General features: G+C 73.0%; 430 protein-coding genes, 2 pseudogenes and 2 riboswitches (1 of these 434 running past the window's edge). Of the genes and pseudogenes, 183 read left to right on the top strand and 249 right to left on the bottom strand.

Annotation, left to right across the window (positions count from 1 at the left end):
- Positions 1–128: 128 nt before the first annotated feature.
- The 3 genes from DQ241_RS21365 to DQ241_RS06990 form a co-directional block, all read right to left on the bottom strand.
- The gene (locus DQ241_RS21365; protein ID WP_304554485.1) at positions 129–1,130 is read right to left on the bottom strand and encodes a transglycosylase family protein; all 1,002 of its coding nucleotides are present in this window, start codon (positions 1,128–1,130) and stop codon (positions 129–131) included.
- Positions 1,131–1,198: 68 nt separating this feature from the next.
- Positions 1,199–2,446, bottom strand: coding sequence for a 3-deoxy-7-phosphoheptulonate synthase (locus DQ241_RS06995; protein WP_113829412.1), 1,248 nt, complete (start codon positions 2,444–2,446; stop codon positions 1,199–1,201).
- A gap of 49 nt (positions 2,447–2,495) precedes the next feature.
- On the bottom strand, positions 2,496–2,897 hold the full coding sequence (locus tag DQ241_RS06990; protein ID WP_113829411.1) for a hypothetical protein: 402 nt from the start codon (positions 2,895–2,897) through the stop codon (positions 2,496–2,498).
- Between the two features lie 63 nt (positions 2,898–2,960).
- Between DQ241_RS06990 and DQ241_RS06985 the strand changes: the two genes are divergently transcribed.
- Positions 2,961–3,596, top strand: a complete 636-nt coding sequence (locus tag DQ241_RS06985) for a trimeric intracellular cation channel family protein (protein WP_113829410.1) — start codon at positions 2,961–2,963, stop codon at positions 3,594–3,596.
- A 46-nt stretch (positions 3,597–3,642) separates the two neighbouring features.
- Here DQ241_RS06985 and DQ241_RS06980 read toward each other — a convergent pair whose 3' ends face one another.
- Positions 3,643–3,825 carry a PspC domain-containing protein gene (locus tag DQ241_RS06980; RefSeq protein ID WP_113829409.1) on the bottom strand — a complete coding sequence of 61 codons (183 nt, stop codon included), beginning with the start codon at positions 3,823–3,825 and terminating at the stop codon, positions 3,643–3,645.
- A 102-nt stretch (positions 3,826–3,927) separates the two neighbouring features.
- On the opposite strand from DQ241_RS06980, the gene DQ241_RS06975 reads away from it, so the two are divergent.
- Positions 3,928–4,773, top strand: coding sequence for an SMP-30/gluconolactonase/LRE family protein (locus DQ241_RS06975; protein WP_113829408.1), 846 nt, complete (start codon positions 3,928–3,930; stop codon positions 4,771–4,773).
- Positions 4,774–4,775: 2 nt separating this feature from the next.
- On the opposite strand, the gene DQ241_RS06970 is transcribed toward DQ241_RS06975, so the two are convergent.
- Positions 4,776–6,185, bottom strand: a complete 1,410-nt coding sequence (locus DQ241_RS06970) for a PLP-dependent aminotransferase family protein (protein WP_199584149.1) — start codon at positions 6,183–6,185, stop codon at positions 4,776–4,778.
- A 98-nt stretch (positions 6,186–6,283) separates the two neighbouring features.
- Here DQ241_RS06970 and pdxS point away from each other — a divergent pair, with 98 nt between their 5' ends.
- Together pdxS and pdxT are read left to right on the top strand one after the other, a co-directional pair.
- The gene (gene pdxS, locus DQ241_RS06965) at positions 6,284–7,183 is read left to right on the top strand and encodes a pyridoxal 5'-phosphate synthase lyase subunit PdxS (RefSeq protein WP_113829407.1); all 900 of its coding nucleotides are present in this window, start codon (positions 6,284–6,286) and stop codon (positions 7,181–7,183) included.
- The gene (gene pdxT / locus DQ241_RS06960; protein ID WP_304554480.1) at positions 7,180–7,770 is read left to right on the top strand and encodes a pyridoxal 5'-phosphate synthase glutaminase subunit PdxT; all 591 of its coding nucleotides are present in this window, start codon (positions 7,180–7,182) and stop codon (positions 7,768–7,770) included. The genes pdxS and pdxT overlap by 4 nt, the downstream gene beginning before the upstream one ends.
- Here the strand turns inward: pdxT and larB are convergent.
- Both larB and DQ241_RS06950 read right to left on the bottom strand, forming a co-directional pair.
- The gene (gene larB, locus DQ241_RS06955; protein ID WP_113829405.1) at positions 7,767–8,498 is read right to left on the bottom strand and encodes a nickel pincer cofactor biosynthesis protein LarB; all 732 of its coding nucleotides are present in this window, start codon (positions 8,496–8,498) and stop codon (positions 7,767–7,769) included. The genes pdxT and larB overlap by 4 nt on opposite strands.
- The gene (locus DQ241_RS06950; protein WP_113829404.1) at positions 8,495–9,304 is read right to left on the bottom strand and encodes an ATPase; all 810 of its coding nucleotides are present in this window, start codon (positions 9,302–9,304) and stop codon (positions 8,495–8,497) included. Before DQ241_RS06950 ends, larB begins: the two co-directional genes overlap by 4 nt.
- 396 nt (positions 9,305–9,700) lie before the next feature.
- On the opposite strand from DQ241_RS06950, the gene DQ241_RS21360 reads away from it, so the two are divergent.
- On the top strand, positions 9,701–9,922 hold the full coding sequence (locus DQ241_RS21360) for a helix-turn-helix domain-containing protein (RefSeq protein ID WP_113829484.1): 222 nt from the start codon (positions 9,701–9,703) through the stop codon (positions 9,920–9,922).
- Between the two features lie 114 nt (positions 9,923–10,036).
- Positions 10,037–10,549, top strand: a complete 513-nt coding sequence (gene msrA / locus DQ241_RS06940) for a peptide-methionine (S)-S-oxide reductase MsrA (RefSeq protein WP_113829403.1) — start codon at positions 10,037–10,039, stop codon at positions 10,547–10,549.
- A gap of 218 nt (positions 10,550–10,767) precedes the next feature.
- On the opposite strand, the gene DQ241_RS06935 is transcribed toward msrA, so the two are convergent.
- Both DQ241_RS06935 and DQ241_RS06930 read right to left on the bottom strand, forming a co-directional pair.
- Positions 10,768–11,718, bottom strand: a complete 951-nt coding sequence (locus DQ241_RS06935) for an NADP-dependent oxidoreductase (RefSeq protein ID WP_113829402.1) — start codon at positions 11,716–11,718, stop codon at positions 10,768–10,770.
- 66 nt (positions 11,719–11,784) lie between these two features.
- On the bottom strand, positions 11,785–12,711 hold the full coding sequence (locus tag DQ241_RS06930) for a helix-turn-helix domain-containing protein (RefSeq protein ID WP_233492272.1): 927 nt from the start codon (positions 12,709–12,711) through the stop codon (positions 11,785–11,787).
- Between the two features lie 93 nt (positions 12,712–12,804).
- On the opposite strand from DQ241_RS06930, the gene DQ241_RS06925 reads away from it, so the two are divergent.
- Positions 12,805–12,960: a Zn-dependent oxidoreductase gene (locus DQ241_RS06925; protein ID WP_113829483.1), complete on the top strand. Its 156-nt coding sequence runs from the start codon at positions 12,805–12,807 to the stop codon at positions 12,958–12,960.
- A 476-nt stretch (positions 12,961–13,436) separates the two neighbouring features.
- Here DQ241_RS06925 and DQ241_RS06920 read toward each other — a convergent pair whose 3' ends face one another.
- The 6 genes from DQ241_RS06920 to DQ241_RS06895 are packed head-to-tail and all read right to left on the bottom strand — an operon-like array spanning position 13,437 to position 19,274.
- Positions 13,437–14,420 (bottom strand): cyclase family protein, encoded by a 984-nt coding sequence (locus tag DQ241_RS06920; RefSeq protein WP_113829400.1) that lies wholly within the window; start codon positions 14,418–14,420, stop codon positions 13,437–13,439.
- Positions 14,421–14,466: 46 nt separating this feature from the next.
- On the bottom strand, positions 14,467–15,744 hold the full coding sequence (locus DQ241_RS06915) for an ABC transporter substrate-binding protein (RefSeq protein ID WP_113829399.1): 1,278 nt from the start codon (positions 15,742–15,744) through the stop codon (positions 14,467–14,469).
- Positions 15,741–16,844: a branched-chain amino acid ABC transporter permease gene (locus DQ241_RS06910; protein WP_113829398.1), complete on the bottom strand. Its 1,104-nt coding sequence runs from the start codon at positions 16,842–16,844 to the stop codon at positions 15,741–15,743. The genes DQ241_RS06915 and DQ241_RS06910 overlap by 4 nt, the downstream gene beginning before the upstream one ends.
- Positions 16,841–17,722, bottom strand: a complete 882-nt coding sequence (locus tag DQ241_RS06905) for a branched-chain amino acid ABC transporter permease (RefSeq protein WP_113829397.1) — start codon at positions 17,720–17,722, stop codon at positions 16,841–16,843. Before DQ241_RS06905 ends, DQ241_RS06910 begins: the two co-directional genes overlap by 4 nt.
- On the bottom strand, positions 17,719–18,456 hold the full coding sequence (locus DQ241_RS06900) for an ABC transporter ATP-binding protein (protein WP_199584147.1): 738 nt from the start codon (positions 18,454–18,456) through the stop codon (positions 17,719–17,721). Before DQ241_RS06900 ends, DQ241_RS06905 begins: the two co-directional genes overlap by 4 nt.
- Positions 18,453–19,274, bottom strand: a complete 822-nt coding sequence (locus DQ241_RS06895) for an ABC transporter ATP-binding protein (protein WP_158545889.1) — start codon at positions 19,272–19,274, stop codon at positions 18,453–18,455. The genes DQ241_RS06900 and DQ241_RS06895 overlap by 4 nt, the downstream gene beginning before the upstream one ends.
- Positions 19,275–19,510: 236 nt before the next feature.
- Between DQ241_RS06895 and DQ241_RS06890 the strand changes: the two genes are divergently transcribed.
- From DQ241_RS06890 to DQ241_RS06875, 4 genes are all read left to right on the top strand, one after another.
- Positions 19,511–20,452, top strand: coding sequence for an MBL fold metallo-hydrolase (locus DQ241_RS06890; protein ID WP_113829395.1), 942 nt, complete (start codon positions 19,511–19,513; stop codon positions 20,450–20,452).
- Between the two features lie 16 nt (positions 20,453–20,468).
- A complete protein-coding gene (locus tag DQ241_RS06885) occupies positions 20,469–21,404 on the top strand; it encodes a fumarylacetoacetate hydrolase family protein (RefSeq protein WP_199584145.1) in 936 nt (311 codons plus the stop codon).
- Between the two features lie 134 nt (positions 21,405–21,538).
- Positions 21,539–23,446, top strand: a complete 1,908-nt coding sequence (locus DQ241_RS06880; RefSeq protein ID WP_113829394.1) for a helix-turn-helix domain-containing protein — start codon at positions 21,539–21,541, stop codon at positions 23,444–23,446.
- A gap of 183 nt (positions 23,447–23,629) precedes the next feature.
- On the top strand, positions 23,630–24,601 hold the full coding sequence (locus DQ241_RS06875) for an NADPH:quinone oxidoreductase family protein (RefSeq protein WP_113829393.1): 972 nt from the start codon (positions 23,630–23,632) through the stop codon (positions 24,599–24,601).
- 69 nt (positions 24,602–24,670) lie between these two features.
- On the opposite strand, the gene DQ241_RS06870 is transcribed toward DQ241_RS06875, so the two are convergent.
- The 4 genes from DQ241_RS06870 to DQ241_RS06860 form a co-directional block, all read right to left on the bottom strand.
- Complete coding sequence (locus DQ241_RS06870; RefSeq protein ID WP_255410967.1) at positions 24,671–25,522, bottom strand: DUF6596 domain-containing protein; 852 nt, start codon at positions 25,520–25,522, stop codon at positions 24,671–24,673.
- A gap of 75 nt (positions 25,523–25,597) precedes the next feature.
- On the bottom strand, positions 25,598–25,831 hold the full coding sequence (locus tag DQ241_RS21440) for a sigma factor (protein ID WP_233492270.1): 234 nt from the start codon (positions 25,829–25,831) through the stop codon (positions 25,598–25,600).
- Entirely contained in the window at positions 25,828–26,235 is a 408-nt protein-coding gene (locus DQ241_RS06865; RefSeq protein ID WP_113829392.1) for a YciI family protein, read from the bottom strand. Before DQ241_RS06865 ends, DQ241_RS21440 begins: the two co-directional genes overlap by 4 nt.
- 102 nt (positions 26,236–26,337) lie before the next feature.
- Positions 26,338–26,709: a helix-turn-helix transcriptional regulator gene (locus DQ241_RS06860; protein ID WP_113829391.1), complete on the bottom strand. Its 372-nt coding sequence runs from the start codon at positions 26,707–26,709 to the stop codon at positions 26,338–26,340.
- Between the two features lie 88 nt (positions 26,710–26,797).
- On the opposite strand from DQ241_RS06860, the gene DQ241_RS06855 reads away from it, so the two are divergent.
- A complete protein-coding gene (locus DQ241_RS06855; RefSeq protein ID WP_113829390.1) occupies positions 26,798–28,501 on the top strand; it encodes a SpoIIE family protein phosphatase in 1,704 nt (567 codons plus the stop codon).
- An 18-nt stretch (positions 28,502–28,519) separates the two neighbouring features.
- Here DQ241_RS06855 and DQ241_RS06850 read toward each other — a convergent pair whose 3' ends face one another.
- The 6 genes and pseudogenes from DQ241_RS06850 to DQ241_RS06825 all read right to left on the bottom strand — a co-directional run bounded on the left by DQ241_RS06850 (position 28,520) and on the right by DQ241_RS06825 (position 35,787).
- Positions 28,520–29,476: a VWA domain-containing protein gene (locus DQ241_RS06850; RefSeq protein WP_113829389.1), complete on the bottom strand. Its 957-nt coding sequence runs from the start codon at positions 29,474–29,476 to the stop codon at positions 28,520–28,522.
- Positions 29,473–30,510 (bottom strand): DUF58 domain-containing protein, encoded by a 1,038-nt coding sequence (locus tag DQ241_RS06845; RefSeq protein WP_233492269.1) that lies wholly within the window; start codon positions 30,508–30,510, stop codon positions 29,473–29,475. Before DQ241_RS06845 ends, DQ241_RS06850 begins: the two co-directional genes overlap by 4 nt.
- A gap of 233 nt (positions 30,511–30,743) precedes the next feature.
- Positions 30,744–31,832: pseudogene (locus DQ241_RS06840) on the bottom strand (AAA family ATPase); the annotation flags it as partial.
- Positions 31,833–31,989: 157 nt separating this feature from the next.
- A complete protein-coding gene (locus DQ241_RS06835; protein ID WP_233492267.1) occupies positions 31,990–33,273 on the bottom strand; it encodes a C40 family peptidase in 1,284 nt (427 codons plus the stop codon).
- Between the two features lie 138 nt (positions 33,274–33,411).
- Positions 33,412–34,947 (bottom strand): long-chain-fatty-acid--CoA ligase, encoded by a 1,536-nt coding sequence (locus DQ241_RS06830; RefSeq protein ID WP_113829478.1) that lies wholly within the window; start codon positions 34,945–34,947, stop codon positions 33,412–33,414.
- 81 nt (positions 34,948–35,028) lie between these two features.
- A complete protein-coding gene (locus DQ241_RS06825) occupies positions 35,029–35,787 on the bottom strand; it encodes a Sir2 family NAD-dependent protein deacetylase (protein ID WP_113829387.1) in 759 nt (252 codons plus the stop codon).
- 146 nt (positions 35,788–35,933) lie between these two features.
- On the opposite strand from DQ241_RS06825, the gene DQ241_RS06820 reads away from it, so the two are divergent.
- From DQ241_RS06820 to DQ241_RS06810, 3 genes are all read left to right on the top strand, one after another.
- On the top strand, positions 35,934–38,786 hold the full coding sequence (locus tag DQ241_RS06820) for an aconitate hydratase (protein WP_113829386.1): 2,853 nt from the start codon (positions 35,934–35,936) through the stop codon (positions 38,784–38,786).
- Entirely contained in the window at positions 38,786–39,541 is a 756-nt protein-coding gene (locus DQ241_RS06815; protein ID WP_113829385.1) for an SDR family oxidoreductase, read from the top strand. The genes DQ241_RS06820 and DQ241_RS06815 overlap by 1 nt, the downstream gene beginning before the upstream one ends.
- A gap of 61 nt (positions 39,542–39,602) precedes the next feature.
- Entirely contained in the window at positions 39,603–40,301 is a 699-nt protein-coding gene (locus DQ241_RS06810; protein WP_113829384.1) for a sirohydrochlorin chelatase, read from the top strand.
- On the opposite strand, the gene fahA is transcribed toward DQ241_RS06810, so the two are convergent.
- The 3 genes from fahA to hppD form a co-directional block, all read right to left on the bottom strand.
- Complete coding sequence (gene fahA / locus DQ241_RS06805; RefSeq protein ID WP_113829383.1) at positions 40,302–41,489, bottom strand: fumarylacetoacetase; 1,188 nt, start codon at positions 41,487–41,489, stop codon at positions 40,302–40,304.
- Positions 41,486–42,688 (bottom strand): homogentisate 1,2-dioxygenase, encoded by a 1,203-nt coding sequence (locus DQ241_RS06800; protein WP_113829382.1) that lies wholly within the window; start codon positions 42,686–42,688, stop codon positions 41,486–41,488. The genes fahA and DQ241_RS06800 overlap by 4 nt, the downstream gene beginning before the upstream one ends.
- Positions 42,689–42,779: 91 nt before the next feature.
- Positions 42,780–43,985 (bottom strand): 4-hydroxyphenylpyruvate dioxygenase, encoded by a 1,206-nt coding sequence (hppD, locus tag DQ241_RS06795; RefSeq protein ID WP_113829381.1) that lies wholly within the window; start codon positions 43,983–43,985, stop codon positions 42,780–42,782.
- A gap of 166 nt (positions 43,986–44,151) precedes the next feature.
- On the opposite strand from hppD, the gene DQ241_RS06790 reads away from it, so the two are divergent.
- Both DQ241_RS06790 and DQ241_RS06785 read left to right on the top strand, forming a co-directional pair.
- Positions 44,152–44,658: an Lrp/AsnC family transcriptional regulator gene (locus tag DQ241_RS06790; RefSeq protein WP_113829380.1), complete on the top strand. Its 507-nt coding sequence runs from the start codon at positions 44,152–44,154 to the stop codon at positions 44,656–44,658.
- Positions 44,659–44,712: 54 nt separating this feature from the next.
- Positions 44,713–45,519, top strand: a complete 807-nt coding sequence (locus tag DQ241_RS06785; RefSeq protein WP_113829379.1) for a DUF881 domain-containing protein — start codon at positions 44,713–44,715, stop codon at positions 45,517–45,519.
- On the opposite strand, the gene DQ241_RS06780 is transcribed toward DQ241_RS06785, so the two are convergent.
- The 6 genes from DQ241_RS06780 to DQ241_RS06755 form a co-directional block, all read right to left on the bottom strand.
- Entirely contained in the window at positions 45,516–46,358 is an 843-nt protein-coding gene (locus DQ241_RS06780) for a sulfurtransferase (RefSeq protein WP_233492266.1), read from the bottom strand. The two genes, DQ241_RS06785 and DQ241_RS06780, sit on opposite strands and share 4 nt — an antisense overlap.
- Positions 46,355–46,819, bottom strand: coding sequence for an SgcJ/EcaC family oxidoreductase (locus DQ241_RS06775; protein ID WP_113829377.1), 465 nt, complete (start codon positions 46,817–46,819; stop codon positions 46,355–46,357). Before DQ241_RS06775 ends, DQ241_RS06780 begins: the two co-directional genes overlap by 4 nt.
- Positions 46,820–46,836: 17 nt before the next feature.
- Positions 46,837–48,729, bottom strand: a complete 1,893-nt coding sequence (locus DQ241_RS06770; protein WP_113829477.1) for an ABC transporter ATP-binding protein — start codon at positions 48,727–48,729, stop codon at positions 46,837–46,839.
- 105 nt (positions 48,730–48,834) lie between these two features.
- On the bottom strand, positions 48,835–49,614 hold the full coding sequence (locus tag DQ241_RS06765; RefSeq protein ID WP_113829376.1) for an enoyl-CoA hydratase/isomerase family protein: 780 nt from the start codon (positions 49,612–49,614) through the stop codon (positions 48,835–48,837).
- Entirely contained in the window at positions 49,611–49,838 is a 228-nt protein-coding gene (locus DQ241_RS06760) for a helix-turn-helix domain-containing protein (protein ID WP_091983578.1), read from the bottom strand. The genes DQ241_RS06765 and DQ241_RS06760 overlap by 4 nt, the downstream gene beginning before the upstream one ends.
- A 270-nt stretch (positions 49,839–50,108) precedes the next feature.
- Positions 50,109–51,710 carry an ABC-F family ATP-binding cassette domain-containing protein gene (locus DQ241_RS06755; protein WP_113829375.1) on the bottom strand — a complete coding sequence of 534 codons (1,602 nt, stop codon included), beginning with the start codon at positions 51,708–51,710 and terminating at the stop codon, positions 50,109–50,111.
- A 106-nt stretch (positions 51,711–51,816) separates the two neighbouring features.
- Between DQ241_RS06755 and DQ241_RS06750 the strand changes: the two genes are divergently transcribed.
- Positions 51,817–53,643: an SCO7613 C-terminal domain-containing membrane protein gene (locus tag DQ241_RS06750; RefSeq protein WP_147252344.1), complete on the top strand. Its 1,827-nt coding sequence runs from the start codon at positions 51,817–51,819 to the stop codon at positions 53,641–53,643.
- Complete coding sequence (locus DQ241_RS06745) at positions 53,643–54,200, top strand: GNAT family N-acetyltransferase (protein ID WP_113829373.1); 558 nt, start codon at positions 53,643–53,645, stop codon at positions 54,198–54,200. Before DQ241_RS06750 ends, DQ241_RS06745 begins: the two co-directional genes overlap by 1 nt.
- Before the next feature lie 4 nt (positions 54,201–54,204).
- Here DQ241_RS06745 and DQ241_RS06740 read toward each other — a convergent pair whose 3' ends face one another.
- The 9 genes from DQ241_RS06740 to DQ241_RS06700 are packed head-to-tail and all read right to left on the bottom strand — an operon-like array spanning position 54,205 to position 61,625.
- A complete protein-coding gene (locus DQ241_RS06740) occupies positions 54,205–54,777 on the bottom strand; it encodes a GNAT family N-acetyltransferase (protein WP_199584143.1) in 573 nt (190 codons plus the stop codon).
- A gap of 53 nt (positions 54,778–54,830) precedes the next feature.
- Positions 54,831–55,226, bottom strand: a complete 396-nt coding sequence (locus DQ241_RS06735) for a metal-sulfur cluster assembly factor (protein WP_113829372.1) — start codon at positions 55,224–55,226, stop codon at positions 54,831–54,833.
- A complete protein-coding gene (sufU, locus tag DQ241_RS06730; RefSeq protein ID WP_113829371.1) occupies positions 55,223–55,684 on the bottom strand; it encodes a Fe-S cluster assembly sulfur transfer protein SufU in 462 nt (153 codons plus the stop codon). Before sufU ends, DQ241_RS06735 begins: the two co-directional genes overlap by 4 nt.
- Positions 55,685–55,694: 10 nt before the next feature.
- The gene (locus DQ241_RS06725) at positions 55,695–57,005 is read right to left on the bottom strand and encodes a cysteine desulfurase (protein ID WP_113829370.1); all 1,311 of its coding nucleotides are present in this window, start codon (positions 57,003–57,005) and stop codon (positions 55,695–55,697) included.
- Entirely contained in the window at positions 57,002–57,775 is a 774-nt protein-coding gene (sufC, locus tag DQ241_RS06720; RefSeq protein WP_113829369.1) for a Fe-S cluster assembly ATPase SufC, read from the bottom strand. Before sufC ends, DQ241_RS06725 begins: the two co-directional genes overlap by 4 nt.
- 16 nt (positions 57,776–57,791) lie before the next feature.
- The gene (locus tag DQ241_RS06715) at positions 57,792–58,145 is read right to left on the bottom strand and encodes a non-heme iron oxygenase ferredoxin subunit (protein ID WP_113829368.1); all 354 of its coding nucleotides are present in this window, start codon (positions 58,143–58,145) and stop codon (positions 57,792–57,794) included.
- A 2-nt stretch (positions 58,146–58,147) separates the two neighbouring features.
- Entirely contained in the window at positions 58,148–59,455 is a 1,308-nt protein-coding gene (gene sufD / locus DQ241_RS06710) for a Fe-S cluster assembly protein SufD (protein ID WP_113829367.1), read from the bottom strand.
- Complete coding sequence (gene sufB / locus DQ241_RS06705) at positions 59,455–60,891, bottom strand: Fe-S cluster assembly protein SufB (protein ID WP_113829366.1); 1,437 nt, start codon at positions 60,889–60,891, stop codon at positions 59,455–59,457. Before sufB ends, sufD begins: the two co-directional genes overlap by 1 nt.
- Positions 60,888–61,625, bottom strand: coding sequence for a helix-turn-helix domain-containing protein (locus tag DQ241_RS06700; RefSeq protein ID WP_233492265.1), 738 nt, complete (start codon positions 61,623–61,625; stop codon positions 60,888–60,890). The genes sufB and DQ241_RS06700 overlap by 4 nt, the downstream gene beginning before the upstream one ends.
- A 139-nt stretch (positions 61,626–61,764) precedes the next feature.
- Between DQ241_RS06700 and DQ241_RS06695 the strand changes: the two genes are divergently transcribed.
- Positions 61,765–62,790 carry a heme A synthase gene (locus tag DQ241_RS06695; protein WP_233492264.1) on the top strand — a complete coding sequence of 342 codons (1,026 nt, stop codon included), beginning with the start codon at positions 61,765–61,767 and terminating at the stop codon, positions 62,788–62,790.
- 70 nt (positions 62,791–62,860) lie between these two features.
- On the opposite strand, the gene DQ241_RS06690 is transcribed toward DQ241_RS06695, so the two are convergent.
- Together DQ241_RS06690 and DQ241_RS06685 are read right to left on the bottom strand one after the other, a co-directional pair.
- Positions 62,861–63,172, bottom strand: coding sequence for a hypothetical protein (locus tag DQ241_RS06690; protein ID WP_113829363.1), 312 nt, complete (start codon positions 63,170–63,172; stop codon positions 62,861–62,863).
- 1 nt (position 63,173) lies between these two features.
- Positions 63,174–64,112: a heme o synthase gene (locus DQ241_RS06685; protein WP_113829362.1), complete on the bottom strand. Its 939-nt coding sequence runs from the start codon at positions 64,110–64,112 to the stop codon at positions 63,174–63,176.
- A gap of 320 nt (positions 64,113–64,432) precedes the next feature.
- Here DQ241_RS06685 and tkt point away from each other — a divergent pair, with 320 nt between their 5' ends.
- The 8 genes from tkt (at position 64,433) to DQ241_RS20540 (ending at position 74,121) form a co-directional block, all read left to right on the top strand.
- Positions 64,433–66,652, top strand: coding sequence for a transketolase (tkt, locus tag DQ241_RS06680; RefSeq protein WP_113829361.1), 2,220 nt, complete (start codon positions 64,433–64,435; stop codon positions 66,650–66,652).
- A gap of 90 nt (positions 66,653–66,742) precedes the next feature.
- Positions 66,743–67,843, top strand: a complete 1,101-nt coding sequence (gene tal, locus DQ241_RS06675; protein WP_113829360.1) for a transaldolase — start codon at positions 66,743–66,745, stop codon at positions 67,841–67,843.
- On the top strand, positions 67,840–69,441 hold the full coding sequence (locus DQ241_RS06670; protein ID WP_113829359.1) for a glucose-6-phosphate isomerase: 1,602 nt from the start codon (positions 67,840–67,842) through the stop codon (positions 69,439–69,441). The genes tal and DQ241_RS06670 overlap by 4 nt, the downstream gene beginning before the upstream one ends.
- A 97-nt stretch (positions 69,442–69,538) precedes the next feature.
- Complete coding sequence (gene zwf, locus DQ241_RS06665; RefSeq protein WP_113829358.1) at positions 69,539–71,056, top strand: glucose-6-phosphate dehydrogenase; 1,518 nt, start codon at positions 69,539–69,541, stop codon at positions 71,054–71,056.
- A 40-nt stretch (positions 71,057–71,096) separates the two neighbouring features.
- Positions 71,097–72,236, top strand: a complete 1,140-nt coding sequence (locus tag DQ241_RS06660; RefSeq protein WP_113829357.1) for a glucose-6-phosphate dehydrogenase assembly protein OpcA — start codon at positions 71,097–71,099, stop codon at positions 72,234–72,236.
- A complete protein-coding gene (pgl, locus tag DQ241_RS06655) occupies positions 72,233–73,048 on the top strand; it encodes a 6-phosphogluconolactonase (RefSeq protein WP_113829356.1) in 816 nt (271 codons plus the stop codon). The genes DQ241_RS06660 and pgl overlap by 4 nt, the downstream gene beginning before the upstream one ends.
- A 31-nt stretch (positions 73,049–73,079) precedes the next feature.
- Complete coding sequence (locus DQ241_RS06650; RefSeq protein ID WP_113829355.1) at positions 73,080–73,844, top strand: PIG-L deacetylase family protein; 765 nt, start codon at positions 73,080–73,082, stop codon at positions 73,842–73,844.
- Positions 73,845–73,950: 106 nt separating this feature from the next.
- Positions 73,951–74,121, top strand: a complete 171-nt coding sequence (locus DQ241_RS20540) for a hypothetical protein (protein WP_158545888.1) — start codon at positions 73,951–73,953, stop codon at positions 74,119–74,121.
- A 237-nt stretch (positions 74,122–74,358) separates the two neighbouring features.
- On the opposite strand, the gene DQ241_RS06645 is transcribed toward DQ241_RS20540, so the two are convergent.
- The 17 genes from DQ241_RS06645 to DQ241_RS06565 form a co-directional block, all read right to left on the bottom strand.
- Positions 74,359–74,700 carry an RNA polymerase-binding protein RbpA gene (locus DQ241_RS06645; protein WP_113829354.1) on the bottom strand — a complete coding sequence of 114 codons (342 nt, stop codon included), beginning with the start codon at positions 74,698–74,700 and terminating at the stop codon, positions 74,359–74,361.
- A 128-nt stretch (positions 74,701–74,828) separates the two neighbouring features.
- Positions 74,829–75,062, bottom strand: a complete 234-nt coding sequence (gene secG / locus DQ241_RS06640; protein WP_233492262.1) for a preprotein translocase subunit SecG — start codon at positions 75,060–75,062, stop codon at positions 74,829–74,831.
- 68 nt (positions 75,063–75,130) lie between these two features.
- Positions 75,131–76,915, bottom strand: a complete 1,785-nt coding sequence (locus tag DQ241_RS06635) for an ABC transporter substrate-binding protein (RefSeq protein ID WP_113829353.1) — start codon at positions 76,913–76,915, stop codon at positions 75,131–75,133.
- Positions 76,916–76,965: 50 nt separating this feature from the next.
- Positions 76,966–77,757 carry a triose-phosphate isomerase gene (gene tpiA / locus DQ241_RS06630; RefSeq protein ID WP_113829352.1) on the bottom strand — a complete coding sequence of 264 codons (792 nt, stop codon included), beginning with the start codon at positions 77,755–77,757 and terminating at the stop codon, positions 76,966–76,968.
- Between the two features lie 11 nt (positions 77,758–77,768).
- Positions 77,769–78,962 (bottom strand): phosphoglycerate kinase, encoded by a 1,194-nt coding sequence (gene pgk / locus DQ241_RS06625; RefSeq protein WP_113829351.1) that lies wholly within the window; start codon positions 78,960–78,962, stop codon positions 77,769–77,771.
- Positions 78,962–79,966 (bottom strand): type I glyceraldehyde-3-phosphate dehydrogenase, encoded by a 1,005-nt coding sequence (gap, locus tag DQ241_RS06620; protein WP_113829350.1) that lies wholly within the window; start codon positions 79,964–79,966, stop codon positions 78,962–78,964. The genes pgk and gap overlap by 1 nt, the downstream gene beginning before the upstream one ends.
- 150 nt (positions 79,967–80,116) lie before the next feature.
- On the bottom strand, positions 80,117–81,097 hold the full coding sequence (whiA, locus tag DQ241_RS06615) for a DNA-binding protein WhiA (RefSeq protein WP_113829474.1): 981 nt from the start codon (positions 81,095–81,097) through the stop codon (positions 80,117–80,119).
- Positions 81,098–81,232: 135 nt separating this feature from the next.
- On the bottom strand, positions 81,233–82,189 hold the full coding sequence (yvcK, locus tag DQ241_RS06610; RefSeq protein WP_113829349.1) for a uridine diphosphate-N-acetylglucosamine-binding protein YvcK: 957 nt from the start codon (positions 82,187–82,189) through the stop codon (positions 81,233–81,235).
- Positions 82,189–83,103 (bottom strand): RNase adapter RapZ, encoded by a 915-nt coding sequence (gene rapZ, locus DQ241_RS06605; protein ID WP_113829348.1) that lies wholly within the window; start codon positions 83,101–83,103, stop codon positions 82,189–82,191. Before rapZ ends, yvcK begins: the two co-directional genes overlap by 1 nt.
- The gene (gene uvrC, locus DQ241_RS06600; protein WP_113829347.1) at positions 83,100–85,103 is read right to left on the bottom strand and encodes an excinuclease ABC subunit UvrC; all 2,004 of its coding nucleotides are present in this window, start codon (positions 85,101–85,103) and stop codon (positions 83,100–83,102) included. The genes rapZ and uvrC overlap by 4 nt, the downstream gene beginning before the upstream one ends.
- Positions 85,104–85,256: 153 nt before the next feature.
- Positions 85,257–85,565, bottom strand: a complete 309-nt coding sequence (locus DQ241_RS06595) for a hypothetical protein (RefSeq protein ID WP_113829346.1) — start codon at positions 85,563–85,565, stop codon at positions 85,257–85,259.
- Between the two features lie 117 nt (positions 85,566–85,682).
- The gene (locus tag DQ241_RS06590; RefSeq protein ID WP_199584141.1) at positions 85,683–86,093 is read right to left on the bottom strand and encodes a universal stress protein; all 411 of its coding nucleotides are present in this window, start codon (positions 86,091–86,093) and stop codon (positions 85,683–85,685) included.
- Positions 86,090–87,691: a tripartite tricarboxylate transporter permease gene (locus tag DQ241_RS06585; RefSeq protein ID WP_233492261.1), complete on the bottom strand. Its 1,602-nt coding sequence runs from the start codon at positions 87,689–87,691 to the stop codon at positions 86,090–86,092. The genes DQ241_RS06590 and DQ241_RS06585 overlap by 4 nt, the downstream gene beginning before the upstream one ends.
- Entirely contained in the window at positions 87,670–88,227 is a 558-nt protein-coding gene (locus tag DQ241_RS06580; protein WP_113829344.1) for a tripartite tricarboxylate transporter TctB family protein, read from the bottom strand. The genes DQ241_RS06585 and DQ241_RS06580 overlap by 22 nt, the downstream gene beginning before the upstream one ends.
- Entirely contained in the window at positions 88,224–89,207 is a 984-nt protein-coding gene (locus DQ241_RS06575; RefSeq protein ID WP_113829343.1) for a tripartite tricarboxylate transporter substrate binding protein, read from the bottom strand. The genes DQ241_RS06580 and DQ241_RS06575 overlap by 4 nt, the downstream gene beginning before the upstream one ends.
- Before the next feature lie 126 nt (positions 89,208–89,333).
- A complete protein-coding gene (uvrA, locus tag DQ241_RS06570) occupies positions 89,334–92,225 on the bottom strand; it encodes an excinuclease ABC subunit UvrA (protein ID WP_113829342.1) in 2,892 nt (963 codons plus the stop codon).
- A gap of 162 nt (positions 92,226–92,387) precedes the next feature.
- Positions 92,388–93,800: an amidase gene (locus DQ241_RS06565; RefSeq protein ID WP_113829341.1), complete on the bottom strand. Its 1,413-nt coding sequence runs from the start codon at positions 93,798–93,800 to the stop codon at positions 92,388–92,390.
- A 48-nt stretch (positions 93,801–93,848) separates the two neighbouring features.
- Here DQ241_RS06565 and DQ241_RS06560 point away from each other — a divergent pair, with 48 nt between their 5' ends.
- Positions 93,849–94,511: an MBL fold metallo-hydrolase gene (locus DQ241_RS06560; RefSeq protein WP_113829340.1), complete on the top strand. Its 663-nt coding sequence runs from the start codon at positions 93,849–93,851 to the stop codon at positions 94,509–94,511.
- Between the two features lie 7 nt (positions 94,512–94,518).
- Here DQ241_RS06560 and DQ241_RS06555 read toward each other — a convergent pair whose 3' ends face one another.
- The 6 genes from DQ241_RS06555 to uvrB form a co-directional block, all read right to left on the bottom strand.
- Positions 94,519–95,070, bottom strand: a complete 552-nt coding sequence (locus tag DQ241_RS06555) for a dihydrofolate reductase family protein (RefSeq protein WP_113829472.1) — start codon at positions 95,068–95,070, stop codon at positions 94,519–94,521.
- Positions 95,071–95,101: 31 nt separating this feature from the next.
- Positions 95,102–95,395 (bottom strand): hypothetical protein, encoded by a 294-nt coding sequence (locus DQ241_RS06550; protein ID WP_113829339.1) that lies wholly within the window; start codon positions 95,393–95,395, stop codon positions 95,102–95,104.
- 71 nt (positions 95,396–95,466) lie between these two features.
- Positions 95,467–97,515 (bottom strand): S9 family peptidase, encoded by a 2,049-nt coding sequence (locus tag DQ241_RS06545; protein WP_113829338.1) that lies wholly within the window; start codon positions 97,513–97,515, stop codon positions 95,467–95,469.
- 39 nt (positions 97,516–97,554) lie between these two features.
- The gene (locus DQ241_RS06540; RefSeq protein ID WP_113829337.1) at positions 97,555–98,649 is read right to left on the bottom strand and encodes a TerC family protein; all 1,095 of its coding nucleotides are present in this window, start codon (positions 98,647–98,649) and stop codon (positions 97,555–97,557) included.
- A 101-nt stretch (positions 98,650–98,750) separates the two neighbouring features.
- Entirely contained in the window at positions 98,751–99,860 is a 1,110-nt protein-coding gene (locus DQ241_RS06535; RefSeq protein ID WP_233492281.1) for a TerC family protein, read from the bottom strand.
- Between the two features lie 343 nt (positions 99,861–100,203).
- Positions 100,204–102,321 (bottom strand): excinuclease ABC subunit UvrB, encoded by a 2,118-nt coding sequence (gene uvrB, locus DQ241_RS06530; RefSeq protein WP_113829335.1) that lies wholly within the window; start codon positions 102,319–102,321, stop codon positions 100,204–100,206.
- A gap of 478 nt (positions 102,322–102,799) precedes the next feature.
- On the opposite strand from uvrB, the gene glgX reads away from it, so the two are divergent.
- The 5 genes from glgX to DQ241_RS06505 all read left to right on the top strand — a co-directional run bounded on the left by glgX (position 102,800) and on the right by DQ241_RS06505 (position 110,802).
- Complete coding sequence (gene glgX, locus DQ241_RS06525) at positions 102,800–104,911, top strand: glycogen debranching protein GlgX (RefSeq protein WP_113829334.1); 2,112 nt, start codon at positions 102,800–102,802, stop codon at positions 104,909–104,911.
- A complete protein-coding gene (gene treY, locus DQ241_RS06520; RefSeq protein WP_113829333.1) occupies positions 104,908–107,214 on the top strand; it encodes a malto-oligosyltrehalose synthase in 2,307 nt (768 codons plus the stop codon). The genes glgX and treY overlap by 4 nt, the downstream gene beginning before the upstream one ends.
- Positions 107,215–107,254: 40 nt before the next feature.
- Positions 107,255–108,226 (top strand): NAD(P)-dependent alcohol dehydrogenase, encoded by a 972-nt coding sequence (locus tag DQ241_RS06515; RefSeq protein WP_199584136.1) that lies wholly within the window; start codon positions 107,255–107,257, stop codon positions 108,224–108,226.
- A 63-nt stretch (positions 108,227–108,289) separates the two neighbouring features.
- The gene (treZ, locus tag DQ241_RS06510) at positions 108,290–110,044 is read left to right on the top strand and encodes a malto-oligosyltrehalose trehalohydrolase (RefSeq protein ID WP_113829331.1); all 1,755 of its coding nucleotides are present in this window, start codon (positions 108,290–108,292) and stop codon (positions 110,042–110,044) included.
- Positions 110,044–110,802: a dihydrofolate reductase family protein gene (locus DQ241_RS06505; protein ID WP_113829330.1), complete on the top strand. Its 759-nt coding sequence runs from the start codon at positions 110,044–110,046 to the stop codon at positions 110,800–110,802. The genes treZ and DQ241_RS06505 overlap by 1 nt, the downstream gene beginning before the upstream one ends.
- On the opposite strand, the gene DQ241_RS06500 is transcribed toward DQ241_RS06505, so the two are convergent.
- Positions 110,766–111,107: a GYD domain-containing protein gene (locus tag DQ241_RS06500; protein ID WP_113829329.1), complete on the bottom strand. Its 342-nt coding sequence runs from the start codon at positions 111,105–111,107 to the stop codon at positions 110,766–110,768. The two genes, DQ241_RS06505 and DQ241_RS06500, sit on opposite strands and share 37 nt — an antisense overlap.
- Positions 111,108–111,180: 73 nt before the next feature.
- On the bottom strand, positions 111,181–111,741 hold the full coding sequence (locus DQ241_RS06495; RefSeq protein ID WP_113829328.1) for a 1,4-alpha-glucan branching protein: 561 nt from the start codon (positions 111,739–111,741) through the stop codon (positions 111,181–111,183).
- Between the two features lie 41 nt (positions 111,742–111,782).
- Here DQ241_RS06495 and DQ241_RS06490 point away from each other — a divergent pair, with 41 nt between their 5' ends.
- From DQ241_RS06490 to DQ241_RS06440, 11 genes are all read left to right on the top strand, one after another.
- A complete protein-coding gene (locus DQ241_RS06490; RefSeq protein ID WP_113829327.1) occupies positions 111,783–112,856 on the top strand; it encodes an ATP-dependent DNA ligase in 1,074 nt (357 codons plus the stop codon).
- A 61-nt stretch (positions 112,857–112,917) separates the two neighbouring features.
- On the top strand, positions 112,918–114,498 hold the full coding sequence (locus DQ241_RS06485) for an alpha/beta hydrolase (RefSeq protein ID WP_113829471.1): 1,581 nt from the start codon (positions 112,918–112,920) through the stop codon (positions 114,496–114,498).
- A gap of 41 nt (positions 114,499–114,539) precedes the next feature.
- Positions 114,540–115,613 carry a DNA polymerase domain-containing protein gene (locus tag DQ241_RS06480; protein WP_113829326.1) on the top strand — a complete coding sequence of 358 codons (1,074 nt, stop codon included), beginning with the start codon at positions 114,540–114,542 and terminating at the stop codon, positions 115,611–115,613.
- A gap of 49 nt (positions 115,614–115,662) precedes the next feature.
- On the top strand, positions 115,663–116,586 hold the full coding sequence (locus DQ241_RS06475) for a tyrosine-type recombinase/integrase (RefSeq protein ID WP_113829325.1): 924 nt from the start codon (positions 115,663–115,665) through the stop codon (positions 116,584–116,586).
- 897 nt (positions 116,587–117,483) lie between these two features.
- Entirely contained in the window at positions 117,484–117,750 is a 267-nt protein-coding gene (locus tag DQ241_RS06465; RefSeq protein ID WP_233492260.1) for a metal-sensing transcriptional repressor, read from the top strand.
- A gap of 21 nt (positions 117,751–117,771) precedes the next feature.
- Complete coding sequence (locus DQ241_RS06460) at positions 117,772–118,077, top strand: rhodanese-like domain-containing protein (RefSeq protein ID WP_113829322.1); 306 nt, start codon at positions 117,772–117,774, stop codon at positions 118,075–118,077.
- A 58-nt stretch (positions 118,078–118,135) separates the two neighbouring features.
- Positions 118,136–119,521, top strand: coding sequence for a rhodanese-like domain-containing protein (locus tag DQ241_RS06455; protein ID WP_113829321.1), 1,386 nt, complete (start codon positions 118,136–118,138; stop codon positions 119,519–119,521).
- Positions 119,522–119,558: 37 nt separating this feature from the next.
- Positions 119,559–119,726, top strand: a complete 168-nt coding sequence (locus tag DQ241_RS20835) for a hypothetical protein (RefSeq protein ID WP_199584135.1) — start codon at positions 119,559–119,561, stop codon at positions 119,724–119,726.
- Between the two features lie 31 nt (positions 119,727–119,757).
- On the top strand, positions 119,758–120,534 hold the full coding sequence (locus tag DQ241_RS06450) for a sulfite exporter TauE/SafE family protein (RefSeq protein ID WP_113829320.1): 777 nt from the start codon (positions 119,758–119,760) through the stop codon (positions 120,532–120,534).
- Positions 120,535–120,888: 354 nt separating this feature from the next.
- A complete protein-coding gene (locus DQ241_RS06445) occupies positions 120,889–121,227 on the top strand; it encodes a hypothetical protein (RefSeq protein WP_113829319.1) in 339 nt (112 codons plus the stop codon).
- The gene (locus DQ241_RS06440) at positions 121,224–122,285 is read left to right on the top strand and encodes a helix-turn-helix domain containing protein (protein WP_113829318.1); all 1,062 of its coding nucleotides are present in this window, start codon (positions 121,224–121,226) and stop codon (positions 122,283–122,285) included. The genes DQ241_RS06445 and DQ241_RS06440 overlap by 4 nt, the downstream gene beginning before the upstream one ends.
- Positions 122,286–122,370: 85 nt before the next feature.
- Here DQ241_RS06440 and crcB read toward each other — a convergent pair whose 3' ends face one another.
- The 3 genes from crcB to DQ241_RS06425 are packed head-to-tail and all read right to left on the bottom strand — an operon-like array spanning position 122,371 to position 123,675.
- On the bottom strand, positions 122,371–122,736 hold the full coding sequence (gene crcB / locus DQ241_RS06435; RefSeq protein ID WP_113829317.1) for a fluoride efflux transporter CrcB: 366 nt from the start codon (positions 122,734–122,736) through the stop codon (positions 122,371–122,373).
- On the bottom strand, positions 122,733–123,248 hold the full coding sequence (locus DQ241_RS06430) for a CrcB family protein (RefSeq protein ID WP_113829316.1): 516 nt from the start codon (positions 123,246–123,248) through the stop codon (positions 122,733–122,735). The genes crcB and DQ241_RS06430 overlap by 4 nt, the downstream gene beginning before the upstream one ends.
- Positions 123,249–123,288: 40 nt before the next feature.
- Positions 123,289–123,675, bottom strand: coding sequence for a metalloregulator ArsR/SmtB family transcription factor (locus DQ241_RS06425; protein WP_233492259.1), 387 nt, complete (start codon positions 123,673–123,675; stop codon positions 123,289–123,291).
- 155 nt (positions 123,676–123,830) lie between these two features.
- On the opposite strand from DQ241_RS06425, the gene DQ241_RS06420 reads away from it, so the two are divergent.
- From DQ241_RS06420 to DQ241_RS06405, 4 genes are all read left to right on the top strand, one after another.
- Entirely contained in the window at positions 123,831–125,702 is a 1,872-nt protein-coding gene (locus DQ241_RS06420; protein WP_304554478.1) for a heavy metal translocating P-type ATPase, read from the top strand.
- On the top strand, positions 125,699–126,754 hold the full coding sequence (locus DQ241_RS06415; RefSeq protein WP_113829314.1) for a DMT family transporter: 1,056 nt from the start codon (positions 125,699–125,701) through the stop codon (positions 126,752–126,754). Before DQ241_RS06420 ends, DQ241_RS06415 begins: the two co-directional genes overlap by 4 nt.
- Before the next feature lie 188 nt (positions 126,755–126,942).
- A complete protein-coding gene (locus tag DQ241_RS06410) occupies positions 126,943–127,341 on the top strand; it encodes a DUF1622 domain-containing protein (RefSeq protein WP_113829313.1) in 399 nt (132 codons plus the stop codon).
- Complete coding sequence (locus DQ241_RS06405) at positions 127,338–127,622, top strand: hypothetical protein (protein ID WP_199584134.1); 285 nt, start codon at positions 127,338–127,340, stop codon at positions 127,620–127,622. Before DQ241_RS06410 ends, DQ241_RS06405 begins: the two co-directional genes overlap by 4 nt.
- A 251-nt stretch (positions 127,623–127,873) precedes the next feature.
- Here DQ241_RS06405 and DQ241_RS06400 read toward each other — a convergent pair whose 3' ends face one another.
- Positions 127,874–128,047, bottom strand: a complete 174-nt coding sequence (locus tag DQ241_RS06400; RefSeq protein ID WP_113829312.1) for a CsbD family protein — start codon at positions 128,045–128,047, stop codon at positions 127,874–127,876.
- A gap of 52 nt (positions 128,048–128,099) precedes the next feature.
- On the bottom strand, positions 128,100–128,354 hold the full coding sequence (locus tag DQ241_RS20375) for a hypothetical protein (protein WP_147252343.1): 255 nt from the start codon (positions 128,352–128,354) through the stop codon (positions 128,100–128,102).
- A gap of 2 nt (positions 128,355–128,356) precedes the next feature.
- On the opposite strand from DQ241_RS20375, the gene DQ241_RS06395 reads away from it, so the two are divergent.
- Positions 128,357–128,896, top strand: a complete 540-nt coding sequence (locus DQ241_RS06395) for a copper chaperone PCu(A)C (RefSeq protein ID WP_113829311.1) — start codon at positions 128,357–128,359, stop codon at positions 128,894–128,896.
- Positions 128,897–129,145: 249 nt separating this feature from the next.
- On the opposite strand, the gene DQ241_RS06390 is transcribed toward DQ241_RS06395, so the two are convergent.
- On the bottom strand, positions 129,146–129,523 hold the full coding sequence (locus tag DQ241_RS06390; RefSeq protein WP_113829310.1) for a helix-turn-helix transcriptional regulator: 378 nt from the start codon (positions 129,521–129,523) through the stop codon (positions 129,146–129,148).
- A gap of 118 nt (positions 129,524–129,641) precedes the next feature.
- On the opposite strand from DQ241_RS06390, the gene DQ241_RS06385 reads away from it, so the two are divergent.
- Positions 129,642–130,049, top strand: a complete 408-nt coding sequence (locus DQ241_RS06385) for a four-helix bundle copper-binding protein (protein WP_113829309.1) — start codon at positions 129,642–129,644, stop codon at positions 130,047–130,049.
- 162 nt (positions 130,050–130,211) lie between these two features.
- Here DQ241_RS06385 and DQ241_RS06380 read toward each other — a convergent pair whose 3' ends face one another.
- On the bottom strand, positions 130,212–130,730 hold the full coding sequence (locus DQ241_RS06380; protein ID WP_233492257.1) for an ATP-binding protein: 519 nt from the start codon (positions 130,728–130,730) through the stop codon (positions 130,212–130,214).
- Between the two features lie 384 nt (positions 130,731–131,114).
- Here DQ241_RS06380 and DQ241_RS06375 point away from each other — a divergent pair, with 384 nt between their 5' ends.
- Positions 131,115–131,708, top strand: coding sequence for a DUF305 domain-containing protein (locus DQ241_RS06375; RefSeq protein WP_113829307.1), 594 nt, complete (start codon positions 131,115–131,117; stop codon positions 131,706–131,708).
- A gap of 6 nt (positions 131,709–131,714) precedes the next feature.
- Here DQ241_RS06375 and DQ241_RS06370 read toward each other — a convergent pair whose 3' ends face one another.
- A complete protein-coding gene (locus tag DQ241_RS06370; RefSeq protein ID WP_199584133.1) occupies positions 131,715–133,730 on the bottom strand; it encodes a heavy metal translocating P-type ATPase in 2,016 nt (671 codons plus the stop codon).
- 6 nt (positions 133,731–133,736) lie between these two features.
- On the opposite strand from DQ241_RS06370, the gene DQ241_RS20830 reads away from it, so the two are divergent.
- On the top strand, positions 133,737–134,087 hold the full coding sequence (locus DQ241_RS20830; protein ID WP_199584129.1) for a hypothetical protein: 351 nt from the start codon (positions 133,737–133,739) through the stop codon (positions 134,085–134,087).
- 92 nt (positions 134,088–134,179) lie between these two features.
- Here DQ241_RS20830 and DQ241_RS06365 read toward each other — a convergent pair whose 3' ends face one another.
- From DQ241_RS06365 to DQ241_RS06345, 6 genes are all read right to left on the bottom strand, one after another.
- A complete protein-coding gene (locus DQ241_RS06365) occupies positions 134,180–134,446 on the bottom strand; it encodes a heavy-metal-associated domain-containing protein (protein WP_113829305.1) in 267 nt (88 codons plus the stop codon).
- A 67-nt stretch (positions 134,447–134,513) separates the two neighbouring features.
- The gene (locus tag DQ241_RS06360; protein WP_113829304.1) at positions 134,514–134,819 is read right to left on the bottom strand and encodes a metal-sensitive transcriptional regulator; all 306 of its coding nucleotides are present in this window, start codon (positions 134,817–134,819) and stop codon (positions 134,514–134,516) included.
- 176 nt (positions 134,820–134,995) lie between these two features.
- Positions 134,996–135,832 carry a F510_1955 family glycosylhydrolase gene (locus DQ241_RS06355; RefSeq protein WP_233492256.1) on the bottom strand — a complete coding sequence of 279 codons (837 nt, stop codon included), beginning with the start codon at positions 135,830–135,832 and terminating at the stop codon, positions 134,996–134,998.
- A 217-nt stretch (positions 135,833–136,049) separates the two neighbouring features.
- A complete protein-coding gene (locus DQ241_RS06350; protein ID WP_113829303.1) occupies positions 136,050–136,682 on the bottom strand; it encodes a DUF305 domain-containing protein in 633 nt (210 codons plus the stop codon).
- A gap of 85 nt (positions 136,683–136,767) precedes the next feature.
- Positions 136,768–137,145 (bottom strand): hypothetical protein, encoded by a 378-nt coding sequence (locus DQ241_RS20370; RefSeq protein WP_147252342.1) that lies wholly within the window; start codon positions 137,143–137,145, stop codon positions 136,768–136,770.
- Between the two features lie 229 nt (positions 137,146–137,374).
- A complete protein-coding gene (locus DQ241_RS06345; protein ID WP_147252341.1) occupies positions 137,375–137,689 on the bottom strand; it encodes a hypothetical protein in 315 nt (104 codons plus the stop codon).
- 221 nt (positions 137,690–137,910) lie between these two features.
- Here DQ241_RS06345 and mobF point away from each other — a divergent pair, with 221 nt between their 5' ends.
- The 4 genes from mobF (at position 137,911) to DQ241_RS06325 (ending at position 146,150) form a co-directional block, all read left to right on the top strand.
- The gene (gene mobF / locus DQ241_RS06340; RefSeq protein WP_233492280.1) at positions 137,911–143,514 is read left to right on the top strand and encodes a MobF family relaxase; all 5,604 of its coding nucleotides are present in this window, start codon (positions 137,911–137,913) and stop codon (positions 143,512–143,514) included.
- A gap of 289 nt (positions 143,515–143,803) precedes the next feature.
- Entirely contained in the window at positions 143,804–144,808 is a 1,005-nt protein-coding gene (locus DQ241_RS06335; RefSeq protein ID WP_113829300.1) for a hypothetical protein, read from the top strand.
- A 426-nt stretch (positions 144,809–145,234) separates the two neighbouring features.
- Positions 145,235–145,741: an ImmA/IrrE family metallo-endopeptidase gene (locus DQ241_RS06330; protein WP_199584128.1), complete on the top strand. Its 507-nt coding sequence runs from the start codon at positions 145,235–145,237 to the stop codon at positions 145,739–145,741.
- A gap of 4 nt (positions 145,742–145,745) precedes the next feature.
- Positions 145,746–146,150: a hypothetical protein gene (locus DQ241_RS06325; RefSeq protein ID WP_147252340.1), complete on the top strand. Its 405-nt coding sequence runs from the start codon at positions 145,746–145,748 to the stop codon at positions 146,148–146,150.
- A 190-nt stretch (positions 146,151–146,340) separates the two neighbouring features.
- Here DQ241_RS06325 and DQ241_RS06320 read toward each other — a convergent pair whose 3' ends face one another.
- The 13 genes from DQ241_RS06320 to DQ241_RS06260 all read right to left on the bottom strand — a co-directional run bounded on the left by DQ241_RS06320 (position 146,341) and on the right by DQ241_RS06260 (position 159,310).
- Positions 146,341–146,823: a hypothetical protein gene (locus DQ241_RS06320; protein ID WP_113829466.1), complete on the bottom strand. Its 483-nt coding sequence runs from the start codon at positions 146,821–146,823 to the stop codon at positions 146,341–146,343.
- Positions 146,823–148,331 carry a type IV secretory system conjugative DNA transfer family protein gene (locus DQ241_RS06315; RefSeq protein ID WP_113829298.1) on the bottom strand — a complete coding sequence of 503 codons (1,509 nt, stop codon included), beginning with the start codon at positions 148,329–148,331 and terminating at the stop codon, positions 146,823–146,825. The genes DQ241_RS06320 and DQ241_RS06315 overlap by 1 nt, the downstream gene beginning before the upstream one ends.
- 12 nt (positions 148,332–148,343) lie before the next feature.
- The gene (locus DQ241_RS06310; RefSeq protein ID WP_113829297.1) at positions 148,344–149,642 is read right to left on the bottom strand and encodes a hypothetical protein; all 1,299 of its coding nucleotides are present in this window, start codon (positions 149,640–149,642) and stop codon (positions 148,344–148,346) included.
- Positions 149,642–149,950, bottom strand: a complete 309-nt coding sequence (locus DQ241_RS06305; protein ID WP_113829296.1) for a hypothetical protein — start codon at positions 149,948–149,950, stop codon at positions 149,642–149,644. Before DQ241_RS06305 ends, DQ241_RS06310 begins: the two co-directional genes overlap by 1 nt.
- Positions 149,947–150,567 (bottom strand): conjugal transfer protein, encoded by a 621-nt coding sequence (locus tag DQ241_RS06300; RefSeq protein ID WP_233492255.1) that lies wholly within the window; start codon positions 150,565–150,567, stop codon positions 149,947–149,949. Before DQ241_RS06300 ends, DQ241_RS06305 begins: the two co-directional genes overlap by 4 nt.
- A 54-nt stretch (positions 150,568–150,621) precedes the next feature.
- Entirely contained in the window at positions 150,622–151,794 is a 1,173-nt protein-coding gene (locus DQ241_RS06295) for a M23 family metallopeptidase (protein ID WP_113829295.1), read from the bottom strand.
- Positions 151,791–153,296, bottom strand: a complete 1,506-nt coding sequence (locus tag DQ241_RS06290) for an ATP-binding protein (protein WP_113829294.1) — start codon at positions 153,294–153,296, stop codon at positions 151,791–151,793. The genes DQ241_RS06295 and DQ241_RS06290 overlap by 4 nt, the downstream gene beginning before the upstream one ends.
- Entirely contained in the window at positions 153,293–154,807 is a 1,515-nt protein-coding gene (locus DQ241_RS06285) for an SCO6880 family protein (RefSeq protein ID WP_113829293.1), read from the bottom strand. Before DQ241_RS06285 ends, DQ241_RS06290 begins: the two co-directional genes overlap by 4 nt.
- Positions 154,804–156,264 carry a hypothetical protein gene (locus DQ241_RS06280; RefSeq protein ID WP_233492254.1) on the bottom strand — a complete coding sequence of 487 codons (1,461 nt, stop codon included), beginning with the start codon at positions 156,262–156,264 and terminating at the stop codon, positions 154,804–154,806. The genes DQ241_RS06285 and DQ241_RS06280 overlap by 4 nt, the downstream gene beginning before the upstream one ends.
- Before the next feature lie 139 nt (positions 156,265–156,403).
- Complete coding sequence (locus DQ241_RS06275; protein WP_113829464.1) at positions 156,404–157,210, bottom strand: hypothetical protein; 807 nt, start codon at positions 157,208–157,210, stop codon at positions 156,404–156,406.
- Positions 157,210–157,482, bottom strand: coding sequence for a hypothetical protein (locus tag DQ241_RS06270; protein ID WP_233492253.1), 273 nt, complete (start codon positions 157,480–157,482; stop codon positions 157,210–157,212). Before DQ241_RS06270 ends, DQ241_RS06275 begins: the two co-directional genes overlap by 1 nt.
- Before the next feature lie 98 nt (positions 157,483–157,580).
- A complete protein-coding gene (locus DQ241_RS06265) occupies positions 157,581–158,555 on the bottom strand; it encodes a hypothetical protein (protein WP_113829290.1) in 975 nt (324 codons plus the stop codon).
- Positions 158,552–159,310: a hypothetical protein gene (locus DQ241_RS06260; protein WP_113829289.1), complete on the bottom strand. Its 759-nt coding sequence runs from the start codon at positions 159,308–159,310 to the stop codon at positions 158,552–158,554. The genes DQ241_RS06265 and DQ241_RS06260 overlap by 4 nt, the downstream gene beginning before the upstream one ends.
- A 639-nt stretch (positions 159,311–159,949) precedes the next feature.
- Between DQ241_RS06260 and DQ241_RS06255 the strand changes: the two genes are divergently transcribed.
- Positions 159,950–160,396, top strand: coding sequence for a hypothetical protein (locus DQ241_RS06255; RefSeq protein ID WP_113829288.1), 447 nt, complete (start codon positions 159,950–159,952; stop codon positions 160,394–160,396).
- Complete coding sequence (locus DQ241_RS06250; RefSeq protein ID WP_113829287.1) at positions 160,393–161,697, top strand: hypothetical protein; 1,305 nt, start codon at positions 160,393–160,395, stop codon at positions 161,695–161,697. The genes DQ241_RS06255 and DQ241_RS06250 overlap by 4 nt, the downstream gene beginning before the upstream one ends.
- Positions 161,698–161,791: 94 nt before the next feature.
- Here the strand turns inward: DQ241_RS06250 and DQ241_RS06245 are convergent, their stop codons facing one another.
- Entirely contained in the window at positions 161,792–162,469 is a 678-nt protein-coding gene (locus DQ241_RS06245; RefSeq protein WP_255410966.1) for a YcnI family protein, read from the bottom strand.
- A gap of 233 nt (positions 162,470–162,702) precedes the next feature.
- Complete coding sequence (locus DQ241_RS20535; RefSeq protein WP_199584126.1) at positions 162,703–163,479, bottom strand: STAS domain-containing protein; 777 nt, start codon at positions 163,477–163,479, stop codon at positions 162,703–162,705.
- Between the two features lie 254 nt (positions 163,480–163,733).
- Between DQ241_RS20535 and DQ241_RS06235 the strand changes: the two genes are divergently transcribed.
- Positions 163,734–164,633, top strand: coding sequence for a cytochrome c oxidase assembly protein (locus DQ241_RS06235; protein ID WP_113829285.1), 900 nt, complete (start codon positions 163,734–163,736; stop codon positions 164,631–164,633).
- Positions 164,634–164,712: 79 nt separating this feature from the next.
- Here DQ241_RS06235 and DQ241_RS06230 read toward each other — a convergent pair whose 3' ends face one another.
- The 4 genes from DQ241_RS06230 to lnt form a co-directional block, all read right to left on the bottom strand.
- Entirely contained in the window at positions 164,713–165,954 is a 1,242-nt protein-coding gene (locus DQ241_RS06230; RefSeq protein ID WP_233492251.1) for a M23 family metallopeptidase, read from the bottom strand.
- 341 nt (positions 165,955–166,295) lie between these two features.
- Positions 166,296–167,300, bottom strand: a complete 1,005-nt coding sequence (locus tag DQ241_RS06225) for a M23 family metallopeptidase (RefSeq protein WP_233492250.1) — start codon at positions 167,298–167,300, stop codon at positions 166,296–166,298.
- 270 nt (positions 167,301–167,570) lie between these two features.
- Positions 167,571–167,717, bottom strand: a riboswitch (cyclic di-AMP (ydaO/yuaA leader).
- Between the two features lie 161 nt (positions 167,718–167,878).
- On the bottom strand, positions 167,879–168,856 hold the full coding sequence (gene ccsB / locus DQ241_RS06220) for a c-type cytochrome biogenesis protein CcsB (protein ID WP_113829284.1): 978 nt from the start codon (positions 168,854–168,856) through the stop codon (positions 167,879–167,881).
- The gene (lnt, locus tag DQ241_RS06215) at positions 168,853–170,448 is read right to left on the bottom strand and encodes an apolipoprotein N-acyltransferase (RefSeq protein ID WP_233492249.1); all 1,596 of its coding nucleotides are present in this window, start codon (positions 170,446–170,448) and stop codon (positions 168,853–168,855) included. Before lnt ends, ccsB begins: the two co-directional genes overlap by 4 nt.
- A 275-nt stretch (positions 170,449–170,723) precedes the next feature.
- On the opposite strand from lnt, the gene DQ241_RS06210 reads away from it, so the two are divergent.
- The 9 genes from DQ241_RS06210 (at position 170,724) to DQ241_RS06170 (ending at position 179,075) form a co-directional block, all read left to right on the top strand.
- Positions 170,724–171,374, top strand: coding sequence for a thioredoxin domain-containing protein (locus DQ241_RS06210; RefSeq protein WP_113829282.1), 651 nt, complete (start codon positions 170,724–170,726; stop codon positions 171,372–171,374).
- A 7-nt stretch (positions 171,375–171,381) separates the two neighbouring features.
- Complete coding sequence (locus tag DQ241_RS06205; protein ID WP_233492248.1) at positions 171,382–172,029, top strand: vitamin K epoxide reductase family protein; 648 nt, start codon at positions 171,382–171,384, stop codon at positions 172,027–172,029.
- Positions 172,022–172,633 (top strand): TlpA disulfide reductase family protein, encoded by a 612-nt coding sequence (locus tag DQ241_RS06200; RefSeq protein WP_233492247.1) that lies wholly within the window; start codon positions 172,022–172,024, stop codon positions 172,631–172,633. The genes DQ241_RS06205 and DQ241_RS06200 overlap by 8 nt, the downstream gene beginning before the upstream one ends.
- Complete coding sequence (locus tag DQ241_RS06195) at positions 172,630–173,472, top strand: cytochrome c biogenesis CcdA family protein (RefSeq protein WP_113829279.1); 843 nt, start codon at positions 172,630–172,632, stop codon at positions 173,470–173,472. Before DQ241_RS06200 ends, DQ241_RS06195 begins: the two co-directional genes overlap by 4 nt.
- A 108-nt stretch (positions 173,473–173,580) precedes the next feature.
- On the top strand, positions 173,581–174,303 hold the full coding sequence (locus tag DQ241_RS06190; RefSeq protein ID WP_233492246.1) for a M23 family metallopeptidase: 723 nt from the start codon (positions 173,581–173,583) through the stop codon (positions 174,301–174,303).
- Between the two features lie 79 nt (positions 174,304–174,382).
- Positions 174,383–174,709, top strand: a complete 327-nt coding sequence (locus DQ241_RS06185; protein ID WP_113829460.1) for a helix-turn-helix transcriptional regulator — start codon at positions 174,383–174,385, stop codon at positions 174,707–174,709.
- Between the two features lie 543 nt (positions 174,710–175,252).
- Entirely contained in the window at positions 175,253–177,112 is a 1,860-nt protein-coding gene (locus DQ241_RS06180; RefSeq protein ID WP_304554477.1) for a cation-translocating P-type ATPase, read from the top strand.
- 61 nt (positions 177,113–177,173) lie between these two features.
- Positions 177,174–178,142, top strand: coding sequence for a cation diffusion facilitator family transporter (locus tag DQ241_RS06175; RefSeq protein ID WP_113829278.1), 969 nt, complete (start codon positions 177,174–177,176; stop codon positions 178,140–178,142).
- A 195-nt stretch (positions 178,143–178,337) separates the two neighbouring features.
- Positions 178,338–179,075: a ZIP family metal transporter gene (locus DQ241_RS06170; protein ID WP_233492244.1), complete on the top strand. Its 738-nt coding sequence runs from the start codon at positions 178,338–178,340 to the stop codon at positions 179,073–179,075.
- 316 nt (positions 179,076–179,391) lie between these two features.
- Here the strand turns inward: DQ241_RS06170 and DQ241_RS06165 are convergent, their stop codons facing one another.
- From DQ241_RS06165 to DQ241_RS06110, 12 genes are all read right to left on the bottom strand, one after another.
- Positions 179,392–179,691: a thioredoxin family protein gene (locus DQ241_RS06165; protein WP_113829277.1), complete on the bottom strand. Its 300-nt coding sequence runs from the start codon at positions 179,689–179,691 to the stop codon at positions 179,392–179,394.
- A 296-nt stretch (positions 179,692–179,987) separates the two neighbouring features.
- On the bottom strand, positions 179,988–180,590 hold the full coding sequence (locus DQ241_RS06160; RefSeq protein WP_113829276.1) for a cadmium resistance transporter: 603 nt from the start codon (positions 180,588–180,590) through the stop codon (positions 179,988–179,990).
- 96 nt (positions 180,591–180,686) lie between these two features.
- Entirely contained in the window at positions 180,687–181,265 is a 579-nt protein-coding gene (locus DQ241_RS06155) for a class I SAM-dependent methyltransferase (protein WP_199584123.1), read from the bottom strand.
- A gap of 153 nt (positions 181,266–181,418) precedes the next feature.
- The gene (locus DQ241_RS06150) at positions 181,419–181,850 is read right to left on the bottom strand and encodes a signal peptidase II (protein WP_233492243.1); all 432 of its coding nucleotides are present in this window, start codon (positions 181,848–181,850) and stop codon (positions 181,419–181,421) included.
- A gap of 133 nt (positions 181,851–181,983) precedes the next feature.
- Complete coding sequence (locus tag DQ241_RS06145; protein WP_113829273.1) at positions 181,984–182,646, bottom strand: cation transporter; 663 nt, start codon at positions 182,644–182,646, stop codon at positions 181,984–181,986.
- Positions 182,643–183,269, bottom strand: a complete 627-nt coding sequence (locus tag DQ241_RS06140) for an isoprenylcysteine carboxylmethyltransferase family protein (protein ID WP_113829272.1) — start codon at positions 183,267–183,269, stop codon at positions 182,643–182,645. The genes DQ241_RS06145 and DQ241_RS06140 overlap by 4 nt, the downstream gene beginning before the upstream one ends.
- On the bottom strand, positions 183,266–183,646 hold the full coding sequence (locus DQ241_RS06135; RefSeq protein ID WP_233492242.1) for a helix-turn-helix transcriptional regulator: 381 nt from the start codon (positions 183,644–183,646) through the stop codon (positions 183,266–183,268). The genes DQ241_RS06140 and DQ241_RS06135 overlap by 4 nt, the downstream gene beginning before the upstream one ends.
- Positions 183,647–183,756: 110 nt before the next feature.
- A complete protein-coding gene (locus tag DQ241_RS06130) occupies positions 183,757–184,770 on the bottom strand; it encodes a copper resistance D family protein (protein WP_158545885.1) in 1,014 nt (337 codons plus the stop codon).
- Between the two features lie 73 nt (positions 184,771–184,843).
- A complete protein-coding gene (locus DQ241_RS06125) occupies positions 184,844–185,434 on the bottom strand; it encodes a copper resistance CopC family protein (RefSeq protein WP_113829269.1) in 591 nt (196 codons plus the stop codon).
- 89 nt (positions 185,435–185,523) lie between these two features.
- Positions 185,524–185,976, bottom strand: a complete 453-nt coding sequence (locus DQ241_RS06120; RefSeq protein WP_113829268.1) for a cupredoxin domain-containing protein — start codon at positions 185,974–185,976, stop codon at positions 185,524–185,526.
- 24 nt (positions 185,977–186,000) lie between these two features.
- A complete protein-coding gene (locus tag DQ241_RS06115; RefSeq protein ID WP_113829267.1) occupies positions 186,001–186,945 on the bottom strand; it encodes a M56 family metallopeptidase in 945 nt (314 codons plus the stop codon).
- A complete protein-coding gene (locus DQ241_RS06110) occupies positions 186,942–187,328 on the bottom strand; it encodes a BlaI/MecI/CopY family transcriptional regulator (RefSeq protein WP_040336907.1) in 387 nt (128 codons plus the stop codon). Before DQ241_RS06110 ends, DQ241_RS06115 begins: the two co-directional genes overlap by 4 nt.
- 192 nt (positions 187,329–187,520) lie before the next feature.
- Between DQ241_RS06110 and ctaD the strand changes: the two genes are divergently transcribed.
- Positions 187,521–189,272, top strand: coding sequence for a cytochrome c oxidase subunit I (gene ctaD / locus DQ241_RS06105; RefSeq protein WP_113829266.1), 1,752 nt, complete (start codon positions 187,521–187,523; stop codon positions 189,270–189,272).
- A gap of 138 nt (positions 189,273–189,410) precedes the next feature.
- Here ctaD and efeB read toward each other — a convergent pair whose 3' ends face one another.
- The gene (gene efeB / locus DQ241_RS06100; protein WP_233492241.1) at positions 189,411–190,703 is read right to left on the bottom strand and encodes an iron uptake transporter deferrochelatase/peroxidase subunit; all 1,293 of its coding nucleotides are present in this window, start codon (positions 190,701–190,703) and stop codon (positions 189,411–189,413) included.
- A 387-nt stretch (positions 190,704–191,090) separates the two neighbouring features.
- Here efeB and DQ241_RS06095 point away from each other — a divergent pair, with 387 nt between their 5' ends.
- The gene (locus DQ241_RS06095) at positions 191,091–191,666 is read left to right on the top strand and encodes a C40 family peptidase (protein ID WP_233492240.1); all 576 of its coding nucleotides are present in this window, start codon (positions 191,091–191,093) and stop codon (positions 191,664–191,666) included.
- Positions 191,667–191,939: 273 nt separating this feature from the next.
- A complete protein-coding gene (locus DQ241_RS06090; RefSeq protein ID WP_233492239.1) occupies positions 191,940–193,616 on the top strand; it encodes a cytochrome c biogenesis protein ResB in 1,677 nt (558 codons plus the stop codon).
- 127 nt (positions 193,617–193,743) lie between these two features.
- Here DQ241_RS06090 and DQ241_RS20825 read toward each other — a convergent pair whose 3' ends face one another.
- The 14 genes from DQ241_RS20825 to DQ241_RS06025 all read right to left on the bottom strand — a co-directional run bounded on the left by DQ241_RS20825 (position 193,744) and on the right by DQ241_RS06025 (position 206,436).
- A complete protein-coding gene (locus tag DQ241_RS20825; protein WP_199584122.1) occupies positions 193,744–193,902 on the bottom strand; it encodes a hypothetical protein in 159 nt (52 codons plus the stop codon).
- Positions 193,903–193,912: 10 nt separating this feature from the next.
- On the bottom strand, positions 193,913–194,665 hold the full coding sequence (locus DQ241_RS06085) for a class E sortase (protein ID WP_113829265.1): 753 nt from the start codon (positions 194,663–194,665) through the stop codon (positions 193,913–193,915).
- Between the two features lie 396 nt (positions 194,666–195,061).
- Positions 195,062–198,430, bottom strand: coding sequence for a LysM peptidoglycan-binding domain-containing protein (locus tag DQ241_RS06080; protein WP_113829264.1), 3,369 nt, complete (start codon positions 198,428–198,430; stop codon positions 195,062–195,064).
- Positions 198,427–198,801 carry a hypothetical protein gene (locus DQ241_RS06075; RefSeq protein ID WP_092195831.1) on the bottom strand — a complete coding sequence of 125 codons (375 nt, stop codon included), beginning with the start codon at positions 198,799–198,801 and terminating at the stop codon, positions 198,427–198,429. Before DQ241_RS06075 ends, DQ241_RS06080 begins: the two co-directional genes overlap by 4 nt.
- 47 nt (positions 198,802–198,848) lie before the next feature.
- Positions 198,849–199,316, bottom strand: a complete 468-nt coding sequence (locus DQ241_RS06070) for a pilus assembly protein TadE (RefSeq protein WP_113829263.1) — start codon at positions 199,314–199,316, stop codon at positions 198,849–198,851.
- Entirely contained in the window at positions 199,313–199,783 is a 471-nt protein-coding gene (locus DQ241_RS06065) for a TadE family protein (RefSeq protein WP_113829262.1), read from the bottom strand. Before DQ241_RS06065 ends, DQ241_RS06070 begins: the two co-directional genes overlap by 4 nt.
- 15 nt (positions 199,784–199,798) lie before the next feature.
- Positions 199,799–200,035 carry a hypothetical protein gene (locus DQ241_RS06060; RefSeq protein ID WP_113829261.1) on the bottom strand — a complete coding sequence of 79 codons (237 nt, stop codon included), beginning with the start codon at positions 200,033–200,035 and terminating at the stop codon, positions 199,799–199,801.
- Positions 200,036–200,062: 27 nt separating this feature from the next.
- A complete protein-coding gene (locus tag DQ241_RS06055) occupies positions 200,063–200,962 on the bottom strand; it encodes a type II secretion system F family protein (RefSeq protein ID WP_113829260.1) in 900 nt (299 codons plus the stop codon).
- Positions 200,959–201,825 carry a type II secretion system F family protein gene (locus DQ241_RS06050; protein ID WP_113829259.1) on the bottom strand — a complete coding sequence of 289 codons (867 nt, stop codon included), beginning with the start codon at positions 201,823–201,825 and terminating at the stop codon, positions 200,959–200,961. The genes DQ241_RS06055 and DQ241_RS06050 overlap by 4 nt, the downstream gene beginning before the upstream one ends.
- Positions 201,822–203,351: a CpaF family protein gene (locus tag DQ241_RS06045; RefSeq protein ID WP_113829258.1), complete on the bottom strand. Its 1,530-nt coding sequence runs from the start codon at positions 203,349–203,351 to the stop codon at positions 201,822–201,824. The genes DQ241_RS06050 and DQ241_RS06045 overlap by 4 nt, the downstream gene beginning before the upstream one ends.
- A complete protein-coding gene (locus tag DQ241_RS06040) occupies positions 203,348–204,130 on the bottom strand; it encodes a hypothetical protein (RefSeq protein WP_113829257.1) in 783 nt (260 codons plus the stop codon). The genes DQ241_RS06045 and DQ241_RS06040 overlap by 4 nt, the downstream gene beginning before the upstream one ends.
- Positions 204,131–204,134: 4 nt before the next feature.
- Positions 204,135–204,869 (bottom strand): SAF domain-containing protein, encoded by a 735-nt coding sequence (locus DQ241_RS06035; protein WP_113829256.1) that lies wholly within the window; start codon positions 204,867–204,869, stop codon positions 204,135–204,137.
- The gene (locus DQ241_RS06030; RefSeq protein WP_113829255.1) at positions 204,866–205,831 is read right to left on the bottom strand and encodes a hypothetical protein; all 966 of its coding nucleotides are present in this window, start codon (positions 205,829–205,831) and stop codon (positions 204,866–204,868) included. Before DQ241_RS06030 ends, DQ241_RS06035 begins: the two co-directional genes overlap by 4 nt.
- Complete coding sequence (locus tag DQ241_RS06025; RefSeq protein ID WP_233492237.1) at positions 205,819–206,436, bottom strand: hypothetical protein; 618 nt, start codon at positions 206,434–206,436, stop codon at positions 205,819–205,821. The genes DQ241_RS06030 and DQ241_RS06025 overlap by 13 nt, the downstream gene beginning before the upstream one ends.
- A gap of 220 nt (positions 206,437–206,656) precedes the next feature.
- Between DQ241_RS06025 and DQ241_RS06020 the strand changes: the two genes are divergently transcribed.
- Entirely contained in the window at positions 206,657–207,328 is a 672-nt protein-coding gene (locus tag DQ241_RS06020) for a peptidase (protein ID WP_097195622.1), read from the top strand.
- A 104-nt stretch (positions 207,329–207,432) separates the two neighbouring features.
- On the opposite strand, the gene DQ241_RS06015 is transcribed toward DQ241_RS06020, so the two are convergent.
- The gene (locus DQ241_RS06015; protein ID WP_113829254.1) at positions 207,433–209,124 is read right to left on the bottom strand and encodes a hypothetical protein; all 1,692 of its coding nucleotides are present in this window, start codon (positions 209,122–209,124) and stop codon (positions 207,433–207,435) included.
- Positions 209,125–209,457: 333 nt separating this feature from the next.
- Positions 209,458–209,676, bottom strand: coding sequence for a hypothetical protein (locus DQ241_RS06005; RefSeq protein ID WP_113829252.1), 219 nt, complete (start codon positions 209,674–209,676; stop codon positions 209,458–209,460).
- A gap of 226 nt (positions 209,677–209,902) precedes the next feature.
- Here DQ241_RS06005 and DQ241_RS06000 point away from each other — a divergent pair, with 226 nt between their 5' ends.
- Together DQ241_RS06000 and DQ241_RS05995 are read left to right on the top strand one after the other, a co-directional pair.
- Positions 209,903–210,340, top strand: a complete 438-nt coding sequence (locus DQ241_RS06000) for a hypothetical protein (RefSeq protein ID WP_113829251.1) — start codon at positions 209,903–209,905, stop codon at positions 210,338–210,340.
- A 115-nt stretch (positions 210,341–210,455) separates the two neighbouring features.
- Positions 210,456–210,659, top strand: a complete 204-nt coding sequence (locus tag DQ241_RS05995) for a cold-shock protein (protein WP_040339721.1) — start codon at positions 210,456–210,458, stop codon at positions 210,657–210,659.
- A 66-nt stretch (positions 210,660–210,725) separates the two neighbouring features.
- Here DQ241_RS05995 and DQ241_RS05990 read toward each other — a convergent pair whose 3' ends face one another.
- Entirely contained in the window at positions 210,726–211,202 is a 477-nt protein-coding gene (locus DQ241_RS05990) for a hypothetical protein (protein ID WP_113829250.1), read from the bottom strand.
- Between the two features lie 74 nt (positions 211,203–211,276).
- Complete coding sequence (locus DQ241_RS05985; protein ID WP_113829249.1) at positions 211,277–211,924, bottom strand: hypothetical protein; 648 nt, start codon at positions 211,922–211,924, stop codon at positions 211,277–211,279.
- A gap of 172 nt (positions 211,925–212,096) precedes the next feature.
- Between DQ241_RS05985 and DQ241_RS05980 the strand changes: the two genes are divergently transcribed.
- From DQ241_RS05980 to msrB, 3 genes are read left to right on the top strand one after another with little or no spacing between them, the layout of a single operon-like run.
- Entirely contained in the window at positions 212,097–214,211 is a 2,115-nt protein-coding gene (locus DQ241_RS05980; protein WP_158545884.1) for a sensor histidine kinase, read from the top strand.
- Complete coding sequence (locus DQ241_RS05975) at positions 214,204–214,860, top strand: response regulator transcription factor (RefSeq protein WP_113829247.1); 657 nt, start codon at positions 214,204–214,206, stop codon at positions 214,858–214,860. The genes DQ241_RS05980 and DQ241_RS05975 overlap by 8 nt, the downstream gene beginning before the upstream one ends.
- Before the next feature lie 41 nt (positions 214,861–214,901).
- Positions 214,902–215,318 carry a peptide-methionine (R)-S-oxide reductase MsrB gene (gene msrB, locus DQ241_RS05970; protein ID WP_113829246.1) on the top strand — a complete coding sequence of 139 codons (417 nt, stop codon included), beginning with the start codon at positions 214,902–214,904 and terminating at the stop codon, positions 215,316–215,318.
- Between the two features lie 112 nt (positions 215,319–215,430).
- Here the strand turns inward: msrB and hemQ are convergent, their stop codons facing one another.
- Positions 215,431–216,159 carry a hydrogen peroxide-dependent heme synthase gene (gene hemQ / locus DQ241_RS05965; protein WP_113829245.1) on the bottom strand — a complete coding sequence of 243 codons (729 nt, stop codon included), beginning with the start codon at positions 216,157–216,159 and terminating at the stop codon, positions 215,431–215,433.
- A 383-nt stretch (positions 216,160–216,542) separates the two neighbouring features.
- Between hemQ and DQ241_RS05955 the strand changes: the two genes are divergently transcribed.
- Complete coding sequence (locus tag DQ241_RS05955) at positions 216,543–216,932, top strand: hypothetical protein (RefSeq protein ID WP_113829243.1); 390 nt, start codon at positions 216,543–216,545, stop codon at positions 216,930–216,932.
- Here the strand turns inward: DQ241_RS05955 and hemG are convergent.
- Together hemG and hemE are read right to left on the bottom strand one after the other, a co-directional pair.
- The gene (gene hemG, locus DQ241_RS05950) at positions 216,929–218,296 is read right to left on the bottom strand and encodes a protoporphyrinogen oxidase (RefSeq protein WP_113829242.1); all 1,368 of its coding nucleotides are present in this window, start codon (positions 218,294–218,296) and stop codon (positions 216,929–216,931) included. The two genes, DQ241_RS05955 and hemG, sit on opposite strands and share 4 nt — an antisense overlap.
- Positions 218,293–219,342: a uroporphyrinogen decarboxylase gene (hemE, locus tag DQ241_RS05945; protein ID WP_199584121.1), complete on the bottom strand. Its 1,050-nt coding sequence runs from the start codon at positions 219,340–219,342 to the stop codon at positions 218,293–218,295. The genes hemG and hemE overlap by 4 nt, the downstream gene beginning before the upstream one ends.
- 116 nt (positions 219,343–219,458) lie before the next feature.
- Here hemE and DQ241_RS05940 point away from each other — a divergent pair, with 116 nt between their 5' ends.
- Positions 219,459–220,079, top strand: coding sequence for a DUF3000 domain-containing protein (locus tag DQ241_RS05940; RefSeq protein WP_199584120.1), 621 nt, complete (start codon positions 219,459–219,461; stop codon positions 220,077–220,079).
- Positions 220,080–220,331: 252 nt separating this feature from the next.
- Positions 220,332–221,486 (top strand): ribonuclease D, encoded by a 1,155-nt coding sequence (locus DQ241_RS05935; protein WP_233492236.1) that lies wholly within the window; start codon positions 220,332–220,334, stop codon positions 221,484–221,486.
- 132 nt (positions 221,487–221,618) lie between these two features.
- On the opposite strand, the gene DQ241_RS05930 is transcribed toward DQ241_RS05935, so the two are convergent.
- The 3 genes from DQ241_RS05930 to DQ241_RS05920 form a co-directional block, all read right to left on the bottom strand.
- Complete coding sequence (locus tag DQ241_RS05930; protein ID WP_113829238.1) at positions 221,619–222,902, bottom strand: sugar ABC transporter permease; 1,284 nt, start codon at positions 222,900–222,902, stop codon at positions 221,619–221,621.
- Positions 222,902–223,702: an ATP-binding cassette domain-containing protein gene (locus tag DQ241_RS05925; protein ID WP_113829237.1), complete on the bottom strand. Its 801-nt coding sequence runs from the start codon at positions 223,700–223,702 to the stop codon at positions 222,902–222,904. Before DQ241_RS05925 ends, DQ241_RS05930 begins: the two co-directional genes overlap by 1 nt.
- 73 nt (positions 223,703–223,775) lie before the next feature.
- Positions 223,776–224,846: a sugar ABC transporter substrate-binding protein gene (locus tag DQ241_RS05920; RefSeq protein WP_233492235.1), complete on the bottom strand. Its 1,071-nt coding sequence runs from the start codon at positions 224,844–224,846 to the stop codon at positions 223,776–223,778.
- A 267-nt stretch (positions 224,847–225,113) separates the two neighbouring features.
- Between DQ241_RS05920 and DQ241_RS05915 the strand changes: the two genes are divergently transcribed.
- Positions 225,114–226,337, top strand: coding sequence for a thiolase family protein (locus DQ241_RS05915; RefSeq protein WP_113829235.1), 1,224 nt, complete (start codon positions 225,114–225,116; stop codon positions 226,335–226,337).
- Positions 226,334–228,421: a 3-hydroxyacyl-CoA dehydrogenase NAD-binding domain-containing protein gene (locus DQ241_RS05910; RefSeq protein ID WP_113829234.1), complete on the top strand. Its 2,088-nt coding sequence runs from the start codon at positions 226,334–226,336 to the stop codon at positions 228,419–228,421. The genes DQ241_RS05915 and DQ241_RS05910 overlap by 4 nt, the downstream gene beginning before the upstream one ends.
- Before the next feature lie 196 nt (positions 228,422–228,617).
- Here the strand turns inward: DQ241_RS05910 and DQ241_RS05905 are convergent, their stop codons facing one another.
- The 5 genes from DQ241_RS05905 to DQ241_RS21270 all read right to left on the bottom strand — a co-directional run bounded on the left by DQ241_RS05905 (position 228,618) and on the right by DQ241_RS21270 (position 231,778).
- Positions 228,618–228,896, bottom strand: coding sequence for a thiamine-binding protein (locus DQ241_RS05905; RefSeq protein ID WP_113829233.1), 279 nt, complete (start codon positions 228,894–228,896; stop codon positions 228,618–228,620).
- Positions 228,893–230,806: a 1-deoxy-D-xylulose-5-phosphate synthase gene (dxs, locus tag DQ241_RS05900; protein WP_113829232.1), complete on the bottom strand. Its 1,914-nt coding sequence runs from the start codon at positions 230,804–230,806 to the stop codon at positions 228,893–228,895. The genes DQ241_RS05905 and dxs overlap by 4 nt, the downstream gene beginning before the upstream one ends.
- A 128-nt stretch (positions 230,807–230,934) precedes the next feature.
- A complete protein-coding gene (locus tag DQ241_RS05895; protein ID WP_113829231.1) occupies positions 230,935–231,303 on the bottom strand; it encodes a hypothetical protein in 369 nt (122 codons plus the stop codon).
- 54 nt (positions 231,304–231,357) lie between these two features.
- Positions 231,358–231,585: a DUF4177 domain-containing protein gene (locus tag DQ241_RS05890; RefSeq protein WP_113829230.1), complete on the bottom strand. Its 228-nt coding sequence runs from the start codon at positions 231,583–231,585 to the stop codon at positions 231,358–231,360.
- Between the two features lie 58 nt (positions 231,586–231,643).
- Positions 231,644–231,778, bottom strand: coding sequence for a hypothetical protein (locus DQ241_RS21270; protein WP_255410962.1), 135 nt, complete (start codon positions 231,776–231,778; stop codon positions 231,644–231,646).
- Positions 231,779–231,929: 151 nt separating this feature from the next.
- On the opposite strand from DQ241_RS21270, the gene DQ241_RS05885 reads away from it, so the two are divergent.
- Entirely contained in the window at positions 231,930–232,808 is an 879-nt protein-coding gene (locus DQ241_RS05885) for an aminoglycoside phosphotransferase family protein (RefSeq protein ID WP_113829453.1), read from the top strand.
- Here the strand turns inward: DQ241_RS05885 and DQ241_RS05880 are convergent.
- Both DQ241_RS05880 and DQ241_RS05875 read right to left on the bottom strand, forming a co-directional pair.
- The gene (locus DQ241_RS05880) at positions 232,792–234,084 is read right to left on the bottom strand and encodes a class I SAM-dependent RNA methyltransferase (protein ID WP_113829452.1); all 1,293 of its coding nucleotides are present in this window, start codon (positions 234,082–234,084) and stop codon (positions 232,792–232,794) included. The genes DQ241_RS05885 and DQ241_RS05880 overlap by 17 nt on opposite strands.
- Positions 234,077–236,050 carry an APC family permease gene (locus DQ241_RS05875; protein ID WP_233492233.1) on the bottom strand — a complete coding sequence of 658 codons (1,974 nt, stop codon included), beginning with the start codon at positions 236,048–236,050 and terminating at the stop codon, positions 234,077–234,079. The genes DQ241_RS05880 and DQ241_RS05875 overlap by 8 nt, the downstream gene beginning before the upstream one ends.
- Positions 236,051–236,276: 226 nt before the next feature.
- Here DQ241_RS05875 and DQ241_RS05870 point away from each other — a divergent pair, with 226 nt between their 5' ends.
- Positions 236,277–236,945 (top strand): TrkA family potassium uptake protein, encoded by a 669-nt coding sequence (locus DQ241_RS05870; protein ID WP_113829228.1) that lies wholly within the window; start codon positions 236,277–236,279, stop codon positions 236,943–236,945.
- Complete coding sequence (locus tag DQ241_RS05865; RefSeq protein WP_113829227.1) at positions 236,945–237,616, top strand: TrkA family potassium uptake protein; 672 nt, start codon at positions 236,945–236,947, stop codon at positions 237,614–237,616. The genes DQ241_RS05870 and DQ241_RS05865 overlap by 1 nt, the downstream gene beginning before the upstream one ends.
- A 3-nt stretch (positions 237,617–237,619) precedes the next feature.
- Here the strand turns inward: DQ241_RS05865 and DQ241_RS05860 are convergent, their stop codons facing one another.
- The 6 genes from DQ241_RS05860 to DQ241_RS05835 form a co-directional block, all read right to left on the bottom strand.
- On the bottom strand, positions 237,620–238,468 hold the full coding sequence (locus DQ241_RS05860) for a DUF3159 domain-containing protein (protein ID WP_233492232.1): 849 nt from the start codon (positions 238,466–238,468) through the stop codon (positions 237,620–237,622).
- Between the two features lie 108 nt (positions 238,469–238,576).
- Positions 238,577–238,954: an OB-fold nucleic acid binding domain-containing protein gene (locus DQ241_RS05855; protein ID WP_113829226.1), complete on the bottom strand. Its 378-nt coding sequence runs from the start codon at positions 238,952–238,954 to the stop codon at positions 238,577–238,579.
- Complete coding sequence (locus DQ241_RS05850; RefSeq protein WP_113829225.1) at positions 238,951–239,712, bottom strand: DUF3710 domain-containing protein; 762 nt, start codon at positions 239,710–239,712, stop codon at positions 238,951–238,953. Before DQ241_RS05850 ends, DQ241_RS05855 begins: the two co-directional genes overlap by 4 nt.
- 3 nt (positions 239,713–239,715) lie before the next feature.
- A complete protein-coding gene (gene dut, locus DQ241_RS05845) occupies positions 239,716–240,210 on the bottom strand; it encodes a dUTP diphosphatase (protein ID WP_199584119.1) in 495 nt (164 codons plus the stop codon).
- A 29-nt stretch (positions 240,211–240,239) separates the two neighbouring features.
- Positions 240,240–241,052 (bottom strand): hypothetical protein, encoded by an 813-nt coding sequence (locus DQ241_RS05840; protein WP_233492231.1) that lies wholly within the window; start codon positions 241,050–241,052, stop codon positions 240,240–240,242.
- A gap of 78 nt (positions 241,053–241,130) precedes the next feature.
- Positions 241,131–241,430 carry a DUF4193 domain-containing protein gene (locus DQ241_RS05835; RefSeq protein ID WP_113829223.1) on the bottom strand — a complete coding sequence of 100 codons (300 nt, stop codon included), beginning with the start codon at positions 241,428–241,430 and terminating at the stop codon, positions 241,131–241,133.
- 309 nt (positions 241,431–241,739) lie between these two features.
- On the opposite strand from DQ241_RS05835, the gene DQ241_RS05830 reads away from it, so the two are divergent.
- Both DQ241_RS05830 and DQ241_RS05825 read left to right on the top strand, forming a co-directional pair.
- On the top strand, positions 241,740–242,786 hold the full coding sequence (locus DQ241_RS05830) for a phosphotransferase family protein (protein WP_113829222.1): 1,047 nt from the start codon (positions 241,740–241,742) through the stop codon (positions 242,784–242,786).
- Positions 242,787–242,880: 94 nt separating this feature from the next.
- Positions 242,881–243,426 carry a LytR C-terminal domain-containing protein gene (locus DQ241_RS05825; protein WP_113829221.1) on the top strand — a complete coding sequence of 182 codons (546 nt, stop codon included), beginning with the start codon at positions 242,881–242,883 and terminating at the stop codon, positions 243,424–243,426.
- A gap of 15 nt (positions 243,427–243,441) precedes the next feature.
- On the opposite strand, the gene DQ241_RS05820 is transcribed toward DQ241_RS05825, so the two are convergent.
- Positions 243,442–244,269, bottom strand: coding sequence for an inositol monophosphatase family protein (locus DQ241_RS05820; protein ID WP_233492230.1), 828 nt, complete (start codon positions 244,267–244,269; stop codon positions 243,442–243,444).
- Between the two features lie 57 nt (positions 244,270–244,326).
- Here DQ241_RS05820 and ppgK point away from each other — a divergent pair, with 57 nt between their 5' ends.
- From ppgK to DQ241_RS05795, 5 genes are all read left to right on the top strand, one after another.
- Positions 244,327–245,082: a polyphosphate--glucose phosphotransferase gene (ppgK, locus tag DQ241_RS05815; RefSeq protein WP_199584118.1), complete on the top strand. Its 756-nt coding sequence runs from the start codon at positions 244,327–244,329 to the stop codon at positions 245,080–245,082.
- A 313-nt stretch (positions 245,083–245,395) separates the two neighbouring features.
- The gene (locus tag DQ241_RS05810) at positions 245,396–246,769 is read left to right on the top strand and encodes an RNA polymerase sigma factor (RefSeq protein WP_113829219.1); all 1,374 of its coding nucleotides are present in this window, start codon (positions 245,396–245,398) and stop codon (positions 246,767–246,769) included.
- Between the two features lie 403 nt (positions 246,770–247,172).
- A complete protein-coding gene (locus DQ241_RS05805) occupies positions 247,173–247,397 on the top strand; it encodes a hypothetical protein (RefSeq protein WP_113829448.1) in 225 nt (74 codons plus the stop codon).
- A gap of 142 nt (positions 247,398–247,539) precedes the next feature.
- Positions 247,540–249,639 (top strand): VanW family protein, encoded by a 2,100-nt coding sequence (locus DQ241_RS05800; protein WP_113829218.1) that lies wholly within the window; start codon positions 247,540–247,542, stop codon positions 249,637–249,639.
- A gap of 85 nt (positions 249,640–249,724) precedes the next feature.
- A complete protein-coding gene (locus DQ241_RS05795; RefSeq protein ID WP_113829217.1) occupies positions 249,725–250,831 on the top strand; it encodes a YihY/virulence factor BrkB family protein in 1,107 nt (368 codons plus the stop codon).
- A 5-nt stretch (positions 250,832–250,836) separates the two neighbouring features.
- On the opposite strand, the gene DQ241_RS05790 is transcribed toward DQ241_RS05795, so the two are convergent.
- Complete coding sequence (locus DQ241_RS05790; protein ID WP_199584116.1) at positions 250,837–251,067, bottom strand: DUF3039 domain-containing protein; 231 nt, start codon at positions 251,065–251,067, stop codon at positions 250,837–250,839.
- Between the two features lie 51 nt (positions 251,068–251,118).
- On the opposite strand from DQ241_RS05790, the gene DQ241_RS05785 reads away from it, so the two are divergent.
- The 6 genes from DQ241_RS05785 (at position 251,119) to DQ241_RS05760 (ending at position 257,028) form a co-directional block, all read left to right on the top strand.
- The gene (locus DQ241_RS05785) at positions 251,119–252,039 is read left to right on the top strand and encodes a pseudouridine-5'-phosphate glycosidase (RefSeq protein WP_199584114.1); all 921 of its coding nucleotides are present in this window, start codon (positions 251,119–251,121) and stop codon (positions 252,037–252,039) included.
- A gap of 5 nt (positions 252,040–252,044) precedes the next feature.
- Positions 252,045–252,920, top strand: coding sequence for a carbohydrate kinase family protein (locus DQ241_RS05780; protein WP_233492229.1), 876 nt, complete (start codon positions 252,045–252,047; stop codon positions 252,918–252,920).
- Between the two features lie 134 nt (positions 252,921–253,054).
- A complete protein-coding gene (locus tag DQ241_RS05775) occupies positions 253,055–254,083 on the top strand; it encodes an iron-siderophore ABC transporter substrate-binding protein (RefSeq protein ID WP_113829213.1) in 1,029 nt (342 codons plus the stop codon).
- A gap of 10 nt (positions 254,084–254,093) precedes the next feature.
- The gene (locus DQ241_RS05770; protein WP_113829212.1) at positions 254,094–255,155 is read left to right on the top strand and encodes an iron ABC transporter permease; all 1,062 of its coding nucleotides are present in this window, start codon (positions 254,094–254,096) and stop codon (positions 255,153–255,155) included.
- Positions 255,152–256,204, top strand: a complete 1,053-nt coding sequence (locus DQ241_RS05765) for an iron chelate uptake ABC transporter family permease subunit (protein ID WP_113829211.1) — start codon at positions 255,152–255,154, stop codon at positions 256,202–256,204. The genes DQ241_RS05770 and DQ241_RS05765 overlap by 4 nt, the downstream gene beginning before the upstream one ends.
- Complete coding sequence (locus DQ241_RS05760; RefSeq protein ID WP_113829210.1) at positions 256,201–257,028, top strand: ABC transporter ATP-binding protein; 828 nt, start codon at positions 256,201–256,203, stop codon at positions 257,026–257,028. The genes DQ241_RS05765 and DQ241_RS05760 overlap by 4 nt, the downstream gene beginning before the upstream one ends.
- Positions 257,029–257,030: 2 nt before the next feature.
- On the opposite strand, the gene DQ241_RS05755 is transcribed toward DQ241_RS05760, so the two are convergent.
- Positions 257,031–257,363, bottom strand: a complete 333-nt coding sequence (locus DQ241_RS05755; protein ID WP_113829209.1) for a DUF3099 domain-containing protein — start codon at positions 257,361–257,363, stop codon at positions 257,031–257,033.
- A gap of 348 nt (positions 257,364–257,711) precedes the next feature.
- Here DQ241_RS05755 and DQ241_RS05750 point away from each other — a divergent pair, with 348 nt between their 5' ends.
- The 5 genes from DQ241_RS05750 to DQ241_RS05730 all read left to right on the top strand — a co-directional run bounded on the left by DQ241_RS05750 (position 257,712) and on the right by DQ241_RS05730 (position 261,287).
- A complete protein-coding gene (locus DQ241_RS05750; RefSeq protein ID WP_199584112.1) occupies positions 257,712–258,026 on the top strand; it encodes a rhodanese-like domain-containing protein in 315 nt (104 codons plus the stop codon).
- Positions 258,027–258,063: 37 nt separating this feature from the next.
- Complete coding sequence (locus DQ241_RS05745; protein WP_113829207.1) at positions 258,064–259,452, top strand: rhodanese-like domain-containing protein; 1,389 nt, start codon at positions 258,064–258,066, stop codon at positions 259,450–259,452.
- Positions 259,449–260,030, top strand: coding sequence for a rhodanese-like domain-containing protein (locus DQ241_RS05740; protein WP_113829206.1), 582 nt, complete (start codon positions 259,449–259,451; stop codon positions 260,028–260,030). The genes DQ241_RS05745 and DQ241_RS05740 overlap by 4 nt, the downstream gene beginning before the upstream one ends.
- Before the next feature lie 4 nt (positions 260,031–260,034).
- Positions 260,035–260,913: a sulfite exporter TauE/SafE family protein gene (locus DQ241_RS05735; protein ID WP_113829205.1), complete on the top strand. Its 879-nt coding sequence runs from the start codon at positions 260,035–260,037 to the stop codon at positions 260,911–260,913.
- A gap of 107 nt (positions 260,914–261,020) precedes the next feature.
- On the top strand, positions 261,021–261,287 hold the full coding sequence (locus tag DQ241_RS05730) for a metal-sensitive transcriptional regulator (RefSeq protein WP_113829204.1): 267 nt from the start codon (positions 261,021–261,023) through the stop codon (positions 261,285–261,287).
- Between the two features lie 215 nt (positions 261,288–261,502).
- Here the strand turns inward: DQ241_RS05730 and DQ241_RS05725 are convergent, their stop codons facing one another.
- The 7 genes from DQ241_RS05725 to DQ241_RS05695 form a co-directional block, all read right to left on the bottom strand.
- The gene (locus tag DQ241_RS05725) at positions 261,503–261,844 is read right to left on the bottom strand and encodes a DUF302 domain-containing protein (RefSeq protein WP_199584110.1); all 342 of its coding nucleotides are present in this window, start codon (positions 261,842–261,844) and stop codon (positions 261,503–261,505) included.
- 425 nt (positions 261,845–262,269) lie between these two features.
- A complete protein-coding gene (locus DQ241_RS05720) occupies positions 262,270–263,109 on the bottom strand; it encodes a cytochrome c oxidase assembly protein (protein WP_147252338.1) in 840 nt (279 codons plus the stop codon).
- A gap of 5 nt (positions 263,110–263,114) precedes the next feature.
- On the bottom strand, positions 263,115–263,597 hold the full coding sequence (locus DQ241_RS05715; RefSeq protein WP_113829201.1) for a DUF2243 domain-containing protein: 483 nt from the start codon (positions 263,595–263,597) through the stop codon (positions 263,115–263,117).
- 16 nt (positions 263,598–263,613) lie between these two features.
- Positions 263,614–264,030: a hypothetical protein gene (locus DQ241_RS05710; protein ID WP_113829447.1), complete on the bottom strand. Its 417-nt coding sequence runs from the start codon at positions 264,028–264,030 to the stop codon at positions 263,614–263,616.
- Positions 264,031–264,180: 150 nt separating this feature from the next.
- A complete protein-coding gene (locus tag DQ241_RS05705; protein WP_113829200.1) occupies positions 264,181–264,759 on the bottom strand; it encodes a bifunctional 2-polyprenyl-6-hydroxyphenol methylase/3-demethylubiquinol 3-O-methyltransferase UbiG in 579 nt (192 codons plus the stop codon).
- Positions 264,760–264,789: 30 nt separating this feature from the next.
- On the bottom strand, positions 264,790–265,293 hold the full coding sequence (locus DQ241_RS05700; RefSeq protein WP_113829199.1) for a hypothetical protein: 504 nt from the start codon (positions 265,291–265,293) through the stop codon (positions 264,790–264,792).
- Complete coding sequence (locus DQ241_RS05695; RefSeq protein WP_113829198.1) at positions 265,290–265,583, bottom strand: hypothetical protein; 294 nt, start codon at positions 265,581–265,583, stop codon at positions 265,290–265,292. Before DQ241_RS05695 ends, DQ241_RS05700 begins: the two co-directional genes overlap by 4 nt.
- A 64-nt stretch (positions 265,584–265,647) precedes the next feature.
- On the opposite strand from DQ241_RS05695, the gene DQ241_RS05690 reads away from it, so the two are divergent.
- From DQ241_RS05690 to DQ241_RS05670, 5 genes are all read left to right on the top strand, one after another.
- The gene (locus DQ241_RS05690) at positions 265,648–266,463 is read left to right on the top strand and encodes a GntR family transcriptional regulator (protein ID WP_113829197.1); all 816 of its coding nucleotides are present in this window, start codon (positions 265,648–265,650) and stop codon (positions 266,461–266,463) included.
- Between the two features lie 22 nt (positions 266,464–266,485).
- A complete protein-coding gene (locus DQ241_RS05685; protein WP_113829196.1) occupies positions 266,486–266,839 on the top strand; it encodes a rhodanese-like domain-containing protein in 354 nt (117 codons plus the stop codon).
- Entirely contained in the window at positions 266,836–267,627 is a 792-nt protein-coding gene (locus tag DQ241_RS05680) for a sulfite exporter TauE/SafE family protein (protein ID WP_233492228.1), read from the top strand. The genes DQ241_RS05685 and DQ241_RS05680 overlap by 4 nt, the downstream gene beginning before the upstream one ends.
- Before the next feature lie 71 nt (positions 267,628–267,698).
- Positions 267,699–268,067, top strand: coding sequence for a thioredoxin (gene trxA / locus DQ241_RS05675; RefSeq protein ID WP_113829195.1), 369 nt, complete (start codon positions 267,699–267,701; stop codon positions 268,065–268,067).
- Between the two features lie 6 nt (positions 268,068–268,073).
- Positions 268,074–269,384, top strand: a complete 1,311-nt coding sequence (locus DQ241_RS05670) for an MFS transporter (protein ID WP_113829194.1) — start codon at positions 268,074–268,076, stop codon at positions 269,382–269,384.
- Between the two features lie 22 nt (positions 269,385–269,406).
- Here DQ241_RS05670 and DQ241_RS05665 read toward each other — a convergent pair whose 3' ends face one another.
- On the bottom strand, positions 269,407–269,991 hold the full coding sequence (locus tag DQ241_RS05665; RefSeq protein WP_113829193.1) for an HhH-GPD-type base excision DNA repair protein: 585 nt from the start codon (positions 269,989–269,991) through the stop codon (positions 269,407–269,409).
- Between the two features lie 121 nt (positions 269,992–270,112).
- On the opposite strand from DQ241_RS05665, the gene DQ241_RS05660 reads away from it, so the two are divergent.
- From DQ241_RS05660 to DQ241_RS05645, 3 genes are all read left to right on the top strand, one after another.
- On the top strand, positions 270,113–271,276 hold the full coding sequence (locus DQ241_RS05660) for an amidohydrolase family protein (protein WP_113829445.1): 1,164 nt from the start codon (positions 270,113–270,115) through the stop codon (positions 271,274–271,276).
- 878 nt (positions 271,277–272,154) lie between these two features.
- Entirely contained in the window at positions 272,155–274,218 is a 2,064-nt protein-coding gene (locus DQ241_RS05650) for a SpoIIE family protein phosphatase (protein WP_113829191.1), read from the top strand.
- Between the two features lie 59 nt (positions 274,219–274,277).
- On the top strand, positions 274,278–274,976 hold the full coding sequence (locus DQ241_RS05645) for a hemolysin III family protein (protein ID WP_113829190.1): 699 nt from the start codon (positions 274,278–274,280) through the stop codon (positions 274,974–274,976).
- Positions 274,977–274,986: 10 nt separating this feature from the next.
- On the opposite strand, the gene DQ241_RS05640 is transcribed toward DQ241_RS05645, so the two are convergent.
- On the bottom strand, positions 274,987–275,916 hold the full coding sequence (locus DQ241_RS05640; RefSeq protein ID WP_113829189.1) for a DMT family transporter: 930 nt from the start codon (positions 275,914–275,916) through the stop codon (positions 274,987–274,989).
- A 72-nt stretch (positions 275,917–275,988) separates the two neighbouring features.
- On the opposite strand from DQ241_RS05640, the gene DQ241_RS05635 reads away from it, so the two are divergent.
- On the top strand, positions 275,989–276,933 hold the full coding sequence (locus tag DQ241_RS05635; RefSeq protein ID WP_113829188.1) for a LysR family transcriptional regulator: 945 nt from the start codon (positions 275,989–275,991) through the stop codon (positions 276,931–276,933).
- Here DQ241_RS05635 and DQ241_RS05630 read toward each other — a convergent pair.
- The gene (locus tag DQ241_RS05630; protein WP_113829187.1) at positions 276,891–277,808 is read right to left on the bottom strand and encodes a dioxygenase; all 918 of its coding nucleotides are present in this window, start codon (positions 277,806–277,808) and stop codon (positions 276,891–276,893) included. The genes DQ241_RS05635 and DQ241_RS05630 overlap by 43 nt on opposite strands.
- Positions 277,809–277,932: 124 nt before the next feature.
- On the bottom strand, positions 277,933–280,677 hold the full coding sequence (locus tag DQ241_RS05625) for an endo-1,4-beta-xylanase (protein WP_113829186.1): 2,745 nt from the start codon (positions 280,675–280,677) through the stop codon (positions 277,933–277,935).
- A 161-nt stretch (positions 280,678–280,838) separates the two neighbouring features.
- Between DQ241_RS05625 and dtd the strand changes: the two genes are divergently transcribed.
- Both dtd and sigB read left to right on the top strand, forming a co-directional pair.
- A complete protein-coding gene (gene dtd, locus DQ241_RS05620) occupies positions 280,839–281,270 on the top strand; it encodes a D-aminoacyl-tRNA deacylase (RefSeq protein WP_113829185.1) in 432 nt (143 codons plus the stop codon).
- A gap of 244 nt (positions 281,271–281,514) precedes the next feature.
- Positions 281,515–282,507, top strand: coding sequence for an RNA polymerase sigma factor SigB (sigB, locus tag DQ241_RS05615; protein ID WP_199584108.1), 993 nt, complete (start codon positions 281,515–281,517; stop codon positions 282,505–282,507).
- 133 nt (positions 282,508–282,640) lie between these two features.
- Here the strand turns inward: sigB and DQ241_RS05610 are convergent, their stop codons facing one another.
- On the bottom strand, positions 282,641–285,340 hold the full coding sequence (locus DQ241_RS05610) for a bifunctional GNAT family N-acetyltransferase/acetate--CoA ligase family protein (RefSeq protein ID WP_113829184.1): 2,700 nt from the start codon (positions 285,338–285,340) through the stop codon (positions 282,641–282,643).
- On the bottom strand, positions 285,333–286,514 hold the full coding sequence (locus tag DQ241_RS05605; RefSeq protein ID WP_113829183.1) for an acetoin utilization protein AcuC: 1,182 nt from the start codon (positions 286,512–286,514) through the stop codon (positions 285,333–285,335). The genes DQ241_RS05610 and DQ241_RS05605 overlap by 8 nt, the downstream gene beginning before the upstream one ends.
- A 175-nt stretch (positions 286,515–286,689) precedes the next feature.
- Here DQ241_RS05605 and DQ241_RS05600 point away from each other — a divergent pair, with 175 nt between their 5' ends.
- Together DQ241_RS05600 and DQ241_RS05595 are read left to right on the top strand one after the other, a co-directional pair.
- On the top strand, positions 286,690–287,418 hold the full coding sequence (locus DQ241_RS05600; protein WP_113829182.1) for a metal-dependent transcriptional regulator: 729 nt from the start codon (positions 286,690–286,692) through the stop codon (positions 287,416–287,418).
- A gap of 110 nt (positions 287,419–287,528) precedes the next feature.
- Positions 287,529–289,637 (top strand): S9 family peptidase, encoded by a 2,109-nt coding sequence (locus tag DQ241_RS05595; RefSeq protein WP_113829443.1) that lies wholly within the window; start codon positions 287,529–287,531, stop codon positions 289,635–289,637.
- A 22-nt stretch (positions 289,638–289,659) separates the two neighbouring features.
- Here DQ241_RS05595 and DQ241_RS05590 read toward each other — a convergent pair whose 3' ends face one another.
- From DQ241_RS05590 to DQ241_RS05580, 3 genes are all read right to left on the bottom strand, one after another.
- Complete coding sequence (locus DQ241_RS05590; RefSeq protein ID WP_113829181.1) at positions 289,660–290,724, bottom strand: DUF4192 domain-containing protein; 1,065 nt, start codon at positions 290,722–290,724, stop codon at positions 289,660–289,662.
- Positions 290,725–290,803: 79 nt separating this feature from the next.
- The gene (locus tag DQ241_RS05585; protein ID WP_113829180.1) at positions 290,804–291,589 is read right to left on the bottom strand and encodes a hypothetical protein; all 786 of its coding nucleotides are present in this window, start codon (positions 291,587–291,589) and stop codon (positions 290,804–290,806) included.
- A 37-nt stretch (positions 291,590–291,626) separates the two neighbouring features.
- Positions 291,627–291,920: a Dabb family protein gene (locus DQ241_RS05580; protein WP_113829442.1), complete on the bottom strand. Its 294-nt coding sequence runs from the start codon at positions 291,918–291,920 to the stop codon at positions 291,627–291,629.
- A 108-nt stretch (positions 291,921–292,028) separates the two neighbouring features.
- Here DQ241_RS05580 and DQ241_RS05575 point away from each other — a divergent pair, with 108 nt between their 5' ends.
- The 5 genes from DQ241_RS05575 to DQ241_RS05555 are packed head-to-tail and all read left to right on the top strand — an operon-like array spanning position 292,029 to position 296,919.
- Complete coding sequence (locus DQ241_RS05575; RefSeq protein WP_113829179.1) at positions 292,029–293,273, top strand: glycosyltransferase family 4 protein; 1,245 nt, start codon at positions 292,029–292,031, stop codon at positions 293,271–293,273.
- Complete coding sequence (locus DQ241_RS05570; protein ID WP_113829178.1) at positions 293,267–294,034, top strand: class I SAM-dependent methyltransferase; 768 nt, start codon at positions 293,267–293,269, stop codon at positions 294,032–294,034. Before DQ241_RS05575 ends, DQ241_RS05570 begins: the two co-directional genes overlap by 7 nt.
- A gap of 22 nt (positions 294,035–294,056) precedes the next feature.
- Positions 294,057–295,109, top strand: coding sequence for a prenyltransferase (locus DQ241_RS05565; RefSeq protein WP_233492227.1), 1,053 nt, complete (start codon positions 294,057–294,059; stop codon positions 295,107–295,109).
- Positions 295,106–295,963, top strand: coding sequence for a glycosyltransferase family 2 protein (locus DQ241_RS05560; protein ID WP_233492226.1), 858 nt, complete (start codon positions 295,106–295,108; stop codon positions 295,961–295,963). Before DQ241_RS05565 ends, DQ241_RS05560 begins: the two co-directional genes overlap by 4 nt.
- Complete coding sequence (locus tag DQ241_RS05555; RefSeq protein ID WP_233492225.1) at positions 295,960–296,919, top strand: glycosyltransferase family 2 protein; 960 nt, start codon at positions 295,960–295,962, stop codon at positions 296,917–296,919. The genes DQ241_RS05560 and DQ241_RS05555 overlap by 4 nt, the downstream gene beginning before the upstream one ends.
- Before the next feature lie 9 nt (positions 296,920–296,928).
- Here DQ241_RS05555 and DQ241_RS05550 read toward each other — a convergent pair whose 3' ends face one another.
- Genes DQ241_RS05550 through DQ241_RS05535 form a run of 4 tightly spaced genes read right to left on the bottom strand, consistent with a single transcriptional unit; the run spans position 296,929 to position 299,562 of the window.
- Positions 296,929–297,258 carry a TraR/DksA C4-type zinc finger protein gene (locus DQ241_RS05550; protein ID WP_113829176.1) on the bottom strand — a complete coding sequence of 110 codons (330 nt, stop codon included), beginning with the start codon at positions 297,256–297,258 and terminating at the stop codon, positions 296,929–296,931.
- Positions 297,248–297,883 carry a class I SAM-dependent methyltransferase gene (locus tag DQ241_RS05545; RefSeq protein WP_113829175.1) on the bottom strand — a complete coding sequence of 212 codons (636 nt, stop codon included), beginning with the start codon at positions 297,881–297,883 and terminating at the stop codon, positions 297,248–297,250. Before DQ241_RS05545 ends, DQ241_RS05550 begins: the two co-directional genes overlap by 11 nt.
- Positions 297,880–299,148, bottom strand: coding sequence for a YibE/F family protein (locus DQ241_RS05540; RefSeq protein ID WP_113829174.1), 1,269 nt, complete (start codon positions 299,146–299,148; stop codon positions 297,880–297,882). The genes DQ241_RS05545 and DQ241_RS05540 overlap by 4 nt, the downstream gene beginning before the upstream one ends.
- Positions 299,149–299,157: 9 nt before the next feature.
- A complete protein-coding gene (locus DQ241_RS05535; protein WP_113829173.1) occupies positions 299,158–299,562 on the bottom strand; it encodes an STAS domain-containing protein in 405 nt (134 codons plus the stop codon).
- A gap of 179 nt (positions 299,563–299,741) precedes the next feature.
- Here DQ241_RS05535 and DQ241_RS05530 point away from each other — a divergent pair, with 179 nt between their 5' ends.
- The 7 genes from DQ241_RS05530 to DQ241_RS05500 all read left to right on the top strand — a co-directional run bounded on the left by DQ241_RS05530 (position 299,742) and on the right by DQ241_RS05500 (position 304,917).
- Positions 299,742–300,236 carry an Hsp20/alpha crystallin family protein gene (locus DQ241_RS05530; RefSeq protein WP_113829172.1) on the top strand — a complete coding sequence of 165 codons (495 nt, stop codon included), beginning with the start codon at positions 299,742–299,744 and terminating at the stop codon, positions 300,234–300,236.
- 73 nt (positions 300,237–300,309) lie between these two features.
- Entirely contained in the window at positions 300,310–300,666 is a 357-nt protein-coding gene (locus DQ241_RS05525; RefSeq protein ID WP_113829171.1) for a helix-turn-helix domain-containing protein, read from the top strand.
- A gap of 70 nt (positions 300,667–300,736) precedes the next feature.
- Positions 300,737–301,006: a metal-sensitive transcriptional regulator gene (locus DQ241_RS05520; protein ID WP_199584171.1), complete on the top strand. Its 270-nt coding sequence runs from the start codon at positions 300,737–300,739 to the stop codon at positions 301,004–301,006.
- Positions 301,007–301,031: 25 nt separating this feature from the next.
- Positions 301,032–301,238 carry a heavy-metal-associated domain-containing protein gene (locus tag DQ241_RS05515; protein WP_113829169.1) on the top strand — a complete coding sequence of 69 codons (207 nt, stop codon included), beginning with the start codon at positions 301,032–301,034 and terminating at the stop codon, positions 301,236–301,238.
- Positions 301,239–301,268: 30 nt separating this feature from the next.
- Positions 301,269–302,198, top strand: coding sequence for a hypothetical protein (locus DQ241_RS05510; RefSeq protein WP_113829168.1), 930 nt, complete (start codon positions 301,269–301,271; stop codon positions 302,196–302,198).
- A gap of 29 nt (positions 302,199–302,227) precedes the next feature.
- Positions 302,228–304,474 (top strand): cation-translocating P-type ATPase, encoded by a 2,247-nt coding sequence (locus tag DQ241_RS05505; protein WP_113829439.1) that lies wholly within the window; start codon positions 302,228–302,230, stop codon positions 304,472–304,474.
- Between the two features lie 116 nt (positions 304,475–304,590).
- A complete protein-coding gene (locus DQ241_RS05500; RefSeq protein WP_147252337.1) occupies positions 304,591–304,917 on the top strand; it encodes a hypothetical protein in 327 nt (108 codons plus the stop codon).
- Here the strand turns inward: DQ241_RS05500 and DQ241_RS05495 are convergent.
- Together DQ241_RS05495 and DQ241_RS05490 are read right to left on the bottom strand one after the other, a co-directional pair.
- Positions 304,903–305,832, bottom strand: coding sequence for a M56 family metallopeptidase (locus DQ241_RS05495; RefSeq protein WP_113829166.1), 930 nt, complete (start codon positions 305,830–305,832; stop codon positions 304,903–304,905). The genes DQ241_RS05500 and DQ241_RS05495 overlap by 15 nt on opposite strands.
- Positions 305,833–305,854: 22 nt before the next feature.
- Positions 305,855–306,199, bottom strand: a complete 345-nt coding sequence (locus DQ241_RS05490) for a BlaI/MecI/CopY family transcriptional regulator (RefSeq protein ID WP_113829165.1) — start codon at positions 306,197–306,199, stop codon at positions 305,855–305,857.
- A gap of 112 nt (positions 306,200–306,311) precedes the next feature.
- Between DQ241_RS05490 and DQ241_RS05485 the strand changes: the two genes are divergently transcribed.
- The 3 genes from DQ241_RS05485 to cydC are packed head-to-tail and all read left to right on the top strand — an operon-like array spanning position 306,312 to position 312,260.
- Positions 306,312–307,871 carry a cytochrome ubiquinol oxidase subunit I gene (locus DQ241_RS05485; RefSeq protein ID WP_113829164.1) on the top strand — a complete coding sequence of 520 codons (1,560 nt, stop codon included), beginning with the start codon at positions 306,312–306,314 and terminating at the stop codon, positions 307,869–307,871.
- Positions 307,872–307,902: 31 nt separating this feature from the next.
- On the top strand, positions 307,903–308,922 hold the full coding sequence (gene cydB / locus DQ241_RS05480) for a cytochrome d ubiquinol oxidase subunit II (protein WP_113829163.1): 1,020 nt from the start codon (positions 307,903–307,905) through the stop codon (positions 308,920–308,922).
- A complete protein-coding gene (gene cydC, locus DQ241_RS05475) occupies positions 308,919–312,260 on the top strand; it encodes a thiol reductant ABC exporter subunit CydC (protein WP_113829162.1) in 3,342 nt (1,113 codons plus the stop codon). The genes cydB and cydC overlap by 4 nt, the downstream gene beginning before the upstream one ends.
- Position 312,261: 1 nt before the next feature.
- Here the strand turns inward: cydC and DQ241_RS05470 are convergent, their stop codons facing one another.
- Entirely contained in the window at positions 312,262–312,891 is a 630-nt protein-coding gene (locus DQ241_RS05470; RefSeq protein WP_113829161.1) for a hypothetical protein, read from the bottom strand.
- Positions 312,892–312,910: 19 nt separating this feature from the next.
- On the opposite strand from DQ241_RS05470, the gene DQ241_RS05465 reads away from it, so the two are divergent.
- The gene (locus DQ241_RS05465; RefSeq protein WP_113829160.1) at positions 312,911–313,138 is read left to right on the top strand and encodes a hypothetical protein; all 228 of its coding nucleotides are present in this window, start codon (positions 312,911–312,913) and stop codon (positions 313,136–313,138) included.
- Positions 313,139–313,148: 10 nt separating this feature from the next.
- Here DQ241_RS05465 and DQ241_RS05460 read toward each other — a convergent pair whose 3' ends face one another.
- Positions 313,149–315,443, bottom strand: coding sequence for a hypothetical protein (locus DQ241_RS05460; RefSeq protein WP_147252336.1), 2,295 nt, complete (start codon positions 315,441–315,443; stop codon positions 313,149–313,151).
- Positions 315,444–315,578: 135 nt separating this feature from the next.
- Between DQ241_RS05460 and DQ241_RS05455 the strand changes: the two genes are divergently transcribed.
- Positions 315,579–316,889, top strand: coding sequence for a PP2C family protein-serine/threonine phosphatase (locus DQ241_RS05455; RefSeq protein WP_113829158.1), 1,311 nt, complete (start codon positions 315,579–315,581; stop codon positions 316,887–316,889).
- Here DQ241_RS05455 and eutC read toward each other — a convergent pair.
- The 3 genes from eutC to eat are packed head-to-tail and all read right to left on the bottom strand — an operon-like array spanning position 316,886 to position 320,480.
- The gene (eutC, locus tag DQ241_RS05450) at positions 316,886–317,614 is read right to left on the bottom strand and encodes an ethanolamine ammonia-lyase subunit EutC (protein ID WP_113829157.1); all 729 of its coding nucleotides are present in this window, start codon (positions 317,612–317,614) and stop codon (positions 316,886–316,888) included. The two genes, DQ241_RS05455 and eutC, sit on opposite strands and share 4 nt — an antisense overlap.
- A complete protein-coding gene (locus tag DQ241_RS05445) occupies positions 317,611–319,026 on the bottom strand; it encodes an ethanolamine ammonia-lyase subunit EutB (RefSeq protein WP_113829156.1) in 1,416 nt (471 codons plus the stop codon). Before DQ241_RS05445 ends, eutC begins: the two co-directional genes overlap by 4 nt.
- Complete coding sequence (gene eat, locus DQ241_RS05440; protein ID WP_113829155.1) at positions 319,023–320,480, bottom strand: ethanolamine permease; 1,458 nt, start codon at positions 320,478–320,480, stop codon at positions 319,023–319,025. Before eat ends, DQ241_RS05445 begins: the two co-directional genes overlap by 4 nt.
- Positions 320,481–320,617: 137 nt before the next feature.
- Between eat and DQ241_RS05435 the strand changes: the two genes are divergently transcribed.
- A complete protein-coding gene (locus DQ241_RS05435; RefSeq protein ID WP_113829154.1) occupies positions 320,618–321,166 on the top strand; it encodes a hypothetical protein in 549 nt (182 codons plus the stop codon).
- Between the two features lie 33 nt (positions 321,167–321,199).
- Here DQ241_RS05435 and DQ241_RS05430 read toward each other — a convergent pair whose 3' ends face one another.
- Positions 321,200–322,096 (bottom strand): SDR family oxidoreductase, encoded by an 897-nt coding sequence (locus DQ241_RS05430; protein WP_113829153.1) that lies wholly within the window; start codon positions 322,094–322,096, stop codon positions 321,200–321,202.
- A gap of 84 nt (positions 322,097–322,180) precedes the next feature.
- The gene (locus DQ241_RS05425; protein WP_113829152.1) at positions 322,181–322,582 is read right to left on the bottom strand and encodes a hypothetical protein; all 402 of its coding nucleotides are present in this window, start codon (positions 322,580–322,582) and stop codon (positions 322,181–322,183) included.
- 116 nt (positions 322,583–322,698) lie between these two features.
- Between DQ241_RS05425 and DQ241_RS05420 the strand changes: the two genes are divergently transcribed.
- The 3 genes from DQ241_RS05420 to DQ241_RS05410 all read left to right on the top strand — a co-directional run bounded on the left by DQ241_RS05420 (position 322,699) and on the right by DQ241_RS05410 (position 324,171).
- A complete protein-coding gene (locus DQ241_RS05420; protein WP_233492224.1) occupies positions 322,699–323,355 on the top strand; it encodes a hypothetical protein in 657 nt (218 codons plus the stop codon).
- A gap of 16 nt (positions 323,356–323,371) precedes the next feature.
- On the top strand, positions 323,372–323,641 hold the full coding sequence (locus DQ241_RS05415; protein WP_113829151.1) for a DUF2277 domain-containing protein: 270 nt from the start codon (positions 323,372–323,374) through the stop codon (positions 323,639–323,641).
- 62 nt (positions 323,642–323,703) lie between these two features.
- On the top strand, positions 323,704–324,171 hold the full coding sequence (locus DQ241_RS05410) for a PGPGW domain-containing protein (protein ID WP_113829150.1): 468 nt from the start codon (positions 323,704–323,706) through the stop codon (positions 324,169–324,171).
- A 13-nt stretch (positions 324,172–324,184) separates the two neighbouring features.
- Here the strand turns inward: DQ241_RS05410 and DQ241_RS05405 are convergent, their stop codons facing one another.
- Complete coding sequence (locus DQ241_RS05405) at positions 324,185–324,406, bottom strand: hypothetical protein (protein WP_113829149.1); 222 nt, start codon at positions 324,404–324,406, stop codon at positions 324,185–324,187.
- Positions 324,407–324,532: 126 nt separating this feature from the next.
- Between DQ241_RS05405 and DQ241_RS05400 the strand changes: the two genes are divergently transcribed.
- The 3 genes from DQ241_RS05400 (at position 324,533) to DQ241_RS05390 (ending at position 326,955) form a co-directional block, all read left to right on the top strand.
- Entirely contained in the window at positions 324,533–325,015 is a 483-nt protein-coding gene (locus tag DQ241_RS05400; RefSeq protein WP_233492223.1) for a DUF6328 family protein, read from the top strand.
- An 84-nt stretch (positions 325,016–325,099) separates the two neighbouring features.
- Positions 325,100–326,110 (top strand): ATP-binding cassette domain-containing protein, encoded by a 1,011-nt coding sequence (locus tag DQ241_RS05395; RefSeq protein WP_233492222.1) that lies wholly within the window; start codon positions 325,100–325,102, stop codon positions 326,108–326,110.
- The gene (locus tag DQ241_RS05390; RefSeq protein WP_113829147.1) at positions 326,107–326,955 is read left to right on the top strand and encodes an ABC transporter permease; all 849 of its coding nucleotides are present in this window, start codon (positions 326,107–326,109) and stop codon (positions 326,953–326,955) included. Before DQ241_RS05395 ends, DQ241_RS05390 begins: the two co-directional genes overlap by 4 nt.
- A gap of 6 nt (positions 326,956–326,961) precedes the next feature.
- Here the strand turns inward: DQ241_RS05390 and arr are convergent, their stop codons facing one another.
- Entirely contained in the window at positions 326,962–327,423 is a 462-nt protein-coding gene (gene arr / locus DQ241_RS05385; protein ID WP_113829146.1) for an NAD(+)--rifampin ADP-ribosyltransferase, read from the bottom strand.
- Positions 327,424–327,467: 44 nt separating this feature from the next.
- On the opposite strand from arr, the gene DQ241_RS05380 reads away from it, so the two are divergent.
- The 3 genes from DQ241_RS05380 to DQ241_RS05370 all read left to right on the top strand — a co-directional run bounded on the left by DQ241_RS05380 (position 327,468) and on the right by DQ241_RS05370 (position 328,785).
- Positions 327,468–327,917: a GNAT family N-acetyltransferase gene (locus DQ241_RS05380; protein ID WP_113829145.1), complete on the top strand. Its 450-nt coding sequence runs from the start codon at positions 327,468–327,470 to the stop codon at positions 327,915–327,917.
- Positions 327,914–328,219, top strand: coding sequence for a hypothetical protein (locus DQ241_RS05375; protein ID WP_113829144.1), 306 nt, complete (start codon positions 327,914–327,916; stop codon positions 328,217–328,219). Before DQ241_RS05380 ends, DQ241_RS05375 begins: the two co-directional genes overlap by 4 nt.
- 137 nt (positions 328,220–328,356) lie before the next feature.
- Positions 328,357–328,785 (top strand): MarR family winged helix-turn-helix transcriptional regulator, encoded by a 429-nt coding sequence (locus DQ241_RS05370; protein WP_113829143.1) that lies wholly within the window; start codon positions 328,357–328,359, stop codon positions 328,783–328,785.
- Here DQ241_RS05370 and DQ241_RS05365 read toward each other — a convergent pair whose 3' ends face one another.
- From DQ241_RS05365 to DQ241_RS05355, 3 genes are all read right to left on the bottom strand, one after another.
- The gene (locus DQ241_RS05365; RefSeq protein WP_113829142.1) at positions 328,786–330,084 is read right to left on the bottom strand and encodes an RNA polymerase sigma factor; all 1,299 of its coding nucleotides are present in this window, start codon (positions 330,082–330,084) and stop codon (positions 328,786–328,788) included.
- On the bottom strand, positions 330,084–330,509 hold the full coding sequence (locus DQ241_RS05360) for a YciI family protein (protein WP_113829141.1): 426 nt from the start codon (positions 330,507–330,509) through the stop codon (positions 330,084–330,086). The genes DQ241_RS05365 and DQ241_RS05360 overlap by 1 nt, the downstream gene beginning before the upstream one ends.
- 142 nt (positions 330,510–330,651) lie before the next feature.
- Positions 330,652–331,539, bottom strand: a complete 888-nt coding sequence (locus tag DQ241_RS05355; RefSeq protein ID WP_199584103.1) for a potassium channel family protein — start codon at positions 331,537–331,539, stop codon at positions 330,652–330,654.
- A gap of 106 nt (positions 331,540–331,645) precedes the next feature.
- On the opposite strand from DQ241_RS05355, the gene DQ241_RS05350 reads away from it, so the two are divergent.
- Positions 331,646–332,029 carry a PaaI family thioesterase gene (locus DQ241_RS05350; protein WP_113829139.1) on the top strand — a complete coding sequence of 128 codons (384 nt, stop codon included), beginning with the start codon at positions 331,646–331,648 and terminating at the stop codon, positions 332,027–332,029.
- 13 nt (positions 332,030–332,042) lie between these two features.
- On the opposite strand, the gene DQ241_RS20530 is transcribed toward DQ241_RS05350, so the two are convergent.
- A complete protein-coding gene (locus tag DQ241_RS20530; RefSeq protein WP_158545883.1) occupies positions 332,043–332,210 on the bottom strand; it encodes a hypothetical protein in 168 nt (55 codons plus the stop codon).
- 418 nt (positions 332,211–332,628) lie between these two features.
- On the opposite strand from DQ241_RS20530, the gene DQ241_RS05345 reads away from it, so the two are divergent.
- Positions 332,629–332,910: a DUF427 domain-containing protein gene (locus DQ241_RS05345; RefSeq protein ID WP_113829138.1), complete on the top strand. Its 282-nt coding sequence runs from the start codon at positions 332,629–332,631 to the stop codon at positions 332,908–332,910.
- A gap of 13 nt (positions 332,911–332,923) precedes the next feature.
- Here DQ241_RS05345 and DQ241_RS05340 read toward each other — a convergent pair whose 3' ends face one another.
- From DQ241_RS05340 to DQ241_RS05305, 8 genes are all read right to left on the bottom strand, one after another.
- Entirely contained in the window at positions 332,924–333,337 is a 414-nt protein-coding gene (locus tag DQ241_RS05340) for a hypothetical protein (protein WP_113829137.1), read from the bottom strand.
- Between the two features lie 143 nt (positions 333,338–333,480).
- Positions 333,481–334,452, bottom strand: coding sequence for a ferritin-like domain-containing protein (locus DQ241_RS05335; RefSeq protein ID WP_113829136.1), 972 nt, complete (start codon positions 334,450–334,452; stop codon positions 333,481–333,483).
- A gap of 215 nt (positions 334,453–334,667) precedes the next feature.
- Positions 334,668–334,883: a hypothetical protein gene (locus DQ241_RS05330; RefSeq protein WP_113829135.1), complete on the bottom strand. Its 216-nt coding sequence runs from the start codon at positions 334,881–334,883 to the stop codon at positions 334,668–334,670.
- Positions 334,884–335,019: 136 nt separating this feature from the next.
- The gene (locus DQ241_RS05325; RefSeq protein ID WP_113829134.1) at positions 335,020–335,484 is read right to left on the bottom strand and encodes an NUDIX domain-containing protein; all 465 of its coding nucleotides are present in this window, start codon (positions 335,482–335,484) and stop codon (positions 335,020–335,022) included.
- A 12-nt stretch (positions 335,485–335,496) separates the two neighbouring features.
- Positions 335,497–336,120 (bottom strand): isochorismatase family protein, encoded by a 624-nt coding sequence (locus DQ241_RS05320; protein ID WP_113829436.1) that lies wholly within the window; start codon positions 336,118–336,120, stop codon positions 335,497–335,499.
- On the bottom strand, positions 336,117–337,991 hold the full coding sequence (locus tag DQ241_RS05315; RefSeq protein WP_113829133.1) for a hydantoinase B/oxoprolinase family protein: 1,875 nt from the start codon (positions 337,989–337,991) through the stop codon (positions 336,117–336,119). Before DQ241_RS05315 ends, DQ241_RS05320 begins: the two co-directional genes overlap by 4 nt.
- Before the next feature lie 3 nt (positions 337,992–337,994).
- On the bottom strand, positions 337,995–340,058 hold the full coding sequence (locus tag DQ241_RS05310; RefSeq protein WP_113829132.1) for a hydantoinase/oxoprolinase family protein: 2,064 nt from the start codon (positions 340,056–340,058) through the stop codon (positions 337,995–337,997).
- The gene (locus tag DQ241_RS05305) at positions 340,055–340,759 is read right to left on the bottom strand and encodes a GntR family transcriptional regulator (protein WP_113829131.1); all 705 of its coding nucleotides are present in this window, start codon (positions 340,757–340,759) and stop codon (positions 340,055–340,057) included. The genes DQ241_RS05310 and DQ241_RS05305 overlap by 4 nt, the downstream gene beginning before the upstream one ends.
- A 106-nt stretch (positions 340,760–340,865) precedes the next feature.
- Between DQ241_RS05305 and DQ241_RS05300 the strand changes: the two genes are divergently transcribed.
- Complete coding sequence (locus tag DQ241_RS05300; RefSeq protein ID WP_113829130.1) at positions 340,866–341,750, top strand: oxaloacetate decarboxylase; 885 nt, start codon at positions 340,866–340,868, stop codon at positions 341,748–341,750.
- A 9-nt stretch (positions 341,751–341,759) separates the two neighbouring features.
- On the opposite strand, the gene DQ241_RS05295 is transcribed toward DQ241_RS05300, so the two are convergent.
- The 5 genes from DQ241_RS05295 to DQ241_RS05275 form a co-directional block, all read right to left on the bottom strand.
- Positions 341,760–342,374: a DUF4234 domain-containing protein gene (locus DQ241_RS05295; RefSeq protein ID WP_233492221.1), complete on the bottom strand. Its 615-nt coding sequence runs from the start codon at positions 342,372–342,374 to the stop codon at positions 341,760–341,762.
- A 75-nt stretch (positions 342,375–342,449) separates the two neighbouring features.
- Complete coding sequence (locus DQ241_RS05290) at positions 342,450–343,244, bottom strand: enoyl-CoA hydratase/isomerase family protein (RefSeq protein WP_113829129.1); 795 nt, start codon at positions 343,242–343,244, stop codon at positions 342,450–342,452.
- 103 nt (positions 343,245–343,347) lie between these two features.
- The gene (locus DQ241_RS05285; protein ID WP_113829128.1) at positions 343,348–344,586 is read right to left on the bottom strand and encodes an HNH endonuclease signature motif containing protein; all 1,239 of its coding nucleotides are present in this window, start codon (positions 344,584–344,586) and stop codon (positions 343,348–343,350) included.
- A gap of 95 nt (positions 344,587–344,681) precedes the next feature.
- Positions 344,682–345,134: a DUF1707 domain-containing protein gene (locus DQ241_RS05280; protein ID WP_113829127.1), complete on the bottom strand. Its 453-nt coding sequence runs from the start codon at positions 345,132–345,134 to the stop codon at positions 344,682–344,684.
- A gap of 61 nt (positions 345,135–345,195) precedes the next feature.
- Positions 345,196–346,527 carry an exonuclease domain-containing protein gene (locus tag DQ241_RS05275; RefSeq protein ID WP_158545882.1) on the bottom strand — a complete coding sequence of 444 codons (1,332 nt, stop codon included), beginning with the start codon at positions 346,525–346,527 and terminating at the stop codon, positions 345,196–345,198.
- Positions 346,528–346,724: 197 nt separating this feature from the next.
- Between DQ241_RS05275 and DQ241_RS05270 the strand changes: the two genes are divergently transcribed.
- From DQ241_RS05270 to DQ241_RS05260, 3 genes are all read left to right on the top strand, one after another.
- The gene (locus DQ241_RS05270; protein ID WP_113829125.1) at positions 346,725–352,625 is read left to right on the top strand and encodes a DUF4011 domain-containing protein; all 5,901 of its coding nucleotides are present in this window, start codon (positions 346,725–346,727) and stop codon (positions 352,623–352,625) included.
- Positions 352,626–352,698: 73 nt separating this feature from the next.
- Positions 352,699–353,073: a trypco2 family protein gene (locus DQ241_RS05265; RefSeq protein WP_113829124.1), complete on the top strand. Its 375-nt coding sequence runs from the start codon at positions 352,699–352,701 to the stop codon at positions 353,071–353,073.
- Positions 353,070–354,590, top strand: coding sequence for a hypothetical protein (locus DQ241_RS05260; protein WP_113829123.1), 1,521 nt, complete (start codon positions 353,070–353,072; stop codon positions 354,588–354,590). The genes DQ241_RS05265 and DQ241_RS05260 overlap by 4 nt, the downstream gene beginning before the upstream one ends.
- A gap of 114 nt (positions 354,591–354,704) precedes the next feature.
- Here the strand turns inward: DQ241_RS05260 and DQ241_RS05255 are convergent, their stop codons facing one another.
- Both DQ241_RS05255 and DQ241_RS05250 read right to left on the bottom strand, forming a co-directional pair.
- A complete protein-coding gene (locus DQ241_RS05255) occupies positions 354,705–356,903 on the bottom strand; it encodes a SpoIIE family protein phosphatase (protein ID WP_158545881.1) in 2,199 nt (732 codons plus the stop codon).
- A 10-nt stretch (positions 356,904–356,913) separates the two neighbouring features.
- Positions 356,914–357,279 carry an STAS domain-containing protein gene (locus DQ241_RS05250; protein WP_113829121.1) on the bottom strand — a complete coding sequence of 122 codons (366 nt, stop codon included), beginning with the start codon at positions 357,277–357,279 and terminating at the stop codon, positions 356,914–356,916.
- A 72-nt stretch (positions 357,280–357,351) separates the two neighbouring features.
- Between DQ241_RS05250 and DQ241_RS05245 the strand changes: the two genes are divergently transcribed.
- Positions 357,352–357,792, top strand: coding sequence for an ATP-binding protein (locus DQ241_RS05245; RefSeq protein ID WP_113829120.1), 441 nt, complete (start codon positions 357,352–357,354; stop codon positions 357,790–357,792).
- Positions 357,793–357,795: 3 nt separating this feature from the next.
- Here DQ241_RS05245 and DQ241_RS05240 read toward each other — a convergent pair whose 3' ends face one another.
- Together DQ241_RS05240 and DQ241_RS05235 are read right to left on the bottom strand one after the other, a co-directional pair.
- The gene (locus tag DQ241_RS05240; protein ID WP_113829119.1) at positions 357,796–358,443 is read right to left on the bottom strand and encodes a response regulator transcription factor; all 648 of its coding nucleotides are present in this window, start codon (positions 358,441–358,443) and stop codon (positions 357,796–357,798) included.
- Entirely contained in the window at positions 358,440–359,723 is a 1,284-nt protein-coding gene (locus DQ241_RS05235) for a histidine kinase (RefSeq protein ID WP_158545880.1), read from the bottom strand. The genes DQ241_RS05240 and DQ241_RS05235 overlap by 4 nt, the downstream gene beginning before the upstream one ends.
- A 162-nt stretch (positions 359,724–359,885) precedes the next feature.
- On the opposite strand from DQ241_RS05235, the gene DQ241_RS05230 reads away from it, so the two are divergent.
- Entirely contained in the window at positions 359,886–360,818 is a 933-nt protein-coding gene (locus tag DQ241_RS05230) for an ABC transporter ATP-binding protein (protein ID WP_113829117.1), read from the top strand.
- Positions 360,815–361,618, top strand: coding sequence for a hypothetical protein (locus DQ241_RS20525; protein WP_158545879.1), 804 nt, complete (start codon positions 360,815–360,817; stop codon positions 361,616–361,618). Before DQ241_RS05230 ends, DQ241_RS20525 begins: the two co-directional genes overlap by 4 nt.
- A gap of 63 nt (positions 361,619–361,681) precedes the next feature.
- Here the strand turns inward: DQ241_RS20525 and DQ241_RS05220 are convergent, their stop codons facing one another.
- The 4 genes from DQ241_RS05220 to DQ241_RS20820 all read right to left on the bottom strand — a co-directional run bounded on the left by DQ241_RS05220 (position 361,682) and on the right by DQ241_RS20820 (position 364,558).
- Positions 361,682–362,632 carry a D-2-hydroxyacid dehydrogenase family protein gene (locus tag DQ241_RS05220; protein ID WP_113829116.1) on the bottom strand — a complete coding sequence of 317 codons (951 nt, stop codon included), beginning with the start codon at positions 362,630–362,632 and terminating at the stop codon, positions 361,682–361,684.
- A 32-nt stretch (positions 362,633–362,664) separates the two neighbouring features.
- The gene (locus tag DQ241_RS05215; protein ID WP_113829115.1) at positions 362,665–363,711 is read right to left on the bottom strand and encodes a DUF3048 domain-containing protein; all 1,047 of its coding nucleotides are present in this window, start codon (positions 363,709–363,711) and stop codon (positions 362,665–362,667) included.
- Positions 363,712–363,751: 40 nt separating this feature from the next.
- The gene (locus DQ241_RS05210; RefSeq protein WP_113829114.1) at positions 363,752–364,285 is read right to left on the bottom strand and encodes a flavodoxin; all 534 of its coding nucleotides are present in this window, start codon (positions 364,283–364,285) and stop codon (positions 363,752–363,754) included.
- 126 nt (positions 364,286–364,411) lie between these two features.
- Positions 364,412–364,558, bottom strand: coding sequence for a hypothetical protein (locus tag DQ241_RS20820; protein ID WP_199584101.1), 147 nt, complete (start codon positions 364,556–364,558; stop codon positions 364,412–364,414).
- A 350-nt stretch (positions 364,559–364,908) separates the two neighbouring features.
- Positions 364,909–365,062: riboswitch (cyclic di-AMP (ydaO/yuaA leader) on the top strand.
- An 11-nt stretch (positions 365,063–365,073) separates the two neighbouring features.
- Here DQ241_RS20820 and DQ241_RS05205 point away from each other — a divergent pair.
- On the top strand, positions 365,074–365,592 hold the full coding sequence (locus DQ241_RS05205) for a C40 family peptidase (RefSeq protein ID WP_113829113.1): 519 nt from the start codon (positions 365,074–365,076) through the stop codon (positions 365,590–365,592).
- Here the strand turns inward: DQ241_RS05205 and DQ241_RS05200 are convergent.
- On the bottom strand, positions 365,565–366,659 hold the full coding sequence (locus tag DQ241_RS05200) for a diguanylate cyclase (RefSeq protein WP_113829112.1): 1,095 nt from the start codon (positions 366,657–366,659) through the stop codon (positions 365,565–365,567). The two genes, DQ241_RS05205 and DQ241_RS05200, sit on opposite strands and share 28 nt — an antisense overlap.
- On the opposite strand from DQ241_RS05200, the gene DQ241_RS05195 reads away from it, so the two are divergent.
- On the top strand, positions 366,646–367,713 hold the full coding sequence (locus DQ241_RS05195) for an ADP-ribosylglycohydrolase family protein (protein WP_113829111.1): 1,068 nt from the start codon (positions 366,646–366,648) through the stop codon (positions 367,711–367,713). The genes DQ241_RS05200 and DQ241_RS05195 overlap by 14 nt on opposite strands.
- Here DQ241_RS05195 and DQ241_RS05190 read toward each other — a convergent pair.
- The 4 genes from DQ241_RS05190 to DQ241_RS05180 form a co-directional block, all read right to left on the bottom strand.
- The gene (locus DQ241_RS05190) at positions 367,673–369,376 is read right to left on the bottom strand and encodes an FAD-dependent oxidoreductase (RefSeq protein WP_113829110.1); all 1,704 of its coding nucleotides are present in this window, start codon (positions 369,374–369,376) and stop codon (positions 367,673–367,675) included. The genes DQ241_RS05195 and DQ241_RS05190 overlap by 41 nt on opposite strands.
- A 123-nt stretch (positions 369,377–369,499) precedes the next feature.
- Positions 369,500–370,618 carry a ScyD/ScyE family protein gene (locus DQ241_RS05185; protein ID WP_113829109.1) on the bottom strand — a complete coding sequence of 373 codons (1,119 nt, stop codon included), beginning with the start codon at positions 370,616–370,618 and terminating at the stop codon, positions 369,500–369,502.
- 160 nt (positions 370,619–370,778) lie between these two features.
- Positions 370,779–370,952 carry a hypothetical protein gene (locus DQ241_RS20520; RefSeq protein WP_158545878.1) on the bottom strand — a complete coding sequence of 58 codons (174 nt, stop codon included), beginning with the start codon at positions 370,950–370,952 and terminating at the stop codon, positions 370,779–370,781.
- Positions 370,953–371,094: 142 nt separating this feature from the next.
- Positions 371,095–371,301, bottom strand: coding sequence for a hypothetical protein (locus DQ241_RS05180; RefSeq protein WP_158545877.1), 207 nt, complete (start codon positions 371,299–371,301; stop codon positions 371,095–371,097).
- Between DQ241_RS05180 and DQ241_RS20515 the strand changes: the two genes are divergently transcribed.
- Complete coding sequence (locus DQ241_RS20515) at positions 371,300–371,575, top strand: hypothetical protein (RefSeq protein ID WP_158545876.1); 276 nt, start codon at positions 371,300–371,302, stop codon at positions 371,573–371,575. The genes DQ241_RS05180 and DQ241_RS20515 overlap by 2 nt on opposite strands.
- Before the next feature lie 87 nt (positions 371,576–371,662).
- Here the strand turns inward: DQ241_RS20515 and DQ241_RS05170 are convergent, their stop codons facing one another.
- Positions 371,663–372,370, bottom strand: coding sequence for a hypothetical protein (locus tag DQ241_RS05170; protein WP_113829107.1), 708 nt, complete (start codon positions 372,368–372,370; stop codon positions 371,663–371,665).
- A gap of 211 nt (positions 372,371–372,581) precedes the next feature.
- Here DQ241_RS05170 and DQ241_RS05165 point away from each other — a divergent pair, with 211 nt between their 5' ends.
- Positions 372,582–373,751 (top strand): hypothetical protein, encoded by a 1,170-nt coding sequence (locus DQ241_RS05165; RefSeq protein WP_113829106.1) that lies wholly within the window; start codon positions 372,582–372,584, stop codon positions 373,749–373,751.
- 112 nt (positions 373,752–373,863) lie between these two features.
- On the top strand, positions 373,864–374,796 hold the full coding sequence (locus DQ241_RS05160) for a DUF4268 domain-containing protein (protein ID WP_147252332.1): 933 nt from the start codon (positions 373,864–373,866) through the stop codon (positions 374,794–374,796).
- A gap of 105 nt (positions 374,797–374,901) precedes the next feature.
- Here the strand turns inward: DQ241_RS05160 and DQ241_RS05155 are convergent, their stop codons facing one another.
- The 3 genes from DQ241_RS05155 to DQ241_RS05145 form a co-directional block, all read right to left on the bottom strand.
- Positions 374,902–375,333 carry a hypothetical protein gene (locus DQ241_RS05155; protein ID WP_113829104.1) on the bottom strand — a complete coding sequence of 144 codons (432 nt, stop codon included), beginning with the start codon at positions 375,331–375,333 and terminating at the stop codon, positions 374,902–374,904.
- Entirely contained in the window at positions 375,330–376,304 is a 975-nt protein-coding gene (locus DQ241_RS05150) for a hypothetical protein (protein ID WP_113829103.1), read from the bottom strand. The genes DQ241_RS05155 and DQ241_RS05150 overlap by 4 nt, the downstream gene beginning before the upstream one ends.
- A 139-nt stretch (positions 376,305–376,443) precedes the next feature.
- Positions 376,444–378,135, bottom strand: coding sequence for a CocE/NonD family hydrolase (locus DQ241_RS05145; RefSeq protein ID WP_113829102.1), 1,692 nt, complete (start codon positions 378,133–378,135; stop codon positions 376,444–376,446).
- 114 nt (positions 378,136–378,249) lie between these two features.
- On the opposite strand from DQ241_RS05145, the gene DQ241_RS05140 reads away from it, so the two are divergent.
- The 3 genes from DQ241_RS05140 (at position 378,250) to DQ241_RS05130 (ending at position 380,681) form a co-directional block, all read left to right on the top strand.
- Positions 378,250–379,290 carry an NAD(P)-dependent alcohol dehydrogenase gene (locus DQ241_RS05140; RefSeq protein WP_113829101.1) on the top strand — a complete coding sequence of 347 codons (1,041 nt, stop codon included), beginning with the start codon at positions 378,250–378,252 and terminating at the stop codon, positions 379,288–379,290.
- A gap of 126 nt (positions 379,291–379,416) precedes the next feature.
- Positions 379,417–379,998, top strand: coding sequence for a hypothetical protein (locus tag DQ241_RS05135; RefSeq protein ID WP_113829100.1), 582 nt, complete (start codon positions 379,417–379,419; stop codon positions 379,996–379,998).
- 23 nt (positions 379,999–380,021) lie between these two features.
- On the top strand, positions 380,022–380,681 hold the full coding sequence (locus DQ241_RS05130; RefSeq protein WP_113829099.1) for a DUF6308 family protein: 660 nt from the start codon (positions 380,022–380,024) through the stop codon (positions 380,679–380,681).
- A gap of 311 nt (positions 380,682–380,992) precedes the next feature.
- Here the strand turns inward: DQ241_RS05130 and DQ241_RS05125 are convergent, their stop codons facing one another.
- The 8 genes from DQ241_RS05125 to DQ241_RS05085 form a co-directional block, all read right to left on the bottom strand.
- A complete protein-coding gene (locus DQ241_RS05125) occupies positions 380,993–382,366 on the bottom strand; it encodes a DUF6884 domain-containing protein (protein WP_147252331.1) in 1,374 nt (457 codons plus the stop codon).
- The gene (locus tag DQ241_RS05120; protein ID WP_113829097.1) at positions 382,363–383,295 is read right to left on the bottom strand and encodes a hypothetical protein; all 933 of its coding nucleotides are present in this window, start codon (positions 383,293–383,295) and stop codon (positions 382,363–382,365) included. The genes DQ241_RS05125 and DQ241_RS05120 overlap by 4 nt, the downstream gene beginning before the upstream one ends.
- Before the next feature lie 26 nt (positions 383,296–383,321).
- Entirely contained in the window at positions 383,322–384,959 is a 1,638-nt protein-coding gene (locus tag DQ241_RS05115; RefSeq protein WP_113829096.1) for an NERD domain-containing protein, read from the bottom strand.
- Positions 384,960–385,068: 109 nt separating this feature from the next.
- On the bottom strand, positions 385,069–385,734 hold the full coding sequence (locus DQ241_RS05110; protein WP_113829095.1) for a hypothetical protein: 666 nt from the start codon (positions 385,732–385,734) through the stop codon (positions 385,069–385,071).
- 185 nt (positions 385,735–385,919) lie between these two features.
- Positions 385,920–392,030 carry a DUF4011 domain-containing protein gene (locus DQ241_RS05105; RefSeq protein WP_147252330.1) on the bottom strand — a complete coding sequence of 2,037 codons (6,111 nt, stop codon included), beginning with the start codon at positions 392,028–392,030 and terminating at the stop codon, positions 385,920–385,922.
- On the bottom strand, positions 392,014–394,248 hold the full coding sequence (locus tag DQ241_RS20365) for an AAA family ATPase (protein ID WP_147252329.1): 2,235 nt from the start codon (positions 394,246–394,248) through the stop codon (positions 392,014–392,016). The genes DQ241_RS05105 and DQ241_RS20365 overlap by 17 nt, the downstream gene beginning before the upstream one ends.
- Positions 394,249–394,268: 20 nt before the next feature.
- A complete protein-coding gene (locus tag DQ241_RS05090; protein ID WP_199584099.1) occupies positions 394,269–394,952 on the bottom strand; it encodes a hypothetical protein in 684 nt (227 codons plus the stop codon).
- Positions 394,953–395,286: 334 nt separating this feature from the next.
- Complete coding sequence (locus tag DQ241_RS05085) at positions 395,287–395,784, bottom strand: EcsC family protein (RefSeq protein WP_158545875.1); 498 nt, start codon at positions 395,782–395,784, stop codon at positions 395,287–395,289.
- Positions 395,785–396,013: 229 nt separating this feature from the next.
- Between DQ241_RS05085 and drmD the strand changes: the two genes are divergently transcribed.
- The 6 genes from drmD to DQ241_RS05055 are packed head-to-tail and all read left to right on the top strand — an operon-like array spanning position 396,014 to position 410,375.
- Positions 396,014–399,409 carry a DISARM system SNF2-like helicase DrmD gene (drmD, locus tag DQ241_RS05080; protein WP_113829091.1) on the top strand — a complete coding sequence of 1,132 codons (3,396 nt, stop codon included), beginning with the start codon at positions 396,014–396,016 and terminating at the stop codon, positions 399,407–399,409.
- The gene (locus DQ241_RS05075) at positions 399,406–403,347 is read left to right on the top strand and encodes an SAM-dependent DNA methyltransferase (RefSeq protein ID WP_113829090.1); all 3,942 of its coding nucleotides are present in this window, start codon (positions 399,406–399,408) and stop codon (positions 403,345–403,347) included. Before drmD ends, DQ241_RS05075 begins: the two co-directional genes overlap by 4 nt.
- Positions 403,347–407,012, top strand: coding sequence for a DISARM system helicase DrmA (gene drmA / locus DQ241_RS05070; RefSeq protein WP_113829432.1), 3,666 nt, complete (start codon positions 403,347–403,349; stop codon positions 407,010–407,012). Before DQ241_RS05075 ends, drmA begins: the two co-directional genes overlap by 1 nt.
- Positions 407,009–409,111, top strand: coding sequence for a DUF1998 domain-containing protein (drmB, locus tag DQ241_RS05065; RefSeq protein WP_199584096.1), 2,103 nt, complete (start codon positions 407,009–407,011; stop codon positions 409,109–409,111). Before drmA ends, drmB begins: the two co-directional genes overlap by 4 nt.
- Entirely contained in the window at positions 409,108–409,821 is a 714-nt protein-coding gene (drmC, locus tag DQ241_RS05060; RefSeq protein WP_113829089.1) for a DISARM system phospholipase D-like protein DrmC, read from the top strand. The genes drmB and drmC overlap by 4 nt, the downstream gene beginning before the upstream one ends.
- Positions 409,822–409,877: 56 nt before the next feature.
- Positions 409,878–410,375 carry a very short patch repair endonuclease gene (locus DQ241_RS05055; RefSeq protein WP_255410965.1) on the top strand — a complete coding sequence of 166 codons (498 nt, stop codon included), beginning with the start codon at positions 409,878–409,880 and terminating at the stop codon, positions 410,373–410,375.
- Here the strand turns inward: DQ241_RS05055 and DQ241_RS05050 are convergent.
- Positions 410,318–411,481, bottom strand: a complete 1,164-nt coding sequence (locus DQ241_RS05050; protein WP_199584095.1) for a DNA cytosine methyltransferase — start codon at positions 411,479–411,481, stop codon at positions 410,318–410,320. The genes DQ241_RS05055 and DQ241_RS05050 overlap by 58 nt on opposite strands.
- Positions 411,482–411,618: 137 nt before the next feature.
- Between DQ241_RS05050 and DQ241_RS05045 the strand changes: the two genes are divergently transcribed.
- The 3 genes from DQ241_RS05045 (at position 411,619) to DQ241_RS05035 (ending at position 414,983) form a co-directional block, all read left to right on the top strand.
- On the top strand, positions 411,619–412,530 hold the full coding sequence (locus tag DQ241_RS05045; protein WP_113829087.1) for an HNH endonuclease: 912 nt from the start codon (positions 411,619–411,621) through the stop codon (positions 412,528–412,530).
- A 23-nt stretch (positions 412,531–412,553) separates the two neighbouring features.
- The gene (locus DQ241_RS05040) at positions 412,554–414,458 is read left to right on the top strand and encodes a DUF262 domain-containing protein (protein ID WP_113829086.1); all 1,905 of its coding nucleotides are present in this window, start codon (positions 412,554–412,556) and stop codon (positions 414,456–414,458) included.
- An 81-nt stretch (positions 414,459–414,539) separates the two neighbouring features.
- Complete coding sequence (locus tag DQ241_RS05035; protein WP_113829085.1) at positions 414,540–414,983, top strand: hypothetical protein; 444 nt, start codon at positions 414,540–414,542, stop codon at positions 414,981–414,983.
- A gap of 25 nt (positions 414,984–415,008) precedes the next feature.
- Here DQ241_RS05035 and DQ241_RS21265 read toward each other — a convergent pair whose 3' ends face one another.
- Together DQ241_RS21265 and DQ241_RS21260 are read right to left on the bottom strand one after the other, a co-directional pair.
- Positions 415,009–415,404, bottom strand: coding sequence for an enoyl-CoA hydratase/isomerase family protein (locus DQ241_RS21265; protein WP_255410957.1), 396 nt, complete (start codon positions 415,402–415,404; stop codon positions 415,009–415,011).
- Between the two features lie 88 nt (positions 415,405–415,492).
- A pseudogene (locus tag DQ241_RS21260) lies at positions 415,493–415,816 on the bottom strand (enoyl-CoA hydratase/isomerase family protein); the annotation flags it as partial.
- A 150-nt stretch (positions 415,817–415,966) separates the two neighbouring features.
- Here DQ241_RS21260 and DQ241_RS05025 point away from each other — a divergent pair.
- The gene (locus DQ241_RS05025; protein WP_113829084.1) at positions 415,967–416,587 is read left to right on the top strand and encodes an antibiotic biosynthesis monooxygenase; all 621 of its coding nucleotides are present in this window, start codon (positions 415,967–415,969) and stop codon (positions 416,585–416,587) included.
- A gap of 62 nt (positions 416,588–416,649) precedes the next feature.
- Here DQ241_RS05025 and DQ241_RS05020 read toward each other — a convergent pair whose 3' ends face one another.
- From DQ241_RS05020 to DQ241_RS20815, 3 genes are all read right to left on the bottom strand, one after another.
- The gene (locus tag DQ241_RS05020) at positions 416,650–416,853 is read right to left on the bottom strand and encodes a hypothetical protein (RefSeq protein ID WP_147252328.1); all 204 of its coding nucleotides are present in this window, start codon (positions 416,851–416,853) and stop codon (positions 416,650–416,652) included.
- Between the two features lie 227 nt (positions 416,854–417,080).
- Positions 417,081–417,827: an enoyl-CoA hydratase/isomerase family protein gene (locus DQ241_RS05015; protein ID WP_113829082.1), complete on the bottom strand. Its 747-nt coding sequence runs from the start codon at positions 417,825–417,827 to the stop codon at positions 417,081–417,083.
- 205 nt (positions 417,828–418,032) lie between these two features.
- The gene (locus tag DQ241_RS20815; protein ID WP_233492218.1) at positions 418,033–418,614 is read right to left on the bottom strand and encodes an excalibur calcium-binding domain-containing protein; all 582 of its coding nucleotides are present in this window, start codon (positions 418,612–418,614) and stop codon (positions 418,033–418,035) included.
- Positions 418,615–418,829: 215 nt separating this feature from the next.
- Here DQ241_RS20815 and DQ241_RS05005 point away from each other — a divergent pair, with 215 nt between their 5' ends.
- Positions 418,830–419,204: a hypothetical protein gene (locus DQ241_RS05005; protein WP_113829081.1), complete on the top strand. Its 375-nt coding sequence runs from the start codon at positions 418,830–418,832 to the stop codon at positions 419,202–419,204.
- A 7-nt stretch (positions 419,205–419,211) separates the two neighbouring features.
- On the opposite strand, the gene DQ241_RS05000 is transcribed toward DQ241_RS05005, so the two are convergent.
- A complete protein-coding gene (locus DQ241_RS05000) occupies positions 419,212–420,606 on the bottom strand; it encodes a DUF4407 domain-containing protein (RefSeq protein WP_233492217.1) in 1,395 nt (464 codons plus the stop codon).
- A gap of 294 nt (positions 420,607–420,900) precedes the next feature.
- Between DQ241_RS05000 and DQ241_RS04995 the strand changes: the two genes are divergently transcribed.
- Positions 420,901–422,586: a hypothetical protein gene (locus DQ241_RS04995; protein WP_113829079.1), complete on the top strand. Its 1,686-nt coding sequence runs from the start codon at positions 420,901–420,903 to the stop codon at positions 422,584–422,586.
- A gap of 136 nt (positions 422,587–422,722) precedes the next feature.
- On the top strand, positions 422,723–423,970 hold the full coding sequence (locus DQ241_RS04990; protein WP_113829078.1) for an MFS transporter: 1,248 nt from the start codon (positions 422,723–422,725) through the stop codon (positions 423,968–423,970).
- A 1-nt stretch (position 423,971) separates the two neighbouring features.
- Here the strand turns inward: DQ241_RS04990 and DQ241_RS04985 are convergent, their stop codons facing one another.
- The 3 genes from DQ241_RS04985 to DQ241_RS04975 form a co-directional block, all read right to left on the bottom strand.
- The gene (locus DQ241_RS04985) at positions 423,972–424,502 is read right to left on the bottom strand and encodes an NUDIX hydrolase family protein (protein WP_113829077.1); all 531 of its coding nucleotides are present in this window, start codon (positions 424,500–424,502) and stop codon (positions 423,972–423,974) included.
- A 58-nt stretch (positions 424,503–424,560) separates the two neighbouring features.
- Complete coding sequence (locus DQ241_RS04980) at positions 424,561–424,983, bottom strand: hypothetical protein (protein WP_113829076.1); 423 nt, start codon at positions 424,981–424,983, stop codon at positions 424,561–424,563.
- A gap of 114 nt (positions 424,984–425,097) precedes the next feature.
- Positions 425,098–425,679 carry a TIGR03086 family metal-binding protein gene (locus tag DQ241_RS04975; RefSeq protein WP_113829075.1) on the bottom strand — a complete coding sequence of 194 codons (582 nt, stop codon included), beginning with the start codon at positions 425,677–425,679 and terminating at the stop codon, positions 425,098–425,100.
- A gap of 54 nt (positions 425,680–425,733) precedes the next feature.
- On the opposite strand from DQ241_RS04975, the gene DQ241_RS04970 reads away from it, so the two are divergent.
- Entirely contained in the window at positions 425,734–426,153 is a 420-nt protein-coding gene (locus tag DQ241_RS04970; RefSeq protein ID WP_113829074.1) for a DUF1810 domain-containing protein, read from the top strand.
- Positions 426,154–426,156: 3 nt separating this feature from the next.
- On the opposite strand, the gene DQ241_RS04965 is transcribed toward DQ241_RS04970, so the two are convergent.
- Positions 426,157–427,950: a bifunctional diguanylate cyclase/phosphodiesterase gene (locus tag DQ241_RS04965; protein WP_113829073.1), complete on the bottom strand. Its 1,794-nt coding sequence runs from the start codon at positions 427,948–427,950 to the stop codon at positions 426,157–426,159.
- A gap of 194 nt (positions 427,951–428,144) precedes the next feature.
- Between DQ241_RS04965 and DQ241_RS04960 the strand changes: the two genes are divergently transcribed.
- From DQ241_RS04960 to DQ241_RS04940, 5 genes are all read left to right on the top strand, one after another.
- Complete coding sequence (locus DQ241_RS04960; protein WP_113829430.1) at positions 428,145–429,176, top strand: glutathione S-transferase family protein; 1,032 nt, start codon at positions 428,145–428,147, stop codon at positions 429,174–429,176.
- A 68-nt stretch (positions 429,177–429,244) separates the two neighbouring features.
- The gene (locus DQ241_RS04955) at positions 429,245–430,378 is read left to right on the top strand and encodes a transglycosylase domain-containing protein (RefSeq protein ID WP_233492216.1); all 1,134 of its coding nucleotides are present in this window, start codon (positions 429,245–429,247) and stop codon (positions 430,376–430,378) included.
- Positions 430,379–430,430: 52 nt separating this feature from the next.
- Positions 430,431–430,844 carry a hypothetical protein gene (locus DQ241_RS04950; protein ID WP_113829072.1) on the top strand — a complete coding sequence of 138 codons (414 nt, stop codon included), beginning with the start codon at positions 430,431–430,433 and terminating at the stop codon, positions 430,842–430,844.
- 25 nt (positions 430,845–430,869) lie between these two features.
- Positions 430,870–431,634: an AAA family ATPase gene (locus DQ241_RS04945; protein ID WP_199584094.1), complete on the top strand. Its 765-nt coding sequence runs from the start codon at positions 430,870–430,872 to the stop codon at positions 431,632–431,634.
- A 330-nt stretch (positions 431,635–431,964) separates the two neighbouring features.
- On the top strand, positions 431,965–432,555 hold the full coding sequence (locus DQ241_RS04940; protein WP_370444371.1) for a hypothetical protein: 591 nt from the start codon (positions 431,965–431,967) through the stop codon (positions 432,553–432,555).
- A 33-nt stretch (positions 432,556–432,588) separates the two neighbouring features.
- Here DQ241_RS04940 and DQ241_RS20510 read toward each other — a convergent pair whose 3' ends face one another.
- The 6 genes from DQ241_RS20510 to DQ241_RS04915 form a co-directional block, all read right to left on the bottom strand.
- The gene (locus tag DQ241_RS20510; RefSeq protein ID WP_158545874.1) at positions 432,589–432,759 is read right to left on the bottom strand and encodes a hypothetical protein; all 171 of its coding nucleotides are present in this window, start codon (positions 432,757–432,759) and stop codon (positions 432,589–432,591) included.
- A gap of 58 nt (positions 432,760–432,817) precedes the next feature.
- Complete coding sequence (locus DQ241_RS04935) at positions 432,818–433,858, bottom strand: acyl-CoA dehydrogenase family protein (protein WP_113829070.1); 1,041 nt, start codon at positions 433,856–433,858, stop codon at positions 432,818–432,820.
- Positions 433,855–435,015 carry an acyl-CoA dehydrogenase family protein gene (locus DQ241_RS04930; protein WP_113829069.1) on the bottom strand — a complete coding sequence of 387 codons (1,161 nt, stop codon included), beginning with the start codon at positions 435,013–435,015 and terminating at the stop codon, positions 433,855–433,857. Before DQ241_RS04930 ends, DQ241_RS04935 begins: the two co-directional genes overlap by 4 nt.
- An 88-nt stretch (positions 435,016–435,103) precedes the next feature.
- Entirely contained in the window at positions 435,104–435,409 is a 306-nt protein-coding gene (locus tag DQ241_RS04925) for a hypothetical protein (RefSeq protein ID WP_113829427.1), read from the bottom strand.
- Positions 435,410–435,490: 81 nt separating this feature from the next.
- Positions 435,491–437,734 (bottom strand): SpoIIE family protein phosphatase, encoded by a 2,244-nt coding sequence (locus tag DQ241_RS04920; protein WP_233492215.1) that lies wholly within the window; start codon positions 437,732–437,734, stop codon positions 435,491–435,493.
- The gene (locus DQ241_RS04915; RefSeq protein WP_113829425.1) at positions 437,731–438,531 is read right to left on the bottom strand and encodes an alpha/beta fold hydrolase; all 801 of its coding nucleotides are present in this window, start codon (positions 438,529–438,531) and stop codon (positions 437,731–437,733) included. The genes DQ241_RS04920 and DQ241_RS04915 overlap by 4 nt, the downstream gene beginning before the upstream one ends.
- 206 nt (positions 438,532–438,737) lie before the next feature.
- On the opposite strand from DQ241_RS04915, the gene DQ241_RS04910 reads away from it, so the two are divergent.
- Together DQ241_RS04910 and DQ241_RS04905 are read left to right on the top strand one after the other, a co-directional pair.
- Positions 438,738–439,490: a hemerythrin domain-containing protein gene (locus DQ241_RS04910; protein WP_113829068.1), complete on the top strand. Its 753-nt coding sequence runs from the start codon at positions 438,738–438,740 to the stop codon at positions 439,488–439,490.
- 252 nt (positions 439,491–439,742) lie between these two features.
- Entirely contained in the window at positions 439,743–440,447 is a 705-nt protein-coding gene (locus DQ241_RS04905) for an alpha/beta fold hydrolase (protein WP_113829067.1), read from the top strand.
- Here DQ241_RS04905 and DQ241_RS04900 read toward each other — a convergent pair.
- Complete coding sequence (locus DQ241_RS04900; protein ID WP_113829066.1) at positions 440,434–441,099, bottom strand: NUDIX domain-containing protein; 666 nt, start codon at positions 441,097–441,099, stop codon at positions 440,434–440,436. The two genes, DQ241_RS04905 and DQ241_RS04900, sit on opposite strands and share 14 nt — an antisense overlap.
- 51 nt (positions 441,100–441,150) lie before the next feature.
- Between DQ241_RS04900 and DQ241_RS04895 the strand changes: the two genes are divergently transcribed.
- The gene (locus tag DQ241_RS04895) at positions 441,151–443,469 is read left to right on the top strand and encodes a helicase (RefSeq protein ID WP_113829065.1); all 2,319 of its coding nucleotides are present in this window, start codon (positions 441,151–441,153) and stop codon (positions 443,467–443,469) included.
- Here the strand turns inward: DQ241_RS04895 and DQ241_RS04890 are convergent, their stop codons facing one another.
- Together DQ241_RS04890 and DQ241_RS04885 are read right to left on the bottom strand one after the other, a co-directional pair.
- Entirely contained in the window at positions 443,470–444,687 is a 1,218-nt protein-coding gene (locus DQ241_RS04890; RefSeq protein ID WP_113829064.1) for a cytochrome P450, read from the bottom strand.
- Between the two features lie 41 nt (positions 444,688–444,728).
- A protein-coding gene (locus DQ241_RS04885; RefSeq protein ID WP_113829063.1) for an SIR2 family protein crosses the window boundary here: on the bottom strand, positions 444,729–444,743 show its final stretch. Its footprint extends 1,590 nt past the window's final position; 15 of the gene's 1,605 nt are visible here — the last part of the coding sequence; the start codon falls outside the window, past its right edge — the gene reads right to left on this strand; it ends in the stop codon at positions 444,729–444,731.

Genomic DNA, 444,743 nt, shown 5'->3' with positions numbered 1-444,743 from the left:
GAGGACCTCCGGGTTCGTGCAGTGGTCGCCTTCAGCAGCTCCACTCCACGTCCGGAGGTCCTCCCCGAACAAGACCTACTCAGATCCCGTCGTCACAACTCCTCGACCAACGTCTCCGGTCAGTACACCTAGAGCAGGCGGCCGCAGGTGGGCCAGGCGCGCGGCCCCTGGACGGCGAGGACCCGCTCGGCGACGGCGATCTGCTGCGCCTTCGTCGCCAGGTCCGCGCGCGGGGCGTACTCCGTTCCGCCGAACTCCCGCCACGTGGTGGGGCTGAACTGCAGCCCGCCGAAGTAGCCGTTGCCGGTGTTGATGCTCCAGTTGCCGCTGGACTCGCAGCGGGCCACGGCGTCCCAGTCGTGCGCCGGGGACGGCGCAGTAGGAACCGGGACCGGCGCGGTCGCGGTGGGGGTCGGCGTGGGCGCGGTGCGCGGCGGGGCGGGCCGTTGCGCCACGACGACCAGCCGGGTGCGCGCCTCCTCCAGCCGAGCCTGGCCGGCTGCCTGGGCGGCGCGCAGCTCGGCGACCTGCGCGGCGGCACCCGCCTGCAGCGACTCCGCCGTCGCCCGGGCGGTCACGGCTTCCTGCTCCAGCCGCTCGGCCTCGGCCTCGGCGGTCCGCGCGGCGGACTCGGCGTCCGCGGCCTGCTCGACGGTGGCGACGGCGCTGCTGAGCACGGTGACCCGGTGCGCGCCGGCGGCCTCGATCAGGGCGGCCCGCTCCATCATCTGGGCCGGCCCGTCGGCGGTCAGCAGCCCGACCAGCAGCGGCGATGTCGAGCCGCCCATGTAGCTCTCGCGCGCGAAGCCGGCCACCGAGTCCTGCGCGGTGCCGAGATCGGCGCGAGCCCGGGCGGCCGCCTCGCCGGCAGCGTCGGCCGCGGTGCGGGCCTCGCTCGCAGCGCGCTGCCGCTCCTCGACCTGCGCCACCGCTCGCGCCACGCGGGCCTCGGCGTCGTCCACGCCGGTCTGCGCGGCACCCAGCTGCTCCAGGAGTGCGCCCACCTCGGCGGCTGCGGCGTCGGCCTCGGCCGCAGGCCCTGCGGGTTCGGCCGTCGCGGTGCCGGGGCAGCCGAGGGCCAGCGCCGCGGCCAGGCCGGCCAGCACTGCTCGGGCTGCGTGCTCGCGCACCGCCGTCCTCCTCCGTCGTCGGGTCCGTCCGGACCCTCATCGACGCGGGACGGCTCCTCCTTGAGCGCTCAGCCGCGCCCGACCGCCGTGCGGCGGGCGCGGGACGCCGCGGCCAGCTCGGCCAGGATGCCCTCGGTCGTCTCCAGGTCGACGCACGCGTCGGTGACGCTGAGCCCGTACTCCAGCCGCCCGGGATGCCGCCGGTCGAGGTCCTGCCGCCCGGCGACCAGGTTGCTCTCCACCATCACGCCGCGGATCGCCCGCTCGCCGCCGGCGATCTGGCCGGCCAGGTCGCGCACCACCTCGACCTGCCGGCGGTGGTCCTTCTGGCTGTTGCCGTGCGACGCGTCGACGACGACCACCTCGGGCAGCCCCCGCGCGGCGAGCTTGCGCTTCGTCTCGGCGATGTGCCCGGCGGAGTAGTTGGGCCCGGTCGCGGCGCCGCGCAGGATCACGTGGCCGGTGTCGTTGCCCGTCGTCGACAGCTGGGCGCTGATCCCGTGCGCGTCGACGCCGAGGAACTCGTGCGGCGCGCGGGCGGCGACGACGGCCTGGATCGCGGAGTCGACGCTGCCCTCGGGCGAGTTCTTGAAGCCGACCACGGAGGAGAACCCGGAGACCCGCTCCCGCGCGGTCTGGTCGGTGACGTTGCGCGCGCCGACGCCGTTGTAGGTGACCAGCCCGTTGACGTACTGCGGGGTGAGCGCGTTCAGCGGCTCGGCCGCGACCGGGACGCCGAGCTCGGTGATCCGGCACATGAGCATCCGGGTGGCGACCAGGCCGACGCTGATCCGGCTGGAGCCGTCGAGGAACGGGTCGTAGGCGAAGCCCTTCCAGTCGACCTCGGTCCGGGGCTTCTCCGTGTAGGTGCGCATCAGGATCTCGAGGTCGGCCCCGTGCCGGTCCCGCATGCGGGCGAGGAACGCGGCGTACTCCAGCGCCGCGGCCGGGTCGTGGATCGAGCAGGGCCCGGCGATGACGGCGACCCGGTCGTCGGCGCCGGTCACGATGGCGGTCACCGCCTCGCGACCGGCGCGGGTGGTGGCGACCGACGCCGCCGAGAGCGGGACGACGCCGGCCACCGCCAGCGGGGTGACGACGACGCTGAGCCCGGTGATGCGGGCGTTGACCAGCCCGGAGAGGTCGACCGGCTCCGACGGCGGCGCGACGCCGAGCTGCTCCTGCACCTCGGGCAGCAGCTCGGTGAGCGCGGCGTCGATCTGCGCGTTCACCCGGGTCTGGACGTCGAGGAGGAGGTCGGCGATCCGCGTCGCCTCACCCAGGAACGGATCGGCCGGGCGCTCGTCGGTGCTCACCGGGACAGCATCCCAGGGCGGCGGCGGGCGCCCGTGCCGCCGGTCGGGCTCAGCCGGGGCGACGGCGCAGCCGCCAGCCGCCGCCGTACAGCGCGAGGAGGACGAGCAGCGGCTGGAAGAACAGGCGGACCAGCCGCTTGCGGTCGGTGTCCAGGCCGAAGGCGTCTGTGCCCTCGAGGTACTGCGCGATGTTGCCCGGGAAGATCACCACGAAGAAGGCGGCGAGCAGCGCGCCGACGGTCCGCTTCTTCTGCGGCAGCGCGACGAAGGCCGCGCCCAGCGCGATCTCCGCGACGCCCGACCCGAGCACCGTCAGGTCCTCGTCGACCGGGAACCACCCGGGCACCTGGGCGCGGAACTCCTGCCGCTGGGTGGTCAGGTGCGCCACCCCGGCAACCACCATGGCGCCGCCGAGCAGCAGTCGGGCGGCGGTCCGGGCGGCGGCAGGCATGCCCGCACCGTAGACGGCGACCGGGTCGCAGCCGGCGGTCGACCGTCCGGCAGAGTGCGTGCCATGCCGACCACGGCGCTGCTGGTGCTCGACCTGATCGGCACGTTCGCCTTCGCCCTCAACGGCGCCCTGATCGCGGTCCGCTCGACCCGGCTGGACATCGTCGGCGTCGTCACCCTCGGCATGATCACGGCGCTGGGCGGCGGCACCATCCGCGACGTCTTCCTCGACGCGCTGCCGCCGGCCACGTTCGTCGACTGGCGGTACCTGGCCGTGGCGGCGGCGGGCGGGCTGATCGCGTTCTTCACCGGGCACTACCTGGAGCGGGTCTACGGCGCGATCAACGCGCTCGACGCGGCCGGGCTGGGCCTGTTCGCGGTCACCGGCGCGCTCAAGGCGCTGGACCTCGGCTTCGGGCCGGCTCAGGCGGTGGTCGTCGGCGGGATCACCGGCGTCGGCGGCGGAACGCTCCGCGACGTGCTGATCCGCCAGGTGCCCTCGGTGCTGAGCAGCGGGCTCTACGCGGTGCCGGCGATCGTCGCCGCCACCGTCGTCGTCGTCGCCGACGCGCTCGACGTCCGCGGGGCGGTGACCCTCGTCGGGGCCGCAGTCCTGTGCTTCGCGATCCGCATGCTCGGCGTGCACTTCGACATCAACGCGCCCTTCCCACCGGGCAGCCCGCACGCCGACGAGCGCTGACGACCTCCCCGTCGACATCCCGACACGGCGGGATGTCGACACGTCGTCATGGCGCCTTGGGGATGAGGATCCACAGCGCGATGTAGGCCAGCTCGCCGACGCCGAAGAGGCCGAAGAGCACGAAGCCGACGCGCACCAGCGTCCGCGAGAGCCCCAGCCGGTCGGCGACCGCGGCGCACACCCCGGCGATGACCTTGCCCGAGCGGGGTCTGACCAGCGTCGATGCCATGTCGTCGACCCTAGCCGTGGTGGCCCCGCGCGACACGGGCTCCGTTTGCCGTGGCCGCGAGCGGGGGCATGCTCGGCGGACCGACCGCAGGAGGAGGCACCCGTGCGCGCAGAGCAGGTCACCGACCCGGTGGCGTACCACGCCGAGGGCCCGGTGTGGTCGCCGAGCTGGGGCGGGCTGCGCTGGGTGGACATACTCGCCGGCGACGTGCTGTCCCTGGCCGCCGACGGGACGGTGACCCGCCGGCACGTGAGCGAGGTGGTGGCGGCTCTGCGCCCGCGCCGCGGCGGCGGTGCCGTCCTCGGCATCGAGCGCGGCTTCGCGCTGGAGGACGCCGACGGGACGCTGACCCGCCTGCCGCCGGTCTGGGACGACGAGGGCATCCGGATGAACGAGGGCGGCTGCGACCCGCAGGGGCGCTTCTACTGCGGGACGATGGCCTACGACAAGCGCGCGGGCGCCGCCACCCTGTACCGCCTGGACGCCGACGGCAGCACGACCCCGGTCCTCCAGGGCGTCACCATCTCCAACGGGCTGGAGTGGAGCCCGGACGGGACGCGCGCCTACTACGACGACACCCCGACCGGCCGGATCGACGTCTTCGACCACGACCCCGACCGCGGGCTGCACGACCGGCGGCCGTTCGTGACGATCCCGGACGACGGCCGGCCCGACGGCCTCACCGTCGACGAGCACGGCGGCGTCTGGGTGGCGCTGGCCGACCGCGGCGAGGTCTGGCACTACACCGCCGACGGCGCGCACGACGAGGTGGTCGAGGTGCCGGTCGGGATGGTCACCGCCTGCACGTTCGGCGGCCCCGCGCTGGACCAGCTGTTCATCACCACCTCGCGGGAGGGCCTGCCGCCCGGCGCCGACCCGCTGGCCGGCTCGCTGTTCCGGGCCGACGTCGGCGTCCGCGGGCTGCCGGCCCGCGAGTTCGCCGGCTGACGTCAGGCGGCGGCGTCCAGCACCTCGGTCAGGACGGCGAGGCCCCGCCGGAGCTCGAGGTCGGTCACGGCGCCGTACCCGAGCACCACGCCCGCGGACGGGGGCGGGCCGGCGTAGTAGTCGGCCAGATCGGCGACGGCGACGCCGCGCTCCCCCACCGCACGCACGACATCCCTGGCGGCCGTGCCCACCGGCAGGTGGACCACCACGTGCAGGCCGCCGTCGAGGGCGCCGAGCGCGACGTCCGGCCGGCCGCCCAGGGCGGCCACCACCAGCCCCCGGCGGTGGCCGTACTCGCGCTGGGCCCGCGCGGTGTGGCGGGAGAACCCACCCCCGGCGAGGTAGTGCGCGAGGGCGACCTGCTGGACGCCGGACACCGGGGTCCCCAGCTGGGCCCGGGTCTCCCGGAGCCGCTCGCCCACCGGGCCGCGGGCGGCCATCCAGCCGCAACGCAGCCACGGGGTCAACGTCGTCGACCAGCTGCCGATCAGGACGACGTCCGCGGACGACGGCAGCGAGGCCATGGCGGGCAGCGGACGGCGGCGGTGGCGGAACTCGCTGTCGTAGTCGTCCTCGAGGACCACGACACCCTCGTCCGCGGCCCACCGGAGCACGTCCACCCGCTCCTGCACCGGCATCCGCCCGCCCAGCGGGTACTGGTGCGACGGGGTGAGGAGCACCGCGTCGGGCGGCGGGGCCAGGGCGGCGAGCTGCGCGGCCCGGAAGCCGTCGGCGTCCACGGCCAGCGGCTCGACCACGGCCCCGGTGGCCGCCAGCACCCGCCGGGCGGTCGGGTAGCTGGGGTCCTCGACCACCACGCGGGGACGGCGCCCGTCACCGCCGAGCGCCAGGCCGACGAGGGCGAGGGCGTCACCGGCGCCGGCGGTGACGAGCACCTCGTCGGCGGAGACCTCGACCCCGCGCACCCGGCGCAGGTAGACCGCGACTGCCTCCCGCAGCGCCGGCAGCCCCAGCGGGTCCGGCGATCGGCCCGGCAGCTCGTCGGCGACCGCCCGGCGCCAGGCCGAGCGCCAGTCGGCGTCCTGCAGGCCCCGGATGGCCGGGCGTCCGGGCCGGAGGTCGACGTGCACCGGCGGCGTGGGGTCGGGTGCGGGAGCGGGCCGACCCGCCGGCACCCGCGCCGCGGCGGGGTCGGGGCGCACGGCGACGACCGTGCCGCCGCCGCGCCGTCCCGTGGCGAAGCCCTCGCCGACCAGCTGCTCGTAGGCGCCGACCACCACGCCGCGGGACACGCCGAGGTCGGCGGCCAGCGCGCGGGTCGGGGGCAGCGTGTCTCCGGGCCCCAGCACCCCGCTCAGCACCGCCGCCCGGACCGAGGCGGCGATCTGCACGCTCAGCGGGGCGTCGTCGTCGGGGTCGATGCGCACGTAGAGGTCCCCGGCCAGCGCCACTTGGTCTCCTCTGAACTGCCCCGTTTGGACTCCTGCCCGGACCAAAGTGTGGCGCACCGTGGGCACCGGCACACCCACCCCCTCCGAGGAGCACCCCGATGAGCACGCCCCCCACCGGCACCGCCGGCACCCAGCTGGTCAAGCGCGGCATGGCCGAGCAGCTCAAGGGCGGCGTCATCATGGACGTCGTCACGCCCGAGCAGGCCCGCATCGCCGAGGATGCCGGTGCCGTCGCCGTCATGGCGCTCGAGCGGGTGCCGGCCGACATCCGGGCCCAGGGCGGCATCGCGCGGATGAGCGACCCCGACATGATCGAGGGGATCATCTCGGCGGTCTCGATCCCGGTGATGGCCAAGGCGCGGATCGGCCACTTCGTCGAGGCCCAGGTGCTGCAGGCGCTCGGCGTCGACTACATCGACGAGTCCGAGGTGCTCACCCCGGCCGACGAGGCGCACCACATCGCCAAGGCGGAGTTCACCGTGCCCTTCGTCTGCGGTGCCACCGACCTGGGCGAGGCGCTGCGCCGCATCGCCGAGGGCGCGGCGATGATCCGCTCCAAGGGCGAGGCCGGAACGGGCAACGTCGTCGAGGCCACCCGGCACATGCGGGCCATCCGCGCCGGCATCAAGCGGCTGGGCACCCTCGACGAGACCGAGCTGTTCGTCGCAGCCAAGGAGCTGCGCGCGCCGCACGACCTCGTCGTCGAGGTGGCCCGGCTGGGGAAGCTGCCCGTCGTCCTCTTCACCGCGGGCGGCATCGCCACCCCGGCCGACGCCGCGATGATGATGCAGCTGGGCGCCGAGGGGGTGTTCGTCGGCTCGGGCATCTTCAAGTCCGGCGACCCGGCCCAGCGCGCGGCCGCGATCGTGCAGGCCACCACGTTCGCCGACGACCCCGACGTGATCGCGAAGGTGTCCCGCGGTCTCGGCGAGCCGATGGTCGGGATCGACGTCAGCACGCTGCCGGCGGGCGAGCGCTACGCCACCCGCGGGTGGTGACCCCCGTCGTCGGCGTGCTCGCCCTCCAGGGCGACGTCCGGGAGCACCTCGCGGCGCTGCAGGCGGGGGGCGCACGGGCCGTGCCCGTCCGCCGGGCGGAGGAGCTGGCGGCGGTCGACGGGCTGGTCCTGCCCGGCGGCGAGTCGACCACCATCGCCAAGCTCGCCGACCGGTTCGGGCTCCTGGATCCGCTGCGGGACGCCGTCCGCTCCGGGTTGCCGGTGTACGGCTCCTGCGCCGGGATGGTCCTGCTGGCCGACCGCCTCCTCGACGCGGCGGCCGGCCAGCGGACCGTCGGGGGTCTGGACGTCACCGTGCGGCGCAACGCCTTCGGTCGGCAGGTCGACTCGTTCGAGACCGAGGTGCCCGTCGACGGGCTGGCCGGCGGCCCGGTGCGCGGCGTCTTCATCCGTGCGCCGTGGGTCGAGGAGTGCGGCGCCGACGTGCAGGTCCTCGCCCGGACCGCCGACGGCCGAGCGGTCGCCGTCCGCCAGGGCCGACTGCTCGCCACCAGCTTCCACCCCGAGCTGACCGGCGACCGCCGACTGCACGCCGCGTTCGTGGACGTGGTGCGCCAGGCGGCCTAGCTCCCTGCTCGGGCGGCGGCCAGGTCGCGGGCCACCCGCGAGGCGAAGACGCCGGCGCCGAACCCGTTGTCGATGTTGCACACGACGACGCCGGGCGCGCAGGAGTTGAGCATGCCGAGCAGCGCCGACAGCCCGGAGAAGCTGGCGCCGTAGCCCACGCTCGTGGGCACCGCGACCACCGGCGTGCCGACCAGCCCTCCCACGACGCTCGGCAGCGCGCCCTCCATGCCGGCGATCACGACGACGACGTCGGCGTCCCGCAGCACCGGCCGGACGTCGAGCACCCGGTGCAGACCCGCCACCCCGACGTCGGTCACCCGGACGACGCCGACGCCGTGCGCGCGCAGCGTGGTCGCCGCCTCGGCGGCGACCGGCTCGTCGGACGTACCGGCCGTGACGACGGCGACCGTGCCGACCGGCGGCGGGAGCGGGCCGACGGCGACCGTCCCCCGCTCGACGAGGGCGTCCGGCCAGCGGGCGGTCAGCGCGGCGACGGTGCCCGGGGTGGCGCGGGTGACCAGCGCGGGCCGGTCGGGCGACGCGGTGCGCAGCGCCTCGACGACGGCGACCACCTCGGGCGTGGTCTTGCCCGCGCCGTAGACCACCTCCGGATCGCCGGTGCGCGCGTGCCGGTCGGTGTCGACGCGGGCGAAGCCCAGGTCGCGGTAGCCGGGGTCGCGGTAGCCGGGGTCGCGGGAGCCGGGGTCGCGGGAGCCGGGGTCGGTCACCGGGGCACCGGGGTCAGGGTGAACGCGCGACCCGGCCGGTAGGGCTCGGGATCCAGCGCCGCCGTCCGCAGGCCCGGGTCGACCGCGCGCATCGCGGCCAGGACGGCGGCGACGACGTCCTCGGTGATCGCCGCCCGGTCGGCGTCGCCGACCTCGATCCGCACGGCGTCCTCGCGGACCCGGCAGCGCACGACCGTGACGCCGGTCCGCTCCGTCACCAGCGCCTCCCCCACCTCGACCGCGCGCACCCTGGCCGGCGTCACCGCGGTGCCGGTGTAGAGGCGGCTGGCCAGGCAGGGGGCGGCCGGCAGGTCCGCGCAGTCCAGCCCCAGCTCGCGGGCCAGCGCGCGGACGTCGGCCTTCGTCACCCCGACCTCGACGTAGGGGTGGCGCACGCCGTGCTCGGCCGCGGCCCGCAGACCCGGCCGGTACTCCCCCAGGTCGTCGACGTTGGCCCCGCTCAGCGGCACGTGGGAACCGCCGACCGCGGCGACCACGTCGGCCATGGCGTCGTAGAGGTGCGTCTTGCACGTGTAGCAGCGGTCGACCGGGTTGGCGAGGTAGCGGGCGTCGTCGAACTCGCCGGACCGGACCAGGCGCAGCTCCCACCCCTCGGCGTCGGCGGCTGCCAGGACGCGGGCGGTCGCCGCCGCCGGGACGGCAGGGGTGACGCTGTGCACGACCAGCGTCGCGCCGGGCGCGGCGCGGTGCGCGACAGTGGCCAACGTCAGGCTGTCGACACCGCCGCTGCAGGCGACCGCCCGCAGGGGCAGCCCGGCGAGCAGGTCCAGCAGCTGCGGCCCCATCGGTCCCTCCTCCACCCGGCCCGACGACGGAGGCCGAGCCGCCCCATCGCACCCGGGCAGACCCGTCCTCCGCAACCGTCGCGAGAGCCGCACGGGCAACATGTGACGAACGGGAACGGTCCGTCTCGTCCGGCTCGCACTCCCGCCGCACGGGTTCCACTGCTTACTGTCGGTACCAGCAGGGGCGCATTACGTAGCCACACCGGCCACGGGCTCAGCGTCCTCCCCGCCGCTCCCGAGAGGTACGACATGACCCTCCCCCAGCGTTCCGCCGCCGCCACCCTCCCCCGCCAGGCCGCCTACGGCCAGCGCCCCGCCTACCGGCCGGCCACGCCCGCCCCCCGCGCCGGTGGGCAGTACGCCCCCGCGGCCCGGCCCCAGCAGCCCGGCGTCGCCATGCCCGCCGCGCGCCCGGCGGCCGAGCGGCCGGTCCAGCGCCCGGTCGCCACCTTCCTCACCGTCGCCGAGGTCGCGGCGATCATGCGGGTCTCCAAGATGACCGTGTACCGCCTGGTCCACGCCGGCGACCTGGCCGCCGTGCGCGTCGGCCGCTCCTTCCGGGTGCCCGAGCCGGCCGTCCGCGCCTACCTGTCCGAGGCCCGCACCGACGTCGCCTGACGGCTGCTCGACCGCCGGCCAGGTGGCGGCGTCGCCCCGTCGGGTGGAGCGGGAAGCGCACGGGCCCCCCGCGGTGTTGTCCCGACGCGTCCGACGCAGAGGAGAGGCGAAACGATGACCACTGAGACCGCGATCCTGGCCGGCGGCTGCTTCTGGGGCGCCCAGGAGCTGCTGCGCAAGCGCCCGGGGGTGATCAGCACCCGCGTCGGTTACTCGGGCGGCGACACCCCGAACGCCACGTACCGGAACCACGGTGACCACGCGGAGGCGGTCGAGATCGTCTTCGACCCCGCCGTCATCTCGTTCCGGGAGCTGCTGGAGTTCTTCTTCCAGATCCACGACCCGTCGACGAAGGACCGGCAGGGCAACGACGTGGGCCGCAGCTACCGCTCGGCGATCTTCTACACCAGCGACGAGCAGAAGCGGGTCGCCGAGGACACCATCGCCGACGTCGACGCCTCCGGCATCTGGCCCGGCAAGGTCGTCACCGAGGTGGAGCCGGCCGGCGACTTCTGGGAGGCCGAGGAGGAGCACCAGGACTACCTGCAGAAGATCCCCTTCGGCTACACCTGCCACTACGTGCGGCCCGACTGGGTGCTGCCGCGCCGGGAGTCGCAGACCGCCTGATGGCCTGAGCGGCCGATCGGCCGCTCGACGACGACCCACCAGGGCGCGCCGATGGGACGTCATCGGTACGACGACACCGAGGGGTGGGCTCCCGTGAGGGAGTCCACCCCTCGAGGCGTCTCCGGGGTTGGCTTCCGCGCGCGGCTCCGCGCCTGCACCACCATCCGCGGGACGACGCCGACCGGCACCGCCTGCTCGACCGTGCCGCGCCGGAGAACTCACGCCGGCTGGACGATCACCTTGCCCGCGACGCGACCCACCTCGGCTTCCGCGTGCAGCGCGGGCAGCTCGGCCAGCGGGATCCGGCGGGTGACCTCGACCTGCAGCTCCCCGCTGTCCACCAGGGACACCAGTTGGGTGAGCCGGTTCCGGTTCGGCAGCACGAAGACGGTGGCCGCGCTGACGCCGCGCGACTCGTCGCCCGGGGTGGCCATGAACGCGGTCGTGCTGACGACCTTCCCGCCGTCACGGACAACGGCGACGAGTGCGCCGAACCGGTCGGGGTCGATGGGGGCGAGGTTGACCAGGACGTCGACCTGCTCCTCGACGGCGGTCAGGACGTCCGTGGTGGTGTGGTCGACGACCTGGTCCGCGCCGGCCGCGCGGACGGCGGCGTCGCTGCGCGGGCTGGCGGTCGCCACGACGTGCACGCCCGCTCGTCTCGCCAGCGCGACGGCGTACTTGCCGACCACGCCCCCGGCGCCGTTGATCAGGACCCGCTGCCCGGCGGTCAGGTCGCCGAGGTCGAACAGCGCCTGCCAGGCCGCCAGCGCCACGGACGGCAGCGCTGCCGCGTCGGCCAAGGGGACGCTCGTCGGGGCGGGAACCCAGGCGTCCGCCGGGGCGATCACGTGCTCCGCTGCGCCGCCGTCCCGGTCCATCGGCAGGAACCCGATCACCGCGTCCCCCACCTGCAGACCGCCCGCGTCCGGGGTTCCGGCCACGCCTTCCCCGAGCGCGTCGACGGTGCCGGAGACGTCGTAGCCGGGCACGTGCGGCAGCTTCACCGGGATCGGCAGGAAGCCACCGCGCATGCCGGCGTCGGCGGCGTTGAACGCCGACGCCGCCACCCGGACCCGCACCTCACCGGGGCCGGGGATCGGCTCCTCGACGTCCTCGTAGCGGAGGACCTCGGGACCGCCGACCTCGTGGAACCGCACTGCCTTCATCGCTGGACCTGCTCTTCCATGTGTGTGCCGTTGGAGACGTCCCCAACGTCGCAGGTCCTGCCGCGATCAGCCTGGGCCGCTTTGGCCCACCTTGATGACCGCTCGTCCATCGGATGCGCCGACGAGCTCCACGAGGCGCGCCGCATCGCGCGACCCCGGCGCCGCGGTCAGCATCACGGCCGCGAGGTCGTCCCCGGGGATCGAGATCAGGTTGCCGACGAGAGTGACGGAGTCCCCGTCGGACTGGGTGAAGGTCGCGCTGCTCTCGTAGGCCGCCACCGGTCGCGGTGCCCGCCACAGCGTGTCGAACCGCCGGCTCCGGGTCCGCATCTCGTCGACCATCGCGGCGAGGGAGGCATCGCCGGGGTAGCGCAGCAGCGCGGCTCTCAGCTGGGCCGCCTGGATCGTCTCGTGGTTGGTCGCGTCGGCGTCGGACTGCCGGAAGGCGGCGAACGGGTGGCAGAAGATGCGCCAGGCCACGTTCCAGTCCCACCGCTCCCCGGTGAGGTCCCAGTGCTCCAGTGCCAGGAACGCGCTGTTGGCCGCGACGACGTTCATCGCCGCATCGGTGACGATCATCGGGGTGTCGGAGAACCGCTCCAGCAGCCGCGTCGCGCCCGGGCCGACATCGGTGGGCACCTGCCCGTCCGCGGCGGCGTACCCGGCCAGCGCGCTGAGCCGCTCGTAGTCGGCCCGTCCGACGCGCAAGGCCCGGGCGACGGCCTTCACCACACCGGCCGACGGATGACTGCGCCCCTGCTCCAGTCGGCGGACGTAGTCCGCGGACATGCCCGCGAGCTCACCGAGCTCCTCCCGGCGCAAGCCGGGCACCCGTCGCCTGCCCACCGGCAGCCCGACGGCCGCGGGATCCGTGGCTTCCCGCAACTGGCGCACTGCTGCGCCGAAGTCATGACGATCCACGCCGCCAGTGTGCCCGGCTGACCTGCACGGACGATGTTCCTCGTCCCGTCCGGACGGCACGAGCGGCGGCACGTGAACACTCGGGGCGGGCGGAGCGGATGGGAGGACCGCGGCGGGCTCACCGCTCCGGGTGCAGCGGACGTCGCCCGCCGTATGGTCGAGCTCATGCGTGCCGTGCGGATCACCCGCTTCGGCGGGCCCGAGGTCCTGGACGTCGTCGATCTCCCCGAGCCGGAGGTGGGGCCGGGGCAGACCCTGCACGACGTCTCCACCGCCGGCATCAACTACGCCGACACCCACCACCGGCTGTCGACCGACTGACATCTGCGTGGTCTCGCCAAGGCAGACGGGCCGACCCGACGGATGACCCGGATCAGCACCCGTGCACAGCCGCGAGGTGACGATCAGAACGGGTCCGCTCGGTCAGGCCGGGGCGACGCTGGCGAACCGGGCAGACAGACTGCCGCGTGCCTCGGGCCGGGCTGGGGGGTCGACGGTGCGGACGTCGGTGTCGTAGCGGCGACGGCAGCGTCGATGCCGAACCAGGTCCGCCGCCGAGCGTGAGCCGGGAGCGGCCAGGGAACCACCGGGTACTGGCGGGGCTCGTCGAGGGTGGCACGGTCCGCGCGCAGCTCAGTCCCGTTGGCTTACGCGCCGCAGTACGGGATGGTCGCCGGCCGCCTCGGCATCCTATGGATCCTCGACGTCCTCGCCCCGTGCACCGGCGGATCCCCCCGCCGGGGTGAGGACCGGTCGGTCTCCACCCCGGCGCGCGCCTCGGAAGGACGGGGTTCCGGCTACTTGATCGCGAGGGCGTTCACCGGGGAGCCCGCCCCGCCCGTGATGGGCAGCGGGGCGGCCGAGAGCAGGAACTCGTAGACGCCGTCAGCGGCGCAGTCCTCTCCGATCGCCTGCAGGTCCCAGATCTCGCCGAACGGGATCCCCATGTGCACCAGCGCCACGACGTGCAACGGCTGGAACAGGTCGATCTCGTTCGGCCGCACCTCGCAGCCCCAGGTGTCCGAGGCGACCGCGGCGACGTCGTGCTCGTGCAGCCAGGGCGCCACGTGCAGGGACAGCCCGGGAGCCGGGCCGCCGGCGTAGTCGCCCCACGCTCCGCGACGCGCCTCCAGCAGCCCCGTCCGCACGATCACCGCGTCCCCGCGCCGGATCTCGACGCCCTGCGCCTCCGCGGTGGCGTCGAGGTCGTCCGGGCTGATCGCGTACCCCGGCTCCAGGCAGTCCCGACCCAGGTGCCGGGCCACGTCGAGCAGGACGCCCCGCATGACGAAGTCCTGCCGGTAGTTCTCGATCCCGCAGCGCCCGGCACCGGCCGACGTGACCGTTCCGGCGTCGAAGCCGTTGTAGAGCTTGCCGTGCCAGAAGATGTGCGAGAGCGCGTCCCACTGCGTTCCCGCCTGATTGGGCATCACGAGCACGTCGTCGGCGAACCCGAAGCCCTTCGCCGGCCCGAAGCCCGCGGGCAGCGGATCCTGCGCTCCGGCCAGGTGGTCGGTGCCGGTCGCCGTCATCATGTTCAGCGGGTTGGCCCGGAACCCGCCCGACTGCGGCCCGTGCAGGTCGTAGGGCAGCGACATGGAGATGGTCCTCCCCTGCTGCACCAGCTGCGCCGCCGCGGCCACCTGCTCCGGCCCGACGTGGTTCATGGCGCCGCGCTGGTCCCCGGCACCCCACCGCCCCCAGTTGGAGAACCGGGCGATGTAGTCCTCGATGACCTCTGCGCCGCGGAACTCTCCTGCGGCCGAACTCGTAGGCGTCATCGCCCGGTCCTCCTCCTGCTGCTGGGGTGCTGGCTGCGGTGGAGCGTTACTCGGCGATGCCGGCCTCGTAGACGTCGATCAGGTCACCGACGCCCTGCCACGAGGTGCCGTCGAACTGCAGGATCTGGTACTCGTGCACCAGCCGGCCGCTCTCCCCCGCCGTCAGGTCGGCGCCGTCGACGAGCACGTCGCTGGTCTCGCCCTCGATCGCCATCCAGGCCTCGTTGAACGCGTCGCTGGTGATCTCCTCGTCACCGAGGGACTCCAGCGTCGCGAGGACCGCCTGGCACGCGCCGTAGCCGTTCGCCGTGACAGCGAGGTCGGCGTCGGCACCCTCGCCGTACTGCTCGATGACCTCGCGGTAACGCTGCATGCCCTCGTCGTCGGCCCAGCGGGAGTCGGACGGGTCCTTGAGCCAGGCCGCCCCGTAGACGCCCTCGGCCGCGGCGAGACCGGCGGGCTCGAGGTTGGTCTTGATGGAGGTGCCGCCCGAGTACAGGATCACCTTGACCGGCCAGTCGATCTGGTCGATGTACTTGATCGCGTTGGCCTGGCCGGCGGTGCCGGGATTCATGTAGAGCACGTTCACGCCGGCCGCCTGCAACTGGTTGAGCTGCGAGGTCCAGTCGGCCAGCGTCGGCTCGACCCGGAGCCGGTTCGCCTCGGGGAAGACCGTCGCGGCGTCCCCGCCCAGCGCTGCCTCGATGCCGGCGATGTGGCTGTCGGCCAGCGTGTTGTTCAGGGTGATCAGCCCGATCTTCGGGTCCGGGAACTCCTCCGGGTGGTCCACGACGTAACCGGTGACGGCCTCGGCCTCCCAGCTCAGGTCCGGCCACCACGCGTGCGTGAAGGGAAACTCCTCGACCCGGCTGAACTCGGCGTTGCCGGCCAGGACGATGTGCGGCACCTGGTTCTCGTTCATGTAGGGCTGGATGGCCACGTTGGTGCCACCGAAGGACATGAACGCCGCGACCTGCTCCTGCTCGACGGCCTCCCGAGCGTTGGCGGCGAGCCGTGCCGGGTCGTAGGCGTCGTCCGCGGCGGTGTACTCGATCTGGCGTCCGTTCACACCGCCGTCCTCGTTCGCCGCGGCGAAGCAGGCAGCCACGCCCTGGCTCGCGTTGGAGAAGGTGGCGTACGGGCCGCTGAACGGGAAACTGCCGCCGATCTTGATGGCCTCGTCCGTGACTCCCTGCGCGCCACCCCCGCTCTCGGCATCCCGGCGGTCGGACCCGCCACAGGCGGTGGCCGACATCGCGAGCACGAGAGTGATGGCGGCAACCCCCTTCGTCGACGAGATCGAGCGTGCCTTGGACCGGCTCATGACTGTGCCTCCTGGGGTCGTGCGTGGATGGACCTGCGCCGGACGAGCCGGTTGCGCGCCTGCCGGACCAGTCCGGCCAGGCCGCGGGGGAAGAAGTAGATGACCAGCAGCAGCGCTGCGGCATAGACGACCTGCTGCCACTGACCGGCGGCCGCGGGCTCGACGAACTCACCGAGGCTCTCGGGCACGAAGACGACGAACGCGGCGCCGATGATCGCCCCGACGAAGGAGCGGCTGCCCCCGACGACCGCCCCGGCGATCAGCGAGATGGAGAGCAGGAACGTGAAGCTGTCCGGCGTCGAGGTGCGCGTGGACAGGTGGAACAGCGCGCCCGCCAGGGCCGCGACGGCCGCGCTCACGGCGAAGACCGCGACGGTGATCCGGTTGGTCGGGATCGCGTGCGCCGCCGCCATCACCCGTGACGAGGCCGCAGCATCCAGCGCCCGCCCCATCCGTCCGCGCAGCATGTTGGCGAGCAGCCAGAAGACGACCGCCAGCACCACGAGGTTGACGAGGAACAGCCACTGCGGCGAGGAGAAGGGCAGCCCCTCCGGCGCCTCCACCCGGGGGGTGGTCTTCCCGAACGGCCCGCCGGTGAGCCAGTCCAGTCGGGTGAGCAGCGGCGGCAGGAGCATCGCGATGGCCAGGGTGATGAGCCCGAGGTTCATCCCGCCCAGCCGCAGCGCCGGCAGTCCCAGCAGGGCTCCGACGACCAGCCCGACCACCAGGGAAGCGAGCGCTGCGATCGGCCACGGGACGCCGTGGTCGGCCACCAGGATGGCGGTCGTGTAGGCGCCGATGCCGAAGAGCGCACCGTGGCCGGCGGAGATGGTCCCCGCCCACCCCAGGAGCAGGTTGAGGCCGCCAATCGCGATGGCGAAGGTGATGACGCGGTTGAGCTGGAAGAACTGGAAGTCGCTGATCACGTTCGCCGGGGCGAGGGCGGCCAGCAGCAGCACGACCACGAGGGCCGCGCCCCAGGAGAGGGTCCGCAGGCCGACGCGCGGCGCGGGCGGAAGTGCGTGCGACATGGACACGGTGGGTTCGTTGCCCTTCTCGGCCGGTGGTTCGACGACGGTCCGGGTCGGTGCGCCGGTCATGCGCGCACGCTCGAGGCCCGGCCGAAGAGACCCTGCGGGCGGAGCAGGAGGACCAGGAAGATCACCGCGAAGGGCACGACCAGCTGCAGGTCCGACCCGATGCCGGGCACGTAGCGGCTGGCGAGGTTCGCGGCGACACCCAGCACCAGGCCACCGACGACGGCTCCCACGCGGCTCTCGAAGCCGCCCAGCGTGGCCGCGGCCAGGGCCAGCAGCAGGGAACTGTCCATCATCGCGGGCGAGACACCCAGCGTCGGAGCGAAGATGACGCCGGCGACGGCGCCGACCGTCGCGGCCAGCCCCCACCCGAGGGCGAGCATCCGGCCCACGTCGATGGAGAGCAGGCGGGCCGAGGCCGGGTTCTGCGCGGCGGCCCGCATGCGCAGGCCGAGGGTCGTGAAGCGGAAGAACGCCCCGGCCAGCAGCAGGGTCACGAGGACGACGGCGGCGGCCCCGAGCTGCTGGGCGGTCAGCCGGGCGCCGAGCACCTCGACGCTGCCGCCCCCGAAGGGGCTCTCGAGCTGCTGCGGGTCGTCACCCCAGATGAGCGCCACGACCGCCTGCAGGCCGATGAGCAGGGCGACCGTGACGGTCAGCATGACCAGCGGGCTCGACCCCTCGACCGGCCGGATGAAGACCCGCTCGATCAGAGCGCCCACGATGAAGCTGGCCACCAGCGCGAGGACGAACGCCAACCAGAACGGCATCCCGCGGGTGACCAGCGTCCACGCGACGTAGGCCGACGCGGTCGCCATGACGCCCTGGGCGAAGTTCACCGCACCCGTGCCCTGGAAGACCAGGCAGATCGCCAGGGCCAGGCTGGCGTAGATGAAGCCGCTGCCCAGGCCGGACAGGATCTGCTGCCACAGCTCGGTCATGCCGGCCGCCCGGTCTGCTCAGCGCCGAGGTAGGCGTCCTGCACGGCGGTGTTCTCCCTGAGTTCTGCTGCACTGCCGGCCGCGACGACGCGGCCGGACTCCAGGACGTAGGCGCGGTCGACGACCGCGAGGGCCCGCCGGGCGTTCTGCTCCGCCAGGAGGACGGCGAGCTGCCACTCCGCCTGCAGCACCCGCAGGCTGCGGAGGATCTCGGTGGTCACCATGGGCGCGAGCCCGAGCGACGGTTCGTCGACCAGCAGCAACCGGGGCCGGCCGAGGATGGCGCGGGCGATGGCGAGCATCTGCTGCTGACCGCCCGAGAGCGCGCCGGCCTGCCGACCGGAGAACTCGCGCAGGATCGGGAAGAGGTCGTGGACCGCCGCGAGGTCCTCCTTGACCTGGCCGCGCATCCGCGAGCCCCGGGCGAGGACGCCCAGCGTGAGGTTCTCCTCCACGGTCAGATCGACGAAGGTCCCGCGCCCTTCCGGTACGTGGCCGACGGCGAGCCGGGCGACGCGGTGCGCCGGCCAGCCGGTGATGTCCCGCCCGTCGAGGACGACGGCGCCCTCGACCGCGACCGTTCCGGAGATCGCCCGCAACGTCGTCGTCTTGCCGGCTCCGTTCGCGCCCAGGAGCGCGACCATCTCCCCCTCGGCTACGCCGAGGTCCATCCCGTGCAGCGCCTGGACGCCGTCGTAGGAGGCCCGGACGCCCCTCATCTCGAGCAGCGTCACGACTCGTCCTCGTCACCGAGGTAGGCGGCCAGCACCCGGGGGTCCTGCCGCACGAGCGACGGCTCGCCGGCGACGACGAGCTTGCCGAAGTCGAGGACGGCGATCCGGCGGGCGACCCGCATCACGAGGGCGACGCTGTGCTCGACGAGGAGCAGGGTCGCTCCGGAGCGCTCGGCGAGCTCGGTGAGCAGGTCGGCGAACTCCAGCGCCTCGGTGTGGCTGATGCCGGCGGCCGGCTCGTCGAGCAGGACGAGACGCGGCTGGGCGACCAGCGCCCGTGCCAGCTCCACCCGGCGCCGCAGGCCGTGCGGGAGGTCGGCGGCCTTGGTGCCGGCCAGCGGCAGGATGCCCATGAGGTCCAGCGCCTCCGCGCAGCGCTCACGCAGCTCGGTCTCCTCGCGGCGCGAGCGCCGGCTCAGCACCATGTGCGAGAGCAGCCCGGCCCGGGTGTGCGGGAAGCCGCCGAGCATCACGTTGGCCAGGACCGTGTCGTCCTCGATGAGCGTCGGGGTCTGGAAGGTGCGCGCGATCCCGAGAGCGGCACGGGCGTGCGGCGAGGCCCCCTGCAGGGACTCCCCGGACAGCAGGATCTCGCCCTCGCCGCGGTAGATCCCGCTGATGCAGTTGAACAGCGTCGTCTTGCCGGCGCCGTTCGGGCCGATCACCGCGGTGACGCCACCGGCGGGCACGTCGAAGCTGACGCCGTCCAACGCCCGGAGGCCGCTGAAGGTGATGGACAGGTCGCGGATGGACAGGATCGGCTCGTCCTGGCCGGGCCGACCGCCCCCGCGCGCCGGAGCGCTGGTCGGGGCGGTCATGTGATCCGCCTCGCTCGGTTGGTGTGACGCATGGCACTGGACCATACGGATCTTGGGGCAGAACCCCGTTGGGCTGATGCACAACGTTCCGCGGATCTGTCGTGCACTACGCCCACGACGCGGTGTGACCGCGCACACTACCGTCCGTGCCGAGCTGTCGGATCGAGCGCCCGCGAATCGGTACTCGCCAGTCGCCGCAAGGAGCGCTCCCGCGCCCCGTGAACCGAGGAGAACCCATGCACCCGACGTCCCACCGCCCGTTCTCCCCCGGGCCGGCGACCCTGGAGGAGGTGAGCGAGGGCATCTACGCCTACCTGCAACCGGACGGCAGCTGGTACCTCAACAACACCGGCTTCCTGGTCACGCGGACCGGCGTGATCAGCGTCGACGCCACGTCCACGGAGCGGCGCACCCGCGCCTACCTGGAGGCGATCCACGGGGTCACCGATCGGCCGGTGCGCACGCTGGTGAACACCCACCACCACGGCGACCACACGTACGGGAACTACCTGTTCTCGGGCGCGACGATCGTCGCCCACGACAAGGCCCGCGAGGAGCTCCTGGCCGCCGGCCCGCCGGCCAACCTCGGCCTGTTCGACGACGTCGAGTGGGGCGACGTCGAGCTCGCGCCGCCGTTCCTGACCTACGACAGCGGCGTGACGCTCTGGGCCGACGACGTGCGGTGCGAGGTGCGGCACGTCGGGATGCCCGCGCACACGACCAACGACTCCATCGTCTGGATCCCCGAGCGGTCGGTGCTGTTCTGCGGCGACCTGCTCTTCAACGGCGGGACCCCCTTCCTGCTCATGGGCTCGGTGGCGGGCGCCCTCGAGGTGCTCGAGACCGTCATCCGCCCGCTGGGCGCCGAGACGATCGTCGCCGGCCACGGCCCTGTCTCCGGTCCCGGCCTCGTCGACGACATCGCGGATTACCTGCGGTTCGTCCTCGACGTCGCCGAGCGGGGCCGGGCGGCGGGGCTGACCCCGATCGAGGCGGCCCGCGAGACCGATCTCGGCCCCTTCGCCGAGCTGACCGACGCCGAGCGCATCGTCGGCAACCTGCACCGCGCCTACCTCGAGCTCGACGGCGCGGAGCGCGGCGCTCCCATCGACGTCGTCGCCGCCCTCCAGGACATGGTCGCGTTCAACGGCGGCCGCCCCCTCACCTGCCTCGCCTGATCACAGGAGCACCGACATGCGCTGGTCCACCTACCTCTCCCCCACCGACGGCCGCGAGCACGTGGCCCTGTCCCGCGACGGCCGGCTGCACGGGCTGCGCGACGTCTCGAGCCTGCTCGAGCTCCTCGGCGACGGCTTCGAGGACCGCCTCGCCGCGGCGGCCGAGCGCGCGGTGCAGGACCCCTTCGAGGTCGTCGAGGAGGAGGGGGCCCGCTTCCTGGCCCCCGTTCCCGTGCCGCCGTCCATCCGCGACTTCATGGCCTTCGAGGAGCACGTGAAGACCAGCAGCGGGGCGCTCGGGCAGAGCGTGAACCCGGTCTGGTACCAGATCCCGCTCTTCTACTTCACCAACCCGGCCGCCACGCGCGGCCCGCACGACGACATCCCGGTCTCCCCGGGTTCGGCCCGGTTCGACTACGAGCTGGAGATCGCGGCGCTCATCGGCCGGGGCGGGAGCGACCTGGACCCGGCCCAGGCCGAGAGCCACATCGCCGGGTACATGGTGCTGTGCGACTGGAGCGCCCGGGACCTGCAGGAGCAGGAGATGCGCGGCCTGCTCGGGCCCGCCAAGGGCAAGGACGGCGCGACCAGCTTCAGCCGCTACCTCGTCACCCCGGACGAGCTCGAGCCGCACCGCGCGGGCAACGCCTACGACCTGGCCATGAGCGCCGAGGTGAACGGCAGGCCGTACTCCTCGGGCACCTTCTCGACGATCTACTGGAGCTTCGCCGAGCTGCTGGCGTATGCCTCCCGGGGGACCTCGCTGCGGCCAGGCGACGTCATCGGCAGCGGAACGGTCGGCACCGGCTGCATCCTCGAGCTGTCGCGCGTGCACGGGGAGGACGCCTTCCCCTGGCTGCGGCCCGGCGACCGGGTCCGCCTCGAGGTCGAGCACGTCGGGGTGATCGAGTCCGCCGTGGTGGAGGGCCCGCCGGTGGTGCCCCTGCGCTGAGCGCTCCGGTCGCGCACGCCCCGACGGGGTGGACGCCGCTCCCCCGCGGCCGGGCGGGTCGATAGCCTGACCCGCCCGGCCGCGTGCACGGGGCCGCAGGAGCGCACGGTGCACCCGCACGACGGAGGGTCGGCATGACCGACAGCAGCAACACCGGGGCCGCCGGCGCGGTCGCCCCGCCCGTGGCCGGTCCCGGCCACCGGTGGTCCTCGGCGATGTCGATCAGCGCGGACCTGCTGCGCGCGGTCAACCGGGACGCCAGCATCCGCGACCTGCTCTCCCTGGCCGCTCGGCACGCTTGCCGGCTGCTCGGCACCGAGTACGCAGCGGTCTTCGAGGTCGTCGAGGGCGACCGGCTCGCGGTCGGTGGGTCGCACGGGCTGAGCGCCAAGTACGTCGAGCTGGTCAACGACGCCGAACCCCTCATGCTCTCGGTCCGTAGTTTCCGGACGCCGAGCACGAGCGCCGTGCTCGGCGGGCACGTCATCGCGCTGTCGGACGCCCTCGCCGACCCCGACAGCGCCCAGTGGGCCGACATGGCGAGGATGCAGGGCTACCGGGCACTGCTCGCCGCTCCGATGCACGGGCTGGGCGGCGTCGCCCTCGGGACGATCACCGCCTACAGCCGGTCGGTGCGCGAGTTCACCCCGGACGACGTGCGGCTCATCGAGCTGCTGGCCGAGCACACCGCCGGCGCCCTGGAGGCGGCCCGGCGGCGGGACGCGCAGCAGCGCGAGGCCGAGGACCTCCGCCTCCGGTCGGTCCGGGCCGCCACGGAGCTGGAGCGCTCCGCGCAACTGCTGCAGCTGCACGTCGACCTCTGCGACGCCGTCCTGGCCAACCGCGGCGTGAGCGGCATCGTGGAGGCGATCGCCGAGGCGGTCGGTGGCGTCGCCGCGATGTGGGACACCGGCCTCCGGGTGAGCGCCTGGGCCCGCGCGGGGGACGACAACGGCGAACCAGACGAACTGCTGGCGGCCCTGCGGTCCGTGGTCGAGGAGGCGCAGGCGGCCGGGCCGGACGAGGTGCTGGTGATCCGGCCGGCCGGATCCGGCGGGCTCCCGACGTGGACCGCGCCGATCTCGGTCCACGACGACCTGCGCGGGTGGCTGACCGTCACCGGTCCTGGCGTGGAGCTGCTGTCCGCCGGGGAAGCGGCCGGCCTCACGTTGCCCGTCGCCCTCGAGCTGCAGGCGACGCAGCACCAGGTGGAGATCGAGGCGCGCATCGCCAGCGACCTCCTGACCGAGCTCCTCGCCGACACCGCCGAGGCCCGAGCGTCGATCCTGCACTCACGGGCGGAGGCGCTCGGGCACGACCTGCGCTCCCCGCACTTCGCGGCGCTGCTGACCCCGTCCCCGAGCGCGGTGGGACGGCGACCGGAGCGGATCGCGCAGGCACGGGACCTGTCCCGGCTCACGACCCGGCTGGTGCACATGTCCCCGCGCCCGCTGATCGGGATCATGGACGGCAAGCTGCTGGCTCTCGTCCCGGAGCGCGACGCGTCCGGGCGGCCCGGTCCCGGCGCCGAGGGCGAGGAGCCGGCCGCACTGACGCTGCTGACCGAGGCGGCGGCCGCCGTCTACCCGGACCGGCGGGTGCATGTCCTGGTCAAGCGCGGCGTCGACCGGATCCCGGCCTACCGCAGCAGCTACCTCCTGCTCGCCCGGGCCGCGGAACTGCTGACCGAGCACTCCCCCGACCTGCTCGACATCGAGGACTTCGGCCTCTACGGCGTCATGCTGGACTCGGGCCCGGGCGAGGCGCTGACCGAGTTCTCCCACCGCCTGCTCGGCCCGCTCGTGCACCCGAACGCGTCGACCACGTCCGCGCTGCTGGCGACGCTGGAGAACTGGCTCGCCAGCGGGACATCCGTGCACGAGTGCAGCAAGCGCATGTACCTGCACCGGAACACCGTCGCCTACCGGCTCCGCAAGGTCGAGGAGCTGCTCGGCGTGGACCTGACCAAACCGGACGACGTCCTGAGGATCCAGCTGGCCATGGTCGTCGCGACGGTGTCGGGCTGGCGCACCGCGCCGTAGCGCATCGTCCGAGAGCCCGTTCAGCTGGTCATCCGCTCGGCGAGCCGGAGGTTGCGGATGAGTTCCTCGCGCCTCTGCCCGTCCACGTGATGGCGCCACATCGGCACACCAGTCTCAAGCCTGTTGCGGGCGAGCGGCACAGCCAATGGAGATCCCCGCCGCGTACGCCATAGCCTCAGCGTCATGCGTGCTGTGCAGATCACCCGCTTCGGCGGGCCCGAGGTCCTGGACGTCGTCGATCTCCCCGAACCGGAGGTGGGGCCGGGGCAGACCCTGCACGACGTCTCCACCGCCGGCATCAACTACGCCGACACCCACCAGGTCGAGAACTCCTACCTGGCCCCGCAGCAGCTGCCGCTGATCCCGGGCGCGGAGTTCGTCGGCACCCCGGTGGGCGGCGGCCAGCGCGTCGTCGGGCTGCTCGACGGCGGCGGCTACGCCGAGAAGGTGGCCGCGAACGACCGGCTGTCCTGGGCCGTCCCGGACGGCGTCAGCGACGAGCAGGCGCTGTCCTTGGTGCTGCAGGGCTCGACCGCCTGGCACCTGCTGCGCACCTCCGCGCACCTGGCCGAGGGCGAGTCGGTCGTCGTCATCGCCGGCGCCGGTGGCGTGGGCTCGCTCGCCGTGCAGCTGGCCCGCCGCTGGGGTGCCGGCCGGGTGATCGCCACGGCGTCGAGCGCGGAGAAGCGGGCGCTCACCGAGGAGCTGGGCGCGCACGCCACCGTGGACCCGGCCCTGGCCGACGATGACCCGAAGCAGTTCACCGCCGCGCTGCGCGAGGCCAACGGCGGCAAGCCGGTCGACATCGTGCTGGAGATGACCGGCGGCAACGTGTTCTCCGGCTCGCTGTCGGCGCTGGCCCCGTTCGGCCGGCTGGTCACCTACGGCATGGCCGCGCGCACCGAGACGAAACCGGTCCCGCCGGGCGCGCTCATGCAGCGCAGCCGCGCGGTCATCGGCTTCTGGCTGGCGCACTGCTTCGGCCGTCCCGAGATGCTCGACGCAGCGATGACCGAGCTGCTGCAGCTCACCGCGGCCGGTGACCTGAAGCCGATCAACGGCGGCCGCTACCCGCTGTCCGCCGTCCGCGAGGCGCACCAGGACCTGCTGGCCCGCCGCACCACCGGCAAGCTCGTCCTCGACCCCAGCCGGTAACGGGCTGGAACGGCCCCGCCGCAGGGGCCCGCCACGAGCGCAGCGAGTGGTGGGGGGCGGCGGGGTCCTTCAGCAGCCGCGGAGCGCCGCGTTGAGCCGTGCCGCCTGCCGCGTCAGGTGGTCCCGCTCGGGCAGGTTCGGCGCGGCCAGCGCCGCCTCGGCGTAGAGCCGTGCCGCCGTCGGCAGGTCGCCGTCCCGCTCGTGCAGGTGCGCGGCGACGGCTGCGTACCGGGGTAGCCCCGGGTCGAGCTCGGCCAGCGCGGCCAGCCCGGCCCGGGCACCGTCGGCCTCCCCCACCGCGACCGCCCGGTTGAGCCGGTGCACCGGGCTGCCGGTGAGCGCGACCAGCTCGTCGTACCACTCGACGATCTGCACCCAGTCGGTCTCCGCCGCTGTCCGGGCGTCGGCGTGCAGCGCGGCGATCGCCGCCTGCGCCTGGTACTCGCCCAGCCGGTCCCGTGCCAGCGCGGCCTGCAGGATCTCGACCCCCTCGGCGATCAGCCGGACGTCCCACAGCGACCGGTCCTGCTCGGCGAGCGGCACCAGGCTGCCGTCGGCCCGGGTGCGCGCCGCGCGCCGCGAGTGGTGCAGCAGCATCAGCGCGAGCAGGCCCCGCACCTCCTCGTCCCCGATGCCGGCCGAGAGCTGCCGGGTCAGCCGGATCGCCTCGGCGGCGAGGTCGACGTCGCCGGAGTAGCCCTCGTTGAAGACCAGGTACAGCACCCGCAGCACGGTGCCGACGTCGCCGGACCGGTCGAACCGGACGCCGGAGACGGTCTTCTTGGCCCGGCTGATCCGCTGCGCCATCGTCGCCTCGGGCACGAGGTAGGCCTGCGCGATCTGCCGCGTGGTGAGGCCGCCGACCGCGCGCAACGTCAGCGCGACCGCGGAGGCCGGCGTCAGCGACGGGTGGGCGCACAGGAAGTACAGCCGCAGCGAGTCGTCCAGCTCCGCGGCCGGACCGGGCTCCGGCTCGGCGTCGACGCGCAGCTCCCGCTACCGCCGCGAGCTCTCCGCCCGGGTGGCGTCGAGGAACTTCCGCCACGCCACCGTGGTCAGCCAGCTCCGCGGGTCCCGCGGCGGGTTCTCCGGCCACACCCGCAGGGCCTCGAGCAGCGCGTCCTGGACGGCGTCCTCGGCCGCCGCGAAGTCGGCTCCACGGCGGCCGAGGACCCCGATCACGGTGGGGACGACCGCCCGGAGCTGGCCCTCGTCCACCGGTGCGCTCACTCGGTGATGGTCGGCGGCGCGGTCAGGAAGGGCCGCACCTCGAGCCACTCGTGGATCGGCTTCCCGCCCGCGCCCGGGGCGGCGGACAGCTCGCCGGCCAGCTCGACCGCCCGCTCCTGGCTGTCGACGTCGATGATCATCCAGCCGGCGATCAGGTCCTTGGTCTCGGCGAACGGGCCGTCGGTGACCGGCGGCCGCCCCTCGCCGTCGGACCTGACCCACATGCCGTCGGGCGCGAGCGCCTGCCCGTCGACGAACTCGCCGGTGCCCTCAAGCTTGGCGGCGAAGTCCTGCATGTACTGGATGTGCGCGGTGACCTCGTCCGGCGTCCAGCGGTCCATCGGGACGTCGTTCACCGCCGCCGGTGCGCCGCGGTAGTGCTTGAGGAGCAGGTACTTGGCCATGGTGTTCTCCCTGGTCGGCTGCGGCCCATCGTGGCCGCGTGCACCCCGGGGACGGAGCCGCCGGCCGGTTCTCGACATCGCCCGCCGGGAATCCTCCCCCCGCTAGGCCCCCGAGTCGGCCAGGGCCACGGCGTCGTCGGCGCCGTCCAGCGCTTCGAGCAGCGCCTGGCTCTGCCGGAGGTTCACCGTCAGCATCCGCCGCGCCACCGCCAGCAGTTCCGCGGTCTGCGGGTCCCGCAACGAGCAGATGACGTTGCTGCGCACCCGCCTGCTGTCCACGATGCCCGCGCGGCGCAGCACGGTGACCTGCTGCGACAGGTGGGACAGCTCCAGGCCGGTCTCCTCGGCCAGCTCCCCCACCGTGCGCTCGCCTTCGGCGAGCAGCTCCAGCACCCGGATCCGAGCGGGGTGCGCCATCGCCTTGAAGAGGTCCGCCTTGGCCTCGGCCAGCGGGCGGCCGGGTGTGAACGGCATCCCGCGATGATACGGACGACCCTCCGTCTAGAGTCCTTGATGAAGTCGTCAAGTCGTCGAGCGACGTCCGTCCGAGTGAAGAGGTGCGATGTCCCGCTGGTGGCGTGACGGGGACGTCGACAGCGCCGACGCCCAGACGCTGGAGACGATGCCGATCGGGCTGATCGAGCTCGACACCGACTGGACGATCCGCTTCGTCAACGGGGCGGCCGAGCGCATGGTCGGGTTCGGCCAGGAGGACCTGGTCGGCCGCTCCTACTGGGACGCGTTCCCCGCGAACGTGGACAACGAGTTCGGCCGGGCCTACCGCGAGGCCGTCGCCACCCGGGAGCCGCGGACGGTGGAGGCCTTCTACCCCGAGCCGCTGAACCAGTGGTTCGAGGTGCAGGCGGTGCCCACCCCGCAGGGGCTGTGGCTCTACTTCACCGAGGTGACCGCCCGCCGGCAGGCGGTCGAGCGGCTGAGCCTGCTCGCCCGGGTCAGCGACGAGCTCGCCGGGACCCTGCACACACCGGCCGCCGTGGGACGCCTGCCGCGGCTGCTCGTCCCCGCGCTCGGCACCTGGGCGACGGTGTCGCTGCTCGCCGAGGACGGCAGCCTGCGCGACGCCGGAGGCTGGCACGCCGAGCCCGCGAAGACGCCGCTGGTGCGGCGCTACCTCGCCGCGGCGAGCGAGTCCTCCCCCGCGACGGCTCCCGTCCTGCGGGCCGTGACCACCGGGACCCCGGTCCACGTCTCCGGCGCCGAGCTGACCGGCCCGGCCCTGGGCACCGTGGCCACCGGAGCGGCCCAGGAGCTGCTCGCGCTGCTCGCGCCGGGCGCCATGACGGTGCTGCCGCTGCGCGGGCCGGACCGCGTCCTGGGCGCCCTGACCCTCGTGCACAACCGGCAGCGCACGGTCGACCCGGCCGACATCGCCACCGCCACCGACATCGCCGACCGGGTGGGGCTCGCCCTGGACAACGCCCGGCTGTACGAGCAGCAGCGGCAGCTTGCCCAGGAGCTGCAGCGCAGCATGCTCACCGCGCCGCCCGAGCCCGACCACGCCGAGATCGTCGTCCGCTACCTGCCCGCGGCCGAGGCCGCCCGGGTCGGGGGCGACTGGTACGACGCGTTCGTGCAGCCGGGCGGCGCCACCGTGCTGGTCATCGGCGACGTCGTCGGCCACGACACCGTCGCCGCGGCCTCGATGGGGCAGCTGCGCAGCATGCTGCGCGGCATCGCCGTCACTGGCGACACCGGCCCCGCGCAGCTGCTCGGTCAGCTCGACGCCGCCATCACGCAGCTGCAGCTGCCCACCTACGCCACCGCGGCGCTCGCCCGCTTCGAGCAGACCCCCGCCGAGCTGGACCGCGGCATCACCCGGATGCGGTGGGCCAACGCCGGCCACCCGCCGCCGCTGGTGATCCACCCCGACGGCACCATCGCCGAGCTGGCCAGCTGGCAGGGCGACCTCATGCTGGGGGTCGACCACACCGCCCGCCGCCGGGAGTCCGTGATCAGCCTGGACCGGGGCGCCACCGTCCTGCTCTACACCGACGGGCTCATCGAGCGCCGCGGCTCGTTCCTCGACGAGGGCATGGACCGGCTGCGTGCCGCCGCCGCCGAGCTGGCCGGCCGTCCCCTCGACGAGCTGTGCGACGAGCTCATCGACCGGCTGGTCCAGGGCACGCCCGAGGACGACGTGGCGCTGGTCGCGATCCGCCTCCACCGGCAGAACCGGCCGCGGCCGGCGGAGGCCGGTCCGTCGAGCGCCCCGCCCACCGTGCCGCCCGACCCGGCCGGCGGCTGACGCCCGACCGGGCGCGCCTCAGACCAGGCGGTTGGTCCAGAGCAGCGCCAGGACGGTGCCGATGAGCAGGACACCGACGCCGATCCGCACGAACCAGGGGCTGACGTCCTGGGGCTCGGTCGTGTAGCCGATCTGGCTGCCCAGGTCGGCGTACACCTGCTCGAGCTCCTCGGCGCTGGCCGCCTCGCTGTAGCTGCCGCCGGTCGCGTCGGCGACCTCCTCCAGCGAGGCGCGGTCGACCGGCACCGGCACGGTCTCGCCCTCGAGGTCGAGGGTGCCGTAGTCGGTGCCGAAGGCGATGGTCGAGACGGGGATCTCCGCCTCGCGGGCGGCGTCGATGGCCTGCGTCTCGTCGCGGCCCACGGTGTTGAACCCGTCCGACAGCAGCACGATGCGGGCCGGCGGCGCGTCCTCGCCGGTGGACTCCAGCGAGTTCTGGAAGTTCTCGATCGCGGTGAGCGAGGTGAACACCGCCTCGCCGATCGCCGTCGACTCGGCCAGGTCGAGGTTGTCGATCGCGCCGCGCACCTGCTCGCGGTCGGTCGTCGGCGGCACCAGCGTCGTCGCCGTCCCGGCGAAGGACACCAGGCCGAGGTTGATCCGCTCCGGCAGGACGTCGACGAACTCCTTGGCCGCGCGCTGCATCGCCTGGAAGCGGGTCGGCGAGATGTCCTGCGCCTGCATGGACAGCGAGACGTCCACCGCCATCACGACGGTGGCCCGCTCCCGGGGCACGCGCACCTCGGTGCTCGGCTGGGCCAGCGACACGACGAGCGTGCCGATGCCCAGGGCGACGATCCCGAAGGCCAGGTGCCGCTTCCAGCCGGGCCGCTTCGGGACCAGGGAACCCAGCAGCGAGACGTTGGTGAACCGGGCGGCGTAGGCCTTGCGGCGCAGCTGCAGGACGACGTAGAGCCCGACCAGCGCGGCGACCCCGACGAGCGCGAGCAGCCACCAGGGCGCCTGGAACGTCATCGCGACGCACCTCCACTGCCGGCGCGGCGGCGCTCGGCGACGAATCGGACGACGTCCATCAGCCAGTCCCGGTCGGTGCGCAGCTGCAGGTGCCCGGCGCCGGCGCGGCGCAGGGCGGCGGCGATCCGCGCCCGCTGCGCCGTGGCGCCCTCGGCGAACCGTGCGCGGAACTCCGCGTTGCCGGTCGGCACCTCCAGCGTCTGCCCGGTCTCCGGGTCGACGACGGTGAGCAGCCCGACGTCGGGCAGCTCCAGCTCCCGCGGGTCGACGACCTCGATGGCCAGCAGCTCGTGGCGGGTGCCCAGGCCGCGCAGCGGCCGCTCCCAGTCGTCGTCGCCGAGGAAGTCGGAGACGACCACGACCAGACCACGGCGGCGCGGCGGCCGGCTCAGGGCGTCCAGCGCGGCGGCAAGGTCACCCCGGCGCCCGCCCGCCGCGCGCGGGGTGGCCACGACCGAGCGCAGCAGCCGCTCGGCGGCCAGCCGCCCGGGCATGGCCGGGTAGCGGTCGACCCGCTCCCCCGTGGTGACGACGGCGCCGAGCCGGTTGCCGCCGTGCACGGTGAGGTGGCCGACGGCGGCGAGCCCGGCGATCGCCAGGTCGCGCTTCTGGCAGTTGGCGGTGCCGAAGTCCAGGCTGGCCGACAGGTCGACCACCGCCCAGGTCTCCAGCTCCCGGTCGGCGATCGTCTCGCGGACGTGCGGCACCTGGGTGCGCGCGGTCACCGGCCAGTCCATCCGCCGGACGTCGTCGCCCGGGTGGTAGGTCCGCGAGTCGCCGGCCTCCGACCCCGAGCCGGGGACCAGGCCGAGGTGGTCGCCCTGCAGCAGCCCGTCGAGCCGGCGGCGCACGGTCAGCTCCAGCCGGCGCAGCAGCACGTCGGCCGGGCCGTCGGTGAACCGCGGCGGCGCGCCGTCCGCGGTGCCCTCGCCGGCCGCGCCCGACCCCGGCGTGGCGGCGTGCAGCAGGAGACCGGGGTGGGCGGGTCCCGGCGACGCGGCCTCGTCCGCGGTGCCGCGACGGCGGCGGATCACGCCGGGGAGGTTCCCGGCCCGTGGCCGTTCGAACCGGGCCCGGCGTACGGGTTCGCGGGCTGCCCCGGAGCGGGCTGGCCGTTACCGGGCGCCGGCTGCTGGCCCTGCACCTGCTGGCCGGGGTGCTGCTGCGGAGCGCCCTGCGGCGGGCCGTACTGCGGCACGCTCGGGCCGCCCGGCGCGCCGGGGCCGAAGCCGCCGGCGTTCTGCCGCGGCGCCACCTGCGGGAGGGGCACCGTCTGCACGATCCGCTTGACGATGTGGTCGGCCGGCACGCCGTCGGCCAGCGCGTCGTAGGACAGCACCAGGCGGTGGCGCAGCACGTCGGCGGTGATGTCGAGGACGTCCTGCGGCAGCACGTAGTCGCGGCCGCGGACCAGCGCCAGCGCGCGGGCGGCGGCGATGAGCCCGAGCGAGGCGCGCGGGCTGGCGCCGTAGGACACCCACGTGGCGACGTCCTCCATGCCGTGCTCCCGCGGCGAGCGGGTGGCGACGACGAGGCGGACGACGTAGTCGACCAGCGCGTGGTGCACGAAGACGTGCGACGCGGTGTGCTGCAGCCGGCGCAGCTCGTCGGGGCCGAGCACGGTCGAGGCCACCGGGGGCTCGGAGCCCATCCGGTAGATGATCTCGCGCTCCTCGTCGGGGTTCGGGTAGTCGACGAGCACCTTCATGAGGAAGCGGTCGCGCTGCGCCTCGGGCAGCGGGTAGACGCCCTCGGACTCGATCGGGTTCTGCGTGGCCAGCACGAGGAACGGGTTGGGCAGCTGGTGCGTGACGCCGCCGATGGACACCTGCCGCTCGGCCATGACCTCCAGCAGCGCCGACTGCACCTTGGCCGGCGCGCGGTTGATCTCGTCGGTGAGCACGAAGTTGGCGAACACCGGGCCGAGCTCGGTGTCGAAGGCGTCCTGCCCGGCCTTGTAGATGCGCGTGCCGATGATGTCGGCCGGCACCAGGTCGGGGGTGAACTGCAGGCGGGCGAACGAGCCGCCGACCACGGTCGCGAGGGTCTCGACGGCGAGGGTCTTGGCGACGCCGGGCACGCCCTCGAGCAGCACGTGGCCGCGGGCCAGCAGCGCCACGAGCATCCGCTCGACGAGCCGGTCCTGGCCGACGATCACCCGCTTGATCTCGAACAGCACCCGTTCCAGCCGGGCGGCGTCGGCGGACGGCGGCACCGGGGCGCCGGCTCCCGTCGTCGAGCTCTGGGTCGGCGTGCTGGCAGCGCTGCTCACGGGGCTCCCACTGGTCGTGCCGGTCCGCGCTCCCGGGTGGGAGGGCGCGTCGACGGGACGGCTCGACCGTCCCCCGGGAGCCAGTGTCCTACACGTTGCTGGACGGCAGGTGGGAGCCGCCGAGAACTGGTTCCGCGCCGGTGCACGAACCCTGCCCCCGGACGCCGTCGGCTGCTAGCCTCGGCGATGCGTCGGGCAGCTCCCCCCGTGGCTGCCCGACGCCTCTACACGCCGGGAGCCGTCACGCGCTGGGACGCACGGCCCCCGTGTAGCCGCCCCACCACATCGGCGAGACCTTGACGACGTCGCCGCTCTGCGGCGCTTGGATGACCTGGTTGCCGCCCAGGTAGATGGCCACGTGGGTGATGGCGTCCGGGTTGCGCGGGTCGGTGCCCCAGAAGACCAGGTCACCGCGCTGGAGATCGTTGCTCGACACCTTCGGCAGCGACGCGTACTGCGCGCGGCTGTTCCGCGCGATGGAGATGCCGGCCTGCGCGTAGGCGTACTGGGTCAGCCCGCTGCAGTCGAAGCCGATGACCCCCTCGTCGGGGTCCTGGCCGGGCCCGGGGCCGCGGGTGCCGCCACCGCCCCAGGCGTAGGGCGCGCCGCGGTAGCGCATCGCGGCGGCGATGGCGGCCTCGACGGCGGACGACGAGCCGGCGCCCGCGTTCGACGGGTTCCCGGCGGGCGGGTTGGCGACCGCCGGCGGGGCGGTCGGCGCGGGCGTGGGGACCGGCGTGACGGCGGCGGCGCGCTCGGCAGCCTCCCGCTGACCGACCAGCGCGGTGAGCTGCTGCTGCGCAGCCGCGAGCTCGGTCTGCGCGGCGGCCTGCCGGGTGCTCAGCTCGGCGGCCTGGGCGCGGGCGGAGACCTCGGCGCTCTGCGCGACCGCCAGCTGCGCGGCGGCCTGCTGCTGCAGCTGCTCGGCCTCCGCGGACGCGGTGCGGGCCACAGCCTCGGCTGCGGTGGCCTGCTCCTGCAGCACGGTGACCTGCACGAGGACGTCGCTGCGGTGCGAGCCGGCGGCTTCGAGCAGGGCGGCCCGCTCGATGAGCTGGCCCGGATCGCCGGCGGTCAGGAGCGCGGTCGCGCCGGGGTAGGCGCTGCCCTCCATGAAGGTCCGGCGGGCGAAGGAGACGACGTCGTCGCGAGCGACGCCCAGGTCGGCGGTCGCCTGGGCGGCCGCGGCGGCGGCCTGCTCGGCGTGCCCCCGGGCCGCCTCGGCGGCGGCCTCGGTGGCCTGGAACTCGTCCAGCGCGAGCACGGCGGAAGCGTGCGCCGCGTCGACGTCCTGCTGCGCCGAGGCCAGCTGCTCGTTCAGCGCGCCGATCCGGGCGGCGACGGCGTCGGCCTGCGCGCGGGCCGAGGCGATCTGGCTGTCGCTGGGGCGGCGGGGCGCCGCGTCGGCGACGGCAGGGGTGAGCCCGACCAGGACGAGGGCGGCGAGCGCCGTCCCGGCGACCCGCAGCGCCGACGTGCGGGCCCGGGAGGGCCCCGCGGAGCTGCTCCGGATACCGCTGTCCACGATCGACCTCTTCCAGCGTCGTCATCCGGCATCCCGGACGGGGTGCCTTCCGTGCTGGTGATCGGTGCGCTGAGCAGCGACGTTGAGCGCGTCTCACCCCGAAGGGTGGGACGACACGGCCGGGTGAACGGGGCGGTTCTAGTTCACCTGGCGCTCCGAACCCTCCCAGAACGACTCGCGGAGCTTGAACTTCTGGATCTTGCCGGTCGCGGTGCGGGCCAGCTCCTCGCGGAACTCGATCCGCTTAGGGATCTTGTAGCCGGCGATCTTGCCGCGGCAGTGGGCGACGATCTCCTCCGCGGTGACCTGCTCGCCCTCGGCGACGACCACGACGGCGGTGACCATCTCGCCCCACTTGTCGTCGGGCACCCCGATGACCGCGACCTCGGCGACGGCGGGGTGGCCGAACACGACGTCCTCGACCTCGATCGAGGAGACGTTCTCGCCGCCGGTGATGATCACGTCCTTCTTGCGGTCGGAGATGGTGAGGTAGCCGCCGTCGTCGATCGTGCCGCCGTCGCCGGTGTGGAACCAGCCGCCCTCCAGGGCCTCGGCGGAGGCGTCCGGGTTCTCCCAGTAGCCGGCCAGCACGGTGTTGCCCTGCGCCAGCACCTCGCCGGAGTCGCTGACCCGCAGGCGGGTGCCGACGGCGGGGACGCCGGCGCGCGACAGCCGCTTGGCGCGCTCCTCGGGCTCCAGGTCGTCGTACTCCGCGCGCGGCCGGTTGATGGTGAGCAGCGGTGCGGTCTCGGTGAGGCCGTAGATCTGGTTGAACTCCCAGCCGAGCTCGGCCTCGACGCGGGCGATGGTCCGCGAGGGCGGCGGCGCTCCGGCGACCACGATGCGCACCCGGTCGCGCCCGGGGATCTCGCCGTCCCAGTCGGCGGCGGCCTCCAGGACGGCGTTCCACACCGCGGGCGCCCCGGCCATCATCGTGACCCCGTGCTGCTCGACCCGGCGCAGGATCTCCGCGCCGTCGACCTTGCGCAGCACGACCTGGCGGGCCCCCACGCCGGCCATCGTGTACGGCAGCCCCCAGCCGTTGCAGTGGAACATCGGCAGCGTGTGCAGGTAGACGTCGCGGTCGCTGACCTGCATGTGCATGCCGAAGGTGACGGCGTTGATCCAGATGTTGCGGTGGGTCATCTGCACGCCCTTGGGCCGCGCCGTCGTCCCGCTGGTGTAGTTGATCGTCGCGGTGGCGTCCTCGTCCGGGTCCGCCCAGGGGCGGGGCTCGGCGTCGAAGCTGAGCAGCTGCTCGTACTCCTCCCCCGTGCCGAACCGGTGCTCGGCCTCGATGCCCTTGAGGGTGGGCTCCAGCTCGGGGTCGACGAGCAGCACACGCGCGCCGCTGTGCCCGACGATGTAGGCGACCTCCTCCGGGGAGAGCCGGAAGTTGATCGGCACGGCCACCCGCCCGGACGACGGGACGGCGAGCAGCAGCTCCAGCAGGCGGGCGGAGTTGTGGCTGACGATCGCCACCCGCTCCCCCTCGCCGATGCCCAGCTCGTCGAGCCCGGCCTGCAGGGCCCGGCCGCGGCGGGCCACCTCCCGCCAGGAGACCTCGCCGAGCGAGGGCGCGGGCTGGGTGGGCTCGTCGACGATGCCGACGCGGTCGCCGTAGACGAGCTCGGCGCGGTCGAGGAAGTCGCGGGTGGTGAGAGGAACGCGCATGCCGGGCTCCCGGGTGCTGACGACGGTGTCGCCGGTCACGCTATCCGGCGGAGGGGCCCGGGGCAGCCCCCGTGCGCGGCGTCAGCCGGCGCGCACCAGCCGGGGCAGCGCGTCGCCGATCGGCTCGGAGACCAGCAGCGAGGCGTAGTCGTCGAAGGGCGTCGGCTCGGCGTTGACGATCACGGCCTTGGCGCCGGACAGGACGGCGGTCTCCACCAGCCCCGCCACCGGCCACACCTGCAGCGAGGTGCCGACGGCGAGCAGCACGTCGCAGTCGCGCGCCGCCGCCGCGGCCGCCGCGATCACCTGCTCGTCGAGCACCTGCCCGAAGCTGATCGTCGCCGACTTGAGGATGCCGCCACACCTCCGGCAGGCCGGGTCGGGCTCCCCGGCCGCCACCCGCTCCAGCGCCTCGGTCATCGACGTCCGGTCGCCGCAGCCCAGGCACTCGACCTCGTGCACCGTGCCGTGGACCTCGTGCACCAGGTCCGGCGAGGAGCCGGCCGCCTGGTGCAGCCCGTCGACGTTCTGCGTGACCAGCGCGCGCAGCCGCCCCTGCCGCTCCAGCTCGACCAGCGCCGCGTGCCCGCGGTTCGGCCGTGGCTGCAGGTCGCCCAGGTCGCGGCGCATCAGCCACGCACGGCGGCGGATCTCGGGGTCGGCGACGTAGTAGGACAGCGTCACGAGCTTCTCGGCGTCCGGGTCCCGGGTCCACACCCCCTGCGGGCCGCGGTAGTCGGGGATGCCGCTGTCGGTGGAGATGCCGGCGCCGGTGAGGACGGTGATCCGCCGCGCCTCGGTCAGCCAGCCGGGCAGCGGATCGGGGACGACGCCGGTCACCCGACCACCGTAGGACGTTTCACCGCAGGTGATGCAGGTCACGGGGTGAGGAAAGGGTCGCCTGACTCGGTCTTCCCCGCCGCGGGCTGGGATGATCGGGGGTGGTCAACGAAGCGGTATGAACCACGAGGGGTAGGCGCAGAGCAGTGGCAGCCAGCAAGGACAGCTTCGGAGCGCGGGCGACGCTCGACGTCGACGGCACCGAGTACGACATCTACCGGCTCGACGCGGTGGAGGGCTCCGAGAAGCTGCCCTTCAGCCTGAAGGTCCTCCTCGAGAACCTCCTGCGCACCGAGGACGGCGCGGACATCACCGCCGACCACATCCGGGCGATCGCCAACTGGGACCCGTCGGCCGAGCCCGACCGGGAGATCCAGTTCACCCCGGCCCGCGTGGTCATGCAGGACTTCACCGGCGTCCCCTGCATCGTCGACCTCGCCACCATGCGCGAGGCCATGGCCGAGCTCGGCGGCGACCCGCAGAAGATCAACCCGCTCGCCCCGGCCGAGCTGGTCATCGACCACTCGGTGATCGCCGACATCTTCGGCACCGAGGACTCGTTCCAGCGCAACGTCGAGATCGAGTACGAGCGCAACGGCGAGCGCTACCAGTTCCTCCGCTGGGGCCAGGGCGCCTTCAGCGACTTCAAGGTCGTCCCCCCGGGCACCGGCATCGTGCACCAGGTCAACATCGAGCACCTGGCCCGCGTGGTCTTCCCGCGGCAGGAGGGTGACCGCGTCGTCGCCTACCCGGACACCTGCGTGGGCACCGACTCGCACACCACGATGGTCAACGGCCTGGGCGTGCTGGGCTGGGGCGTCGGCGGCATCGAGGCCGAGGCCGCGATGCTCGGCCAGCCGGTCTCGATGCTCATCCCCCGCGTCGTGGGCTTCAAGCTCTTCGGCCAGCTGCCGGACGGCGCCACCGCGACCGACCTGGTGCTGACCATCACCGAGATGCTGCGCCAGCACGGCGTCGTCGGGAAGTTCGTCGAGTTCTACGGCGAGGGCGTGTCGGCGGTTCCGCTGGCCAACCGCGCCACGATCGGCAACATGAGCCCGGAGTTCGGCTCCACCGCGGCGATGTTCCCGATCGACGAGGAGACCATCACCTACCTGAAGCTCACCGGCCGCTCGGCCGAGCAGGTGGCCCTGGTCGAGGCCTACGCCAAGGAGCAGGGCCTCTGGCACGACCCGTCGCGCGAGCCCGCCTTCTCCGAGTACCTCGAGCTGGACCTGTCGACCGTCGTCCCGTCGATCGCCGGCCCGAAGCGCCCGCAGGACCGGGTCGCCATCACCGACGCGAAGGCCGCCTTCCGCGAGGCCCTGGCCGACTACGTGCAGGCCGACGAGACCGGTGGCGAGGACCGCAAGCCCGGCGTCCCGGCGCAGGAGAAGCCCTACGGGGTCACGTCCGCCATCGACGACGCCGTCGCCAACACCTTCCCCGCCTCCGACCCGATCGCCGAGCAGCACGGCAACGGCGAGGCCGGCAAGCCGCACCACTACGAGGACCAGGTCGCCTCGAACCGCCCCTCCAAGCCGACCAGGGTCGTCATGGAGGACGGCACCGAGACCGAGGTCGACCACGGCCACGTGGTGATCGCGGCGATCACCTCCTGCACGAACACCTCGAACCCGCAGGTGATGATCGGTGCCGCGCTGCTGGCGAAGAACGCCGTCGAGCGCGGGCTGGCCACCAAGCCGTGGGTGAAGACGACGCTGGCCCCCGGGTCCAAGGTCGTCATGGACTACTACGAGAAGGCCGAGCTCACCCCGTACCTGGAGAAGCTGGGCTTCTACCTGGTCGGCTACGGCTGCACCACCTGCATCGGCAACTCCGGCCCGCTGCCGGAGCCGGTGTCGAACGCGGTGAACGAGGCCGACCTCGCCGTCGTCTCGGTGCTGTCGGGCAACCGCAACTTCGAGGGCCGGATCAACCCCGACGTCAAGATGAACTACCTGGCGTCGCCGCCGCTGGTCATCGCCTACGCGCTGGCCGGCTCGATGGACGTCGACCTGAACAACGACCCGCTGGGTCAGGACCAGGACGGCAACGACGTCTTCCTCCGCGACATCTGGCCGTCGCCGCAGGAGGTCCAGCGGGTCATCGACCACGCGGTCTCGGCGGAGCAGTTCGGCCGCAGCTACGAGGACGTCTTCGCGGGCACCGAGCAGTGGCAGAACCTGCCCACCCCGACCGGCGACACCTTCGAGTGGGCCGAGGAGAGCACCTACGTGCGCCGTCCTCCCTACTTCGAGGGCATGCCGGCCGAGCCGGCCCCGGTGCAGGACATCACCGGCGCCCGCACCCTCGCGGTGCTCGGCGACTCGGTGACCACCGACCACATCTCGCCGGCCGGCTCGATCAAGGCCGACAGCCCCGCGGGCAAGTACCTGCGCGAGCACGGCGTGGACCGCCGCGACTTCAACTCCTACGGCTCGCGCCGCGGGAACCACGAGGTCATGATCCGCGGCACCTTCGCCAACATCCGGCTGCGCAACCAGCTGGTGCCGGGCACCGAGGGTGGCGTCACCAAGAACCACCTGACCGGTGAGACGACGACGATCTACGACGCCTCCCAGGCCTACCAGGAGGCCGGCATCCCGCTGGTCGTGCTGGCCGGCAAGGAGTACGGCTCCGGTTCGTCGCGCGACTGGGCCGCCAAGGGCACCGCGCTGCTGGGCGTCAAGGCCGTCATCGCCGAGAGCTACGAGCGCATCCACCGCTCGAACCTCATCGGCATGGGCGTCCTGCCGCTGCAGTTCCCCGAGGGCCAGAACCGCGAGTCGCTCGGCCTGACCGGCGACGAGGAGTTCACGATCACCGGGATCACGGCGCTGAACGAGGGCTCGGTCCCGCGCACGGTCAAGGTGAAGGCCGGCGACGTCGAGTTCGACGCCCGCGTCCGGATCGACACCCCCGGTGAGGCGAACTACTACCGCAACGGCGGGATCATGCAGTACGTCCTGCGCTCGCTGCGGGGTTCCGCCGCCTGATGGATCTGGGTCTGGGCGGTCGCGGCTACCTGCTCACCGGCGCGAGCCGGGGACTGGGATTCGCGACCGCCCGCGCCCTGGTCGACGACGGCGCGCGGGTGCTGCTCAGCTCCCGCTCCGCCGATTCCGTGGACGCCGCCGTCTCCTCCCTGGGGACGGCGGCGTCCGGCGTTCCGGCCGACCTCGCTTCCCCCGACGCCGCGGACGCGCTGGTGGCCGCCGCCCTGGAGCGGCTGCCGCGGCTCGACGGCGCGCTGGTCTCCGTCGGCGGGCCTGCTCCCGGCACCGTCCTGGACACCCCCGAGGACGCGTGGCGGGACGGGGTGGACAGCGTGCTGCTCGGCCCGCTGCGGCTGGTGAAGGCCCTGGTGCCGCACCTGTCCGAGGGCGCCTGCATCGGCTTCGTGCTGTCCACGTCCGTGCGGCAGCCGCTGGACGGGCTGGCGATCTCGAACGGCCTGCGCCCGGGCCTGGCGATGACGGCGAAGGGGCTGGCCGACGAGCTGGCCCCGCGCGGGATCCGCGTGGTCGGGCTGATGCCGGGGACCATCGCCACCGACCGGATCGCGGAGATCGAGGCTGCCTCGGGTGATCCGGCAGCCGCCCGCGCCCGCACCGAGGCGGCCATCCCGCTCGGCCGGGTCGGGGAGCCCGAGGAGTTCGGCCGGGTGGCCGCGTTCCTGCTCTCCCCCGCTGCCTCCTACGTGACCGGCACCGTGGTCGCCGTCGACGGCGGCCGGCTGCGCTCTCCATGACGGCACCCATCGCCCCACGCCACTGTGCGCTGTCCGGGGCTACCCGGGTCCGGCTGCCCCGATGAGCGCACACTCACCGGTGCTGGTCGCCTGCGCGCACGGCACCCGCAACCCCACCGGCCGGCGGCTGATCGCCGAGCTGGCGCTGGCCGCCCGCTCCCTGCGCCCGGGCCTGGTGACGACGGCGGCGTTCGTGGACGTGCAGCCGCCGACCGTGGTCGACGTGGTCGCCGAGCTCTCGGCGTCCGGCCGCCCGGCCGTCGTCGTCCCGCTGCTGCTGTCCGGCGGGTACCACGTGCACGTCGACATCGCGCAGGCCGTCGCGGCCGCGCCGGGCACGGTGGCGGCCCGCCCCCTCGGCCCGGACCCCCGGCTGGCCGCCGTGCTGCGCGACCGGTTGGTGGAGGCCGGCGCCGACCCCGACGACCGGCGCACGGCGGTCGTGCTCGCCGCCGCCGGGTCCAGCGACCCGCGCTCGGTGCGCGACGTCGAGGACACCGCCGCCCTGCTGCACCGCGACTGGGCCGGGCCGGTGACCACGGGCTACGGGTCCGCCGCGAAGCCGGCCGTGCCCGACGCGGTGGCGGCCGCGCGCGCCGCCGGAGCCGCGCGGGTGGTCGTCGCCTCCTACCTGCTGGCGCCGGGGCACTTCCACGACAAGCTGGCCGGCGCGGGCGCCGACGTGGTCACCGCTCCCCTGCTCCCCGACGAGCGGATCGCCGCCGTCCTGCTCGACCGCTACGACGCCGCCGTCGGCTGATCAGCGCGCCGGCTGGACCGTGCCGGTGACCTCCCCCAACGAGATCCGCCCGCCGTTCACGCCGGGGGCCGTGGCGCTGATCGTCACCGTGTCGCCGTCCTCGAGGAACGTGCGGGTCGAGCCGTCGCCGAGCCGGAGCGGCTCCGCCCCGTTCGCGCTCAGCTCCAGCAGCGAGCCCCACTCTGCGCGGGTGGCACCGCTGACCGTGCCGGACGCGAAGAGCTCGCCGGCCAGCGCCGGGGCGCCGTTCACGGTGAGGTGCGCCAGTTGCTGGGCCGCCGTCCAGTACGTGCCGCGGAACGGCGGCCGGCTGATGACCTCCCCGTTGAGCCGCACCTCCAGCGCGAGGTCCAGGCCCCACGGGTCGCCGTCGTCGCGCAGGTAGGGCAGCAGCTCGGTCTCCCGCTCAGGCGGCGCCACCCGGGCGGCCTCCAGCGCGGCCAGCGGCACGACCCACGGCGACATCGAGGTGAGGAACGACTTCCCGAGCATCGGGCCGAGCGGCACGTACTCCCACGCCTGCAGGTCGCGGGCCGACCAGTCGTTGACCAGGCACACGCCGAACACGTGCTCGGGGAAGTCCGCGACGGTCAACCGCTCCCCCGGGGCGCCGACCACGAAGCCCACCTCGGCCTCGAAGTCGAGCTTGCGCGTCGGGCCGAACGGCGGCAGCCCGCCGTCGTCCGGCGCCCCGAGCTGACCGCAGGGCCGGACCACCGGCGTCCCCGAGACGTCCACGGTGCCCGGCCGCCCGTGGTAGCCGATCGGCAGGTGCAGCCAGTTCGGCGGCAGCGGATCGGTGCCCGGCCGGAACAGCCGGCCGACGTTCTCGGCGTGCTGCCGGGAGCTGTAGAAGTCGACGTAGTTCGGGACGCCGATGGGCCGGTGGAGCTGGACGTCGTCCACCGGGATCAGGTGCGGCTCGACCCGGGCGCGGTGCCGTTCCTCGGTGAGCCACTCGGTGACCTGCTCGCGCCGGTCGCGCCAGGCACCCGGCCCCGCGATCAAGAACGAGTCGAGGGCGCCCGTCTGGTGCACCCGCTCGCCGGTCGTCTCGAAGAGGTCGAGCACGAGGTCCCCGATGCGCACGCCGTGCCGGAAGCCGACCCGGCCGCGAGCCAGGAAGACGCCCAGCGGCAGGTTGTCGATCCCGAAGCCGGTGCCCTCCGGCAGCTCGACCCAGGTCACGCGGGCCCGCGGCCCGACCAGGACCAGGCGTACCGGCCGTCGTCCACCGCCCGCCCGCCCTCGCCGAGGGCCAGCGGCCGGAAGGTGTCGACCATGACCGCCAGCTCGTCGAAGCGCTCCGCGCCCAGCGAGGCCTCCACCGCGGCCGGCTGCGGTCCGTGCGAGTGCCCGCCCGGGTGCACGGTGATCGAGCCCTTGCCGATGCCGGAGCCCTTGCGCGCCTCGTAGTCGCCGTCCACGTAGAACATGATCTCGTCGGAGTCGACGTTCGAGTGGTAGTACGGCACCGGCACCGCGAGCGGGTGGTAGTCGACCTTGCGCGGCACGAAGTTGCAGATGACGAAGTTCTGCCCCTCGAACACCTGGTGCACCGGCGGCGGCTGGTGCACCCGCCCGGTGATCGGCTCGAAGTCGGCCACGTTGAACACGTAGGGGTAGAGGCAGCCGTCCCAGCCGACGACGTCGAACGGGTGCTCCGGCACCACGTGCACGGTGCCGGCCAGCCCGCCCGGCCCGTCGCCGCGGTGCTTCACGTAGACCTCGACGTCGGTGCCCTCGGCCAGCAGCGGCTCGGCCGGGGTGCGCAGGTCCCGCTCGCAGTACGGCGCGTGCTCCAGGAACTGGCCGTACCGGGAGAGGTAGCGCTTGGGCGGGGCGATGTGGCTGTTCGCCTCGATCGCGTAGGTGCGCAGCGGCTCGTCGCCGGTCGGCAGCCAGCGGTGCGTCGTCGCCCGCGGGAGGACGACGTAGTCACCCGGCCCGACGTCCAGCGCGCCGAACACGGTCTCCACCGTCGCCGTCCCGCGCTCGACGAAGACGCACTCGTCACCGGTCGCGTTGCGGCACAGCGGGCTGGGCAGGCTCGACACGGCGTAGGAGATGCGGACGTCGGCGTTGCCGAGCACGAGCCACCGGCCGGTCACCGGGTCGACCGCCTTGTGCTCCTCGCCGGGGAACAGGTCGTGCAGCCTCAGGTGCCGGGGCAGCAGCGGGCTGTTCGGCGTCGTCGCCTGGTCGGGCAGCTCCCACGGCCGGGCGTCGACCAGCGACGACGGGACGCCGCGGTGGTAGAGCAACGAGCTGTCGGAGGAGAAACCCTCCTCCCCCATCAGCTCCTCGGAGTACAACCGCCCGTCCGGGCGCCGGAACTGCGTGTGCCGCTTCCGCGGCACCTCCCCCACCTGCCGGTAATGAGCCATCGAGAGACCTCTCGGACGTGACCGGATGGAACGGCCACCCTTCAGGGGCCCGCGCCGAGCGGAGCGAGGCGCGGGGGGAAGGGTGGTCCTTCTAGAAGTTGCCGCGGCGTTCCTGCTCGCGCTCGATCGCCTCGAAGAGTGCCTTGAAGTTGCCCTTGCCGAAGCCCAGCGAGCCGTGCCGCTCGATCAGCTCGAAGAACACCGTGGGCCGGTCGCCGGTGGGCCGGGTGAAGATCTGCAGGAGGTAGCCGTCCTCGTCTCGGTCGACCAGGATGCCGCGCGCCTGCAGCTCCTCGATCGGCACGCGGACGTTGCCGATGCGGGCCCGCAGCTCGGGGTCCTCGTAGTACGACGCCGGCGTGGACAGGAACTCCACGCCCTCGGCGGTCATCGCGTCGACCGTCGCCACGATGTCGTTGGTGGCCAGCGCGACGTGCTGCGCGCCGGGGCCGCCGTAGAACTCGAGGTACTCGTCGATCTGCGACTTCTTCTTGCCCATGGCCGGCTCGTTGAGCGGGAACTTGACCCGGTGGTTGCCGTTGGCGACCACCTTGCTCATCAGCGCCGAGTAGTCGGTGGCGATGTCGTCGCCGATGAACTCGGCCATGTTCGTGAATCCCATGACCCGGTTGTAGAACTCGACCCACTGGTCCATCGCGCCGAGCTCGACGTTGCCGACGACGTGGTCGACCGCCTGGAACAACCGCTTGGGTGCACCCGGCCGCTTCTGGAAGGACGACGTCCGCGCCACGTACCCGGGCAGGTACTGGCCGGAGTAGCGGGACCGGTCGACCAGCGTGTGCCGGGTGTCGCCGTAGGCGGCGATCGACGCCAGGCGCACGGTCCCGTGCTCGTCGCTGACGTCGCGCGGCTCCTCCAGCACGGTGGCACCCTGCGCGCGGGCGTGCGCGATGCAGCGGTCGACGTCGGGGACGGCGAGCGCGATGTCGACGATGCCGTCGCCGTGCTTGCGGTGGTGGTCGGCCAGCGGGCTGGCCGGGTCGTACGCGCCCTGGACGACGAAGCGAGCCGAGCCCGAGGTGAGGACGAACGAGTGGTGGTCGCGGTTGCCGGTCTCCGGGCCGGAGTAGGCGACCAGCTGCATGCCGAACGCGGACTGGAAGAAGTGCGCCGTCTGCACCGCGTTGCCCACGACCCAGACCAGGCCGTCCCACCCGCTGACCGGGAAGGGGTCGGCCGAGGCGTCGTAGTCGACCAGGCCGACCAGCTGCTCCAGCTGCTGCAGGTCCAGGCCCGCCAGCCGCTCCTCGTCGTTCAACGCCTGCTCCAGCGTCATCGGAACCCCTCCGCTCGCGGTTGTGTGCGCCGTCACAGCACACCGTCCGGCCGCGACCGCGCAAGATCGGCCACTCGTCCTGGCGTGCCTGCACAACGGGGCTAGCTCAGAGGGCCATCAACTGGGCACACTGCACAGCCCGCACCCGATCAGCCGGAGAGGACCGATGGCCGACAAGCGCGCCCTGGACGCCCTGGACGTCGCCCTGCTGGACGCCCTGCACGCGCACCCCCGTGCCGGGATGCTGGAGATCGCCCGGCTCGTCGGCGTCGCCCGCGCGACCGCGACCGCCCGGCTGCAGCGCCTCGAGGAGGCCGGCGTCGTCACCGGCTTCGGGCCCGACATCGACGTCGCCGCCGCCGGGTTCGGCGTGCAGGCCTTCGTGACGCTGGAGATCGCCCAGGGCGCGCTCGAGGAGGTGCACGCCGAGCTGGCCGCCATCCCCGGCATCCTCGAGGCGCACGCCACCACCGGCAGCGGCGACGTCATCTGCCGGGTGGCCGCCTCCTCGCACGAGGCGCTGCAGCAGATCCTCGTGGAGCTCAACCGGTCGCCGTCGGTGGTGCGCTCGACCAGCGTGGTCGCGCTCTCGTGCGTGGTGCCCTGGCGCACGCTCCCCCTGCTGCGGTCGGAGGCGGTCCGGGGGTCGGGCCGGGCCCCCGGGTACCGCTGACGCACCGGCGCAGCGCGCCGGTGGGAACCTCCGGGTGACCTACTGTGGAGGCCGATGAGCGAGCGGCCGGAGGACCCTGCGACGCCGGGGACGGGCGTTCCCGAGGACGACGTCGCCCCGCAGCAGGAGCAGCTCGACGAGCTGGCCGGGCACGACGCGCCCGCCGACGACGCACCCACGGCTGCCGAACCGACCCGCCCGCCTCGGCGCTGGAACCGCACCACGTCCGCCGTCGCCACCGGCGCGCTGACGCTGGCGCTCGGCTTCGGGCTCGCCGTCCAGGTGCGCAGCACCGACGAGTCGGTCGAGCGCACCGGCGCCACCGAGGAGGACCTGGTCCGCATCCTCGACGAGCTGAACACCCGCGAGGAGCAGCTGCGCGACCAGCTCGGCGAGCGGCAGCAGTCCGTCGAGGAGCTCTCCGGCGACCAGTCGCAGTCCGGGCGGGCGCTCACCGAGGCGCAGCGCCGGGCCGACGCCATCGGCATCCTGAACGGCAGCCTGCCCGCCCGCGGGCCGGGGGTCCGGGTGGTGATCGACGACCCGGAGGGCGCGGTGACCACCGCCATCGTCCTCGACGCGATCCAGGAGCTGCGCGGCGCCGGCGCGGAGGCCATCGAGGTCGACGGCGTGCGGGTGGTGGTCACCAGCTACGTCGACGGCAGTCCCGGCGCGCTCTCCGTCGACGGGAAGCGGCTCAAGGCGCCGTACGAGATCCTCGCGGTCGGGCCGCCGGCCGATCTGGAGGTGGCGCTCAACGTCTCCGGTGGCGTGGTCGCCGACGTCGCGCGGGTGGGCGGCGAGGCACGCGTGTCGCAGAGCGACGAGGTCGTCGTCGACTCCCTCGTCGACGGCGGCTAGCGAGTCGCTCCGGTGGCCGCCGGGCGGTGGGGGTCGGCCGACCACTGCGACCAGGAGCCCGGCCACAGCGCCGCCTGCACGCCTGCGACGGCGAGCGCGGCGATCTCGTGCGCGGCGGTGACGCCCGAACCGCAGTAGACGCCCACCTGAGCCCCCGGCCGCACCCCGAGCGCGCCGAACCGCTCGGTCAGCTCGGCGGCCGGCCGGAACGTCCCGTCCCCGGCCAGGTTCTCCGTCGTCGGGGCGCTGATCGCGCCCGGCACGTGCCCGGCCCGCGGATCCACCGGCTCCACCTCGCCGCGGTACCGCTCCTCCGCCCGGGCGTCGAGCAGCGCACCGCCCGCGCCGGGCAGCGCCGCGGCCTCGTCGATGCCGAGCACCGGCAGGCCGCCACCGGGAAGCACGACGTCGCCCGGCTCCGGGACGACGTCGCCGGTCTCCAGCCGGCCGCCGGCCCGGGTCCAGGCGGCGAGCCCGCCGTCCAGCAGCCGGACGTCGCCGTGCCCGCCCCAGCGCAGCAGCCACCACGCGCGGGCGGCGGCCAGCCCGCCGCTGTCGTCGTAGACGACCACCGGGACGCCGGCGCGCACGCCCCAGCGGCGGGCCGCGGCCTGCAGCTCGTCGAGCGGCGGCAGGGGGTGGCGACCGGCGTCGGGGGACGGCGGGGCGGCCAGCTCGGTCTCCAGGTCGACGAAGACCGCGTCGGGCAGGTGGCCGGCCAGGTACTCCTCCCGGCCGCGCGGGTCGCCCAGCGCCCAGCGGACGTCGAGCAGCACCGGCCGCTCCCCCGCCGCCAGCAGTTCCGCGGCGGAGACCAGCACGGCCGGCGCTCCGCTCACTGGGCCGCCAGCAGGTCGCGCAGCTCCTCGGTCAGCGCCTCGCGGGCCTCGGGGTGCTGGTGCCAGGCCGCCGGCGTCGCCTGCAGCAGCTGGATCCGCCAGCGGCCGGCACCCTCGTCGACGGCCACCATCGTGTGCACGGTGTGGAACCGCTCCTCGATGGCACCGGCGCCCGGCGGGATCATGCCGGCGTGCGCGATGAGCACCGCGACGCCGTCGCCGATGGAGCGGACCGACCGGACCACCGCGACGTAGGAGGCGGTCTGGTGCCCGGCGAAGATCTGCCGGAAGTCCGCCGCGATGGCGAGGCGGCCGTGGTGGTGCGTGCCGTCGTAGCCGACGATGTCGCCGTCGTCGGCGAAGCAGGCCGCGACCGCTGCCCCGCTGCGCCGGTTCCAGCCGTCGAGGTAGGCGGCGTACAGGGAACGGATCTGGGCGTCGTGCGGGTGCGCGGATGTCACGGGAGTGACGCTAGTGGTCAGGCGACGTCGACCGTTCGACGCTCGCCGTCGGCGAACTGGGTCCGGTAGAGGTGTGCGTAACGTTGCCCGAGCGCCAGCAACTCCTCGTGAGTGCCCGACTCCACGATGCGACCGTCGTCGATGACCAGGATCTGGTCGGCGCTGCGGATCGTCGACAGCCGGTGGGCGATCACCAGCGAGGTGCGGCCGCTGAGCGCGGTGTCCAGCGCGTGCTGGACCGCAGCCTCCGACTCGCTGTCGAGGTGGGCGGTCGCCTCGTCCAGGATGACGATGCCCGGGCCCTTGAGCAGCACGCGGGCGATGGCCAGCCGCTGCTTCTCACCGCCGGAGAGCCGGTAGCCGCGGTCGCCGACCACGGTGTCCAGGCCCTCGGGCAGCGAACCGACCAGCGTGGCGATGCGGGCGCCGGTCAGCGCCGCCCACAGCTGCTCCTCGGTGGCGTCGGGCCGGGCGTAGAGCAGGTTGGCCCGGATCGTGTCGTGGAACAGGTGCGCGTCCTGGCTGACCACGCCGATCGCGTCCCGCAGCGAGGCCAGCGTCGCCTTCCGGACGTCCACGCCCCCCACCCGCACGGTGCCTCCGGTGGCGTCGTACAGCCGCGGCACCAGGTTGGCGATCGTCGACTTGCCGGCGCCGGAGTGGCCGACCAGCGCCACGAGGTGGCCTGGCTCCACGCGGAAGGAGACGTCGTGCAGCACGGCGGTCGGACCGCCGTGCTCGGGCAGCGACACCTCTTCCAGCGACGGCAGCGAGACATCGGCCGCTGCCGGGTAGCTGAAGGAGACCGACTCGAACTCGATCGACCGGTCGTCGGCCGGGACCGGCACGGCGTCGTCGGCCTCGCGGATCATCGGCGGCAGGTCGAGCACCTCGAAGACCCGGTCGAAGCTGACCATCGCGCTCATGACGTCGACCCGGACGTTGGCCAGCGCGGTCAGCGGGCCGTACAGCCGCGACAGCAGCAGGGCCAGCGCGACGACGTCGCCGGGGCTCAGCGTGCCGGTGAACGCGAAGTACCCGCCCAGGCCGTAGACGAGGGCGGTGGCCAGCGCCGCCACCAGGGTGAGCGCGGTGAAGAAGAAGCGGCCGTACATGGCCGACAGGACGCCGATGTCGCGCACCCGCGCGGCCCGGCCGCGGAAGGCGTCGGCCTCGGCCGAGGGACGGCCGAAGAGCTTGACCAGCAGCGCGCCGGCGACGTTGAACCGCTCGGTCATCGTCGCGTTCATCGACGCGTTGAGGGAGTAGGACTCCCGGGTGATCTCCTGCAGCCGCCGGCCGATCCGGCGGGCCGGCAGCACGAACAGCGGCACCAGCACCAGCGAGAGCAGGGTGATCTGCCAGGACAGCGTGAGCATCACGCCGGCGGTGAGCGCCAGGCCGATCACGTTGGAGACGACGCCGGACAGCGTCGAGGTGAAGGCCTGCTGGGCACCGATGACGTCGTTGTTCAGCCGGCTCACCAGCGCGCCGGTCTGCGTGCGGGTGAAGAAGGCGACCGGCATCCGCTGGACGTGCTCGAACACGCGGCTGCGCAGGTCGTAGATGACGCCCTCGCCGATCCGCGCGGAGTACCAGCGGGTGCCGAGCGAGATCGCCGCGTCGACCACCGCCAGCCCGGCGATGACCAGCGCGATCCGGACGATGTCGCCGGCGGTGCCCTCCAGCCCGGCGATCCGGTTGACGATGTCGCCGGCCAGCAGCGGGGTGATCACGCCGATCAGCGACGAGGCGACGACCAGCAGCAGGAACCAGGTGAGCTCGCGCCGGTACGGGCGCGCGATGCCCAGGATCCGGCGGACGGTGCCCTTCGGCAGCTCGCGCGAGGTGACCGACGGGTCCCGCCGGAACGACCGCATCGCCGCCATGGAGGTCATGGGCCCGCTCATGTCCACCAGCCCTCCCTCCGTCTCGTCGGCAGCAGCGCCGGCCCTCCCGGCAACCTCGCCCCTCGCGGGGTTGTTCCGGAGGCCGGCCGGCGCGGACGCAGTCTGTCAGCGCCCTCCGACGAGTTCCTGCAGCCGCCGCACCTGGGCGGCCCGCTCGGCGGCGTCCTGCGCGTCGGGGTCGTTGCGCACGGCCGAGCGCACCAGCGCGGCGGTCGCCCGGCTGGCGCCCACCGGCGGCGCGGTCAGCGCCGCGACCAGGTCGGCCACCGTGCCGTCGAGCTCGGCCGCGGGGACGACGACGTTCGCCAGCCCCATCTGCTGGGCCTCGGCGGCGCGGACGGCACGGCCGGTCAGGCAGATCTCCATCGCCCGCGAGTAGCCGACCAGCTCGACCAGGTTGCTGGTGCCGGTGAGGTCGGGCACCAGGCCCAGGGTCGGCTCGGGCAGCCGCAGCGAGGCGTCGTCCGTGAGCACCCGCAGGTCGCAGGCCAGGGCCAGCTGGCAGCCGGCGCCGATGGCGTGCCCCTGGACGGCGGCCACCGAGACGATGCCCGGCTGCCGCAGCCAGCGGAACCCGCGCTGGTACTCGCGGATCTGCTCCTGCGCCTCCTCGGTGGGCCGGCGCCCGAGGTCGCCCAGCCCTCCGGGCGTGCCCGGCTCGGCGCTGAACATGCTGCGGTCCAGCCCGGCGGAGAACGACCTGCCCTCCCCGCGCACGACGACGACGCGGACCTCGTCGGTCAGCGCGTCGCCGATCGCGGCCAGCGACGACCAGGTGGCCGGCGTCTGGGCGTTGAGCTGGTCGGGGCGGTCGAGGGTGACGGTGAGGACGGCGCCGTCCTGGCGCGTGCGGACCCAGCCGTCGTAGGAGTTCTCGGAGGTCACGCCTTCTTACTATTCCGGTTGGCCCCACCACGGCTGCGCAGGGTGGCCCCGGACTCCGACAGCAGCCGGTGGACGAAGCCGTAGGAACGCTTCGTGGACTCGGCCAGCGAGCGGATGCTCTCCCCGCCGTCGTAGCGCTTGCGCAGCTCGTCGGCCAGCGTCGACCGGTCACCTCCGGTGATCCGCTTGCCCTTGCCCAGGTCCGCAGTGCTCGAGTCGGCCATGACTCCCCTCCGTGTCAGCCGCCGGCCCAGCACACCGCCCGAGCCGACCGCAGCCGACCCGGCGATGGCCGTCCGTCCTGTGTCGGTGCCGCCGTCCCGCTGACCACGGCCACCTGGCAACCCATGATCACCCAGGTCCCCGGGGACGGCGAGGCGAGAACGTCGGGCCGGTCCGACCGCGCCCCTGGCGGGCTCAGCCGCCCCGGCGGACGACGGGCCGCGCCACGACGCGGCCACACGTCCGGCGCAGCGGGTACAGCCGCCGCGACCTCAGGCCAGCTCGACCAGGTCGGCCAGGTCCTCGCTCCAGGCGTCCTCGGTGCCGTCGGGCAGCAGGATGACCTTGTCGGGGTTGAGCGCGCGCACGGCGCCCTCGTCGTGGGTGACCAGCACGATCGCGCCGGCGTACGTGCGCAGCGCGTCCAGCACCTGCTCCCGGCTGGCCGGGTCGAGGTTGTTGGTCGGCTCGTCGAGCAGCAGCACGTTGGCGCCGGAGACGACGAGGGTGGCCATCGCCAGCCGGGTCCGCTCACCGCCGGAGAGGGTGCCGGTGCGCTGGTCGACCGTCTCGCCGGAGAAGAGGAAGGCGCCGAGGATCCGCCGCAGCTCGGTGTCGGTGCTGTCCGGCGCCGCCGAGCGCATGTTCTCCAGCAGCGAGCGGTCCATGTCGAGGGTCTCGTGCTCCTGGGCGTAGTAACCCACCCGCAGCCCGTGCCCTGCCTTCACCTCGCCGGTGTCGGGGGCCTCGGTGCCGGCGAGCATCCGCAGCAGCGTCGTCTTGCCGGCGCCGTTGAGCCCGAGGACGACGACCCGCGCGCCCCGGTCCACGGCCAGGTCGACGTCGGTGAAGATCTCCAGCGACCCGTAGCTCTTCGACAGGCCCTCGGCGGTGAGCGGCGTCCTGCCGCACGCGGCCGGCGTCGGGAAGCGCAGCTTGGCCACCCGGTCGGCGACCCGCACCTCGGCCAGCCCGGCGGCCAGCCGCTCGGCGCGCTTGTCCATGCTCTTCGCCGCCTTGGCCTTGGTGGCCTTGGCCCGCATCTTGTCGGCCTGCGCGGTGAGCGTGTCGATCTTCCGCTCGGTGTTGGCCCGCTCCTGCTTGCGCCGCCGCTCGTCGGTCTCGCGCTGGGCCAGGTAGGGCTTCCAGCCGAGGTTGTAGACGTCGACGGTGGCCCGGTTGGCGTCCAGGTGCCACACCTTGTTGACGACGGCGTCGAGCAGCTCGACGTCGTGGCTGATCACGATCAGCCCGCCCTTGTGCCCGGCGAGGAAGCCCTTGAGCCAGGTGATCGAGTCGCCGTCGAGGTGGTTGGTCGGCTCGTCGAGCAGCAGCGTCTCGGCGTCGGAGAAGAGGATGCGGGCGAGCTCGACGCGGCGGCGCTGGCCACCGGAGAGGGTGCGCAGCGGCTGGGCGAGCACGCGGTCGGGCAGGCCCAGGTTCGTGCAGATGCGGGCGGCGTCGCTCTCGGCGGCGTACCCGCCCAGCGCGGCGAACTGGTCCTCGAGCCGGCCGTAGCGGCGGACGGCCTTGTCGCGCTCGTCGTCGTCGGCCGGCTCGGCCATCGCGACCTGCGCCTTGACCATCTGGGCGCGCAGCACGTCGAGCCCGCGGCCGGAGAGCACGCGGTCGCTGGCGGTGATGTCGAGGTCGCCGCTGCGGGGGTCCTGCGGGAGGTAGCCGATCTCGCCGCTCACCTCAACCTTGCCGGCGTGCGGCAGCCGCTCACCGGCCAGCGTGGTGAGGGTGGTCGTCTTGCCGGCGCCGTTGCGGCCCACCAGGCCGATGCGGTCGCCGGGCTGCACGCGGAGCGTGGCCTCGCTGATGAGGATCCGGGCGCCGGCTCGCAGCTCCAAACCGGTCGTCGTGATCACTGGTCCCAGGGTAGGCGCTCGCGGAGCGATACCACGAACGGTTTCGGGGTGACATCGGCGGCACCTGCGGTGGTTCGGAGCTCCCCGGGACGGGCAGGCTGGCCCGGTGACCTCGGGTGTGCGCGAGACGGAGGCGGGAGAGCCACCGCTCCCGGAGCGCGCCCGCCCGCCGCAGGTCCTGCAGGCGGTCGGCGTGGTGCTGGTGGTCAGCGCCGCCGCGGCGGCCGCGGCGGCCATCGGCGGGGCGCCGATCCGCGTGCTGGTGCTCGTCGCCGCGGTGGTGGCGGCCGGCTTCTCCGTGCGCGCCGCCCGCGGCGGGCTGCGGACGGCGGAGGAGACCCTCGCGGCCTGCGCCGTCGGCCTGGCCGTGGTGGGCAGCGACACCGGCGAGGGGCTGCTCGCGAGCCCGTCGTGGCCGGCGGCCGCCCTGGTCGTCGCCTTCGCCGTCCTGGCGGTGGTCTGCCGCTCGGTGCTGACCTGGCCGCTGGCCGCCTGGTTCGCCGGGCAGCTCGCGGTGCTGCGCGCGCTGGACGTGCTGCCGGCGCAGCTGCGGACCGAGGTCCTCCTCGGGGTGGCGCTCGCCGGTCTCGGGCTCGCCCTCTCCGCGCGCCGCCCGGTGGCCCGGGCCGCCCTGGTCACCACGGTGCCGTGGTGGGTCGCCGGGGTGGCGCTCGGCTCGGCGGAGGCGTGGCAGGGGACGACGGCGGAGCGGTGGATCGCCGCGGCGCTGATGACCGGCGCGGCCGGGGGCCTGCTGCTCACCCGTCGCCGTGACGACCTGCACCCGCTGCTCGGCCCCCGCCTGGGCCTGCCGCTGCTCGCGGGGGTCGTCGCCGGGGCCGGGCTGACCGGGGCGGCGGACGGGACCGGCGTCGCCGCGGTCGCGGTCGCCGGGTTCCTGGGCGTGGTCGTCGCCTCGTGGGCCGACGCCTCGCTGCACGGGGACCGCCGCGACACCTGGCTGCCGGTCGCCCGCTCCCTCGGCTACACGGTCGGGCTGCTGGCGCTGGGCCGGCTGCTGGCCGGGCAGGAGTGGGACGAGCTCAGCGCGCTGCTGCTGCTCATCGCCCTGCCGGCCGCGATCGCCGCCTGGCGGTCGACCGACGACCGGCCGCTGCTGGTCCCGGTGACCGTGGTCTACGTGGCAGCGGGGGTGCTGAGCGCGGTGCCCGCGCAGTGGTGGCCGCCGTCGGTCGCCGCCGCGCTGCTCACCGCCGTCTACGCGGCCGCGCTCGCCGTGGGTGCCGCCTTCCCCGCCGACGTCCGCCGCGGGACGACCCTGACCGCCGCGCTGTGCAGCCTGGCGACCGTCGCGCTGCTGGTCGTTGACGACCAGCGGCCGCTGCTGGCGGTGCTGCTCGCGGCGCAGAGCGCGGCCACGCTGTCGTGGGCGTGGCGCACCTCGCCGGCGACCGCCCCGGCCGACGACGAGGCCGACGAGCAGGCCGCCGTCGCCACGGTCGCGTGGCGGATCGGGGCCGCGCAGCTGGTGCTGGCCGCCTGGATCGGGGTCGCGCACGCGGGCTGGACCGCGGTCGAGGCGTGGACCGTCCCCCTCGCGACCGGGCTGGTCGTCGCCGCCGGACGCCGGTTGGTCGAGGGGCCCTCGTGGCGGGCGTGGGGGCCGGCGCTGCTCGTGCTGTTCGTGCCGACCACCGCGATCGCCGTCGTGGAACCGCACGCCGTCCGCGCCGTCGTCGTCCTGCTGCTGGCCGGGCCGGCGATGGTCCTGGGCGCCTGGCGGAGCCGCCGCGCCCCGCTGCTCGTCGGCGCCTCCGCGGCGCTGGCCGTGGCGCTCGGCCTGGCGGCGCGGGCACTGCCCTGGCCGATCGGCGTCGCGCTGGTCGTCGGTGGGCTGCTGCTGTGGTGGGGCGCGGTGCGCGAGCGGGACCCGGTGGGCGGTTTCGGCCGGCGCCTGGCCGACCTCCGCTGATGCCGGCCCCCGAGCCGCTCGTCCCGGCCGACCTCCCCGCGGTCCTGGCGCTCTACGAGGAGGCGTTCCCGGCGAGCGAGCGCGTCCCCTCGGACGTGTTCGCGGCGGAGCTCGGCCGCAGCCGCACCGGGCTCGTCCTGCGCGCCGGCGACCGGGTCGTCGCCTTCGGCAGCCTGATCGAGCTGGCGCCGGACGCGCGGCTGCTGGAGTACCTGGCCGTCCGGGCGGACGCCCGCGGCGGCGGGCACGGCGGCCGGCTGCTCACCCACCTCCGGGAGCAGGGCGGCACGCTCCTCCTCGAGGTGGAGGACCCGGCCGAGCCGGGTCTCGCCCCGGAGGAGGTGACCACCCGCGAGCGCCGGATCGCCTTCTACCGGAGGCACGGCGGCGCGCCCGCACCGTTCGGCATCCGCTACCGCCCGCCGTCGTTCGACGGGTCACCGACCCCGCAGATGGCCCTCTTCGTCCTGGGCGATGCGGGGCGGTGGACCCTCCCCGACCTCCTGCACCGGCTCGCCACCGGAGCGCAGGTGTCCTACGCCTCCGCCCGACCCTGAGGGGTCAGGGACCGAACAGCACCTCGGCTCCGACCGGGCGGTAGCCCGCGGCGAGGAACGCGCGCAGCGACGCCGTGTTGGCCGGTGCCACCTGCGCCCACAGCGGTTCCCCGCCGGGGACGAGCGCCGGGGCGGCCGCGACCAGGGCGGTGCCCAGCCCCCGGGTGCGGGCGCCCGGGTCGACCTCCACCGAGACCTCCCAGCGGTCGGCCACGCCCCGGCCCACGGCGAGCAGCCCGCCGCCGTCCGGTGTCGTCCACACCCGGACGTCGCGGCGGTGCGCCAGCGCCCGCCGCACGCGGGGGTGCGCCGTGGCCTCGGTCGGGAGCTCGCGCAGCGGGACGCCGCTCCCCTCCCCCGCGGGCGGGGCGACGAGGACGGCGTCCACGACGCCGGGCTCGACGCCGATCCGGTCGCCCAGCGCCGCGAGGAAGCGGGCCCCGAGCGGCGCGGCGAGCGGGTCGTGCGCGACCTGGGCGGCCACCCACGCCGGGTCGACGTCCGCGGCCACGACGTGCCAGGCGGTCCCGCCGACGACGACTGCCCGCGCCCCGGAGGGCGCGGGCAGCGTGGTCACGCGTGCGTCGGCCGGCGGGTGGTCTCCCGCGGCCAGGCGCGCGAAGAGCTCGTTCAGACGCGGAAGCCCAGCGCGCGGAGCTGCTCGCGGCCGTCGTCGGTGATCTTGTCCGGGCCCCACGGCGGCATCCAGACCCAGTTGATCCGGATGTCGTCGACGAGGCCGGGGCCGGGGCCGCCGGTCAGCGCCTGGCGGGCCTGGTCCTCGATGACGTCGGTCAGCGGGCAGGCCGCCGAGGTCAGCGTCATGTCGATGATCGCCACCTGCGACTCGCCCTCGTCGGCGACGTCGAGGCCGTAGACCAGGCCCAGGTCGACGACGTTGACGCCCAGCTCGGGGTCGACGACGTCGCGCATGGCCTCCTCGACGTCCTCGATCAGCGCCGACTTGTAGGCCGGCAGCTCGCCGGGGGTGGTGTCGGTGGTCGGGTTCTCGGTCGTCTCGCTCATGCGTTGCCTCCGGTGGCGGACAGGGCCCGGGCGGACGCGTCCTTCAACGCCATCCAGCTCATCAGGGCGCACTTGATGCGCGCGGGGTACTTCGAGACGCCGGCGAACGCGACGGCGTCCTCCAGCTCGTCCTCGAGCTTCTCGGCGACCGCCGGGTCGCCCTTGGCCTGCATCAGGGTCATGAAGTGCTCGCCGGTCTCCAGCGCCTCGGTGACCGGCTTGCCGACGACGAGGTCGTACATCGCGGAGACCGACGCCTGGCTGATCGAGCAGCCCATGCCCTCGTAGGACACGTCGGCGACGGTGTCGCCGTCGAGCTTGACCCGCAGGGTCACCTCGTCCCCGCAGGTGGGGTTGACGTGGTGGACCTCGGCGTCGAACGGGTCGCGCAGGCCGCGGCCGTGGGGGTTCTTGTAGTGGTCCAGGATGATCTCCTGGTACATCGACTCGAGCTGCATCAGATGCGCCTCACACCGTTCCGAAGAACTTCTGGGCCGCGCGAATTCCGTCGGCCAGCGCGTCGACGTCGTCGTAGCCGGTGTGCACGTAGAACGTCGCCCGGGTGGTGGCCGGGACGCCGTAGCGGCGGACGACCGGCCAGGCGCAGTGGTGCCCCACGCGGACGGCGATGCCGAGGTCGTCGAGGACCTGGCCGACGTCGTGCGGGTGGATGCCCTCGACGGTGAAGGAGACCGCTCCCCCGCGGGCCACGGTGTCGGGCGGGCCGATCACGGTGACGCCGGGGATCTCGGCCAGCTTCTCCAGCGCGTAGCCGGTGATCGCCTCCTCGTGCGCCTGGACCTTGTCCATGCCCAGCGCCTGCAGGTAGTCGACGGCGGCGGCCAGACCGATGACCTGAGCGGTCATCGGGACGCCGGCCTCGAAGCGCTGCGGCGGCGGCATGAAGGTGGAGCCCTCCATGCGCACGACCTCGATCATCGAGCCGCCGGTGAGGAACGGGGGCAGCTTGTCGAGCACCTCGTACCGGCCCCAGAGCACGCCGACGCCGGTGGGCCCGAGCATCTTGTGCCCGGAGAACACCAGGAAGTCAGCGCCCAGCTCGGTGACGTCGACCGGCTGGTGCGGCACCGACTGCGCGCCGTCGACCAGCACCAGCGCGCCCACCTCGTGCGCCCGCTCGACGATGGGCGCGATCGGGTTGATCGTGCCCAGGATGTTCGACTGCTGCGTGACGGCGACCAGCTTGGTGCGCTCGTTGACCACCGTCGCCAGGTCGGAGAGGTCCAGCCGGCCGTCGTCGGTGAGCCCGAGCCAGCGCAGGGTGGCCCCGGTGCGCTCGCACAGCTGCTGCCAGGGCACCAGGTCGGCGTGGTGCTCCATCTCGGTCACCACGATCTCGTCGCCCTGGCCGACGGCGTAGGTCCGGAACTCCGGCTCCTTCGCCGTCGCGGCGTTCGAGAGCGCGTAGGCGACGAGGTTGATCGCCTCGGTGGTGTTGCGGGTGAAGACGATCTCCCGCTCCGGCGCACCGATGAAGGCGCCGATCGTCGCCCGGGCCTCCTCGTAGGCACCGGTCGCCTCCTCGGCGAGCTGGTGCGCTCCCCGGTGCGGCGCGGCGTTGACGTTCTCGTAGAACCAGCGCTCGGCGTCGAGCACCTGGCGCGGCTTCTGCGAGGTGGCTCCGGAGTCGAGGTAGACCAGCCGCTTGCCGTCCCGCACCGTGCGGCCCAGGATCGGGAAGTCCGCCCGGATCGCCTCGACGTCCAGGGGGAGCGGGGTCTGCGCCCCCGTGCCGGGACGCGAGGCGGTCGCGGTCATGCGGACGCGACCTCCTGCGAACCCTTCACGTACGCGGCGTAGCCCTCGTTCTCCAGCTTCTCCGCCAGCTCCGGGCCGCCCTCCTCGACGACCTTGCCGTTGACGAAGACGTGCACGAAGTCGGGCTTGATGTAGCGCAGGATCCGCGTGTAGTGGGTGATCAGCAGGACGCCGATCTCGCCCTCCTCGCGGGAGCGGTTGACGCCCTCGGAGACGATCCGCAGCGCGTCGACGTCGAGGCCGGAGTCGGTCTCGTCGAGGATCGCGATGCCCGGCTTGAGCAGCCGCATCTGCAGGATCTCGTGGCGCTTCTTCTCACCACCGGAGAAGCCCTCGTTGACGTTGCGCTCGGCGAAGGCCGGGTCCATCTCGAGCAGTTCCATCTCGCTCTTGACGTCCTTGACCCAGGTGCGCAGCTTCGGGGCCTCGCCCTTGATGGCGGTGGCGGCGGTCCGCAGGAAGTTGGACACGCTCACCCCCGGCACCTCGACGGGGTACTGCATGGCCAGGAACAGGCCGGCGCGGGCGCGCTCGTCGACGCTCATCGCGAGGACGTCCTCGCCGTCGAGGGTCACCGTGCCACCGGTGATCGTGTACTTCGGGTGGCCGGCGATCGAGTAGGCCAGGGTCGACTTGCCCGAGCCGTTGGGGCCCATGATCGCGTGCGTCTCGCCCGAGCGGACGGTCAGGTCGACGCCGCGGAGGATCTCCTTGGCGTCGTCACCCTCGCCGACGCTGACGTGCAGGTCGCGGATCTCCAGAACGGACACTTCTCTTCTCGCTCCTTCATTCACCGGCCGCGAGGGGCAGGCGGCCGTCGCTCTCGGTGTCGACGAGCACGTCCTCCCCTTCCACGCGGACCGGGTAGACGTCGACCGGCTCGGTCGCCGGCAGGTTGGTGGGCTCGCCCGTGCGCAGGTCGAAGCACGAGCCGTGCAGGAAGCACTCGATGGTCGGGGCGCCGTCGAACAGCTCGACGTCCCCGTCGGTCAGCGGGACGTCGGCGTGCGAGCACCGGTCCTCGAGGGCGTACAGCTCCCCCTCGAACCGGACGACGGCGACGTCGACGTCCGCGAGCTCGACCCGCAGGGAGCCGTTCTCCGGGACGTCGGACAGCGCGCAGACCCGCTCGAAGGCCATGGTCAGGCCACCTCGACCGGCTGGTCGTCGAGCGCCGGCAGCGCGCCGAGGCGGTCGTCGATCGTGGCCATCAGCCGGTCCTGCAGCGCGTCGATGCCGATGTGCTGGACGACGTCGGTGAAGAACCCGCGGACGACGAGGCGACGGGCGGTCTCGGCGTCGATGCCGCGCGAGCAGAGGTAGAACAGCTGCTCGTCGTCGAACCGGCCGGTGGCGCTGGCGTGGCCGGCGCCGACGATCTCGCCGGTCTCGATCTCCAGGTTGGGCACCGAGTCGGCGCGGGCGCCGTCGGTGAGCACCAGGTTCCGGTTGAGCTCGTAGGTCTCGGTGCCGGTGGCCGCGGGGCGGATGCGGACGTCGCCGATCCAGACCGTCCGCGCGCCCTCACCCTGCAGCGCGCCCTTGTAGAGCACGTTGCTGGTGCAGTTCGGGACGGCGTGGTCGACCCAGAGCCGGTGCTCCTGGTGCTGCGTCTCGTCGGAGAAGTAGACGCCGAACAGCTCGGCGCTGCCGCCGGGGCCGGCGTACTGCACGTTGCTGACCAGGCGGACCAGGTCACCGCCGAGGGTCACCACGACCTGCTTGAAGGTCGCGTCCCGGCCGACGACGGCGTCGTACTGCCCGCCGTGCACCGCCCCCGGGGCCCAGTCCTGCACCGACACGAGCGAGACCTGCGCGCCGTCGCCGACGAGCACGGTCACGCCGCCGGCGTAGCGGGCCAGGCCGGTGTGGTCGAGGACGACGGTCGCCTTCGCGAACGCGCCCACCTCGACGACGAGCTGGCCCCAGACGACCTCGTCCGACCCGGTGCCGGCCAGGCCCAGGGTGACCGGGCGGTCGAGCTGGGCCTCCTTGGCCACGCGGACGACCGCGGCACCGCCGCTGCGCTGGCGGGCCAGGGCGGCGAGCCGGTCGACCGGCTCGGGCAGGCCCTTGAGCAGCGGGTCGCCGGCCTCGACGCTGGTCAGCTCGACGCCCTCGGGGAGGTCGGTGGTCCAGGTCAGGTGCGCGTCGGACTCGGCGCCGTCCAGGAGCGGCTTGATCCGCTTCATGGGCGTGAACCGCCAGGTCTCCTCGCGCCCGGTGGGCACGCCGAAGGCGTCCGGGTCGGTCGAGGTGAACCGCTCGGCCGGCGAGCCGGTCGGGGCCGGTCCGCCGTGCGAGTGCGCCCCGGGGGCGACGCCGGTGCCCTCGGCGGGCGTCGCCGGCGGGCCGGCCTGGGTGCCGACGCCGTCGCCGAACAGCTCGCCGGCGAGGACGGCGGATTCGGTCGTGAGACCGGTGGTGGTGGGGTTGTCGCTTGCCGACATCAGCCGACGGCACCTTCCATCTGCAGCTCGATGAGCCGGTTGAGCTCGAGGGCGTACTCCATGGGCAGCTCGCGGGCGATCGGCTCGACGAACCCGCGGACCACCATGGCCATGGCCTCGTCCTCGGACAGGCCGCGGCTCATCAGGTAGAAGAGCTGGTCCTCGCTGACCCGCGAGACGGTCGCCTCGTGGCCCATGGCCACGTCGTCCTCGCGGACGTCGACGTAGGGGTAGGTGTCCGACCGGCTGATCGTGTCGACCAGCAGCGCGTCGCACTTCACCGTGGACTTCGAGCCGTACGCGCCCTCGTCGACCTGGACCAGGCCGCGGTAGGAGGTGCGGCCGCCGCCACGGGCCACCGACTTCGACACGATCGTCGAGGAGGTGTGCGGCGCGGCGTGCACCATCTTGGCGCCGGCGTCCTGGTGCTGGCCCTCGCCCGCGAAGGCGATCGAGAGGACCTCGCCCTTGGCGTGCTCGCCGGTCATCCACACGGCCGGGTACTTCATCGTCACCTTGGAGCCGAGGTTGCCGTCGACCCACTCCATGGTCGCGCCCTCGTGGGCCACGGCCCGCTTGGTGACCAGGTTGTAGACGTTGTTCGACCAGTTCTGGATGGTCGTGTACCGGCAACGCGCGTTCTTCTTGACGATGATCTCGACGACCGCGGAGTGCAGCGAGTCGCTCTTGTAGATCGGCGCGGTGCAGCCCTCGACGTAGTGCACGTAGGCGCCCTCGTCGACGATGATCAGCGTCCGCTCGAACTGGCCCATGTTCTCGGTGTTGATCCGGAAGTAGGCCTGCAGCGGGATCTCGACGTGCACGCCCGGCGGGACGTAGATGAACGAGCCACCCGACCAGACGGCGGTGTTCAGGGCGGCGAACTTGTTGTCGCCGGACGGGATGACCGAGCCGAAGTACTCGCGGAACAGGTCCGGGTGCTCCTTCAGCGCGGTGTCGGTGTCGAGGAAGAGGACGCCCTGCTCCTCCAGGTCCTCGCGGATCTGGTGGTAGACGACCTCGGACTCGTACTGCGCGGCGACACCCGCGACCAGCCGCTGCTTCTCCGCCTCGGGGATGCCCAGCTTGTCGTAGGTGTTCTTGATGTCCTCGGGCAGCTCCTCCCAGGACGTCGCCTGCTTCTCGGTGGAGCGCACGAAGTACTTGATGTTCTGGAAGTCGATCCCGGACAGGTCCGAGCCCCAGTCGGGCATCGGCTTCCGGTCGAACAGCTTGAGGGCCTTGAGCCGGCGCTCGAGCATCCACTCGGGCTCGCTCTTGCGCGCGGAGATGTCGCGGACGACGTCCTCGCTCAGACCGCGGCGCGCCGAGGCACCCGCGACGTCGGCGTCGGCCCAGCCGTACTCGTAGCGGCCGAGCTGCTCGATCTGCTCGTCCTGCGTCAGCGGCTGTGCCGGCTGCTGCGTGCTGGTCATGCGGGCGTCCTCTCCCGGTCGTTCGTGGGGGTGGTGCTGGTGCTGGTGGGCGCGCTCGCGGGCGCTGCTCGCTCACCTCGTACAGGGCGTGCGGGGGCCGATCTGTTCCCCGTCCGCAGGGGTCCTGGGATGTGTGTGGTGCAGATCCCGTCACCGTGGGCGATCGTCGCCAGCCGCTGCACGTGGGTGCCCACGAGGCGGCCGATCACCGCGGTCTCGGCCTCGCACAGCTGGGGGAACTCCGCCGCCACGTGCGCCACCGGGCAGTGGTGCTGGCAGAGCTGCCCCCCGCCGGAGATCGCGGAGGCCGAGGCAGCGTAGCCCTCGGCGGTGAGCGCGGCGGCGAGCACCTGCGCCCGGTCGACGGGGGCGGCCGGATCGGCGGCGACGGCCTGCTCCACGGCGGTGGAGCAGCGCTGCTCGAGCCCGGCCAGCTGCTGCTCGGCGACCTGGCGGACCGCGTCGGGCCCGCCCGCGGCGGCGACGAACCGGAGCGCGGTCAGCGCGAGGTCGTCGTAGGCGTGCGGGAAGGCCGAGCGGCCGGCGTCGGTCAGGTGGAACCGGCGGGCGGGACGACCGCGACCGCGGTGCGCCTCGCGCGCCTGCCGCTCCTCGACCCGGCCGGCGTGCACCAGCGCGTCGAGGTGCCGGCGGACGGCGGCCGGGGAGATGCCCAGCCGGCCGGCCAGCTCGGTCGCGGTCTGCGGCCCGTGCTCCAGCAGGAGCCCGGTCACGCGGTCGCGCGTCCGCCCGTCGTCGGCAGGTGCCGACGTCCGGGGAGCAGCCGCGACGGATTCCACAACACGAGTGTGTCCTATTTCAGGAGCGTCGCAAGCAAGGTCCACCTAAGAAAGCCGCCCGGGGGACGTCGTCGTGACCAGCCTCACCGCCGGCCCGGAGGGCCGGGCCCGCCTCGGGCCCGCGGAGGACGGCCGTCCTTCTAGCATCGATCCCGTGCCGGTACTCCCTCCTGCCTTCTCCCCCGCCGTCATCTCGCGGGTGGCGCTGGCCAACGCCGTCGCCAACGGGCTGATCGTGGTGACCGGCGGCGCCGTCCGGCTCACCGGCTCCGGCCTCGGCTGCCCCACCTGGCCGCGCTGCACCTCCGACAGCTTCGTGGCGACGCCGGAGCTCGCGGGGCACGGCGTCATCGAGTTCGGCAACCGGCTGCTGACCTTCGTCCTGGCGATCGTGGCGATCGCGACCGTCGTCGCCGTCTGGCGCTCACCGCGGCGCGACCTGCGCGCGCTCGCCGTCGTCACCTTCCTCGGCATCCCGGCGCAGGCGCTGCTCGGCGGCGTCACCGTGCTCACCGGCCTGAACCCGTGGACGGTCGCGGCGCACTTCCTGCTCTCCGCCGTGCTCGTCGCCCTGGCCACCACGCTGTGGCTGCGCTCCCGCGAGCCCGGCGTCGGGCAGCCGCTGGTGCGCCGGCCGTTCGTGCTGCTGACCTACGGCATCGCCGCCGCCACCGCCGCCGTCCTGGTGCTGGGCACCGTCGTCACCGGCAGCGGGCCGCACAGCGGCGACGTCGACGAGGCCGACGTCCCCACCGGCGACCGGATGGGCTTCGACCCCGAGCTGGTCAGCCAGCTGCACGCCGACGTCGTCTTCCTGCTCATCGGGCTGACGATCGCGCTGCTGGTGGCCCTCTACGCCACCGACTCCCCCGCCCGCGTGCGCCGGGCGGCGCGCGACCTGCTGGTCGTCGAGCTCGCCCAGGGCGTGGTCGGCTACGTGCAGTACTTCACCGGCCTGCCGATCGCGCTGGTGCTGCTGCACATGGCCGGCGCGGTGCTGACCACCGCGTACGCCGCCCGCCTCGTGTGGTCGGTGCGGGGCCCGGCGTCGGAGATCCCGCTCAGCACGACCGCGGAGCCGGCCACCGCCACCCGCTGAGGTCCACGGTGTGCGCGTGCGGCGCACTCGACCGTGGGAACGCGCCGTCGGCGCACGTCGTCGGCAGCGCTCAGTGCCAGACGAGGACGACGCAGGTGCCGCCGTCCACGGACTCCCAGCGGCCGCCCGTGACGGCGTCGCCCTCCGGGAGGCCCGTCGTCAGCGCCCCACGCGCGTCGGCCCAGGCCGGCCAGGCGTCGTCCTCGTCGTGCCACACCAGCCGCCCGCCGGGCAGGTAGGTGAGCACCGGGCAGCCGCCCTCGACCAGCGCCTCGATCTCGGCGCGGTCGATCCGCGTCGTCCGGCGGGCGTAGGTCCGCCCGTCCGGGCCCAGGAACCGTCCGGGTGACCCCCAGGACTCCTCGGGCAGCTCGCGCCGCACCTCAGACCAGGACGTCGACGACGATCGCGGCCGAGAGCAGCGCCATGTACGAGATCGAGATGTGGAACAGCTGCATCGGCTTGGTCTCGGCGCCCTGCTTCACGCGGCGCAGCAGCTTGTGCGCCTCGACGAGCAGCCACGCGCCCAGGCCGGCCGCGGAGACCGTGTAGATCCACGCGATCCCGTAGTCGTCGGCCACCGGCCACAGCGCCAGCGACACCGCGACGGTCAGCCAGGTCCAGACCACGGTCTGCCGCGCCACGGACAGCTCGCTGGCCACCACCGGGAGCATCGGGACCTCGGCGCGGGCGTAGTCGTCCTTGAACCGGATCGCCAGCGCCCAGAAGTGCGGCATCTGCCAGCAGAAGACGACGCCGAAGAAGACGACCGCCGGCCAGTCCAGCGAGCCGGTGACCGCGGCCCACCCGATGAGCACCGGCGCCGCGCCGGGCACGCCGCCGAGCTCGGTGTTCCGGCGGGTGCGCCGCTTGAACACCATCGTGTAGAGCACCGAGTAGTAGAAGATCGCTCCGGCGGCCAGCGCGGCGGCCAGCGGCGTCGTCGTCAGCGCGAGCAGCACGATGGCCGCGACGGTCAGCACGGAGCCGAAGACCAGCGCGCCGGTCGGGCTCACCTCGCCGGTGACCAGCGGACGGCGCTCGGTGCGCTTCATCAGCCGGTCGATGTCGCGGTCGAACCAGCAGTTGAAGACGTTGGCCGCCCCCGCGGCGAGCGTGCCGCCGACGAGGGTGGAGAGCAGCAGCGTCCAGGACGGCCAGCCGCGGTCGGCCAGCATCATCGCCGGCACGGTCGTGATGAGCAGCAGCTCGATGATGCGCGGCTTCGTGAGCCCCACGTAGGCGAGCACGCGGGCGCGGACCGACGACGAGCTGCGGGCGGAGCGAGCGGGAGCGGTGGTGCGCTCGGAGAGCGCGGTCACCGGGTGCCCTCGAGCGCGGCGACGCGCAGGCTGCAGGGCACCAGGAGGTCCCTTCGAACCGGGGATGGGAACGCCGCCCACTGTAGCCCGGGAGCCCTTCCGCCAGCGTCATGGCATAGACCCCCGATGACTAGGGTTGATCACGTTGACACCGCCTCCACCGCGGGTAGGGGCCGTGTCGACGACGAAGGCGGCGTCCCCGGTCCAGCGCGGGAGCGAGGAACGTCACCCCCGCCGGTCCCGTTGGCGTGCAGCGCTGCCCGCCCGGACCGACCCACCGCCCACCGGGCACGCCAGGCAATCCGAGGGAGACCCACCAGATGGACACGCGAAGCACGCCGGCCGAGGCACCGGCCGAGGCCGCCACCGACTCGCCGACGGGGAACCCGGTCCAGCCGAACCCCACGCTCCCCGACGGCTTCGGCGACCTCGACCGCCGCGCGATCGACACCGCGCGCGTGCTCGCCATGGACGCGGTCCAGAAGGTCGGCAACGGCCACCCCGGCACGGCGATGAGCATGGCCCCCACGGCCTACCTGCTCTTCCAGAAGTGGCTCACCCACGACCCCAGCGACCCGAACTGGGTGGCGCGCGACCGCTTCGTCCTCTCCATGGGGCACTCCAGCCTCACGCTGTACGTGCAGCTCTACCTCTCCGGCTACGGCCTGGAGCTGGAGGACCTGCAGGCGCTGCGCACGTGGGGCTCCAAGACCCCCGGCCACCCCGAGGTCGGGCACACCGCCGGCGTCGAGACCACCACCGGCCCGCTCGGCCAGGGCGTCGGCAACGCCGTCGGCATGGCCATGGCGGCCCGTCGCGAGCGCGGCATGCTCGACCCCGACACCCCCGAGGGCGAGAGCGTCTTCGACCACACCATCTGGGCCTTCGCCTCCGACGGCGACCTGGAGGAGGGCGTGAGCGCCGAGGCGTCCTCGCTCGCCGGCACCCAGCAGCTGGGCAACCTCGTCCTCGTCTACGACGACAACAAGATCTCCATCGAGGACGACACGAACGTCGCCTTCACCGAGGACGTCGGCAAGCGCTACGAGGCCTACGGCTGGCACGTGCAGCACGTCGACGACGGCGAGGACCTCGCGGCCGTCGACGCCGCGTTCGCCGCCGCCAAGGCCGAGACCCGCCGCCCGTCGCTCATCGTCCTGCGCACGATCATCGGCTGGCCCTCGCCGAACAAGCAGAACACCGGCGCCGTCCACGGCTCGGCGCTCGGCGAGGACGAGGTCAAGGCCACCAAGGAGATCCTCGGCTTCGACCCGGCGAAGACCTTCGAGGTCGCACCCGAGGTCATCGAGCACACCCGCGAGGCCGTCGCCCGCGGCCAGCAGGCGCACGCCGCCTGGCAGGAGCGCTTCGACGCCTGGAAGCAGGCCAACGCCGAGGGCGCCGCGCTGCTGGAGCGGATGACCACCCGCACGCTCCCCGAGGGCTGGGCCGACGCGCTGCCGACCTGGGACGCCGACCCCAAGGGCGTGGCCACCCGCAAGGCCTCCGGCGAGGTCCTCGCGGCGATCTACCCGCACCTGCCCGAGCTGTGGGGCGGGTCGGCCGACCTGGCGGAGAGCAACAACACCGCGGTCAAGGGCGAGCCCTCGTTCCTGCCGGCCGACCGCCAGACCAAGATGTGGAGCGGCGGTCCCTACGGCCGCACGCTGCACTTCGGTGTCCGTGAGCACGGCATGGGCGCGATCATGAACGGCATCGCCCTGCACGGCGGCACCCGCGTCTACGGCGGCACCTTCCTCACCTTCTCCGACTACATGCGGGGCTCGGTGCGGCTGGCCGCCCTCATGCAGCTGCCGGTCACCTACGTGTGGACGCACGACTCCATCGGCCTGGGCGAGGACGGCCCGACCCACCAGCCGATCGAGCACTACGCCGCGCTGCGCGCCATCCCGGGCCTGGACTTCGTCCGCCCGGCCGACGCCAACGAGACCGCCGTCGCCTGGCGCACGATCCTCGAGCACAACGACCGCCCGGCCGGCCTCGCGCTGTCCCGGCAGAACCTGCCGGTGTTCGACCGGACCCAGTTCGCCTCCGCCGAGGGCGTCGCCAAGGGCGGGTACGTGCTCGCCGAGGCATCCAACGGCAGCCCCGAGGTGATCCTCATGGGCACCGGCTCCGAGGTGCAGATCGCCGTCGCCGCCCGCGAGCGGCTCGAGGCCGAGGGTGTCCCGACCCGCGTCGTCTCCCTCCCCTGCTGGGAGTGGTTCGCCGAGCAGGACGAGGCCTACCGCCACGAGGTGCTGCCCCCGACGGTCAAGGCGCGCGTGAGCGTCGAGGCCGGCGTCCCGATGGGCTGGCGCGAGTTCGTCGGCGACGCCGGCCGCATCGTCGGGCTCAACCACTACGGCGCCAGCGCGTCGTTCTCCGTGCTGTACGAGGAGTTCGGCCTCACCGACGACGCCGTCGTCGCGGCCGCCAAGGAGAGCATCGAGGCCGCCGCCTCCGGGGCCACTCCCCCGTCCGGCGCCGGCGTCTCGCGGGGCGGGGTCTTCACCTCCACCGCCACCGGCGACCACTGAGGAAGGACCGCCCTTCCCCCCACCACTCGCAGGCTCGCGGCGGGCCCCTGAAGGGCGGCCGTTCCAGCACCTCACCAGAAGGGCAGTGACATGGCACAGAACGAGAACCTGGCACAGCTGTCGGAGGCGGGGGTCGCCGTCTGGCTCGACGACCTCTCCCGCGACCGCATCCGCAGCGGCAACCTGCAGCAGCTGGTCGACGAGCGCTCCGTCGTCGGCGTCACCACCAACCCGACGATCTTCGCGGCCGCGATCAGCGGCTCGGAGTCCTACGACGACCAGCTGCACGCGCTGGCCGTCCGCAAGGTGAGCGTCGAGGAGGCGTTGCGGACGATCACCGCCGCCGACGTCCGCGACGCCTGCGACCTGCTGCGCCCGGTCGCCGACCGGCAGCCCGGCGACGGACGCGTCTCGCTCGAGGTGGCTCCCGGTCTCGCGCACGACACCGACGCCACCGCCGCCGAGGCGGGCCACCTGTGGTGGCTGGTCGACCGCCCGAACCTGTTCATCAAGATCCCCGCGACCGAGGCCGGCCTCCCGGCGATCGCCGAGACGATCGCCAACGGCATCAGCGTCAACGTCACCCTCATCTTCAGCCTCGAGCGGTACCGCGCCGTCATGGACGCCTACCTCTCCGGCCTGGAGAAGCGGGTCGAGCAGGGCGGCTCGCTGGAGGGCATCGCCTCGGTCGCCTCGTTCTTCGTCTCCCGCGTGGACACCGAGATCGACAAGCGGCTGGACAAGGCCGGCGCCGACCCGTCGCTCAAGGGCAAGGCCGGTGTGGCCAACGCCCAGCTCGCCTACCAGGCCTACGAGGAGGTCTTCTCCTCCGACCGGTGGCGGGCGCTCGAGGCGAAGGGTGCGGTCGCCCAGCGGCCGCTGTGGGCCTCGACCGGCGTGAAGAACCCCGAGTACTCCGACACGCTCTACATCTCGGAGCTCATCGCCCCCGGCACCGTCAACACGATGCCGGAGAAGACGATGCAGGCCTACGCCGACCACGGCACCCCCGGCACCCCGGTGCAGAAGGCCTACGACGACGCCGCCGCCGTCATGAAGGCCGTCGCCGACGCCGGTGTCGACCTCGACGACGTCTTCCGCGTGCTCGAGGACGAGGGCGTGCAGAAGTTCGTCGACTCGTGGGACGAGCTGACCGAGTCGGTGCGCACGGAGCTCGAGGACAAGGCATGAGCCTGGAGCTCAGCGTCAACGGGCTCGAGGTCCCCGCGGACCTGCGGGCCCGGTTCACCGAGGACGACGTCGCGGCGCGGCTGGTGCGCAAGGACGCCACGCTGTGGGGCCCCGAGGCCGAGAGCGAGGCGGCGATCCGGCTGGGCTGGCTCGACCTGCCCACCGGCTCGCGCTCGCTGGTCGACCAGCTGGCCGAGCTGCGCGCGACGCTGGCCGAGGAGGGCCTGGACCGGGTCGTCCTGTGCGGCATGGGCGGCTCGTCGCTGGCGCCGGAGGTCATCTGCCGGACCGCCGGCGTGCCGCTGGTCGTCCTCGACACCACCGACCCCGGCCAGGTGGCCGCCGCGATGACCGACCTCGACCGCACCGTGGTCGTGGTCAGCTCCAAGTCCGGCGGGACCGTGGAGACCGACAGCCACCGGCGGGCCTTCCTCAACGCCTTCGCGGAGGCCGGGCTGGACGAGAAGCAGATCGGCGCGCGCTTCGTCGTCGTCACCGACCCCGGCTCGCCCCTGGCCGAGACCGCGGAGGCGATGGGCGCGCGGGCGGTGTTCCTCGCCGACCCCACCGTCGGTGGCCGCTACAGCGCGCTGTCCGCCTTCGGCCTCGTGCCGTCCGCCCTGGCCGGCGCGGACGTCGGCGCGCTGCTGGACGAGGCGGAGGCGCTGGCCGAGGGGCTCGCCGACGCCACCAACCCGGCGGTGGAGCTCGGCCTGGTGCTGGGCGCCGCCTGGCAGGCCGGGCGGGACAAGCTGGCGCTGGCCGACGCCCCGGGCACGGCCATCCAGGGCTTCGGCGACTGGGCCGAGCAGCTGATCGCCGAGTCCACCGGCAAGCAGGGCCGCGGCATCCTGCCGGTCGTCCTGGAGTCGGTGGAGGCGCCGGGCGCCGCAGCCGACGACACGCTGCTCGCGGTCGTCGGCGCCGAGGCGCCCGGGACCGCCCCGTCGGTCGGCGTGACCGGACCGCTGGGCGCGCAGTTCCTCGCCTGGGAGTACGCGACCGCGGTGGCCGGCCGGGTGCTGGACATCAACCCGTTCGACCAGCCGAACGTCACCGAGAGCAAGGACAACACCAACCGGATCCTCGCCGAGGGCCTGCCCGACGAGCGGCCCGCCGCCACCGTCGGGGCCGTCGAGATCCGCGGCAGCGGCGGCGTGCTCGACGGCGTCGACCTCAGCTCGCACGACGGCGTCAGCCTCGCGCTCGACGCCCTGCTGGCGGCGGTCCCGTCCGGCGGGTACCTGGCGGTCATGGCCTACCTCGACCGGTTCGCCGACGCGAGCGCCGCCGACCTCCGCCAGGCGCTGGCCGCGCGGTCCGGGCGCGCCGTCACCTACGGCTGGGGCCCCCGGTTCCTGCACTCCACCGGCCAGTACCACAAGGGCGGCCCGCAGGTCGGGGCGTTCCTGCAGATCACCGGCGCGGTGGCGGAGGACCTGCCGGTCCCCGACAAGCAGTACACGTTCGGCGGGCTGCAGGCGGCCCAGGCCGGCGGTGACCGCAAGGCGCTGGCCGACCGCGACCGCCCGCTGCTCCACCTGCACCTGACCGACCGCGCCGCCGGGCTCGGCCAGCTCCTGGCAGCGCTCGGCTGACCAGCTCCGGGCGCGCCCAGCGGCACGCGCACTCCCCCGCCGTCCGGTCCCCCGCCGGGGCCGGACGGCGGCACCCCTGCGATCTCGAGGACGGAAGATGATCCCCAACCCGCTGCGCGATCCGCGGGACCGGCGGCTGCCCCGGGTGCCCGAGCCCTGCGCGCTCGTGGTCTTCGGCATCACCGGCGACCTGGCGCGCAAGAAGCTGCTGCCGGCCGTCTACGACCTCGCCAACCGCGGGCTGCTGCCGACCAACTTCGCCATGCTCGGGTTCGCCCGGCGCGACTGGGGCGACACCGAGTTCGCCGAGCTGGCCCGCGACGCCGCCCGGCAGCACGCCCGGACCCCCTGGCGCGAGGAGGTCTGGGAGCGGCTGGCCGCCAGCGTGCACTTCGTGCAGGGCTCGTTCGACGACGACAACGCCTTCGACGAGCTGGCCGAGGCGCTGCGCGAGCTGGAGGGCAGCCACGGCATCGGCGGCAACGCCGCGTTCTACCTCTCGATCCCGCCGTCGATGTTCCCGGTGGTGCTCAAGCAGATGCAGCGCACCGGCATGGCGGAGAGCACCCCGGACCGGTGGCGCCGCGTCGTCGTCGAGAAGCCCTTCGGCACCGACCTCGCCTCCAGCCGCGAGCTCAACTCGCTGGTCGACTCGGTGTTCAGCGCCGACGACGTCTTCCGCATCGACCACTACCTGGGCAAGGAGACCGTCCAGAACCTGATGGCGCTGCGGTTCGCCAACACCCTGTTCGAGCCCGTCTGGAACGGCCACCACGTCGACTCGGTGCAGATCACCATGGCCGAGGACGTCGGCATCGGCGGTCGGGCCGGGTTCTACGAGAAGACCGGGGCCGCCCGCGACGTGCTGCAGAACCACCTGCTGCAGCTGCTGGCGCTCACCGCCATGGAGGAGCCGGTCGAGTTCTCCGCCGAGGAGATCCGCACCGAGAAGCTCAAGGTGCTGCGGGCCATCTCGCTCCCCGACGACCTGCGCACCTTCGCCGTCCGGGGCCAGTACGAGCAGGGCTGGCTGGCCGGCCAGCGCGCGCACGGCTACCGCCAGGAGGAGGGGGTCGACGCAGCGTCGACGACCGAGACCTACGCGGCGGTCCGCCTGGGCGTGGAGACCCGCCGCTGGGCCGGGGTGCCGTTCTACCTGCGCACCGGCAAGCGGCTACCCCGCCGGGTCACCGAGATCGCGCTGGTGTTCAAGCGCGCCCCGCACCTGCCCTTCGCCGACACCGACACCGAGGAGCTCGGCAACAACCAGCTCGTGGTCCGGGTGCAGCCCGACGAGGGCGTGACCCTCAAGTTCGGGTCGAAGGTGCCGGGCAGCGTGATGGAGGTCCGGGACGTGTCCATGGACTTCCTCTACGGCGAGCAGTTCACCGAGTCCTCCCCCGAGGCCTACGAGCGCCTGCTGCTCGACGTCCTCCTCGGCGACGCGACGCTGTTCCCGCGCAACGCAGAGGTGGAGGCGTCCTGGGCGGTCATCGACCCGCTCGAGGAGTTCTGGGCCGGCACCGAGCCCTACGCGTACCGCGCCGGCGAGTGGGGGCCGCGGGCCGCCGACGAGATGCTGGCCGCCGAGGGCCGCCGGTGGCGGCGGCCGTGAGCGCCGCCCCCGTCCACCCGCTCGGATTCGAGGAGATCCCGTGACGACGCTGTGGGACACCACCGGCTCGGCCGTGGTGAAGGAACTGGCCGCGCAGCGGCGCACCGGGGGTGCGGTCCTGTCCGGGGTCGCGCTCACCCTGGTGGTGGTCGCCGACGAGAGCCGGGTGACCGAGGCCGAGGAGGCCGCCACGCACGCCGCCGAGATGCACCCCTGCCGGGTGCTCATCGTGGTGCGCCGGCAGATCGAGGCCCCGGTGCCCCGGCTGGACGCCGAGGTGCAGATCGGAGGCCGGCTGGGCCCCGGCGAGGCCGTGGTCCTGCGCATGTACGGGCGGCTGGCGCTGCACGCCGAGTCCGTGGTCCTGCCGCTGCTGGCCGCCGACGCCCCGGTGGTGGCCTGGTGGCACGGCGCACCGCCGGAACGGATGGCCACCGACGCGCTCGCCGTCATCGCCGACCGGCGGATCACCGACAGCTCGATGGCCGACGACCCGGTGGCCGCGCTGCGCGTGCGCGCCGAGGACTACGCCCCCGGCGACACCGACCTCGCCTGGACCCGCAGCACCGACTGGCGGGCGGTCCTCGCGTCGTCGCTGGACTCCGTCTCCGGGCGGCGCGGTGACCCGGTGGTCGTGCGCGGTGCCCGGGTCGAGGGCGACCCCCGCAGCGCCACCGCGCAGCTGCTGGCCGGTTGGCTGGCATCCCGCTGCGGCTGCCCCGTCGACGTGAAGCCGGGCGAGCGGTCCCCCGGCGGCAGCGGCATCACCGGCGTCACGATGCAGCTGGACCAGGACGAGGAGGTGCGGGTCGTGGCCGACCGCCGCGGCGGAGCGGTCATCTCCCAGCCCTACCGGCCGGACGCCACCGTGGCCCTCCCCGAGCGCGTGCTGGGCGACCTGCTCAGCGAGGAGCTGCGCCGCCTCGACCCGGACGAGCCGTTCAGCGACTCGCTGGAGGTCGCCACCGGGCTCACCGGGCTCTCCGACCGGTCGTCCAACCGCGAGCACGTGTGGTTCGACCCGGCCGAGGAGAACGGCGGGAACGGCGCCCGTGCGGCGGCCGCCGCGACCGCGCCCACCGTGCCCGGTGACTCGGAGGACGCCGACGAGGTCGCCGAGAGCGGCGAGCACGACGGCGGCGACGACGAGACGACGGCGAAGGACGCGGTGACGCCGTGACCACCTCCCCGGGCGACCGCATCGCCGCCGAGCTCGACGAGGCCGGCCGGCCCGCGCCCGACGTCGTCGTCCAGCCCGACGCCGACACGCTGGCCCGGGCCGTCGCCGAAGCGCTCGTGGCCCGGCTCGCCGCCGCCCAGGCCGTGCACGGCACCGCGTCCGTCGTCCTCACCGGCGGCGGGGTCGGCATCGCCGTCCTCGAGCACGTCGCCGGGCTGGCCGCCGAGCCGGTGCGCGAGGTCGTCGACTGGTCGGCGGTCGAGGTGTGGTGGGGCGACGAGCGCTACGTGCCCGCCGCCTCCGACGAGCGCAACGAGAAGCAGGCCCGCGACGCCCTGCTGGCCCGGGTCGGGGTGACCGACGCCCGCGTGCACGCCATGCCCGCCTCCGACGCCGGCTTCGGCTCCCCGGAGGAGGCCGCCGAGGACTACGCCGCCGAGCTGGCGGAGCTGGCCGCCGACGGGGAGGAGGTCCCCCGCTTCGACGTTCTGCTGCTCGGCATGGGCCCCGAGGGGCACACCGCGTCGATCTTCCCCGACTCCCCCGCCGCGACCGACGTGCGCCCGGTGTTCGCCGTGCGCGACTGCCCCAAGCCGCCGCCGACGCGGATCAGCCTCGGGTTCTCCGCCATCAACACCGCCGAGGAGGTCTGGGTGATCGCTGCCGGCGAGGGCAAGGCCGAGGCGGTCGCCCGCGCCCTGGGCGGTGCCGACGCCGTCGACATCCCGGCCGCCGGGGTGCACGGCCGGCGGGCGACGAGGTGGTTGCTGGACGCGGCCGCGGCGAGCAAGCTGCCGGCACCGCCGGGCTGACCCGCCGCCCGGCCACGCGTCGGGAGGACGGATGGCAGCCCGGGACGTGCTCCGCGACGTCCGGCCCGGCGACCGGTGGCTGGCCGTGGTGGCGCACCCCGACGACGAGTCCTTCGGCTGCGGCTCCACGCTCGCCCGCGCCGCGCAGCTCGGCGCCGCCGTGACCGTCGTCTGCGCGACTCGCGGCGAGGCCGGCGAACCGGCCGAGGGCTGCCCGGACGGCGACCTCGGCGCGGTCCGAGAGGACGAGCTGCGCCGGGCCGCCGCGCGGCTGGGTGTCGACGTCGAGCTGCTCGACCTCCGGGACTCCGGCTTCGCCGGCGACCTGCCGCCCGGGGCGCTGTGCGGCGTCCCGGTCGCCGACCTGGCGGCCCAGATCGCGGCGACCGCAGCCCGGCTCGCGGCCGACGTCGTGGTGGTGCTCGACGGCAGCGACGGGCACCGCGACCACCTGCACGTCCGGGCCGCCGCGCACGCCGCGCTCCCCGACCTCGACGGGGTCGCCCTCTACGAGCACTGCCTGCCCAACCGGCTGATGCGCCGCTGGTTGGCCGAGATGCGCGAGCTGCGGCCCGGCACCGCCTACCTGGCCCTGGACCCCGCCGCGCTCGGCCGTCGCGACGCCGAGGTCACCGACGTCCTCGACGTCGCCTCGGTGCTGGACCGGCGGGAGGCGGCCATCGCCGAGCACCGGTCGCAGACCTCACCGTTCGACGGGCTCAGCGCCGGGCTCCGCCGGGCGTTCCTCACCGAGGACCACCTGGTGCGGGTGCGCGCGGCGCGCGACAGCGGGTGACGGCGGGCCGGGGCGTCCCACGGGAGCCCGCCCCACCTGCTTCCGCTCTCCCCGTGGCGGCGCCACCCTGTCGGCACCGGCAGCGCCGCCGACCCGAGGGGACCCCATGACCGCCACCGAGCAGCGGACCGTGCCGCCCGTGCCCGCACCGCGCAGCCCCGTGCCGACCAGCTCCCCCGGCTCCGACCCCGAGGCGCGGCAGGCGGTGCCGCGCTCCCGTCCGGACCAGTACTGGGACGTGGCCCAGGCACGCTGGCGGCGCTGCCCGAGATCGTGACGGTCGCTGTATCCACCCAGGTGGGAGGCCACCTCCGCCTGTCATGACGACGCAGGGCATCGACGGCGGCTCGCCGCAGCTACCACCGCAGCGGGACGCCGCATCGCAGCGGGACCGCTCGACGTACTGGGACGTGGCGTCGGCTGGCTGGCCGCCCCACCGGGCGACCGGCGAGGACGTGCCGAGGCCCCGCTCCGGCGGGTGAGGCCGGCGCGGGGCCCTGGGAACTGGTGCGGGTCAGACGCCCCGGCGGGCGCGCAGCCGGGTGAGCGCCTCCTCGAGCAGCGCATCGCCGTCGGCGTCGCTGCGCCGCTCGCGCACGTAGGCGAGGTGGGTCTTGTACGGCTCGGTGCGCGGCGCCGGCGGCGGGTTCTCCTCGTCGGACCCGGCCGGGAGCCCGCAGCGGGGGCAGTCCCAGACCTCGGGGATCTCCGCGTCGGACGCGAAGGCCACGCGGGTCTCGTGCCGGTTCGCGCACCAGAAGGCGGTGCGCCGGCGCGGGGCGGCCTCGCCGCGCTCCGCCTCACCCATCGGACCTGCGCCGACCCGGGTTCCCCGGATCGCGTTGCCACCAGCCACGAGCGCCCCCTGATCTCCGGGTCCGGACGTGCGGCAGATCACCGCCCGCCGAAGTGTAGGGCCTCGGAGCTCAGTTCCCGGTCACGTTTTGCTCCCGTTCAGCCGGAAGCCGACCGGAACGTGCCGGATCAGACCTTGAGGAGGATGCCCAGGCCCACGATGCAGACCGCCCAGATCAGCGCGGTGAACACCGTCAGCCGGTTCAGGTTCTTCTCCACGACCGACGACCCGGCCAGCGAGCTGGACACGGCACCGCCGAACATGGAGGACAGGCCGCCACCCTTGCCGCGGTGCAGCAGGATCAGCACCACGAGCAGCGCGCTGGTGATCACCAGCAGCACGTTGAGAACGACCTCGATCATGACCTCTCCGCAAACGTCTCGGCCGGCGCAGGGCACCGGCTCCCGGGGACGAGCCTAACCGACCCGGTTCATCGAACCCCGGCCGTCGCGAGGTCGTAGCCCGTGTACGGCTGCATCACGACCCCGTTGCGCAACCGCTGGCCCGCGATGAGCTGCACCCGCGACTCGGCCAGCGGCACGTACACGTCGCGCTCGGCCGCCGCGGCGGCGACGGCCTGCCACGCGTCGCGCGCCTCCCCGTCCGCCGCCGCCCGCGCCGCGTCGACCAGCCCGTTCAGCTCGGCGTCGTCCAGCTTCGCGTAGTTCGTGTTCCCGACGTTCCGGATGCTGCGCCCGTCGACCAGCGGCACGAGGAAGGAGCTCGGCGTCGGGAAGTCCGGGGTCCGGCTGGCCAGCACCAGCCCGTAGCCGTTCGCCGCGACGCTGTCGGGGTTGCCGACGTCGCGGGCGTAGAAGCTGGCCGCGTCGAGCGGGAGCACCGTGGCCTCGATGCCGATCTCGGCCAGCTGCGCGGCGATGCTGTCGGCGACGTCGACGCTGGCCGGCGAGTCCGGGACGGCGAGGGTGGTCGCGAAGCCGGACCCGTCCCCGCAGGCGGACAGGTGCTCGCGTGCGGCGTCGAGGTCCGGCGCCGGGTCGCTCTCCTCCGGCCCTCCGCCGAGCGCCCGCGGCCACAGCACCGAGCTGCGCACCGCGTTGGCTGCGCCGCCCAGGTCCTCCTGCACCGCCCGGCGGTCGATGGCGGCGCGGACCGCGGCCCGGCACTCCGGGTCGTCCATCGGCGCCACGTTGGTCGGCATGGCCAGCAGCCGCACGGCTCCGGTGGTGAGGTCGTCGACGCGGCCGAGCAGGTCCTCGGCGTCCTCGGTGAGCCGCGCGGTCGTGGGCGCCTGCACGCCCGAGCCGGAGATGTCGACGTCGGCCGACCCGGCCAGGAGGGCCTGGTCGCGCTCGACACCGGTGAGCCCGGTGCGGACGACGACGGCGTCGGGCAGCGCGGTGCGGACGTCGTCGGTGGCCGGGTCCCACTCGGGGTTGCGGTCCAGGCGGATGCCGGCGGCGGCGTCGACCGAGGTGATCGCGTAGGGCCCCGACGAGACGGGGTCCAGCCCGTAGTCGGCGCCGGTGTCCGCCTCGGCCGGCACCGGGCTGCTCGACGGCAGCGCCAGCACGTGCAGCAGGTCCGGCTGCGGCGCGCGCAGGCGGAAGACGATCGTGCGCTCGTCCGGTGTCTCCACCGCGGTGAGCTCCGGGTCGTCCTCCTCGGTGGAGTACGGCCCCGGGTACCGGTTCGCCGGGTCGTCGAACAGGTCGACCACGTAGGTGGGCCCGCCGACGATGACCTCGGCGGCGAACGAGCGGGCGATCCCGTACTTGACGTCCTGCGCGGTGATCGGCCGGCCGTTCTCGAACCGCACCCCCTCCCGCAGGGTGAACGTCCAGCTCAGCCCGTCCTCCGAGCGGGTGCCCAGGTCGGTGGCCAGGTCGGGGACGAGCTGGTCGGTCTTCCCCGGCTCGGTGGAGTAGGTGACCAGGGTGCGCGTGTAGAGCCGCATCAGGTTCCACACGCCCGGGAGGTAGGAGCGCTGCGGGTCGAGGCTGTCGATCTCCGGGGCGACGACGCGCAGCGTGCCCCCGGTCGCGTCCGACGGCGCCCGCACGCCCTCGATGCCCGCGTCGGGCTCGCCCTCGGCGACGGGGACGTCGGCGCGGCCACCGCCGCCACCGAGGCAGCTGACCGCCAGGACGAGGACCACGACGACGAGGGCGGCCGCGGCGAGCAGGCGCCGCCGCGGCCAGCCCTGCGCCCACGCGGGCAGCCGGCCGATGAGCCGATCGAGGGTGTCGTTCACGACGTGCTGTTCCGCCCCCGGGTGTTGCGGCCGGCGGCGGTCAGCGGGGACTAGCTGACGTCGGCGGCGGTCCGACAGATCTGCGCGAACTCGTCGGCGTCCAGGCTGGCGCCCCCGACGAGTGCACCGTCGATGTCCGCCCCGGCCAGGATCCCGGCCGTGTTCGCGGCCTTCACCGACCCGCCGTAGAGGATACGGACCGCGGCGGCCGTCTCCGGGCCGAACCGCTCGGCGAGCCGCGCCCGGAGTGCGCCGCAGACCTCCTGCGCGTCCTCCGGCGTGGCCACCTCGCCCGTGCCGATCGCCCAGACCGGCTCGTAGGCGATGACGACGCCGGCCATCTGCTCGGCCGACACGCCCTCGAGCGCGGCGTCGAGCTGCCCGGTGCAGTGGCCGACGTGCGAGCCGGCCTGGCGGACCTCCAGCCCCTCCCCCACGCACAGGATCGGCATGAGCCCGTGCCGCAGCGCGGCCTGGACCTTGCGCGCCACCACGGCGTCGTCCTCACCGTGCAGCGCGCGCCGCTCGGAGTGCCCGACGACGACGTACTGGCAGGCCAGCGCCGTGAGCATGGCCCCGCTGATCTCGCCGGTGTAGGCGCCGGAGTCCTGCGCGGAGAGGTCCTGCGCCCCGTAGCCGATCTCGAGCTTGTCGCCGGCCACCAGCGTCTGGACGCTGCGCAGGGCGGTGAACGGCGGCAGGACGACGACCTCGGCCGCCGCCAGCTCGGCCGGCTTGAGGGAGAAGGCCACCTTCTGCACCAGGCCGATGGCCTCCAGGTGCGTCAGGTGCATCTTCCAGTTGCCGGCGATGAGCGGCCGACGCGCGGCAGTGGCTGCCATGGTCTCCTCGTTCAGTCGGCGAGCACCGCGAGGCCGGGCAGCTCCCGGCCCTCGAGGTACTCCAGCGACGCGCCGCCGCCGGTGCTGATGTGGCCGTACGCGTCCTCGTCGAGCCCCAGCTGGCGCACGGCGGCCGCGGAGTCACCACCGCCGACGACCGACAGGCCGTCCACGGCGCCGACCGCCTGCGCGACGCCGCGGGTGCCGGCCTGGAACGGGGCCAGCTCGAAGACGCCCATCGGCCCGTTCCAGAACACGGTGCGGGCGTCGCCCAGGGTCGCGGCGAACAGCTCCACGGTGCGGGGCCCGACGTCGAGGCCCATCTGGTCCGCGGGGATGGCCGCCACGTCGACGACGGTGGAGCCGGCGTCGGCGCTGAACTCCGGCGAGACGACGACGTCGACCGGCAGCACGATGCGGTCACCGGCCTCGGCCAGCAGCCGGCGGCAGGTGTCCACCTGGTCGGCCTCCAGCAGCGACGTGCCGACGCCGTGGCCCTGGGCGGCGAGGAAGGTGAAGCACATCCCCCCGCCCACGAGCAGCCGGTCCACCTTGGGCAGCAGCGCCTCGATGACCGCCAGCTTGTCGCTCACCTTGGAGCCGCCGAGCACGACCACGTAGGGCCGGTCCGGGTCGTGGGTGAGCCGGGTGAGCACCTCGAGCTCGCGGGCCACGAGGCGTCCGGCGTAGCGCGGCAGCCGCTGGGCGACGTCGAAGACCGAGGCGTGCTTGCGGTGCACGGCCCCGAACGCGTCGTCGACGTAGACGTCGGCCAGGCCGGCGAACCGGTCGGCCAGCTCGCCGCGCGCGGCGTCGTCCTTCGAGGTCTCCGCGGCCTCGAAGCGGACGTTCTCCAGCAGCAGGACGTCGCCGTCACCCAGGGCCGCGGCCTGGGCGCGGGCGTCGTCCCCGGCGGTGTCCGCGGCCAGCGGCACGGGCGCACCCAGCAGCTCCCCGAGCCGCGCCGCGACCGGCGCCAGGGAGAACTGCGGGTCCGGCGTGCCCTTGGGGCGGCCGAGGTGCGCGGCGACGACGACGCGGGCGCCGGCTTCGCGCAGCGCCTGCAGCGTGGGCAGGCTGGCGCGGATCCGGCCGTCGTCGGTGATCTCGCGTGTGCTCTTGTCCAGCGGGACGTTCAGGTCGGCGCGCAGGAACACGCGCCGACCCGAGACGCCCTCGGTGATGAGGTCGTCGACGCTGCGCATCAGAGCTTGGAGCCCACCAGGGAGACGAGGTCGACGAGGCGGTTGGAGTAGCCCCACTCGTTGTCGTACCAGCCCAGGACCTTGGCCATCGGGCCGAAGACCTTGGTCAGCTTGGCGTCGTAGATGCACGACGACGGGTCGGTGACGATGTCGGAGGAGACGATCGGCGCGTCGGTGTAGGTGAGGTACTTGCCGAGCGGGCCGGCCGCGGCCTCGCGGTAGGCGGCGTCGATGTCGTCGGCGGTGGCCTCGGTCTTGAGCTGCACCGTCAGGTCGGTCGCCGAACCGGTCGGGACCGGGACGCGGATGGCGTAGCCGTCCAGCTTGCCCTTGAGCTCCGGGAGCACCAGGCCGATGGCCTTGGCCGCACCGGTGGAGGTCGGGACCATGTTCAGGGCGGCGGCGCGGGCGCGGCGCAGGTCCTTGTGCGGGCCGTCCTGCAGGTTCTGGTCGGCGGTGTAGGCGTGGATCGTGGTCATCAGGCCGCGCTCGATGCCGAAGGCGTCGTTGAGGACCTTGGCCAGCGGGGCCAGGCAGTTCGTGGTGCAGGACGCGTTGCTGATGATCGTCTGCGAGCCGTCGTACTGGTCGTCGTTGACGCCCATGACCAGCGTGAGGTCGGGCTCGGTGGCCGGCGCCGAGATGATGACCTTCTTGGCGCCACCGGCGTCGACGTGCTTGCGCGCGTCCGCGGCCTTGGTGAAGAAGCCGGTCGACTCCACGACGACGTCGACGCCCAGGTCGGCCCAGGGCAGGGCGGCGGGGTCGCGCTCGGAGAGCACCTTCATCTTGGTGCCGCCGATGGTGATGCCGTCGCCGTCGGCCTCGACGTCCTGCGCCAGGCGGCCCAGGATGCTGTCGTACTTGAGCAGGTGGGCGAGCGCCTCGTTGCTGGTCAGGTCGTTGACCGCCACGATCTCGATGTCCTGCCCGCTGGCGGCGGCGGCACGCCAGAAGTTGCGGCCGATCCGGCCGAATCCGTTGATGCCTACCCGGACCGTCACTGCAGACCTCCCATGGGAACCGTCACGTGCACCGGACCGCGCGGAGCGCGCGGCCTCGCTGGTGCAGACCCTATCGGTCCTGCTGTGACCGGGCTCGCCCCCTGCCGCGCGGGTTCGCACGCGATCAGCAGGGGGCGGCGGGGTCGGCCCTCAGTTGGCGAGCATGTCGTCGGTGACGACGGACTCCGTGTCGGGGATGCCGAGGTCCTTGGCGCGCTTGTCGGCCATGGCCAGCAGCCGCCGGATCCGGCCGGCGACGGCGTCCTTGGTCATCGGCGGGTCGGCCCGCTGGCCGAGCTCCTCCAGCGACGCCTGGCCGAACTCCAGGCGCAGCCGGCCGGCGACCAGCAGGTGCTCGGGTGCGTCGTTGGCCAGGATCTCCAGGGCGCGCTCCACGCGGGCGCTGGCGGCCACGGCGGCACGGGCCGAGCGGCGCAGGTTCGCGTCGTCGAAGTTGGCCAGCCGGTTGGCCGTGGCGCGGACCTCGCGGCGCATCCGCCGCTCCTCCCAGGCCAGGACTGCGTCATGCGCACCCATGCGGGTGAGCAGCGCGCTGATCGCGTCGCCGTCGCGGACCACGACGCGGTCGGCGCCGCGGACCTCGCGGGCCTTCGCGGCGATGCCGAGGCGGCGGGCCGCACCGACGAGCGCCATGGCGGCCTCCGGACCGGGGCAGGTGACCTCCAGCGAGGAGGAGCGACCGGGCTCGGTGAGCGAGCCGTGGGCCAGGAACGCCCCGCGCCAGGCGGCCTCGGCGTCGTTGATGCTGCCCGACACGACGGCCGGCGGCAGCCCCCGGACCGGGCGGCCGCGCTGGTCGACCAGGCCGGTCTGCCGGGCCAACCCCTCGCCGTGCTTGGCGATCCGCACGAGGTAGCGGACACCGCGGCGGATGTTGCCGCCGGCGAGCACGCTCACGCCGCTGGTGTAGCCGTAGACCTCGCTGATGTCGCGGCGCAGCCGGCGAGCGACCGAGCCGGTGTCCAGCTCCGCCTCGATCACCACCCGGCCACCCACGATGTGCAGGCCGCCCGAGAACCGCAGCAGCGCGGTCACCTCGGCCTTCCGCTCGGAGGTCTTCGTGCACTCCACCCGGGAGAGCTCGTCCTTCACCATGGCGGTCATCGCCACGTCGTCCACCCCCACTGAGTCGCGGGGGCTCCCGCGACCGTCGACCGGGTCTCCGCCATGTGCGGCGTCCCCCTCTTCCCCCTCGTACCGGACCGGCACCGTGGTGCGATAACCCGCCCGGCTCCCCCTACTCCTTCAGCGCACCCCGACCACGGAGGCCAGGGCTGCGGACAACCGAACCGGGTCGTGCCGCGGCGCCCCGTCGAGCTCGGCGACCGGCGCCAGGAGGAGCTCGGCGCCGCACTCGCGCACCGCAGACAGGAGACCACGGCGGTCAACAACCGAATCCGCGTCCGCGATGACGGTGTGCAACGCCACCCCGCGCAGGTGCGCCTGCAGCACCGCCACGTGCTCCTCCGGCGAGAAGCCGTCGGTCTCCCCCGGCTGCGGCTCGAGGTTCAGCACCACCACCACCCGCGCGCTGGTCGCGGCGAGCGCTGCCCGCAGCTGCGGCACCAGCAGGTGCGGGAGGACCGAGGTGTACCAGGACCCCGGGCCCAGCGTCACGACGTCGGCCGCCGCGATCGCGTCGAGCACCGCGGGGTTGACCGGCGGATCCGGAGGTGAGACGACGATCTCGCGCACGTGGCCCGGGGTGGAGGCGATCGCGACCTGCCCGCGGATGGTGCGGAAGCGGGCCGGATCGTCGGGATCGGTGCTCTCGACGTGCGCGACCAGGTCCAGCGGCACGTCGGCCATCGGCAGCACCCGCCCGGCGCAGCCGAGCAGGTCCGAGAGCCGGTCGAGCGCGGCGACGGTGTCGCCGCCGTGCATCTCCACCAGCCCGGTGAGCACCAGGTTGCCCACCGGGTGACCGGCGAGCGCCCCGGTGCCGCCGAAGCGGTGCTGGAGCAGGTCGGCGACCAGCCGGGTGCGGTCGTCCTGCCCGGCCAGGGCGGCCAGCGCCATCCGGAGGTCACCGGGAGGGAGGACCGGCATCTCCCGCCGGATGCGCCCGGAGGAGCCGCCGTCGTCGGCGACGGTGACCACGGCGGTCAGGTGCGGGGTGATCCGCCGCCAGGCCGCGAGCGAGGCGGCCAGGCCGTGGCCGCCCCCGAGCGCGACGACCCGCGGCGCCTGCGAGCCGCCCACTACTCGCGGCCCAGGTCGCGGTGCCGGGCGACGGCGGCGATGCCGTCGGCGGACAGCCGGCGGGCGAACTCCTCGGCGATGGCCACGCTGCGGTGCTTGCCACCGGTGCAGCCGACCGCGAGCGTCAGGTAGCGCTTGCCCTCGCGGCGGTAGCCCGGCACGAGCAGGCGCAGGACGTCGCTGTAGCGGTCGAGGAACTCCTGCGCCCCCTCCTGGCCGAGCACGTAGTCGCGGACGTCGGCGTCGCGCCCGGTGTGCGGCCGCAGCTCCGGCACCCAGTGCGGGTTGGGCAGGAAGCGGGCGTCGACGACGAGGTCGGCGTCCAGGGGCAGCCCGTACTTGAACCCGAAGCTCATGACCGTGGCGGTGAGCGGCGGCGTGGCGCCGTCGCGGGCGAAGGCGTTCTCCAGCGTGGCCCGCAGCTGGTGCACGTTGAGGTCGCTGGTGTCCACCCAGAGGTCGGCCTCGCCGGCGATGCCGGTGAGCAGCGACCGCTCCGCGGAGATGCCGTCGATGAGCGTGCCGTTGCCCTGCAGCGGGTGCTCGCGCCGGTTGGACTCGTACCGGCGCACCAGCACCTCGTCCCGGGCGTGCACGTACACCACCCGGGGCCGGTGCCCGGCGTCGGCCAGGGTGCGGATGGCCTCCTCCAGGTCGCTGGAGAAGGCCCGGCTGCGGACGTCGACGACCGCGGCGAAGCGGCGGAGGTCGCCGCGCGCCCCGAGCTCCACCATCGGCAGCAGCAGCGCCGGCGGCAGGTTGTCGACGACGAACCAGCCGAGGTCCTCGAGGACCCGCCCGGCGCTGTTCTTGCCGGCTCCGGACAGGCCGGTGACGACGACGACCTCGAGCGGCTGGGTCTCGGTGCTCGCCGGGTCGAGAGGAGGGGCGACGTCGGTCTGCGGCCCGGTCACGAGGCCACCCGGCCGACCTCGGCGGTGGACCCCGCGCCGTCGGCGGGCGTGCCGCGCTCGGCGGGCCCCTGCGGCGCGGTGGTGGACTCCACGGGCTCGGCGATCGCCGCCTGCACCGCCTCGGCGGTGCGCCGGCCGATGCCCGGCACCGCCATGAGCTCCTCGACCGTGGCGGCACGCAGCCGCTTGAGCGATCCGAACTGCTTCATCAGGGCCTTCCGCCGCGCCTCCCCGAGACCGGGGACGTCGTCCAACAGGGAGACCAGCATGCTGGTCGACCGCTTCTGCCGGTGGTACGTGATCGCGAACCGGTGCGCCTCGTCGCGCACCCGCTGCAGCAGGTACAGCGCCTCGGAGGTGCGCGGCAGGATCACCGGGTCGCTCTCGCCCGGCAGCCACACCTCCTCCATGCGCTTGGCCAGCCCGCAGACGGCGACGTCGACGATGCCGAGCTCGTCCAGCGACCGGGCGGCGGCCGCCACCTGCGGCGCTCCGCCGTCGACGACCAGCAGGTTCGGCGGGTAGGCGAACCGGCGCGGCCGGCCCTCCTCGGCGGCGACGCCCTGCTCGTCGCGCCGGTCCTGCTCCTCCTTGAGGTGCCGGGCGAACCGCCGCCGGACCACCTCGGCCATCGCCGCGGTGTCGTCGGTTCCGTTGGTGACGCTGAACCGGCGGTAGTCGGACTTCTTCGCCAGGCCGTCCTCGAACACCACCATCGACGCCACCACGTTGGTGCCCTGCACGTGGCTGATGTCGATGCACTCGATGCGCAGCGGGGCGTCGGGCAGCTCGAGCGCCTCCTGGAGCTCCGACAGCGCCAGGGAGCGGGCGGTGAGGTCGCTGGCCCGCTTCACCCGGTGCCGGACGAATGCCTCCTTGGCGTTCTTCTCGACCGTCTCGAGCAGCGCCCGCTTGTCGCCGCGCTGCGGGACCCGCAGCGAGACCCGGCTGCCGCGCAGCTCCGAGAGCAGCTCCTCGTAGACGTCGGCGTCGGCGGGCAGCTCGGGGACCAGCACCTCCTTGGGCACCGACTCCCCCGACTCGACGAAGCCGGTCTGCTCGTCGACGCCGCCGTACACCTGCAGGAGGTACTGCTCCACCAGCTCGCCGGTGGTGACCTCCTCGACCTTGTCCACGATCCAGCCGCGCTGGCCGCGGACCCGCCCGCCGCGGACGTGGAAGACCTGCACCGAGGCCTCGAGCTCGTCCTGCGCGAAGGCGACCACGTCGGCGTCCGTGCCGTCGCCGAGCACGACCGCCTGCTTCTCCATGGCCCGCTTGAGGGCGCCGAGGTCGTCACGCAACCGGGCGGCCTTCTCGTACTCCATCGCCTCGGCGGCGGCGGTCATGTCGCGCTCGAGCCGCTTCATCATCTGGTCGGTGCGCCCGGCCATGAAGTCGCAGAAGTCGTCGACGATCTCGCGGTGCTCCTCGGCGGAGACCTTGCCGACGCACGGGGCGGCGCACTTGCCGATGTAGCCCAGCAGGCAGGGCCGGCCGATCTGCCCGGCCCGCTTGAAGACGCCGTTGGAGCAGGTGCGGGCCGGGAAGACGCGGGTGAGCGTGTCCAGCGTCTCGCGGATCGCCCAGGCGTGGGCGTAGGGGCCGAAGTAGCGGACGCCCTTCTTCTTGGGCCCGCGCATCACCTGCAGCCGGGGGTACTCCTCGTTCAGCGTCACGGCCAGCGACGGGTAGCTCTTGTCGTCGCGGTACCGGACGTTGAACCGGGGGTCGAACTCCTTGATCCAGTTGTACTCGAGCTGCAGCGCCTCGACCTCGGTGCCGACGACGGTCCACTCGACGCTCGACGCGGTCGTCACCATCTGGCGGGTGCGCGGGTGCAGCCCCGCGACGTCGGCGAAGTAGCTGTTCAGCCGCTGCCGGAGGCTCTTGGCCTTGCCCACGTAGATGACCCGGCCGTTGGGGTCGCGGAACTTGTAGACGCCCGGGCTCTCGGGGATGGAGCCGACCGCCGGGCGGTACGTCGACGGGTCGGCCATGGCTCCAGATTAGGTCGCGGGTGCGACACGCCGCCCGCCCCGGGGCTCGTGCGCCCCGCCCGTCACACCGTCCGACCGCGGGAGAGCGGCGCACGACGGAGCGGGCCCCCGTCGGGGGCCCGCTCCGGGCGGTCGGTCAGCGGTGGCCGGCGGTCACCCGACCGGCTGCGAGCGGCGCACGGGCACGCCCCGGGGCACCCGCGCGGCCACGGCGGACGCACCGCGGACGGCGAGCCGCACGCCGCGCCGCACCAGCAGCGCCGCAGCCAGCACGCCGATCGGGACGGCGACGAGGTCGAACGCGTCGGCCACGACGTCCTTGGTCACGACGAGGAGCGCGACACCGAGCAGCCCGACGAGCACGACGGCGGAGAGGAGCCCCGAGCCGGGCTTGCCCTTCCCCTGCCACGGCTGACCGCAGTGGCTCATGTCCGGATCGCAGTCGGGCGTCAGCGTGCTCATCGCGGTCCTCCTCGACGACTCGTCACCCAGCGGAGGCCCGTGAGTGGCGTCGGTCACATCCAGGGTAGGCCGGATGTGGCGAACAGCACAAGCGCAGCGGGCCGCGAGGTCGGGCGGTCAGTCCCCCGGCGCGCTCTTCACCGCCAGGATCGGGCACTCGACGTCCAGCAGGATCCGCTGCGCCGCGCTGCCCATGAGCAGCTTGCCGACCGCGGTGCGCCGGCGCAGCCCGATCACCAGCAGCTCGGCTCCCGTCTCCCGGACCACGTCGGCCAGCTCCTCGGCGACGTCGCGACCGCGCACCGGCTGGCGCAGCTCGGCCGGCACCCCGGAGACGGTCAGCTCGTCCTGCAGCCGGCGCAGCGGCTCGCCCTGCACGAACCGCTCGTCGACCAGGGCATCCCCGCGCGACGAGTTGACGACGACGAGCCGCGCCCCGCGCCGCCGGCACTCCTCGACGGCGTGCTGCAGCGCGGCCTCCCCGCGCGGGCCCGGCACGAACCCGACCACCACCACCCCGGAGCTCACCGGTCCTCCTCCTCCTCCTCGTCGTCCCCGCGGCCCCGCCCGGCGGGCACCCGGTGCTGGAGCGTCCCCTCCTGCTGGAGCTCCTCCGGTGTGGACCGGGGGCCGCGGACCAGCCGCAGCACGATCGGGCCGACCAGCGCGAGCAGCACCAGGCCGAGCACGATGCGGCTCACCCAGCTCTCCACCAGGACGCCGAGGTCGCCGCCGCTGATGGCCAGCGCGCGCCGCAGGTTGGTCTCCGCGATCGGCCCGAGGATCAGCCCGATGACCGCCGGGGCCACCGGCCAGCCGTAGCGGCGCATGAAGAAGCCCAGCAGCCCGATGACCAGCAGCAGCACCAGGTCGAGCGGATCGGCGTTGACCGCGTACGAGCCGAGCGAGGCGAACATCAGGATGCCGGCGTAGAGGTAGGGCCGCGGGATGCGCAGCAGCTTCACCCACAGGCCGACCAGCGGCAGGTTGAGCACCAGCAGCATGAAGTTGCCGATCAGCAGCGACGCGATCAGCGTCCACACCAGCGGCGACTCGGTGGTGAGCAGCGTGGGCCCGGTCTGGATGCCGTAGCCCTGGAAGGCGGCCAGGATGATCGCCGCGGTCGCCGACGTCGGGATGCCCAGGGTCAGCAGCGGGACCAGCACGCCCGCCGCCGCGGCGTTGTTCGCCGCCTCCGGCCCGGCGACGCCCTCGATCGCGCCCTTCCCGAACTGCTCCGGGTGCTTGCTCAGCTTCCGCTCGGTCGCGTACGAGAGGAACGTGGGGATCTCCGCGCCACCGGCGGGCAGGGCCCCGAACGGGAAGCCGAACGCGGTGCCGCGCAGCCAGGGCTTCCACGACCGGCGGAGGTCCTCGCGGGTGAACCACGACCCCGACGCCCCCATCACCTGCACCGGGCCGCGCCGCAGCCGGGAGGCCACGTAGAGCGCCTCGCCGACGGCGAACAGCGCCACCGCCACGACGACGACGTCGATGCCGTCGGAGAGCTGCGGGACGCCGAGGGTGAACCGCTCCTGCCCGGTGAGGACGTCGGTGCCGACCAGCCCCAGGTAGAGGCCGATGCCCAGCGAGGCCAGGCCGCGCAGCGGGGAGGCGCCGAGCACCGTGGCGACGGCGACGAACGCGAGGACGGCGATCGCGAAGTAGTCGGCCGCGGTGATGCCGATGGCCAGGTCGACCACGGTCGGGGCGACGAGGGCGAGGAGCAGCGTGGCGATGGTGCCGGCGACGAACGAGCCGAGCGCCGCGGTGGCCAGCGCCGCGGCCCCCCGCCCGGCTTTCGCCATCTTGTTGCCCTCGAGCGCGGTCATGATCGAGCTGGACTCGCCGGGGGTGTTGAGCAGGATCGACGTCGTCGACCCGCCGTACATGCCGCCGTAGTAGATGCCGGCGAACATGATGAACGCGCTGGTCGGCTCCAGGACGTAGGTGACCGGCAGCAGCAGCGCGACCGTCATCGCCGGCCCGATGCCGGGGAGCACGCCGACCGCGGTCCCCAGCAGCACGCCGAGCAGCGCGAAGAGCAGGTTCTGCGGGGTCAGCGCGTCGCCGAGACCGCCGACCAGGTCGCCGAGGGCGTCCATCAGAACCAGTCCGTCGCCCACTCGAGGAGCGTGCCGCCGGGCAGCGCCACGTTCAGGGCCTTGACGAAGACGATCCAGACCACGACCGCCGCGATGCCCCCGGCGATCAGCGGCCGGACGATGCCGCGCGCGCCCAGGGCCCACGCGACCGTGGCGAACATGAGCGTGACGGCCAGCGGCCAGCCGACGACGTTGATCAGCAGCGCGTGGGCGAGGAACGCGACGGAGATGATCGCGACCGCCTGCCAGGAGGTGCCCGCCGTCGGGTCGACGTCCTCGCTCTCGTCGGCCGGGCCCTGGTCGCCGCGCCACACCCGCACGCCCAGCGCGATGCCGGTGGCCAGGACGACGCCGCCGACGAGGTAGGGGAAGAACCGCGGCCCCACCTGGTTCGACGATCCAGGCACCGCGATGCTGCCGGCGTCCAGGACCAGGTACAGCCCCAGGGCGGCGAGCAGGCCGGCCATCACCAGCTCGCCGGTGTTGCGGCCCGGCTGCTCCCCGGGAGGCGTCGGCTCCGGCGCCGCGTCCGGCGGCAGCCCCTGGGCGGTGCTCACGAGATCAGGCCGATCTCCTGCAGGATCTGCCGCACGCGCGTCTCCTCCTCGGCCAGGAACTCGCCGTACTCGTCGCCGGTCAGCAGCTGGTCGTCCCACCCGTTGTTCTCCAGCGCCTCGGCCCACTCGTCGCTGTCGTGCATGTCGACGACGAGCTGGATCAGGTCCTCGCGGGCGGAGTCGGTCATGCCCGGCCGGGCCATCACCCCGCGCCAGTTGGAGACCTCGACGTCGAAGCCGGACTCCACCAGCGTGGGGACGTCGGGCACCTGGTCGGAGCGCTCGGCGGTGGAGACGGCCAGCCCCACCAGGTCGCCGCCCTGCACCTGAGGGCCGTAGTCGGCGGTGCCCGAGATGCCGGCGGCCACCTGCCCGCCGAGCAGCGCGGACAGCGACTCGCCGCCGCCGGAGTACGGGATGTAGTTGATCAGGCCGGGGTCGATGCCGGCGGCCTGGGCGAGCAGCCCGGCGAGGATCTGGTCGGTGCCGCCGGCCGAGCCGCCGGCGATCGGGGTGCCGGCCGGGTCGGCCCGCCACGCCTCGACGAACCCCTCGAGATCGTCGAACGGCGCGTCGGCGGCGGCGACGATCAGCTCGGTCTCGCCGATCAGCCGGGCGATGGGGGTCACGTCGTCGAGCCGGGTCTCCGACTCGTTGGTGTCGACGGCGCCCACCATGACCAGGCCCATCATCATGAGCAGCGCGTCGTCGTCCTCGCGGCCGAGCTGCCCGAGCCCGATGACCCCGCCGGCGCCCTCGATGTTGAACACCTGCACGTTGCGGGCCAGCCCGGAGCTCTGGATCACCCGCTGCATGACGCGGGCGGTGGTGTCCCACCCGCCGCCGGGGCTGGCCGGCGCCATGATCCGCAGCCGGGAGAGGTCACCGGGCTGCACGACCGTCCCGGCGCAGGCGGCGAGGCCCCCCAGCAGCGGCGCGGCCACGGCACCGGCGAGGAAGGACCTGCGGGACAGCGGCACAGCGGTCGAACCTCCCGGTCTCTCAGGACGTGGCGTCAGTCCACTCCTGTCGCCCCCCGGGCGCCACCCGACCGGGACGGCGACGGCGCCCGCCCCGGGATGCGGGGAGGAGCGCCGTCGTCGTGCTCAGCTGGCCTTCTTGCGGGCCCTCTTCTTCGGGGCTGCGGCGGCCGCGACCGCCTCGGGGTCGAGCATCTTCGCCAGGTACCGGCCGGTGTGGCTCTCGGGCACCGAGGCGACGAACTCCGGCGGGCCCTCGGCCACGACCGTACCGCCGCGGAACCCGCCCTCGGGGCCCATGTCGATGAGCCAGTCGGCGCTCTTGATGACGTCGAGGTTGTGCTCGATGACGATCACCGAGTTGCCCTTGTCGACCAGGCCCTGCAGCACCATGAGCAGCTTGCGGATGTCCTCGAAGTGCAGGCCAGTGGTCGGCTCGTCGAGGACGTAGATGCTGCGGCCGTTGGAGCGCTTCTGCAGCTCGCTGGCCAGCTTCACCCGCTGCGCCTCACCGCCGGAGAGCGTGGTCGCGGGCTGGCCGAGCCGGACGTAGCCCAGGCCGACCTCGGTGAGCGTCCGCAGGTAGCGGGCGATCGACGGGATGGCCTCGAAGAACTCCGCGGCCTCCTCGATCGGCATGTCGAGGACCTCGGCGACCGTCTTGCCCTTGTAGTGCACCTCGAGGGTCTCCCGGTTGAACCGGGCGCCCTTGCACACCTCGCAGGGCACGTAGACGTCGGGCAGGAAGTTCATCTCGATCTTCAGCGTGCCGTCGCCGGAGCACGCCTCGCAGCGGCCGCCCTTGACGTTGAAGGAGAACCGCCCGGGCTGGTAGCCGCGGATCTTCGCCTCGGAGGTCTGCGCGAACAGCTTGCGGACCTGGTCCCAGACGCCGGTGTAGGTGGCCGGGTTGGACCGCGGCGTGCGGCCGATCGGCGACTGGTCGACGTGCACGACCTTGTCGAGGTGCTCCAGGCCGGTCACCGTGCGGTGCCGGCCGGGCACCAGCCGGGCGCGGTTGAGCTCGTTGGCCAGGACGCTGTACAGGATGTCGTTGACCAGGCTGGACTTGCCCGAGCCGGAGACACCGGTGACCGAGACCAGCACGCCGAGCGGGAAGGTCACGTCGACGCCGCGCAGGTTGTTCTCGCGCGCGCCCTTGACGACCAGCTCGCGGCCCGGGGTCGGTTCGCGGCGCTTCTCCGGGATCTCGATCTTCTTCCGCCCGGACAGGTACTGCCCGGTGATCGACCGCTCGCTGGCCAGCAGCTCCGCCACGGTGCCGCTGACGACCACCTCGCCGCCGTGCTCTCCGGCGCCGGGGCCGATGTCGACCACCCAGTCGGCGACCTGGATGGTGTCCTCGTCGTGCTCGACGACGATGAGCGTGTTGCCCATGTCGCGCAGCCGGACGAGCGTCTCGATCAGCCGGGTGTTGTCGCGCTGGTGCAGGCCGATCGACGGCTCGTCCAGCACGTAGAGGACACCCACCAGGCCGGAGCCGATCTGGGTGGCCAGCCGGATGCGCTGCGCCTCCCCGCCCGCGAGGGTGGCCGCGGGACGGTTGAGCGAGAGGTAGTCCAGGCCGACGTCGACCAGGAAGGACAGCCGGGCCTGGATCTCGCGGAGCACGCGGTCGGCGATCGCCTTCTCCCGCTCGCCCAGCTCCAGGGCGCCCAGCCACTGCGACGCCTCGCCGATGGACAGGTCGGTGACCTCGGCGATCGAGCGGTCGTTGAGCTTCACCGCGAGGATCTCCGGCTTGAGCCGGGTGCCGTGGCAGACGGGGCACGGGACGTCCCGCATGTAGCCCTCGTACTTGTCCTTCATGTACTCGCTGTCGGTGTCCTCGTGCCGGCGCTCGAGGAAGGGCAGCACGCCCTCGAACGCGGCGTAGTAGCTGCGCTCGCGGCCGTAGCGGTTCTTGTAGCGCACGTGCACCTGGTCCGGCGAGCCGTGCAGGATCGCCTTCTGCACCTTGGCCGGCAGCCGCTCCCACGGCTCGTCCATCGAGAAGCCGATCTGCTGCGACAGGCCGGTGAGCAGCCGGGTGAAGTACTCGTTGCTCATCGACGTCGACCACGGGGCGATGGCGCCCTGGGCGAGGCTCTTCTCCGGGTCGGGGACGACGAGCTCCGGGTCGACCTCCTTGCGGGTGCCGATGCCGGTGCACTCCGGGCAGGCGCCGAACGGCGAGTTGAACGAGAACGAGCGGGGCTCGAGCGCCTCGAAGGACAGCCCGTCGTCGACGCACGCCAGGTGCTCGGAGAAGGTGCGCTCGCGCTGCGGGTCGTCGTCGGGCAGGTCGACGAAGTCCAGGACGACGAGTCCGCCGGCCAGGCCGAGCGCGGTCTCCACCGAGTCGGTGAGCCGCCGCTTGGCGCTCTCCTTGACGGTGAGCCGGTCGACGATGACCTCGATGGAGTGCTTCTCCTGCTTCTTGAGCTTCGGCGGCTCGGTCAGCGAGTGCACGGTGCCGTCGACGCGGACGCGGGAGAAGCCCTGGGTCTGCAGCGAGCTGAACAGGTCGACGTACTCGCCCTTGCGCGCGCGGACGACCGGGGCGAGCACCTGGAACCGGGTGCCCTCCTCCATGGCGAGCACCTGGTCGACGATCTGCTGCGGGGTCTGCCGGGAGATCGGCTTGCCGCAGTTGGGGCAGTGCGGCTGGCCGGCGCGGGCGTAGAGCAGGCGCAGGTAGTCGTAGACCTCGGTGATGGTGCCGACGGTCGACCGGGGGTTGCGGTTGGTCGACTTCTGGTCGATCGAGACCGCCGGGGACAGCCCCTCGATGAAGTCGACGTCGGGCTTGTCCATCTGGCCCAGGAACTGGCGCGCGTAGGCCGACAGCGACTCGACGTAGCGGCGCTGGCCCTCGGCGAAGATCGTGTCGAACGCCAGGCTCGACTTCCCGGAGCCCGACAGCCCGGTGAACACGATCAGCGCGTCGCGCGGGAGGTCGATGTCGACGTTCTTGAGGTTGTGCTCTCGGGCGCCGCGGACGACGAGCCGGTCCATGTGATCCCTGTCGGTCGCTGTGGGTGGGTGTGGCAGAGGCGGTGTCGCGAGGCTGGCTGCTGCGGACGACGTGCGGTGGCGTGGCATCGCTGCTGGTAACGCCGCCACCCGCCGTGGTCGTCCGCCCCCGCGGTGTGAGCTGCGTCGGCGGGGAGGCCGGGCTCAGGTCGCGGCGGCCATCGGCGCGGTGGGGTCGAAGACCGGCGCGTAGCGGCGCCACGGAAGCAGGCGCTCCAGTTCTCCGGCGATCCAGAGTAGCCGCGCCTCGGCGCCCGGGGGGCCGACGAACTGGGCGGCGAGCGGCACCTCGGGAGCGGTCCGCACGCCGGCCGGCAGGACCAGCGCGGGGAGGCCGGCGTAGTTCCAGGCCGCCGTCCACGGTGCCCACCGGGCGTTGGCCGTCACGTTGGCCAGGAAGCCGCGCTCGTGCCAGGGCCGGGCCGGCAGCGGCGGGCCAGTCGTGACGGGCGTGAGCAGCAGATCGACGTCGTCGAAGAAGCCGGTCATGCGCTCGCGGAAGCGCTCCTGGGCCGCGGGCCGGACCAGCCCGGCCCGGCGGACGAGCCGGCCGATGCGGGCGTGCGTGCGGCTGCGCGGCTGGAGCGCCGCCCGGTCGAGCCCGAGGTGCTCGGCGTCGTCCTCCGCACCCGCCATCCAGCGGGCGAGCGCCCCGGCCGCGGCGCCGGGGGTGATCGGGGGGTCGCGGCGGACGACGGTGTGCCCGGCCGCGGTGAGCGCCGCGACGACCCGCTCGACGGCGGCCAGCGCCTCGCGGTCGGCCCGCACGCCGGGCACCGGCGAGGTGGTGCTGACGGCGACGCGCAGCGGCCGCGTGAGGTCCGCCGGCGCGGCCCGCTCCTGGCCGGCCAGGACCGCGTGCGCCACCGCGAGGTCGGCGACCGTGGTGGCCAGCGCGCCGTTCTCCGCCATCCCCGACCAGCTGTCGAACCCGATCTCGGCCGGGACGACGCCGCGCCCGGGCTTGAGGGTGACCAGGCCGCACGCCGCCGCGGGCAGCCGCAGCGAGCCCATCCCGTCGTTGCCGTGGGCGAGCGGGACCGATCCCGAGGCGACCGCCGCGGCGCTGCCGCCCGAGCTGCCGGCCGGCGAGCGCGCGGTGTCCCAGGGGTTGCGGCTCACCGCGCCCGGCCCGTCGGTGGCCGCGTAGAGGCAGAGCTCCGGCGCGTGCGTGATGCCGACGACCACCGCGCCGGCCTTGCGCAGCCGGGTGACGACCGGGTGGTCCTTGGCCGCCACCTCCTGCCGGCACGCCGGGGAGCCGTCGGTGATCACCTCGCCGGCCACGGCCACGTTGTCCTTGACCGCGATCGGCACCCCGGCCAGCGGCAGGGCGAACCGGGTGAGCGCGGTGTCGACCGCCCGGGCCTCGGCCAGCGCCGCCTCGCGGCGCAGCACGCGGAAGGCGCCGACCCGGGCGTCGACCTCGTCGAGGTGCTCGAGGTGGGCGCGCACGACGTCGACCGCCGTGACCTCCCCCGAACGCACGAGGGCCGCGATCTCCGTGGCCGGGAGACCGACGGTCCGACGTGCGCCGACAGCTCCGCTAGCGTCCATGCCGCCGACCGTAACGGCGGACGCCGACAGTTTCCGAACGGAGGCCTGATGAGCCCGTACACCGGTGACGTCGAGGTCGGGGGTCCCGCCGACGTGCGGGAGCTCCCCGGGCTGACGATCAGCAAGCTGGCCGTGAGCGAGATGGCCAACAACGCCTACCTGCTGCGCTGCACCGCCACCGGCGAGCAGCTGCTGGTCGACGCGGCCGCCGAGCCGGACGCGCTGCTCGCGCTGGTCGGCGACGGCGGCCTGCGCACCGTCGTCACCACGCACGGGCACTGGGACCACCACCGCGCCCTCCCCCGGGTGGTCGAGGAGACCGGCGCGGAGACCGTCGCCCACCCGGCCGACGCCGCCGACCTCCCCGTGCCGGTGCGGCGGCCGGTCGAGCACGGCGACACCGTGGCCGTCGGCGAGCAGGTGCTCGAGGTGGTGCACCTGCGCGGCCACACCCCCGGCAGCATCGCCCTGGTCTGGCGCGGCCCCGGCGACGCGGGCACGCACGTCTTCACCGGCGACAGCCTCTTCCCCGGCGGGGTGGGCAACACCCAGCAGGACCCGGCCCGGTTCGCCAGCCTGATCGACGACGTCGAGCAGCGGCTGTTCGACGTCCTGCCGGACGACACCTGGGTCTACCCCGGCCACGGCAAGGACACGACCCTCGGCGCGGAGCGGCCGCACCTCGGCGAGTGGCGGGCCCGCGGCTGGTGACCGCTGCTCAGCGCACGTCGTAGGTGCTCTGCACCGCGCCGCCGGCGAACGACTCCGTGCGCCGGTGCGCCAGCCGGATGTCGCCGGCCAGCGGCCCGAACGGCGTCAGCCCCGTGCCGATCAGCACCGGCACGCGGGTGAGCGTCAGCTCGGAGACCAGGCCGGCGGCGAGGAAGCTGTGCGCCGTACGGCCGCCGTCGACGTACACCTTCCGGTAACCGGCCGCCGAGAGCGCGGCCACGGCCTCCTCGAACGAGCGGTGCACGGTGATCCGGGTGTCGGCGCCCTCGGGGAGCGTCGTGCTGAGCACGTGCACCGGCTTGCCCTGGTACGGCCACTCCGCCATCGGCGCGATGACGTCGTAGGTCGACCGGCCCATCACCAGGGCGTCGACGCCGGAGACGAATTCGGCGAACCCGAAGTCGCCGCCCCCGCCGTCGTCCGGCGGGCCGCCGGCCTCGTCGCCGCCGGTGAGCCAGGAGAGGTCGCCGTCGAGGCGGGCGATGAACCCGTCGACGCTCATGCCGAGGTAGATGGCGGCGGAGAAGGAGGCATCCATGCCGCCACCCTGGCGCACGGGTACGACAAGTTCAGCCCTCCGCGTCCTCCTCCTCGAACGCCTCGACCAGCTCGTCCGGCGTCCCGGGCTGGTACAGCGGCAGCACCGACACCGCCCAGTCGGGACGGCGCTGGTCCACCCCCACGGCGAGGTCCCAGGCGGCCCGGGCGCTGAGCGGCCCGAAGCACCCCTCGTCGCCGTCCTTCCCCACCGCGATCTCGACGAGCCACGAGTCGGAGAGGTCGGCGGCGAGCTCGGCGAAGTCCGGATCGGCGTCCTCGGCGGGCTCGGGAGCGTCGGCGAGGACGGGGTAGATGAGGGCCATCCCCCGACGCTAGGCCCCCGAGCCCTCCAGCGGGAGGTCGACGGGTTGGTTGCAGCGACTGCAACGACAGCTCAGCGGACCCGCGTCGTCCGCACGCTGAGCGGTTCGGCGCCCTCCGGCTCCTCGTCGGGCGACGTCGCGTCCGGGACCGGCACGACCAGCTCCGCCGTCGCCGGCCCGGGGTTCTGCGGTGTCGGCAGCCAGCGCGCCCACCACCTGAGGACGTGCTCGAACCGGGCGAGCCGGTGCCGGGGCCGGCCCGAGCGGGACAGCTCGTGCCCCTCCCCCGGGAAGAGCAGCAGCTCCGAGGGGACACCGCGCCGCTTGAGCTCGACGTAGAGCCGCGCCCCCTGCTCGAGGGGGCAGCGCCAGTCCTCCTCGGAGTGGATCACCAGCGTGGGCGTGGTGATCGCGGCCGCCGCGGCCATCGGGCTCTGCGCGGCCACGCGCTCGGGATCGGTGCCCACGTACTGGTCGGGGAAGACCCAGCCGATGTCCGAGGACCCGACGAAGCTGACCGGGTCGGTGAAGGCGCGCTCGCTGATCGCCGCGGCGAACCGGTCGGTGCGGCCGATGAGCAGGGTCGTCAGGTAGCCGCCGTACGAGCCGCCCATCACGCCGACGCGGTCGGCGTCCAGCGCCGGGTCCTCGAGCGCGGCGTCGAGGAAGGCCAGCACGTCGTCGGCGTCCACCGTGCCCATGGCCTGGCGCACCGCCCGGCCGTGCGCGGACCCGTAGCCGGAGGAGCCGCGCGGGTTGCACTGCACCACCGCGTAGCCGGCGGAGACGTAGACCTGGGTCTCGTCGAACAGCGCCCAGCCGTACTGGGCGAACGGGCCGCCGTGGATGGTGAGGAGCACCGGGTGCGGACCGGGACCGGGCGGCGTGGTGACCCAGCCGTGCACCGGGTAGCCGTCGGGCGCGGTCGCCGTGCGCTCCCGCATGCGGCGCACCCGGCCCGTCGCCCCCAGCTCGGCGCCGAAGCCGGTCAGCAGCCGGCGCCCGCCCCCGGACAGCGCCACCAGCTCGCCCGCCGACCGGTCGTGCGCCACGGTGGCGACGACGACGCCGCCGGCGGCCGCGAAGCCCCGCACGGTGAACGGCCCGTCGACCAGCACCTGCGGCGGGCCGCCGTCCAGGGGCACCCGCAGCAGCTCCACCGCGCCGCGGCGCTCCACGCCGACCAGCACCGCCCCGTCGGCCAGGACCGTGCCCGGGGTGCCGTCGCCCCGGTGGTGCTCCGCGGGGTCGAGCAGCGGCTGCAGCGCGCCGTCGTCGGCCACCCGGCACGGCACCGCCTGGCGGGCGACGAAGTCGACCCCGTCCGGGCCGAGGTCCGGGACGGCGGTGACCACGAGCGTGCCGTCGGGCGCGTAGGTCGGGTGGCTGCAGTCACCGCGCGAGCCGGTGCGCCGCCGCAGGCCGGACCCGTCGACGCCGATCTCGTGGACGTCGTGCACCAGGTCGCGGTCCGCGCGGGGGTGCCGCGCCGAGACGAACGCCAGCGCCGCGCCGTCGGGGCGCCAGGTGACGTCGGTGCAGTCGGCGTCGCCGGTGGTCACCTGGACCGGCTCGGGCGCGTCGTCGTCGCGCAGGTCGGCGGGCAGGTCGAGGACGAAGACCTGGCTGGGCCGGTCGAGCAGGAACCCGACGCCGTCGCGCCGGTACTGCAGCGTGGTGATCAGCCGCGGCGCCTCCGCCTCGGGGCCGACGCCCTCGGTGGTGCCGTAGCGCCCCGGCTCCGGCACGCGGGCCGTGTAGGCCAGCCGGCGGGAGTCCGGCGACCACACCGGGACGCCGGCGCCCAGCGGGTGGTCGGTGAGCCGGCGGGCCTCCCCGCCCGCGGTGGGCAGCACGTGCACCTGCGGCTTGCCGCCCTCCTCCGCGCCGAGGAACGCCAGCCACCGGCCGTCCGGTGAGAAGGACGGCGAGGCGTCCCGCGTGCCGCTGGAGATGGGGCGGGGCTGCGCCGACCCGTCGGTGGGCACCGCCCACAGCCGGCCGCGGTACTCGTCGGCGTCGAGGTCGGGGCGGCCGACCGCGACGACGGCGATCCGGCCGTCCGGGGAGACGGTCGGCACGCCCGGCGTCCGGAGCAGGTCGAGGTCGTGCGGGCGCATGCCGCCGACGCTAGCCGAGCGGTTCCGGAGGGCCGGCGGTCAGCGCCCGGCGCGCCCCTCGCTCGACTCCTCGGCGATCCGGCTCTCGGCGGCCGCGGCGGCCTCGGGGCCACCGGTCGGCACGGACTCCGCCGTCTCCCGGTCGACCGAGGGCGCACCCGGGGAGGCCAGCTGCCCGCGGGTCTTGAGCAGGCTGGCGACGGTCGCGAGCACGAGGACGCCCAGGATGATCGTGAGCGACAGCCAGATCGGGATCTCCGGCACGCTCTCCAGCGGCTCCCGGTGCCCGGCGAAGGGCAGCTGGTTCTCGTGCACCGCCTCGAGGATGAGCTTCACGCCGATGAAGGCGAGGATCACGGCCAAACCCAGCGACAGGTACACCAGCCGCTGCAGCAGGCCGCCGAGCAGGAAGTACAGCTGGCGCAGCCCCATCAGGGCGAAGACGTTCGCGGTGAAGACGATGAACGGCTCGCGGGTCAGGCCGAAGATCGCCGGGATGCTGTCCAGCGCGAAGATCAGGTCGGTGGTGCCGAGCGCCAGGATGACCACGATCATCGGCGTCCACATCTTCCGGCCGCCCTCGGTCACCCGGATCTTGGCGCCGTGGAAGTCCTTCGTGATCGGCAGGACCTTGCGCATGCGCCGGATGAAGGCGTTCTCCTCGTACTCCTCGTCCTCGCCGCGGTGCCGGACCAGGTTGATCGCCGTGTAGATGAGGAAGGCGCCGAAGACGTAGAAGACCCAGACGAAGCGCTCGATGACCACCGCGCCCAGCAGGATGAAGATCCCGCGCAGGACCAGCGCGATGATGATGCCGATCATCAGCGCTTCCTGCTGGAACTTCCGCGGCACCCCGAAGCGGGCCATGATGATCACGAACACGAACAGGTTGTCGACCGAGAGCGAGTACTCGGTCAGCCAGCCGGCGTAGAACTCCGTGGCGTACGTGCCGTTGGTGAACGCCAGCATCAGCAGGCCGAAGACCAGGGCCAGCCCCACGTAGAAGCTCACCCACAGGCTGGCCTCCTTGATGGAGGGCTCGTGCGGGCGACGGGCGACGATGGCCAGGTCCGCGAGCAGCAGGACCGTGAGCCCCACGAACGTCGCGACCTCGAACCAGACGGGGAGCTCCACGGGCGCTCACTCTACGGGGCGCCCCGCCACCCGGCGTGGTGGCGGACGGGCGGCGGATCCCCGGTGGGGACGGCCACGCCGTCCCCACCGGAGCCGGCGGTCTAGTGCCGGGGAGCGGGCGCGTCCGTTCCGCGCTCCGCGTCGGTGGGGCCGACGGCGTCGGCCACCTCCCCCGCCTGCGGGGCGTCCGGGACGCCCGGGGCCAGCGGCGCGTCCGGGGCGACGACGTGGGTCGCGGCGTGCTCGGCGCGGTCCCGCTTGCTCTTGGCCAGGCTCGCCACCGTGGTCACGACCAGGGTCACCAGGATGACCGACAGCGACAGCCAGGTCGGGATCTCCGGGACCACCGTCACGTGCTCACCGCCGTTGATGAACGGCAGCTCGTTGGTGTGCAGCGCGTGGATGACCAGCTTGGCGCCGATGAAGCCGAGGATGACCGCCAGGCCGTAGGAGAGGTAGACCAGCCGGTCCAGCAGGCCGTCGATGAGGAAGAACAGCTGCCGCAGGCCCAGGAGGGAGAAGGCGTTCGCGGTGAAGACCAGGTAGGTCTCCTGGGTCAGGCCGAAGATCGCCGGGATCGAGTCGACGGCGAAGATGACGTCGGCGGTGCCGATGGCCAGCAGCGCGATCGCCAGCGGGGTGATGAAGCGCTTGCCGTCGATCCGGACGGTCATCCGGTCGCCCTCGTACTGCTCCGTCGTCGGCAGCACCCGCCGGGCGAACCGGAGGACGGCGTTCTCCTCGAAGTTCTCGTCGTCGTGGCCGCCGCTGCGCGCCTGCACCCAGGCGGTCCAGATCAGGATCGCGCCGAACAGGTAGAAGACCCAGCTGAAGTTCTCGATGGCCGCGGCGCCGACGAGGATGAACACGGTCCGCAGCAGCAGCGCGAACGTGATGCCGAACAGCAGCACCTTCTGCTGCAGCTCCCGTGGCACGCCGAAGCTGGCCATGATCAGCACGAAGACGAACAGGTTGTCGACCGAGAGGCTCTTCTCGGTGATGTAACCGGCGAAGTACTCGCCGGCGTATCCGGCACCCCAGCCCCACAGGACCAGGACGCCGAAGACCAGGGCGATGCCGACGTAGACCGCCGACCAGATCGCCGATTCACGCAGCGTCGGGGCGTGCGGCGTGCGCACGTGGCCGACGAAGTCGAAGACGAGCATGCCCACGATCAACCCGACCGTGACAGCCCACACCCAGAAGGGCACGTCCAACGTAGGAACCTCCGGAACTGGCAGACGTCAGCAACCGGAGGTCTCTCCCACCGCCCTGAGGGCGGCCGACCGGCCGGGGATCACGGGATCCCGTACTGACGACGCGGTCGCGGCGGGATACTCCCCTCCACGAACCGGGGACGCGCATGCCGTCATGGCCGCACGTCCCGTGTGGTTCAGGGGGTGCAACGCACCGGCCGCCCGCCGAGTTCCCGGAGTCCCCAGAACGTCGGGGCCGGTCGGCCGGTGAGCGTTCCATGCGGCGATGTGCGACTGCGGCGCCTTCCATGGTCGGAAGACGCCGCGGACGCACACCGTCCAGGACGGGACGCCGCCGCTAGGCGTGCGCGGCGTCGAACTGGCGCAGCTCCTTCTTCAGCTCGTTGAGCTCGTCGCGCAGCCGGGCGGCCACCTCGAACTGGAGCTCGCGCGCGGCGGCGAGCATCTGGTCGTTCATCTGGGTGATGAGGTCGGCCAGCTCCGCCCGCGGCAGGCCCTGCACGTCGATCGAGCCGGCCTTCGCCTTGCCCTTCGACGACAGCCCGGGCACCGGCGCCTTGCCGCGCGACTGCTGCCGACCCGACCCGCCGAGCAGCTCGGTGGCCGACTCGGCGTCGTCCGCGGCCTTGTAGATGCCGTCGAGGATGTCGACGATCTTCTTGCGCAGCGGCTGCGGGTCGATGCCGTGCTCGGTGTTGTAGGCGATCTGCTTCTCGCGCCGGCGGTTCGTCTCGTCGATCGCCTGCTCCATGGACGGGGTGATCTTGTCCGCGTACATGTGCACCTGGCCGGAGACGTTGCGCGCCGCCCGGCCGATGGTCTGGATCAGCGACTTGCTCGACCGGAGGAAGCCCTCCTTGTCCGCGTCGAGGATCGCCACCAGCGACACCTCGGGCAGGTCGAGGCCCTCGCGCAGCAGGTTGATGCCGACCAGCACGTCGTACTCGCCCTGCCGCAGCTCGCGCAGCAGCTCCACCCGGCGCAGCGTGTCGACCTCGGAGTGCAGGTAGCGGACCTTGATGCCCATCTCGAGCAGGTAGTCGGTGAGGTCCTCGGCCATCTTCTTGGTCAGCGTGGTGACCAGGATCCGCTCGTCCTTCTCGGTGCGGACCCGGATCTCGTGCACCAGGTCGTCGATCTGGCCCTTGGTCGGCTTGATCACGACCTCGGGGTCGACCAGCCCGGTGGGGCGGATGACCTGCTCGACGACCTCGCCCTGGGTGCGGCCGAGCTCGTAGTCGCCCGGCGTCGCCGACAGGTAGACGGTCTGGCCGATCCGGTCGGTGAACTCCTCCCACTTCAGCGGGCGGTTGTCCATGGCCGAGGGCAGCCGGAACCCGTGCTCGACCAGCGTCCGCTTGCGGCTCATGTCGCCCTCGTACATGCCGCCGATCTGCGGCACGGTCACGTGCGACTCGTCGATGACGAGCAGGAAGTCGTCGGGGAAGTAGTCGATGAGGCAGGCGCCGGCGCTGCCGGGCGCCCGGCCGTCGATGTGCCGCGAGTAGTTCTCGATGCCGGAGCAGAACCCGACCTGGCGCATCATCTCGATGTCGTAGGTGGTGCGCATGCGCAGCCGCTGCGCCTCGAGCAGCTTGCCCTGCTTCTCCAGCTCCGCCAGCCGCTGCTCGAGCTCGGCCTCGATGTTCGTGATCGCCCGCTCCATGCGCTCGGGGCCGGCGACGTAGTGGGTGGCGGGGAAGACGAACAGCTCCTCCACCTCCCGCACGACCTCACCGGTGAGCGGGTGCAGGTAGTAGAGCCGCTCGACCTCGTCGCCGAACATCTCGATCCGGACGGCGAGCTCCTCGTAGACCGGGAAGATCTCGATCGTGTCGCCCCGCACCCGGAACGTGCCGCGGGTGAAGGAGAGGTCGTTGCGGGTGTACTGCTCGGTGACGAGGGTGCGCAGCAGCTCGTCGCGGTCGCGCTCCTCCCCCACCGAGATCTTCAGCGCCCGGTCGACGTACTCCTCCGGCGTGCCCAGGCCGTAGATGCAGGACACCGTGGCGACCACGACGACGTCGCGCCGGGTGAGCAGCGCGTTGGTGGCCGAGTGCCGCAGCCGCTCGACCTCCTCGTTGATCGAGGAGTCCTTCTCGATGTAGGTGTCGGTCTGCGGGACGTAGGCCTCGGGCTGGTAGTAGTCGTAGTACGAGACGAAGTACTCGACGGCGTTGTTCGGCAGCAGCTCGCGAAACTCGTTGGCCAGCTGTGCGGCCAGGGTCTTGTTGGGCGCCATGACCAGCGTGGGCCGCTGCACCTGCTCGATCAGCCACGCGGTGGTGGCCGACTTGCCGGTGCCGGTGGCGCCGAGGAGGACGACGTCCTTCTCCCCCGCGTTCACCTTCTCGGCGAGGGCCTTGATGGCCGTCGGCTGGTCGCCCGAGGGCTCGAACTCGCTGACGACCTGGAAACGGCCCTGCGTGGGCCGGAGGTCGGTGGTCGTGCGCACGGAGACGAAGGTACGACGCACCTGTGACAGAACGGGTGGCTGCGCGTGCTGGGACTGCGTGGCCGCCGGGGTGCGCGGAGGTACTTGTCCTGCCCCCGGCGCTCCCCCTAGCGTGCTCCGTCGCAGGAGCGGTCACCATCGGGGACCAGCGCCACCCGGGATCCCGGGCGAGGTCGGACCCCGCTGCGCGTGCTCCCCGGCCAGGGCCCGGGCGCCGCGCAGGTGCCCGCCCCGGCGGCCGGGACGCTGCGGCGTCCCGGCCGGACCTGCGCACGACGCCTCCCGCGGCCCGGCCGCGGGAGGCGTCGTCGCACCGCCTGCTGCGCAGCGCTGCATCTCACGCCCGGATCAGGTGTGCGGAGCCCTCCGCCCGGGCACCCGTCGACGGTCGCCCCGACAAGCCGCCGTCCACGAAGATCGTGGGAGGAGGCCCTGCCCCCATGTCCGGGGGCAGCCACAGCAGGAGGAAGCCCGCACGATGACGCAGGTATGGCCCGGCAGCGCCTACCCCCTCGGGGCCACGTACGACGGCACCGGCACGAACTTCGCGATCTTCAGCGAGGTCGCCGAGAAGGTCGAGCTGTGCCTCTTCGACGACGAGGGCAACGAGGAACGCATCCGGCTGCCCGAGATGGACGGTTACGTCTGGCACGCATTCCTGCCCGGCATCCACCCGGGGCAGAAGTACGGGTTCCGCGTGCACGGACCGCACGACCCGTCGCAAGGGCTGCGCTGCAACCCGAACAAGCTGCTGCTCGACCCGTACGCCAAGGCCATCGACGGCCAGATCGACTGGGACCAGTCGGTGTTCGGCTACGACTTCGAGACCAAGGAGCGCAACGACGACGACTCCGCGGCGCACATGCCGAAGTCCGTCGTCGTCAACCCGTTCTTCGACTGGGGCGTCGACCGCCCGCCGAAGACCCCCTACAACAAGACCGTCATCTACGAGGCCCACGTCAAGGGTCTGACGATGACCAACCCGCGGATCCCCGAGGAGCTGCGCGGCACCTACGCCGGCGTCGCCCACCCGGCCACGATCGAGCACCTGACCGAGCTGGGGATCACCGCGATCGAGCTGCTCCCGGTGCACCAGTTCGTGCAGGACGACACCCTGCAGCAGAAGGGCCTGCGCAACTACTGGGGCTACAACACGATCGGCTTCTTCGCGCCGCACAACGAGTACGCGTCGAACACGACGTCGGGCCAGCAGGTGCAGGAGTTCAAGGGCATGGTGCGGGCCCTGCACGAGGCCGGCATCGAGGTCATCCTCGACGTCGTCTACAACCACACGGCCGAGGGCAACCACATGGGCCCGACGCTGTCGTTCCGCGGCATCGACAACCGCACGTACTACAAGCTCGTCGAGGGCGACGAGCAGTTCTACATGGACTACACCGGCACCGGGAACACGCTCAACGTCCGGACGCCGCAGTCGCTGCAGCTGATCATGGACTCGCTGCGGTACTGGGTCACCGAGATGCACGTCGACGGCTTCCGCTTCGACCTCGCCTCGGCTCTGGCCCGCGAGCTGCACGCCGTGGACCGGCTGGCCACCTTCTTCGACCTGGTGCACCAGGACCCGGTCGTCAGCCAGGTCAAGCTCATCGCCGAGCCGTGGGACGTCGGCGAGGGCGGCTACCAGGTCGGCAACTTCCCGGCGCTGTGGACGGAGTGGAACGGCAAGTACCGCGACACCGTCCGCGACTTCTGGCGCGGCGAGGACGCGACCGTCGGCGAGTTCGCCAGCCGGATCACCGGCTCGGCCGACCTGTACCAGCACTCGGGACGGCGCCCGGTGGCCAGCATCAACTTCGTCACCGCGCACGACGGCTTCACGCTCAACGACCTCGTCTCCTACAACGAGAAGCACAACGAGGCCAACGGCGAGGGCAACAACGACGGCGAGAGCCACAACCGGAGCTGGAACTGCGGGGTCGAGGGCGCGACCGACGACCCGGAGATCCTGCAGCTGCGCGCCCAGCAGCGGCGCAACTTCATCGCCACGATGATGCTCAGCCAGGGCGTGCCGATGCTGCTGCACGGCGACGAGCTCGGCCGGTCGCAGGGCGGCAACAACAACGGCTACTGCCAGGACTCCGAGCTGACCTGGATCGACTGGGAGAACGTCGACGAGGGGCTGCTCGAGTTCACCAAGAAGGTGACCAAGCTCCGGACCGACCACCCGACGTTCCGCCGTCGCCGCTTCTTCCACGGCCGGCCGGTCCGCCGCGGGCTGGGCGAGCCGGTGCCCGACATCGACTGGCTGACGCCCGAGGGCGAGCAGATGGGCGACGACGACTGGGACGTCGGCTACGCCAAGTCGCTAGCCGTCTACCTCAACGGGGTCGGCATCCGCGAGATGGACGAGCGCGGCGAGTACGTCCAGGACGACCACTTCTACCTGGCCTACAACGCCTCGCACGAGCCGATCGAGTTCACCCTGCCCAGCTCCGACTACTGCCAGGCGTGGACGCCGGTCCTCGACACCGCGGAGATGCACGAGGTCGAGCCGGTCGAGCTGAAGCCGGGCGAGACGGTCACCGTCCAGGGCCGCTCGATCGTCGTGCTGACGGGCCCCGCCCAGTGACCGAGCCGCGGGCGGTGCCGTCGGCCACCTACCGCCTCCAGGTGCACGCCGGCTTCCCGCTCCAGGACGCCGCCGAGGTGGCCGGCTACCTCGCCGACCTCGGGGTGAGCCACGCCTACTCCTCCCCCCTGCTGCGCTCGGCCGAGGGCAGCACGCACGGCTACGACACCGTCGACCACGGGCACATCGACGAGGCGCGCGGCGGCGAGGAGGGTCTCGACCGGTTCGTCGCCGCGCTGCACGAGCACGGCCTCGGCCTGGTGCTGGACCTGGTGCCCAACCACATGGGCGTCGACGACCCGTCGGCGGCGCGCTGGTGGTGGGACGTCCTGCAGCACGGCCGCGACTCCGAGCACGCCGCCGCCTTCGACGTCGACTGGGACTTCGGCGGCGGGAAGGTCCGCATCCCGGTGCTCGGGTCGGCGGACGACGTCGAGAAGCTCGAACTGGTGGACGGCGAGCTGCGGTACTACGACAACCGCTTCCCCATCGCGCCGGGCACCGGGGACGGGACACCGCAGGAGGTGCACGCCCGCCAGCACTACGAGCTGGTCGACTGGCGGCGCGCCGACTCCGACCTGAACTACCGGCGGTTCTTCGCGATCAACACGCTCGCCGGCCTGCGGGTCGAGGACCCGGCGGTGTTCGACGCGACGCACCGGCTGGTGCTGCAGCTGGTCCGCGACGGCGCCGTCGACGGGCTGCGGATCGACCACCCGGACGGGCTGGCCGACCCCAAGGGCTACCTGGACCGCCTCGCGGAGGCCTCCGGCGGCCGGTGGACCGTCGTCGAGAAGATCCTCGAGCCCGGCGAGGAGCTGCCCGAGGGCTGGGCGACCGCCGGCACCACCGGGTACGACGCGCTCAGCGAGGTGGACCAGGTGCTGGTCCACCCGGCCGGCGAGCCCGCGCTCACCGCGCTGGACACCGAGCTGGCCGGCAAGGCCGTCGACTACGCGCAGCTGGTGCACGACTGCAAGCGCGAGGTCACCGACGGCATGCTCGGCTCGGAGGTCGCCCGGCTGCAGCGGATCGTCGGCGACCTGCCCGGTCTGCCGGCCGACCGGGTGCGCGAGGCGCTGGCCGAGCTGCTCGCGTCCTTCCCCGTCTACCGCAGCTACCTGCCCGACGGCCGGCGGCACCTCGACGAGACGGTGGCCGCGGTCAAGGAGCGGCGGCCCGACCTCGTGCCGGCCGTGGAGGCGCTGCACCCGCTGCTCGGCCAGGCCGGCACCGAGCTGGCCACCCGGTTCGAGCAGACGTCCGGGCCGGTGATGGCCAAGGGCGTCGAGGACAGCGCCTACTACCGGTGGGCCCGGTTCGTGATGCTCAACGAGGTGGGCGGCGACCCGGCGCACTTCGGGACCTCGGTGGCCGGCTTCCACGCCGCCCAGCAGAACCGGCTGGCCGTCAAGCCGCAGGCCATGACCACGCTGTCCACGCACGACACCAAGCGCAGCGAGGACGTGCGCGCCCGGCTGGCGGTGCTGGCCGAGCTGCCGACCGAGTGGGCGAGCCTGGTGCGGTACCTGCTCTCCCGGCACCCGCTGGCCGACCGCCCGCTGGCCCACCTGGTCTGGCAGAACCTGGTCGGTGCCTGGCCGCTCTCCCGGGAGCGGGCGCACGCCTACGTCGAGAAGGCCGCCCGCGAGGCCGGGACGTCGACCACCTGGACCAACCCGGTCCAGGAGTTCGAGGAGCAGCTGCACGCGCTCGTCGACGCCGCGTACGACGACGAGGCGACGGCGGCCCGGATCACCAAGTTCGTGGCGCGGATCGAGGCGTTCGGCTGGTCGAACTCGCTGACCCAGAAGCTGCTGCAGCTGACCATGCCCGGCGTCCCGGACGTCTACCAGGGCACCGAGCTCTGGGACTTCTCGCTGGTCGACCCGGACAACCGCCGTCCGGTCGACTACGCGCGCCGCCGGGAGCTGCTGGCCCGGCTCGACGCCGGCGAGGTGCCCGCGGTCGACGAGACGGGCGCCGCCAAGCTGCTCGTCGTGTCGCGGGTGCTGCGCGCCCGCCGCGACCACCCGGAGTGGTTCGAGGGGTACGCGCCGGTGGAGGTGCGCGGCGAGGCCGCGGACCACGTCGTCGCCTTCGACCGGGGCGGCGCGGTGACCGTCGGGACGCGGCTGCCCGCGACCCTGGCCGGCACCGGCTGGGGCGACACCGCCCTGCAGCTGCCGACCGGCGCGTGGCAGGACCTGCTCACCGGCGGGCGCTTCGTCTCCGACGTCGCCGGCATCCCGGTCGACGCGCTGCTCGCGAAGCTCCCGGTCGCCCTGCTCGTCCGCGCGTAGCGACGACGGCGTGGCCGGCGGCCGCCGATAGCCTGCCCCGGTGCGAGCAGCGGTGCGCAGCCGGTACGGCCCGCCGGACGTGGTCCGGATCGAGGAGGTACCGACTCCCGAACCCGGACCGGGTGAGCTGCTCGTGCGGGTGCACGCGACCACGGTGAACCGCACCGACTGCGCGTACCGCGGCGGGACGCCCGCCGTCACGCGCCTGCTGTTCGGTTGGCCCCACCCGAGGGTCCAGGTGCTGGGCACGGAGTTCGCCGGGACGGTCGAGCGGGCGGGGAACGAGGTCACGGCGTTCTCCGCCGGGGACCGGGTGTTCGGGTACGTCGAGGGGAGCTTCGGCGCGCACGCGGAGTTCCTCACGGTCCCCCAGCACGGGTCCGTGGCCCACGTGCCGGACGACGTCGACCTGACGACCGCCGCGGCAGCCACCGAAGGCGCCCACTACGCGCTCGCGTTCGCCCGGGTTGCGAGGATCCGCGCCGGCCAGGACGTGCTGGTGCTGGGCGCCACCGGCGGGATCGGCTCGGCTGCGGTCCGGTTGCTGACCGCCGGTGGCGTGCGGGTCACCGCCGTCGCCCGAGAGCACGCCGACGTCGTGGCCGGGTTGGGCGCCGACCGCGTGATCACGGCACCGGCCGAGGGCGTCCCGGACGACGGGCAGCGCTACGACGCCGTGCTGGACGCAGTCGGCAGGAGCACCTTCGGACGGGTGCGGCGGTTGCTGGCACCGTCGGGCGTGTACGTGTCCTCCGAGCTCGGCCCTGGTGCCCAGAACATCGGCCTGGCGGCCCTCTGGCCGGTGATGCGAGGCCGGCACGTGCGGTTCCCCTTCCCGCTGCACGACCAGGCGATGATCCGGCGGATCGCCGGTCTGCTGGCCGACGGCCGCTTCCGGCCGGTGATCGACCGGCGCTACTCCCTGGACCGGATCATCGAGGCCTACGAGTACGTGGAGTCCGGCCGGAAGCTCGGCAACGTCGTCATCCAGGTCACCGACGACGAGGGTTGAGCCGCCCGCGCAGGGGCATGATCGGCGCGATCCGCCGTCCCCCTCGCGCCTGGAGGCTCACGCATGCCCGCTCCCGTCCAGTTCGCCGTCTGGGCGCCCCTGCCCGAGCGGGTGCGGCTGCAGGTCGACGGCGCCGTGCACGACATGCGCCGCGACGACGGCGGCTGGTGGCGGGCCGAGGTCGAGGCCGCACCCGAGTCCGACTACGGCTACCTGCTGGACGACAACGGGACGCCGCGGCCGGACCCGCGCAGCCGCCGCCAGCCCGAGGGCGTGCACGGGCTGTCCCGCCGGTACGAGCCCGACTCCTACGAGTGGGGCGACGGCGCCTGGACCGGCCGCCCGCTCGCCGGCGGGGTCGTCTACGAGATGCACGTCGGCACGTTCACCCCCGAGGGCACCTTCGACGCGGCCATCGGCCGGCTCGGCCACCTGGTCCGGCTGGGCGTCGACTTCGTCGAGCTGCTGCCGGTCAACGCCTTCAACGGCACGCACAACTGGGGCTACGACGGCGTCCTCTGGTACGCGGTGCAGGAGCAGTACGGCGGCCCGGCGGCCTACCAGCGGTTCGTCGACGCCTGCCACCAGCAGGGCCTCGGCGTGATCCAGGACGTCGTCTACAACCACCTCGGCCCGTCGGGGAACTACCTGCCCGAGTTCTTCCCGATCTTCGCCGAGGGCGGCGCCAACACCTGGGGCAGCTCGATCAACCTCAGCGGCCCCGACTCCGACGAGGTGCGCCGCTACATCATCGACAACGCGCTCATGTGGCTGCGCGACATGCACGTCGACGGGCTGCGGCTGGACGCCGTGCACGCGCTGGTCGACGAGCGGGCCACCCACGTGCTCGAGGAGATGGCCCAGGAGGTCGACAAGCTGTCGGTCGCGGTCGGCCGGCCGCTGACGCTGATCGCCGAGAGCGACCTGAACGACCCGCGCATGGTCACCCCGCGGGTGGCCGGCGGGCTGGGTCTCACCGCCCAGTGGAGCGACGACTTCCACCACTCGCTGCACTCGGTGCTGACCGGCGAGGGGCAGGGCTACTACGCCGACTTCGCGGAGGCGGGCCTGGGCGGGCTGGCGAAGGTGCTGACCGGTGCCTTCTTCCACGACGGCGCCTGGTCGAGCTTCCGGCGCCGGCACCACGGCCGCCCGGTGGACACCGCCACGCTGCCCGGCTGGAAGTTCCTCGGCTACCTGCAGGACCACGACCAGATCGGCAACCGCGCCGTCGGCGACCGGATCTCGGCCTCCCTCTCCCCCGGCCTGCTCGCCGTCGGGGCCACCCTGGTCCTGACCAGCCCGTTCACCCCGATGCTGTTCATGGGCGAGGAGTGGGGCGCGAGCACGCCGTGGCAGTTCTTCACCAGCCACCCCGAGCCGGAGCTGGGCAAGGCCACCGCCGAGGGCCGCATCGGCGAGTTCGCCGAGCACGGGTGGGACGCCGACGTCGTCCCCGACCCGCAGGACCCGGAGACCTTCACCCGGTCCAAGCTCGACTGGTCGGAGCTGTCGCAGGAGCCGCACGACCGGCTGCTGGCCGTGCACCGGTCCCTGCTCGCGCTGCGGCGGGCGCACCCCGACCTGGTCGACGCCGACCTGACCGCCGTGCAGGTCGACTGGGACGACGCCGACCGCTGGCTGGTCGTCCACCGCGGCAGCCTGCGCGTCGTGGTGAACCTGGCGGACCAGCCGCGGGAGATCGACCTGGACCGGCCGGCCGGCGAGGTGCTGTTCGCGACGGCGGAGCTCCCGACGCTGGACGGCGAGACGGTGACCCTGCCGGCCGAGAGCGCGGCCGTGCTGACCACCGCCTGATGCGCCGGCTGCTGCCGGGGGCCGGCGGGTCCGACGACGCGACGCTGGACGACGACGGGCTGGTCGAGGCCTACCGGCTGCCCGGGGGCCGGGCGCTGCGGGTCAACTTCGTGGCGTCCCTCGACGGGTCGATCGCCGTCGACGGGAAGAGCGCCGGGCTGGGCTCGCCGGGCGACCGGCGGGTGTTCCGGGTGCTGCGCGCGCTTGCCGACGTCGTCCTGGTCGGGCACGGCACGGCCGCCACCGAGGGCTACCGCCCGGTGCGGGCGGGCTCCCCCGTCGGCCGGCTGCGGGCGGCGCTCGACCGGCCGCCGCTGCCGATCGCGGTGGTGTCGCGGCGGGCCTCGCTCGACCCGTCGTCGGATCTGGTCACCGGCGCGGAGGTGCCGACGATCGTGGTCACCTGCGCGGCCGCCGACGCCGACCGGCGGCGGGCGCTGGCCGACGCCGGTGCCGAGGTGCTCGTCTGCGGGGACGACGACGTCGACCTGCCCGCGGCCGTGGACGCGCTGGCCGGCCGGGGGCTGGCGCAGGTGACCTGCGAGGGCGGCGCCCAGCTGCTCCGGGCCGCGCTGACCGCCGGGGTGGTCGACGAGCTGGACCTGACGATCGCCCCGGCGCTGGTCGGCGCACCGCTGCGGTTGCTCGACGCGGCGCTGCCGTCGCCGGCCGCGCTGGAGCTGGTGCAGCTGCTGGAGGAGGACGGCGTCCTCTTCACCCGCTACTCCGTCGGCGGCGGCGCGCCCGGCGCTCGGTAGCCGACCCGCGACGCGCGGCCGAGGGCCTCGAGGGTCTCCTCCACGGTGAGCAGCACCGTCGTCTCGAAGGAGCTCAGCGCACCGCCCCCGGTGATCGCCAGGGCCACCGACGCCATCGCGACGTTGTCCGGCGCCTCCCACAGGGTGAAGCCGTCCTGGGCGCCGAAGGCGTACCAGAACCCGTGCAGCCTGCCGCCGACGGACTCGATGTAGGCGGTCGCCGCACGGCGGCGGTCCTCGGGCTCGGCGATCATCATCGCCCAGGTCTCCGGGGTGTAGCTGAACCTCGTCAGGTACATGGGCATGGCCGCGCGCCTCCGGTCCTCCCCCGCGCGGACGACGCTAGGAGAACCGGCCGGTCCCCGTCGAGGGCCCCGGCTACCGGACGACGGCGACGACGCCGCGGGCGGTGCCGCCGCCGGGGCGCGTCCAGTCCACCTCGACCGACCCGCGCCCGGTGGCCGGCACGCCCGGCTCGGGGACGCGGACCAGCTCCACCACGCCGCCCTCGCCGCCGTCCCACGACCGGCCCACCGACGGGTCGGGGGTGTCGCTCTCGCTCTGGTGCTGGGCCGGCACGGTCCCGGTGACGAACGCGAGCAGCTGCGCCATCGCCACCGGATCGTGCTCCGTGTCGTAGATCCACCGGGTGCCCAGCACGCCGTGCTCGGAGGTGCCGATGAGGCCCGCCGCCGCCTCCTCCAGCGGCGCGCCGCGGTAGGTCATGGGGACGAAGTAGGCGGTGCCGTCCCCCGCCGCGTCGGTGACCACCATCAGCTCGATCCCCACCTCGCCGGCCGGGTCGTCGAGCCGGAAGCCACCGGCCCGGGACAGCCGCGGCGCCGTCGTCCCCTCCCGGTACCAGGGCTGCGACGGCAGCCAGCCGGTGAGCAGCTCGAGCTTGGTGGGCGCCAGCGTCGTGCGGTGGATCGTGGCCATACCGGCACCCTGCCACGGTCCGTGCTGGTTGACTGCCCCGCATGGACCTGCCCGTTTCCCCGCCGGTCAAGCCCATGCTGGCCAAGGCCGCGACGAAGCTGCCCACCGCCGAGGGCCTGTTCTACGAGCCGAAGTGGGACGGCTTCCGCTGCGTCGTCTTCCGCGACGGCGACGAGGTCGAGCTGGGCAGCCGCAACGAGCGCCCGCTCACCCGGTACTTCCCCGAGGTCGTCGAGGCGGTCAAGGCGCAGCTGCCCGAGCGGTGCGTGGTCGACGGCGAGATCGTCGTCCCTGCCGGCGACCGGCTGCACTTCGAGGCGCTGCTGCAGCGCATCCACCCGGCCGAGTCACGGGTGCGGTTGCTGGCCGAGCAGACGCCGGCGTCGTTCGTCGCGTTCGACCTGCTGGCCATCGGCGACGAGTCGCTGCTCGAGACGCCGTTCGCCGACCGCCGGTCCCGCCTGGAGCGGGAGCTGACCGGCATCCGCCCGCCGGTGTACCTCACCGGGATCACCCGCGATCCGGCGACGGCGCAGCGCTGGTTCGACACCTTCGAGGGCGCCGGGCTGGACGGCGTCGTCGCCAAGGACCCGGCCCTCCCCTACGGCCCCGACCAGCGGCTGATGACCAAGGTCAAGCACGTGCGGACGGCGGACTGCGTGGTCGCCGGTTTCCGCTGGCACAAGAGCGGGCCGATCGTCGGGTCGCTGCTGCTGGGCCTCTACGACCAGGGGCAGCTCCAGCACATCGGCGTCGCCGCGTCCTTCCCGATGGCCCGCCGGGCCGAGCTGGTCGAGGAGCTGGCGCCGTACCGCGCGGAGGCGCTGGACGGGCACCCGTGGCAGGACTGGGCCAACGCCCAGGTGCAGGAGAACGGCGAGAACCGCATGCCGGGCGCGGTCAGCCGGTGGAACGCGAAGAAGGACCTCTCCTGGGTGCCGCTGCGTCCCGAACTGGTCGTGGAGATCAAGTACGACCAGCTGGAGGGCCGTCGACTTCGTCACACCGGCCAGTTCCTCCGGTGGCGGCCCGACAAGGACCCCCGCGACTGCACGTACGACCAGCTCGACGTGCCGGTCCGGTACGACCTGAACGAGGTCCTGGAGACGCCGTAGGGACCCGATCGGGCGCACCGCGCGCCTGCACGGGTGGCGTCGGGCTCCTAGTCTCGTGATCATGCGTCTGCACTCCGGCCGGCGGGCCGTGCCCGCGACCCTCGCGGCCCTCCTCAGCGTGCTGGCCCTCGTCCTGAGCGGCTGCACGTCGTTCGGGGACGGCTCCGACGAGGAGGCCGCCGCCACCGCCTCGGCCCCTCCGGCCGAGGCCGAGGCGGAGCCGGTCGAGTGGACCGACTGCGACGCCGACATCTCGCGGCTGATCGAGGGCCGTCCCGGCAGCGAGCGCGACCTGCGCTTCGAGTGCGGCCGGACGACGGTGCCGATCAGCTACGACGACCCCACCGGTGACCGCCTGCCGCTGTTCCTGGTGCGCGCCGTCTCCGCCGCCCAGGCCGACCGGATCGGCTCGCTGCTGGTCAACCCTGGTGGTCCCGGCGCCTCGGGCGCCGACGCCGCCATCGGCATGGCGCTGACCCTGCCCGACTCGGTCCTGTCCCGCTTCGACCTCGTCGGCTTCGACCCCCGCGGGGTCGGCTCCTCGCAGCGGGTCGAGTGCATCCCCGACGAGCTGAAGGACCGCGTCGTCGCCGCGGAGCCCCGGCCCACCAGCGACGAGCAGATCGACGACTCGTTCGCCCTGACCCAGGACATCGCGCAGGAGTGCGCCGACGAGTACGGCTCCCCCGCCGCCCTCGGTGTCTTCAACACCGTCGACACCGCACGGGACATGGACCTGCTGCGCGAGTCGCTCGGCGACGAGCAGCTGACCTACCTCGGCTACTCCTACGGCACCACGCTGGGTTCGACGTACGCCGAGCTGTTCCCCGAGAAGGTCCGCGCGCTCGTCCTGGACGCCGCCGTCGACCCCGACACCGACCCGCGCGAGGCCGCCGAGGCGGGTGCCGCCGCCCTGGAGCGGGGCTTCGACGCCTTCGCGGCGAACTGCACGGCGCTCATCGCCGGCTGCCCGGTGGGTGACAACCCGCGGCAGTTCGTCGAGGACCTGCTGAACCAGGCCGGGCAGACGCCGATCCCCAGCTCGGAGGAGGGCGAGGCCCGGCAGGCCACCCCGGGCGTGGTGCACATGGCGATCACCGCCGCGATGTACGACAGCCGCGCGTGGCCGCAGCTGGCCCAGTCGCTGGCGCGGGCGCGCGACGGCGACTCCGCCGGCCTGTTCACGCTGGCCGATAGCTACTCCGGCCGCCTCGCCGACGGCGGCTACTCGAACCTGATGGACGCCAACCTGGCCATCAGCTGCGCGGACACCGAGCAGACCTTCGAGGCGGCGGAGGTGCGCGAGCTGACCAAGCAGTGGAACGCCACCTACCCGCTGTTCGGGGCCAGTGCGGCGCTGGCCCTCTACAACTGCACGCCGTGGGAGGCCGAGCGCACCCCGTTGCCGGAGCGCGACGCCGAGGGCAGCGCGCCGATCCTGGTCGTCGGCAGCGAGGGCGACCCGGTCACCCCGCTGCCCGGCGCCGTCGACCTGGCCGAGGACCTCACCGCCGGCGTGCTGCTCACCTGGCAGGGGCAGGGCCACACCTCCTACCCGAAGACCCCCTGCGTGACCGACACGGTCAACGCCTACCTCATCGATCTGGTGGCACCGGTGGACGGGCTGACCTGCCCTGCGTGAGACTCGGCGGTCCTGACCCGACCGATCGGAGCGCGACAGCGATGCCGAGCAGCAAGGACGCCGTCGTCCTGCAGATCGACGGCCACGAGGTGCGCGTCTCCAACCCGGAGAAGCCGTACTTCGCCGAGAAGGGCATCCGCAAGATCGACGTCGTCGAGTACTTCGTGGCCGTCGGTGAGGGGATCCTGTTCGCCCTGAAGGACCGGCCGACGACGCTGGAGCGCTGGCCCGGCGGGGTGTTCGAGGGGGCGCGGATCTCCACCCGCGTGGACAACACCGGCGACGCGTTCTACCAGAAGCGGGTGCCCAAGAACGCCCCCGACTGGGTGCCGACGGCGCACATCACCTTCCCCAGCGGGCGGACCGCGGACGAGATCGCGCCCGACTCGGTGGCGGTCGTCGCGTGGTGCGCCAACCTGGGCACGCTGACCTTCCACCCGTGGCCGGTGGACAAGGCCGACGTCGAGCAGCCCAACCAGATCCGCATCGACCTCGACCCGCAGCCCGGCACCGACTTCGCCGACGCGGTGTGGGTGGCCCCGCACGTGCGGGAGCTGCTGCACGAGTTCGGCATGGAGGGCTGGCCGAAGACCTCCGGCGGCCGCGGGGTGCACATCTACGTCCCCATCCAGCCCCGCTGGACCTTCACCGACGTCCGCCGGGCGGTGATCGCCTTCGGCCGTGAGCTCGAACGACGCCTCCCCGACCGCGTGACGATGTCGTGGTGGAAGGAGGAGCGCGGCGAGAAGATCTTCATCGACTACAACCAGATGGCCCGGGACCGCACGATCGCCTCGGCCTACTCCATCCGGCCCAAGCCGCACGCGCCGGTCTCCGCGCCGGTCGACTGGGACGAGCTGCCCGACGTCTCGCCGTTCGACTTCGACGTCCTCACCATGCCGGCCCGGTTCGCGGCCGTCGGCGACAAGCACGCCGGCCTGGCCGACCACGCCTTCGGCATCGAGCCGCTGCTCGAGCTGGCCGAGCGCCAGGCGGCGGACGACGGCCTCGGCGACCTGCCCTATCCGCCGGACTACCCGAAGATGCCGGGCGAGCCGATGCGGGTGCAACCGAGCCGTGCCAAGCGTCCTACCAGCGAAGATACCGGCGACTGACGCGTCAGGGCACGTAGCGCACCGCTCGTTCGCCCGATAACCTCCCGGCATGGCGGTGCGGCTGGAAGACCTTCTTGCGTCCTTTCGTCGACACCTGCGCGCGGCCAGTAAGGCACCGCGGACGATCGAGCTGTACAGCCAGAGCGTCAACTACTTCAGCCGTTGGCTGGCCGCGCACGACCGGCCGGAGACCCTCGACGAGCTGACGCGGCACGCGATCAGCGCCTGGCTGGCCGAGCTCGCCGAGACCTGTCAGCCCAGCACCGTGGCCACCCGGCTGCGGGGCATGCGCCGCTTCTGCCGGTGGCTCGTCGTCGAGGGAGAGGTGGACAAGGCGCCCACCGAGGGCATCGAGATCGCCACCGCCCCGGACAAGCCCGTGCCGATCCTCACCGACGCTGACATCACGGCCCTGCTCAAGACCTGCGCCGTCGGCCGGGGTCGTCCCGGGACGTTCGCTCGCCCAATCTTCTTCGGCCGACGTGACGAGGTGATCCTGCGGTTGCTGCTGGACACCGGCGTCCGGGTGTCCGAACTGTGCGGGCTGACCCTCGAGGACGTCGACCTGGACCGCGAGGTCGCCTATGTCATGGGGAAGGGCTCGCGGCCGCGCGCGGTGCCGTTCGGCGCCAGGACGGGCCAGGCGATCGACCGCTATCTGCGGGTGCGCGCGCTGCATGCGCGGGCGAGCTCACCGAAGCTGCTACTCGGGTTGCGCGGGCCCATGACCGTCGACGGGGTCCGCGAGGTGCTCGAGGTGCGCAGCCGGCAGGCAGGCGTCGAGGGGGTGCATCCACACCGGTTCCGGCACACCTTCGCCCACCGCTGGCTCGTCGGCGGCGGGCAGGAGCGGGACCTGATGATGCTGGCCGGGTGGCGCAGCGACGAGATGCTGTCCCGCTATGCCGCCTCGACCGCCGTCGAGCGCGCGCACAGTGCGCACCGCCGACTGGCGCTGGGCGACCAGCTCTAGTGACGCCGGCCGCGTCCGGCAGCTGTCCGGCGGGCCTGCGCCGACGCCCGGGCCAGACGCAGCATGTGCGCGGTCATGAGGGCATGGCCCCGGCGAGCACGCTCCGCGGCGTCGAGGACGCCGTCGGGGTCGGCCTCCCGCTCGAACCGTGCCCGCAGTCCGCGCCGGGCCGGCTCGGTCGCCGCCGCTCGGTCAGACGTCCGTGCCCACCGCTCGGCGGCCGCGATGCGGGCGATTACGGCACGGTCCCGTGCCCGGCTGTCGCCGGATGCCGGGTTCGGCTCAAGGGCAGGCTCGCTCATGGCTCCTCCGGAGAGCTGCGCCCGCCGCCTCGGCAGGCGACGGGTCACTTCTAGAAGGCGCCGAATTGGGCGGCTTGGTGACAGCCGCGGTAGAACCGCCGATCAGCCAACACTGAAAGTCCGGGGGTGACGCTGCTCGGACAAGCGATGCGTACGGGTGACATCGTCCGTTCGTGAAGGTGCGTCGCGGGGTGAGCGGTGACACCACTGCAGGCTCCCGGGGGGACGCCAACGGTCCCCGTAGCGAGCGAGCACTTCGCTTGTGAGAGTTGGGCGCCGACGTCGGGCTGAGTTGCCACCCTGTTGCTGCTCGGATCAATCATCCATCGATTTGATCTTGGACCGTTGAGCTGTGTTGGACAGCGCTGAACACCAGGTCAGAGTCAAGGTGGAGCGTTGGCTGTGACGGCTCGCGGAGCGGATCGCGAGAGTATTGGGTGCCTGAAGAGTGCCTCCGCGCCCGTCTCAGCAACGTTCACCGCTCACGACCTTTCAGCGGCGGGGCTGCAGGGCCGCACGGGCGACCTGGCTGGCGTGGTCCGGGTCACCGCGGAATCGCATGGCCGATACCCCCGGGGGTATGTACGGTGAAGCCGTGGACATCCCCCAGGGCGAACTCGCCGACGTCGTCAAGCGGCTCAAGCGCATCGAAGGCCAGATCGGCGGCATCGTCCGCATGATCGAGGACGGGCGGGACTGCTCGGCCGTCGTCACCCAACTTGCCGCCGCATCCAAGGCTCTGAGCAAGGCCGGCTTCGCCGTCGTCTCGACCGGGATGCGCTACTGCTCGACCAACGAGGACGGCGAGACCCGCGAGGTCGACCTGCGCGAGCTCGAGCGCCTGCTCCTCTCCCTCGCCTGACCGTCACCCCTTGAAGCTCCCATGAACCCGCAGATCCCCCAGCTCACCCCTGCCCAGGCCGCCGACCGCACCGAGGCCGTCGTCCTCGACGTCCGCGAAGCCGCCGAACTCACCGAAGGACGGATCGCCGGCAGCACCCACATCCCGCTGGGCCAGCTGTCCGCGCGCGCCTTCGAGCTCGACCGCGCCCGTCCGGTCATCACCGTGTGCCGCAGTGGCGGGCGCAGCTCGCAAGCCGCACAGTTTCTCGCCGGACAGGGCTACGACGTGGCCAACCTCGACGGCGGCATGACTCAGTGGATCGCCGAAGGTCGTCCGACCGTCTGACAACGCTCAGCATTTGCTTGATTGATACCCCTGCCCCGTACCGTACTAAGGAGCTTCCGTGCAGATCGACATCATCGAGACCACCGGACTCGGCGACCGCAGCTACCTGGTCAGCGACAGCGGGGTGGGCGTCGTCGTCGATCCCCAGCGCGACATCGACCGGGTGCTGGCCCTCGCCGAGAAGCGGGCCGTGCGCATCGCGCTGGTCCTGGAGACCCACCTGCACAACGACTACCTGACCGGCGGGCTCGAACTCTCCGGCCAGGTGGGCGCCGACTACGTCGTCCCCGCCGGTGACTCCGTCGCCTACAAGCGGGTGCCGGCCGCCGACGGCGACGTGCTCGAAGCGGGCCCCATGCGCCTCCGGGTCCTGCACACCCCGGGGCACACCCACCACCACGTCAGCTACGTGCTCACCGACGCCGACGCCGGCGGCGACGTGCAGGCGGTGTTCACCGGGGGCTCCATGCTCTACGGCTCGACCGGCCGCACGGACCTGGTCGGTCCCGAGCACACCGACGAGCTCACCCACGCCCAGTACCACTCGGTGCGCCGACTGGCCGACGAGCTGCCGGCCGGCACCCCGGTGTTCCCCACCCACGGCTTCGGCTCGTTCTGCTCGGCCACCCCGACCAGCGGCGACTCCTCCACGGTCGGCGAGCAGGTGACGGTGAACCCGGCGCTGACGCAGGACGAGCGCTCCTTCGTCAACGAGCTGATCGCCGGCCTCACCGCGATCCCGGCCTGGTACGGGCGCATGAGCCCGGGCAACGCCGCAGGCCCGGCGCCGGTGGATCTGTCGATGCCGCGGCTGGTCGACCCCGAGGAGCTGGCCGGCCGGCTGGCGGCCGGCGAGTGGGTCATCGACCTGCGCACCCGCACCGCCTTCGCCGCCGGACACCTGCCCGGGGCGCTGAACTTCGAGCTGGCCATCGCCAACTTCGTCACCTACGTCGGCTGGCTCATCCCGTGGGGCGCCCCGATCACCCTGATCGGGGAGAACGAGGAGCAGGTGGCTGACGCCCGCCGCGAGCTGGTCCGCATCGGCATCGACCGGCTCGCCGGTGCCGCGGTCGGCAGCCCCGATCAGCTGTCCACCGGCCAGGAGCTGGCCGCCTACCCGGTCAGCGACTTCGCCGGACTCGCCGCGGCGATGGACACCGACCCCGACCTCGTCGTCCTCGACGCCCGCCGCGACGACGAGCGCGCCGGAGGCGGGGTGCAGGGCTCGCTGCACATCCCGATCCACGACCTGCCCGGCCGCCTCGACGAGGTTCCCGACGGCGACGTCTGGGTGTACTGCGGCTCGGGCTACCGCGCCTCCATCGCCGCCTCGATGCTCGCCCGCGCCGGTGGCCGGCCCGTGCTGGTCAACGGCGGCTACGGCGATCCCGACACCGGTGCGGCCGCCGCCGGCCTGCACACCGACTCCGTCTCCCGCTGACCTGCCGGCCGTCCCACCGACTACGAGGAGACCAACCGTGTGTCGAGCAGTTCCCTGCAAGACCTGCGGCAAGACGACGTGGGCCGGATGCGGCCAGCACATCGACCAGGTCATGGCCCGCATCCCCAGCGCACAGCGCTGCCCCGGCCACCCCCGCCCCGAGCGGTCCGGAAGCTGGCTGAGCAAGCTCTTCGGCCGCCGCTGATGTCAACCACCACCGCGGCAGCAGCAGCCCGATGATCGCCCTCGCGATCGCCATCGGCCTCGTCATCGGCGCTCTCGTCGGGCTGCTGGGCGGAGGTGGCTCGATCCTCGCGGTGCCGGCGCTGGTCTACCTCGCGGGCCAGGACCTGCAGCAGGCGGTCGCCACCTCGCTCCTGGTGGTCGGCATCACCGCGGTCGTGGCGGTGCTCCCCCGGCTGCGAGAACGGCAGATCAGCTGGCGGATCGGGCTGCTGTTCGGCGTGGCGGGAGCGGCCACCGCGTTCGCCGGGGCTGCGGTCAACCGAGTGCTGCCCGACGAGCTGACCCTGGCCCTGTTCGCGGTGGTGATGGTCGGCGCCGGGATCCGAATGCTGCAGGAGAAGCCTGCAACCGGCACCGCGTGCGCTGTGGACGGCGGCGGGGTGAACTGGCGCCGCTGCCTGCCACGCACGCTGGCCGGCGGACTCGTGGTCGGCTTCCTCACCGGCCTGCTCGGTGTGGGTGGTGGCTTCCTGATCATCCCGGTACTCGTGCTGGCCCTGGGCCTGCCGATGCCCACCGCCATCGGCACATCCCTGGTCATCGTCGCCGTCAACTCCGCCGCCGGCTTCGCCGCGCACGCCGGAGAGGCAACTCTCGACGTACCGGTCACTCTGACCTTCACCGGCGCGGCCGTCGTGGCTGCCCTGGTGACCGGACGGGTCGGCGCACGCATCCCTACGGACCGACTGCGCCGCTGGTTCGCCTGGTTGGTACTCACCGTCGCCGGTCTCATCGCAACCCAGCTGACCGTCGACCTGTTCGCTTGACCCTCCCGGACGACCGCACCCTCACGCTCCCGCCGGCCGTCATCGCCTGCTCCCCGCGAGCAACACCAGCGGTGCGAAGCCGTCGCAGCCCGACTCGACGACCGCTGCCCTTCCCCCCGGATCGCAGACCACCTCGGGTGCGGCCACGCCAGCCCAACGACCGGCTCACCGTGACCGCAGTTTCGTGGCGGATCTGGTCGAGCACCGCCTCGTTCGGATTCTTGGCGGGGTGTCACCAAAGAGCTCGAAATAGCGCCTTCTCCTGGTGAGCGCGACTACTCACGAGCGGGAGCAGGGATGTGCGGCCAGCGGGGACGTCGGACGACGGCAGCCCGTGCGCCGGCAACCTCCCACGTGCCTGCTGCTTACCGCGGCGAACTGCAGGACCTCGTCGACTGCTACGGCGGCGACACCCACCGGCTGCTCACAGACCTCGCCGACGTCCTGGGCGCCAGCATCGCCTACGTCGACCGGCCCACCGTCGAGGCCCACCTCGAGCGGCCCCTGTCCGACCGGGAGTGGGCCGACACCGCCCAGCAGTTCACGGCCATGTCCTTCGACGACCACGTCGGAGATGCCGACAGCCTCCGCACAGACTGGATCGAGGACATCCTTGCCAGAGCCGGCGTGCCCGGTCGCGGCCACATCGACGTCCGACAGCCCATCGCCGCCTCCGGCCAGGGCACGTCGTGAGCGCCACCCGCACCTGCCCGGCCTGCGGCTACACCGGCAGGTACGCCAGCGACGCCCTCGCCGACGTCCACCACCCGCGCCATTCCTGCGCCAAGCATCGGCAGGCCATCGAGCGGGCACGTCGCCGTGTCCGCCTTGCTCAGGGTCGGGTGAGGCGGGACTGCACTCATCCGCGTGCTCGGCACGTGCACGGAACCCGCGTCGCCTACGTGAAGGACCGCTGCCGATGCACCGACTGCACTGCCGCCAACACCGCGACCGGCCGTGCCGTGCACCGTGCGCAGACCTTCGGCCGATGGCGGCCGTTCGTCGACGCCGCCCCGGTGCGGAAGCACATCCGTGAGCTACGCGCCGCCGGCATCGGCGTCGAACAGATCGCCGTGCTCGCCGGCATCTCCACCAGCCACGTCCGCGAGCTGGCCGCCCCCGAACGCCACGGCAACCCAGGCATCCGGCGGGTCCGGCCCGAGACAGCCCAGCGGCTCTTGCGCATCGGGATCGACCAGGCCAACCGGGCGCCGCGCAGTCACGTCGAGGCCACGGGCACTCGTCGCCGGCTGCAGGCCCTGATCGCCGTCGGATGGCCCCACGACGAGCTGGCCGCCAGGCTCGGTCGAGGCTCGGCCAGCCTCCGACGCAGCATGCTCAGCGACTCCGTCACCTCGCAGACCGCGCAGGACGTCAGTGCCCTCTACGACAAGCTGTGGGGCCTGCGCCCACCGTTGTCCACTGACGAGCAGCGCGCCGCCGCAGACGCCGCCCGGGCCTTCGCCGCGGAACGCGGCTGGCTGCCGCCGCTGGCCTGGGACGACATCGACACCGACCCCGAGCCCCAGCACATTGAGCACGCAGTGACGATCGAGGACATCGACGAGATCGCCGTCGAGCGTGCTCTCGCCGGCGACGGCGTCCGCCTCGAACACCTCACCGTTGCTGAGCAGGACGAAGTCGTCCGGCGCCTCACCGAACGCGGCAAGTCCATCCGTGACATCGCCCAACAGCTCGCCACGACCAAGCGCACGGTCTCCCGCCGGCGCGCGTCCATCAACGCCGCATGAACGCCGCGCTGCCGCGCATCGGTATCCGGACTGGCTATGTCGTCTGGGCCTGTTCGAGCCGACCGGCGGGTCTCACCGCCGCCGGTCAGGCGAGCCAGGAGCCCACGGACCACCCGAGGGCGACCGCCCCGAACCCGGCGAGCAGGCTCACCAGCACGTTGGCCAAGGCGTAGAAGCGAGCATGCTCCTCCAGCAGCCGCATCACCTCGAAGCTGAAGGTGCTGTAGGTGGTCAGCGCACCGCAGAAGCCCACAGCGATCAGCCCGCTGACCGCCGGAGAGACGTCACTACCCAACGCGGCGAGCACGCCGAGGATGAACGAGCCGACCACGTTCACGGTGAGCGTTCCCCACGGAAAGACGCTGTCGTGCCTGGTCTGCACCGCCCGGTCGGTGAGGTAGCGGGCCGGGGCGCCGACAGCGGCCCCCAGCGCCACCCACAGCACGATCATCGACGACCATCCGAGGTGCGGGCCGGTCGCGTCTGACTCCGTCGCCAGCGCACGCATGTGCGCGTTGCATGCGCACCGAGGACGGTCGCAGTGACGGCGGCGAGCACGGTGGCCGCCATGTAGCCCAACGCGACGGCGCCGTGTCCGGCCAGCGCCAACTGCTGGACGTCGACCATCGCCGTGGAGAAGGTCGTGTACCCACCGAGGAAGCCGATGCCGATGAACGGGCGGACCAGCCGGTGCGGCGTGATCACATCGATGATCACGACCATCAGCACCCCGATGAGGAAGCAGCCGCTGACGTTGACCAGCCACGTCGCCCACGGCCACTGCCCCGGCTGGTGCGGTAGAGCCACCGTCAACCCGTAGCGCGCCTCGGCACCCAGCGCACCGCCCGCCGCAATGGTGGACAGCACGGCCGGGTCCCACGTCCGTTCACGCCGCTGCGCGGGAACATGCAGATCGACATCGGGATCGACCGGTCGCGTCGGCGTCGGCCGTTCAGTGGTCACCGGCTCACCATGCCGTCAGTTGCGGACCGCGCCCACCGGATCAGCGACGTGATCGTGCCGCGGCCACGCCCGGAACATGAGCCGCAGGCTGCTGATGAGCTTCAGTCCGGCCCGCCTGGTGGTCGGCGTGGGAGAGCGCCTGACGGACGAGTTCTCCGATGTGGTGGTCGGCCAGCGTGTAGAAGACGAACGTCCCTTCCCGGCGGTTGGTGACGAGACCGGCCAGACGGAGCTTGGACAGGTGCTGGCTCACGGCGGTCGGGGTGGTTCCCGCCAGGTCGGCGAGGCAGGCGACGGACGTCTCGCCTTGCATGAGTGCCCACAGGATGTTCAGCCGCGTTGGGTCGGCCAGCATGCGCAGCGCGTCGGCCGCCCGCCGGACGTCGTCCGGCTCGGGCATGTCGAACCCTTCGATGCCATGATGCACGGGCCCCACGATACCGGTGTCATCGACTGCCTAGCTGCCTTCGCACCTGCGCAGGTACGCTCGGACGAGTGACGGCTTCAGCAGCGACCTCGCACACCTCTGCACAGCCGGTGACGCCGACGCGGCGTCCTTCGGTCTTCTGGTCGCTCCCAGAAGTGCGGTGGGCTACCGCCGCGCTGGTGCTGTTCCTCCTCGGCGGTGCGACGCAGCTGGTCGGCGCCCCGACGCCGGTCTTCTGGGCGCTGTACCTGGCCTGCTACGTCGTGGGCGGCTGGGAGCCCGCCTGGGCCGGGCTGCAGGCGCTGCGCGACAAGACGCTGGACGTCGACCTGCTGATGATCGTCGCCGCACTCGGTGCCGCGGCGATAGGCCAGATCTTCGACGGCGCCCTGCTCATCGTCATCTTCGCCACCTCCGGCGCCTTGGAAGCGTTCGCCACCCGACGCACCGCCGACGCCGTCCGCGGCTTGACGGATCTGGCCCCGGAGCAGGCCAACCTCGTCTCCGACGACGGTGCGGAACGGCCGGTAGCCGCAGTCGACCTGGCCGTGGGTGACCGGGTGCTGGTCCGCCCCGGCGAGCGGGTGCCCGCCGACGGACGAGTCGCGGCGGGGACCTCCGAGGTCGATCAGGCGTCGATCACCGGGGAACCGCTACCGGTCGACAAGGCCGTCGGCGACGAGGTGTTCGCCGGGACGAGCAACGGCACCGGGGCGCTCACCGTCGAGGTCATCCGGCCCGCGCGGGACAGCGTCGTGGCGCGGATCGCGACCATGGTCGAGGAGGCATCGGCGACCAAGGCCCAGACACAGCTGTTCATCGAGAAGGTGGAGCAGCGCTACTCGATCGGCGTCGTGGTCGCGACGATCGCGATCTTCACGATCCCGCTACTCCTGGGCTCCGAACTGCAGAGCGCCCTGCTCCGCGCGATGACGTTCATGATCGTCGCCTCGCCGTGCGCCATCGTCCTGTCCACCATGCCGCCGCTGCTGTCGGCGATCGCCAACGCGAGCCGCCACGGCGTACTGGTCAAGTCCGCCGTCGTCATGGAACGACTCGGCACCGCCACGGTGGTCGCCCTGGACAAGACCGGCACTCTGACCCATGGCACCCCGACCGTCGTCGCGGTCCGGCCACTGCCCGGCGGACCGTGCGCAGAGGACGACCTGCTCGCCCTGACCGCCGCCGCCGAAGCCCCCAGCGAGCACCCGATCGGCCAGGCCATCGTCGCCGCCGCTCGTGAACGCGGCATCGACCTGCTGCCCGCCAGCGACTTCCGTGCCCGGACGGGTCGAGGCGTCACCGCCTCGGTCGCCGGCTGGACGGTCATGGTCGGATCGCCGGACGCGGCTGCTCTCTCCGGCGAGCCGGCGATCACCGCCATGGTGGAGGGCGAGCAGGCTCAAGGTCACACCGCCGTCGTGGTCGACCTCGACGGCCGTCCGGTCGGCGTCCTCGCCCTGGCCGATCGTCCCCGCCCTGAGGCAGCACAGGCGATCGCGGCGCTCCGGGGCGCGACCGACCACGAACCGGTACTGCTCACCGGCGACAACCCTCGCGCCGCTGCGAGCCTGGCCGCTCAGGTAGGGATCACCGACGTCCGCGCCGGACTACTGCCCGAGGACAAGGTCACCGCCGTCCACGCCCTGCAACGCGACGGCCACCGCGTGCTGCTGGTCGGTGACGGGGTCAACGATGCTCCGGCTCTGGCCGCCGCCGACGTCGGCGTCGCCATGGGCGGCATCGGCTCCGATCTGGCGCTCTCCAGCGCCGACGCCGTCATCGTCCGCGACGACTTGAGCACCCTGGACGCGGTCACCCGCCTGTCCCGCCGTGCTCGGCAACTGGTGGTGCAGAACCTGATCATCGCGGGCACGGTGATCGCCGTCCTGGTGACCTGGGACCTGGCCGCCCACCTGCCGCTCCCCCTCGGGGTCGCCGGACACGAGGGCTCGACGATCCTGGTCGCCCTCAACGGGCTGCGGCTGCTGCGCCGCTCGGAGTGGCGCACCACTGTGGACCGATGAGCAGGTTCCCGCCTGGGCTTCTGCAGTGCATGGCCGCGGCCGCGCTGTTCGGGGCCTCCACACCGCTCGCCGCCCCGTTGGCCCGCGAGATGAACGCACCGACCCTCGCCGGCCTCCTCTACATCGGTGCGGCACTGGCCGTGGCGCCGCAGAACCTGCGCCGCCTCCCTCCCTCGTCGGCGCTGCGCGCCAACGGTTCCCGGCTGGCCGTGGCCGTCGTGCTCGGTGGCGCGGTCGGGCCGGTCCTCCTCGCCGCGGGACTGGCGCGCACGTCTGCGGCCAGCGCATCGCTGCTGCTCAACCTCGAGTTGGTCTTCACCGTCCTGCTGGCCGGCTGGTTCTTCCGCGAGCACATCGGCCCCCGAGTCGCGGCCGCCACGGTCCTGGTGACCGGCGCCGGCCTCCTGCTCAGCAGCTGGAACACCAGTCCGGACATTCGGCTCGGTGCCGTACTGGTCGCCGGGGCCTGCCTGTGCTGGGCGCTCGACAACTGCGCCACCGCCAACGTGGACCGGCTCGCGCCCTCGTTCATCACCTTCATCAAGGGCGTGATCGCGGGCAGCGCCAACCTGACCATCGGACTGGCCACCGGCGCTGGCCCCAGCGCGTCGGACACCATCCTCGCCGTAGGCATCGGGATGATCGGCTACGGCCTCTCCATCACCCTGTGGGTGACCGGCGCGCGCAGCCTCGGGGCGGCCCGCGGCCAGGTCGTGTTCTCCGCCGCTCCCTTCGTCGGGGTCCTGCTGGCCTGGACGCTCCTGGCCGAGCCCGTCACCGCCCCGCAGGTCGTGGCGATGTTCCTGCTCCTCGCAGGGATCACCCTCGTCATGCGCTCCGACCACGACCACGCCCATGCGCACGAACCGCTGGACCACGTTCACGAGCACGAGCACGACGACCACCACGCAGATCACGAGCACGCTGCAGGGACGCCGGGCCGTCACAGCCACCCCCACCGCCACGAACCCCTGCGCCACGATCACGCCCACGTGCCCGACCTCCACCACCGACACCGGCACTCGGCGGCAGGCGCCCGCACCGAGCGTTGACCCGGACCGCTCAGACGTGTGGCGTGGGGCACCGTCGGATGAGGACGTGCCGACGGGTTCCACTGACGGGTGGATGGGCAAGGAACGGCAGCATGTGGCTCTCCTCCCCCTTGCCGTCGGCGCACGTGACCCCCGCAACCGGGGATCGGGCCCGGCGGGCGCCGTGCCGTGGCCGGGGACGCTGAGCCGTGGAAGAGCGACTCTCCGAGATCGTCCACGTCCTGGTCCTCATAGTGGAGACCTTCGGTGCTGCGGTGATCGCCATCGGTGCTCTCTGGGCCTTCGTCCGCTTCGTCTGGGCGGGCCTGCAGCGGCGTGGCACCAGAGCCTTCGTGCCGGTTCGTCTGACCCTCGGCCGGTTTCTGGCCCTGGGGCTGGAGTTCCAGCTAGCCAGCGACATCTTGACCACCGCTGTGGCCCCATCGTTCGAGGAGATCGGCAAGCTGGCCGCCATCGCGGCGATCCGAACCGCGCTCAACTACTTCCTCAGTAAAGAGATCGCCGAGGAACGCCGGCAGTTGGCGGCAGAGAAAGAAGAGGGGAATGGCCTCGATCCGGCCGACGCGAAGCCTGAGCAGACGGCGTGAGCGGCGACCTGGCGGTGGTGGCCGTCGCGTTGTCGCTGGCGATCACCGGCTCGGCGCTCGTCGCTGCGGTGATCGCGCTCCTGACGACCGGACAGCCGAGGACGGCCCTTGGAGTGCTGCTTGATCTGCTGCTGGCCGCCGGCCTCGTTCGGCTGTCTGCCGACCCCGACTGGGAAGTGATCGCAGTTGCTGCGACCGTCGTGGTCCTCCGTCGGGTCCTCGGGACGGGTCTGGACATCGGCGGCCGCTCGTTGTCGGAAAGTGGCGGTCCATCTCGTTAACGAGGCGGCCGACATGCGACAGGCATCGGCGGTCCGACGGCGGGGCGACCGACCCCACGCGACCAACCACCTGGACAGGACCATCCAGCGGAATACCTCGGCTGAAATTGAGGGGCCCGACCCCTCGAGATGGTGTGCTCATTCCCCATGACGTCGGCAATATCGTTTACCGAGAGCCAGAGCGCGACAAGGAGCGCCGTACTCCGAAGGACGGCGCCCCTGACAGGTCGCGGACCGTTGTCCGCCGCGGACTAGCTCTTGAAAACGTCCTTGACCTTCTCCCCAGCCTGCTTGACGTTTCCGCTCGCCTGGTCGGCTTCGCCTTCAGCCTGCAGGTCCTTATCGTCGGTGGCCTTCCCGGCAGCCTCCTTGCCCTGACCACCAAGCTCCTCGATCTTGTTCTTCGCCTTGTCCATTCCGCTCATGGACAGGCGTTACCCAGAAGGGCGAGGCCGCCAACCCGCATCTCTCAGATCGTCACGCGGGCGCAAAGAGATTCCCGCCGAGGGCGCCGCCCTTGTTGTACAGACGGGGGCTCACCGCGCCATGGCTGCGGCAGGCGTCAGTACCGCCTTCGCGGGTCGCGGGCGACGCTTCGGCCAGCAATTGCGGCGTCGTGGGCGGCACGATCCGCCGCACCCGCCGAATGTTGCGGTCCGGCGACGGTCGGTGTCCCTCCAGCGCGGCGGGGTAGCCCTGCCGGGAACCCGCGATCGCGACGAACGGAGACACACATGATTGCCAACCGCCGGTCGATGCACCGGAGTTGGCCGGTCGCCGCCGCGCTGGTCACCGCGCTGACGTTGACGGGATGCGGCAACGAGAGCGACGACGTCGGCGGTGCCCCGGCACCCGACGAGGCAGTCACCGCGGACCTGAAGATTGTTTCGCTGCAACTCGAGTTCCCGGAAGACGGCCTGCATGAAGAAGGCGACGACGTGGCCCTCTACGCCGCCCTCACGAACACCGGAACGACCAGCTACCGGCTGGTCGACGTGAAGGGGCCCGACTTCGCGGACGCACGACTCGTTGCTCTGGACGGCAGCGAGGGGGCCGTCGAGGTAGCCGAGAACGACAACGCCTACCTCGAGCCGGAGGGGCCACCATCGGTGATCCTGCTCGACCTCGCCACGTCGCTCCGGTCTTCACAGTCGATCGAGGTGACCTTCGTGTTCGAGGACGCCGGCGAGGTCACCATGGAGGCGCCGGTCGCCCCTGAGTCACCCGCAGACGGGACGTTCGAGGCCCCGGAGGACCCGACCGAGGACAACTGAGCACCACCGAGTCAGTTGACGGCGCTGGCTACCCGCCACGGTCGCCGAACCATCAGAAGGGACACCCCCCGCCGATCGACTTCCTCACGACGGTCACGGGTCACGAGGCGACCCACGCCGAGTCGGCCAAGAGAGCACGCCGGGTCGGCCAAGAGAAACTGCTGTCCCGAAGTGAATGTCCGCGGCACTGCCCCTTGAGACGAGCGGCTCTGCGGGCGATGGATCGGCGCCGATCCTCCCCTGGCTGTGTCAGTCGTCGTCCGGCGCTGCTTCCGAGAGGACGACCAACTGGCGTAGGCAGTGCTCCCGCAGTGGCTCGGGGAACCCCTCCGCCAGGCGGTAGTACACGATGCGCCCCTGCTTCCGGTTGGTCACCAGTCCCGCCGTGCGCAACAACCGGAGCGCGTACCCCACGGCGTCCTCGCTGGCCTCCAGGGCCAGTGCGAGGTCGCCGACGCAGAGCTCCTCGACCATGTCGAGTGCGAAGAGGACCCGGGCGCGGGTGGGGTCGGCCATCAGGCTCAGCACACTGGTCAGCTGGGCGACTTCCTCCCGGCTGGGCAGGCGAGCACGAGCGTGCGAGACGCGCTCAGGGTCTACCGGGTGGGCGTGGCCAGGTTCCGACATTCGAGAAACACCTCCGACTCACTCATACCCGTACGGCTCTACGGGTAGGCGCCGACCACCGGCGACAGTCCCGGACGGCGTCCAGGCCGACCGGCGTCGGGATGACGAGGAGGCAACCATGACCGTGGCAGCCCAGATGCTCGACACCTACCCCAAGGACCTCGGCGGGGTGGACAAGCAGAAGCTCCTCGCCTGCATCGAGGCCTGCTTCGAGTGCGCGCAGGCATGCACCGCCTGCGCCGACGCTTGTCTCAGTGAAGACATGGTCGCCGAGCTGACCAAGTGCATCCGCACCAACACCGACTGCGCCGACATCTGCGACACCACCGGCCGCGTGCTCTCCCGGCACACCGGCTATGACGCCAACCTCACCCGCGCAGTGCTCGAGGCCTGCGCCACCGCATGCAAGGCGTGCGGTGACGAGTGCGAGAGCCACGCCTCGATGCACGAGCACTGCCGCATCTGCGCCGAGGCATGTCGGCGCTGCGAGCAGGCCTGCCGAGACCTCATCACCTCGCTGGGCTGACCCACCACGGGCCGTCGGGGCGCCCGACACCACGCTTTACGGGTCCGGGCGCTCCGAAGCGGCTACTCCCCCGGCCGTGACTGCTTCGGCCGGTGAACCTCCTGGAACGATGAGGGGCGGCAACGAACGCCAGTACCAGCGGTGCGGCCTGGCAGCCTGCCGCTACTGGAACTGGCTCCGGCCGGTCGCCTCGTCGCGGGGCCGGGGCAGCGGAGCCACCGGAACGGGCGCGCTGCGGGACGCATAGTCGATCCGTGCCCACACGTGCTTGCGGTCTTCCTGAACCATCCAGCCGTGCGCGGCACTGAGCCGGGCGACGAGGTAGAGGCCCAACCCGCCCTGGGCAGCGTCCCGGCCGACGGCCAGGGTGGGCGGGCGGTCGGTTGCGGCGTCGCTCACGTCGATCAGCCATCCGCGGTCGGTGGTGGTGACCACGACCCGTACCGGCGCCTGTCCGTGCCGCAGACCGTTGGAGGTGAGTTCCTCGAAGACCAGCAGCAGTCTCTCGATGTCCGCGTCGTCGGCGTCACCGCGGCGGGCGGCATCAGCGAGCCCCTCGCGCAGGTGCAGGCGCAACTCGGTGACGTCGGCGAGAGTGCAGGGTCGCCCGTCCCAGACAGCAACGGAGTCCACGGGGCTGGCAGGCGACGGCCGCCGCTGGCTCCACATCGCTTCGTTCATGGACCTCTCCCAGGTCGAGCTCAGCCCACCTGGGCCTCCATCGCGACTGGCCGGCATCGACCATGACAGGAAATCCTCCGACACCTGAGCAGTGTGTCCGATCCACCGCCCGGTTGTCCCGAACCCAGAGCGACTGGGCGGCGGACGTCCGCGCACGCGCCGACGGCCGAACTGGCTCGTTGCGTTTACCCGTACGACCGTACGGGCATGCGGACGGCCCGGCATGACCAACACGCCCGCACGGGGCCTGACGTCCGCATTGAACGTCGCCAAGGCAACCGGGCGCATGCGCCTTCACCGGGCGCGGCGAACGGCTCTCGTGGCGATGAAGTGATTGACCTGCGAATTCCTCGACAACCGACATCAAGGACGGAGATCGGATCCATGGCGACGAAGAAGAACGAGGCAAACGAGAACGGTGACGACGGCAAGATGTCGCACGACACCAAGATGTACTTGCGCTTCGGGGCCATGATCTTGACGGCCATGGTCGTGATGTACGGGGTCATGTTCGTCAGCTCTTATGAGTGGAGCCACATCCGCTTCAGTCAGAGCCGCATGTTCATGGCGATCACCATGGGCGGAACCATGGGGCTGGTCATGCTCGGCTGGATGCTCAACATGTACAAGAACGTGAAGGGCAACATCGCCATCGTGGCGGCGAGCCTCGTGCTGCTGGGGGCGGGAGTGTTCCTCGACCGCAGTCAGACGACCGTCCAGGACGGCTCGTGGATGAGTGCGATGATCCCTCATCACTCGATGGCCATCACCCGGTCCGAGCGAGCCGAACTGTCCGACATTCGCGTATGCCAACTGGCCGTTGAGATCAGCGAGGCGCAGCGGCGGGAAATCGACGAGATGGACTGGCTGATCGAGGACATCGAGCGCAACGGAATCGCCAGTACGCCCGAGGAAGCCGAGGCGCGAGCTGTCCCTGAATTCGAGGCGTCCGCTGAGCGGAACTGCCCGCCAGAGTGACCCAGATCAGCGACGTCCGAGTGCGGCCGGCTCCTCGGCAGCCGCCTCCCGGCGCGGCGACCCACTCGTCCCGGCTGCGGCAACGCTGGCCGCAGGACTGAGGTCGAGGCGCCGCAGCAGCTGGGCGTTAAGGGCGACAACGACGGTGGACAGCGACATGAGGATCGCGCCGACCTCCATCGGGAGAATGAAACCGATCGGGGAGAGCACGCCCGCGGCCAGCGGTACCGCCGCGAGGTTGTAGCCGGCGGCCCACCAGAGGTTCTGCTGCATCTTGCGGTAGCCGGCCCGAGAGAGCTGGATGACCGAGAGCACCGAACGGGGGTCGTCGGAGGCAAGGATGACCCCGGCCGAGGCGATCGCGACGTCGGTGCCGGCGCCGATGGCGATGCCGACGTCGGCCTGCGCCAGTGCGGGGGCGTCGTTGACGCCGTCGCCGACCATGGCGACTGCCCGCCCCTGGTGCTGCAGCGCGGCGACCTTTTCGCTCTTGTTCTCCGGTCGTACGCCGGCGAACACCTGGTCGATGCCCAGCTCGGCGGCCACGGAGCGGGCGACCGGCTCAGCATCCCCGGTGATCATCACGACCTCGACGCCGAGGCGGTGCAGGGCGTCGACCGCCTCCCGGGACTCCTCGCGGATCTCGTCGGCCAGCGCCAGCGCCCCGACGACGGCGCCGTCGACGAGGACGTGCAGCACCGTGGCCCCGGCCTCGACCCAGGGCTGCGCGGTGGGCAGCGACGGCAGGTCGTGTTCGGTCAGCAGGTGCGGGCCTCCGACGGCCACGGTGCGACCGTCGACGGTGGCGGTCACCCCGACGGCGGCCGATGCCCGGAAGTCGGTGGCCGGCTGGATGCTCAGCCCGCGGTGCCGGGCGGCGGCGACGATGGCCCGAGCGAGCGGGTGCTCGCTGTCGGCCTCCGCCGCTGCGGCCAGTGCGAGGACCTCGCCGTCGGGCGCGCCGGTGGTGGCGATGTGGTTCAGCGCCGGCTCACCCTTGGTCAGCGTCCCGGTCTTGTCGAACAGCACAGTGTCGATGGTGCGCATCCGCTCCAGCGCCGCGCGGTCCTTGACCAGCACACCACCCCTGGCGGCGCGCTCGGTAGAGATGGAGACCACCAGCGGGATGGCAAGGCCCAACGCGTGCGGGCAGGCGATGACCAGCACGGTGATGACCCGGACGAGCGCGCTCTCCGGAGCCCCGAAGGCCGACCAGACGACCGCGGTGATCACCGCCGCCACCACGGCGTACCAGAACAGCCACCCGGCGGCCTTGTCCGCCAGTAGTTGCGCGCGGGTGGAGGAGGACTGTGCCTCGGCGACCAGCCGCTGGATCCCCGCCAGCGCGGTGTCCTCCCCCACCGCGGTGACCCGCACCCGGATGGCGGTGTCGGTGGCAACCGTGCCGGCCACCACCGAGTCGCCCGGGGCCCGACGGACCGGCTTCGACTCACCAGTGATCATCGACTCGTCCACGTCGGCGGTGCCCTCGATGACTTCGCCGTCGGCGGGCACGCGCCCCCCGGGCCGCACGACGACCACGTCGCCGGTGACCAGGTCGGCAGGGGCCACGCTCACGACGCGGTCGCCCTCGACCTTCTCCGCCTCGTCGGGTAGGAGCGCGGCCAGCGAGTCCAGCGCGGAGGAGGTCTGCGCCAGCGAGCGCATCTCGAGCCAGTGCCCGAGCAGCATGATCACGATCAGCAGGGCGAGTTCCCACCAGAAGTCCAGCTCGTGGGAGAGCACACCCAGGCTGGCACCCAAAGACGCGACGAAGGCCACCGTGATGGCCATGCCGATCAGCAGCATCATCCCCGGCTTGCGGGCCCGGATCTCCCCGACGGCGCCGGTCAGGAACGGGCGCCCGCCCCAGACGTACATCACCGTGCCCAGCACCGGGGCGACCCACGTCAGGCCGGGGACGTCGGGCAGGGAGTAGCCGACGATCGAGGCGAACATGTCGCTGAGCAGCACCGTCGGCACCGCCAGCGCCAGCATGATCCAGAACAACCGCCGGAACATCGCCACGTGGTCGTGGCCGCCGCCGTGTCCACCGTGCCCGACGTGCCCGCCACCGCCGGTGTCGCCGTGGTCCCCGCGGCCGCCTTCGTGCGCGGCGGGCAGATCGCCGTGAGCGTCGCCGGTGTGCCCGGCCGCTGCGCTCAGTGGGTCCTCGACTTCCGAACCGACAACGGCCGCGTCGGCCGTGTCCGGCATGCCCTGCCCGTGGGTGGATCCGTGATCGCCTCCCGGCGTGGCTTCATCCCCGTGCCCCGAGTGCTGGTGACCAGAACGGCTCGTGCGTTCAGACATGACCGTGCAACCTTTGCGTTGAGAGTCTTCGATCCGATGAGCTCCCCGTGCTGGCGATCCGGCTAGGGGTGCTGCCGAGGTTCTAGGGGGCGTCGGCCGGTCAGCGTTCCGCCTTCAACCATGGCGGTGCCCCGTGACCGGCTTTCGGGCGCAGACTGTCAGCTGCAGCCGCAGCCGCACCCGGAGGTCTGGCCACCAGTCCCGGCGAGCAGGTTGGCCGGCTCGGCCACCTGATAGCCGGCCTCTTCGACGGCGGCGCGCACGGCACCGTCGTCCACATCGGCCACCGTGCTGACGGTGAGTCCGCCGGTGGCGAGATCGACGTTGACGTCGGTGACGCCGGGAACCTGGCTGACCTCTTCGGTCACGGAGTTGACGCAGTGGCCGCAGGTCATGCCGACGACCTTGTACGTGGCGGTGCTCATCTCGGGTTGTCCTCTCGATTCCTTGTGGGCGTGCATTGCCGTGGGTGCTGGTTCGGGTGGGTCCGTCTCAGGAGCGGACCAGGCGGGCGATGGCCTCGGTGGCCTCGCGGATCTTCTTGTCGGCCTCGGCGCCGCCGGCTGCGGCCGACCGCACAACGCAATGACTCATGTGCTCCTCGAGCAGTCCGAGCGCGACTGATTGGAGAGCCTTCGTGGTCGCCGACACCTGCGTGAGGATGTCGATGCAGTACTGCTCCTCCTCGACCATGCGCTGGAGGCCTCGAACCTGTCCTTCGATCCGGCGAAGTCGGTTGAGGTAGTCGTCCTGGCGCTGGATGTAGCCGTGCGAACTGCCGGCATCTGCCTGGTCCATGTCATCCTCCGACGCCGGCTCACAGATACCCCCTACCGGTATCTGCAATCTGACGTTATACCCCCCTGGGGTTAAAGCGCAAGGCGCTCTCAGCACCTCCTCGACCAGGATCCAGGCGGCACGGACCCGGGGGGCCTGCCCGGCCACGCGCAAGGCGCACGGCGCCCCTTCATGGCTCACTCCCCCAGGACGACATCGAACGTGAGTCCGCCGTCGTGCGACTCCATCAGCGCCGCGGTCGTGACGACGGCGATCCGCAGCGAGCCCCCCGCCGAGGAGGTCGCCGCCACTGCCTGCGGGGGTGATCCCAGCCGGGGCCCCGGCTGCCAGGTCACGGCTGCGTCCGAGCTCGTCCACACCGAACCGGACGGGTCCACGCCCGCGACGTTCATGCCGTCGTCGGCCCAGTCGACCACCTGGAGGAGCGGCGCACCGTCGTTCCCGACCCACGAGCTACCGCCGTCGACGGAGCTGAGAAGACCCTGCTCAGTGGTGGCGAGAATCGTCCGCCCGTCCGGTGCTGCGGCGAGTGTCGCCGGAGCCGCCGGAATCAGTAGCTGCTCCCACTCGTCGCCGTCGGCGCTCCGCACGAGCGAGCCGTCGTAACCGAGGACCCCCGCATCGCTGACCGTCAGCGCATGGAAGTCGGACTCGCCCTGCCGGGATCGCGGTTCCCACGTCCGGCCGCCGTCCGTCGACTCGATCAGCCCGACCGGCTCCGGCAGATCGACGTCCGGCCCGGGATGTCCGGAGGCGAGGAAGTGCCCCGGCCCGCGGACGGCGAAGCCCATCAGGTCGATGACCGGCCCTATATGGGTCGACTCTCCGCCATCGCCCACTTCGAAGAGCCCGTCGTGTGTGGCCAGGAGCAGTCGCCCGTCAGCTGGGTCGATCGCGACACCGTGGATGTGGCTGGACGGCAGCATGCCGGCCGTCGCTCCAGCCGCCTCGGCGTCCGACTGCGCGGACGAGGAGGTGCAACCAGCGACGAGCAGCGCGGAGGCCGCCGCCACAAAAAGCGCTCTCGCGATCCCACGAACGCGAGCCATCGGGAGAAGACGAGGGGCATGAACAGAGGTAGCCGGGCGGCGCAGGCCAGCGCGCATGGGGTGGTCCTTCGAGACGGAGAGGCTGACGGCGAGGGAGCGCTCCGGCCCGGTGGCCTGAGCGCGCAGAGCTGTCGACGAGTGGCGCTGTCCTGCAGCCGAAACAGCGCCACCCGTCGCGGCGTCAGCCGCCCAACTCGGCCAGCAGCGTCTGCATCTCCTCGATCTCAGCCGTCTGAGACTCGACGATCTCCCGAGCCATCTCGACGGCGTCCTGATCGGAACCGTCGGCGATCTCCGTCTCGGCCATTTCCACCGCGCCCTGGTGGTGCGGAATCATCATCTCCAGAAACATGCGATCGAACTCGGCGCCGGAAGAAGAGTCAAGCGCCGTCATGTCTTCCTCGGACATCCCTTCCATGTCCATGCCACCCGAGCCGTGATCCATGCCGCCCATGTCCTCCTCGGGCAGCGGCTCGCCCCACGCCTCGAGCCAGCCGGTCATCGTCTCGATCTCCGGCCCCTGCGCCGCCTCGATGCGATCCGCCAGATCGATCACCCGCGGGTCCGCGGCCCGACCATCGGCGAGCTGAGCCATGCGCAAAGCCCCTTCGTGGTGCGGGAGCATGCCCTGGACGAACGCGACGTCGGCCTCGTTGTGCGTGGTCGCGCTCGCGGAGCTGGTGGCATCGGCACTGCGATCGGCACCGCTGTCGGCGCTGGTGTCGCTGCTCCCACCGGAGCAGCCGGCGAGAACGACGGCTCCTGCCATGAGTCCGCCGGCCAGGCGGACGAGTCGTGCGGTCGTGCGAGTCATCAGAATTTCTCCTGCGGTTGTAGGTCTTAGGCGTGCGCGTAGGACCCGACTGAGCCATGGGCGGAGTCGGGTCAGGGCATTCGGCCTAGATCCGCAGAAGACAGAGAGCGGACAAGTCCGGTGGTCGAGGGACCCTCGACCACCCGGTGTGCCACATCGGAGAAGGAGCCCGAGCGCGAACGCTCGATGCCGATGCTCGACCGATCAGCGTTGCCGCAGCCAGCGCACTCACGCCGGTGAGGACCACGGCCAGGCAGACCGCCATCAAGGCCGAGCCGTGGGGCGGAGAACCGTCCGGGGAGAGATCGGCGGCGACGGCGATCGTCATTGCAGCAGACATCGTCGCGGGCGACAGGTGAGGTGCGGCGGCGAGAGCTGAGTCGATTTCCGCCGCCTGCACGGACAGGGCAGACGGGACGTGTCCTGCTTCGGTCATCCCGTGGTCGGCGACGTCGGTCGCCATGCACTGGACCCCGTGCATGCTGAAGACAGCAGCGAGCAGTAGCAGTGCCCACATGCGTCGCGCCGACATGCCACCCCCCAAGGAATGAAGCCAGGCTACTAGCGCGTGTAGGACTGGCCGCCACCTCTGGTTGAGCCGCCTCGAAGCGCCGCGACTCCGCCAGCCGTCACAGCGGATCCTCGTCCGCTCCACGGGGAGGACCACTGGAGTCACTTCGGTCGATTTCGCGTCACTTGGCTGCGGCCGCCGGTCGGTCGGTCGTCTTCGTCAGCCGCCGAACCTCGGCGGGGTCCAGCTCCAGCAACGCGGCCGCTCGCTCTGCGGACACGTCCTCGGCGAGCAAGGTACGGAGCGTCTCGCCGAGTGCCGCCGTCGCCACTGCCAGGGCCTGCTCCGCCTCGCTTCGCGCCTCCAGGGCCACCAACGCCTCCGCCGTCGCCTCCTCGACCCGACGGTCGTGCTCATCGCGGGCGGCGTCCAACGCCCGTCGTCGCTCCCGCGCCTTCGTCAGTGCTGCCGCCTGTCGACCCACCGTTCTGGCCACCGCTTCCTCCGCTCGCCCAGCTGACCGAACGCCCGGATCGTCACACGGCCTCATGACACGGCTGCCGACCTGAGCGTCACCCCAGCAGCCCGGCGACCAGAGCAGGCGTCACCCCACCCTCTGCGACCTGACACACCTCATGCATCACGGCCCGAACCGCCCCTTGTCGATGCTTCGCGCGGCCGGACCGTGGCAGAGGTGCTCGCGACTGTCGGGTCGTGATGACGCTGCACAAGCTCACCGCGGGGGACGGATACACGTATCTGACCCGTCAGGTGGCGGCGCACGACGCGACCACCCGCGGGTTCGACAACCTGGGTGACTACTACACCGAGAAGGGTGAGGCTCCGGGCGTCTGGATGGGACGCGGGCTTGCCGCCGTGCCCGATTTTCCGGTTGGTGACCGGGTCACCGGGGCGCAGATGGTCGCGCTGTTCGGGGAGGGGCGGCACCCGAACGCCGATCAGATCGAGCGCGCCGCGCAGCTCGCGGGCAAGGACCCGCAGCAGGTCGATCAGGCCAGCCGCCTGGGCGCGCCCTACCGCATTCACGAGCAGGCCAACATGTTCCACCGCCGCTCGGCCGGGGCGTTCCGCGACCGCAACACCGCGCTCGGCCTGCCCGCCGACACCCCCGTGCCGGCCGACGAACGAGCCCGCATCCGCACCGAGCTGGCGACGACGATGTTCGTCGAGACCTACGGCCGTCCGCCCGCCGACGCCCGCGAGCTGTCCGGCCATCTGGCGCGCATGTCCCGGCAGGCGACCACCGCGGTCGCCGGGTACGACCTGACGTTCAGCCCGGTCAAGAGCGTCTCCACGCTGTGGGCGATCGCTCCGCCAGAGGTCGCAGCCGTCATCGAGCAGGCGCACGCCGACGCGGTGGCAGACACCCTGACCTGGTTGGAGGACCACGCCGCCTACACCCGCACGGGCCGCAACGGAGTGGCGCAGGCGGAGGTGCGCGGACTGATCGCGGCGGCGTTCACCCATCGCGACTCGCGCGCCGGCGACCCGGATCTGCACACCCACGTGGCCGTCAGCAACAAGGTGCAGACGCGTGACGGGCGGTGGCTGGCGCTGGACGGTCGCCTGCTCTACAAGAACAACGTCACCGCCTCCGAGCGGTACAACACCCGCTTGCAGGCCCTGCTCACCGAGCGGCTCGGCGTCCGCTTCGCCGACCGCCCCGGCGCGGATCCGAACAAGCGCCCGGTGCGGGAGATCGTCGGCGTTGATGGCGAGCTGCCCAGCCTCTGGTCGTCGCGGCGGGCGTCGATCGACACCCGCCGCGCGGAGCTGTCGGCGCAGTTCCAGGCCGATCACGGGCGGCCGCCGACGCCCAAAGAGGCTGTGTCCCTGGCGCAGCGGGCCAACCTGGAGACCCGACAGCGCAAGCACCAGCCCCGCTCCTACGCCGAGCAGCGCGCCGCCTGGCGCACCGAGGCGCTGGCGGTGCTGGGCGGGGAGAGCGGCCTGCGCGACTACCTCCGCGGTGCACTCGCCCCTCGCCGCAGACCTGAGGGGAAGCGCCCGACGCGGGGATGGGTCGACCAGACCGCCAAGCACGTGCTGTCGACGGTGCAGAGCTCGCGCGCGACCTGGCAGGTGAACCACGTCCGCGCCGAGGCCGAGCGGCAGGCCCGCGCCGCTGCGATCCGGCTGACCGACCTCGACCGAGCCATCGACGCCGTCGTGGACAGAGCGCTGTCCCTGTCGACGCCGTTGGGCAGCCGCGAGCCGGTGGCCGAGCCCGCGGCGCTGCGCCGCTCGGACGGCAGCTCGGTCTACACCGTGGCCGGCTCGACGCTGTACACCTCGACCGAGATCCTCGCCGCCGAGCGGGCCATCCTCGCCGCGGCCGGACGCCGCGACGGACGCGTGGTGCCGGCTGCGGCCGTCGACGTCGCGCTGCTGGAGTCCACCGCCAATAGGGTCGAACTCAATCCCGGCCAGGTGCAGCTCGTCCGCGAGCTGGCCACCTCCGGCGCCCGAGTACAACTGGCACTGGCCCCGGCAGGCACCGGCAAGACCACCGCCCTTCGCGCGCTCACTGCAGCCTGGCGGGCCGACGGCGGGAACGTGGTCGGCCTTGCTCCCTCGGCAGCTGCGGCGGCGGTGCTGGGTGAGCAGGTCGGCGGCGACACCGACACCCTCGCCAAGCTGATTCACGCACTGGCTACCGGCAACGCCGTCCCGCCCTGGTTCGAGCGCATCGGCCCGGACAGCCTCGTGGTCATCGACGAAGCCGGCATGGCCAGCACTCCCGACCTGGCCCGGGCGCTCGCGTTCGTCACCGAGGCCGGCGGGTCGGTCCGGCTGATCGGCGACGACCAGCAGCTGGCCGCGATTGGCGCCGGCGGAGTGCTGCGCGACATCGCTGCCACCCACGGTGCCGTCACCCTCTCGCAGGTCCTGCGGTTCACAGACCCTGACACCGGCGCCCCCGACCACGCCGAAGGCGCCGCGTCCCTGGCGCTGCGCGACGGTGACCCGGCCGCCCTCGCCTACTACATCGACCATGGACGGGTACACGTCGGCGACCTGGCCGCGGTCACCGACGACGCCTACACCGCCTGGTCGACCGACCGGGCCGCCGGCCGCGACGCCATCATGCTGGCGCCCACCCGCGAGCTGGTCGTCGAACTGAACACCCGAGCGCGCCGCGACCGCCTCGCCCAGCAGAACGGGCCGGTCGGACCCCAGGTCACCCTCGCCGACGCCTCGCAAGCATCCGCGGGAGATCCGGTCATCACCCGCCGCAACGAGCGCACCCTTCCGATCAGCGCGACCGGTTGGGTCAAGAACGGCGACCGGTTCACGATCGCCGCCGTCCGCGACACCGGCGCCCTCGACGTCGTCCACCAGCGCACCGGACGGGGACTCACCCTGCCGGCCGACTACGTCACCGACCACGTGAGCCTCGGCTACGCCGCCACCGTGCACGGCGCGCAAGGCCTCACCGCCGACACCTGCTACACCGTCGCCACCGGCGAGGAGTCCCGCCAGCTGCTCTACGTCGCCCTGACCCGCGGCAGACACGCCAACCACCTCTTCCTCACCACCGCCGGGGACGGCGACCCGCACAGCGTGATCACCCGCGACGCGCTACTGCCGCCCACCGCCGTCGACGTCTTGACTCGTGTGCTCGCTCGCGACGGCGCGCCGGCCTCGGCCACCAGCCAGGCCCGCGCGCTGGCCGATCCCGGCGCTCTGCTCTCTCACGCCGCAGATCGGTACTACGACGCGCTCAACACCGCCGCGGAGGACCGCCTCGGCCAAGACGCCCTTGAGGCCATCGACGCCGCCGCCGACGCGGCGATGCCGGGCCTGACCAGGCAGGCGGCTTACCCCGTCCTGCGCGCGCACCTGGCGCTGTGCGCCGTCTCCGGTCGTGATCCCTCCGATGTCCTCCGGCAGACCCTGGCTTCGGATCGAGGTCTGCACGACGCACGCGATGTGGCCGCGGTCCTGGATTGGCGTGTCGACCCCACCGGGCGCCACTCGGCCGGGCCTGGCCCCCTGCCGTGGCTGCCCGGGCTTCCGAAGGCGCTGGGCGACGACCTCGAGTGGGGCGCCTACCTCGCCAACTCCGCCGACCAGGTCAGCTCACCGGCCGTCGACGTCGCCGCCCGTTCACGCGCCTGGACCCCCACCAGCGCTCCCGCGTGGGCGCGTCCGCTCATCGACCGCGATCCCGAGCTGGTCGCCGACCTCGCCGTCTGGCGCACCACCCACGGCGTGGACGACGCCGACCGCCGTCCCACCGGCCCGTCGTTGCCGCGCGTCGCGGACGCTCGGGCCCAGCGGGTGCTCGACGACCGCGTCACGCGGCTGCTCGGCGATGGGCGGGCGCTCACCGCGCGTTGGGCGCCGCTCGTCGAGAGCATCGACCCACGCATCGCCGGCGACCCCTACTGGCCGGTCCTGGCCGAGCGGCTCGCCGCCGCCGACCGCGCCGGCATCGACATCACCGCGCTCACCCGGGCCGTCGCCGCCGAACGTCCTCTGCCGGACGAGCAGCCCGCCGCCGCGCTGTGGTGGCGACTGTGCGGGCACCTCTCCCCCGCCGCGATGACCGCCACCGGCGCCTCCATCTCCGAGAAGCTGCGCCCGGACTGGACTCCGGTTCTGGCCGACGTCGTCGGCCCCGCAGCCGCCGAGCGGGTGGTCGCCGACCCAGCCTGGCCCGCGCTGGTCGCCGCCGTCACCTCTGCCGGCGACACCGGCTGGCAGCCCGACCAGGTGCTGTCCACCGCCCATGACCTGCTGCGCGCCGGTCACCCCGACGACGACCCACTGCGCCCGGACGAGCTGGCCACCGCCCTGGTGTGGCGCGTCCGCGTGCTCATCGACCCGGCGTCCGTCGCACGCGCCCACGCATCGACGTCGTCGTCCGACCTCGAACACCTGCCCACAGCCGACGGAGTTGCCGACGACGAATGGCTGGCCAGTCTTGTCGAACCCGACGACACCGAACCTCTCCACGAGGAGCTGGACGGCGACGACCCAGCCACTGCCGAGGACCCCGTCTCGACAGGACTCAACAATCGAACTGCCGACGCCAGTCGCCCACCCGAAGCCGAGAGGGCTGACGAAGAAGGCACCGAAGTTGAACGAGAGCGCCTCCTAGAGCTCAACCAGCAGGCAGCCGACTTCTTCACCGCCCGCTACCGCGGCTCCTGGGCACCGGCCTACCTCACCGACCGGCTCGGCACCGATCTGTCGGGAGACGACCGGTTCACCGTCGGCTACGCACCCGATAGCTGGACCTCGCTGACCAGTCACCTGCGCCGCCTCGGCGCCACCGACGCCGAGATCGTCGCCGCCGGCCTCGGCGGCTACGCCTCCACCGGCCGCGTCATCGACCGCTTCCGCGACCGGCTCGTCTTCGCCATCCGCGACGACGAAGAGATCCACGGCTGGATCGGCCGCCGCAACCCCGACCAGGACGAGGATCACGCCGTCCCCAAGTACCTGAACACTGCCGAGACCGACCTGTTCACCAAGGGCCGCGAGCTCTACGGCTTGACCGAAGGAGCTGCTGAACTGGCCGCCGGCGCCATTCCTGTCCTAGTCGAGGGCCCCCTCGATGCGTTGGCAGTCACCTTCGCCGGCGAGGGTGACTACGTCGGCATCGCCCCACTGGGCACGGCCTTCACCGACGCGCAGGCCGAGGCGCTACGCCCATTCCTCGGCGACGGGAAGCCCGGCATCATCGTCGCCACGGACTCCGACCAGGCCGGACAGCAGGCCGCCCACCGCATCTTCTGGCAGCTCACCGCCCGCGGCGACGACCCCCGCCATCTCGTCATCCCGGCCGGCAAGGACCCCGCCGAGCTGCTGCAGACGGCCGGCGCCACCGCTCTGCGTCAGGCACTCGCGGCCTCCCCCAGCCTGGCCAGCGGGCTCATCGACGCCCGCGTCGCCGTCTACGCCGACAGCCTGGACACCGTCGAAGGCCAGGTGCACGCCGCCCGTCGCGCCGTCGAGGTCATCGCCGCCGTCCCGTCAACGAGTTGGCCAGCGCACCTCACACGAGTGGTGGCCAGCACCGGCATCGCGCCCGACATCGCACTGTCTGAGGTCTTCGACGCAGCTCGGGCTCGGACAGACAATGCTCACGTGCCGGCACGGACAGTGTCGCCCGGCCGGCTGCCCGATCCGGCCACCGGCGCGGGGGTGAGGCCTTCCGTTGCCGTGATGTCTGCAGTGGAGACAGCATCGGAGAAGCTGACCCATGGCGCGCAGGCAGCCGAGCGGGCCTCGTTCGGAGGCCGACCCCCTCGCGTCCGGGCTCGGCCGCAGCCACGCCAACGGCGGTGATACCTACCCGCGAGCAGCTGTCCTCTGATGGCGGCCCTGACGACACCATGAAGAGCCCGAACTACCGCCTGCGACGTGAGCTCCTCGTCTACCCCCCGTCCGACCAACCAGGCCACTCGACATCCACGGCGCCTGGAGAAGACCGCCCGACCACCGGGGGTAGCGGGGACGGGCCCACCGAGAACCACCAAAATGCAGCGTGGGCCGAGGGTGAGCGGTGCGGGCCCAAGTCCGCAAGGCCCGTCGTCCCTGAAGGCGAATCGTCGTATCGCGCTGCGACGATCTCCGCATGACAGACGGAGACAGCCTGCTTAGGCAGGTGCAGCGCGACCTTCTAGCAGGCCAGCCGCTCCCCGACCTCTTGAGAAAGTGCCTGCTGCTTGGCAGCGAGTCCGGCTCGTCGGAGCTCCGCGCGTGGGCAACGCTCGAACTCCGTGGCTACGAGGACTTGGAGCAACTCCCGCCGTACCGCAAGGTGCCAGCACAGATCCGGGCCGATGCAACCGCTGGCAACACGTGGATAACCGGACAGACCATCGGCTGGTCGATGTTGCCCGACTTCGCCCGTGAAAACCTCAGTGAGCGGGTGCCCCTGTTCCATGGTGTGGGGCACCTGCAATCCTTATACGAGTCGGCCGCCAGCTCCGACTCGAACCCTCAGCTAACGCTGCCGGGCTGGGAGTACATCGCGCGAGCGATGGACAGGGCTAGTGGCAACCCGTTTCAGCACACCCACGCGCTGTACTGGGTCATCAGCCCGTCAGTGATCGCCGGCGTCCTGGACGACGTACGTACTGCGATGACGGAACTGCTCGCCGAATTGGGAGCCGTCATGCCAGCAACACAAGAGACACCGACCGCCGACCAGGCGACGCAGGCATTGCACATCGCCGTGAGTGGCGGGCAGCCGCACTTCCATGTCGCGACCTCGATCACAGCCCCCCGAGCGTCCGGGGGCTCCACCATCGACGGCACCTCCGGCGGCCAGTCGGGCGCTGCCGCAGGTGACGTCGTGCAACGGCTCGGAGTCACCGCGTCGGCCGATGGCGGCCTTCGCGCTTGGCTTGACGAATACCGGGCCGCTCTACCGGAACTCGACGACGCTGTGCGCCAAGTCGCCGAACAACAACTTGATCAAGTTGCCGCTGAGATCGACAAGCCGGAACCCCACCCGGTGGTTGTCAACAGCCTGCTCGGCTCGCTTAAGACCTTCGCGACGAACGCCACGGCCGCTGCCGGTGCGGGTGCGGGGACGATGGGACTGGCCCAAGTCGTGGCAAACTGGCCGTTCTAGTGCACGGATGGCAGTCACCAGAGACACGGTCGCAGGCGACGCATCGCCCAGCCGAGGCCACGTTCCCGCGGAGGCCTGCCCTGGGACAGCCGCGCGCTGGTGCGCCGCTCAGGCAGCTCGTTCCGGTCGCTGCCCGAGCCGGCTGAGCTGACCGGTCCAGCCGTTTGCTCGGGTGGTAACCGTGATTGAGGGATCGGACTCCGTGTGGCGACGCCATCTCCCAGGCTTGAACGTCGACGGGGTCGCTCGCCAACCGCCCGCTATCGGTTTCAACCGACTCAACCCGGCGCTGCGTACCGTCGAGCGCAAGGCGACGTCGCAGAGGCGTCGTTCGTCAGTACAGTGTGGTAGGAGAGCGCTACCCGCTCAACAGGCTGTCCGTCCGAAGCGTGTCAGGAGTACCACCATGACCCATCAGGGCACTAGGTGAGGACTCGCCTGCGCGACGCAGCGAAGGACGCCCAGGACGTACTGCTGAATTACTGGGCGGACGAGACCGGACGACTAGCAATCCCGATCGACCCCATTTGGATCGCTCGAGAGCTGGGTATCCAAGTCTTTGTTAGCGACATGGATCTTGACGTGTCCGGAACCTTAAGGCGTTCGCATGGGGAAACGGTTATTGACCTCAACCGTAGTGACGCGCCCGTCCGTCAGCGGTTCACTTGCGCGCATGAGCTTGGCCACTTCGTCTACAACACCTCAGGCGTAGAGCCTGCCTCAGCATTCGAGTTCGTCGACTTCCGTAGCACGCTTGCAGCAGCGGGAGTCGATCCCGCTGAGATTTACGCGAACCGCTTCGCCGCCGCACTTCTAATGCCAGAAGACGAGGTACGCAAGCGTCAACACCTTGGCGTCCCGCTCTCAGCGCTCAGCTTCAACGTCTCCGAGCAGGCGATGTCACTGCGCTGGAGGAGTCTTGGCATAGCCTGACGTGGTGAGCGAGGGCGACACCCCTGATCAGGACGCAGCGTCTGGGGCAGCAGGACTCCCAGAGCCGGGCGATCCGGCGCCAAGGGCAGGCGACGCCCAGCCACGCCCGGTCAAAGCGAAAGACGTCATCCGGGGGGCCCGTTCACCCGTCCAGGGCAGCGAGGACCTCGAGAACGCAGACAAACTTCTACGGCTTGAGCTCAAAGAGAAGTACGCGAACTGGGCCGGGGTGGCGGTTCTTATTCAGGTATTGCTGGCCAACGCCCTCTTTATTATCTATGCACTCGTGCAAGGCTTCGAGATTGAGCCACCGATCATGATTGCTTGGCTGAGTGCCACCGTCATCCAGACAATCGGTGTAGTTCATGTGATCACGAGGAATCTGTTCCCGCCCGACCGCAGGGGCTGAGACGCGGGTCCGTCAGAGTGACTAGGTGCTCAGACGCCCCGCCGTCCGCGGTAGCCGTCTCCTGCCGTCGATGTCGCGCTTACCGACAGATCTGGCCCGGGTGGCGTTCAGTTGATCCAGGGATTCGTACGCTCCCGGCTGCCGCTTAGACCGTCCTCAGCTGATGACAGTCCGTCTGGCGCCTGAGCTCTCACCGAGCGGAGGCGTCGAGGAAGGCGGTGTAGCGGCTTTCGGCGGGCCAATCCTGGTGCCGGCCGACGCGGCAGGTGCTCTCCCCGAGCCGTTGAGCCATGCGTTCGCAGAACATCGGGAAGGCGTAGCGGTTCCACTCCTCCATCAGCTGAGGACCTGCGGCGCTCTCGGCCTCCCACCGCAGCACCACCAGCACAGGTAGCTCCCGGGCGATGTGGGCGTGGTGGGACCAGCAGGCCGGGACCATCTGCGCGGGCCGCCACGCGTACTCGTGGTTGATCCATGCGACGACGTCGCGACACCAGCTCCAGACCGCCGTGCTGAGCTCGCCACTGCAGGCGGCCGGCTCCCAGGGACGCTCCAGGTCCGCCACGGCGCCAGCTTCGGTCACTCCCCCGCGGTCACCTCGACGGACTTTCTCCAAGAGTTCGAGCGCACGCATCACCGCGGGGGGTGGCGGCGGAAATGGCAGAACGATCATCAGGACCACGACTCGGACTGCGGTGCGGTCGGCGGGTCGACGTGTCGGCTCGGGTCGAGCCGGTGATCACGGGCGTAGGCCAGCGCGGCAGCCGTGCTCTGCTCGACGTCGACAGTGTCGACACGGGCGCGGGTGACACGCGCGCGGGCGGCGTCGAGCTCGGTCGTGAGCTGCTGCCCGTCCTTGCCATCGATGCAGCGCCGCAACCGGGCGATGATCGGCGGCGCGGTGCCTGCGACCACGAGAGCGTGCCGCTCAGAGATGCGACGGATGTCGCCGGGGCGCAACACGCGCACGTCCTCGCCCGACTGGGACGTACCCATGCCGCCGGGCCCGTCGGTGAAGGTCCGCCGGCTGATCCGCACGTCGTCGAGCAGGTCGGACACTTCCCGGTAGAAGTGGACGTCCTTGCCGCCGCCGAAGATGACGAGGTTGTTGGTGAGCCCGAACAGCGAGCGGGCCTCGTCCTCGCCGTAGGAGACGACCATCTGTTTCCAGGTCTGAGCGGCGTAGATGAACGACAGACCGAGCGCTCGTTCGTTGGCCATCCGCACCCGCAGGGTCGGCAGCGGCGTGGTGGACGGCAGTTCGTCGAGACAGGCCAGGAAGGACGGGGTCAGCCGCCCGTGCGGCGAGGTGGTGGCGACGTGCAGGGCGGTGTCGAGGACGTGTTCGGCGACCGCGGTCATCAGCGGTGCCGCCGAGGCGTAGGGGTCCTCCCGGCCGAGTAGGTACACCGTTCCCTGCCGGACGATCAGGTCTGCCAGATCGGTCGCCGGCCGCCCGCGCGAAGGCACGCAGCGAGCCCTGATGTCCGGCTGGAAGAACAACGCCATCGCTTGCTGGACCGTGGTCACCGTGTTGCCGACGGTGTCCGGGCTGCCGTGTAGGGCACCGATCAGCAGCCCGTCCCAAAACCGGGCTGCGTGCGGATGCTGCTGCAGGATCTCGGCGGGCTGCTCGGCGGCGACCGGGTTGGCGACCCACTCCAGGACGTGCTCCAGGGTGCGGCCGGTGAGTGCCGCGGCGTGCAGGAACCCCTGCAGCACCTTGGCTGTCTCCGCGGCGTAGAACCGGGCGGCGTTGTCCTGCCGGCCTCCGGTGACCGCGCCGGCGACGGTGCCAGCGGCGAACGCCTTGGCTCGTCGCTCGGCGATCCGAGGATCGACGCAGCCGGCGACCGGATCCCACACCAGCTCCGGCAGTCCCGGTGCGGCACCGAAAGGATCGAGCACCGCGACCGGGCGCGGCGGCTCGCCGAGGCCAGAAGGCCGCTGCCGCCGCCCGGCGGTCAGCAGCAGGTCGTCGACCTTGGTCAACGTCGCCAGCGCGGCGCCGCGGTGGGCCAGCAGGGCGGGAGCGAGCAGGTCGAGGGTCTTGCCGGAACCCTGCTCGCCGTAGACGCCGGTGGTGCGGTCGAAGCGGCACCACAGTTCCACCCCGTGCGGCTGGACGGAGCGGCCCAGCCGCCAGCCGACGTCGTTCGGGTCGAACCCTGATCTGAGCATCCGACTCCCCTTTCAGCGTCCCCGGCTGGGCCCGGGCCGCTGGGCTCGCGCCGCCTGCAGTTGCTGGTGGGCCTGCTGAATGGCCACGCCGAGCGCGACCGGCGTCTGCGGGTCGTCCAGCAGCGCCCGGTTCGCTGCCCAGGCCCGGCGCGGGAAGCCAGCCGTCGTGCGGGCGTCCGGACCGGCTGCCCGGTCGGCGACGGCGAGAGAGAGCAGTCGGGCGTTGTGCAGGGCGCCGGCAACCGGTTGCAGGTCGGTGGCGTTGACGCGGACCAGTCCGCCGGGCTGATAGCCGCGCAGGTAGGCGGCCACCCGCTCGTCGCGCGGCGGTACGTCGCGGGCGTAGGCGATCAGAGATCCGGTGTCGGCCCAGGATCGGACGGTGCGGTACAGCAGCTGCGTGGCGAGAGCGGGCAGGTGCTGAGCCGCGGACGTGACGGAAGCACGCAGGGACGCCGTCCAGGTGGCCGGGTCAGGTTCGGCAGAGCGGAGGGCGGCATGCAGTCGACCGGCTGCGGTGACGCCGGGTGGTGCGTGCTGGTGGAAGTGACGGCTGCCGTCGTCGTACGGACGCAGGGATGCTCGGACGGCGCGCCAGGCGTCGGCCGCCGTCGTCTGACCTGCGGGTGGTGTTGCGTCGGTGGAGCCGAGGCGCTCCGCGGCTGAGCTGAGTGTCTGGGCGGCGATCGTGTAGGCCAGGACCTCGGTGACCGACGGCGGATCATTGGCTCGGGCCGTGGCCTGGAGTAGGACGCCGATGGCGTCGGAGACCACGCGTGCCGGGTCGGCGGACGCAGTGACGGCGGGTCCTGAAACGGGACGGTCGAGGACGGCGACGTCGGCACGGGTCGGCGGTTGCAGCGCGGCTGTCTGCTGGACCAGGGCCGCCTGACGCTCGACCTCGGCGTGCCACTGCGTCGCCGGACCGGCAGGCAGGCGGTGGGCGACCACCTCGGCCAGGGGCGTCACCGTCTCGGCTACGGCGGTGGCGACGGCCCACCGGCTGGTCACGCTGGTGTGGTCGTACAGGACGCCGACGGTGTCGGCCGCGGCAGCCGCCAACCGAGCCAACGCCGACTCTGTTGCTGGAGCACGGACGCCGAGCTCGGTGCAGGCGACAGCCAGGGCGGCGACCTGCTGTTCCCGGCGGTCGCCGGCGAACGGGGATACGCCGTCGCGGCGCAGGTGAGCCAATGCCCGACCCAAGTGGCCCAACGCGGTGCCTGCATCGGCGCGCGCCGCTGCGCTGTCGTCCGTGGTCCGCGCTGTGTCGGCGAGGGCGTCGAGCAGCTGCCCGAGCGAGGTAGCCATCAGCGTGGCGCACGCAGCGCTCGGTGCCCGTGCTGAGCGGCCGCGAGGACGTCGGGGTGTGCGAAATCAGCGGCAGGCAGATTGCCGAGGATGCGCAGCGCCTGCTCGACGAGCCGGTCGGGGTCGGTGGCGTCGGCCGTCGCGGGCACGGGGGCGCTGGGCGCGCGCAGGGCGGTGGCGGCAGCAAGGCAGTGCAGCTGCGCCGTCGGCCCCGCCTGGTCGTTGCGGGAAGCGGCGGCGAACAGTGCCGCAGCCTCGGCGCGGGCGGCCAGCAGGTCGGAGTTCTGACTGTCGTCGGTCGAGCTCATCGCGGGTTCTCCTTCACGGTGCGGATGGGTGATGCCTGGGTCGACGGTGCTGGGGAGGTCGGTCGGGAATTGGGGCTCTGAGCGGATCTGTGGGTACGACCGCGGATCGCGCCGCCGCCTGTGGACAGGAATCGATGAAGGCGTCCCTGTCCGCCTCTCGACGGGTAGCGGTCCGGGCGGATGACCGCTCGCCCGGCGCGAAGCTGGCCCAACCCCAGGGCTTGCTCGGCCTCCCTGCGGGTGGCCATGCCGCCGCGGGCGTCGCCCGGGCGTCGGTAGCGGGTGACCAGGACAGCGGTGATGACCGCGGCCGTCAGCAGGACGAGCTCGGCGGCGGCAACACACGCGTACACCGGGATGGGCCCGGCGACCTGACGCAGTTGATCGGGCGGCAGGCCACGGCCGGGGTTCCCGTCCAGCAGCCCGCCGAGGACGTGGGTGATCGTCTCGGTGCCCCGCGGCCACACCCAGCCATCTCCCCACAACGCCGAGGCGAGCCCGAGGCCGACCAGGGCCGTCAGCGCGACAGCGATCAGGGCGCCGCCGGCCGCGGCGACGGCCAGTTCCCATCCCCGGGCGATCGGCTGCGGATCGCGACGCCGGAAGGGCGTGGTCACGCGGCGACCCTGGGTCGGTGATGGATGTCCACGTCTTGATTCCCTCTCTGCCGGTCAGCCGGCGACGGTGGCGGCGTGCAGGTCGACGCCGTGGTCGGCCAGCCACGGCACGGGATCGACGGACGCGCCGTCGAGGCGGACCTCGAAGTGCAGGTGGACGCCGGTGCTGTTGCCGGTGGACCCCTGGAAACCGAGCAGCGCCCCGGCGCTGACGCGCTGCCCGGCGGTAGCGGTGTAGGCCGACAGATGCGCGTAGCGAGTGGTCACTCCGTCGCCGTGGTCAAGTTCGACGAGGTTGCCGTAGCCGGCCAGGCTCAGGCTGCCGTCGCGGTCGCAATAGGCGCTGGTGCACGCCGCGGTGACCACGGTGCCGTCGGCGGCGGCGTAGACCGGGGTGTCGCGGGGTCCGGCGATGTCGACCCCGGCGTGCAGGGCGTCCCCACGGGGCCCGTAGCCGGAGGTGACCGTGCCGGCGGTGGGCCGGATCCACGCCCCGGCGGCCACCGGCAGTCCCGGGCAGATGGCGGGCGCCACGCCGGAGGGGGCGGCCGCTGCGGCCTGGGCGGTCGGCCACAGCATGGCGGTCAGCTCCCGGGCCAGCGGGGCCCAGCGGGCGTAGGCACCGCCGGCGGCGGAGACCTGCACGGCCTGGGCCGCCTGCGTGAGCGGGATGGTCTGCCAGTTGGGCACCTCGACCAGCCGGGTGTAGAAGGCCTCGGCGGCGTAGACGGGATCCATCAGCTGGGCGACGGTGCCCCAGCCGGCGATCCAGCGCTGTTGGAAGGTGTTGACGCTGTCGTGGTCGGAGCCGAGCCCGTCATGCCGAAAGTTCAGGCTGGCTGCGGTCACGGCGGCCTGCTCGGCGGTGAGTTCGGGGCTGCTGCCGTCGTTGGCCAGCATCCGGATTCGCGACTCCTGGTACGCGGTCGCCAGCGCCACGGTCGCCGCGTACGGGTCGAGTCCTTCTGCCGCGGCGACGGAGACGATGGTCTGCGCGTGGCCCATCTGGACGGCGTCCAGGTTGGTGCCGGCGACCGTGGCGCCGGTGCCGCCGATCGAGCAGGACGACGACGCCGTCGCCGTTGACGCCTCCGGAGCGGCGAGAACCGCGAGAGGGATCAGCAGCAGCGTCAGCACACCGAACACCGGAACGGCGACGGGAGCTGCGACCTTCCACAGCCACCGCTTGGCGTACGCCCGCGCCAGTCCTTCGGCCGTCCCGCTCATGCCGGACGTCCTGTGAGGGCCTCGTTGGTGTCGGTCAGGGCCAGCTCGGGCGCCGTGAGGACGGTCTGCACCTTGAAGGCCCGGTCGCCGACCAGCCACAGGGCGCGGCCCTTGCCGGCGATCGCCCATCCGGTGACCACTCGCTGGGCGATCGGGGTCAGCCCGAGCATGGTGGCGAGCTCGTCGGCGACGGCCTGGTCTTGGCCGTGCAGAACCTTGACGTCGCACAGGTGCAGCAGGTCGCGGGCGATGGCCACCGCCTGGGAGGAGGCGTCGCCGGCGGTGAGCATGTCCGAGGGCTTGTGCGCGAGCAGGATCTGCACGTCGGCGTCGCGGCGGGACAGCCGCAGGTTGGCGTCCAGGCTCTTCATCGCCTCGGCACCGAGGCGCATCTGCCGCCAGGTCTCGTCGCGGATGACGATGCGCAGGTCGCCTGGGTCGGCGATCTCGCGCATCGCCTGTCCCCAGGAGTTCAGGCAGGTCAACGCGATGCCGACGGCCTGGTCACCGAGCGGCTCGAGGCGGGACAGCGACAGGGATTGGATGGGCGCACGCCAGTCGACCTCGATCGACGTGTGGTCGTCGAACAGCCCGGCCAACGAGCCCTTCACAAGCGAGCCGAGGGCATCGCGCAGGGTGCGGGTGCCGTCGAGGAAGTGCCGCCGGTCGGCGTACCGGCAGCAGGCGACGAGGTCGTCGGTGGGCTCATCCAGGGCTTGCCACAGCTGCGGGATGGTGGGCTCGGTCAGCCGGGTGGCTCCGCTGCGGTAGCCGGTGAGCAGTCGCAGCGCCTCGCCGACGGCGGTCTCCTCCACGGGGCCGAAAGGCACGTTCTGCGAGCCGACCAGGCCACGGATCAGCACCAGCCAGCGGGCGAACATGATGGCCTCGCGACGGCAGGCCTCGGCGGCGTCGAGCTGCTCCCAGCCGTGGCCGAGCGGGCCGAAAGCCAGCGGGTTGACCCGGGCGGAGAGTCCGTGGCCGATGACGAACGGCTCCACGCCCAGCGCGCGGCACAGCGGCTCGTACTCGTCCTTGGTGTCGCCCAGGATCAGCGTGCGGTAGCCGTAGGCCAGCATGCGCAGCGCGAATGCCTTGACAGTCGCGGACTTGCCGCGGCCGGGCTTGCCGAAGACCACGACGTTCGGGTTGGTGACCGGGATGGCGTCGTCGGTGACCCAGCCGACCGGATCGCAGTAGAACGCCCCGCCCGACAGCAGGTCGATGCCCATCTGCGCGCCCGTAGGCGGTAGCCCGCTGCTGGCGATCAACGGCCACACCACCGGCGTCTGCTCCGACGTCATCCGCCACACCGACAGCGGCGCCGGTGTCGCCGCCCGGCCCCGGCCCCGCCCACGCGGCCCACGGCGGGGCACCAACTCGATGAACGGCCCGCGCTCTCGTCGCCCCGCCTCCACGGCGGGGACGGCGGGGAGCCGGTGACCGAAGTTGTCGAGCAGGACGGCGACGTCCCGGCCCCGGCGGGAGCCGCGGCGGGTCACCGTCGTCCTCGCCGGTTGGGCAGCCCGACGCCGAGGGGAATGGCGGCGGCGGCGAAGCCGGAGTCCTGTGCCAGGTCCAGCCGCAGCGGCACGAAGCCGGCGGCACGGATGGAGGCGGCGAGCCGGCGGCCGTGCTCGTCCACCGGCCAGGTGGCCGGGACGGTGACGCAGGCCGCGACGGCGGGACGGACCAGCGCCCGCCCGGCGGCCAGCTTCTCGTCGGCGGCACCGATCCGCTCGGTGTCCCGTCGCTGCCGGGCCCGCTGCCGAAAGCCCATGCGGGCGCGCAGCTCGTTGCCGGTGGTGGCGCTCATGTCCTCCCGCCCGACCAGCCGGGTAGCCCGGTCCAGCGGCAGCGGGGCGAGGAACACCGTCAGGCAGCGCCGCTCCCCCGCCGTCGTCGGCACCAGCACCGGGGCCAGTGCGCCGAGCACCGCGCCGGAGTCGGGCAGCAGGATCGTGTCGGTGACCGACGCCCACGCGTCGTGCACGTAGTGCCGTCCCTCGGCGCGGGCCTGGGTGGGTCCGGCGGCGGCCATCGGCACCCCGGTCGCCAGCCGGGCGCCGTTGCCGGCGGCCAGGTCGGCGGCGATCAGTTGGCCACGGTCGCCGGGCGCGAAGCCGGTGCGCACCGCGGCAGCGAGTGCCGCCGAGTCCAGCCAGGTGATGGCGGTGCAGCCGACCGGGCCGCGCAGCGCACTTTCGACCTCGGCCATCACCCCGTGCAGCACCCGGGCGCGGCCGTCCACCCCGCCGCCGCCCTCCTTCGCGGCCCGGCCGATCCGGCTCTCGCCGACGACGACGGTCACGAAGGCCTCGGTGCGCACCGCGGCCGGAGTGAGGGTGGCACCAAGCAGCGCGTTCACCCGGGCGGCGAGGGGCGCGGCGTCCGCACGCGTGTGCGTTCGCTCCCAGGCGGCGCGCTCGGCACCGTCGTCGGGTACCGTGCGCACCTGCAGCGTCAGGACGTCGATCAGTTCGGTGCGCGCGGCGATCTCGCACAGCTCGGCCAGCCCGGCGCCCATCCGGTCTCGCTCGCCCGGCTCGGCCATCCCGATGCCGGGATGGTCGATCCGCGCCACGACCGCCCAGGTGCGCGCCGCGGAGTTCTGCACGATCACCGGGCGGGTGAACAGCTGCCCGTAGGGCGGTCCGTCGTGAGTGCGGATACCGGCGAGCACCCCGGGCAGGTCCGCCTCGGACAGGTCCTCGGCCGTCCCGGACGCGGCTCGGGAGCCGAACACCGTCCAGCCCATCGCACCTCCGATCGCGTGCAGGCAGAGGTCGGCGAACCAGCGGCCCGCGGCCCGCCCTCGGATTGGGACCAGCAGCACGGCGGCCACCAGCGCCCACACCGGCAGCCACACCAGCAGCAGGCCCCACATCTGCGCGTTGAGGGCCAACAGCGCCGGTACGCCGGCGAGAGTGACCAGGGCCAGTTGGGCGCCGGTCATCCCGAGGAACCAGCCCGAGACGTCGCGGGAGTAGTCGCCGTAGCGGACGGCGTTCATCGGGCGTCGTCCTGGTCGGGGCCGATCGGACCGCTCTCGCCAGGCCGTTCAGGTGCCATGCCGTCGAGGCGTTCCGCAGGCCAGGCCGCAGCAGGGCCGTCGTGGAGGTCCTGGGCCCGCCCGTTCTCGGTTGGTCGCGTGGTCATTGTTCCGCCGTCGTCAGGACGATGCCCTCGGCCCTGCCCGCCTCCGGTCGTCGTCCCTCCGGCGGAGCCGTTGCCGCGCGCCGGTACCCGGGTGGGCAGCGGTTGTCCGTAGTACGGGTGGGTGTGCCCGACTCCGGCGCCCGACAGCACGTCGGACGCCGAGGCGGCCACCCCCGCGGCCAGTCGGCCGGCCGTGGAAGTACCGGTGGTCAGCGCGCGCAGCGCGCCGGCGAAGCGCCTACTCGTCGCCGCGTCGGCGGTCGACTCGCCCTGCGCGCGGTCACCGGCCAGCTGCGCCGCGGCGCCTGAGGCAGCCACACCACCGGATGCGGCACCCGCCGCCGCGGTCGCCACGGCCGCTCGCCCGCCACCGGCCTTCTGCAGCGCGCCCATGACTCCGCCTGAGGCGGCCAGCGACGAGCGCAACGCCGCACCACTCGACGTGCCGGGGTCGACGAAGGCCAGCAGCCGGAACAGCGCCAGCGGACAGATGGCTCCCAGCAGGATGAGCAGACAGCCCACCACCGCCATACCGATCGCGGCCTCGGTGCTCGTTTCCTCAGCTCCGGTGAGGATGCCCTCGGTGATGGTCACTCCGACGCCGAGGACGAGCACGGCAACCGGGGCAACCAGCAGCGCCGCGAGGAACCAGCGCAGGCTGCGCCAGAACCAAGTACTCGACGTCTGCGCCAGCAGTCCTCCTGCCGAGATCGCCGAGGTCGCGGCCAGCACGATCAGCGCCGCCTCGCGGACCAGCATCAGCAGCAGGTAGCCCACACTGGCCGGCACCAGCAGGAAGATCGAGCTGACCCCCAGCACGGTGGCGACCGTGCCGTCGACCAGGTCGCGGCTCACGCTGATCGACGGGTCGAAGGCGGCCATGGTGTCGATGTCGAGCAGGCTGCGCAGCAGGGCGGTGGTCAGTCCTGATACGCCGGTGACCAGCAGCGCCGCCACCCCGATGTAGCCGGCCCAGACCAGTCCGAACTGCAGCAGTCCGATCAGCAGCCGGCCCAGCGTCTGCCCGTCCCGGCGCACCGCCGCGATGCCCAGCTGGACCATGGCCATCAGCGCGGCCACGGTCGCGCCGATGCCGAAGGTCACCGGATATACCGCGGCGAGCGGGCCGCCGGCGGACAGATCCGGGGTGGCCAGAGCGTCGATCACCGAGAAGGCGAGTCCCAGCAGCCACAGCCCGGCCTCCCACAACGACAACATGGCATTGACCCAGACGTCTTCGACCACCGCGCCGGCTGCCTCACCGATCACGCAGAACGGGTTGATCGGCAGGCACGGCAGCGAGCCGCCCACCCCTGGAACCGCCGGAAAAGCCGTCACCATCTCGTCTGCGGCCGCAGCCGGACGCGTGGACAACGACCAGATCGCCAGCGCCAGAAGAACGACCGCTCCCAGTCGGTGCGCCCAGTTGCTACGCCCTCCGCGTCGCTGCTCAGACATAGCGCAGGTCCCGGTAGCCGGCTGCGATGGCTGCCTCGGTGCCCGGCCAGACCGAAGGCGCTGGCGCCGGCTCCTCCCCCGGGCCGATGACCCACCGGTCCCCGACCCAGGCCATGCGCTGGCAGTCGGCGATCGCGATCCGGGAGGTCTGCTCCACGGTGACGGTGAACTCGAAGTTCACGCACACCACGGCGAAGTCCTCCCCCACCGTGCCCTTGATCAGCCCCATCACCGGACGGACGACGATCGCCAGCTGCGGAGACCCCGCACCGGACAGGCCCGCTGCGGACAACAGGCTCGCCATTCCGTCCACCCCGGACCACGTCTCTGAGGTCGGCCCTCCAGGAGCGGCCCACTCGGCGATCACCCGCCGCACACCCTCCATCGAGCCGCTCTGCATCGCCGTCACGTCGATCGCCGCCAACTGCGCCAGCGCACCCTCCGGAGTACGCGGGAAGCCGGTGGGCACGTCCGCCGGTCCCACGCCGGTAGCGCGCGGCAACTCGAGAACACCGGCAGCCTGGTTCGACACCGGGCCGGGCAGCGCGTCATGAGGGTCGGCGGTCGGCATCGGCGCAGCGGCCAGCGCATCGTGACGCGACATGTCCCGGGAAGGAACTGCAGCCTGACGTGCGGCGTCCCCCTCGTCCGGCTGCTCCTTGAGCCCTCCGACAACTGCCAGGACCAGGCCGGCCAGAAGCGCCAGCGCCACCAGTGCGCTGACGACGAGCGCCGCCAGGAGACGCGCAGGGCTCCACTCCGGCTCCCCGCTCCCACGTACGTCGGGACGGCGGCGCATCAGGTGCACCCACTGCCGGTGATCGATCCGAGGATGACCAAGATGACCGCGTAGGTGATGGCCACCATCACGACCACCGCGATGCCCATCGCCCCGTACCGGGAGGCATGCGGGTGGGAGAACATGCGGCCCACCAGGACCGAGCCCAGCGAGACGACCGCGGCGATCCCGATCAGCGCGAGCACACCCCACTTGACCCACGCCGTCACCTGATCGGCGAATGCCTCCACTCCCGGCGGCGCCTCCGGGCAGACCGCTGCGGTCAGCTCCACCGGCGCTGCAGTGGCAGACCCCGCGGTCAGCACGACCAGAGCCACAGCGACGAGCGCGACGGTCGAGGCTGCCCGTACCGCTGCTCTCCTGCGGGGGCTCACTGGGTCTCCCCCGCCGCGGCCGGCCGGAACGCCGCCGCCGGGTGCCGATGCTGAGGCTGCGGTGGCACGGCCGGTATCAACAACGCGGCCAGCGACCGGCCCGCGGCCTCCACTCCTCTGGGCAGCCGGTCCACTGTCAGACCGGCTGTCTGCAGTCGTCGGTCGATCGGAACTCGGACCACCCGTCTCTGCGACCGCAACTCGCGAAGCAGCGGACCGCAGTTGGCGTTCACCGCCTGAGGCCAGCGCGCAGGGCCCACGACGGCCACCACTACCGGCTGCTCGGCGAGCTGGCCCAGCACGTGCTCGGTCAGTCGCACCCCCGGCGCGGTGGGTCGGCAGACGACGACGGTGAGCGTGCGGTCGGCGGCCAGCCGGGCCAGGTCCTCCGGAGCAGGCAGCCCGAGATCGAGGACGGTGACCGCCGGCTCCTCGCTGATCGGGAGGACCGGCCAGCCGCCAGGCTCTACGTCCGCGACGCGTCGGTCGATCGTGACGCGGTCGCGGGAGCCACGTCGCCAGGCGCCGGCGGCGTCGGTGCCCAGCTCCGCCGACGCCGCGGCGATCAACCCCGACCGGCGGGGATGCGCGGTCTCCACCAGGTGCACCCGCCGGTCCCGGGTCGCGGCGGCGTCGCTGATGGCCAGCGCCACGGTGGAGGCGCCGGCACCGGCATGTGCCGCGACGACCGCGATCCAGTCGGCCGCCAGCGCGTCGCTGTCACCCCTATTGCCAAGGGCTGCGGGCGCCGTCTTTCCCTCCTCCCGCCTCGAGCGGTGGGCGGGTACAACCGGCGCCGTCGCGATCGTCCCCCGCCCCTCGGCTTTCGGACGGCGGGCACGCAGCTCGCCCAAGGCGTGCTGGATCTCCGCGACCGACAGCAGTCGATCGTTGGATCGGCCGTCGCCACCGTCGGCCACACCATCGGTCGTGTCGCCTGTCTCGTCGGCGTCCTGAAGCAGTGAACTCACGCGACGGCCGCCAAGTACTGCGGAGCCACGCCGCGCAAGGCTGTCAACGTGCGGTTCCGCCGGCGATACAGCGTGCGCGTCGTGATGCCGTGCTCGGCGGCAACCTGCTGGTCGGCGCGCCGGTGTCGACGGTCGCGACTGCACTCGGTGGCGATCAGCAATGCGACGTCCTCGGCGTCGACCCCTGAGCGCACCGCCCACTGCAGCAGGTCGACGACGTCGAGGTCCTCCCCCTCCTCCCGGGCGTTGGCGGATGCGATCCGAGTGATGTCGCCCGTAACGGTCAGGACCTCGCCCCGGTCGGGGTGGTAGCGGCTGCTGGGGCGCAACTCGGCGAGTACCGCCCGCCGCGTCTCGGCGCGCAGGTTCGCCGCGATCGCCCGAGGCCGGCGTCGCCACGGGTAACGGCGGATCTGGCAGGCGAGTTCGCCGACGACCACGGCGAGACTGTCGGGGTTCAGGTCTGCGAGCTGCCTGGCCATCGTGCGAACGAGCCCGCTGAGCAAGTGAACGGTCAGCAGCAGCGCGTCGTCGTCGCGGCCGCCGTCCACGGCGGCCAGCCGGACGAGCGCGGCGAGAACGGCGTCGCGGCGGTCGTCCTGGCTGCCCTCGGCCCAGACGGCGAGCAGGTCATGGACGCTGCTCAGCCCGGCCAGAGTCGGCTCGGTGGCGGACCAGCGGACGAGGATGGAGTCGCAGTCCAGGCGGGCAGCCAGCTCCGGCCAGCTGCCGACGATGGTGGGGTCGTAGAACATGTGCGGTCCTCCGGCATCGGTGTGATGCCGTCGAGGCTCCGCAGCGACGTTCAACGAGCCGTCACCCTCGGCAGGGGTGACAGTGCTGGTCACCTCACCGCGTCACCCGCTCGGTACCGCTATCGCGTCCGACGAGGATTCGGCGTCCCTTCGGGCCAGGGGTGACGTATGCCAGATAGGACTGGGAAAGCGGCAGGTCTGGGGTGACGCTTGATCAGCGGCTCGACTGCAACGGTTGATCATGACCGTGCGAGAAGTCGGCTCGAGTCGCCTCGCACAGCGGCTGCTCGCTCGTTCACGGCGAAGATCGTCAGCGCTGCCGCACGTGAGGGGAAAGGGCAGGCTCCGATTGACATCTGACGTTGGTCGATGTGACATGCACTAGTGCGAGTAGTAGACAGCGGGGTCTCCAGTGCCCGTGCTTTCGACGCCGTCCTCGCCGTTGATGGCCTGGCCGTCATCGGAACGATCGGATTCTTCGGGCCTGCGGCGGTCCTCCTCGCAATTGTGACCGGCGCGGTCATCCGAGACCGCCGTCTGGCAGCACGCGAGAACGCGGAAGCCGAGCAACGCAGTGAGGCGTCCGAGTGATCCGAACTTTGCTACGTCCCATCGTCGACACATTCCGGAGCCCACCCAATGACCGCCTCCGATGCCAGCTCTCGCCATGTGCCGGCGGCCCTGCTGCTCGCAGCCGTCGTTTTCATCACCGGCTGTGCCGGGACGGACGAGTCGGAAGCCGGCGCACGAAGCAGTTCCAGCTCGCCGGCCAGCACTACCACCGCGGCGACGTCGGCAGCCCCCAGCACCACCGCAGCGCCGACAGGCACGAACATTGCCGTGTCGTACGTGGGCGGTCAGGTGACCGGAGATTCAGGCCGAGTCCCGGTCACGCCCGGTGACCAGGTGACGATCACCGTCACCAGCGATGTGGCCGACGAGGTCCACCTGCACGGTTACGACCTCTCCGCTCCCGTCGGGCCTGACACCATGAGCACGTTGACGTTCCAAGCGTCGATCTCGGGAGTCTTCGAGGTAGAGCTGGAAGAGCTGGGCACGCTCCTGTTCACCCTCCAGGTCGGATGACGCTTCTCGCCCACGGGGTCGGCTCGAGGACCGACCTACCCATCCCGTTGGGGCTCGCGCTCTACGGCGGCGGGGCCGCCGTCCTGATGAGCTTCGCGGCCTTGCTGCTCTTCTGGCGCAAGCCCAAGGTCGGCGACTCCTCATCGGGGCGGCCCCTGGCGGACATGGTTCAGGGCGCCGTGGACAGCCCAGCCGTCCGCCGGGGGCTCCAGATCCTCGCGCTGGCGGTCGCCGCCTTTGTCACGGTCGTCGCCTTCGCAGGCCCGGACGAGACCTCCCGCAACATCGCGCCGTGGGCTGTATACGTCACCTTCTGGGTGGGGCTCGTGCCCGTGAGCCTGCTGTTGGGGCCCGTATGGCGAATCGTCAACCCCCTGAGGCTCGTCCATCGCGCGCTCCGGGGCATCGCCGGCCCTGCCCGAGCAGCCGAGACACTCCCCCGGCTGGGCCTGTGGCCGGGGGCCGTGTCCCTGGCGGTCTTCGTGTGGCTCGAGCTGGTTCCGCCGCAGCGGGCCGAGCCTGCGACCGTCGGGTGGTTTCTGGTTCTCTACGCCGTCATCCACACCGCCGCCGGGCTCTGGTTCGGGGAGGGTTGGTTCACTCGGGGTGACGGCTTCGAGGTGTACTCGACGCTGCTGGGGCGCCTCTCACCGTTCGGACGTCGCGACGACGGGCGCCTGGTCTTCCGCAACCCGCTCACGAACGTCATGACGACGCCGGCCGAGCCGGGCCTCGCCGCCGTCGTCGTGGTGCTGCTCGGCTCCACCGCGTTCGACGGCCTGTCTCGAACGGTCTACTGGCAGACCGGGCCCGGAGCGGCGAGCGATGCTGCGTCCGGTACCTGGGGCCTAGCCGCGATGATTGCTGTGGTCGCTGTGCTGTACGTCGGGGGCACACGCCTGTCCGGGCGCCTCAGCCACTTACCGCTGAGAGAGCAACCACGCACTTTTGCCGCAACGGTCATCCCCATCGCGGTCGGCTACACCATCGCGCACTACTTCAGCCTGCTTCTCCTCGACGGCCAGACGACATGGATCCTGTTGAGCAACCCGTTAGGCCTTGACGGGGTCGACCTGTTCGGCACCTACGGCAATCGGGTCGACCTGACCGCCGTGTCCGCGGACACGATCGCTTACGTGCAGGTCGGCGGGGTCGTCGCCGGCCATGTCCTGGGCGTCACGTTGGCGCACGAGCAGGCTCTTCGTGTGGCGCCGCGAGCGCCTGCCTCTGACCAGTTGCCGCTCGTGGTCGTCATGGTCATGTTCACGTTCGGCGGCCTGGGGCTGTTGTTCGGTTTCTGACTCGGCGAACCAGTACCAGTTGGATGCCCGCGTCACCTCCGGCGGTGCGCTGTCGCTGTTCCGCACGAGGTGACGCAACAGCCACCCAGTCGGCTCAGGTCGTGGTGTGCCGCCGCCGAGCCGAGAGCGCCATGACGAGCGCCGCCGATCCGGCTAGTAGTCCAGCGCCGCCGACGACGAGCGCGGTCACGGCCAGTCCCGAGCCATCGGACTCGTCGGCGCTGTCGCCGCCAGCAGCCTCGGTGGCTGCCCCGTCCGCCTCGTCGCCGTCAGCTGCGCTGTCCACGAGCGTCAGCACGGGCGCGGGATTCTCGGGGTCGGGCTGGCCGTCGAGCGTGGGCTCGATCCACGCGGACTCTTCACCGTCGTCGTAGGTTTGGAGCGTCGGGAAGGTGATGGTGTCGACGTCGGGGAGCGGACCGCCGTTGATGGAGAAGGTTTGATACTGGCCCGGGCCGATTCCCGCCCCCGGCTCGGCGGTCCAGACGATCTCCGTGACGGCTTCGCTGACCTTGGTGCCGTGAACGTCGACCGGCGGATCGATCGGGCTCCGCGTCAGGGTCGCGGTCCACCCGGGAACCGGCTTCGTCCGCACCGATGCCAGCGGCGTCTCGGTCGGGATCTGTACCCGCAGCGAGATGGTGGAAGCCGTCTGGCTCTCGTTGGGCACCCGAAGGGTCACCTCCCCGAAGCCTCCGGGCGCAGCGTCAGGAGAGCTGATTCCCACGTGGGCTGACGCGGCGGTCACGCCGAGCCCCAGCACCGTCGACATCGAAGCGAGGCCGACGGTCAGCGTCCGAGCCAGTCGGGATGTCACAGGAGGCCTTCCTATCTGAGTCGGATCCGGCCCTACGCCGAACCCGTCCTACTAGATGCGTCCGTCGCGACTGCCTACGAACCAATTGGACGATGGACGACAGAGCCACAACAACGCTGTTCACCGCGAGTCGAACCGTTCACCGTGACCGGCGACGTCAGCGACGGTCGGATCGACGTGCTGCCAAGTCAGGGCTCCCTCCGGAACATCGACGTGAGTCCCATGACGCCCAGCATCTGGTCGAAGTAAGGGCTGTCACCTCGGATGACCGCGCGACCGCCGGCACGGGAGGTGCGCTTGGCCCACCGCTGCAGGTGTGGAAAAGCAGTGGCGTCGATGTAGGTCAGTCCGCGGACATCGATGGCCACAACAGCCAACTCCTCCAGACGCCGCTGGAGCTCCAATCGGTTGACGGCGGAAGCGTCCACCTCGCCCCGAAGGTGAACCACCCAACCGCCCCGCTCCTGTTCCACAGAACTGGGCGCCTGCTTGACGGGAGCAACTCCCTGCTCGACGGGAACGACCTCACTGCGGCGCTCGGACATCCGGCTGACGTGATCCGGCAGCTTGGCCAGCTCCGAGTCCACGGTCCGCTGCACCATCCGCTGCATCGCCCTGCGCTGCAGGACCTGCCGCAGCCGGTTGCCGCCCTGGGGATCGTGGGTCACGGTCACCGTGACGTGCGTGGCACCGGGCGAGGCGTCAGCGAGTTCGACGCGGGTCTGCCAGTTCTCCGACGCCAACTCCAGTCGGGTCCCGATGCGTTCCTCCGCGACCCATTCGACGACTTCCCCGCTCACCGCGCCTTGCGGTGGGGGCATGCCGTCCAACCGCCCCTGCGCGCAGACGAAGCGAGTCCCCTTGCCCATCACCGCGTCCGCCTCTGTCCCTGGGCCTTCGGAAAAGACGTAGGAGACGTCGCACACCGGGCAGTACGGGGTCAAGGCGGTCAGTGCCCGCCACACGGACCCCCGAGCGAACGGAACCTCGCGTGTTCCTGAGGCGGTCGTCATCCCGTTCCTTCGACTTCGAGGGGCCGGCCAGGTCTCTGGGCCGGCACTACCGAGACTAGTAGGAGCTGGCGACACTTCCTTACGCCGACTCTCGCCCGTCTACGATCCACGTTAGGAGATCGAGGATCAGCGTCGAGGGAGGTTCCGTGGAGCACGGGCGGCACTCAGGGATGTGGGTACCGGACGAGCCGCCGACGTGGGGGCGAATGTTCCTGCCTCACCTGGAGGCCTCGTCGGCCCTGGCAGTGCTGAGCCTCGTCGCGCTGGTGGTGTACCTGGCAGCGGTCATGCGGTTGCGCCGAACGGGCGTCTCGTGGCCCTGGTGGCGGACGCTCTCCTGGCTCGCCGGGACTGCGTCGCTGTTCGCCGTCACCGGCACCTGGCTGAACGGCTACAGCATGGTGCTGTTCAGCGTCCACATGACCCAGCACATGATCCTCTCGCTGATCACGCCGCTACTGCTCCTGATCGCCGCACCGGTGACCCTGGCGCTCCGGACCCTGCCCCGGGGCCGGGGCGCGGCCGGCGTCCCGCGGGCACTGCTCCTCAACGGGCTGCACAGCCGCCTGGCCCGGTTTCTCGCCCACCCGCTGTTCTCGATTCCACTGTTCCTCGCAAGCCTCTACGGCGTCTACTTCACGCCCCTCTTCGACGCTTTGATGAGCAGCCCCGCGGCACACCAGCTGATGCTGGCGCACTTCGTCGTCACCGGGATCCTTTTCTTCGGGCCTATCGTGGCGCAGGACCCCTGGCCACGAACGCTGAGCCACCCCGGCCGGATGCTCGAGCTCTTCCTGCCCGTGCCGTTCCATGCGTTCTTCGGCGTGGCGATCATGATGGCCGGCTCGCCTGTGGTCGACACGTTCGCCCAGCCCCCGGCCGGGTGGGACATCGACCCGCTGCGGGACCAGGGCGAGGCCGGCGGCATCGTCTGGGCCTTCGGAGAACTGCCCACCGTGCTGGTGCTGGCGGTCGTCTTCTTTTCCTGGGCCAGTTCCGACGAGCGGCGCGGCAGGGCTCTCGACCGGGCAGCCGACCGCACCGGTGACGCCGAGCTGGCGGAGTACAACGCCCGCCTCCGTGCCTTGGCGTATCTGAACAGGTGAAGCGCGGCGGCGCCGTTCCAGACCGACTAGCAGATTCGAGACAAGGACTTGTCTTCGCCGGGAGCGGCCTGCGAGGACGTCAGCCCCCGCAGGCGCCGACCGAGATCCCACGAGCATTCAGCCACGCAACTGGGTTCGAGGCTCCGCTGTACATGGCCCCGTTCGGGTGCACCTCGAAATGTACGTGCGGCCCGGTCGAGTTGCCTCTGTTGCCGACCTCCGCGATCTGCTCACCGGCCACCACACGATCCCCGGTGCGCACGAAGTAGTCGTTGATGTGCCCGTAGACGTAGACGGCGCCGTCGTCGCCGAGCAGGTAGACAGCCAGCCCGAAGCCGGTGGCCGGCCCAGCACGCTGGACGGTTCCCGAGATGGGGGCGTACAGCGGCGTGCCGATGGGAGAGGCGACGTCTAGCCCGTTGTGCGAGGTTCCCCAGCGTGCGCCGAAGCAACTGGTGACGCGTCCGGAGAATGGCGCGGTGTAACCGGAAGACCCGCCGGACCCAGCATTGCTGGGCCTGTTGCTCCGCGCCGCCGCCGCGGCCTCGGCGACTTTCCGGGCCGACTCCTCGGCTGCGGCAGCGGCGGCGGCCTCCTCGGCCTGCTTTTGGGCCGTCCACTGCTGATAGGCGTTCCGTGCCCCCTGCAGCTCGAGAACCCTGATCTGGGCTGCCTTCAGGTCCGCCTCGTGCGTCGCCCTCTGTGCGGCCACCTCGGCGTAGGCACCTTGCTGGGCGGTCAGCTGCGCGTCGGCCTGCGCTTTGGCGGCCTGGGCCGTCTCCTCGGCGGCGGCCATCTCGTCGCGGGCGGCGCGAGCGGAGGAGTCGGCGTTGGTCTGAGTCACCTTGGCGACCTGGAGTTGGCCGAGAACGTCCACCTCGTTGACTGCGACGTAGTCGAGCAGAGCGGCGCGCTGAATAAGTTCGCCAGGTCCCTCGGAGCTCAACAGCGCGGCCGTCCTGGAGATCGTCGACCCGTTCATGTAGCTGTCGCGGGAGAACCGGGCGATGCGGGCTTCCGCGACGGCGACGGCAGCCGCCGCTGCTTGGAGCTCGACTGCTCGCTGTTCAGCCATCGCCTCGGCCTGCAGGAGCGCTTCCTCGGCGATCATGTAGGCCGTCCCTGCGGCCTCGGCCTCGATGCCGACGCGTTCGAGCTGGGCTTCGGCGACCGCTACCAGGCCGGCGATACGGCCGACCTCGGCCGCCGCAGTCGCCTGCTCGGTCTGCGCGGCACCGATCTGGCCGTCCGTGGGGTTGGGAGGCGCGGGCGCTGTGAGACCAGGCGTCGCCAAGCCGACGAGCGCAATGCTGGCGAGCACACCGACCAGCGTGCTCCGCAGCGGACGGCGACAGCCCGGATGACTCTCTGTCGGCCAGCGGTGACCTGGCCGTCCAGCGACTGTCGGGCCGGCCCGTCGGAGAGAACGGTGATGGGGCATGGCTCGCTCCCTGGGGAAGAGGGTGGCGGTGTGGATGAGCCCGAGCAGAGTCCCACTAACTGCGATAGTAGCGATGGCAACACGCGGCACCCATGTCACTCACTTCCCACCGCTGAGTCACGCCTTGGGCACTCAGAGTGCCCGCCATACCGCGTCGGCCCCCCGGGTCTTGCGCCCACCCGTGCGCCCGGCGCCACGTCGTCTCTCGACGTGATTACCGATCAGCCACAGCCGCCACCGAGCGTGATGCCGCGGGCCCCCAGCCACGGCGTTGGATCGACGCGGTCCTGGTAGAGCCCATTCCGATGGGTCTCGATGTGCAGGTGGGGTCCCGTCGACTGCCCCCGGTTGCCCACCTCGGCGATCTGCTGACCGGCAGTGACCACCTGACCCGCGTTCACGAAGTACTCGTTGATGTGGCCGTACACGGTGATGGTGCCGTCCCCGTGCTGGATGTAGACGGCCAGGCCGAACCCGCTCGCAGGCCCCGCGTCCAGCACCACTCCGTCATCCGGTGCATAGATGGGCGTACCGATGGGAGCGGCGATGTCCACGCCGTTGTGCTTGGCGCCGGACCGGCTTCCGTAGCAGGACGTCACCCGACCGGCCACGAGCGCGGCGGTGCCGGCGCGCGCCATCGCAAGTTCGCCTCGCTGCTGCTCGTCCCGCGCGACAACCGGATCTGCCACTCCCTGCGCCCCCAACAGCTTGATCTCCGCGTCGCGGAGCTGCGCGTCGAGGGCGAGCTTCTGGCCAGCAGCAGCGTCGTACGCCTGCTGAGATGCCGCGAGCTGCGCCTGGGCTGCAGCCTCCGCCTCGACCGAGGCGCGCACGGCCGCATCGCGCTCCGCCACCGCAGCCTGGGCCGCCCGATCAGCGCGCTCCTGCCGCCCCTGGATCACCTCGAACTCCTCGAGCCGCTCGGCGCGGTCCTCACCCAGGAGGTCGAGCATCGCGGCCCTCTCCAGCACCTCGTCAGGTCCGGCCGCGTCGAGCAGCACGGCCGCATCGCCCAGCGAATCGGCACCCATGAAGGCATCGCGGCCGAGAGCGGCAATGCCGCCCCGAGCGGCATCGACCGCCGCGCGAGTCGCCTCCAGCTCAGCGGCAGCGGCAGCGGCTTGCGTCTCTGCATCCACAAGCGCAGCCTGCGCAGCGCGGGAGGCGTCGGCCGCAGCCTCCGCTTCCACGGTGGATCTCTCCAGATCCTTCTCAGCCGCGGTCACCAACCCCGAGATCCTCTCGACCTCAGTACTCAGGACAGCCTCCTCCGACTGCCCTTCGGCGGGGGCAGCAAGTGCCGTCACGGCCGACAGTCCGATGACGAGCGCTGCCGTGGCGGCAACAAGGCCCGTGCGCCGGTGGCGGATGATCGCGGAACCGACTCCGGGGAGACCCGTTCGACTGTCTCGACGGAGTCGATCGGAGCGGACTACGGACCGGACGACGGACGTGCGGACGGATCGGTTGTGCAGCGTCGCCAAGGCGGCGGATCTCCGTTCTTCCTCGCCGCCTACCGGGTTAGCTGACGGGTTCGGGCGGGAAGGCGCCCTACCCGCGTGCTCGCAGTCGCGCTCACGCGGGATTCACCCCAGGGGAACGGTGGGTCCCCGGTCCGTCCGGCCGTGTGGCACGGGCAGTTAGGCGGGGTCCGACCGAGGCTCTCCGGTCGAGAGGCACAGCTCGGTAGGACCGCCCGGAACCGTAGTACGAAGTTCCTTAGTTGTCACGGTTGCATAACGACGGCCGACGAAGCTGCTGGTCAACAACACCTGCACCGAGGACATCCCAGGGGCCGTCGCGCTCACGAGACGCCGCCGTAGGAGTGCAGACCGGTCGACACCAGGTTCACGAACAGCAGGTTGAAGACGAGGCTCGCGAATGCAATGAGGTTCACCCACGCAGCCGGGCGGCCTCGCCACCCGGCGGTGGTTCGGGCGTGCAGGTAGGTCGCATACAGAGCCCAGGAGATGAAGGCCCAGGTCTCCTTCGGGTCCCATCCCCAGAACCGCCCCCAGGCGCTCTCTGCCCAGATCGCGCCGGCGATGACCGCGAACGTCCAGACGGGGAAACCGAAGACCGCGGTGCGGTGCGCCACCCGGTCGAGCACGGCCACGTTGGGGAGCTTGTCGGCGATCCCCCCGCTCCTGCGGCCGCCGTCCCCCAGCGTCTTCTCGCGGTGGACCGCGACCAGGTACAGCACGCTGGCGACGGCGCTCACGATGAAGATGCCGAACGAGATGATGGCGGCGGAGACGTGCACGGCCAGCCAGTCCGAACGCAGGGCGGCAATCAGCGGACCGGATTCCGCATAGAGGTAGAGCCCGATGAGAACCAACCCGAGTACCACGGGCCCGAGCACAAAGGCTCCGATGCGTCGCACCGCCGGCACCCGAAGTGCGAACACGAGGTAGGCGACCACGCCGGCGAGTACCGAGGCAGTTGCGAACTCGTACATGTTGCCCCACGGCACCCGCCCGGTCGCCGCGCTGCGGGCGACGAGCACACCGGCGTTGGCGAGGGCGCCGGCACCCGTGAGCCCGACGCCTAGGAGCCCCCAGCGGCGACCGGCCGCGCCGAACGTCGCCGCCAGCGGCTGGGCTCCGTCCTCCGGGGAGGATAGGGAAGCGCCCACGCCGACGGTGGCTAGCTCCTGACTCGGCCGGGAGGCGCGCCTTCCGAACGCGAGCTCGCCGCAGAAGGCGAACGCCGCGAGGGCATAGATGATGATCGAGGCGCTGAAGAGGGAGTCGGACAGGGCAGAGAACTGGTCGGATGTCATCGGGCTCCTTGCTGGTGGGTGTGGACATCGCGTGGCACGGTCACGTCGCCAGCGCTCGAAGGCTCGTTCGACCGAGGTGTCTCACGTCGGCGAAGCACGACGGCGGCGAAGAGCGCGGCCAAGCCCGTGGCGGTGGCAGCCCACTCGGCGCCGGCGCCGATTCGGCTCGCCAGGGTGGTGTTCTGCCGCAGGGCGATGGCGCCGCTGAACAGATAGGGCGTGAAGAGTTCGGACCGGTCGACGACAGTGCCGTCGGGTGCGACGACCGCGGAGATCCCGCTCGTTGCGGCGACGATGACCGTCCGGCCGTGCTCGATGGCACGCAGGCGGCTCATCGCCAACTGCTGCTCGCTCTCGGCGGTGTAGCCGAATGTCGCGTTGTTGGTCTGCACCACCAGGAGCGAGGCGCCGCCGTCCACGACGTCGGACACCAGTCCGTCGTAGGCCACCTCGAAACAGATGAGGTCTCCGATCCGCACTCCACCGACGTCCAGAACGCCGGGCTCGTCCCCCGCTACGAAGTCCCGACGCAGGCGATCGACCTGATCGCTGAACAGCCGGAAGAACGAGCGGGCCGGCATGTACTCGCCGAACGGCACGGGATGCCGCTTTGCGTAGCGCTCGCCAGGACCCTCCACCGGATCCCAGACCACACCGACGTTCGTCAGCTTCTCCCCGGGCCCGTCCAGGACGGCACCGATCAGGATCGGCACGCCTACTGCACGCGCCGCTCGGTCGATGGCGGCTGCCGCGTCCGGGTTCTTGTAGGGATCGATGTCGGAGGAGTTCTCCGGCCAGATCACGAGGTCCGGCCGCGAAGCCGTGCCGGCAGCTACCGCTTCCGCCAACTCCAGCGTCTGCTCGACGTGGTTGTCGAGGACTGCGCGACGTTGGGCGTTGAAGTCCAGACCGGCCCGGGGCACGTCGCCCTGGACAACAGCGACCGTGGCCGTCGGCCCGCCGGCCGTCAGGCTGGACCCGGGCAGCGGTAGCCAGGCAAGCGCCCCGACCACCGGGACGAGTAACGCGGCGGCGACGAGCAACGCGACGGCGCGAGGCTGGCCGGCTCGGCGTTCACGTCGCCAGAGCAAGGAGCGCCAGATGGCGCAAGCGAGCAGCGTGCCGGTGAGCGCCACGGCGAAGGTCACCAGCGACACGCCGCCGTATGCGGCGAAAGAACCCATCGGCCCGTCGGCCTGACTGAACCCGAGTCGTCCCCACGGAAAACCCCCGAACGGGATGCGGGAACGGGATGCCTCCTGCCCCACCCACAACGCCGCCATCCAGACCGGAGCCGCCGGAAGCCGACCGACCAGGGCCGATACGCCCCCCAAGGCGGCGTAGAAAACGGCTTGGAAAGTTGATAGCGCCAGCCAGGGAAGATCGCCGACGAAGACGCCGGTCCAGTTCAGCAACGGGAACAAGAAGCTAGAGCCGAGCAGCATCCCCAGCGCGGCGCCCCACCGTGCACTACGGCCGCGCGTCGCCAGAGCGAGGGCGAAGGGGCCACCCACAGCGAGCGGCCACAGTCCGTACGGCGGGAAGGCCAGCCACAGGCACACCCCGCCGCCCGCCGCCAGGAGAGCGGCCACCGGCCATGAGACCACCGCCTCGACCCGGCCATCGTGGGCCCTCACGTCGCCCCCGTCCGCAGCACGCCTGAGGCCTTCACCTCCAGACATTCCTACGGAGGATAGTAGATGCGTTCGAGACGCAAACGCCCACGAGCAGACTGCCGACGAGCCAGCCGCCTGTACCCTCCTAGGCAGCTTCGTAGAGTGGAGCTTCCAGCTTGTCGGCCGGCTGCACCCGCCGGATGGCCGCGGTCGGCGCTCGATCCGCCGGACCGGATCAACGAGGAGAGCGGTTGAGCACCAACCTGAAGATTTCCGCCGCGCTGGTGGCGGCCTTCGTCGTGACCGTCGCCGTCCTGCTCGGGGTGAACAACTCGGGGGCGGACGACACCGGCACGGCCGAAGCAGGCGGCGCGCCCGTCGTGCGCAAAGACAGCCACCGACTCTCCACAGCCGCCGACGACAGGGTCACGCTGGTGGAGTTCCTCGACTTCGAGTGCGAGGGCTGCAAGGCCGCTTACCCGTTCGTTGAGCAGCTTCGCGACGACTACGACGGGCGGGTCACCTTCGTCGCCCGCTACTTTCCGATGCCGGGCCATGCCAACGGCGAGAACGCAGCCGTGGCGGTCGAGGCCGCAGCCCAACAGGGCCGGTTCGAAGACATGTACCACCGCATGTACGAGACGCAGACGGAGTGGGGCGAGCGTCAGGACTCCCAGGCGGATGTCTTCCGCGGCTTCGCCGAGGGAATGGGCCTCGACATGACCGAATACGACGCCACGGTCAGCGATCCCGCCACGCTCGAGCGGGTGCTGCAGGATCGCCGGGACGGTCTCGCGCTGGGCGTGGAGGGCACACCGACGTTCTTCCTCAACGGGGAGAAGGTCGAGGCACAGACCACCGACGAGTTCATCGAACTGATCGATGCTGCGCTCGCCGACTGAGACGACCTTGACCGTCACCCCCACTGAGCACTCGACGCCGCCTTCCGGCTCGAACGGCCGGGAGGCGCCTTCGGAGCGCGGGCTGGCTTGGCTGCTCCTGGTCGGCGGGCTGCTCGGGCTCGTCGCGTCCTTCGTCCTGGCCGTCGAGAAGTACGCGCTCCTGGCTGATCCGTCCTACGTGCCGACGTGCAGTCTCAATCCCGTCCTGAGCTGCGGCTCCATCATGTCCAGCCCGCAAGCCGAGGCCTTCGGTTTTCCCAACCCCCTGCTCGGCATCGCCGGCTTCGCCGTCGTGGCCGCGGTTGGGGCGGCCCGACTCGCCGGCGCCCGGATGACGGGCTGGTTCTGGGGCGGCCTGCAGGTCGGCGTCTCCCTCGGCGTCGTCTTCGTGCACTGGCTGATCTTCAGCAGCCTGTACCGGATCGGCGCACTCTGCCCGTACTGCATGGTCGTCTGGGCGGTGACGGTTCCGATTTTCTGGTACGTCACCCTGCACAACGCCACCGCAATCACATCGCGATTGCCGCCTTGGCTCGCCCGCGCAGTGGGGCGGGCACGAGTCCATCACGGTGTCGTGCTCACCATGTGGTTCCTCTTCATCACCGCCGCCATCCTGGAGCGGTTCTGGCTGTACTGGAGCACTCTCGTTGACTGACATCGGATCCCGTCGCGGAGTTCTGGCGCTCTGCGGCCTGATGATCGCCGCCGCCCTGGCCGGCTGCTCCGGAGAGAGCGCTACCAACGCCAGCACGGCCACAGAGAGCTCGGGAGACTTCGACTTCGCGGGCAACACGCCGCTCGGTGAGGTAATCCCTCCGGCAGAGCGGGAATCGGCGCCGACCTTCACAGGAGAGCTCCTCGACGGGACTGCATTCGAATCGGCGGAGCTGGCCGGCGAGATCACGGTGCTCAATTTCTGGGGATCGTGGTGTGCGCCCTGCCGTGTGGAGACGCCGGAGTTCCAGGCCGTGTATGCGGACGTTGCCGATTCGGGCGTGGAGTTCCTCGGCGTCGACGTGAAGGACAACCGCCAGATGGCGCAGGCCTTCGTCGAATCGGTGGGAGCTGAGTACCCGTCGCTCTTCGATCCACGAGGCGAGGTGGCGATGGCCTTCCGAGGCTTCCCGGCCAACGTCGTGCCCAGCACCCTCATCATCGACCCCGCTGGGAAGGTGGCCGCCGTCTACGTGGCGGTCGTCCCGGAAGATGACCTCCGGCGAGCGATCGATCGACTCCTGGCCGAAGAGACCCCGAGGTGAGTGAGCTCGGCGACGCCTTCGCCACCATCGTCAGCGACGGCTCACTGCTGCTCGCCGCAGGAGTCGCCGCACTGGTCGGCCTCATCAGCTTCGCCTCGCCGTGCGTGCTTCCGCTCGTCCCTGGCTATCTCGCATACGTCGCCGGCCTGACCGGCGCCCAGACCAGCGCCCCGGCAGCACCCGCCATCAACCGCAGCGAGGCCACGGCGGCGGCCGACCGTCCCGGCTCGACCATCACTGCACCGCCCGGTCAACGGCGCCGAGTGGTCACCGGCGCCCTGCTCTTCGTACTGGGTTTCACCGCGGTCTTCGTGTCCTTCGGAGCACTCTTCGGGGGCCTGGGCCGCCTGCTCCTCGAATGGGCTCCCCTGCTGACCCGACTCATGGGCGTCGTCACCATCATCATGGGGCTGGCCTTCCTCGGCGGGCTCCACTGGCTGCAGCGCGAGCGACGCATCACCCGGCGCCCTCCGGCCGGCCTCCTCGGCGCCCCCGTACTGGGCGTCGTCTTCGGGCTCGGGTGGACGCCGTGCCTGGGGCCGACGCTGTCGGCGGTCAACACGCTGGCCTACACCGAGGCCTCGGCCGCCCGGGGCGCCGTTCTGGGTCTCGCCTACTGCCTCGGCCTGGGGATCCCCTTCGTGCTCGTCGCACTCGGCGCCCGCCGCGCACTCACGCTGTCGTCGTGGGCCCGCCGGCACGCCCAGACCGTCATGCGGATCGGCGGCGTGCTCCTCATCCTGCTCGGCATCCTGCTGGTCACCGGCGGCTGGGACCACATCATGGTGTGGCTGCGCTCCTGGCTGGCTTCCACCGGCTTCGGCACCTCTGCCTTCTGACCGTCGAGCGCGCGGTCAGGACACGCCCACTACTAAGGTGCTTAGGTCACCGTTCGATCACGGTGTGCTGTTATATCGCTCGGAATCAACGGCGAGAGCATTGGGACGGTGAACGTGATCGGGCGACTGCACAGGCCGGCGATTGCGACCTCCCGGCACTCCCGGCCCGCCCCCGGCCTGCGCCAGCGACCGCGACTCCTCCTCAGTGCGATCGTCGTCGGCGGTGTGGCAGCAAGCTTCTGGGAGGGCGGCTGGTGGCTGGACACTCCGGTCGCCCACGCCCACGAAGGTCCGGCCGGATCGGTGGTTTTCACGGAAGAACCCCTCGACATCCTGTCCGACCAAGCCGCTCGGCCTCAGATCGCTGAAGCCCAGATGGCTGCCCGCAGCCAGGAACTGGCCGCCTCCCGTGCTGCGCGGGAGGAAGCAGCGCGACCCAAGGCTGTCATGCCCGTGGAGGGACGCCTGACCAGCGCCTACGGACGCCGATGGGGCTCGATGCACTACGGACTGGACATCGCGGCGCCCATGATGACCCCGGAGTACGCCGCGGCGGATGGCGTCGTACTGAGAGCAGGGTCCGCCCAAGGGTTCGGACTTGCGGTGTACATCCTCCACGACAACGGTGATGTCACCGTGTACGGCCACATGGAGCGGATCCTGGTCGATGAGGGCCAGACCGTCAGGGCCGGTGACACCATTGCCCTGCTCGGCAATCGTGGCCAGTCGACAGGGCCACATCTGCACTTCGAGGTGTTCGAGGATGGGCTCGACGGCCGCCGTGCCGATCCGGCCTCCTGGCTCCGCGAACGAGGCGTCGACGTCAATTAGGTCCCGAGGGAATCGCAGCCGGATGGGCCGCAAGGACAGTATTGGCTGTATTCAGTGAACGCTGTACGGTGATGTCGTGATGCCTGTGCTGCACGCTGAAGTGCTCGCCCGCTTCGGCCACGCCCTGTCCGACCCCACCCGTACTCGTCTCCTGCTCGCGCTGCGCGAAGGGCCGGGGTACCCGTCCGAGCTCGCCGAGATGCTCGGCGTGACGCGGCAGAACCTCTCCAACCACCTGGCTTGCTTGCGTGGGTGCGGCTTGGTCGTGGCGGTTCCCGAGGGCCGGCGCTCTCGGTATGAATTGGCGGACGCCCGGCTCACCCACGCCCTCGGCGATCTGCTGGGCGTCGTCCTGGCCGTGGATCCCGACGCCTGTGCGACCGCAGCGACGGAGGGCTGCTGCTGATGCTCCGAGAATCTCGTCGCACCCATCGCCGGCATGAGCGGCTCACAGGCAGCGGCCGCCGTTCGCATCCGGTCTCCCTGGTCGAAGCCGTAGGTCATTCCCGGTCGGCCGCCCGACCCGGCGACGTCCGATCCGGCTGGGATGGCTGTGCGTGCCTGGCCGCCCGTCAGGGGGCATGACATGTCCGACCTCTGCTGCGGTAGCGACGACGAGCGCCGCCCGGCCGTCGGCACAACCGGGCGAACGAGCACCAAGACCGCGATCTCGCTCGGGCTCGCGCTGAGCCCAGCAGTCGCCGACGCGCCGCCCGGCTCGGAAGGCTGCGGGGACGGCTGTGCCTGTTGCGGTCCGACAGCGACGCGGCCAGGAGGCACGCTGGCGCCCCCCGCGCGGGGCGGGGACGGTTGCGGGGACCCCACCTGCTCGGCGCCGGCACCGGGTGGCGATGAGCAGCCGGAAGCCGCCACGCTGTGGCGGTCGCGTTCCGCGCAGCTGGCGGGCCTCGCCGGGTTGCTGTGGCTGTCCGCTCAGGTTCTCGCATGGGTGACCGACGACGGGGCCGCCGCTATGGCGTCGACGGTGCTGGCCGCCGGTGCAGTGCTCAGCGGCAGTGCAACTTTCGTGCCCGGCACCGTCCGCGCGCTACGGCGTGGTCGGCTCGGCGTGGGCACGCTGATGACCGTTGCGATGGTCGGGGCGATCGCGCTGGGCGCCGTCGGCGAGGCCGCGATGCTGGCGTTCCTGTTCTCCTTCGCCGAGGCGCTGGAGGACTATGCGGTAGCCCGGACCCGCCGCGGGCTGCGCGCGCTGTTAGATCTGGTTCCGCCCCGAGCGACGGTGCTGCGCGCCGGGGTCGAGTTCGATGTCGATCCGGCCGAGCTCGTGGCCGGTGACGTGCTGGTGGTCAAGCCCGGTGAGCGGCTGGCCACCGACGGGCTCGTGCAGACCGGGCGCTCCGCAGTCGACACCTCGGCCGTCACCGGGGAATCGGTCCCGGCCGAGGCGGGCCCTGGTGACGAGGTCTTCGCCGCCTGCGTCAACGGCGGCGGCGTTCTAGAGGTGGTGGTCACCGCCCGGGTGGCGGACAACTCCCTGGCCCGCGTCGTGCACATCGTCGAGGAGGCACAGGAGCGCAAGGGAGCCGCACAACGTCTGGCCGCCCGCATCGCCCGGCCGCTCGTGCCTGCCGTCTTCGTCGTTGCGACCGCGATCGCCGTCCTCGGCAGCATCCTGGGCGACCCCCAGGTATGGATCGAACGCGCTCTGGTGGTGCTGGTCGCTGCCTCACCGTGCGCTTTCGCGATCGCGGTCCCGGTCACGGTCGTCGCCGCCATCGGCGCGGCTACCCGCGCCGGCGTGCTCATCAAGGGTGGGGCAGCGCTGGAGGCCCTCGGCGGCGTGCGCGCCGTGGCGCTGGACAAGACCGGGACGCTGACCCGCAACCGGCCTGCCGTAGTCGCCATCGAAGCCCTGCCCGGGTACGACCAGCGCCGGGTCCTCACTGTGGCGGTGGCGCTGGAGGCGCGGAGCGAGCACCCCCTGGCCGGAGCTGTGCTGGCCGCCTGGCCGGCGGACGAGCCTGCAGTCGAGCCCGCTTCGAACACACAGGCGCTGGCTGGCAAGGGCGTCACCGGCTCAATCGACGGACGATCGGCACGCCTGGGCAAGCCCGGCTACATCGACCCCGGACCGCTCGCCGCGGTCGTGACGGCCCACCAGGACGCCGGAGCCACCGTGGTGCTCGTGGAGCTCGACGGTCGCCTGCTGGGAGCGCTCGCTATCCGCGACGAGCTCCGTCCCGAAGCTGCCGAGGCCGTCCGTGCACTGCACCGCCTGGGCATCAGTATCAGCATGCTCACCGGTGACAACCGCCGGACTGCCGGGCAGCTGGCCAGCGCCGCTGGGATCGAGCAGGTGCACGCCGAGCTCCGTCCCGAAGACAAGGCCGCGCTTGTGGAGCAGCTGGGCCGGCACGGCAGGGTCGCGATGGTCGGCGACGGCATCAACGATGCGCCCGCGCTGGCCACTGCCGACGTAGGCATCGCCATGGGCGCCATGGGCACCGACGTGGCGATCGAGGCCGCCGACGTCGCGCTGATGGGCGAGGACTTGCGCCAGTTGCCCCGGACGCTCGCGCATGCCCGTCGGGCGCGGCGAATCATGCTGCAGAGCCTGCTGCTGTCGGCGGCGATCCTGGTCGTACTCATCCCGCTGGCCGCCTTCGGCGTCCTCGGACTGGGCACTGTCATCGTCACGCACGAACTCGCGGAGGTCCTCGTCATCGCCAACGGCGTACGTGCCGGCCGGCCGCAGGCCTACCGGCGGCCACTTGCCCACGCGTTGGCGCCGACCACCGCCTACGTCAACCAGCGGCAGCCCACGAATAACGGAGTTCCCCAGTGATCGCTCGACCCGGCACGTCAGCTGCACTGCTGCCCGCGCGCCATGACGTACTGAGCAGGACATGGCTGGCGACGGCGGTAGTAGCCCGGTGAGCGGCGGACATTCCCACGGGCACGACCACGGAGGGACCGCGGGGAACGCCGCAGGTCACCGTCGCAGGCTCGCGATTGTCCTGGCTCTCACCTCCACCGTCCTCGTGGTCGAGGTGATCGGTGCACTCATCTCGGGCAGCCTGGCGCTCCTGGCAGACGCCGCACACATGCTCACCGACGCTGCCGGGCTGGCGATCGCGCTGATTGCCGCAACCCTGGCGATGCGTCCCGCCACAGCCAAGCGCACCTGGGGCTACCGTCGCGCGGAGGTCCTCGGGGCCACGCTGCAGGCGGCGGCGCTGCTCGCGGTGGGTACCTACGTCCTCATCGAAGGCGTCGGACGACTGTTCGAGCCGGCGGAGATCGCCACGACCCCGGTCCTCGTCTTCGGCGTTGTCGGCCTCGTCGCCAACGCGATCGGGATCATCATCCTCACCAGGGGCGGCCGTAGTTCGAACGTCAACATGCGGGCGGCGTTGCTCGAGGTCCTCAATGACACCCTAGGATCGGTCGCCGTCCTCGTGTCCGCCATCGTGATCGTGCTGACCGGATGGCAGCAGGCGGACGCCGTCGCCTCGTTGCTCATCGCGGTGCTGATCATCCCCCGGACGATCAAGCTGCTGCGGGAGACCATCTCGGTGCTGCTCGAGAGCACGCCACCGGGTCTGGACCTAGACGACGTCCGTGGGCATCTGCTGGGCGTTCCGCACGTGCTGGACGTGCACGACTTGCACGCTTCCCAGATCACCAGCGAGCTGCCCGTCTTGACGGCGCACGTGGTGGTCGAGGACTCCTGCTTCCAGGACGGGCACGCGCCGCAGGTGTTGGACCAACTGCAGGCGTGTCTGGCCGAGCACTTCGACGTCAGCATCGCGCACTCGACGTTCCAGCTGGAGAGTCCTGCGCACGCTGCACACGAGCTTGCGGCGCACGACTGACACTCCGGCGGCCGTCCCCTGCGGGAGCCACGGACGTCGTCGGATTCGAGCGGTACCACGGTGGCGCTGCCCGAAGGCATGGAGCCGACACCAGCAGCTACCTCTGCTCAGCCAAAACGATCGATCCGTTCACATCGTAGCGTGTCGGGTCGGTGTCATCCGCTTGCATTCAGGACAGGGTGGTAGTGGAGCCGGATGCTGAGTGACTTCCTGGTCGTTCTCGGGTTGGCTGCGCTGCCTGCGGCGGGCAACTTCTTCGGCGGTGTGCTGGCGGAGATGTTCCGGGTCTCGGAGCGCGCCCTGAGCCTGTCCCTCCACCTCGCCGCGGGAATCGTTCTCGCCGTCGTCGGTCTCGAGCTCATGCCGGAGGCGCTGAAGGCCAGCCAGCCATGGGTACCCCTGCTCGCGTTCGTGGTGGGCGGCGCCCTGTTCATCGGTCTGGATCGGGCGATCGGCTACGTGCAGGCCCGGATGGGGCGCGACGAGCAGCAGAAGGGCCCGATGACCATCTTCGCCGGGGTCTCGATCGACCTGTTCAGCGACGGAGTCATGATCGGAACGGCGAGCGTCCTCAACCCGGCTCTGGGACTCCTACTGGCGCTCGGTCAGGTGCCGGCCGACGTTCCGGAGGGCTTCGCCGCCGTAGCGACTCTCCGAAACGCAGGCATTAGGCGCAGGCGACGAATCCTCATGGCGGCCAGCTTCGCCGTGCCGATCCTGCTCGGAGCCGCGCTCGGCTTCCTCGCACTGCGCCAAGCTCCGGAGATCGTCACCCTTTCCGTGCTCGCTCTGACCGGTGGCGCCCTGGTCGCCGTCGTGGTCGAAGAGATGATTGGCGAGGCGCACGAGGGCGAGACATCGCGCTTCGGTCCAGTCTTCCTGACGGCGGGCTTTGCCATTTTCGGCGCCATCTCGGTCTACGGGGGCGCGTGAGGCGCCACAGAAGGCCCTTGCCCGGCCTCCCGGACGCCGTCAGTTTTCGAACGGCTCAGAGCTTCTCGATGGCCAACCGGCTCAAGCTCCGCTCGAGCCTCTGCTGCCTACGCTGTGGAATGATGAGGGGTCCGTCTTTGTCCTTTGCGCTCTCTGCCGCGGCCGATGCGTGCCGCCATCCACAGCGCACACCGCCAGCAGACGTGCACGCCGGGCGTTCCGCCGAGCTCGTGGACGCCTGTGCGGGGCCGCTCGCGTCCGCAGCAGCCACAGGTGACCGAGTCCTCGCTCGCCGAGGGAGGGCGTCCGCGCAGCCTCACGACAGCACGGCGCGGAGCTGCTCGACCGTGGGTGCGCCTGTCAGGCCGGCCTCGGTACGGAAGACCCGGCAGGACAGCCCGACGGGGGCGTCCGGCTCGGCGAACGGGTCCAGCCCGTCCACCAGGATCGTCGGCGAACCCCTGAACTCGGCGGCATCCGCCTGCTCCGGGGTGGTGACCTGGCGGTGCTGCACGTGCACGTCTTCTCGGCCCACCTGCGCGAGAGCAACTCGCAGCCGCTCGTCGGCCAGCTGCCAGTTCGGGCAGCCGTCGAAGTACAGCAGCTCCACCTTCACAGGAACCTCCTCCGTCATCGCTGGCGGTCAGCAGCGGCCGCGGAGCGGGCGCAGCCCGAGCAGATAGCGACTCCGGGCGTCGTAGCCAACATGCGCACTCGCCGACGGGCGTACACCCCTCCACAGCAGCCGCAGCGTCGCAGACCTGGCACGGCGGCGACGACACCGGGGAGCGTCAACATGCGCTCATGGTGTCCCGCTGGGTCGGCGGTGCCAAGGAGTCGACGGGCGGACTGCTCAGGTGAACGCATCCGCCGCCCCCCAACGCTCAGGGACTTCGTCCGGGGCCCGCGCTGCTACAGCCCAAACGCTCCGCCCTCGACGAGGATGACGACGCCGAGACCGATGAGGACCACAGGGAACAGCACGTGCTCCCACCGCTCGAGGAACTCGGCGATCGGCTTTCGGGTGGCGACGAACCGGGCCGTGACGACCAGCACCACAACCAGGGCAAGGAAGACGAGGCAGTAGGCGACGATGCCGGCGGGCCCGACGGTGGCGAACACCGGGACGTAGACGCCGATGTTGTCTCCACCGTTGGCGAAGGTGACCGCGGCGACGGTCAGCGCGCTCACCGACTTGCCAGCGACCTTGCCCTCGTCGTCGTCATCATCGTCGTCGCGCCATGCCCGCCAAGCGGCGAGCAGGCCCAGCACCAGCGGGATCAGTCCGAAGTACGGGATCGCCTCCTCGGGCAGGAAGCTCCGGGCGCCGAGCGCGACGAGGACCGCGGCGCCCAAGATGGCGCCGAAGCCGAGGTACTGCCCCGCGAGGATCGCCGCCGTGGTGCCGCGCCGGTCGGCACCGCGGGCGTAGAAAAGGGACAGCACGATGATGTCGTCGATGTTGGTAGCCACGAACAGGCCGACCGCCTGCAGCGCCCAGGTTGTGATCGTCATGAGCTGCTCTCCCCGTTCAGGCGCGCCCGGTAGGACGCGGCGGTGACCGTCCGAGGTCGCAGTGACCAAGGCCGTTGACCGTGCTGCGCGTCGTTCTCAGTACGGCTTTGTGGCGGTGAACCGCATGGCTTGTCGACCGACCGCCGTGCGGACCTCAGCGGCCTGCAGCCCGGTCTGCGACAGGGCTGGTCGGAGCTGGTGGCGGAAGATCAGCTGATGAGGTGATCGGTCGGCCCAGTGGAGCCCCTTGGTCAGCGGTGTGGCGACCAGGTCGTAGCCGACGAAGCGACCGCCGGGTCGCAGTACGCGACTGACTTCTTCGAGCGCCTGCCGCCACTGGATGACGTGATGGAGCATCAGGTGGCTCACCACGACGTCGAATGACCCTTCGGTGAAGGGCAGGGCGGTGGCATCGGCGTGGCGCACGGTGACTCGCGGCTCGTTGGCGAAACGCCGTTCCGCCGCAGCCACCATCACCCGATCAAGATCGGTGACGGTCAGCTCGCAGTCGGGATGGCGCCGGATCGTCTCCTCCGCCATTGCGCCGCTGCCGCCGCCCAATTCGAGTACCGCGCCCCGCAGGGGCACTCCCTGCAACGCCCAGCCGAGGACCAGTCGGCCGGCGACCCAGCGCCACGGCGGGCTCTGGCAGAACCACCGCTCAGCGATGGACATGACAGGCATGCGTGTCTCCAAACTTCTCCGGCGGGCGCGACCGGTGGCCCTCAAGGACAGGAACAGCTGTTGGACCAACCGGAACGAGCCGGCCGCAGAAGCTTCCGATGGCTGCCAGGGCGCTACCGGTCGCCGCGTCGAGCCCGCAGGCGTTCATGCGTCGGACCTCGAGGCCTCGTCGGCGGAACGATCGCTGCGCAGGGACGCCAGGACGGCGACCGCAGCACCGGTGGTGATCCAGACGTCGGCCAGGTTGAACGTGGGCCACCAGCCGGTGTGCAGGTAGTCCGTGACGCGGCCGTCGCCGGCCCGGTCCACCAGGTTGGCCGTGGCGCCAGCCAGAACGGCGGCCAGGCCAGCGGGCAGCAGGCGGGAGGTCGTGGCAACCGCCCGCCAGGTGATCACGGCGATGACGCCCGTGAGGAGTCCGGTGACGGTCACCACGACCCAGCTCGGCAAGCCGGAGCCGAGGCTGAAGGCGGCGCCGCTGTTGTGTGCCAACTGCAACGCCAGGGGTCCCAGGTCGACAGTGCGGCCGTCTCCCAGGCCGCGCTCGGCGACCGCCTTGGCGCCCAGGTCGACCACCGCGAGGACGCCCGCGCCGGTGAAGACCGCCAGGCGGGTCGGAGCCGTCCGCCGACGGTCGGCGCGGCCCGTTTCGGACCGCTCAGGAGCAGCGGCGACCTCCGGACCGACGACCTCCTCGCTGTGCGACGACTCAGTCGTCATCGTCGTCGTCGTCGTCTTCGACGAGCTCGCCTTCCCAGGCCTCCCGGCCCTCGTGGATGGCGATCACGGCGATGACGAGGGCAGCGACTGGATCCAGCCATGAGGCGCCGGTCAGCGCGTACAGCCCGAGGCCGGCCAGCGTGGAGATGCTGAGCAACACGCAGATCCGGGTCTCGGCCGCGTCGGCGAGGATGAGCGGGTCACCGCCCAGGGCCAGCCCGACGCGGCGCTTGGCCGCGGCCAGCAGCGGCATGATGACGATGGAGGCGGCCAGCAGCACCAGGCCGACGGTCGAGGTGCTCGGCTCCTCGTCGCCGAGCAGGCTGCGCACCGCCTCCACGGTCACGTACGCGGCGAGGATGAAGAAGGTGATCGCCACGGCCTTGAGTGCGCGGCGCTCCTTGGCCTCATCGATGGCGCCGCGCCGCAGCCGCGCGGACAGCCGCAGCCCCACCAGGATGGCGGCCAGGGACTCGATGCCGGAGTCCACGCCGAAGCCGACGAGGGAGACCAGCCCGGCGAGGAGCCCGGTGGTGATGGCGATAGCGCCTTCGGCGACGTTGTAGACGACGGTGAACTGCGCCAGCCGCAGCCCGCGGCGGGTCAGCCGGTCGGTCTCCTGATCGCTGAGTACCGACGGTTCGGCGGTCACGCTGGAGTCCTCTCGGCGGAAGCAGGAGCGGTCAGCCGGCCGATGCCGGGGACGAAGCGGCCGGCGCGGGCCGCGTAGGCGTCGTAGGCCGCGCCGTGTACACCGCGCAGGTACGGCTCTTCCACAGCTCGGACCTGAAGTTGGACTGCGGCTACCAGCGCGATCAGCGCAAGCACGCTCACCCACGTCGGGGCCATCAGCACGACACCGGCCTGCGCGGCGGTCATGGCGGTGAAGATCGGGTTGCGGACGTGTGCGAACACGCCGCCGGTGACCAGGTCGGTGCGCTCGCCCGGGTCGACGCCAATCCGCCACGAGGCGCCCATGCCGGTCTGCGCGGCCAGCGTCGCGGCGAACCCGGCCAGCGCCAGCAGCAGGCCGGCGACCTGCACCGCCAGCGGCGGGTCGGCGGTCACGACGTCGGCCACCGCCAGCAGCGGCCCGGCCAGGCCGAGCACCATCGCTGCGACGAACAGCACCCCGCCCCACCAGCCGGCGTCGGCCGGAGTGCCCGAGATCCCGACGAACCCCGTGGACCCGGTGTGGCGCAGCTGGGTCCAGGAGCGCACACCAAAGAGCACGACGAGGGCGATGACGTAGAGGACGAGCGCGGCGACGGTCACGACGAGGTTCCCGTTCCGTACACCGGGCAGAGCGCAACTTGGTCACCGGTCGCGGCCAGCAGCTTTTCGGCCGAGGCGAGCAGCTCCAGCAGCTCGGACTGGGTGCTCAGCGACCACAGCGACGCCCGGCCTTGCGGCTGGCTCTCCGCGAGGCCGCAGTCCCGCAGGCAGGCCAGCGCCGCGGACACCGAGCTCTGCGCGGGGCCGTCCAGGTGCCGGGTGAGGTCCACGACCCGGTGCGGGCCCAGCATCAAGTGGCGGATGATCGCCAGCCGCATCGGGTCACCGAGGCTGCGGAACAGGCACGCGGCCGTCGAGAGCGCACCGGCCTCATCGACCGGTGGCTCGGTCGTCCTCGTTTTCGTCGTCCTGGTCACAGCGCGCTCCATCCATCGGCGTTGTCCGATGATAGCGCCGCGAGCCGACAGGTCAACAGTCGTCTCCAACCCTGACTCGGGCGGGCTATGCAGTACTCACAGAACTGCGGTCACCCTGCCGCCGTGCCGGCGGCAGGCAGCAGCTGCTCGGCTACGGCTGCATCTGCGTCCAGGACGGGCGGGGGCGTGGGGGTGCGCGCCAGCCCGACGGCGAGCCCGATGGTGGCGGCGAAGAGGACCACCTCGGCGCCGGCCAATCGTAGGAACGCTCGCGGGCGACCCGCCCGCAGCGCCGGGAGGGTCCGCCCGCGGTGCCATGCGGCCAGCGCCAGCAGACCCACGAAGGCGACGACCTTCGCCAGCAGCACGACCCCGTAGCCGGTGTCGACCACCTGGCCGGGACTGGAGAATCGCGTGTAGGCGGTGGCGGCGCCGCTGCCGGCGACGACCACGGCCAGCGGTGCGGCGAGGCGGCTGAACCGTTCGACCGCGGTGGTCCGCGCCGGGCCGGTGAGCCTGGCGGCGAGCATCAGCGCCAGCAAGCCACCGGCCCACAGCACCACACCGAGTACGTGTAGTGCCACGGCGGCGACGGCGAGGTCGTGATCGGCCGCGTCGGCGGAGTGCGAGGTGAAGGCGGGCGGAACAGTCGCTATCAGAGCCACTAGGAATAGCACCCGGGCACCGGCCCGACGCCAGACGATTCGGGCGAAGATGGCCACGACGGCGGCAAGAGCGGCGACCAGGGCCAGGTCTCGCCCCTGCTCGACGCTTTCGACGAAGCTCCAGACGCCGCGCAGCGAGATCGCCGAGAACCCCGTGCCGAGGAAATCGGCGAGCAGCACCGGAAGCGAAGCCAGCGAGGCCAGCGACCAGGCCAGCGCACCCCAGCCGGCCAGCCGCACCCATCGGTAGCCGGCCGTACTCAGGACCGTGTCTCCCGGCACGAGAACCACGGCCCCGAGCAGGCAGCCCACGGTCAGTACCGCCGAGGCGTCGGCGATCAGCCGTAGGGCGGGCACCAGCCAGGCGACGACCGGCGGCGGGGCTGGAATGCCGGGGACCGAGACGACGGCGGCCGCGCCACCGGCCCACAGCGTGAGCGCACAGACCGCGATGGCCACCAGCGAGGAAACGAGGACCAGGAGGCCTCGGCGAGCCGTTGCCGGCGGCGAGGAGCTCTCGTCCACGCGCGGCTCAGCCACCGGTGTCGCCGCGCCGGCGCAGCGCGAGCCACGTGGCCACGATGAACAGCAGGCCCGCCGCGACGAGGAGCAACCACAGGCCCCAGCTGCTGTCTGCGTCGCTGTCGACGGCCGGAGAGACCGCGGTCGCCGTGTCCGGGCTGGGTGCGGGCGTGGTCGGCAGAGTCGGCTGAGCCGGGGCTGTCTCCGTCGCCGCACCGCCGGAGCCCGTCAGGGTGAAGGTGAGCTGGCCGGACACGGGATGGCCGTCATCGGAGACAACCCGGTACGCCACCACGTAGGCGCCGTCACCGCTCGTGCTGACCGGCTGTGACACGACCGCACCGTCGATGGCAGCTTCCCCTGAGGTGACCGACTCCCCGTCCGGGCCGGTGACAGCCACCTGGGCGAACTCCGAGGCGATCGCCGAGGAGAACGTGAGGCTGAACGCGTCCGGAGCGGCGGTCAGCGTCTCTCCGTCAGCAGGCGTCGAGGACTGCAGGCCGGTGTGGGCGGCAGCCGGACCGCCGCTGAGGACGAGCAGCAGCGAGGCGAGGGCCGTCGCCGCAACCAGGACCAGATTGCGGGGAACAGACGTGAACATGAATCCTCAGTGGCGTTGTTGGCGAGTGGCGGGGCTGAGCAGGAAATCGCCTCGACGAGTGGCGGCGGCGCGGGCGTACCTGCGTCCGGTCATCCTGGAGCCACGGCCATCGTCCCGATCTGGCCCAGAGCGACGTGGAACGAACACTCGAACTGGTAGTCGCCGGGCTGATCCACGGTGAACTCCATCGTGTCGCTCATGCCCGGTGCCAGGATGGGAATCTCTTCGGCGATCTCGGCCGGCCCGGCGCCGGGCGTGAACCGGAAGTTGTGCGTCAACTCCTTCGCCTCGCTGATGAGGGAGAGCCGCACCCGCCCGGCGGTCACCGTGAACGCGGCGGGGTAGAAGTCGTAGTCGTCGCGCACCAGCACTGTGACCTCCTGGGTCCCGTCGGGGGCGATGGAGACCGTTCCGTCGGCCGAAACGTCAGCCGGCGCGTCGTCGGACGACTCGTCCGGGTCCGAGCCGCAGGCGGACAAGACCATGGCGCCCGCCCCCGCCAGAGCTGTCAGCAGCACAGTTCGTCGACGCAACTCGACCATGGCTCTACTGCTTGCCGGTCACAGTCACGGAATGTTGCAGATGTCGCTCAGCGCGGCACACACGGCGGGGTAGCCGGCGATGAGCAGCGGCGCTACGACGACGGTCAGTGCACCGACGACAGCAACGCGGTACCGCCACGGATTCAGCGGCGGCTCCGGGGACAGGAGGCGTGAGACACGAAGAACCGCCGCATCCTGAGCCATCGCCAGGGCAGCAGCAGGTGCCTTCATCTCGGCAAGGCTCACGATGGCCGAGGCCAGGTTGACCCGGTCGACCCGCTGCAGCGCCGCGTCGTCCGCCAGCAGCTCGATCAGCTGCCGGGTCTCCCGGGTGGCCACCTGGAACAAGCGGACACGAGGGAAAGCACGCGCCAGGATCTGCGACAGCGCCACAGCCAGGTTGTGGCGGCCGCGGAGGTGAGCCGCCTCGTGGGCCAGCACCCCATCCAACTCACAGCTGGACAGATTGCTCAGCGCTCCCCGTGTGACCACGATCTGCGCCGACCGTCCCGGCAGGCAGAAGGCGGCAGGGGCGGGCGTCTCGATGACGGAGATGCCCAAGCCGGCGTCCGTCTCGGTGATGAGGCTGAGAGAGCGGCGTAGCTGACGGCGACTCCACCAGCCACCGCCCAGAACGCGCACTCCACAGATCAGCAGCCACATCGGGAGCGCACCGGCCAGAAAGGCACCGAAGAGCTTCCCCGGCAGCAACTCCGACTCGCCATAGGCGTCCGCGACACTCATGGCACAGGCGTGCACGACTGCGCCGAGATCGCCGGCAAGCGCCGTGATCGGGATCAATAGGGTGACGCCGGCGAGGACGACCGTGATCACCGCGCTGATGGTCAGAGCCTGCCAGGCGAAGATCGCCACGCGCGGTGCCTGCCGGGTCCAGGGCGCCGATGCCAGCCGCGGACCCACCAGGAGGATCGCGGCCGCCACGCAGAGCAGACTCAGGCTGGCGATCATGGTCCGCCGCCTTCAGCCTGCTGACCGCGCCGGCGCGCGCTCTCCACTGCCGACCTGAGCTGGGTGACGCTGTCGGAATCCAGGTCGGCGACGAAGTGCATGAGCACCTCCTGCCGATCTGCGGACTCCGCCAGCACGTCTTGCAGCAGGGCCGCTGCGTGCTGGGCCTGCGTGCGCACTGGCCGGTACAGCCACGCCCGGCCGCTCATCTCACGGGTCACCTGACCCTTGCGGTGCAGGTTGTCCATCACCGTCATCACGGTCGTGTAGGCGAGTTTGCGGGACGTGCTGAGCGAGGCCAGCACATCTCGGACGGTCGCAGGCTCCGCTCGCTCCCACAGATCCCGCATGATCGCCGCCTCAAGTTCTCCGAACGGTCGCATGGACCCACTTCCTCTCGCCGCGACTCCGCCGAAGCACCGTGACGGCCGCTCGTAGGGGACACGCCCCCACCGACCCCTTCTACGATCCTACTTAGGAGATACCTCTACGATTCAGCTTAGAAGATCGATCAGCTCGCCGGGCGCAGCCCCAGCTGATCGTCGGCCCCGCCACCGTGAAAGTGAGCCGCGACGATGACGATCGCCCCAGCCCCGATCGTTTCCCGGCCAAGTCTGGCTCCGCCACCGACCAAGGGGTCGCGACTGACCAGCCTGCTGCGAACCACCGACCACAAGACCATCGGCCTGATGTACATGGTCGCGTCGTTCGGGTTCTTCATGATCGGTGGCCTGATGGCCATGTTGATGCGCGGCGAGCTAGCCCAGCCGGGCCTTCAGTTCACTTCCCCCGAGCAGTACAACCAGTTGTTCACCATGCACGGCACGATCATGCTGCTGATGTTCGCGACGCCGCTGTTCTTCGCGTTCGCAAACCTGATCATGCCGCTGCAGATCGGCGCTCCCGACGTGGCGTTCCCGCGGCTGAACGCGCTGTCGTTCTGGCTGTTCCTCTTCGGCAGCCTGATCGTCGTCTCCAGCGTCGCCACCCCGGGCGGGGCCCCTGACTTCGGCTGGACGGCCTATGCGCCACTGTCGAGCGAGCTGCACACCCCGGGCGTGGGCGGTGACCTGTGGATCACCGGCCTGGCCGTCAGCGGGCTGGGCACGATCCTCGGTGGCGTCAACTTCATCACCACGATCGTGAGCCTCCGCGCCCCCGGCATGACGATGTTCCGGATGCCGATCTTCACCTGGAACACGCTGGTCACCAGCATCATGATCCTGCTGGCCTTCCCGATCCTGACCGCTGCGCTACTCGCCTTGCTCGCCGATCGCAACCTCGGGTCCCTCATCTTCTCGGCCGAGAACGGCGGGCCGATGCTGTGGCAGCACCTCTTCTGGTTCTTCGGCCACCCCGAGGTCTACATCATCGCGCTGCCGTTCTTCGGCATCGTCACCGAGATCATCCCGGTCTTCGCCCGCAAGCCGCTGTTCGGCTACAAGGGCATGGTCGGCGCGACCCTGGCCATCGGCTTTCTCGCCCTCGCCGTCTGGGCACACCACATGTACGCCACCGGCGCGGTGCTGCTGCCCTTCTTCGCCTTCCTCACCTACCTGATCGCCGTGCCGACCGGTCTGAAGTTCTTCAACTGGATCGGCACCATGTGGCGGGGTCAGATGACCTTCGAGACGCCGATGCTGTTCTCGATCGGCTTCATGGTCACCTTCCTGCTCGGTGGGCTGACCGGTGTGCTGCTGGCCTCCCCGCCGCTGGACTGGCAGGTGCACGACTCCTACTTCGTCGTGGCGCACTTCCACTACGTCGTGTTCGGCACCGTGGTGTTCGCCGCCTACGCCGGTATCTACTTCTGGTTCCCCAAGATGTGCGGCCGAATGATGGACGAGCGGCTGGGCAAGCTGCAGTTCTGGCTCACGTTCATCGGATTCCACGGCACGTTCCTGGTCCAGCACTGGCTGGGCAACGAAGGGATGCCGCGCCGGTATGCCGACTATCTGCCCACTGATGGGTTCACCACACTGAACATGATCTCCACGATCTTCAGCTTCGTGCTCGGCGCCTCGGTCATCCCCTTCATCTACAACGTCGTCCGCTCCTGGAAGTACGGGCAGCTCGCGCTGCGCGACGACCCCTGGGGTTACGGCAACTCGTTGGAGTGGGCGACCTCGTCCCCGCCGCCGCGGCACAACTTCGTGGAGCTCCCGCGGATCCGCTCGGAGCGCCCCGCGTTCGAGGCGCACTACCCGCACCTGGTCGAGCGCCTGCAGGACGAGGCACACGCGGGCAAGCGCCACGACCCCTACGTCAGCGAGCTCATCCCAGGCACGGGAAAGCGTCAAGGCCCGAACGACCCTGACGCCACCTGAGCCACTGGGAGGAACGACACCGACCATCCGCCGGCGTCCCGGTCCGCCTTTCGAGACGGGGCAGGTCGCCGCAGGACCACCCCGCCCGCTCGACCCGCTGCACGGGCGTTGACCGCAGTAGCCCCTGGGCGCATGCGGTCAAGCGTCGAACAGAGTCCTACCCCACCAGTCGTCGGCATCGCGAACTCCCGGCGGGCAGGCAAACACGGCGGAGGACCCGTGCTGGATGAACCGGTTGAGCGCATCCGCGGCAAGGTTTCGCTGCACCTGCACGAAGCCGGTATCCGGGTTGCGCTGGTAGGCAATGAAGAAGAGGCCGGCATCGAGACGGCCGGAATCGTCTGTGCCGTCCACGAAGCTGTACCCACGCCGCAACATGGCCGTGCCTGAATTGGTGGGATGAGAAAGGAAGACGTGCGAGTCCCGCGGGATGGCCGGACCATCACCCCTGACGGCCGCGAAGTCGGTCGGGTCGAATTCCTTTCGCTGACCCAGCGGCGCGCCCGCGGTCTTCGTGCGTCCGATCACCGCCTCCTGGTGGGGTGCGGGCACCTGGTCCCAGTCCTCGATCAGCATGCGGATCCGACGGGTGACCAGATAGGAACCGCCGGCCAGCCACGCGACGTCGTCCTCCCCCACCCATACGAACTGCTCGAGTGCGCTGCCGTTCTCGGCCTTGAGGTTGGCCGTGCCGTCCTTGAAGCCGAGGAGGTTGCGCGGCGTCGCCTGCGCCGTACTGGTGGATGACGTGCGGCCGAACCCGAGTTGGGTCCAGCGCACACGTACCACCCCGACGCCCAGGCGCACCAGGTTGCGCACGGCGTGCACCGCCACCTGGGGGTCGTTGGCGCACGCCTGGACGCACAGGTCTCCCCCGCTGATGGATTGATCGAGCGCGTCGCCTGGGAACACGGGTAGCTCGACCAGGGAATACGGGCGACGAGCCGCCAGTCCGAAGCGGTCGACCCCATCGCCCGTCATGAACAGCGTCGGTCCGAATCCGACGGTCAGCGTGAGGCCGGACGGCGGTAGTCCCTGCGCCTCACCACTGTCCTCTGGGCCGACGATCTCACCGGCGGTCAGTCGCCGGGCGACCGCCGTCCACGACGCCAGCATTGCCACGAGCGCCTCACGGCTGTCGGTGACGACGTCGAACGCGACGAAGTGGAGCCGGTCCTGCGCCGGCGTCACGATGCCAGCCTGGTGGGTACCGGTGAACTCGACCGGCGCGGAGAATTCCTGCACCGCCGACGACGACACGACGGGAGACGGCGGCCTCGCGGCGGTCGTGCGACCGACCACTCCCCCGACTGCCCCAGACGCCAGGACGCCCGCGGTCCCGAGCCCCGCCATGCCGAAGAGCTTCCGACGGGACAGGCCGCGCTCCTGCTTCTCCGCCGGTCGGTCCGCCGGCGGCGACTCGTCAGTCACGTCAGGATCCGCGGAGCTAGGCAAAGTGAAGACTGAAGGGCGCGCACCAGGACCAGGCTACTATTCAACATAGGAGTTCGGTTCGCTCGGCACTGAGGCCCGAGGCGAGCCGATGATCGGATCGGGAAACGACGAGCCCCGTCATGTAGTCGCGACAATCCACGCTCGCCCATTCGTGAGGCGACCTGCGTTGCGGACTCCGACACACCGATCCCGCCTTCAGGCCGGCCAAAGAAGGGTCCCGGCAGCGAGCCGTGCCGGCGTCCTGCATCGACGCCTACTAGCTTGGCTAGTCGTGACGTCGATGCTGAGCTCCGCTCGTCCCGGCAGCAGATGCGCCTGCCTCGACGACGACCTGCGAACCGGTGCACGACAGCGGGAGACCTGATGATGGATGGCCTGTCCCAGGTGCAGTCACGCATCGCCGAGATCCAGGCGCAGCTCGCGCCACTGGGTGCGCGACCGCGCACGACAGCGACCGACTGGATGTCCGCTGCGACCGCTGCCGGTCTAGTGGTGGACGCCTCGCGGCCGCCCGCTGTGGCCACGAGTTCGCCCGCCGGCGCAACCGATGCGTCGCCGATGGTCGCCGGAACGGACCGCGAGTCCGCCATTACGGGAAAGGCGCTCCAGTATCTCGGAGTGCCCTACCTGTGGGGCGGCACCGACCCCTCGAAGGGTCTCGACTGCTCCGGATTCACACAGTTGGTCTACAAGAGTCAGGGCGTCGACCTCCCCCGTGTCTCCTCTCAGCAGGCGACGGCGGGACGAGCGGTCCCGTCGATGGCGGAGGCCCGCCCGGGGGATCTGCTGTTCTTCGACTACTCGCCGGAGAGGCCAGGAATCGACCACGTGGGGATCTTCATGGGTGACGGCAAGATGATTGCCGCGCCGCAACCGGGCGAAGTCGTCAAGATCCAGTCAGTGGGCGATCCCACCGTGATCCGCCGGGTGCTCTCGTAGGCAGTGACCCCGAGCGAGGAGACAGCGTCGTCGGACGGCGCTGACAGCGGGAGATCCCGCCCGTAGGGCGGCATCGACCGGTGGACCGCATGGGTGTCGTCTGCGCGGTTCTCCGTGGGCCTGATGACCGGTCGCTGCTATCTACTAAGGCGCCTCGTAACCTGTTGGAGGTCGGCACTCCCGCCAGCGCCAGCGGTCGACCACCCCGTTGACACGGTCCGCCGAAACTGGGGCCGGCGCAGGCAGCCTGCATGAAGGAGTCGCAGTGAGTAGGTGCTCGAGCGCCCGGACGAGTTCAACGCCTCCTCTTCGAGGCGCGGGCGCAGCGAGGACGGCATGACCGACCTGCAGACCCAGCCCGAACGAGCATCGATCGCTGCCCATCAGAACTCGGTGCTGCGCCGATTCGGACTGTGGTTGGTGCGCCGTTGGCGGTGGTTGACCAGCATGCGGACGGCCGTGGTGCTGCTGTTCCTGCTGGCGCTGGCGGCTGTGCCCGGCTCGCTTTTCCCGCAGCGGTCGTTGACCCCCAGCGCGGTGGCCCGGTACTTCCGGGAAAATCCCGACCTGGCGCCTGTCCTCGACAGGTTGTGGATGTTCGACGTCTTCGCCAGCCCGTGGTTCTCGGCGACCTACCTCCTGCTCTTCATCTCGCTCATCGGCTGCCTGGTGCCGCGGTGCACCGAGCACCTGCGGGCGCTACGGGCCGAGCCGCCGCCCGTACCTCGACATCTGCACCGGCTCCCGGTTCACACTGCGAACACGGTGCCACTGCCCTCGGAGACCGTGGCCGAGCGGCTCGAGGCCGATCTGCGATCAGCGCGGTTCCGGGTGTCCCGACGCAGCATCCCCGGTGGTGTGGAGATATCGGCCGAGCGCGGTCGGGTGAAGGAAACCGGCAACCTCGTCTTCCACGTCTCGCTCTTGGCCCTGCTCGTCGCGCTGGCCGGCGGCAAGTTGTGGGGCTACGAAGGCAGCATCCTGGTTACCGAGGGAGACGGCTTCTGCAACTCCTTCCAGCAGTACGACCGGTATGTCGCAGGGCCGTTGGTGGATCCGGACGGCCTGACGCCGCTCTGCTTCGACCTGGAGGATTTCCGCGCCACGTACGAGCCGAACGGCACGCCGGCCTCCTTCACCGCCGACATCGGGGTGCAGGCAGAGCCGGGAGCGGCCACGGAGCAGACGACGATCGGGGTCAACGACCCGTTCCGCTCCGACGGGGACCGTCTGTACGTGACGGGGCACGGCTTCACGCCCCTTTTCACAGTGACGCTGCCGGGCGGTCAGGTCTTCGAGCAGCTGTCGGCACCGTTCCTGCCCCGGGACAGCACGACGTTCGCCAGCGAGGGGGTCGTGAAGTTGCCGGATCTCGGTGACGGCTCCGGTGACGGGTTCGCCCTCGAGGGCTTCTTCGCTCCGACCGGCCTGATCCAGGGCGGCGTCCTGACCTCGGTGGACGCGCGGCCGCTCAACCCGCAGGTCGCCATCATCGGCTATCGCGGCTACCTGGGGCTGGACAGCGGTGCGCCACAGTCGGTCTTCACGCTGGACCAACGACAGATCGACGTCGGTGCGCTGAACCAGATCGGGGAGGCGAACTTGGACATCGGCGAGAGCGCGGAATTCGAGGACGGCACCGTCGTCCGCTTCGACGGGTTCCGTGAGTTCGCGGCCCTGCAGGTGTCGCACGATCCGGGGCAGGTAGCCGTCCTCATCAGCGCCATCACCATGCTGCTCGGACTTCTGGTCACACTGCTGGTGCGCCGGGAGCGGGTCTTCGCTCGAATTGCCAGCTCGCAGGTGTCGAGCTCTGTCGACGACCGGTCGACGACGGTGTCGATGGCGGGACTCGCACTGGGTGGGAACGGTGACATCCGCGAACGACTCCACGGACTCACCAGCAGCCTGCTCGGTGACAGCCAGCCGGGACAACACCACGGCCGTTGAACCGCGAGGCCGCCCGCCCTCCCATCCCGCGCCTTACCAGCAGAAGCGGGACTCCGGGCTCACGGAGGTCGTCGACCGGAGGCGTCGTGAGCACGCCACTGACGTCGTCGTCTGTGCCGGGACGCCATCAGCCGCCCACCGTCACGTCGTTGAAAGGAAGGCGCGGCTCCATCCACGGGAAGACGACGAACAGCAGCAGCGCGCAGACCCCGAGCGCCAAAGCCAGCGCGGTCACCGCCTTGGTCGCCGTGCCACCGGGCAGGTGACGCCAGATCCACGGGTACATGCGGGTCCTCTCAACTCTCGCGCAGGGCCGGCGGGCCGTCGGGCATCTCGGTCTTGGTCAGGCCGGTGCCCTCCAGCCCGGCGTGGATGATCAGCCGTTGCCGCGCGGAGTACTTCGGATGACACGTGGTCAGCGTCAGGTATGCCCCGCTCGGTGGACCTTCCGCGGCTCCATTGGGCGTCGGCGAGATCACCTGGACGTCGGACGGACGGACGATCTGTTGACCGGGAATCCCGCTCGGGTCGGTGGTGAAGTCGCCCGTCGCAGGGTCCCCGAGTACCCGATAGACGAACCAGCGGTCGGCCGTCTCGATGACGATGGGGTCGCCCGGACGCAGCCGGTCAAGATCCAGGAATGGCGACCCTTTGCCGACCCGGTGACCCGCGAGCGCCACGTTGCCCTGCTCGCCCGGCAACGCCGTCCCCTCGTAGTGGCCCGGCCCCTGTGCCAGCTGCTCCTCGGCGGTGCCCTCGAGCACGACCTGCTCGTAGTCAGCACCCAGCCTCGGGATGTGCAGAACAGCGAACGCGTCGCCCAGGATGCTGGCGCGCGGCACTGCAGGGACTTCGGCCTCCGCTGTCCACCCCTGACGTAATTCGTCCTTCAGCTGGTCCTGTCTGCGGTCAGTGAGCACGTCGGTCACGAACAGCTCGTAGACGACGAAGAGGAGCACCACGAGGCCCCCGGTCACCAGGACCTCTCCGATCGAGCGCGCAACTGTGCGCCATCGAGACTGAGCGCTAGTGGATTGCGTGCCGTGCACTCAGTGCTCCTCCGGATGCGATGTAGTCGGATCGCGTTGTGATGCTGCTGGAGCGACGAGGCGGGACGCCAGGACGTAGGAGAACGAGCCGCGTGTCCGCGGACCCGGCGGCCTTTCGACTTGCCCCTGCCGCGCACTACGACGAATAGTAGTAGGCCGGGCTGTTCAACGAGTTGGATCTCGATGCATCGGGCAGGAGCGCGTCGTCGCGACGTGGTCCCCGACGATCCTGCGAGACGCGATCCCGTCCCCGGACACCACGCCGTCGGGATCTCTGTCGCCGCCCACCACACACCCATCGCACCGCCGGCCGGTCGCCTCACACGGCGGGGCTCCGCTGCCGCTCCGCCTGCAACGCCGGCGTCACCGGAATCACGCTGCCGCCGACCGCCCTTGTCAGCTGGCTCGGTTGGTCCACCGACGGCGGAAGAGGATCTCAGCGGTTCTGGGTGGAAGATCTTCTTCGACCTCGGCGTCGTGGTTGGCCAGGATGCGAGCGACGTAGGCGTCGGCTTCGGCCCGGTTGTCTTGGGCGTCGCAGGCGGCGACCAGGTCGAGCAGCGGCACGTCCTCGTAGCTGCCGGCTTTCAGCGCCACATGAGCGGCGGCCGCGGCAAGCTCGGGCTCACCGGCGAGGTGGTGCGTCGCGACGGTGTGCGCGACATCGACGATCATGGCGGCATACTCGTGGTCCAGCCGAGAGTTCTCCTCGACCAGCCAGCTGTAGCCGCCGGGCGCGCCCTGTCGCGACGTGGGCAGGTCGAACGGCTGCCCGATGACCAGGTCGAGCGCAGCTTGAAGGTCAGCGATCCCGTCCACACCTCGGGCCAGCCCGCGGACTCGCAGCCGGCGGAACAGCTCGGCATCGATGAGGACGTCGTCAATGCGGTAGCGGCCGACCCCGCCTGCGGTGACCCCGGACGGGAGGTAGTCCGCACCGGTCGCCGGGTTGGCGCCCAGCCATGCGCGCACGATCGAGATCGACTGCCGCACCTTGGTCTTGCCGACGACATCGGGCTCGTTGGGCCAGATCGCGGTGGCGTAGCGCTCGCTGGTCACGCTGCCGGGCCGGGTCGCCAGGTAGGCGACGATCTCGGTGTAGAACTGCCGCCGCGGGTTGCGCTCGGGAAGCGTGCCCTGCGCCCGCACTTCGACCGGTCCGAGCAGGGTCAACTTCGGCCGTGGACACGACGGGTCAGCCCAGTCGGCGAGGTCGGCGTCGAGGGCGGGATCGGCAGCCTCGACCTGGTGGCGGATGCCCGCGTCGGTAGCGGGGGCCAGTGCCTGCAGATCCTGCTCGGTGGTCGCGGCGCGGTCCAGATAGGTCTGCTCGGACAGCGGTAACACCGAGTTGGTCAGGCACGGCGAGGTGTCTGCCAGGCCGGACACCGGGACGTCGTCCGCTCCGGCCGCACCCGACGGCCGCAGCCGCGCGGCGCGGGACGGGTCGACTCGGAGGCCGCCGCAGGCGTCGGCGTGCTCGTCCCAAGGCTTGTCCCCGTGGGCCGGTGGCATCGGCCGGTCGCCGGTGACGGCGGCCAGCGCAAGCAACTCCGCCAACTGCGCGGCCTCATCGGCCGGGACCTGCTGCGGGATCAGCTCCAGTCCGAGCGCGGGGACGCTGAGCACGCCGGCCTCGTCGACAGTCAGCTGCCAGCGGGCGGCGTCCCCGAGATCCGGGTCGTCGATGAGCACCAACGCCACCGCGCCGCGGCCGCGCTGCTGCTGGATCGCAGCCATCAGTCGTTCCAGCCCGGCGTCGTCCTTGGCCACGTCCGGGGCGATGAGCAGCACGTGGGGCGCCCACGCGTCGCCGCCCACATCACGCAACCGGCCCGACAGCACGTCGACGTCGGCGATATGCATGGCCTCGGTGACCGACTCGAGCTGGCTGTCGATCACCGCGATCGCCTTCTCGACGTCGTCGGTGTAGGTCAGCCGGTCGGGATTGATCTGAGCCAACTCCTGGCCGAAGCCGACCAGGGTCACCTGCAGCATTTCCGACCACGTGTTGTGCGCCAGCTCGGCAGCGAGGAACCGGGCCAGGTTGAGGCAGCGTTCGACGTCCCCGGACAGGGACAGGGTCGCGACCCGTTCCAGGTCGACCAGCCAGTGCTCGCCCTCGGCCGTGTAGCCCACCGACGCGAGCATGGGGAACGGTGCAAAGAAGTAAGCCCGCTGCTGCTCGTCGTAGGTCAGCGGGTCGTCGCGCCGGATCGACCAGCGCGTGCCGGCCGGCTCCACCGTCCACGGCTCCGGGGCCTCCAAGGCTGGCTCGGTGAGTACCAAGGTCAGGACGTCGTCGGTCATGCAGACCGCCACCACGTCGGGCAGGCGAGCGCCGTCGAACCTCGCCAATGCCTGCACCAGGGCTCGCAGCGCCTGGTCCAGCCAGGTGACGTCGGCACTACCGACGCTGCCGGCCTCCAGCAGGGCTCGTTCGACGTGCACCAGCTCTGGTGGTGTGCTGCCGATCGTGCGGCCGGGACGTCGCTGCCGGAACTGCCTGCGGCGGTAGCGCAGCAACGCGGTCAGCGAGGCCCCGGCCAGCAGCAGCCCACCGCCGGCGGCGAAGGCAATCATCGGCAGCTCCGAGGTGCTACCCGTCGAGGTCTCGTCAGGCCTCGCCGGCGACGGCCCGACGCTGTTCGGTTCAGCCGTGGGAGGCGAGGTCGGGGCGTTGGTGGCCGGACCGGGCGCGGCCGGAGGTGGCGCGTTGGTGCCCGGCGTGGTCGGGTCTGCTGGAGGGGCGGTGTTCGGGCCTGGCGCTGATGGCGGTGCCGGGTCGGTCGTGGGCGGTGCCGGCTCGGCTGCCGGAGGCGCCGGTGCGCCGGGTGCGGGCGTCGCGGGACTGGCCGGGTCCGGGATGCTCAGCGTCCAGCCCGGTCGGATCAGCGACGGGTCGGTGAAGGTGGCGCCTCCGGGTTGCCTGCGTCCCCGGTTGAGCTCCCAGGCTTGGCGCCAGTTGTGCCCGCTGCCGGTGATCTCCTCCGTGAGGTCCCACAGGGTGTCACCGGGTTCCACCGTGACGTCCTCGACGGTTCTCGTGGTGTCCGGGGCTGGGCCCGTCGGCGGCAGGCCGACCGCGTCGGGCGGCAGGACCAGCACCGTGCCCGGGAAGATCTCGTTGTCCGGACCGACCGCGGTCGGGTTGAGTCTGGCGATCTCCGGATACCGCAGCGGGTCCCCGAGATGCCGCTCGGCCAGCGCCCACAGGGTGTCCCGGCGCTGCACCTGGTAGGTCGTGGTAGCGACCGGAGGCGCGTGCTCGTCCGGCATCGAGTACGCGACCGGTGTCTGCGCTATGAGCGGTGCGCTGGCGTACTGCGCCGACGCCGGGACGGCGGTGGATGTGGCCGCGACCGGCAGCGGCGGCGCCGTTGCGGTGGATGCGGGGCCGCCGGCGGCCAGTGGAGCGACGGTGAAGCCAACCACGACGGCGGCGACCAGGGCGGCGGCCGGCCGCTGGAAAATTCCCAGCCCGGGGAGGACCGGAACCGGCCGTGCACGGGCGAACGCCACGACCTCCGCCACTGTCGAGGCGGTGAACAGGGCCCAGCACACCCAGACGCCGGCTGCGAGGACGAGTCCGGCCAGCTGTCCGTTGTCGCGGGACGCCAGGACGGCCCCGACCTCATCCAGCGACGGCAGGTTGTTCGGAACCAGGTGCAGCAGCGCCATCAGCACCGGTACGCCGACGACGACGGCGAGCAGCGCCAGGAGGGCACCCACGGCCTTGAGCAGGCGGGCGGCGTGGCCGGTCACGACAGGCCCTCACCGGAGGTGACCCCGACGAGCAGCTGGGCGGTGTGCACGCGGGTCTGGCTGACCGGGATGCCGAGCAGGGGTGTTGAGTCGGTGACCGTCACGCTGACCTCGACGATGCCAGGGCCGGTGACGGTCACCGTGCCGGTTGCGCCGGCTTGGTCGAGGTAGGACCGGGCAGCGGTCGCCGCCAACTGCGCGTCGGTGCTTCCGCCGGTCGGAACCGGGCCGATGGCGATGCTCGCCGCGCGGGCTGCCTCAGCCGAGTAGGTGTCAGCGCGGTTGGCGGCCTGGATCGCGGTTCCGGCGTCGACGAGTGCGGTGACCAGGACGCCGACGATGAGCACGATGAAGCAGAACAGCACGGCCACGGACCCGCGGTCGTCCCGGAGTTGAGCGCTGGCTTGCGCGCGGGGTGTCACGACGGGTCCCTGGCAGGATCGAGCGGGCTGGTGGCGCTGTCGTGCAGCGTCCGAGAGCCAGGCAGGCCGGCAACTCCACCGATGTCGGACAGGTCGACGGTGCACGTCACGGCGACGGTGACCGATGCCGAGGCGCCCGGCGGCGCGGTGAACCCGGAGGTGTCGACGCTGACCTGGACGTCGATGCAGTGCAGGCCCTGGCTGGTCAGTGCGGTGGTGGCGGTGTCGGCGGCGATCTGCTGGGCCGCGGCGGCCGATCGGGCCAGCGAGGCGTCCCGCGCCGCGATCCCGGCGACGCCGCTGATGCGGTCGCCGGCCAGCGCGATCCGGGCGCCGATCACCAGCATGGCCACCAGGAGGAGTCCGACCGGCAGCAGGATTGCCAGCTCCACCGACTCCGAGCCTCGGTCGTCCCGCCACCGCCGTCGGCGGCCGTTCGTGGCCGGCTGCAGGTCGTAGCTCATGGCGAATCCGGGGTGGTGAAGCGTTCCTTGCCGCGCACCACGGTGACATCGACGGTCGGGGCGAAGCCGGGCAGCGGGATCACGTTGGGCACGCTGGCGGTGACGTGCACCGAGACCGTGGTCGCGGTGTCGGACTCGGTCACCGAGTAGCCGGTGATGGCGCCGGTCTCGAGTCCGGCCAGGTACGTGTCCGCCGCTGCCTGCCCCGCTCCCCCGGTCGCCCCGTGGACGCTGGCGGCGCGGGCTCCGACGTGCGCCGCGGCGTCGGCCGCTTCCCGGGCGAAGTACCACAGCGCGAGCTGCGGGCCGGCGAGCAGCAGCGCGACGATGATGGGGAACAGGATCGCGAACTCGACGCTGGATGAGCCCCGCTCGCTTCCGCGGCCGCGGTCTCGGCGGGATCCTGGGCGCGCGACCGGACCGCGCGGCGAAGATGCCGCACGGTTCGGGGTACGCCCCTCAAGCATCGAAGGCTGCCGGTTCTACTGAAACAGCGACGTCTTGCTGGCCACGAAGGCGATGGCCGCGGCACTGACCGCGCCGCCCAGCGCGATGGCCAGGATGACCATGAACGCCTTCTCCGAGGAATCCGAGCCCCGGTCGTCAGCGACCTTTTCGGCGCGCAGCCAGGCCAGAACCGACAGGAACACAACAGACAGGGCGATGACGCACTGCGCCACGACGGCCTGCGCACCGCGGCGGATGGTGGGCTGGAACATCGGAAGCCTCCGAGGTAGGCGGTGCGGTCAGGACGAGATCCCGAACATGCGGAGCATGAAGGGGACCAGCACGAACAGGGTCAGTCCGGTGACCAGCAGCGCCAGCGGACGCGACATCCGCTCGCTGACCTGGTTGGCCTCGGTACGGGCGTCGGACAGCTCGGCGTGCCGAAGCGTGCGGGCGCTGGCCAGCAGGGTGTTGTAGACCGAGGCGCCGTCGGCGGCCACTGCTGCGATGTCGGCAAGGTTCCGCAGCTCGGCGACCTGTAGCTCCTCGCCGAGGTCTCGCAGCTCCCCCCACGGTTTGCGGCCGGACAGCGCTGCGCGGCGGATGGCGCGGCGCATGCGGACGAACGGCATGCTGCCCGAGATCTCGGCGGCCTCCTCCAGTGCCTGCTCCACCGAGCCCCGCGCCCGACGTTCACCGGCCACCAAGGTGAGGAAGGACTCAAGGTTGCTCCTGAACTCCACCCGTGCCTTCTCCGCCGCCTCACGGGCCTCGGCCGAGGGCAGGAACCACCCGACGACGGCGATCCCCAGCCCGACCGCGGCGGGCAGCACGAAGGGCACCGGAAAGTCGAGCAGCACGAACACGAGGCCGAACAGCGACGGAGCGAGCAAGCCGGCGAGCGCCAAGGTCAGCTTGCGGGCCGCGAGCTGAGCGCGGGTCCAGCCGATGATCGCCAAGTCGGCGTCCGAGACGCCCAGATGCCCGTCCAACGCCCGCGCCACCGGCACCGGCAGCCAGTCCCACCGGTCTCGGGTGGACGTCGTCACCGCCGGCGCCGTTCGCACGGTCGGCTCGGCCGCCAACTGCTCCAGTGCGGCCACCAGTGACGGCGGCGCCGGACGCAGTGCACGGACCGCGAGGACGAGGCCGCCCGCGATGAGCATCCCGGCGAGGGTGGCCGTCTGCAGCCCGGTCACCGGTGCACCGGAGCCGGGTCCGGGTCGAAGAGCACCCGCGGGGGCTTGACCGGGTCGGACAGCCGGCGCATCCACCGCAGCGACGTCGCGAAGATCGCCACCACTGCCAGCAGGGCGATCTGCCCGAACGGCGTCGAGTAGCCCGACAGGAAGGTCCGGGCGAACAGCGTCATCCCGACCACCAGCACCAGGGTCACCACGACGATGGTGCGCATGTTCGACCGCGGCTTGGCGCGTTCGGCCTCCACCTCACGGACCATGCGGGAGCGGTCGTCGAGGTCGGCGGCCAGCGCGGTGAGCACTTCGGCGAGCCCCGGCCCGCCGTTGCGCTCCCGCAGGATGAGCACCATGGCGATCTTCTCGGCGGCCGGGTCGTCGATCTCGCGGGCGAACTGGCGCAGCGCCGTCTCGGTGCCCTGCGGCCCCATCCTGGTCACCAGGTTGGTGACCGCCGGTGCGATCGGCTCCGGCACCGAGTTCAGGGAGCGACGCAGTGCATCACGCGTCGACCCGGCGGCGCCGGAGCTGATGAGGTCGGCCAGCCGCCGCGTCCAGTCCGCCAGCGCCTCGGACGTGGTGATCAGCCGCTTGGCTTCCTTGCCGCCGCCGAGGACCTTCGGAATGAACACGACACCGCCGGCAGCGCCCAGCGCCGCGGCCGGCCAGCCAGTGACCAGCAGGACGAGCACGCCGACGGCCAGCGCACCGAGGAACAGCGGAGTGGCCCCCCGCCGCGAGGACGAGCGCACCGACGACGAGCGCTCCGGCAGGAAGGAGACGCCGCGCACCGCCCCGGCGACGCCGACCAGGCCGGCCGCGAGCAGCCACCCGGCCAGGGTCAGGAGCAGGCCACCGGCCGTCACGACGCACGCTCGCGGCGGTGAGGACCGGTGTGCCAATCCGAGGCGCCCGGGTGCAGCCAGTTCAGATCGAAGCCGGCCGCGGTCAGCCCCTCGGCCAGCGACTCGCTGAGCATCCCCGGCCCCGTGGCCTGGGCGCGCCGGTCCTCGGCGCGCGGCGCGAAGATCGGCTTGAGGTCCGGCCGACCGGAGTCGCCGATCGGGCCGAGTTCGTAGATGCCCGAGACGTACCGGGCGTAGTCGCGGTCGCGATGCACGTGCACGACTAGGTTCAGTGCGGCCAGCGAGCGCAGCACCAGCTCCGGGGACGGGGCCGGATGCGCCTTCAGCGCGTTGATCAGCACCTTGTCGAACACGCCGTCAGCCGACGGTGAGTGGATCGTGCACATGACCGACGAGATGCCGCTGGTCGCCGCCTCCAGCAGATAGGTGACGTAGGCACCGCGGACCTCCCCGACGAGCACCCAGGTGGGGGACGCGCGCAGCGCGAGGTGCAGCGCATCCCCCATGTCGAACCCGCCTCTGCCTTCGGCGTTGGGCAGCCGGGACTCGAACGGTCGGCACACCGCGTGCCGCCTGACCAGCTGCCGGCGCTCGGGATCCCACCGAGGCAGGTGCAGACCCAGCTCCCGCTCGTCCTCCACGGTGATGACCACGTTGTTCCACGGGATGGCGTTGCCCAGCGCGCGCAGCAGCGTTGTCTTGCCGACCCCCGGCGCTCCGCTGACCAGCGGAGATGCGCCGGCGAGGATCGCCGCATGCAGGAAGGCTCGCACCGGTGAGTCGACCATGTTCATCTCGTGCAGGTCGTCGAGGCTCGGATCACTGAACCGGTGCACCCGGATCACCCCGGCCGGGCGCGGCAGCACGTCCATGGCCGCCTGCAGCCGCGCGCCGAGCTCGGTCACGCCCTTCAGCCGCACGTTCAGGATGGGGCTGGCTGAGGAGAACTCGCGGCTGGTCTGACCGTCGTCCGACCGTGAACCGATCGACCGCAGCAGCTGCTCGAGCTCCTCGTCGCTAGAGGCGATCGCCGGCCCGGGCACGAGTTGGCCGCTGGCCATCCGCAGCATCGTCGGCTCGCAGCCCTCGAAGTGGATGTCCTCCACGTCGTCCCGGGCCATCAGGGGAGCCAGTCGCCCCAGCCCGTCCAGCTCGGCCAGCACGGCTGCGAAGATCCTGTCCTCGGTGGTCAATTCCGGTGCCGGACGGCCGCGATTGGCCTCGTGCAACAGCCACTGGTCGTACTCGTCGCGGATCAACTTCCGGGTCAGCTCGCGCCGCGGGCCCGGGGCGTAGTTCCTGTCCTCCACCGTCAACCGGGTCGACACCCGGTCACGTAGCTCCACCACGACGCGGTACTCGGTGCTGGTGAGCTCCCTGGTATCGGCTGGCGTGGCATCGACAGGCCCGCCCATTGCAGCCAGCGGCTCCGGCGCCGGCAGCGGCAGCCGCTCCCGCGTGGGCCGCGGGAGGTCGTGGGCGGCCGGAACTTCCAGCCGAGGCGATGCGGCGTCCTCGTTCCTCATCCGGCCACCACCTCGGCGACACGAGACGCCTCCGTCGAACTGGTCAACGTCTTGGCCAGGGACGACGCCGCGCGCAGCAGCGCCGACCGTTGCAGCGTCTTCGGACTGACGACCGCGCCGTCGGAGAGCGCCTGCGCTGCGGTCCGGTCGTAGGGCAACGTGCCCGCCAGCGGCAGGTCCAACGCCTTGGAGACTTCGCCGGCGGAGTACGGCCCGCTCCCGACCACGAGTGCCGTGACCTTCGCCAAATCGCCGAGCTCGTGTCGCAGTCGTTGTGTCGCATCCTGCGCCGCGTGCACCGACCGCACGCTGGGCCGCACCGCCAGCAGAACCCGGTCGGCGGCCCGCAGCACCGGCCAGCAGCCGCGCTCGGTCACCAGTCGTCCGGCGTCGACCAAGGCGTCCCGCCCGATCGACGCGCTCGACGTGTGCAGGGCCGAGGCCAGCCGCTCCCATGCGTCGGCGGTGAACGAGGTGCCCTGCGCGGCGGTCGTCACTCCTGGAACCAGCCACACCTGCGGCTGCTCGGGAAGCTGCACCGCATGCTGGGCGACCATCGTGGCGGCCTGTATCGCCGGGACACCCCGCCGGGCCGCCGTCGACCATGACAGGAGTCCCCGGTCGGCGCCGACCCGGCCGGCCAGTAGCCCCGGCGCCATGTCCCCGCCGGCCGGGTCACAGTCGGCGACCAGCAATGGCCCGGGCCACGCCAGGGCCAACGCCCAGGTCGAGGTGGTCACCCCGGGCGCGGCCTTTCCCGAGGTCACGACGGTGAGCATCAGGTCACCGCCCCGCCGGCAGCAGGATCAACGCCAGGTTGCCGGTCGAGGCGAGCTCGGCCACTCGCACGCCGTCGTTGGCGCTGACTCGCACGTCGATCACCGCCACCTGCGTGGCCTGGTTGAGCGGTCCGACCTCGGCAACCGTCGCGTCGATCTGCTGACCGCGGGGACCGTCTGAGTCGGCAGACGGCGTACCGCTGCCACCGGTCGAGCCGGTGCTGCCGGGGGTCGCCACGATCAGCACCTGCTGGCCAGGGTTCAGCCCACCGGCCGGGAACTGCCCTTCCTTCAATGGCAGGGCGACCAGCATCTCCCCCGCCGTGAATCCGCTGTCCGGGCCGACCTGGGCGCCGGTCAGCAGCTCGCCGCGGGTCAGCGGCACCTGGGCGACCATCCCGACGATCTGGGACCGCTGCGAGGCAGGGATCGGTGACAGGTTGGGATCCGACGTCACGTTCGCGACCGTCAAATCCTCCGCGGTGATCGTCGAGCCCACTTGCACGTCGCGGGCGACCGCCAGCACCTCGGTGCGCGCGGACAGCATCTGGCCGGCACTGAAGGCCAGCAGGCCACCGAGCAGCACGACCAGCACGCTCAGGACCAGCGACTTGCGGCTGGCACGTCTCCTCGCCGCCGCGGTACGCACCGGAGGAGCCGGCGGCAGCGCCGCCTCTGGCGCCGGAGCCGGAGAGCGCTCGGCCGCCGGCGACGCCATCCCGTTGACCCGCGTCGTCACCTGATCACCACCGACTGCACCTCCGCCACCGCGAACGTCTCGTTCGAGGTCGTCGTCAGATTCGGCAGCGTGCCGGTGGCACCCGTCGACGACGTCCAGGTGACCGACCACTGGATGCCGTACATCGCCGTCACCTGCCCATCGGGCTGGCGGATGGATGAGTGCGGGTACCGGTAGTCGCAGCCCGCCGGCGACGCGGCCCATACCCCGTCGCCGGGCTGCCACGCCGCACCAGGACCCGGGCACGACACCGTGGCAGCCCCATCGCCCGGCGTGAACGAAAGCGCCGTGGGTGTCACCGTCACCTGTGCCCATACGCCTCCGGCGTCGGCACGCGCGGTCAGTGCTCGGAACGATCCTGGATCGGTCCAGAACCAGGTGTAGGCGTTGACGACCGTGAACGGCTGCCCCTCCTGCAGGATGCCGGCTGGGTACCGGCCCGTCGTCGGTGACGGCACCGTCAGTGTGCTCAACGCCTGCTGCGCGAGCACCGCTGGATCAACCGCAGCTGGAGCCGCCGGCGGGGTGGCCGACCAGAAGGTGAAGCCGTTGGTACCGGGGAACGCCCCACCGCCGGTGTAGAAGAGGCAGCTGTAGATCGCGCCGCCCGTGCGGCCACCCCAGACAGGCGAGTCCTTCGGCGGCTGTTGGGCCAGCGCCTGCACGTAGCACTGCATGTCCTGTGACCACCAGGACTGGCCGTCCTGGCAGGGGATGACGGTGCCGGAGGGGCTCACAGAGCAGACAGCCGGCGACGTACCGCCTCCGGCGACGGGAGTCGTCGCGCCCGGTGGGGGCGCCATCCCCACGTCACCCTCGACCCTATCGACTTCGACCACGCAGATGCCGTGCGAGTCGTACTGCTGGCAGGTCGCCGGGTCAGCGACAGCAGTTGGCGAAGAGACCAGCAAGGCGCCGACGCCCAGCAGCGCACCCGCCAAGGCGAGGACTACTCGTCGCATGACTGCGCCTGCCTATTCGGTGCGTCGCTGATCCGCCACGACGACGTCTCCGGGTAATTCGTGTTCACGGCAGTGAGTTGCTGGATGAGGTACCTCGGACGACCGGGCGGCACGATGGACGTCCCGGAAGCATCGATCGCATCCACCTCGCCCACGTCGACGCAGGCGGTGACGACGACGGTCGGCAGCACGGGTGCCGGCGAAGCGGCGGGGCTGTTCGAGAGGTCGGTGCTGGCGGCCGACGCAGTCACCAGCTGCGACCGGCCGGTCTGCCGGTAGCCCTGGGAACGGAACTTGCCGATCGCCGTCGCCTGGGCAGTGGCTTCGGGAGCCACCGCGACCTCGTAGATCCCGTCGAGCGGGAGCGACGGGTCGAGGTACAGGTCGTCGATCGTCCGCAGGTAGTCCGGGACGAGCGCGATCGCCAGTGCCTGCGCTTCCTCGACGGGACCCGGAGTGGGCACTGAGGGGCTCGGCGTCTGGGAAGGCGCCGTCTTAGACGTCGGCGAACTCGACGAGCCGGGGTCGGACGACGACGAACAACCCGAGGCCGTCAGCGCCAGGAGCACCGCGGCTGCCCCCGCCACCGTCCGTATCACCGTCACGCCTGATCACCTCCCAGCACGTCACCGTCCGTCGACCGAGGTTGCCCTCCCGGCCGAGCGGCCGTGTGACCGCCGTCTCGTTCCCACCCTTTCGGGTGACAGGTTGTCCCTGAGTCCGTCACTCGTCCTCCGCGTCTGGGTGTATCTCGAGGTCCTGACACGCTCCCGTACCGGAAGCTGGGATGGCGCAGATATCCACAGGGCTACGCAGCGAAGGGCAATGACCCCTGGATTCGAGGGCGGCCGCCAGCGGATGAACGGCACGTGGATGGCGGCCTCGGTGGCGGCGGCGTTGATCGGCGCCGCAACCACCCCCTGGCTTACTTCTCGTGGGCTTGCGCAGCTCGCGCAGCTCGACGCTGCCCGTCCGGCCCTGGCGCTGGCCAGCGCCGTCGCCGGCGGTGGGGCAGGAGCCGCAGCGATCGCGACGTCTCACCGTGCGGAGACGTGGTGGCTCGTACCTGCCCTGATGGTCTGGGGATGTGCCCTGGTCGCCGCGGCCTCCTGCGATGCAGTCACGCAACGCATACCGACACCACTTGTCCGGCAAGCCGCCGTCGCCACCGGCGTGCTGCTGACCGCCGGTTCCGCCGCGCACGGCGACTGGCGTGGCCTGCTGCTCAGCGGTCTAGCTGCTGCGGCGGCGGGAGCGGTCCTACTGTTGTGCTGGCGGTTCGCGGGGACGGGATTCGGGGACGTCCGAATGGCGGCGCTCGGCGGGCTGGGCCTTGGACACGCCACGCACCAGGGGCTCTGGTTGGCGTTCGTCGCATTCACCGTGATTACCGTGACGCAGGCCGTCATCTCGTTGATGCGGAGCGGGGACCGTCAGACCACCTTCCCCTATGGCCCTGCTCTCGCAGTGGGCTTCCTGCTGGCAGCCACTCTCTGATCCTGGCGTCCATCCGACACCGTGGCGGTGGGTCCCCGAACATCTGTGGCACAGCAGCAAGGCGCGCACGGAACCGGAGCGCGCACTGCGGGCTGCGGGCTGCTTCACCCGGTTGACAGCGAAGCGGTCCTCGGCTGATCTCCGGCGGGGCCGACGCTCCTGCGCCCCGCCACCGCCTCACCGACCGGCTGGTACTGCGGGCCCGGGTCCTCCACCGCGCGGATGACGAACAACCCGTCGGGGCTGGTGAACGAAGCGACTGCCTCGCTGCCGCCGGCTGCGGCGACAGACTCCAGTTCCGCCTGATTGCTCAGCTGCACGTTCGGGGCCCAGAATGCCAGTCCCGGCACCTGATGCTCGTGGCCGTCGAGGGTGAGGGTGAAACCGCTGTCAGGCACGCCATAGAGCGCGCCCGGCGTCCTCGTCACCGCATCGAGGAAGGAACGCACCTGTCCCGGCCGGATGGCTAGATCCAGGCCTGGGTAGCGCAGCCGCGCCCGCTGACCGCTCAAAGCGCGCGCGAGCGTCAGCAGGTCATGGGCATCCTCGTCCGAGAGCGGCTCAGCTGGGATGGGGATTAGCGCGCCGAGGTGGTCCTGCACCACCTCGAGGGCAGCGACGAGCTCCAGCAGCCCGGCCAGCCCGTCAGGCATCTCCGCGCCGGCCAGGAACGAGGCGAGGCTGACCGGCCCTCGTCGCAGCCGCAACGTATCTCCGGCGGCGCAGGCGCCCAGCAGCCGGACGGCTGGCAGCGCGTCGTGCGGGAAACTGCCGGCCACGGGAGCCAGGTTCATCGTGAACCGCCCGTCCGCACGCTTGCCGTCGTCTTCAAACAGCAACTGCCCCTGCAGTAGTCCACTGGCGTCGGTGCCGGTTAACGTCGTGCCGTGGCTTCCCGACACCCGTTCGGTGAAGGTAAAGGGCAGCGACACCCCTTGCTGATCGTCCTGCCGCTCAAGGACAAGGGAGCAGTGCAGGGGCATTCCCGTGGCGTTCGGGATGCTTACCAGGCGCAGCTCGGCGACCTGCTGGGTCGGTTCACCGAGCAGCCGCTGGGTCGCCTCCGATGCGGCGGTGAGGCGAAGCTCGTCGATGAAGCGCCCGGGGATCTGGACGTCGCCACCCACCCGCAGCGTCTGGCGTAGACGCTCAAAGGTGGCCTGGGCTTCGGGATCATCTGCCGGGAAGGAGAATAGTGGCGTCAGCTGAACCGGGTCCTCGGCCGGCGCTTCGGGTCGTTGAGCGGTGAAAATGTTCGCCGGTCCCCAGGGGGTGTCCCCGGAACGCCACGTCCAGTACGGAGAGATAGTGGCGCCGAGCTCCAGCAGGTCGTCCATCCGCGCGACCAGGTCGGCGCCCGAAGTGAGCGCGGCGCGCTCCATGCCGTGCTGCTTCGCCCGGCGCAGCAGCTTGTACTGCGCTCCCTCGACGTAGCTGATCAGGTCCTCGCGACCGGCGATTCGTCCATCGAGCCAGTCCTGCCCGTACCACTCCAGCGCCACGTCGGGAAATTTGGCGCGGAGTCGGTCGAACCAGGCCAGCTCTGCCGGGCTGTGGTTGAGCGGGATAACCAGCACCCACCGACGCGGCTGGTGCAGTTCGATGGCCCGCTGGCAGGAGCTAGCAATCTGCCGCTTCTGGCCACTCGTCAGGCGCCGGGTGAAAGACTTGATCTCGAAGATGGTCAGCCCGTCAGGACCGTCTTGCCGGAGGTCTTGGGCGCCGTCACCGCCGCTGCCGTCGACGCTCGTGGCACCGCACACGTCGCGGACCAGGAGCTGCCCGACTCGCTCCACTTTTGCAGGATCTAGTCCTGCCCAGTCCAGCACGGCACCATTGTCTCGCCAGGCACCGACATTATGGCCGCTCGAAGCGGCACAAGGCGCTATGAAGTGCCTGGGGAAGCCGGTGATGGGCGGGTGAGGACCGCAAGATTTCGTCACAGGCATAGTGGGCGCGGCATCCTGGCGGCGTTCGCCCGACAACCTGCGGACTTTCGCTCACCGGCCACCTGCGTCTTTGCAGGCCAGCACACCGATTCCCGGGTCTACACCCCGAAGATGCCCGGCGAGCCGATGCGGGTGCAGCCCAGCCGCGCGAAGAAGCCCGCCGAATCCGAGGCCTGAGCCTCAGCCGCGCGGGAAACGGTGCGCGGCCAGCGCACCGGGCAGCGCGGTCGCCCGGACCACCTCCACGGCGGCGCGCAGGGCGGCGGCGGAGTCGGCCAGCCGGTCGGCCAGCACGAGGTCGAGGTCGGCGTCGTGCAGGTCGTCGACCGTGCGCAGCGCGACGAGGCCGTCCGCCGTGTCGAGGTGGAGGCGGGGCTGCGGCGCGACGAGGGGGTGCATCGGTTCTCCTGGGTGTTCCACGCCGGTCGATCCGGCACCGCAGACGGTGCGCCGCCTCCCGCACGGTCCGGTCCGCGTAGCCGCAGGAAATCCGCAAGACGCCGTCCGGAGGCCGATTCCTCCCCCCTGGGGGTGACGACCACCTGCTGACACGCCTCCCCCGCTGCACTCCGGGGCAACGCTGGTCGAGATCCGGAGGTCGGGTCCAGCGGGAGGGACGGTCGGGATGAAGCGCGCGCTCGTGGCGGTCGGCGTCGTGTACGTCGTCGTCGAGATGCTCGCGCGCCGGTTCGAGGCCAACGGCTGGACCGGGATCTCGACGCTGGACATCGCCGGTGCCGCGCTCGACGCCGCGCTCGTGGTCGTCCTCGGCCTCGGCGTGCTGCTGGCCGGCCGCCTGGGCATGGACCGCTGGGCCCGCTCGATGCGCCGCTGGCACCGTCGGCAGGCGCTGCAGGACAGCCCCCTCTGGGACGAGGCCGAGGTGATCGGCGTCCGCTCCTGGCGGCACGGGGGGCACGAGCTGCCCCGGACCCCGGTCGCACCGCCGCCGGCCGCACCCGCCCCGCCGCCGTCGGCCGGGTTCACCTACGTGGGCCCGACCTACGCCGCGGACGCCCCCCGCACCCCCGCCTACCGCGAGGAGCCGGGCCCGCTTCTCTGAGCCGCGCCGCCGTCCTCCCTGGTCCCGGGGCCGGTGGACCGGCTAGGGTTGGCGCGTCGGGAAGGCCCTGCGCTATGGCAGGACCCCGATGCACCACCTCAGCTAGGAGCGAGCAATGCCCGAAGGAACTGTCAAGTGGTTCAACGCGGAGAAGGGGTTCGGCTTCGCCACCCCTGACGGCGGCGGACCGGACGTGTTCGTCCACTACTCGGCCATCCAGACCAGCGGGTACCGCTCGCTCGACGAAGGCCAGCGGATCGCGTTCGACATCGAGCAGGGCCAGAAGGGCCCGCAGGCTGCGAACGTCACCCCGCTCTGATCACCTGATCAGCACAGCGCCCCCGCCCGGATCTCCGGGCGGGGGCGCTGTCGTTCGTGGCCCCGTTCAGCGGCTGCGCGGCACGTACCCGCCGATGAGCGCGGACATCAGCAGCGCCCCCGCGTCGGGGCCCACGGCCCGCGCCGCCTCCGAGAACGCCTGCCAGCGCTGCCGCTCGACGTCGGTCGGCGCGTTCGCCGCCCGCGCGGCCAGCTGCTCGAGCAGCCGCTCCCACTCCCCCTGCGGGGTCGGCCAGAGCCCGGCCAGCCGGCGGGCCTCCGCGGAGATCGCGGTGATCCGCACGATGTCACCGGCGTGGTTGGTCAGCGGCTCGATGTAGCCCGCCGCCGCCAGCGCCTTGGCCGCGGCGATGACCTCGGCCTTGGGGAGCCCGCTGCCCGGCACGACGGAGCCGAGCAGGTAGGGCGCACCGCCGTGCTTCGGCTCGTCCACCAACCGGGCGATCGCGCGCAGCACGGGCAGGTCGCGGACGAACCAGGTGTCGGGCAGGGGCCGGTCGACCGGCGAGGCAGGCGAGGTCACCCGCCCAGTCTCCCCGCACCTGCGCGCGGGGCGGTGCCCCGCCCCGGGGGCACGGGGGCGGGGCACCGTCGTCGTCACCGGCGCGGGAGGGTGAGCTCGGGCCGGACGGCGAGGATCACGCCCAGCGCGGTGTAGCCGACGAGCAGGTGGCCGGCGCTGACGAACGACGTGGCGTCCTCGCTCACCACGGCCATCGCCGGGAACATGACCAGCGCCCACGTCTCGGCGACCGCCGGCCACACCCGCGCGGCACCCCGCCACCGGCCGGCGATCGCGATCCGGATGCCGATCGCCGCCATGCCCAGCATGGACAGCGGCCAGAACAGGTCCAGCGCGAGCCAGAACGCGTCCTCGGACACGTCGGGAGCCACGATCCACTGGACGGACGAGGCGATCGCCAGACCCAGCATCACGTGCTCGGCGTGCAGGAAGCCGCGGGCCAGCCGGCCGGTGCCGGTCGCCCCGGTGCGCAGCTGCACCGAGACCAGCGCGACCAGGCCGAGCTGGAACAGCAGCGAGCTGACCTTGTACGCCCACGGGTACGTGTCGCTCGCCGGGTCGACGTCGGCGGTCAGCACCGAGCCGAGGGCCCAGGCGAAGGTCCCGGCAGCCACGGCCAGGCCGGCGGCCCGCACCGCCCGGATCGGGTCCGGTGCCGGCCGCGGCGGGTCGGCGAGCGCGGTGTCGGTGCGGGCGGACGGCGGGCTGGCGTTGATCGACATGGTTCCTCCGGAAGGGCGGTCCGGTGCGGGTTGCACCGTCGCAAGCACCGTCTCGGCCCGGCGTCCCGGGCAGCCAGGGCGCCCGCGCCCGACCTCGCCCGCGCGGTGTCCCGGGTGGATCGGGACGCCGCGCCCCTGTCCGCCGGGACACCGGTCCCGGCATGATCCGCGCGTGGAGGTCCGGGAGCCCGTCGCCGCCGCGCCGGCCGTCGCCCCGCCGGTGCGGGCCCGGTGGGACCGCGCCGTCCCGGCCCTGGGCTGGATCTCCATGGCGGTCACGCTCACCACGGTCGCCCTCACGGCGGTGCTCGACGGGATGACGCCCGAGGCTGCGCGGGTGGCCACCGAGTCGGGGCTGGGCTGGGAGATCGGGCTGTCCGGCGTGCTGCTCGCCGTCCCCGGTGCGCTGCTGCTCAGCCGTGCCCCGCGCAACGCAGTCTCCTGGGTGGTCGCGGGGACCGCGCTGTTCTGGGCGCTGGACGGGCTGGCGTCGTCCTGGCTGACCTACGCGGTGCAGAGCGACCCCGCGCTGCCCGGCGCCTCCACGGCGTTCTGGTTCGTCCAGCGCTTCGGCGCGTGGCTGCTGCTGGGGCTGCCGCTGCTGCTGCTCCTCTACCCCGACGGCCGGCTGCCCACGGGGCGCTGGCGCACGGTGTCGCTCGTGGCTCTGGGGTGCACCGCCCTGCTGCCCGTGCTGGTGGTGACCACGCCGGCGGACCTGCTCGACGAGCGCGCCGGGGCCACGATGCCGGAGCCCTACCGGGGGCTGAGCCTGGACGCGACCAGCCTGCCGCTGCCCGAGGCCGTGGTGATGCCCCTGCTGCGCCTGGCGTTCCCGCTCAGCGCGGTCGGGATCCTGCTGCCGCTGGCCGTCGTCGTCCACCGGCTGCGCGCCTCCTCCGGCGACGACCGCCGTCGGATGCGCTGGCTGCTCTGGGCCGGGGTCGTCGACGCGCTGGTCATGCTCGGCGCGCTGCTCTTCCCGTCGACCACGATCAGCCTCGACCTCGCGCTCGCCATCGGCCTCACCGGGCTGGCGGTCACCGTCGGCATCCTGCGGCCACGGGCGGTCGACATCGACCGGCTGCTCGGCGGCACCCTGGTGTACGGCGGGCTGGCCGTGGGCGTGGTCGTGCTGGACCTGGCGGTGCTGGCCGCGGCCGGCGCCCTCATGGGGAACCGGTTCGACGAGCGCAGCGCCCTGGTGGTCACCCTGCTGCTGGTGGCGGTCGTTCTCGTGCCGCTGCGCGCGGCGCTGTGGCGGGCGGTCCGCCGCTGGGTGCTCGGCCAGCGCGAGGACCCCTACCGGGTGGTGGCCGGGCTGGCGGAGCGGCTGGAGCGCACCGACGGCCCGGAGGAGCAGCTCATGGCGGTGGCCGGGTCCGTGGCCGAGGCCTTCCGCTCCCCCTACGTCGGGGTGGAGGTCGGCGCACCGGGCGGGCGGCAGCTGCTGGCCGAGCACGGCCGCCGCCCCGGCGCCGTCCAGTCGCTGCCCATCGCCTACCGGGGCGAGCACGTCGGCCGGCTGCTGCTGCCCCGCGACGGCGTCCGCGCGCACCTGGTCGCCCGGGACGAGCGGCTGCTCGCCGACGTCGTCCGGCAGGCGGCTGCAGCTGCCCGCACCACCTCCCTGGCCGCCGAGCTCCAGGCCAGCCGCGAGCAGCTGGTCACCGCCCGCGAGGAGGAGCGCCGCCGGCTGCGCCGGGACCTGCACGACGGGCTGGGCCCGAGCCTCGGCGCGGTGGTGCTGCGCATCGACACCGCCCGCAACCTGGCGGCGTCGCGGCCCGAGGAGGCCGACCGCATCCTGCGCATGGCCCGCGACGACGTGGCCGCCGCCCTGGCCGACGTCCGCCGCCTGGTGCACGACCTGCGCCCGCCGGCCCTGGACGACCTGGGGCTCACCGGCGCGATCCGGCAGCAGGCGGAGCGGCTGCTGCCGCCCGGGGTGGCGGTGCAGGTCACCGCAGCCGCCGACGTGGAGCCGCTGCCCGCCGCGGTGGAGGTCGCCGGCTACCGGATCGCCTCCGAGGCGCTGGCCAACGCCGCACGTCACGCGTCGGCACGGCGGGTCGCGGTGCGGCTCGACCGGGAGGACGGCGCGCTGGTGCTCACGGTGACCGACGACGGCGTCGGGATCGGCCCGGCCGTGCCCGCGGGCGTGGGACTGGTGTCGCTGCGGGAGCGGGCCGCCGAGCTGGGCGGCCGGTGCGTGGTGGAGTGCCCGCCGGACGGCGGCACGGTGGTGCGGGCGGAGCTGCCCGTGGACGGGGGACGGTATGGCTGAGCCGGAGGAACCGGTGCGCGTGGTGCTCGCCGACGACCACCCGGTCTACCGGGACGGGCTGGCGATGCTGCTGGGGTCGGTGCCCGGGATGACCGTGGTCGGGACGGCGGCGGACGGCGCCCGGGCGGTGGAGCTCGCCCGGGAGGCGCAGCCCGACGTCGTCGTCATGGACGTGCAGATGCCGGTGCTCGACGGCATCGAGGCCACCCGCCTGATCACCGCCGAGCAGCCGTCGGTCGGCGTCGTCGTCCTGACCATGAGCGAGGACGACGGCACCGTGTTCGCCGCCGTGCGCGCCGGGGCCCGCGGCTACCTGCTGAAGGGCGCCGACCAGGAGGAGGTGGTGCGCGCCATCACCACGGTCGCCTCCGGCGGTGCGGTCTTCGGCGCCGCGCTGGCCCGCCGGATCGCGGAGTTCTTCAGCGCCGCCCCCGCCGGGCCCCAGGCGGCGTTCCCGCAGCTCACCGCGCGGGAGCGGGAGGTGCTGGACCTGGTCGCCGCGGGGCGCTCGAACGCGCAGATCGCCGCGGCGCTGCACCTGTCGCCGAAGACGGTGCGGAACAACGTGTCGAACGTGCTGGCCAAGCTGCAGGTCACCGACCGGGCGCAGGCGATCGTCCGGGCGCGCGAGGCGGGGCTGGGCCGGTGACCTCCGGGAATGGTGATCCGGCCGGAGCCGTTCCTGGGGGCATGACGACCTCCTCCCAGACCCCCAAGGTGACCAAGACCGACGAGGAGTGGCGGGCGCAGCTGTCGCCGGAGGAGTACGCGGTGCTCCGCCAGGCGGGCACCGAGCGGGCGTGGACCGGCGAGTACGTCGACACCAAGACCGTCGGCGTCTACGAGTGCCGCGCCTGCGGCGCCGAGCTGTTCCGCTCGGAGACCAAGTTCGACTCGCACTGCGGCTGGCCGTCGTTCTACGAGGCCTCCGCCGGGGACAACGTGATCCTCCGCGAGGACCGCAGCTACGGGATGATCCGCACCGAGGTGCTGTGCGCCACCTGCCACAGCCACCTGGGCCACCTCTTCGACGACGCCCCGCAGACGCCCACCGGCGACCGCTACTGCATCAACAGCGTCTCCATCCGCCTCCAGCCGGCGGAGTAGGCGCCCCGTACGCCTGAGGGCGGCTACCGAACCATCGGTAGCCGCCCTCAGGCGTATCGGTGGGTCCGCTTTGCCGCGGCAAAGCGGATCCGCCTCACCGCGATGAAGCGGGTCAGGCCAGGTCGCGGACCAGCTCGGCGACGGGCTTGCGGACGCCCGTGTAGAACGGCACCTCCTCGCGCACGTGCCGCCGGGCCCGGCTCGCCCGCAGGTCGCGCATGAGGTCGACGATGCGGTGCAGCTCGTCGGCCTCGAAGGCGAGCATCCACTCGTAGTCGCCCAACGCGAAGGCGGCGACGGTGTTGGCCCGCACGTCGGGGTAGGGCCGGGCCTGCATGCCGTGCTCCTTGAGCATGTCCCGCCGCTCCTCGTCAGGCAGCAGGTACCACTCGTAGGACCGCACGAACGGGTAGACGCAGATGAACTGCCGCGGCTCCTCGTCGGCGAGGAACGCCGGGATGTGGCTGCGGTTGAACTCCGCCGGCCGGTGCAGCGCCATCTGCGACCACACCGGGTCGAGGTGGCGGCCCAGGGCGGTGCGGCGGAACCGGGTGTAGGCCTCCTGCAGCGCCTCGGCCGAGGAGGCGTGCCACCAGATCATGACGTCGGCGTCGGCCCGGAAGCCGGCGACGTCGTAGGTGCCGCGGACGACGACGTCCTTGCCGGCCAGCTCCTCGACCAGCGCGCTCAGCTCGTCGGCGACCGCAGGGCGCTGCTCGTCGGCGAGCGGGCGGGCCAGCTTGAACACCGACCACATCGTGTAGCGGATGAGGGCGTTGAGCTCGTTCGCCCGCTTGCCGATGCTGCGCTCGTCGGACTGCGTCCCGGTCTGCTCGCTCATGCCGCCATTCTCCCTCTCCCCGGATCCGACGCGGGCCACCCGGGGGGTCGCCCTCCTCACGCCGCGGCCCCGGTCCTCACCGGGTGGCGAGGACCGGGGCCGTGGATCAGGGCCGCGTCAGCCCGCGGCGCGCAGCGTCTCCGACCGGTCATCGGTCCGGGGACGCCGCGCGTCGCGGCAGTCGTCGCAGGCGGCCATCCACACGTGGTGGCGCAGGCACCGTGCCTGCCGGTCGGCCTGGGTGCGGACGCGGTCGCGGAGTCGGGAACTGGGCTCGTGCGTGTGGTGCGTGGTGCTCACTGGAGTGGCAACACCGACGGCTCGTACCCGATGCCCCGCAAGGCCGTAGCGTCCGACACGGGAGCCGCGGCACACTGCGCCCCGTGCCCGAGGACGAGGAGCGGCGGACCCCGACGGTCGTCGTGCTCGCCGCCGAGCACGGTGGCGCCTACCTGTGGAACCACACCTCCGGAGCGCGACCGGACGACGACTACGTCGTCGACCCGGCCCACCTGGGCGTCTCCCCCGACCTGATCGGCTGCCTCACCGCCTGGAACGGCGCCTTCGAGGAGCACGCCGCCCGCTGGGGCTGGGAGCCGCCACCGCTCGATCGCAGGGCCGACGACGAGGCCGAGTGGACGGCGTGGCGGCGGGAAGGCCTGCACCTGGCCTACGCGCTGCAGCACGAGCTCGACGCCCTGGGCCACGTCGTCGAGGTGCGCTACCGGGAGGACGGCGTGGACCGCGCGGTCGCCGACCGGCGCGGTCCCTAGCCGAGCAGCGCGTCGACGGCGTGGTGCGCGTCGCGGATGCAGGCCGGCACGCCGACGCCCCGGAACGCGGCTCCGGCGATGGCCAGACCCGGCACCGCGCTGACCGCGGCCCGGACGGCGTCGACCCGCGCCGGGTGGCCCACCAGGTACTGCGGCAGCCCGCCGCCCCAGCGCACGACCGCCGTCTGCACCGGCTCGGGCCGCGCCAGGCCGAGCAGGTCGGCGACGTCGGCGACCACGGCGGCGGCGAGGTCGTCGTCGGACCGCTGGAGCTCGGACTCGTCGCGGAACCGGCCGACCGACGAGCGCACCAACAGCACGTCGTCGCCCAGGTGCGGCCACTTCGACGAGGAGACGGTCACGCCCTTGACCAGCCGCCCGGTCACCGGGGGCACGAGCAGACCGGAGCCGGCGTCGACCTCCTGCGCCGGGAAGGCCATCGCGACGACCGCCATCGAGGCGTACGGGATCCCCTCGAGCGGCGCGACGGCGTCCGGGGCGACCTCGCGCAGCAGGCGGGCCGCCTTGGGCGCCGGCGCGGTGACGAGCACCGCGTCGGCGGTCAGCACCTCCGGGGCAGCCGCCGGGCCGGTGGACAGCTCGAAGCCCGTGGCGGTGCGCCGCAGCCCGTGCGCGGGGGTCCGCAGCCGCACCTCCGCGCGGGCCGCCTCGACCAGCGCGGCCGGCAGGGCGCCGATGCCGTCGGAGACGGTCACGAAGACCGGCCCGTCGGCGTCGCCGCGGCTGCGCGTCCCCGCGTCGCGGGCGGCCGCGGCCGCGCCCAGCACCGAGCGCTCCCGGCCCAGGTGCGCCGCCAGCTGCGGCATCGTCGCGGCCAGCGACAGCTCGTCGGCCCGGCCGGCGTACACGCCGCCCAGCAGCGGCTCGACCAGCCGGTCGACCACCTCGTCGCCCAGCCGCTCGCGCAGCAGGCCGCCGACGGCGACGTCGCCGTCCACCTGGAGCGGCGGCAGGTCGGCCTCGGCGCGGACCCGGGCGACGCCGTCGGCGGACAGGAACCCCTCCAGCCCGTCGGCCGAGGCCGGCACGCCCAGCACGGTGCCGGCCGGCAGCGCGTGCCGCCCGTCCGGCAGGACGACGGAGGCCTGCGTGGTCGCCGGCGCGACGAGCCGGTCGCCCAGCCCGAGGGCCTCGACCAGACCGACCGCCTCCGGCACCCGGGCGAGCATCGCCTCCGGTCCGGTGTCGTACCAGTGCCCGGCCAGCTCGATCCGGTGCAGCTTGCCGCCGATGCGGTCGCCGGCCTCGAGGACGACGATCTCGTCGTCCGGCCGGCGGCGGCGCCACTCGAAGGCGGCGGCCAGGCCGGTGATCCCGGCCCCGACGACGACCAGCCTGCTCATCGGGCGCTGAGCTCGTGCACCAGCTCGACGACGTGGGTGAGCACGTCGGGGTCGGTGTCGGGCAGCACCCCGTGACCGAGGTTGAAGATGTGCCCGCGGGCGGCCCGGCCCTGCTCGACGACCCGGCGCACCTCCCGGTCCACGGTGGCCCGGTCGGCCAGGAGGACGGCGGGGTCGAGGTTGCCCTGCAGCGAGTAGCCGGGGCCGACCCGGCGGGCGGCCTCGTCCAGCGGCACCCGCCAGTCGACGCCGACCACGTCGGCGCCGGCCTGGCCGATCAGCGGCAGCAGCTCACCGGTGCCGACGCCGAAGTGGATGCGCGGGACGTCGCGGTCGCCCAGCCCGTCGAAGACCGCGCGTGAGTGCGGCAGCACCCGCTCGGCGTAGTCGGCGGCCGAGAGCACGCCGGCCCAGGAGTCGAACAGCTGCACCGCGGAGGCGCCGGCGTCGACCTGGGTGCGCAGGAACACCGACGAGGAGACCGCGAGCCGTTCCAGCAGCCGGGTCCACGCCTGCGGCTCGGCGTGCATGAAGGCCTTGGTGCGGGCGTGCTCCTTGGAGGGCCCGCCCTCGATCAGGTACGTGGCGAGGGTGAACGGCGCTCCGGCGAACCCGATCAGCGGGGTGCCGCCGAGCTCGGCGACCAGCCGCCCGACCGACGTCCGGATGAAACCGAGGGCGTCGGGGTCGAGCTCCGGCAGGGCGTCGACGTCGGCGACGCTGCGCACCGGGTTCGCGATCACCGGGCCGATGCCCGGCTTGATCTCGATGTCGACGCCCGCGACGACCAGCGGCAGCACGATGTCGGAGAAGAAGATCGCCGCGTCCACCCCGTGCCGGCGCACCGGCTGCAGGGTGATCTCGGTGATCAGGTCGGGGTCCTGGCAGGCCTCGAGCATCTTCGTGCCGGCCCGCAGCTCCCGGTACTCCGGCAGGGACCGGCCGGCCTGCCGCATGAACCAGACCGGGGTGCGGGAGACGGGGAGGCCCCGGGCGGCGCGGACGAGGTCGGACGCGGCCGGGTTCGGGGCGGGTGCGGAGCTCACGGGAGCCGATCCTCCCAGACGGCGCGTCGCCGCCCGCGCGGCGCGTGTCGCGCGGTAACGGCCCCGGTCGCGGCGCGTCGGGCGCGATGTGCCGGTCGGCGACCTACCCTGCGCTCGTGGAGCCGCACAGCCTGGCCGGCGCCGGGGAGCGAGGCAGCGACGCGCAGGGGCAGGACGTCCCCGCGCCGTTCCGCGCCGCCCTGGAGGCCCTGGCCGGCGTGCGGGCGCGTCCCGAGATCGAGCTGGAGCCCATCCCGGCCCCGCAGCGGCTGGCCCCGTTCGCCCACGCGCTGGCCGCGCACGTGACCGAGCTCGACGGCGACGAGGAGGTCGAGGTCGCCAGCGCGCGGTTCATCGTGCTGCACGACCCCGAGGGCCACGACGCCTGGCACGGCACCACCCGCTGCGTGGGCTACCTGTCGGCCTCCACCGACGAGGAGCTCGTCGACGACGCGATGTTCTCCGAGGTGGCGTGGAGCTGGCTCACCGACGCCCTCGACGAGGCCGGGGCCGACCACTCCGCCGTCGGCGGAACGGTGACCCGCACGGCCTCGACCCGCTTCGGTGAGCTGGCGAGCCCAGAGCACTCGGTGGACGTGGAGATCCGCGCCTCCTGGACCGCCGGCGACACCGCGCTCGACCGGCACCTGCTCGCCTGGCTGGAGGTGCTCGGCAACGCGGCCGGGCTGCCGCCCCCCGGAGTGCGCCTGCTGGGGGCGGGCGGGGAAGGTCGCTGACCGGTCCGGCGGCGGCACTCTCTACCATCGTCCCCGGCAGACGGGCCCCGCCCGCTGAGCCGGAGACCTCCCTCCCCTGCTCCCGCGGCGTGCCCGCGCGCCAGACGGCCAGGGCACCAGCCCGGCGACGACGACCGGCGAGAAGGTGGACGGCAACTGAGCACCGAGCCCACTCCCCAGCCGGCGACCGGTGACGCGCCTGCGGAGAGCACCGCGATCCCCCTGCTGGCGCCCCGCGACGGGTTGCCCCCGGTGATCGAGACCTCCACCCAGCTGGTGGAGTACGCCGCCGCCCTCCGCGAGGGCACCGGCCCGGTCGCCGTCGACGCCGAGCGCGCGTCGGGCTACCGCTACGGCCAGAAGGCCTACCTGGTCCAGCTGCGCCGCAACGGCTCGGGCACCGGTCTGGTCGACCCGGTGCCGCTGCCCGACGTCTCGGTCATCCAGGACGCGATCGGCGACGCCGAGTGGGTGCTGCACGCGGCGAACCAGGACCTCCCCTGCCTGGCCGAGATCGGGCTGGTCCCCCGGCGCATCTTCGACACCGAGCTCGCCGCCCGCCTGGCCGGGCTGCCCCGGGTCGGGTTGGGCGCCGTCGTGGAGTCGCTGCTGGGCTACTCGCTGCAGAAGGGGCACTCCGCCGCCGACTGGAGCACCCGCCCGCTGCCGGAGGAGTGGCTCGTCTACGCCGCGCTCGACGTCGAGGTGCTGGTCGACCTGCGCGACGCGCTGGCCGCCGTGCTCGAGGAGCAGGGCAAGACGGAGTGGGCCCGCCAGGAGTTCGAGGCGATCCTGGCCGCCGGCCCGCCGGCCCCGAAGGCGGACCCCTGGCGGCGCACCTCGGGCATGCACGGCCTGAAGAGCCGGCGCCAGCTGGGCATGCTGCGCGCGATCTGGGAGGCCCGCGACGAGCTGGCCCGCAAGCGCGACATCGCGCCCGGCCGGGTGCTGCCCGACTCCGCCATGGTGTCGGCCGTGCAGGCCGACCCCAAGAACGAGGGCGCGCTCCTGGAGCTACCGGTGTTCCGCGGTCGGGCCAACCGCCGGCTCGTGGCCCACTGGTTCAACGCCCTGGCCCGCGGCAAGGCGCTGCCCGAGAACCAGCTGCCGCTGCACAGCAAGCCCGGCGACGGCCCGCCCCAGCCGAACCGCTGGGCCGACCGCGACCCGGCCGCGGCCACCCGGCTGCAGGTGGCGCGCACCGGGCTGGCCGAGCTGAAGGAGAAGCACGGCGGGATCCCCGTGGAGAACATCCTCTCCCCCGACCTCGTGCGCCGGCTGATGTGGGCGCCGCCCGAGCCGCGGGACCGCGCCGCGATCGAGGCCGCGCTGCGCGCCGGGGGCGCCCGCGAGTGGCAGGTCGAGCTCACCGCCGACCTCCTGACCGACGCCGCCAACCGGGCCTGACCGACCCGTTCCCCGGCTCCGGCGGACCCGCTACCCGGACGACGACGGGGCGCCGTCCGCAGTTCGCGGACGACGCCCCGTCGGTGCAGTTCCCGCCGCCCGCCGGGTGTGGTCACGGCGGGCGGCGGGTGCCTATCTCGGCGCCGCCGCCGCCCGCCGCCGGGCGAGCGCGTCGACCGTCGCCGCGAGCAGCAGAACCCCACCGGTGATGATGAAGTTCAGGTACGCCGACACCTGCAGCAGCCCCAGGCCGTTGGCGATGATCGCGATCACCAGACCACCCAGGACGGCGTCCCGGACCCGGCCCCGGCCGCCGAAGAGGCTGGTGCCACCGATGACCGCCGCACCCACGGCGTAGAGCAGCGTGTTGCCGCCACCGGAGCCCGGCGTGACCGACGACAGGCGCGCCGCGGCGACCAGACCGCTGACCGCGGCCATCGTCGAGGACAGCCCGAACACCAGGATCCGGATCCGGGTGACGTTGATGCCGGCGCGACGAGCCGCCTCGGAGTTGCCCCCGACGGCGTACACGTGCCGGCCGAACGTCGTCCGCCCGGCCACGAACGTCAGCACCAGGAGCAGCACGACCACCACCGGGATGGCGTACGGGATGCCCTTGAGCTCCACCGCCGCCGACAGCGCCCGGTCGGCGCTGAGGATGGCGGTGATGACGACCGTGACGACGGCGATGACCGCGATGCGGGCGATCACGATGCCCAGCGGCGCGCTGGCCAGCCCGCGGGCGCGCTGCACGCGCCAGCGGTTGAGCTGCAGCGCGGCGTAGAGCAGCACCACGACGGCGGCCAGGATCCAGCCGCCCGTCACCGGCACGTACTCGTTGGTCAGCCCGCGGATGACCGGCTCGCGGATCGGCACGGTGCCGCCCTGGCCGATGATCCGCAGCGTCACGCCCTGCAGGCCGAGGAACAGCGCCAGGGTCACGACGAACGACGGGATGCCGATGAGGCCGACGAGGGTGCCGGTCACCAGGCCGATCACCAGACCGGTGATCAGCGCGGCGAGGATCGCCACCCACCACGAGACGCCCTGCTCGGCCAGCAGCTGGGCGCTGACCGCGGCGCACACGCCGCTGACCACACCGGCGGAGAGGTCGATGTCGCCCAGCAGCAGGACGAAGACCAGGCCCATCGCCAGCAGGGTGATGGGCGCCGCCTGCACCAGCAGGTTGGTGAGGTTCAGCGGCGTCAGGAACGTCTCCGGCCGCAGCGCGTAGAACAGCACCGTCAGGACGACGATGCCGAGCACGGCCGGCAGGGCGCCGAGGTCGCCGCCCCGGATCTTGTCGACGTAGCCGCGGACGGCGGCGCCGACGCTGTCGGGGCCCTTGTCTGCCTCGAACCCGCTGGGTGCGCCGCCGGGCTCGACGGTGCTCGCGGACACGGTGTTGCTGGTCATCAGGCTCCCACCTCGGCCACTGCTGCGGGCTCGATGCCCAGGTCCCCCGACCGTCCGGTGGTGATGAGCTCGACGACCCGGGTGCGGTCCACCTCGGAGATGGGCACGTCGGCCGCCATCCGCCCGAGGTACAGCGCCGCGATGCGGTCGGAGACCTCGAAGACGTCCACCATGTTGTGCGAGATGAAGACGACGGCGTGGCCGGTGTCGGCCAGCCGCCGGACCAGGTCGAGCACCTGGCGGGTCTGCGCGACGCCGAGGGCCGCCGTCGGCTCGTCGAGGATGACGACCTTCGACTCCCACAGCACGGCCTTGGCGATCGCCACGGTCTGCCGCTGGCCGCCGGAGAGGCTGGAGACCAGCTGCCGCACCGACTTCAGCGTGCGGACCGACAGCTTGGCCAGGGTGTCGCGGGCGGCCTGCTCCATCGACGCCTCGTCGAGCAGGATGCCCTTGGTGCGCTCACGGCCCAGGAACATGTTCTGGACGACGTCGAGGTTGTCGGCCAGCGCGAGGTCCTGGTACACGACCTCGATGCCGAGGGCCGCGGAGTCCCGCGGCCCGGTGACGGTCACCGGCTTGCCCTCGAAGAGGAGCTGACCCCCGTCGATCGGGTGGATGCCGGCGATGGACTTGATGAGCGTGCTCTTCCCGGCGCCGTTGTCACCGACGAGCGCGGTGACCTGGCCGGGGTAGACCTTCAGGTCCACTCCGTGGAGGACCTGGATGGCGCCGAAGTGCTTGTCGACGCCGCGGAGCTCGAGGATGGGTGTCCCGTCCTGCGGCTGCGGAACGCTCATGATCGTTCCTTCCTTCGGACATGCCCTCGGGGCGCCCTCCCCGTGCGGGGAGGGCGCCCCGAGGATGCGGGACTTACTGGATGCCGAGCTCGGTGCAGGCGGCGGCGTACTCGCCGGTGCACAGGTCCTCAGCGGCGACCTGACCGTCGTCGGTCACGTCCTTGACGTTCTCGCGGGTGATCGAGATCGGGTCGAGCAGGACCGACGGGACCTGGCGGTCGCCCTCGGTGTCCTCGACCTCACCGTTGATGATCGACGGGTCCTCCTCGCCGTTGATCAGCGCGATGGCCAGCTCGGCCAGGGCGTTGGCCTCCTGCGAGGCCGGCTTGAAGACGGTCATGCACTGACGGCCGGCGAGGATGTTCTGCAGGCCCTCGAGCGAGGCGTCCTGGCCGGTGACCGGCACGGTCTGGTTGTTGCGCGCCAGCGTCTGGATGGCGGCGTTGGCCAGCGTGTCGTTGGCGGCGTAGACGCCCTGGATGTTCCCGCTGGTCTGCGTGTACATCTGCTCGAAGATCGTCGTGGCCTCGACCGGGTCCCAGCCGGGGACGGCCTGCTCGGCGACGTTCGTGTAGGTGTCGATCGCGTCGAGGACCTCGTGCGCACCCGAGGAGAACAGGGTGGCGTTGCTGTCGTCGGGCGAGCCGTTGAGGAACGCGATGTTGGCCTGGACGTCGCCGAGGCAGTCCGCGAGGCCCTGGCCCTGCAGGCGGCCGACCTGCGCGTTGTCGAACGACACGTAGTACTCGGCCGAGCCGCCCAGGGTGAGGCGGTCGTAGTCGATGGTGGCGACGCCCTGCTCGGCGGCGCGCTCCTGGATCTGGGCCCCGGAGGCGTTGTCCAGGTTCACGATCGCCAGGACGGTGACGCCCGAGGTGATCATCTGGTCGGCGATGGTCGCCATGCGCTGGGCGTCGCCCTGCGCGTTGTCGATCTCGTACTCGATGCCGGCCTCCTCGAAGGCCTGCTCGAGGAGCGGCCGGTCGAAGGACTCCCAGCGGGGGGAGGACTCGGTGTCGGGGAGGATGACGCCGATCTTGCCCTCGGCCTCGCCGCCGCCACCACCGCCGCCGCCGTTGTCGCCGCCGTCGTCGCTGCCGCACGCAGCGAGGCCGAAGACGAGGGAGGCTGCGAGAGCCGTCATCAGGGTGCGCCGTCGCGCCATGACTGTCCTGCCATTTCGTTGGGGTTACAGAGAAATTCCGGCGGGTCATCTTGCGCGCACCCGTCGAGTGACCGCAAGCACACCCCCCTTCCGTTGCCGGACCGTGACTTCAGACCGTCAACCACACGGGTGAGCGGCATCCGCCCCGGAGGGGGTGCGCCGCGCTTGGCCCGGCGGTTACCGACGGGTAACTTGACCGGTGCCGCGCCTTCCCGGGCGCCGGTCCCGATCTGCTGCGGAGGTCCTGTGACAACGGAAGAGCGGCGGCCACGTTCGCCGCGTGAGGTCGTCTTCGTCGACGGCGTGCGCACCCCCTTCGGCAAGGCCGGCCCGAAGGGCATCTACGCCGAGACGCGTGCCGACGACCTCGTCGTCCGCGTCATCCGCGAGCTGCTGCGCCGCAACCCGGCACTGCCGGCCGACCGCGTCGACGAGGTGGCCATCGCCGCCACCACGCAGATCGGCGACCAGGGCCTGACCCTGGGCCGCACCGCCGCGCTGCTGGCCGGGCTGCCGAAGTCGGTGCCCGGCTACTCCATCGACCGCATGTGCGCCGGCGCGATGACCGCCGTCACCACGACCGCGAGCGGCATCGCCTTCGGCGCCTACGACGTCGCCATCGCCGGCGGCGTCGAGCACATGGGCCGCCACCCCATGGGCGAGGGCGTGGACCCGAACCCGCGGATCGTCAGCGAGAAGCTGGTCGACCCCTCGGCGCTGGTCATGGGCTCCACCGCGGAGAACCTGCACGACCGCTTCCCGCACCTGACCAAGGAGCGCGCCGACGCGTTCGCCCTGGCCAGCCAGCAGAAGTTCGCCAAGGCGCTGGCCAACGGCAAGATCGGCCCCGAGCTGGTCCCCGTCGCCACCCGCTCGGCCGAGCAGGGCTGGGGCATGGCGACGGTCGACGAGCCGCCGCGGCCGCAGACCACGCTCGAGGGCCTGTCCACCCTGAAGACGCCGTTCCGCCCGCACGGGCACGTGACCGCCGGCAACGCCGCCGGTCTCAACGACGGCGCCACCGGCTGCCTGCTGGCCGCCGAGGACGTCGCGCTCGAGCTCGGTCTCGACATCGGCATGCGCCTGGTCGGCTACGGCTTCGTCGGCGTCGAGCCCGAGGTCATGGGCGTCGGCCCGGTCCCCTCGACCGAGCGCGCCCTGGCCCGCACCGGCCTCACCATCGACGACATCGGCCTGTTCGAGCTGAACGAGGCCTTCGCCGTCCAGGTCCTCGCCTTCCTCGACCACTTCGGCATCGCCGACGACGACGAGCGGGTCAACCCGTGGGGCGGCGCCATCGCCGTCGGCCACCCGCTGGCCTCCTCCGGAGTCCGCCTGATGACCCAGCTGTCCCGCCAGTTCGCCGAGCGCCCCGACGTGCGCTACGGCCTGACCGCCATGTGCGTGGGCCTGGGCATGGGCGCCACCGTGATCTGGGAGAACCCGAACTGGGAGGGGTTCCAGAAGTGACCACCGCAGTGTTCGAGAACGAGGTCGTCACCCGGGCGCTGGTGCGCTTCGTGCCCTACCCCGGCCTGTCCGGTGAGATCGCCCTGATCACGCTGGACAACGGGCACGACCACACCCGCCCGTCCACGTTCGGCCCCGGCGGCCTGGCGTCCCTGGACGCCGCGCTCGACGAGATCGCGGCCCGCACCCCCGCGCCGGCGGCCATCGCGGTCACCGGCAAGCCGTTCATCTTCGCCGTCGGCGCCGACCTCTCCGGCGTCCCGTCGGTGACCGACGCCGCGGCGGCGCGGGAGATCGCCGAGACCGGCCACCGGGTGTTCCGGCGGCTCAAGGACTCCACCATCCCGACCTTCGCGTTCGTCAACGGCGTCGCGCTGGGCGGCGGCCTGGAGCTGGCGCTGCACTGCCACTACCGGACCATCAGCGGTGGCGCGGCGGTCGGCTTCCCCGAGGCCTTCCTGGGCCTGGTGCCGGGCTGGGGCGGCACGCAGCTGCTGCCCAACCTGATCGGCATCGACCCCGCCGTCACGGTCATCGTCGAGAACGCCCTGGCGCAGAACAAGATGACCCCTGGCCCGAAGGCCGCGAAGCTGGGCATCGCCGACGCGCTGTTCGAGCCGGCCGACTTCCTCGAGCGCTCGCTCGAGTGGGCCGTGGGCGTGCTCGACGGCTCGGTGCAGGTCTCCCGCCCGGAGATCGACCGGTCCGCCTGGGACGGCGCGATCGAGCGGGCGAGGGCGATCGTCGCCGGCCGCACCCGCAACGCCTCCCCCGGCGCCGTCCGGTCGGTCGAGCTGCTCGACCTGGCCCGGGCCGGCGTCGACGGCGAGGCGTTCACCGCCGGGACCGCCGCCGAGGACGACGCGCTCACCGAGCTGCTGATGAGCGACCCGCTGCGCGCCTCGCTCTACTCGTTCGACCTGGTGAACAAGCGGGCCAAGCGCCCCGCCGGCGCGCCGGACAGGTCGCTGGCCCGCAAGGTCGGCAAGGTCGGCGTCGTGGGTGCCGGCCTCATGGCCTCGCAGCTGGCGATGCTGTTCGTGCGCCAGCTGAAGGTGCCGGTGGTCCTCACCGACATCGACCAGGCGCGCGTCGACAAGGGCGTGGCCTACGTGCACGGCGAGCTGGACAAGCTGGCCCAGCGCGGGCGCCTCTCCCAGGACAAGCTGAACCAGCTCAAGGGCCTGGTCACCGGCTCGCTGTCCAAGGACGTCTTCGCCGACGCCGACCTCGTCATCGAGGCCGTGTTCGAGGAGATGTCGGTCAAGCAGCAGGTGTTCGCCGAGGTCGAGGCGATCGTCTCACCCGAGTGCGTCCTGGCGACCAACACCTCGGCGCTGTCGGTGACCGAGATGGCCGCCAAGCTCGAGCACCCCGAGCGCGTGGTCGGCCTGCACTTCTTCAACCCGGTCGCCGTCCTCCCGCTGCTGGAGGTCGTGCGCGCCGAGCAGACCGACGACGCCGCGCTGGCCACCGCCTTCGCCGTCGGGAAGTCGCTGAAGAAGTCCTGCGTGCTGGTCGCGGACGCCCCGGCGTTCGTGGTCAACCGGCTGCTCACCCGCTTCCTGGGCGAGGTCACCTCGGCCGTGGAGCAGGGGACGCCGGTCGAGGTCGCCGAGCGCGCCCTCGACCCGCTGGGCCTGCCGATGACGCCGTTCGAGCTGCTCTCGCTGGTCGGCCCCGCGGTCGCGCTGCACGTGGCCGAGCGCATGCACGAGGCGTTCCCCGACCGGTTCTCGGTCGGCGAGGGGCTCAAGCGGATCGTCGAGCTGGGCAAGACGAGCGTGTTCTCCGAGCCCGGCGTCCTCGACCCCGAGCTGGCCGAGGCGTTCACCGGCGACGACCCGCTGACCGAGGAGCAGGTCCGGGCCCGCGCGCTCGAGGCCCTGGCGCAGGAGATCCGGCTGATGCTGGACGAGGGCGTCGTGCAGGCGGTCCAGGACATCGACCTCTGCATGATCCTCGGCGCCGGGTGGCCGTTCTGGCTGGGCGGCATCTCCGCCTACCTGGACCGGACCGGCGTCTCGGAGCAGGTCACCGGCTCGCGGTTCCTGCCGAAGGGCGTGGCCAGCCTCCCCGCCTGACCGGTGCCGCACGACGAACGGCCCCGCACCTCACGACGAGGTGCGGGGCCGTTCGTCGTCCTCGCGGTGTGGCGTCGAGGCGCGCGGTCGACCGCGGGGTCGGCTACGACACCGCGAGGACCGCGCTGCGGTGGCCGCTACCGCGGCTGGGCGCGGTAGCGACGACGACGCGGCGGTACCGGCGCGCGCCGATCCCTCAGCGGAACTTGCGGGTGAGGCTGTCCATCGAGCGGTCCACCGACGCGACCTTGATGTGCGAGAGGCCCGACGTCGCCCCGGCGGCGAGCATCGCCTCGTGCGCGGCGCGCAGCGTGGCCCACACCTGGTCGGGCTCGCCCTCGATCGTCGTCCCCAGCGCGCCGACCTCGTAGCGCAGCCCCGACGCCTGGATGACCGCGACCGCGGCCTCCACGAAGGCATGCGGGTCGTCGGCGGTCCCGGCCGGCGACGGCGCCACCTGGATCTCCGCGATCACGGCTGCTCCGCGCGCTCCACCACGTGGTTGTCCGTGCGCTCGCCGAGCTTCGCCGACCACTCGGCGATCCGGCGGGCGACGTCCTGCTCGGTCAGCCCGGCGTCGGCCAGCACCTGGCCGCGCGACCCGTGCTCGAAGAACGCCTGCGGCAGACCGAGCGCCCGCACCGGGACGTCGATCTCGCGGTCCTGCAGCGCCTGGGTGAGCGTGGTGCCCACTCCCCCGGCCCGGCCGCCGTCCTCGACGGTGACCACGAGCCGGTACCCGGCGGCCATCTCGACCAGCTCGTCGGCGACCGGCAGCACCCAGCGCGGGTCGACGACCGTGACCTCGATGCCGTGGTCGGCGACCCGCTCGGCCGCGGCCTGGCACATCGGCACCATCGAGCCGACGGCCACGAGCAGCACGTCGTTGCGCTCGCCGCGGCGCATGACGTCGACCGGGCCGCGCCGCTCCAGCGCCGGGAGGTCCGGCGGCAGCGAGCCCTTCGGGAAGCGCACGACCGACGGGCCGTCGGAGATCGCGACCGCCTCCCGCAGCGCCTCGCGCAGCGTCGCCTCGTCGCGGGGCGCCGCCAGCGCCAGCCCGGGCACCACGGACAGGATCGACATGTCCCACATGCCGTTGTGCGAGGCGCCGTCGTCGCCGGTCACCCCGGCGCGGTCGAGCACGACCGTCACCGGCTGGCCGTGCAGCGCGACGTCCATGAGCAGCTGGTCGAAGGCCCGGTTGAGGAACGTCGAGTAGACGGCGACGACGGGGTGCATCCCCGCCATGGCCAGGCCGGCGGCCGAGGTGAGCGCGTGCTGCTCGGCGATGCCGACGTCGAAGGTGCGCTCGGGGAACCGCTCGGCGAAGGCGGCCAGGCCGGTCGGGTGCAGCATCGCGGCGGTGATGGCGACGACGTCGGCGCGCTCGGCGCCGAGCTTCACCAGCTCGTCGGAGAAGGCGTCGGTCCAGGCCAGCCCGGTCTTGCGCACCGAGGCGCCGCTGTCGGGGTCGAAGACGCCGGTGGCGTGCCAGGCGTCGATCTGGTCGGTCTCGGCCGGCGGGTACCCGAAGCCCTTGGTGGTGACGGCGTGCACGATGACCGGCCCGCCGAACGAGCGAGCCCGGCGCAGCGCCGACTCCATGACCTCGATGTCGTGCCCGTCGACCGGGCCGACGTACTTCATGCCGAGGTCCTCGAACATGCCCTGCGGCGACAGGACGTCCTTGAGGCCCTTCTTGATCGCGTGCAGGGCGTCGTACAGCGCGGAGCCGACCACCGGCGCCTTGTGCAGGGCCTGGCGGACCTGGAGCAGCGCGTTCTCGTAGCCGGGCCGCAGCCGCAGGGTGGCCAGCGCGTCGGCGACGCCGCCGATCGTCGGCGAGTAGGAGCGGCCGTTGTCGTTGACCACGATGACCACGGGCCGGTCCTGGGCGGCGGCGATGTTGTTCAGCGCCTCCCAGGCCATGCCGCCGGTGAGGGCGCCGTCGCCGACGACGGCGACGACGGGGCGCGTGTCGCCGCGGATCGCGAAGGCCTTGGCCAGCCCGTCGGCGTAGGACAGCGAGGTCGAGGCGTGGCTGTTCTCCACCCAGTCGTGCTCGCTCTCGGCCCGGCTCGGGTAGCCGGAGAGCCCGCCGCGCTGGCGCAGCCGCTGGAACTCCTCGACGCGGCCGGTGAGCATCTTGTGCACGTAGGACTGGTGGCCGGTGTCGAAGACGATCGGCTCGCGCGGCGACTCGAAGACGCGGTGCAGCGCGATGGTCAGCTCGACGCAGCCGAGGTTGGGACCCAGGTGCCCGCCGGTGCGGGCCACGCTGGTGACCAGCGCGTCACGGATCTCCGCGGCCAGCGCGGGGAGCTGGTCGGCGGGGAGGGCGCGGAGGTCCTCCGGGCCGGAGATCGAGCGCAGGAGCGACACGGTGCGGTGTCTTCCTCTCCGTCGGCGGCAGGTGCGCGGCGATGCGTGCGGCCGCCGGTCAACTGTACGTGCGGACGATGATCTCTTCCGGTTCGAGGACAGGCCCGGATGCAGCTCACACCGCACACCTACAGCCGGGGCACCCAGCGTTCCCCGCGCAGGGCAGCGGCGACCACGTCCACCCCGCGGCCGGCGGCGGCCAGCCGGGCGCCCTCGCGCTCGTAGGCGCGGACGGCGGCCTCCATGGCGTCGGGCGGCAGGTGGTCGGCGAGCTCCACCCGGACGGTGCGCCACCCCTCGCGGGCCGCCTCCAGCCCCGCACCCACGTGGTCGCGGGCGAAGCGGGCCAGGAGCACGGGGTACCGGCGCAGCACCTCGTGCGCCCGGTAGTCCGGCGGCACCAGGTCGAACAGCCAGGCGATCGCGGTGCGCTCCCAGTCGGGGGCGCCCGGGGGCCGGACCTCCTCCGGCCACCCCGGCGGCAGCGTTCCGTCCACCGGCCCAGTGTGCACCACCGGTCGAACACCTGTTCGACCGGTGGTGCACGCGGATCAGCCCTTCTGGCGCTTCAGCCAGAACTGCTCGAAGCCCCACGTGCCGGCGCCGCTGGAGTGGTAGCTGACCAGCTCCCACCCCTCGGCGCCGAGCTTGTTGAGCACCGAGCTGGTGTCACCCTGCTGGCGTTCCGACTGTCCGCCGGGGAGCTTGACGCTCACGCCGGCCCGCTGCGACTCCGCATCGTTGGCGGTGATGACCGAGGCGTATTCCCATGTGGGCACCCCCTGACCGTAGCGAGGCGCCTCCCGCGGCGATCGCCCGGGCGCGCCTCCGACGAGCTCAGAGGGCGATGCCGTCCTCGATCTCGAGCCCCAGGACGAGCGTGGCGCCGGCGGCGACGAGCCACCACCCGATGGCCAGGACCTTGCGCGCGGCCGCCACGTGCGGGTGGGCGGCGCCGATCGTGCTCTGCATCGCTTCCTCCCTCGTTCCCCGCGGACGCTACGCAGGGTGCGAACCGAGATCCTGGCGGATGTGACGGGTGCGACGGCAGGGGTTCGGCGACGCCGAACCTCCACCTGACCGCGTGCTGGCCGCGGTGTCGCACGGGCCCGACGATGTCCCGGTGACCCCGCGCGTGCCGACCGACCTGCTCGAGATCGTCGACGCCCTGCTCCCGGGCGCGCCCCTCCGCGCCGCGCGGCTCGCCCCCACCGGGAACGTCCACGACGTGGTGCTGGTCCCCGGTCTCGCCGCGGTCCGCATCGCCCGGCGGCCGAGCGGGGCGCGCCTCATGCCGGCTCGCATGGCGGCGTTGCGGGCCGTCGCGTCGGCTGGGCTCCCGTTCGCCGTGCCCGAACCGATCACGCCGGTGACGACCTTCGGGGAGCGGACCGCCGTCGCCGTCTCATGGCTCGACGGCGCCGCGCTGCCGGAGGGGCACGGCGACCCCGTGCGGATCCGCGACCTCCTCGCGGCCCTCCGCGAGGCACCCCTCTCGCCCGAGCTCCGCGCCGCACTGGAAGGTCAGCACGACGGCCCGGCGCAGCGGCACTGGGCCGAGATCCTGGCCGAGGACGTGCTCCCCCGCCTCCCGCCGCGGTGGCAGGACGACGGCCGCAGGCGGCTGGACGAGGCGATGGCGCTGGATCCGGTGCCCGACGCGCTCGTGCACGCAGACCTCGGCGCGGGGAACGTGCACTGGGACGCGACCGGAGGGCTGGTCGGCGTCCTCGATTGGGACCTGGCGCTGCCGGGGGACCCCGCCGTCGACGCCGCGTGCATGGCCTGGCACGGCTGGGACAACGTCCGGCGCGCGGTCGATGCCGAGACCTACGAGCGCGCCCGGGTCTGGGACCGGCTCTTCGGCGTGGAGCACCTCGTCGCGGTGCTGCCGGGCCGGCCACTGGCCGGCCCGGACAGCTACGTGGAGCACGTCGTGGCGTGGCTGGAGCGCGACGCCGCCGGCCGACCCGCGGCCGGCAGGCTCAGCGAGCCGTGCTGACCAGCAGGGCCACGCACTCCACGTGCTGGGTCATGGGGAAGGCGTCGAACCCGCGCACGCCGGCCAGCCGGTACCCGCCCTCGGCGAAGGCGGCGACGTCGCGGCCCAGCGACGCCGGGTCGCACGCCACGTAGACGACCGCCCGCGCGCCGGTGCCGGCCAGCAGCCGGCTCACGTCGCGCCCCGCCCCGGCCCGCGGCGGGTCCAGGACGACGACGTCCGGCCCCGACCCGAGCTCCGCGAGCAGCTCTCCCAGCCCCTCCGCGTCGACCTCGCCCTGCCAGACCTCGGCCTGCGGGAGGTCCGCCAGGTTCGCGTCGGCGGCCGCGCAGGCACCCGGATCGGCCTCGACGCAGACGACCCGGCCCTCCGCGCCGACGGCGGGCGCCAGCGCACCCCCGAACAGCCCGGCCCCGGCGTAGAGGTCGAGCACCGTCTCCCCCGGCCGCACCTGCGCGAACTCGCCGACGGCGGCGACGAGCGCGTCGGCCGCCGCCGGGTGCACCTGCCAGAACCCGGTGCCCTCGACCTCCCAGTCGCGCCCGCCCGCCCGCCGCTCGGCCCGGCCGGCCGGCTCCTCGGGCACGTCCGCACCCGGGCGGAGCACCCGGGTGGCGGTGGGCCGACCCCGGCGGTCCAGCCGCGTCGTCGTCACCACGCCCGCGGAGTCGACGGCGACGTCGACCGCGCCGGCTCCGGACCAGTCGCGGCCGAGCACCGCCCGCGCGGCCGGCTCCACGGTGATCGGGCAGTCGGGCAGGACGACGACGTCGTGCGACCGGTGCCGGCGCAGCCCGGGCGCTCCGTCGCGGTCGACGGCGAACCGGGCCCGCGAGCGCCAGCGCAGCGCGCCGCCGGGCAGCTCCTCGACGACCAGCCCCGCCACCACCGGGTCCGCGGCGTCCAGCCGGCCGAGTCGGACCAGCTGCTCGCGGACGACGTCGGCCTTCAGCCGGTGCTGCTCGGCGACGTCCACGTGCTGCCAGTCGCAGCCGCCGCACTTCCCTGGACCGCTGAACGGGCACGGTCGCTCGACCCGCGCGGGCGAGGCCTCGAGCACCTCGACGGCGTCGGCGCGGCAGAAACCGGGGTGCCGGTCCTCGGTCACGCGGACGACCACCCGCTCCCCCGGCAGGCTGTGCCGCACGAAGACGACCCGCCCCTCGTGCCGGGCCACGCAGTGCCCGCCGTGCGCGACCGGGCCCACGGTCACCTCGAACTCGCGCCCGTCCCAGCCGAGGCCACGCGGCTCCCGCCGGGGTCGTCGCTCAGCCATACGGGGTCGCGTCGTCGGTGAGCCCGCGGCGCAGGTCGCCCGGCGCCGGTCCGCCGCCGTGCCCGTCGCCATCCAGGCCGATCGAGCTCTCCAGCTGCCACGGCACGGTGGTGATCATGACGCCGGGCTGGAACTGCAGCCGGGTCCGCAGCCGCAGCGCGCTCTGGTTGTGCAGGACGTTCTCCCACCAGTGGCCGACCACGTACTGCGGCACGAACACCACGACCAGCTCGCGCGGGCTGTCCCGCCGGATGCCCTTGACGAAGTCGACCACCGGCCGGGTGATCTCGCGGTAGGGCGACTCGATGACGGTCAGGGGCACCGGGATGTCGAACCGCTCCCAGTCGGCCTGCAGCTGCCGGGTGTCGGCGTCGTCCACGTTGACCGTCAGCGCGGTCAGCGCATCGGGCCGGGTGGCCCGCGCGAAGGCGAGCGCCCGGAGCGTGGGCTTGTGCACCTTCGACACCAGGACGACGGCGTGCACCTTGCTGGGCAGCATCCGGGAGTCGCTGTCGGGCACCAGCTGGTCGGCCACGTGGTCGTAGTGCCGGTGGATCGCCCGCATGAGCCCGAACAGGATCGGCATGGCGACGATGACCAGCCAGGCGCCGTGGGTGAACTTGGTGATCACGATGATCACCAGGACCACGGTGGTCAGCGTGCCGCCGAGCGCGTTGATCACCTGCGAGCGGCGCATCCGGCCCCGCTCGGCGGGGTCAGAGGTCAGCGCCATCTCCCGCTTCCAGTGCCGGACCATGCCCCACTGGCCGATCGTGAAGGAGGTGAAGACGCCGATGATGTACAGCTGGATCAGCCGGGTGACGTCGGCGTCGAAGGCGATGATCAGCAGCGCCGCGAAGCCGGCGAGCAGCAGGATGCCGTTGCTGAACACGAGCTTGTCGCCGCGCGTGTGCAGCTGCCGGGGCATGTACCGGTCCTGGGCCAGCACCGAGCCGAGCAGCGGGAAGCCGTTGAACGCGGTGTTCGCGGCCAGGATGAGCACCAGCGCCGTCGCGGCCTGGATGTAGTAGAAGCCCGCCGAGCCGTCGCCACCGAACACGGCGGCGGCGATCTGGGCGATGACGGTCCGCTGCGGCTCGGTGTCGCAGTTGGCGAAGCCCTCGAGGTCGCACGGGTGCTCGACGTACTTGACGTCGGCGAGCAGGGCCAGCGCCGTCACGCCGGCGAACATGCTGGCCGCGATCCCGCCCATCAGCGCCAGGGTGGTGGCCGCGTTCCTGCTCTTCGGCGGCTTGAAGGCCGGCACGCCGTTGGCGATGGCCTCGACGCCGGTCAGCGCGGTGCACCCGGAGGCGAAGGCGCGCAGCGCGAAGAACAGCAGCGCCAGCCCGCCCAGCTGCGTGTACTCGGGCTCGGGGGTGACCGTGTACTGAGAGGTCTCCGCGACCAGCCCGCCGTCGGTCACGAACCACCGGACCAGCCCGGTGACGATCATGATCCCGATGCCGGTGATGAACAGGTACGTCGGGACGGCGAACGTCTTGCCCGACTCCCGCAGGCCGCGCAGGTTGGCCGCCGCCAGCAGCGCGACCAGCGAGACGGCGATGAGCACGCGGTGCTCGTCGAGCGACGGGAACGCCGAGATGATGTTGTCGGTGCCGGCCGACACGGACACGGCGACCGTCATGACGTAGTCGACGAGCAGCGCGCTGGCCACGACCAGCCCGGCGAACTGCCCGTGGTTCTTCATCGCGACCTCGTAGTCGCCGCCGCCCGACGGGTAGGCGCGCACCACCTGGCGGTAGCTGAGCACCACGGTGATCAGCAGCGCGACGACGCCGACGGCCAGCCACGGCGCCAGGTACAGGTAGGCCGTCCCGGCCAGCGTCAGGACGATCAGGATCTCCTGCGTCGCGTAGGCGACGGAGGAGAGCGGGTCGCTGGCGAAGATCGGCAGGGCGTACCGCTTGGGGAGCAGCGACTCGCCCAGGCGGTCGCTGCGCACGGCACGTCCCAGGACGAGCCGTTTCGGGAGGTGTCCGAGGTCGGACAGGCTTGGCACGGCGGCGATGGTACGGACGCGCGGTGACCTGGGACCGCCGCCGGGCTGTCGTCCTCCTCACGAGGGTGAGCCCGCCGGTCGCCGCGCTGCCGGCCCGCCGTCCGGGTGTAGCTTCGCGCCCGGTGATGTCCGGGCGGGGTGCCCGGGCACGGTCGAGGAGGAGCACCACGTGCACGTGGTCGTCATGGGCTGCGGACGGGTCGGCTCGGCCATCGCCCGCCGCCTCGAGGAGGTCGGCCACAGCGTCGCCGTGATCGACCAGGACCCGGCGGCGTTCCGCCGGCTCGGTCCGGAGTTCTCGGGCCGGCAGGTGACCGGCCTCGGCTTCGACCGGCAGACCCTCCTGGACGCCGGCATCGACTCCGCCGGCGCCTTCGCCGCGGTCAGCAGCGGCGACAACTCGAACATCATCAGCGCCCGCGTGGCCCGCGAGACCTTCGGCGTCCAGCACGTCGTCGCCCGCATCTACGACTCGAAGCGGGCCGAGGTCTTCGAGCGCATGGGCATCCCGAGCGTGGCCACCGTGCCGTGGACGGTGAACCGGCTGCTGCGCGAACTGCTCTCGGTCAAGGTCAGCGAGCTGTGGCGCGAGCCCACCGGCAAGGTCCTGCTGATGCGGGTGACCGTCACCGAGGCGTGGGTGGGGCGCAAGCTCACCGACCTGGAGGCCGCCTCCGGCGCCCGGGCCGCCTGGCTGGTGCGCTTCGGCGAGGCCCAGCTGCCGACGCCGACGACGATCCTGCAGGACGGCGACCAGCTGGTCGTGGCCGTCACCGACGAGATCACCGCGCGCGTGCACGAGGTCGTCGAGACCGCGCCCGAGGGAGGGCAGCACTGATGCGCGTCGCCATCGTCGGGGCCGGCGCGGTGGGCCGGTCCATCGCCGGCGAGCTGCTGGCCAACGGGCACTCCGTGATGCTCATCGAGAAGGACGGGCGCAAGGTGCGGGCCAGGTCCGTGCCCGGCGCCGAGTGGGTGCAGGCCGACGCCTGCGAGGTGTCCTCCCTGGAGGAGGCGCAGCTGGCCACCTGCGACGTCGTCGTCGCCGCGACCGGCGACGACAAGGCCAACCTGGTCGTGTCGCTGCTGGCCAAGACCGAGTTCGCGGTCGGCCGCGTCGTCGCCCGCGTGAAGGACCCGCGCAACGAGTGGCTCTACACCGAGGCCTGGGGGGTCGACGTCGCCGTCTCCACCCCGCGCGTGCTGGCCGCCCTCGTCGAGGAGGCGGTCACCGTCGGCGACGTCGTGCGGCTGATGAGCTTCCGCAAGGGCGCGGCGAACCTGGTGGAGATCACGCTCGGCGAGGACACCGTGTGGGTGGGCCGGGCGCTGCGCGAGGTGCCGCTCCCCCGCGAGACGGTGCTGACCGCCATCCTCCGCGGCGAGCGGGTCATCACCCCCACGCCGGACGAGCCCCTCGAGGCCGGCGACGAGCTGCTGTTCGTCACCCACGCCGAGGTCGAGGAGCAGCTCAAGGGCGTCCTCGCGCCGAACACCGCCGACGCCTGAGCCTCAGGCGGCGGGGCCCTCCCCCGGTGGCTGCTCGTCGGCGACCGGCGCCCGGTGGCGGTGCAGCCGGGACACCACCCACAGCGTCACCACGACCTCGACCGCGGTGAGCGGGACGCCCAGCAGCAGCGAGACGACCCCGAGGTCGGTGGCATCGGAGTTCTCGCTGCCCAGCCACAGCCAGCCCTGGACGGCGGCGCGCAGCAGGAACACCGCGGCCCAGAGCACCGTCAGCCAGCTGTAGGCCCGCAGCAGCCGCGGGTCGTCCCGCCAGTGCAGCTCCGGGTCGGGGTCCGGCTCCCGCCGGCCGGTCTCGGGATCGCGCTCCCCCGGCGCCAGGACGGCGCGGGCCCGGTCGACCCTGCCGCGCAGACCCGGCAGGCCCGAGCCGGGTGCGGCCATGGCCCCCAGGTGGCTGGGCGACAGGAACTCGGCGATCACACCGACCAGCGGGCGGCGGATCGCGATGGAGCCGAGGAGCACGACCGTCAGGGCCGCGTTGCGGATGATGCCGGGGACGTAGAAGTCGCGCGCCTGCCCGGTGAAGGCGGCCAGCGCCACCGCGACGCCGACGGCGAACAGCCCGCTGAACGCCTGCTGCAGGCTCTCGCGCCGCACCAGGCGCAGCGCGAACACGAGCAGCGCCGTGCCGAGCGCGGCGACGATGCCGGGCCGCAGCCCGCCGAGGGAGTTGGCGACGATGAACGCCAGCGTGGGCAGGGTGGCGTCGACCATGCCGCGCCAGCCGCCGAGCTGGTCGAGCACGAGGTGCCGGTCGAACACCAGGGGCGCGGGCCCGTCGTCCGGTGGTACCGGTCCGGTCGTGCCCGTCGTGCCGCCCGTCGCGCTCACCCGCGTCTCTCCCACCGTCGCACCGCCGGCCTGCCCGCCGGAGCCGTTCCTACCCGTGCCGTGCGCCCGGGCCACCTCCGCCTCACCCTGGGGTGCCGGGCGGTGGACCTAGCAGGAGCCGAGCTCGTACCAGGGGTTGTAGATGACCCGCCGGCCGTCGAAGGCGCCGAACCGGCCGCGGGCGGTCACGGTGCGGCCCGGCTCGATGCCGGGGATGCGCCGCCGGCCCAGCCAGACCAGCGTCACCGAACCGGAGCCGTCGAACAGCTCGGCCTCGAGCGTGGGGACCGTCTCGCGCGGGGTGTAGACGACCGACTTGAGCCGGCCGGTCACCGTCACGACCTTCCCCTTCTGGCAGGAGCTCAGCGGCTCGCAGCCGGCGCTGGCGGCTCCGGCGCGCAGCTCCTGGGCGTCGATGGCCTGGTCGTCCGCGGCGAGCCGCTGCAGCGTCCGCGCCAGCCAGCCCGTCGGTCGGGTCTCGGTCACGAGCCCAGGGTAGAACCGCCGGGCGCCCCGGCGCCGCTGCCGCTCCCCCCGGCGGAGGGGGTGCCGGGCGCCCCCTGGCCGGCGGCGCCCTGCTGCTGCTGCGCCAGCCGCGCGGCGGCCTCCGCCGGCAGCGTCAGCGGCAGGGCCTCGCGCACCGGCATCGGCGCGGTCCCCCGGACGACGACGACGGCGCGGAAGGCGTCCTCCAGCTGCCCGGCCGCTCCCGGGTCGGCCGCGGCCGGTCCGGTCAGCGTGCCGCGGAGGAACCAGCGCGGCCCGTCCACGCCCAGGAACCGGGCCGGCCGCTTGACCGGCTGCGCGGGCGGCTGGCCCGGCTGGGTCGCGGGGACGGCGACGACGGTGCCGGCGAGCTCGGTGCCGAACGGGCCCTCGACCTCGCGGAGGGAGGCGCCCTGCCCGGAGGCGGTGCGCGCGATGTCGGCGCGCACGTCGTCCCAGATCCCGGTGTTGCGGGGAGCGGCGAACACACCCACCTGCAGCGTCGACTCACCCGCGCGCAGCGTCGCGCCGACGACCCGCTGCTGCTTGTCGACGTCGACCCGCAGCTCGGTGCCCGGCAGCGCCGGGAGCCGCAGCGCACCCAGGTCGAGGCGCTGCACGCCGTCGTCGGGGGCGTCCGCCTCGTCCCAGGGGCCGCTGGTCTCGGCCACCTCGCGCTCGCGCTGCTGCGGCTCCGGGGGCACGCCCCGCTCGCGCAGGCTGCGGTCGATCCGGTTGCGTCGTCGTCCGAACGGCATCTGTCAGCCCTGTCCTTCGTCCAGCGTGGTGCCCAGCTCTGCGTGGCCGCCCGTCGACCCGTGCCCTCCGGCGCCGCGCTCGCTCCCCGGCAGCTCGTCGACGGGCACGAACCGCGCGCGCACGACCGGCTGGACGACGAGCTGGGCCACCCGGTCGCCCCGGCGCAGCGTGATCGGCGTCGTCGGGTCGAGGTTCACCAGGTTCACCTTGATCTCGCCCCGGTATCCCGCGTCGATGGTGCCCGGCGCGTTCACCAGGCTCAGCCCCAGGCGGTGCGCCAGCCCCGAGCGCGGGTGCACGAAGCCGGCGTAGCCCTCGGGGATCGCGACGGCGACCCCGGTGCCCACGAGCGCGCGCTCGAACGGCGCCAGCTGCACGTCCTCGGCCAGGGCCAGGTCGGCGCCGGCGTCGCCGGGCAGCGCGTAGCCGGGCAGCGTGCCCTCGGGGGACAGCAGGGCGACCGGGACGTCCAGCTCGGACGCGGGGAGGTCGGGCACGTCGGCGACCCTATAAGGACCCCGGTCGGTCACGAGCCGGGGAACAGGTCGCGGCGCATCCGCTCGGCGAGCGTCTCGGTGGCCCGGCGGTTGCCGCGCCCGGCCAGGGCGGCGCCGACCAGGAACGGCGCGGCGGCCGGGACGCCCCGGGCCAGCCGGCGCCCGATCCGGCGCCGCAGCATCGTCAGCGCGGCCCCGGTCAGCAGGCCGTTCGCTCCCGCGGTGCGGTCGACCGAGCGCTGCGCGGACCAGCTGGCCAGGTAGGACTCGCCGGACGACGGCCGGCCGGCCAGCTCGTGCAGCTCCCCCACCAGGACGACCTCCACCGCGGCCACCAGCACCGTCTCGGCGCCCAGCTCCAGCGGCAGGGTGAGCAGCGACGGGGGCAGGAACCAGTGCGCCGCGGACAGCCCGCCGGTGGCCGCCCCGACGGCGCCGGTCAGCTTCGCGGCACGGGCCACCAGCGCGTCGGCGATCTCGGCATCGGTCGCGCCGGGGTGCGCCCGCCGCAACCGCTCGCCGTCGCGGATCGGCAGCCGGGGCGCGACCGCGGCGAGCAGGTCCCCGAGCGCCGTCCCCGGGGACCGGGTACCCGGAGGCGGCGTGCCCGGCGCGTCCTGCCCGCGGCCGCCGCCGAACGCGGAGCCGACGGCGGTGGCGACGGCGCCGACCACGTCGCGCAGCCCGGAGGCGGCCGAGCGGGCCCGGCCGTCGGCCGGGGGCTCGTCGGCGGGGCCGGTCACCAGGCCGGCGACGGCGTCGGCGACCGCGCGGGCGGCCCGCGCCAGGCCGCTCTCCTCGACGGGCGCCGCGGCCGGCGTCACCGGCCGCGGAGGAGGCACGTCGCGCACCTCACCGGTGCGGGGCTGCTGCTCGGTCAGCTCGTTCCTCCTCCGCCGGACCCCCGCAGGGGTCCTCCGTCAGGCGCAGTCGCGGCAGTACAGCTGGTCGCCCTTGGTGGCGGCCAGGCGGCTGCGGTGCTGCACGAGGAAGCAGCGGGAGCAGGTGAACTCGTCCTCCTGCTTCGGCAGCACGCGCACCGTGAGCTCCTCGTTCGAGAGGTCGGCGCCGGGGAGCTCGAGGTTCTCGTTGAAGTCGGTCTCGTCGACGTCGACGGAGGCGGACTGGGCCTCGGCCCGCCGGGCCTTGAGCTCCTCGAGGGAGTCCTCGCCCAGCTCGTCGGCCTCGTTGCGGCGCGGGGCGTCGTAGTCGGTGGCCATGGGGTGTGCCCCTCCTGCGGTTCTCGCGGGAATCGAACCCGCTCGTCCGACGCGGCGCCCGGGTGCGCGCCGTCGTCCTGACCGGCCGCCGGTGGGCGGCTGGTCGATCGTGTGGGCGGGGCAGTCCGTGCTGGAGCTCCCCCAGTCCGCAACCGGTCGCAGGCCCGCCGCCCCGGGAGGCGTCGGAAAGGACCGGCAGCCGCCCAACGCCACGGGGGCCCGGTTTGTGCCCGCCGGTTCACGGGCGACACATCGGGCGCCCGGAAACGGCCGGGCGGGCTGCGGAGCGCCAGAGGTTACCCTGCCGCCGTGTCGACTCCCGTGGGTGCTGATCCGACCGTCGTGGGGCCCTACCTGGCCGGTGCCCTGGGTGACCAGCGCTGGCGCGAGGTGACCGTCGAGCTCATCGCTGCGGGCATGTCGAACCTCACCTACGTGGTGACGCCGGCGGGTGGGTCGCCGGACGACGCGGTGATCCTGCGGCGCCCCCCGACGGGCGCGGTGCTGGCCACCGCGCACGACATGGTCCGCGAGCACCGGGTGATCTCCGCGCTGGGCCCGACCACGGTGCCGGTCCCCCGCACGCTGCACCTGTGCACCGACGAGTCGGTCCTCGGCGCGCCGTTCTACGTGATGGAGCGGGTCGTGGGCATCCACGCCGTCCACGAGTTCCCGCCCGGGTACGCCGACGAGCCGGCGCAGCGGCGGGCGATCGGCGAGGGCCTGGTCGACGTGCTCGCCGACCTGCACGCCGTCGACGTCGAGGCGGTCGGCCTCGCCGACTTCGGCCGCCCGGAGGGCTTCGCCGCGCGCCAGGTGCGCCGGTGGACCAAGCAGTGGGACGCCACCCGCGACCGGGACCGGCCGGACCTGGACGCGCTGGCGGCACGGCTGGCCGAGACGGTGCCGACGACGCAGCGGTCCGGCATCGTGCACGGCGACTACCGGCTGGACAACTGCCTGCTCGACCCGGCGGCGCCGGGCCGCATCCGCGCGGTGCTGGACTGGGAGATGTCGACCCTCGGCGACCCGCTCACCGACATCGGGATGCTGTTCGTCTACTGGCCCGAAGCCGGTGAGCAGCGCCCGTCCACGCTGAGCCCGCTGACCACGCTGCCCGGCTTCCCCACCCGGCGCGAGGCGGCCGAGCGCTACGCGCGCCGCGCGGGGACCGACCTCTCCGACCTCAACTGGTACGTCGGCTTCGCCTTCTTCAAGTTCGCCGCGATCATCGCCGGGATCGTCGCCCGGTCCGCCGCCGGCGCCATGGCGGGCAAGGACACCAGCGGGTACGCCGAGCGCATCGGCCCCTGCGTGGAGCTGGGACGCGCCGCGCTCGAGGACGGTGCGATCTAGAACGACCGAGCGGCCCTAAGCTCGCCGTCGACCGCCCCACCGCGGGCCGACCGGACGCCGGTCCGCCCCGGGCGAGTGCCGAGGAGAGTGATCCGTGACGCTGCGCACCGAGCGTCCCCCGGTGCGTGCCCGCAGCGGGCGCCGCCCGCTGCCGCCGCTGATCTTCCTACTCGTGCTCGCCGTCGCCGCGCTCGGCGTGTGGTGGAACGTCTTCCGCCAGGACGCCGAGCAGCGCGAGCAGCAGGAGCGGGCCTGCGCCAGCGCCGAGGCCGCCCCTCCGGCGCTGGACCCGGCCACCGTCTCGGTGCGGGTGTTCAACGCCTCGGAGACCGGCGGGCTGGCGCAGCAGGTGGCCGACGAGCTCGGCAACCGCGGGTTCACCGTCGCGGAGGTCGCCAACGACTCCAGCGGCCGCGAGGTGACCGGCGTCGGCGAGGTCCGGCACGGCCCGGCCGGCGACGAGGTGGCCCGCTTCCTGGCCGTGTACATGCCCGGCGCCGAGAGCTGGGAGGACACCCGGGCCACCCAGCAGGTGGACCTCGTCCTGGGCCCGGAGTTCACCTTCCCCGACAGCCTGGCCACCCCCGAGGCCGTCGAGGCCGCGCTCGCCCCGGCGACGGACGCCGACGCCGACTGCTGATCGCCCGCGCGGCGCTCAGCGGTGCAGCTCGGCCAGCAGGTCGAGGAACTCGTCGGCGACGGTCGGCGCGACGGCGACGGCCAGCGGATCAGCGAACGCCGTCCCGGGCAGCCCGGCCAGCACCAGCCCCGCCTCGGCGGCGACCAGCGCCCCGGCGGCGTGGTCCCAGGGGTTGAGGTCCAGCTCGTAGTAGGCGTCCACCCGGCCCGCGGCGGCGGCGCAGAGGTCGAGCGCGGCGCTGCCGAACCGGCGGATGTCCCGGACCCGCGGCAGCAGCGCGGCCACCACGGCGCCCTGCGCCCGCCGCTGCTCGACCCGGTAGCCGAAGCCGGTCGCCACCAGGGTCTGCTCGAGGGACGGCGGCCGGCTCCCCGTCAGCCGCACCGGGTCCGCCCCGTCCACGGCGAGGTGGGCACCCCCGCCGGCGGTGGCGGTGAACAGCTCGCCGGTCGCCACGTTCAGGACCGCGCCCGCGCGCACCACCCCGTCGACCTCCGCGGCGACCGACACCGCGTAGGCCGGCACGCCGTAGAGGAAGTTGACCGTCCCGTCGATCGGGTCGACGACCCAGCGCACGCCGCTCGTGCCAGGGCGGGCCGCACCCTCCTCCCCCAGCACGCCGTCGTCGGGGCGCGCGGCGAGCAGCCGGTCGACGATCAGCCGCTCGCTGGCCTTGTCCACGGCGGTGACGACGTCGACCGGGCTGGACTTCACGTCCACCTGCTCGGCGGCGCCGGCCCGGCCGCGGCGGACCAGCGCGGCGGCCTCCCGCGCCGTGGCGGTGGCGAGGGCCAGGAGGGCGTCCGGGGCGGGGGTCGCGGCTGACCCGATCGGGGTGGTCACGACACGATCGTGCCGTAGGCGGGGCGGCACGCGGGGGTGATCACTAGCCTGTCCCTCGTGCAGGGCTTCGGCGTGGACATCGGCGGCAGCGGTATCAAGGGGTGCCTGGTCGACCTCGACAAGGGGCAGCTCATCGGGGAGCGGGTGCGGATCGAGACCCCGCAGCCCTCGCTGCCCGACCCCGTCTACCGGGTGGTCGCGGAGATCGTGGGCAGCTTCGGCTGGACGGGCCGGGTGGGGGTGACCTTCCCCGGCGTCATGAAGAGCGGGGTCGCGCACACCGCGGCCAACGTGGACAAGAGCTGGATCGGCACCGACGTCGACGCCGGCATGTCCGCGCTCATCCCGGGCACCGTGGAGACGCTGAACGACGCCGACGCCGCCGGGCTGGCCGAGATGCGCTACGGCGCCGGCCGCGACCGCCGGGGCGTGGTGCTGATGCTCACGTTCGGCACGGGCATCGGCAGCGCGCTGTTCGTCGACGGGCACCTCGTGCCGAACACCGAGTTCGGCCACATCCAGGTCGACGGAGAGGACGGCGAGCGGCGCGCCTCGGCCGCCGCCCGCGAGCGCGAGGAGCTCGGTTACCCCGAGTGGGCGCAGCGCGTGGACCGCTACCTCGACGTCCTCGAGGCGGGCCTGTGGCCCGACCTGATCATCGTCGGCGGCGGGGTGAGCAAGAAGGCGCACAAGTGGGTGCCGCTGCTGTCCACCCGGACGCCGGTCGTCCCCGCGCAGCTCCAGAACGACGCCGGCATCGTCGGCGCCGCGCTGGCCGCCCACGAGAACCTGGAGCCCCGCGCCCACGGCTGACCGGCCCGTCGGCGGGACGGGTGGGGCCGCCGGGGCACCGCCGAGGTGGCCTCGACCGCACCGCGCCGCCCGGAACCGCTCGTCAGGGCGAGGATCGGAGGTCGAGGGCGGTGGAAAGCCCGGGAGCCGTCGTTACAATGGGGAACGCCCCAGCCCGCCGCCCTCCAGCCGGGAGGGATCCCCTGCCCGATCCGCGGCCAAACGCCGCGCCATCCGCCGGGATCTCCCGCTGTCCAGGACGGGGACCGGAGCCGCTACCCGGAGACCAGTCGGGCCCCCGGGGAACGACCCCAGCACGGGAAGGAACCCCTGAGTGCCCGCCGACAAGCCAGCACCGGACGCCGCCGCGAGCACCCCCAAGCGCTCCCGCACGGTCGCAGCCGGTACCCGTGCCCCCCGGGCCACCGCCGCGGTAGCCGAGGGCGCTCGCGCCAAGGCCCCGGCGAAGAAGGCGGCCGCGGAGCCGGCCGGCACCGCGAAGAAGGCGCCGGCGAAGACCGCGAAGGGTCGCACCAAGCCGACCATCACCCCCTCCCCGGGCACCGGCGAGGGCACCGTGCTGACCGCGGTGGCCGCCGACGGCACGACCGTCGCCGTCGTGGACGCCGGGTCGGAGGGCCTCAAGCTCGACGAGACCGTCGTCACCGGCAAGGACGGCGTCGAGGTCGCGGCCGAGGAGGAGACCGCCGAGTCCGGCGACTTCGAGTGGGACGAGGAGGAGGAGTCGGAGGCGCTGCGCCAGGCACGCAAGGACGCCGAGCTGACCGCCTCGGCCGACTCGGTCCGCGCCTACCTCAAGCAGATCGGCAAGGTCGCGCTGCTCAACGCCGAGGAGGAGGTCGACCTCGCCAAGCGGATCGAGGCCGGGCTCTACGGCGCCGAGCGGCTGCGCCAGGCCGAGGAGGAGGGCCAGAAGCTCTCCCCGCAGATGCGCCGCGACCTCAACTGGATCGTGCGCGACGGCGAGCGCGCCAAGAACCACCTGCTGGAGGCCAACCTCCGCCTCGTGGTGTCGCTGGCCAAGCGCTACACCGGCCGCGGCATGGCGTTCCTGGACCTGATCCAGGAGGGCAACCTCGGTCTGATCCGCGCGGTCGAGAAGTTCGACTACACCAAGGGCTACAAGTTCTCGACCTACGCGACGTGGTGGATCCGCCAGGCCATCACCCGCGCCATGGCCGACCAGGCCCGCACCATCCGCATCCCGGTGCACATGGTCGAGGTCATCAACAAGCTCGGCCGCATCCAGCGCGAGCTGCTCCAGGACCTGGGCCGCGAGCCCACCCCGGAGGAGCTGGCCAAGGAGATGGACATCACCCCGGACAAGGTGCTGGAGATCCAGCAGTACGCCCGAGAGCCGATCAGCCTCGACCAGACCATCGGCGACGAGGGCGACAGCCAGCTCGGTGACTTCATCGAGGACTCCGAGGCGGTCGTGGCGGTCGACGCCGTGAGCTTCACGCTCATGCAGGACCAGCTGACCAGCGTGCTGCAGACGCTCTCGGAGCGCGAGGCCGGCGTCGTCCGGCTGCGCTTCGGCCTGACCGACGGCCAGCCGCGGACCCTCGACGAGATCGGCCAGGTCTACGGGGTCACCCGCGAGCGGATCCGGCAGATCGAGTCCAAGACGATGTCCAAGCTCCGGCACCCCAGCCGCAGCCAGGTCCTGCGCGACTACCTGGACTGAGAAAGGACCCCGTCCTTCTCACCCCTCGCACGCTCGGGGCGAGCCTCGGGACGGGGCCACCGCGACGGGCCCGTTCCCCTGGGGACGGGCCCGTCGCGTCTCACCCGTCGGGTGGGACACGGGTTGGCGCCGACTCGTGTCGGGTAGACCGCGTACGGTGGGAGACGTTCAAGACAGCAGCGGACCCACGTCAGCCCGGCAGCCGGCCGGGACGGCAGCACGACCGGTACCACCCCAGTGACGTCCCCTGCTGGACCCGTTCCACCCGACCCGCACGTCACGGACTCATCTCGTTCCGCGAGTCCGCGACTGGTGACGAGGGCAACGGGAACACGAGGGGCCATCCTGGCGCTGTGCAGGAGGCCGATCCGCAGCCGCGGGTCCGTGCGGTAGAGAGCGAGTGATGAGCCAGATGACCCAGACGCTGACGACGACCCCGCCCACCGATGACCTCGTCGTTCCGTTCCACTGCGACCGCTGTGGGGCGCTGGCCAAGGTGCGCGTCGTGCTCGCCAGCGGTAGCGACCTCGTCTTCTGCGGGCACCACGCACGTGAGTACGAGTCCAAGCTTCGCGACATCGCCGTCGACATCATCGACACCGAGGGCGAGCAGCGCGTTACTGCGTGAGAGAACCGCTATCGTCGCGCCCGCGATGACAGCCAGACCCGACGACGCCGCCGTGTCCTCCACCCCGCCCCGTGCGGACGGAGGGCCGGCGGCTCCGTCGTCTCCGGGGACCCCCGGTCGACGGCCCCCGGAGGACCACCCCATGCCCGAGCAGCACCCCGCGCACGACGAGACCGTGCGCATGCCCGCCGACGGCGGGAGCTCCCGTCCGCCCGTGGACGGCCCCCGTCCCGGTGGCGACGAGGTGCCTCCGGCCCCGGCGACCGGCAGCTTCGCGGCCGTCGGCGGGGAGGCCGACGACACCCGACCCGTGCCCCGCGACTGGCTGAGCGGCGCCCCGGACGCCGAGGGCTCCGCCGACGGCGGGCAGCACGACACCCGGGCCGTCGAGGATGCCGTCCCGCCCGCGGGGCCGTCCGGCGGCGACGACGTCGGCACGCAGCCGGTGGACGGTTTCCCGCGCACCGTCCCGGGCGGCCCCGACGGCCCCGACGCGCCGGGCAGCCCGTGGTGGCGCCGCCGGGCCGTGCTGGTGCCGGTCGGTGCGGTCGCCGCCCTGGGCGCGGTCTACGGCGCCGACCTGCTCCTCTCCTCGGGCGACGTGCCCCGGTCCACCGTCGTGGCGGGGGTCGACGTCGGTGGTCTCTCCCCCGCGGCCGCGGCCGACCGGCTCGAGGAGGAGCTCGCCCCGCGCGTGGCCGCCGACCGGCCGGTCCTCGCCGACGACGTGGAGGGCACCTTCTCCCCCACGGCGTCCGGCGTCGCCCTGGACGTCGAGCGCACCGTCGACGTGGCCGACGACCAGCCGCTCAACCCGTGGACCCGCGTGGTCACGTTGTTCTCCGACCGCGAGGTCGACCCGGTCCTGAGCACCGACCGGGAGGCCCTCGACCGCGGGCTGGCCTCGATCGCCGAGCTCGTCGACGTGCCGCACACCGACGCCACGATCGCCATCGAGGGCACCACGCCCAGCGTGGTGCCGCCGGCCGAGGGCCGCGCGCTCGACCGTGACGGCGCCGAGCGGGCGCTCACCGAGGCGCTCTCGGCCGGGGAGCCCGCCGACGAACCGGTCGAGCTGCCCGTGGAGGTCGACCCCTTCGACGTCGACGCCGACGAGGCCCAGCGGGTGCTCGACGAGACCGTCGTACCGGCGCTGTCGGCACCGGTGACGGTCGGCGGTGAGGGCGAGACCGCGGAGGTGCCCGTCGGGGCCATCGCCGCCTCGCTCACCTTCACGCCCACGGAGGAAGGCGAGCTGCAGGTCGGGCTGGACCCGGTGAAGCTGGGCGAGTCCCTGGGCGACGAGCTCGGCGTCTTCGGGACGCCGGCCAAGGACGCCACCTTCCAGGTGTCCGGCGGTGCGGTGCAGGTCGTGCCCTCCGAGGACGGCACCGGCGTCGACCCGGCGCGCCTGGCCGAGCAGCTGCTGCCGGTGCTGACCGCTCCGGCGCCGCGCACGGTGACCGCGGAGCTGGGCCCGATCCCGGCCGAGTTCACCACCGAGGAGGCCCAGGCGCTGGGCATCCGCGAGGAGATCAGCAGCTTCACGACCAACATCGGCAACGCGAACAGCGGCGAGAACATCCGCGTCGTCGCCGAGGAGGTCGACGGCGCGCTGATCCTCCCGGGCGAGACCTTCAGCCTGAACGGCTACACCGGCCCGCGCGGGACGGCGCAGGGCTACGTCGAGGCGACCGTCATCCAGCGCGGCGAGCTGGCCAAGGCCGTCGGCGGCGGGATCAGCCAGTTCGCGACGACGATGTTCAACGCCGTCTTCTTCGCCGGCCTCGAGGACGTCTACCACAAGCCGCACAGCTTCTACATCAGCCGCTACCCGGCCGGTCGGGAGGCCACCGTCTACGAGGGCGTCATCGACCTGCAGTGGCGCAACGACAGCGACACCGGGGTCTTCGTGGACACCCAGTGGACGCCCGGCTCCATCACGGTGACGTTCTACGGCACCAAGCGCTACGACATCGAGTCGGTCAGCTCCTCGCGCACGAACCACCGCGAGCCGGCGGTCCAGCAGAAGGTGGACGACGGCAGCTGCATCCCGCAGCCCGGCGTCCCCGGGTTCGACATCACCGTGACCCGGATCTTCAAGGACCCGGCGACCGGCGCCGAGCTCAAGCGGGAGAACTTCAACACCCGCTACCAGGCCGAGGCGATCATCACCTGCGTGCCGCCGGGCGGCGATCCCGCCGCCCCGGCCGCGGACGCGCCGGCACCGGGCGGCGGCTGAGCTGACCGGGCGCCCCGGCGGCGGGCTCGCTCCTCCGGGGGACCGGCCGGGCGCCGTCGGCCGCGCGGACGTGCACACTGGGCGGGTGAGCGCCGTGCTGCCCGGGGGCTCCCCGGCGCCGGCCGGGGACGCACCACCGGTCCCCCCGCCGATCGAGGGGGGCACGCCCGACGGCGTGCCGGTGCACCCGGCGCCCGACGCGCTCGACCCCGACCCCGGCCGGGACGAGCGGCGGCCCGGCCGGCTGGCGTCGTGGCCGGCCGTGATCCGCGTGCCGCTGGAGGTGCTGGGCCACACGCTCGCCAAGGCGTGGAAGGACCGGATCCTCGGCCTCTCCGGGGAGGCCGCCTTCTGGCAGATCCTCTCCGTGCCCCCGCTGCTGATCGGGCTGCTGGGCTCGCTGGGCTACCTGGGATCGCTGATCGGCGACGACGCGGTCCGGCAGATCGAGGACAAGCTGCTCAGCGTCTCGGCCGAGGTGCTGACCTCCGACGTCGTCGACGAGGTGGTCGCGCCCACGCTGAACGACATCCTGGGCTCGGGCCGGCTGGACATCGTCAGCCTCGGGTTCCTGCTGTCGCTGTGGGCCGGCTCGTCGGCGACGGCCACCTTCATGAACACGATCGTCATCGCCTACGACCAGCGCGACATCCGCGGGCCGATCCGCACCCGGCTCAAGGCGCTCTGGTTGTTCGTGATCGGCATGCTCGTCGCCGTCGTCACGCTGCCGCTGCTGGTCCTCGGCCGCGAGGTGCTGGTCGCGCTCTTCCCGCGCACCTGGCAGCCGGTGGCGACCGTGCTGATCAACGGCATCTACTGGCCCGTGGTGCTGGCCGGCCTGGTCCTGGCGCTGACCAGCTTCTACCACGTGGTCCTGGCCGATCGGCTGCCGTGGCGGCGGCACCTGCCGGGCACGATGCTCGCGGTCGGCTTCTTCCTCGTCGCCGCCCTGGTGCTGCGCGCGTACGTGGCCGACATCCTGACCGCGGCGCTGCCCTACGGCGCACTCGCGGCCCCGATCGGCGTCCTGCTGTTCCTGTTCTTCTTCGGCATGGCGGTGCTGCTGGGCGCCGAGCTCAACGCCACCATCCAGGCCCGCTGGCCGGCCCCGCTGCGGCGGCACGACCGGCGACGGCGGCGCCGGCGGGCGGCCAAGCTGGCCGAGGAGGCCCGCCGCCTCGGCCGCGCCTGACCTGCCTACTCCTTGCGGAGCTGCTCGTAGACCTCCTTGCAGGCCGGGCACACCGGGCTGCCGGGCTTGGGGCTCTTCGTGACCGGGAAGACCTCGCCGCAGAGCGCCTCGACCAGGGTCCCCATGACCGCGCTCTCCGCGATCTTGTTCTTCTTGACGTAGTGGAAGACCTCGTTGGCGTTGCCGGTGTCGCCCTCGCGGACGTCCGGCCGCTCGAGGATGTCGCTGCTGCTCACGGGTTCGCTCCCTGTCGTCGGCCGTCCTGCACCGCCATCCATGATGACAGGGTGCAACCCTCTCCCCTCGCCCCCGTGCTCTCGCCCGAGGTCGCCGACGCGCTGAACGCCGGCCGTCCCGTCGTCGCCCTGGAGAGCACCCTGCTCGCCCACGGTCTCCCCCGGCCGGACAACCGGACCGCCGCCGACGACGTCGAGGCCGCGGTGCGCGCCGGCGGAGCCGTGCCCGCGACCATCGCCGTGCTGGACGGCGTCCCGCACGTGGGGCTGACCGCCGCGGAGGTCGACCGCGTCTGCGCCGACGAGGGGCTGGCCAAGCTCGGCGTGCGCGACCTGCCCGTGGCCGCCGCCCTGGGCCTCAGCGGGGCGACGACGGTCTCCAGCACCGCCCTGCTCGCCGAGGCGGCCGGCATCGCGGTGTTCGCCACCGGCGGGCTCGGTGGCGTGCACCGCCACGCGAACGACACCTTCGACGAGTCCGCCGACCTGACCGCGCTCTCGCGCACGTCGCTGGCCGTCGTCTGCGCCGGCGTCAAGTCGATCCTCGACGTCCCCGCCACGCTGGAGCGGCTGGAGTCGCTGTCGGTCACCGTCGTCGGCTTCGGGACGACCACCTTCCCCGGCTTCTACGTGGCCGACTCCGGCGCCACGCTGGACTGGGCGGTCGACTCCCCCGAGCAGGCCGCCGCGGTGCTGGCCGCGCGCACCCGCACCGCGCCGGGAGCGGTGGTCGTCGCCAACCCGCTGCCCGCCGACGAGCAGCTCGACCCGGTGCTGCACGACCGGGTCATCGCTGACGCGCTGGCCGCCGCGGAGGCCGCCGGCGTCCGCGGCAAGGCCGTGACCCCGTTCGTCCTCGACCACCTGCACCGCGCCAGCGAGGGAGCGACGCTCGCGGTGAACGTGCGGCTGGTGCTGCGCAACGCGGAGCTGGCCGGCCGGATCGCCGCGGCGCACGCGGCGCTGCGCTGACGCCGGTGCGCCCGGTCGTCGTCGTCGGTGACGTCTGCACCGACGTCGTGGCGGTGCTGCGCGGCGAGCCCGCCCCGGGCTCCGACCGGCCGGCCGCGATCACGACGCGGGGCGGCGGCGCCGGGGCCAACGTCGCCGCGCACCTGGCCGGGCTCGGCGTGCCGGTGCGCCTGGCCGGCTGCATCGGCGACGACGCCGCCGGCGCCGGGCTGAGCGCCGAGCTGGGCGGCGCGGGCGTGCAGCTGGCGCTGCGCACCGTGGCCGGGACGCCGACCGGCACGATCGTGAGCCTGGTGGAGCCCGACGGTCAGCGCAGCATGCTGGCCGACCGCGGCGCGAACCTGCGGCTGCGGCCCGACGACGTCCCGGCGCCGGGGCCGGGTGATCACCTGCACCTGTCCGGCTACACGCTGCTGGACGACGGGCCGCGGGCCGCCGGGCTCGCGGCGCTGCGCGCGGCCGTGGCCGCCGGGTGCACCGTCTCGGTGGACCCCGCCTCGACCGGGCCGCTGGCCGGCTACGGGGTGGACCGCTTCCTCGAGGACACGACCGGTTCGACCCTGCTGCTGCCCAACGAGGACGAGGCCCGGCTGCTGACCGGCTGCGCCGACGCCGAGCGGGCCGGACTGGCGCTGGCCGCCCGCTACCGGCTGGTCGCGGTGAGCCTGGGTGCCGACGGGGCGCTGTGGGTCGAGGGCACGACGGTGGTGCACCGGACGGCGCACCCGGCGGCGGTCGTGGACACCACGGGCGCCGGTGACGCGTTCGCGGCCGGTCTGCTGGCTGCCTGGCTGGCCGATCCGGGGGCCGCACCGGCCGACGTGCTGGACGCCGGGCTGGCGCTGGCCGCGCGGGTCGTGGCCCGGCCCGGCGCCCGCTGAGTGATCGGCGGCACATCCGGCCGGTCGTGACCTGTTCGTGATCGACAGCGATGATCACCGGCCCTAGGTTAGGCAAGCCTCACCTACGGAGCCCGGTGTCACGACGGCGCCGCTCCGCGACCCGGAAGGACACCATGCGTCGCGCATCACGGCTGGCCGCGCTCTCCGCCGCCGCCCTCCTCGTCGGCGGGCTCGCCGCCTGCTCCTCGGACTCCGACTCGTCCCCCGACGAGGCCGGGGCCGCGGAGGACTTCTCGCCGATCACCATCGAGCACGCCTTCGGCACCACGACCATCGAGTCGAAGCCCGAGCGCATCGCCACGGTGAACTGGGCCAACCACGAGGTGCCCCTGGCGCTCGGCGTCGTGCCGGTCGGCATGGCCGCGGCCAACTTCGGTGACGACGACGGCAACGGCACCCTGCCCTGGGTCGAGGAGAAGCTCGAGGAGCTGGGCGCCGAGACCCCGGTCCTGTTCGACGAGACCGACGGCATCGACTTCGAGGGCGTGGCCGACACCGACCCCGACGTCATCCTCGCCGCGTACTCCGGGCTGACCCAGGAGGACTACGACACGCTCAGCGAGATCGCGCCGGTCGTGGCGTTCCCCGAGGCGCCGTGGGCCACCTCGTGGCGCGACGTCATCGAGCTCAACGCCGCCGGCATGGGCATGGCCGAGGAGGGCGAGGAGCTGGTCGCGAGCCTGGAGCAGGAGATCGCCGACACCGTCGCCGAGCACCCCGAGCTCGAGGGCAGGTCGGCGATGTTCATGACCCACGTCGACACCACGGACCTGAGCGAGGTCAGCTTCTACACGCCGTTCGACACCCGCGCCGCGTTCTTCGAGGACATGGGCCTCACGACGCCGGCCAGCGTGCAGGAGGCCTCGGCCGACCCGGAGGCCTTCTCCGGCACGGTGAGCGCCGAGCAGGTGGACGCGTTCGACGACGTCGACCTCATCGTCACCTACGGCGACCAGTCCCTGGTCGACGCGCTGAACGCCGACCCGCTGCTCTCGCAGATCCCGGCCGTGCAGAATGGGGCGATCGTGCTGCTGCCCGACACCCCGCTGGGCACCGCCGCCAACCCGACCCCGCTGGCCATCTCGTGGGTGCTCGAGGACTACGTCGCGATGCTCGCCGAGGCAGCCGGCAAGGCCCAGTGACACTGTCCCCGTGACCCAGGTCCACCCCGCCCCGACCCCGGACGCCGCCACCGCGCAGCCCCCGGGGTCGGCGCGACGTCCGGCACCGGTGCGGATCCTCTGGCTGCTGGTGGTGCTCGGCGTGCTCGCCGCCCTGCTGATCGCCTCCGTCGCGATCGGCTCGCGGGCCGTCGGCTGGTCCGACATCGTCGCCGGCCTCGGCGGGTCGACGGACAACCTCGGCCAGGCCGCGGTGAGCAAGCGCGTCCCGCGCACCGTGCTCGCGCTGCTGGTCGGGGCGGCGCTCGGCATGTCGGGCGCGGTGATGCAGGGCGTGACCCGCAACCCGCTGGCCGACCCGGGCATCCTCGGGGTCAACATGGGCGCCTCCCTCGCCGTCGTCGTCGGGCTCGCCTGGTTCGGTCTGTTCTCGGCGACCAGCAAGATCTGGGCGGCGATCGCGGGGGCCGCCCTCGCGGCGGTCTTCGTCTACGCCGTCGGCTCGCTCGGCCGCGGCGGGGCCACCCCGCTCAAGCTGGCGCTGGCCGGTGCGGCGACGTCGGCGGCGCTGGCGTCCTTCGTCACCGCGGTCGCGCTGCCGCGCGGCGACATCGCGGAGAGCGTCCAGTCCTGGCAGGTCGGCGGCGTCGGCGGCGCCACCTTCGACACCATCGCGCCGGCGGTGCCGTTCCTCGTGGCGGGGTTCGCCATCAGCTTCCTCTGCGCCCGCGGCCTCAACTCCCTCGCCCTCGGCGACGAGCTCGCGGCCGGCCTCGGCGAACGGGTCGCGCTGGTGCGCGGGATCGCCGCGCTGGGCGCGGTGCTGCTCGCGGGGGCGGCCACCGCGATCGCCGGCCCGATCTGGTTCGTCGGCCTCCTGGTCCCCCACGTGTGCCGCCTGCTGGTGGGGGTGGACCACCGCTGGCTGCTGCCCTTCTCCGCCCTCGCCGGGGCCTGCCTCCTGACCGCGTCCGACGTGCTCGGGCGGATCGCGGCCCGGCCGAGCGAGCTGGACGTCGGGATCATCACGGCGCTGATCGGGGCGCCGTTCTTCATCGCCATCGTGCGCCGGCAGAAGGTGCGCGAGCTGTGAGCGCCGGGCTGGTGGCCCCGGCGTCCGCGGTCGACGTCGTCGTCCGCGGACGGGTGCGCCGCGGGGCCCGCCGGCGGGTCGTCGTCGCCGTGCTCGCCGTCGCCGTCGTCGTGCTGTTCGCGGTGACCCTGATGGTCGGGCAGACGTTCTACCCGCCGGGTGACGTGCTGCGGGTCATCGCCGGCGAGCAGGTGCAGGGCGCCTCCTTCACCGTCGGCCGGCTGCGGTTGCCGCGCGCCGTCCTGGCCGTCGTGGCGGGGCTGTGCTTCGGCCTGGCCGGCACCACCTTCCAGACGATGCTGCGCAACCCGCTGGCCAGCCCGGACGTGATCGGCATCAGCACCAGCGCCGGGGCCGCGGCGGCCGTCGGGATCGTCCTGCTCGGCCTGAGCGGCACGGCCGTCTCGACGCTGGCCATCGGCGCCGCCCTGGGCGTGGCCCTGCTCATCTACACGCTGGCCTTCAAGGACGGCGTGGCCGGCACCCGGCTCATCCTCATCGGCATCGGCATGGCCGCGATGGCCTCCAGCGTCACGTCGTACGCGCTGTCCGAGGCGGGGAGCTGGGACTTCCAGGAGACGCTGCGCTGGCTGAACGGCAGCCTCAACGGGACGACGTGGGGTGCGACGGTGCCGGCGCTGCTGGCGCTCGTGCTGCTCGGACCCGTGCTGCTGACCCAGACCCGCAACCTCTCCGCCCTCCAGCTCGGCGACGACACCGCGTCGGCCCTGGGGGTCCGGGTCGAGCGCACCCGGCTCCTCGCGATCGTCGCCGCGGTCGGGCTGATCGCCTTCGCCACCGCGGCGTGCGGCCCGATCGCGTTCGTCTCGTTCCTCGCCGGTCCGATCGCGGCGCGGATCATCGGACCGAACGGCTCGCTGCTGGTGCCCGCGGCGCTCGTCGGGGCGCTGCTGGTGCTGGTCGCGGACCTCGTCGGCCAGTTCGCCTTCGACACCCGCTTCCCCGTGGGCGTGGTGACCGGCGTGCTCGGCGCCCCGTACCTGATCTACCTCATCGCCCGCTCGCACCGCACCGGAGGTTCGCTGTGACGACCGACCACTCGCTGTCGGCCGAAGACCTGACCCTCGGCTACGGCGAGCGCACGGTCATCGCGGACCTCGACCTGGTCGTGCCGCCGGGGCGGATCACCGCGATCGTCGGCGCCAACGCCTGCGGCAAGTCGACGCTGCTGCGCTCGATGACCCGGCTGCTGCCCCCGCGGGCCGGCCGGGTGCTGCTCGACGGCGCGGCGGTGCACCGGATGCCGGCCAAGCAGCTGGCCCGCACGCTGGGCCTGCTCCCCCAGTCGCCGATCGCGCCCGAGGGCATCACCGTCGCCGACCTGGTGGGGCGCGGGCGCAACCCGCACCAGGGCATCTTCACGCGGTGGCGCACCGAGGACGACGTCGCGGTGGCCGCGGCCCTGCAAGCGACGCAGACGACGGAGCTGGCCGACCGGCCGGTCGACGAGCTCTCCGGCGGGCAGCGGCAGCGGGTCTGGATCGCGATGGCGCTGGCGCAGCAGACCGACCTGCTCCTCCTGGACGAGCCGACCACGTTCCTCGACGTGAGCCACCAGGTCGAGGTGCTGGACCTGCTCACCGACCTCAACCGCTCCCGCGGGACGACGATCGTGATGGTCCTGCACGACCTGAACCTGGCGGCGCGCTACGCCGACCACCTGGTGGCCATGTCGGCCGGGCGGGTGCACGCCACCGGCACGCCGGAGCAGGTGCTCACCGAGGACTGCGTCCGCGCCGTGTTCGGCCTGGACAGCCGCGTCATCGCCGACCCGACGTCGGGCAAGCCGCTGATGCTGCCGCTGGGCCGGCACCACACCGCTGCGCCGGCCGCCACCGCGGTGGAGGGCTGACCTCAGCCCTCGATGACGCGGACGGGCCGGTTCTCCAGGACCCGGTCGGGCCGGGCCTGGTAGCGGTTGACGTGCTGCTTCTTCTTCGGCGGCCGGTCGTTGGCCATGATCACCGCGATCCAGGGCAGCACGGTGCCGAGGAACGCCAGGACGATCATCAGCCACACGGTCTGGTAGAAGACCGCCGCCAGGACGAGGGCCACCACGCGGATGCCCATGGTGATGGCGTACCGCTTCTTGCGGGCGGCGTGCTGCTCGGCCTGGCTCACCTCGGCCTCGGTGATCAGCACCGGCTCCGCCCGGCGCGGCCGCGGGAACTGCTGGCTGGTGGCCACGGGCGTCCATCCCTCCGCTGACCGGCTCGCCGGGGCGAGTGCCCCGGCGCTGCCCCGGATCCGCGCCCCATGGTGCCACCGCGACGGCGGCGGTGCAGGCACCCCCGGCGTCAGCGGCCGGCCCTGTTCGTCGCCGCCTCGGCGGCCTGCTCCTGCTCGCAGGCCCGCACCTCGGGCTGCCGGCGGGGAGGCCCCCGGCTCGCCGTCGCCGCACCCGCACGTCGACGTTGGCGCGGGTCGCGTCGGCCACTGTGCCGCGATACCCCCGGGGGAATGCACAGCAGAGTGCTACCGTTGCGACAGCACATACCCCCCTGGGTATATGACCACAGACCTCCAGGAGCTGACGTGATCCCCGAGATCGACCAGAACGCCTTCGCCGCCCGGCTCGCCGAGGGCGATGCGCTCGTCGTCGACGTGCGCGAGGCGCGCGAGTACCGCCCCGGCCACGTCCCCGGCGCGCAGAACCTGCCGCTGAGCGTGCTGCCGGCCCGCCTGCCCGAGCTGCCGAAGGACCAGCCGGTCTACGTGATCTGCCAGTCGGGCGGACGCAGCGCCCAGGCCACCGCGCTGATGCGCGCGGTCGGCATCGACGCCAGAAGCGTCGCCGGCGGCACCGGCGCCTGGATCGGGTCCGGCCGCCCGATCGCCACCGCCGCCTGACCTCCGGCACGCCCTCACGACTCGAGAGGAAACCGCGATGACGATCACCGTCCTCCCCCTGGACACCCCGGGCCTGGGCGACCGCACCTACCTCGCGCACGACGGCGAGGTCGCCCTCGTCGTCGACCCCCAGCGCGACTACGACCGCGTGCTCGGGCTGGCGCGCACCGCCGGCGTGCGGATCACCCACGTCTTCGAGTCGCACATCCACAACGACTACGTCACCGGCGGCTACGAGCTCGCCCGGGAGACCGGTGCGCAGTACCTGCTCAACGCCGACGACCCGGTCTCCTTCGACCGCGTCGGGGTCCGCGACGGCGACGTCGTCGAGGTCGGCGACCGGATGCGCGTGCGGGTGCTGCTCACCCCGGGGCACACCCACACGCACCTGTCCTACGTGCTCTCCGACGGGCACGAGCCGGTGGCGGTCTTCACCGGCGGATCGCTGCTCTACGGGTCCACCGGCCGGCCGGACCTGCTCGGCCCCGACTCCACCGAGGTGCTCGCGCACGCGCAGTGGCACTCCGCGCGGCGGCTGGCGCAGGAGCTGCCCGACCCGACGGCGGTGTACCCGACGCACGGCTTCGGCAGTTTCTGCTCTGCCACCCAGTCCGGCGGCACCGCGAGCACCATCGGCCAGGAGAAGCTGGCCAACCCGGCCCTCACGCGCGACCTGGAGACCTACGTCGAGGAACTCCTCGCCGGGCTGGACGCCTACCCGGCCTACTACGCGCACATGGGCCCGGCCAACGCCGCCGGACCTGGGGAGATCGACCTGTCCCTGCCCGAGCAGGCCGACCCCGCGGAGCTGCGCCGGCGGATCCAGGCCGGCGAGTGGGTCGTCGACCTGCGCAACCGGACGGCCTTCGCCGCCGGCCACGTCAGCGGCACGGTCAACTTCGGCCTGGACGGCCAGTTCGTCACCTACCTCGCCTGGCTGCTGCCCTGGGGCACCCCGGTGACGCTGCTCGGCGAGACCGCGGACGACGTCGCCGAGGCCCAGCGCGAGCTGGTCCGGGTCGGCATCGACCGGCCGGCCGCCATGGCCACCGGAGCGGTCGAGGACTGGGCCGGTGGCGAGCCGCTGCGCAGCTACCGCACCGCCACCTTCGCCGACCTCGCCGCCCAGTTCACGGCCGGCCGCAGCCCCGTCGTGCTCGACGTGCGACGCAACCAGGAGCGCGCCGAGCGGCACATCGCCGGGTCGCTGCACATCCCGATCCACGAGGTGCTCGAGCGCCTCCACGAGGTCCCGGCCGGGCCGGTGTGGGTGCACTGCGCCGGCGGCTACCGCGCCGGCGTCGTCGCCGCCCTGCTCGACGCCCACGGCATCGACGTCGTCGCCATCGACGACTCCTTCGACAACGCCGGCGCCGCCGGCCTCCACCTCGCCACCGACGCGACCCCGCAGGAGATCCCCGCATGACCACCCCCACAGTTGACGCCCCCACCCTCGCCGAGCGCCTCGGCAACGGCTCCGACGCGGACCCCACGCTGATCGACGTCCGCACTCCGGCGGAGTTCGAGGCCGGCCACATCCCCGGCGCGGTCAACGTCCCCCTCGACGAGCTCAAGGGCTCGCTCGACCAGCTGTGCGCGGTCCTGGACGACCACCACGACGTCGTCCTCGTCTGCCGCTCCGGCGCCCGTGCGGGGCAGGCGCAGGAGGCCCTGCACGCCGCCGGCCTCACCTCCCCCGTCGTCCTCTCCGGCGGCATCGTGGGCTGGGAGAGGACCGGCGGCGCGGTGAACCGCGGCCGGCAGAGCTGGGAGCTCGAGCGCCAGGTCCGCCTGGCCGCCGGGTCCCTCGTCGTCGCCGGGATCCTGGGCAGCACGGTCGCCCCCCAGGCGAAGTGGCTGTCCGGCTTCGTCGGCGGCGGCCTGGTCTTCGCCGCCGTCTCCAACACCTGCGCGATGGGCATGGCCCTGGCCCGGATGCCGTGGAACAAGCGCGGCGCCCGCCCGACCGGCTCCGCCCTGGACCAGCTGACCGCGCAGCGGTGACCCGATGCTGATCACGCTCACCGTCGCGCTGGCCGTCGTCGTCGGGGTGACCCTGGGTCTCCTCGGTGGCGGCGGGTCGATCCTCATGGTCCCGCTGCTGGTCTACGTGGCCGGCATGGACGCCAAGGAGGCGATCGCCGCCTCGCTGGTCGTCGTCGGCGTCACCGCCGCGGTGAGCGTGGTCGGCCATGCCCGAGCCGGGCGGGTCCGCTGGCGCACCGGGCTGATCTTCGGGGCGGCCGGCATGGCCGGCGCCCTGGCCGGCGGGTTCATCGGCGGGCACCTCCCCGGGCAGCTGCTGATGATCGCGTTCGCCGCGATGATGGTCGCCACAGCGGTGGCCATGCTCCGTGGCCGCAGGGACGTCGATCCCGCGACGGCGCACACCGAGCTGCCCGTGGGCCGGGTCCTGCTGGACGGCGCCGTCGTCGGCCTGGTCACCGGGCTGGTCGGCGCCGGCGGCGGCTTCCTCGTCGTCCCCGCGCTGGCGCTGCTCGGCGGGCTGCCGATGGGCGTGGCCGTCGGCACCTCCCTGCTGGTCATCGCGATGAAGTCCTTCGCCGGCCTGAGCGGCTACCTGGCCACCGTGTCGATGGACTGGACCCTCGTGGGTGCGGTCACCGTCGCCGCCGTCGTCGGGAGCCTGCTCGGGGCCCGATCGGTCGACCGCATCCCGGCCGACGCGCTGCGCCGGGCGTTCGGGTGGTTCGTCCTGGGCATGGGCGCCTTCGTGCTCGTCCAGGAGGCGCCCGACGGCGCGCGGCTGCCGGCACTGATCGCCGTGCTCGGTGTGGCAGGAGCGATGGGGACCTGCACGGCGTTCGTGCCTCGCTGCCCGCTCCGCCACGCCGGGATCGTCGGCGCTCGCCCCGCCGGGGCCTGACCCCGGACGGCCGCGCGTGCGTCCGGGAATGCCCACCCACCGCGCGGAGCTCCAGGAGGCAGTACCCGCCGGGGTATCGCCCGGGCGGACGAGAGAGGATGAGGACCATGCAGCTCGAGAACACCCAGGTCGTCGGAGATGTCATCAAGCGGCTCCGGCGCGCTGAGGGCCAGCTCGCGGGAGTGATCCGCATGCTCGAGGCCGGCCGCGACTGCGAGGACGTCGTCACGCAGTTGGCCGCCGTGTCCCGGGCCCTGGACAAGGCCGGCTTCGCCATCATCGCGACCGGCCTCGAGCAGTGCATCACCGCCGGCGAGGACGGCGACGCCCTGGACCGCGCACGGCTCGAGAAGCTGTTCCTCTCCCTCGCCTGAGCGCCACGACCACGCGGCCCGCACCGGAGTTCCGGTGCGGGCCGCAGTCGCCTCAGCGGCCGGCGGCCCCGGCACCCTGGGTCGGCCGCTCGTGCTCGAGCCCGGCGGGGTCCGCGGCGTCGTAGGAGTGGTCGACCAGGAGGACGGAACGGCCGGCTCGGTGCGGCACCGAGCCGGCGTTCGACGCCGCAGGGGGCGAACCGTCTGCGGCGGGCTCAGCTCCCGAGCGCCGCCAGCGCCGCATCCAGACGGCGACCGGCCTCGTCCGCCATGGGTTGCAGCTCCGGCCGCCCGGTCATCGACACCATGGTCTGCGGGTCGAGGACCTGCACCGTGGAGCCGCTCCCGGCCTGGCTGACCACGACGTTGCACGGCAGGAGCACGCCGACGCCGCGGTCTGCCTCCAGCGCCTGCTGCGCCAGGTCGGGGGCGCAGGCACCCAGGATCAGGTACGGCTCCATCTCCACTCCCCGCTTCTGCCGCAGGGTGGCCTGGACGTCGATCTCGGTGAGGATGCCGAAGCCTTGCTCAGCCAGGGCCTCCCTGGTGCGTGCCACCGCCTCCGCGGTGGCCACTGGGCAGCGCCGTTGCTCTCGTCGTCGCTCTCTGCCTATTCTCGATCTGTGTACTGGGGATTCACACCGAGCCGGCCCGCGTTCTGCGTGTGCCTCCTCGCGGTGACCCCACTCCTGGTCGACGACCGGCTCTGTACGGGCGGCACGCCCTCCCGCTGAGCGAACGCTCAGTGGTCCCGTGTCCGCCCGCACGCCAGCCGAAGGACCTCCGTTGACCGAGATCGCCGCGCCCGTTCCCACACCGTTGCCGCTCGGCCGAGCAGTCGAGGCCGTCACCCCGGCCGCCACACCGGTCGCGACCAGCTCTGCCCGGACCCGCCGATCGCGGTGGCGGCGCCTGGCCTCCGCCGTCGCTGACGCGCACCGGGCAGCCGTCCCCTTCTGACGCTGACGCGCGCGCCGGGAGCTCACACGGCGGGAGCGTTGCGGGGCGCCGCGGCTGGTCCTCGCGCGAGCGCGCGCCCAGTGCGGCGGTACCAGGCGGCGAACAACGCGACGAGCAGCAGCAGGTCCGCGACGTGGCCGCCGTAGTACATCAACTGCGCGGCGGCCTCGACCTCCGCGGCGTCGTGCCCGCCGCCCACCGGTAGCACCGGAGCACGGGAGAACAGCAGCTTGGCCAGGAAGGCGTGGAAGCCGCCGGCGACGACGACGACAGCCAGGCGGACCGCCATCCCGGGGCGGCGCGGCGCGGGATCGGGGCCGGCCACCGCCCAGGCGAACAGGCACCCGGTCAGCAGGAAGTGCAGCTGCAGCACGTGGTGCACGACGTCCGACCGGACGCTGAGGGCGTACAGCGGCGTCAGGTAGAGCAGGTACAGCCCGCCGACGCTGAGCACCGCGGCCGTGGTCACGTGGGACAGCGCGTGCAGCACCCGGGACCGCAGCAGCACGGCCACCGGGCGGCGTGCGGCCACGGGCAGGTCGGCGAGCAGCAGGGTCACCGGGGCACCCAGGACCAGGGCGATGGGCGCGAACATCCCCAGCAGCAGGTGCTGCGCCATGTGCCCTCCCACCGTGCCGGCGTCGACAGGCGGGGACAGCGCGGCGCCGACCAGGACGGCTCCCAGCAGGAAGCTCGCCGTCCGCCCGCCGCTCCAGGTGCGGCCGCTCCCGCGCAGGCGGAAGACGGCGGTCAGGTACCAGGCGCCCAGCACGACGGCGACCAGGACCGGCAGCAGCCACGCCGCCGCCGCGGAGCCCGTCCCGTGCGAGCCGCCGTGCGCCGGCACGGCGGCTCCCGCCATCGCGATCACCGCCGGACGGCCCGGGTCCGCCCCTCGTCCCGGGACCGCCGGAGGAGTAACCCGCCCACCAGCAGGAACACCAGCGCAGCGCCGTTCCAGGCCAGGTCGTAGGGCAGCACGTCGACGCCGTAGCGGACCTCGTGCAGGTCCAGCAGCTTGTGGTCGACGATCCCGTCGAACAACTGGAAGGCCCCCAGGCCCAGGACGAAGCCGCCCCGTGCCGAACGCGGCGCCAGGGTGCCGCGCCGGTGCAGGTCGGCCGACCAGAAGAACCCTGCGACCAGCAGCGCCAGGTAGGCCGTCTGCAGCAACCCGTCCGACAGCAGGCTGATGTCGGGGGTCGACCGGTCGTAGAAGTGGTGCCAGCTCAGCAGTTGGTGGAACACGATCTCGTCGACCGCGGCCATGATCGCGACGCCGAGCATGGTGCCGGCCAGAACCGATCGGCGGCGGTCAGCCGCGACCGGCTGGGTCGCCGTGCCTGTCATACCGATCCCTCCGGCGTCAGTGGCTGGTCAGCCCGCGCCGGGACTGCAGGGAGGGCGGGATCCACCGCTCGGCGATCATCCCGGTCGTGACCGAGTAGATGGCCTTGTGCAGGACGTCGACGATGCGCTCGTCCCGGGGCCAGACCATCGGCGGGGCCCCCACCCCGGTGGTGTTCTCCAGCGTCTGGTCGGTGGACAGCCGGACGATGGTGTGCGCCACGTGCGCCTGCGGCCCGCGGAGACCGACCGCGGCCCACACACCGCGCAAGGCCCCCAGCGCGGCTCCCGTCCCGTAGTGCATCGCCCAGTTCCAGCCGGTCGGCCGGTCGGCGTCGGAGGGGCGACGGCCGAGCAGCGCCAGCAGGGTCCGGGCAGGGACGTAGGAGTTCGGCCGGCCGGTGACGGCCTGCTCCAGCTTCTCGGCCGCCGTCATCACCGCCACCCCCAGCAGACCGGCGGCCGCGCCACGCCCCGCCGCTGGGAGAAGTGCTCGGGCACGACGTGCCTCGTTCGCAGACACCATGGAGTCCCTCCTGACGAGTTGCGGGCGGGCATAGCCCCTGTGCGTCGATCCACACCGTCGTCATGGCCGATGCGCGAACAGCAGCGTGTCCACAGCGGTGCCGGAGTCGGTGCCCCGGTCGATCCGCTCGAGGCGCGAGATGCCCCAGCCGCGGACCGCCCCGCCGAGCAGCTCGGGGTCGTAGAGCACGTCGGGGTCCTGCGGGCCGCCGATGCCGCGGGTGAGGTTCTCGCTGTCGTGGCCGAGGACCAGGAGGTACCCACCCGGGCGGACGGCGCCGGCGGACCGTGCGAGGACGTCGACCATCTGCGGGCGCGGAAGGTGCAGGTACAGCACCAGCACCAGGTCGAACTCGGCCGACCCCAGGTCGGCGGTCAGCACGTCCTCGACGCGCCACGTGACGCGCGCCCCCGGCGGTGCGTCCTGCTGCCCCCGACGGAGACCGACGGCCGAGAAGTCGACCGCCTCGACGTCCCATCCCCCGCGAGCCAGCCACAGCGCCATCCGTCCTTCACCCGCGGCGACGTCCAGCGCCCGGCCCGGGTGCAGCCCAGCGGTCAGCTCGGCGGCGGTGCGGTTCGGTTCGACGGACCACTGCCGCGCCTCGGCGTAGCGGCGGTCCCACTCAGCGGCTTCCACGTCGCTCCCCTCGATCGGACCCGACCGGCCTCAACGGGCCGCGCCGGCGCGCGGCCGAGCCGGCACGGCGCAGGCGACCTGTCCCCGCAGTCTGCGGGTCAGCGCCCACGCCAGCACCACCAGTGCGAGGACGGAGAGCACGGGCTGCACCGGCTCGTACGTCATCGCACCGCTGGCGCCCAGGGCAAGCAGGACCAGCTTGTTGCAGACCGGGCATCCCACGGCGAAGAAGGTCAGCGATCCGCCGGCACCGCCCCACCACCGTGACCGGCGCTCGTCCTCGGCCGATTCCGGCTCCGGTTCGGGCGAACCCGGTTCCCGCACGTAGGTGGCCACGAGCAGCCCGCCGAGCGCGGCGCTCACGAGCAGCGCGGGCCAGGACCACCACGTGGGCGGCACCTCCCGGCTGAAGACCGGCGTGTCGACGAGGTCGGTCGGGACGGCCACCACCACCACGCCGACGGCGGTCATGGCGAGCGCGATGAGCCGGCGCCGGCGATCCCAGGCCCGGAGCGCCAGGTACCTCGAGATCATCGGGACTCCTGTCGGTGGGACGCGTGGATCGTGACGTCGTCAGGACGGGCATCGGTGGTCCCGGTGCGGATCCGGTGCAGGCGGCGCGCGATGACGCCGAGGAGGAGCGCCGCGGCGGCCGCCAGCAACCAGGCGTCGAGATCGCGAGCCGACAGCTCGGCGATCCGGCTCTGTGCCGTGAACTCGAGGTGCGTGGTGTCCCCGAGCCCGAGGACGCCGGTGATGCCGGCGGTGCCGTCGAAGCGGAGGAACGGCCAGCCGATCACGAGGAACGGGGGTTGTCCGGACAACTCGGCTACAGTTGACCGTACAAGAGCTGCTACGCGTAGCCGCGTGAACCACTTCGGAGGGGCCATGCCGGAGCTCCAGCCCACCTCCCCGGCAGCACGGCTGGACCGCCACGCGAGCACGCCGCTGTGGCGCCAGCTCGCCGCCGATCTCCGCGACCGGTCGGGCAGCGGCGAGTTCACCGAAGGGTTCCCCGGCGAGGTCGAGCTCGGCCTCCAGTACTCGGTGAGCCGGCACACGGTCCGCGAGGCGCTGCGCCAGCTGCGCGCCGACGGCGTGATCAGCACCGGGCGCGGCCGGCGCCCCCGGCTCGCCGCGCCCGATCCGGTCATCGCCCAGCCCACGGGGATCGCCTACTCGCTGTTCTCGTCCGTCGAGGCCTGCGGGCTGGTGCAGACGTCGGTGGTACGCGTGCTGACCGTGCGGGCGGACGGCATCATCGCCCCCCGGCTGGGGCTGGAGGAGTCGACGCCGCTCGTCCACCTCGAGCGGCTGCGCCTGGCCGACGACCGACCACTGGCACTCGACCGCGTCTGGCTCCCCGCCTCGATCGGCGAGCCCCTGCTGGACGTCGACTTCCGCCGCACCAGCTTGTACGAGGAGCTCGCCCGGACCGGCATCCCGATCACGGGTGGGCACGAGACGGTCAGGGCGGTCGTCCCGAGCAGGGCCGAGCACGGCATCCTCGGCCTGCAGCCCCCGTCGGCGGTGTTCTCCGTCGAGCGGACGGGCACGAGCTCCGGCGTCCCCGTCGAGTGGCGGCACACCTTGATCCGGGCCGACCGCTTCGCCCTGACCAGCACGCTGGACCCCCGGCCGGGAGCCACCGCGCCGCCCGGCGGCGACCTCCCCGCCTCCGCGCTCACGCCGAGTTTCGGCTGACCCCACCCAGGAAGGACGGACGATGACCGAGGCGTCCCGCACCACCCGGCTCCCCGACCTGGATCCCGGCCGAGCCGCCGAACTGCTCGAGCAGGGCGGGGCCCTGCTGCTCGACGTCCGCGAGCCACACGAGTGGGCAGCGGGCCACGCACCGCAGGCCGTACACGTGCCGCTCGCCCGCCTCACCCCGGAGGCGGTGCCGCAGGACCGGCCGGTCATCGCCGTCTGCCGATCCGGCAACCGCTCGGGCAAGGCCGCCGACGCCCTGGCCGCTGCCGGCGTACGGGTGCACAACCTGGCCGGCGGCATGAAGGCGTGGACCCGGACCGGCCTCCCGGTCGTCACCGACGACGGAGAGCCGGGCACCGTCGCGTGATCGTCGCCGCCACGCTCGGGTTGGGCCTGCTCATCGGCCTGAGCCTGGGCGCCCTGGGCGGCGGCGGCTCCATCCTCACCGTGCCCGCGCTGGTCTACGTCGTCGGCCAGGACGCCCGCGCCGCCACGACCAGCAGCCTGTTCATCGTCGGCATCACCTCGGTCACCGCCGCGCTCGGCCACGCCCGCAGTGGGCGGGTGCGCTGGGGCGTCGGCGTCGTCTTCGGGGTCACCGGCATCGCGGCCGGCTTCGCCGGGACCGCGGTCAACCAGCTCGTGGACCCCGACGTCCTCCTGCTCGCCTTCGCCGCGGTGATCGTCGTCGCCGCCGTGGGCATGCTCGCCAACAGCCGAGGCGAGGAGCACGCGCTCCAGGAGGGCCACGCCCCACCGCCCGAACGACGGTGGAGCCCGGGGCGGATCGGACGCATCGTCGACGCCGGCCTGCTCGTCGGCTTCATGACCGGCTTCTTCGGCGTCGGCGGCGGTTTCGTGATCGTCCCCGCGCTCACCCTCGCCCTGGGCATGTCGATGCCGCAGGCGGTCGCCACGTCGCTGGTCGTCATCTCGATCAACTCCGCCGGCGCCCTGCTGGCCCGGGCCGGCACGGCGCACTTCGACTGGGCGGTGATCATCCCGTTCACGCTGGCCGCCGTCGCCGGCTCGCTCGGCGGGAAGGTGGTCGCCGACCGCGCCTCCGGCACGGCCCTCACCCGCGCCTTCGCCGTCCTGCTCATCGCCGTCGGGGTCTACACCGCCACGTCGAGCCTGATCTCGCTCCTCGGCTGACCCTCGGGAACAGGACGAGCCCTTCTCGGGTTCATACCCCCACGGGTATTTGACGACGAAAGGGCCACATCATGAACTCGACCGCCCTCACCGCTTCGACCTTCCAGGACACCGTCAGCCGTGACGGCATCGTCCTGGTCGACTTCTGGGCCGGCTGGTGCGGCCCCTGCCGGGCCTTCGCGCCCGTCTTCGAGGCCGCGGCGCAGCGCCACCCCGACATCGTCTTCGGCAAGGTCGACACCGAGGCCGAGCAGGAGCTGGCCGCCGCCGCCGGGATCCGGTCGATCCCCACGCTGATGGCCTTCCGCGACGGCGTGCTGGTCTTCGCCCAGCCGGGGGCGCTGCCCGCCGAGGCGCTCGAGGAACTCGTCACCGCGGTGCGCCGGCTGGACATGGACCAGGTGCGTGCCGATCTCGCCGCGCAGCGCCGCACCGCCTGATCGGTCGTGCCGACCGCCGAGCCGCACGTGAGCCGCGCCGGCCGGGTCGAACTGGGCCTACGGCAGAACGCGGCCCAGTTCACCCTGCTGGTCGCGGTGAACGCGCTCGTCGGCGGCATGCTCGGCCAGGAGCGCACCGTGCTCCCGCTGCTGGCCGAGCGCGAGTTCGGGCTGAGCGCCCACACCGCCGTGCTGACCTACATCCTGGCCTTCGGCCTGGCGAAGGCGGGGACGAACTACCTGGCCGGCGCCTGGTCGGACAGGTTCGGGCGCAAGCCCGTGCTGGTCACCGGGTGGCTCGTCGCCGTGCCGGTGCCGCTGCTGCTGATCTGGGCGCCGTCCTGGGGCTGGATCGTGGCGGCCAACGTGCTGCTCGGGATCAGCCAGGGGCTGACCTGGTCGACGACCGTGATCATGAAGATCGACCTGGTCGGCCCGGCCCGGCGGGGCCTGGCGATGGGCCTCAACGAGGCCGCCGGCTACCTCGCCGTCGCCGCGACGGCGTTGCTGACCGGCTACCTCGCCGCGGCGCACGGCCTCCGGCCGGAACCGTTCCTCGTCGGCATCGCGTACGCAGCGCTGGGCCTGGGACTGTCCGCCCTCGCCGTGCGCGAGACCCACGACCACGCCCGGCTCGAGGCGGGAACGCATGCCGCGCGCGCAGACGGCCGGCACCACCACCTGCACGGCGGGCTGACGCAGCGGCAGGTGTTCGTCCAGACCAGCTTCCGGGAGCCCGCGCTCTCCTCGGCCAGCCAGGCCGGACTGGTCAACAACCTCAACGACGGTCTCGCGTGGGGGCTGTTCCCCGTCCTGTTCGCCGGCGCCGGGCTGGGCGTGGGGCGCATCGGCATCCTCGCCGCCCTCTACCCGGCGGTGTGGGGGCTGGGCCAGCTCGTCACCGGAGCGCTGTCGGACCGCTGGGGCCGCAAGCCCTTCGTCGTCGGCGGCATGCTCCTGCAGGCCGTGGCCCTCGCGCTCGTCGCCGCGGCGGACGGCTTCCTCGGGTGGGCCGTGGCCGCGGTGCTGCTCGGCGCCGGGACCGCCATGGTCTACCCCACCCTGCTGGCTGCGATCGGCGACGTGGCCCACCCGGCCTGGCGGGCCCGGTCCGTGGGCGTCTACCGGCTGTGGCGCGACGGCGGCTTCGCCGTCGGCGCACTGCTCGCCGGCGTCCTCGCTGACCTCTTCAGCATCCGCACCGCCGTCTGGGTGGTCGCCGGGCTCGCCGCCGCCTCCGGTGTGCTGGCGGCCGTCCGGATGTACGAGACGCACCCGGGGCGACCTGTGACGACGTCCGACGTGATCGGCAGCTGACCCTGCCGGCCGGGACGCCGGCTCAGCGGGCTGCGGCGGCCTTCTTCGCGGCCTTCTGCTCCTGCTTGAAGGCCCGCACCTCGGCGAGCGACTCCGGCCCCGTGATGTCGGCGACCGACCGGCGCGAGCCCTCCTGGCCGTAGTCGCCCGCGGCCTCGCGCCAGCCCGGCGGCGTCACGCCGAACTGCTTGCCGAGCAGCGCCAGGAAGATCGACGCCTTCTGCGCCCCGAAGCCCGGCAGCTCCTTGATCCGCTTCAGCAGCTCCTTGCCGTCGGCCGCGCCGGTCCAGAGGTTCTCGGCCCGGCCGTCGTAGCGCTCGACCAGCAGCCGGCAGAGGTCCTGGGTCCGCGCGGCCATCGACCCCGGGTAGCGGTGCAGCGCGGGCGGGCCCTGGAACAGCCGGGTCAGCTCCTCGGGATCGGTACCGGCCAGCTGCCCGGCGTCGAGGGTGTCGACGCCGAGGCGGTCGGCCAGCAGCCGAGGCGCCGAGAACGCCCGTTCCATCGGGAACTGCTGGTCGAGCAGCATCCCGATCAGCAGGGCGAGCGGGTCGCGGCCGAGCAGGTCGTCGGCCGCGGGGTCCTGAGCGATGCGGAGAGTCGGCACGCCGGAGATGGTGCCTCATCAGCCGTCCGGCGCTCGTCCGCCGGTCAGCAAGGGGCATCGACCGGTCGGCTGGCGAGAACGAGGCTTTCCTCCCCGACGCCGGCCTGCGATGGTGCCGGGCATGCTGGCGCTGCGCGCTGACCGGGTGTACCGCGGACCAGGTGACTGCGGTCCCGGCGTCCTGGTCGTCGAGGACGGCGTGCTCGCGGACGTACGCACCGACGGGGACGACCTGCCGCCCGACGTCACGGACCTGGGCGACGTCACCGTGCTCCCCGGCCTGATCGACTGCCACGTGCACCTGGCGTTCGACTCCTCGGCCGACGTGGTCACCCCGTTGCTGGACGACGACGACGACGCCCTGGTGCGCCGCATGGCGGACAACGCGCGCACCGCCCTGACCGTCGGCGTCACGACGGTGCGCGACCTCGGGGATCGCCGTTTCGTGTCCCTGGTCCTCCGCGACGCGTTGCGGGCCGACCCGCCTTCGGGCCCGGAGCTCCTGGTCTCCGGGCCGCCGCTCACGCGGACCCGGGGGCACTGCTGGTTCCTGGGCGGCGAGGCCGACACGGCAGAGCAGCTCCGGGCCGCCGTCCGCGACCGAGCCGCGCGCGGCTGCGACGTCGTGAAGATCATGGTGACCGGCGGGGCTCTCACGCCGGGCTTCGCCCTCCACGAATCCCAGTACGGCGTCGAGCACCTCACGGCCGTGGTCGCGGAGGCGCATGCGGTCGGGTTGCCGGTCGCGGCTCACGCGCACGGCCCGGCGGGCATCAGGGACAGCGTCGCGGCCGGCGTGGACAGCGTCGAGCACTGCTCGTGGTTCACCGCCGACGGCGTCGACGTCGACTGGGAGGTCGCCCGGCAGATGGCGAACGCCGGCATCGTGCTGGGCGCGACTCTCGGCCAACGACCCGGTGCCGCGCCACTGCCCGCGGTCGCGCACCGGCTGGAGACGTACTTCGCCAACGTCGTGGAGCTGATCGGGCTGGGGGCCACAGTCGCATGCGGGACCGACGGAGGCGTGAGCCCGGGCAAGCCGCACGACGTCCTGCCCCGGGGCATCGTCGCGCTGACCGATCGTGGGGTCCCCTTCGACGAGGCGCTGGCGACCGCGACGACGACAGCCGCGGCAGCGTGCGGCGTGGCCGAGCGGAAGGGCCGCCTGGAGCGCGGGTACGACGCGGATCTGCTCGTCGTGCGGGGCGACCCCCGCCGCGACCCGGCGGCGCTGCTCGAGGTCGACAGCGTCTACCGCGCGGGTGTGGGCGCGGCGCTCCGGTGACTGCGCGCTGCGTCGAACCCCCATGTCCCGTCCTCCCCGTCGGCCGGTGCTGATCCACGCTGGTAGCGGATCGGGTCAGCCGGGAGGGACGAGAGCTCCCGGCAGCCCAGACCCCCTGGACGAGCAGCGACGCATCGAAGAGCCTCGAGAGGTGACCGGCACACCGCTTCGCTGCCACCTAAGCCTGCACTCGTGGGTACCCCGTCACCCGGCCGGCGAGCGCTACGAGGGTCCGGACCAGGAGGTCTGCCGCCGCTGCGGCAAGCAACGCGGCGTTCCCTTCGGGGACGTTCCCCCGGGCCCGCTCGGGTCTGTCGGCGGCGGGATGACCTGACTCCCACCTCCTGTCGCCCCGGGCGGAGGGTGCAGCCCGACCGAGGACGTCAGCGGCGTCGTCGACGCATGTGCTGGTCGAGCCACATGCCGATCACCAGCGCGAGCGGATTCACCCGCTGGGGGTGAGCCACCGGGCAGAGCCGAGCACCGACCATTCGGCGATGAGCCTGTCGACGGTCACCCGTCCGCTCGCGGTGTCCGCCCAGGACGCGCGATCTCTCGGGGCCGAGGGGTACCTGCACCCGTACCCGCTGGTGCTGAGGGAGCTGCCCCGACGGCAGATGACCCGGCCCGGACGTCGAACTGGCTGCCCGCTCCGCGCGGCCGGATGCGGGGGCCCTTCCGACGCGGAGCTCGGCCACGTGCAGACCCTGCCGCACCCGTGCCGTCCCGGGGGCTGATCCGGCTCTGCGCAGTCCACGAGACCATCGGCCGGGAGCGGAGGCCGACCGACCCGTGACACGCCGCCCCGGGACCTGCCAGGGTGCGCTCAGGGATCTCGCCGTGCGGACGCGGGAGCCCCTTGCGCGGCGGAGGCACCGATGACACGCCAGCCGGTTCCCTGGCGACTGGTCCTCGCCGTGGCGGCGGCCTACGCGGCCGGTTCCCTGACGTCCTTCGCGCTGTTCGCCTCGTCCGGGCCCGGTGCGGTGCTCTTCCTGCCGGCGGGGGTCACCTTCTCCGCCCTGGTGCTCACCGACCGGCAGCGATGGCCGTGGGTCCTGGCCACGGCCGCGCTCGTCGAGGTCGCCGTGGACCTGAGCCAGGGCATCGGCCTGGCGGCCGCGTGCGGGTTCGCCCTCGCCAACACCGCCGAGCCGCTCGTCGGAGCGAGCCTGCTGCGCCGGTTCGCCCCGCGTCCCGACCTGAGCCGCCGCCGGGACCTCGGCGCCTTCCTGCTCTGCGGGGTGGTGGCCGGCCCCCTCGTCGGCGCGGCGATCGGCTCCCTCACCATCGCCACCGCGCAGGGCCTGCCGCTCCTCGAGGCCCTGCCCCCGTTCTGGGCCGGGGACGGCCTCGGTGTCCTGACCGTGGGCGGCGCCGTGCTGGCCTGGCGGCTCGATCGAGGCCGGACCGGCGCACCCGGCCCGGCCTGGCAGGCGGTCCTCCTGCTGCTGACCGCCGGGGTGACGGTGGCCGCCTTCGCGCCGGAGGCCGTGCCGATGGCCTACCTGACGCTGCCCTGGCTGATCTGGCTCGCCGTGCGGTACGGGATCCCCGTCCTCACCAAGGCGGGTGTGGTGGTCGCGGTGACCGCCAACGTCATGACCGTGGCCGGGCGCGGACCCTGGGCCCAGCTCGCCGACACGCCCCGGGTGGAGGCGGCCCTCCTGCAGCTGTTCATCGCGGTGGCGGTCCTCAGCGCCTGGCTGCTGGCGGTGGAGATCAGCGAGCGGGAACGGGCCCACTCGGTGTCCCTGCAGGAGGCCGCGGCCCGCCGCTGGGTGGAGGCCCTGCAGGAGGTGACCGCCGGGCTGGCGACCGCGGCGACCACCGAGGCCATCGCCGGGGTGCTGGTCGGCTCCGGTATCCGCCTGGTGGCCGACTCCGGCGCCGTGGGGGTGATGACCCCGGACGGTGGACGCCTGCACGTCCGCGCGACATCCGGCCAGGCGGCCTACCTGCCGCTCGACGACCCTTCGCCCCTGGCCGGCGCCGCCCGGCGCCACGCCCCCGTCCGGGCCTGGTCACCGAGCGCGCTCGCCGTACCGGCCCGCACCGCCGGGATCACGTTCGGGGCACTGGAGTTCCGGTTCACCGACGAGGACGCCATCGGTGACGACGTGGCTGCGATGGCCACGACCCTGGCCGAGCTCATGGCCTCCGCGCTGCACCGGGCGCGGCTGTACGAGGAGGAGCGGGACGCAGCCCACCAGCTGCAGCAGGCGTTCCTCCCCGTCGTGCCCGACGTGCTCCCCGGAGCCCGGTTCGCCGGGTGCTACCTCCCGGCCGACGCGGACCACGACATCGGCGGCGACTGGTACGACGCGTTCCCGCTGCCCGGCGACCGGGTCGGCTTCGCCGTCGGGGACGTCGTCGGCCACGACCTGCGGGCCGCAGCCGCGATGGGGCGGCTGCAGACGGCCCTGCGGGTCGTCGCCTCCGAGCTGAGCGGAGGGCCGGCCGCGGTGCTCGAGGCCCTCGACCGGGCGGCCTCGGACATCCCCGGCGCGACGATGGCCACCATCGGCTACGCCGACTACGACCCCGCGACCGGTCAGCTCTGCTACGCCTGCGCCGGCCACCCGCCGCCGCTGGTCGTCACCGACCGGCACGCCGAGTACCTCGCCGGCGGCCGCTCCCGTCCGATCGCGACCGAGCACCGGCCCCGTCCCGAGGCGAGTGCCGAGATCCCGGCCGGCGCCATGCTGATCTGGTACTCCGACGGACTGGTCGAGCGCCGCGACGAGGACATCGATGTGGGGCTGGAGCGCCTCGCCGCGGCCGCCGCTCGACTCGACGGCGACGACCCGCAGGTGTGGCGGGACACCCTGCTGCGGGAGCTGACCGGCGGGCAGCTGCTCCGGGACGACGTCGTCCTCATCTGCCTGCGGCTCCAGCGGTCTCCGCCCACGACACCGTCGGGCGGCGGTCGGACCCGCTGAGCCGAGGAGCAGCACGCGGCACCGGCGGGTTCCGCGTGACCGGGCGCACACTGGATCGCATGACCTCCCCCGCGTCGGGGCTGGCCCTTCCGCCCGCGGCGCTGCTCTACGACTCCCGACGGAAGATCCACTACGCGAAGCCCCTGCTGCGCGGCTGGCTGCACCTGGTGTGGTTCGCCGCCTCCCTGGTCGCGGGACCGGTGCTCCTGGCGTCCGCGTGGGGCCTGGCCCACGTCACCGGTGTCGCCCTCTACGCGGCCTGCCTCAGCGGCCTGTTCGGGGTGAGCGCCCTCTACCACCGCGGCAACTGGGGCCCCGCCGCCCGCCGCGCGCTGCAGCGGGCCGACTCCACGATGATCTTCCTGCTGATCACCGGGACCGCTTCGCCGATCGTCCTGCTCGCCTTCCCGGGGACCACCGGGCTGGTCTGCCTCGTCGCCCTGTGGTCCGTGACCGCGGTCGGGATCGGCGTCCGCCTCGCCCGCATGCACGCCCCGGAGTGGCTCGTCGGCGGGGTCTTCATCGGGCTGGGAGCCGCCAACGTGCTCGCGCTCCCCGCGCTCTGGGCCCGCGCGGGTGCCACCCCCGCGCTCCTCGTCATCGCCGGCGGTCTGCTGTACCTCACCGGCGCGCTGGCCTTCCACCGGCGCCGGCCGGATCCCTTCCCCTCGGTCTTCGGCTACCACGAGGTGTTCCACGCCCTCGTCTGCGCCGCCGCCACCTGCCACTTCGTGGCGATCGCGCTGCTCGGCCGCTAGCGGGCGCCGGTCACCCCATCCGCAGTGCGGGTTCCGCCGTCCCGGCGGCCGGCCGGCTGCCGGACGGCGCGGACGTCCGGCGCCGCAGCTGCAGCACGACGACCGAGGCGAGCACCAGCACGGCCCCGGTGAGCTGCACCGGGGTGAGGAGCTCTCCGAGGGTGAGCGCGGCCAGCGCGGTGGTGACGACCGGCTCGAACGTCGACAGGATGGCCGCCGTCGACGGGCCGGTGCGCCGCAGCCCCGCGAAGAAGGTCAGCATCGCCACGACCGTGGAGACGACGGCGATGCACGCGATCCAGAACCACCCTGCCGGGCGGAACCCGAGGTCCACTCCCCCGGTCAGCAGCGCCCGCGCGCCGAGGGAGACCGCGGCGCCGGACATCACGAGGGCCGCCAGCACCACCGGCGGCACCCGGTGCACGACCCCGTCGGCCACGAGGATGTAGGCGGTGTAGGTGACCGCGGTGGCGAAGGCCAGGCCGACGCCGAGCACGTCGACCGTCGGTCCCCCGGCGCCCAGCAGGACGAGCAGCGTGCCGCAGGACGCGGTGCCCAGCGCGGCGACCCGGCCGCGGGTCAGGCGCTCGCGGCCAAGGAGAGCGGCGGCCAGCGTGACCAGCGCGGGATAGGTGTAGAAGACCAGCGACACCAGCGACGCGTCGGCGCGCTCGAGCGCCGAGAAGAACAGCGTCGCCTGGGTGGCGTAGCCGACCGCACCCAGCGCGAGCGCGGTCAGGACCACCCGACCGCTGAGCCGCGCGGACCCGGCGCGCAGCCCCGGGCGGAGCCGGAGCAGGGCCCCGAGGAGCGCCGCCGCCAGCGCGAAGCGGACCAGGACGAGCGCTGCCGGCGAGACGCCCGCCTCGTAGGCGAACTTGCCGAACACGGCCATCACGCCGAAGCACGCGGCGGAGACGAGGCACAGCGCGGGACCCACGGGTCCAGCCTGCGGACGACGACCATCCACGTCCAGTGATGATTCGTGGATCGAATCCGTTAGCGTTCCCGCATGGATGGCTTCGACCTGCGTCGGCTGCGGGTGCTCCGGGAGCTGGAGGTGCGCGGCACGCTCGGTGCGGTCGCCCAGGCGCTGCGGTTCAGCCCGTCGGCGATCTCCCAGCAGCTGGCCGTGCTCGAGCGCGAGGCCGGCACCCCGCTGATCGAGAAGGCCGGCCGCGGCGTGCGGCTGACCGATGCGGGCCGGCTCCTGGCGGAGCACGCCGCCGGCCTGCTGGACGCGGCCGAGGCCGCGCGCGCCGACCTCGCGTCGCTGACCGGGGAGGTCCGCGGCACGGTGCGGGTCGGTGGGCTGCAGTCGGCCACCCGCCGCATCCTCATCCCCGCCGTCGCCCGGCTGCGGACCGAGCACCCGCAGGTGCGGGTGGAGGTCACCGAGCTGGAGCTCGAGCAGGCGCTGCCCGAGCTGCGCCTGGGCGGCCTGGACCTGGTCGTCAGCGACGAGTACGACGGGCACCCGCGCCCGCGCCCGGCGGGGCTGCGGTTCCGCCCGCTGCTCGAGGAGCCGCTGCACCTCGTGCTGCCGGCCGATCACCCCCCGGCCGGCTCGGGGGCGCCCGTTCCCATCGCGGCGCTGCGCGGGGACGTGTGGACCTCCTCCGCCACCGGCACCGGCCACCACGCCGTCGTCGTCGCCACCTGCCGGTCCCTCGGCGGCTACGACCCCGACCTGCGGCACCGCTCCAACGACGCCGACGTCCAGCTCGAGCTCGTGCGGGCAGCCGGGGCGGTCGCCCTGATGCCGGCCCTCACCCTGCCCGGCGCCGATCCGGCGCTCGCGGTGCGCGAGGTGGCCGAGGGCGTGGTCCGCCGCCGGCTGGTCGTCGTCACCCGGGAGGGCCGTCCCGGTCCGGCGCTGGGCGCCGTCCTCGCCGCGGTGGCCGAACGGGGCGGTCAGGTGGTCTGGAACGACCGGCGGGACAGGCCGACGCCGTAGCCGTCGAGCACCGTGACCACCGGCCCGGCGGGGTCGGTGGCCGCCCCGAGGGTGACGAACAGCGGGGTGAAGTGCTCCACCGTCGGGTGCGCGTAGGGCATGCCGGGAGCGGCGGTGCGGAACCGGGCGAGCTCGTCCACCGCACCCCGGGCCAGGGCGTCGGCGGCCCAGGCGTCGAAGTCGGTGGACCAGCCCGGCGCCTTGTTCTCGACGAACATCTCCCGGGTCAGGAACGGCAGCCCGTGCGTCATGTGACCGGAGCCGATCACCAGCACGCCCTGCTCGCGCAGCGGCCGCAGCCGCGCGCCGAGCGCCAGGAGCTGGTCGGGGTCCTCGGTCGGCAGCGAGAGCTGGAGCACCGGGACGTCGGCGGCCGGGTACATGATCTTCAGCGGCACCCAGGCGCCGTGGTCCAGCCCGCGGCGAGCGTGCTGGTGCACCTGCTGCGTGTCCGACACCAGGCCCACCACCTCCCGGGCGAGCGCGCCGGCGTCGGGGGTGTCGTAGCGGAACGAGTGGTAGAGCGGGTCGAAGCCGCCGAAGTCGTAGACCAGCTCGTCGGGCCGGACGGCGCTGACCGACAGCGGAGCCGACTCCCAGTGCGCCGAGACGACGAGGACCGCCCTCGGCTTGGGCAGGGCGCGGGCCCAGCCGTGCAGCGGGTCGAGCCACTCCGGGCTCTCGAACGGCATCGGGCCACCGCCGTGGGACAGGTACAGGCTGGGCAGCGGCCCGTCCTCCGGCGTCCACACCGGGTGCGGCTGCTCGGCCTCGAGCACCGCCACGCGGCGCAGGTGCGCGGCGAACGGGTGGCTCGCGGGGATGCGCGAGTCGGCGATGGCGGTCGTGCTGGTGGCGCTGCTGCCGTGGGCCATCTCGGGTGCTCCTGTCGGTCGGCGGGTACCGACCCCACTGTGCACCACTTTTGTTGAAGCTTCAAGCATCCCCGAGACGGTCCGCCGCCGGCGCGCGGGTGCCGGTCCCGCGCGCCGGCGCGGTTCAGCGGCGCACGTCGACGGTGACCGCGGCCGTGGCGCTGACCGGCGCCCCGAACGAGTCGGTCATCGTCAGCGTGCAGCTGAAGGTCGCCGTCCCCACCTGGGTCGGGCGTCCCCGCAGGGTGATGTTCGCGTTCTGCCCGGCCGGGTAGTCGCGGTTGCCCGCCTGCCGCGCGGAGCCGGGAGCCAGCTCCAGGGCGAACGACGTCGTCCCCCCGGTCCGCGTGCAGGAGTAACCGAAGGTGCTGCCCAGCAGCGTCCCCGTGCCCCGGTTCCCGAACTGCACCACCAGCTGCACGGTCTGGTGCACGTTGGCCCGCACGACGGGACCGTTGTTGATCTGCTGGTAGAGGTTCGTCGTCGTGGGCGGCGGGGTGACCACCACGTCGAAGGTGCCGGGGGTGGCGGCGTTGCCGGCCTGGTCCGCCGCGGTGCAGGTGACCGTCGTCGTCCCGATCGGGAACCGCGAGCCCGACGGCCGGTCGCAGGTGGGCCGGATCGCCCCGTCCCGGGTGTCCCCCGCCACCGGCGGCGCGTAGGTGACCCGCGCGCCGTCCGCGCCGGTGGACGGGACGCGGACCGGGTCCTTGGCGGCGATCCGCGGCGGCAGCTGGTCGGCCGGGCGGGCCGGCAGCTGCGCGGGGTCGACGATCCCCCAGTAGGCCGGCATGGCCTGCAGGTCGTCGCTCCACGGCAGCGGCTGCTCCCACGGCCGCGCCATCGGCCACGTCCGCAGCCAGGTGCGGGCGTTGCTGATGCCCCAGAAGGTCACCGACTCGATGGAGCCGGCGTGCGCCCGCAGCACCTGGAAGAGGTCGCGGTAGTAGTAGCCGAGCTCGGTCTCGGACTGCGCCTGGTCGGCCATCCCCGGCCGGTGGGTGGGCGCGTCCGGGCCGCTGACGTCGGCGCCGTTGTTCTCGGCGGAGTTGCTGACGTCGAGCTCGGTGATCACCTGGAGCAGCGGCCGGCCGGTCTCGGCGGAGAGCCGCTCGACCGCGGCCAGCGAGTCGCCGAGCCACTCCACGGGTCGGGCGAAGTCGACGTGCACCTGGTGGCCGACACCGTCGATCGGCACGCCCCGCGCGATCAGCGACCGGACCAGGTCGACGTAGTCGGCCCGCTTCTCCGGCATCTCGGAGTTGTAGTCGTTGATGAACAGCTCCTGCGCCGGGAAGTACTGGTCGGCCAGACGGAACGCCTCGTCGACGAAGCCCTCGCCGAGCACCTGGAACCAGCGGCTGTCGCGCATGTCGTGCGGATTGGCGGTGTCGCCGTCGGCGATGACCTCGTTGACCACGTCCCACGCCCAGAGCGGGCTGCCGCCGTCGGGGTAGCGGGCGTTCACGTGGTCGGCGATGGCCTTGATGTGGGCCTCCATGCGCCCGCGGAGCAGCGCCTGGTCGGCGGCGCTGTCGGTCAGCGGGGTGCCGTCGGGGCGCTGGAACCACCAGGCGGGGGTCTGCGAGTGCCAGACCAGCACGTGCCCGTACACCTGGGTGCCGGTCGCGTCGGCGAAGTCGAGCAGCGCGTCGAGCCGGGTGAAGTCGAAGGTGCCCTCGGTGGGCTGCACGACCTCGGGCTTGCCGTCGTTCTCCGGGGTGATCGCGCTGTAGTGCCTGGTCACCAGCTGCGCGGCGCGGCCGGTGGTCTCCCGCTGGTCGACGGCCACGCCGACCCGCTCGAAGCCCTGCGCACCCAGGACGTCCCGCAGCGCGGGCAGGTCCTGGATCGGCGTCTCCTGGAACGGCGCCACGGTCACGTCGTCGATCAGGAAGTCCTTGCCGGCGGTGCCCTCGACGTAGAGCTGCGCCCGGTCCGCGGCGGCGGGCAAGGTGTACGTACCCTCCAGCCGCACCCACGCCGCGTCGGTGACGACGGCGGAGGCGCCGCCGATGTTCTCGTACGCCGTGGCGGTGCCGGCCCGGTCGCGCTGGACGGAGGCCAAGAGCGAGGCAGAGCCCTGGCCCGGGGCCAGCTTGGCCCACAGGCCGACCCGCACCGGCTGCCCCACGGCGAGGTTGGCGGTCACGTCGATCGCCGGGCCCTGCCAGTCCTGCAGCCGGTTGGTGGCCAGCAGGCTGGCCGTGCCGCCGTGCGCGTCACCGGTGACCCGCTCGACACGGGCGTCGCCGCGCGGACCCCAGCCCTGCAGGCCGGACTCGAAGTCGGTCGTCAGCGGCTGCGCGGCGCCCGGCTCGCCCGGCGCCGCGGGCTCGCCGGTCACGACGACGTCGTCGAGGAAGAAGCTCTGCGTCGGGTCGGGGCTCTCGAAGTAGGGCTCGAGCTGGCTCACCGCGCCGCTGAAGGAGTAGCTGCCGGAGACGCGCGTCCAGCCGGAATCGGACACCGCCACCTGCCAGGCGACGGTGTCGTAGCTGGTGCTGCCGCCCTCGGGCGTGCGCGCCACGCTGAGGGTCACCTGGTCGGTACCGGAGCCGGCGGGGAGCTTGACCCAGCCCTCGACCGTCCAGGTGCCGGCGGGCAGGAAGCCGCGGGCGTCGATGCCGGGACCGTGCCAGCTCTCGGAGCGGCCGGTGACCGCCAGGCTGGCGAGGCCGGTGCGGGCCTCGGCGGTGCTGCGCGCGACCTGGGCGGGACCGCGGCCGTACCAGCCGTCGGTCCCCTCCTCGAAGCCGGCCTGGTGCACGGTCGCGGGCGCTGCGGCCGCCGGCGGGGCCACCAGCGCCACCGCCCCTGCGGTCAGGCCCAGGACCAGCGTCCCGGCTCCCACTCGACGTCGTCCCATGGCGTTCCCCTCGCGGCGTTGCGGGTGACCGGTTCCGGACCGGGCCGAGCGGTGTCGGCCGGACGAGTGAACGGCGTCACACTCCGCTGCGTCAACGTTTTCGAAAACGATTTCTGGACCCGTCGGCCCTGCCGCGGTACCGGTGCGCGAGGATGGGCGGGATGCGTGCCGTCGTGAGCAGGGTGTCTACAGCCGCTGTAACCGTCGACGGCGAGGTGGTCGGCCAGATCGGGACGGGACTGCTGTCACTGGTCGGCGTGGGGCACGCCGACGACGCCGACCGGTCGCGGCTGCTGGCCCGCAAGATCCACGAGCTGCGGATCTTCCCCACCGACGACGGCGCGGTCTCCGCCGCGGATCTCGGCCTCCCGGTGCTGGTCGTCAGCCAGTTCACCCTCTACGCCGACACCCGCAAGGGCCGGCGCCCCTCGTGGGCCGACGCCGCGCCCGGCGAGGTCGCGGAACCGCTGGTCGACGAGGTGGTGGCCGAACTGCGGCGGCGCGGCGCCGCGGTGGCCACGGGGGTGTTCGGCGCCCGGATGCAGGTGTCGTCGGTCAACGAGGGCCCGATGACCTTGCTCCTGGAGGTCTGATCTCCCGCCACCCGGGTAGGACGGGTGCGCGACATCACTCCCTGCGGGTTTGCTGTGAACCGGGGATTCGTGGAACACGCGCCCCTGTCGGAGCCGTTGTGCAGGGCGTACCACACCGGACAGAGAGCCAACGGGGACGGTCCGGAGACCCCGGCCCCCACCCCCGACGCCCCGGGTGCCGCACCGCCGCGCCATCGACGACCGGCGGATGCATCCGAATCGAAGGCAAGGACGAAGAAGCATCGTGACGCTGCTGCAGTCTTCCCCCAACGACACCCTCGAGGTCCGCTCGCGCACCGCCCGCCGCGAGCCCGACACCACCGGCCTGGTGTCCACCGACCTCGTGCGCGTGTACCTGAACACCATCGGCAAGACCGCGCTGCTCACCGCCGAGCAGGAGGTGGAGCTGGCCAAGCGGATCGAGGCCGGGCTCTACGCCGAGCGGCTGCTGGCCGAGAAGCAGGGCCTCTCCCCCGCCCGCCAGCGCGACTACAAGACCCTGGCGGTCGACGGCAAGGCCGCCAAGGCGCACCTGCTGGAGGCCAACCTCCGCCTGGTCGTGTCGGTGGCCAAGCGCTACACCGGCCACGGCATGACGTTCCTGGACCTCATCCAGGAAGGCAACGTCGGCCTGATCCGCGCGGTCGAGAAGTTCGACTACACCAAGGGCTTCAAGTTCTCGACCTACGCCACGTGGTGGATCCGCCAGGCGATCACCCGGGCGATGGCCGACTCCGGCCGCACGATCCGGCTGCCCGTCCACCTGGCCGAGCAGGTCAACAAGGTGGTCCGCACCCGCCGGCGCATGCACCAGGAGCTGGAGCGCGAGCCCACCGCCGAGGAGCTCGGGCTCGAGCTGGACATGCCCGAGGCACGGATCACCGAGCTGCTCGAGTACAGCCGCGACCTGGTCAGCCTGGACCAGACCGTCGGTGCCGACGAGGAGTCCCGTCTCGGTGACTTCATCGAGGACGCCGACGCGGCGGTCGCCGAGGACGCCGTCGCCTTCCAGATGATGAAGGGCGACGTCCGCAACGTCCTGGAGACGCTGGAGGACCGCGAGCGCGACGTCGTCGTGCTGCGGTTCGGCCTGGACGGCGGCCAGCCCCGCACGCTGGAGCAGATCGGCAAGCAGTTCGGCCTGTCCCGCGAGCGGGTCCGCCAGATCGAGCGCGAGACGATGGCCAAGCTCCGCGACCCGGAGCGCGCCGACGCCCTGCGCGACTACCTGGCGTAAGAGCCAGCGACTCACCGAGAGCCCGTCCCCGAAAGGGGGCGGGCTCTCGTCGTGATCAGGTCTCCTGATCATCGCGGGTCCTGGCTCAGCACCGGTGGTGAGCCAGGACCCGTGATGCTGAGCCAGGACGGCGTTACAGCAGCGAGCGCATCCGGCGCGGGCCGGGGTCGACCCGGGCGGTGGGCCGGCCGACGTGCCCCGTGCCGCCGGCGACGACCAGCGACCGGCCGCCGTGCCACGGGTGCGGCGGGCCGACGATCACCGGCTCGAGGGTCAGCCGCAGCACCTCGGGCAGGTCGTCGGCCAGCCGGGCGACCCGCAGCAGCAGGTCCTCCAGCGCCCCGGTGTCCACCGGCTCCGAGCCGCGCCAGCCGTCGAGCAGCGGCCAGGCCCGCGGCGCGCGGACCAGCTCGGCGGCGTCCAGGTCCGACAGCGGCAGCGTGCGGAACGCCCGGTCGCCGAGCAGCTCGGTGGCCACTCCCCCGACGCCGAAGCTCACCAGCGCGCCGAACGACGGGTCGTCGACGATCTCCACGACCGTCGCGACGCCCGGGGCGGCCATCTCCTGCACGATCACCGGGTCGCCGGACGGGATGGCGGCGAACGCAGCGCGCACCGCGTCGGCGTCGATGAGGTCCAGCCGCACGCCGCCGAGGTCGGACCGGTGCCGCAGCCAGGGCGCCGTGGACTTGAGGACGACGGGGTAGCCGATCTCCTCCGCGGCGGCGACCGCGGCCTCGGCGTCGCTCACCGTGCGGGTGCCGAGCAGCGGGACGCCGTAGGCGCCGAGCAGCGCGATGAGCTCGTCGTCGGTCAGGTCCCGGCCGCCGGGGGCGTCCGCGAGCACCGCGCGGACCACGGCGCGGGCGGCGGCCTCGTCGACGTCGGGCAGCTCCGGGATCTCGCCGACCGGACGACGGCGCCACCGGGCGTACTCGGCGACCTTGGCCAGCGCGATGACCGCCCGCTCCGGGGTGCTGAACGACGGCACCGAGCCGCGGGCCGGCATGCCGTGCTCGTCCAGGACCGCCAGCTCCGGCGGGATGCCCTCGGTCGACAGGAAGCTGGCCACGATCGGCTTGCCCGAACCGACGGACACCTCGCGCAGCGCCGGGCCGTACTCGTGCGAGCCGGACATCAGCGGTGGCAGGAACACCGCGACCACGGCGTCCACGCCGTCGTCGTCGACCGCGGCCTGCAGCGCGGCGCGGAACTCCTCCGGGGTGCCGGAGACGCCGATGTCGACCGGCGCCTCGTGCGCCAGCTCCAGCCCCTCCTCCAGGACGGCGTCGGCGACGAGCACGCCGATGGCGGTGGAGTTGCCGACGACGGCGACCCGCGCCCCCGCCGGGAGCGGCTGGTGGGCCAGCAGGGTGCCGACGTCGAACAGCTGCGCCACCGTCTCGACCCGGATGACGCCGGCCGAGGAGAACAGCGCCGCCACCGACTGCTCGGGCACCGCGACCGAGGTCCCGGCCAGGCCCGGGGTGACGCCGACGTGCCGGCCGCTCTTCACCGCCACCACCGGCTTGGTGCGGCCGACGGTGCGGGCCAGCCGGGCGAACTTGCGGGGGTTGCCGAAGCTCTCCAGGTGCAGCAGCACCACCTCGGTGCCGGGGTCGGTGGCCCAGTACTGCAGCAGGTCGTTGCCGCTGACGTCGGCGCGGTTGCCGGCGGAGACGAACGACGACAGCCCGATGCCGCGGCTGCGGGCGCGCTCCAGCAGGGCGACGCCCAGCGCGCCGGACTGGGCGAAGAAGCCGACCCGCCCGCGGCCGGGGACCATCGGCGCCAGCGAGGCGTTGAGCCGCACCTCGGGGTCGGTGTTGACGATGCCCAGGCAGTTGGGGCCCACGACGCGCATGCCCGACGCGCGGGCCGCGGCGACCAGCCGGCGCTCGGCCTCGCGCCCCTCGGGGCCGGTCTCGCCGAAGCCGCCGGAGACGACCACCAGCCCCCGGACCCGCTTGCGCCGGCACGCCTCGAGCACGGCGGCCACCTCGTCGGCCGGCACCGCGAGGACGGCGAGGTCGACGTCGTCGGGGATGTCCTCGATCGTCGCGTAGGCGGGCACCCCGCGGACGTGCCGCGCGGTCGGGTTGACCGGGTAGACCGGGCCGGAGAAGCCGTAGTCGAGCAGGTGGCGGAGCAGCGCGTTGCCGACCTTCCCGTCGTCGTTGCTGGCGCCCACGACGGCCACCGACGACGGGGTGAGCAGCCGCGCGATCGACCGCGACTCGCTGCGCTGCTCGCGCTCGTAGGCGACGGCGAGGGCGTCCTCGGTCTGCTCGATCGGGAAGGTCAGGTGCACGACGCCGTCCTCGTAGGAGCGCTCGGCCTTGTAGCCCGCGTCCCGGAAGACCCGCACCATCTTGCTGTTCTGCGCGAGCACCTCGGCGACGAAGCGCTTGATCCCGCGCTCCCGGGCGGCTGCGGCCAGGTGCTCGAGCAGCACCGACCCCAGGCCGCGGCCCTGGTGGGCGTCCTCGACCAGGAAGGCCACCTCGGCGTCGTCGGTGCCCGGGTACCGGTCGTACCGGCCGACGGCGATGACCTGGTCCCCCAGCAGGACCACGAAGGCCACCCGGTTGTCGTGGTCGACGTGGGTGAACCGGTGCAGGTCCTTGTCCGAGAGCCGCTTCATCGGCCCGAAGAACCGGTAGTAGCGGGTCTGGTCGCTGCTGCGGTCCATGAGGCCGGTGAGCCCGTCGGCGTCCTCCGGGCAGATCGGGCGCAGGTGCACGGTGCCGCCGTCGGCGGCGACGATGTCGGCCTCCCAGTGCGGCGGCGGGGTCGGGGGGGCCTCGGCGGGAGGCGCGGTCTGCTCAGTCACGGGGATCGTCCGGGTCGAGGCCGAAGTAGGGGAAGGACGCGCGGCGGGTGCGCATGATCGCGCGGTCCACGCGGGACTCGGTGAAGCTGTCCCACCGGGAGAAGCCGGTGTAACCGCCCTCGGTCATGTGGGTGGGCGGCCGGGCCCGGAGCCCGCGGGCGACGACGTCGTCGCGCCAGGACTGCGGGATCTCGGTGGCGGGGTCGAGCTTCACCCCGGACACCTCGGCGATCAGGTGGGTCCAGGCCCGCGGCACGCAGCGCACCAGCCCGTAGCCGCCGCCCCCGAGCGCGATCCACCGGCCGTCGCAGAGCTGGTGGGCCAGCTCGTGCATCGCCTTGTAGCTGGCGCGCTGGCCGTCGATGGTGAGGGCGAGGTCGGCGAGCGGGTCCTCGTGGTGGGCGTCGCAGCCGCACTGGGTGACGATGATCTGCGGCTCGAAGGCCGTGAGCACGCTCGGGACGACGGCGGTGAACGCCCGCAGCCAGGCGGAGTCGTCGGTGCCGTTGGGCAGGGCGAGGTTGACCGCGCTGCCCAGGGCCTTGTCGGCGTCGCCGGTCTCCTCCGGGAAGCCGGTGCCCGGCCACAGCGTGAGCGGCGTCTGGTGGATGCTGACGGTGAGCACCCGCGGGTCGTCGTAGAAGGCGGCCTGCACGCCGTCGCCGTGGTGCACGTCGAGGTCGACGTAGGCGATCCGCTGGTAGCCCTGCCCGAGCAGCCAGGCGATGGCGACGGCGGCGTCGTTGAACACGCAGAACCCCGCGGCCCGGTCCCGCATGGCGTGGTGCAGCCCGCCGGAGATGTTGACCGCGTGCTGCGCCGCTCCGCTGTGCACCTGCTGCGCGGCCAGCACGCTGCCCCCGGTGATCAGCGCCGCGGCGTCGTACATGCCCGCGAAGACCGGGTTGTCCGACGTCCCGAGACCGTGCCCGACGGACGGGTCGATCGGCGCCTGGCGCACCGCCTCGAGGTACAGCGGGTCGTGCACGAGGGTGAGCAGCTGCTCGTCGGCCGGCTCCGGCTTCAGCACCCGCAGCCGGTCGCCGGCCAGCAGGCCGAGGCTGTCGGCAAGCCGCATGGTGAGGTCCAGCCGGACCGGGTGCAGCGGGTGCTCCCCGCCCATCGTGTAGCCGAGCAGGCTGTCGTCCCAGACGACGGCCACCGAGTCGCTCATGGCACCTCCTCGTGCAGGCGACGCCCGCGGCGGTCGCCGCCCCGGGCCGGGACCCCACCGGCCTCCCGGACGCTACCGGGTGACGGCGCGGGCGCACGCCGCGCAGCCCACCCGCGGCGTGACCAGGTGGGACGGCTCACCCCCGTAGACTGGGCTGCGACACGGAGGAGTACCTGTGAACGATCTCATCGACACCACGGAGATGTACCTCCGCACGATCTTCGAGCTCGAGGAGGAGGGCATCACCCCTCTCCGGGCCCGGATCGCGGAGCGCCTGCACCAGAGCGGCCCCACGGTCAGCCAGACGGTGGCGCGCATGGAGCGCGACGGCCTGCTGACCGTGGAGGGCGACCGGCACCTGCAGCTCTCGGAGGAGGGCCGCCAGCTGGCGACGGCGGTGATGCGCAAGCACCGCCTGGCCGAGTGCCTGCTCGTCGACGTCATCGGTCTGGACTACGCCGACGTGCACGAGGAGGCCTGCCGCTGGGAGCACGTCATGAGCGAGGCGGTGGAGCGCCGGCTGCTGTCGCTGCTGGGCAACCCGACCGTCTCGCCGTTCGGCAACCCGATCCCGGGGCTGGACGCGCTGCGCGGCGGGGACGACGGCCTCGGGGGCGAGACCTCGGCGGTGCTCGACGCGCTGACCGTGCTGTCGACGACGGCGACGGCCGAGGGCCGCCCGGTGGTCGTGCGCCGGATCAGCGAGCAGCTGCAGGAGAACGCCGAGCTGCTGCGCGCGCTGGCCGACCACGGGGTCCGCCCGGGCGTGACCATGGAGGCCCGCCTGGTCGAGGGCTCGGTGAGCCTGGACGGCTACGTGCTGCCGGTGGGCGTGGCCCAGCACATGTTCGTCAGCGCGGTCGACGAGGAGCTCACCCCGCTGGAGGCGGCGCCGCTGCTGTGACGTCCCCGGTGGCGGGCCCCCGCGGGCCCGCCACCGGCGCGCGCGGGAACCGGCCGGTGCCGGTCACTACGGTGGGGTCGATCCCCGCTCCCTCGCGAGAGAAGGCACCGGTGAGCCAGTCCGCTCCTGCCTCCGACCCCACCCCCGCCGGCGGGTCCGCCGCCGAGGAGGCGGAGGCTCCCCCGCCCAGCCCGTTCCACCGGCTGGCCGACTTCGTGGCGCTCCCCCGCATCGGCGGGCTGGCGCTGTCGGCCGACGGCAGCCGGCTGGCGGTCTCCGTGGCCACGCTCGACCCGGAGAAGAAGAAGTGGCAGTCCGCGCTGTGGGAGGTCGACCCGGCCGGGCAGCGGCCCGCCCGCCGGCTGACGCGCAGCGCACCGGGTGAGTCCTCCCCGGCCTTCGCGCCGGACGGGTCCCTGCTGTTCACCTCCGCCCGCCCCGACCCGGCGGCGACCGCCGAGGGCGACCCGAAGCCGGCGCTGTGGAGCCTGCCGCCGGGCGGCGGGGAGGCCCGGCCCGTGCTGACCCGCCCGGGCGGCATCTCGTCGTTCACCGTGGCCGCCGCCGGCGGCGAGGTGGTCGTCTCGGCGTCGACGATGACCGGCGGCTCGGAGGGCGAGGCCGACGAGGAGCGCCGGAAGAAGCGCAAGGACGCCGGGGTGTCGGCGATCCTGCACGAGAGCTACCCGGTGCGGTACTGGGACCACGACCTCGGGCCTGCCGCGCCGCACCTGTTCGCCGCCGGGCGGCTGCCCACCGAGGAGAGCGCGCTCGAGGGCGTGCCGCAGGTGGAGCTGCGCGACCTGACCCCCGAGGCCACCGCCCCGGTCGGCGCCGACGGCGACTACGCGCTCTCCCCCGACGGCCGGCTGCTGGCCCGGTCGGAGCAGGTCCCCGACGGCCCGGCGGGGCACCGCTCCCGGCTGGTGCTGACCGAGGTGTCCTCCGGCGCGACCCGGCCGCTGGTCGACGACCCGCTGGCCGACGTGTACGCCGCCGCGTTCTCGCCGGACGGGAGCGCGCTGGTCTGCGTGCGGGAGGCGCTGTCGAGCTACGCCGAGCCGCCGGACTACACCCTGCTGCTGGTCGACGTGGACAGCGGCACCGCCCGCGAGCTCACCCCCGGCTTCGACCGGTGGCCCAGCGCGCCGCAGTTCGCCGCCGACGGCGCCGCCGTGTACTTCCTCGCGGACGAGGACGGCCGGCACGCGCTGTTCCGCGTCGACGTCGACGGGGGCGAGCCGGTCCGGCTGACCGGCGACGGCGCCTACAGCGACCTGCAGGTGGCCCGCGACGGCAGCGCCCTCTACGCGCTGCGCTCGGCCTACGACTCCCCCGCCGTCCCGGTGCGGATCGATCCCGTCGCCCCGATGCAGGACCCGGTCGTGCTGCCCAACCCGGGCACGATCGACCGGCTGCCGGGCACGCTCACCGAGGTGCGCGCCACCGCGGCCGACGGCGCCGAGGTGCAGTCGTGGCTGGTGCTGCCCGAGGGCGCCTCCGCGGCAACCCCCGCCCCGCTGCTGCTCTGGATCCACGGCGGACCGCTGATGAGCTGGAACAGCTGGTCGTGGCGCTGGAACCCGTGGGTGCTGGCCGCCCGCGGCTACGCCGTGCTGCTGCCCAACCCGGCGCTGTCGCAGGGCTTCGGGCAGGACTTCGTCCGCCGCGGTTGGGGCGAGTGGGGCGGCGCTCCGTACACCGACCTCATGGCCGCCGTCGACGCCGCGGAGCAGCTGCCCGAGATCGACGAGACCCGCACCGCGGCGATGGGCGGCTCCTTCGGCGGGTACATGGCCAACTGGGTCGCCACCCAGACCGACCGGTTCAAGGCCATCGTCACGCACGCCAGCCTGTGGGACCTCGACTCGTTCACCGGCACCACGGACGCGGCGTACTACTGGGAGAAGGAGTGGGGCGACCCGCTGCGCGAGCCCAAGCGCTACGAGCAGAACTCGCCGCACCGGTACGCCGACGCCATCCGGACGCCGATGCTGGTCATCCACGGAGACAAGGACTACCGCGTCCCGATCAGCGAGGGCCTGCGGCTCTGGTACGACCTGCAGAAGCGCGGCGTCCCGTCGAAGTTCCTCTACTTCCCCGACGAGAACCACTGGGTGCTCACGCCCGGCAACTCGATCGTCTGGTACGAGACCGTGCTCGCCTTCCTGGCCGAGCACGTCCTGGGCCAGGAGTGGCAGCGCCCCGAGCTGGTCTGACCGGCACCGGCCGGTGGGCACCTCAGCCCGCCGGCCGGTCGGCGTCGTCGGCGGCCAGGGTCAGCAGCTCGCGCAGCTCCGCGGGCGGGACGCACGCCGCCAGCGCCTGGGCCAGCAGCCGCGCCAGCGAATAGCCCGGATCGCCGTCCAGCGCCCGGTCCAGGGCTATGTTGGCCATGGCGCCGTCGCCGCGCAGCCACGCGCAGACCGCGAGCAGCGTGGCCGGCGCCGCGTCGAGGGGCGAGGGCGCCCGGCGGGTGCACTCGGTCCACAGCGACTCGGCCGCCACCCGCTCCTCCCCCAGCGCCAGTTGCAGCGCCCAGTCACGCACCTGGACGTCGCGCAGCGCCCACAGCACCTCCGCGAGCTCGGCGTCGGGCAAGGGCTCCGACGACGGCCCGGGCCGGAACCGCCGGACGGCGCTGCCGATGGCCGCCCGGTCGCCGACCCGCACCGCGGCCCAGCCGCGGGCCTCGACCTCCGCGGCCCGCTCGCCCCCCGCCCGGAGGCACGCGTCGCCCGCTGACGTCCGCGCCGGCTCGGGCGGCGGGGCGATGCGGAGGGCCAGCTCCTGCCGGTCCCGCGCGACCACCGTGCCCACCGCCACGGAGGCGGCGGCCAGCTCGCCCACGTCGGCGGGCAGCGGCGTGCCGGCGCCGGGCTCGCAGCACGGGTACGGGCAGTCGTAGGACCACCAGCGCTCCCGGGCGACGAGCAGCGCCTCCCGCAACGGCAGCCCCACCGCGTCGAGCGCCAGGACGAGGTCGTGCACCAGGCCCCGGTGCGGCAGCCCGTCGGGCACCTCCGGCGCCTCGGACAGCACGACCAGGAGCACGCCGTCGGGCCGGTCCTGCGCGAGGCTGCGGGTCAGGGCTCGGGCCAGCGCCGGGCCGTGCTCGGGGGGCGGCAGGTCGGCGCGGACGGTCAGGCCGACCCGCCGGCCCGACGGGCCGCCCAGCGAGACGAGCACGATCGACTCCGCCGGCCGGTAGCCGAGCAGGTAGGGCAGCGCGACCGCGATCTCACCGGGCTCGCCCAGCGAGACGGTGGGACGGGTCAGGTCGGCGGCCGGTCCTGGGATCTCCATGCCCCCGACCGTGGCCGGGGAACGGCGGGCGCGGAGGCCCCGAGCGCGGTCTGTGGACGCCCGCCCGGCTGTGGACGGATCAGCCCAGCGCGTCGGCCTGCACCTGGTAGGCCTCCTCCAGCAGCGCCGCGAACGCCGCGGGGTCCGGCGCCGCGGTGCCCGAGCCGGTCGGGTCGACGACCAGCGACATGAGGACGAGGAGGCGGTCGCCGTCCTCCACCGCGCCGATCAGCGCCGGGACGCTGGCCTGCGTGCCGTCGGGCAGCGCGACCGTCGTCGCGTACCGGAGGCCGGCCGAGCCGTCGCCGAGGTCGGCCACGTCCAGCCCCTCGAAGGAGATCGTCGCCGTGCCGATCTCCGGCGAGGAGATCTGCGCCGACGGGCAGCGCTCCACCGCGGCGGCCAGCTGGTCGACGGTCCCCTCGGTCGGGCCGCCGCGCACCAGCATCTCGACGGTCACCGTCGTCCCGGTCTGCGCGCTCACCGCGGCGATCTCGTCGAAGTCGCCGATGTCGGGCTGGGTGCCCTCGACCGCCGCGTCGCACTCCTCCGGCGTGACCTCCACGTCGCCCAGCGAGCCGGCCAGGCCGGCGCCCTGCTCCAGCTGCTCCGGCGAGACGGCGACGACCGTGGCGTCGGCGCCGAAGGCATCGGCGGTCAGCAGCCCCGAGGCGAGGTCGGGCTCGCTACCCGCCTCGGACTTCGTCCGGTCGGCCTTGTCCGACGACGACGCGGCCTCCCGGGAGTCCGAGCCGCCGTCGTCCCCGCCGCAGCCGGCCAGCAGCAGCCCCGCGGCGAGCCCGCCGGCGAGCGCCGCGCGGACGCGGGGACGGCGGGACCGGGACGGACGGGCAGCAGCAGCCATGCCGCAACCCAACCACCCCGCGGCCCCGTCCGGGGTGTCAGAACCGGTACTGGATCCGGGTGCGGGACTCGAGGATCGGCGTCACGTGCTCGGCGATGACCGCCAGGTGGACCGGGTCCTGCGCGTACCGGTAGTAGGACTCGACGTCGGGGAAGTCGGCGATCAGCACCGCGTGCGCGTTGCCGTCGACCAGCCCGGCGTCCTCCGCGACGGTCAGCGAGGTCATGCCCCCGACCTCGCGGCGCAGGTCCCGCAGCGCCTGGAGGGTGGCCGCGCGCCGCTCGGCGGGGGCGTCCGCGGCCCAGGTGAAGGTCACGACGTGACGGATCATGCGCAGCACCCTGCCACGCCGGGGCGCCGTCCGTCCGGGTGCGCCCTGCCGTCCCGCCGTCCCGGCTGGTGGACGAGGGGCCCGACGGCGCTGGCTAGAGTCCCGCCCATGGGACGGTCGCTGCGCATCGCACTGCTGTCCTACCGCAGCAAGCCGCACGGCGGTGGCCAGGGCGTCTACGTCCGGGCGCTCTCCCGCGAGCTGGCCGAGCTCGGCCACCGGGTCGAGGTGCTCAGCGGCCAGCCCTACCCCGAGCTCGACGACGGCGTGCCGCTGACGCCGCTGCCCAGCCTCGACCTGTACCGCGAGCCCGATCCGTTCCGGACGCCGCGGCCCTCGGAGTTCCGCGACTGGATCGACGTCGCCGAGTGGGCCACGATGTGCGCCGCCGGCTTCCCGGAGCCGCTGACGTTCAGCCTCCGCGCCGCCCGCCACCTGCTGCCGCGGGCCGCGGAGTTCGACGTCGTCCACGACAACCAGTCGCTCGGCTACGGGCTGCTGCGGCTGTCCCGCGCCGGCCTGCCCACGGTGGCCACCGTGCACCACCCGGTCGCCATCGACCGCGAGCTGGAGCTGGCCGCCGCCCCGTCGCTGCGCCGCAAGCTGACCCTGCGCCGCTGGTACGCGTTCACCGCCATGCAGGCCAAGGTGGTGCGCCGCCTCGACGCGGTCACCACGGTCTCGGAGAACTCCCGGCAGGACATCGAGCGCTACATGGGCCTCCCGGCGCGCGACGTCGAGGTGATCCCGGTCGGCATCGACCCGGGCACCTTCACGCCGCCGGCGGACCACCGGGTCCGGGAGACCGGCTCGATCCTGGCGATCACCAGCGCCGACGTCCCGCTCAAGGGCCTGGTGCACCTGCTGGAGGCGGTGGCCAAGCTGCGCACCGAGCGGCCGGTGCGGCTCACCGTGGTGGGCACCGCCCGGCCGGGCGGCCCCGCCGAGGCGGCGCTGGACCGGCTCGGCATCCGCGACGCCGTCCGGTTCACCGGCCCGGTGCCCGAGGCCGAGCTGATCGAGCTCCTCCAGCGCGCCACCCTGCTGGCCATCCCGTCGCTGTACGAGGGCTTCTCCCTCCCGGCGATCGAGGCGATGGCCTGCGCGACCCCGCTGGTCACCACCGACGCCGGCGCCCTGCCGGAGGTCGTGGGCACCAAGGCCGGGCTGCGGGTGAGGGCCGGCGACGTCGGCGAGCTCACCGCGGCGCTGCAGCTGGTCCTCGACTCGCCGTCCCTGGCCGAGCAGCTGGGCCGGGCCGGCCGGCGCCGCGTGCTGGACACCTACACCTGGCGGGCGACGGCCGAGCGCACCGCCGACTGGTACGCCGAGACCCTGGAGCGCCGTTGCTGACCGTCGACTACGACCTCCTCGACCTGCGGCCGGGGATGACCGTCCTCGACCTCGGCTGCGGCGAGGGCCGGCACGCCTTCGAGGCCTACCGCCGGGGCGCCTCCGTCGTCGCCGTCGACTGGGGGCAGCCGGAGGTCGAGACGACCAAGCGCTGGCTGGGCGCGATCGCCGAGGCCGGTGAGGCCCCGGCCGGGGCGCGCTACGAGGTGGTGCGCGGCGACCTGCTGCACCTGCCGTTCCCCGACGCCAGCGTCGACCGGGTGATGGCCAGCGAGGTGCTCGAGCACATCCCGGACGACGAGACCGCGATGGCCGAGATCTTCCGCGTGCTCAGGCCCGGCGGCCGCGCCGTCGTCACCGTGCCCCGCTACGGGCCCGAGCGGATCTGCTGGGCGCTGTCGGACGAGTACCACGCCAACGAGGGCGGGCACATCCGCATCTACACCCGCTCGGTGCTGCGCGAGCGGCTGGCCGGGGCCGGGCTGGTTCCGGGCGCCGACCACCACGCGCACGCGCTGCACGCACCGTTCTGGTGGCTGAAGTGCGCGGTCGGCGTCGGCAAGCCCGACAACCGCGCCGTCCGGGCCTACCACCGGCTGCTCGTGTGGGACCTGACCACGCGGCCGTGGATCACCCGGGCCGCCGAGAAGGTGCTCGACCCCGTGCTCGGCAAGAGCTACGTCGTCTACGCGGACAAGCCGGCAGCCGCGGGGACCGCGTCCCTGCCCTCCGAGCCGGAGCGGACCGCTGCGGCGGGCTGAGGCCCTGCCGGAGCTGGCCGGCGTGCTCAGCGCCGACCAGGTCCGGCAGACGGTCGGCTGGATCGCCGCCCAGCAGGACCGCGACGGCGCGCTGCCCTGGTACTCCGGCGGGCAGCTGGACCCCTGGGACTCGGTCGAGGCGGCCATGGCCCTCGACGTCGGCGGCGAGCACGAGCGCGCCCGCGCCGCCTACCGGTGGCTGGCGTCGGTGCAGCGACCCGACGGCTCGTGGGCGTCGGAGTACCGCGGCGGTGCCGAGACCGCGCCCTCGGTCGAGAGCAACCACGCCGGCTACCTGGCCGTCGGCGCCTGGCACACCTGGCTGGTCACCGGTGACGAGCAGCTGGTGACAGAGCTGTGGCCGGCGGTGCGCCGCGGTCTGGACCTGGTCGTGCGCATGCAGCTGGCCGGCGGCGAGATCTCGTGGGCGCTGCGCCCGGACGGGACCCCGGACGCCACGGCGCTGCTCACCGGCAACGCCAGCCTCTTCCAGGCGCTGCGCTGCGGCATCGCCCTGGCCGGGCTGCACGGTGAGGCCCAGCCGGACTGGGAGCTCGCCGTCGCCGACCTCGGGACGGCGCTGCGGCACCGGCCGGACGCGTTCGCCGACCGGTCCCGCTACTCGATGGATTGGTACTACCCGGTGCTCGGCGGCGCCCTGGACCGCGCGGCCGCGCACGACCGGCTCGACGCCGCCTGGGACGCCTTCGTCGTCCCCGGGCTCGGCGCCCGCTGCGTCTCCGACCGGCCGTGGGTCACCGGCGCGGAGACCTGCGAGCTGGCGCTCGCGCTCGCCGTCGCCGGGCGCCCCGACGCCGCGCTCGAGCAGGTCGCCGCCATGCAGCACCTGCGCGACGACGACGGCTCGTACTGGACCGGCTTCGTCTACGCCGACGACGCGCGGTGGCCGATCGAGCAGACCACCTGGACCGCCGCGGCCGTCGTCCTGGCCGCCGACGCGCTGGCGGGCGCGAGCGGGGCCTCGGGCCTGTTCACCGACCCCCACGCCCTCCCGGCGGCCGGTCCCGCGGATTCCGATTGGCTGAGCGGAGGTGCGGGCACGGTCCGTCCGTGACCTCTCCCCGCACCGCCGACGACGTCACCGTCGTCGTCATGTCCCGCGACCGGCGCGACGAGCTGCTGACCACCCTGCCCCGCCACGAGGCCCCGGTGGTGCTCGTCGACAACGCCTCGGCCGACGGCACCGCCGACGCCGTCCGGGCCGCGCTGCCGCAGGTGACCGTCGTCGCCCTGGACGGGAACGTGGGTTCCTACGCCCGCACGATCGGCGTCGAGCGGGCCGGCACCGAGTTCGTGGCCTTCGCCGACGACGACTCCTGGTGGGCGCCCGGCGACCTCGCCCGGGCCGCGGAGGTCATGCGGGCCCACCCGCGGCTGGCGGTGCTCAACGCGCGCATCCTGGTCGGTCCCGAGGAGCGGCTGGACCCGCTCTGCGCGGAGCTGGCCGCCAGCCCGCTGGGCACGCCGGACGACCTGCCCGGCCCCGCGCTGCTGGGTTTCGTGGCCTGCGCGGTCATGGTGCGCCGAGAGGCGTTCCTGCAGGTCGGCGGCTTCGACCGGGTGGTCCGCTTCCCGGGCGAGGAGGAGCGGCTGGCCCTCGACCTGGCCGCGGCCGGGTGGGGCATGGCCTACGTCGACGCGGTCACCGTGCACCACCACCCCTCGCCGCGGCGGTCCGCGCCCGAGCACCGCCGGTCGGCCATCTGGCGCAGCCGGCTGCTGACCGCGCTCATGCGGCACCCGGCGCCGGAGGTGGCCCGCGTGGTGGTGCAGGCGCTGCGCACCGGCGGCGCCGAGCGCCGCGGGCTGCTGCGCGCGCTGCCGGACGTGCCGGCCGCCCTGCGCGAGCGGAAGCCGGTGCCCGCCGGTGTGCGCGACCAGCTGCGTGTCCTGGAGGCGACCCCGTGAAAGAGGACCCCCCTGCCCCCCACCGCTCGCACGCTCGCGGCGGGCCCCTGCAGGAGGGCCGGGAGGACGACCGGATCGCCGTCGTCGTCATCACCCACCAGCGCCGCGACGAGCTGCTGCTGGCCCTGGACCGGCTCCTGGCGCTGCCGGAGCAGCCGCACGTCGTCGTCGTCGACAACGGCTCGACCGACGGCACCGCGGAGGCGGTGCGCGCCCGCTTCCCCGCCGTCGAGCTGATCGCGAGCCCCGAGAACCTCGGCGCGGTCGGGCGCAACGTCGGGGTCGGCCGGCTGGGCACCCCGTACATCGCCTTCTGCGACGACGACACCTGGTGGGACCCGGGGTCGCTGCGCGCCGCGGCCGACGTCCTCGACGCACACCCGCGGCTGGCCGTCGTCACCGCGCGCATCCTCGTGGAGCCCGGCGGGCGGGAGGACCCGATCGTCCCCGAGCTGCGCGACTCCCCCGTGCGCGGCGCCGCGTGGCTGCCCGGACCGGCGCTCGGCTCGTTCCTGGCCGGCGCCTCGGTGATCCGGCGGGAGGCGTTCGACGAGGTCGGCGGCTTCTCCGAGCGGCTGTGGCTCGGCGGCGAGGAGGAGCTGATGGCCGGTGACCTGGCCGCCGCCGGCTGGGAGCTGTGCTACCTCGAGCAGCTGACCGTGCACCACCAGGCCAGCCGCGCCCGCGACCCGCACAAGCGCCGGCACGACGGCATCCGGAACACGCTCTGGACGACGTGGCTGCGCCGCCCGCTGCGCCCGGCGCTGCGCCGCACCGCGCACCTCCTGCGGACCGTGCCCCGCGACCGGGTGACCGCGCGGGCGCTGCTGGCCGCCGTGCGCGGAGCCCCCTGGGTGCTGCGCGAGCGGCGGGTGCTCCCCCCGCACGCCGAGTCCCGGTTCACCGACCTCGAGGACGCGCAGCGCCGGTCCACCGCCCGCCGCTACGTCAGCTAGTCCTCGGGCTCAGCGGGCGCAGTCGATGCAGGTGCGGGCGGTCGGCCGGGCGGCCAGCCGCTCCGGCGCGATCGGCCGCCCGCAGGTCTCGCAGCGGCCGTAGGTGCCCGCCTCGACGGCGGTGACCGCGGCGTCGACGTCGGCCAGCCGGCGGCGCGCCTGCTCGAGCAGGGCGGCGATCTGCTGCCGCTCGAAGGCGATGGTGGCGCCCTCGGGGTCGTGCTCGTCGTCGGCGTTCGACGACTGCGACGCCGCGACGATCTCGTCGAACTGGCGGGTCAGCGCCTCGATCTGGGCGAGGGCGGCATTCCGCTCCTCCCCCAGCGGATCAGCGCTCACGTCGCAGCAGCCGCAGGGAGCCGGTGCCGGGCAGCTCGGTGAAGTCCCCGGACGCCAGCACCCGCGTGTAGACGCCGTAGGGCGCCTGCCCGCCGTCGGCCGGGTCGGGGAAGACGTCGTGGATGGCCAGCGTGCCCCCGACGGCCAGCTTGGCCACCCAGGCGTCCTGGTCGCGCCGCGCGGACTCCTCGGTGTGCGAGCCGTCGAGGAACAGCAGCGCCGGCGGCGTCGACCACAGCGGGGCGAGGGTCTCCGAGCGGGTGACGACGGCGATCACGACGTCCTCGGCCCCCGCCTCGGCGATGGTCCGCCGGAACCGCGGCAGCGTGTCCAGGAGCCCGACCGCCGGGTCGACCAGCGACGGGTCGTGGTACTCCCAGCCGGGCTGGTGCTCCTCCGACCCGCGGTGGTGGTCGACGGTCACGACCCGCCGCCCGGTCTCGCGGGCGGCCGCGGCGAGGTAGAGCGCCGACTTGCCCATCCAGCTGCCCACCTCGAGCAGCGGGCCGGGCACGGCGACGTCCCGGGCGGCCTCGTAGAGGGCACGGCCCTCGTCGTCGGGCATGAAACCGGGAGCGGCCTGGGCGGCGGCGAGCAGTTCGGGCACGCCCACAGCTTGGCTCACCGGGCGAACCTGGCCCGCAGCGCGGTCACCCGGCGCTCGGTCGCGGCCCCGGCCTCGGTGTCGGCGGCCTTGGCGAAGAAGGCGCCGGCCGCCGTCGTCACCGGGACGGCGAGCACCAGGGCGATCGCGCCGACCATCGTCCGGATGACCTCCTCGGCGAACGCCGACGAGGTGAGGACGACGTTCCACGGCTGGGAGTACAGCTCGAACAGCAGCAGCAGCGGCAGCGCGGCACCGGTGTAGGCGAAGACGATCGTGTAGACGGTCGAGGCGATGTGGTCGCGGCCCACCGCCATGCCGCGGGCGTAGAGCTCCCGCCAGGTCATCGCGGGGTCGACCTCGTGCAGCTGCCAGATGGCCGAGGCCTGCGTGATGGTCACGTCGTTGAGGACGCCGAGGCCGGCGACGACCACCCCGGCGAGGACCAGCCCGGAGAAGTCCAGCGTGGGGTCGTAGCCCTGCAGCGTCACCGCCTCCTCGCTGGTGATGCCGGTCAGCCGGGCGGTGGCCACCGCAACCGCCCCCATGACCGCCACCAGCGTGAGACCGAACAGCGTGCCGACCAGCGCCGTCGTCGTCCGCGCGGAGAACCCGTGCGCCAGGTAGAGGACGACGAACATGATCGCCGCGGAGCCGACGAGGGTGACCAGCACGGGTGAGGAGTCGCCGAGCAGCCCGGGCAGGATGAACTGCAGCAGCACGGTGAACGCGAACGCCAGCCCGAGCAGCGCCGCGAGGCCGCGCAACCGGGCGACCAGCCCCACGACGACGGCGAACGCGACGGCCAGCGTGATCATCGGCAGGTCGCGGGCGTAGTCGTAGAACCCGTACGCGGCCGCACCCTCGGCGCCGGCGTCCCGGGTGAGGACCAGGACGTCGCCCTCCTGCACCCCGTTGGCGATGACCACCTCGTCCAGCTGCACCTGGACGTACTCGCCCTCGCCTTCCCCGTCGAGGACCTCCACGACGGCGGTGGCGCAGGTGGCCGGCTGCCCCTCCACGCCGCACTCGACCGTCTCCACCGAGGCGACCCGGCCGTCGGGGTAGGTGGTGCCGGGCGGCAGCGCCTGCTCGGCGGCCTGCTGCGCCCGGGTCGGCCCGTCGTCGGGCCACAGGACCAGCAGGCCGATGACGGTGGCCAGCCCGACGGGGACCAGCAGCAGGAGCATCAGCCACACCGCCCGCCGCCGGCGGCCGAGGGCCTCCGGGCTGGGCGGCGGCGCGTCGGGGTCGGGGCCGTGGCTGTGCTGATGACCGGTGGACACCCGGTCAGGCTAGGAGCCCGGTGAGCTCCCGGGCGCACCCGACACCGAGCCGTCGGCGTCCACGATCGGGAAGCGGTGCCACAGGCCGGTCAGCTGCAGCGGCCGGGCGACGGCGGCGGGCGGCGCCACCAGCGCCACCTCGACGCCGCGGGGTGCGGCCATCTTCTGCAGCTGCACCAGCACGGCCATCCCCGCGGAGTTCATGAAGCCGACCGCGCGCAGGTCCAGGTCGACCCGCTGCACCGGGGTCCCGCCGAGGAGCAGATCGGTGAGCGTGCGCACCAGCGGCCGGCGTGCGGCCTCGCTGAGCTCGCCCTCCACGACGACGGTGACGACCTCCCCCGCCACGTTCGTCGAGACGGCGGGCTCCGCCGCCTCGTCGCCTCCACCGGCCTGCACGTCGCTCTCAGCCATGGGAGTGGCACTGCCCCGGACGCGGCGTGTTCACGCACGCGCCCCAGGTCGCGCGGCCGGGAACATTCTCCGGCGGAAGACGTTTACTCGGGTGCCAGCCCGAGGTAATCTCCAGTCGCCACTAGAGGTTCCACCTCGGGCAGCGAACTCAACAGGACACCATCAGGAGGTTCGACGCCATGATGCTGACCGCCTACGACCCGTTCGCCGCCACGTCCGCCGCCTTCCGCGCGCTGGACCAGCTGACCGGCCGCTCCGGTTCGACGACCGCCCGCCCGCTGTCGGGCATGCCGATGGACGCCTACAAGGTCGGCGACAACTTCGTCGCCCACTTCGACCTGCCCGGCGTCGACCCCGGCTCGATCGACCTGTCGGTCGAGGGCACCACGCTGACGATCAGCGCGGAGCGCTCGGTGCCCCAGCTGGAGAACGCCGAGTGGGTGGCCGCCGAGCGGCCGTACGGCGCCTACACCCGCCAGCTGGTGCTGGGCCGCAGCCTGGACACCGACCGGCTGGAGGCCAGCTACCACGACGGCGTGCTCACCGTGAGCATCCCGGTGGCCGAGAAGGCCCGGGCCCGCAAGATCACGGTGACCCGCGCGGACACCCCGACCGCCGTCGAGGGGCGCACCATCGAGGGCGAGCAGTCCGAGCAGAAGGCCGTCACCAGCTGACGACCGCGACCGGAGGGGCCGGACCCGGCGGGTCCGGCCCCTCCGCGTTCGCCCCACCCCGAGGAGGACGGCGATGACCGAGCGACCCGATCCGCTGCGCCGGCTCGACGACCCCGACTACCCGGCGCTGACGATGAGCCAGGCCGCGGAGCTCCTGGGCGTCCAGGCCGCCTTCCTCCGCAGCCTCGACTCCTCCGGCGCCCTCCAGCCGCACCGCTCCTCCGGCGGGCACCGGCGCTACTCCCGCACCCAGCTCACGCTCGCCGCGCGCTTCCGCGGCCTGCTGGACGACGGGCACTCCCTCGCCTCGGCCGGGACGATCGTGGACCTGCAGGACCAGCTGTCCGCGGCCGCCGCCGACCTCGCCCGGCTGCGGGCGGACCTCGCCCGCCTGCGCGACCGGGCCGACCCCCTTGCCGACAAACCCTAGGGGGGTATAGTTTATCGGCGTGGACACCGTCGAGCAGGGCGCCAACGCCCACGAGCACCACCACGGCTACATCAGCCGCAAGGACGACTACCTCAAGCGGTTGCGCCGCATCGAGGGGCAGGCCCGTGGCCTGCAGCGCATGGTCGAGGACGAGAAGTACTGCATCGACATCCTCACCCAGGTCTCGGCCATGACGAAGGCCCTGCAGGCCGTCTCGCTCGGCCTGCTGGAGGACCACCTCGGGCACTGCGTCGTCGAGGCCGCCCGGACCGGCGGCCGCGAGGCCGACGAGAAGGTCCGCGAGGCGTCGGAGGCCATCGCCCGGCTCGTCCGCTCCTGATCCCCCACCACCGAGAGGAACCCCCATGACCACCGCCAGCTACACCGTCGTCGGCATGACCTGCGGCCACTGCGTCAGCTCCGTCACCGAGGAGGTCTCGGCCGTCCCCGGCGTCAGCGCCGTCGACGTGGATCTCGCATCGGGCGGTCTGACCGTCACCAGCGACGCCCCGGTCGACGAGGCCGCCGTCCGCGCTGCCGTGGAGGAGGCCGGTTACTCGGTGGCCGGCTGATCCCAGCCCCACCGGCGACCGCACACGCCGATGAACACGCCAACCAAGCTCGCCGGTCTCGTCCTCGGACTGGGCGCCGTCTTCGGCGCCGCCGTGGGCATCGGCGCGGTGGTCGGCCCGGTCGACGCGGCGGCGGACGAGAGCTCCGCCGCCGCGCACGACATGGGCACCGAACCCGCCGAGGAGCACGCCGACGGCGGTCACGACGCCGCGCCCGCCGCCGGCGCGCAGCCCACCGGGCTGACCGTCACGGAGGACGGCTACGCGCTCGTCCTGGAACAGCCGTCCCTCCCCGCCGGCGACGACGTCCCGGTCGCCTTCCGCATCACCGGTCCCGACGGCGAGGCCGTCACCCGGTACGAGGTCCGCTACGAGGAGGACCTGCACCTGGTCGCCGTCCGCCGGGACGCGAGCGGGTTCCAGCACGTCCACCCCGAGCTCGGCGCCGACGGCGTCTGGCGGGTGCCGCTGGACCTGACCCCCGGCTCCTGGCGGCTGTTCGCGGACTTCGCCGCCGCGGCCGACGGCGAACCGCGCGTCCTCGGGATCGACCTCGCCGTCCCCGGCCAGTACTCCCCCGAGCCCCTGCCCGAGCCCGCCGCCGTGGCGGAGGTGGACGGCTACACCGTCGTCCTCGACGGCTCGCTGGCCGCCGGCGAGGAGTCCGAGCTGCGCTTCGGCATCAGCCGTGACGGCGTGCCGGTGACCGACCTGCAGCCCTACCTCGGCGCGTTCGGCCACCTGGTGGTCCTGCGCACCGGAGACCTGGGCTACCTGCACGTGCACCCGTCCGAGCCGGCCGGCGGCGCGACCCCGGCCCCGGGCCCGAACGTCGCCTTCGGCACGACGGCCCCCTCCGCCGGCACCTACCGGCTGTTCCTGGACTTCAAGCACGGCGACGTCGTCCGCACCGCCGCCTTCACCCTGACCGCGGGCACGCACGAGGAGCACGGATCGTGAGCACCGACGTCGAGCTGCTGATCGGCGGCATGACCTGCGCGTCCTGCGCGATGCGGGTGGAGAAGAAGCTCAACAAGCTCGACGGGGTCACCGCCACGGTCAACTACGCCACCGAGAAGGCGAAGGTCACCGTCGACGGCGACGTCCCCGTCGAGGACCTCATCGCCACGGTGGAGAAGACCGGCTACACCGCCAGCCTCCCGCAGCCGCCGCAGCCCGAGGCGGTCGAGGAGGCCGACCCCTCCGCCCCGCTGCGCACCCGGCTCGTCGTCTCCGCGCTGCTCAGCGTGCCGGTGGTCGCCCTGGCGATGGTGCCGGCCTGGCAGTTCGAGTACTGGCAGTGGCTCTCGCTCACCCTGGCTGCGCCGGTCGTGGTGTGGGGCGGGCTGCCCTTCCACCGGGCCGCGTGGACCAACGCCCGCCACGGCGCGGCGACCATGGACACCCTGGTGTCCCTGGGCACCCTGGCCGCCTTCGGCTGGTCGCTCTACGCGCTGTTCTGGGGCACCGCCGGCACGCCGGGCATGGTGCACCCGTTCGAGCTGACCATCGAGCGCTCCGACGGCAGCGCCAACATCTACCTCGAGGCCGCGGCCGGGGTCACCACCTTCCTGCTCGCCGGCCGGTACGCCGAGGCCCGGTCCAAGCGCCGGGCCGGCGCGGCGCTGCGCGCGCTGCTGGAGCTGGGCGCCAAGGAGGTCTCGGTGCTCCGCGGCGGCACCGAGCGGCGGGTGCCGGTCGACCAGCTGGCCGTCGGTGACCTGTTCGTCGTCCGCCCCGGCGAGAAGCTCGCCGCCGACGGCGAGGTGACCGAGGGCTCCTCGGCGGTGGACGCCTCGATGCTCACCGGGGAGCCGGTGCCGGTCGAGGTCCGCCCCGGCGACGCCGTCGTCGGCGGCACGGTGAACGCGGGCGGCCGGCTGGTCGTCCGGGCGACGCGAGTCGGCGCGGAGACCCAGCTGGCGCAGATGGCCCGGCTGGTCGAGGACGCGCAGAACGGCAAGGCCGAGGTGCAGCGCCTGGCCGACCGGATCTCCGGGGTCTTCGTGCCGGTGGTGCTGGCGCTGGCCACCGCCACGCTGGGCTTCTGGATCGGCGCCGGCGCCGGGCTGCCGGCGGCGTTCACCGCGGCGGTCGCGGTCCTGATCATCGCCTGCCCTTGCGCCCTCGGGCTGGCCACGCCGACCGCCCTGATGGTCGGCACGGGCCGCGGCGCGCAGCTCGGCATCCTCATCAAGGGCCCCGAGGTGCTGGAGAGCACCCGCCGGGTGGACACCGTCGTCCTGGACAAGACCGGCACCGTCACCACCGGCCGGATGACCCTGCTCGACGTCGTCCCGGCCCAGGGCGAGGACGCCGACCGGCTGCTGCGCCTCGCCGGCGCGCTGGAGGCGGCCTCCGAGCACCCGATCGCGCAGGCGGTCGCGGCCGCGGCAGCCGAGCGCGGTGCCCTGCCCGCCGTCGAGGGCTTCGCCAACGTCGAGGGGCTGGGCGTGCACGGCGTGGTCGAGGGCTCCGCGGTCGTCGTCGGCCGCCGCCGGCTGCTGGCCGACTGGTCGCTGGCGCTGCCGCCGGCCCTGGAGCGCGCCGCCGACGAGGCCGAGGAGGCCGGCCGCACGGCGATCGCCGTCGGCTGGGACGGCGCCGCGCGCGGCGTGCTGGTGGTCGCGGACGCGGTCAAGCCGACCTCGGCCGCCGCGGTCCGGCAGCTGCGCGACCTCGGCCTCCAGCCCATCCTGCTCACCGGCGACAACGAGCGGGCCGCCCGCACCGTGGCCGGCTCCGTGGGCATCGACGAGGTGATCGCCGAGGTCCTGCCGCAGGACAAGGTGGACGTCGTCCGCCGGCTGCAGGGCGAAGGCCGGACGGTGGCGATGGTCGGCGACGGCGTGAACGACGCCGCCGCCCTGGCCCAGGCCGACCTCGGCCTGGCGATGGGCACCGGCACCGACGTCGCCATCGAGGCCAGCGACCTGACCCTGGTCCGCGGCGACCTGCGGGCGGCCGCCGACGCCATCCGGCTCTCCCGCCGGACGCTGGCGATCATCAAGGGCAACCTGTTCTGGGCCTTCGCCTACAACGTGGCGGCGATCCCGCTGGCGATGGCCGGGCTGCTCAACCCGATGCTGGCCGGCGCGGCCATGGCGTTCAGCTCCGTCTTCGTCGTCACCAACTCGCTGCGGCTGCGCGGCTTCGCCCCGCTGCCGGAGAACCGCGACGCGACGACGCCGCTCCCCGTCGGCTCCCCCCGTGCCGGGGAGCCGGTCGGGAGCTGACCGACGTCCTCCGGCACAGTTGTGCTCTGCCCCGCCCCGCGGGGCAGAGCACAACTGTGCGAGGAGCACCTTCCCGAGGGGGGACCGCGGTGGCCGAGCGGACCGGAGCTCCCGCGGTGCGAGCGCTCGCGGCGACCGGGGTGGCCGCCGGCGTCGCGCTGCTGACGCAGCCGGGGCGGGTGCTGGCCGCGGTCGACCCGGCGTTCCCGCGGGAACGCCGCTGGCTCGTCCGGCTGCTGGGGGCGCGCCTCGTCGCCCAGCACGGTGCGCTGCTGATCCGCCCGGAACCCGGCGTCGTCACCGCGGCCGTGGGGGTCGAGCTGGTGCACGCCGCGAGCATGCTGCCGTTCGCCGCGTCGTCCCGGTACGGCCGGGCGGCGCGGACCAGCGCCGCCGTCGCGCTCGCCACGGCCGGCCTGGCGCGGCTGTCACAGCGCGGGTAGCAGCAGCAACGCGGTCGGCAGGAGCAGCAGCAGGCCGGCGCACACCAGGGCCGCCGCGCGACCGGCCGGGGGCAGCGGGGCCGGCGGTTCGAGCAGCCGCACCACGCGGGCGCGCACCGCGCCGCCGGTGACGGCCAGGGCCCCGCGCGGCACCTCCGCTCCCCCGGCGCCACCGACCGCGGCCACGATCGCCTGGGCCAGCGTCCGCCGCGGATCGGGACCGTCGACCACCTCGAGCGCCACGTCGTCGGCCCGCATCTCCACCAGCTCCCGGACGGCGGCGTGCGCTCGCCCGGCGGCGGGCAGCACCGGCAGCGCGGCCTCCCACGCCACGAACGGCAGCAGCAGCAGGTGGTGGTGCTCGCGCAGGTGCGCCCGCTCGTGCGCGACGACGGCGGCCAGCTCGGCGTCGTCGAGCTCGGCGACCATGCCGGAGGAGAGCACCAGCAGCGGCTGGGCGCCGGGGATGCAGAAGGCCACCGGCGCGGGGTGCTCGAGCAGCCGGGTGTCGGGTGCGGCGGCCGGCTGGACCACCAGCTCCAGCATGTCGCGGTGCCGGCGCCGGGTGCGGGCGGTGCGCCACCACGACAGCGCCAGCACACCGAGCAGCTGGAGGGCCAGCACCGCGGCGAGGGTCATGGCCACCCAGTGGTCACCGCGGACCACCTCCTCGGCCGGGTGCCGGCGCACCCACGCCCACCACGCCTCCGGGAGCGAGTGACCCCAGGGCGCCAGGCCGTGCACCAGCAGCGCTCCGATGATCGACAGGCCCCCGGCCAGGCCGATCGCCTGCCAGCACAGCAGCGCGACCAGCGGATCGCGCCGCGGCCACCGCGCACGGCCGAGCCAGGCCGGCACCGGCCAGGCCAGCAGGGCGGCGAGGACGGCGAGGGCGGCCGCGGTGACGGGCAGCATCGGGTCGGGACCGGCGGTCTGTTCAGCCGCCGGCCAGCAGCTCGCGCAGCAGCCGGGCCTCGTCCTCGTCGACGCCGCCGACGAACCGGGCCAGCACGGCCTGCCGGTCACCCGCCTGGCCGAGCACCTCGTGCATCAGCTCGGCGGCGTGCTCCTCGCGGCTCGCGCGCGGCGAGAAGCGGCGCGGGCGGGCGTCGTCGTGGACCACGAAGCCCTTCTGCTCCAGCCGCGTCAGCACGGTGTGGACCGTGGTCAGCGCGAGGCCGCGGTCGGCCAGCTCGTCGCGCAGCGTGGCGGCCGAGACGGGACCTTCGGCCTGCCACAGGCGGTCCATGACGGTGCGCTCCAGCTCCCCTAACGAGGCCAAAGGTCCCTCCCTGTCCGACGTCTCACACGCCGATTGTCTACGAGACGTAGAACTTTGTCTTCTACAGGGCGTAGAAAAGGCACGTCGACTGCTGAACGAGGGAGAGAACACGGTGGACGTGCTCGACGTAGCGCGCTGGCAGTTCGGGATCACGACCGTCTACCACTTCCTGATGGTCCCCCTGACCATCGGGCTGGGGATCCTGGTCGTGGTCATGCACACCATGTGGGTGCGCACCGACAAGCCCGAGTGGCTGCGCATGACCCGCTTCTGGGGCCGCATCTACCTGATCAACTTCGTGCTCGGCGTGGCCACCGGCCTGGTGCAGGAGTTCCAGTTCGGGCTCGCCTGGAGCGAGTACTCCCGCTTCGTCGGCGACGTCTTCGGCTCGCTGCTCGCGCTCGAGGCGCTGCTCGCCTTCTTCCTCGAGTCGACGTTCCTCGGGCTGTGGATCTTCGGCTGGGGCCGGATCCCGAAGAAGGTGCACCTGGCCGCGCTCTGGGCCGCGGTCATCGGCTCGATCGTCAGCGCGTACTTCATCATCGCGGCCAACTCGTGGATGCAGCACCCCGTCGGGGTCGAGGTGGACGACGCCACCGGCCGCCCGCTGCAGGTCGACTTCCTCGCCGTCCTCACCAACAACACCGCGCTGGCCGCCTTCAGCCACGCGATCGTCGCCGCGCTCATGGTGGCCGGCGCGCTGCTGGTCGGCATCGGCCTCTGGCACCTGCGCAAGCGGAAGCTGGCCGGTCGCTCGCCCGAGGACGTGGACCACTCGGTGTGGCGCCGCTCGGTCCGCCTGGGCGGGTACGTGTCGCTCGCCGCCTTCCTGCTCACCGCCGTCACCGGCGACTGGCAGGGCAAGCTCATGTACGAGCAGCAGCCGCTGAAGATGAGCTCCGCCGAGGCCCTCTGCGAGACCGAGGCGCCGGCGTCGTTCTCGATCTTCGCCTTCGGCAAGTTCGGCTCGAACGAGTGCGACGACGTGCACTCGATCACGGTCCCCTACATCCTCAGCTACCTCGCCCACGGGGACTTCTCCACCGCCGTCCCCGGCGTGAACGAGCTGCAGGAGGAGTACGCCGCCGTCTACGGCGAGACCTACCCCGACGACCCGTCCTTCGGGGCCAAGGCCGGGGAGCCCATCGACTACACGCCGCTGCTCGCGGTCACCTACTGGAACTTCCGGCTGATGATCGGCATGGGCGCGCTCTCCGCGGGGGTGGCCGCCTACGCCCTCTGGTCGACGCGGAAGGGGCGGGTGCCCACCTCGCGGATCGGCGTCTACGGCGCGCTGCTCGCCGTCGCCGCGCCGTTCGTCGCCAACGCCTCGGGCTGGATCTTCACCGAGATGGGCCGCCAGCCGTTCGTCGTCTACCCGAACCCCGACGTCCCGGTGGAGGACCAGGTCTACTTCTTCACCGCCCAGGCCGTCTCCCCCGGCATCAGCGCCGCCGAGGTCTGGACGTCGCTGATCACGCTCACCCTCGTCTACGGCGCGCTCGCCGTCGTCGAGCTGTGGCTGATCGGCCGGTTCGTCCGGCGCGGGGTCACCACCGGCGACGGCGCACCGGTGCCCGGCCACACCCCCGAGGGCGGCCCGGACGACGACGTCCCGGGCGGATCGGACGGCCGGCGGGCCGACGACGACGTCCTCTCCTTCGCCTACTGACGCACCGAACGACCGCAGAGAGAAGACGACCATGGATCTGGCCACGCTCTGGTTCGCCGCCGTCGCGGTGCTCTGGACCGGGTTCCTGCTGCTCGAGGGGTTCGACTTCGGCGTCGCCGCCCTGCTTCCCGTGCTGGGCCGCCGCCCCGCCGACCGGCACCTGATGCTGCGCAGCATCGGCCCGCTCTGGGACGGCAACGAGGTCTGGCTGATCACCGCCGCCGGTGCGGTGTTCGCCGCCTTCCCCGGCTGGTACGCCACCTGGCTGCCGGCGCTGTACCTGCCCTTCGTGCTGGTGCTGTTCGGGCTGATCATCCGGGCTGTCGCCTTCGAGTGGCGGCACTCGCACCACACCGAGGCGTGGGACGCGACCTGGACCCGGATCATCACCGCCGGCTCGCTGATCGCCGCGCTCGGCGTGGGCGCGGCCCTGGGTGCGACCACCCTCGGCCTGCCGATCGACGCCGACGGCAACCGCGTCGGTGGCGCGTTCGCCGGCCTCAGCTGGGCGGCTCTCCTGGGGGCCGCCGCGGTGCTCGGCTTCTCGCTGGTGCACGGCGCGCTCTTCCTCGCGCTCAAGGTCGACGGCGACGTGCGGCTGCGGGCCCGGGCGTTCGCGCTGCGCTGGTCGCCGGTCGCCGCGCTGCCGCTGCTGGGCTGGGCCGGCTGGGTGCACCTGCGCTACGGCACCCCGGTCACCGGCGTGCTGTGGCTGATCGCGGCGCTGGCCGGGGTCGTCGCCTGGGCGCGGATCAAGGTCGACGCCGAGGGCTCGGCGTTCGCCGCGTGGGCGGTGCTGCTGGTGGCCTCGGCGGCGACGATCTTCGGGGCGGCCTACCCCGTCGTCGTCCCCTCGACGATCGACGCGGCCTTCGACGTGACCGTGACCGACGCCTCGGTGAGCGACTACACGCTGACCGTCATGACCTGGGCGGCCGCCGTAGGGTTGCCGGTCGTGCTCGGTTACCAGGCGTGGACCTACTGGGTGTTCCGCAAGCGGCTGACCGCGGAGCCGGTCCACGAGCAGCCGGCCGAGGCCGCCCGGGCATGAGCACCGACGCCGGACGGGGGCCGCTCGGCGCGCTGGCCGGCGTCCCGGGGCTGACGGGGGCGCTGGTCCGGGCCGGCCTGGCCGCGCTCGGCCAGGCCGCCGGCCTGGTGCTGCTCGCCGCGGGCCTGGCCCACGCGGTCGCCCGGGGGGCCGGGCTGGCCGACGGCGGGGTCGGCGGCCCGCTCGTGCTGGCCGCGGCCGGCGCCGCCCTGCGCGCCGCGGCCGGCACCGCCGGCGAGGTGCTCGCCGCCCGGGACGCCCGCCGCGCCGAGGACCGGCTCCGGCGCGCGCTGCTCGACCGGCTGGCCGCCTCCCCCGCCGCGGTCGCCGCCGCCGGAGGTCCGGCCCCGGCCGCCGTGCTGGCCACCACGCGGCTGCACGACCTGGGCCCGGCGCTGGCCACCTACCTGCCGGCGCTGGCCCAGACGATCGTCGTCCCCCCGGTGCTGCTGGTCGTGCTGGCCGCGACCGACCTGCTCTCGGCCGTGCTGGTCGCCTGCACGCTGCCGCTGGTGCCGGTGTTCATGGTGCTGGTCGGCAAGCACACCCAGGTGGCCACGGCCGACTCGGCCCGGGCCCTCGACCGGATCGCCGCACACGTCGCCGAGCTCGTCCGCGGACTGCCGGTGCTGGTCGGCCTCGGCCGCGCCGCCGACCAGGCCGCCGCGCTGGCCCGGCTCGGCCAGGCGCACCGCACCCGCACGATGGCCACGCTGCGGATCGCCTTCCTCTCCGCGCTGGTGCTCGAGCTGATCGCCACCCTCTCCGTCGCGCTGGTCGCGGTCACCGTAGGCCTGCGGCTGGTGCACGGGAACCTGTCGCTGGCCCTCGGTCTCACCGCGCTGCTGCTCGCCCCGGAGGCGTTCGCCCCGCTGCGCGCGCTCGGCTCGGCGCACCACGCCGCCGAGGACGCCGCGCTGGCCGCCGCCGAGGCCCGTGCCGTTCTCGCCGCCCCCGTCCCCGGGCGCGCGGCGGGGTCGGACGACGACGACCCGCGCGGTGCCGACGTCGCCGTCCGCGGCCTGACGGTCCGCTACCCGGGCCGGCTGGTCGCCGCGCTCCCCCCGACCGACCTCGACGTCCGCCCCGGCGAGATGGTCACGCTGACCGGCGCCAGCGGATCGGGCAAGTCGACGCTGCTGGCCGCGCTGGCCGGCCTCCTCGGCCCGGACGCCGTCGACGGCGGGTCGGTGCGCGGCGTCCCGGCCGGCGCGGTCGCGGTGGTGCCGCAGTTCCCCCGCACCACGGGCGCGACCGTCGCCGACGAGCTGCGCCGGCACGCCGGCTCCGAGCCCGGCGTCGACGAGATCGTCGGCGAGGCGTTCGTGGTCGAGGCGCTGGCCCGGGTGGGCGCCACCGACCTCGCCGGCCGGGAACCGGAGTCGCTCTCCCCCGGCCAGCTGCAGCGGGTGGCGCTGGCGCGGGCACTGGTCCGCATCCGCCGCGGCGCCCGCCTCCTGCTGCTCGACGAGCCGACCGCGCACCTGGACGACGACGCCCGTGCCCTGGTCGCCGAGGTGCTCCTGGGTCTGCGCGGCACGGTCACCACCTTGCTCGTCACCCACGACCCGGTGCTGGGCGCGCTGGGCGACCGGACCGTCGAGCTGCCCGAACCCGCACCCGCCCCCGCCGAGACCCCCGCCGAGACCCCCGCTCCCTCGAGCTCTCGGTACCGAAAGCTGGAGGGGGCGGTCAAGGAGGTCGGCGACCCGGCTCCCGAGCGCGGTGCGCTGGCCCGCGCCGGCCTGATCGGCGCGCTCTCCTCCGGTGCGGGAGTGGCGCTGACCGCCGTGTCCGGCTGGCTGATCGTGCGCGCCGCGGAGATGCCCCCGGTGCTCACGCTGATGGTCGCCATCGTCGGCGTGCGGTTCTTCGGGCTCGGCCGCGCCGGGCTGCGCTGGCTGGAGCGGCTGGCCTCGCACGACGCCGCGCTCCGGATGGCCGCGTCGCTGCGGGTGCGGGTGTGGCGGGCGCTGGCCGCCCAGGGGCTGGCCGCGGACCGGACGCCCGGGGCCGCGCTGGCCCGCGTGGTCGGCGACGTCGGCGTGGTGCAGGACCTCACCGTGCGGGTGCGCCCGCCGCTGGTCGTGGCGATCGCCGTGCCCGCCGCCACCGTGGCCGCGCTCGCACTCCTCGACCCGGTGGTCGCCGGCACGGTGGCCGCGGTGCTGGCCGCCACCGTCGCGGCGGTCTGGTGGACCCACCGCCGGCTGGACGCCGGCGCCGCGCGCGCCGAGAGCACGCTCCAGGTCGACGCGCTGCGGGCCACGAGCACCGCGCTGGACGGCGCCGCCGACCTCCGCGCCCACGGGCTGGCCGCGCGCACCGCCCGTGACCTGGCGGCGGTTGCCGACCGGCAGGCGTCGTTCGCCCGCACCGGTTCCCGCGCCGCGGCGCTCGGCACCGGCCTGATCGTGCTGGGCACGGGCCTGGCCGCGGTGCTGGCGACGGCCGTGGGCGCCCGCGACGGCCTGGCCGGTCCGGTGCTCGCCGTGCTCGCGCTCGCCCCGCTGGCGCTGTCGGAACCCCTCGCCGGGCTGGTGCCGGCCCTGCAGCGGCGGGGCGCGCTGGCCGACGCGCAGGCCCGCCTGGACGCCGTCCTCACCGCTCCCCTGCCCGCCGAGCCGGCCGAGCCGCTGCCGGCACCCGCCGAGGTGCGCGAGCTGGCCGTCGAGGACCTGACCGCCGGCTGGCCGGGCGGCCCGGACGTGCTGCGCGACCTGACCGCGGCGGCGCGGGCCGGCGACGGCTGGCTGGTGGTCCGCGGCCCGTCGGGCACCGGCAAGTCGACGTTGCTCGCCGTCCTCATGGCCGCGCTGCGTCCACGGGCCGGGCGCTACGCGCTCGACGGGGTCGACACCGCGCGGCTGACCGGCGAGGCGGTGCGCGGCCGGATGGCCTGGCTGCCGCAGGAGGCGCACGTGTTCGCCTCGAGCATCCGGGCCAACCTGGCGGCGGCCGCCCCGCGCGGCGCGCTGAGCGGACCGGACGGCGAGCTGCGGATGGCCACGGCGCTCGTCTCCTGCGGCCTCGGTCGGCTGCTGGACTCGCTGCCCGAGGGGCTCGACACCCAGGTCGGCGCCGGGGGCACCGCGCTGTCCGGGGGCGAGCGCCGCCGGCTGGCCGCGGCCCGCGCGCTGCTGGCCGACCGCGACGTCGTCCTCCTCGACGAGCCGACCGCGCACCTGGACCCGCCGACGGCGCGAGCGCTGGTCGAGGACCTGCGCACCGCGCTGGCCGGCCGGGTGGTCGTCTGCGTGACCCACGACGGCGACGTCGAGCGCGACGGCGACACCGTGCTGCATCTGGGCGAGACGGCGGCGCGCGCGACCGCCTGACTCAGGCCGCGGGGACCTCGACCGGGATCTCCGGGCCGAGCCGGGCGCCCTGCAGCAGCTCCAGGTCGTCGCCGGACCAGAAGCTGCCGGGGTCGTAGGCGTTGAGCGGCCGGTCGCCCGGCAGCAGCCCCATCGCCGTGTAGGTGGCGGCGACCAGCTCGGCGCAGAACACCGTCTCGGCGCGGGTGTGCCGCCGCAGCCGGCCGTTGACCCAGCCGCGCACCAGGCCGCGGGTCGTCGGGAACGGGCGGCCGTCGAGCCGGGCGACGGTGCGCAGGACGGCGTCCTCCATCGCGGGGGTCACGCCCCCGTGGTCGGCGGGGCCGACCAGCTGCCGCAGCCAGGCCCGCTGCCCGTACCGCTGCCGCCAGGTGAGGACGGCGTCGCGCAGGTCGTGCAGCTGCACGCCCCGCTGGTGCTGACCGGTCCACGCGTCCGGCAGCGAGCGGCCGAGCTCGGCGTGCCAGAGCAGCGGCGGCAGGTCGTCCAGCACGACCGCCATGCCGACGTGGTTCACCGGCGCGTTGGTCAGCGCACGGATCGCCCGGTCGGCCACGGAGGCACCGCGGAAGATCCAGACGTCACCGGTGCGGGTCAGCTCCACCGCGTCCTCGAGCGAAAGCGCAGGCACGGGGCGCTACGTTACGGACGTGCGCCCCTGGAAGCTGCTCGGACTGGCCGGCCTCGCCGGTGTCGCCGCGACCGGGGCGGTGCTGGCCCGCAACGAGCGGCAGCGCCGAGCCCTGACCCCCGAGGACGTGCGCGCCCGGCTGCACGAGCGGCACGCCGCGGCTGCCGCCGAGCCGGAGCCGGCGACCGCCGCCGAGCTGACCGCGGGCCGAACCCACCGCCTGGCCCGGGTGCTCCGCCGGCGCTGACGCGCAGGGCTCAGCCGGACCCGTTCCGGGGAGGCAGCCGGCGGAGCCAGGGGTCGGTCGCGGACTGCGCCCGCAGGCGCGGCAGCCCCTCCGCGAGTCGGAGGTCCTCCTGGGCGAGCGCCTGCAGGGCCGTGCTCCCCGTGCTCCCCGGCTCCCGGTTCCGCACCTCCACGGCCAGGGCGCACGCCCGGTCGTAGAGGGCCTCGAGGGACCGCGGGCGGTACCAGGTCGCGGTCCCCGGGAACTCCTCCGACCACCGGCCCGGTCGGAGCACGGCCAGCGCCACCTGCAGCTCGTCGTGGACCGAGCTGAGCTCCTGGACGAAGGTGTCGGCGCCCGCCTCGGGCCCGCACGCGCCGAGCAACCGCCCGAAGGACGCAACCGCCGTCCTGGCTGCGTCCAGGTCGGCCGGTTCCGCCCCGTCGCTGGCCGCCGCGTTCAGCCAGGCGGCGGCGGCGGAGTGGGTGATCCTGAGCCGGAGCGGCAGGTAGCCGTCGTCGTCGGTGCGCGCCGGAGGAGGCGCGCCGTTCGTCGAGCCGTGCACCCGGAACGGGTCGCGCCGCTGCCACTCCACGACCTTGAGCAGGTCCTCGAGCCGGCGCGCCTGCGCTCGGAAGCCGTCCAGCCCTCCGTCCCCCGCGCCCAGCCGCTGCACGTACGCCGCGCGCGCCAGTGCGTTGCGCGGATCGCGCTGGACCGCGAACGCCTGGAGCCGACGTCGGAACTCCTCGTCCTCCGGGGACGAGTTGGCCGGCAGCGTCGCGACGACGTGCGCCGCGACGCTGTCCCACTGCGTGGCACCGCACAGCCCGCGTTCCAGTCGTGGGTGCCCGACCGCCACCTCGGTGAGGATCACCGCTGCCGCGGCCGTCAGCCGGTTGCGCGAGTCCGGCGGCGGCGTCTTCGCGGCGGTGGCGTCGCCGCCCGCGGCCGCCTTCTCCGGCGTCGGATCCTTGCGGAACCGCTCCCCGTCGACGATGGCCGTCCGCACCACCGCGCCGTTCCGCGTCACGGTCACCGTCATCCAGCCGTCCGCGTGGTCCTCCACCGTGGCGCGCCAGGGGACGGACGGCTGCACCAGGCCGGCGGCCGAGGCGAGGAACGTGGCGACCTTGCCCGCGGGCAGACCTTTGAGCGCTTCGGCCGGGAGGTCGACGACGTCCACCTGCTGGGGCGCCTTGAGCCCCTCGGGCGGTGAGGTCCCCAGGTCCTGCAGACGGGCGAGGACGTAGGACGTGCCGGCCGCGTCGGCCGCGTTCCCGGCACGCACCGCCACGTGCAGCCGCAGCGCGTGCCCCCGCCCGACGGCGAGCAGCGCGACGCCCAGCGCGGCGACCCCCGCGCTGAGGACCCACGGCCACCCCTCGTCGGGCACGTCGGGAAGGGCGCGGCCGAGGGCCACCACCGCCAGGAGGCCGAGCACCGACAGGGCGCCCCCGAGCCAACCGGCCGCGGCCCGCGGGAGCTCCAGCCGCTGGGCCCGGGTGCCCAGATCGCGCAGGGTGCGGGCGTGGGCACCGAGCCAGACCGTCAGGAGCACGAGGGCGGCCAGCCCTGCGGCCACGGGCGTCCGCCACTCCTGACCGATGCCGTCCGCCCGGGCGGGCGGCCAGCCCAGGAGGGCGATCCCCCGCACGACGGCCATGACGACCAGGGCCAGCCCGGACCACCACGCCGCCGTGCGCAACCCGTCCGGCCACGCGAGCGCGGCACCCGGAGCGACCACGGGCGTCAGGAGCCGGGCCAGGACGAGCAGGACGGCGAGGACCCCGAGCGCCGGTACGAGGAAGGCCCAGGAGGGGCCGAGCCACCGCGAGTAGAAGGCGTCCCAGCGGTCGGCGGCCCGAGCGGGGAACACCCGTTCGTCGGGTGTCAGCCCGGTGCGTGCCGCGGCGTTGGCCGGGTCCAGCGCGAGTGCGCTCTGGAAGCAGGCGTCCGCGTCGTCACCCAGGCCGGCCCGCGCCAGCCGCTGCGCCGAGGCCGCCACCCGCTCCGCGGCCCCCCGCCGCGCCTCGACGTGCTCCAGACCGGCAGCCGCCCGCACGTCCCCGCCCTCGAGCGCGGCCTCGTACAACCGCTCGGCGAGGCCCAGCTCACCGGCCTCGGACAGGCGGTTCGCCTCCCGCAGCCCGGCGTCCGCGTCCCCGGCGCCGACCACCGGCGGTTCGGGCGCGAGCGGCGGTGCGAAGCAGAACTGCGGACCGGAGGAGTCCGACGGCCCCGTGGGGAGCACCGCCCACCCGACGGCCCCGAGGGCTGCAAGGACCGCCGCTCCCCCCACGAGGTGCCTCAGCCAGGTGGGCACGGCGCCTCCCCCGCAGGCCCGGACGAGGAAGCGGACGCTAGACCCCGTGGTTCCGCGGGAACAGTGGTCGCGGCGCGGGTGGCCGCGCGACCGGCGCCACGTTTCGCCCGCCCCCGCCCCGCGCATGCACCGGTCATGGCCGAGGACCAGCACGCCGACGACCGGGGCGAGGAGCAGGCGCCCACGATCGGCTTCCGCGACCGCGACGACGCCGCGATCCGCGAGGAGAGCCTCGGCGAGCGCGTCCTGGGCTCGCTGCTCGACCGCGCGCACCTGATCCCGCCGCGCCTCGTCGGGCCGCTCGTGGCCCAGGAGCTCACGGCGATCGGTTGCCGGAAGGTGTCGATCCACCTGCAGGACTACGACCAGCACACCCTGCAGCCGTTGCGCGGGACGCTGCTGCACGCCGAGGTGCTGCCGATCGACGGCACGGCGACGGGTCGGGCGTTCGCCACCGAGGAGCCGGTCGAGACCGAGGACGACGGCGGGACCCGGCTGCACCTCCCGATGCTGGACGGATCCGACCGGGTCGGGGTCCTGTCCTTCACCCTCGACCGCGTCAACGAGCACGACCGGCGACTGGCCCAGCGCCTGGCCGGGCTGGTCGCCGACCTCGTCGTCACGAAGAACGAGTACACCGACACCTTCGCCCAGATCCGCACCACGCAGCCGATGAGCCTGGCCGCGCAGCTGCAGTGGCAGACCCTCCCCCCGCTGTCGATGAAGACGCCGGAGCTGGACCTGGCCGGGATCCTCGAACCGGCCTACGAGGTCGGCGGCGACTGCTTCGACTACGCCTACGACCACCACACGCTCCACCTGGCCGTCTTCGACGCGATGGGCCACGGGCTCGAGGCGGCCACGATGTCGACGGTCGTGACCGCCGCCTACCGGCACGGCCGGCGCGCCGGCGTGGAGCTCGCGCAGCTGTGCGCGGAGATGGACCGGGTCGTCGCGACCACGTACCCGGGCAGGTTCGCCACCGCCCACGTCGGTCAGCTGGACACCCGCGACGGAGTCCTCACCTACGTCAACGCGGGGCACCCCTCCGCCCTGCTCGTGCGCCACGGGACGGTGGTGGACGAGCTGACCGGGCCGACCACCCGGCCGCTGGGGCTCGGCGACCGCGAACCGCGGGTCGAGAAGGTCCAGCTGGAGCCGGGCGACCGGGTGCTGTTCTTCACCGACGGCGTGGTGGAGGAACGCCTCGACGGCGGCGAGCAGTTCGGCGAGCACCGGCTGCGCGAGCTCATCGAGCAGAGCGCCTCGGACGGGTTGCGGGCGCCGGAGACGATCCGCCGGCTCTCGCACGCGCTCGTGGACGCCCGCCGCGGCCGCACCAGCGACGACGCGTCGCTGCTGCTCGTCGAGTGGAAGCAGCCACCGCACGACGACGAGCTCTCCCCCGACATCCCCGAGGCGCGACCCACCAGCGACCGGAGCTAACCCGGCGGCAACGCCGTTCCCTCGTCCTTGAGCGCCACCCCGGACGCGCCCAGCGCCCGGGCGCCGGCCAGCAGCGCGGCGATCGTCCGCGCCGCCTGCTCGTAGCCCAGCCCGTGCGGCGGCCGCACGTTGGAGACGCAGTTGCGCTCGGAGTCCACCCGCCCGGGCCTCGGGTCCCAGGTGAGGTAGGCGCCGAGGGAGTCGGCCGACGACAGGCCCGGCCGCTCGCCGATCAGCACGACGACCGCCCGCACGCCGAGCGCCGCGCCGATCGCGTCACCCAGGCCCACCCGCGCCTGGTGCGCGAGCACGACCGGCGCCACCGACCACCCGTCGAGCAGGTCCAGCAGCGCGGTCGCCAGCCCCGCCCCGTGCTCGTGCACCGCCCGCGGGGACAGACCGTCGGCGAGCACCACCGCGAGGTCGTCGCCGGTCCGGGGCAGCGACGTCCCCTCCGCCGGCCGGCGCCCGAGGTCCGGCCGCTGCAGGTACTCCGCCCGGTCGGCGGCCGCCGAGCGCACCTCCAGCACGTCGAGGTCGCCGAGCGCGGCCCGCACGACGTCCGGCTCGAACGGCATGTGCACCGCGTCGCGGGCGGCCGCGTGCGCGAGCCGGAACTCCAGCTCGCGGGCCGTCGGCAGGCCGTCGCCGGCGCGGCCGAGGGCCACCCGCGCCCGGGTCGCCGCGCGCAGCACCGCCCACGGGTCGTTCCCGACCGCGGTCACGGCTGCGCCGCCGCGAGCAGCGCCTTCGCCGCCGGTGCGTCGGGCGCCAGCGCGCGCACCCGGCCGTCGTCGTCCAGCAGGTCCATCCGGGCCAGCCACTCCTCGAACTCCGGCGCCGGGCGCAGCCCCAGCACCTGCCGCGCGGTCAGCACGTCGGAGAAGGACAGCGACTGGTAGTGCAGCATCACGTCGTCCGACCCCGGGACGGCGATGACGAACGAGCACCCGGCGGCGGCGAGCAGCACGGTGAGCGTGTCGGTGTCGTCGGCGTCGACCTCGGCGTGGTTCGTGTAGCAGACGTCGACCCCCATGGGCAGGCCGAGCAGCTTGCCGCAGAAGTGGTCCTCCAGCCCGGCCCGGATCACCTGCTTGCCGTCGTACAGGTACTCGGGGCCGATGAAACCGACGACGGTGTTCACCAGCAGCGGCTCGAAGTGCCGGGCGACGGCGTAGGCGCGGCACTCCAGCGTCTGCTGGTCGACCGGCCGCCCGCCGACGCCGAGGTGCGCGCCGGCCGACAGCGCCGACCCCTGCCCGGTCTCGAAGTAGGTGACGTTGCGCCCCACCGTGCCGCGCCCGAGCTCCAGCGCGCCGGCCCGCGCCTCGGCCAGCAGGTCGAGCGTGACGCCGAATCCCCGGTTGGCCTCCTGGGTGCCGGCCACCGACTGGAACACCAGGTCCACCGGTGCGCCCTGCTCCAGCGCGCGCAGCGTCGTGGTGACGTGCGCGAGCACGCAGGACTGGGTCGGGATGCCGTACCGGGTGATGACCGCGTCGAGCAGCTCCAGCAGGGCGACGGTCTGCGCCGGCGAGTCGGTGGCCGGGTTGATCCCGATGACCGCATCACCGGACCCCTGCAGCAGCCCGTCGACCACCGAGGCCGTCACGCCGAGCGGGTCGTCGGTCGGGTGGTTGGGCTGCAGCCGCGACGCCAGCCGTCCCGGCAGCCCCAGCGTGGAGCGCAGCCTGGTCACCACCCGGGCCCGCCGCCCGACGGCGATGAGGTCGGCGTTGCGCATCAGCTTCGACACCGCCGCGACCATCTCCGGGGTGAGCCCCGGCGCCAGGGCGCTGATCGCCGGCTCGTCGCCGTCCGCCGCCCAGGCCAGCAGCCGGTCGCGGAACTCCCCCACGGTCAGCGATGCGACCGGCGCGAACGCGGCCGCGTCGTGGGTGTCGACGATGAGGCGGGTGACGTCGTCCTCGTCGTAGCCGACCACCTGCTCGTCGAGGAAGGTGGCCAGCGGGAGGTCGGCGAGCACGGTCTGCGCCGCCACCCGCTCGGCCGCCGACCCCGCCGCGCACCCGGCCAGCACGTCCCCCGAGCGCGCCGGGGTGGCCTTGGCGAGCAGCTCGACCAGCGACGGGAACTCGTAGGTGTGCCCGCCGAGGGTGGTGCGGCGGACGGTCACTCCATCTCCCGCTCGGCGGCGGCCAGCAGCTCGAACTCCTCCTCCGGCGCCGATGCGACGAGGTGGTGCCGGCTGTAGAGGGCGAAGTAGCCGAGGAACAGCGCGTAGGCGGCCAGCGTCCACAGCGCCGCCTCGACGTCGACCAGGAACGTGGCGACGACGGCCGCCGCCGCGAGCACCAGCGCCGTGCCCGTCGTCGCCACCCCGCCCGGCGTCCGGTACGGGCGGTGCAGGTCCGGCTCGCGGCGGCGCAGCACGACGTGGCTGACCATCATCAGCACGTAGGAGACGGTCGCGCCGAACACCGCCATGTTGAGCAGCATCGCGCCCTCGCCGGTCAGCGACAGGACGAATCCGATGGCGCCGGGGACCAGCAGCGCCAGCACCGGCGCCTTGCGGCCGTTGGTCACCGACAGGGCCCGCGGCAGGTAGCCGGCGCGGGAGAGCGCGAAGGTCTGCCGCGAGTAGGCGTAGATGATCGAGAAGAAGCTGGCGACCAGCCCGAACAGCCCCGCGTAGTTGACGACGTCGGTCAGCGCCGAGGACGACCCGGCGACCTCGAGCGCCTCCACCGGCGGGTTGCCGCTGGCCGACATCGCCTCCGAGCCGCCGGCGCCGGCGGTGAACACGAGCATGAGGACGGCCAGGACCAGGAGCACGCCCATCGCCGCGACGATGCCCCGGGGCAGCGCGCGGGCCGGGTCGCGGGCCTCCTCCGAGGCCAGCGGGACGCACTCGACGGCGAGGAAGAACCAGATCGCGAACGGGAACGCCGCCCAGATGCCCATCCAGCCCTGCGGGAGGAAGTCCGAGGCGCCGGCGGCGTCGGTGGGCGCGATGTCGAGCAGGTTCGCGGAGTCGAACGCGGGGACGGCGCCGACCAGGTAGACGACGAGCCCGGCGACGGCGATCGCCGCGATCACCAGCATCACCTTGAGCGCCTCGCCGACGCCCATGAGGTGCACGCCGATGAACAGCGCGTAGGCGGCCAGGTACACCCACCAGCCGTCGGTGATGCCGAACAGCCCGAGCGACTCGACGTAGGCGCCGATGAAGGTGGCGATCGCGGCCGGGGCGATGGCGTACTCGATGAGCACCGCCACCCCGGTCGCGTACCCGCCCCAGGGACCCAGCGCCCGCCGGGCGAAGGTGTAGCCGCCGCCCGCCGTCGGCAGCGCCGACCCCAGCTCGGCCAGCCCGAACACCATGGCGGTGTACATGACGGCCATGAGCACGAGCGCGACGAGCAGCCCGCCGAACCCGCCCTCGGCCAGCCCGAAGTTCCAGCCGGCGTAGTCGCCGGAGATGACCGCCGCCACCCCGAGGCCGGCCAGCAGCACCCAGCCGGCGGTGCCGGTGCGCAGCTCCCGCTTCCGCAGGTAGCCGGCGTCGACCACCTCCGCCTCGACGCCGGCGTGGTGGGGGGCGGGCCGGGCGGTGGGGTCGACGGTCATGGCGGCAGCGTGGACCCGCCCGCGACGGCACCGCAACGGGCCTCGACGTGTTGGAACACGGAGTTCACCGGGCCGGTACGCAGCGCCCCGGGACGGGTAGGAGCACCTCCCCCTCCCCCAGCGCACCTGGAGCTCCCATGGCCCGGAACACGCTCTCCCGCACGCTGCACGACCTCGGCCTGTCCGCCTGGTTCGGCGGCACGCTGGCCAACGCGGTCGCCCTCAACCCCGCCGCCGGCGAGGCGGGGACCGACGCGGCCACCGGGCGCGTCGCCAACGCCGGCTGGGACCGGTGGACGCCGGTCAACGCGGTCGCGATCGGCGCGCACCTCGTGGGCAGCGTGGGCCAGCTGCGGGCGAACAAGCAGCGGGTGGCCGCCCAGCAGGGGGTCGCGGGCATGTCGGCGCTCAAGACCCTGGTCACCGCCGCCGCCCTCGGCGCCACGGCCTACAGCCGCGTGCTCGGCCAGCGCGTCTCGGCCGCCGGCTCGGTGCCCTCCCGGTCGGGCACCCGGCCGAGCAAGCGGACCAAGGCGCTCCAGGCCGACGTCGCCGCCGCGCAGCAGCAGCTGGACACGCTGCAGTGGGTGATCCCCGCGCTCACCGGCACGCTGGTGGCGATCAGCTCCTACGCCGGCGAGCAGCAGCGCGCCGGCGAGGTGGCCCGAGGCGTCGCGGCGCGCTGACGCGGGGACGGCCGCCGGAAGGCGCGGCGCGGCTCAGATGCTGCGCCAGCGCCCCTCGGTGGCGTTGCCCGCGGGCTGGGACTCCAGGACGTTGCCGGTGGTCGGCGGCACGTCGTCGTCGGCGATGGCCATCCGCTGCAGCAGCGGTCCGACCAGCGCGTCGTAGACCCCGGGCAGCAGCCGGAAGCCCGCGGTGACCACGTGGTTGAGGACCCCGGCCTGCACCACCCGGCGGGGCCGGTCCAGCGTGGAGAGCACGCGGCGCGCCACGCGGTACGGCGAGTAGGTGGGCGGGGGCGGCCGCCCCGTGCTGCCGGTCCAGGACGCCGCCTGGCTGTAGATCGGGGTGTTCACCCCGCCGGGCTGGACGACGGAGATGGAGATCCCCGGCTCGTCGCGGACCTCCTGCTGGAGCGTCCGGACCAGGCCGAGCTGCCCCCACTTGGCGGTGACGTAGCTGCCCATCAGCGGGGTGGCGACGTTGCCCAGCAGCGAGTTGACGACGACCAGGTGGCCGGCCCCCTGCTTCCGGAACACCGGCAGGACGACGCGGGCCAGGTTCGCGGTGCCGTGCACGGCGGTGTCGACGACGGTCTCGTAGACCTCCCGCGGCACCTCCTCGATCGTGCCGTAGGCCATCACCTGCGCGGCGTGGACGACGACGTCGAGCCGGCCGAACCGGTCCACCGCCGTCCCCACCGCGGCGCGCAGCGCGTCCTCCTCGAGGACGTCGGCCGGGCACACGACCACCTCGAGGGCACCGGCCGCCCGGCACTCGTCGGCGGCCTCCTCGAGCGACTCGCGGCCGCGGGAGACCAGCACCAGCCGGGCGCCGCGACCGGCGAGCTCCTGGGCGGTCGCCCGGCCGATGCCGCTGGACGCACCGGTGACCAGGACGGCCAGGGGCGTGCCGTCGTCGGGGATGGGCATGGGTGGATCTCCTCCGTGCGGGAGGGCCCTGCTCGCCCCGCCGCGGCTCGACGTCCCGCCCGGGCTACCCGGCCGCCGGGCGGGTCATGCGGGCGCCACCTCGTCGAGCCGGGCCAGCAGCCACCCGGGCCCGGCCACCTCGACGCCTCCCGGCAGCCGGGCGCGCAGCCCGCGGTCGGCGGTGACGGCGAGGACCGGGCCGTCCTGGACCAGCTCGCCGGCCACCCGGACCAGCGCGTCGTCCCCGCTCCCGGCGGCCCGCACGACGCGCACCCCGTCGACGTCCGGGACGTCGCGCGCCCGCCCCTCGACCACGGCCACCACGCCGTCGCAGCGCAGCGGCCCGCCGTCCGGACCGGGCAGGGTCGTCCCGGGCAGCGCCGCCAGGCGGGCGAGCAGCCGGGCCGCGGCACCGGCGCGGTCGCGCCACCAGCCGTCGGGCCGGGCGCCGACCACGTTGGCCGCGTCCACCAGCAGCACCGCCACCGCGCCTCGCCTCCGTCGTTCGCCCGTCCGGGGGACACCGGGGTTCGCCCAGGTCAGGGCCGGGAACCGCACCCGGGCACCGCCCCGGGGGATCCGTCCGCACCGAGGAGGCAACCATGCCCGGCACCGACCCCACCCTGCCCGATCGCCGTGATCCGGCCGCGACCGCCGTCCAGCCTGCGGTCGGCCGCCCGGCCCCCGGGGAGGGAGCGTCGCCCACCCGCGGCGCCGCCCGCGACGCCGTCGCCGCCCAGCACACCCGCTTCGGCGGGATCAAGTGGGGCGCGGCCTTCTTCGGCTGGCTCTCGGCCAACGGGCTCGCCGTGCTGCTCGTGGCGCTGCTCGGCGCGGCCGGTGTCGCGCTCGGCCTCTCGCAGGGCGTCGACACCGCCGACGAGGCGGCCGACCAGGTCGAGACGCTCGGCCTCGGCGGGGCGATCGGCCTGCTGGTCGTGCTGTTCCTCGCCTACCTGGCCGGCGGGTACGTCGCCGGCCGGATGTCCCGGTTCGACGGCGCCCGGCAGGGCGTCGCGGTCTGGCTGATCGGGCTGGTCGTGGTGGTCGCGCTGGCCGTCGCCGGGGTGATCGCCGGAGCCCAGTACAACGTCTTCGAGGACCTCGACCTGCCGCGCATCCCGGTCGACGAGGGCGACGCGACGACGGCCGGCGTGGTCACCCTGGTCGCCGTGCTGCTGGCCACGCTGGCCGGCGCGGTGCTGGGCGGCAAGCTCGGCGACCGCTACCACCGCAAGGTCGACAGGGCGGGCTTCTGAGAGGACGCTGCGGCGCATGTGCCGGAACATCCGACCGCTGTCGAACTTCGAGCCGCCGGCGACCGACGACGAGGTCCGCGCCGCAGCCCTGCAGTACGTCCGCAAGATCAGCGGGACGACGAAGCCGTCCCGGGCCAACGCCGAGGCCTTCGACCGCGCGGTCGAGGAGATCGCCGAGGCGTCGGCCCGGCTGCTCGACGCCCTGGTGACCACCGCCCCGCCGAAGGACCGCGAGGTGGAGGCCGCCAAGGCGCGGGCGCGCTCCGCCGCCCGCTACGCGAGCTGACCGCGCGGATCGATTGCGCACAACGGGGATGGCGGTGCGGTCGCCGGGGTAGTGCACCGGTCATGACGACGACCGCCGCTCGCCCCGCGGCCTCGCAGGACCACGCGACCGGCGCCACCCGGTGCGCCCAGTGCACCGACGGTCTCGGTGCCCCGCGGCCGGTGGTGCCCGGCAGCTTCCGCGCCCGCGTGCACGCCAACCGCAGCGTGGTCCTCGCCTGGCGGATCGGCGTGTTCACCGTCGGGCTGCTGTGCGTCGCGCTCGGGCTCGCGCTGACCGTGCTGCCCGGCCCGCTCACCATCCCGCCGGTGCTGCTCGGCCTGTGGGTGTGGTCGACCGAGTTCGACTGGGCCCGCCGCTTCTTCACCACGTTCCAGCGCAAGGCGAAGGACGCGTGGGCGCACGCCCGCCAGCACCCGGCCAGCTCGGTCGCGGTGACCGTGGGAGGCCTGGCGCTGGCCGGCGTCGCCGTCTGGTCCGTGGGCCACTTCCAGCTCGTCGACCAGGCCACCACCGCGCTCGGCCTGTGAGCCGCCGGGTCCGCTAGAGGTCGTGCGGGTCCGGCGTCCGGAACGGCGGGTCGTCGGGCGGATCGGCGTGGTCGCCACCGGCGTCCGCGGGCGGCCGGTCCTCCGGGTGGTCGGGCTCCTCCCCGCCGACGCCGAAGCCCTCGGCCGGCGGGGGCGCACCCGCTCCGGGGTCGGCGGCGGGGATCCCCTCGTCTGGCTGGCCGAGGTGCGGTTCCAACGGGCTCGACATCGACATGCCCCTCCCCTACCCCGCCCGGCGCCGGCTCCCTCACCCTTTCGCGTGGCGTCGTCCGCTGTTCACGCGTCTGTTCCCGCAGCATGGGCACCCGACGTCCGGGACGCCCGGGCCAGGGAGGTGGACGTGGCCGACGATCACCGGGAGAGCCGCCAGGAGCGGATCAACCGCGAGCTGATGGAGCTGCTCAACGAGCTGCGGGTGGCGCTGCCGGGCGTGCAGTTCCTCTTCGCCTTCCTCCTCGTCGTCCCGTTCTCGCAGAACGTGGACCGGGTGACGGACTTCCAGCGCGACGTCTACTTCGTGGCGCTGGTGGCCGCCGCGGTCGCCACCGCCCTGCTCATCGCCCCGGCCGCGCAGCACCGGCTGCTGTTCCGGCAGCGCGACAAGGAGAACCTCCTGCAGCGCAGCAACCGGTCGGCGGCCGCGGGGCTGCTCGCGCTCGCGGTGGCCATCTGCTCGGCGCTGCTGCTCGTCGTCGACATCCTGTTCAACCGCACCCAGGCGTGGGTCACGGCCGGGGTCCTCGGCGCGCTGCTGGCCTGGTGGTGGCTGGCGGTCCCGCTGTGGCAGCGGGCCCGCAAGGAGCAGGTGCGGCCGGAGGACTGACCCGGGACCCGATGAGTTCCGCAGCGCGGCGTCGTCGTACCTCCCGACGGCCGCTCCCGGCCGTCGGGAGCGAGAGGCGGACGGGTGACCATCGCGGCGGACGCACCGGTGCGGGGACCGGACCGGGACGACGGCCCGGCGATCGAGACCCACGGGCTGGTCAAGCACTTCGGCACGACCCGGGCGGTCGACGGCGTCGACCTGCTCATCCCGCGCGGCGGGGTGCACGGCTTCCTCGGTCCCAACGGGGCCGGGAAGACCACGACCATCCGGGTGCTGGCCACCCTGATCCGGCCCGACGCCGGCACGGCGCGGGTCTTCGGCCACGACGTGGTGCACGAGGCCGACGCGGTCCGCGCCCGGGTGAGCCTCACCGGCCAGTTCGCCTCGCTCGACGAGGACCTCACCGGCGACGAGAACCTGCGCCTGCTGGCCCGGCTGCTCGGCTACCCCCGGGCGGAGGGCCGGGCGCGGGCCGAGCAGGTGCTCGACGCGTTCGGGCTGACCGAGGCCGCCGGCAAGCAGGTGAAGAAGTACTCCGGCGGCATGCGGCGGCGGATCGACATCGCCGCGAGCATCGTCGTCCGGCCCGACCTGATCTTCCTCGACGAGCCGACGACCGGGCTGGACCCGCGCAGCCGCAACCAGGTCTGGGAGGTGGTCCGGGCGCTGGTCCGCGGCGGGACGACGGTGCTGCTCACCACGCAGTACCTGGACGAGGCCGACCAGCTGGCCGACCGGATCTCGGTCATCGACACCGGCACGGTCGTCGCGGAGGGCTCGCCCGGGGAGCTGAAGGCCTCCGTCGGCACCGGCTCGCTGCACGTGCGGGTGCGCCGGCCGGAGCAGCGCGCGGCGGCCCGCGACCTGCTCCAGCGGGTCCTCGGCGTCGAGGTGCACGAGCAGGGCGACCCCGCCGGGCTCGTCGCCACGGTCGCGGACGCCGGCCCCGTCGCCCGGGCGCTCACCGCCCTGGAGGACGCGCAGATCGGCCTGGCGCAGTACGCGCTGGGCCAGCCCAGCCTCGACGAGGTGTTCCTCGCCCTGACCGGCCACGCGACCGGCACCGCCCCCGCGCAGGAGGACCAGGCATGACCGCCGTCCAGACCCCGGCCACCGGCACCTGGGTGCCCGACACCGCCGCCGTCCACGAAGCCCTGGTCGCCGGCGCGCGGCCGAAGCCGCAGGGACCGCTGGCCGCCTCGGCCACCTTCGGCTGGCGGACGCTGCTGCGGATCAAGCACGTGCCCGAGCAGCTGTTCGACGTCACCGCCTTCCCGGTGATGATGACGCTGATCTTCACGTTGCTCTTCGGCGGCGCCCTCGCCGGCACGGTCGACGCCTACATCCAGTTCTTCCTGCCGGGCATCCTGGTGCAGAGCATCCTGATGATCACGATGTACACCGGCGTCGCGCTGAACACCGACATCGAGAAGGGCGTCTTCGACCGCATCCGCTCGCTGCCGGTGTGGCGGCCCTCGGCCCTGGTGGGAGCGCTGCTCGGCGACGTCCTGCGGTTCACCCTCGCCTCGGCGGTGATCATCACCCTCGGCATGCTGCTCGGCTTCCGGCCGGACGGCGGCGCGCTGGGCGTCCTGGCCGCGGTCGGCCTGCTGCTCGTGTTCGCCTTCGCGCTCGGCTGGATCTGGACGTTCCTGGCGCTGCGGCTGCGGACGCCGAACGCGGTCATGGGCTGGAGCATGCTGGTCATCACGCCGCTGACCTTCGGCAGCAACATCTTCGTCGACCCCTCGACGATGCCCGGCTGGCTGCAGGCCTTCGTCGACGTCAACCCCGTCTCCCACCTGGTGACGGCGGTGCGCGGGCTGATGCACGGCGAGGCGGCCGGCGGCGACGTGCTCATGGTGTTCGCCTGGGCGGCGCTGCTGGTGGCGGTGCTGGGCCCGCTCACCATGCGCCGGTACGGCAACCGGGACTGAGCGACCTCAGTCGAGGATGACGTCGCGCCCCTCCGCCCGGAGCCGGGCGAGGCTGTCGAGCATCGCCTGCACGACCTCGGGCGGGTGCCCCTCCCAGTCCTCGACCTCGGCGACGACGCGCAGAGGGGAGCGGGTGCGGTAGGACTGCGTGGGGTTGCCGGGGAACCGCTGGTCGGTCACGTTCGGGTCGTCCTCGAACGGGCCGAGCGGCTCCACCTCGTAGATGCGCCCCCGGTCGTCGTCCCCGGCGAGGGCCGTGGCCAGCTCGGCTCCCCAGGCGGCGGTGTCCACGAGCGCGGTGAAGTAGACGTGGTTCATCACCCGGCCGGCCGCGAAGTTGGACCCCCGGCCGGGGACGAGCTCGTCGCCGACGGCGAGCACCGCCTTCGTCCCGTGGAAGAAGGGCCCACGGACGTCGGCGCAGTTCTCGAGGGTCACGGGCTCGCGGGTGCCACCGGTCTCCTCCATCGCCCCGACCGTAGGGCGGACCGGGCCTCGGCTACAAAGGTCGCATGCCCTCCGAGCCCGTCCTGCGCCGCGCGCCCTTCGCCGACCTCACCCCGTTCGAGGTCTACGCGCTGTGCCGGCTGCGGGTCGACGTCTTCGTCGTCGAGCAGGAGTGCCCCTACCCGGAGCTCGACGGGCGGGACGTGGAGCCGGCCACCGAGCACCTGTGGTTCGACGTGGATGGCGAGGTCGCGGCCACCATCCGGGTGCTCGACAACGGGGCCAGCAGGGCGATCGGCCGGGTCGCCACCGACGTCCGGTTCCGGGGGCGGGGGCTGGCCGCGCGGCTCATCGAGCAGGGCATCGCCGATTACGGCGACGTCCCGCTGACGCTGGGCGCCCAGGCGCACCTGGAGGGCTGGTACGAGCGGTTCGGCTTCCGCCGGAGCGGGCCCGGCTACGACGAGGACGGCATCCCGCACGTCCCGATGCGCCGCGAACCCACCGCCGCGTGAGCGACGCCGAGCTGCTCCGCGAGGCGGCCGACCGGCTCACCGCCCTGGCCGCGCGCACCACGCCGGGGAACTGGCGGCTGGGCGGGCTGCTCGCCTCGCGCCCCGAGGTGATCGCCGCCCGTGCCGACGGCGGCACCGAGCACGTGGCCGAGGCGCGGGCGGCCTCCGCGGCGTGGATCACCGCGCTCTCCCCCGCCGTCGCGGCACCCCTGGCCGCGGTGCTGCGTGCCGCCGCGGACGACGGCACCGGAACGCCGGCGCTGCTCGAGCTGGCCCGGACGCTCCTCACCCGGCTGCCCTGACCTCGCCGGGCGTCGTCGACCTCGCGGTACGGCGGCCGAGCACGCCGTCGACCGCGCACCCGGCTGCGATACCGCGCGGTCGACGCGCGCCCGCCATTCCGTTAGATGCCTAACGGTTAGCCGCCTAAGCTGAGCTCGTGCAGGCTGCGGACGACTTCCTCCACCTCTTCCTCGCCCGCACGGCCAAGGAGTTGAGCCGGGCGTTCGAGGACGCCCTGGCCGCGGCCGGCGGCTCCGGACCCACCTGGCGGGTGCTGCTCGCGCTGGACGGCGGCGAGCACCGCACCCAGGCCGAGCTGGCCGAGGCGGTCGGCGTCCGGCAGCCCACGCTCACCCACCACCTGGACGCGCTGGAGCGGGCCGGGCTGGTCGTCCGCGAGCGCGATCCGGGCAACCGGCGGGCCCACCAGGTGTCCGTGACGGAATCCGGCCGGCAGCTGTTCCTCCGGCTGCGCCGCACCGCCGCGGCCTTCGACGGCCGGCTGCGGGCCGGCCTCGGCGACGCCGACGTCGCCGCGCTCCGCCGGACCCTCGCCCAGCTGGAGGAGAACTCCCGGCCGGACTGATCAGCCGGCCGGCACCTGCTTCGGGCCGCCGCACTCCCCCGCCCGGCGCAGCAGCACCTCGCGCTCCCGCTCGTTGCCGGTCATGCCGGCCGCGCGCTCGAACTCCGCGCGCGCCTCGTCGCCGCGACCGAGGGACGCGAGCAGGTCACCGCGGACGGCGGGCAGCAGGTGGTACCCGCGCAGTGCCGGGACGTCGACGAGCGCGTCGGCCACCTCGAGCCCGGCCGCAGGTCCGTAGGCGCGCGACACCGCCACCGCCCGGTTCAGCTCGACGACCGGCGACCCGGTCAGCTGCGCCAGCGCCTCGTACAGCGCGGCGATCCGCGGCCAGTCGGTGTCCTCGACGCTGCGGGCCCGCGCGTGGCAGGCGGCGATCGCGGCCTGCAGCGCGTACGGGCCCAGCGCCCCCTGAGCGGTGGCCTCCGCGCGGTCGAGCGCGGCCAGCCCGCGGTTGACCAGCACCCGGTCCCAGCGGCTGCGGTCCTGCTCGGCCAGGGTCACCGCCGCGCCGTCGGGACCCAGCCGGGCGGCCAGCCGCGATGCCTGCACCTCCAAGAGCGACACGAGCCCGTGCACCTCGGACTCCCCCGGCACCAGCCCGGCCAGGATCCGGCCGAGCCGCATGGCCTCCTGGCACAGCGCGGGCCGGGTCAGGTCCTCCCCCGCGGTGGCCGAGTAGCCCTCGTTGAACACCAGGTACACCACCTCGAGCACCGAACCCAGCCGCGCGGTGAAGTCCGCGCCGGTGGGCATCTCGAAGGGCACCCTGGCCGCGGAGAGGGTGCGCTTGGCGCGCACGATCCGCTGGGCCAGCGTCGGCTCGGGCACCAGGAAGGCGCGGGCGATCTCGGCGGTGCCCAGGCCACCGACCAGGCGCAGGGTCAGCGCCACCCGGGCCTCGCGGGACAGCACCGGGTGGCAGGAGATGAAGACCAGCCGCAGCACGTCGTCCTCGACCACCTCGTCGAGCTGCGCGGCCCAGTCCGGCTCCTCGGCCTCGACCAGCTCGCGACCGAGCACCTCGGTCTTGCGGCGCAGGTTCTCCGCCCGGCGGAACGCGTCGACCGCCCGGTGCTTCGCCGTCGCCATCAGCCAGGCGCCCGGCTTGGCCGGCACCCCGCTGTCCGGCCACTGCTCGAGCGCCGCGACCAGCGCGTCCTGCGCGAGCTCCTCGGCCAGCCCGACGTCGCCGGTGACCCGGGTGAGCGCACCGACGATCCGGGCGGACTCCATGCGCCAGACGGCGTCGACGACGCGGTGCAGGTCCGCGGTCGCCGACGCCGTCCCGGCGTCGGTCATCAGGAGCCGTTGCGGGCGGCGACGGCCTCCCGCATCTGCTCCTCCTTCTCGCGCAGCTCCGGGGTCAGCGCGTCGCCGAAGTCGTCGTCGCTGAAGACCTGGCGGATCTCGATCTCGGTGTCGCGGAACGGCGCCTTCTTGATCCACTCGACGCACTCCTCGCGCGAGGAGACCTCGAGCAGCCAGAAGCCGGCCACCAGCTCCTTGGTCTCGGCGAACGGCCCGTCGACGACCGTCGACCCGCCCTCGGCGTCGAACCGGACGCGGGCCCCCTTGGAGCTCGGGTGCAGCCCCTCGCCGGCCAGCATGACGCCGGCCTTGACCAGCTCCTCGTTGTAGGCGCCCATCTCGGCGAGCTGCTGCTCGGTGGGCATGACGCCGTTCTCGGTGTCCTGGTCGGCCTTGACGATCACCATGAAGCGCATCGGGTTCTCCCGGTTCGTGCGAGCGGTGGCCGGTCCTCGTGACCGGCTCAGGTCCCGCTCTACCTTTCCGTCGAACGGACCGGACCGGAATCGACACGACCGGTGAAGTTTTTCTTCGGGCCCCCGGACGCCCACCCGGTCCTCAGCTCGACCGCGCGTAGTGGTGCGCCCGCCCGTAGGCCAGCAGGACGTCGGCGGTGGATCCGCCGTCGTGGAGGAACTGCTCGTCGAGCACGCGGGCGAAGTCGTCGATGGACCCGCGCAGGACGGCGGCCGCGACCCGGACGTCGGACCGCGGGGCCGCCGACCCGGCGGCCGCCAGCGACCCGGCGACGGAGATCATCGCGGGCAGCGCCGCCTCCTCGTCGCCGTCGCGGAAGTAGAACGTCTCGGTGTACTGGGTCAGGTCGACCCGGGCCTGGGCGAGGCCGGCAGCGAGCTCGTGGAGGACCGCCGCCGCGGCCGAACCCGGGTCGTGCAGCAGCTCCTCGGGCGAGACGGTGCGCAGCTGGGCCAGCCGCACCGCGAGCGTGCGGCGCCGGAGCAGGGCGGGGTAGAGCTGCAGCACCCAGGTGACCGAGGCGGTGAGCAGCCCGAAGCCGATCAGCGCCTGCACGGGCACGGCGATCCGCAGCCACCCGGCGACCGGGACGACGTCGCCGAAGCCGAGCGTGGCGAGGGTGACGCTGGACAGGTACACGGCGTCGAGGACATCGCTGCGCGCGGTGACGTCGAGGCCGCTCTGGAACTGGAAGCCCTCCGGGAGGTGCGGTGCGTAGACGAGCGCACCGCCGCCCACCAGGAGGGCCACCCAGACCCCGATGACGGCGGCCACGGCGACGGGCCCGCTCAGCACCCCACCGGAACCCCGGTCCCGGCGCCAGCGGGCCAGCCGCCACACCGAGGCCATGACCCGCGTGCTGATCGTGCCCCGCCCGCTGGGGTGCCACAGCGTGTGGAAGATGTCCCGCAGTGCCACGAGGACGACGGCCACGCCCAGCGCCGTCACCGGCCAGTCGATCCACGCCACCCGCCGAGCGTGCCAAAGATGAGAGGTGCCGGCCGGGTGGGCGGGCTCGGCCTCGACGGGGTGCGACGGCCGGGTAGCCGCTCCCGGACCGGGTAGGGCCAGCCCCATGGCAGACGACGGGGCAGCAGGTGGGTTCGCGGGACGACTGGGCGCGGAGGTGCAGGAGGCCGACGACGGGTCGGCCCGCATCCGGTTCGAGGCCCGGGAGGAGCACCTCAACCCGGCGGGCACGCTGCACGGCGGCGTGCTGGCCACCCTCGTCGACACCGCGATGGGGACGGCGGTGCGCACCGCGACCGGGGACGGCGACGTGCCCGCCACCAGCCAGCTGACGGTGACCTACCTCCGGCCGGGCAAGCCAGGCGCCGTCGAGGTGACCGCCCGGGTGCGGACGAAGGGCGAGCACCTCACGGTGTGCGAGGCCGACGTCGAGCAGGACGGCACGGCCGTCGCGCACGCCGTCGCCACGTTCGCCCTGCTGCACCGCTGAGAACGGGCGGCGGTCAGCGGCCGATCTGGCTCACCAGCACGATGAACAGGAAGACCAGCACGATGACCGCGATGAACACCGCGGGGATGAGCAGCCGGCCGCGCTTCCGGCCGGCCCCGGACGACATCCCGGTCGGGTGATCGGGCTCGTCGTCGGGCGGAGGGCTGGACGAGGGGTGCATGCGACCTCCTGCGGCCGGACGCGGGTGGGACCTGTCGTGTCATGCCCACCCGGTCGGGTCCCACTCCTCGCGCGGGGGTGCCGCGACCGGCGTGCGCAGCGGTACCGTCGGGAACCACGGCATTCGCCGCGACCGTCCCCAGGAGGCACCCCGTTCCCGCTCAGCACGGACGATGCGCCGAAGCCCACCTCGGCTGCCCCTGCCGGGGCGACGAGTCCATCCACGAGCAGCGCAGCGCGCAGCTCGCCGCGGCCCGCGCCGACGCGGAGGGACCGCAGGAGTGCCCCGAGTGCGGCGGCCCGGCCACGCCTGTGCAGATCGTCAGCTGGGGCCACTGCCGCCCCTGCCGGACGGCGCAGTCGCGGTCCATCCAGCCGCTGCGCTGGTAGCGGCGGCGGTGACGGGAGACGATCGGGCCATGACCACGGCCACCTGGAACGGCACCGTCATCGCCGAGTCCGACGACATCGTCACCGTCGAGGGCAACGCCTACTTCCCGCGCGAGGCGGTGCGCGACGACGTCCTGCGCCCCTCGGACACGCACACCGTGTGCCCCTGGAAGGGCACCGCCTCGTACTTCAGCCTCGAGGTGGACGGCGCGGTCAACCGCGACGCCGCCTGGTTCTACCCGGAACCGAAGGACGCCGCCCGCGAGATCACCGGCCGGGTCGCCTTCTGGAAGGGCGTCGAGGTCCGCTGACCCCCGCGCCGGCTCAGCTGCCGGGCCGGGCGCCGGCCAGCTCACGGGCCGAGGCGGCGGCGTCGGCGTCGAGCTGGTCGGAGAGCGACGCGACGTAGGTGTCGTACGCGGCCTGCGGCGAGGTGCCCAGCGCGGCGCCGATCTGCTCCCAGCCGGCCCCGCCGCGCAGCGCCGCGCGGATGCCGATGATCCGGCTGTCGTGCGCCTTGCGGGCCACGACCTCGCCCAGGGCCAGCAGCTCCAGCGACTCGGCGACGTCGAGCTGCATCGGCGCGTCCTTGAGCGACGCGGCCCAGGAGTCGTCGTCGGTGTCCTGCACGGTGTTGAGGGTGGTGGCGCCGTCGTCGCGGCGGCTCAGGAAGTCCAGGCGGGTGGCGGCCGTGGGGAGCGAGAACTCCGCCTCCAGCGCCTCGGGGGTGATGCTCATGCCCGAGGGTGTCCCCCGCCGCGTCGGCGCGCCAAACGGCCCGGGACGCATGTCACGCCATCGGGGTGGTCACCTCACGGCGCGCACGCGCGAGGGCCCGCACCCCCGGGCGGGGATGCGGGCCCTCGTGCGCGTGGATGGCGTCAGCTCGAGACGCCCACGGCCTCCTTGGCCAGGTCGGCCAGGCGGGTCTGCGCGGCGCTGGCCACGTTCGACCGGTTCTTGTGGGTCTCCTCGTAGCGGATGATCACGTTGATGTCGTGCGGCGTGTCCAGCTGCTTGATCGCCTTGACCGCGTCGTTCACGGCCAGCGAGTCGTAGCCCTTGATCGGCAGCTCGTCGGCGGTGACGTCGCCGAGCTCCTCGCGGGCGGCCTTGGCGACGTCGGCGGCGTCCTTGTTGCCCTCCCGCCGGGCGATCCGCTCGGCGCGGCGCAGGCCGGCGGCCCGGCTCACGGTCAGCGTCTCGCGGACGGCACCGGTCAGCGCGGCGGCGCGGTCGGCCACGGCGCCGAAGCGCTCGGTGGTCTCCTCACCGGCGTGCTGCACGGTCTCGACGGCGGTGTTCACCGTGTTGTGCACGAAGCGCACGGGCGCGCCCGCGGCGCGGGCGACGGTGCCGGCGACCTTCTGCAGCGGGGTGGCCACCAGCGCGGCCGGGCCGCCGAGGGCCTCCTCGGCCAGGACGACGGTCAGCCACTCGACGGTCGCCTCGTGGGCGCCGATCAGCTTCTCGGCCAGGCGCTGGACCTTGGTCTCGCCGGCCTTCTCGGCCAGCACCTTGAGGTAGGTGGCGCGGTCGAGCAGCTGGTGCTCGAGCTGGAGGTCGGTGAGCAGCGCCTCCTCGATCGGCGCGGCCTGCTCGAAGGTGGCCTTGAGGACCGCCTGCAGCCGGCCGATGGCGGGGGTGACGACGTCGGGCACGCCACCCACCGAGCGCAGCGCCTCGGTGATCTCGAAGGAGCGCGCGGCGGCGTTGTCGGCGTTCTGGGTGAGCTCGCGGCGGACGGCGTCGGTGCGGGCCTGGGAGATCCGCGTCCGCGCGACCTGCTCCTCGGTCTGCGTGAGCAGGACGAGAGCGCGCAGCTGGTTCTGGATCTTGGACGTGTGGGTCATGACGGGAAAACACTCCGGTGGTCGAGTGGCCCCGGTGCAGGGACCCAGCCCGAGCGTGCGGGGGCTGGGGGCAGCGGGGTCCTTCTGCTGACATCAGAGGGGTGCCCCGGATCCACGGAGTGCTAACTCCAGCAAGCGGATTGCTAGCAGTGAGACGGGTCACGCGGAACGGCGGCGTCCCGGGGCGCCGTTGCCCCGGGGACGCCGCACGCGCCTCAGACCGCCGTCGGGACCGACTCGCGCGGGCCGGGACGGCGCGGGGTGACGCGGAAGCGCAGGACCGGCTGGGTCATGTCGTCGGTGATCTCGTACGGCGGGCGCGGGGCCAGCCGGACGGCGCGGACCGGGGCGAGCGAGGGCGGCATGCGCTTCCCGCAACCGACGCAGAACCGGCCGCGCTGCTCGACCGCGCCGCAGTGCGCACAGGACATGGGTGCCTCCCCGAGGACATGGTGACGACGTGCTGACAGGGCGTGACACTGGCAGCCCGGATCGCCGTAGCGGGCCGGTTCCGGCTCGGTGGGACGACCTGTCATCGAACCGTCATGCAGATGACCGGGCCGGCGCTCAGGCCCGGCCGAGCACGTCCCGCAGCCGGTCCAGGAACGGCAGCTGGCCCTTGACCAGCTTGGTGCAGGCCTCCTCGAGGCCGAACCAGGCGGCCCGGTCGATCTCGGGGAACTCCTGGACCCGCCCGGACCGCGGCGGCCACTCCAGCTCGAAGGTGTTGCTCACGCAGGCCGCGGCGTCCAGGTCGCCCTCGCCGGCCCAGATGCGGAGCACCTTGCCCGAGGCGCGCACCTCCCCCAGCGGCACGAGGTCGCCCGCCGGAACGGGCGAGCCGAGTTCCTCCTCGAACTCGCGGTGCGCCACGGCCAGCGGTTCCTCGTCGGGGCCGTGCTCGCCCTTGGGGATCGACCAGGCGCCGTCGTCCTTGCGCGCCCAGAACGGGCCGCCCATGTGCCCGAGCAGCACCTCGGTGCCGCCCGGGCCGCGCCGGTGCAGCAGGATCCCCGCGCTCGTCCTGGCCACCCGGTCAGCCTGTCAGAGGTGCGGCAGCGCCTCGGCGAGGGAGACGACGTCGGCGTACTTGGCGTCGAGGTCGGCCAGGTTCGCCTCGTGCAGCTGCGGCGTGCGGTCGGCGCAGGCCTCCCGCACCACCTGCGGCCGGAACCCGGAGTTGAGCGCGTCCATCGCCGTGGCCCGCACGCAGCCCGACGTCGACACCCCACCGAGAACCAGGGTGTCGACGCCCAGCGTGCGCAGCGTGCTGGCCAGCGGGGTGCCGAAGAACGCCGACGCGTACTGCTTGAGCAGCACCGGCTCCCCGGGCGCCGGCTGCACCGCGAACCCGCCCCAGTCGCCCGGCGCCCCCTCGGCGAAGGCGGCCAGCGCGGGCACCTTGCGGACGAACAGCCCGCCGTCGGAGAGGTCCGCGGTGTACCGGACGCCGGTCCACAGCACCGGGTGACCGCCCGCCCGGGCGGCGTCCACCAGGGAGGTGACCGCCGCGACCGCCGTCGCCGGCTCCGGCAGGGCGAACGGGCCCTCCGGCTCGGTGTAGGCGCGGACCAGGTCGATGACGAGGACCGCGGGCCGCCTCCCCCAGCCGACCCGGCCGGAGAAGGCGGACCCGTGCGGCCCGGGCGCCGGTTCCGGCTCGCTCATCCGGCCCACACCGGGCGCTTCGGCGCGGGCAGTCCGGTCTCCTCCTCGCACCGGGCCAGCAGCTCCTCGATCGGCGGGCCCATGTCGAACACCGGCAGCTCGGCCGGGCGGTCGGCGCGCAGCTGCTCGCGCAGCTGCCGGGTCGCCTCGTCGTCCACCGTGCCGGCCTCGTCGACGACCACGCCGTACCGGCGGGCGCCCTCGGCGGTGACCAGCCCACGGCGCACCTCCAGCCCGACCAGGGCGGGGTCGCGCTCCAGCGGGTCGCCCCAGCCGCCGCCGCCCCAGGTGACGAAGTGCAGGACGTCACCGGGCTGCACCGGCACGTCGTGGCACTTGCTGGGCAGCACCTGGCGGGTGCCGTCGGCGCGCTCCAGCCACTTGGTGCCGCGGGTGCCCGGCTGCCCGCCGTTGACGCCCCACGGGTAGGTGAGCCAGCGGTCGTCGTGGATGGCGATGGTGCCCGGCTCCTCGAAGACGTAGGTGACGTCGACGCCGTTGCCGCCGCGGTGCAGACCGGCGCCGCCGGTGTCGGGCACGGTCACCCACTGCTCGATCCGCAGCGGGTAGTAGGACTCCAGGTACTCGCACGGGATGTTGGTGAAGCTCGGCCACAGCGAGTGCCCGTCCGGCCCGTCGCCCAGCGGCCGGCCGGGGATGCCGCCGAAGCCGATCGAGTACAGCTGGAACCACTCGCCCTTCCGCTCCCCCGACGAGTAGTTGCCGGAGTACATGAAGTGCGGCGAGGACGAGAACCCGGCCGCGTTGAGCAGCGCCGGGTTGGTCTGGCCGAGCAGCCCGCCGAACAGGTCGAAGACCCGGCCGATGCCGTGGTTGCGGCCGTTGAGCGCGGCCGGGAACTTCGGCCGCCAGTACGAGCCCTCCGGGATCGTGACGTCGACCAGCGGGTAGAAGCCGTCGTTCCAGAGGATCTGCGGATCGGCCACGGTGATCATGTAGATCCCGAAGAACATCCGGGTCAGGTTCTCGTTGATGAAGTAGTTGATCGGCCCGACCGCCTGCGGCGAGGAGCCGGTGAAGTCGATGTGCACCTTGTCGCCGGTGCGGGTCAGCGACATCTTCAGCTCGTAGGGCCCGTAGCCCACGCCGTCGTCGCAGATGTAGTCGGTGAACGAGAGGGTGCGCCCCTCCTCGAACACGACCGACAGCAGCACCTTCATGGCGTCGTAGTTGCGCTGCAGCAGCGCGTCGAGCGCCGACAGGTAGGTGCCGGTGCCGAACCGCTCGCACATCTCCACGACCCGGCGGGCGGCGGTGCGGCAGGCGGCCACCAGCCCGTTGAGGTCGGCCCGGTTCCAGTCCGGCTTGCGCACCTGGTTGAGCACGATGCGCAGCGCGTCGTCGTTGAGCACGCCCTTGCGGTAGAGCTTGAAGGGCGGGATGACCACGCCCTCCTCGAAGATCGTGGTCGCGTCCGTCGGCATCGACGACGGCGTCTTCCCACCGACGTCGGACATGTGCCCGAACATCGACGACCAGCCCACGACCCGGCCCTCGTGGAAGATCGGCACGACGACCAGCCAGTCGTTGGCGTGGCTGATCGCGGCGCCGCACGAGTACGGGTCCGACGTCAGCAGGACGTCGCCCTCCTCGATCGTGTCGGCGAAGCCCTCGAGGAAGTCGGGGATGGAGAGGCCGAACTGGCCGACGACCATCTTCCCCTCGGGGTCGCCGATCAGCGGGAACTCGTCGTGCTGCTCGCGGATGCCCGGGCTCAGCGCCGTCCGGAAGAGCACCTCGTCCATCTCGTAGCGGGCGTTGCGCAGCCCGTTCTCGATGAGGTCGAGGGTGACCGGGTCGACCTCCACCTTCTCGACGGTGCCGGTCGCGGTCTCGACGATCGTCGCCATGTCTCAGCCCTCCACGGGGGTGATCAGCAGGCTGCCCGCCGGGTGCACGGTGGCCACGTGGCCGGGCAGGACGAGGGTGGTGGAGTCCATCTCGGTGACGATCGCGGGACCGGTCACCACGTCACCGGCGCGCAGCTTCGCCCGGTCGTAGACGCCGGCCGGCACGTGCTCGCCGCCGACGTAGATCGTGTGCTCCTGCACGAGGGCGCCGGCCGGGTCGCCGTCCCCCTCCGGCAGCGTCACCGGCGCGACGTCCGGCTTGGGGCCGGTGACCGTGGCGCGGGCGTTGACGATCTCGTGGTCGACGTCGAGCAGGAAGCTGAACAGCCGCTCGTGCTCGGCGTCGAAGGTGCGCGCCACGGCGTCCAGGGCGGTGCCGGGGTCGTCGAGCCAGGCGGGGTCGACGTCGACCGGGATCTCGAAGCCCTGGCCGTGGTAGCGGACGTCGACCTGGTAGCCGGTGGTCTGCTGCTCGGGCGCCAGCCCCTGCTCGGTGAGCCGCCGGCCGGCGTCCGCGGCGAGCCCGCGCAGGATCTCGACGACGTCGCTCCCCGACAGCTCGCCGAACCGCCGCAGCACGGTGCGGGCGGACTCGTCGCGCCGGCTGGTGGTCGCGTCGCCCAGGGCGTTGAGGATGCCGGGCGCGGGCGGGACGATCACCGGCCAGGCACCGGTCAGCCTGCCGAGCGCGTTGGCGTGCAGCGGGCCGGCGCCCCCGAAGGCGACCAACGCGAAGTCGCGCGGGTCGAAGCCCTGCTGCACCGAGACCAGCCGGACGCCGCCGAGCATGTTCTCGTTGACGATGTCGATGATCCCGGCGGCCGCGGCCTCGACCGAGTCCAGCCCCATCGCCTCCGCCACCTTGCCCACCGCGGCGCGGGCGGCCTCGACGTCCAGCGAGATCTCGCCGCCGGCCAGCGTCGTCGGCAGGTAGCCGAGGACGACGTTGGCGTCGGTGACGGTGGGCTCGACCCCGCCGCTGCCGTAGGCGGCCGGGCCCGGGTCGGCGCCGGCGGACTGCGGGCCGACGCGCAGCGCGCGGGTCAGCTCGGGCACGTGCGCGATCGAGCCGCCGCCAGCACCGACGGTGCGGACGTCGACGCTGGACGAGCGGACGACGAGGTCACCGACCTTGGTCTCCCGCCCGATCCGCGGGTTCAGGTCCTGCACCAGGCCCACGTCGGTCGAGGTGCCGCCCATGTCGAAGGTGATGACGTCGCGGTGCCCGGCCTGCTCGGCGGCCCACACAGCGCCGGTCACCCCGCCCGCGGGGCCGGACAGCAGCAGGCTGACCGGGGCGTCGATGGCCGTGTCGGCCGAGGAGAGCCCGCCGTCGCTGCGCAGGATGGCCAGCTCGCCGGCGACGCCGCCCTCGGCCAGCTGCCCGGCGAGGTTCTGCACGTACTTCTTCACCTGCGGCTGCACGTAGCCGTTGGCCACCGTGGTGAGGGTGCGCTCGTACTCGCGCAGCTCGGGCAGCACGTCGGAGGAGAGCGACACCGGGATGCCGGGGAGCAGCTCTGCGGCGATCTCGGCGACCCGCTTCTCGTGCGCGGGGTCGGCGAAGGAGTTGATCAGGCTGACCGCCAGGGCCTGGATGCCGGCGCTCTGCAGTTTCGCCAGCTGGGCGCGGACGTCGTCCTCGTCCAGCTCGCGGACCACGGAGCCGTCGCTGGCGATCCGCTCGTCGATCTCGACGGTGTTCTCCAGCGCGGCCAGCGGCTCGGGCTTGGGCCAGATGATCCAGCCGGCCAGCCCGCCGGGGACGAAGGAGCGGGCGATCTGCAGCACCTGGCGGAAGCCCTTGGTGGTGACCAGCCCGACCCGTGCGCCCTTGCCCTCGAGGATCGCGTTGGTCGCGACCGTGGTGCCGTGCAGCACCTGCGCGACCTCGGCGAGCTCGATGCCCGCCTCGGCGCAGACCTGCTCGATGCCGTGGAGCACGCCGACGGCCTGGTCGGCCGGGGTGGAGGCGGTCTTGTAGCGCCAGGTGCTGCCGGTGCCCTCCTCCACCAGCAGGACGTCGGTGAACGTGCCTCCGACGTCGACTCCGAGCCGGTAGCTCATGAGGCCTCCTCTTCCTGGGGGTGCGGACTGGTCGCTGCGCGGGCTGCCTGTGCGGTCGCGGCCCGGACCATGACGGCGCGGGCGTTGCAGATGTGCGCGGTCATCACCGCGCGGGCCCACCCCGGGTCGCGGGCGCGCAGGGCGGCGACCATCTCGAGGTGGTGGGCGAGGCTGCGGCGCAGCGACTCGGGGTCGTAGGCGTGGAAGTTGCGCCGGACGATCGGCGGGTGGATGGCGGCCGCCAGCGCCGCGGCCAGGGTCGGGTGCCCGGCGAGGGCGACCAGCCGGTCGTGGAAGACGCGGTTGAGCGGGACGAGGGCGTCGAGGTCCTGCTCCGGGCCGGGGGTGCCGACGGCGAGCATCCGGTGCGCCAGGTCGTCGAGCTCCGCCACGTCCCGCTCGCCCGCGTTCGGGACGGCGAACCCGGTCAGCTGCGGCTCCAGGGAGAGCCGGAGGTCGAAGACGCCCTCCAGCTCGGCGACGGTCCAGGTGGCGACCCGCGCGCCGCGGTTCGGGGTGATCTCGACCAGGCCCTCGGCGGCCAGCCGGGTGAGCGCCTCGCGGACCGGCGTCCGGCTGACCCCGAGCCGCTCGGCCAGCTCCACCTCGCCGAGCCGCGCGCCGGGGGCGAGCTCGGCGGCGAGGATCAGCTCGCGCAGCTCGTGCAGCGCCCGCTCGGCGGACGTCGTGGGTCGTGTCACCGGTCACACCCCCTCGGAAATTGTGTGCAAACCTAGGGCCGCCGGGTTCCGAGAAGCATCGCCTGGCCGTAAATTCCGTGTGACTGCATACAACGAGGGGGCCGACGTGGCGGATCTGCTGAGCAACGCACGGGCACCGCGGGCCCGGCTGCGCGAGCTGCTGAGCGGCCCGGAGCCGCTGATCGCACCCGGGGCGTACGACGCGCTGTCCGCCCGCCTGGTCGAGCAGGCCGGGTTCGGGGCGGTCTACATGACCGGCTTCGGGACGACGGCCTCGCTCATCGGCCGCCCCGACGTGGGGCTGCTGACCGGGTCGGAGATGGTCGACAACGCGCGGCGGATCGTCGCCGCCGTCGACGTCCCGGTGATCGCCGACGCCGACACCGGCTACGGCAACGCGATCAACGTCGTCCGCACCGTGCAGCTGTACGAGCAGGCCGGCGTGGCCGCGCTGCAGCTGGAGGACCAGGTCTCGCCGAAGAAGTGCGGGCACATGTCCGGCAAGCAGGTGATCCCCACCGAGGAGATGTGCGGGAAGATCCGCGCCGCCGTGGCCGCGCGCCGCGACCCCGACCTGCTGGTCATCGCGCGCACCGACGCGGTCGCCGTCTCCGGTGTGGACGACGCCATCGCCCGGGCACGCGCCTTCGCCGACGCCGGCGCAGACGTGCTGTTCGTCGAGGCGCCGACGTCGGAGGACGACATCGCGCGGGTGGCCGAGGAGCTGCGCGGCACCGCTCCCCTGCTGTTCAACTGGGCCGAGGGCGGCAAGACGCCGGGGCTGTCCTACGAGCGGATCACCGAGCTCGGTTTCTCGCTGGTCATCTACCCGATCGGCACGCTGCTGGCGGCGACCGCGGGCATGCGGACACTGCTGGGCACGCTGAAGAAGGACGGCGTCCCGGCGCTGGACGACGTCCCGACGTTCGGGGAGTTCACCGACCTGATCGGGCTCCCGGAGGTGCAGGAGCTCGAGCAGCGGTTCCGCTGAGCCGCGCGGTCAGACGAGCGTGGTCTCGGTGACGCCGACGCTGCGCCAGTACTCGTTGAGCGCGTTGTTGGTCTTCACGAACCAGATGAACGGTCCGACGAGGATGAAGACACCGGGGAAGAACCACAACCCGGTGAGGGCGCTGACCGGCGGCTGCTGACCGCGGCGGGCGTAGAGCTGGCCGACCTCGTTGCTCAGCAGGAACGGCGAGACGACGCCGAAGATGATCGCGATGACGAGGGCGAGGACGCCGCCCAGGCCCTCGCCGCTGTGCCGCTTCAGCTCCTCGTGGGTCTGGTAGTAGTACACGAACGCCCAGATCCCGAGGGTGACGATGACCAGCAGGATCGTCATGCCCGTGGGGCGCATGCGCCCCGGCTGGCGGGTGGGCTGCGCCTGCTGCGCCCACGCCGGGACGCCCGGCATCGGCTGGCCGGCGTAGCCCGACGGCGACCCGTACCCCGGCGGTTGGCCGGGCTGCCCGTACTGCTGGCCCTGGCCGTACTGCTGCTGGTGCTGCCCGTAGGCCGGCGGCGGGGGCGGCGGGGAGGTCGGCTGCTGCGCGGTCGCGTCGTCGCGCGGCGGTGGCGGCGGTGCGGGGAACGGGGGCTCGGGCGTGCTCATGGCTGCTCCTCCCAGGGGTCCTGGTCCCGATCGTGGCACCGGACGCCGCCGTGCGGGAGTGCCCAGCTGCCCTGATCAGCGGCCGCGCCACACCGGCGCGCGCTTCTCCAGCCGGGCGGCGATGCCCTCCTTGCGGTCCTCGCTGAGGTAGGGGTTGGGGCCGACGTCGAGCCGGAGCGCCTGCCAGAGCGGGAGCTCGAGACCCTTGACCGCGGTCTCCTTCATCCGCCGGACGCTGATCGGGGCGTTGGCGGCGATCTGCTCGGCGAGCGCGACCGCCGTGGGCACCACCTCGTCGCGGGCCACGAGGCGATTGACCAGCCCCCAGCGGGCGGCGTCCTCGGCGGTGACGTACTCGCCGGTGAGGAGCAGCTCCATGGCGATGCCCATGGGGATGCGCTTGGGCAGGACGACGGAGCCGAAGTTGGCGCCCATGCCGATCTTCGCCTCGGGCAGGCCCAGCTGGACGTCCGGCGAGGCCACCCGCAGGTCGCAGGCCAGCGCCAGCTCGAACCCGCCGGCGACGGCGGGACCGTTGAGCGCCGCGACGATCGGCACCGGCGTCTCGGTGACCACCTCGAACAGCGAGCGGGTGGGCCGGTTCATCGGCGGCCGGAAGCGCTCGCCCCGCTGGTCCTGCTCGCGGATCTCCTTGAGGTCGAAGCCGGCGCAGAACGCGGGGCCGTTGCCGGTGAGCACGATGGCGCGCACCTGCCCGCCCTCCGCGGCGTCCAGCAGGGCCTCGACCAGGTCGGCCTGCAGCTCGGAGGAGAGCGCGTTGCGCCGCTCGGGGCGGTCGAGGGTGAGCAGGCGCAGGTGCCCGCGGTCCTCGACGACCAGACCCGACTCGTGCCGCACCGGTTCACCCATGCAGCACTTCTACCGCGGCGACCCGCACGCGGGCGCGCCGGGGCGGGCGTCCGTCCAGGACGCCTGCCCCGGCGCGGGGCGTGCGACGACGGTCCAGCCGCCGTCAGGCCAGGACGAGGAAGGGTTCGCCGATGAGGATCTCGGTGCCGTCGGGGCGGTAGGTGTGCCATCGGCCGGCGGGATCTCGTTCGATCCGGAACCCGTGGTGGACCTTGGTGTGGTGCCGTTCGCACAGCAGCCCGGAGTTCTCCAGGGTGGTCTCGCCGCCGAAGAGCCATTCGAAGAGGTGGTGCACGTCGCACCACCACGACGGGGCGTCGCAGCCGGCGAACACGCAGTGCCCGTCGCGCTGCTCCACCGCCCGGCGCAGCCCGGGCGGGGCGACCCGCTGCTCCCGACCCAGGTCCAGGGGTTGGGAGTCCGGGCCGAGCACGATCCGGGTGACCTGCCCGTCGCAGGCCAGCCAGCGGGCCTTGGCCGCGGAGATCACCGCCCCGAACCCGGTGCGCCCCGCGCCCTGCCCGACGGCGGGGTCGACCAGGTCCGCGAGCGGCACGGTGACCGCGACCTGGGGTTTGCGGGTGCGCAGCACCGGCAGCGTGGCCGAGGCCAGCGCGTTGTCGCACAGCTGCACCAGCGCGTCGGCCTGCCGCTGGGACCGGCTGCGGGTGTCCCCGGCCGGGCGGGAGGCCTGCAGGATCGCCTCGACCGCGGCGATCAGCTTCTCCCCGCCGACCGCGTCCAGCTCGAACCGGCCGGCGATGCTGCCGTCGTCGTGCCGCGACCAGGCCAGCCGCCGGGACTCGGTCGGGTCGGGCTCCGGCCCGTCGGGGTCCAGCCTGGCCAGGTAGTGCGCGACCACCTGCCGCACCTCGGCGTGCGGCCGGGTGGCCGCCACCCCCGCGAGCAACCGGTCCACCTCACCGACGTCCACGCCCTGCTCGGCCGCGGCGGCGAGATTGCCCGGTTCCACCACCGGCGCCACCGCCGCCAGCGCCTCCACCGGCAGCGCACCCGCCGACGCTGCCCCAGCAACCGCCGGGAGCTGTTCCAGCGCCCGGCCCGCCTTCACCAGCTGGTTCGCCGCACCGGCCGGCAGCCGCGCGTGCCCGCGCAGCCAGGACGCCATCGTCGCCTTGCCGTCGTGCTCGCCGGCCCCGGCGACCTCGCAGCGGCGGGTGGTGCGCGCCAGCTCCGTGTTCAGCCGGTTGACCGACCGCAGCAGCAACGACTCCCGGTCCAGCAACACCGGGCCGGGCAGCTCGCCCGAACCCTCAGCGGCCAGCGCATCCAGAGCGCCGGTCAGGCACTCCACGGGAGTCGCACAGACGGTCGAACACATGTGCGAAGTCTACCCGCAGATGCGACATGACGCCCGACGTTTCCCCAGGTCAGCAGCCTGTCCACGGATCGCGCAGACCCCTTGACAGGGCCACCTCAGTCGCGGTTGCGAACCACCATCGTGATGCCGGTGCCGATGGCCAGGACGGTCCCCGGGACGGCCAGCCACATCGGCCAGAAGTAGGTCGCCTCGCCATTGCCGAGGCTCACGAGCAGCCAGACGGTGACGTTGACGGCCACCACGCTGGCCCAGATCGTCCAGAGGATCTTCAGCGCCAGCGGCACCCCCGCTGTCGAGCGCACGACCTCGTCCACCGACGGCACCCACTGCGTGGGCACCCCAGCCACGGGCGCAGCAGCCGGTCGCGTCGCCGGCAGGTCCACGAACAGCCGGTCGAGGTCCCCGTAGGTCACCGCCGAGTAGGCCTCGGCCAGCCGCCGGTCGTACTCGGCCAGGTCCAGCCGGCCCTCGTCGTGCGCGGCGCGCAGCCGGTCGGCAGCGGTCTGCCGGTCGGCGTCGGCCGCCCGCAGGTCGGGCGCGTGCGTCATCCCACCTCCCGGGGATCGGGGAAGCACATCGTCGCACCGGGCCGCCGGACGCGGAACCGGATCAGACGGTGGACAGCTCGGGGCAGGTGGCGCGGAAGTGGCCGGTCCCGAAGCAGTGCTCGCAGATCGCCGGCCGTGCGCCCGGGATGCGCCCGGCGGCCAGCAGGTCCTGCGGCGAGGTGGGCTTGAGGTCGGCGAAGTGGTCGGGCAGCCCCACGGCCTGCGCGGCGGTCCGCAGCTTGCGGATCTCGGCCGCGGTGAGGATGTCGTCCTCCAGCGCCAGCTCGCGCAGCGACTCGAGGAACTGCCGGTGCAGCTCGGCCACCTGGGCGGCGCCCAGCCCGGCCGACCCCGCCAGGCGGGCCAGCTCGCGCGCCTCGGTGCCCACGATCCGCCCGTCCTCGAGCGCGATCGCCAGCGACTCGAGGTAGCGCTGCGCGTCGCCGTCGCGGGGGTCGGCGGCCGAGAGCGGCAGCCGCGCCATCAGCGACGCCATCCACCCCTCGCTCCCCCGCCGCAGCTCGACGGCGCGGGTCAGCGGCCGGACCTCCCGCGGCAGCTGCGGCATCCGGCGGAAGCCGACCGGGTACTGCAGCGGCCGGCCGACGGCGCGCAGCATGTGCGGCAGCAGCGCCGCCACGGTCCGGACGTCGCCGAGGGCCGCGTGCGCGTCGACGGTCGGGATCCCGGCGTAGCGGGCCAGCGTCGTCAGCTTGTGGTTGGGCGCGCGCAGCGTGCGGCGGGCCAGCCAGAGCGTGCACAGCGCCGGGCTCATCGGCGGCAGCACGCCGGCGCGGGCGAACTCCGCTGCGAGAAAGCGGTCCTCGAACGCGGCGTTGTGCGCGACGACGACGGCGCCCTCCATGCGGGCGAGCAGCTCGCCGGCGATCTCCTCGAACCGCGGCGCGTCGCGGATGTCGGTGTTGGAGATGCCGTGCACGAACACCGGGCCGACGTCGCGGCCCGGGTGCACCAGCGTGGCGTACTCGTCCTCGATGCGGCCGGAGGCGTCGACCCGGGCGATCGCCACCTCGACGACGCGGTCGCCGCCAGCAGGCGAGAAGCCGGTGGTCTCGACGTCGACGATCGCGTACGGCCCGGGCAGCACGTGCCCGGCGACGTCGCCGCCGTAGCTGAACAGCCGGCCGGCCTGACCGGGTGCGGCGAACTCCAGCGGCTGCCGCGGCAGGTCCACCGGGGTGACGTCGAAGCGGGCGGTGGCGTCGTCGTCCAGCGGGACGACGGGACGCGACACGGCCCCGCCGGCCGGACGCGGAGCCGGCACCGCCGGGCGGGAGGCCGGCGTCCGGTTGGTCGAGCGGATCGACCGGAGGAGCGCGATGAGCATCCCGATCCCCACCACCAGGCAGACGACGACCAGGACCGCGACCATGAACCTCTCCCCACGACGGAACGACGGCCTCATCGTCGGCCGCGCACCCGCGGAATCGGCAGCGACCACGCGGCACGGCACCGTTGCGGCTCATCCCTCGTGTGATCCGCGGCAACGAACGGACGCAGGTGTCACACCCGCCCCACCCGTCGGGGAGCATGAGGGGACCGATCCGTACCAACCGGTAGACAGGTGACATGGAGAGCACTGCCGATCTGGACCTCCGCGACGCCGTGGCGCCGCGGGCGGCGGTCTCCATCGACCTCACGTCGACCCCGGTGCTGAGCTACGCGCTCGCGCACAACCGCCTCCCGGTCGTCTCCCGCCTGGCGCTGACCAGCGACACCACGCTGCGCGGCGCCGTCGTGCGGCTGTCGGTCCGCGACGCCGAGGGGCCGATCGCGCAGGCCGTCGAGCTGCTCGCCGACGTCGACGCCGGCCGTACCACCGTGCTCACCGACGTCGGCCTGGTCATGGACCCGGCGGCGATGCTGCACGTCGAAGAGCAGCGCCCCGGCGTCATCGACGTCGAGGTGATCGCCGACGGCCCCGACGGCAAGCAGGTCGTCGGCGAGGCGAGCAGCAGCGTGCAGGTGCTGGCGGCCAACCAGTGGCTGGCCACTCCCCTGCCGCTGGCGCTGGAGATGCTCGCCGCGCACGTGCAGCCCAACCATCCGGCCGTCACCGCGCTGGTGTCCGACGCCGCGACGCTGCTCGAGGAGCGCACCGGCAGCGGCGCGCTGGTCGGCTACTCGGCCACCGCCGAGCGGGTGGACGAGGTGGTGGCCGCGCTCGCCGAGACGCTGCGCGGCCGCGGCATCCGCTACAGCGAGCCGCCGGTCAGCTGGTCCGACCTGGGCCAGCAGGTCCGTTCGCCGGGCGACGTCCTCACCTGGCGGGTCGGCACCCCGCTGGACCTGGTCGTCGTCCTCGCCGCCGCCGTGGAGCAGGCCGGGATCCGGCCGCTGCTCTGGCTGGCGGAAGGCCACGCGTTCCTGGGCTACTGGCGGGAGGAGCGCAGCGCCGAGTCCGCCGCGACCACCGACGCCGCCGCGCTGGTCAACCTGGTCGACCTCGGGCTGATCGGCCTGGTCGAGACGACGCTGCTCACGAGCGCGGGTGAGGCCGGCGCCGACCTGCACCGCCCGGCCTACGACGGCTGGCTGACCGGCGACCTGGAGAAGGTCCTCGGCGTCACCGACGTGCACCGCGCCCGCCGCGACGGGATCGTGCCGCTGCCGGCCCGCGCCCGCGACGAGGCCGGGGTGCTGCACGTCGTCGAGTACCGGCCGGCCGAGCACAGCGCGCCCGTCCTCCCCGAGGCGACGACGACGGCGTCGAACCGCCCCGAGGCGCCGGCACGCGTGCAGCAGTGGAAGAACGCGCTGCTCGACCTCAGCCTGCGCAACCGGCTGATCAACTACACCGAGCGCTCCGGCCTCGCGCTCACCGTGCCCGGCACCTCGCTGCCGGTGCTCGAGCGGTTCGTGCAGGACGGCACCCCGATCACCCTGCTGCCCGGCGACAAGCTCGCCGCCGTGCAGACCGAGCGCGGGCTGACCAGCGCCGGCGAGCTGCCCGCCGACCAGCTGGCCGAGCTGCTCGTCGAGCGCCGCGAGGTGCACGCCGACGTCACCTCCGGCGGCTACCTGCCCCGCCTGCGCAACCTCGCCTACCGGGCGAAGACGGTGCAGGAGGAGACCGGCGCCAACAACCTCTACCTCGCGCTGGGCTCGCTGGTGTGGGAGCTCGACGGCCGCCCGCTGCGCTCGCCGCTGGTGCTCGTCCCCGTGGTGCTCACCCCGGTCGGCCGCACCGGCACCTACCGGCTGACCCTGGACGAGTCGGGCGCCAGCACGCCGAACTACTGCCTGCTGGAGAAGCTGCGGCAGGTGCACGGGCTGACCGTCCCGACGCTGGCCGACGGCGCCGAGGCCCTCGACCTCGAGGCGTCGCTGGAGGCTGTGCGGGTCGCGCTCGTCGGGCACGGGCTGCCCTACCGGGTCGAGGCGACGGCGGACCTGGCGATCCTGCAGTTCGCCAAGTTCCGGCTGTGGAAGGACCTGGACGAGAACTGGGCCGACTTCGCCCAGAACCCGCTGGTCGCGCACCTGATCGAGGAGCCGAACGAGCCGTTCCGCGACCCCGCGATCGGGTCCGGCGCGTTCGTCGACCTGGACGAGCTGGCCGCGCAGGTCCCCGTGCCGGCCGACGCGTCGCAGCTGCGCGCCATCGCCGAGGCCGGCGCCGGCCGGACGTTCGTGCTCGAGGGCCCGCCCGGCACCGGCAAGTCGCAGACCATCACCAACCTGCTCACCCGCGCGATCGCCGACGGCAAGCGGGTGCTGTTCGTCGCCGAGAAGCGCGCCGCGCTCGACGTCGTCGCCCGGCGGCTGGACGCGGTCGGCATGGGCATGTTCGCCCTCGACCTGCACGACAAGGGCTCCCGCGCCTCGACGGTGCGCGCGCAGATCCGGCTGGCGCTGGAGCACGCGGTGGCCGTCGACGAGCAGGGCCTGGCCGCCGACGACGAGACGCTGCGCTCGGCCCGCCGGATGCTGGCCCGCTACGCCGACCGGCTGCACCAGGAGAACTCGGCCGGCCTGTCGCTGTACACCGCGCGGACGGCGGAGCTGACCGCCGGCACCGAGGTCGCGGCGCTGCCGATCCCGCTGCCGTTCGTGGCCAACGCCCCGGCCGAGGTGCTGCTGCAGGTGCGCCGCGCGCTGGCGCTGCTGCCCGACATCGCCGACCTCACCCGACCGTCGCTGCGCCACCCGTGGGCGTTCGTCGACTCGCCCACCATCGACCTGCCCGCCACCCAGCTGGCCGCCGCCGAGCTCGACGCCGCGGTGCGCGGGGTGGGTGGGCTCGCCGAGCTGGCCGGGGTGCTGCGGCACGCCCGCACGCCGGGCGACCTCGACGCGCTGGTGCACCTGCTCAGCGGGCCGCCGGTGGGCCTCGACGTCCTCGACGACACCTTCGGGCACCGCTGGACGGCGACCACCGGCGCGCTGATCGGCGAGGTCGCCGCCTTCCTCGCCTTCCGCCACCCCGGCATGGACCTGGTCGCGCCCGAGGTGCTGAGCCTCCCGCTGGCCGACATCTACGTGGCCGCGCAGACCGCCGCCGCCTCGTCGTGGTGGGGTCGCCGGCGCCGGCTGATCGCGGTGCGCGACCAGCTCGCCCCGTACCTGCGCCCCGACGCCAAGGTGAAGCCGAAGGACGTCCCGGCGCTGGTCGAGTCGCTGTGGCGGGTGCAGACCGCGGTGCAGCAGATGGCCGCCCGCATCGACGCCGTCCCGGGGCTGACCGTGCCCGAGGGCTGGAACCCGTTCACCGACCCGCGGCTGCCGGAGCGCCAGGTCGAGTGGCTGCGGCTGGCCGGGATCGCCGTCGACGGGTCGACGTCCTTCCACGTGGCGCTGCGCAAGCTGATCGTCGCCGGCATGCCGGCCGGCCCCGAGGCCGCGGCCGCCGTCGCCCGGCTGCGGGACGGGCTGCGCGGGCTGATCGAGGTCTGCCGCAGCAGCGACGACCAGGTCGCCGCCTGGGCCGGGGACGACGGCTTCGTGCTGCGCTGGTCGATGACCCGGCCCGAGCGCGGGATGGACTCGGTGCTGGTGTCGCTGCGCCGCTGGGTCTCCTTCCTCGACACCCTGGAGCCGCTGCGCTTCGCCGGGCTGTTCGACGCCCGCCGGCTGCTGGTCACCGGCGCGATCGCGGCCGACGACGCCGTGCGCGCCTTGGACCGCGGGCTGGCCGAGGCGTCGGTCGCCGAGCGGCTGGACGCCACCGGCCTGGACCTGTTCGACGAGGGCGCGCACGAGAAGGCGATCGCCCGGTTCACCGCGGCGTCGAAGGCGGTGCGCGAGCACCTGACCGCGGCGCTGCCGGCGTCGGTGCTGGCCGCCCGCCCGTTCGACGCCGCCTCGGGCGCCGGCCAGGTCGGCGCGCTGCAGCGCGAGCTGGCCAAGCAGCGCCGCGGGCTGGGTGTGCGCCAGCTGCTGGCGCAGTACGGCGAGCTGATCACCGCGGTGATGCCGTGCGTGCTGGTGTCACCGGACTCGGTGGCCCGCTTCTTCCCGGCCGCGGCCGACCAGTTCGACCTGGTCGTGTTCGACGAGGCGTCGCAGATCCGCGTGGCCGACGCCGTCGGCGCGCTGGGCCGGGCGAAGGCCGCGGTCGTCGTCGGCGACTCCAAGCAGCTGCCGCCGACGTCGTTCCTCGAGCCGACGACCTCCACCGACGAGTCGGTCGAGGTGGACACCGCGGTCGAGGACGAGGAGTCGATCCTCAGCGAGTGCGTGCAGGCGCGGGTGCCGCGGCAGTGGCTGTCGTGGCACTACCGCAGCCAGGACGAGTCGCTGATCGCGTTCTCCAACGCGCAGTACTACGAGAACCGGCTGTCGTCGTTCCCGGCGCCCACCCACGGGCGGGCGTCGTCGGAGCCGGACGGCCGCGGTGTCTCGCTGATGCGGGTGCCCGGCACGTTCCACCGCTCGGGTGCCGGGCGGCTGCTGCGCACCAACCCGATCGAGGCCCGGGCGATCGTGGCCGAGATCCGGCGGCGGTTCGACGCGATCCCGAAGTGGGAGGGCGCCGACGCCGTCCCGTCGATCGGCGTGGTCACCTTCAACGCCCAGCAGCGGGCCTACATCGAGGCCCTGCTGCGCGACGCCGACGACGACCGGCTGGCCGCGGCGCTGGACCGCACCGACGGCGAGGGCCTGTTCGTCAAGAACCTGGAGAACGTGCAGGGCGACGAGCGCGACGTCGTCTTCTTCTCGACCGGCTTCTCGCCGCGCGAGGACGGCACGCTGCCGCTGAACTTCGGGCCGCTCAACCGGGTGGGCGGCGAGCGCCGGCTGAACGTGGCGATCACCCGCGCCCGCCGCCAGGTCGTCGTCTTCTCCTCGTTCGACCCGGACCAGCTGCGTGCCGAGGAGACCTCGTCGGTCGGCATCAAGCACCTGCGCGCCTACCTGGACATGGCCGAGCAGGGCACCGACGTCCTCCCCCGCTCGCCCCGCTCGGCGGCGGTCGTGGACCGGCACCGGGAGCAGATCGCCGCCTCCCTCCGGGAGCGCGGCCTGGTGGTGCGGACCGACGTCGGGCTGTCGGAGTTCCGGGTGGACATCTCCGTCTCCCGCCCGGCCGACCCCGAGACGCCGGTGATGGCGGTGCTGCTGGACGGGCCGTCGTGGGCGCGCCGCGGCACGGTCGGCGACCGCGACGGGCTGCCGGTCGAGGTGCTCGGCGAGATGCTGCGCTGGCCGGTGGTCGAGCGGGTGTGGCTGCCCTCGTGGCTGCTGGACCCCGCCCCGGTGGTCGACCGGCTGGTGGCCGCCGTCGAGGCCGCACCGGTGGTGGCCGCCGCTCCGGTGGCCGAGCCGATCCAGCTGCCGACGGCGGCGCAGGAGTCGTTCAAGGGCGTCGCCGCGCTGCGCTCGTCGGTGACCGCGGCGGTCAGCGCTCCCGCGCCTGCCCCCGCTGCCAAGCCCAAGCCGGCGAGGCCCGTGGTGCGCAAGCCGGCCGGACCGGCGCCGATGGACGGCGAGCAGCCGTTCGTGCCGTGGATCCCGAAGACCGCCGGTGAGAAGTCGGTGCTCGACGAGCTGCCCGCGTCGAAGGCCGCGCGCGTGGTGCGCCGGGTCCTCGCCGCGGGCGTCAAGGCCGAGGGACCGATCCACGTCGACCGGCTGGCCAAGCTGACCGTGGGCGCGTTCGGGCTGAACCGCTCGACCGAGGCGCGCAAGCAGATGCTGCTGTCGCTGCTGCCGCCCTCGGCGGTGGACGGCGACTACCTGTGGCCCGAGGGTGTCACCTCGGAGACCTACGCGGGCTTCCGGCGGCAGGTCTCCGCGACCGACCGGCCGATCGACCACGTGGCGCCGGAGGAGATCGCGAACGCGATGGTGGCGCTGTGCCGCGCGTCGGCCGGGATGGCCCGCGAGGAGCTGCTCACCCAGGCCGCGGCGGTGTTCGGCGTGAAGCGGCGGACCGCCGCGGCCACGCCGGTCCTGGAGAAGGCGCTCCAGCTGGCGCTGGACCGCGGCACGCTCACCGAGCAGCCGAACGGCCTGCTGACCGTCTGAGCCGCGCGCGCGGGTCTTGCCCGCCGCCGCGCCCGCGAGAACCATCGGGTGCGGCGACGGCAGGAGCGCGGTCATGGACGACGACGACGTCTCGGTCAAGCAGCTCATCCAGCGGCTCAGCGTCGACCTCCTCGACTCGGAGCGCGAACGCACCGCTGCCGGGCTCCGGCCCGTGTTCGAGGTGGCCGAGCTGGAGATCGAGCTGTCCTTCGTCGTCTCCCGCTCGCGGCAGGGCCAGGCCGGCATAGACCTCAAGGTGGTCAGCGTCGGCGGGCAGGCCGACCGCGGCGACGAGCGCACCCAGCGGATGACGCTCCGGCTCGTGGCTGCCGGAGCAGCGCCACCGGCAGCGCCGGACGAGGCCGGTCCCGAGGCGCCGGAGCGGTACCGGTTGGACTACGACGACGCGCTGCCGGTCCGGCCGCGCCTGCGCCGCCGGGGCCGGTGACCGTTCCCGGCCCGGCGCGCCGCGATCCCCGCGCTCCGCAGCCGGTGCACCCGCCCACCACGGCCACCGATCCCGACCGGTTCACCGGCTTCCTCGACCACACGACGCTGACCCTCACGATGGACTGCACCCAGGCCGACCTGCTCGCGGCCCTGGCGCGGCAGGAACCCGACGGCCCCTACGACGAGGTCGTCGCCACCTACGTGCACGAGCTGGCGCACACCGGCCAGGCCCTCGGCACCACGGTCGGCTACTACGCGTGGCTCCTGCGGTCGGTGCAGGACGACCACGTCACCCGCATGCTGCGCTGGCTGGTCGACGCCGGGCTGCCCATCGAGCTCCCGTTGCTGGAGTACCTGCCCACCGTGGGTGCCGACCCCGACCACGGGGACCCGGTCCTGACCGGGCTGCTCCAGGGGTGGCAGCTGGCCGAGGCCATGGCCATGGAGCTCGCCGGCACGCCCCGGGCGCACCTGCGCGCGGCGATGGCCTTCCCCGTCGTGGCGACCACCTGGGAGCAGCGCTGGTCGCGGCTGCAGCTCGGCATCCTGGAGCTGTACGAGCGCCGCGGGAGCCGCTGGCCGCAGGAGTTCGTCCTCGCGCTGGCGTCGGAGCCGGTCCGGCCCACGCCGGAGGCGTTCGAGGCGCTGCTGGTCGCGCTGCCGAGCGCCTACGCCTACACGGTCGCCGGCGTCATGGAGTCGGCCGCGCTGGCGATCGAGGCCTATCCCGACGACGAGGAGACCCTGCGCCCGGTGCTCGACGGTGGTGCCGGCATCGAGGGCGGCGAGGAGATCGAGCTGTACCTCCTGCTCGAGCGGACCCGCCGGACGTACCCGGGGCTGACCACGGCGAGCCTGCTGGCCACCCACCTGGCGGCCTGCGACGTCGCGCTCAACCCGCCGTGCCTGCCGATCCACCGGCTCGACCGCCGCGGCGTCGACCTGCGCGAGCTGCACCCGGTAGGCCGGGTGGTGGAGATCTGGAACGCGCTGGGGGACGCCGTCCGCCCGGCGGCTGACCTCGACGACGCGGCCCGGTGCGCCGACGACATCTGCGCTGCCCTCGGGTGGACGCCGGTGACCGCCGTGCTGGAGCGCGCGGCGCGGAGTTACCGCAGGGACGGCACGGATCCGCGGGGACGGGCGTTCGCCACGGCCATGCACGGGCGCCTGGGGTACCGCCCGCTGCTGCACGACGCCCGGGTGCCGTTGCGCGGGACCGGCCCCCTGGCCGAGGCCTACCGGTCGCAACTCCGGCCGGCGTTCTGGTCCTTCACCGACCAGTGGCTGCCGGGCACGGCCGACCACGAGCGCACCGATGCCCTGACGCTGACGACGCTCCGCTCGGCGTGGACGCGCACGATGGTCCGGGGTGGCGAGGCGACGCTGCGGGTGCCGGTGCCCATGACCCCGGCCGCCCTCGACTCCTACGCGGTGCGCCTGGCCGTCGCGCTGTCGACGGAGGTGGGGAAGCGGTTGCGCCCGCCGGAGGTGGCGAACCCCCTCGGGTCCTGAGCCGCCGACGGCTCAGGGGCGGGCGCCGTCTCCAGCGCTGGACCGGGCGAGCCCAGCACAGTTGTGCTCTGCCCCGCCTGGCGGGGCAGAGCACAACTGTCCTCGGGGTACCTGTCAGGTTCGGGCGACCGCCAGCAGCGTGACGTCGTCGGTGGTCGGTGGGGCCATCGCGGTCAGCACCGCGTCCAGCAGCGCGTCTGCGTCGGCCGGCGACCCGCCGACGGCGTCCTTGAGCTGCTGCAGCCCCACCGGCAGGCCGCCGCGGCCGCGCTCCACCAGGCCGTCGCTGAACAGCAGCAGCCGGTCGTCGCCGGCCAGCGTCAGCCGCTCCTCCTGATAGGACGGCGTGTCCAGCACCCCCAGCGCCGGGCCGCGGCCGCCCATCACGTAGTCCGCGCCGTCCGCCGTCACGTGCAGCACCGGCAGGTGCCCCGCGCTGGCGAGGACGACGTCCCCGCTCGCCGGGTCCAGCTCGGCCACCACGACCGTCGCCATCTCCCCCGGCAGCAGCGCGCTGGTCACCTCGTTCAGCCCGCTCAGCGCGGCCGCCGGGCCACCGGCGCGCAGCAGGTGCGCGCGCAGCGCGTGCCGGAGCTGCGCGGTCACCGCCGCCGCGGACAGGCCGTGCCCGGCGACGTCGCCCACCACGACCGCCAGCCGACCGCCCGGCAGCGGCACGAGGTCGTACCAGTCGCCGCCGACGACGTCCTCCTGCGACGGCAGGTACCGTGCCGCCAGGTCGACGCCGGGCACCTTCGGCAGCTCCTCCAGCAGCAGGGTGCGCTGCAGCGCGCCGGCCAGCCGGTTGTCCTCCGACGCCCGGTTCAGCGCGGCGGCCGCCACGTGCGCGGCCAGCGACCGCGCCGCCGCAACCTCGTGCTCGCGCCACGGCTGCGACGTCCCGCGCACCGTCTCGCTCCACGCGTCGAACGACCGGCGCGGGCTCAGCCGCGGGCCGGCGTCGGTCTGCGCCACCTTGGAGGTGTACGGGTTGCCGCCCCAGGTGACCTCGCGCAGCGTCTCCGGCCGGAACCAGGCGAGGAAGTCGTCGCCACCGATGGGGACGGCGAGCACGCCCGCGGCGGTGTCCACCAGGTCGGCGGCCTCCGGCACCACGGTCGAGGCGGCGTCGGTGGTCGAAATCCCGGCCGCGAGCAGCGACGCCACGAGACCGGGCACCCGATCGGCCGGCGGCGTGGCGCCCAGCAGGCGCAGCTGGCCGTTGATCCGCACCGCCGCGCCGGCCGCCGGCACCAGGTCGAGCGCGGTGACGTCCTCGCCGGTGAGCGCGGCCGCCAGCGCCCGCGGGGCCGCGCCGACGGACGCGGACAGCTCGGCCGCGCGCGACGCGACCGCGACGACGCCCTCCCGCTCCCCCTCGGCCACCAGCGTGTGCAGCAGCAGCGAGGCGGTCCGGCCGAGGAACTCCGCGGCGACCCGGTCGGAGTACGAGGGCCGGTGCGGGCCGGCGTAGTGGTGGCAGGAGATGAGCCCCCAGAGCTTGCCGCGGTCGATCAGCGACACCGACATCGACGAGACGACGCCCATGTTGGCCAGGTACTCCAGGTGCACCGGCGAGACGCTGCGCAGCATCGACCCGGAGAGGTCCAGCGGCCGGCCGTCGTGCAGCGGGGGGTCCAACGGCACCCGGGTGTAGCCGGCGTCGGGGATGATCCGCATCCAGTTGGTCGTGTACAGCGCGCGGGCCTGGGCGGGGATGTCGCTGGCCGGGTAGCGCAGCCCGAGGAACGGCTCGAGGTCCTCGCGCCGGGCCTCGGCGATCACCTCGCCGTTCCACTCGGGGTCGAAGCGGTAGACCATCACCCGGTCGAAGCCGGTCACCGAGCGCACGTCGCGGGCCAGCGTCGCGCCGAGCTCCTCCAGCGTGGTCGCGGCCGACAGCCGCTGCAGCACGGTCGGCAGCCGCCGGTGCCAGGCCGCGCCGGCCTGCTCCGCGCCGGCGACCGGCTCCCACTCGGTGAGCAGCAGCCCGTCGGCGCGGTGCAGGACCAGGTCGACCTCGGCCCCGCGCACGGTCATCCGCAGCGGGTTCACCTCGGCCAGGTCACCGGCCAGCCCCTCGCGCAGCCGGGTGAGGTCGTCGTCGGTCAGGACGTCCGGCAGCGACGCGACCGGCCCGCCGAAGAGCTCCGCGGCGTTCGTGGACGAGACGACGACGGCGAGCTCGGGCTCGGTGACGGCGAGCAGCACCCCGTGCGGCTGGATCGCACCGGGGACGGCGATCGGCTCGTCGGCGCAGCGCACCAGCGCTTCCTCGTCGAGGCGGCTACCGGCGGCGGGCGACGTCGTCACCGCGGCGACGTTACGTGCCGGCGTCGCGACCGGCGATGCCCGTCGGGATCTCGCCGACGGACCCCACGACCGGGACGTAGGCACCCAGGTCGAGCAGGTCGATGGTCAGCCGCACGGCCGTGTTCGCCGTGGGGGCGACGACGTGCAGCACGGCGCCGGCGCCCACCGCGGTCCGGGCCACGCTGATCAGCGTCCGGGCGCCGCTGGAGTCGAGGAACGCCGTGGGCGTCAGGTCGACGACGACGTCGCGCGCCGACCCGGCCAGGGCCTCCTCGACGGCGTCGCGCAGCTGTGGCGCCGTCGCCAGGTCGAGCTCACCCCGTACGGTGAGCACCGAGCGGCCGGCGACCGTCCGCCGCTCCACGTCGAAATGCACCGTCCGCCTCCTCTCACCTCGTCGGTTTTCCTCGTCGAGGGTAGGGCACCGGTGTCGAAGGAGGTGAGCTGAGTGAAGATCGCGTTCAGCGTGCGGCTACCACCGGACGCAGGCAGCGTGCCGTTGATGCGCGGCCTGCTGCGCCAGACGCTGGAGCACCTGCGGGTGCCCACGCCGACGATCGAGGAGCTCGCCCTGGCGCTCACCGAGGCGTGCGCGAACGTCGTCAACCACGCCGGGGAGCACGAGGAGTACCAGGTCGACATCCACGTCGACGACAAGCTGTGCTCGATCAGCGTCCTCGACGACGGCCAGGGGTTCGACCTCCAGTCGGCCGAGGACGACCCGGCCCCGATGCACGACGGCGGCGGCCGCGGCCTGGTGCTCATGCGGGCGCTGGTCGACCGGCTGCAGTTCGTCCAGTCCGACGACGGCCGGCACCGCGTGACGCTGGAGAAGCAGCTCGACCCGGGCCCCACCCCGCCGAAGCTCCGGCTGCTCGACCCCCGCTGACCCTCAGGCGGTCATGAACCCGCTCTCGTAGGCGGCGATGACCGCCTGCGTGCGGTCCCGGGCGCCGAGCTTGAGCAGCACGCTGCTGACGTGCGTCTTCACCGTCTCGCGGGACAGGAACAGCTCGGTGGCGATCTCGGCGTTCGACAGCCCGCCGGCCACCAGCCGCAGCACGTCCGCCTCTCGGCCGGTCAGCTCCGGCAGGGCGGCGCTCCCCCTCGCCCGCGACGGCGCGTGGCTGGCGATGAGCCGCCGGGTGAGGTCGGGCAGCACCAGCGACGTGCCGCGGGCGACCACCCGGATGGCGTCGACCAGCTCGTCGGGGTCCGAGCGCTTGAGCGCGAACCCGCTGGCACCGGCCTGCAGCGAGCGGAACAGGTAGTCGTCGTCCTCGAAGGTGGTCAGCACCAGCACCCGCGGCCGCAGCGGATCGCGGGCGACCAGCTCGGCGGTGGCCGCGATGCCGTCCATGTCGGGCATGCGCACGTCCATGAGGACGACGTCGGGGTCGGTGCGCGACGCGACCTCCAGCGCCTCCCGCCCGGTGCCGGCGTCGCCGACCACGGTGAGGTCGGGCTCGCTCTCCAGGATCACCCGCAGCCCCGACCGCACGAGCACGTCGTCGTCGACGAGGAGCAGCCGCAGGGTCACGCGGCACCGTCCAGCGGCAGGGTGACGGTCAGCTCGAACCCGCCGGACGGCGTCGGCCCGGCGTGCAGCGTGCCGCCGAGCGCGGCGGCCCGCTCGCGGAGACCGGCCAGCCCGCGCCCGCCGCCGGGACCGGGCCGGCTGTCGAGCAGGGTGGGCGGCTCGTTGTGCACGCGGACGACGAGGGTGCCGCCGGCGCGCAGCACCTGGGCGACGGTCAGCGGGGTGCCCGCGTGCCGGAGCACGTTCGTCGTCCCCTCCTGCACGACGCGGTAGGCCAGCTCCTGGACGTCCGCGGGCACGCCGTCGGCGTCGACGTCGGCGGTCAGGGCGACCGGCAGGCCGCCGTCGCGCAGCCCCTCGAGCAGCTCGTCGAGGTCGCCGAGGGACGGCGCCGCGAACGGGGCGGGGTCGCGGCCGTCCTCCTCGGCGCGCAGCACGGTGAGCACGCGGTCGAGCTCGGCCAGCGCGGTGCGGGTGTTGGTCTCGATGTGCTGGAGCGCCTGCCGGGCGAAGTCGGGCTGCACCGGCCGGTCGTCGGCCGGCGTGAGGGTGCGCCGGGCGGCGGTGGCCTGGAGCAGGCTCGCGGTGAGCGCGTGCCCGATGGTGTCGTGCAGGTCGCGGGCCAGCCGGTTGCGGTCGGCGAGGCGGCGGCTGCTGTGCTGCAGCGCGGCGATCTGCTGCTCGGCGCCGGGCCCGAGCAGTCGCGGCGCCACCGAGGTGGCCACCCGCACGATCGCGTCGAGCAGCAGCAGGCCGCCGAGCACGGTCAGCGCCATCAGCCCGAGCAGCGGCAGCGCGTTCACCACGTTCCAGGTGATGGTGACGCGCAGCGCGACGCAGATGATCGTGGCGAAGAAGAGGACGGCGAGCGTGGCCACGCCCAGCAGCACGCGGGCGCCCACCCAGCCGACCGCCCGCCAGGTGCCGGCCGAGGCCACCAGCCGGCGCACCTTGAGCACCAGGCCGGACTGGCGCCGCACCTGCTCGCCGGCCGGGATCTCGACGCCCAGCAGGATGCGCGCCAGGCCCCGCTCCACCCCGGCGAAGCCGCGGATGGTCGCCAGCACGAGCAGGACGAGCAGCAGGCCGACGCCGTAGATGACGGCCACCACCGAGCCGAGCAGCGCGACGTACAACGCGAGGCCGAGCGCGCCGGCCGGCACGCTCGCCAGCCCGTACAGCAGCCGGCCGGGCCAGCCGGGGCCGACGGCGGTCGCGAAGACCGCGTGCAACGCGGCGCCGATCTCGGGCCCGGAGCGGGGGAACGTCGTGGAGGGCACGGGTCGATCCTGTCGCGCCGGGGCTCCGGGCGATTCCCCCCACGGCGTGCTCCGCCCCTCCCCCGCGCGGGGGACCCAGGTCGGCGCTGCAGGGTGATCCGCCGGCACCCCGGTTCCCGGAACGCTCGCTGCCATGACCTCATCCCTGTTCCGGAGCCCGGCATGATCGAGGTGCGCGGGCTGACCAAGACCTACGGCGCGGTGCGCGCCGTCGACGACCTGACCTTCGATGTCCAGCCGGGCAAGGTGACCGGCTTCCTCGGGCCGAACGGCGCGGGCAAGTCCACCACGATGCGCATGGTGCTCGGGCTCGACCGGCCGACCGCCGGTTCCGCCCTGGTCGGCGGCCGGCCGTTCGCCCGGCTCGGCGAGCCGCTGCGCGCGGCCGGCGCCCTGCTCGACGCCCAGGCGGTGCACCCCGGCCGCTCCGGGCGCGACCACCTGCGGGTGGCCGCCCGCAGCCAGGGCCTCCCCTCCCGCCGGGTCGACGAGGTGATCGACCAGGTGGGGCTCGGGTCCGCGGCCAAGCGCCGGGTCAAGGGCTACTCCCTCGGCATGCGGCAGCGGCTCGGCATCGCGGGCGCGCTGCTCGGCGACCCCGCCGTCCTGCTGTTCGACGAGCCGATGAACGGGCTGGACCTCGACGGCGTCCGGTGGGTCCGCGGGCTGGTGCGCCGGCTGGCCGACGAGGGCCGGACGGTGCTGCTCTCCAGCCACCTGATGAGCGAGATGGAGCAGACCGCCGACCACCTGGTGATCATCGGCCGTGGCCGGCTGATCGCCGACGCCCCGATCGCCGAGGTGCTGCGCGGCCGGCACGCGCACGCGAAGGTGCGGGTGCGGACGCCGGCCCTCGATGACCTGGCCGGCGCGCTGCTGCGCCGGGGCTTCCGCGTGCACCCGACCGACGGCGGCGAGCTGCTGGTCGAGGGGGCGCCCGCGGAGACGGTCGGCGACGTCGCGCTCGAGGTGGGCGCGTCGGTGCACCGGCTGGCCGAGGAGCACTCCTCGCTCGAGGAGGTCTACCTCGACCTGACCGGCGACAGCGTGCAGTACAAGGTGTCCGCGCCCGACCTCGTCGGAGCACGGCGATGACCGCGGCGACGGCGGTCCGGCAGCCGGCCCGGTCCACGGAGCCGGGCACCACGACGGTGCTGTCCCGCGCGGCCGGCGCGGAGTGGGTGCGGCTGCGCACCGTGCGGACGACCTGGTGGTGCCTGGTCGCCGCCACGGTGACGATCGTCGGGCTCGGCGCCATCGCCGCGGCCGACGACGCCGAGGGGACGGCGACCGCGGCGAACCCGATCGTGTCGACGTTCGCCGGCGAGTACGGCGTGCTGCTCGGCCAGTTCGCGCTGCTCGTGCTGGCGCTGCTCGCGGTCACCTCCGAGTACGCCAGCGGCGCGATCGGCCCGACGCTGTCCTGGACGCCGCGCCGCGGGGTGCTGCTCGCCGCGCGGATCGCCGTCCCCGCCATCGTGGTGACCGTCGTCGGTGTCGCGCTGGCGCTCACCGCCGACGTCGTCGCGCTGCTCATCGACCCGGACCTGACCCTTCCGGTCGAGGACGGCGCCGGCAGCCTGGCGCGGATCGCCGCGGTGCTCGCCGCCGGTGCCGTGATGGCCGTGGGCGCGGGGCTACTGCTGCGGTCCACGGCGGGAGCGCTGGCCACCGTCTTCCTGCTGCAACTGGTGCTGCCGTTCCTGTTCCAGTCGTTCGGGGTGCAGTGGCTGGCCGACCTGGCCGAGTGGCTGCCGGGCACCGGTGCGGTCCGGCTGCTGCTGGACGAGCCGATGGACATGTCCCTCGGCCACGCGGCGGCACTAGTGGTCGGGTGGGCGGGCCTCGCCCTGGCCGCCGGCGGGTGGCGACTCCTGCGGCGCGACGCCGGCTGAGTGCTCTCCCGCGCAGTTGTGCTCTGCCCCGCTCCACGGGGCAGAGCACAACTGCGCGCGGACCTACCCCTCGAGGACCCGCACCGGCGAGCCGGCCACGAACGCCGCGACGTCGTCGACCGCGTCGCGGTAGTAGACCTCGTAGGTGTTCCGGGTGACGTAGCCCAGGTGCGGGGTCAGCACCGTGCGCGGCGCCGACCGCAGCGGGTGCCCGGCGGGCAGCGGCTCGACGTCGAAGACGTCCAGCCCGGCACCGCCGATCCGCCCGTCGTGCAGGACGTCGAGCAGCGCGGCCTGGTCGACGATCGGCCCGCGGCTGGTGTTGACCAGGACGGCGGTGTGCTTCAGCAGCGCCAGGTCGTCGGCGGTGATCAGCCCGCGGGTCCGCTTGGACAGCAGCAGGTGGATGGTGACGACGTCGGACGTCGCGAACAGCTCGTCGCGCTCCACCCGGCGCACCCCGACCTCGGCGGCGCGCTCGTCGGTGAGGTTCTGGCTCCAGGCGACGACGTCCATCCCGAACGCCTGCCCGATCCGCGCGACCTGGCTCCCGAGCCGGCCCAGCCCGATCACGCCGAGCCGCGCGCCGTGCAGGTCCAGGCCGACCGTGTGCTGCCAGCCGCCGGAGCGGACCGAGGCGTCCTCGCTCGGGATCGAGCGGGCGACGGCCAGGATCAGCGCCCAGGTCATCTCGGCGGTGGCCGGGCCGACCGATCCGGTGCCGCACACGGTGATGCCGCGCTCGACGGCGGCCGCGACGTCGATCGACTTGTTCCGCATGCCGGTGGTGACCAGCAGCTTCAGGTTCGGCAGCGACTCCAGCAGCGGCCGGCGGAAGTCGGTGCGCTCGCGCATCGCGATGATGGCGTCGAACGGCTGCAGCCGGCGGGCGAGCGCCTCGGGGTCGGCGACGTGGTCGTGGAACTCGACCACCTCGACCGGCCCGGGCACCCGCGACCAGTCGCAGTACTCGGCGGCGACGGACTGGTAGTCGTCGAGGACGGCGATCCGCATGGGTGAGGTCTACTCCCCCGCCGCGGCTCGTGTCAGCCGGGCATCACCGCGCCGGTGCGCTTCGGCACCAGCTCCACCCAGGTGTTCCCCGCGCCGAGCAGCACCGGCCCGCCGTTGACGTCGGTGAGCACGACCGGCTCGCTCTCGGACGCCTTCGACCAGGTGGCGGCGATCGTCTGCCCGCCGGTGGCGACCAGCGCCTCGCCGGTGCCGACCACCGCCGTCTCCGGCACCGGGTTGCCGGCCGGGTCGCTGAACCGCGTGTTGACGACGTCGACCCGCAGGACGACGACGTTGGTCGCCCGGAGCCGGGCGCCGTCGGAGTCGGTGGCCGGCGTGCTGCCCTCGGCCCGCAGCCAGGCCGCGTCGGGCGCGCTCCAGGTCCACACCGGGTGGCTGACGCCGGAGAGCTTGAGGGTGAGCGTGCCGGTGGGGACGCCGGCCGCCAGCGCACTGGGCTGCTCGGCGGCGTCGGCCAGGTGGAACTGCTCGAGCGGGTCGGCGCTGTGGTTCGCGTCGGCCTGGGCGAGGAAGTCGGCCGGGTTCGCGTAGACGTTGTGCGGGGCGTAGCGGCCGGTCTTGCGGTAGAAGCCCGGGGCGCCGGCGTCGTGGCTGATCACCTGCAGCCCGGCGTCCTTGACCGCCTGCACGAACGGTCCCTGCCCGCCGGAGAAGGCGAACAGGCCGCGCAGCGGGGCGGCGATCGGCGGGTCCATCGGGCGGACGGACCGGATCGGGCCGATCTCCGGCGGCAGCTGCGAGTGGAAGACGGCGACGAAGCGGGTGATGCCGCCCTCGACGACCTCCTCCCACACCATGTCCGCCTGGTTCAGGCCGGTCTGCGGGCGGGAGTCGACCGAGTTCTCGATCTTCACCGCGAGCGCCGGGCGCTGCACCGGGGCCGTCGTCTCCACACCGGTGAGCGGCCACGGGAACGTCGGCGGCGGAGGCGGCGGGGCGGGCGTGCTGGACTCCGCCGCGACCGGCTCCGCGGCCTTCGGGCCGCACGCGGTGGTGAGCGCGAGCGCGGCGACGGCCGCGATCGCTCCGAGTGCGCGGGTCGTCCGACGGCTCGTCACGGTGCCGTTATCGGCCGACCGCCGTCCGGTCGTGACCCGGTCAGGCGTGCGGGGCGCGGGCGCCGAGGAGCTGTGCCAGCGCCTGCCCCCAGCGCCGGGCGCGGTCCTCCTCGCCGTCGACGAGCGGGCCCTTCGCGTCCTGGACGGTGAAGTGCTCGGCCGGGGCGGCGAGCTCCGCGCCGTGCTGCTGCAGCAGCTTCTCCTCGGTCCTCGACGCGTGGTCGAGCTTGACGAGGAGCTTCGGGTGGCTCATCCGGGTGTCGTACGCGGCGGCGCGGACGCCCCGCGGCAGCCGGACGTCGTCCAGCCACTCGTGCAGGCCGTACGCCGGGTCGGCGACGTCGGCCCCCTGCTTCGCGGCGGCGTCGGCGCGGGTGGACGGCCGCGGCATCGACATCGCGTGGTTGGGTCCGCCGACGACGAGCAGCGCGACGTCGGCGTCCACCTCCGACGGGGCGTCACCCGCGGCGACGACGTCGACGGGCATGGTCGACGCCAGGCCGTCGGCGATCGCGAGCGCGATCTGCCGCGCGTCGCCGAAGAGGGACTCGTAGACGACGAGGGCTCGCGTCATGGGTTCACCGCCTTGTCCGGGGGTGCCCGACGCTAGGTGCCCGGCCCGTGCCGCGGGAGGGACTTCGGTCCGCACACGGCAGTGCCCCTCGCCCGTGGCCGGGGAGGGGCACCGTCGTGCGGTCCGTCAGCGCCGGGGGCTCTTGCCCTGCCGGCTCTTCTGGAAGTCCGCGATCGCCTTCTTGATCTTCGCCTGGTTCTGCGGCTTGCGGGCCTCGGAGATCACCTTGGCGGCGATCCCGGACATCGCGAGCTTGCGCAGCATTCCTGCCATGTCGTCCTCCTCGAGTTGCTTGCTGACCTGCTTGCCCCCATGACGGCCGGATCAACCCCCGGGTTCCTCGTCCGGGTGATCGGCGCGGCACGCGGGCACGGGTGGTCGACGCTGCGTTCCGCCACGCCGCGGCGGCGCAGTGAGCCGGCGATCGCCCTGCGTGCACCTACCTGTCACCGGTCGTCCCGCGCTCCTGCGTCTTGTCGTGGTGGGCGCGGCGATTCGCCTCGCAGCGGCGGGGCGACGACGTCCGGGGCGGGTCGATCGGCTCCCCAGCGGGGCGCCGGGAACGGTCCTACGGTCGTCGCGGTCCGGTCGGGGCCTCGTCGTCACCGCCTTCGGTGGCACCCCGTCGGACACCGCCGAACCGGGCACCGGCGACCGCCGGTACCCGGACCGGGGACCCACCGCAGGACTGGGGTGAAGCGCGACCGTGCGTCGCGCCGGGCGAGTTCCCCGCCCGAACCCGACAGCTAACCCGGTAGGCGGTCGAGGAGAACAGGAGCACCTCGTCCATGACGAGCACGCGCACGTCCACGCCCACCCGCCGGTCCGTCCGCGGGGCGGCGCTCGCCGTCCTCACCGGGGCCGGCATCGCGCTCACCCCGGTGGCCGCCTCGGCCGACGCGGGCGCCGCGCCCGCCGCGGCATCCGTGGCCGCGGCACCCGTCGCCGCGACGAACGCCGCCGCGCAGACCGCCGTCGACCGGGCGCTGTCCCAGCAGGGCAAGCCGTACGTGTGGGGCGGCACCGGCCCCGGCGGCTACGACTGCTCGGGGCTGACCTGGTCGGCCTACCAGGCGGCCGGGATCAACCTCCCCCGCACCTCGCGCGCGCAGGCCACCGCCGGCGTGCACGTCGACCGGGCGCACCTGCAGCCCGGTGACCTGATCTTCTTCTACAGCCCGATCGGCCACGTCGGCATGTACATCGGCAACGGGCAGATGGTGCACTCCTCCACCTACGGCAAGCCGGTGGCCGTCGTGCCGGTCGACTCGATGTGGGGCTACAACACCGCGCGCCGGGTCGCCTGACCGACGACGCCCGGGGCCGCCCGGCCGGCCGGGCTCTCGACGGCGTCGAGCTCCGCCCGGCCACGGCCGGCGGCCTTGGCGCCGTAGAGGGCCCGGTCGGTGCGGCGCATGAGCTGGGAGGCGGTCTCGCCGCTGCTGTGCTCGGCGACGCCGCAGGACAGCGCCAGCCCGGGGTGCCGGTCGAGCACCCGGCGCACCAGCGCGAGGGCGTCGGGGCCCGCGGTCCCCGGGAGGACGAGGGAGAACTCATCGCCGCCGTGCCGGGCGAGCACCGCGCCGGAGGGCAGCTCGGCCGGCCAGGCGTCCGCGACCCGGCACAGCAGCCGGTCGCCGGCCTCGTGGCCCTCGGTGTCGTTGACCGCCTTGAAGTGGTCGAGGTCGAGCAGGGCGGCCGAGAGCGGCTCGCCGGTGCGGGCTGCGGTGGTCATCGCCTCGAGCAGCGCGTCGTCGAAGCCGCGCCGGTTGCGCAGCCCGGTGAGCGGGTCCCGGCTGGCCGTGGCGGCCAGGAGGACCAGCCGGCGGATGACGAGGCCGATGCCGGTGAGCACCAGGTCGAGCCCGACCGCGACCCCCAGCCGCACGTCGGACAGCACGAGCGCGACGGTGACGCCGGCGACCGCGAGCACGAGGTGGGCCAGCGCCTGCCGTGAGGTGAAGAAGAAGTGCGCGTCGACGACGACGAACGAGATGAGCACCGCCGCGGCCAGCGAGGTGACCGGGTCGGGCGCGAGCAGGACGGCGGTGACGATCATCGCGGCCGCGGCGCCGACGGTGGCGTGGAAGGAGCCCCGGGGCCAGGACGGTCCCCACCGGCCGACGACGGCGCCCGCCACCAGCGCGACCAGGCACAGGACCGCGAGGACGCTCTGCGGACGCCCGGCCTCGAGACCGGAGACGACCGCGAGGCCGGCGACGCCGCCGAAGGCGAAGAAGGTGGCCAGGGTGCGCGCCATGAGGCGCGTCGACGCCACCCCGGACGTCGCAGACCTGCTCACCTCCAGTACGTCGGCCCGCCGGCGGCGGTGCTTGAGCGCCGTGGCGGAGGATGCCGGTGTGATCCCGCGCATGCACCGCTCCTCCCGCGCGGCCGGGGCCCTGGTCGGCGCGGCCGTCGGCGACGCGCTCGGCGCGCCTTTCGCCGGCGCGCCCGGCCGCTTCTCGGCCCGCTTCCCCACGCCGGCCCGCGGCTCGCGCACCGAGATGTGCGGTACGGACGCGCTGGCGCCGGGTGAGTTCACCGACGTCACGCGGACGGCGCTGCGCGAGGCCGAGCAGCTGCTCGCGGGCGGCAGCCCCGACGGCCCGGGGACCATCGCCGCCGCGATCCGCTCCGCCCGGACGGGTGCGGGCGAGGGCGCCTTCGCCGAGATGGTGCGGCGGGCGCTGGACGGCGAGGACCCGCTGGCGGCCGCCGCGTCCCCCGAACCCGCGCCGGCCCGGGCGGTCGCGGCGCTGCGCGCGGGCCGCGACTTCGCCGCGGTGCTGCGTGGGGCGATCGACCTCGGCGGGGACACGTCGGCCACGGCCGCGCTCGCCGGTGGGCTGGCGGGTGCGGTGTTCGGCATGGGCGGGATCCCCAGCCGGTGGGCGTCCGCCGTCCACGGGCGGGTCGGCGACCGCACCTGGCGGCTGCCCGACCTGCAGCAACTGGCCGCCGCGCTGGACAGCGGGGTGCAGCAGAACTACGACCCCGGCGTGATCCCCCGGATCGGCCCGGCGGAGGTGCTGCCGGGCATCTGGGCCGGGAACCTGGACGGTGCCCGGTACAGCGACGAGGACTTCGCCGTCATCTCGCTGTGCCGGCTGGGCGAGCCGTTCCCGCATCCGGTGCACCGGATGGCCTACATCGCCGACAACGAGCACAACGCCGACCTCGACGTCGTGCTCGCCGACGTCCTGGACGACATGGCGGCGCTGCGCGCGGAGGGCCACCGGCTGCTGGTGCACTGCCACGGCGGCGCGTCGCGGACCGGGCTGGTGCTGCGCGGCTGGCTGGTGCGCGAGGAGGGGATGTCGGTGGAGGAAGCGACGGCGCACGTCGCCGAGCGCTGGCCGCACCTCGGGCTGTGGAACGAGAGCTTCACCGCGGCGCTGGGACGCCTCCGGCCCCGAGCGCGCTGACCGGCCGCTCGGCCGCCAGCAGGCGGTGCACCTGCTGGATCGCGATCGACCCCTCGCCGACGGCCGAGGCGACCCGCTTGACCGAGCCGCGCCGCACGTCGCCGGCGGCGAGCACCCCGGGGAGGCTGGTCTCCAGGGGCAGCGGGTCCCGGCCGAACGCGGCGCGGGCGGCGTCGCTGAGGTCGGCGCCGGTGCGGACGAAGCCGCCGTCGTCCCGCTCGACAGTGGGCGGCAGCCAGCCGGTGTGCGGGCGGGCGCCGATCATGAGGAACAGCGCGTCCGCGGCCACGGTCTCCGTCGTCCCGCTCGCCCGGTCGCGGAGGACGAGCTGCTCGAGCCGGCCGTCGCCGCCGCCGTCGACGACCTCGGTGCCGGTGCGCACCTCGATGCCGGGCGCCTGCTCCACCTGGCGGACCAGGTAGTGCGACATCCCGGCGGCCAGCGTCGCGGCGCGGACGACGAGCGTGACCCGATTCGCGTAGCGGGCGAGGTGCAGCGCGGCCTGCCCGGCGGAGTTGGCGCCGCCGACGAGGTAGACGTCCTTGCCGGCGACCAGCGGGGCCTCGGACGCCGCGGCCCCGTAGAACACGCCGGCGCCGTGCAGCTCCTCCAGCGCCGGGACGCCGAGCCGGCGGTAGGCGGCGCCGGTGGCGAGGACGACGGCGCGGGCGACGACCAGGCCCCCGGTGTGCAGCGAGACGACGATCCCGTCGGGCCCCTGCTCGAGGTGGGCGACCTCCTGCATGAACCCGAACCGGGCGCCGAACACCCAGGCCTGCTGGTAGGCGCGGCGGGCGAGCTCGGCGCCGGTGAGGCCGCGCGGGAAGCCGAGGTAGTTGCGGATGGAGGAGCTCGACGTCGCCTGGCCGCCGATGCTGCCGGAGTCGATGACGACGGTGCGCAGCCCCTCGGAGGCGCCGTAGACGCCGGCGGAGAGGCCGGCCGGGCCGCAGCCGACGATGACCAGGTCGTAGTGCTCGCCGGAGGGGTCGATCGCGGTGCCGGAGGCGCGGGCGATGTCGGCGTCGGTGGGGTTCTCCAGGACCGTGCCGCTGGGCATCACGACCATCGGCAGCCGGCGCTCGCCGGTGCCGGCGAGGATGGCGCGGCCCTCGTCGCTGGTGGCCAGGCAGAACCGGTGCGGCATGGCGCAGCGCCCGAGCACCTCGCGCAGCTCGTAGGCCCGCCCGGCCCACTCCTCCCCCACCACCTCGATGGTGTGCGGGGCGCGGCGGCGCTCCTCGGCCCAGGAGAGCAGGAAGCTGGACACCGCCTGGTGGAACTGCTCGTCCGGCGGCGGTGCGGGCCGGACGAGGTACTGGTCGGTGCGGCCGCCGGCGATGGCGTCGAAGATCGCGTCGCCGGTGGGCGGGTCGCCGAGGTGGCCCCAGCCGATGAGCAGCACGCGGACGGCGTCGGGGAACAGCGCCGGGACGTCGGCGAGCAGCTCGGTGCCGGGTGCGCCGTCCAGCTGCTCGGCGGCGAGCACCAGGGCGACGTCCTCGCAGTCCGCGGCCAGCCGGGCCAGCGTGGCGCGGGCCTCGGCGGCGGAGCCGAGCGCGCAGACCCGGTAGTCGGCCGAGTAGCGGTTGCGCAGCTCCCGCTCGACGTCGGCGAGGAGCGCGGCGTCGTCGTCGACGGCGATCAGCAGGGGGAAGCTCATGGCGGCGTCCCTGGGAGTGGGTGTCCCCCGCTCGGACGGGCCGAGCCTAGGAGCCGGTGCTCCCCACCACCAGCCCCGCGGCGGTCGGCGCGCCGGGTGGCGCACCGACCGCCGCAGGGTGCGTCAGCTCACCGGGGCCGTGAAGGCGCCGGCGCCGATCCGCTGCACCTCACCGCGGCCCTCGAGGCCGAGGAAGCCGGCGATGCTCCAGGCGGAGGCGTACAGCTCGCCGTGCTGGACCTCGAGGCCGGAGGGCATGGTGACCTGGGCGGTGGTCCGCATCCCGTCGGGCGCGATGCGGGTCACCTCGCCGACGGTGGCCGGGTCGAACCCGGGCGGCGGCGGGGCGTCGCCCATGGGCGGCGCGCCCTCGATCACGTCGGAGGCGTAGACCTCGCCGTGGTCGCCGACCGCGACGCCGGTGACCGAGGTCAGCCCGGTGATGACGTCGACCTTCTTGCCGTGCTGGTCGAGGACGTACACCCGGCCCGCTCCCGGCACCTCGGCGCCGAGCGTGCCCAGGTAGATCAGGCCGTCGGGCCCCTCGGTGATCTCGGTCGGCACGGGGTCGCAGCCGACGGTGCCGGGGTTGTTCGGCGCATCCGCGCAGCCCTCGACGTCGGTGACCGTCGGCGGCACGAAGAACGTGCTGATCTCGCCGGTGTGCCGGTCGACAGAGAGGACGGCGTTGGCCCCGGCGTCGGCGACGAGCACCCGGTGCCGCTGGACGAGGACGGAGAACGGGTTGGACAGCGTGTCGACCGGCTCCCCGTCGACGAACTGGAGCTGGCCGTCGGGGTTGTGGTCCAGCTCGTACTGCAGCAGGTCGAAGGTGCGGTGCACCGTCCCGTCCGGGGTGGCCTCGATCAGCACCTGGCTCGGTGTGCCGGGCGGCGGTGCCGCCGGGGCCGCGCCATCCTCGGGCGGCGGGCCGGACTCACCCACCGCGACGTAGATCCAGCCGCGCTTGCTGTCCACGCCCTGCGCGTTGCCCAGGCCGCTGAGGAGGGTGCGGACCTCGCCGGTGCGCACGTCGACCGACGAGACCTCCCCGGAGTCGGACTCGGCGACCAGCAGCTTGTGGTGCCGGTAGTCGCTGAGCTGCCGGGGCCCGTCGAGGCCGCCGGCGACCGTGGTGATCGGTTCCCCGCCGTGGTACCCGTCGTGCGCGCTCGCCGTCGCCGGGACGGCGATCAGCGCCAGTGCCGCAGCCGCTCCCGCGGCCTTCCTGTGGTGCCGCATGCGTCTCTCCTCCGCGTCGAGGTCCCCCGAGAACGCGGAGCAACCTGTCAGGCGGAGGACGGGCGCGGGCACCCCTTTCCGCCCGCTTTCCCACCGCGGCGCGCGCGGCGTCGCAGCGGGTAGCGGCGGGGCGGCAGGGTGGCGCTCCCGGCGGCGGAGGTCAGCGGTGGTCGGCGTCCCGGGTCGGCTGCGGGGCGGGGACGGCGGGGCGCTGCCGGCGGAAGCCGGGGTCGAAGCGCTGGGTCAGGTCCAGCTCGCCGGTGTCGGCGGCGGCGTGCCGCCCGGGACGGGGCATCTTGAACTCAGCGGTCTCATCGACGAAGTGCTTGGCCACGTAACAACCGTACGAAGCGGACTGCCGTCCGCCCGGGACGCTGGAGAGGCGTCCCGGGCGGGTGGGACGAGCGGGGCGAATGGGGTCGAGATGTCGACTTGGCGACTCGTCATCCTGTGGCTCAGGCGACACCGCCGGTCGCTCAGGGGCAAGACTCCCCGCGCTTCACGACACCGAGGTCAATCAAGCCCTCGACGTCGCCGGTGACCCGCTGGCCCGACGGGACGTTCTGGTCGCAGACGATCCAGTTCGAGTCCACGACCTGGTTGCGGGAGCCCCTCACGTCATGGGAGACGCTGAGGAAGACCCCGTAGGTCTGGATCAGGTCCTGCGCCGACTGCAGATCCATGCCCACCACGTCCGGCATCGCGAAGTCCACCGCGGGCGTCACTGGAGCCGACGACGTCGGAACCGCGGACGTTGAGGCTGCCGGCGTCGGAGCGGGCGACGAGCTCTCCGCCGTAGACGTCGGCGCGGCCGACGGCCGGGTCGACGCCGAGGAACTCGTCGTGGCGGTGGCCGCACTCGCCTCAAACCCGTCGTCGGAGTCGCCCCCGGCCACCAGGACGAGGAGCGCGATGGCGATGAGTCCTGCGATCACGACGAACCAGGGCTGGCGGTAGAACGGTCGCGGCGGAGGCCCGTCGCCGAAGCCGATCGGGTCGTACGGCGGTGAAGTCACGTGGATCCCCGTGTGCGTTGGTGGGTGGTCAGAAGACGGCGCGTTCGCGCAGCTCGTCCTGGACGTGCGGCGGGAGCGGGACATCGACGAGCACCTCGCCGATGTTGAAGTACGTGCCGCCGCGGGTCCTGCGCCCGGCGACGATCGCCTCGGCATGGGGCAATTCGATGCCGCAGACCGTGGCGATGACACGGGCGGGTGCGGTGTTGAGGTCGATCAGACCTCCGTCGTCGTAACCGCGGTTCAGGTCGGGGCGCCCGATGCCGAGCTCGCGCCGAAGGGCGGGTTCACGAGCGAGCAGACGCCGCGTCTCCTGTCGTCGAGAGCGCGCCTCGAGCGCGCGGGCCACCACGGGATCGTCGTGGGCGAGTACTACTCGCCCCCCGCCATAGACTTGACGGCGCAGCGGGCGGAGGTGCAGGCAACCGACGATCAGGATGAAAAAGGCGCTGAGGCCACCGATCACGCTGAGCGTCTCATTCGCCGTCGTGCCGTCTGCATTCCGGGGAGTTACGGAAAAGATGACGACGAGATAGATCCCCGCCAGCGTGTAGGTCAGGGCGAGGGTACGGAGGTCGCGCCGCCCTAGACGGCTGGCCGCGTGCCAAAAAGGGATCGCGGCGAGGAAACCGAAAGAGACCACTGTGATGGCGAAGTACCAGGCACCCTTGAACCATCCCGCCGCCCTGGGCGCGCGTGGGCCAGGAGCCGGCACCTGGGGCCGTGCGTCGTACATGGAACTCCTCCGAGCCGAAAGCCGCGTCGGCTCAGTGTGCGACGCGGCGCGGCGTTTCAAGGCCTCGCACGCTCGCCGGCGGGTCGCCACCCGGGAAGTCAGGCCACCGGCAACGTGACCGACGAGGGCGCCGCGCCGCCGACGCCGATCCGGTGGTTCGTCGGGACGCCGTGCGTCGCCCGCCCGACCGGCTTGCCGGTGCCGAGGTCGCGTGCATAGCGCGGTGGGCGCCGCCGGAGACCTGCAGCCGGATGCGTTGGCCGGCGCCTGGTCGCTGTCGTGGCACAGTGCCACGGTGTCGTTACAGCGAAGTGCCGCCGAGATCCGAGTCCGTGATCACGGCGGGCGGTGGACCGACCCCAGCAGCTACGGCTACGTGAATGAAGCGGAGTTGCAGCAGATCCTGTCCGAGCAGCCGAGCCTCATCGAGGGCGTTGGCGCGGACGCGGTCGCCGTCCGCGAACTGGCCACCAGCGTGGGCCGCGCCGACCTCGTCGTCGTCGACACCGATGGCACGATCACGATCGTCGAGTGCAAGCTGGCCACCGATGCAGACATCCGCCGGGTCATCGTCGGTCAGGTCCTCGACTACGCGGCACGCCTGTCCGAACTCACGCCGGCGACTTTTGAGGAGCTCTGGCAGGCGCGCGGCGGTACGTCCCTCGACCTCCTGTTCGATGGTCAGCCGGATGACGCGCGCCGCGCGTTCGAGGCCAACCTGGAGGCCGGCGTCTTCACGTTGGTGCTCGCGGTCGACTCCATCAGCGCGGATCTCCGACGCATCGTCCGATACCTCAACACGCACACCTCGGCAGGGATGCGCCTGCTCGCCGTGGAGCTCCGCCGGGCGGTCCACGGAGACACGGAGATCCTCATCCCGACCGTGTACGGCTCGGAGTCCGCGGATGAGAAGAACGCGCGCCGGAGCGCTGCCGGGGCCGCCCGGTGGACCTCCACGGACGTCGACGCCTGGCTGCGTGAGCGTGACCCCGAGCTGGCGGACGCGGTCGCATCGTTCGCCGACGACCTGGCTGCGCATGGCTTCCGCATTCAGGGCGGCGGCTCAGGCGCCCAGCCGAGCTACTCGATCTGGGGCACCGCGGCATCAGGCGCCGACATCGCCCCGTTCAGCGTCTACTGCGGGTCTCCCTCGTCACTCTCGTGCAACTTCCAGTGGACGCGAGGCGCAGGCCCTGTCGCCGTGGGGCGATTCCTGGAGGAGCTCTCGGCTGCCGGCTTGCCCTTGGCGGTCGAAGCGATCGCGGCGACCGATTTCAAGAAGCGTCCCGGGATACCTCTGGATGTGCTGAAGGACTCCGCTCGGAGGGGCGCCATCGTGGCCGCGTCGGGAAGGTTGTCCCAGAGCGACGCCGGTGACTAAGACACCATGTCCCGCCGCTGAGGCCAGACGGCCGACGAGACACACTCAATCGAACCCCGAGGACCACAACGTGGCTGAACTACCGAGGCTGGGAAAGCTCGAGACCGTCCCGGTGACCGAGGTCTGGTCGCATGAAGCGCACGTGTTCACGCCGTGGCTGCTGGCGAACGCTGACCGGCTCGGGGACGCCCTCGGGATGGACCTCGAGCTCATCGTGAACGAGCACCCCGTCGGCGATTTCTACCTCGACCTGCTGGGCCACGACGTCAGCACGGGCGAGACCGTGATCGTCGAGAACCAGCTTCAGAAGACGGACCACAGCCATCTCGGGCAACTGCTCACCTACGCCGCCGGCGTCGACGAGGTAAGCAACATCGTCTGGGTGTCCCCCGAGTTCCGGGCCGAGCATCGTGCGGCTCTCGACTGGCTCAACACCCACACACAGGAAGGCACGCGGTTCTTCGGCGTCCAGATCTCTGCTGTGCGGATCGGCGCCTCGGCACCGGCACCTCTGTTCACTGTCGTCAGCCAGCCGAACGATTGGGCCAAGTCGACGAAGACGGCGGCTCACAGCCAGCAGCAGATACCCGGTGCGAAGGCGGCGCTGTACCAGCAGTTCTGGCAGCAGCTCTTGGACCGCTTCGCGGCGCAGCACTTGAACTGGTCGAAGGGCAAGGCCCCGACCACGAGCCACTTCGACATGCCTGCCGGCGGCCAAGGGCTCATCTGGGGCGTGAGCTTCGCGAAGGACTCGCGTCTGCGCAGTGAGCTCTACTTCGACCACGTCAGCGCTCAGCAGAACCGGGCCATGTTCGACCGACTGGTCGCTGTCCGGGAGCACTTCGAATCCGAGTTCGGTGGACCGCTTGTCTTCGATCCGCTTGACGGGCGGAAGGCCTGCCGCATCGAAGTTCTGATGAGACCGGCCTCCGTCGACCAGCAGGAGAACTGGCCCACGTACCTCGACTGGATGATCGACACGCAGACGAGGCTCCGGAGGGCGTTCGCCAGCGTCGGCGGACTCACCTACGTCATGGGTGACTGAACGGTCACGAGCGCGCGGGTGAGTTGACCCGGGCCAGGCCGACGCCGCGCTTGCCCAAGCTGGACACCCCTCGGTCGATCACGGCTCTGCCTTCCTCGCGGACGGCTAGAGCTCCCAGACGTGGTCCGGGTCGTCCAGCGCCTTGCGGATCTGGCTCAGGTCGCCGATGTCGACCATCGGTGAGGACTTTGCCAGGTCAACGATGCCCTGCAGCGCAGCCTCGGTGGCCTTGCCGTCGCCGCTGGCCATGGCGACGTCCAAGTGCCGGAAGAGCCCGTCGATCGTCGTGGATCGCTCCGCGAACACCTGCTCGAAATAGGACTTGAGCGCCGAGCTCGCCTCCTGGATGCGGGTGATCTCGACGGACGCGTAGGCGTCGATCTTCGCGCGCTTGCTCTGCTCCTCCTCGCGCAGGCGGAGGTAGTCGCGGGCGCCGTCGATGACGTTATCAAGCGCCCCCATGGCGTCGACCGAGCGGAGCGCGGACCCCACGGGCGGGAGGACGTCGCCCTCCACCGGCTCTTTTGCAACCGTCACTTCATCTCCTTGTACTCGAGGACCATGCGGGTCGTGTCCGAGTTCATCTGCCCGTCCTCGGCGATTAGGGGCGCCGAGGAGAGGTTCCGGACCGCGCGCGTCAGCGACAGCCCGCGCTGGAACTCAGGGGTGTGCTGCTTCCAGTCGAAGTCGTCGATCTGCTCGAGCGCGGTGAGCGCGTCCTCCGCGCGTTCCACGAGTCCAGCAAGGACTCCGCTCACCTCATCGACCCGCGTGTCCAGCGTGTCGAGGAATGAACGGAAGGCCGTGTGGTCCGCGACGGTGCCGGCCACCGCCGCCTCAAACTCCTTGGCCTTGGTCACCGCCTTCTCGCCCTGACCGTTCAGGGTCAGACCGCCGATGAGCATGGTCGGGCCGATGGTGACGACGCCGAGGGCGGCGGTGCCGAGGGCGACCCCTCCCCCGCCGGCGGCCAGGGATCCACCGCCCAGGTAGGCCATGGTCGCGCTCTGGGCGGCGGCGCCGGACAGCGAGCTGATGGCCGTCCCGGTGCTGGCGGCTCCCAGAGCCGTCACCGCGCTCGGGATGCCCACGGAGGCACCGGCGCCGGTCAACGCGGCCAGGCCGGCTCCCTTGAGCCAGTCCACGTCCGCGGCCAGTGCCCCGCCGAACGCCTCGATCTCCCGCTGCTCCGTACCGATGCCCGCGAGTAGTTGCGCTGCGCCGTGATTGGCCTTCTTGCTGTGGCGCTCGATGAAGGTCGCCAGCCGCTCGACCACCTGCCGGAGGGCCTGCTCCTGCTGCTCGCCGTACTGCCGGATGCGCTCGTTGGTCTCGCCGACGAGCTCCTCGGTGCGAGCGATCGACTCGTCGTAGCGCTTCTGCGCCGCGTCGGCCATGCTCTTGGCGTCCTTCATCTTCAGGCCGCCCATGACGCCGGTGGCCAGACCACCGAGCCCCGTCGTCGCGCCGAGGCCCATCAGGGCGAGAGGGATGAGGGGTAGAACCACGGATGTCCTCCGGCGTGAACGTTGCTGGTCGTCGGCGCACCGTAAGTGGTCATCGCCCAATATTCGGGGCGCACCATGCCGACCGTGGCACCGGACGGCACGCCTTAGGCGGGTCATGCCGGCGATACGGATGGGGTCGTCAGGCGAACGGCAGGGTGATCAACGACGGCCGCGTTCCGCCGAGGCAGATTCGGTGGTTCGTCGGGACGCCGTGCGTCGCTCGGCCGAGCGGCTCGCCGGTGCCGAGGTTGCGGGCGTAGCGCGGGTGGGCGCCGCCGGAGACCTGCAGCCGGATGCGGTGCCCGGCGCGGAACCGGTGCGCGGTGTCGGGCAGCGTCGTCTCCACCACCCGCTGTCCGCGAACCGGCTCCTCCCCCGGCGCCGGGTCGAGCCGCACGAGCCGGTCGGTGATGTTGAGCGACCTCCCGTTCGGCTCGACGTCGCACAGCCGGACGAAGACGTCGCAGTACGGGTTGTCGGGCTCGACGACCAGCCGGACCCGCACCCCGCCGCGCACCTCGACCGGCTTGCGCAGCGCCGTCGTCGTGAAGGTGCGGACGTCGTCGCGCGCCTCCAGCTCGCGGTTGTCGCGCTGGCCGGCGCTGCGGGCGAGCACCCGCCCGCCGACCGAGGGCGTGGGGTCCATCGGGTCGTAGCGGAACGTCGTCGCCGAGGCCTGCGCCGGTGCGTCGTCGTCCAGCCGCCCGTCCGGTGCCAGGTACCAGGTGCGGTCGGTGGTGGCGCCGGGCCAGTCGGGCAGCTTGCGCCAGGTGCGCGCACCGGGGACGTAGACGCGGACCCGCTCCTCCCGCGGCGGCACCGGATTGTCCTCGCCCACCGGCAGGTGGCTGTTCAGCCAGGCGAGGCTCTCGACCGCGCTGACCGCGGGGTCGATGGTGAGGTGCGCCCACGGCCCGACGGTCAGCGCGACGTCGACGCCGCGGTCGCGCAGCACGGCGTACTGCTCCAGCGTCTGCTCGACGAACCAGTCCTGCCAGCCGCCGATGAGCAGCGTGGGGACGGTGCTCGAGTGGACGGCGGGCGTGGCGCGGTACCGGTCCCAGTAGGCGTCGGTGAGGTCGGGGTGGTCGAGCCACTCGTCGAACCAGGGCGTGGGGTTGCCGCCGAGCCGCTCGGCCAGGCCCTGCAGCGGCAGTTCGCCGAAGTGCGGGGCCAGCCGGCGCTCCGCCGTCATCAGCCGGAGGCTGCCGCGCAGCGGGTGGACCCGCTCCTGGTGGCTGATGATCTCGGTCCAGATGGCCACGTTGGTGAGCTGGAAGGCGCCGTCGATCATCCCGGCCTGGGCGAGGTCGTGCGGGCCGATGTGCATGACCATGGCCTTGAGCTCGGGCGGCGGGTCGAGCGCCAGCGCCCACTGCGTGTAGGCGAGGTAGCTGGGGCCGAGGGTGGCCAGCCGGCCGTCGAACCAGGGCTGCTCGCGCAGCCAGGCGACGGTGTCCTGCCCGTCGTGCTCCTCGTTGACGACCGGCGTGAACTCGCCGCCGGAGCCGAACGTCCCTCGGACGCTCTGCAGCACGACGGCGTAGCCGCGCGCCGCGTACGGGATGGCCATGGTGAGGGCGAAGCCGCCGGCCCGGCCGTACGGGGAGCGCAGCAGGACCGTCGGGTGCGGGCCGTCGGTGGCCGGCAGGTAGACGTGCGCCTTGAGGACGGCGCCGTCGCGCATGGGGACGTCGACGTCGCGCAGCACGCCTACCGGCGAGGTCGGCGCCGGCAGCTTCCAGCGGCGGCTGAGCGCGGCGGAGGCGAAGCGGGCGGTGCGGGACAGCGGCTGCGCCGACAGCGGCGGGATGCGGTCGGACGCGGACACGAAACCTCCAGGTCGGGACGCCGGCGTTGGGACCCTAACCGCGGGCCGCTCGACCTGCTGCAGCGCAGGTCGGCGCCTACGGTCGGGACAGGCCCGGACGACGGAGGAGCAGCGATGCGCGCGGTGCAGTACCGGACGATCGGCAGCGAGCCCGAGGTGGTCGACGTCCCGACGCCGGAACCGGGGCCGGGGCAGATCCGGCTGCGGGTGAGCGCCGCGGGGCTGTGCCACTCGGACTCGTTCGTGATGGGGCTGCCGGAGGAGCAGTACGGCTACGGACTGCCGCTGACGCTGGGGCACGAGGGCGCCGGCGTAGTGGACGCGCTCGGCGACGGGGTGACCGGCGTGGAGGTCGGCGAGCCGGTGGCCGTGTACGGGCCGTGGGGCTGTGGGCTGTGCCACGCGTGCGCGACGGGGGCGGAGAACTACTGCCCGCACGCGGCTGGGCTGGGCATCGCGCCGCCCGGGCTGGGCTCCCCCGGTGCGCTGGCCGAGTACATGCTGGTGGACGACGTCCGCCACCTCGTGCCGCTCGGCAACCTCGACCCGGTGGCGACGGTGTCACTGACCGATGCCGGCCTGACGCCGTACCACGCGATCGTGTCGTCGCTGGGCGCGCTGCCGGCCGGTTCGACCGCCGTGGTGATCGGCGCCGGCGGGCTCGGGCACGTGGGCATCCAGATCCTGCGGGCGATCACCGGGGCGACCGTGATCGCGCTGGACGTGAGCGAGCAGAAGCTGGAGCTGGCGCGGGAGGTCGGCGCGCACCGGGTGCTCATGTCGGACGCCTCGGCGGCCGAGGAGATCCGTCGCCTGACCGGGGGCGTCGGCGCGCAGGCGGTGTTCGACTTCGTGGGTGCGCCGCCGACGCTGGAGACGGCGCGGCAGTCGGTTGCGTCGAACGGTGTCATCCAGATCGTCGGCATCGGCGGCGGGCTGCTGCCGACCGGCTTCTTCTCGACGCCGATGGGCGCCTCGGTGCGGGCGCCATACTGGGGAACCCGGTCGGAGCTGATGGAGGTGCTCGACCTGGCGCGGGCCGGCGCGATCCACGTCGAGGTGGAGAGGTACACGCTCGAGGAGGCGCCGAAGGCGTACCGAAAGCTCCACAACGGCACGATCCGCGGCCGCGCCGTCGTCGTCCCCGAGGACTGACCGCTATCGCACCACTCGGAACGATCACGGTCGTAGCCCGTTCCGGTGACACGACCTACGCCGGTCTCGGTTCTGTCGGTGCCCGATGGTGATGTATTCCTCACGGATTGCGCATCGGGAGGGCGAATGGCCAGGTCTATCAACGAGTGGTTCGGCGACCACGCCGACTCGTCGCTGGGCGACTTCCAGGATGACGAAGTCGTCGAGCGGCCGGCGCCCTGGGATGTCGCCGGGTCCGGCATGACCACCACTCGGTCCGGTCGCAAGGCGCTCGGCTTCGGTTCCAACCGAGCGAGCCGCGGCCGGTCGGCCGTCGGCCGATCCGGAGATGGCCGCAGCTCAGCAGCGGCCACGTCGGCCAAGAAGCGGCAGCAGGCGACGACCGCCCAGCCCCGCAAAGGCGCGACGAAGGTCGAGACCCAGATTCGTCGGACTGCCGCTGCACATCCCGGCACTGGCTACAAGCAGTTGGCACGCATGCTGCGGGCGGTCGGCTTGAACGTCACCCGTGCCGATGTCGCTCGCGTCTTGGCCCACCCCAACTCCGCCTGGAAGCGCAAGGCCTCCAGCCCACCGCCGCCTCGTAAGCCAGCAATGGTGATCCGCATCCCCGCCGACGCCCAGCGCAGCCGCGTCGTCCCGGCGACCGACCTGTGCCCGTCGTGTGGAATGCGACCGACAGTGCTCGGCACCTGCCGCTGCTCGTGACGCCGAGGGCCAAGGATGGCGCCATGACCTTCCATCTCCCCCGCTGTCTCGAGGGTCCGGATGCGGATCAGGCGTTGGGCTACCTGACCAGGTACTACGGGCGGCCCTACACGGGCGCGCACTTCGACAGCTGGGCTCCCCGGCAGAACGACCCGAATGCGTTCACCGCCGAGGACCTCCTGGCCGTGAGCTTCCTGTCGGTCGTCGTTCCCCCACTGGCCGCGCGGGAACTGCTCGACACCCGGGCCGCCGAGTTCGGCGCGCTGCTGCGCGAGCTTGGCCCCGACCGTGACCTCGTCGCTCAGGCAGAGCCGGTTACCGAGGAGCAGCCCGCCTCCCGGTTGTACCGGGCTGTCCGCCGGCTACCGGGCGTCGGCCGCACCATCGGGACGAAGCTGCTGGCCCGCAAGCGGCCGCGCCTGGTCCCGATCTACGACTCGGTGGTTGCCCGTGTCAGCGGCATCGGCGATCACCACTGGGAGCCGCTGCGACAGGCCCTGCAGACCGACGACCTCCACAAGCACCTGCTCGACCTCCGCGATCGAGCCGGACTCGGGCCGCACGTGTCGGCGCTGCGCGTGCTCGACGTCGTCACCTGGATGGAGGGCAAGGCGGCCGGCGTACGGCCGACCGACCCCGACGAGCTGCTCGGCGAGTCCCTCACCGAGCCCGAGGGCGACTGACCGTCCGCTCAGGCGTGGCCGGCGTCGTGAAGGCGGCGCCGGGCCACGTCCGTCTCGTGCTCGCTGAACAAGTCTGCGAACGCTTCGTCGAGGACGGCCGCTTCCACCGAGTGCTGGAGCAGCGATGCTCCCGAAGCCAGCGGAAGCCGTCGGAGAGGGTGCTGGCCGCGAGTAGTTGCTTCGCTGCTCCGACTGCTCCGTGCTCCGCCACCGTCCGCTGAAAGATCGTCGGCCGGTAACCGGCACGGATCATGGCTGCGACGTCGCCGCGGATCCGTGCGTCGAACGCGCGGACGTCGTCCGACGCCGACTCAGAGCCCGCCGACGCACGGCTCATCGGGGGCACGGCGGGCGGCTCGGCGGGCGGACGGGCGCGACAGGAGACCCCGTAGTCGGGAGAGCGCTGAACGGGGCTCGCTCTGAGGCGCGCCGGCGAGATTGAGCGGCGGATCCGCGCGCCCCACCAGGTCATCCTCCAGCCGTCCGACCAGCTCACTGGGCACCGGCAGGACCGCGACCCGTAGGTGAGCGTGCATCCAGGCGGTGAGGTCGGCCTCGGTGACCGGCGCTCCGGCCGCGCCGAGGATCGCCGCCAGACTCATGCGCAGCGTCGACCCTCGCACGTTGCCGCGCAGATGGTTGCCGTGCACACGCCCCCAGAGGGTGCTGCTGGAGGGTTCGGCCGACGGGCGGTGACCGCCAGCCTTACCGACGTAGAGGAGCCCCGGCTGCACCGGATGATCCAGACCCGCCGACAGCTCTGCCGCCCCCGTGCGGTCAACCCACCATGCGTAGAGCCCAGGCGTGCGGCGGTTGTCCGGTCCGGCCGAGATGAACTCCGAGGGGCTGCCCGCGTTCGCCGGATCGAGCAGGAACGCGATGTCCGGGGCGCCCGTGGGGTCCGGGTCTGCGCCTTCTTCCCCACCTTCGCGGTATCCCGGCCAGGCGAGCCGTTCGCCCTGCCGGAGGCCGGCCAGCGGTTCGGCGACGGTGGCCCCGAGCCGCCCCAGCGGCTCGCGCAGTGGTGCGCAGTAGGCGTCGCCGGCGTGCACCTCGACCGTCACCCCGGCCAGCGGCGTCGCGATGGCGAGCTGGGCTGCCACCCACTCGCCCCACGCCGCTCGGTAGGGCGCCGGCTGGTCGGCGAGGTAGACGTCGAACGGCGCGACGACGTCGTCGGCTTGCAGCAGGCCGTACTTCGCACTGAGCACGAACCAGGGGACCCCCATCCGCACAGCACGGTCGCGGGCGCGACGGAAGCCATCGCCCTGGAACAGTTCCCGAGCCGGCGCAGGACCTGAGGCCTTGCGGTTCGAGCAACCGACCAGAAGGACGCGCGCCGAGCCGGTCCGCGCCCGTGCCTCGTCGGTGAGTGGAGCGGCCGGCACCGCCTGCTCCGGCGGGCGCTCACTTCGAGGAGTCCTCCCTCCACCGCCGTGGTGTCGGCGGTAGAGGCCGCGGTCTACCCGCTCCAGGAAGGGCGCCCGGCGGCCGAGCGGGTGCCGGTCCCGATTCGGGGCGCCGGCGGTGGCGTACTGGATGTGGACGCTGATGGACGACGTCTCGACATCGGGCCGGCGCTGCTCGACCCACGAGATGAGCGAGGCTCGGCTGAACGGCTCCGGCAGCGTGGCTGCGGCCTCCTCGAGAAGCGCCCAGATCGAGGACTCCGACCGCGAGCTCATCCGGCCGCCTGGCCCACGTACCGCCGTCGGAACCGACCGGCCCACTTGGCGAGCCCGGGCACACCGCTCGCCGCGTCCGCGAAGGCGCCGTGCCCGAGGAACGTCACGGCCGTCGGCATGCTCCCGCGCTCGCGGTCGACGGCGGTGACTGCAGCGTGCGCCACTTGGTCGTCGTCGCGAGCGAACACCACGGTGATCGCCTCGTCGAACTGCGCAGATCCGGACCGGCCACCGCGCCGGACGCTCTCGGTCAGGAGCACGTTCCGGAGCAGCTGGCGGGTGGCGTGCCCGCGCAGAGCGTCGAAGGCGGTGCCTGTCATCCCGAAGTCCTCGCAGGCCCGGCGGTACTTCGCGTCCTTCTCGGCGTTCTCCGGGTCCAGGCTGAAGCCGTCGATGTACTTGCACTCGACGGCGACCAGCAGCCGACGGCCGTCGTCGAGGCGGGCGACGACCACTGCGTCGAAAGCCGTCCCGTCCTGGAGATGGTCCTCGCTTTCGGGCGCCCATTCGCACTCGATCCCGGCGATCTGCCGCCGTCCTACGGCCACGTCGTCCAAGCCGACGACGTCCCGCTGCAGGATGGAACCGAGCACGGCGACCGCCTCGGTGGGATGTGCCCGCAGGTGGCCGAACACCGAGAAGCACAGGGGCATCGAGCTGAGCATGTTGGTGAACAGGCGGGTCCGCTCGAGCTGGCCACCCTCGCTGCGCACCACGTCCGCACGCGCTGCGGAGTATTCGGCCGCCTCCGCGCTCAGGAAGTTGTTCAGGCGGTCGTCGGCTGGCAGGTAGTTGCCCAGGGTGCGTCCGATCCAGTCGACGCCGGCCGGACGGCCGAGCACCTGCTCGCGGTAGGCCGACTGGCGCCGCCGCTCGCGGCGCGTGACGGCGTTGTCCGAGGCGACGTAGGTGATGTCCGCGTCGGTCAAGACTGCTCCTCTGCTCAGGATCTCGGCTACGCGGAGGTCAGGCGGCGGGCGACCGCCTCGCCGCCGACCCGGCGGATCAGCTCCGGATCGCCACACACGACCAGCAGGTCGCGGGCGCGGGAGAGGCCGACGTAGAGCATCTCGCGGGCGCGGGCCTCGTCGCGGAAGCCGTTGACGGCGAGCACGACGGCGGGCCGCTCCAGCCCCTTGAAGCCGAGGACGTGCCCGTAGAAGAGGTCGTCGTTCTCCCAGTAGGTGGCCCAGTAGGCGTCCTGGCCCTCGGCCTGCCGCTCGACCTGGACGGGGTGCCGACGGTGGGTGGTCAGCAGGGCGAGCGACTCCGGCGGCCAGCCCTCGTCGAGCAGGGCGTCGGCGACGTCGTCCGCGGTCCCGACGGCGTCCTCGGTGGCGCAGGGCACGAACCGGACCGGCACGCCGCTCTGGCCGCGGATCCGCATCTGCGACGGCGCCAGGCTGGAGAAGGTGCCGGCGATCTGTTTGGTGTTGCGCAGGTTCTCGTCGAGCGGGATCGGCACCAGGTCGACCGTGGGGCGACCCTGGCGGGCGAACACCCGCTGCCCCTCGTCGGCGAAGACGTAGAGGCAGCCGTGCTCGGGGTCGCGCAGCGCGGCGAGCACCGCCGACCACCAGCTCTCCGCGAAGTCCTGCGCCTCGTCGATGACGATCGCGTCGAACCGCTCCCCCTCGGGCAGGCCCTGGGCGATCGACACCATCTCGGCCGGCAGGAACTCCTCCCAGTAGCCGCTGTCGTCGTCCGAACCGGGCGGCACGCCCCAGCCGATGCCGAGGTTGTGGAAGGTGCCCACGTAGGCCGGCCGCTCGCGGCGGCGCAGCGTGGAGACCCGCCGCACGAGGAACTCGGCGAGCCCCCGCGAGTAGCACATCAGCGCCACCCGCTTGCCCTCGGCGGCGAGCCGGCGGGCCTTCTCGACCGCCAGCCAGGTCTTCCCCGAGCCTGCGCCCCCGCGGATCTCCACGCGGGGCAGCAGGGCGAGCTGGTCCAGCACCCGGGCCTGGTCGCGGGTCAGCAGGTCACAGGCGGCCTCCCGCTCGGCGAGGTCCGCCAGCAGGTCCTGCTGCGGGATGGTCGTGCCGGCGAGGCAGTCGACGAGGTCGTCGACGTCCTGCGGCAAGGGCGGATCCGGCTGGTCGACGACCTTGCGCAACGCCTCCTCGACGCGGGAAGCGGCGAACGGAAGGTCGGTCTTGTCGAGGACCATCCACCGCGGCAGGTCGGGCGCGAAGAAGTCGTCCGGCAGCGTGGTGGCGGGCAGCGCGACGAGGTGGACGAGCCGTGGGTTGCTGGCCGTCCAGCGCGGGTGCCGGTCGAGGTACCCGCGGAGCAGGTACTTGCAGATGCGGGCCTGGTCGACCGGGTGGATGACCTTGTCCAGGCCCCCGCCGACCTGGCGCCACTCCCCCTCGCGCAGGTGGACGCTGCCGCCCTTGATCTCGATGACGGCGATGCCGACACCGGGCCAGGCGACGATGACGTCGGCCTCGCGGTCCTGCTGGCGATCGCTGAAGCGCTGACCACAGAAGAGCACGGCGTCGTCGGGCAGGTTCTCCTGGAGCGCCTCGACGAAGAGCTGCTCGGCCGACGAGCCGTAGACCGGCTGGTCCGGAAACCGCCGCGCGGTCACCGCTGCACCGATCCGGTCATGCCCATCCCCCGTGGTCCGTGTGTCGGCGCAGCATCGCAGCAGCGGTCCACGCGTGCCGGACCGCCGCGGTCCGTGTCCTCCCCGCGGGTCACGAATGACCCAGTCGCATCACGTCGGCGTCGAACCGGTCAACCGCCGCCTCGCAGCGGCGGCACGAGCGGGCGGCACCGGTGAACCACTCGGGCGACTGCACCCGGCGGCAGGTGCGGCACCAGCGGAACGAGCGCCGTCGGCGGGCGGCGATCTCGTCCGCGGCCTCGGCGACGACCTCGGGGAGGTAGAGCAGGTCGTCCCGGGTGAACGGCTGCCGGTCGGCCGGCTGGAGCTGGAGCGGCTCGGCCCAGCGGGTCAGCGGGCGGGCCAGGACGAACCACGGGCCCTCGACGCCGAGAGCGACCTGCGCCGGTGCCCCGCTGAGGAACCACTGCCGGTGGCCCGTCTCGTCGGGAACGCTCTCCCGCCGCCAGCCGGCACCGAGGGCTCGGACGACGTCGAGGTGGCGGACGCCGAGCAGGTCGGCCAGCTCCTGCTCGTCCGCCGTCGGCTCCTCCTCGCGCCCCCACTGCAGCCCGCAGCTGCGGCAGGCGAAGGCGGGGTCCTCGCCCATGACCAGGCAGCCGCCGAGCGCGACCTGCCCGCGTTCCGCGAGCCGCATCGCCTCGGGGTCCGGAAGCCCCCACAGCAGCGGGACGGAGTCCTCCCACCCGCACCCGGGACAGACCCGTCCCGCCTGGACGCCGATCGGCTCGCTCATGCCACTCCCCGTGAACCACACCGCCCCCGTGACGACGTGGCCCGCAGGGTGACAGGAGGCACCGACACAAAGCGGGTCACTGAGCAGCGCGATCACCCCGATCGGCGGGGGCGTTTAGACCGGATGTGTTCCAAGAGCGGATGCTGAATCAACCGCTTCGGTCATGTGGCGAAAGGCCGTTGCTGTCATGCCCAACCGGCCTTCCGCAGGACGGCTGCCACCTCAGAGGTCACCGGACCGTGAGCCTGCAGGCGCTCCCGAGCGGCAGCCAGCTCTCGCTGCGAGAACATGCCAGCGAACTCCGGGTCTAGGGCACTCGCCGCCGGACTCTTGTGCAGCAACCCGCTCTTCGCCAGGCGACGCCAGTTGAAGCGGGCATCGTCGTCAGCGAGCAGTTCCCGGACCGCCTGATGTGCGCCCTGTGCGACGACGCGACCGGTGAAGTGAGCCGGCTCGTAGCCGCAGGCTGCTCGCACGTACGCGAGATCCGTTCGAACTCGGAGGTCGAATGCCTTCCGCACGCGCTTCGTGGGCTGATTCGTTCCCTGCCCGGACGCCGGAGCCGAGGTCTGCTCGTCGGTCTTGCTCCGCGCACCGAGCAGGCGAGTCGCGGCCGCGAGCAACACTCCCTCCTCGTCCGATCCGATGCGGTCGCTGCCGGAAGAGAAAGTCGGTGATTGGACTACCGGCGTGTCCGATCCTTGCTTCGGCGACGCAGCGGCTAGCCGCGGGTCGGCTGCGCCCAGCCGGACCTCTCCTCCGTCGTTGACCAACGTCCCAGCCTGCTCCAGCCGGGAGACAGCCGCGGCGAGCGCCGCCTGGATGTCCACGCCCTGACGCCGCCATCCGAAGAGGCGGGATACAGCCGTCAGGAGGTCAGCGACGTCCATGACCTTGGCGTCCCGCACGAGGAAGAGGACCGCGAGATCCAGCTCCGCGGGCGGCACCCAGCCGACCTTGCGGATGCCCTCCTCGTGCGTCGGCACCCGGACCGTGGTCATCTCCGCCCCGGACAGGGACAGGAAATCGGCAGCATCCCGGATGATCCGCCGACCGTCGACGACGACCTTGGAGAGCACCATGTCGATGTTCTTCTGGATGAGGGACCCGACGCGTCCCACCTCCCAGTCGTTGCGGAAACACTCGAGCAGGCGGCCGTGGTGCACGGGAGCCTCCATGCGCAGAACGCGCTCGAAGTACGTGCGCATGGCCGGTCGGGCCTCGACTGAGCCCGGAGCCGCCCACGTGCGCTCCTCGGGGGTGCGGCCGTACGCCGAGTGGGTCGGGTAGGCCACGGCCCACTCTGGCTTGGCGTCGAAGTCGATGTCGTCGAAGACCACCGCGGGCGCTGGCTCCTCGACCACCGGGCGGGCTGCGGGCGTCTCACCCCGGACGGCGGCCTCGATCGCCGTGCGGAGACGTTCCACCTGGCCGCGACGGTCCCGGACCCAACTGAGGCCCCAGATTCGGTGCAGCCGCCATCCCAGGCCCTCGAGCACCTGCTGGCGGAGGCGGTCGCGGTCGCGAGCCGCCTTGGCCGAGTGGTACATGGCGCCGTCGCACTCGATGGCGAGGACGTACTCCCCCGGACGGTCCGGATGACGCACAGCCATGTCGATGCGGTAGCCGGCGCTGCCGACCTGAGGGTCGACCTCGTAGCCCAGCCCGCGCACGACCGCGAGGACGTCCTCCTCGAACGGGCTCTCCGGACCAGGCGCACCCTCGCGAGCGTCGACGGCGAGCGCGGCCATGCCGCGGGCTGCGAAGTCGAGATACGCCTTGAGGTGCGGAACGCCGTTCTGGTCGTCGGTCGGCCTGGGGAACTCCTCCGTCGTGATCCGTCCCGCGCGGAAGGACGAGATCACCTCCACCCGGCGGCGGGCTCGGGTCACGGCAACGTTCAGGCGGCGCCATCCACGCTTCCGGTTGAGCGGCCCGAAGTTCATGGTCATCTTCCCGGCCTCGTCGGGGCCGTAGCCGATGGTGAAGATGATGACGTCGCGCTCGTCGCCCTGGACATTCTCCAGGCTCTTGACGAAGAAGCCGTCCAGTCGGTCGTGGTCGTTCAACAGCCGGGCCAGCACCGGCTCCTCGACGGACCGGCGTTCCATGGCCGCCAGTACCGCGTCCTCCTGCGCTGAGCTGAAGGCAACGACCCCGATCGAGAGATCCGGATGCGCCGTCGCGTGGTGCAGCACCCGCTCGACGACGTGCTCGGCCTCGATCGGGTTGTCCCGTGTCGTGCCGCGGTTGTAGACGCCATCGACGACGAAGCTCTCGACTCCGAGGTCGGGCGCCTCGAACGTGGCCCCGGGGAAGGTGTGCAGGTCTCCCTCGTAGATCCGGAGGTTGGAGTAGCTGATCAGCGACTCGTGCTGGCTCCGGTAGTGCCAGAGCAGCGGCAGGTTCGGCAGCGCGCCCGAGGCTTTGGCGAGGAGCAGGAGCGACTCGAAGGAGTCGGTGGCCTCCTCGTCGTCCTCGTTGAAGTCCTCGCTGTCCGTCGACGCTGCGAAGAACGCCGTGGGCTCGAGCTGGTTCACGTCACCGGCCACGATGAGTGCCTCACCGCGGTAGATGCAGTTGACGGCGTCCCACGGCAACACCTGCGACGCCTCGTCGAAGATGACGACGTCGAAGCGCATGTCGGCCGGCAGGAACTGGGACACCGACAGCGGACTCATCATGAAGCAGGGCTTCAGGTCCTGGACCAGCGATGACGTCTCGGCGAGGAGCTGCCGGATCGGCTTGTGGCGCGTCTTCTTCGCCGCCTCGCGGGTGATGACCTGCGCGGCCTTGCTGCCGTTCGACGTGGGACGCCGGGCCGCGCACTGGGACACGACGGCGGCGTACCGGTCGTCCACCTGCCGGCGGTCCAACACGCGGAAGTCCTCGACGAGGGCGTCGCGATCGGCGGACCGGTAGCGCGCAAGGCGGTCGTCGGCGCGCACGGTCGCGTCCACCCATGCCATGAGTGCAGCGCGCTCGATCGCGAGGGGAACGTCCGCGGCGGGCGTGGTCGAGGCGACGAGCTCGGCCACGACGCCCCCCAGCCCCTGCCCGGCGAACCACTCCGTCAGCGTCGTGTACTGGACCCAGTCCTCGATGTCGGGAGCCGCACGCTCGACCATCTCGTCGAGCACCTGCTCCGCCTCTTCGAGGTCGGCGGCGAAGACCTCGCGCATCTCCCGGGCGCGAGCCTCGACGAACAAGCCGAGGACGGCCTGGAGGGCCGCCGACCAACGCTCGATCAGATCGGTGAGTTCCGCCGAGGTCAGGCTGGGGGCCATCACCTTCTCCGCCACGACGGGTGGGACGGCACCACCCAGCTGGTCACGGACAACGCCTGCCCATGCCAGCGCGCGGTAGAGGTCGTCCCACGCGGTGTCGACCCCGCGGTAGGAGGCGCCCAGCCGCTCCTGGTCGGCCTCGTAGGTCTCGAAGATGCGCCCGCTCGCGTCGTCCCGCAGCCGAGCGACACCCAGGAGGTTGCGTGCCTCGCCGGCCGTGACGTCCCGACCGGTAACGCCGGCGACGTGTTCCAGCGCCTGGACCCCCGGTTCGTAAGCGGTGATCCCTCGTTGGCACCACTCCGCCAGTCGGTGGAGCGGCATGTCCATGACGGTCTGCGCGTAGCGACCCACGTGCTCCTCGGCCTCGCTGCGCAGCCGGGCGATGAGCGTCTGCAGCCGCGCCCCCTGCGTGGTGAGGAGCGGGTCCGCTTCCCCGTCCGCCCCCAGTTGGCTGGAGAGCGCACGGATGTCCAGATCCTCGCCGGCCAGGCGGACCGCCTGCCGCGCGATGTCGATCGCCGACGCCAGCCGGCCGAAGTCCGTCTCACCCCGGCGGTAGTAGGAACCGAGCCGGGCCGCGTGGTCGACCTCGCCCTGGTCGAGCGCACGTTCCGCTCGCTGCCACTCAGCGGCCTCCCCCAGGAGCGCGAGAACATCGGGAGATGCCTTCCCGGAGACGGTCACCGCCTTGAGCTGCTTGCGATCCGCACGGGCCTGCCCCGACCACCGACGGATCCCCGTGTGCACTTCGCGGAACCGGTGGGTCAGGCCGGCGAGATCGAGCTCCAGCGCAGCCGGGGTGAAGACGCCTTCCAGCGCGACGCGCCGCTCGCGCATGGTGGTTACCAACGTGCTCAGCACGCGTTCGGACTCCTGGAGCGCCGCATGCACGGTGGGGTTGAACCACGGGGCCAGCGGCCGCGTGGTCGCGTCACCCAGCACGGCCAGATCGGCGAGTCGGCCAGCGATCGACAGCGTCGGGTTCTCGGCGCCGAAGCCCAGCGCGCCACCCAGCCGCTGCGACATCTCGTTGACCTCGAGCAGGCGCTGCGGCAGCTCGGTCAGCCACTGCACCAGTTCTCGCGACCGGCTGGCGGTCGTCTTCTCTCCGGGAGCCCATCCCATGCGGCCCGCGTCGAGGATCGATGCGACGTCTCCTGCGAGGTCGCTGTCCAGTTCTGCGTGGCGCTCGCCCGCCTCACGGAGCAGCCGCGAACTGACCTCACGGAACTCCGAGGCGTGCTCTTGGAGCGCCTCCGCACGCTCACGGAGGAACGGGAAGTCGTGCTCGGAGGCCGACAGCCACGAGACCAGCGCGCCCTCGGGGCGAGCCTCGACCAGCGCCAGCACCTCGCGTCGTCGCTGCACGTCGTCCTGGCGTCCACCGAAGGACATGCCGAGGTCTTCGTCGACGGCGGCACAGCGTCCACGGAGCGCGACGAGCGCGTCCCTGGCTCGCTGCGCGGTCCGGCGCATGCCCTCGACGTCGAGCTGCGCCGTCGCCGACTCTGCGAGGTCGCGCCAGAGGTAGTCGTCCCCCTGGAGAACCGGCTCCCATGCTCGCGCCAGTCGAGGGGCACGCTCGAGGATGGCGGCCAGCGTCGAGTCGTCGAGATCCGCCCAGCTCGCCGACACCGGCACGGCGACGTGGCGGTAGTCCTCCAGGTGTGCCACGCGGCCGAGGACGTCGAAGAGGCTGCGGCCGAGCGCCTTGCGCACCTCGTTCATCGCCTCGGCGTGGTCGGTCAGCTGCTGTCGATCCTGGAGGAGCGCCGACCGTTCGACCTCGGTGAAGCGCGTGGATGCCCGCGGGGACTGCGTCAGCGCCCGGTGGAGCTCCGCCGCCACCTGCTTCCGGGTGGCCGCGTGGCTGTGCAGCTCCAGGAGGAACGGGCTGAGCTGCTGGTCGGCGAGGCGGTTGCGGACGACGTCCAGCGCGGCCGCCTTCTCGCTGACGAACAGGACGGAGCGGCCCGAGCCGATGAGCTCGACGATGATGTTGGCGATCGTCTGGCTCTTGCCGGTCCCCGGCGGCCCGTCCATCACGAAGCTCCGCCCGTCACGCGCGGCGAGGATGCACCGGCGTTGACTGCTATCCGCGTCGAGGATGCTCAGCAGCTGCTCGGGAGGAACGACCTTGTCGACGTCGGCCGGATCGACCGGGTCGAAGTGGAACTGCTCGCCCGTCGGGGAGTCCGGCCCGAGCGCGAGCAGCTGGACCATCGGGTGTTCGAGGACCTGCTGCTCGTGGTTGAGCAGATCCCGGAAGATGGCCTCCTTGTGGAAGCTGAAGTTCGTCAGCACCGCGCGCTCGACGACGGACCAGGTCGGCTGCTCGGCGACCGCAGCGACGACCTCGCTCAAGTAGTCCCCGATGACGACCCCGTCGGCGTCCGGAGTCGGCAACGAGATCCCGTAGTCCTGCTCCATCACCAGCTGCAGGGCCGGATTGACGACGACGTCGTCGTCGGTCGGCCCGAGTGACCAGGTGCCGGCGTCGCCCTCACGATGCAGCTGGACCGGCACCAGGAGCAGCGGGCTCTCGACCGGCTTGTCGTCGGGATCGACCCAGCTGAGGAAGCCGGCGCCGACGTAGAGGCTCCAGAAGCCCCGATCGGCGTACGTGCTCTGGCTGACCTGGTCCAGACGACGCAGTGCACCGGGCAGCTTCTCCGGCGTCTTGTTGCCGACGTCGATGCGCGGTCGCTTCGTGCGCTGCGCCCCGAGCCGTCCCCCGTCGTCGTCAGACTTCGTCGCCTCCGCGGAGACGACCTCTGCCGCGCCCCCGGTCACGAGGTCCAAGAGTTCGTCGAGGTGTGGCGCGGTGATCTCGAGGGACGCGGTCTGGACGTGCCGGAAGTAGATGAGGCGCTGACGACCGTCGACGGCGACCAGCGCGGAACGCCACTCAGCAATCTGCCGCCGCAGCTTGCGGTCGAGGGCGTCCGGGAGGCCGAGGTCGACCTCCGCTTCCGTGCTGCCGGCGCGGTCAGAAGAGCGTGTCACGGATGCCTCCTTGCACGAGTCGGCGCACGAGGTCGGCAACCAGGCGACGATCGTCTTCGTCCAGCAGTGCGATGAGTTCGAGGAGCGGATCGGCGTCCGCCGCAGCGGTCAGCTGCACCGACACCTCGATGGCGCGGTCGTCGTGCTGCGGGCTGGCGTCGTTCCCTTCGATCGCCGGCCGCGGCGGCACGAGGTGGTCCAGCCCCTCGGGAAGCTGGTCGTCGTCCACGAGGCGAAGCACCTGGGTGCACCGCGTCATGGCCACGTAGAGCAGCCGCTGCCCGTCGGTCGTCGCCCGCGCCAGCTCGGTCGGATTGAGGACGACGACCGAGTCGAACTCCAGACCTTTGACCAACGAGGCAGGAACGATGGTCAGCGGCTGACCGAAGTCACCGCTCCGGCCATCGCCGATCGAGTCGTCCACCTCGCGGTAGGCCGGAAGCAGCCAGTCGTAGGCGAGATCCGGCACGACGACAGCCGTGGTCATGCCGGCCTCGACGTCGGCCCGCGCTATCGAGAGGGCGCGGTCTTCCGCGGGTTCGGCTTCGTCCAGATGAACCGTGGGAGCTCCAGCCCCCACGCGGACGGAACGTGGGGCGGTCAGACCGGGCGAGATGAGCGGCAGGAGCCGGGAAGCCAGCTCCAGCACCTCTCCCGGGACGCGGTAACCGATGGAGAGCGTCTCGACGCCCACGACCGTGCTGGCCAGGTGATCGGTCAGCTCGGTCCAGTCGTCCCGGATCCAGGGGCCGGTGGCCTGCGCCAGGTCACCGAGCACGGTGAACGATCCCTCCGGGCATCGTCGCGCCAGGGCTCGCGCCCGCATCGGCGAGAGGTCCTGCGCCTCGTCGACCACGACGTGCCCGTACGTGCGCACCTCGCCGTTGAGCAGGAAGGACAGCTCGTCGAGGCAGAAGAGGTCGTCCACGGTCCACGGCTCGTCGGCGATGCTCGCCTGGGCCTCCCGATAGAGCCCGGCACGCTCGTCGGCCGAGAGGACGCCCGAGGCTGCCTCGACGAGCCAGGACTGCGTTCCGTAGAGGCTGCGGAGCAGTTCCTCGGCCGTGAAGGTGGGCCACATCCGGTCGAGAGCGTTCGTGAACGTCGACAGCCGGCGGATGGACGGTTCGGTCGCGATGACCGCCCGTCCCGCCTCGACCTGGGCGTCGACGTACGCCGCGAACGCCGCCGAAGAAAGCGCCTGCCGGAGGACGTCTCGCGCCTGGTTGTGCGGCAGATCGCGCCGGCTGACGTCGTCGATCAGGCCGTGGATGCGCTCGGCGGGGAGCACGACCCGGCTACCACCGAGCGAGAGCTCGAGGGCCCCGTCCCCCCATCCCCGTCGGGCCTGCAGCGACCGCTGCAGGACCATCGCCATCGCGGCGCTCCCCTTGACCCGCGCGACGTCGGGGGCGTCGGCACCGACGGTCGCGGCTTCTCCGGCGTACAGCGAGGAGAGATCGACCTGCAGGATGTCCGAGGCGTCCAGCGACGGCAGGACACCACTCATGTACGCGAGAAATGCCGTGCTGGGAGCGACGACGAGGATGCCCGCTCGGCGCAGGGCCTTGTCGTTGAACGCCAGCCAAGCGGCGCGGTGAAGCCCCACGACGGTCTTGCCGGTTCCCGGCCCGCCCTGGACGACGAGCACCTGGTTCCGCGACGCCCTGATGATGCGGAATTGCTCGGCCTGGATGGTCGCGACGACCTCACGCATGGCGCCGTCACGAGAACGGTCCAGCTCGTTCAGCAGGGCGTCGCTGATCGGCGTTGGACGCGTGACGTCGTCGTCCAGCGCGTCAGCGGCCGCAGCGGCGGTGATCTCGTCGACCACCTTCGACAGCACGCGGTCCTGCTCGCTGAACACGCGCTTGAGCTCGAGTCCACGCGGGTCCGCCGGCGCGGCTTCGTAGTAGACCTGCGCGGCAGGTGCGTGCCAGCTGGCAACGACGAGGTTCTTCGACTCGTCGTGGACTCGACGGCGACCGATGTAGAGCGGCTTCCCGTCCTGGTCGATACGCCCGAAGACGAGCTGCCCGGTGCCGCGACTGTTGCGGAGGATCTCCAAGGCGCGCTTCAGCGCCGTCGCCGTCGCTCGATTGCCTTCCTCGTAGCTCTGGTACGTGTGCTCGACGCTGGCGAGGCCCTTGTCGAGCAGCTCGTAGGCCCGGGCGACGTAGGCCTGCTCGAGTTCGTGCTCAGGGTGGTCGAAAGCCACCGGAGCTGTCGCAGACGCAGTCACGACGTCGCTCCGGCCCGCGCAGCGGACCAGATTGCGTGGTCGACTTCCCAGGGCGTGACGGGCGACGCCCCGTTCTGGCTCAAGAAGGCGGCGACGTCGATCAGCAGCTGCTGAGCGACCTCGGGATCACGGACACCAAGAGGAGCCAGCCACCTCAACACCATCCGGTCCGGCTTGATGCGCCCGTCGTCCCCGCACAGCATCCAGAAGTAGCCGCGACGGATGCCGTACCGCCCTTCACCGCGGACGCGACGCATGCCGTTCTCGATGGACGCCAGGAGGGGCGCCGTTCCCAGAGCTCGATTCGCGTCCGCGAGGTCGCAGACCCCGTGCTCCAGCAGCACACGGATGTAGCCGAGAACCGCCTGCGCCTTCGTGATCCCGCTCCGGGTGGACGTCCGCTGGCGGTTCCTGGCGACAGCGAGCAGCGCCTCCTCGTCCGGGAATCGGTCCATGAACCGATCCAGGGGGTAGACGTCCTCCTGGGGCACATCCGATGTCACCAACGAGCCCGTGGCCCCGTCCTCGAGGACCCGCCGGACCAACGGCGCGACCACGCCGTCGTAACGAGCCCCGATGCTCCAGACGGCGTCCAGCACGCACGCGGACAAGCTGGCCCAGCGCTGCTCGCGCGGACGGGGGCGCAGCGCCGCGACGCGCTCTGCGACGTTCGCGACCACGTCATCCGACGGAGGGACGCGGAAGAGGGTCGTAGACGTCATGGATGCAAGAACTCCCCGTTGGAACTCGGCCACCCTGCCGAGGCCTGAGCGGACCCTGCCATCTCGGAACGACAGTTCCCCTCGACCCTCCGGCGGCATCACCGCTTCGAGTGCACTCCTCGGTACAGCAACCCCTGTAGACCCGCGAGTCTCAGCCGTCCGCCGGATTCAGCGACGAGGAGGCGGGGAAAGTTCGAAATCGCGCGCACTCCTGCTTCATCGTGGACCGACGACGCAGCCCCGCTCGACACGTTGCGAAGGACGACGTCGTCCGGCGCGGGAAGGACTGCACTCAAGCGGCGGAGATCTCCACTTCCGGGGCGAACATCTTGTCCGCGACGGAGCCCACGGTGCGGGTGACTACGGCATCCACACCACCCCCGATGACACCACCGACGAGCGGCACGCCCTTCGCGAGGGTTACGACCGCTCGCTTGGTGCCGTACTTCGCCACGAGCATGAAGCCAACCCGCTTGTTGATCTGCCGCAGCACCGCCACCGGGAGCTTTTTGATGAGCGTGTGACTCACCTTCGTCCCCACGGTCACGCCGAACCGCTTGATCACCTCGGCACCCATGTTGCCGACCAGGCAGAGGAGGACCGCCGAGCGCACCTCCTCGCTGTCCAAGTCGTGCCCGCGGACCGCGGCGATGGCACCCGCAAGGTGTGTCTGCACCAGATAGGAGGCGCCGATGTTCGCCGGCAGAGCGACCGGGAGGGTCACCAGCCCGCCGACTTTGGTCACGAATCCTTGTGCACCCGCGATCGCTACGTGGTTGCGAACCGACACCCTGATCGCCTGCTCGGGTGTGCGGCCCTTGAGCGCCTCCGCCGCCGAGTCGGCGGCACCCTTGAAAGGACCGAATCCGTTGATCCCGAGCTTCAGGAGCTGCTCGACGAGTTACTCGCCGGCCTTGACGAGGCCAGCGTCCTCGGCGGTCGGCTCTTCACGACGTGCGGACATTCTGGAACTCCCCGTATCTGGTTGACGTCAGTGGCGGAGCGTAGAGCGCGAAGACGTGGGGAACCGGGGACGCCGGGTCGACTGGTCCGAAAGTGGCAGACCGTCACAGCCGGGACAGTTGGTTCCGGAGATCCACCCGCCACACCCGCACCTCGAACCCCTCCGACACACGTACCACCGACGAGGGGCGACGCATCTACGTCTCGGAACTACTGTCCCGCTCGTGACGGCAGCGCAGGCGAGCGAGATCCGAACCACCTCGGGAAGGGGAACGTCCAGCGCGGACACCCGCTCCGTCCCCGAAATCGGTCAGATCGCACGAGTCCGCGGCGCCACCTGGGCGGTCACCGACGTCCGGGTGCAGGGTCTCCCCCGGAGCGGTGCTGACGACGCCACCACCGGCCTGCAGCACGCGGTCACGCTCCAATCTCTCGAAGAAGACCGGCTCGGCGAGGAGTTGCAGGTCGTCTGGGAGCTCGAGCAGGGGCGCTCACTGCGACCGGAGCTCGGCCTGCCGACCGCGATCGACCCCGGCCGCTTCGACGACCCCAGCCGGCTTGCCGCCTTCATCGACGCCCTCCGCTGGGGCGCGATCACTTCCGCCGACTCCCAGGTCGTCCAGGCGCCTTTCCGCAGCGGCGCCAACGTCGAGGCCTACCAGCTCGAGCCGCTGCGCCGCGCGCTCCGGGAGACCCGCGCCAACCTCCTGCTCGCCGACGACGTGGGTCTCGGCAAGACCATCGAGGCGGGGCTCGTCGCCCAGGAGCTCTTCCTCCGCCACCGCGCCCGCACCGCGATCATCGTCTGCCCCGCCGGTCTGGCCCTGAAGTGGCAGGACGAGATGCTCGAGAAGTTCGGGCTCGACTTCACGATCATCAACTCGGAGACGATGCGCGAGGTCCGTCGCAGCCACGGTCTGCACGCCAACCCGTTCACGCTCTTCCCGCGCATCATCGTCTCGATGTCGTGGCTGCCGGGGCAGCGCGCCCAGCGCCTCCTCCGCGACGTGTACGCGCAGACGGCGAGGCGAGAGGGCGCCCGCCGGTTCGCCTACGACATCTTGATCGTGGACGAGGCGCACCACGTCGCCCCTTCGAGCCCGCAGCGGGTCGACAAGCTGAACATCACCCGGCGCGGCTATGCCGTCGACTCGCGGCGCACGCACGCCGTCCGCGAGCTGGCCGAGAAGTGCGAGCACCGCCTGTTCCTCAGCGCCACTCCGCACAACGGCTACGTCGAGTCGTTCACCGCCCTGCTGGAGATGGTCGATCCGCAGCGCTTCGTGCGCGGCTCGCACATCGACCGTTCGGCGCTGCGCGAGGTCGCGGTCCGCCGGCTGAAGCGCGACCTGAAGGAGGCGAAGGGCTTCCAGGAGCGCCAGGTCACCGCGCTGCCGTTCCAGCCCACGCCCGCCGAGGAGGATGCCTACGAGCGCCTCCTCGCCTTCACGAACCGGCGCGACAAGGCGGTGGCCACGGGCGACGGCGCAGCCAAGCAAGCCCGCGACATGGCGACGCTCCTGCTGAAGAAGCGCTTCTTCTCCTCCCCCGTCGCCTTCGCCCGCACGGTCGACGTCTACCTGGAGACGCGGCTCCGCGGTGTGGACGCCGAACTGACCGGCGACTATGACGACGTCCTGGGCGTCGACGCAGACGACCTCGAGGAAGGGAAGTCCGACCAGACCGAGCTGCTGACCCTCGCCAACACGCGACGAAAGCTCCCGCCACTGACCGACGAGGACATCGCGGACCTCCGGTGGCTCAGCGAGTGGGGGCACGAGTTCGACGGCACGGTCGACTCCCGTCTGGCGGCCCTGGTCCGCCACCTCGACGGCGTGCTGCTCGCCGGCGACCTCTGGCTCGACGAGCGGATCGTCGTCTTCACCGAGTACGTCGACACCCTGTACTGGGTCAGGGACAACCTGCTCCAGCACGACTACGACGCCGACCGGATCGCGGTCATCGACGGCGGCACCGACCCCGAGCAGCGGGAGATCACGCGCGCACAGTTCAACGAGCCGCCGAGCAAGACCAAGGTCCGCATCCTGCTCGCCACCGACGCCGCCGGCGAGGGCATCGACCTGCAGGCCAACTGCCACCGACTGTTCAACTACGACATCCCGTTCAACCCGAACCGGCTCGAGCAGCGGATCGGCCGGGTCGACCGGTACGGCCAGGACCACCAGCCCGATATCCGGCACTTCACGCCGGTGGCGGGCCGCTCCGGCCTGGCGTCGGACGTCGACTTCCTCGCTCGGGTCGCGACGAAGATCGCCCGGGTCGAGCTGGACCTCGGGTCGGCGAACGAGATCATCGCGCCCGACATCCAGCGACAGCTCACCGGTGCCGCCCTCACCCCGAGGTCGAGCGAGCAGGCCCCCGAGGGCGACCGGGCGATCAACGAGATGCTGCTGGGGCAGCGGCAGGTGAACGCCGAGCTGACCGCGCTTGAGACCCAGCTGGAGGAGGACCGGGAGAGCCTGCACCTGCGGCCGATGAACCTCCGGCGCGTGGTCGAGACCGCCCTGGACCTCGACATGCAGCCTCGACTCATCCCCAGCCAGGTGGAGGACGGCGGCGCCGAGGTCTTCGAGCTGCCGTCCCTCGCGCGCTCCTGGGAACCGGTCACCCGGGGCCTGGCCAGCCGACTGGAGCCGGACCGCCTGCGGCCCATCACGTTCGACCAGGGCGTCGCCCGCGCCACCACGGACGTCGTCCACGCCCACCTGGGCCACCCGCTGCTCCAGCGGTCCACCCGTCTCCTCCGGTCGGCCCTGTGGGGCGGGGAGACCGACCTGAACCGGGTCAGCGCCGTCGTGGTCCCCGGGCTCGACGAGTCCTTCGCCGCCGCGGTCGTCCGGCTCGTCCTGGTCGGTCGGGGCGGCATCCGGCTGCACGAGGAGGTCTTCCTGGCCGGCACGCGGCTGGCCCGACGGCAGCAGGTCGGAGTCGAGCGGGCCGAGGAGTTGCTGGCCCGGGCGTTGGACGGCGATGAGCTGACCGCCGCGCCAGAGGAGGTCGCGCGCGACCTCGCCACGGCCTGGGACGACGACGCAACAGGCCTCCGGTCCCGTGTCGAGGACGCCATCCGGGTCCGGGTCGAGCGGCGGACGCGGGAGGTCGAGGACCGGCTGGCGAAGCGGCGCGAGGAGGACCTCGGCCGAGTGGACGCCATCTTCACCCGCTTCGCCGGCACGCTCCGCGAGTCCATTGCCGCGGCCGAGAAGCTCGAGCAGGAAGCGGAGGCGATGTTGTTCGACGTCGAGCAGCACCAGTCGGAGCGGGACCTGCGGCAGATGCGCGCCAGGCTCGACGAGCTCGACGACGAGCGCCGTCGCGAACGGGAGGCGGTGGAGACCCGCTATCAGGACGTGAAGCCGTGGCCCTTCCCTGCCGCGGTCCTCTTCGCGATCAGCCCCGCCGACGCCGAGCGGGGGGTGGCGGTCCGATGAGGCGTCGTCCGCCGAGCGCAGCGCAGCTGCACCAGGACTGGTTGGCGCAGGTCGAGACCGACGGCCCGTTCCTGTCCCTGCCGGTCCTCAAGGACATGTGGCCCAACGGGATGGAGCCACTGAGCGACGTCGACGACCGACTGGTCAAGTTCAAGGAGAGCCACGCCGCTTGGGAGCAGGCCTTCGACCGCTCCCGGAACGGGTCGTCCGAGCAGTACGCCGCCGTGGCGCGCTCCTGGGTGGACGTAGTGCTCGACCTCCTCGCAGAGTGGGAGGGGCACGGGGTCGCACCGGTCGAGCTGCCGGAGGACCTGGTGGTCCGGTCGCCGGGCGAGACGATCGCGGTTCGCCCGGACGGCGCCCTGCGGGGGCGGGACGGCGAGCTTGCGTGTCTGCTGCGAGTGGTGCCGCCGACGGACAGCCTGCACGCCGCGGGCGTCGACGGGTGGTCGGCGAGCGAGGTCGACCGGATGGCCGCGCTGCTGCGCAGGGCCGGCGTCGCGGTCGGTGTGGTGACCGACGGCCGCTGGTGGGCGCTGGTCTGGGCCGGCGATGGCACGACGACTGGGTGGGGCGTGGTGGATGCACTGAGCTGGCGCGAGGAGCCCCGGCTGCGTGACGCATTCCTGACGCTGGTCAGCGCGTCGACGCTGCGGCACGCGAACCCTGAGCGTCGGCTCCCGCGGCTCTTCGAGCGCAGCGTGCTCGAGACCGAGGAGATCACCGAGGCGCTCGGCGTCCAGGTCCGCAAGTCCGTCGAGCTGCTGGTCCAGGCGTTCTCCGAGGCGCGACTGTCCGCGCGGGGCAAGGGGCTCGACGACCCGCTGTGCGAGGACCCGGACGAGATCTACCAGGCCGCGGTCACGGTGATGATGCGGGTGGTGTTCCTGCTCTTCGCCGAGGAGCGCGGGATGCTGCCCACCCCGGAGCTCTACCGGGCCGCGTACGGGATCAGCGACCTGCTCGACGGCCTCCAGACCCGGGCGCAGCGGGAGGGCGAGGAGAACCTCGATCACTCCACCGACGTCTGGCACCGGCTGCTCGCGGTGAGCGCCGCGCTCTACGGCGGGGCAAACTTCGACGAGGTCCGGATGCCGGCCTACGGCGGTTCGCTGTTCGACCCCCAGCGGTTCCCGTGGCTGACCGCCGAGCGCCCCGACGGCGAACTGCGCCTACGGGTGTCCGACCGGGTGATGCTGCACGTGCTCGAGTCGGTCCAGGTGGCCAAGGTCGGCGGCCAGGCACGGCGGATCTCGTTCCGGGACGTCGACGTCGAGCAGATCGGCTACATCTACGAGGGCCTGCTCGGCTACACCTGCCGTGAGGTCGACGCCGAGGTCGTGCTCGGACTGGTCGGCAAGGATGGCGAGGAACCCGAGATCGACCTCGACACCCTGGCCGAGATCTACGAGGAATCGAGGGGCGCCAAGGACTTCGCCGCGAAGCTATCCGACTGGGTCAAGCAGACCCAGCCGGCGGCGAAGCTCGTCTCCGTGGCGAAGCTGGCCAAGCTGCACGACACGGACATCGACGAGGCGGAGATGAACCGCCTCCTCAAGCCGATCGCCGGCGACGACCCCGAGCTGCTGCCCGCGCTGGTGTCCTGGGGCAACCTCATCCGCCGCGACCTGCGCGACCTGCCCTACGTCGTCCCGCGCGGCGGGCTGGTGGTCTCCGAGACCCCGTCCCGGAAGAACGCCGGCGCCCACTACACGCCCCGCTCGCTCGCCGAGGAGGTCGTCCTCCACGCCCTGCAGCCGCTGGTCTACGAACCGGGGCCGCTGCAGACCAACGACGAGAACGCCTGGCGGCTCAAGTCGAGCTCGGCGATCCTCGATCTCAAGGTGGCCGACATCGCCGCCGGCTCCGGAGCCTTCCTCGTCGCCGCTGCCCGCTACCTCGCCGACCGGCTGGTCGAGGCCTGGACCGCCGAAGCCATCGTCGACGGCGACCGGGTCGACTTGGGGCTGCGCACGCGTGCCATCCGCGACGTCATCGCCCACTGCCTCTACGGCGCCGACATCAACGGCATGGCCGTCGAGATGTGCAAGCTCTCCCTCTGGCTGGTCTCCCTCGACCCGACCAAGCCGTTCTCGTTCGTCGACGACAAGGTCTTCCACGGCAACTCGCTGCTCGGCCTCACCACCCTCGACCAGCTGCGCTACCTGCACATCGCACCGGACACGAAGAAGTCAAAGGGCCAGCTCAACGCCTTCGTCGACGCGGAGGCAGTGCTGCATGAGGTCATCCGGATCCGGCACCAACTCGCCACCACCGTCGACGAGGACGATCCTCACCGCACCCGTAACGGCAAGCGACGCTTGCTCGACCAGTCCGAGCAGGTAACCGAGAAGCTGCGGTTGATTGCCGACGGCATCGTCGCCACCGCGCTCCGCCTCGGCGGCAAAGCCGGCACCGCACTCGACGACGCCTTGACAGCGCTCGAAGGCGCCCTCATACGCGCCTTCCCCGCCGATGACACCTCCGGCGACACCACCGCCCTCAACTGGATCATCGAGGAGGGTCTCACCCCGACCGTTCCCACCGACTACGAGCGCTGGGAACCGCTCCACTGGATCCTGGAAGCCCCCGACGTCCTATTCGAACACGACGGCTTTGACGCGATTGTCGGCAATCCTCCCTTTCTCCATAGCAAGAAGATTACGAGCAGCTACGGGCAGAATCTTCGGAATTACCTCTCGGCACAGGTTGCCAACGGCGAAAAGGGTGACGCCAATCTAGTCGCCTACTTCTTGCTGCGAGCATTCTCACTCCTACGCCACTCCGGCACCTTGGGCTTCGTGGCTACGAATGCGATAGATCAGGCCATGACCAGGAAGGTGGGCCTGGCCCGGCTGGTTCCCAGGCGGGCGCGGATGCTGGGCATGTCGCCAACGTTCGACTGGGGATCCCGCAGTGCATCGGTTTCGGTCCTGACCCTGTGGCTTTGGAAGAATAAAGACGACGACTACACATCCACAATCGAGGAGCCCTTTGCGCTAAAGTCGCTCGGCGTGTTGTCATTCATCGGAACATATCCGAACGGCAACGGCTTTCGCATCGCGACTCCTGTGGCTAAGCAATGGCTGAGCGAAGACGGCATTCCATCAAGACTCCTTCCGTTCGTGAGGGCAGAGGACCTATCGACTGGCTCTGCGCAGGAACCAAGCGAATACATCATCGACCTCCACGGATTGAGCCAAGAGCAAGCTCAGCGGTACCAGCCCCTGTGGGAGCACCTTCGCGAACACCAGCTTCCGTGGCGCGCGCGCCCCAGTGTCAAGGCTCGATTGCGCGAGCGCTGGTGGGACTTCGAAAGTGCCGCCGATTCGCTCTACCAACGGCTTGCGGGCCTCGACAAGGCGATCGCCTTCCCGCGGACAAGTAATCTGCTGATGCCTCTGTACGTACCCGCCGGTGGGCGCTTCGACATGGGGGTCGTTGTATACCCGACGGCCAGCCTGAGCATTTACGGCCAGCTTGCCTCGAGTCTGCACTACCATTGGGTTTTGCGTTTCGGTGGAACTCTACGCGATGACCCCAGTTATGCACCACGCCGCATCACCGCGACGTTTCCCTGGCGTTCGGGCCTTGAGGACTCGGTCGGCGTCACCGACTTCCGAGATCTCTTGGCGGCGACCGTGGAACGACGAGGGGGCCTTCGACCTGTAATGAACGAGTTCAATAGCGCCACGACCGTCAGTGACGAGATTGACGAGCTTCGTCAGGCGTACGTCGAACTAGATCGAAGCATTATGAGCACCTTCGGCTGGACTGATATGAGCCCGTCTTACAGCGTGGTGGACCATAACAATCTGACGCGCTTCTCCGTTGATTCACTCACGAGGCAGGAACTCTTGCGCCGACTTCTCGAGGAGAACCACAGAATCGCCCTTGCTGAGGGCCAGTCTGTCGCGCAACAAGGAAGGCAATCGTGATGGCCACTGGACCGTCGGCTCTCGTGCGGGGCCAATTCGCCAGGCTAATCCACGATGAGCTGCTCGGTCCTCGCGGTGAGCGGGATGAAGAGATCCCGGCGAGCCCTCGAGCCATGTACGCCGTCGGGGGACTCGCACCCGTCACCATCGACCCGGCGCTCGCTCGCCTCCAACTTGATGCGGACGAGGCGGAGAGCCAGGGAGTCGATGGCGCTCCGGTGCAGGCGATCAGCGACGCGGACCCGCAACATGCCGCTCAACCTGGCGTCCCCGTTCCAACGGACGAGGACGTGGCGACCGCGGATTCCGACGACGAAGAGGACACCGGGCCGAAAGGCGCTCTGACCCATCCCTCATCCATGGGGCTGCGGTTCCAGGTTCCCGTGGACGTCAGCACGCTCGTCGTTACGGCGTCCTGGGGCCGCTACGAAAGCTTTCAACGCCTCAACGAGGAGACCGGCCGCAACCGGACCTGGTTCCTGCGGACGCCTGTCGAGGTCCCGAAGCAACTAGACCTCGCGGGTACGACCGCACGTCGCAACGAGGTCCTCGAGCTGGAGCAGGACGTCAGCCTCCGGGTCGAGGTCTTCCGCCTGGACGATCGCCTGATCGTCGAACTAGCGCTCAGCAACGACCGAGTCACCGGCACCGACGCTCCCCCCGGCGACTGGCTGTTCCAGACCAAGTTGACCGTCACCGCGAAGGACGGGTCGGCGTGCTTCCTGCCGAGCCGCGACGTCCTCGAACCCGGCTACCGGGAGCCCGACGAGGAGCGACGTCGCCTCGACCTGCAGTACAAGCACAGGCTCGAGTACGCGGTCGGTCGCACCTGCTCCGTCGACTGGGACGAGGTCCCGGAGACTCGTCGCGCCCGCAAGGTCGAGACGACCTGGCTGCCGACGGCCGACGTCCCGCAGACCGTCGCTGGCGCCGCCGGTGACACCGTCACCTCGATGCGCGTTCTCGCCGAAATCGACGCCGGCGACGTCCGCCAGGCGCTCGAGCCGATGATCGCCGGCTACGCGACGTGGCTCAAGGAGGACCAGGAGCAGGCCGCCGCAGCCCTCCCCGACCACCTGACGCAGACCGCGTCCGAGGCGATCGGCGAGGCACGAGTCGCGGCCGCCAGGCTGGAGGCCGGGTTGCGGCTGCTGGAGCGCGACCCGGACACGCTAGCGGCCTTCCGGTTCATGAACCGAGCCATGCGCGACCAGCGCATCCGCTCCCAGGTCGCCGCCGCACGAGCGGCCAAGGCCGGCGTCACCGTCAAGCAGGCGCTGGCCGAGGTGGAGGCCAAGGGCGACAAGGCCGCCTCGTGGCGGCCGTTCCAGCTCGCCTTCATCCTCATGCAGCTGCCGGCGCTGGTGGATCCGACTGATCCGTACCGGAGCGGCGAGGACTCCAGGGTCGAACTGCTCTTCTTCCCCACTGGTGGCGGCAAGACCGAGGCCTACCTCGGCCTGGCAGCTTTCGCCTTCGCGATCCGACGTCTCCAGGGAGTCCTCCAGGGGGAGGACGGCGAGCTGGACGGCGGCGACGGAGTCGCCGTCCTCATGCGCTACACCCTCCGCCTGCTGACCTCCCAGCAATTCCAGCGCGCAGCGGCGCTCGTCTGCGCGGCGGAACTGATCCGCCGGGAGGACGAGGCGACCTGGGGAACCGAGCCCTTCCGCATCGGGCTGTGGGTCGGCAGCAGCGTCAGCCCCAAGCGCTACGCCGAGGCTGAGGCACAGGTGAAGCTGGCCAAGTCCGAAGACGGGAGGGCGCACGGCCTCACCGTGCTGCAGATCAAGCGCTGCCCCTGGTGCGGGACGCCTATCGACCCGAAGCGCGACGTCGACGCCGTGGCCACCACTCAACGGATCCACGTCCACTGCGGCGACCGCGACGAGGAGTGCCAGTTCTCTACCCGGGGCCCCGACGACGAGGGCCTGCCCATCCTCACCGTCGACGAGGAGATCTACCGGCACCCGCCGACGTTCCTCCTCGCCACCGTCGACAAGTTCGCCCGGCTGGCGCGGGAGGGCGAGGCGGCGAGCCTCTTCGGCTACGTCGCGGAGCGCTGCCCCCGCCACGGCTACCGCCACCCCGACGCGCGCGGCGACTCCTGCAAGGGCCAGAAGCACATCGCCGTCTCGAAGGGCGGCGTCACCTACCCGCCCGTCGACGTCGAGCCCGTGTCACGCCTCCGCCCGCCGGACCTGATCATCCAGGACGAGCTGCACCTCATCACCGGAGCGCTCGGCACCGCGGTCGGCGTCTTCGAGAACGTCGTCGACGTGCTCTGCTCCTGGTCCCGGGACGGCGACGCCGTCCGCCCGCTGATCGTGGCCTCCACGGCGACGGTCCGGAAGGCCGAGGACCAGGTCCGCAACCTGTACGGGCGAGGCGTCGACGTCTTCCCGCCGCAGGTGCTCGACGTCCGGCAGACATTCTTCTCGAGAGAGCTGGAGGTCACCGAGGACGACCCGGGACGGAAGTATCTCGGCGTCTGCGCACACGGCATCCGGCTCACGCTCGCCGAGATCCGCATCGCCGAGGTGCTCCTGCTCGCCGGGCAGAAGCTGCTCGACGAACACAAGGAACAAGCGGACCCGTACATGACCACGGTCGCGTACTTCAGCGCGACCCGAGAGCTCGCCGGCATGCGTCGCTATCTCGACGACGACGTCACCACCCGTGTGTCGGGAAGGACCGAACCGTTCCCACGCCGCACCACGGACTTCTCCCGCCTGGCGATCGGCGAACTGACCTCGCGGATCTCGTCGTCGGAGATCGGGGCCACGCTGGACAAGCTCTCCCTCGAGTTCGACCCGAACCGGTGGAGCACGAACGGCAAGGCCGCCTTCGCCAAGGCCATGCAGGACGGCAAAGTGAAGGGCGGCTACGACCAGCGGCCGTACGACTTCGTCCTGGCGACGTCGATGTTGCAGGTCGGTGTCGACGTCCCACGTCTGGGTCTGATGCTCGTCGTGGGCCAGCCCAAGAACACCGCCGAGTACATCCAGGCCTCGTCTCGCGTCGGACGCGACAGGAAGAAGCCAGGTCTCGTGGTGTCGCTGGCCAACTGGTCGAGGCCGCGGGACATGGCGCACTTCGAGCAGTTCCGGCACTACCACGAGACGTTCTACGCCCAGGTGGAGGCGCTCAGCGTGACTCCCTTCTCCGAGGCCGCGCTCGAGCGGGGGCTCATGGGTGTGCTCGTGAGTGCGGCCCGGGTGATGGACGTCGGCCGGCCCAAGTCGCTGTCCCCCGAACTCGGCGCCGGCCGGATCGTCGACGGCGCACAGCGCTTGGACGAGATCATCGAGCGGCTCACCGAGCGGGCAGCGCGTGCGTACACGGAGCCCGACTTCGACGAGCGCGTCCGGGCCAAACTGATCCAGCGCAAGGACCGCTGGCTGGGACGTGCGATCGAGGAGGGCGGCGGCCTCGTCTACGAGCGGTCGACCGACAAGACCCAGGTCACCAGCCCGTTGCTGATCAGCCCGGAGGTCCGGACCACCACGGCTTCCGAGAAGGTGTTCGTCGTCGCCAACTCGATGCGCGAGGTGCAGCCGGAGATCAACCTGTTGGTCAGCCCGAGCCCGAGCCATCTCGCCGCCAAGGAGCCCGTCGACGCTCCGAGTTGGAGCTTCCAGCCCCCCGTCGAGGAGGACGCATGACCGCCGTGTGGGACGACCCGACCGAGGTCTCCCCACCCTCCCCCGACGGCCCCGAGGGGGCGGTGGCCACCGTCGAGCAGGAGCTCGACCCGATCGCCGACGTCGAGGCCAACAAGCCGAAGAACCGGGCGAAGGTCGGCGCCGTCCGGCCCTCCGCTCTGCTCTACACCCAGGGCATCGGCTCGACGGTCGACCTCCCGCACCTGTCGGTCATGCCGCACGGGCTCGACGACTGGGAGCGCATCTACCGCCGTCGACCCACCCCTCCGGAGACGATCGTCGAGCCCCGGCTGCTCCAGGTCGTCCAGGCGCACCTGGGCAAGACCGTGCACGAGCTGCGCAAGCCCCCGTGGGCGTCCGCCGAGATCGGCCAGAAGGACTCGGCGATCGACCTGGGCATCCCGGGGCGCGTCTTCCCGCAGTGGCTGCGGTGCACTGGGTGTGGCCTGCTGGGCCGGGTGTCGGATGGCGCCTTCGAGTACCGGAACACGAACCCGTACCGACCTGACCAGGCGGAGTTCTTGCACCCCGACTGCCGGGGCTGGGTCGAAGGTGGGGCCAAGCAGCGGAAGGCGCGGCCGCGCACTGCCGTTCCGGCGCGCTACCTCATCGCCTGCCAGAAGGGGCACCTCGACGAGTTCCCGTACGTCGCGTGGGTGCACCGCGGCGAGAGCTGCGAGGCCGCAGCCAAGCCGCGGCTGCGCATGCGGGAGTGGAAGAGCAACATCGGTCCGGACGTCCAACTCATCTGCCAGGCATGCAAGAAGCAGCGCGGCATGCTCGAGGCGACGGCCCGTGGCGCCGACACGAAGCTGCCGCGCTGCCGAGGTAGGCATCCGCACCTCGATGCGTTCTTCCCGTGCAAGGAACAGGGTCGGCTGATGCTGCTCGGCGCCGCCAACCAGTGGTTCTCGAACACGGTGAGTGCGTTGTCCCTGCCGCGGGAGGACGAGGCGTCGGCGTCCGAGCTGGCCCCGGCCATCGCCTCCCTGCCCAGGAAGGTGCTGGAAGCCATCCACGGGCCCGAAGGCATGGACTCCCTCAAGCTGCTCGCCGGGGTGAATGGTCTCTCGGGCCTCGACGACGTCGACAACGCCGTCCTCTGGGAGGCTTTCCAGCTCGCGACCGGGCAATCGACGACCGTGGACGACAGCGAGCAGGTGGCCGCCCGACGCGACCCGCGGACTCTGCTGGCTCCCGAGTGGATCGTGCTCAGCGACCCGTCGAAGTTCACCAAGTACAGCGGCTCCCCGGACTTCAAGGCCGCGTCTCGCGACGTGGCTGCCGAGCTGGAGCCGCTCGTCACCGGCGTCGTCGCCGTCGAGCGGCTCAAGAAGGTCAATGCCTTCATCGGGTTCACCCGGATCGACGCATTCGACCGGATCGACGACGCCTCCGACCGCGTCGCTCCGATCACCCGCAACGGCCAGCCGTCGTGGGTGCCGGCCACCGAGGACCGCGGGGAGGGTGTATTCATCCAGTTCGACGAGGCCCGCGTCGCCGCTTGGGAAGCCGACGTGCTGGAGCGTCCGGTCTGGCAGCGCTACAAGGAGGCGCACCAGCTCAACTTCCTGCGCCGCACCAGCAAGACCGCGGCCGAGATCGATCCGGACGGCCGCTTCCCTTCGCCGCGCTACTGGGCGATCCACACGCTCTCGCACCTGCTCATCCGCGAGATGGCGATGTCCAGCGGCTACGGCTCGGCCAGCCTGACCGAACGCATCTTCGCCTGGCCCGGCGACGACGACGTCCCGCCGGCGGCTGGGCTGCTCATCAGCACCACGTCATCGGACAGCGAAGGCACGCTCGGTGGACTCGTCGAGCTGGCCAAGCCGGGGAAGCTGCAGAAGGTCGTGGTCGACGCCCTCCGCCGCGGCACCCGCTGCTCGTCGGACCCGATCTGCTCGCACCGAGCACCCCGCGGCAAGGACGACTTCCTGCACGGCGCGGCCTGCCACTTCTGCCTGTTCGTCAGCGAGACCAGCTGCGAGCGGACGAACCGGTTCCTCGACCGCCGGATGGTCCTCGACCTGGTCGCCGACCCGAGCATCTGGACGCCCGGACTGTTCGCCTCGCTGTGCGAGGAGGACGGCGGATGACTGCCGCCGCCGAGCTCGGCGCCTTCCTGACCAAGGACGAGGCCAAACGGATCGGCGGTTCCCCCGCTCTCGGCCACGGACTGCTCCACCAGGCCGTCAGGAGCGTCCACGGGGATCGTCGGGAGCGCGTGCTGGAACTCCTCCACGCCGTCCTCGCCGACCTCGGGGGCGACGTCCGCGCCCTGACGACTGTGCTGTGGGCGCTGAGCGGCGTTCCCTGCGCCGCCCGACCGCAACTGGTGTGGACGTCCCCGAGCCTCCCGCACAGCGAAGGCCACACGACCCTCGCCGTGTCGCAGCTGATCAACGAGGCGCAGTCCTACGTCTACGCCGCCACCTACTCGGCGACCATGGGGTCGTCGTACGTGGCGGCGCTCCGAGAGGCCGTGGGCCGCGGTGTCGCCGTCACCCTCGTCGTCGACCGGGCGAGACAGGCACAGACGGCCACGGCGCTCGCCGGGAAGCTGGCCGGCGCGCGCATCTGGACGATGAGCCCACCCGAGATGGGCGAGTACGCGGTGCAGCACGCCAAGATCGTGATGATCGACGGCCTCGCGGCGCTGGTGACCAGCGCGAACTTCTCCTCCGCAGCGGCAGAGACGAACCTCGAGTGCGGCGTTCTGCTGCGCGACGCCGCGGTTGCCTCGTCGATCAAGGCGCACCTCGACCAGCTGCGTGAGAGCGAGTTCCTGGTGGACTACTTCGCCTGATCTGGATTGTGGACGCCGCGACGGCTCGAGCGTCGCCGTGGAACGCTCTGGACGTGATGGCGAGGACGCCCCAGCCCGGCCCGCATCCCGGGTCCTCCAGTGCCGAGATGTCGCGGCGCATGGGCGTGGTCAAGAAGCGCGACAACGGGCCCGAGATGGCGGTCCGACGTCTCCTGCACGCGGCCGGACTCCGCTACCGGGTGGCCTGGCCGGTGCCGGGGCAGCGCCGACGGACGATCGACATCGCCTTCACCCGAGCGCGGTTGGCCGTCTTCATCGACGGTTGCTTCTGGCACGGGTGTCCGCTCCACGCGACGTCGCCCAAGGCCAACGCGGCCTGGTGGGCGGAGAAGATCGCCACCAACCAAGCCAGGGACGCCGATGTGACCGCTCAGCTCAGGGAGTTGGCCTGGACCGTCCTGCGCTTCTGGGAACACGAGCCACCTGGCGACGTCGTCATGCGGATCGTCGAAGCCTTGGAGGGCATCGCTGCCGGTCAGGGCGCCGTGAGCTCCACGTGCTCGTCCAACGCCCCCATGAAGTCACCCGAGTAGCGCAGACTGCTGCGGCGAAGTCGGTCTCGAAACCCCTTCGTCGCCCTGTGGGACAGCGGCTCCTGCCCGTGCTGCCTCAGCACATCCACGAGGTGCCTGTAGACCTCTTCCGACGGACGCGGCCACTCAGAGACTTCGACGTCCCAGGTCTTGCCGTCGACATGGCAAGCAGCCGCCGGCCAGACGCCATCCACGGGGTGTGGCGCCTTCTCGACCCCGTCGAAGTTCGGGGTGGAAGCGGCAAGCAGGCCCTCGCCGATCCACTGGGCGACCGGCACGCTCACGGCGTTGCCCACGAGCTTCCAACGGTCCCGGATCGGGGCGTTCTCGGTCCAGCCAGGCGGGAAGCCCTGCAGCACCTCGCCCGCTTCGATCGAGGGGCGCACGATGCGCCACCCGGGCTCGTTATCGGGCACCCAGATCGCCGGAGGACTGGGGATGCTCACCGTCGTCGACCCCTTGAGAGTTGGCACCGCGTCGATCGCTCGTCCGATCCCGCGATTGCCTTCGGTCGAGTAGAAGCCCTCCGCGCTGTTCCGCCAGGCGCCGCGCGCGGCCCCGTCCGAGTCCTGGGAAGGCGAGTCTTCGCGAAACAGCACGGCTGCTGGTTCGTGAACGGCAGAGGCGAGCAGGTACACGCGCTTTCGTCGCTGCGGCAGCCCGAACGACCGAGAGTCGATCGTGCGGTATGCCCAGTCATAGCCAGCGGACTCCAGCGATGCCGTGATCTCCCGGATGGCCGCGCCCCGCCCCAGACGGAGCATGTTCGGCACGTTCTCGATCAGCACCCACTGCGGATGCGACGTCGTCAGCAGCTGGAGCACGTGCCGGATGAGCCCGGATGCGAGGCCTTCCAGACCCGATGTGCGGCCAGCCTGCGAAAGGTCCGTGCACGGGAACCCGGCGGTCACGATGGTGGCGTCGCGCAGGTTCTGCAGCCCGAGGACGTCGCCGTTCAGATCAGCATCCGCGAAGTGCTGCCCGAGCACCGTCCTAGCCGGCTCCCACCATTCGTACAGCGCCGACGGCTCGTCGACGCCCGCCTGCTGAAGCCCGAGCTCCATCCCACCGATCCCGGCGAAGAGACCGAGGATCGAGTGCGTCACGGTGCAGAAGCCTCCCACAACAAGCACGGCGCGCTCAGGTCCGGCGCACTCGGCCGAGAGCGTCCTTCGCCACCATCCCGGCATCCGCTCCGGCGCTCCTCGTTGCTGGACGAGCGCGTTCGGTACAGGCTCCGAGCGTGACCGGAGCCGTATCGGAGCAGTTCATCAGGGCAGCAGCTCTGGACTGGTTGAGCAGCGTCACCCTCGACGGCACCATCCCCGTAAGCCGCGCGCAGCTGCGAGACGACTTCCGCATCGGCGGAGATCGCTTTCCCCTGGTCGACGCCGGGCGTGGCATCCGACGTCCCAGGGGATGGTCAGCGGCTCTCAGCATCCTCACTGCCGCGCCCGAGGGCGCACCGTCGCGGCCCTATGACGACTCGGAGGGGCCCGACGGGCTCCACCGGTACAAGCTGAGGCGGGACCAGCGCGGGGCCTCCGAGAACGAGGGGCTCCGGCGCGCCATGCTCGAGCACGCGCCGCTGATGTGGTTCTACGGCATCCGGCCAGGGCTGTTCCATGCGATCTTCCCCGTCTACCTGATCGCCGAGGAGCCCGACCAATCGCAGTTCGTCATGGCCCTGACCGAGGAGCAGCGGCAGATCAGTCCCGGGAGCCGGGTCGAGGAGACCCTGCGGAAGTACCTGGTGACGATGACCCGTCGACGCCTTCACCAGCCGGTCTTCGCCAGTCAGGTGATGGTCGCCTACGACACTCGCTGCGCCGTCTGCTCGCTGAGCCATCGAGAGCTGCTGGACGCCGCGCACATCATTCCCGACTCCGATCCCGAGGGCGCCGCGGTGGTCACCAACGGCTTGGCGCTCTGCAAGCTCCACCATGCCGCCTACGACCGAAACATCCTCGGAATCCGACCGGACTACACGGTCGAGATCCACCACCGCCTGCTGGAGGAGATCGACGGACCGATGCTCCGCCATGGGCTCCAGGAGCACCACGGCCGACCCCTGCTGCAGATTCCAACGCGTCGGGCCGATCGACCCGACACCGACCGCCTGATGCAGCGCTACGCGCAGTTCAGGGCCGCTTGACCCGTGCTTGCTCCTACGACGTCATGGAGTCCGAGATCGTGAAGGCTGACGCCCTGAACCCCCGCGAGCTGTTCGGCGGCACCGTCCACTACGAGATTCCCGTCTTCCAACGTCCGTACGTCTGGACCGAGGAAGACCAGTGGGCACCGCTCTGGGCCGACGTCCGTCGCGTCGCGGAAGACGTGGTCCGCGCGGCGGACGATGACGAAGCTGCAGAACGGGCGGGAGGCCACTTCCTCGGAGCAGTGGTCTTCAAAGCCAAGTCGGCGATCGCAGGGGACGTCACCCGCCACTCGGTCATCGACGGTCAGCAGCGAACGACCACGCTGCAGATCCTGCTCGACGCCGTGAACGCGGCGGTGTCCGCCCGAGGACACGAGGACGAGGCCGAGGCGCTCGAGGAGTTGATCCTCAACAAGGCGAATCGCTTCGCAGGAAAGCCTGAGCGCTTCAAGCTCTGGCCAGCTCGCTCGGATCGCGCCGCCTTCGAATACGCAATGTCGGACGACCACGGAGTCTGGGCGGGGGACGACCACCTCATCGTCGAAGCACACCAGTTCTTCCGAGGTGAGGTCCACGACTGGCTGGCGGGCGTGGTGCCCGAAGGCGAGATAGAGGTCGGCGACGAGAAGGCACGCGTCCGCGCGCTCGCCGATGTCATGCAGACGCGCCTGTTCCTCGTCGCGATCAACCTGACGGCCCAGGACGACGACCAGGTCATCTTCGAGACGTTGAACGATCGCGGCACGCCGCTCCTCAAGGCTGACCTGGTCAAGAACTGGGTCTTCCAGGTCGGAGAGCAGGTGCACGCCGATGTGGAGACCTGGCCGGAGCGCTTCTGGGTCGACTTCGACGACGCCTGGTGGCGCGAGGAGATCTCTCAAGGCCGGCACAATCGATCGCGGATCGACATCTTTCTGCAGTACTGGCTCACGATGCGCACGCGGGACGAGGTCGTCACCGAGCAGGTGTTCCGCGAATTCACGAACTACGCACGACCTCGCATGCCCGACGCCGCGGCCGCGGAGAAGCTGCTCGGCGAGCTACGACGGGACGCGAACACCTTCCGCGGCTTCGGTCAGCAGTCGACGGATTCGGTAGGTGGGCGCTTCTACAGGCGCGTCGTGGAAGCTCTCGAACTCGCTTCCACCACGCCAGTCCTGCTGTGGATGCTCTCGGAGAACCACGCCATCCCGTCCGACCAGGTTTCCAAAGCTCTGGCCGCCCTGGAGAGCTGGGTTGTCCGGCGAACTCTCCTGCGCCGCACGATGAAGGACGTCAATCGCTTCATGGTCGCCATCTTGAGCACTCTTGACGATGTCGCCCCGGAGAAGGTCGGGGACATCGTCGAGGCGTATCTGGCCATCCAGAACTCGGATGCTCGGTCCTGGCCCACTGACGCCGATGTCGTCGCCGTGCTCCCCCAGGTGAAGCTCTACGGCAACGTCCGCCAGGCGCGCCTGCGGGTCGTGCTCGAGGCTCTGGAAAAGCAGCTGCGCAGTGGCCTGCACGAGGACATCACTTTGCCGGCCGATCTCCAGGTCGAGCACGTCATGCCGCAAGGCTGGCGGGCCTACTGGGACAGCAATCCCAAGTTGTCGCTGGAAGCGGCTGCAGAACGGGATCGCCTGGTCAACACGATCGGCAACCTGACCTTGGTCACTTCCGGATTGAACGGCACCCTCTCCAACCGACCGTGGACCGACGAGGAAACCGCGGCTCTCGTCAAAGCCACCGGCGACCTCAAGGGCGTGGGCAAGCGCTCCCTCGTCAGCAAGTTCAGCCTCCTGGCCCTGAGCAAGGACATCGTCGAGAACCACCCTCGTGCTTGGACCGAAACGGACATAGCAGGACGCTCGGAGCAACTGGCGCGCGCCCTGTGCCAGGTGTGGCCCGGGCCTCCCTCGCTGTCGCCCAAGGCCCCTTGAGCCTCGGACCAGGCGTCGAGGCGGCTGCGGCGACCGGGCACTGCCTGCGTCGAGAACAACACCACGAGGAGAAGCCACGACATGTCATGGTTCGATGCGCTGATCGGTGGCGGCGCTGCCCTCACCGGTGTCGGGATGCAGCAGGCATTCAGCTGGAGGAGCGAGCAGCACAAACATCTGCGCGAACAACGAGCGCGCGTCCGGCAGGAACAGCACGCCGTCCTGGTGGACGTCGTGAAGACCGGACGCCGGGTCCAACGTGCGCTCGTCGATATCGAGCGAGGACCGGACACCGAGAAGGCGCACGAGATCTTCGGGCGAGAGGTGGACCAGCTGACGGAAGTCGTTGCGGCGGTGAGGCTTCTCGTCACCGATCGCGCGATCCTCAAGGAGGCAAAGCGCTTCGAAGCGCACGCCAAATCACTGGAACGCGACTACCAGCGATCCGATCAGGGATCGCTTCGACTGACGCCACTCATCGACGCCATCCGAGACTTCGAAGGCACCGCTCAGTCGCCGGAGTGAGGCATCGACCTCCACGACTCGCCGTTCAGCCAGCCGCACGCCGCATGCTCCACATCTGTGTTGGCCGCTCCCACTGCATCGCGACGTCGCACGGGATCGCGCCGTTGACGACCTCCTTGCGGAAGTCACCGACGGCAATGCGCGCCAGCTCGGGGTTGGTGGCGACGCGGGCGGCGAGCTCGCGGACGCGGTCCTCGACGGCGGCGTCGTCCAACGCCTCCCAGGCCAAGCCGAGCTCGACGGCCTTCCCGCCGTTGATCTCCTCGCCGAACAGCGCCATCGCGGCGGCGGCCTCGCGGCCAATCAGTCGGGACAGGATGACGAAGTGCCCGCCGCCGGGGTGCATGCCGCGCTTCAGGAAGCCGGCGAGCAGGCGGGCGTCCTTCGCGACGATTCGCAGGTCCGCCGCCAGCATGTTCATGCCGGCGCCGACCGCCGAGCCGCGCAGCCGCGGCGATCGTCGACACCCTCACCTGCCCGAGTCGGTAGAAGGAGTCGTAGATCTTCCCCATGCCGTCGTAGGCATCCGGCGCCGCCGGGTCCTTGCCGGCCGCCGTCAGCGTCGCAATGTCGCCGCCGGCGCAGAACGATTTCCACACCGCCCGCACGACCAGCGCGCCGACCTCCGGTCGGGCGTCCACCTCGTCGAACGTCGCGATGAGCTCCGAGGCCATCTCGGGGGTTAGCGCATTGCGCCGATCCGGCGCGTTCAGCGTCACGATCGCGACGGCACCGTCGACCTCGAGCAGCACCTCACCGGAACCGGCCACGAGCCCACCTCTCAGCAGGAAAAGACCGACCCCGACGCCGGCCCACGACAACCCGTCAGGCATCAGACCACGGCCGGGTCCGTCCCTCACACCGGCCGGTTCCGTAGCTCCGACCCACGCACGGCGGTCTGTTCGCCAGCCGCCGACGCGAGCACCATCGGCAGGGCGGCGACGCCGCCGGGGCGTCGCCCGCCATCCCGAGAGGAGGGCGGCATGTACGCCCGATCCACCACCGTCCACGCCGACCCGCAGCGCATCGACGACGGCATCGCCCACATCCGCGACGAGGTCATGCCCGCGGTGCAGAGCATGCCCGGCTGCATGGGGCTGTCCATGCTCTGCGACCGCGACTCCGGCCGGTGCATCGTCACGACGAGCTGGGACTCCGAGGAGTCGATGAGCGCCAGCAGGGACGCGGTGATGCCGATGCGCGAACGGGCCACCGACGTGATGGGCGGCAGCTTCGAGGTCCAGGAGTGGGAGATCGCCCTGCTGCACCGGGCCCACCAGGCACCGGAGGGCGCGTGTTGTCGCGTCACCTGGACCCGCGGCGACGGCGCCCGCATGGACGAGGCGACCGAGACCTTCCGCACCGGGCTCATCCCGCGCCTCGACGAGATCCCGGGCTTCTGCAGCGTCAGCATGATGGGAGACCGGCAGACCGGCATGGGCGTCCTGACCGCCACGTACGACGACCGTGCGGCTCTGGAGAACTCCGCCCAGAGCGTGCGAGGGATGCGCGAGCAGTTCACCCAGCAGCTGGGTTCCGAGGTCATGGACATCGCCGAGTTCGAGCTGGCGATCCACCACCTGCGCGTCCCCGAGATGGCCTGAGGGGATGCCGGCCGGCGCGGCCGCAGACCGCGCCGGCCCTCGGGGCGCGGCGTGAGCGGAGGTCAGCTGCCGGTGCGCGCGACCTCGACGCCCGGCCACCCCGGGCCCGGCCGGAAGACCGGACGGCGCGGCGCCGGCTCGGCCAGCGGCGGCACGACCCGCAGCGTCGTCGTCTCCTGGCGCTGCTCCACCCGGCGCGGCAGGTTGTCGCGGCACCACCGCTCGCAGTCGGCCATCAGGTTGCCGGTGGACATCGCGCGGGGCATCCCGCTGGACGGCAGACCGGACAACGCTGTGCAGCTCCCTACGTGCGGACGACCTACTTCGGCGTCCTCACCGGGCCGGTGGCGTCGTCACCCGGGCACGGCAGACGCACGGTCGCGGAGGACCGGGAACTGCCGGGAGTGCGCCGGGAGACGGGGAAGGACGCAGCACCAACCGTAGGTGACGACGGCGCCGCAGCCCGGTATCCGGACGACCGGCGCGCCCCGGCTCAGCTCGCCGATCGGCGCATCGACCACATCTGCGCCGGGCGCTCCGACTGCATCGCGACGTCCCACGGGATCGCGCCGTTGACGACCTCCCTGCGGAAGTTGCCGACGGCGATCCGCGCCAACTCCGGGTCCTTGGCGACGCGGCCGGCCAGCTCGATGGCGCGGTCCTCGACGGCGGCGTCGTCCAGCGCCTCCCAAGCCAGGCCGAGCTCGACGGCCTGGTCGCCGTTGATCTCCTCGCCGAACAGCGCCATCGCAGCCGCGGCCTCCCGGCCGATCAGCCGGGACAGGATGACGAAGTGCCCGCCACCGGGGTGCATGCCGCGCTTGAGGAAGCCGGCCAGCAGCCGGGCGTCCTTCGCGACGATCCGCAGGTCCGCGGCCAGCAGCATGTTCATGCCGGCGCCGACCGCCGAGCCGCGCACCGCGGCCACCGTGGGCACCTTCACCTGGCCGAGCCGGTAGAAGGAGTCGTAGATCTTGCCCATGCCCTCGAAGGCGTCGGGCGCTGCCGGGTCCTTGCCGGCGTCGGTCAGCGTCGCGATGTCACCACCCGCGCAGAACGACTTGCCCACCGCGCGGACGACGAGCGCGCCGATCTCCGGCTTGGCGTCCACCTCGTCGAAGGTGGCGATCAGCTCGTCGGCCATCCCCGGGGTCAGCGCGTTGCGCCGGTCCGGCGCGTTCAGCGTCACGATCGCGACGCCGCCGTCCACCTCGAGCAGCACCTCACCGGAACCGGCCACGAGCCCACCTCTCTGTCGTTCGAACCGACTCCGATGTCGGACCGATCACCCGACTGGCATCAGACCATGCGGCCGCGACGGCGGCTCGGGCGGCCGGGCGCGAGCTGCCTGGCTCAACGGCCCGCCATGGACGGCCGGAGGAACCGCTCAGCCCGGTGTCCGTCGAGTACGACAGACACCGGGCTGAGCACCAGGCCGCGGAGGACTACTCGCAGCCGACGCCGTCGCCGTCGCGGTCCAGGTGCCGGCCGTAGCCGGGCTGACCGGCGCGCACCGGAGCGGCACCGGCGTTCCGGGCCGCGGTGCAGTTGTCGTAGTAGGTGCTGGCCTGGGGAGCCGGCGCTGCCGGGACGGGCGCGGCCCGTGGGGCGGGCTTGGGGGCGACCGCGGCCGCCGACGACGAGGCGGCCGCTTGCGCTGCTGCTTCGGCGGCGACGACCTGCGCCTCCCGCTCGGCGAGAGCAGCGGCCTGCGCTTCGAGCTCCGCCGACCGTGCGGCGAGCTGCGCCTCTCCGGCCGCCGTCGCCTCCGCGATCCGCTTCTCGGCCTCCGCGACCTGGTCCGCGAGGTCGTTGGCCTCTTCCTGTGACTCGGTCAGCTCGCTGCGCAGGGACATGAACGCGGGCGTCGCCTCGACGTCCTTCTCGTCCTGACCCGCGCTTCCGGCACCCACGCCGATGACGAAGGCGAGCAGCGGGACGGCCCAGACGAGCCACTTCTTGGGCTTCTTCTCGGCAGCGGGCGGCATCGGTGCGGGCATCCCCGGCATGACGCTGGTGTCAGGCACGATCGTTCCTCATTCCCCGTAGTGGTACGGCGAAGTGTCGCTACCTCGCACCCCCAGCGGGGTCACGGCGGAGGTGCCTGGGGCGCGCGGGGCAGAACGGGGCCGTTGAGGTCGGATCATCGGATCGCCCGGTTCCGCCACCCGGTCGTTGAGGCGCTGAGGGATGGCGGGTCAGGGCACTCGCCGGGGAGCACCACGGAGAACTAGCGTGGCTCATGGTCATCGTGGTGGTCGAGCTCCTGCTCATCGGCGTGGTCGGCCTGCTGTGCTGGTTCGTCGCGACGTCGGTGGTGACCGCCCTCCGCGCCGGGAGTCCGGCGGCGCCCCACCTGCCGGCACGCGAGCGGGCGGACGTCGCCGCGGCCATCGCGCAGGCCCGCTGGCTTCCCGGCCACGACGAGGTCGACGGCCGGACCCGGATCCTCGTGCGCCGCACCTACATCGGCCTTGACGGGCACCCCGTCGTGCTGGAGGCGCGCGTCCTCGAGGAGTTCCCCGCCAAGGACCCGGCCTGGGAGGCGCGGTTCACCGAGGGCATGGCGCAGGCGCGGTTCCGCTGCACCTACCTGAACGCCGAGGAGTCGCGGTAGCGCGGCGTCAGACCGACTCGGGGACGCGCTCGTCGGAACGGCGACGGATCGAGCGGACGGTGCGGGTTGCCGTCTTGCGGGCCAGCTCGAACAGCGGACCGGTGTCCCACATGCGCCGCTCGGCGGCCTCGTCGTCCTCGATCGGCGCCCGCGGCTCGACCGGCGCGGCCGACCGCTGCACCTGGCGCTGGGCCGCGGCCTGCAGCCGCGCCCGGCGGCGCTCCAGCACCTGCTCCTTCTGCCGGTCGACGCGCTCCTTCTCCGCCATCACCAGCAGCTCCTGCTGCGCCTGCTCGACCTCGATCCGTGCCGACTGCTGCAGCTCCTCCACCGAGAGGTCGCCGTCGTCGCGCAGCTCGGCCAGCCGGTCGTAGGTCGAGCGCGGGCCGAAGTTGAGCAGCATCTTCATCAGCACCGGAAGCAGCTCCACCGCGATGAACAGCAGCGCGAGCATGTAGTGGGCGATCGCCATCGTCGCGTTCGACTCCGACAGGGACGACAGCGCCTGCAGCCGGATGAGGATGCCGGTGTTGTCCGAGTTGGTGGCGTCGAAGGCCGCCTGCAGCTCGGCCTTCTGCGTGGTCAGCCGCTCCAGCTCCGCCTCGTCGGTCTCCAGCGCGGCAGCCGCCTGCGACATGGCCCGCGACGCACCACCCGAGACACCGTCCCGCGCCGCGTCCAGGTCGGCCTGCGCCGCCGCGACGACGGCCAGCTGCGCGTCGGCCGCGGCCCGCGCCTGCCGGTAGGCCTCCCCCGTGCCGGCGTCACCGGTGCCGCAGGAGCCGTCAAGCTCGCACTGCGCCTTGGCGTCCAGCTCGCGCTGCCGCGCGACCGCCGCGTCGTAGGCCGCCTGCGCGTTGGCCACCTGGCCCTGCAGCACGGCCAGGTCCGACGACGACTCGCCACCCGAGGCGACGACGGCGCGCTCCGCCAGCACCTTCTCCTGCAGCTCCGGCAGGCCGGCGAACCGGGCGTCGGCGTCCAGGGCGCGCGAGTACTTGTCCGAGTTCTCCGCCTGCAGCGCGACGATCTCGGTGTCGATCTCCTTGTGGAAGATCTGCAGCGTCAGCGGCGTCGAGATCACGATGCCCAGCACGAGGGCCAGACCCACCCGCGGCACCGCCATCAGCAGGTTCCGCTTGAGCGACGAGTCGTGCGCCATCCCGACCAGCAGCATCCGGTCGAGGTTGACGATCACCGCGCCCCAGCCGAGGCCGAGCAGCAGCGAGAACGGCCACCAGACGCCGAGGGCCATGTGCACGGCGAACGCCGCCGACAGCACCGCCAGCCCGCCGGTGGAGAGCAGCACACCGCCCAGCGCGACGAACCGCGCCCGAGCACCGGGCGCCACCTCCAGCACGTCCGAGCGCGCGCCGGCCAACCCGGCCAGCCACCCGCTCATCCGCCCACGTCGTCGCGCCATCCCGCAGCTACCCCCTCAGGTGGCGGGATAGAGAGCCTCCGCCGCCTACCGAACCGTTATCGGCGGGGCGAGGCGCCAACGGAACCGCGACCTCGCAGGTAGGGCGCCCGCCCCCGGGGGGACGTGTGACCAGGGGTGCCCGCTGGTAAGTCCTGTGGCCCGTGGAGTTGCGGGACGCGGTCAGCCACGAATTCGCCGTCGTCGGGTCGTAGGGTCCGGCGGTCGACGCGGACGTCCCCGGCCGTCGCGTGTGCTCGCCAGGAGGAGATCGCCATGCAGGACACCCCGGACTCGAACGAGGCCGCGGTCTCGCCCACCGCCGAGACGCCGACCTCAGCCCTCGACTCGACGGAGCCGTCGACCGTCCTGGCCGAAGTGCTCCCTGGGATCGCCGTCGTCTTCGGTGACGTCCTGCCGGAACTCCGGAAGGACCTGATCGACTTCGGGCTGGTGTCGAGCGCCGACCGCACGCAGATCGCGACCGCTCTCGCCGCGCTGGGCAGCGGGGCGACGATCGTCGGCAACGTCGCCAACGCCGTCGCGAGCGTCCAGGGGCTGTACCGGCTCGCCGACGCGTCCCAGGCGCTCCTGAACGCGGGCGGGCACCTCGCGATCAAGGACGGCGCGAACCTCGGCGCCATCTTCGGCGCCCAGGGGGGCATCGTCGGTCAGGCCCGGTTCATCCCGCAGGCCGTCACCGGCGCCCAGATGGCCGCAGCGCTCGGACCGGCGCTGGCCGCGATCGCTCTCCAGGTCAAGCTGAACGAGATCACCGGCCTGGTCCGGACCAACATCGCGCTGACCAGCCAGGTGCTGACCTCCATCCGCACCGAGCAGTGGGCCGAGCTCACCGGGCTCGTCGCCACCATCGACCGGACCGTCGAGCAGGCACGCGAGCTCGGCTCGGTGCCGGACTCCCTCTGGCAGAGCATCGCCGGCAGCGCCGCCGTCCTGAACAAGCAGCGCGAGCTGTACCGGGACAACGTCCGCGAGCACGTCCGGCAGATCGAGGGCACGGACGCAGCCCAGCGCCGCGAGTACCTCCAGCGGAACGCCGAGGCGATCGTCTTCGACGCCCACGCGCTGCTGTCCTCGCTCCAGGCGTGGACCGGCTACCAGGCTCTCCGCGCCGGCAAGGCCCGGACCGCCGGCCGGAACGACCCCGACGAGGCGCGACTGGTCGACCTCATCGCCCGCGACACCCAGAAGGAGTTGGACCCGGCGCTCGCGGAGATCAAGGGCCTGGTCGCCTCGCTGCGGCACGAGCTGCGCCTCCTCGCCGAGCTGCCCGGCCGCGGCGACTCACTGGTCCCCTCGCTGCTCGGCTGGCGCAAGGACGCGAAGGCGGCCCGCCAGATCTCCGTCCGCCTCCTCGAGGCGATCACCCCGCTCGCCGACGCCCTCCAGCCACCGGCTCCTGCCCTCGAGGCGCCGGACGTCGTGTGCGCACCCGAATCGCTCGGGCTCGAGCCGTACCTGCGGGTCCTCCGCTGGTTCCTCGAGGACGACGAGACCCTCCGGGTCCTGGCCTTCCCCGACGAGCTCGATGCGGGTGGATCGCTGTCCTCGCTCCTCGGCGGCGCTGTGGACCTGCTGACGTGGTCGGACAAGAGCGAGACGCGGACGCTGGTCGCCGTCACGGACCGCCGCATCGTCACGGCACGGACGAACGCCTTCCTCGAGGAGGGCGAACTCGGCGGCGACATCCCGCTCGACGACATCCGCTACGTCCGGGCGGCGACCACGGAGGCCAAGAACTCCCGCGTGGCCGTCGACCTCATCACGCGTGACGAGAACGTCCGGTGGCTCTTCCCCGCCAGCATCGAGAACGAGCAGGTGGGCGCGCTCGCCTCCGTGCTGGCCGAGTCGATGGCCATCCCGGACGCCGAGCGCCAGGAACTGCGCCGGCGCCACCTCGTCGCCATCGAGGCCGGCCCGGACGCTGCCCAGGTCGGCTGACCGCGTCGCAGCAGGTCACCGGTCGAGGGGACGACGCGCGATAGGATCGTCGGCGTTCCTGAACGTCCCGTGTGTAACTACCTGCTGTCGGCCTCGCCCGGCGGACAAGGCGGCACGCCCGTCTTCCCCCGAGGTCATGACGCTCCCCCGACTCACCGAGTCCCCGCTCGTCCGGTCCGCCGGCTTCTCCTACTTCCCGATCGCCTTCGTCGCGCGGCTGCCGTTCGCGATGATGGTCGTCGGGGTCCTCACCCTCGTGGTCGCCGAGCGCGACTCGGTGGCCCTCGGTGGGCTGAACTCCGCAGTCGCCGGCATCGGCACCGCCCTCGCCGGACCGCTGCTGGGCGCCGCCGCCGACCGGTTCGGCCAGCGCCGGGTGCTCGTCCCGCTCGGACTGCTCAACGCCGTCCTCCTGGGAAGCTTCGTCCTCGTCGTCCGCAGCTCTGCCCCTGACCTCGCCGTTCTGGCGCTGTCGGTGCTCATCGGCGCCACCGCGCCGCAGGTCGCGCCGCTGTCCCGCACCAGGCTGGTCGCGATCATCCGGAGCAAGGTCCAGCCGCACCGCCGGGAGAAGCTGCTCAACGGCACCATGGCTTACGAGTCGGCCGCCGACGAGATGGTGTTCATCGTCGGCCCGTTCCTCGTCGGCGCGCTCGCCACCGCGATCGCCCCGTGGGTCGCCATCGCCGGCGCCGCCGCGCTGACCGCCGTCTTCGTCACCGCCTTCGCGCTGCACCCCACCGGCCGGCTCCAGCCCGGCACGGCCGAGCAGCACGCCGACCGCGCCCCGGCGAGGGAACTGGCCCGGCTCCCGCTGATGACCGTCGTCGTCGGCACGCTCGGCGTCGGGCTCTTCTTCGGCGCCACCCTCACCAGCCTCACCGGCTTCCTCGCCGACGGCGGGGACGGCGACCGCGCCGGCCTGCTCTACGGCGTCATGGGCATCGGGTCGGCCGCCCTGGCCCTGGGCTCGGCCGTACTCCCCCAGCGGTTCACGCTCCGGGCCCGCTGGCTGGTGTTCGGCGCCGTCCTCCTCGCCGCCGCCATCGGCTACGCGACGGCCCGCTCGGAGGCGGGGCTCATCGTCGCCCTGGCGATCCTCGGCCTGGGCATCGGCCCGACGCTGGTCACCCTCTACAGCCTCGCCGCGACGCTCAGCCCGGCCGGCCGCTCGGCGACCACCATGACGATGCTCGGCTCCGCCGTCGTCGTCGGCCAGGCGGTCGCCTCCGCGCTCACGGGCGCCGTCGTCGACAGCTCGGGCCCGACCACCGCCCTCGCGCTGCCCGCCGTCGCCGCCGCCCTGGTGCTCGTCTGCGGCGTCGCCCACCGGGCACCGGCGCAGCTCCCGGTCGCCCAGGACCGGGAGCTCGTCAGCGCATAGCTCAGACGCCGCAGTGGGCCAGCGCCTGCAGCAGCAGCGCGCTCTGCCCGTTGGCCAGTTCGGCCAGCACGGTCGGCTCGCGCACCTCGTACGGGCTGAACCAGGTCAGCTCGAGTGCGTCCTGCTGCGGGGCGCAGTCGCCCTCGACCGGGACGACGTAGGCCATCGACACCGCGTGCTGCCGCGGGTCGTGGAACGGCGTGACGCCCGGCGTCGGGAAGTACTCGGCGATGGTGAACGGCTGCGGCGACGTCGGCACCCGCGGCAGGGCCAGCGGGCCGAGGTCCTTCTCCAGGTGCCGCAGCAGTGCCGAGCGCACCCGCTCGTGGTACAGCACCCGGCCGGACACCAGCGCCCGCTTGACCTGGCCGTCCTCGCCGATCCGGAGCAGCAGCCCGACCGCGGTGACGGTGCCGTGGTCGTCCACCCGCACCGGCACCGCGTCCACGTAGAGGATCGGCAGCCGCTCCCGGGCGGAGTCCATGTCCTCGCGGGAGAGCCACCCCGCGCCCGATTCCGTCACTTCGGTCATGTGCTCTGTCTAACCCATGATCGTCGGGATCGGGCGGCGGAGTGGGGCGCGTCGCAGCTCAGTCGCCGGTGAAGCTGGTGACGCCGAAGTGCTGGTCGCCGTCCTCGTCCTCCTGCACCAGGACCGTGTAGGCCTGGCCGCCGACGACGGCGTCGCAGGTGTCGCCGTCGCACTCGATGGTCTCCACCTCGCCGCCCTGGCCCTCGATGAACTCGGTGACGGCGGACGCGGTGTCGGCGTTCGCGTCGTCCTCGTTCTGCTTCCACAGGAAGACGCCGACGACGGCGAGCGCGGCCACGATGACCGCGGTGCCGGCGCTGATCAGCAGGCCGGAGTGCCGGGTGAAGAAGCTCTCGTGCTCCTCGCCGACCGGGGTCCAGCCCTCGCCGGACGGCGTCCCGGAGGCGGGCTCGCCCTGCGCCGGCGGGACGACGGTCGGCTCCTGGGCCGGACCGGTCGGCTGGGGGTTGTCCGTGCTCATCGCGTGCTGCTCCCGTTCGGGTGGCGGACGGCCACCAGCCAGCCGGACTCACGGCTGCGCGCTCAGCCGTCCAGCTGACCGCTCAAGCCTCCCACGCCCGGCTGGGAACGCCGCTCAGGCACCGCGCCAGCCGGGGTCGCGGCCGGTCGCGCCGAGCAGCCGGTGCAGCAGCGGGGCGTCGTCCGGTACCGGCACGCGCGGTCCGTAGAGGCCGAGCCGCGCCTCCGGCTCGTCCGGCACGGAGTCGGCGAACTGCAGGCACGGGCGCACCGATCCGCCGTCGGGCGCGTACCCCTGCCCGGTGGCGACGGCGAGGTCCCAGCCGTGCACCACCAGCTCGTCGAGCGCGACGACGGCCATGTCCGGCGCCGGCATCCGCACTCCCCCGGCCTCGGTCTCGCCCTCCCACGCCGCCGGCTTCCGCCAGGCGGCGACCAGCGCGTCGAGCTGCGCGGGCAGCCGGCTGCGCCAGTCGTCGGCGAGCGCGCCGGCGTCGGCGGACGGGCCGTCGGGCTGCGGCACCTTCTCCGCGGCCATCCGGAAGGCCAGCGTCAGGCCGACGAGGTGGTCGAGCAGCGCGCCCACCGGCATGCCGGGGCACGGGGTCGGGTCGCCGAGCTGGTCGTCGTGCACCCCGGCCACCACCCGCGCCACCTCGGCCGCCGCGGGAGCCAGGTCGATCGTCGTCGTCTCCATGCCGGGTAGGACCCGACCGGCGGGCCGGAGTCATCGCGGGCAAGGTAGGTCGGCGTGAGCGACCCCTTCGACCTGCAGCGGTTCGTCGACGCCCAGCGCGCCACCTACGACCAGGCGCTCGCCGAGCTGCGCGCCGGCGAGAAGCGCACCCACTGGATGTGGTTCGTCTTCCCGCAGATCGCCGGGCTGGGCCGCAGCGGGATGGCCCAGCGGTTCGCCGTATCGGGCCTGGAGGAAGCCCGCGCCTACCTCGCCCACCCCGTCCTCGGGCCGCGGCTGGTCGAGTGCGCCCGCGCGCTCACCGGCCTCGACGTCGACGACCCGGTGCAGGTGATGGGGCCGGTCGACGCGCAGAAGCTGCGCTCGTCGATGACGCTGTTCGCGCACGCCGACCCGGACCAGCCGGTGTTCCGCCAGGTGCTCGACCACTACTTCGGCGGCGCCGAGGACGACGCGACGACGTCCCTGCTCTGAGCGTCAGACCCGCGCGGCCGCCTTCGGTGCGCGCAGCTCCCCGATCGGGACGGCGCGGGAGAACAGCCACCCCTGTGCGTACCGGCACCCCATCTCCAGCAGCACGTCGCGCTGCGGCACGGTCTCCACGCCCTCGGCGGTGATCGCGCTGCCGGTGGTGGCGGCGAAGTCGATGAGCAGCTGCACCAGGGCGCGGTCGCGGTCGTCGGTGAGCACCCGCTGCACGTAGGAGCGGTCGATCTTCAGCCCGTCGGCGGTCACGTCCCGCAGGTGGCGCAGCGCCGTCCCGCCGGCCCCGACGTCGTCCAGGGTCACCTTGAACCCGGCGGCCGAGAGCTGGGCCAGCGGCTCGGCGGCCGGCGCCAGCTGGTCCACGACCAGCGACTCCGGCACCTCGACACGGATCAGCGCCGGCTGCAGGGCGGCGTCGGTGGCGGCGTCCAGCAGCACGTCGCGCAGCCCCGGCGTGAGCAGCCGGTCGGTGCTCACGTTCACGTTCAGCGAGACGAGCGCGTCCCGGCCCGCCTCGGCCTCGGCCTGCCGCCAGTCGGCGAACTCGCGGGTCGCCGTCCGCAGCACCCAGTCGTCGAGCGCGACCAGCTGCCCCGAACGCGCGGCCGCCGGGAGGAAGGCGTCCGGCGTCAGCAGCCCGAGCCGCGGGTGCTCCCAGCGGACCAGCGCCTCGAGGCTGGCCAGGCGGCCGTCGGCGAGCTCGACGATCGGCTGGAACAGCAGCCGGAACTCGCCCCGCTCGACCGCCTCGGCGATGCTCGTGCCCAGCAGCGGGTCGGCGTCCACCGACGTGGAGACGACGACGGGGCCGTGGATCACGTCGCCGCCCTCGCGCTTGCCGGTGTACATGGCCAGGTCGGCGGCCCGCACCAGCACCCGCGGGTCGGTCTGCCCGCGGGCGGCGGAGACCGCGACGCCGACGCTGGCCCGCACCCGGGCGGTGGCGCCGTCGTCCCGGCTCAGGGTGGCGACGGCGGCGTGCATGCGGGCGGCGATGTCCTCTGCGATGCCGGTGACGGCGACGTCGCCGGAGCCGCCGGTCTCGATGTCGAGGCACACCGCGAACTCGTCGCCGCCCAGCCGGCCGACCAGGTCGTCGGGGCGGGCCACGCCGGCCAGCGCGCCGGCGACCTCGCGCAGCAGCGCGTCGCCGCGGTCGTGGCCCAGGGTGTCGTTGACGGCCTTGAAGCCGTCGAGGTCGAGGTAGAGGACCGCGGTCTGGTGGCCCGGCTGGGTGGCGCTGCGCCGGCAGGACTCCTCGACGCGGGCGAAGAACGCCTCCCGGTTGGCCAGCCCGGTGAGCGGGTCGCGCAGCGCCTGGTCGGCGAGGTCGCGGGCGACCGCCGACAGCAGCACCGGCATCGCGACGGCGCGCACGGTGGCGCCGTCCTGCACCAGGACGTGGTCCTGCACGTAGGCGGCCGGCCGGGTGATGGCGCGGCTGGACGCCTCGACGACGGAGGTGTCCGGGGTGACGGTGAGGGCGTCCCACTGCGCCATGTCGGCGACCCGGCGGCGGCCGTAGAGGGAGCGCCCGTAGCCGTACGGGCCGCTCATCAGCGCCTCGAACCGGCCGCGCTCGACCAGCCCTACGACGCCGTCGAGCTCCGGGTGCTGCACGACCGCGCAGCTGCTGGTCGAGCGGCCGAGCAGGCGGTCCAGCTCCTCGCAGGTGCTCGTGCCGGGCAGGACCGGCACGTCGAAGGCCAGCTCCCCCACCGTCGCGGGGGCCTCGCGCGCGTCCGCGAGCGCGCGCCAGCCGCCCTCCAGCATTCCCATGGTCATGCTGGGGTTGTCGTCCTGACGACGGTGTTCCCGCAGCTCAGCGGCCCGTTCTCACCCGGGAGGGGTGTGACCGCCGCGACACCGGCCCGCCCGGACGGACGGCCCTCTCGCGGGGGCCCTCCCCCGCTCCCGGGTGTCGCAGCGCACGGCGGGCTGCCCTGCACGGCGCGGCCGGTTCGGGAAGAGTGGCCCGGGTGAGCGAGAACAGCGGATCCGGTTACGTCGAGAAGGACTACCAGCGGGACACGAAGTACATCTCCGACCGCATCACCGCCGACGGCCGCGACGGCTGGCCGGTGGAGGCCGGTCGCTACCGGCTGGTCGCCGCCCGCGCGTGCCCGTGGGCCAACCGCTCGATCATCGTGCGCCGGCTGCTCGGCCTGGAGGACGCGATCTCGATGGGGCTGTGCGGCCCCACCCACGACGAGCGCAGCTGGACCTTCGACCTCGACCCCGGCGGCCGCGACCCGGTGCTCGGCTACGAACGGCTCCAGGAGGCGTACTTCGCCCGCGACCCGGAGTACCCGAAGGGCATCACGGTGCCGGCGGTCGTCGACGTCCCGAGCGGTGCCGTCGTCACCAACGACTTCCCGCAGATCACGCTCGACCTCTCCACCGAGTGGACGCAGTTCCACCGCGACGGCGCCCCGGACCTCTACCCGGAGCACCTGCGCGAGGAGATGGACGAGGTGATGGAGCGGGTCTACACCGAGGTCAACAACGGCGTGTACCGCTGCGGCTTCTCCGGCTCGCAGCGCGCCTACGACAAGTCCTACGCCCGGCTGTTCAGCGCGCTGGACTGGCTGGAGGAGCGGCTCTCCGGGCAGCGCTTCTTGATGGGCGGCACGATCACCGAGGCCGACGTCCGGCTGTTCACCACGCTGGCCCGCTTCGACGCCGTCTACCACGGCCACTTCAAGTGCAACCGGCAGAAGCTGACCGAGTTCCGCGCCCTGTGGGGCTACGCCCGCGACCTGTTCCAGACCCCGGGCTTCGGCGACACGATCGACTTCCCGCAGATCAAGGAGCACTACTACGTCGTCCACAAGGACATCAACCCGACGCAGATCATCCCGGCGGGTCCCGACACGTCGGTCTGGCTGACCCCGCACGGGCGCGAGGAGCTGGGCGGTTCCCCGTTCGGCGACGGCACCCCGCCCGGACCGGTCCCCGCCGGTGACGAGGTGCCGGCCGACCACGGCCCGGGCGGCGTCCCGCACCGCTGAGCGGACGAGGCTCCCAGCCGGGGCACCTACCATCGGCAGCTCGGACCGCCGGCTGGGGAGGACGACGCATGCCGCTCCGACCGCGCCGCCGACCGGAGCACGGGCAGCCGACCGACCGGGTGCCCACCCGGCCGATGCCCGCCGCCGGTCCGGCACCCGAGCAGCCGTGGGCCCCGCCGGGATACCCGCCACCGGGCTACCCGCCGCCGGGCTCGTACCCGCCCCCGCAGTACCCGCCTCGGCAGCACCCGGAGGACCGGTACCCGCCGCCCGGGTACCCGCAGGACCCGTGGGCCGCTCCGCCGGCCGAGCCGCGCCGTCCCGGGCGCCGTCCTCGTGAGGCGCGCCGTCGGCGGGGAGTTCCGCCACCGGCCGCTCCGCCGCGGCCGAGGCGCCGCCGCCGGCTGCTGCGCCGGTTCGGCGCGGTGGCCGGCGTGCTGTTCGTCGTCCAGCTGCTCGTGCTCGTGTCGCTGCGCTGGATCGACCCGCCGACGACGGCGTTCATGGCCGCCAACCCGGACGGCTCCATCCAGCAGTCGGTGCCCATCGAGCACGTCTCGCGCAACCTGCTGGCGTCGGTCATCGCGCACGAGGACCAGGACCTGCCCCACCGCAGCGGCGCCTTCGACTGGAGCGAGCTCGCCGGCCGCGCCGAGGCGCACCTCAAGGGCGGCGAGGACCCGTCGGGTTCGACCATCCCGCAGCAGGTGGCGAAGAACGTGTTCCTCAGCTCGTCGATGAGCGTCTGGCGCAAGGGGGTCGAGGCGGTGCTCTCGACCGAGATGGCCTACCTGCTCGACGACCGCCGGATGCTCGAGCTCTACGTCAACTACGCGCAGTTCGGCCCGACGATCTACGGGATCTGCAGCGCCAGCTGGTACTACTTCGACACCCCGCCGTCCACGCTGACGGTCGACCAATCGGCGCAGCTCGTCGGCCTGCTCCCCTCCCCCGGGCACGTACAGCGGGCGCCCGGCGGCGGGCTCGACTTCGACGTCGCCGACGGAAAGGGCTGGCTGTCCCGCTCGCACGTGCTCAACGCGCAGAAGCGGGTGCCGCCGCACCTGGCCAGCAAGGGGTTCGGCCCGGTCGAGGACGTCGGCGTCGAGGGCCTGGCCTCCGACCAGCCCGACGCCGGCGACGACTGCTCCGAGCGCCCCGAGGCGATCGCCGAGCTGATCGCCGAGGAGGGCACCGGCTGAGCCTGTGGAAACCGTCGGCGGGAGGTCGCCTCCCGCTGCCACGGTGTGCCGCATGACGAAGCCACCGCTCGCCGACGTCCCCGTCCGCACCGCTGACGAGCTCACCGCCCGCTGGCACGCCCTCCTGGGCGAGCCGGTGTTCGGCGCCCGCGCCCTCTGGCTCACCTGGCTCGACGACGGGCTGATGGTGCCCGTCGTCATCCCGGTCGACGGCGTCCCCGCGGTGCCCGACCGGCCGATGCTGGCCAACCTCGCGGACATGTGCGAGCAGGTGGCCGCGGCGCACGGGCTCCTGCTCGGGCACGTCGCCATGGCGCTCTGCCGTCCGGGCCGGCCGTCCGCCACCCGGGACGACGACGCGTGGGCGACCGCCCTGCGCGAGGCGTTCGCCGGATCGGACCTCACCTGGAGCCTGCACCTGGCCGCCGGTGGCGCGATCGTGCCGCTGGTCGACCTCCCGGGCTGACGGAGCCCGCTGCTAGGAACGGTGCGTGCCTCCCGCGACGCGTGCCCGAACGAGCCGGCAGCCGGGTGTGCCGGTCACCGAGCTGACCATCGACCGCGGGCAGGCCGATCCCGGCCGCTGGCCGTACACGATCCCGGTGGTGCGGCAGATCTACGACGAGGGCCTGCGGCTGCACCCCGGTGCCACGGTGCTGATCGGCGCCAACGGCGCCGGGAAGTCCACCGTCGTCGAGGCGGTCGCCGCGGCGTGGGGACGGCGGATGTCGGCGTTCCGCGAGGACTGGCTGCAGCAGGCCGTCGCCGAGCCCTCGTCGGAGGACTCCGACCTGCACCGCGCGCTGCGGCTGTCGTACACCCGCGGCGGGCCGACCGGCGGGGTCTTCCTCCGCGCCGAGCGGCTGCACGCCCAGGCCGACAAGTTCTCCGGGCGCGGGCGGTGGGCCGAGCGGATCGAGGGGCCGATCCTGCAGCGCAGCCACGGCGAGGGCTTCCTGCAGGTGCTCGCCGGCATGGTCGCCGAGCCGGGGTTCTACGTGCTCGACGAGCCGGAGTCGGCGCTGTCCTTCGACAGCAGCCTGGTGCTGCTCTCGATCATGAGCGACATGCTGGCGGCCGGCAGCCAGATCCTGCTCGCCACCCACTCCCCCGTGCTCGCCGCGCTGCCGGGGGCGCAGCTGCTGCAGCTCGGTGAGCACGGCGTCGCCCCGGTCGAGTACGACGACTGCGACCTCGTCACGTCGTGGCGCGCGTTCCTGGACCGCCCCGAGATGTTCCTCCGTCACCTGCGCTGAGCTGCGGGAACGCGCCGGGAACTGCCAGAGGTGCTGGCCGGCGTGCGGGCCGGCGCGCCGGTGCGGGTCCTCGAGGGTGGGCCTCGCACAGTTGTGCTCTGCCCCGTGGAGCGGGGCAGAGCACAACTGTGAGTGAGCCGGACCGCCCGCGCACGACGGCGCAGCGGCCGCGGCCGTGCCCGACTCCGCACGGTCACCGACGCGCGCGATCCTGTTCCGCTCCAGGCCCCCTCCGAGCACAGTGAGGCCCTGCGGCGGGGCCGCCAGGGCGTCGCTGCACGGCACCAGGGGGAACCGCACATGTACGCACGCTCGACGACCATCCACGGGGTGCCGGAACAGGTCGATGCCGGCATGGTCTACACCCGCGACAAGGTCATGCCCGCGCTGATGGGCATGGACGGCTACGTCGGGATGTCGATGCTCGCCGACCGGGCGACCGGACGCTGCATCATCACCAGCTCCTGGGTCGACCGCGAGGCGATGCGGCGCAGCACCGACGCGGTGAAGGGTCTGCGGGCGCGGGCCACCGACATCCTGCGCGGCCCGGCGGAGGTCCAGGAGTGGCGGATCGCGGTACTCCACCGGCTGCACGAGGCCCCGGACACCGCCTGCACGCGGGTGATCTGGACCCGGCACGCCCCGGCGCGCATCGACCACGCCATCGACGCCTTCGGGGTCAGCGTCGTCCCCCGGATCTCGAACCTGCCCGGTTTCTGCAGCGTCAGCTCCTTCGTCGACCACGACGCCGGGCGCGCGGCCACCGCCATCACCTACGCCGACCGCGCCGCCATGGAGGCCGTCGCCGAGCAGGCCGCCGCCCTCCGCGAGGAGTTCACCCGCCAGACCGGCGGCCAGGTGGAAGAGGTGGCGACCTTCGAGCTGGCGCTGGCCCACCTGCGGGTGCCCGAGACGGTCTGACCCGGCGGGCGCGGGCGCAGCCGGGCCGACCGGTCAGGCCGCCCGCGCCTCGCCTGCGGACGGCAGCTCGGGTGCGGCCAGCAGCGCCGCGGCCGCCGCCGCGAGGACGTCGCGGTCCAACCACTCCAGCAGGAACCGCGATCCGTGCACGTCCACCACGTGCACGTCGTCGGGGATGCGTCGCTCGCCGGGTCGCGCGGTCATGGCCCCATGCCACCACCCGCAGATGTCGGGCAGGTGGCCTGCGGCGAACGTCCCGGTGTCAGACCACCCGCGTCAGCGCCGGCCAGAGCCCGTCGCCGCCGTCGGCGAGCAGCCCGACCGCCAGGTTCCGCGACCAGTGCAGCTCGCCGCCGGCCTCGTCCCGCCACGACCACAGCCGCTTGGTCAGGTGGTGCAGCCGGTGCTCCTGGGTGAAGCCGATGGCCCCGTGCACCTGGTGCGCGAGCCGGGCCACGACCTCGACGGCCGCCCCGGCGCGCACCTTCGCCGCCGCCGCGGCCAGCCAGAAGTCGTCCTCCCCGTGCATGAGCGCCTGCACGGCGGCGTCGGTCAGCGCCGTCACCGCCGTCACCTCACCGGCCATCTCGGCGAGCTCCATCTGGATCGCCTGGAACTTGGCCAGCGGCCGGCCGAACTGCTGCCGTTCCCCCGCGTACTGCACCGTCCAGGCCAGTACCTGCTCCAGCGCCGCCGTCAGCTGCACCGCCCGGGCCAGCGCGTAGCCCGACCGCAGCTCCCGCGCCTGCGCCGCGTTGATCGGCTCGACCAGCGCCGGGACGCCGTCCAGCACCAGCGACCCGCGCGGCTCCCCCGCCAGGTTCGCCGCGTCCGACACAGCGAGGCCGCCGACGTCGACCAGCGCGATCGCCGGCCCCGGCAGCAGCAGCGCCAGGTGCCGGGCCGCCCCCGTCCAGGGCACGTCGGTCACCGTCCCGGTCAGCGCGAACGCGTCGCCCGCGGGCGCGGAGGTCACCGCGTCGGCGGCCGCGAAGGTCAGCGGCTCCTCGACCGGCGGGAGCGGCAGCCCGGCCGCCAGCACCGCCGGCCCGGCCACGAGCAGCTGCTCGGCCACCGGCACCGCCGCGGCACCCGAGGCGAGCGTGCGGACGATCGCCACCGCGTCGGCGAGGTCACCGCCCGAGCCGCCCATCGACTCCGGCAGCCCCACACCGGTCAGCCCGGCATCGGCCAGCGCGGCCCACAGCCCGTCGTCCCAGCGCCGCTCCGGCGTCGGGTCGAACGGCTCGAACCCGCCCAGGATGTCGCGGACGGTCTCGATCACCAGGTCCTGATCGCTCATCGCAGTCCCAGCCCTCGTGCCACGATCCCCCGCAGGATCTCGTTCGTCCCGCCGCGCAGCGTGAAGCCCGGCTGGTGCAGCTGCGCCTCCGCCAGGGCCCGCGCCAGCGGGTCCGGCGAGTCCAGCGACGGCGTCACCTCGACCACCCGCCGCACCTCGTCGATGACGTCGGCCTCGAACGTCGTCCCCACGTCCTTGACCAGGGCCGCCGCGATGTTCGGCAGCTCCCCGCGGTCCAGCGCCGCCGCGATCCGCAGCGACAGCTGCCGCAGCGACAGCACCCGGGCCGACAGCCGGCCCAGCGCGGCCAGCTGCGCCGGGTCGCCGGTGGCCGCGGCCCGCCGGCCGAACTCGGCGAGCAGCGGGTAGGTGGACAGGAACCGTTCCGGCCCCGACCGCTCGAAGGCCAGCTCCGCGGTCACCTGGTGCCAGCCGTCGCCCTCCTTCCCGAGCAGCATGTCGCCGGGGACGACGACGTCCTCGAAGACGACCTCGTTGAAGTGGTGCCCGCCGTCGAGGATGCGGATCGGGTTGACCGTGATGCCCGGCAGCGAGAGGTCGACCAGCAGCTGGGAGAGCCCGGCGTGCCGGTTCTGCGGATCAGCCGGCGAGGTGCGCACCAGCACGATGCCGTAGTGCGAGGCGTGCGCGTTCGACGTCCAGACCTTGGCGCCGTTGACCACCCAGTCGCCGGCGTCGTTCCGCGAGGCCCGGGTGCGGATCGAGGCGAGGTCGGAGCCGGAGTCGGGCTCGCTCATCCCGATCACGAAGTAGCACTCGCCGGCGGCGATCCGCGGCAGGATCTCCCGCCGCTGCTCCTCCGTGCCGTAGCGGAGCAGGTTCGGGCCGGACTGCCGGTCGGCGATCCAGTGCGCGGCCACCGGCGCACCGGCCGCGAGCAGCTCCTCGGTGACCGCGTAGCGCTCCATCGCCGAGCGCTCGTGCCCGCCGTAGCGCTTCGGCCAGGTCATGCCGAGCCAGCCGCGCTCGCCCAGCTTGCGGGAGAACGCCGGGTCGACGCCGGACAGCCAGGTGTCGACGTGCGTGCTGAAGGTGCCGGCGGCCAGCTCGGCGGCGAGGAAGTCGCGCACCTCGCCCCGCACCCGTTCGGCGGCCTCGGACCGCGGCGCCGGTGCCAGCGTCAACGCGTTGCTCATGCGACTCCCCACGGGTGACAGGACTCACCGCCCGTTCTACAGGCAGCCGCCGGCGCCCGCCCCGCGGGGGCGTCAGGACGTCCCGGCGTCAGGCCTCGCCGCCGTGCTCCGGATCGGCGTCGTCCGGCCCGCGGGTCAGGGAGCGCAGCTCGCTGACGACGTCGCCGGCCACCTCCCCGAGCGACACCAGCGCGCCGGACACCAGGCGGCGCACCCCGGCGATGTCCAGCCCCAGCCCGGCACCCAGCCCGGCCGCGACGTCCAGGCCGCGCAGCTGCTCGCCGGCCACCCCGCGCTCGGCCAGCTCCGGTGACCAGCGCATCGCGTCGCCGCTCATCGACCAGTCGCCCGTGGCCCCGTCGATCGCCTCGGCCACCGGATCCGACGCCGCCATGTCGCCCTCCCCCTGCCGCGGGTGCACGACCATGGTGACCCGGAACCGCGCCGCGCGGCAGGGGCTACCGGCGGGTAACGCTCAGCGGCGGGTCAGTGCCAGCAGCGCGATGTCGTCGCCGCGGTGCGGACCGGTCAGCTCGGCCAGCACCCGGTCGAGCAGCTCGTCGGGCTCGGACGTCCCGGCCGAGGCAGCCACCTGCAGCAGCCGGTCCATGCCCTCGTCGACGTCGGCGGTCCGGCTCTCCACCAACCCGTCGGTGTAGAGCAGCAGCGTGTCGCCCGCGGCGAGGACCCCGGCCCACTCGACGGCGGGCGTGGGGGCCGGCGGCGCCCCGAGCATCCGGGTCGGCACCACCGGCAGGTAGGACGCCGTCCCGCCGCTGAGCAGCAGCGGCGGCAGGTGCCCGGCCGAGGCCATCCGCAGCTGCCCGGTGGCCGGGGCCAGCGACGCGAACAGCGCCGTCGCCATGCGCTGCAGCCCCAGCAGCGACCAGCTCGCCTGCAGCCGGTCGATCACCGCGCTCGGTGCCGGGCCGTCCACCAGCAGCGCCCGGTACACGCTGCCCAGCTGGCCCATGCTCGCCGCCGCGGTGATGTCGTGCCCCACCACGTCGCCGACCGCGAGCGCGACGTGGTCGGCCAGCGGGACGACGTCGTAGAAGTCCCCGCCCACCTCGACCCCGTAGGTCGCCGGCAGGTAGCGCACCGCGATGCCCAGCCCCGGCACCTCCGGTGGTGAGGCGGGGAGCAGGCTGGCCTGCAGCTCGTGCGAGGTGCGCACCTCGAGGTCGTAGCGCTGGGCCTTGGCCACCACCAGCGCCAGCTGCAGCCCGAGCTGCTCGGCCATCTCGACGTCGGCCGCGGTGAACGACCCGCGCGCCCGGTCCGCGCCGAAGGTGACCACGCCCAGCCGGCGGCCGTCGGCGACCAGCGGCACCGCGACCAGCCCGGCCAGCTCGAGCGCCCGGCTGATCGCCAGGTGCTGCTCGTCGACGGTGATCCGCCGCAGGTAGGCGTCGTCGGGCGACCGCACCCACTGCGTGCGGCCCTCCGCGAGCGCCCGCACGCTCGGGTGGTCGTCGCTGCGCTGGGGCAGCTGCCGGGCGCGCAGCTCGTCCAGGAGGCGCTGCCGCGCGGGGTCCCGGTGCCGGGCCGCCGTCCGGCGCGTCCCGACCTCGGTGACCAGGTCGATGACGCAGACGTCGGCCAGCCGCTCCACCGCCAGCGCGGCCAGCCGCTCCACCGTCTCGGTCACGTCGGCCGCCCCGGCGAGCAGCCGGGCCGCCTCCAGCAGGAAGGCCGCGCGCTCGGCCTGCCGCGAGGTCTCCTCGTGCAGCCGCGCGCGCTCCAGGGCCTGGCCCGCCTGCCGCCCGATGGTCCGCAGCAGGTCGACGTCCGCCTCGGGCAGCGGCGGCCGCTCCCCCGGCTCGTGCAGGCTGATCAGGTCCCCCACGCCCTCGCCCAACACCAGCGCCAGCACGCCGAGCTGCCGGCTGTCCGCCGTCACCGGCACCACGACCAGCTCGGTCACCGCCGCGCGGGCCATCGCCGCGGCCAGCCCCGGCCGCGACCGGTGCAGCGCCTCGTCGAGCGGCACGCTCCGCACGCCCAGCGGCAGCTCGCGGACCAGCCCGCGGTCCACGGTCGCCCGGAACTCCTCCAGCAGGGTCGGGGGCAGCCCGTCGGTGCGCACGAACCGCAGCCCCGGCGCCCCGCCCTCCTCGCCGTCCACGACCACCACCAGCGCCGCGCCGCGCGCCCGCAGCGCGGCCCGGCTCCGCTGGACGATCACCGTCGCGACGTCCTCCACCGAGACCGTGGCCGCCAGGTCCGACACGACGTGCTGCAGCACCCGCGACCGCGCCTCGGACTCCTCCGCGGCCCGACGGGCGGCCAGCAGGTCGCGCTCGTACCGCCGCCGCGCCGTCGCCTCGAACACCGTGGCCCGCAGCAGCACCGCCGCGCCGGCGTCGTCGCGCACCTCCACCGCGTTCACCAGGCACGGCAGCACCGAGCCGTCGGCCCGCCGCAGGTCCAGCGCGATCTCCCGCACCGCGCCCTGCATCCGCAGCAGCGGCAGCAGGTGCGTCTCCGCGTAGACCTGGCCGCCGGGGGTCAGGAAGTCCTGGAACCGCGCGCCGAGCACCTCCTCGGCGGGCCGGCCGAGCCACGCGCAGAAGGTGCGGTTGGCCTTGACCACCCGCCCGCCGGGCACCGCCGAGAAGTAGCCCATCGGCGCGTTCTCGTAGAGGTCGGCCGGGTCCTCGTCCAGCAGCCGGTCCAGCCCGCCCTCGCCATCGGTCCCCCCCACCACGGCGATCACCCGCGCAGGAAGTCCCGGATCGCCGCCGCCGTCTCCTCGGGGGCGCTCAGGTGCGGGCAGTGGCCCCGGGCCTGGAGCCGGGTCAGCACGCTGCCCGGGACGTGCTCGTGCACGTACACACCGACCGGGTCCGGGGCGATGGCGTCCTCGCGGCACTGCAGCACGAGCGTGGGGACGGCGACCCCGGGCAGGTCGGACCGGTTGTCGGACAGGAACGTCACCCGCGCGAACTGCCGGGCGATGCCCGGGTCGGTCCGGCAGAAGCTGTTGGTCAGCTCCTCGGCCAGCTCGGGCCGGTCGGGGACGCCCATGATCACCGGCGCCATCTGCGCCGACCAGCCGAGGTGGTTGGCGTCCAGCGCGTCCAGCAGTCCGACGACGTCGGCCCGGCTGAAGCCGCCCACGTAGTCGCCGTCGTCGACGTACCGGGGGTTCGGCCCGATCATCACCATCGCGCCGAAGAGCTCCGGCGCCATCTGCTCGGCCAGCACCCCGATCATCGCGCTCACCGAGTGCCCGACGAAGACGACGTCGGTGAGGTCCAGCTCGCGCAGCAGCTCCACCACGTCCGCGGCGTAGCCGCGCAGCGAGTCGTGCCGCACCGGGTCGTACGCCGACAGGTCGGAGCGCCCGGACCCGACGTGGTCGAAGAGGACGACGGCGTGGTCGCGCTCGAACTCGGGGACGACGAACCGCCACATGCCCTGGTCGCACCCGAACCCGTGGGCGAAGACCATCGGCCGCCCGGTCGGCACACCGCTCGTGGTGACGCAGTGCCGCTCGCGGACCGATCCCATGCCGGGACAGTAGGCGACCGCCGGGACCGGCTTCCAGGTCTGACCGCGCGTCACCCGCCCGGCACGCAGCGGAAGCCCGTGCCGGTTCCGGTCACGGTGCATCCCGGAACCGCTGTCGGACCTCTTCCCCGTGTCCCTAGCCTGCCCGGCATTCCGTTCCCGATGCGTCCGGACTCCGGCGACGACCGCTGATCGAGGTGTCCGCCATGACCGCTGCCGCGGTCCGCACCGCCCCCGTCCCCGCGCCGCGGGGTCCGCTGGACGACGCCCTGCCCCCGCACCCGCGGCCCCCCGGTCGTGCCGCCGGCTACCAGCGGGTGCTGCACCAGGTGGCCCGCCGGGAGCTGCGGCTGCTCGCCGACCTCGCCTCGTGGGCACCGCCGGCCGAGCCCGCGCGCACCGCCGCCCTGACCGGCCACGCCGACCTCGTCGCCCGCGTGCTGCTGCACCACCACGAGGTCGAGCGCAGCGCCGTGTGGCCCGCGCTGCTCGCCGCCGTCCCCGCGGCCGACGCCGACGCCGTCCGCGCGGCCGTCGGCGACTGGACCGCCCGGTGCGCGCGCATCGACGCGATGCTGCGCGACCTCTCCACCGCGGCCCGGCAGTGGGCCGTGGCCGGCACGGCGACCGCCCGCGACGCCTTCGCCCGCGGGTGCCGGGCCCTGGCCGACGCGGTCGACGCGCAGACCGCCGAGGAGGAGCGGGACCTGGTCCCGCTGCTCGACACCCACCTGACCGCGGCCGGGTGGGCGACCATCGCCACGGCGGCCCGCGTCCGGCTCACGCCCGTCGAGCAGCTGATCGTCCTGGGCCTGGCGATGGAGGACGCCTGCGCCACCGACCGGGCCCGGCTGCTCGACGGCGTGCCGCGGAGCATCCGGATGGCCTGGCGGCTGACCGGCCGGCGCCGCTACCGCGCCGCCGTCGTCCGGCTCCGGGGTGCGCCCCCGGCCGCCTGAGCCGACGGGTCGATCAGTAGCGGGACGTCCCGCAGTCGGTGCACCGCTTGCGGTCGGCGGCGGTCTCGGCCTGGCAGTTGTCGCAGGTCCAGGTGGTGCGCTCTTCGGTCGTCGTGGTCATGGGTCCTCCCCTTCCTGGCAGGCCCAGGACGGTAGGAGGCCGATGTGTCGCGGAGGTGTCCGCAGAGTTGCGCTGGGGAACAAACTAATCCGGCCCGATGAATCCCGGCGCCTCCGCCGGTCGGACCCGGTGTGACGACGTTCCTGCTGATCCCCGGCGCCGGCGGCCAGGCCGCCTACTTCTCCCGGCTCGTGCCCGAGCTCGAGCGGCGGGGGCACGCCGCCGTCGCCGTCGACCTCCCGTCGGGCGACGACGCGGCCGGGCTGGCCGCCTACGCCGACGTCGCCGTCGCCGCGGTCGACCCGCAGGTCCCGGTCACCGTGGTCGCGCAGTCGATGGGCGGGCTGACCGCGCCACTGATCTGCGCGCGCCGGCCGGTCGAGCTGCTGGTGCTGCTCAACGCGATGGTCCCGGCGCCGGGCGAGACCGGCGGCGAGTGGTGGAGCACCACCGGTCAGGACGATGCGCAGCGGGCGCACCGCGCGTCGCTCGACCTCCCCGACGACGCCGACGGGGACGACGTCGTCTACTTCCACGACCTGGACCCCGAGCTCGCCGCGACCCTGCGGGAGGAGCCGGTCGAGCAGTCCGGCCGGCCGTTCGAGGAGCCGTGGCCGCTGGCGGCCTGGCCCGACGTCCCCACCCGGGTGCTGGCCGGCCGGGACGACCGGCTCTTCCCGCTGGAGTTCCAGCGCCGGATCGCCCGGGAGCGGCTGGGTCTGGACGTCGACGAGATCCCCGGTGGCCACCTGGTGGCGCTGAGCCGGCCCGCGGAGCTCGCCGCGCGGCTGGCCGCCTACGCCCGGGACCTCCCCGCCCCGCTCAGCGCGCGCTGAACGGGCCACGCAGCGCGGCCCACTGCAGCAGCATGATCGTCTTCGCGTCGGCGATCCGGCCGTCGTCGACCATCGCCAGCGCCTCGGCGAAGGGCCGCTCGACGACGTCGATCTCCTCGCCCTCCTCCTCGACCCCACCGCCGGCCGAGGTGCGGTCGGCGGCGGTGTAGGGGGCGGCGTAGAAGTGCAGCCGCTCGGTCACCGAGCCCGGGCTCATCCAGACGTCGAAGACGTGTTCGAGCTCGCCGACGGTGACGCCCAGCTCCTCCTCGGCCTCCCGGCGGATCGCCGTCTCCGGGTCCTGCTCGTCGAGCAGCCCGGCCGCGGCCTCGACGAGCACGCCGTCGGGGTGGCCGTTGACGTACACCGGGAAGCGGAACTGCCGGGACAGCAGCACGGTGCCGCGGGCGACGTCGTGCAGCAGGATGGTCGCGCCGTTGCCGCGGTCGTAGGTCTCCCGGCTCTGGGTGGTCCACGTGCCGTCGGCGCGGCGGTAGTCGAAGGTGGTCCGCCGCAGCACGTGCCACCCGCTGCCGACGACCTCGACGTCGGTGACCCGCACCCGGGGGTTGCCGGTCAGGTCGCGGCCCACCCGGTCCAGCCCGGTCCGACCTCGGTGGTCGGGAATGTCGATGCCCGGCGTCCCCTTCACGTGCGGGGACGATAGTGGGCTGTCCCCGCACCGACGCACCAGCAGAAAGCGATGGGCACGTTGACCTCAGCTCGACCCGCGGACGTCCCGCACCCCGACCTCCCCGCGGAGCAGGCCTACGTCTCCGGTCTCTATGGCCGCCTCGACGAGGTCCGGGAGCGCAGCGTCACCCGCCTGTCCGAGGCGCTGGCCACCGTCCCGCACAACCCGCAGGCCGTGGGTGAGCGCGAGGCCGCCGTCGAGCTGCACAGCCAGCGCATCGTGGCCCTCGACGCCGCGGAGAGCGGGCTGGTGTTCGGCCGGCTGGACCGGCACGAGAGCGACCGCCCCCGCTACATCGGGCGGATCGGGCTGTTCGAGGACGGCGGCGACGAGCCGCTGCTGGTCGACTGGCGCGCCCCCGCCGCCCAGCCGTTCTACACCGCCACCGCGCTGCACGACCTGGGCGTGCGCCGCCGCCGGCACATCCGCACCCGCGGCCGCACGGTGGTCTCGATCGCCGACGAGACCCTCGACCTCACCGACGCCGACGGCGCCGCCGACCGCGGCGGGCTGGCCGGGGAGTCGGTGCTGCTGGCCGCGCTCAACCAGAGCCGCACCGGCCGGATGACCGACATCGTCCGCACCATCCAGGCCGAGCAGGACCGGATCATCCGCGCCGACGTGAAGGGCGTGCTCGTCGTCCAGGGCGGGCCGGGCACCGGCAAGACCGCCGTCGCCCTGCACCGGGCCGCCTACCTGCTCTACACGCACCGCGAGCGGCTGGCCCGCAGCGGGCTGCTCGTCGTCGGCCCCTCCCCCACGTTCCTGCGCTACATCGCCGACGTGCTGCCCTCCCTCGGCGAGACCGGCGTGGTGCTGCGCGACGTGGGCGGGTTGCGGCCCGGGCTGCACGCCACCGCCGACGAGGACCCGCGCGTCGCCGAGCTCAAGGGGCGGCTGGCGATGGTCGACGTCGTCACCGCCGCCGTCCGCAACCGCCAGGCGGTGCTCGACGCGCCGGTGGAGCTCGATCTCGACGGCGTCGCCCTGCGGTTCACCAAGGGCGACGCCCAGAAGGTCCGCGGCCGGGCCCGCTCGGCCTCCCGCCTGCACAACGAGGCCCGCCCCGCCGCGGCCCAGGCCGTCGTCGCGCTGCTCACCCGCAAGTACGCCGACAAGCTGGGCGCCAACGTGCTCGGCGGGGCCAACCTGCTCGAGCAGAACGACGTGTCCGCGCTGCGCCGCGAGATCGCCGCCGAACCGCAGGTGCACGCGCTGGTCGACCGGCTCTGGCCCCGGCTCACCGCCGAGCGGGTGCTGCGCGAGCTGTACGCCTCGCCCCGGCGGCTCGAGGCCGCCACCCGCGGCTGGAGCGACGAGGAGCGCGCGCTGCTGCACCGGCCGGCGTCGGCGGGGTGGACCCCGGCCGACGTGCCGCTGCTCGAGGAGGTCGACGAGCTGCTCGGCGTCGACGAGACCGCGCAGCGGCGGGCCGAGCAGCGCGAGCGGCAGCGCCGGCTGCGGCAGGCGCAGGAGACCCTCGACCTGCTGCACGGCTCGCGGTCCACCGACTTCGACACCGAGGACGAGGCCGAGGAGCTCTCCGCCGGCGACGTGCTCGACGCCGAGGGGCTGGCCGAGCGGCAGGAGGAGCGCGATTCCCGCAGCACCGCCGAGCGGGCCGCCGAGGACCGCACCTGGACCTACGGGCACGTGATCGTCGACGAGGCGCAGGAGCTCTCGGCCATGGCCTGGCGGCTGCTGCTGCGTCGCGTGCCGACCCGGTCGATGACGCTGGTCGGCGACGTCGCCCAGACCAGCACGCTGGCCGGCGCGACCAGCTGGGCGGAGGTGCTCGAGCCGCACCTCGGCCGCAGCTGGCGGCTGGAGGAGCTCACCGTCAACTACCGGACGCCGACCGAGATCATGGACGTCGCCGCCGAGGTGCTGGCCGCGACCGGCGCGCCGACCAGCGCGGCGCGGTCGGTGCGCTCCACCGGCGAGCGCCCGTGGGCCCAGCGGGTGGACGACGACGCCGAGCTGGCCGACGCCGTCGCCGAGGCCGCGGCGGCGTTCGACAAGGAGGAGGGCACCCTCGGCGTGCTCGCCCCGCGCAGCCGGCTGGCCGCGGTCACCGCCGCCGTCGCCGCCCGGCTGCCCGGCGTGCTGGACGACGACCGGCCCGAGGCCCCCGTCGTCCTCCCGCCCGACGGCGCCAAGGGGCTGGAGTTCGACTCGGTGCTGGTGGTCGACCCGGCGGCGATCGTCGCCGAAGGCGTCCGCGGCTGGAACGACCTCTACGTCGTCCTCACCCGCGCCACCCAGCGGATGGGCGTCGTGCACCCCGGCGAGCTGCCGCAGCAGCTCGCCGGGCTCGAGCGGCGGTAGCTACCGGACGTCGAGGACGACGCCGCTGGCCGGCTTCGCGGGGATGCGGTGCAGCGCGATCTCCAGGTCCTGCTCGGGGGCGTCGAACTCCACCCGGGCCAGCCGGACGGCCAGCGCCGAGAGCAGGCTCACGGTCAGCTGCTCGCCCGGGCAGCGGTGGTTGGTGCGCGGGTCGCCGCCACCCTGCGGCACGAGCTCGAACTCCCCGATCTCCCGGGCGAGGAACCGCTCGGGGCGGAACGCGTAGGGGTCGGGCCAGAGGTCCGGGTCGTGGTTCTGCCCGTACAGGTCGAGCAGCACCATCGAGTTCTCCGGGATGCGCTCGCCGTCGTACTCGGTCTCCTGCGGCGCGCGGCCTCCGATGAACGGCGCGAACGGGTAGAACCGGCGCACCTCGTGCGCCCAGGCCTCGGCGAACACCGGGTCGCCGGAGGCCAGCCGCTCGCGGTGCTGCGGCCAGCGGATCAGCGCGTGCCCGGAGAAGGCCGCGAACCAGGCGACGGCGGTCGTCGGCCGGATGATGTTGAGCAGCTCGACGGCGGCCACGTGCGCGTCCAGCCGCTCGCCGTCGGCGTCGGTGTGCCGGGCGACGACGTCGAACGCGCTGCCCTCGGGGGCGACCGCCCGCCCGGCCCGGTGCTCGTCGACCAGGTGCGAGAGCCACGCCTCCCTGCGGCCCCGGGCCCGCCGCGCCCGCCAGTGCCGCGGCCCGCCGGTGGCGAACCCGTCGACCATCGCCACCAGGTCGCGGGCCAGCCCCGGCACCTCGTCGTCAGCGACCGCGACGCCGGTCCACCGCGCCACGCTGCCGGCGATGACCTCGGCCGCCTCGTCGAAGAGCACCACCCGGCGGCCGCGCCAGCCGGCGGCGGCGTCGTCCCAGGCCCGGCAGGTCTGCTGCACCAGCGCGGCGATCCCGTCCTCGCGCATGAGCAGCGCGACGAACATCGCCTTGCGCACGCGGTGCATCTCGCCGTCGAGGGTGTGCACGGCCCCCTTGCCGAAGAGCGTGGCCTGCACCGGCTCGGGGATCGCGTGCGCCCGGCGCACGTGGTCCTCGTCGTAGAGGAAGCGCGCCGCGTCCGGCCCCTCGACGGCCAGCACCTTCAACCCGCCGAGCCGGGTGGGCACCGTCCGCCGGCCGAGCTGCCGCCGCTTGTCCGGCAGCCAGCCGTACCCCTCGGTGAGCAGCCGCTGCGAGTTCTCCGGTCGGGCCATGCCGCTCCCCCTGCCCCGGGGCGGCCCGGCGCAATCCCGGGTCAGCCCGGCCGCTG

Origin of the sequence: Blastococcus sp. TF02A-30 (assembly GCF_003319185.1) — a bacterium.
Lineage (GTDB): Bacteria > Actinomycetota > Actinomycetes > Mycobacteriales > Geodermatophilaceae > Blastococcus.
Note: the sequence above shows the minus strand (reverse complement) of the source record. Positions and strands in the feature narration are given on the sequence as shown.

Excerpts from the sequence above, each read along its gene's own strand:
- mobF (WP_233492280.1), top strand. The coding sequence starts at position 137,911 with ATGACGCTGCACAAGCTCACCGCGGGGGACGGATACACGTATCTGACC.
- DQ241_RS05575 (WP_113829179.1), top strand. The coding sequence starts at position 292,029 with ATGGGACGGTCGCTGCGCATCGCACTGCTGTCCTACCGCAGCAAGCCG.
- DQ241_RS04995 (WP_113829079.1), top strand. The coding sequence starts at position 420,901 with ATGCAGGACACCCCGGACTCGAACGAGGCCGCGGTCTCGCCCACCGCC.
- DQ241_RS04955 (WP_233492216.1), top strand. The coding sequence starts at position 429,245 with ATGCCGCTCCGACCGCGCCGCCGACCGGAGCACGGGCAGCCGACCGAC.
- DQ241_RS06920 (WP_113829400.1), bottom strand. The coding sequence starts at position 14,420 with ATGACGCCTACGAGTTCGGCCGCAGGAGAGTTCCGCGGCGCAGAGGTC.
- DQ241_RS06860 (WP_113829391.1), bottom strand. The coding sequence starts at position 26,709 with ATGCCGTTCACACCCGGCCGCCCGCTGGCCGAGGCCAAGGCGGACCTC.
- DQ241_RS05270 (WP_113829125.1), top strand. The coding sequence starts at position 346,725 with ATGGAGAGCACTGCCGATCTGGACCTCCGCGACGCCGTGGCGCCGCGG.
- sufB (WP_113829366.1), bottom strand. The coding sequence starts at position 60,891 with ATGACCAGCACGCAGCAGCCGGCACAGCCGCTGACGCAGGACGAGCAG.
- DQ241_RS05530 (WP_113829172.1), top strand. The coding sequence starts at position 299,742 with ATGATGCTGACCGCCTACGACCCGTTCGCCGCCACGTCCGCCGCCTTC.
- DQ241_RS06260 (WP_113829289.1), bottom strand. The coding sequence starts at position 159,310 with ATGTTCTACGACCCCACCATCGTCGGCAGCTGGCCGGAGCTGGCTGCC.
- DQ241_RS06460 (WP_113829322.1), top strand. The coding sequence starts at position 117,772 with ATGAACCCGCAGATCCCCCAGCTCACCCCTGCCCAGGCCGCCGACCGC.
- pgk (WP_113829351.1), bottom strand. The coding sequence starts at position 78,962 with ATGCGCAGCGTCGACGACCTCATCACCGAGGGCGTCTCGGGTCGGCGC.
- DQ241_RS05800 (WP_113829218.1), top strand. The coding sequence starts at position 247,540 with ATGCCCGAGCAGCACCCCGCGCACGACGAGACCGTGCGCATGCCCGCC.
- DQ241_RS06185 (WP_113829460.1), top strand. The coding sequence starts at position 174,383 with ATGCCTGTGCTGCACGCTGAAGTGCTCGCCCGCTTCGGCCACGCCCTG.
- DQ241_RS05035 (WP_113829085.1), top strand. The coding sequence starts at position 414,540 with ATGTCATGGTTCGATGCGCTGATCGGTGGCGGCGCTGCCCTCACCGGT.
- DQ241_RS05280 (WP_113829127.1), bottom strand. The coding sequence starts at position 345,134 with ATGACGCACGCGCCCGACCTGCGGGCGGCCGACGCCGACCGGCAGACC.
- DQ241_RS05590 (WP_113829181.1), bottom strand. The coding sequence starts at position 290,724 with ATGGAGATCCCAGGACCGGCCGCCGACCTGACCCGTCCCACCGTCTCG.
- DQ241_RS05140 (WP_113829101.1), top strand. The coding sequence starts at position 378,250 with ATGCGCGCGGTGCAGTACCGGACGATCGGCAGCGAGCCCGAGGTGGTC.
- DQ241_RS06925 (WP_113829483.1), top strand. The coding sequence starts at position 12,805 with ATGCGTGCCGTGCGGATCACCCGCTTCGGCGGGCCCGAGGTCCTGGAC.
- DQ241_RS04965 (WP_113829073.1), bottom strand. The coding sequence starts at position 427,950 with ATGACCATGGGAATGCTGGAGGGCGGCTGGCGCGCGCTCGCGGACGCG.
- DQ241_RS05805 (WP_113829448.1), top strand. The coding sequence starts at position 247,173 with ATGAGCCAGATGACCCAGACGCTGACGACGACCCCGCCCACCGATGAC.
- DQ241_RS21360 (WP_113829484.1), top strand. The coding sequence starts at position 9,701 with ATGCCCGCCGCGCGCCCGGCGGCCGAGCGGCCGGTCCAGCGCCCGGTC.
- DQ241_RS04930 (WP_113829069.1), bottom strand. The coding sequence starts at position 435,015 with ATGAGCAACGCGTTGACGCTGGCACCGGCGCCGCGGTCCGAGGCCGCC.
- DQ241_RS06745 (WP_113829373.1), top strand. The coding sequence starts at position 53,643 with ATGCCGGCCCCCGAGCCGCTCGTCCCGGCCGACCTCCCCGCGGTCCTG.
- cydB (WP_113829163.1), top strand. The coding sequence starts at position 307,903 with ATGGATCTGGCCACGCTCTGGTTCGCCGCCGTCGCGGTGCTCTGGACC.
- DQ241_RS05170 (WP_113829107.1), bottom strand. The coding sequence starts at position 372,370 with ATGTACGACGCACGGCCCCAGGTGCCGGCTCCTGGCCCACGCGCGCCC.
- pdxS (WP_113829407.1), top strand. The coding sequence starts at position 6,284 with ATGAGCACGCCCCCCACCGGCACCGCCGGCACCCAGCTGGTCAAGCGC.
- DQ241_RS05605 (WP_113829183.1), bottom strand. The coding sequence starts at position 286,514 with ATGAGCGACTCGGTGGCCGTCGTCTGGGACGACAGCCTGCTCGGCTAC.
- tpiA (WP_113829352.1), bottom strand. The coding sequence starts at position 77,757 with ATGGCAGCCACTGCCGCGCGTCGGCCGCTCATCGCCGGCAACTGGAAG.
- DQ241_RS06560 (WP_113829340.1), top strand. The coding sequence starts at position 93,849 with ATGAGCCCGTACACCGGTGACGTCGAGGTCGGGGGTCCCGCCGACGTG.
- DQ241_RS05040 (WP_113829086.1), top strand. The coding sequence starts at position 412,554 with ATGGAGTCCGAGATCGTGAAGGCTGACGCCCTGAACCCCCGCGAGCTG.
- DQ241_RS06905 (WP_113829397.1), bottom strand. The coding sequence starts at position 17,722 with ATGACCGAGCTGTGGCAGCAGATCCTGTCCGGCCTGGGCAGCGGCTTC.
- DQ241_RS05435 (WP_113829154.1), top strand. The coding sequence starts at position 320,618 with ATGGCCCGGAACACGCTCTCCCGCACGCTGCACGACCTCGGCCTGTCC.
- DQ241_RS06295 (WP_113829295.1), bottom strand. The coding sequence starts at position 151,794 with ATGAGCGGGACGGCCGAAGGACTGGCGCGGGCGTACGCCAAGCGGTGG.
- DQ241_RS05690 (WP_113829197.1), top strand. The coding sequence starts at position 265,648 with ATGCCGGAGCTCCAGCCCACCTCCCCGGCAGCACGGCTGGACCGCCAC.
- DQ241_RS06030 (WP_113829255.1), bottom strand. The coding sequence starts at position 205,831 with ATGCGACGAGTAGTCCTCGCCTTGGCGGGTGCGCTGCTGGGCGTCGGC.
- DQ241_RS06395 (WP_113829311.1), top strand. The coding sequence starts at position 128,357 with ATGATTGCCAACCGCCGGTCGATGCACCGGAGTTGGCCGGTCGCCGCC.
- DQ241_RS06115 (WP_113829267.1), bottom strand. The coding sequence starts at position 186,945 with ATGATCGCCAGCCTGAGTCTGCTCTGCGTGGCGGCCGCGATCCTCCTG.
- DQ241_RS06275 (WP_113829464.1), bottom strand. The coding sequence starts at position 157,210 with ATGCGCCGCCGTCCCGACGTACGTGGGAGCGGGGAGCCGGAGTGGAGC.
- DQ241_RS06370 (WP_199584133.1), bottom strand. The coding sequence starts at position 133,730 with ATGTTCCGGCGGTTGTTCTGGATCATGCTGGCGCTGGCGGTGCCGACG.
- DQ241_RS06715 (WP_113829368.1), bottom strand. The coding sequence starts at position 58,145 with ATGGCCTTCGAGCGGGTCTGCGCGCTGTCCGACGTCCCGGAGAACGGC.
- DQ241_RS05535 (WP_113829173.1), bottom strand. The coding sequence starts at position 299,562 with ATGGCTGAGAGCGACGTGCAGGCCGGTGGAGGCGACGAGGCGGCGGAG.
- DQ241_RS06005 (WP_113829252.1), bottom strand. The coding sequence starts at position 209,676 with ATGCACCCCCTCGTCGCGCCGCAGCCCCGCCTCCACCTCGACACGGCG.
- DQ241_RS04950 (WP_113829072.1), top strand. The coding sequence starts at position 430,431 with ATGACGAAGCCACCGCTCGCCGACGTCCCCGTCCGCACCGCTGACGAG.
- drmB (WP_199584096.1), top strand. The coding sequence starts at position 407,009 with ATGACCGCCGTGTGGGACGACCCGACCGAGGTCTCCCCACCCTCCCCC.
- DQ241_RS05020 (WP_147252328.1), bottom strand. The coding sequence starts at position 416,853 with ATGCCCCGCGCGATGTCCACCGGCAACCTGATGGCCGACTGCGAGCGG.
- secG (WP_233492262.1), bottom strand. The coding sequence starts at position 75,062 with ATGATCGAGGTCGTTCTCAACGTGCTGCTGGTGATCACCAGCGCGCTG.
- DQ241_RS20370 (WP_147252342.1), bottom strand. The coding sequence starts at position 137,145 with ATGGCGACCGACGTCGCCGACCACGGGATGACCGAAGCAGGACACGTC.
- msrB (WP_113829246.1), top strand. The coding sequence starts at position 214,902 with ATGACGACCTCCTCCCAGACCCCCAAGGTGACCAAGACCGACGAGGAG.
- DQ241_RS06980 (WP_113829409.1), bottom strand. The coding sequence starts at position 3,825 with ATGGCATCGACGCTGGTCAGACCCCGCTCGGGCAAGGTCATCGCCGGG.
- treZ (WP_113829331.1), top strand. The coding sequence starts at position 108,290 with ATGCCCGCTCCCGTCCAGTTCGCCGTCTGGGCGCCCCTGCCCGAGCGG.
- DQ241_RS06255 (WP_113829288.1), top strand. The coding sequence starts at position 159,950 with ATGACCGCCTCCGATGCCAGCTCTCGCCATGTGCCGGCGGCCCTGCTG.
- drmA (WP_113829432.1), top strand. The coding sequence starts at position 403,347 with ATGGCCACTGGACCGTCGGCTCTCGTGCGGGGCCAATTCGCCAGGCTA.
- DQ241_RS04975 (WP_113829075.1), bottom strand. The coding sequence starts at position 425,679 with ATGGAGACGACGACGATCGACCTGGCTCCCGCGGCGGCCGAGGTGGCG.
- DQ241_RS04895 (WP_113829065.1), top strand. The coding sequence starts at position 441,151 with ATGGGCACGTTGACCTCAGCTCGACCCGCGGACGTCCCGCACCCCGAC.
- DQ241_RS06450 (WP_113829320.1), top strand. The coding sequence starts at position 119,758 with ATGATCGCCCTCGCGATCGCCATCGGCCTCGTCATCGGCGCTCTCGTC.
- DQ241_RS06485 (WP_113829471.1), top strand. The coding sequence starts at position 112,918 with ATGCGTCTGCACTCCGGCCGGCGGGCCGTGCCCGCGACCCTCGCGGCC.
- DQ241_RS05930 (WP_113829238.1), bottom strand. The coding sequence starts at position 222,902 with ATGACCAGCAACACCGTGTCCGCGAGCACCGTCGAGCCCGGCGGCGCA.
- DQ241_RS06800 (WP_113829382.1), bottom strand. The coding sequence starts at position 42,688 with ATGGCTCATTACCGGCAGGTGGGGGAGGTGCCGCGGAAGCGGCACACG.
- DQ241_RS05415 (WP_113829151.1), top strand. The coding sequence starts at position 323,372 with ATGTGCCGGAACATCCGACCGCTGTCGAACTTCGAGCCGCCGGCGACC.
- DQ241_RS21270 (WP_255410962.1), bottom strand. The coding sequence starts at position 231,778 with ATGCAGAGCACGATCGGCGCCGCCCACCCGCACGTGGCGGCCGCGCGC.
- DQ241_RS06375 (WP_113829307.1), top strand. The coding sequence starts at position 131,115 with ATGGCGACGAAGAAGAACGAGGCAAACGAGAACGGTGACGACGGCAAG.
- DQ241_RS05700 (WP_113829199.1), bottom strand. The coding sequence starts at position 265,293 with ATGATCTCGAGGTACCTGGCGCTCCGGGCCTGGGATCGCCGGCGCCGG.
- DQ241_RS06935 (WP_113829402.1), bottom strand. The coding sequence starts at position 11,718 with ATGAAGGCAGTGCGGTTCCACGAGGTCGGCGGTCCCGAGGTCCTCCGC.
- DQ241_RS05495 (WP_113829166.1), bottom strand. The coding sequence starts at position 305,832 with ATGCTGCCCGTCACCGCGGCCGCCCTCGCCGTCCTCGCCGCCCTGCTG.
- DQ241_RS20540 (WP_158545888.1), top strand. The coding sequence starts at position 73,951 with ATGACCGCCACCGAGCAGCGGACCGTGCCGCCCGTGCCCGCACCGCGC.
- DQ241_RS06415 (WP_113829314.1), top strand. The coding sequence starts at position 125,699 with ATGAGCAGGTTCCCGCCTGGGCTTCTGCAGTGCATGGCCGCGGCCGCG.
- DQ241_RS20820 (WP_199584101.1), bottom strand. The coding sequence starts at position 364,558 with ATGGCAGGAATGCTGCGCAAGCTCGCGATGTCCGGGATCGCCGCCAAG.
- DQ241_RS05335 (WP_113829136.1), bottom strand. The coding sequence starts at position 334,452 with ATGACCCACACGTCCAAGATCCAGAACCAGCTGCGCGCTCTCGTCCTG.
- DQ241_RS05635 (WP_113829188.1), top strand. The coding sequence starts at position 275,989 with ATGGATGGCTTCGACCTGCGTCGGCTGCGGGTGCTCCGGGAGCTGGAG.
- DQ241_RS05130 (WP_113829099.1), top strand. The coding sequence starts at position 380,022 with ATGACCTTCCATCTCCCCCGCTGTCTCGAGGGTCCGGATGCGGATCAG.
- DQ241_RS04910 (WP_113829068.1), top strand. The coding sequence starts at position 438,738 with ATGACCGCTGCCGCGGTCCGCACCGCCCCCGTCCCCGCGCCGCGGGGT.
- DQ241_RS05185 (WP_113829109.1), bottom strand. The coding sequence starts at position 370,618 with ATGCGGCACCACAGGAAGGCCGCGGGAGCGGCTGCGGCACTGGCGCTG.
- DQ241_RS06250 (WP_113829287.1), top strand. The coding sequence starts at position 160,393 with ATGACGCTTCTCGCCCACGGGGTCGGCTCGAGGACCGACCTACCCATC.
- DQ241_RS05410 (WP_113829150.1), top strand. The coding sequence starts at position 323,704 with ATGACGACGACCGCCGCTCGCCCCGCGGCCTCGCAGGACCACGCGACC.
- DQ241_RS05995 (WP_040339721.1), top strand. The coding sequence starts at position 210,456 with ATGCCCGAAGGAACTGTCAAGTGGTTCAACGCGGAGAAGGGGTTCGGC.
- DQ241_RS05265 (WP_113829124.1), top strand. The coding sequence starts at position 352,699 with ATGGACGACGACGACGTCTCGGTCAAGCAGCTCATCCAGCGGCTCAGC.
- DQ241_RS05835 (WP_113829223.1), bottom strand. The coding sequence starts at position 241,430 with ATGGCCACCGACTACGACGCCCCGCGCCGCAACGAGGCCGACGAGCTG.
- DQ241_RS06235 (WP_113829285.1), top strand. The coding sequence starts at position 163,734 with ATGTTCCTGCCTCACCTGGAGGCCTCGTCGGCCCTGGCAGTGCTGAGC.
- sufU (WP_113829371.1), bottom strand. The coding sequence starts at position 55,684 with ATGCAGCTCGAGTCGATGTACCAGGAGATCATCCTGGACCACTACAAG.
- DQ241_RS20510 (WP_158545874.1), bottom strand. The coding sequence starts at position 432,759 with ATGACCGCGCGACCCGGCGAGCGACGCATCCCCGACGACGTGCACGTG.
- DQ241_RS06380 (WP_233492257.1), bottom strand. The coding sequence starts at position 130,730 with ATGAACGAAGCGATGTGGAGCCAGCGGCGGCCGTCGCCTGCCAGCCCC.
- DQ241_RS06335 (WP_113829300.1), top strand. The coding sequence starts at position 143,804 with ATGACAGACGGAGACAGCCTGCTTAGGCAGGTGCAGCGCGACCTTCTA.
- DQ241_RS05075 (WP_113829090.1), top strand. The coding sequence starts at position 399,406 with ATGAGGCGTCGTCCGCCGAGCGCAGCGCAGCTGCACCAGGACTGGTTG.
- DQ241_RS05200 (WP_113829112.1), bottom strand. The coding sequence starts at position 366,659 with ATGCGCGGGATCACACCGGCATCCTCCGCCACGGCGCTCAAGCACCGC.
- DQ241_RS05345 (WP_113829138.1), top strand. The coding sequence starts at position 332,629 with ATGACCACGGCCACCTGGAACGGCACCGTCATCGCCGAGTCCGACGAC.
- DQ241_RS05110 (WP_113829095.1), bottom strand. The coding sequence starts at position 385,734 with ATGAGCGAGCCGATCGGCGTCCAGGCGGGACGGGTCTGTCCCGGGTGC.
- DQ241_RS05730 (WP_113829204.1), top strand. The coding sequence starts at position 261,021 with ATGCAGCTCGAGAACACCCAGGTCGTCGGAGATGTCATCAAGCGGCTC.
- tal (WP_113829360.1), top strand. The coding sequence starts at position 66,743 with ATGGCACAGAACGAGAACCTGGCACAGCTGTCGGAGGCGGGGGTCGCC.
- DQ241_RS05775 (WP_113829213.1), top strand. The coding sequence starts at position 253,055 with ATGCGTCGCGCATCACGGCTGGCCGCGCTCTCCGCCGCCGCCCTCCTC.
- DQ241_RS05975 (WP_113829247.1), top strand. The coding sequence starts at position 214,204 with ATGGCTGAGCCGGAGGAACCGGTGCGCGTGGTGCTCGCCGACGACCAC.
- DQ241_RS05710 (WP_113829447.1), bottom strand. The coding sequence starts at position 264,030 with ATGACGGCGGCCGAGAAGCTGGAGCAGGCCGTCACCGGCCGGCCGAAC.
- DQ241_RS05630 (WP_113829187.1), bottom strand. The coding sequence starts at position 277,808 with ATGGCCCACGGCAGCAGCGCCACCAGCACGACCGCCATCGCCGACTCG.
- DQ241_RS05055 (WP_255410965.1), top strand. The coding sequence starts at position 409,878 with ATGGCGAGGACGCCCCAGCCCGGCCCGCATCCCGGGTCCTCCAGTGCC.
- DQ241_RS06175 (WP_113829278.1), top strand. The coding sequence starts at position 177,174 with ATGGCTGGCGACGGCGGTAGTAGCCCGGTGAGCGGCGGACATTCCCAC.
- DQ241_RS06565 (WP_113829341.1), bottom strand. The coding sequence starts at position 93,800 with ATGGACGCTAGCGGAGCTGTCGGCGCACGTCGGACCGTCGGTCTCCCG.
- DQ241_RS06000 (WP_113829251.1), top strand. The coding sequence starts at position 209,903 with ATGAAGCGCGCGCTCGTGGCGGTCGGCGTCGTGTACGTCGTCGTCGAG.
- DQ241_RS06815 (WP_113829385.1), top strand. The coding sequence starts at position 38,786 with ATGGATCTGGGTCTGGGCGGTCGCGGCTACCTGCTCACCGGCGCGAGC.
- DQ241_RS06310 (WP_113829297.1), bottom strand. The coding sequence starts at position 149,642 with ATGGCTACCTCGCTCGGGCAGCTGCTCGACGCCCTCGCCGACACAGCG.
- msrA (WP_113829403.1), top strand. The coding sequence starts at position 10,037 with ATGACCACTGAGACCGCGATCCTGGCCGGCGGCTGCTTCTGGGGCGCC.
- DQ241_RS05320 (WP_113829436.1), bottom strand. The coding sequence starts at position 336,120 with ATGAGCGAGCCGGAACCGGCGCCCGGGCCGCACGGGTCCGCCTTCTCC.
- DQ241_RS04990 (WP_113829078.1), top strand. The coding sequence starts at position 422,723 with ATGACGCTCCCCCGACTCACCGAGTCCCCGCTCGTCCGGTCCGCCGGC.
- DQ241_RS21265 (WP_255410957.1), bottom strand. The coding sequence starts at position 415,404 with ATGAACATGCTGGCGGCGGACCTGCGAATCGTCGCGAAGGACGCCCGC.
- DQ241_RS06875 (WP_113829393.1), top strand. The coding sequence starts at position 23,630 with ATGCGTGCTGTGCAGATCACCCGCTTCGGCGGGCCCGAGGTCCTGGAC.
- DQ241_RS04935 (WP_113829070.1), bottom strand. The coding sequence starts at position 433,858 with ATGAGCGATCAGGACCTGGTGATCGAGACCGTCCGCGACATCCTGGGC.
- DQ241_RS06650 (WP_113829355.1), top strand. The coding sequence starts at position 73,080 with ATGGCAGCCCGGGACGTGCTCCGCGACGTCCGGCCCGGCGACCGGTGG.
- hemQ (WP_113829245.1), bottom strand. The coding sequence starts at position 216,159 with ATGAGCGAGCAGACCGGGACGCAGTCCGACGAGCGCAGCATCGGCAAG.
- crcB (WP_113829317.1), bottom strand. The coding sequence starts at position 122,736 with ATGATCGTGCTGTGGGTGGCGCTGGGGGCCGCTGTCGGCGCCCCGGCC.
- dtd (WP_113829185.1), top strand. The coding sequence starts at position 280,839 with ATGCGTGCCGTCGTGAGCAGGGTGTCTACAGCCGCTGTAACCGTCGAC.
- DQ241_RS05220 (WP_113829116.1), bottom strand. The coding sequence starts at position 362,632 with ATGCGGATCGCCGTCCTCGACGACTACCAGTCCGTCGCCGCCGAGTAC.
- uvrA (WP_113829342.1), bottom strand. The coding sequence starts at position 92,225 with ATGGACCGGCTCGTCGTCCGCGGCGCCCGAGAGCACAACCTCAAGAAC.
- DQ241_RS06915 (WP_113829399.1), bottom strand. The coding sequence starts at position 15,744 with ATGAGCCGGTCCAAGGCACGCTCGATCTCGTCGACGAAGGGGGTTGCC.
- DQ241_RS06360 (WP_113829304.1), bottom strand. The coding sequence starts at position 134,819 with ATGGACCAGGCAGATGCCGGCAGTTCGCACGGCTACATCCAGCGCCAG.
- DQ241_RS04925 (WP_113829427.1), bottom strand. The coding sequence starts at position 435,409 with ATGGCGGCGTCGGATCCGGTGGCCGAGGCGATCGACGGGGCCACGGGC.
- DQ241_RS06070 (WP_113829263.1), bottom strand. The coding sequence starts at position 199,316 with ATGAGCTACGACCTGCAGCCGGCCACGAACGGCCGCCGACGGCGGTGG.
- DQ241_RS06990 (WP_113829411.1), bottom strand. The coding sequence starts at position 2,897 with ATGCCTGCCGCCGCCCGGACCGCCGCCCGACTGCTGCTCGGCGGCGCC.
- DQ241_RS06950 (WP_113829404.1), bottom strand. The coding sequence starts at position 9,304 with ATGGGGCCGCAGCTGCTGGACCTGCTCGCCGGGCTGCCCCTGCGGGCG.
- DQ241_RS05505 (WP_113829439.1), top strand. The coding sequence starts at position 302,228 with ATGACCTGCGCGTCCTGCGCGATGCGGGTGGAGAAGAAGCTCAACAAG.
- uvrC (WP_113829347.1), bottom strand. The coding sequence starts at position 85,103 with ATGGCCGACCCGTCGACGTACCGCCCGGCGGTCGGCTCCATCCCCGAG.
- DQ241_RS06770 (WP_113829477.1), bottom strand. The coding sequence starts at position 48,729 with ATGAGCGGGCCCATGACCTCCATGGCGGCGATGCGGTCGTTCCGGCGG.
- DQ241_RS06385 (WP_113829309.1), top strand. The coding sequence starts at position 129,642 with ATGACCGTGGCAGCCCAGATGCTCGACACCTACCCCAAGGACCTCGGC.
- DQ241_RS05310 (WP_113829132.1), bottom strand. The coding sequence starts at position 340,058 with ATGAGCTACCGGCTCGGAGTCGACGTCGGAGGCACGTTCACCGACGTC.
- DQ241_RS06170 (WP_233492244.1), top strand. The coding sequence starts at position 178,338 with ATGCTGAGTGACTTCCTGGTCGTTCTCGGGTTGGCTGCGCTGCCTGCG.
- DQ241_RS05205 (WP_113829113.1), top strand. The coding sequence starts at position 365,074 with ATGACGAGCACGCGCACGTCCACGCCCACCCGCCGGTCCGTCCGCGGG.
- hppD (WP_113829381.1), bottom strand. The coding sequence starts at position 43,985 with ATGACGCTGGAGCAGGCGTTGAACGACGAGGAGCGGCTGGCGGGCCTG.
- DQ241_RS05580 (WP_113829442.1), bottom strand. The coding sequence starts at position 291,920 with ATGATCCGTCACGTCGTGACCTTCACCTGGGCCGCGGACGCCCCCGCC.
- DQ241_RS05000 (WP_233492217.1), bottom strand. The coding sequence starts at position 420,606 with ATGAGCGGGTGGCTGGCCGGGTTGGCCGGCGCGCGCTCGGACGTGCTG.
- DQ241_RS06830 (WP_113829478.1), bottom strand. The coding sequence starts at position 34,947 with ATGCGCGTTCCTCTCACCACCCGCGACTTCCTCGACCGCGCCGAGCTC.
- DQ241_RS06125 (WP_113829269.1), bottom strand. The coding sequence starts at position 185,434 with ATGTTCACGTCTGTTCCCCGCAATCTGGTCCTGGTTGCGGCGACGGCC.
- sufD (WP_113829367.1), bottom strand. The coding sequence starts at position 59,455 with ATGTCGGCAAGCGACAACCCCACCACCACCGGTCTCACGACCGAATCC.
- DQ241_RS05330 (WP_113829135.1), bottom strand. The coding sequence starts at position 334,883 with ATGTCCTGTGCGCACTGCGGCGCGGTCGAGCAGCGCGGCCGGTTCTGC.
- DQ241_RS06810 (WP_113829384.1), top strand. The coding sequence starts at position 39,603 with ATGAGCGCACACTCACCGGTGCTGGTCGCCTGCGCGCACGGCACCCGC.
- cydC (WP_113829162.1), top strand. The coding sequence starts at position 308,919 with ATGAGCACCGACGCCGGACGGGGGCCGCTCGGCGCGCTGGCCGGCGTC.
- DQ241_RS06160 (WP_113829276.1), bottom strand. The coding sequence starts at position 180,590 with ATGACGATCACAACCTGGGCGCTGCAGGCGGTCGGCCTGTTCGTGGCT.
- DQ241_RS06555 (WP_113829472.1), bottom strand. The coding sequence starts at position 95,070 with ATGGATGCCTCCTTCTCCGCCGCCATCTACCTCGGCATGAGCGTCGAC.
- DQ241_RS05585 (WP_113829180.1), bottom strand. The coding sequence starts at position 291,589 with ATGGCTGCTGCTGCCCGTCCGTCCCGGTCCCGCCGTCCCCGCGTCCGC.
- DQ241_RS05405 (WP_113829149.1), bottom strand. The coding sequence starts at position 324,406 with ATGTCGATGTCGAGCCCGTTGGAACCGCACCTCGGCCAGCCAGACGAG.
- hemG (WP_113829242.1), bottom strand. The coding sequence starts at position 218,296 with ATGAGCAGGCTGGTCGTCGTCGGGGCCGGGATCACCGGCCTGGCCGCC.
- DQ241_RS06725 (WP_113829370.1), bottom strand. The coding sequence starts at position 57,005 with ATGACCGCGACCGCCTCGCGTCCCGGCACGGGGGCGCAGACCCCGCTC.
- DQ241_RS06790 (WP_113829380.1), top strand. The coding sequence starts at position 44,152 with ATGGCCGACAAGCGCGCCCTGGACGCCCTGGACGTCGCCCTGCTGGAC.
- DQ241_RS06350 (WP_113829303.1), bottom strand. The coding sequence starts at position 136,682 with ATGACTCGCACGACCGCACGACTCGTCCGCCTGGCCGGCGGACTCATG.
- trxA (WP_113829195.1), top strand. The coding sequence starts at position 267,699 with ATGAACTCGACCGCCCTCACCGCTTCGACCTTCCAGGACACCGTCAGC.
- DQ241_RS06475 (WP_113829325.1), top strand. The coding sequence starts at position 115,663 with ATGGCGGTGCGGCTGGAAGACCTTCTTGCGTCCTTTCGTCGACACCTG.
- DQ241_RS05650 (WP_113829191.1), top strand. The coding sequence starts at position 272,155 with ATGACACGCCAGCCGGTTCCCTGGCGACTGGTCCTCGCCGTGGCGGCG.
- DQ241_RS05920 (WP_233492235.1), bottom strand. The coding sequence starts at position 224,846 with ATGACGGCTCTCGCAGCCTCCCTCGTCTTCGGCCTCGCTGCGTGCGGC.
- DQ241_RS05625 (WP_113829186.1), bottom strand. The coding sequence starts at position 280,677 with ATGGGACGACGTCGAGTGGGAGCCGGGACGCTGGTCCTGGGCCTGACC.
- DQ241_RS06490 (WP_113829327.1), top strand. The coding sequence starts at position 111,783 with ATGGACCTGCCCGTTTCCCCGCCGGTCAAGCCCATGCTGGCCAAGGCC.
- DQ241_RS06315 (WP_113829298.1), bottom strand. The coding sequence starts at position 148,331 with ATGCTCAGATCAGGGTTCGACCCGAACGACGTCGGCTGGCGGCTGGGC.
- DQ241_RS05005 (WP_113829081.1), top strand. The coding sequence starts at position 418,830 with ATGGTCATCGTGGTGGTCGAGCTCCTGCTCATCGGCGTGGTCGGCCTG.
- DQ241_RS06120 (WP_113829268.1), bottom strand. The coding sequence starts at position 185,976 with ATGGTCGAGTTGCGTCGACGAACTGTGCTGCTGACAGCTCTGGCGGGG.
- DQ241_RS05275 (WP_158545882.1), bottom strand. The coding sequence starts at position 346,527 with ATGGTCGCGGTCCTGGTCGTCGTCTGCCTGGTGGTGGGGATCGGGATG.
- DQ241_RS05190 (WP_113829110.1), bottom strand. The coding sequence starts at position 369,376 with ATGAGCTTCCCCCTGCTGATCGCCGTCGACGACGACGCCGCGCTCCTC.
- tkt (WP_113829361.1), top strand. The coding sequence starts at position 64,433 with ATGGACACGCGAAGCACGCCGGCCGAGGCACCGGCCGAGGCCGCCACC.
- DQ241_RS06890 (WP_113829395.1), top strand. The coding sequence starts at position 19,511 with ATGCACCCGACGTCCCACCGCCCGTTCTCCCCCGGGCCGGCGACCCTG.
- DQ241_RS05285 (WP_113829128.1), bottom strand. The coding sequence starts at position 344,586 with ATGTGTTCGACCGTCTGTGCGACTCCCGTGGAGTGCCTGACCGGCGCT.
- DQ241_RS06390 (WP_113829310.1), bottom strand. The coding sequence starts at position 129,523 with ATGTCGGAACCTGGCCACGCCCACCCGGTAGACCCTGAGCGCGTCTCG.
- DQ241_RS06735 (WP_113829372.1), bottom strand. The coding sequence starts at position 55,226 with ATGAGCGAGACGACCGAGAACCCGACCACCGACACCACCCCCGGCGAG.
- DQ241_RS06760 (WP_091983578.1), bottom strand. The coding sequence starts at position 49,838 with ATGGCCGACTCGAGCACTGCGGACCTGGGCAAGGGCAAGCGGATCACC.
- DQ241_RS05515 (WP_113829169.1), top strand. The coding sequence starts at position 301,032 with ATGACCACCGCCAGCTACACCGTCGTCGGCATGACCTGCGGCCACTGC.
- DQ241_RS05735 (WP_113829205.1), top strand. The coding sequence starts at position 260,035 with ATGCTGATCACGCTCACCGTCGCGCTGGCCGTCGTCGTCGGGGTGACC.
- DQ241_RS05740 (WP_113829206.1), top strand. The coding sequence starts at position 259,449 with ATGACCACCCCCACAGTTGACGCCCCCACCCTCGCCGAGCGCCTCGGC.
- DQ241_RS20825 (WP_199584122.1), bottom strand. The coding sequence starts at position 193,902 with ATGTACCCGTGGATCTGGCGTCACCTGCCCGGTGGCACGGCGACCAAG.
- DQ241_RS06545 (WP_113829338.1), bottom strand. The coding sequence starts at position 97,515 with ATGCGCCCGCACGACCTCGACCTGCTCCGGACGCCGGGCGTGCCGACC.
- DQ241_RS05880 (WP_113829452.1), bottom strand. The coding sequence starts at position 234,084 with ATGGCTGAGCGACGACCCCGGCGGGAGCCGCGTGGCCTCGGCTGGGAC.
- DQ241_RS06910 (WP_113829398.1), bottom strand. The coding sequence starts at position 16,844 with ATGACCGGCGCACCGACCCGGACCGTCGTCGAACCACCGGCCGAGAAG.
- DQ241_RS05850 (WP_113829225.1), bottom strand. The coding sequence starts at position 239,712 with ATGCCGTTCGGACGACGACGCAACCGGATCGACCGCAGCCTGCGCGAG.
- DQ241_RS06865 (WP_113829392.1), bottom strand. The coding sequence starts at position 26,235 with ATGGCCAAGTACCTGCTCCTCAAGCACTACCGCGGCGCACCGGCGGCG.
- DQ241_RS06400 (WP_113829312.1), bottom strand. The coding sequence starts at position 128,047 with ATGAGCGGAATGGACAAGGCGAAGAACAAGATCGAGGAGCTTGGTGGT.
- DQ241_RS05685 (WP_113829196.1), top strand. The coding sequence starts at position 266,486 with ATGACCGAGGCGTCCCGCACCACCCGGCTCCCCGACCTGGATCCCGGC.
- DQ241_RS06285 (WP_113829293.1), bottom strand. The coding sequence starts at position 154,807 with ATGAACGCCGTCCGCTACGGCGACTACTCCCGCGACGTCTCGGGCTGG.
- drmC (WP_113829089.1), top strand. The coding sequence starts at position 409,108 with ATGACTGCCGCCGCCGAGCTCGGCGCCTTCCTGACCAAGGACGAGGCC.
- DQ241_RS06850 (WP_113829389.1), bottom strand. The coding sequence starts at position 29,476 with ATGACGTTCCAGGCGCCCTGGTGGCTGCTCGCGCTCGTCGGGGTCGCC.
- DQ241_RS05390 (WP_113829147.1), top strand. The coding sequence starts at position 326,107 with ATGACCGCCGTCCAGACCCCGGCCACCGGCACCTGGGTGCCCGACACC.
- DQ241_RS06885 (WP_199584145.1), top strand. The coding sequence starts at position 20,469 with ATGCGCTGGTCCACCTACCTCTCCCCCACCGACGGCCGCGAGCACGTG.
- DQ241_RS05660 (WP_113829445.1), top strand. The coding sequence starts at position 270,113 with ATGCTGGCGCTGCGCGCTGACCGGGTGTACCGCGGACCAGGTGACTGC.
- DQ241_RS04985 (WP_113829077.1), bottom strand. The coding sequence starts at position 424,502 with ATGACCGAAGTGACGGAATCGGGCGCGGGGTGGCTCTCCCGCGAGGAC.
- DQ241_RS06095 (WP_233492240.1), top strand. The coding sequence starts at position 191,091 with ATGATGGATGGCCTGTCCCAGGTGCAGTCACGCATCGCCGAGATCCAG.
- DQ241_RS05230 (WP_113829117.1), top strand. The coding sequence starts at position 359,886 with ATGATCGAGGTGCGCGGGCTGACCAAGACCTACGGCGCGGTGCGCGCC.
- DQ241_RS05745 (WP_113829207.1), top strand. The coding sequence starts at position 258,064 with ATGACGATCACCGTCCTCCCCCTGGACACCCCGGGCCTGGGCGACCGC.
- DQ241_RS06880 (WP_113829394.1), top strand. The coding sequence starts at position 21,539 with ATGACCGACAGCAGCAACACCGGGGCCGCCGGCGCGGTCGCCCCGCCC.
- DQ241_RS06480 (WP_113829326.1), top strand. The coding sequence starts at position 114,540 with ATGCCGAGCAGCAAGGACGCCGTCGTCCTGCAGATCGACGGCCACGAG.
- DQ241_RS05210 (WP_113829114.1), bottom strand. The coding sequence starts at position 364,285 with ATGACGCGAGCCCTCGTCGTCTACGAGTCCCTCTTCGGCGACGCGCGG.
- DQ241_RS06110 (WP_040336907.1), bottom strand. The coding sequence starts at position 187,328 with ATGCGACCGTTCGGAGAACTTGAGGCGGCGATCATGCGGGATCTGTGG.
- eat (WP_113829155.1), bottom strand. The coding sequence starts at position 320,480 with ATGACCGTCGACCCCACCGCCCGGCCCGCCCCCCACCACGCCGGCGTC.
- zwf (WP_113829358.1), top strand. The coding sequence starts at position 69,539 with ATGATCCCCAACCCGCTGCGCGATCCGCGGGACCGGCGGCTGCCCCGG.
- DQ241_RS05360 (WP_113829141.1), bottom strand. The coding sequence starts at position 330,509 with ATGCGCTTCATGGTGATCGTCAAGGCCGACCAGGACACCGAGAACGGC.
- DQ241_RS06550 (WP_113829339.1), bottom strand. The coding sequence starts at position 95,395 with ATGGCCCTCATCTACCCCGTCCTCGCCGACGCTCCCGAGCCCGCCGAG.
- DQ241_RS20525 (WP_158545879.1), top strand. The coding sequence starts at position 360,815 with ATGACCGCGGCGACGGCGGTCCGGCAGCCGGCCCGGTCCACGGAGCCG.
- DQ241_RS05420 (WP_233492224.1), top strand. The coding sequence starts at position 322,699 with ATGCCCGGCACCGACCCCACCCTGCCCGATCGCCGTGATCCGGCCGCG.
- DQ241_RS05135 (WP_113829100.1), top strand. The coding sequence starts at position 379,417 with ATGGCCAGGTCTATCAACGAGTGGTTCGGCGACCACGCCGACTCGTCG.
- DQ241_RS06065 (WP_113829262.1), bottom strand. The coding sequence starts at position 199,783 with ATGCTTGAGGGGCGTACCCCGAACCGTGCGGCATCTTCGCCGCGCGGT.
- arr (WP_113829146.1), bottom strand. The coding sequence starts at position 327,423 with ATGGAGGAGACCGGTGGCACCCGCGAGCCCGTGACCCTCGAGAACTGC.
- DQ241_RS06895 (WP_158545889.1), bottom strand. The coding sequence starts at position 19,274 with ATGACCGCCCCGACCAGCGCTCCGGCGCGCGGGGGCGGTCGGCCCGGC.
- DQ241_RS05290 (WP_113829129.1), bottom strand. The coding sequence starts at position 343,244 with ATGGGTGAACCGGTGCGGCACGAGTCGGGTCTGGTCGTCGAGGACCGC.
- DQ241_RS05720 (WP_147252338.1), bottom strand. The coding sequence starts at position 263,109 with ATGGCGGGAGCCGCCGTGCCGGCGCACGGCGGCTCGCACGGGACGGGC.
- DQ241_RS05365 (WP_113829142.1), bottom strand. The coding sequence starts at position 330,084 with ATGACCGACGCCGGGACGGCGTCGGCGACCGCGGACCTGCACCGCGTC.
- DQ241_RS05865 (WP_113829227.1), top strand. The coding sequence starts at position 236,945 with ATGCGCGTCGCCATCGTCGGGGCCGGCGCGGTGGGCCGGTCCATCGCC.
- DQ241_RS04980 (WP_113829076.1), bottom strand. The coding sequence starts at position 424,983 with ATGAGCACGGACAACCCCCAGCCGACCGGTCCGGCCCAGGAGCCGACC.
- DQ241_RS05525 (WP_113829171.1), top strand. The coding sequence starts at position 300,310 with ATGACCGAGCGACCCGATCCGCTGCGCCGGCTCGACGACCCCGACTAC.
- DQ241_RS04890 (WP_113829064.1), bottom strand. The coding sequence starts at position 444,687 with ATGGCCCGACCGGAGAACTCGCAGCGGCTGCTCACCGAGGGGTACGGC.
- DQ241_RS06320 (WP_113829466.1), bottom strand. The coding sequence starts at position 146,823 with ATGATCGTTCTGCCATTTCCGCCGCCACCCCCCGCGGTGATGCGTGCG.
- DQ241_RS05380 (WP_113829145.1), top strand. The coding sequence starts at position 327,468 with ATGCCCTCCGAGCCCGTCCTGCGCCGCGCGCCCTTCGCCGACCTCACC.
- DQ241_RS05715 (WP_113829201.1), bottom strand. The coding sequence starts at position 263,597 with ATGACAGGCACGGCGACCCAGCCGGTCGCGGCTGACCGCCGCCGATCG.
- DQ241_RS06245 (WP_255410966.1), bottom strand. The coding sequence starts at position 162,469 with ATGTCGACGGTGCTGGGGCTCGGCGTGACCGCCGCGTCAGCCCACGTG.
- DQ241_RS05985 (WP_113829249.1), bottom strand. The coding sequence starts at position 211,924 with ATGTCGATCAACGCCAGCCCGCCGTCCGCCCGCACCGACACCGCGCTC.
- DQ241_RS05025 (WP_113829084.1), top strand. The coding sequence starts at position 415,967 with ATGTACGCCCGATCCACCACCGTCCACGCCGACCCGCAGCGCATCGAC.
- DQ241_RS06060 (WP_113829261.1), bottom strand. The coding sequence starts at position 200,035 with ATGTTCCAGCCCACCATCCGCCGCGGTGCGCAGGCCGTCGTGGCGCAG.
- DQ241_RS06495 (WP_113829328.1), bottom strand. The coding sequence starts at position 111,741 with ATGGCCACGATCCACCGCACGACGCTGGCGCCCACCAAGCTCGAGCTG.
- glgX (WP_113829334.1), top strand. The coding sequence starts at position 102,800 with ATGACGCAGGTATGGCCCGGCAGCGCCTACCCCCTCGGGGCCACGTAC.
- DQ241_RS05340 (WP_113829137.1), bottom strand. The coding sequence starts at position 333,337 with ATGAGCATCACCCCCGAGGCGCTGGAGGCGGAGTTCTCGCTCCCCACG.
- DQ241_RS06155 (WP_199584123.1), bottom strand. The coding sequence starts at position 181,265 with ATGTCCATCGCTGAGCGGTGGTTCTGCCAGAGCCCGCCGTGGCGCTGG.
- DQ241_RS05180 (WP_158545877.1), bottom strand. The coding sequence starts at position 371,301 with ATGGATCTGCAGTCGGCGCAGGACCTGATCCAGACCTACGGGGTCTTC.
- ccsB (WP_113829284.1), bottom strand. The coding sequence starts at position 168,856 with ATGACATCCGACCAGTTCTCTGCCCTGTCCGACTCCCTCTTCAGCGCC.
- DQ241_RS06670 (WP_113829359.1), top strand. The coding sequence starts at position 67,840 with ATGAGCCTGGAGCTCAGCGTCAACGGGCTCGAGGTCCCCGCGGACCTG.
- DQ241_RS04915 (WP_113829425.1), bottom strand. The coding sequence starts at position 438,531 with ATGGGATCGGTCCGCGAGCGGCACTGCGTCACCACGAGCGGTGTGCCG.
- DQ241_RS06365 (WP_113829305.1), bottom strand. The coding sequence starts at position 134,446 with ATGAGCACCGCCACGTACAAGGTCGTCGGCATGACCTGCGGCCACTGC.
- ctaD (WP_113829266.1), top strand. The coding sequence starts at position 187,521 with ATGACGATCGCCCCAGCCCCGATCGTTTCCCGGCCAAGTCTGGCTCCG.
- DQ241_RS06785 (WP_113829379.1), top strand. The coding sequence starts at position 44,713 with ATGAGCGAGCGGCCGGAGGACCCTGCGACGCCGGGGACGGGCGTTCCC.
- DQ241_RS06045 (WP_113829258.1), bottom strand. The coding sequence starts at position 203,351 with ATGAGGAACGAGGACGCCGCATCGCCTCGGCTGGAAGTTCCGGCCGCC.
- DQ241_RS05350 (WP_113829139.1), top strand. The coding sequence starts at position 331,646 with ATGGCAGACGACGGGGCAGCAGGTGGGTTCGCGGGACGACTGGGCGCG.
- DQ241_RS05125 (WP_147252331.1), bottom strand. The coding sequence starts at position 382,366 with ATGAGCTCGCGGTCGGAGTCCTCGATCTGGGCGCTTCTCGAGGAGGCC.
- DQ241_RS06505 (WP_113829330.1), top strand. The coding sequence starts at position 110,044 with ATGCGCCGGCTGCTGCCGGGGGCCGGCGGGTCCGACGACGCGACGCTG.
- DQ241_RS06595 (WP_113829346.1), bottom strand. The coding sequence starts at position 85,565 with ATGAGCACGCTGACGCCCGACTGCGATCCGGACATGAGCCACTGCGGT.
- DQ241_RS20515 (WP_158545876.1), top strand. The coding sequence starts at position 371,300 with ATGCCCACCACGTCCGGCATCGCGAAGTCCACCGCGGGCGTCACTGGA.
- DQ241_RS05295 (WP_233492221.1), bottom strand. The coding sequence starts at position 342,374 with ATGAGCACGCCCGAGCCCCCGTTCCCCGCACCGCCGCCACCGCCGCGC.
- DQ241_RS20530 (WP_158545883.1), bottom strand. The coding sequence starts at position 332,210 with ATGCACCCCTCGTCCAGCCCTCCGCCCGACGACGAGCCCGATCACCCG.
- DQ241_RS05645 (WP_113829190.1), top strand. The coding sequence starts at position 274,278 with ATGACCTCCCCCGCGTCGGGGCTGGCCCTTCCGCCCGCGGCGCTGCTC.
- DQ241_RS06500 (WP_113829329.1), bottom strand. The coding sequence starts at position 111,107 with ATGCCCATGTACCTGACGAGGTTCAGCTACACCCCGGAGACCTGGGCG.
- DQ241_RS05430 (WP_113829153.1), bottom strand. The coding sequence starts at position 322,096 with ATGCCCATCCCCGACGACGGCACGCCCCTGGCCGTCCTGGTCACCGGT.
- DQ241_RS05510 (WP_113829168.1), top strand. The coding sequence starts at position 301,269 with ATGAACACGCCAACCAAGCTCGCCGGTCTCGTCCTCGGACTGGGCGCC.
- DQ241_RS05455 (WP_113829158.1), top strand. The coding sequence starts at position 315,579 with ATGGCCGAGGACCAGCACGCCGACGACCGGGGCGAGGAGCAGGCGCCC.
- DQ241_RS05925 (WP_113829237.1), bottom strand. The coding sequence starts at position 223,702 with ATGAGCGTTCCGCAGCCGCAGGACGGGACACCCATCCTCGAGCTCCGC.
- DQ241_RS05315 (WP_113829133.1), bottom strand. The coding sequence starts at position 337,991 with ATGGCGACGATCGTCGAGACCGCGACCGGCACCGTCGAGAAGGTGGAG.
- DQ241_RS06855 (WP_113829390.1), top strand. The coding sequence starts at position 26,798 with ATGTCCCGCTGGTGGCGTGACGGGGACGTCGACAGCGCCGACGCCCAG.
- DQ241_RS06305 (WP_113829296.1), bottom strand. The coding sequence starts at position 149,950 with ATGAGCTCGACCGACGACAGTCAGAACTCCGACCTGCTGGCCGCCCGC.
- DQ241_RS06040 (WP_113829257.1), bottom strand. The coding sequence starts at position 204,130 with ATGCTCACCGTCGTGACCTCGGGAAAGGCCGCGCCCGGGGTGACCACC.
- DQ241_RS06985 (WP_113829410.1), top strand. The coding sequence starts at position 2,961 with ATGCCGACCACGGCGCTGCTGGTGCTCGACCTGATCGGCACGTTCGCC.
- DQ241_RS06020 (WP_097195622.1), top strand. The coding sequence starts at position 206,657 with ATGACCCCTGGATTCGAGGGCGGCCGCCAGCGGATGAACGGCACGTGG.